548 protein-coding genes, 5 tRNA genes, 2 rRNA genes and 2 pseudogenes (2 of these 557 only partly in view) are annotated in these 453330 nt (G+C 34.8%); 256 read left to right on the top strand and 301 right to left on the bottom strand.

Features of this window, described 5'->3' with window-relative positions:
• The 3 genes in view from NsoK4_RS03690 to NsoK4_RS03680 are tightly spaced (at most 29 nt apart) and all read left to right on the top strand, a layout consistent with a single transcriptional unit that may run on beyond the window.
• Positions 1 to 122 carry the end of a hypothetical protein gene (locus NsoK4_RS03690; RefSeq protein WP_211688241.1) on the top strand. The gene continues 343 nt to the left of window position 1, outside the view, so only the last 122 of its 465 coding nucleotides appear in the window; its start codon lies off the left edge, out of view; it ends in the stop codon at positions 120 to 122.
• A 29-nt stretch (positions 123 to 151) separates the two neighbouring features.
• Positions 152 to 943, top strand: a complete 792-nt coding sequence (gene tatC, locus NsoK4_RS03685) for a twin-arginine translocase subunit TatC (RefSeq protein ID WP_211688239.1) — start codon at positions 152 to 154, stop codon at positions 941 to 943.
• A gap of 27 nt (positions 944 to 970) precedes the next feature.
• Positions 971 to 1177, top strand: a complete 207-nt coding sequence (locus NsoK4_RS03680) for a twin-arginine translocase TatA/TatE family subunit (RefSeq protein ID WP_211688237.1) — start codon at positions 971 to 973, stop codon at positions 1175 to 1177.
• On the opposite strand, the gene NsoK4_RS03675 is transcribed toward NsoK4_RS03680, so the two are convergent.
• Positions 1174 to 1602: a polyketide cyclase gene (locus NsoK4_RS03675; protein WP_211688234.1), complete on the bottom strand. Its 429-nt coding sequence runs from the start codon at positions 1600 to 1602 to the stop codon at positions 1174 to 1176. The two genes, NsoK4_RS03680 and NsoK4_RS03675, sit on opposite strands and share 4 nt — an antisense overlap.
• A gap of 3 nt (positions 1603 to 1605) precedes the next feature.
• Entirely contained in the window at positions 1606 to 2163 is a 558-nt protein-coding gene (locus NsoK4_RS03670; protein WP_211688232.1) for a UbiX family flavin prenyltransferase, read from the bottom strand.
• Between the two features lie 299 nt (positions 2164 to 2462).
• Between NsoK4_RS03670 and NsoK4_RS03665 the strand changes: the two genes are divergently transcribed.
• Positions 2463 to 3554 carry a formate--phosphoribosylaminoimidazolecarboxamide ligase family protein gene (locus NsoK4_RS03665; protein ID WP_211688230.1) on the top strand — a complete coding sequence of 364 codons (1092 nt, stop codon included), beginning with the start codon at positions 2463 to 2465 and terminating at the stop codon, positions 3552 to 3554.
• Between the two features lie 115 nt (positions 3555 to 3669).
• Entirely contained in the window at positions 3670 to 3996 is a 327-nt protein-coding gene (locus NsoK4_RS03660) for a hypothetical protein (RefSeq protein ID WP_249111146.1), read from the top strand.
• On the opposite strand, the gene NsoK4_RS03655 is transcribed toward NsoK4_RS03660, so the two are convergent.
• Positions 3986 to 4228 carry a hypothetical protein gene (locus NsoK4_RS03655; RefSeq protein ID WP_211688228.1) on the bottom strand — a complete coding sequence of 81 codons (243 nt, stop codon included), beginning with the start codon at positions 4226 to 4228 and terminating at the stop codon, positions 3986 to 3988. The genes NsoK4_RS03660 and NsoK4_RS03655 overlap by 11 nt on opposite strands.
• A 163-nt stretch (positions 4229 to 4391) precedes the next feature.
• Complete coding sequence (locus NsoK4_RS03650; protein WP_211688226.1) at positions 4392 to 4784, bottom strand: hypothetical protein; 393 nt, start codon at positions 4782 to 4784, stop codon at positions 4392 to 4394.
• Positions 4785 to 4819: 35 nt separating this feature from the next.
• Here NsoK4_RS03650 and NsoK4_RS03645 point away from each other — a divergent pair, with 35 nt between their 5' ends.
• On the top strand, positions 4820 to 5032 hold the full coding sequence (locus NsoK4_RS03645; RefSeq protein ID WP_211688224.1) for a hypothetical protein: 213 nt from the start codon (positions 4820 to 4822) through the stop codon (positions 5030 to 5032).
• Positions 5033 to 5035: 3 nt separating this feature from the next.
• On the opposite strand, the gene NsoK4_RS03640 is transcribed toward NsoK4_RS03645, so the two are convergent.
• Positions 5036 to 5248, bottom strand: a complete 213-nt coding sequence (locus NsoK4_RS03640) for a hypothetical protein (RefSeq protein WP_211688221.1) — start codon at positions 5246 to 5248, stop codon at positions 5036 to 5038.
• A gap of 38 nt (positions 5249 to 5286) precedes the next feature.
• The gene (locus NsoK4_RS03635) at positions 5287 to 5712 is read right to left on the bottom strand and encodes a bifunctional nuclease family protein (protein WP_211688219.1); all 426 of its coding nucleotides are present in this window, start codon (positions 5710 to 5712) and stop codon (positions 5287 to 5289) included.
• A gap of 139 nt (positions 5713 to 5851) precedes the next feature.
• On the opposite strand from NsoK4_RS03635, the gene NsoK4_RS03630 reads away from it, so the two are divergent.
• Together NsoK4_RS03630 and NsoK4_RS03625 are read left to right on the top strand one after the other, a co-directional pair.
• Entirely contained in the window at positions 5852 to 7666 is a 1815-nt protein-coding gene (locus NsoK4_RS03630; protein ID WP_211688216.1) for a potassium transporter TrkG, read from the top strand.
• Positions 7667 to 7718: 52 nt separating this feature from the next.
• Positions 7719 to 8546: a hypothetical protein gene (locus NsoK4_RS03625; RefSeq protein ID WP_211688214.1), complete on the top strand. Its 828-nt coding sequence runs from the start codon at positions 7719 to 7721 to the stop codon at positions 8544 to 8546.
• Here the strand turns inward: NsoK4_RS03625 and NsoK4_RS03620 are convergent.
• Together NsoK4_RS03620 and NsoK4_RS03615 are read right to left on the bottom strand one after the other, a co-directional pair.
• Complete coding sequence (locus tag NsoK4_RS03620; RefSeq protein ID WP_211688212.1) at positions 8539 to 8790, bottom strand: hypothetical protein; 252 nt, start codon at positions 8788 to 8790, stop codon at positions 8539 to 8541. The two genes, NsoK4_RS03625 and NsoK4_RS03620, sit on opposite strands and share 8 nt — an antisense overlap.
• A gap of 30 nt (positions 8791 to 8820) precedes the next feature.
• Positions 8821 to 8973 (bottom strand): hypothetical protein, encoded by a 153-nt coding sequence (locus tag NsoK4_RS03615; protein WP_211688209.1) that lies wholly within the window; start codon positions 8971 to 8973, stop codon positions 8821 to 8823.
• A gap of 92 nt (positions 8974 to 9065) precedes the next feature.
• Here NsoK4_RS03615 and NsoK4_RS03610 point away from each other — a divergent pair, with 92 nt between their 5' ends.
• Together NsoK4_RS03610 and NsoK4_RS03605 are read left to right on the top strand one after the other, a co-directional pair.
• On the top strand, positions 9066 to 9299 hold the full coding sequence (locus NsoK4_RS03610; RefSeq protein WP_211688207.1) for a hypothetical protein: 234 nt from the start codon (positions 9066 to 9068) through the stop codon (positions 9297 to 9299).
• Entirely contained in the window at positions 9289 to 9855 is a 567-nt protein-coding gene (locus NsoK4_RS03605; RefSeq protein WP_211688205.1) for a hypothetical protein, read from the top strand. Before NsoK4_RS03610 ends, NsoK4_RS03605 begins: the two co-directional genes overlap by 11 nt.
• Positions 9856 to 9857: 2 nt before the next feature.
• Here the strand turns inward: NsoK4_RS03605 and NsoK4_RS03600 are convergent, their stop codons facing one another.
• Positions 9858 to 10151: a hypothetical protein gene (locus NsoK4_RS03600; RefSeq protein ID WP_211688202.1), complete on the bottom strand. Its 294-nt coding sequence runs from the start codon at positions 10149 to 10151 to the stop codon at positions 9858 to 9860.
• 80 nt (positions 10152 to 10231) lie between these two features.
• Here NsoK4_RS03600 and NsoK4_RS03595 point away from each other — a divergent pair, with 80 nt between their 5' ends.
• A complete protein-coding gene (locus NsoK4_RS03595; RefSeq protein ID WP_211688200.1) occupies positions 10232 to 10456 on the top strand; it encodes a hypothetical protein in 225 nt (74 codons plus the stop codon).
• Positions 10449 to 10655 (top strand): hypothetical protein, encoded by a 207-nt coding sequence (locus tag NsoK4_RS03590; RefSeq protein ID WP_211688198.1) that lies wholly within the window; start codon positions 10449 to 10451, stop codon positions 10653 to 10655. Before NsoK4_RS03595 ends, NsoK4_RS03590 begins: the two co-directional genes overlap by 8 nt.
• On the opposite strand, the gene NsoK4_RS03585 is transcribed toward NsoK4_RS03590, so the two are convergent.
• Genes NsoK4_RS03585 through NsoK4_RS03575 form a run of 3 tightly spaced genes read right to left on the bottom strand, consistent with a single transcriptional unit; the run spans position 10645 to position 13794 of the window.
• Entirely contained in the window at positions 10645 to 11016 is a 372-nt protein-coding gene (locus NsoK4_RS03585) for a hypothetical protein (RefSeq protein ID WP_211688196.1), read from the bottom strand. The genes NsoK4_RS03590 and NsoK4_RS03585 overlap by 11 nt on opposite strands.
• A gap of 11 nt (positions 11017 to 11027) precedes the next feature.
• Positions 11028 to 11408: a DUF6659 family protein gene (locus NsoK4_RS03580; RefSeq protein ID WP_211688194.1), complete on the bottom strand. Its 381-nt coding sequence runs from the start codon at positions 11406 to 11408 to the stop codon at positions 11028 to 11030.
• Positions 11409 to 11448: 40 nt separating this feature from the next.
• Positions 11449 to 13794 (bottom strand): 6-bladed beta-propeller, encoded by a 2346-nt coding sequence (locus NsoK4_RS03575; protein ID WP_211688191.1) that lies wholly within the window; start codon positions 13792 to 13794, stop codon positions 11449 to 11451.
• Positions 13795 to 13887: 93 nt separating this feature from the next.
• Between NsoK4_RS03575 and NsoK4_RS03570 the strand changes: the two genes are divergently transcribed.
• Positions 13888 to 14508, top strand: a complete 621-nt coding sequence (locus NsoK4_RS03570) for an O-methyltransferase (RefSeq protein WP_249111143.1) — start codon at positions 13888 to 13890, stop codon at positions 14506 to 14508.
• Here the strand turns inward: NsoK4_RS03570 and NsoK4_RS03565 are convergent.
• Complete coding sequence (locus NsoK4_RS03565; RefSeq protein WP_211688188.1) at positions 14505 to 16055, bottom strand: hypothetical protein; 1551 nt, start codon at positions 16053 to 16055, stop codon at positions 14505 to 14507. The genes NsoK4_RS03570 and NsoK4_RS03565 overlap by 4 nt on opposite strands.
• 246 nt (positions 16056 to 16301) lie before the next feature.
• On the opposite strand from NsoK4_RS03565, the gene NsoK4_RS03560 reads away from it, so the two are divergent.
• Both NsoK4_RS03560 and NsoK4_RS03555 read left to right on the top strand, forming a co-directional pair.
• Positions 16302 to 16946: a class I SAM-dependent methyltransferase gene (locus NsoK4_RS03560; protein WP_211688186.1), complete on the top strand. Its 645-nt coding sequence runs from the start codon at positions 16302 to 16304 to the stop codon at positions 16944 to 16946.
• Positions 16947 to 17159: 213 nt separating this feature from the next.
• Positions 17160 to 17396: a hypothetical protein gene (locus NsoK4_RS03555; protein ID WP_211688184.1), complete on the top strand. Its 237-nt coding sequence runs from the start codon at positions 17160 to 17162 to the stop codon at positions 17394 to 17396.
• A gap of 4 nt (positions 17397 to 17400) precedes the next feature.
• Here NsoK4_RS03555 and NsoK4_RS03550 read toward each other — a convergent pair whose 3' ends face one another.
• Positions 17401 to 17586, bottom strand: coding sequence for a hypothetical protein (locus NsoK4_RS03550; RefSeq protein ID WP_249111142.1), 186 nt, complete (start codon positions 17584 to 17586; stop codon positions 17401 to 17403).
• Positions 17587 to 17689: 103 nt separating this feature from the next.
• Here NsoK4_RS03550 and NsoK4_RS03545 point away from each other — a divergent pair, with 103 nt between their 5' ends.
• The gene (locus NsoK4_RS03545; RefSeq protein WP_211688179.1) at positions 17690 to 18112 is read left to right on the top strand and encodes a hypothetical protein; all 423 of its coding nucleotides are present in this window, start codon (positions 17690 to 17692) and stop codon (positions 18110 to 18112) included.
• Here NsoK4_RS03545 and NsoK4_RS03540 read toward each other — a convergent pair.
• Genes NsoK4_RS03540 through NsoK4_RS03530 form a run of 3 tightly spaced genes read right to left on the bottom strand, consistent with a single transcriptional unit; the run spans position 18109 to position 19227 of the window.
• On the bottom strand, positions 18109 to 18339 hold the full coding sequence (locus NsoK4_RS03540) for a hypothetical protein (RefSeq protein ID WP_211688176.1): 231 nt from the start codon (positions 18337 to 18339) through the stop codon (positions 18109 to 18111). The two genes, NsoK4_RS03545 and NsoK4_RS03540, sit on opposite strands and share 4 nt — an antisense overlap.
• Before the next feature lie 41 nt (positions 18340 to 18380).
• Positions 18381 to 18608, bottom strand: a complete 228-nt coding sequence (locus NsoK4_RS03535; protein ID WP_211688174.1) for a hypothetical protein — start codon at positions 18606 to 18608, stop codon at positions 18381 to 18383.
• Positions 18609 to 18660: 52 nt separating this feature from the next.
• On the bottom strand, positions 18661 to 19227 hold the full coding sequence (locus NsoK4_RS03530) for a hypothetical protein (RefSeq protein WP_211688885.1): 567 nt from the start codon (positions 19225 to 19227) through the stop codon (positions 18661 to 18663).
• 199 nt (positions 19228 to 19426) lie between these two features.
• Here NsoK4_RS03530 and NsoK4_RS03525 point away from each other — a divergent pair, with 199 nt between their 5' ends.
• Positions 19427 to 19600: a hypothetical protein gene (locus tag NsoK4_RS03525; protein WP_211688172.1), complete on the top strand. Its 174-nt coding sequence runs from the start codon at positions 19427 to 19429 to the stop codon at positions 19598 to 19600.
• Positions 19601 to 19737: 137 nt separating this feature from the next.
• Here NsoK4_RS03525 and NsoK4_RS03520 read toward each other — a convergent pair whose 3' ends face one another.
• Entirely contained in the window at positions 19738 to 19953 is a 216-nt protein-coding gene (locus tag NsoK4_RS03520) for a hypothetical protein (protein ID WP_211688170.1), read from the bottom strand.
• Between the two features lie 96 nt (positions 19954 to 20049).
• Here NsoK4_RS03520 and NsoK4_RS03515 point away from each other — a divergent pair, with 96 nt between their 5' ends.
• Entirely contained in the window at positions 20050 to 20760 is a 711-nt protein-coding gene (locus NsoK4_RS03515) for a nuclease-related domain-containing protein (protein ID WP_211688167.1), read from the top strand.
• Positions 20761 to 20769: 9 nt separating this feature from the next.
• Here the strand turns inward: NsoK4_RS03515 and NsoK4_RS03510 are convergent, their stop codons facing one another.
• Positions 20770 to 21297 (bottom strand): hypothetical protein, encoded by a 528-nt coding sequence (locus NsoK4_RS03510; RefSeq protein ID WP_211688165.1) that lies wholly within the window; start codon positions 21295 to 21297, stop codon positions 20770 to 20772.
• Positions 21298 to 21526: 229 nt separating this feature from the next.
• Here NsoK4_RS03510 and NsoK4_RS03505 point away from each other — a divergent pair, with 229 nt between their 5' ends.
• A complete protein-coding gene (locus NsoK4_RS03505) occupies positions 21527 to 22279 on the top strand; it encodes a hypothetical protein (protein WP_211688163.1) in 753 nt (250 codons plus the stop codon).
• On the opposite strand, the gene cas1 is transcribed toward NsoK4_RS03505, so the two are convergent.
• The 4 genes from cas1 to NsoK4_RS03485 form a co-directional block, all read right to left on the bottom strand.
• Positions 22239 to 23234: a CRISPR-associated endonuclease Cas1 gene (cas1, locus tag NsoK4_RS03500; protein ID WP_211688161.1), complete on the bottom strand. Its 996-nt coding sequence runs from the start codon at positions 23232 to 23234 to the stop codon at positions 22239 to 22241. The two genes, NsoK4_RS03505 and cas1, sit on opposite strands and share 41 nt — an antisense overlap.
• Entirely contained in the window at positions 23231 to 23674 is a 444-nt protein-coding gene (locus NsoK4_RS03495; RefSeq protein ID WP_211688158.1) for a hypothetical protein, read from the bottom strand. Before NsoK4_RS03495 ends, cas1 begins: the two co-directional genes overlap by 4 nt.
• Before the next feature lie 107 nt (positions 23675 to 23781).
• Positions 23782 to 25974, bottom strand: coding sequence for an elongation factor EF-2 (locus NsoK4_RS03490; protein ID WP_211688156.1), 2193 nt, complete (start codon positions 25972 to 25974; stop codon positions 23782 to 23784).
• Between the two features lie 49 nt (positions 25975 to 26023).
• Positions 26024 to 26932 (bottom strand): sugar isomerase, encoded by a 909-nt coding sequence (locus NsoK4_RS03485; RefSeq protein ID WP_211688154.1) that lies wholly within the window; start codon positions 26930 to 26932, stop codon positions 26024 to 26026.
• Positions 26933 to 27045: 113 nt separating this feature from the next.
• On the opposite strand from NsoK4_RS03485, the gene NsoK4_RS03480 reads away from it, so the two are divergent.
• The 5 genes from NsoK4_RS03480 to NsoK4_RS03460 all read left to right on the top strand — a co-directional run bounded on the left by NsoK4_RS03480 (position 27046) and on the right by NsoK4_RS03460 (position 32045).
• Complete coding sequence (locus NsoK4_RS03480; RefSeq protein ID WP_211688152.1) at positions 27046 to 27873, top strand: MqnA/MqnD/SBP family protein; 828 nt, start codon at positions 27046 to 27048, stop codon at positions 27871 to 27873.
• A gap of 26 nt (positions 27874 to 27899) precedes the next feature.
• Positions 27900 to 28190, top strand: a complete 291-nt coding sequence (locus NsoK4_RS03475; protein ID WP_211688150.1) for a hypothetical protein — start codon at positions 27900 to 27902, stop codon at positions 28188 to 28190.
• A 119-nt stretch (positions 28191 to 28309) separates the two neighbouring features.
• A complete protein-coding gene (locus NsoK4_RS03470; protein WP_211688148.1) occupies positions 28310 to 31342 on the top strand; it encodes a matrixin family metalloprotease in 3033 nt (1010 codons plus the stop codon).
• Between the two features lie 69 nt (positions 31343 to 31411).
• Complete coding sequence (locus NsoK4_RS03465; RefSeq protein ID WP_211688146.1) at positions 31412 to 31690, top strand: hypothetical protein; 279 nt, start codon at positions 31412 to 31414, stop codon at positions 31688 to 31690.
• 40 nt (positions 31691 to 31730) lie between these two features.
• On the top strand, positions 31731 to 32045 hold the full coding sequence (locus NsoK4_RS03460; RefSeq protein ID WP_211688144.1) for an MTH1187 family thiamine-binding protein: 315 nt from the start codon (positions 31731 to 31733) through the stop codon (positions 32043 to 32045).
• On the opposite strand, the gene NsoK4_RS03455 is transcribed toward NsoK4_RS03460, so the two are convergent.
• The gene (locus tag NsoK4_RS03455; RefSeq protein ID WP_211688141.1) at positions 32042 to 33139 is read right to left on the bottom strand and encodes a CofH family radical SAM protein; all 1098 of its coding nucleotides are present in this window, start codon (positions 33137 to 33139) and stop codon (positions 32042 to 32044) included. The genes NsoK4_RS03460 and NsoK4_RS03455 overlap by 4 nt on opposite strands.
• A 79-nt stretch (positions 33140 to 33218) precedes the next feature.
• Between NsoK4_RS03455 and NsoK4_RS03450 the strand changes: the two genes are divergently transcribed.
• The gene (locus NsoK4_RS03450) at positions 33219 to 33392 is read left to right on the top strand and encodes a hypothetical protein (protein ID WP_211688139.1); all 174 of its coding nucleotides are present in this window, start codon (positions 33219 to 33221) and stop codon (positions 33390 to 33392) included.
• Here the strand turns inward: NsoK4_RS03450 and NsoK4_RS03445 are convergent.
• Entirely contained in the window at positions 33379 to 33870 is a 492-nt protein-coding gene (locus tag NsoK4_RS03445; RefSeq protein ID WP_371816018.1) for a tetratricopeptide repeat protein, read from the bottom strand. The two genes, NsoK4_RS03450 and NsoK4_RS03445, sit on opposite strands and share 14 nt — an antisense overlap.
• 54 nt (positions 33871 to 33924) lie before the next feature.
• Complete coding sequence (locus NsoK4_RS03440; RefSeq protein ID WP_211688137.1) at positions 33925 to 34152, bottom strand: tetratricopeptide repeat protein; 228 nt, start codon at positions 34150 to 34152, stop codon at positions 33925 to 33927.
• A 123-nt stretch (positions 34153 to 34275) separates the two neighbouring features.
• On the opposite strand from NsoK4_RS03440, the gene NsoK4_RS03435 reads away from it, so the two are divergent.
• The gene (locus tag NsoK4_RS03435; protein ID WP_211688135.1) at positions 34276 to 34719 is read left to right on the top strand and encodes an Lrp/AsnC family transcriptional regulator; all 444 of its coding nucleotides are present in this window, start codon (positions 34276 to 34278) and stop codon (positions 34717 to 34719) included.
• Between the two features lie 3 nt (positions 34720 to 34722).
• Positions 34723 to 35289 (top strand): DnaJ domain-containing protein, encoded by a 567-nt coding sequence (locus NsoK4_RS03430; RefSeq protein ID WP_211688133.1) that lies wholly within the window; start codon positions 34723 to 34725, stop codon positions 35287 to 35289.
• Here the strand turns inward: NsoK4_RS03430 and NsoK4_RS03425 are convergent.
• Complete coding sequence (locus NsoK4_RS03425; RefSeq protein ID WP_211688131.1) at positions 35286 to 35690, bottom strand: hypothetical protein; 405 nt, start codon at positions 35688 to 35690, stop codon at positions 35286 to 35288. The two genes, NsoK4_RS03430 and NsoK4_RS03425, sit on opposite strands and share 4 nt — an antisense overlap.
• A 138-nt stretch (positions 35691 to 35828) precedes the next feature.
• On the opposite strand from NsoK4_RS03425, the gene NsoK4_RS03420 reads away from it, so the two are divergent.
• Genes NsoK4_RS03420 through NsoK4_RS03410 form a run of 3 tightly spaced genes read left to right on the top strand, consistent with a single transcriptional unit; the run spans position 35829 to position 39121 of the window.
• The gene (locus NsoK4_RS03420; RefSeq protein WP_371816017.1) at positions 35829 to 37154 is read left to right on the top strand and encodes an HD domain-containing protein; all 1326 of its coding nucleotides are present in this window, start codon (positions 35829 to 35831) and stop codon (positions 37152 to 37154) included.
• Between the two features lie 6 nt (positions 37155 to 37160).
• On the top strand, positions 37161 to 38624 hold the full coding sequence (locus NsoK4_RS03415; protein ID WP_211688129.1) for an FAD-binding oxidoreductase: 1464 nt from the start codon (positions 37161 to 37163) through the stop codon (positions 38622 to 38624).
• Positions 38621 to 39121, top strand: coding sequence for a hypothetical protein (locus NsoK4_RS03410; protein ID WP_211688127.1), 501 nt, complete (start codon positions 38621 to 38623; stop codon positions 39119 to 39121). Before NsoK4_RS03415 ends, NsoK4_RS03410 begins: the two co-directional genes overlap by 4 nt.
• Here NsoK4_RS03410 and NsoK4_RS03405 read toward each other — a convergent pair.
• Together NsoK4_RS03405 and NsoK4_RS03400 are read right to left on the bottom strand one after the other, a co-directional pair.
• Positions 39118 to 40122 (bottom strand): hypothetical protein, encoded by a 1005-nt coding sequence (locus tag NsoK4_RS03405; protein ID WP_211688125.1) that lies wholly within the window; start codon positions 40120 to 40122, stop codon positions 39118 to 39120. The genes NsoK4_RS03410 and NsoK4_RS03405 overlap by 4 nt on opposite strands.
• 93 nt (positions 40123 to 40215) lie before the next feature.
• A complete protein-coding gene (locus NsoK4_RS03400) occupies positions 40216 to 40740 on the bottom strand; it encodes a hypothetical protein (RefSeq protein ID WP_211688123.1) in 525 nt (174 codons plus the stop codon).
• Between the two features lie 223 nt (positions 40741 to 40963).
• Here NsoK4_RS03400 and NsoK4_RS10195 point away from each other — a divergent pair, with 223 nt between their 5' ends.
• A complete protein-coding gene (locus NsoK4_RS10195) occupies positions 40964 to 41107 on the top strand; it encodes a DUF5679 domain-containing protein (RefSeq protein ID WP_371816016.1) in 144 nt (47 codons plus the stop codon).
• A gap of 14 nt (positions 41108 to 41121) precedes the next feature.
• Here the strand turns inward: NsoK4_RS10195 and NsoK4_RS03395 are convergent, their stop codons facing one another.
• From NsoK4_RS03395 to NsoK4_RS03380, 4 genes are all read right to left on the bottom strand, one after another.
• On the bottom strand, positions 41122 to 41364 hold the full coding sequence (locus NsoK4_RS03395; protein WP_249111183.1) for a hypothetical protein: 243 nt from the start codon (positions 41362 to 41364) through the stop codon (positions 41122 to 41124).
• A gap of 420 nt (positions 41365 to 41784) precedes the next feature.
• On the bottom strand, positions 41785 to 42162 hold the full coding sequence (locus NsoK4_RS03390; protein WP_211688119.1) for a hypothetical protein: 378 nt from the start codon (positions 42160 to 42162) through the stop codon (positions 41785 to 41787).
• 114 nt (positions 42163 to 42276) lie between these two features.
• Complete coding sequence (locus NsoK4_RS03385; RefSeq protein ID WP_211688117.1) at positions 42277 to 43524, bottom strand: hypothetical protein; 1248 nt, start codon at positions 43522 to 43524, stop codon at positions 42277 to 42279.
• Between the two features lie 49 nt (positions 43525 to 43573).
• Complete coding sequence (locus tag NsoK4_RS03380; protein WP_211688115.1) at positions 43574 to 44197, bottom strand: superoxide dismutase; 624 nt, start codon at positions 44195 to 44197, stop codon at positions 43574 to 43576.
• A 74-nt stretch (positions 44198 to 44271) separates the two neighbouring features.
• On the opposite strand from NsoK4_RS03380, the gene NsoK4_RS03375 reads away from it, so the two are divergent.
• Positions 44272 to 44889 carry a hypothetical protein gene (locus NsoK4_RS03375; RefSeq protein ID WP_211688113.1) on the top strand — a complete coding sequence of 206 codons (618 nt, stop codon included), beginning with the start codon at positions 44272 to 44274 and terminating at the stop codon, positions 44887 to 44889.
• 1 nt (position 44890) lies between these two features.
• Here the strand turns inward: NsoK4_RS03375 and NsoK4_RS03370 are convergent, their stop codons facing one another.
• The 3 genes from NsoK4_RS03370 to NsoK4_RS03360 form a co-directional block, all read right to left on the bottom strand.
• Entirely contained in the window at positions 44891 to 46615 is a 1725-nt protein-coding gene (locus NsoK4_RS03370; RefSeq protein ID WP_211688111.1) for a DEAD/DEAH box helicase, read from the bottom strand.
• Positions 46616 to 46947: 332 nt separating this feature from the next.
• A complete protein-coding gene (locus NsoK4_RS03365) occupies positions 46948 to 47607 on the bottom strand; it encodes a hypothetical protein (RefSeq protein ID WP_211688108.1) in 660 nt (219 codons plus the stop codon).
• Positions 47608 to 47650: 43 nt separating this feature from the next.
• Complete coding sequence (locus tag NsoK4_RS03360) at positions 47651 to 48553, bottom strand: PEFG-CTERM sorting domain-containing protein (RefSeq protein ID WP_249111140.1); 903 nt, start codon at positions 48551 to 48553, stop codon at positions 47651 to 47653.
• Positions 48554 to 48692: 139 nt separating this feature from the next.
• Between NsoK4_RS03360 and NsoK4_RS03355 the strand changes: the two genes are divergently transcribed.
• Both NsoK4_RS03355 and NsoK4_RS03350 read left to right on the top strand, forming a co-directional pair.
• Positions 48693 to 49781 carry a carboxypeptidase-like regulatory domain-containing protein gene (locus NsoK4_RS03355; protein WP_211688106.1) on the top strand — a complete coding sequence of 363 codons (1089 nt, stop codon included), beginning with the start codon at positions 48693 to 48695 and terminating at the stop codon, positions 49779 to 49781.
• A 298-nt stretch (positions 49782 to 50079) separates the two neighbouring features.
• Positions 50080 to 50436: an arsenate reductase family protein gene (locus NsoK4_RS03350; protein ID WP_249111139.1), complete on the top strand. Its 357-nt coding sequence runs from the start codon at positions 50080 to 50082 to the stop codon at positions 50434 to 50436.
• On the opposite strand, the gene NsoK4_RS03345 is transcribed toward NsoK4_RS03350, so the two are convergent.
• Together NsoK4_RS03345 and NsoK4_RS03340 are read right to left on the bottom strand one after the other, a co-directional pair.
• Positions 50433 to 50675, bottom strand: a complete 243-nt coding sequence (locus tag NsoK4_RS03345; protein ID WP_211688104.1) for a hypothetical protein — start codon at positions 50673 to 50675, stop codon at positions 50433 to 50435. The genes NsoK4_RS03350 and NsoK4_RS03345 overlap by 4 nt on opposite strands.
• A gap of 13 nt (positions 50676 to 50688) precedes the next feature.
• Positions 50689 to 50991 (bottom strand): hypothetical protein, encoded by a 303-nt coding sequence (locus tag NsoK4_RS03340; RefSeq protein WP_211688101.1) that lies wholly within the window; start codon positions 50989 to 50991, stop codon positions 50689 to 50691.
• 265 nt (positions 50992 to 51256) lie between these two features.
• On the opposite strand from NsoK4_RS03340, the gene NsoK4_RS03335 reads away from it, so the two are divergent.
• The gene (locus NsoK4_RS03335; protein WP_211688875.1) at positions 51257 to 52306 is read left to right on the top strand and encodes an ABC transporter permease; all 1050 of its coding nucleotides are present in this window, start codon (positions 51257 to 51259) and stop codon (positions 52304 to 52306) included.
• Positions 52303 to 53670 carry an ABC transporter permease gene (locus NsoK4_RS03330; RefSeq protein WP_211688099.1) on the top strand — a complete coding sequence of 456 codons (1368 nt, stop codon included), beginning with the start codon at positions 52303 to 52305 and terminating at the stop codon, positions 53668 to 53670. Before NsoK4_RS03335 ends, NsoK4_RS03330 begins: the two co-directional genes overlap by 4 nt.
• Here NsoK4_RS03330 and NsoK4_RS03325 read toward each other — a convergent pair whose 3' ends face one another.
• From NsoK4_RS03325 to NsoK4_RS03310, 4 genes are all read right to left on the bottom strand, one after another.
• Positions 53671 to 53982: a hypothetical protein gene (locus NsoK4_RS03325; RefSeq protein WP_211688097.1), complete on the bottom strand. Its 312-nt coding sequence runs from the start codon at positions 53980 to 53982 to the stop codon at positions 53671 to 53673.
• 11 nt (positions 53983 to 53993) lie between these two features.
• On the bottom strand, positions 53994 to 54314 hold the full coding sequence (locus NsoK4_RS03320) for a hypothetical protein (protein ID WP_249111138.1): 321 nt from the start codon (positions 54312 to 54314) through the stop codon (positions 53994 to 53996).
• Positions 54315 to 54393: 79 nt separating this feature from the next.
• A complete protein-coding gene (locus NsoK4_RS03315; protein ID WP_211688093.1) occupies positions 54394 to 54792 on the bottom strand; it encodes a Mov34/MPN/PAD-1 family protein in 399 nt (132 codons plus the stop codon).
• Positions 54793 to 54830: 38 nt separating this feature from the next.
• On the bottom strand, positions 54831 to 56099 hold the full coding sequence (locus NsoK4_RS03310; RefSeq protein WP_211688091.1) for an exonuclease SbcC: 1269 nt from the start codon (positions 56097 to 56099) through the stop codon (positions 54831 to 54833).
• 77 nt (positions 56100 to 56176) lie between these two features.
• Here NsoK4_RS03310 and NsoK4_RS03305 point away from each other — a divergent pair, with 77 nt between their 5' ends.
• Together NsoK4_RS03305 and NsoK4_RS03300 are read left to right on the top strand one after the other, a co-directional pair.
• On the top strand, positions 56177 to 56638 hold the full coding sequence (locus NsoK4_RS03305; RefSeq protein ID WP_211688089.1) for an SRPBCC family protein: 462 nt from the start codon (positions 56177 to 56179) through the stop codon (positions 56636 to 56638).
• A gap of 53 nt (positions 56639 to 56691) precedes the next feature.
• Positions 56692 to 57021, top strand: coding sequence for a hypothetical protein (locus NsoK4_RS03300; protein ID WP_249111137.1), 330 nt, complete (start codon positions 56692 to 56694; stop codon positions 57019 to 57021).
• A gap of 194 nt (positions 57022 to 57215) precedes the next feature.
• Here the strand turns inward: NsoK4_RS03300 and NsoK4_RS03295 are convergent, their stop codons facing one another.
• From NsoK4_RS03295 to NsoK4_RS03285, 3 genes are read right to left on the bottom strand one after another with little or no spacing between them, the layout of a single operon-like run.
• Positions 57216 to 57617 carry a hypothetical protein gene (locus tag NsoK4_RS03295; RefSeq protein WP_211688087.1) on the bottom strand — a complete coding sequence of 134 codons (402 nt, stop codon included), beginning with the start codon at positions 57615 to 57617 and terminating at the stop codon, positions 57216 to 57218.
• Positions 57618 to 57677: 60 nt separating this feature from the next.
• Complete coding sequence (locus NsoK4_RS03290; protein ID WP_211688085.1) at positions 57678 to 57854, bottom strand: hypothetical protein; 177 nt, start codon at positions 57852 to 57854, stop codon at positions 57678 to 57680.
• Positions 57855 to 57871: 17 nt separating this feature from the next.
• Positions 57872 to 58105, bottom strand: a complete 234-nt coding sequence (locus tag NsoK4_RS03285; protein WP_211688082.1) for an Lrp/AsnC ligand binding domain-containing protein — start codon at positions 58103 to 58105, stop codon at positions 57872 to 57874.
• A 50-nt stretch (positions 58106 to 58155) separates the two neighbouring features.
• On the opposite strand from NsoK4_RS03285, the gene NsoK4_RS03280 reads away from it, so the two are divergent.
• Entirely contained in the window at positions 58156 to 58344 is a 189-nt protein-coding gene (locus NsoK4_RS03280) for a hypothetical protein (RefSeq protein ID WP_211688080.1), read from the top strand.
• 1 nt (position 58345) lies between these two features.
• On the opposite strand, the gene NsoK4_RS03275 is transcribed toward NsoK4_RS03280, so the two are convergent.
• Both NsoK4_RS03275 and NsoK4_RS03270 read right to left on the bottom strand, forming a co-directional pair.
• Entirely contained in the window at positions 58346 to 59347 is a 1002-nt protein-coding gene (locus NsoK4_RS03275) for an NAD(+)/NADH kinase (protein ID WP_211688078.1), read from the bottom strand.
• Positions 59348 to 59386: 39 nt separating this feature from the next.
• Positions 59387 to 60256 (bottom strand): PfkB family carbohydrate kinase, encoded by an 870-nt coding sequence (locus NsoK4_RS03270; RefSeq protein ID WP_211688076.1) that lies wholly within the window; start codon positions 60254 to 60256, stop codon positions 59387 to 59389.
• A 263-nt stretch (positions 60257 to 60519) separates the two neighbouring features.
• Here NsoK4_RS03270 and NsoK4_RS03265 point away from each other — a divergent pair, with 263 nt between their 5' ends.
• The gene (locus NsoK4_RS03265) at positions 60520 to 60807 is read left to right on the top strand and encodes a 30S ribosomal protein S26e (protein ID WP_012215306.1); all 288 of its coding nucleotides are present in this window, start codon (positions 60520 to 60522) and stop codon (positions 60805 to 60807) included.
• Position 60808: 1 nt separating this feature from the next.
• Here the strand turns inward: NsoK4_RS03265 and NsoK4_RS03260 are convergent, their stop codons facing one another.
• On the bottom strand, positions 60809 to 61381 hold the full coding sequence (locus NsoK4_RS03260) for a CDP-alcohol phosphatidyltransferase family protein (protein WP_211688871.1): 573 nt from the start codon (positions 61379 to 61381) through the stop codon (positions 60809 to 60811).
• Between the two features lie 137 nt (positions 61382 to 61518).
• Here NsoK4_RS03260 and NsoK4_RS03255 point away from each other — a divergent pair, with 137 nt between their 5' ends.
• On the top strand, positions 61519 to 62646 hold the full coding sequence (locus NsoK4_RS03255) for a lipopolysaccharide assembly protein LapB (protein WP_249111136.1): 1128 nt from the start codon (positions 61519 to 61521) through the stop codon (positions 62644 to 62646).
• Positions 62647 to 62884: 238 nt separating this feature from the next.
• Here the strand turns inward: NsoK4_RS03255 and speB are convergent, their stop codons facing one another.
• Together speB and NsoK4_RS03245 are read right to left on the bottom strand one after the other, a co-directional pair.
• Complete coding sequence (gene speB, locus NsoK4_RS03250; protein WP_211688074.1) at positions 62885 to 63754, bottom strand: agmatinase; 870 nt, start codon at positions 63752 to 63754, stop codon at positions 62885 to 62887.
• Between the two features lie 3 nt (positions 63755 to 63757).
• Entirely contained in the window at positions 63758 to 65620 is a 1863-nt protein-coding gene (locus NsoK4_RS03245) for a threonine--tRNA ligase (RefSeq protein ID WP_211688071.1), read from the bottom strand.
• Positions 65621 to 65794: 174 nt separating this feature from the next.
• Between NsoK4_RS03245 and NsoK4_RS03240 the strand changes: the two genes are divergently transcribed.
• Positions 65795 to 67006, top strand: a complete 1212-nt coding sequence (locus tag NsoK4_RS03240) for a cation:proton antiporter (RefSeq protein WP_211688069.1) — start codon at positions 65795 to 65797, stop codon at positions 67004 to 67006.
• Here NsoK4_RS03240 and NsoK4_RS03235 read toward each other — a convergent pair.
• The 3 genes from NsoK4_RS03235 to NsoK4_RS03225 are packed head-to-tail and all read right to left on the bottom strand — an operon-like array spanning position 67001 to position 69056.
• Positions 67001 to 67342, bottom strand: a complete 342-nt coding sequence (locus NsoK4_RS03235) for a hypothetical protein (RefSeq protein ID WP_211688067.1) — start codon at positions 67340 to 67342, stop codon at positions 67001 to 67003. The two genes, NsoK4_RS03240 and NsoK4_RS03235, sit on opposite strands and share 6 nt — an antisense overlap.
• Entirely contained in the window at positions 67343 to 67684 is a 342-nt protein-coding gene (locus NsoK4_RS03230; protein ID WP_249111135.1) for a rhodanese-like domain-containing protein, read from the bottom strand.
• A 37-nt stretch (positions 67685 to 67721) separates the two neighbouring features.
• Positions 67722 to 69056, bottom strand: coding sequence for a dicarboxylate/amino acid:cation symporter (locus NsoK4_RS03225; protein WP_211688065.1), 1335 nt, complete (start codon positions 69054 to 69056; stop codon positions 67722 to 67724).
• 507 nt (positions 69057 to 69563) lie between these two features.
• Here NsoK4_RS03225 and NsoK4_RS03220 point away from each other — a divergent pair.
• The 8 genes from NsoK4_RS03220 (at position 69564) to speY (ending at position 79600) form a co-directional block, all read left to right on the top strand.
• Entirely contained in the window at positions 69564 to 70214 is a 651-nt protein-coding gene (locus NsoK4_RS03220) for a GNAT family N-acetyltransferase (RefSeq protein WP_249111134.1), read from the top strand.
• Positions 70211 to 71011 (top strand): amidohydrolase family protein, encoded by an 801-nt coding sequence (locus tag NsoK4_RS03215; protein WP_211688063.1) that lies wholly within the window; start codon positions 70211 to 70213, stop codon positions 71009 to 71011. The genes NsoK4_RS03220 and NsoK4_RS03215 overlap by 4 nt, the downstream gene beginning before the upstream one ends.
• A 66-nt stretch (positions 71012 to 71077) precedes the next feature.
• A complete protein-coding gene (locus NsoK4_RS03210) occupies positions 71078 to 73276 on the top strand; it encodes an ATP-grasp domain-containing protein (RefSeq protein WP_249111132.1) in 2199 nt (732 codons plus the stop codon).
• A complete protein-coding gene (locus NsoK4_RS03205; RefSeq protein WP_211688059.1) occupies positions 73266 to 74897 on the top strand; it encodes a gamma-glutamyltransferase family protein in 1632 nt (543 codons plus the stop codon). Before NsoK4_RS03210 ends, NsoK4_RS03205 begins: the two co-directional genes overlap by 11 nt.
• A complete protein-coding gene (locus NsoK4_RS03200) occupies positions 74898 to 75677 on the top strand; it encodes an N-formylglutamate amidohydrolase (protein WP_211688057.1) in 780 nt (259 codons plus the stop codon).
• Between the two features lie 44 nt (positions 75678 to 75721).
• On the top strand, positions 75722 to 76741 hold the full coding sequence (locus tag NsoK4_RS03195) for a hemolysin family protein (protein WP_211688055.1): 1020 nt from the start codon (positions 75722 to 75724) through the stop codon (positions 76739 to 76741).
• Between the two features lie 32 nt (positions 76742 to 76773).
• On the top strand, positions 76774 to 78417 hold the full coding sequence (gene corA / locus NsoK4_RS03190) for a magnesium/cobalt transporter CorA (RefSeq protein ID WP_211688053.1): 1644 nt from the start codon (positions 76774 to 76776) through the stop codon (positions 78415 to 78417).
• An 82-nt stretch (positions 78418 to 78499) separates the two neighbouring features.
• Positions 78500 to 79600: a deoxyhypusine synthase gene (speY, locus tag NsoK4_RS03185; protein ID WP_211688051.1), complete on the top strand. Its 1101-nt coding sequence runs from the start codon at positions 78500 to 78502 to the stop codon at positions 79598 to 79600.
• Here the strand turns inward: speY and NsoK4_RS03180 are convergent.
• On the bottom strand, positions 79597 to 79809 hold the full coding sequence (locus tag NsoK4_RS03180; RefSeq protein WP_211688048.1) for a hypothetical protein: 213 nt from the start codon (positions 79807 to 79809) through the stop codon (positions 79597 to 79599). The genes speY and NsoK4_RS03180 overlap by 4 nt on opposite strands.
• A 17-nt stretch (positions 79810 to 79826) precedes the next feature.
• On the opposite strand from NsoK4_RS03180, the gene NsoK4_RS03175 reads away from it, so the two are divergent.
• Positions 79827 to 80204 (top strand): MarR family transcriptional regulator, encoded by a 378-nt coding sequence (locus tag NsoK4_RS03175; protein ID WP_249111131.1) that lies wholly within the window; start codon positions 79827 to 79829, stop codon positions 80202 to 80204.
• Here the strand turns inward: NsoK4_RS03175 and NsoK4_RS03170 are convergent.
• Positions 80186 to 80572, bottom strand: a complete 387-nt coding sequence (locus tag NsoK4_RS03170) for a cyclophilin-like fold protein (protein ID WP_371816014.1) — start codon at positions 80570 to 80572, stop codon at positions 80186 to 80188. The genes NsoK4_RS03175 and NsoK4_RS03170 overlap by 19 nt on opposite strands.
• Positions 80573 to 80624: 52 nt before the next feature.
• On the opposite strand from NsoK4_RS03170, the gene NsoK4_RS03165 reads away from it, so the two are divergent.
• Complete coding sequence (locus NsoK4_RS03165; RefSeq protein WP_249111130.1) at positions 80625 to 81125, top strand: DNA-directed RNA polymerase subunit K; 501 nt, start codon at positions 80625 to 80627, stop codon at positions 81123 to 81125.
• Positions 81126 to 81180: 55 nt separating this feature from the next.
• Entirely contained in the window at positions 81181 to 81492 is a 312-nt protein-coding gene (locus NsoK4_RS03160) for a DNA-binding protein (RefSeq protein ID WP_211688043.1), read from the top strand.
• On the opposite strand, the gene NsoK4_RS03155 is transcribed toward NsoK4_RS03160, so the two are convergent.
• Entirely contained in the window at positions 81489 to 81905 is a 417-nt protein-coding gene (locus NsoK4_RS03155; RefSeq protein ID WP_211688041.1) for a transcriptional regulator, read from the bottom strand. The two genes, NsoK4_RS03160 and NsoK4_RS03155, sit on opposite strands and share 4 nt — an antisense overlap.
• Positions 81906 to 82015: 110 nt before the next feature.
• Here NsoK4_RS03155 and NsoK4_RS03150 point away from each other — a divergent pair, with 110 nt between their 5' ends.
• Positions 82016 to 82957 (top strand): asparagine synthase C-terminal domain-containing protein, encoded by a 942-nt coding sequence (locus NsoK4_RS03150; RefSeq protein WP_211688039.1) that lies wholly within the window; start codon positions 82016 to 82018, stop codon positions 82955 to 82957.
• Here the strand turns inward: NsoK4_RS03150 and NsoK4_RS03145 are convergent.
• From NsoK4_RS03145 to NsoK4_RS03100, 10 genes are all read right to left on the bottom strand, one after another.
• Positions 82954 to 83097 carry a YHS domain-containing protein gene (locus NsoK4_RS03145; RefSeq protein ID WP_211688037.1) on the bottom strand — a complete coding sequence of 48 codons (144 nt, stop codon included), beginning with the start codon at positions 83095 to 83097 and terminating at the stop codon, positions 82954 to 82956. The genes NsoK4_RS03150 and NsoK4_RS03145 overlap by 4 nt on opposite strands.
• A gap of 55 nt (positions 83098 to 83152) precedes the next feature.
• Positions 83153 to 83521, bottom strand: a complete 369-nt coding sequence (locus tag NsoK4_RS03140) for a DUF6659 family protein (RefSeq protein WP_211688035.1) — start codon at positions 83519 to 83521, stop codon at positions 83153 to 83155.
• A 75-nt stretch (positions 83522 to 83596) separates the two neighbouring features.
• A complete protein-coding gene (locus tag NsoK4_RS03135) occupies positions 83597 to 84697 on the bottom strand; it encodes an aldo/keto reductase (protein WP_211688033.1) in 1101 nt (366 codons plus the stop codon).
• Between the two features lie 30 nt (positions 84698 to 84727).
• Positions 84728 to 85621 carry a prenyltransferase gene (locus NsoK4_RS03130; protein WP_211688030.1) on the bottom strand — a complete coding sequence of 298 codons (894 nt, stop codon included), beginning with the start codon at positions 85619 to 85621 and terminating at the stop codon, positions 84728 to 84730.
• 24 nt (positions 85622 to 85645) lie between these two features.
• Positions 85646 to 88282, bottom strand: a complete 2637-nt coding sequence (locus NsoK4_RS03125; protein WP_211688029.1) for a hypothetical protein — start codon at positions 88280 to 88282, stop codon at positions 85646 to 85648.
• 63 nt (positions 88283 to 88345) lie between these two features.
• On the bottom strand, positions 88346 to 88984 hold the full coding sequence (locus tag NsoK4_RS03120) for an archaellin/type IV pilin N-terminal domain-containing protein (protein WP_211688027.1): 639 nt from the start codon (positions 88982 to 88984) through the stop codon (positions 88346 to 88348).
• 97 nt (positions 88985 to 89081) lie between these two features.
• Entirely contained in the window at positions 89082 to 90857 is a 1776-nt protein-coding gene (locus tag NsoK4_RS03115) for a hypothetical protein (RefSeq protein WP_211688025.1), read from the bottom strand.
• Positions 90854 to 91561 (bottom strand): archaellin/type IV pilin N-terminal domain-containing protein, encoded by a 708-nt coding sequence (locus NsoK4_RS03110; RefSeq protein ID WP_211688023.1) that lies wholly within the window; start codon positions 91559 to 91561, stop codon positions 90854 to 90856. Before NsoK4_RS03110 ends, NsoK4_RS03115 begins: the two co-directional genes overlap by 4 nt.
• A 6-nt stretch (positions 91562 to 91567) precedes the next feature.
• The gene (locus NsoK4_RS03105) at positions 91568 to 92080 is read right to left on the bottom strand and encodes a hypothetical protein (protein ID WP_211688020.1); all 513 of its coding nucleotides are present in this window, start codon (positions 92078 to 92080) and stop codon (positions 91568 to 91570) included.
• Entirely contained in the window at positions 92077 to 93222 is a 1146-nt protein-coding gene (locus NsoK4_RS03100; RefSeq protein ID WP_211688017.1) for a hypothetical protein, read from the bottom strand. The genes NsoK4_RS03105 and NsoK4_RS03100 overlap by 4 nt, the downstream gene beginning before the upstream one ends.
• Before the next feature lie 137 nt (positions 93223 to 93359).
• On the opposite strand from NsoK4_RS03100, the gene NsoK4_RS03095 reads away from it, so the two are divergent.
• The 5 genes from NsoK4_RS03095 to NsoK4_RS03080 are packed head-to-tail and all read left to right on the top strand — an operon-like array spanning position 93360 to position 97845.
• Positions 93360 to 94970, top strand: coding sequence for a type II/IV secretion system ATPase subunit (locus tag NsoK4_RS03095; RefSeq protein ID WP_211688015.1), 1611 nt, complete (start codon positions 93360 to 93362; stop codon positions 94968 to 94970).
• Entirely contained in the window at positions 94971 to 95894 is a 924-nt protein-coding gene (locus NsoK4_RS03090) for a type II secretion system F family protein (protein WP_211688013.1), read from the top strand.
• Positions 95895 to 95900: 6 nt separating this feature from the next.
• Complete coding sequence (locus tag NsoK4_RS03085; protein ID WP_211688011.1) at positions 95901 to 96800, top strand: type II secretion system F family protein; 900 nt, start codon at positions 95901 to 95903, stop codon at positions 96798 to 96800.
• Between the two features lie 54 nt (positions 96801 to 96854).
• Positions 96855 to 96989 (top strand): hypothetical protein, encoded by a 135-nt coding sequence (locus NsoK4_RS10100; RefSeq protein WP_256438683.1) that lies wholly within the window; start codon positions 96855 to 96857, stop codon positions 96987 to 96989.
• A gap of 4 nt (positions 96990 to 96993) precedes the next feature.
• The gene (locus NsoK4_RS03080; RefSeq protein ID WP_211688859.1) at positions 96994 to 97845 is read left to right on the top strand and encodes a TrmB family transcriptional regulator; all 852 of its coding nucleotides are present in this window, start codon (positions 96994 to 96996) and stop codon (positions 97843 to 97845) included.
• On the opposite strand, the gene NsoK4_RS03075 is transcribed toward NsoK4_RS03080, so the two are convergent.
• Complete coding sequence (locus NsoK4_RS03075) at positions 97846 to 98247, bottom strand: DUF2203 domain-containing protein (RefSeq protein ID WP_211688009.1); 402 nt, start codon at positions 98245 to 98247, stop codon at positions 97846 to 97848.
• A 72-nt stretch (positions 98248 to 98319) separates the two neighbouring features.
• Here NsoK4_RS03075 and NsoK4_RS03070 point away from each other — a divergent pair, with 72 nt between their 5' ends.
• Together NsoK4_RS03070 and NsoK4_RS03065 are read left to right on the top strand one after the other, a co-directional pair.
• Positions 98320 to 98598: a hypothetical protein gene (locus NsoK4_RS03070; protein ID WP_211688006.1), complete on the top strand. Its 279-nt coding sequence runs from the start codon at positions 98320 to 98322 to the stop codon at positions 98596 to 98598.
• Complete coding sequence (locus tag NsoK4_RS03065) at positions 98595 to 98990, top strand: pyridoxamine 5'-phosphate oxidase family protein (protein ID WP_211688004.1); 396 nt, start codon at positions 98595 to 98597, stop codon at positions 98988 to 98990. Before NsoK4_RS03070 ends, NsoK4_RS03065 begins: the two co-directional genes overlap by 4 nt.
• A gap of 7 nt (positions 98991 to 98997) precedes the next feature.
• On the opposite strand, the gene NsoK4_RS03060 is transcribed toward NsoK4_RS03065, so the two are convergent.
• Positions 98998 to 99360 (bottom strand): two-component system response regulator, encoded by a 363-nt coding sequence (locus NsoK4_RS03060; RefSeq protein WP_211688002.1) that lies wholly within the window; start codon positions 99358 to 99360, stop codon positions 98998 to 99000.
• Positions 99361 to 99515: 155 nt separating this feature from the next.
• Here NsoK4_RS03060 and NsoK4_RS03055 point away from each other — a divergent pair, with 155 nt between their 5' ends.
• Together NsoK4_RS03055 and NsoK4_RS03050 are read left to right on the top strand one after the other, a co-directional pair.
• On the top strand, positions 99516 to 99794 hold the full coding sequence (locus NsoK4_RS03055; RefSeq protein ID WP_211688000.1) for a peptidylprolyl isomerase: 279 nt from the start codon (positions 99516 to 99518) through the stop codon (positions 99792 to 99794).
• A 14-nt stretch (positions 99795 to 99808) separates the two neighbouring features.
• A complete protein-coding gene (locus NsoK4_RS03050) occupies positions 99809 to 100066 on the top strand; it encodes a hypothetical protein (RefSeq protein ID WP_211687996.1) in 258 nt (85 codons plus the stop codon).
• Here NsoK4_RS03050 and NsoK4_RS03045 read toward each other — a convergent pair.
• Complete coding sequence (locus NsoK4_RS03045) at positions 100063 to 101571, bottom strand: DEAD/DEAH box helicase (protein ID WP_211687994.1); 1509 nt, start codon at positions 101569 to 101571, stop codon at positions 100063 to 100065. The genes NsoK4_RS03050 and NsoK4_RS03045 overlap by 4 nt on opposite strands.
• A gap of 133 nt (positions 101572 to 101704) precedes the next feature.
• Entirely contained in the window at positions 101705 to 101893 is a 189-nt protein-coding gene (locus NsoK4_RS03040; RefSeq protein ID WP_211687992.1) for a hypothetical protein, read from the bottom strand.
• Between the two features lie 144 nt (positions 101894 to 102037).
• Between NsoK4_RS03040 and NsoK4_RS03035 the strand changes: the two genes are divergently transcribed.
• The 6 genes from NsoK4_RS03035 to NsoK4_RS03010 all read left to right on the top strand — a co-directional run bounded on the left by NsoK4_RS03035 (position 102038) and on the right by NsoK4_RS03010 (position 109423).
• Positions 102038 to 102523, top strand: coding sequence for a cytidine/deoxycytidylate deaminase family protein (locus NsoK4_RS03035; RefSeq protein WP_371816024.1), 486 nt, complete (start codon positions 102038 to 102040; stop codon positions 102521 to 102523).
• A 4-nt stretch (positions 102524 to 102527) separates the two neighbouring features.
• Entirely contained in the window at positions 102528 to 105083 is a 2556-nt protein-coding gene (locus tag NsoK4_RS03030) for a DNA-directed DNA polymerase I (RefSeq protein ID WP_211687990.1), read from the top strand.
• Between the two features lie 11 nt (positions 105084 to 105094).
• Complete coding sequence (locus NsoK4_RS03025) at positions 105095 to 105379, top strand: SemiSWEET family sugar transporter (RefSeq protein ID WP_211687988.1); 285 nt, start codon at positions 105095 to 105097, stop codon at positions 105377 to 105379.
• Positions 105380 to 105418: 39 nt separating this feature from the next.
• Positions 105419 to 106075, top strand: coding sequence for a triose-phosphate isomerase (tpiA, locus tag NsoK4_RS03020; RefSeq protein WP_211687986.1), 657 nt, complete (start codon positions 105419 to 105421; stop codon positions 106073 to 106075).
• Between the two features lie 33 nt (positions 106076 to 106108).
• Complete coding sequence (gene ppdK / locus NsoK4_RS03015; RefSeq protein ID WP_211687984.1) at positions 106109 to 108820, top strand: pyruvate, phosphate dikinase; 2712 nt, start codon at positions 106109 to 106111, stop codon at positions 108818 to 108820.
• 75 nt (positions 108821 to 108895) lie between these two features.
• Positions 108896 to 109423, top strand: coding sequence for a CBS domain-containing protein (locus tag NsoK4_RS03010; protein ID WP_371816023.1), 528 nt, complete (start codon positions 108896 to 108898; stop codon positions 109421 to 109423).
• Between the two features lie 9 nt (positions 109424 to 109432).
• Here the strand turns inward: NsoK4_RS03010 and mce are convergent, their stop codons facing one another.
• The 5 genes from mce to NsoK4_RS02985 are packed head-to-tail and all read right to left on the bottom strand — an operon-like array spanning position 109433 to position 115296.
• A complete protein-coding gene (gene mce, locus NsoK4_RS03005) occupies positions 109433 to 109828 on the bottom strand; it encodes a methylmalonyl-CoA epimerase (RefSeq protein WP_211687982.1) in 396 nt (131 codons plus the stop codon).
• Positions 109829 to 111427 carry a methylmalonyl-CoA mutase gene (locus NsoK4_RS03000; RefSeq protein ID WP_211687981.1) on the bottom strand — a complete coding sequence of 533 codons (1599 nt, stop codon included), beginning with the start codon at positions 111425 to 111427 and terminating at the stop codon, positions 109829 to 109831.
• Between the two features lie 5 nt (positions 111428 to 111432).
• Entirely contained in the window at positions 111433 to 112353 is a 921-nt protein-coding gene (gene meaB, locus NsoK4_RS02995) for a methylmalonyl Co-A mutase-associated GTPase MeaB (protein WP_211687979.1), read from the bottom strand.
• 41 nt (positions 112354 to 112394) lie between these two features.
• Positions 112395 to 112802, bottom strand: coding sequence for a hypothetical protein (locus NsoK4_RS02990; RefSeq protein WP_211687977.1), 408 nt, complete (start codon positions 112800 to 112802; stop codon positions 112395 to 112397).
• Complete coding sequence (locus NsoK4_RS02985; protein WP_211687975.1) at positions 112795 to 115296, bottom strand: M1 family metallopeptidase; 2502 nt, start codon at positions 115294 to 115296, stop codon at positions 112795 to 112797. The genes NsoK4_RS02990 and NsoK4_RS02985 overlap by 8 nt, the downstream gene beginning before the upstream one ends.
• Positions 115297 to 115418: 122 nt before the next feature.
• Between NsoK4_RS02985 and NsoK4_RS02980 the strand changes: the two genes are divergently transcribed.
• Positions 115419 to 115841: a cobalamin B12-binding domain-containing protein gene (locus tag NsoK4_RS02980; protein ID WP_211687973.1), complete on the top strand. Its 423-nt coding sequence runs from the start codon at positions 115419 to 115421 to the stop codon at positions 115839 to 115841.
• On the opposite strand, the gene NsoK4_RS02975 is transcribed toward NsoK4_RS02980, so the two are convergent.
• The 7 genes from NsoK4_RS02975 to NsoK4_RS02945 all read right to left on the bottom strand — a co-directional run bounded on the left by NsoK4_RS02975 (position 115842) and on the right by NsoK4_RS02945 (position 122656).
• Positions 115842 to 116027 (bottom strand): hypothetical protein, encoded by a 186-nt coding sequence (locus NsoK4_RS02975; protein WP_211687971.1) that lies wholly within the window; start codon positions 116025 to 116027, stop codon positions 115842 to 115844.
• Positions 116028 to 116082: 55 nt separating this feature from the next.
• Complete coding sequence (gene ilvC, locus NsoK4_RS02970; protein WP_211687969.1) at positions 116083 to 117081, bottom strand: ketol-acid reductoisomerase; 999 nt, start codon at positions 117079 to 117081, stop codon at positions 116083 to 116085.
• Between the two features lie 157 nt (positions 117082 to 117238).
• A complete protein-coding gene (locus NsoK4_RS02965; RefSeq protein WP_211687967.1) occupies positions 117239 to 117769 on the bottom strand; it encodes a nicotinamide-nucleotide adenylyltransferase in 531 nt (176 codons plus the stop codon).
• A gap of 34 nt (positions 117770 to 117803) precedes the next feature.
• Positions 117804 to 118724, bottom strand: coding sequence for an EF-Tu/IF-2/RF-3 family GTPase (locus tag NsoK4_RS02960; RefSeq protein ID WP_211687965.1), 921 nt, complete (start codon positions 118722 to 118724; stop codon positions 117804 to 117806).
• Between the two features lie 227 nt (positions 118725 to 118951).
• On the bottom strand, positions 118952 to 119707 hold the full coding sequence (locus NsoK4_RS02955) for a DUF726 domain-containing protein (RefSeq protein WP_211687962.1): 756 nt from the start codon (positions 119705 to 119707) through the stop codon (positions 118952 to 118954).
• Complete coding sequence (gene metG / locus NsoK4_RS02950; RefSeq protein ID WP_211687960.1) at positions 119707 to 121359, bottom strand: methionine--tRNA ligase; 1653 nt, start codon at positions 121357 to 121359, stop codon at positions 119707 to 119709. Before metG ends, NsoK4_RS02955 begins: the two co-directional genes overlap by 1 nt.
• Before the next feature lie 55 nt (positions 121360 to 121414).
• Positions 121415 to 122656 carry an adenosylhomocysteinase gene (locus NsoK4_RS02945; protein WP_211687958.1) on the bottom strand — a complete coding sequence of 414 codons (1242 nt, stop codon included), beginning with the start codon at positions 122654 to 122656 and terminating at the stop codon, positions 121415 to 121417.
• Positions 122657 to 122731: 75 nt separating this feature from the next.
• Between NsoK4_RS02945 and NsoK4_RS02940 the strand changes: the two genes are divergently transcribed.
• Genes NsoK4_RS02940 through cysS form a run of 3 tightly spaced genes read left to right on the top strand, consistent with a single transcriptional unit; the run spans position 122732 to position 125260 of the window.
• A complete protein-coding gene (locus NsoK4_RS02940) occupies positions 122732 to 123034 on the top strand; it encodes a Rieske 2Fe-2S domain-containing protein (protein WP_211687956.1) in 303 nt (100 codons plus the stop codon).
• Positions 123035 to 123071: 37 nt separating this feature from the next.
• Positions 123072 to 123863 carry an NAD+ synthase gene (locus NsoK4_RS02935; protein ID WP_211687953.1) on the top strand — a complete coding sequence of 264 codons (792 nt, stop codon included), beginning with the start codon at positions 123072 to 123074 and terminating at the stop codon, positions 123861 to 123863.
• Positions 123864 to 123865: 2 nt separating this feature from the next.
• The gene (gene cysS / locus NsoK4_RS02930; RefSeq protein WP_211687951.1) at positions 123866 to 125260 is read left to right on the top strand and encodes a cysteine--tRNA ligase; all 1395 of its coding nucleotides are present in this window, start codon (positions 123866 to 123868) and stop codon (positions 125258 to 125260) included.
• Here cysS and NsoK4_RS02925 read toward each other — a convergent pair.
• Entirely contained in the window at positions 125251 to 125580 is a 330-nt protein-coding gene (locus tag NsoK4_RS02925) for a pyrimidine dimer DNA glycosylase/endonuclease V (RefSeq protein WP_211687948.1), read from the bottom strand. The genes cysS and NsoK4_RS02925 overlap by 10 nt on opposite strands.
• Before the next feature lie 168 nt (positions 125581 to 125748).
• On the opposite strand from NsoK4_RS02925, the gene NsoK4_RS02920 reads away from it, so the two are divergent.
• Complete coding sequence (locus NsoK4_RS02920) at positions 125749 to 126024, top strand: hypothetical protein (protein ID WP_211687946.1); 276 nt, start codon at positions 125749 to 125751, stop codon at positions 126022 to 126024.
• 20 nt (positions 126025 to 126044) lie between these two features.
• On the opposite strand, the gene NsoK4_RS02915 is transcribed toward NsoK4_RS02920, so the two are convergent.
• The 6 genes from NsoK4_RS02915 to NsoK4_RS02890 all read right to left on the bottom strand — a co-directional run bounded on the left by NsoK4_RS02915 (position 126045) and on the right by NsoK4_RS02890 (position 130403).
• Entirely contained in the window at positions 126045 to 126869 is an 825-nt protein-coding gene (locus tag NsoK4_RS02915) for a mechanosensitive ion channel family protein (protein WP_211687944.1), read from the bottom strand.
• On the bottom strand, positions 126869 to 127618 hold the full coding sequence (locus NsoK4_RS02910; protein WP_211687942.1) for a DUF432 domain-containing protein: 750 nt from the start codon (positions 127616 to 127618) through the stop codon (positions 126869 to 126871). The genes NsoK4_RS02915 and NsoK4_RS02910 overlap by 1 nt, the downstream gene beginning before the upstream one ends.
• 27 nt (positions 127619 to 127645) lie before the next feature.
• The gene (locus tag NsoK4_RS02905) at positions 127646 to 128299 is read right to left on the bottom strand and encodes a hypothetical protein (RefSeq protein ID WP_211688855.1); all 654 of its coding nucleotides are present in this window, start codon (positions 128297 to 128299) and stop codon (positions 127646 to 127648) included.
• A gap of 86 nt (positions 128300 to 128385) precedes the next feature.
• A complete protein-coding gene (locus NsoK4_RS02900; RefSeq protein WP_211687940.1) occupies positions 128386 to 129597 on the bottom strand; it encodes a redox-regulated ATPase YchF in 1212 nt (403 codons plus the stop codon).
• A gap of 39 nt (positions 129598 to 129636) precedes the next feature.
• Positions 129637 to 129993, bottom strand: a complete 357-nt coding sequence (locus tag NsoK4_RS02895; protein WP_211687938.1) for a hypothetical protein — start codon at positions 129991 to 129993, stop codon at positions 129637 to 129639.
• Positions 129993 to 130403 (bottom strand): CoA-binding protein, encoded by a 411-nt coding sequence (locus tag NsoK4_RS02890; protein WP_211687935.1) that lies wholly within the window; start codon positions 130401 to 130403, stop codon positions 129993 to 129995. Before NsoK4_RS02890 ends, NsoK4_RS02895 begins: the two co-directional genes overlap by 1 nt.
• Before the next feature lie 99 nt (positions 130404 to 130502).
• On the opposite strand from NsoK4_RS02890, the gene NsoK4_RS02885 reads away from it, so the two are divergent.
• The 3 genes from NsoK4_RS02885 to NsoK4_RS02875 are packed head-to-tail and all read left to right on the top strand — an operon-like array spanning position 130503 to position 133015.
• Positions 130503 to 131426, top strand: coding sequence for an NAD(P)-dependent oxidoreductase (locus NsoK4_RS02885; protein WP_211687933.1), 924 nt, complete (start codon positions 130503 to 130505; stop codon positions 131424 to 131426).
• A 16-nt stretch (positions 131427 to 131442) separates the two neighbouring features.
• Complete coding sequence (locus NsoK4_RS02880) at positions 131443 to 131970, top strand: winged helix-turn-helix transcriptional regulator (RefSeq protein ID WP_211687930.1); 528 nt, start codon at positions 131443 to 131445, stop codon at positions 131968 to 131970.
• Between the two features lie 43 nt (positions 131971 to 132013).
• Complete coding sequence (locus NsoK4_RS02875; protein ID WP_211687928.1) at positions 132014 to 133015, top strand: biotin--[acetyl-CoA-carboxylase] ligase; 1002 nt, start codon at positions 132014 to 132016, stop codon at positions 133013 to 133015.
• Positions 133016 to 133024: 9 nt separating this feature from the next.
• Here the strand turns inward: NsoK4_RS02875 and NsoK4_RS02870 are convergent, their stop codons facing one another.
• Entirely contained in the window at positions 133025 to 133384 is a 360-nt protein-coding gene (locus tag NsoK4_RS02870) for a hypothetical protein (protein ID WP_211687926.1), read from the bottom strand.
• 121 nt (positions 133385 to 133505) lie between these two features.
• On the opposite strand from NsoK4_RS02870, the gene NsoK4_RS02865 reads away from it, so the two are divergent.
• From NsoK4_RS02865 to NsoK4_RS02855, 3 genes are all read left to right on the top strand, one after another.
• Positions 133506 to 134927: a M57 family metalloprotease gene (locus tag NsoK4_RS02865; RefSeq protein WP_211687924.1), complete on the top strand. Its 1422-nt coding sequence runs from the start codon at positions 133506 to 133508 to the stop codon at positions 134925 to 134927.
• Positions 134928 to 135069: 142 nt separating this feature from the next.
• Positions 135070 to 135981 carry a transcription initiation factor IIB family protein gene (locus NsoK4_RS02860; protein WP_211687922.1) on the top strand — a complete coding sequence of 304 codons (912 nt, stop codon included), beginning with the start codon at positions 135070 to 135072 and terminating at the stop codon, positions 135979 to 135981.
• A complete protein-coding gene (locus tag NsoK4_RS02855; RefSeq protein WP_249111126.1) occupies positions 135948 to 136286 on the top strand; it encodes a hypothetical protein in 339 nt (112 codons plus the stop codon). Before NsoK4_RS02860 ends, NsoK4_RS02855 begins: the two co-directional genes overlap by 34 nt.
• Position 136287: 1 nt before the next feature.
• Here the strand turns inward: NsoK4_RS02855 and NsoK4_RS02850 are convergent, their stop codons facing one another.
• On the bottom strand, positions 136288 to 136704 hold the full coding sequence (locus NsoK4_RS02850; RefSeq protein ID WP_211687920.1) for a phosphoribosyltransferase: 417 nt from the start codon (positions 136702 to 136704) through the stop codon (positions 136288 to 136290).
• Positions 136705 to 136744: 40 nt separating this feature from the next.
• Complete coding sequence (locus NsoK4_RS02845) at positions 136745 to 137134, bottom strand: DUF6659 family protein (protein WP_211687917.1); 390 nt, start codon at positions 137132 to 137134, stop codon at positions 136745 to 136747.
• Between the two features lie 131 nt (positions 137135 to 137265).
• Between NsoK4_RS02845 and NsoK4_RS02840 the strand changes: the two genes are divergently transcribed.
• Both NsoK4_RS02840 and phaC read left to right on the top strand, forming a co-directional pair.
• Positions 137266 to 137757: a poly(R)-hydroxyalkanoic acid synthase subunit PhaE gene (locus NsoK4_RS02840; protein WP_371816013.1), complete on the top strand. Its 492-nt coding sequence runs from the start codon at positions 137266 to 137268 to the stop codon at positions 137755 to 137757.
• Complete coding sequence (gene phaC, locus NsoK4_RS02835; protein ID WP_211687913.1) at positions 137754 to 138818, top strand: class III poly(R)-hydroxyalkanoic acid synthase subunit PhaC; 1065 nt, start codon at positions 137754 to 137756, stop codon at positions 138816 to 138818. The genes NsoK4_RS02840 and phaC overlap by 4 nt, the downstream gene beginning before the upstream one ends.
• A 32-nt stretch (positions 138819 to 138850) precedes the next feature.
• Here the strand turns inward: phaC and NsoK4_RS02830 are convergent, their stop codons facing one another.
• Genes NsoK4_RS02830 through NsoK4_RS02820 form a run of 3 tightly spaced genes read right to left on the bottom strand, consistent with a single transcriptional unit; the run spans position 138851 to position 140528 of the window.
• Positions 138851 to 139279 carry a hypothetical protein gene (locus tag NsoK4_RS02830; RefSeq protein ID WP_211687911.1) on the bottom strand — a complete coding sequence of 143 codons (429 nt, stop codon included), beginning with the start codon at positions 139277 to 139279 and terminating at the stop codon, positions 138851 to 138853.
• Complete coding sequence (locus tag NsoK4_RS02825; RefSeq protein ID WP_211687909.1) at positions 139276 to 139701, bottom strand: AbrB/MazE/SpoVT family DNA-binding domain-containing protein; 426 nt, start codon at positions 139699 to 139701, stop codon at positions 139276 to 139278. Before NsoK4_RS02825 ends, NsoK4_RS02830 begins: the two co-directional genes overlap by 4 nt.
• Before the next feature lie 26 nt (positions 139702 to 139727).
• Positions 139728 to 140528 carry an alpha/beta fold hydrolase gene (locus tag NsoK4_RS02820; protein ID WP_211687906.1) on the bottom strand — a complete coding sequence of 267 codons (801 nt, stop codon included), beginning with the start codon at positions 140526 to 140528 and terminating at the stop codon, positions 139728 to 139730.
• A 128-nt stretch (positions 140529 to 140656) separates the two neighbouring features.
• On the opposite strand from NsoK4_RS02820, the gene NsoK4_RS02815 reads away from it, so the two are divergent.
• Positions 140657 to 141091 (top strand): universal stress protein, encoded by a 435-nt coding sequence (locus NsoK4_RS02815; RefSeq protein ID WP_211687904.1) that lies wholly within the window; start codon positions 140657 to 140659, stop codon positions 141089 to 141091.
• On the opposite strand, the gene msrA is transcribed toward NsoK4_RS02815, so the two are convergent.
• From msrA to NsoK4_RS02800, 3 genes are all read right to left on the bottom strand, one after another.
• Positions 141092 to 141547 carry a peptide-methionine (S)-S-oxide reductase MsrA gene (gene msrA, locus NsoK4_RS02810; RefSeq protein ID WP_211687902.1) on the bottom strand — a complete coding sequence of 152 codons (456 nt, stop codon included), beginning with the start codon at positions 141545 to 141547 and terminating at the stop codon, positions 141092 to 141094.
• A gap of 38 nt (positions 141548 to 141585) precedes the next feature.
• Positions 141586 to 142509, bottom strand: a complete 924-nt coding sequence (locus NsoK4_RS02805) for a hypothetical protein (RefSeq protein WP_249111125.1) — start codon at positions 142507 to 142509, stop codon at positions 141586 to 141588.
• Between the two features lie 157 nt (positions 142510 to 142666).
• Positions 142667 to 143053: a DUF6659 family protein gene (locus tag NsoK4_RS02800; RefSeq protein ID WP_211687898.1), complete on the bottom strand. Its 387-nt coding sequence runs from the start codon at positions 143051 to 143053 to the stop codon at positions 142667 to 142669.
• Positions 143054 to 143192: 139 nt separating this feature from the next.
• Here NsoK4_RS02800 and NsoK4_RS02795 point away from each other — a divergent pair, with 139 nt between their 5' ends.
• A complete protein-coding gene (locus tag NsoK4_RS02795; RefSeq protein ID WP_211687896.1) occupies positions 143193 to 144278 on the top strand; it encodes a hypothetical protein in 1086 nt (361 codons plus the stop codon).
• Here the strand turns inward: NsoK4_RS02795 and NsoK4_RS02790 are convergent, their stop codons facing one another.
• The 6 genes from NsoK4_RS02790 to NsoK4_RS02770 form a co-directional block, all read right to left on the bottom strand.
• On the bottom strand, positions 144279 to 145112 hold the full coding sequence (locus NsoK4_RS02790; protein WP_211687893.1) for a class I SAM-dependent methyltransferase: 834 nt from the start codon (positions 145110 to 145112) through the stop codon (positions 144279 to 144281).
• Between the two features lie 40 nt (positions 145113 to 145152).
• Positions 145153 to 145284, bottom strand: coding sequence for a hypothetical protein (locus NsoK4_RS10095; protein ID WP_256438682.1), 132 nt, complete (start codon positions 145282 to 145284; stop codon positions 145153 to 145155).
• 239 nt (positions 145285 to 145523) lie between these two features.
• Positions 145524 to 146285 (bottom strand): sensor histidine kinase, encoded by a 762-nt coding sequence (locus NsoK4_RS02785; RefSeq protein ID WP_249111124.1) that lies wholly within the window; start codon positions 146283 to 146285, stop codon positions 145524 to 145526.
• Between the two features lie 83 nt (positions 146286 to 146368).
• A complete protein-coding gene (locus NsoK4_RS02780; protein WP_211687891.1) occupies positions 146369 to 148441 on the bottom strand; it encodes a pentapeptide repeat-containing protein in 2073 nt (690 codons plus the stop codon).
• A 172-nt stretch (positions 148442 to 148613) separates the two neighbouring features.
• Positions 148614 to 151603: ribosomal RNA gene (locus NsoK4_RS02775) — 23S ribosomal RNA — on the bottom strand.
• Positions 151604 to 151754: 151 nt separating this feature from the next.
• Positions 151755 to 153225 (bottom strand): 16S ribosomal RNA (locus NsoK4_RS02770).
• The 16S and 23S rRNA genes sit together here, the layout of an rRNA operon.
• Before the next feature lie 348 nt (positions 153226 to 153573).
• Between NsoK4_RS02770 and NsoK4_RS02765 the strand changes: the two genes are divergently transcribed.
• The 3 genes from NsoK4_RS02765 to NsoK4_RS02755 all read left to right on the top strand — a co-directional run bounded on the left by NsoK4_RS02765 (position 153574) and on the right by NsoK4_RS02755 (position 156263).
• Positions 153574 to 154869 (top strand): aspartate aminotransferase family protein, encoded by a 1296-nt coding sequence (locus NsoK4_RS02765; protein WP_249111123.1) that lies wholly within the window; start codon positions 153574 to 153576, stop codon positions 154867 to 154869.
• A gap of 206 nt (positions 154870 to 155075) precedes the next feature.
• The gene (locus tag NsoK4_RS02760; RefSeq protein ID WP_211687889.1) at positions 155076 to 155405 is read left to right on the top strand and encodes a P-II family nitrogen regulator; all 330 of its coding nucleotides are present in this window, start codon (positions 155076 to 155078) and stop codon (positions 155403 to 155405) included.
• Between the two features lie 36 nt (positions 155406 to 155441).
• Positions 155442 to 156263 carry a tetratricopeptide repeat protein gene (locus NsoK4_RS02755; protein WP_211687887.1) on the top strand — a complete coding sequence of 274 codons (822 nt, stop codon included), beginning with the start codon at positions 155442 to 155444 and terminating at the stop codon, positions 156261 to 156263.
• Between the two features lie 3 nt (positions 156264 to 156266).
• Here NsoK4_RS02755 and NsoK4_RS02750 read toward each other — a convergent pair whose 3' ends face one another.
• Entirely contained in the window at positions 156267 to 156974 is a 708-nt protein-coding gene (locus tag NsoK4_RS02750; RefSeq protein WP_249111122.1) for a hypothetical protein, read from the bottom strand.
• An 81-nt stretch (positions 156975 to 157055) separates the two neighbouring features.
• On the opposite strand from NsoK4_RS02750, the gene NsoK4_RS02745 reads away from it, so the two are divergent.
• The 4 genes from NsoK4_RS02745 (at position 157056) to NsoK4_RS02730 (ending at position 159015) form a co-directional block, all read left to right on the top strand.
• The gene (locus NsoK4_RS02745; RefSeq protein WP_211687885.1) at positions 157056 to 157457 is read left to right on the top strand and encodes an SHOCT domain-containing protein; all 402 of its coding nucleotides are present in this window, start codon (positions 157056 to 157058) and stop codon (positions 157455 to 157457) included.
• Position 157458: 1 nt separating this feature from the next.
• Positions 157459 to 157914, top strand: a complete 456-nt coding sequence (locus tag NsoK4_RS02740) for a cupin domain-containing protein (RefSeq protein WP_211687883.1) — start codon at positions 157459 to 157461, stop codon at positions 157912 to 157914.
• Positions 157915 to 157916: 2 nt separating this feature from the next.
• Positions 157917 to 158279, top strand: a complete 363-nt coding sequence (locus NsoK4_RS02735) for a cupin domain-containing protein (RefSeq protein WP_211687881.1) — start codon at positions 157917 to 157919, stop codon at positions 158277 to 158279.
• A gap of 61 nt (positions 158280 to 158340) precedes the next feature.
• Positions 158341 to 159015 (top strand): DnaJ domain-containing protein, encoded by a 675-nt coding sequence (locus tag NsoK4_RS02730; RefSeq protein ID WP_211687878.1) that lies wholly within the window; start codon positions 158341 to 158343, stop codon positions 159013 to 159015.
• A gap of 1 nt (position 159016) precedes the next feature.
• Here the strand turns inward: NsoK4_RS02730 and NsoK4_RS02725 are convergent, their stop codons facing one another.
• The 4 genes from NsoK4_RS02725 to NsoK4_RS02710 are packed head-to-tail and all read right to left on the bottom strand — an operon-like array spanning position 159017 to position 160155.
• Positions 159017 to 159424, bottom strand: a complete 408-nt coding sequence (locus NsoK4_RS02725; RefSeq protein ID WP_211688846.1) for an HIT family protein — start codon at positions 159422 to 159424, stop codon at positions 159017 to 159019.
• Positions 159421 to 159672: a hypothetical protein gene (locus NsoK4_RS02720; RefSeq protein WP_371816039.1), complete on the bottom strand. Its 252-nt coding sequence runs from the start codon at positions 159670 to 159672 to the stop codon at positions 159421 to 159423. The genes NsoK4_RS02725 and NsoK4_RS02720 overlap by 4 nt, the downstream gene beginning before the upstream one ends.
• Before the next feature lie 25 nt (positions 159673 to 159697).
• A complete protein-coding gene (locus tag NsoK4_RS02715) occupies positions 159698 to 159865 on the bottom strand; it encodes a hypothetical protein (protein WP_211687874.1) in 168 nt (55 codons plus the stop codon).
• Positions 159866 to 159906: 41 nt separating this feature from the next.
• A complete protein-coding gene (locus NsoK4_RS02710; RefSeq protein ID WP_211687872.1) occupies positions 159907 to 160155 on the bottom strand; it encodes an Lrp/AsnC ligand binding domain-containing protein in 249 nt (82 codons plus the stop codon).
• 91 nt (positions 160156 to 160246) lie between these two features.
• On the opposite strand from NsoK4_RS02710, the gene NsoK4_RS02705 reads away from it, so the two are divergent.
• A complete protein-coding gene (locus NsoK4_RS02705; RefSeq protein ID WP_211688844.1) occupies positions 160247 to 161386 on the top strand; it encodes a 3-hydroxyacyl-CoA dehydrogenase in 1140 nt (379 codons plus the stop codon).
• On the opposite strand, the gene NsoK4_RS02700 is transcribed toward NsoK4_RS02705, so the two are convergent.
• On the bottom strand, positions 161376 to 161885 hold the full coding sequence (locus NsoK4_RS02700) for a TIGR00725 family protein (protein WP_211687870.1): 510 nt from the start codon (positions 161883 to 161885) through the stop codon (positions 161376 to 161378). The two genes, NsoK4_RS02705 and NsoK4_RS02700, sit on opposite strands and share 11 nt — an antisense overlap.
• A 76-nt stretch (positions 161886 to 161961) precedes the next feature.
• On the opposite strand from NsoK4_RS02700, the gene NsoK4_RS10090 reads away from it, so the two are divergent.
• The 3 genes from NsoK4_RS10090 to NsoK4_RS10190 are packed head-to-tail and all read left to right on the top strand — an operon-like array spanning position 161962 to position 162752.
• Positions 161962 to 162084, top strand: a complete 123-nt coding sequence (locus NsoK4_RS10090) for a hypothetical protein (RefSeq protein WP_256438681.1) — start codon at positions 161962 to 161964, stop codon at positions 162082 to 162084.
• 60 nt (positions 162085 to 162144) lie between these two features.
• A complete protein-coding gene (locus tag NsoK4_RS02695; RefSeq protein ID WP_211687868.1) occupies positions 162145 to 162555 on the top strand; it encodes a hypothetical protein in 411 nt (136 codons plus the stop codon).
• On the top strand, positions 162555 to 162752 hold the full coding sequence (locus NsoK4_RS10190; RefSeq protein ID WP_211687866.1) for a C2H2-type zinc finger protein: 198 nt from the start codon (positions 162555 to 162557) through the stop codon (positions 162750 to 162752). Before NsoK4_RS02695 ends, NsoK4_RS10190 begins: the two co-directional genes overlap by 1 nt.
• Position 162753: 1 nt before the next feature.
• Here the strand turns inward: NsoK4_RS10190 and NsoK4_RS02685 are convergent, their stop codons facing one another.
• The 3 genes from NsoK4_RS02685 to tuf are packed head-to-tail and all read right to left on the bottom strand — an operon-like array spanning position 162754 to position 164610.
• Positions 162754 to 162960 carry an RNA polymerase Rbp10 gene (locus NsoK4_RS02685; RefSeq protein WP_211687864.1) on the bottom strand — a complete coding sequence of 69 codons (207 nt, stop codon included), beginning with the start codon at positions 162958 to 162960 and terminating at the stop codon, positions 162754 to 162756.
• Between the two features lie 32 nt (positions 162961 to 162992).
• Positions 162993 to 163301, bottom strand: coding sequence for a 30S ribosomal protein S10 (gene rpsJ / locus NsoK4_RS02680; protein ID WP_012215416.1), 309 nt, complete (start codon positions 163299 to 163301; stop codon positions 162993 to 162995).
• Positions 163302 to 163311: 10 nt separating this feature from the next.
• Positions 163312 to 164610 (bottom strand): translation elongation factor EF-1 subunit alpha, encoded by a 1299-nt coding sequence (tuf, locus tag NsoK4_RS02675; RefSeq protein ID WP_211687862.1) that lies wholly within the window; start codon positions 164608 to 164610, stop codon positions 163312 to 163314.
• Positions 164611 to 164740: 130 nt separating this feature from the next.
• On the opposite strand from tuf, the gene fbp reads away from it, so the two are divergent.
• The 5 genes from fbp (at position 164741) to endA (ending at position 169482) form a co-directional block, all read left to right on the top strand.
• Complete coding sequence (gene fbp / locus NsoK4_RS02670) at positions 164741 to 165877, top strand: fructose-1,6-bisphosphate aldolase/phosphatase (protein ID WP_211687860.1); 1137 nt, start codon at positions 164741 to 164743, stop codon at positions 165875 to 165877.
• A 63-nt stretch (positions 165878 to 165940) separates the two neighbouring features.
• Positions 165941 to 166351: a hypothetical protein gene (locus NsoK4_RS02665; RefSeq protein WP_211687858.1), complete on the top strand. Its 411-nt coding sequence runs from the start codon at positions 165941 to 165943 to the stop codon at positions 166349 to 166351.
• A gap of 36 nt (positions 166352 to 166387) precedes the next feature.
• On the top strand, positions 166388 to 168154 hold the full coding sequence (locus NsoK4_RS02660) for an ATP-dependent DNA ligase (RefSeq protein WP_211687856.1): 1767 nt from the start codon (positions 166388 to 166390) through the stop codon (positions 168152 to 168154).
• Between the two features lie 66 nt (positions 168155 to 168220).
• The gene (locus NsoK4_RS02655; RefSeq protein ID WP_211688842.1) at positions 168221 to 168874 is read left to right on the top strand and encodes a DUF47 domain-containing protein; all 654 of its coding nucleotides are present in this window, start codon (positions 168221 to 168223) and stop codon (positions 168872 to 168874) included.
• A 71-nt stretch (positions 168875 to 168945) separates the two neighbouring features.
• Entirely contained in the window at positions 168946 to 169482 is a 537-nt protein-coding gene (gene endA / locus NsoK4_RS02650) for a tRNA-intron lyase (protein ID WP_211687854.1), read from the top strand.
• On the opposite strand, the gene NsoK4_RS02645 is transcribed toward endA, so the two are convergent.
• Both NsoK4_RS02645 and NsoK4_RS02640 read right to left on the bottom strand, forming a co-directional pair.
• Positions 169479 to 169856, bottom strand: coding sequence for a hypothetical protein (locus NsoK4_RS02645; RefSeq protein WP_211687852.1), 378 nt, complete (start codon positions 169854 to 169856; stop codon positions 169479 to 169481). The genes endA and NsoK4_RS02645 overlap by 4 nt on opposite strands.
• Positions 169857 to 169858: 2 nt before the next feature.
• Positions 169859 to 170095 (bottom strand): hypothetical protein, encoded by a 237-nt coding sequence (locus NsoK4_RS02640; protein ID WP_211687850.1) that lies wholly within the window; start codon positions 170093 to 170095, stop codon positions 169859 to 169861.
• Between the two features lie 96 nt (positions 170096 to 170191).
• Between NsoK4_RS02640 and NsoK4_RS02635 the strand changes: the two genes are divergently transcribed.
• Together NsoK4_RS02635 and NsoK4_RS02630 are read left to right on the top strand one after the other, a co-directional pair.
• The gene (locus tag NsoK4_RS02635) at positions 170192 to 171961 is read left to right on the top strand and encodes an SDR family NAD(P)-dependent oxidoreductase (protein ID WP_211687847.1); all 1770 of its coding nucleotides are present in this window, start codon (positions 170192 to 170194) and stop codon (positions 171959 to 171961) included.
• Positions 171962 to 171963: 2 nt separating this feature from the next.
• Positions 171964 to 172416, top strand: a complete 453-nt coding sequence (locus NsoK4_RS02630; protein ID WP_211687845.1) for a hypothetical protein — start codon at positions 171964 to 171966, stop codon at positions 172414 to 172416.
• Between the two features lie 116 nt (positions 172417 to 172532).
• Here the strand turns inward: NsoK4_RS02630 and NsoK4_RS02625 are convergent, their stop codons facing one another.
• The gene (locus NsoK4_RS02625) at positions 172533 to 172958 is read right to left on the bottom strand and encodes a Mov34/MPN/PAD-1 family protein (protein WP_211688840.1); all 426 of its coding nucleotides are present in this window, start codon (positions 172956 to 172958) and stop codon (positions 172533 to 172535) included.
• Positions 172959 to 173149: 191 nt separating this feature from the next.
• On the opposite strand from NsoK4_RS02625, the gene NsoK4_RS02620 reads away from it, so the two are divergent.
• Positions 173150 to 174982, top strand: a complete 1833-nt coding sequence (locus tag NsoK4_RS02620) for a potassium transporter TrkG (protein ID WP_211687843.1) — start codon at positions 173150 to 173152, stop codon at positions 174980 to 174982.
• 137 nt (positions 174983 to 175119) lie between these two features.
• Here NsoK4_RS02620 and NsoK4_RS02615 read toward each other — a convergent pair whose 3' ends face one another.
• The 8 genes from NsoK4_RS02615 to NsoK4_RS02585 all read right to left on the bottom strand — a co-directional run bounded on the left by NsoK4_RS02615 (position 175120) and on the right by NsoK4_RS02585 (position 180750).
• Positions 175120 to 176073, bottom strand: a complete 954-nt coding sequence (locus tag NsoK4_RS02615) for a DUF5667 domain-containing protein (RefSeq protein ID WP_249111119.1) — start codon at positions 176071 to 176073, stop codon at positions 175120 to 175122.
• Positions 176074 to 176222: 149 nt separating this feature from the next.
• Positions 176223 to 176459 (bottom strand): hypothetical protein, encoded by a 237-nt coding sequence (locus NsoK4_RS02610; RefSeq protein ID WP_211687840.1) that lies wholly within the window; start codon positions 176457 to 176459, stop codon positions 176223 to 176225.
• 176 nt (positions 176460 to 176635) lie between these two features.
• Positions 176636 to 176770: a hypothetical protein gene (locus NsoK4_RS10085; protein WP_256438680.1), complete on the bottom strand. Its 135-nt coding sequence runs from the start codon at positions 176768 to 176770 to the stop codon at positions 176636 to 176638.
• Between the two features lie 416 nt (positions 176771 to 177186).
• Entirely contained in the window at positions 177187 to 178908 is a 1722-nt protein-coding gene (locus NsoK4_RS02605; RefSeq protein WP_371816038.1) for a mechanosensitive ion channel family protein, read from the bottom strand.
• Positions 178909 to 178920: 12 nt separating this feature from the next.
• Entirely contained in the window at positions 178921 to 179373 is a 453-nt protein-coding gene (locus tag NsoK4_RS02600; protein ID WP_249111118.1) for a PEFG-CTERM sorting domain-containing protein, read from the bottom strand.
• Positions 179374 to 179721: 348 nt separating this feature from the next.
• Positions 179722 to 179946 carry a hypothetical protein gene (locus NsoK4_RS02595; protein ID WP_211687836.1) on the bottom strand — a complete coding sequence of 75 codons (225 nt, stop codon included), beginning with the start codon at positions 179944 to 179946 and terminating at the stop codon, positions 179722 to 179724.
• A gap of 108 nt (positions 179947 to 180054) precedes the next feature.
• A complete protein-coding gene (locus tag NsoK4_RS02590) occupies positions 180055 to 180354 on the bottom strand; it encodes a hypothetical protein (protein ID WP_211687828.1) in 300 nt (99 codons plus the stop codon).
• 132 nt (positions 180355 to 180486) lie between these two features.
• Complete coding sequence (locus tag NsoK4_RS02585; RefSeq protein ID WP_249111209.1) at positions 180487 to 180750, bottom strand: P-II family nitrogen regulator; 264 nt, start codon at positions 180748 to 180750, stop codon at positions 180487 to 180489.
• Between the two features lie 533 nt (positions 180751 to 181283).
• On the opposite strand from NsoK4_RS02585, the gene NsoK4_RS02580 reads away from it, so the two are divergent.
• On the top strand, positions 181284 to 181712 hold the full coding sequence (locus tag NsoK4_RS02580; RefSeq protein WP_211687834.1) for a hypothetical protein: 429 nt from the start codon (positions 181284 to 181286) through the stop codon (positions 181710 to 181712).
• Between the two features lie 73 nt (positions 181713 to 181785).
• Here NsoK4_RS02580 and NsoK4_RS02575 read toward each other — a convergent pair whose 3' ends face one another.
• The 7 genes from NsoK4_RS02575 to NsoK4_RS10020 all read right to left on the bottom strand — a co-directional run bounded on the left by NsoK4_RS02575 (position 181786) and on the right by NsoK4_RS10020 (position 188357).
• On the bottom strand, positions 181786 to 182544 hold the full coding sequence (locus tag NsoK4_RS02575) for a transporter (protein WP_211687832.1): 759 nt from the start codon (positions 182542 to 182544) through the stop codon (positions 181786 to 181788).
• Positions 182545 to 182736: 192 nt separating this feature from the next.
• Positions 182737 to 183630 (bottom strand): transcription initiation factor IIB family protein, encoded by an 894-nt coding sequence (locus NsoK4_RS02570; RefSeq protein WP_211687830.1) that lies wholly within the window; start codon positions 183628 to 183630, stop codon positions 182737 to 182739.
• 116 nt (positions 183631 to 183746) lie between these two features.
• Positions 183747 to 184046: a hypothetical protein gene (locus NsoK4_RS02565; RefSeq protein WP_211687828.1), complete on the bottom strand. Its 300-nt coding sequence runs from the start codon at positions 184044 to 184046 to the stop codon at positions 183747 to 183749.
• A 67-nt stretch (positions 184047 to 184113) separates the two neighbouring features.
• Entirely contained in the window at positions 184114 to 186498 is a 2385-nt protein-coding gene (locus NsoK4_RS02560; protein WP_211687826.1) for a fibronectin type III domain-containing protein, read from the bottom strand.
• 279 nt (positions 186499 to 186777) lie between these two features.
• Positions 186778 to 187431, bottom strand: a complete 654-nt coding sequence (locus tag NsoK4_RS02555) for a hypothetical protein (protein WP_211687824.1) — start codon at positions 187429 to 187431, stop codon at positions 186778 to 186780.
• Between the two features lie 49 nt (positions 187432 to 187480).
• Positions 187481 to 188044, bottom strand: coding sequence for a hypothetical protein (locus NsoK4_RS02550; RefSeq protein WP_249111117.1), 564 nt, complete (start codon positions 188042 to 188044; stop codon positions 187481 to 187483).
• Complete coding sequence (locus tag NsoK4_RS10020) at positions 188034 to 188357, bottom strand: SHOCT domain-containing protein (protein ID WP_249111116.1); 324 nt, start codon at positions 188355 to 188357, stop codon at positions 188034 to 188036. Before NsoK4_RS10020 ends, NsoK4_RS02550 begins: the two co-directional genes overlap by 11 nt.
• A gap of 321 nt (positions 188358 to 188678) precedes the next feature.
• Here NsoK4_RS10020 and NsoK4_RS02540 point away from each other — a divergent pair, with 321 nt between their 5' ends.
• Positions 188679 to 189014, top strand: coding sequence for a hypothetical protein (locus tag NsoK4_RS02540; RefSeq protein WP_249111208.1), 336 nt, complete (start codon positions 188679 to 188681; stop codon positions 189012 to 189014).
• Positions 189015 to 189215: 201 nt separating this feature from the next.
• Positions 189216 to 189617: an AAA family ATPase gene (locus NsoK4_RS02535; protein ID WP_211688828.1), complete on the top strand. Its 402-nt coding sequence runs from the start codon at positions 189216 to 189218 to the stop codon at positions 189615 to 189617.
• 63 nt (positions 189618 to 189680) lie between these two features.
• Here NsoK4_RS02535 and NsoK4_RS02530 read toward each other — a convergent pair whose 3' ends face one another.
• The 3 genes from NsoK4_RS02530 to NsoK4_RS02520 all read right to left on the bottom strand — a co-directional run bounded on the left by NsoK4_RS02530 (position 189681) and on the right by NsoK4_RS02520 (position 190924).
• On the bottom strand, positions 189681 to 190187 hold the full coding sequence (locus NsoK4_RS02530) for a YqaA family protein (RefSeq protein WP_249111114.1): 507 nt from the start codon (positions 190185 to 190187) through the stop codon (positions 189681 to 189683).
• A gap of 243 nt (positions 190188 to 190430) precedes the next feature.
• Positions 190431 to 190580 (bottom strand): hypothetical protein, encoded by a 150-nt coding sequence (locus NsoK4_RS02525; protein WP_211687821.1) that lies wholly within the window; start codon positions 190578 to 190580, stop codon positions 190431 to 190433.
• Between the two features lie 155 nt (positions 190581 to 190735).
• Positions 190736 to 190924, bottom strand: a complete 189-nt coding sequence (locus NsoK4_RS02520; RefSeq protein WP_211687818.1) for a hypothetical protein — start codon at positions 190922 to 190924, stop codon at positions 190736 to 190738.
• A gap of 95 nt (positions 190925 to 191019) precedes the next feature.
• Here NsoK4_RS02520 and NsoK4_RS02515 point away from each other — a divergent pair, with 95 nt between their 5' ends.
• Entirely contained in the window at positions 191020 to 191553 is a 534-nt protein-coding gene (locus NsoK4_RS02515) for a ferredoxin family protein (RefSeq protein ID WP_211687816.1), read from the top strand.
• Between the two features lie 377 nt (positions 191554 to 191930).
• Here NsoK4_RS02515 and NsoK4_RS02510 read toward each other — a convergent pair whose 3' ends face one another.
• Both NsoK4_RS02510 and NsoK4_RS02505 read right to left on the bottom strand, forming a co-directional pair.
• Complete coding sequence (locus tag NsoK4_RS02510; protein ID WP_211687814.1) at positions 191931 to 192599, bottom strand: universal stress protein; 669 nt, start codon at positions 192597 to 192599, stop codon at positions 191931 to 191933.
• Positions 192596 to 192988 carry a hypothetical protein gene (locus tag NsoK4_RS02505; RefSeq protein ID WP_211687813.1) on the bottom strand — a complete coding sequence of 131 codons (393 nt, stop codon included), beginning with the start codon at positions 192986 to 192988 and terminating at the stop codon, positions 192596 to 192598. The genes NsoK4_RS02510 and NsoK4_RS02505 overlap by 4 nt, the downstream gene beginning before the upstream one ends.
• 132 nt (positions 192989 to 193120) lie before the next feature.
• On the opposite strand from NsoK4_RS02505, the gene NsoK4_RS02500 reads away from it, so the two are divergent.
• Together NsoK4_RS02500 and NsoK4_RS02495 are read left to right on the top strand one after the other, a co-directional pair.
• Complete coding sequence (locus NsoK4_RS02500) at positions 193121 to 193354, top strand: Lrp/AsnC ligand binding domain-containing protein (protein ID WP_211687812.1); 234 nt, start codon at positions 193121 to 193123, stop codon at positions 193352 to 193354.
• A 187-nt stretch (positions 193355 to 193541) separates the two neighbouring features.
• Positions 193542 to 194114, top strand: coding sequence for an NADPH-dependent FMN reductase (locus NsoK4_RS02495; RefSeq protein WP_211687811.1), 573 nt, complete (start codon positions 193542 to 193544; stop codon positions 194112 to 194114).
• A 129-nt stretch (positions 194115 to 194243) separates the two neighbouring features.
• Here the strand turns inward: NsoK4_RS02495 and NsoK4_RS02490 are convergent, their stop codons facing one another.
• From NsoK4_RS02490 to NsoK4_RS02475, 4 genes are read right to left on the bottom strand one after another with little or no spacing between them, the layout of a single operon-like run.
• Positions 194244 to 195014, bottom strand: coding sequence for a sulfite exporter TauE/SafE family protein (locus tag NsoK4_RS02490; protein WP_211687810.1), 771 nt, complete (start codon positions 195012 to 195014; stop codon positions 194244 to 194246).
• 37 nt (positions 195015 to 195051) lie between these two features.
• Positions 195052 to 195678: a hypothetical protein gene (locus NsoK4_RS02485; RefSeq protein ID WP_211687809.1), complete on the bottom strand. Its 627-nt coding sequence runs from the start codon at positions 195676 to 195678 to the stop codon at positions 195052 to 195054.
• 40 nt (positions 195679 to 195718) lie between these two features.
• Positions 195719 to 196210 (bottom strand): DUF192 domain-containing protein, encoded by a 492-nt coding sequence (locus tag NsoK4_RS02480; protein ID WP_211687808.1) that lies wholly within the window; start codon positions 196208 to 196210, stop codon positions 195719 to 195721.
• A 39-nt stretch (positions 196211 to 196249) separates the two neighbouring features.
• Positions 196250 to 196600 (bottom strand): hypothetical protein, encoded by a 351-nt coding sequence (locus NsoK4_RS02475; protein ID WP_211687807.1) that lies wholly within the window; start codon positions 196598 to 196600, stop codon positions 196250 to 196252.
• Between the two features lie 133 nt (positions 196601 to 196733).
• Between NsoK4_RS02475 and NsoK4_RS02470 the strand changes: the two genes are divergently transcribed.
• Positions 196734 to 197198 carry a metal-dependent transcriptional regulator gene (locus tag NsoK4_RS02470; RefSeq protein WP_211687806.1) on the top strand — a complete coding sequence of 155 codons (465 nt, stop codon included), beginning with the start codon at positions 196734 to 196736 and terminating at the stop codon, positions 197196 to 197198.
• On the opposite strand, the gene NsoK4_RS02465 is transcribed toward NsoK4_RS02470, so the two are convergent.
• Genes NsoK4_RS02465 through NsoK4_RS02455 form a run of 3 tightly spaced genes read right to left on the bottom strand, consistent with a single transcriptional unit; the run spans position 197185 to position 199801 of the window.
• Positions 197185 to 199005, bottom strand: coding sequence for a PINc/VapC family ATPase (locus NsoK4_RS02465; protein ID WP_211687805.1), 1821 nt, complete (start codon positions 199003 to 199005; stop codon positions 197185 to 197187). The two genes, NsoK4_RS02470 and NsoK4_RS02465, sit on opposite strands and share 14 nt — an antisense overlap.
• Positions 199006 to 199040: 35 nt before the next feature.
• On the bottom strand, positions 199041 to 199403 hold the full coding sequence (locus tag NsoK4_RS02460; protein WP_211687804.1) for a response regulator: 363 nt from the start codon (positions 199401 to 199403) through the stop codon (positions 199041 to 199043).
• Between the two features lie 35 nt (positions 199404 to 199438).
• Complete coding sequence (locus NsoK4_RS02455; protein ID WP_211687803.1) at positions 199439 to 199801, bottom strand: Hpt domain-containing protein; 363 nt, start codon at positions 199799 to 199801, stop codon at positions 199439 to 199441.
• Between the two features lie 54 nt (positions 199802 to 199855).
• Between NsoK4_RS02455 and NsoK4_RS02450 the strand changes: the two genes are divergently transcribed.
• The 5 genes from NsoK4_RS02450 (at position 199856) to NsoK4_RS02430 (ending at position 204542) form a co-directional block, all read left to right on the top strand.
• Positions 199856 to 201730, top strand: a complete 1875-nt coding sequence (locus NsoK4_RS02450; protein WP_211687802.1) for a cell wall metabolism sensor histidine kinase WalK — start codon at positions 199856 to 199858, stop codon at positions 201728 to 201730.
• 77 nt (positions 201731 to 201807) lie between these two features.
• Positions 201808 to 201951 (top strand): hypothetical protein, encoded by a 144-nt coding sequence (locus NsoK4_RS02445; RefSeq protein ID WP_211687801.1) that lies wholly within the window; start codon positions 201808 to 201810, stop codon positions 201949 to 201951.
• Between the two features lie 37 nt (positions 201952 to 201988).
• Positions 201989 to 203410 carry a TldD/PmbA family protein gene (locus NsoK4_RS02440; protein ID WP_211687800.1) on the top strand — a complete coding sequence of 474 codons (1422 nt, stop codon included), beginning with the start codon at positions 201989 to 201991 and terminating at the stop codon, positions 203408 to 203410.
• Complete coding sequence (locus NsoK4_RS02435; RefSeq protein WP_211687799.1) at positions 203411 to 203998, top strand: uracil-DNA glycosylase; 588 nt, start codon at positions 203411 to 203413, stop codon at positions 203996 to 203998. It abuts the gene before it with no gap.
• Positions 203982 to 204542: a DNA-3-methyladenine glycosylase gene (locus tag NsoK4_RS02430; protein ID WP_211687798.1), complete on the top strand. Its 561-nt coding sequence runs from the start codon at positions 203982 to 203984 to the stop codon at positions 204540 to 204542. Before NsoK4_RS02435 ends, NsoK4_RS02430 begins: the two co-directional genes overlap by 17 nt.
• Here the strand turns inward: NsoK4_RS02430 and NsoK4_RS02425 are convergent.
• Positions 204539 to 205171: a DedA family protein gene (locus tag NsoK4_RS02425; protein WP_211687797.1), complete on the bottom strand. Its 633-nt coding sequence runs from the start codon at positions 205169 to 205171 to the stop codon at positions 204539 to 204541. The genes NsoK4_RS02430 and NsoK4_RS02425 overlap by 4 nt on opposite strands.
• A gap of 91 nt (positions 205172 to 205262) precedes the next feature.
• Between NsoK4_RS02425 and NsoK4_RS02420 the strand changes: the two genes are divergently transcribed.
• Together NsoK4_RS02420 and NsoK4_RS02415 are read left to right on the top strand one after the other, a co-directional pair.
• A complete protein-coding gene (locus NsoK4_RS02420; protein ID WP_211687796.1) occupies positions 205263 to 205637 on the top strand; it encodes a DUF6659 family protein in 375 nt (124 codons plus the stop codon).
• A gap of 137 nt (positions 205638 to 205774) precedes the next feature.
• Entirely contained in the window at positions 205775 to 206062 is a 288-nt protein-coding gene (locus NsoK4_RS02415) for a hypothetical protein (protein ID WP_211687795.1), read from the top strand.
• Positions 206063 to 206064: 2 nt separating this feature from the next.
• On the opposite strand, the gene NsoK4_RS02410 is transcribed toward NsoK4_RS02415, so the two are convergent.
• Positions 206065 to 207003: an ABC transporter ATP-binding protein gene (locus tag NsoK4_RS02410; RefSeq protein ID WP_211688824.1), complete on the bottom strand. Its 939-nt coding sequence runs from the start codon at positions 207001 to 207003 to the stop codon at positions 206065 to 206067.
• 83 nt (positions 207004 to 207086) lie between these two features.
• On the opposite strand from NsoK4_RS02410, the gene NsoK4_RS02405 reads away from it, so the two are divergent.
• The 4 genes from NsoK4_RS02405 (at position 207087) to NsoK4_RS02390 (ending at position 209745) form a co-directional block, all read left to right on the top strand.
• Positions 207087 to 207602 carry a transcription elongation factor NusA gene (locus NsoK4_RS02405; protein WP_211687794.1) on the top strand — a complete coding sequence of 172 codons (516 nt, stop codon included), beginning with the start codon at positions 207087 to 207089 and terminating at the stop codon, positions 207600 to 207602.
• A gap of 5 nt (positions 207603 to 207607) precedes the next feature.
• Complete coding sequence (gene aspS / locus NsoK4_RS02400) at positions 207608 to 208894, top strand: aspartate--tRNA(Asn) ligase (RefSeq protein ID WP_211687793.1); 1287 nt, start codon at positions 207608 to 207610, stop codon at positions 208892 to 208894.
• A gap of 39 nt (positions 208895 to 208933) precedes the next feature.
• The gene (locus NsoK4_RS02395) at positions 208934 to 209176 is read left to right on the top strand and encodes a hypothetical protein (protein ID WP_211687792.1); all 243 of its coding nucleotides are present in this window, start codon (positions 208934 to 208936) and stop codon (positions 209174 to 209176) included.
• Positions 209177 to 209469: 293 nt separating this feature from the next.
• Positions 209470 to 209745: a hypothetical protein gene (locus NsoK4_RS02390; RefSeq protein ID WP_211687791.1), complete on the top strand. Its 276-nt coding sequence runs from the start codon at positions 209470 to 209472 to the stop codon at positions 209743 to 209745.
• A gap of 146 nt (positions 209746 to 209891) precedes the next feature.
• Here NsoK4_RS02390 and NsoK4_RS02385 read toward each other — a convergent pair whose 3' ends face one another.
• The 4 genes from NsoK4_RS02385 to ilvB are packed head-to-tail and all read right to left on the bottom strand — an operon-like array spanning position 209892 to position 214635.
• Positions 209892 to 210905, bottom strand: a complete 1014-nt coding sequence (locus NsoK4_RS02385; RefSeq protein WP_211687790.1) for an isocitrate/isopropylmalate dehydrogenase family protein — start codon at positions 210903 to 210905, stop codon at positions 209892 to 209894.
• 32 nt (positions 210906 to 210937) lie between these two features.
• Positions 210938 to 212455: a 2-isopropylmalate synthase gene (locus NsoK4_RS02380; RefSeq protein WP_211687789.1), complete on the bottom strand. Its 1518-nt coding sequence runs from the start codon at positions 212453 to 212455 to the stop codon at positions 210938 to 210940.
• On the bottom strand, positions 212452 to 212937 hold the full coding sequence (ilvN, locus tag NsoK4_RS02375; protein ID WP_211687788.1) for an acetolactate synthase small subunit: 486 nt from the start codon (positions 212935 to 212937) through the stop codon (positions 212452 to 212454). The genes NsoK4_RS02380 and ilvN overlap by 4 nt, the downstream gene beginning before the upstream one ends.
• A gap of 9 nt (positions 212938 to 212946) precedes the next feature.
• A complete protein-coding gene (gene ilvB, locus NsoK4_RS02370; RefSeq protein ID WP_211687787.1) occupies positions 212947 to 214635 on the bottom strand; it encodes a biosynthetic-type acetolactate synthase large subunit in 1689 nt (562 codons plus the stop codon).
• 232 nt (positions 214636 to 214867) lie between these two features.
• On the opposite strand from ilvB, the gene NsoK4_RS02365 reads away from it, so the two are divergent.
• Complete coding sequence (locus NsoK4_RS02365; RefSeq protein WP_211687786.1) at positions 214868 to 215272, top strand: nuclear transport factor 2 family protein; 405 nt, start codon at positions 214868 to 214870, stop codon at positions 215270 to 215272.
• A 1-nt stretch (position 215273) separates the two neighbouring features.
• Here the strand turns inward: NsoK4_RS02365 and lsrF are convergent, their stop codons facing one another.
• From lsrF to NsoK4_RS02350, 3 genes are read right to left on the bottom strand one after another with little or no spacing between them, the layout of a single operon-like run.
• Positions 215274 to 216170 carry a 3-hydroxy-5-phosphonooxypentane-2,4-dione thiolase gene (gene lsrF / locus NsoK4_RS02360; protein WP_211687785.1) on the bottom strand — a complete coding sequence of 299 codons (897 nt, stop codon included), beginning with the start codon at positions 216168 to 216170 and terminating at the stop codon, positions 215274 to 215276.
• A 44-nt stretch (positions 216171 to 216214) separates the two neighbouring features.
• Positions 216215 to 217243 carry a zinc-dependent dehydrogenase gene (locus tag NsoK4_RS02355; RefSeq protein ID WP_211687784.1) on the bottom strand — a complete coding sequence of 343 codons (1029 nt, stop codon included), beginning with the start codon at positions 217241 to 217243 and terminating at the stop codon, positions 216215 to 216217.
• A 41-nt stretch (positions 217244 to 217284) separates the two neighbouring features.
• On the bottom strand, positions 217285 to 217578 hold the full coding sequence (locus tag NsoK4_RS02350; protein WP_211687783.1) for a V-type ATP synthase subunit F: 294 nt from the start codon (positions 217576 to 217578) through the stop codon (positions 217285 to 217287).
• 89 nt (positions 217579 to 217667) lie between these two features.
• On the opposite strand from NsoK4_RS02350, the gene NsoK4_RS02345 reads away from it, so the two are divergent.
• Complete coding sequence (locus tag NsoK4_RS02345; protein WP_211687782.1) at positions 217668 to 217973, top strand: hypothetical protein; 306 nt, start codon at positions 217668 to 217670, stop codon at positions 217971 to 217973.
• Here NsoK4_RS02345 and NsoK4_RS02340 read toward each other — a convergent pair.
• Both NsoK4_RS02340 and NsoK4_RS02335 read right to left on the bottom strand, forming a co-directional pair.
• Positions 217970 to 218221: a hypothetical protein gene (locus tag NsoK4_RS02340; protein WP_211687781.1), complete on the bottom strand. Its 252-nt coding sequence runs from the start codon at positions 218219 to 218221 to the stop codon at positions 217970 to 217972. The genes NsoK4_RS02345 and NsoK4_RS02340 overlap by 4 nt on opposite strands.
• A gap of 45 nt (positions 218222 to 218266) precedes the next feature.
• Entirely contained in the window at positions 218267 to 218569 is a 303-nt protein-coding gene (locus tag NsoK4_RS02335) for a hypothetical protein (RefSeq protein WP_211687780.1), read from the bottom strand.
• 34 nt (positions 218570 to 218603) lie between these two features.
• Here NsoK4_RS02335 and NsoK4_RS02330 point away from each other — a divergent pair, with 34 nt between their 5' ends.
• A complete protein-coding gene (locus NsoK4_RS02330; protein ID WP_211687779.1) occupies positions 218604 to 219353 on the top strand; it encodes a metallophosphoesterase in 750 nt (249 codons plus the stop codon).
• A gap of 15 nt (positions 219354 to 219368) precedes the next feature.
• Here the strand turns inward: NsoK4_RS02330 and carB are convergent, their stop codons facing one another.
• From carB to NsoK4_RS02305, 5 genes are all read right to left on the bottom strand, one after another.
• The gene (carB, locus tag NsoK4_RS02325; protein ID WP_211687778.1) at positions 219369 to 222611 is read right to left on the bottom strand and encodes a carbamoyl-phosphate synthase (glutamine-hydrolyzing) large subunit; all 3243 of its coding nucleotides are present in this window, start codon (positions 222609 to 222611) and stop codon (positions 219369 to 219371) included.
• Between the two features lie 5 nt (positions 222612 to 222616).
• Positions 222617 to 223681: a glutamine-hydrolyzing carbamoyl-phosphate synthase small subunit gene (gene carA, locus NsoK4_RS02320; RefSeq protein ID WP_249111207.1), complete on the bottom strand. Its 1065-nt coding sequence runs from the start codon at positions 223679 to 223681 to the stop codon at positions 222617 to 222619.
• Positions 223682 to 223833: 152 nt separating this feature from the next.
• Positions 223834 to 225030, bottom strand: coding sequence for an AAA family ATPase (locus tag NsoK4_RS02315; RefSeq protein WP_211687776.1), 1197 nt, complete (start codon positions 225028 to 225030; stop codon positions 223834 to 223836).
• The gene (locus NsoK4_RS02310) at positions 225031 to 225522 is read right to left on the bottom strand and encodes a hypothetical protein (RefSeq protein ID WP_211687775.1); all 492 of its coding nucleotides are present in this window, start codon (positions 225520 to 225522) and stop codon (positions 225031 to 225033) included.
• Positions 225519 to 226073: a hypothetical protein gene (locus tag NsoK4_RS02305; RefSeq protein WP_211687774.1), complete on the bottom strand. Its 555-nt coding sequence runs from the start codon at positions 226071 to 226073 to the stop codon at positions 225519 to 225521. Before NsoK4_RS02305 ends, NsoK4_RS02310 begins: the two co-directional genes overlap by 4 nt.
• Positions 226074 to 226232: 159 nt before the next feature.
• On the opposite strand from NsoK4_RS02305, the gene NsoK4_RS02300 reads away from it, so the two are divergent.
• Complete coding sequence (locus NsoK4_RS02300; protein ID WP_211687773.1) at positions 226233 to 227393, top strand: TrmB family transcriptional regulator; 1161 nt, start codon at positions 226233 to 226235, stop codon at positions 227391 to 227393.
• Positions 227394 to 227420: 27 nt separating this feature from the next.
• On the top strand, positions 227421 to 227873 hold the full coding sequence (locus tag NsoK4_RS02295; RefSeq protein ID WP_211688822.1) for a RidA family protein: 453 nt from the start codon (positions 227421 to 227423) through the stop codon (positions 227871 to 227873).
• Positions 227874 to 227901: 28 nt separating this feature from the next.
• Here NsoK4_RS02295 and NsoK4_RS02290 read toward each other — a convergent pair whose 3' ends face one another.
• Both NsoK4_RS02290 and NsoK4_RS02285 read right to left on the bottom strand, forming a co-directional pair.
• On the bottom strand, positions 227902 to 228993 hold the full coding sequence (locus tag NsoK4_RS02290; protein ID WP_211687772.1) for a DHHA1 domain-containing protein: 1092 nt from the start codon (positions 228991 to 228993) through the stop codon (positions 227902 to 227904).
• Positions 228994 to 229036: 43 nt separating this feature from the next.
• Positions 229037 to 229234 (bottom strand): hypothetical protein, encoded by a 198-nt coding sequence (locus tag NsoK4_RS02285; protein ID WP_211687771.1) that lies wholly within the window; start codon positions 229232 to 229234, stop codon positions 229037 to 229039.
• 117 nt (positions 229235 to 229351) lie between these two features.
• Between NsoK4_RS02285 and NsoK4_RS02280 the strand changes: the two genes are divergently transcribed.
• The gene (locus NsoK4_RS02280; protein ID WP_211687770.1) at positions 229352 to 230515 is read left to right on the top strand and encodes a citrate synthase; all 1164 of its coding nucleotides are present in this window, start codon (positions 229352 to 229354) and stop codon (positions 230513 to 230515) included.
• On the opposite strand, the gene NsoK4_RS02275 is transcribed toward NsoK4_RS02280, so the two are convergent.
• Positions 230516 to 230776 carry an HECT domain-containing protein gene (locus NsoK4_RS02275; RefSeq protein WP_249111112.1) on the bottom strand — a complete coding sequence of 87 codons (261 nt, stop codon included), beginning with the start codon at positions 230774 to 230776 and terminating at the stop codon, positions 230516 to 230518.
• Between the two features lie 22 nt (positions 230777 to 230798).
• Here NsoK4_RS02275 and NsoK4_RS02270 point away from each other — a divergent pair, with 22 nt between their 5' ends.
• The 3 genes from NsoK4_RS02270 (at position 230799) to NsoK4_RS02260 (ending at position 233438) form a co-directional block, all read left to right on the top strand.
• Complete coding sequence (locus NsoK4_RS02270; RefSeq protein WP_211687769.1) at positions 230799 to 231179, top strand: hypothetical protein; 381 nt, start codon at positions 230799 to 230801, stop codon at positions 231177 to 231179.
• A 244-nt stretch (positions 231180 to 231423) separates the two neighbouring features.
• A complete protein-coding gene (locus tag NsoK4_RS02265; RefSeq protein WP_211687768.1) occupies positions 231424 to 232059 on the top strand; it encodes a plastocyanin/azurin family copper-binding protein in 636 nt (211 codons plus the stop codon).
• A gap of 95 nt (positions 232060 to 232154) precedes the next feature.
• Entirely contained in the window at positions 232155 to 233438 is a 1284-nt protein-coding gene (locus NsoK4_RS02260) for a plastocyanin/azurin family copper-binding protein (RefSeq protein ID WP_211687767.1), read from the top strand.
• A gap of 20 nt (positions 233439 to 233458) precedes the next feature.
• Here the strand turns inward: NsoK4_RS02260 and uvrC are convergent, their stop codons facing one another.
• From uvrC to NsoK4_RS02240, 4 genes are read right to left on the bottom strand one after another with little or no spacing between them, the layout of a single operon-like run.
• Positions 233459 to 234991, bottom strand: a complete 1533-nt coding sequence (uvrC, locus tag NsoK4_RS02255) for an excinuclease ABC subunit UvrC (RefSeq protein ID WP_249111111.1) — start codon at positions 234989 to 234991, stop codon at positions 233459 to 233461.
• A 50-nt stretch (positions 234992 to 235041) separates the two neighbouring features.
• Complete coding sequence (gene uvrA, locus NsoK4_RS02250; RefSeq protein WP_211687765.1) at positions 235042 to 237861, bottom strand: excinuclease ABC subunit UvrA; 2820 nt, start codon at positions 237859 to 237861, stop codon at positions 235042 to 235044.
• Positions 237848 to 239800, bottom strand: coding sequence for an excinuclease ABC subunit UvrB (uvrB, locus tag NsoK4_RS02245; protein WP_211687764.1), 1953 nt, complete (start codon positions 239798 to 239800; stop codon positions 237848 to 237850). The genes uvrA and uvrB overlap by 14 nt, the downstream gene beginning before the upstream one ends.
• Before the next feature lie 51 nt (positions 239801 to 239851).
• Positions 239852 to 240484, bottom strand: coding sequence for a pyridoxamine 5'-phosphate oxidase family protein (locus NsoK4_RS02240; protein WP_211687763.1), 633 nt, complete (start codon positions 240482 to 240484; stop codon positions 239852 to 239854).
• 247 nt (positions 240485 to 240731) lie between these two features.
• Between NsoK4_RS02240 and NsoK4_RS02235 the strand changes: the two genes are divergently transcribed.
• Entirely contained in the window at positions 240732 to 241148 is a 417-nt protein-coding gene (locus NsoK4_RS02235; RefSeq protein ID WP_211687762.1) for a hypothetical protein, read from the top strand.
• A gap of 3 nt (positions 241149 to 241151) precedes the next feature.
• Here NsoK4_RS02235 and NsoK4_RS02230 read toward each other — a convergent pair whose 3' ends face one another.
• From NsoK4_RS02230 to NsoK4_RS02220, 3 genes are all read right to left on the bottom strand, one after another.
• Positions 241152 to 241382 carry a hypothetical protein gene (locus tag NsoK4_RS02230; RefSeq protein ID WP_211687761.1) on the bottom strand — a complete coding sequence of 77 codons (231 nt, stop codon included), beginning with the start codon at positions 241380 to 241382 and terminating at the stop codon, positions 241152 to 241154.
• A gap of 48 nt (positions 241383 to 241430) precedes the next feature.
• Positions 241431 to 242537, bottom strand: a complete 1107-nt coding sequence (locus tag NsoK4_RS02225) for an LLM class flavin-dependent oxidoreductase (protein ID WP_211687760.1) — start codon at positions 242535 to 242537, stop codon at positions 241431 to 241433.
• Between the two features lie 95 nt (positions 242538 to 242632).
• Positions 242633 to 243577, bottom strand: coding sequence for an iron-containing alcohol dehydrogenase (locus NsoK4_RS02220; protein ID WP_211687759.1), 945 nt, complete (start codon positions 243575 to 243577; stop codon positions 242633 to 242635).
• Between the two features lie 52 nt (positions 243578 to 243629).
• On the opposite strand from NsoK4_RS02220, the gene NsoK4_RS02215 reads away from it, so the two are divergent.
• Positions 243630 to 244907: a glycerate kinase gene (locus NsoK4_RS02215; protein ID WP_211687758.1), complete on the top strand. Its 1278-nt coding sequence runs from the start codon at positions 243630 to 243632 to the stop codon at positions 244905 to 244907.
• A gap of 2 nt (positions 244908 to 244909) precedes the next feature.
• Here NsoK4_RS02215 and NsoK4_RS10015 read toward each other — a convergent pair whose 3' ends face one another.
• Positions 244910 to 245701: a PEFG-CTERM sorting domain-containing protein gene (locus NsoK4_RS10015; protein WP_249111110.1), complete on the bottom strand. Its 792-nt coding sequence runs from the start codon at positions 245699 to 245701 to the stop codon at positions 244910 to 244912.
• A 361-nt stretch (positions 245702 to 246062) separates the two neighbouring features.
• Here NsoK4_RS10015 and NsoK4_RS02205 point away from each other — a divergent pair, with 361 nt between their 5' ends.
• Positions 246063 to 246413, top strand: a complete 351-nt coding sequence (locus tag NsoK4_RS02205; protein WP_371816011.1) for an Lrp/AsnC ligand binding domain-containing protein — start codon at positions 246063 to 246065, stop codon at positions 246411 to 246413.
• The gene (locus tag NsoK4_RS02200) at positions 246414 to 246659 is read left to right on the top strand and encodes a hypothetical protein (protein WP_211687757.1); all 246 of its coding nucleotides are present in this window, start codon (positions 246414 to 246416) and stop codon (positions 246657 to 246659) included.
• Here NsoK4_RS02200 and NsoK4_RS02195 read toward each other — a convergent pair.
• The gene (locus tag NsoK4_RS02195) at positions 246642 to 247604 is read right to left on the bottom strand and encodes an exonuclease (protein ID WP_211687756.1); all 963 of its coding nucleotides are present in this window, start codon (positions 247602 to 247604) and stop codon (positions 246642 to 246644) included. The genes NsoK4_RS02200 and NsoK4_RS02195 overlap by 18 nt on opposite strands.
• A 118-nt stretch (positions 247605 to 247722) precedes the next feature.
• On the opposite strand from NsoK4_RS02195, the gene purN reads away from it, so the two are divergent.
• The gene (purN, locus tag NsoK4_RS02190; RefSeq protein ID WP_249111109.1) at positions 247723 to 248298 is read left to right on the top strand and encodes a phosphoribosylglycinamide formyltransferase; all 576 of its coding nucleotides are present in this window, start codon (positions 247723 to 247725) and stop codon (positions 248296 to 248298) included.
• On the opposite strand, the gene NsoK4_RS02185 is transcribed toward purN, so the two are convergent.
• The gene (locus tag NsoK4_RS02185) at positions 248295 to 248615 is read right to left on the bottom strand and encodes a cupin domain-containing protein (protein ID WP_211687754.1); all 321 of its coding nucleotides are present in this window, start codon (positions 248613 to 248615) and stop codon (positions 248295 to 248297) included. The two genes, purN and NsoK4_RS02185, sit on opposite strands and share 4 nt — an antisense overlap.
• Before the next feature lies 1 nt (position 248616).
• Positions 248617 to 248901: an antibiotic biosynthesis monooxygenase gene (locus NsoK4_RS02180; protein ID WP_211687753.1), complete on the bottom strand. Its 285-nt coding sequence runs from the start codon at positions 248899 to 248901 to the stop codon at positions 248617 to 248619.
• Between the two features lie 79 nt (positions 248902 to 248980).
• Here NsoK4_RS02180 and NsoK4_RS02175 point away from each other — a divergent pair, with 79 nt between their 5' ends.
• Both NsoK4_RS02175 and NsoK4_RS02170 read left to right on the top strand, forming a co-directional pair.
• Positions 248981 to 249844 (top strand): bifunctional 5,10-methylenetetrahydrofolate dehydrogenase/5,10-methenyltetrahydrofolate cyclohydrolase, encoded by an 864-nt coding sequence (locus NsoK4_RS02175; RefSeq protein ID WP_211687752.1) that lies wholly within the window; start codon positions 248981 to 248983, stop codon positions 249842 to 249844.
• On the top strand, positions 249834 to 250403 hold the full coding sequence (locus NsoK4_RS02170; protein ID WP_211687751.1) for a 5-formyltetrahydrofolate cyclo-ligase: 570 nt from the start codon (positions 249834 to 249836) through the stop codon (positions 250401 to 250403). Before NsoK4_RS02175 ends, NsoK4_RS02170 begins: the two co-directional genes overlap by 11 nt.
• Here NsoK4_RS02170 and purD read toward each other — a convergent pair.
• A complete protein-coding gene (purD, locus tag NsoK4_RS02165) occupies positions 250389 to 251651 on the bottom strand; it encodes a phosphoribosylamine--glycine ligase (protein WP_211687750.1) in 1263 nt (420 codons plus the stop codon). The two genes, NsoK4_RS02170 and purD, sit on opposite strands and share 15 nt — an antisense overlap.
• A gap of 102 nt (positions 251652 to 251753) precedes the next feature.
• Here purD and NsoK4_RS02160 point away from each other — a divergent pair, with 102 nt between their 5' ends.
• Positions 251754 to 252002 carry a hypothetical protein gene (locus tag NsoK4_RS02160; RefSeq protein ID WP_211687749.1) on the top strand — a complete coding sequence of 83 codons (249 nt, stop codon included), beginning with the start codon at positions 251754 to 251756 and terminating at the stop codon, positions 252000 to 252002.
• 4 nt (positions 252003 to 252006) lie between these two features.
• Here the strand turns inward: NsoK4_RS02160 and NsoK4_RS02155 are convergent, their stop codons facing one another.
• The 6 genes from NsoK4_RS02155 to ileS all read right to left on the bottom strand — a co-directional run bounded on the left by NsoK4_RS02155 (position 252007) and on the right by ileS (position 258677).
• Positions 252007 to 252120 (bottom strand): hypothetical protein, encoded by a 114-nt coding sequence (locus NsoK4_RS02155; RefSeq protein WP_249111206.1) that lies wholly within the window; start codon positions 252118 to 252120, stop codon positions 252007 to 252009.
• 86 nt (positions 252121 to 252206) lie between these two features.
• Complete coding sequence (locus NsoK4_RS02150; protein WP_211687747.1) at positions 252207 to 253124, bottom strand: CoA-binding protein; 918 nt, start codon at positions 253122 to 253124, stop codon at positions 252207 to 252209.
• Positions 253121 to 254227 carry a succinate--CoA ligase subunit beta gene (locus NsoK4_RS02145; RefSeq protein WP_211687746.1) on the bottom strand — a complete coding sequence of 369 codons (1107 nt, stop codon included), beginning with the start codon at positions 254225 to 254227 and terminating at the stop codon, positions 253121 to 253123. Before NsoK4_RS02145 ends, NsoK4_RS02150 begins: the two co-directional genes overlap by 4 nt.
• Positions 254228 to 254266: 39 nt before the next feature.
• Positions 254267 to 254596, bottom strand: coding sequence for a hypothetical protein (locus tag NsoK4_RS02140; protein WP_211687745.1), 330 nt, complete (start codon positions 254594 to 254596; stop codon positions 254267 to 254269).
• Positions 254597 to 254705: 109 nt separating this feature from the next.
• Complete coding sequence (locus tag NsoK4_RS02135; protein ID WP_211687744.1) at positions 254706 to 255290, bottom strand: ferritin-like domain-containing protein; 585 nt, start codon at positions 255288 to 255290, stop codon at positions 254706 to 254708.
• Between the two features lie 189 nt (positions 255291 to 255479).
• Positions 255480 to 258677: an isoleucine--tRNA ligase gene (gene ileS / locus NsoK4_RS02130; protein WP_211687743.1), complete on the bottom strand. Its 3198-nt coding sequence runs from the start codon at positions 258675 to 258677 to the stop codon at positions 255480 to 255482.
• 82 nt (positions 258678 to 258759) lie between these two features.
• Here ileS and NsoK4_RS02125 point away from each other — a divergent pair, with 82 nt between their 5' ends.
• The 4 genes from NsoK4_RS02125 (at position 258760) to NsoK4_RS02110 (ending at position 259783) form a co-directional block, all read left to right on the top strand.
• Positions 258760 to 258897, top strand: a complete 138-nt coding sequence (locus NsoK4_RS02125) for a hypothetical protein (protein WP_211687742.1) — start codon at positions 258760 to 258762, stop codon at positions 258895 to 258897.
• Between the two features lie 52 nt (positions 258898 to 258949).
• Positions 258950 to 259042: transfer RNA gene (locus tag NsoK4_RS02120), tRNA-Val, on the top strand.
• Positions 259043 to 259116: 74 nt separating this feature from the next.
• A complete protein-coding gene (locus NsoK4_RS02115) occupies positions 259117 to 259518 on the top strand; it encodes a cyclic nucleotide-binding/CBS domain-containing protein (RefSeq protein WP_249111108.1) in 402 nt (133 codons plus the stop codon).
• 79 nt (positions 259519 to 259597) lie between these two features.
• A complete protein-coding gene (locus tag NsoK4_RS02110) occupies positions 259598 to 259783 on the top strand; it encodes a hypothetical protein (protein ID WP_211687741.1) in 186 nt (61 codons plus the stop codon).
• A gap of 497 nt (positions 259784 to 260280) precedes the next feature.
• Here NsoK4_RS02110 and NsoK4_RS02105 read toward each other — a convergent pair whose 3' ends face one another.
• Positions 260281 to 260451 carry a hypothetical protein gene (locus NsoK4_RS02105; protein ID WP_211689076.1) on the bottom strand — a complete coding sequence of 57 codons (171 nt, stop codon included), beginning with the start codon at positions 260449 to 260451 and terminating at the stop codon, positions 260281 to 260283.
• Position 260452: 1 nt separating this feature from the next.
• Positions 260453 to 261298: a TrmB family transcriptional regulator gene (locus NsoK4_RS02100; RefSeq protein WP_211687740.1), complete on the bottom strand. Its 846-nt coding sequence runs from the start codon at positions 261296 to 261298 to the stop codon at positions 260453 to 260455.
• Between the two features lie 134 nt (positions 261299 to 261432).
• Here NsoK4_RS02100 and NsoK4_RS02095 point away from each other — a divergent pair, with 134 nt between their 5' ends.
• Together NsoK4_RS02095 and NsoK4_RS10010 are read left to right on the top strand one after the other, a co-directional pair.
• Complete coding sequence (locus tag NsoK4_RS02095) at positions 261433 to 262137, top strand: hypothetical protein (RefSeq protein ID WP_211687739.1); 705 nt, start codon at positions 261433 to 261435, stop codon at positions 262135 to 262137.
• Between the two features lie 9 nt (positions 262138 to 262146).
• Positions 262147 to 265062 carry a CFI-box-CTERM domain-containing protein gene (locus tag NsoK4_RS10010; protein ID WP_249111107.1) on the top strand — a complete coding sequence of 972 codons (2916 nt, stop codon included), beginning with the start codon at positions 262147 to 262149 and terminating at the stop codon, positions 265060 to 265062.
• Here the strand turns inward: NsoK4_RS10010 and NsoK4_RS02085 are convergent, their stop codons facing one another.
• A complete protein-coding gene (locus NsoK4_RS02085) occupies positions 265063 to 266154 on the bottom strand; it encodes a hypothetical protein (protein WP_211687738.1) in 1092 nt (363 codons plus the stop codon). It abuts the gene before it with no gap.
• 1 nt (position 266155) lies between these two features.
• Complete coding sequence (locus NsoK4_RS02080) at positions 266156 to 266761, bottom strand: hypothetical protein (protein ID WP_211687737.1); 606 nt, start codon at positions 266759 to 266761, stop codon at positions 266156 to 266158.
• Positions 266762 to 266915: 154 nt separating this feature from the next.
• Here NsoK4_RS02080 and NsoK4_RS10080 point away from each other — a divergent pair, with 154 nt between their 5' ends.
• The 5 genes from NsoK4_RS10080 (at position 266916) to NsoK4_RS02060 (ending at position 270226) form a co-directional block, all read left to right on the top strand.
• The gene (locus NsoK4_RS10080) at positions 266916 to 267047 is read left to right on the top strand and encodes a hypothetical protein (RefSeq protein ID WP_256438679.1); all 132 of its coding nucleotides are present in this window, start codon (positions 266916 to 266918) and stop codon (positions 267045 to 267047) included.
• A gap of 69 nt (positions 267048 to 267116) precedes the next feature.
• Complete coding sequence (locus tag NsoK4_RS02075) at positions 267117 to 267545, top strand: hypothetical protein (protein WP_211687736.1); 429 nt, start codon at positions 267117 to 267119, stop codon at positions 267543 to 267545.
• Positions 267546 to 267603: 58 nt separating this feature from the next.
• Positions 267604 to 268143 (top strand): inorganic diphosphatase, encoded by a 540-nt coding sequence (locus tag NsoK4_RS02070; RefSeq protein WP_211687735.1) that lies wholly within the window; start codon positions 267604 to 267606, stop codon positions 268141 to 268143.
• Positions 268144 to 268152: 9 nt separating this feature from the next.
• On the top strand, positions 268153 to 268410 hold the full coding sequence (locus NsoK4_RS10185) for a UBP-type zinc finger domain-containing protein (protein ID WP_211687734.1): 258 nt from the start codon (positions 268153 to 268155) through the stop codon (positions 268408 to 268410).
• Between the two features lie 43 nt (positions 268411 to 268453).
• Positions 268454 to 270226: a M3 family oligoendopeptidase gene (locus tag NsoK4_RS02060; RefSeq protein WP_211687733.1), complete on the top strand. Its 1773-nt coding sequence runs from the start codon at positions 268454 to 268456 to the stop codon at positions 270224 to 270226.
• 117 nt (positions 270227 to 270343) lie between these two features.
• Here the strand turns inward: NsoK4_RS02060 and NsoK4_RS02055 are convergent, their stop codons facing one another.
• Positions 270344 to 270919, bottom strand: coding sequence for a hypothetical protein (locus tag NsoK4_RS02055; RefSeq protein WP_211687732.1), 576 nt, complete (start codon positions 270917 to 270919; stop codon positions 270344 to 270346).
• A 144-nt stretch (positions 270920 to 271063) separates the two neighbouring features.
• On the opposite strand from NsoK4_RS02055, the gene NsoK4_RS02050 reads away from it, so the two are divergent.
• A complete protein-coding gene (locus NsoK4_RS02050; protein WP_211687731.1) occupies positions 271064 to 272218 on the top strand; it encodes a hypothetical protein in 1155 nt (384 codons plus the stop codon).
• Here the strand turns inward: NsoK4_RS02050 and NsoK4_RS02045 are convergent, their stop codons facing one another.
• A complete protein-coding gene (locus NsoK4_RS02045; protein ID WP_211687730.1) occupies positions 272219 to 272770 on the bottom strand; it encodes a pyruvoyl-dependent arginine decarboxylase in 552 nt (183 codons plus the stop codon).
• A 113-nt stretch (positions 272771 to 272883) separates the two neighbouring features.
• Here NsoK4_RS02045 and NsoK4_RS02040 point away from each other — a divergent pair, with 113 nt between their 5' ends.
• A complete protein-coding gene (locus NsoK4_RS02040) occupies positions 272884 to 273432 on the top strand; it encodes a hypothetical protein (protein ID WP_211687729.1) in 549 nt (182 codons plus the stop codon).
• On the opposite strand, the gene NsoK4_RS02035 is transcribed toward NsoK4_RS02040, so the two are convergent.
• On the bottom strand, positions 273394 to 273585 hold the full coding sequence (locus NsoK4_RS02035; RefSeq protein ID WP_211688812.1) for a hypothetical protein: 192 nt from the start codon (positions 273583 to 273585) through the stop codon (positions 273394 to 273396). The genes NsoK4_RS02040 and NsoK4_RS02035 overlap by 39 nt on opposite strands.
• A 148-nt stretch (positions 273586 to 273733) precedes the next feature.
• Here NsoK4_RS02035 and NsoK4_RS02030 point away from each other — a divergent pair.
• The 4 genes from NsoK4_RS02030 (at position 273734) to NsoK4_RS02015 (ending at position 276376) form a co-directional block, all read left to right on the top strand.
• Positions 273734 to 273808, top strand: a tRNA-Thr gene (locus NsoK4_RS02030).
• A gap of 61 nt (positions 273809 to 273869) precedes the next feature.
• The gene (locus NsoK4_RS02025) at positions 273870 to 274673 is read left to right on the top strand and encodes a DsbA family protein (RefSeq protein WP_371816010.1); all 804 of its coding nucleotides are present in this window, start codon (positions 273870 to 273872) and stop codon (positions 274671 to 274673) included.
• Between the two features lie 104 nt (positions 274674 to 274777).
• Positions 274778 to 276094: a DEAD/DEAH box helicase gene (locus tag NsoK4_RS02020; protein WP_211687728.1), complete on the top strand. Its 1317-nt coding sequence runs from the start codon at positions 274778 to 274780 to the stop codon at positions 276092 to 276094.
• A 48-nt stretch (positions 276095 to 276142) separates the two neighbouring features.
• Positions 276143 to 276376, top strand: coding sequence for an Lrp/AsnC ligand binding domain-containing protein (locus NsoK4_RS02015; protein ID WP_211687727.1), 234 nt, complete (start codon positions 276143 to 276145; stop codon positions 276374 to 276376).
• A gap of 215 nt (positions 276377 to 276591) precedes the next feature.
• Here the strand turns inward: NsoK4_RS02015 and NsoK4_RS02010 are convergent, their stop codons facing one another.
• A complete protein-coding gene (locus NsoK4_RS02010; RefSeq protein ID WP_211687726.1) occupies positions 276592 to 276996 on the bottom strand; it encodes a hypothetical protein in 405 nt (134 codons plus the stop codon).
• Between the two features lie 518 nt (positions 276997 to 277514).
• On the opposite strand from NsoK4_RS02010, the gene NsoK4_RS02005 reads away from it, so the two are divergent.
• A complete protein-coding gene (locus NsoK4_RS02005) occupies positions 277515 to 277805 on the top strand; it encodes a hypothetical protein (protein ID WP_211687725.1) in 291 nt (96 codons plus the stop codon).
• A 666-nt stretch (positions 277806 to 278471) separates the two neighbouring features.
• Here the strand turns inward: NsoK4_RS02005 and NsoK4_RS02000 are convergent.
• Complete coding sequence (locus NsoK4_RS02000) at positions 278472 to 279692, bottom strand: cation:proton antiporter (RefSeq protein ID WP_211687724.1); 1221 nt, start codon at positions 279690 to 279692, stop codon at positions 278472 to 278474.
• A gap of 132 nt (positions 279693 to 279824) precedes the next feature.
• On the opposite strand from NsoK4_RS02000, the gene NsoK4_RS01995 reads away from it, so the two are divergent.
• From NsoK4_RS01995 to NsoK4_RS01985, 3 genes are read left to right on the top strand one after another with little or no spacing between them, the layout of a single operon-like run.
• Positions 279825 to 280112, top strand: a complete 288-nt coding sequence (locus NsoK4_RS01995) for a hypothetical protein (RefSeq protein WP_211687723.1) — start codon at positions 279825 to 279827, stop codon at positions 280110 to 280112.
• A gap of 2 nt (positions 280113 to 280114) precedes the next feature.
• Positions 280115 to 280804 (top strand): hypothetical protein, encoded by a 690-nt coding sequence (locus NsoK4_RS01990; protein WP_211687722.1) that lies wholly within the window; start codon positions 280115 to 280117, stop codon positions 280802 to 280804.
• Between the two features lie 40 nt (positions 280805 to 280844).
• Positions 280845 to 281600 carry a DUF3426 domain-containing protein gene (locus NsoK4_RS01985; protein WP_249111106.1) on the top strand — a complete coding sequence of 252 codons (756 nt, stop codon included), beginning with the start codon at positions 280845 to 280847 and terminating at the stop codon, positions 281598 to 281600.
• On the opposite strand, the gene NsoK4_RS01980 is transcribed toward NsoK4_RS01985, so the two are convergent.
• Positions 281563 to 282018 (bottom strand): hypothetical protein, encoded by a 456-nt coding sequence (locus NsoK4_RS01980; RefSeq protein WP_211687721.1) that lies wholly within the window; start codon positions 282016 to 282018, stop codon positions 281563 to 281565. The genes NsoK4_RS01985 and NsoK4_RS01980 overlap by 38 nt on opposite strands.
• 72 nt (positions 282019 to 282090) lie before the next feature.
• Here NsoK4_RS01980 and NsoK4_RS01975 point away from each other — a divergent pair, with 72 nt between their 5' ends.
• The gene (locus NsoK4_RS01975; RefSeq protein WP_211687720.1) at positions 282091 to 282411 is read left to right on the top strand and encodes a hypothetical protein; all 321 of its coding nucleotides are present in this window, start codon (positions 282091 to 282093) and stop codon (positions 282409 to 282411) included.
• 321 nt (positions 282412 to 282732) lie between these two features.
• A complete protein-coding gene (locus tag NsoK4_RS01970) occupies positions 282733 to 283053 on the top strand; it encodes a hypothetical protein (RefSeq protein ID WP_211687719.1) in 321 nt (106 codons plus the stop codon).
• On the opposite strand, the gene NsoK4_RS01965 is transcribed toward NsoK4_RS01970, so the two are convergent.
• Together NsoK4_RS01965 and NsoK4_RS01960 are read right to left on the bottom strand one after the other, a co-directional pair.
• Positions 283050 to 285077, bottom strand: a complete 2028-nt coding sequence (locus tag NsoK4_RS01965; RefSeq protein WP_211687718.1) for a thioredoxin domain-containing protein — start codon at positions 285075 to 285077, stop codon at positions 283050 to 283052. The genes NsoK4_RS01970 and NsoK4_RS01965 overlap by 4 nt on opposite strands.
• 38 nt (positions 285078 to 285115) lie before the next feature.
• Positions 285116 to 285349 (bottom strand): hypothetical protein, encoded by a 234-nt coding sequence (locus NsoK4_RS01960; protein WP_211687717.1) that lies wholly within the window; start codon positions 285347 to 285349, stop codon positions 285116 to 285118.
• A gap of 92 nt (positions 285350 to 285441) precedes the next feature.
• Here NsoK4_RS01960 and NsoK4_RS01955 point away from each other — a divergent pair, with 92 nt between their 5' ends.
• Complete coding sequence (locus NsoK4_RS01955; RefSeq protein WP_211687716.1) at positions 285442 to 286476, top strand: alcohol dehydrogenase catalytic domain-containing protein; 1035 nt, start codon at positions 285442 to 285444, stop codon at positions 286474 to 286476.
• 231 nt (positions 286477 to 286707) lie between these two features.
• The gene (locus tag NsoK4_RS01950) at positions 286708 to 286941 is read left to right on the top strand and encodes a hypothetical protein (protein ID WP_211687715.1); all 234 of its coding nucleotides are present in this window, start codon (positions 286708 to 286710) and stop codon (positions 286939 to 286941) included.
• Here NsoK4_RS01950 and NsoK4_RS01945 read toward each other — a convergent pair.
• Entirely contained in the window at positions 286931 to 287428 is a 498-nt protein-coding gene (locus NsoK4_RS01945) for a hypothetical protein (RefSeq protein ID WP_211687714.1), read from the bottom strand. The genes NsoK4_RS01950 and NsoK4_RS01945 overlap by 11 nt on opposite strands.
• A 118-nt stretch (positions 287429 to 287546) precedes the next feature.
• On the opposite strand from NsoK4_RS01945, the gene NsoK4_RS01940 reads away from it, so the two are divergent.
• On the top strand, positions 287547 to 287795 hold the full coding sequence (locus NsoK4_RS01940; protein WP_211687713.1) for a hypothetical protein: 249 nt from the start codon (positions 287547 to 287549) through the stop codon (positions 287793 to 287795).
• A gap of 1 nt (position 287796) precedes the next feature.
• Here the strand turns inward: NsoK4_RS01940 and NsoK4_RS01935 are convergent, their stop codons facing one another.
• Positions 287797 to 288486, bottom strand: a complete 690-nt coding sequence (locus NsoK4_RS01935) for a hypothetical protein (RefSeq protein ID WP_249111105.1) — start codon at positions 288484 to 288486, stop codon at positions 287797 to 287799.
• A gap of 152 nt (positions 288487 to 288638) precedes the next feature.
• Here NsoK4_RS01935 and NsoK4_RS01930 point away from each other — a divergent pair, with 152 nt between their 5' ends.
• Positions 288639 to 288797 (top strand): hypothetical protein, encoded by a 159-nt coding sequence (locus NsoK4_RS01930; protein ID WP_249111104.1) that lies wholly within the window; start codon positions 288639 to 288641, stop codon positions 288795 to 288797.
• On the opposite strand, the gene NsoK4_RS01925 is transcribed toward NsoK4_RS01930, so the two are convergent.
• The 4 genes from NsoK4_RS01925 to pth2 form a co-directional block, all read right to left on the bottom strand.
• Positions 288794 to 289009, bottom strand: coding sequence for an Lrp/AsnC ligand binding domain-containing protein (locus tag NsoK4_RS01925; protein ID WP_249111103.1), 216 nt, complete (start codon positions 289007 to 289009; stop codon positions 288794 to 288796). The genes NsoK4_RS01930 and NsoK4_RS01925 overlap by 4 nt on opposite strands.
• Positions 289010 to 289087: 78 nt before the next feature.
• Positions 289088 to 290284 (bottom strand): tRNA pseudouridine(13) synthase TruD, encoded by a 1197-nt coding sequence (gene truD, locus NsoK4_RS01920; RefSeq protein ID WP_211687711.1) that lies wholly within the window; start codon positions 290282 to 290284, stop codon positions 289088 to 289090.
• Positions 290281 to 291864: a lyase gene (locus NsoK4_RS01915; protein ID WP_211687710.1), complete on the bottom strand. Its 1584-nt coding sequence runs from the start codon at positions 291862 to 291864 to the stop codon at positions 290281 to 290283. The genes truD and NsoK4_RS01915 overlap by 4 nt, the downstream gene beginning before the upstream one ends.
• A gap of 51 nt (positions 291865 to 291915) precedes the next feature.
• The gene (gene pth2, locus NsoK4_RS01910) at positions 291916 to 292269 is read right to left on the bottom strand and encodes a peptidyl-tRNA hydrolase Pth2 (protein ID WP_211687709.1); all 354 of its coding nucleotides are present in this window, start codon (positions 292267 to 292269) and stop codon (positions 291916 to 291918) included.
• Between the two features lie 68 nt (positions 292270 to 292337).
• Here pth2 and NsoK4_RS01905 point away from each other — a divergent pair, with 68 nt between their 5' ends.
• Genes NsoK4_RS01905 through NsoK4_RS01885 form a run of 5 tightly spaced genes read left to right on the top strand, consistent with a single transcriptional unit; the run spans position 292338 to position 296468 of the window.
• Complete coding sequence (locus NsoK4_RS01905) at positions 292338 to 293474, top strand: NAD(P)/FAD-dependent oxidoreductase (protein ID WP_211687708.1); 1137 nt, start codon at positions 292338 to 292340, stop codon at positions 293472 to 293474.
• Positions 293475 to 293503: 29 nt separating this feature from the next.
• Entirely contained in the window at positions 293504 to 293707 is a 204-nt protein-coding gene (locus tag NsoK4_RS01900) for a zinc finger domain-containing protein (RefSeq protein WP_211687707.1), read from the top strand.
• 3 nt (positions 293708 to 293710) lie between these two features.
• Positions 293711 to 293992: an elongation factor 1-beta gene (locus tag NsoK4_RS01895; protein ID WP_211687706.1), complete on the top strand. Its 282-nt coding sequence runs from the start codon at positions 293711 to 293713 to the stop codon at positions 293990 to 293992.
• 8 nt (positions 293993 to 294000) lie between these two features.
• The gene (locus NsoK4_RS01890) at positions 294001 to 296169 is read left to right on the top strand and encodes a CDC48 family AAA ATPase (protein ID WP_211687705.1); all 2169 of its coding nucleotides are present in this window, start codon (positions 294001 to 294003) and stop codon (positions 296167 to 296169) included.
• A 2-nt stretch (positions 296170 to 296171) separates the two neighbouring features.
• Positions 296172 to 296468 carry a hypothetical protein gene (locus tag NsoK4_RS01885; protein WP_211687704.1) on the top strand — a complete coding sequence of 99 codons (297 nt, stop codon included), beginning with the start codon at positions 296172 to 296174 and terminating at the stop codon, positions 296466 to 296468.
• Here NsoK4_RS01885 and NsoK4_RS01880 read toward each other — a convergent pair whose 3' ends face one another.
• Entirely contained in the window at positions 296469 to 297347 is an 879-nt protein-coding gene (locus NsoK4_RS01880) for a heme o synthase (RefSeq protein ID WP_249111102.1), read from the bottom strand. It lies immediately after the preceding gene.
• Positions 297348 to 297440: 93 nt separating this feature from the next.
• Between NsoK4_RS01880 and NsoK4_RS01875 the strand changes: the two genes are divergently transcribed.
• Positions 297441 to 298538: a plastocyanin/azurin family copper-binding protein gene (locus tag NsoK4_RS01875; protein WP_211687703.1), complete on the top strand. Its 1098-nt coding sequence runs from the start codon at positions 297441 to 297443 to the stop codon at positions 298536 to 298538.
• 2 nt (positions 298539 to 298540) lie between these two features.
• Positions 298541 to 298945, top strand: coding sequence for a Mov34/MPN/PAD-1 family protein (locus tag NsoK4_RS01870; protein WP_211687702.1), 405 nt, complete (start codon positions 298541 to 298543; stop codon positions 298943 to 298945).
• Here the strand turns inward: NsoK4_RS01870 and NsoK4_RS01865 are convergent.
• Positions 298940 to 299326: a cyclophilin-like fold protein gene (locus tag NsoK4_RS01865; protein WP_211687701.1), complete on the bottom strand. Its 387-nt coding sequence runs from the start codon at positions 299324 to 299326 to the stop codon at positions 298940 to 298942. The genes NsoK4_RS01870 and NsoK4_RS01865 overlap by 6 nt on opposite strands.
• Positions 299327 to 299375: 49 nt before the next feature.
• On the opposite strand from NsoK4_RS01865, the gene NsoK4_RS01860 reads away from it, so the two are divergent.
• From NsoK4_RS01860 to NsoK4_RS10000, 3 genes are all read left to right on the top strand, one after another.
• On the top strand, positions 299376 to 299633 hold the full coding sequence (locus tag NsoK4_RS01860) for a DUF2024 family protein (protein WP_148703003.1): 258 nt from the start codon (positions 299376 to 299378) through the stop codon (positions 299631 to 299633).
• A gap of 64 nt (positions 299634 to 299697) precedes the next feature.
• A complete protein-coding gene (locus NsoK4_RS01855) occupies positions 299698 to 299886 on the top strand; it encodes a hypothetical protein (protein WP_211687700.1) in 189 nt (62 codons plus the stop codon).
• A gap of 17 nt (positions 299887 to 299903) precedes the next feature.
• Positions 299904 to 300005 carry a zinc-ribbon domain-containing protein gene (locus tag NsoK4_RS10000; RefSeq protein ID WP_249111101.1) on the top strand — a complete coding sequence of 34 codons (102 nt, stop codon included), beginning with the start codon at positions 299904 to 299906 and terminating at the stop codon, positions 300003 to 300005.
• A 20-nt stretch (positions 300006 to 300025) separates the two neighbouring features.
• On the opposite strand, the gene NsoK4_RS01850 is transcribed toward NsoK4_RS10000, so the two are convergent.
• The 4 genes from NsoK4_RS01850 to NsoK4_RS01835 form a co-directional block, all read right to left on the bottom strand.
• On the bottom strand, positions 300026 to 302062 hold the full coding sequence (locus NsoK4_RS01850) for a sodium-translocating pyrophosphatase (protein ID WP_211687699.1): 2037 nt from the start codon (positions 302060 to 302062) through the stop codon (positions 300026 to 300028).
• Positions 302063 to 302098: 36 nt separating this feature from the next.
• Positions 302099 to 302476 carry a hypothetical protein gene (locus NsoK4_RS01845; protein ID WP_211687698.1) on the bottom strand — a complete coding sequence of 126 codons (378 nt, stop codon included), beginning with the start codon at positions 302474 to 302476 and terminating at the stop codon, positions 302099 to 302101.
• A gap of 152 nt (positions 302477 to 302628) precedes the next feature.
• The gene (locus NsoK4_RS01840) at positions 302629 to 303126 is read right to left on the bottom strand and encodes a GTP-dependent dephospho-CoA kinase family protein (RefSeq protein ID WP_211687697.1); all 498 of its coding nucleotides are present in this window, start codon (positions 303124 to 303126) and stop codon (positions 302629 to 302631) included.
• 11 nt (positions 303127 to 303137) lie between these two features.
• Positions 303138 to 304250: an Mrp/NBP35 family ATP-binding protein gene (locus NsoK4_RS01835; protein WP_211687696.1), complete on the bottom strand. Its 1113-nt coding sequence runs from the start codon at positions 304248 to 304250 to the stop codon at positions 303138 to 303140.
• 148 nt (positions 304251 to 304398) lie between these two features.
• On the opposite strand from NsoK4_RS01835, the gene NsoK4_RS01830 reads away from it, so the two are divergent.
• Genes NsoK4_RS01830 through nadC form a run of 3 tightly spaced genes read left to right on the top strand, consistent with a single transcriptional unit; the run spans position 304399 to position 306049 of the window.
• Entirely contained in the window at positions 304399 to 304995 is a 597-nt protein-coding gene (locus NsoK4_RS01830) for a DNA-directed RNA polymerase (protein ID WP_211687695.1), read from the top strand.
• A complete protein-coding gene (gene spt4, locus NsoK4_RS01825) occupies positions 304996 to 305184 on the top strand; it encodes a transcription elongation factor subunit Spt4 (protein ID WP_211687694.1) in 189 nt (62 codons plus the stop codon). It abuts the gene before it with no gap.
• A gap of 43 nt (positions 305185 to 305227) precedes the next feature.
• Positions 305228 to 306049 (top strand): carboxylating nicotinate-nucleotide diphosphorylase, encoded by an 822-nt coding sequence (nadC, locus tag NsoK4_RS01820; RefSeq protein ID WP_211687693.1) that lies wholly within the window; start codon positions 305228 to 305230, stop codon positions 306047 to 306049.
• On the opposite strand, the gene NsoK4_RS01815 is transcribed toward nadC, so the two are convergent.
• The 4 genes from NsoK4_RS01815 to NsoK4_RS01800 all read right to left on the bottom strand — a co-directional run bounded on the left by NsoK4_RS01815 (position 306046) and on the right by NsoK4_RS01800 (position 308884).
• Entirely contained in the window at positions 306046 to 306438 is a 393-nt protein-coding gene (locus NsoK4_RS01815; RefSeq protein WP_371816009.1) for a tetratricopeptide repeat protein, read from the bottom strand. The genes nadC and NsoK4_RS01815 overlap by 4 nt on opposite strands.
• 20 nt (positions 306439 to 306458) lie before the next feature.
• The gene (nadA, locus tag NsoK4_RS01810; RefSeq protein WP_211687691.1) at positions 306459 to 307415 is read right to left on the bottom strand and encodes a quinolinate synthase NadA; all 957 of its coding nucleotides are present in this window, start codon (positions 307413 to 307415) and stop codon (positions 306459 to 306461) included.
• A 93-nt stretch (positions 307416 to 307508) separates the two neighbouring features.
• A complete protein-coding gene (locus NsoK4_RS01805) occupies positions 307509 to 308327 on the bottom strand; it encodes an aspartate dehydrogenase (protein WP_211687690.1) in 819 nt (272 codons plus the stop codon).
• Positions 308328 to 308350: 23 nt separating this feature from the next.
• Entirely contained in the window at positions 308351 to 308884 is a 534-nt protein-coding gene (locus NsoK4_RS01800; protein WP_249111100.1) for a PEFG-CTERM sorting domain-containing protein, read from the bottom strand.
• A gap of 176 nt (positions 308885 to 309060) precedes the next feature.
• Here NsoK4_RS01800 and NsoK4_RS01795 point away from each other — a divergent pair, with 176 nt between their 5' ends.
• The 5 genes from NsoK4_RS01795 (at position 309061) to NsoK4_RS01775 (ending at position 315664) form a co-directional block, all read left to right on the top strand.
• On the top strand, positions 309061 to 310005 hold the full coding sequence (locus NsoK4_RS01795; protein WP_249111099.1) for a hypothetical protein: 945 nt from the start codon (positions 309061 to 309063) through the stop codon (positions 310003 to 310005).
• Between the two features lie 120 nt (positions 310006 to 310125).
• On the top strand, positions 310126 to 310917 hold the full coding sequence (locus NsoK4_RS01790; protein WP_211688798.1) for a DNA double-strand break repair nuclease NurA: 792 nt from the start codon (positions 310126 to 310128) through the stop codon (positions 310915 to 310917).
• The gene (locus tag NsoK4_RS01785) at positions 310914 to 312446 is read left to right on the top strand and encodes an ATP-binding protein (protein ID WP_211687688.1); all 1533 of its coding nucleotides are present in this window, start codon (positions 310914 to 310916) and stop codon (positions 312444 to 312446) included. Before NsoK4_RS01790 ends, NsoK4_RS01785 begins: the two co-directional genes overlap by 4 nt.
• Positions 312447 to 313589, top strand: coding sequence for an exonuclease SbcCD subunit D (locus NsoK4_RS01780; RefSeq protein ID WP_211687687.1), 1143 nt, complete (start codon positions 312447 to 312449; stop codon positions 313587 to 313589).
• Positions 313586 to 315664 carry an AAA family ATPase gene (locus NsoK4_RS01775; RefSeq protein WP_211687686.1) on the top strand — a complete coding sequence of 693 codons (2079 nt, stop codon included), beginning with the start codon at positions 313586 to 313588 and terminating at the stop codon, positions 315662 to 315664. The genes NsoK4_RS01780 and NsoK4_RS01775 overlap by 4 nt, the downstream gene beginning before the upstream one ends.
• Positions 315665 to 315666: 2 nt before the next feature.
• Here NsoK4_RS01775 and NsoK4_RS01770 read toward each other — a convergent pair whose 3' ends face one another.
• Both NsoK4_RS01770 and NsoK4_RS01765 read right to left on the bottom strand, forming a co-directional pair.
• Positions 315667 to 316674: a plastocyanin/azurin family copper-binding protein gene (locus NsoK4_RS01770; protein ID WP_211687685.1), complete on the bottom strand. Its 1008-nt coding sequence runs from the start codon at positions 316672 to 316674 to the stop codon at positions 315667 to 315669.
• Positions 316675 to 317163 carry a HEAT repeat domain-containing protein gene (locus NsoK4_RS01765; RefSeq protein WP_211687684.1) on the bottom strand — a complete coding sequence of 163 codons (489 nt, stop codon included), beginning with the start codon at positions 317161 to 317163 and terminating at the stop codon, positions 316675 to 316677.
• Between the two features lie 97 nt (positions 317164 to 317260).
• Here NsoK4_RS01765 and NsoK4_RS01760 point away from each other — a divergent pair, with 97 nt between their 5' ends.
• Entirely contained in the window at positions 317261 to 317923 is a 663-nt protein-coding gene (locus NsoK4_RS01760; protein ID WP_211688796.1) for a redoxin domain-containing protein, read from the top strand.
• Here the strand turns inward: NsoK4_RS01760 and NsoK4_RS01755 are convergent.
• The 3 genes from NsoK4_RS01755 to NsoK4_RS01745 form a co-directional block, all read right to left on the bottom strand.
• A complete protein-coding gene (locus NsoK4_RS01755) occupies positions 317920 to 318159 on the bottom strand; it encodes a hypothetical protein (RefSeq protein WP_211687683.1) in 240 nt (79 codons plus the stop codon). The genes NsoK4_RS01760 and NsoK4_RS01755 overlap by 4 nt on opposite strands.
• A gap of 249 nt (positions 318160 to 318408) precedes the next feature.
• On the bottom strand, positions 318409 to 319221 hold the full coding sequence (locus NsoK4_RS01750) for a CFI-box-CTERM domain-containing protein (RefSeq protein WP_249111097.1): 813 nt from the start codon (positions 319219 to 319221) through the stop codon (positions 318409 to 318411).
• Position 319222: 1 nt separating this feature from the next.
• Complete coding sequence (locus NsoK4_RS01745) at positions 319223 to 319678, bottom strand: 50S ribosomal protein L15e (protein ID WP_211687682.1); 456 nt, start codon at positions 319676 to 319678, stop codon at positions 319223 to 319225.
• 85 nt (positions 319679 to 319763) lie between these two features.
• On the opposite strand from NsoK4_RS01745, the gene NsoK4_RS01740 reads away from it, so the two are divergent.
• Entirely contained in the window at positions 319764 to 321095 is a 1332-nt protein-coding gene (locus NsoK4_RS01740; RefSeq protein ID WP_211687681.1) for a site-specific integrase, read from the top strand.
• Positions 321096 to 321256: 161 nt separating this feature from the next.
• Here the strand turns inward: NsoK4_RS01740 and NsoK4_RS01735 are convergent, their stop codons facing one another.
• The gene (locus NsoK4_RS01735) at positions 321257 to 321598 is read right to left on the bottom strand and encodes a hypothetical protein (RefSeq protein ID WP_211687680.1); all 342 of its coding nucleotides are present in this window, start codon (positions 321596 to 321598) and stop codon (positions 321257 to 321259) included.
• Between the two features lie 64 nt (positions 321599 to 321662).
• Between NsoK4_RS01735 and NsoK4_RS01730 the strand changes: the two genes are divergently transcribed.
• Positions 321663 to 322208 (top strand): hypothetical protein, encoded by a 546-nt coding sequence (locus NsoK4_RS01730; RefSeq protein WP_211687679.1) that lies wholly within the window; start codon positions 321663 to 321665, stop codon positions 322206 to 322208.
• 108 nt (positions 322209 to 322316) lie between these two features.
• Here the strand turns inward: NsoK4_RS01730 and NsoK4_RS01725 are convergent, their stop codons facing one another.
• Positions 322317 to 322505: a ribbon-helix-helix domain-containing protein gene (locus NsoK4_RS01725; protein WP_211687678.1), complete on the bottom strand. Its 189-nt coding sequence runs from the start codon at positions 322503 to 322505 to the stop codon at positions 322317 to 322319.
• A gap of 161 nt (positions 322506 to 322666) precedes the next feature.
• On the opposite strand from NsoK4_RS01725, the gene NsoK4_RS01720 reads away from it, so the two are divergent.
• From NsoK4_RS01720 to NsoK4_RS01700, 5 genes are all read left to right on the top strand, one after another.
• Entirely contained in the window at positions 322667 to 323797 is a 1131-nt protein-coding gene (locus NsoK4_RS01720; RefSeq protein WP_211687677.1) for a hypothetical protein, read from the top strand.
• An 87-nt stretch (positions 323798 to 323884) separates the two neighbouring features.
• The gene (locus NsoK4_RS01715) at positions 323885 to 325558 is read left to right on the top strand and encodes a tetratricopeptide repeat protein (RefSeq protein WP_211687676.1); all 1674 of its coding nucleotides are present in this window, start codon (positions 323885 to 323887) and stop codon (positions 325556 to 325558) included.
• Positions 325559 to 326013: 455 nt separating this feature from the next.
• Positions 326014 to 327408: a glycosyltransferase family 39 protein gene (locus NsoK4_RS01710; protein ID WP_211687675.1), complete on the top strand. Its 1395-nt coding sequence runs from the start codon at positions 326014 to 326016 to the stop codon at positions 327406 to 327408.
• A gap of 259 nt (positions 327409 to 327667) precedes the next feature.
• Positions 327668 to 328300 carry a hypothetical protein gene (locus NsoK4_RS01705; protein ID WP_249111096.1) on the top strand — a complete coding sequence of 211 codons (633 nt, stop codon included), beginning with the start codon at positions 327668 to 327670 and terminating at the stop codon, positions 328298 to 328300.
• Between the two features lie 12 nt (positions 328301 to 328312).
• On the top strand, positions 328313 to 328822 hold the full coding sequence (locus tag NsoK4_RS01700; RefSeq protein ID WP_211687674.1) for a thr operon leader peptide: 510 nt from the start codon (positions 328313 to 328315) through the stop codon (positions 328820 to 328822).
• Here the strand turns inward: NsoK4_RS01700 and NsoK4_RS01695 are convergent.
• The 3 genes from NsoK4_RS01695 to NsoK4_RS01685 all read right to left on the bottom strand — a co-directional run bounded on the left by NsoK4_RS01695 (position 328819) and on the right by NsoK4_RS01685 (position 332199).
• Positions 328819 to 329691, bottom strand: a complete 873-nt coding sequence (locus tag NsoK4_RS01695; protein ID WP_249111095.1) for a hypothetical protein — start codon at positions 329689 to 329691, stop codon at positions 328819 to 328821. The genes NsoK4_RS01700 and NsoK4_RS01695 overlap by 4 nt on opposite strands.
• Before the next feature lie 108 nt (positions 329692 to 329799).
• Positions 329800 to 330732, bottom strand: a complete 933-nt coding sequence (locus tag NsoK4_RS01690; RefSeq protein WP_211687673.1) for a D-2-hydroxyacid dehydrogenase — start codon at positions 330730 to 330732, stop codon at positions 329800 to 329802.
• A 69-nt stretch (positions 330733 to 330801) separates the two neighbouring features.
• Positions 330802 to 332199 (bottom strand): multicopper oxidase domain-containing protein, encoded by a 1398-nt coding sequence (locus NsoK4_RS01685; protein ID WP_211688789.1) that lies wholly within the window; start codon positions 332197 to 332199, stop codon positions 330802 to 330804.
• 130 nt (positions 332200 to 332329) lie between these two features.
• Between NsoK4_RS01685 and NsoK4_RS01680 the strand changes: the two genes are divergently transcribed.
• From NsoK4_RS01680 to NsoK4_RS10180, 4 genes and pseudogenes are all read left to right on the top strand, one after another.
• Complete coding sequence (locus NsoK4_RS01680) at positions 332330 to 333691, top strand: aspartate ammonia-lyase (protein WP_211687672.1); 1362 nt, start codon at positions 332330 to 332332, stop codon at positions 333689 to 333691.
• A 3-nt stretch (positions 333692 to 333694) separates the two neighbouring features.
• A complete protein-coding gene (locus NsoK4_RS01675) occupies positions 333695 to 334963 on the top strand; it encodes a tRNA (N(6)-L-threonylcarbamoyladenosine(37)-C(2))-methylthiotransferase (RefSeq protein ID WP_211687671.1) in 1269 nt (422 codons plus the stop codon).
• A 73-nt stretch (positions 334964 to 335036) separates the two neighbouring features.
• Positions 335037 to 335987, top strand: a complete 951-nt coding sequence (locus NsoK4_RS01670) for a cell division protein FtsZ (RefSeq protein WP_211687670.1) — start codon at positions 335037 to 335039, stop codon at positions 335985 to 335987.
• 105 nt (positions 335988 to 336092) lie between these two features.
• A pseudogene (locus NsoK4_RS10180) lies at positions 336093 to 336392 on the top strand (pentapeptide repeat-containing protein); the annotation flags it as partial.
• Positions 336393 to 336505: 113 nt separating this feature from the next.
• Here NsoK4_RS10180 and NsoK4_RS10175 read toward each other — a convergent pair.
• From NsoK4_RS10175 to NsoK4_RS01650, 3 genes and pseudogenes are all read right to left on the bottom strand, one after another.
• Positions 336506 to 336688: pseudogene (locus NsoK4_RS10175) on the bottom strand (50S ribosomal protein L31); the annotation flags it as partial.
• On the bottom strand, positions 336689 to 336847 hold the full coding sequence (locus NsoK4_RS01655; RefSeq protein WP_211687669.1) for a 50S ribosomal protein L39e: 159 nt from the start codon (positions 336845 to 336847) through the stop codon (positions 336689 to 336691).
• Between the two features lie 61 nt (positions 336848 to 336908).
• Positions 336909 to 337475, bottom strand: coding sequence for a CoA pyrophosphatase (locus NsoK4_RS01650; RefSeq protein WP_211687668.1), 567 nt, complete (start codon positions 337473 to 337475; stop codon positions 336909 to 336911).
• Positions 337476 to 337551: 76 nt separating this feature from the next.
• Here NsoK4_RS01650 and NsoK4_RS01645 point away from each other — a divergent pair, with 76 nt between their 5' ends.
• A complete protein-coding gene (locus NsoK4_RS01645; protein WP_211687667.1) occupies positions 337552 to 338301 on the top strand; it encodes a methylenetetrahydrofolate reductase in 750 nt (249 codons plus the stop codon).
• Here NsoK4_RS01645 and NsoK4_RS01640 read toward each other — a convergent pair.
• Positions 338298 to 340793, bottom strand: coding sequence for a dihydropteroate synthase (locus tag NsoK4_RS01640; RefSeq protein ID WP_211688786.1), 2496 nt, complete (start codon positions 340791 to 340793; stop codon positions 338298 to 338300). The two genes, NsoK4_RS01645 and NsoK4_RS01640, sit on opposite strands and share 4 nt — an antisense overlap.
• A 24-nt stretch (positions 340794 to 340817) precedes the next feature.
• Entirely contained in the window at positions 340818 to 341786 is a 969-nt protein-coding gene (locus NsoK4_RS01635; protein ID WP_211687666.1) for a homocysteine S-methyltransferase family protein, read from the bottom strand.
• A gap of 113 nt (positions 341787 to 341899) precedes the next feature.
• On the opposite strand from NsoK4_RS01635, the gene NsoK4_RS01630 reads away from it, so the two are divergent.
• The gene (locus tag NsoK4_RS01630; protein ID WP_211687665.1) at positions 341900 to 343000 is read left to right on the top strand and encodes an MFS transporter; all 1101 of its coding nucleotides are present in this window, start codon (positions 341900 to 341902) and stop codon (positions 342998 to 343000) included.
• 35 nt (positions 343001 to 343035) lie between these two features.
• On the opposite strand, the gene NsoK4_RS01625 is transcribed toward NsoK4_RS01630, so the two are convergent.
• From NsoK4_RS01625 to NsoK4_RS01610, 4 genes are all read right to left on the bottom strand, one after another.
• Positions 343036 to 346335, bottom strand: coding sequence for a multicopper oxidase domain-containing protein (locus NsoK4_RS01625; RefSeq protein ID WP_249111092.1), 3300 nt, complete (start codon positions 346333 to 346335; stop codon positions 343036 to 343038).
• A 124-nt stretch (positions 346336 to 346459) separates the two neighbouring features.
• The gene (locus tag NsoK4_RS01620) at positions 346460 to 347218 is read right to left on the bottom strand and encodes an ABC transporter permease (RefSeq protein ID WP_211687664.1); all 759 of its coding nucleotides are present in this window, start codon (positions 347216 to 347218) and stop codon (positions 346460 to 346462) included.
• A 7-nt stretch (positions 347219 to 347225) separates the two neighbouring features.
• Positions 347226 to 347984 (bottom strand): ABC transporter ATP-binding protein, encoded by a 759-nt coding sequence (locus NsoK4_RS01615; protein ID WP_211687663.1) that lies wholly within the window; start codon positions 347982 to 347984, stop codon positions 347226 to 347228.
• Positions 347977 to 349011, bottom strand: coding sequence for an ABC transporter substrate-binding protein (locus NsoK4_RS01610; RefSeq protein ID WP_211687662.1), 1035 nt, complete (start codon positions 349009 to 349011; stop codon positions 347977 to 347979). The genes NsoK4_RS01615 and NsoK4_RS01610 overlap by 8 nt, the downstream gene beginning before the upstream one ends.
• 125 nt (positions 349012 to 349136) lie before the next feature.
• Between NsoK4_RS01610 and NsoK4_RS01605 the strand changes: the two genes are divergently transcribed.
• The 13 genes from NsoK4_RS01605 (at position 349137) to NsoK4_RS01550 (ending at position 359962) form a co-directional block, all read left to right on the top strand.
• Entirely contained in the window at positions 349137 to 350336 is a 1200-nt protein-coding gene (locus tag NsoK4_RS01605) for an argininosuccinate synthase (protein ID WP_211687661.1), read from the top strand.
• Positions 350333 to 350500 carry an alpha-aminoadipate/glutamate carrier protein LysW gene (gene lysW/argW, locus NsoK4_RS01600; protein ID WP_211687660.1) on the top strand — a complete coding sequence of 56 codons (168 nt, stop codon included), beginning with the start codon at positions 350333 to 350335 and terminating at the stop codon, positions 350498 to 350500. Before NsoK4_RS01605 ends, lysW/argW (NsoK4_RS01600) begins: the two co-directional genes overlap by 4 nt.
• The gene (gene lysX, locus NsoK4_RS01595; protein WP_211687659.1) at positions 350500 to 351357 is read left to right on the top strand and encodes a lysine biosynthesis protein LysX; all 858 of its coding nucleotides are present in this window, start codon (positions 350500 to 350502) and stop codon (positions 351355 to 351357) included. Before lysW/argW (NsoK4_RS01600) ends, lysX (NsoK4_RS01595) begins: the two co-directional genes overlap by 1 nt.
• 28 nt (positions 351358 to 351385) lie before the next feature.
• Entirely contained in the window at positions 351386 to 352432 is a 1047-nt protein-coding gene (argC, locus tag NsoK4_RS01590; RefSeq protein ID WP_211687658.1) for an N-acetyl-gamma-glutamyl-phosphate reductase, read from the top strand.
• A gap of 2 nt (positions 352433 to 352434) precedes the next feature.
• Entirely contained in the window at positions 352435 to 353238 is an 804-nt protein-coding gene (locus tag NsoK4_RS01585; RefSeq protein WP_211687657.1) for a [LysW]-aminoadipate/[LysW]-glutamate kinase, read from the top strand.
• Positions 353231 to 354412, top strand: a complete 1182-nt coding sequence (locus tag NsoK4_RS01580) for an aspartate aminotransferase family protein (protein WP_211687656.1) — start codon at positions 353231 to 353233, stop codon at positions 354410 to 354412. Before NsoK4_RS01585 ends, NsoK4_RS01580 begins: the two co-directional genes overlap by 8 nt.
• Positions 354399 to 354818: an HTH-type transcriptional regulator LysM gene (gene lysM, locus NsoK4_RS01575; RefSeq protein ID WP_211687655.1), complete on the top strand. Its 420-nt coding sequence runs from the start codon at positions 354399 to 354401 to the stop codon at positions 354816 to 354818. The genes NsoK4_RS01580 and lysM overlap by 14 nt, the downstream gene beginning before the upstream one ends.
• Before the next feature lie 117 nt (positions 354819 to 354935).
• Positions 354936 to 356102 (top strand): LeuA family protein, encoded by a 1167-nt coding sequence (locus NsoK4_RS01570; RefSeq protein WP_211687654.1) that lies wholly within the window; start codon positions 354936 to 354938, stop codon positions 356100 to 356102.
• Positions 356103 to 356124: 22 nt separating this feature from the next.
• On the top strand, positions 356125 to 356292 hold the full coding sequence (gene lysW/argW, locus NsoK4_RS10165) for an alpha-aminoadipate/glutamate carrier protein LysW (protein WP_012215677.1): 168 nt from the start codon (positions 356125 to 356127) through the stop codon (positions 356290 to 356292).
• A complete protein-coding gene (gene lysX / locus NsoK4_RS01565) occupies positions 356289 to 357134 on the top strand; it encodes a lysine biosynthesis protein LysX (RefSeq protein ID WP_211687653.1) in 846 nt (281 codons plus the stop codon). The genes lysW/argW (NsoK4_RS10165) and lysX (NsoK4_RS01565) overlap by 4 nt, the downstream gene beginning before the upstream one ends.
• A 3-nt stretch (positions 357135 to 357137) precedes the next feature.
• Entirely contained in the window at positions 357138 to 358265 is a 1128-nt protein-coding gene (locus NsoK4_RS01560) for a M20/M25/M40 family metallo-hydrolase (protein ID WP_211687652.1), read from the top strand.
• The gene (gene dph5 / locus NsoK4_RS01555; RefSeq protein WP_211687651.1) at positions 358265 to 359302 is read left to right on the top strand and encodes a diphthine synthase; all 1038 of its coding nucleotides are present in this window, start codon (positions 358265 to 358267) and stop codon (positions 359300 to 359302) included. Before NsoK4_RS01560 ends, dph5 begins: the two co-directional genes overlap by 1 nt.
• A gap of 42 nt (positions 359303 to 359344) precedes the next feature.
• Entirely contained in the window at positions 359345 to 359962 is a 618-nt protein-coding gene (locus NsoK4_RS01550; RefSeq protein ID WP_211687650.1) for an adenylyltransferase/cytidyltransferase family protein, read from the top strand.
• Between the two features lie 5 nt (positions 359963 to 359967).
• Here NsoK4_RS01550 and NsoK4_RS01545 read toward each other — a convergent pair whose 3' ends face one another.
• The 7 genes from NsoK4_RS01545 to NsoK4_RS01515 form a co-directional block, all read right to left on the bottom strand.
• On the bottom strand, positions 359968 to 360402 hold the full coding sequence (locus NsoK4_RS01545) for a universal stress protein (RefSeq protein ID WP_211687649.1): 435 nt from the start codon (positions 360400 to 360402) through the stop codon (positions 359968 to 359970).
• 38 nt (positions 360403 to 360440) lie between these two features.
• Entirely contained in the window at positions 360441 to 361124 is a 684-nt protein-coding gene (locus tag NsoK4_RS01540; protein ID WP_211687648.1) for a DUF120 domain-containing protein, read from the bottom strand.
• A 9-nt stretch (positions 361125 to 361133) separates the two neighbouring features.
• Positions 361134 to 362276, bottom strand: a complete 1143-nt coding sequence (gene dnaG / locus NsoK4_RS01535; RefSeq protein WP_211687647.1) for a DNA primase DnaG — start codon at positions 362274 to 362276, stop codon at positions 361134 to 361136.
• A 144-nt stretch (positions 362277 to 362420) separates the two neighbouring features.
• Entirely contained in the window at positions 362421 to 362747 is a 327-nt protein-coding gene (erpA, locus tag NsoK4_RS01530; RefSeq protein ID WP_371816037.1) for an iron-sulfur cluster insertion protein ErpA, read from the bottom strand.
• 115 nt (positions 362748 to 362862) lie between these two features.
• Positions 362863 to 363624: an enoyl-CoA hydratase/isomerase family protein gene (locus NsoK4_RS01525; RefSeq protein ID WP_211687645.1), complete on the bottom strand. Its 762-nt coding sequence runs from the start codon at positions 363622 to 363624 to the stop codon at positions 362863 to 362865.
• Between the two features lie 36 nt (positions 363625 to 363660).
• Positions 363661 to 365778 carry a 3-hydroxypropionate--CoA ligase gene (locus NsoK4_RS01520; RefSeq protein ID WP_211687644.1) on the bottom strand — a complete coding sequence of 706 codons (2118 nt, stop codon included), beginning with the start codon at positions 365776 to 365778 and terminating at the stop codon, positions 363661 to 363663.
• Positions 365779 to 365820: 42 nt separating this feature from the next.
• Complete coding sequence (locus NsoK4_RS01515; protein WP_211687643.1) at positions 365821 to 366501, bottom strand: type 1 glutamine amidotransferase; 681 nt, start codon at positions 366499 to 366501, stop codon at positions 365821 to 365823.
• Between the two features lie 49 nt (positions 366502 to 366550).
• Between NsoK4_RS01515 and NsoK4_RS01510 the strand changes: the two genes are divergently transcribed.
• On the top strand, positions 366551 to 366928 hold the full coding sequence (locus tag NsoK4_RS01510) for a toprim domain-containing protein (protein WP_211687642.1): 378 nt from the start codon (positions 366551 to 366553) through the stop codon (positions 366926 to 366928).
• Here the strand turns inward: NsoK4_RS01510 and NsoK4_RS01505 are convergent, their stop codons facing one another.
• Both NsoK4_RS01505 and NsoK4_RS01500 read right to left on the bottom strand, forming a co-directional pair.
• On the bottom strand, positions 366929 to 368203 hold the full coding sequence (locus tag NsoK4_RS01505) for a Glu/Leu/Phe/Val dehydrogenase (RefSeq protein WP_211687641.1): 1275 nt from the start codon (positions 368201 to 368203) through the stop codon (positions 366929 to 366931).
• A 69-nt stretch (positions 368204 to 368272) separates the two neighbouring features.
• Entirely contained in the window at positions 368273 to 368659 is a 387-nt protein-coding gene (locus NsoK4_RS01500; protein ID WP_211687640.1) for a winged helix-turn-helix domain-containing protein, read from the bottom strand.
• Positions 368660 to 368775: 116 nt separating this feature from the next.
• Here NsoK4_RS01500 and NsoK4_RS01495 point away from each other — a divergent pair, with 116 nt between their 5' ends.
• From NsoK4_RS01495 to NsoK4_RS01485, 3 genes are read left to right on the top strand one after another with little or no spacing between them, the layout of a single operon-like run.
• Entirely contained in the window at positions 368776 to 369501 is a 726-nt protein-coding gene (locus NsoK4_RS01495; protein WP_211687639.1) for an archaeal proteasome endopeptidase complex subunit alpha, read from the top strand.
• Between the two features lie 47 nt (positions 369502 to 369548).
• Positions 369549 to 370238: a class I SAM-dependent methyltransferase gene (locus tag NsoK4_RS01490; RefSeq protein WP_211687638.1), complete on the top strand. Its 690-nt coding sequence runs from the start codon at positions 369549 to 369551 to the stop codon at positions 370236 to 370238.
• Positions 370235 to 371392, top strand: a complete 1158-nt coding sequence (locus tag NsoK4_RS01485; RefSeq protein ID WP_211687637.1) for an MFS transporter — start codon at positions 370235 to 370237, stop codon at positions 371390 to 371392. Before NsoK4_RS01490 ends, NsoK4_RS01485 begins: the two co-directional genes overlap by 4 nt.
• A gap of 13 nt (positions 371393 to 371405) precedes the next feature.
• On the opposite strand, the gene NsoK4_RS01480 is transcribed toward NsoK4_RS01485, so the two are convergent.
• The gene (locus tag NsoK4_RS01480; RefSeq protein ID WP_211687636.1) at positions 371406 to 371720 is read right to left on the bottom strand and encodes a P-II family nitrogen regulator; all 315 of its coding nucleotides are present in this window, start codon (positions 371718 to 371720) and stop codon (positions 371406 to 371408) included.
• Between the two features lie 137 nt (positions 371721 to 371857).
• Between NsoK4_RS01480 and NsoK4_RS01475 the strand changes: the two genes are divergently transcribed.
• Positions 371858 to 372223: a twin-arginine translocase TatA/TatE family subunit gene (locus NsoK4_RS01475; protein ID WP_211687635.1), complete on the top strand. Its 366-nt coding sequence runs from the start codon at positions 371858 to 371860 to the stop codon at positions 372221 to 372223.
• Here NsoK4_RS01475 and NsoK4_RS01470 read toward each other — a convergent pair.
• A complete protein-coding gene (locus tag NsoK4_RS01470; protein WP_211687634.1) occupies positions 372220 to 372993 on the bottom strand; it encodes a site-specific DNA-methyltransferase in 774 nt (257 codons plus the stop codon). The two genes, NsoK4_RS01475 and NsoK4_RS01470, sit on opposite strands and share 4 nt — an antisense overlap.
• A gap of 100 nt (positions 372994 to 373093) precedes the next feature.
• On the opposite strand from NsoK4_RS01470, the gene NsoK4_RS01465 reads away from it, so the two are divergent.
• From NsoK4_RS01465 to NsoK4_RS01450, 4 genes are all read left to right on the top strand, one after another.
• Entirely contained in the window at positions 373094 to 375604 is a 2511-nt protein-coding gene (locus tag NsoK4_RS01465) for a DEAD/DEAH box helicase (protein ID WP_211687633.1), read from the top strand.
• A 38-nt stretch (positions 375605 to 375642) separates the two neighbouring features.
• Entirely contained in the window at positions 375643 to 376476 is an 834-nt protein-coding gene (locus tag NsoK4_RS01460) for an SDR family oxidoreductase (RefSeq protein WP_211687632.1), read from the top strand.
• A 71-nt stretch (positions 376477 to 376547) separates the two neighbouring features.
• On the top strand, positions 376548 to 378227 hold the full coding sequence (locus tag NsoK4_RS01455) for a DNA topoisomerase I (RefSeq protein WP_211687631.1): 1680 nt from the start codon (positions 376548 to 376550) through the stop codon (positions 378225 to 378227).
• A gap of 50 nt (positions 378228 to 378277) precedes the next feature.
• Positions 378278 to 378392 (top strand) — tRNA-Met (locus NsoK4_RS01450).
• 48 nt (positions 378393 to 378440) lie between these two features.
• On the opposite strand, the gene NsoK4_RS01445 is transcribed toward NsoK4_RS01450, so the two are convergent.
• The 3 genes from NsoK4_RS01445 to NsoK4_RS01435 are packed head-to-tail and all read right to left on the bottom strand — an operon-like array spanning position 378441 to position 379859.
• Positions 378441 to 378752: a hypothetical protein gene (locus tag NsoK4_RS01445; RefSeq protein WP_249111089.1), complete on the bottom strand. Its 312-nt coding sequence runs from the start codon at positions 378750 to 378752 to the stop codon at positions 378441 to 378443.
• A complete protein-coding gene (locus NsoK4_RS01440; RefSeq protein ID WP_211687630.1) occupies positions 378752 to 379270 on the bottom strand; it encodes a transcriptional regulator in 519 nt (172 codons plus the stop codon). Before NsoK4_RS01440 ends, NsoK4_RS01445 begins: the two co-directional genes overlap by 1 nt.
• Before the next feature lie 10 nt (positions 379271 to 379280).
• Entirely contained in the window at positions 379281 to 379859 is a 579-nt protein-coding gene (locus NsoK4_RS01435; protein WP_211687629.1) for a DM13 domain-containing protein, read from the bottom strand.
• Between the two features lie 345 nt (positions 379860 to 380204).
• On the opposite strand from NsoK4_RS01435, the gene NsoK4_RS01430 reads away from it, so the two are divergent.
• On the top strand, positions 380205 to 380348 hold the full coding sequence (locus NsoK4_RS01430; protein ID WP_211687628.1) for a hypothetical protein: 144 nt from the start codon (positions 380205 to 380207) through the stop codon (positions 380346 to 380348).
• 225 nt (positions 380349 to 380573) lie between these two features.
• Here NsoK4_RS01430 and NsoK4_RS01425 read toward each other — a convergent pair whose 3' ends face one another.
• Positions 380574 to 380990: a hypothetical protein gene (locus NsoK4_RS01425; RefSeq protein ID WP_211687627.1), complete on the bottom strand. Its 417-nt coding sequence runs from the start codon at positions 380988 to 380990 to the stop codon at positions 380574 to 380576.
• A gap of 106 nt (positions 380991 to 381096) precedes the next feature.
• On the opposite strand from NsoK4_RS01425, the gene NsoK4_RS01420 reads away from it, so the two are divergent.
• Positions 381097 to 381315 carry a hypothetical protein gene (locus NsoK4_RS01420; protein ID WP_211687626.1) on the top strand — a complete coding sequence of 73 codons (219 nt, stop codon included), beginning with the start codon at positions 381097 to 381099 and terminating at the stop codon, positions 381313 to 381315.
• A gap of 210 nt (positions 381316 to 381525) precedes the next feature.
• Here the strand turns inward: NsoK4_RS01420 and NsoK4_RS01415 are convergent, their stop codons facing one another.
• The 4 genes from NsoK4_RS01415 to NsoK4_RS01400 form a co-directional block, all read right to left on the bottom strand.
• Positions 381526 to 381762: an Lrp/AsnC ligand binding domain-containing protein gene (locus NsoK4_RS01415; protein WP_211687625.1), complete on the bottom strand. Its 237-nt coding sequence runs from the start codon at positions 381760 to 381762 to the stop codon at positions 381526 to 381528.
• A gap of 75 nt (positions 381763 to 381837) precedes the next feature.
• Complete coding sequence (locus NsoK4_RS01410; RefSeq protein ID WP_211687624.1) at positions 381838 to 382014, bottom strand: hypothetical protein; 177 nt, start codon at positions 382012 to 382014, stop codon at positions 381838 to 381840.
• A 297-nt stretch (positions 382015 to 382311) separates the two neighbouring features.
• Positions 382312 to 382674 (bottom strand): DUF6659 family protein, encoded by a 363-nt coding sequence (locus NsoK4_RS01405; RefSeq protein ID WP_211687623.1) that lies wholly within the window; start codon positions 382672 to 382674, stop codon positions 382312 to 382314.
• Positions 382675 to 382882: 208 nt separating this feature from the next.
• Positions 382883 to 383752: a methyltransferase domain-containing protein gene (locus NsoK4_RS01400; RefSeq protein WP_211687622.1), complete on the bottom strand. Its 870-nt coding sequence runs from the start codon at positions 383750 to 383752 to the stop codon at positions 382883 to 382885.
• Between the two features lie 93 nt (positions 383753 to 383845).
• Between NsoK4_RS01400 and NsoK4_RS01395 the strand changes: the two genes are divergently transcribed.
• Positions 383846 to 385042 (top strand): hypothetical protein, encoded by a 1197-nt coding sequence (locus NsoK4_RS01395; RefSeq protein ID WP_211687621.1) that lies wholly within the window; start codon positions 383846 to 383848, stop codon positions 385040 to 385042.
• Positions 385043 to 385861 (top strand): SirB1 family protein, encoded by an 819-nt coding sequence (locus NsoK4_RS01390; protein WP_211687620.1) that lies wholly within the window; start codon positions 385043 to 385045, stop codon positions 385859 to 385861.
• Here NsoK4_RS01390 and NsoK4_RS01385 read toward each other — a convergent pair.
• The 4 genes from NsoK4_RS01385 to NsoK4_RS01370 all read right to left on the bottom strand — a co-directional run bounded on the left by NsoK4_RS01385 (position 385858) and on the right by NsoK4_RS01370 (position 387171).
• A complete protein-coding gene (locus NsoK4_RS01385) occupies positions 385858 to 386028 on the bottom strand; it encodes a hypothetical protein (protein ID WP_211687619.1) in 171 nt (56 codons plus the stop codon). The genes NsoK4_RS01390 and NsoK4_RS01385 overlap by 4 nt on opposite strands.
• Before the next feature lie 73 nt (positions 386029 to 386101).
• Positions 386102 to 386263, bottom strand: a complete 162-nt coding sequence (locus NsoK4_RS01380) for a hypothetical protein (RefSeq protein WP_211687618.1) — start codon at positions 386261 to 386263, stop codon at positions 386102 to 386104.
• A gap of 41 nt (positions 386264 to 386304) precedes the next feature.
• Positions 386305 to 386391, bottom strand: a tRNA-Ser gene (locus NsoK4_RS01375).
• A gap of 33 nt (positions 386392 to 386424) precedes the next feature.
• Positions 386425 to 387171: a metallophosphoesterase gene (locus tag NsoK4_RS01370; RefSeq protein WP_211687617.1), complete on the bottom strand. Its 747-nt coding sequence runs from the start codon at positions 387169 to 387171 to the stop codon at positions 386425 to 386427.
• A 98-nt stretch (positions 387172 to 387269) separates the two neighbouring features.
• Here NsoK4_RS01370 and NsoK4_RS01365 point away from each other — a divergent pair, with 98 nt between their 5' ends.
• The gene (locus NsoK4_RS01365; RefSeq protein WP_211687616.1) at positions 387270 to 388301 is read left to right on the top strand and encodes an isocitrate/isopropylmalate dehydrogenase family protein; all 1032 of its coding nucleotides are present in this window, start codon (positions 387270 to 387272) and stop codon (positions 388299 to 388301) included.
• On the opposite strand, the gene NsoK4_RS01360 is transcribed toward NsoK4_RS01365, so the two are convergent.
• The 12 genes from NsoK4_RS01360 to NsoK4_RS01305 all read right to left on the bottom strand — a co-directional run bounded on the left by NsoK4_RS01360 (position 388302) and on the right by NsoK4_RS01305 (position 397586).
• Positions 388302 to 388844 carry a HemK2/MTQ2 family protein methyltransferase gene (locus NsoK4_RS01360; RefSeq protein WP_371816008.1) on the bottom strand — a complete coding sequence of 181 codons (543 nt, stop codon included), beginning with the start codon at positions 388842 to 388844 and terminating at the stop codon, positions 388302 to 388304.
• Complete coding sequence (locus NsoK4_RS01355; RefSeq protein WP_211687615.1) at positions 388819 to 389517, bottom strand: rRNA adenine dimethyltransferase family protein; 699 nt, start codon at positions 389515 to 389517, stop codon at positions 388819 to 388821. Before NsoK4_RS01355 ends, NsoK4_RS01360 begins: the two co-directional genes overlap by 26 nt.
• Complete coding sequence (locus NsoK4_RS01350) at positions 389514 to 390080, bottom strand: DUF655 domain-containing protein (protein WP_211687614.1); 567 nt, start codon at positions 390078 to 390080, stop codon at positions 389514 to 389516. Before NsoK4_RS01350 ends, NsoK4_RS01355 begins: the two co-directional genes overlap by 4 nt.
• A 20-nt stretch (positions 390081 to 390100) precedes the next feature.
• Positions 390101 to 390427 (bottom strand): RNA polymerase Rpb4, encoded by a 327-nt coding sequence (locus NsoK4_RS01345; RefSeq protein ID WP_211687613.1) that lies wholly within the window; start codon positions 390425 to 390427, stop codon positions 390101 to 390103.
• A gap of 2 nt (positions 390428 to 390429) precedes the next feature.
• Complete coding sequence (locus NsoK4_RS01340) at positions 390430 to 390729, bottom strand: 50S ribosomal protein L21 (RefSeq protein WP_211687612.1); 300 nt, start codon at positions 390727 to 390729, stop codon at positions 390430 to 390432.
• A 96-nt stretch (positions 390730 to 390825) separates the two neighbouring features.
• Positions 390826 to 391881 (bottom strand): 23S rRNA (adenine(2503)-C(2))-methyltransferase RlmN, encoded by a 1056-nt coding sequence (gene rlmN, locus NsoK4_RS01335; RefSeq protein WP_211688778.1) that lies wholly within the window; start codon positions 391879 to 391881, stop codon positions 390826 to 390828.
• Positions 391882 to 391956: 75 nt separating this feature from the next.
• The gene (locus NsoK4_RS01330) at positions 391957 to 392571 is read right to left on the bottom strand and encodes an HAD family phosphatase (protein WP_211687611.1); all 615 of its coding nucleotides are present in this window, start codon (positions 392569 to 392571) and stop codon (positions 391957 to 391959) included.
• Positions 392572 to 392627: 56 nt separating this feature from the next.
• Positions 392628 to 393794, bottom strand: coding sequence for a DNA repair and recombination protein RadA (radA, locus tag NsoK4_RS01325; RefSeq protein WP_211687610.1), 1167 nt, complete (start codon positions 393792 to 393794; stop codon positions 392628 to 392630).
• 85 nt (positions 393795 to 393879) lie between these two features.
• Entirely contained in the window at positions 393880 to 394062 is a 183-nt protein-coding gene (locus tag NsoK4_RS01320; protein ID WP_211687609.1) for a 30S ribosomal protein S30e, read from the bottom strand.
• 40 nt (positions 394063 to 394102) lie between these two features.
• Positions 394103 to 395827, bottom strand: coding sequence for a radical SAM protein (locus tag NsoK4_RS01315; protein ID WP_211687608.1), 1725 nt, complete (start codon positions 395825 to 395827; stop codon positions 394103 to 394105).
• 51 nt (positions 395828 to 395878) lie between these two features.
• Entirely contained in the window at positions 395879 to 396691 is an 813-nt protein-coding gene (locus tag NsoK4_RS01310) for a dihydroorotate dehydrogenase electron transfer subunit (RefSeq protein WP_211687607.1), read from the bottom strand.
• Entirely contained in the window at positions 396675 to 397586 is a 912-nt protein-coding gene (locus NsoK4_RS01305) for a dihydroorotate dehydrogenase (RefSeq protein WP_211687606.1), read from the bottom strand. The genes NsoK4_RS01310 and NsoK4_RS01305 overlap by 17 nt, the downstream gene beginning before the upstream one ends.
• Before the next feature lie 85 nt (positions 397587 to 397671).
• Here NsoK4_RS01305 and NsoK4_RS01300 point away from each other — a divergent pair, with 85 nt between their 5' ends.
• Together NsoK4_RS01300 and NsoK4_RS01295 are read left to right on the top strand one after the other, a co-directional pair.
• Complete coding sequence (locus tag NsoK4_RS01300; RefSeq protein WP_211687605.1) at positions 397672 to 398964, top strand: NOP5/NOP56 family protein; 1293 nt, start codon at positions 397672 to 397674, stop codon at positions 398962 to 398964.
• Positions 398951 to 399625 (top strand): fibrillarin-like rRNA/tRNA 2'-O-methyltransferase, encoded by a 675-nt coding sequence (locus NsoK4_RS01295; protein WP_211687604.1) that lies wholly within the window; start codon positions 398951 to 398953, stop codon positions 399623 to 399625. The genes NsoK4_RS01300 and NsoK4_RS01295 overlap by 14 nt, the downstream gene beginning before the upstream one ends.
• On the opposite strand, the gene rnhB is transcribed toward NsoK4_RS01295, so the two are convergent.
• Complete coding sequence (gene rnhB, locus NsoK4_RS01290) at positions 399614 to 400243, bottom strand: ribonuclease HII (protein WP_211687603.1); 630 nt, start codon at positions 400241 to 400243, stop codon at positions 399614 to 399616. The two genes, NsoK4_RS01295 and rnhB, sit on opposite strands and share 12 nt — an antisense overlap.
• Positions 400244 to 400304: 61 nt before the next feature.
• On the opposite strand from rnhB, the gene NsoK4_RS01285 reads away from it, so the two are divergent.
• Entirely contained in the window at positions 400305 to 401447 is a 1143-nt protein-coding gene (locus tag NsoK4_RS01285) for a tRNA (guanine-N1)-methyltransferase (protein ID WP_211687602.1), read from the top strand.
• On the opposite strand, the gene NsoK4_RS01280 is transcribed toward NsoK4_RS01285, so the two are convergent.
• Genes NsoK4_RS01280 through NsoK4_RS01270 form a run of 3 tightly spaced genes read right to left on the bottom strand, consistent with a single transcriptional unit; the run spans position 401444 to position 403417 of the window.
• A complete protein-coding gene (locus tag NsoK4_RS01280; protein WP_211687601.1) occupies positions 401444 to 402037 on the bottom strand; it encodes an RlmE family RNA methyltransferase in 594 nt (197 codons plus the stop codon). The genes NsoK4_RS01285 and NsoK4_RS01280 overlap by 4 nt on opposite strands.
• Complete coding sequence (locus tag NsoK4_RS01275) at positions 402034 to 402906, bottom strand: transcriptional regulator (RefSeq protein ID WP_249111088.1); 873 nt, start codon at positions 402904 to 402906, stop codon at positions 402034 to 402036. Before NsoK4_RS01275 ends, NsoK4_RS01280 begins: the two co-directional genes overlap by 4 nt.
• 55 nt (positions 402907 to 402961) lie before the next feature.
• Positions 402962 to 403417 (bottom strand): hypothetical protein, encoded by a 456-nt coding sequence (locus NsoK4_RS01270; RefSeq protein WP_211687600.1) that lies wholly within the window; start codon positions 403415 to 403417, stop codon positions 402962 to 402964.
• Positions 403418 to 403519: 102 nt separating this feature from the next.
• On the opposite strand from NsoK4_RS01270, the gene NsoK4_RS01265 reads away from it, so the two are divergent.
• The 4 genes from NsoK4_RS01265 (at position 403520) to NsoK4_RS01250 (ending at position 409189) form a co-directional block, all read left to right on the top strand.
• A complete protein-coding gene (locus tag NsoK4_RS01265; protein ID WP_211687599.1) occupies positions 403520 to 405613 on the top strand; it encodes an AAA family ATPase in 2094 nt (697 codons plus the stop codon).
• A 98-nt stretch (positions 405614 to 405711) separates the two neighbouring features.
• Positions 405712 to 407847, top strand: coding sequence for a biofilm-associated protein (locus tag NsoK4_RS01260; protein WP_211687598.1), 2136 nt, complete (start codon positions 405712 to 405714; stop codon positions 407845 to 407847).
• A gap of 38 nt (positions 407848 to 407885) precedes the next feature.
• Entirely contained in the window at positions 407886 to 408398 is a 513-nt protein-coding gene (locus tag NsoK4_RS01255) for an adenine phosphoribosyltransferase (protein ID WP_211687597.1), read from the top strand.
• Positions 408398 to 409189, top strand: a complete 792-nt coding sequence (locus NsoK4_RS01250) for an S-methyl-5'-thioadenosine phosphorylase (RefSeq protein ID WP_211687596.1) — start codon at positions 408398 to 408400, stop codon at positions 409187 to 409189. The genes NsoK4_RS01255 and NsoK4_RS01250 overlap by 1 nt, the downstream gene beginning before the upstream one ends.
• Here the strand turns inward: NsoK4_RS01250 and NsoK4_RS01245 are convergent.
• Genes NsoK4_RS01245 through NsoK4_RS01230 form a run of 4 tightly spaced genes read right to left on the bottom strand, consistent with a single transcriptional unit; the run spans position 409186 to position 410473 of the window.
• The gene (locus NsoK4_RS01245; RefSeq protein ID WP_211687595.1) at positions 409186 to 409470 is read right to left on the bottom strand and encodes a hypothetical protein; all 285 of its coding nucleotides are present in this window, start codon (positions 409468 to 409470) and stop codon (positions 409186 to 409188) included. The two genes, NsoK4_RS01250 and NsoK4_RS01245, sit on opposite strands and share 4 nt — an antisense overlap.
• An 8-nt stretch (positions 409471 to 409478) precedes the next feature.
• A complete protein-coding gene (locus tag NsoK4_RS01240) occupies positions 409479 to 409877 on the bottom strand; it encodes a hypothetical protein (RefSeq protein ID WP_211687594.1) in 399 nt (132 codons plus the stop codon).
• A gap of 22 nt (positions 409878 to 409899) precedes the next feature.
• Complete coding sequence (locus NsoK4_RS01235; RefSeq protein WP_211687593.1) at positions 409900 to 410256, bottom strand: hypothetical protein; 357 nt, start codon at positions 410254 to 410256, stop codon at positions 409900 to 409902.
• A complete protein-coding gene (locus NsoK4_RS01230; RefSeq protein WP_211687592.1) occupies positions 410249 to 410473 on the bottom strand; it encodes a hypothetical protein in 225 nt (74 codons plus the stop codon). Before NsoK4_RS01230 ends, NsoK4_RS01235 begins: the two co-directional genes overlap by 8 nt.
• A 72-nt stretch (positions 410474 to 410545) precedes the next feature.
• Here NsoK4_RS01230 and NsoK4_RS01225 point away from each other — a divergent pair, with 72 nt between their 5' ends.
• Positions 410546 to 411001 (top strand): Hsp20/alpha crystallin family protein, encoded by a 456-nt coding sequence (locus NsoK4_RS01225; protein ID WP_249111086.1) that lies wholly within the window; start codon positions 410546 to 410548, stop codon positions 410999 to 411001.
• On the opposite strand, the gene NsoK4_RS01220 is transcribed toward NsoK4_RS01225, so the two are convergent.
• The 7 genes from NsoK4_RS01220 to NsoK4_RS01190 all read right to left on the bottom strand — a co-directional run bounded on the left by NsoK4_RS01220 (position 411002) and on the right by NsoK4_RS01190 (position 416250).
• Positions 411002 to 412108, bottom strand: coding sequence for a DNA topoisomerase IV subunit A (locus NsoK4_RS01220; protein WP_211687590.1), 1107 nt, complete (start codon positions 412106 to 412108; stop codon positions 411002 to 411004). It abuts the gene before it with no gap.
• Positions 412095 to 413933, bottom strand: coding sequence for a DNA topoisomerase VI subunit B (locus NsoK4_RS01215; protein WP_211687589.1), 1839 nt, complete (start codon positions 413931 to 413933; stop codon positions 412095 to 412097). The genes NsoK4_RS01220 and NsoK4_RS01215 overlap by 14 nt, the downstream gene beginning before the upstream one ends.
• Positions 413920 to 414489 carry a pre-rRNA-processing protein PNO1 gene (locus NsoK4_RS01210; RefSeq protein ID WP_211687588.1) on the bottom strand — a complete coding sequence of 190 codons (570 nt, stop codon included), beginning with the start codon at positions 414487 to 414489 and terminating at the stop codon, positions 413920 to 413922. The genes NsoK4_RS01215 and NsoK4_RS01210 overlap by 14 nt, the downstream gene beginning before the upstream one ends.
• Complete coding sequence (locus NsoK4_RS01205; RefSeq protein WP_211687587.1) at positions 414486 to 415265, bottom strand: serine protein kinase RIO; 780 nt, start codon at positions 415263 to 415265, stop codon at positions 414486 to 414488. The genes NsoK4_RS01210 and NsoK4_RS01205 overlap by 4 nt, the downstream gene beginning before the upstream one ends.
• Positions 415266 to 415314: 49 nt before the next feature.
• Positions 415315 to 415611 carry a DUF424 domain-containing protein gene (locus NsoK4_RS01200; RefSeq protein WP_211687586.1) on the bottom strand — a complete coding sequence of 99 codons (297 nt, stop codon included), beginning with the start codon at positions 415609 to 415611 and terminating at the stop codon, positions 415315 to 415317.
• Entirely contained in the window at positions 415611 to 416033 is a 423-nt protein-coding gene (locus NsoK4_RS01195) for a translation initiation factor IF-2 subunit beta (protein ID WP_211687585.1), read from the bottom strand. Before NsoK4_RS01195 ends, NsoK4_RS01200 begins: the two co-directional genes overlap by 1 nt.
• A gap of 70 nt (positions 416034 to 416103) precedes the next feature.
• Positions 416104 to 416250, bottom strand: coding sequence for a DUF5679 domain-containing protein (locus tag NsoK4_RS01190; RefSeq protein ID WP_211687584.1), 147 nt, complete (start codon positions 416248 to 416250; stop codon positions 416104 to 416106).
• Positions 416251 to 416499: 249 nt separating this feature from the next.
• On the opposite strand from NsoK4_RS01190, the gene NsoK4_RS01185 reads away from it, so the two are divergent.
• The 4 genes from NsoK4_RS01185 to NsoK4_RS01170 all read left to right on the top strand — a co-directional run bounded on the left by NsoK4_RS01185 (position 416500) and on the right by NsoK4_RS01170 (position 419492).
• Positions 416500 to 416997: a hypothetical protein gene (locus NsoK4_RS01185; RefSeq protein WP_211687583.1), complete on the top strand. Its 498-nt coding sequence runs from the start codon at positions 416500 to 416502 to the stop codon at positions 416995 to 416997.
• Positions 416998 to 417071: 74 nt separating this feature from the next.
• Positions 417072 to 418217, top strand: a complete 1146-nt coding sequence (locus NsoK4_RS01180) for a DUF373 family protein (RefSeq protein ID WP_211687582.1) — start codon at positions 417072 to 417074, stop codon at positions 418215 to 418217.
• Between the two features lie 115 nt (positions 418218 to 418332).
• Positions 418333 to 419076 carry a polyprenyl diphosphate synthase gene (gene uppS / locus NsoK4_RS01175; RefSeq protein WP_211688774.1) on the top strand — a complete coding sequence of 248 codons (744 nt, stop codon included), beginning with the start codon at positions 418333 to 418335 and terminating at the stop codon, positions 419074 to 419076.
• Complete coding sequence (locus NsoK4_RS01170) at positions 419076 to 419492, top strand: bis(5'-nucleosyl)-tetraphosphatase (protein ID WP_211687581.1); 417 nt, start codon at positions 419076 to 419078, stop codon at positions 419490 to 419492. Before uppS ends, NsoK4_RS01170 begins: the two co-directional genes overlap by 1 nt.
• Here NsoK4_RS01170 and NsoK4_RS01165 read toward each other — a convergent pair.
• Genes NsoK4_RS01165 through NsoK4_RS01155 form a run of 3 tightly spaced genes read right to left on the bottom strand, consistent with a single transcriptional unit; the run spans position 419475 to position 421906 of the window.
• Positions 419475 to 420212: an orotidine 5'-phosphate decarboxylase gene (locus NsoK4_RS01165; RefSeq protein WP_211687580.1), complete on the bottom strand. Its 738-nt coding sequence runs from the start codon at positions 420210 to 420212 to the stop codon at positions 419475 to 419477. The genes NsoK4_RS01170 and NsoK4_RS01165 overlap by 18 nt on opposite strands.
• Positions 420193 to 420855, bottom strand: a complete 663-nt coding sequence (locus NsoK4_RS01160; protein ID WP_211687579.1) for a hypothetical protein — start codon at positions 420853 to 420855, stop codon at positions 420193 to 420195. Before NsoK4_RS01160 ends, NsoK4_RS01165 begins: the two co-directional genes overlap by 20 nt.
• 49 nt (positions 420856 to 420904) lie before the next feature.
• Positions 420905 to 421906, bottom strand: coding sequence for an adenylosuccinate synthetase (locus tag NsoK4_RS01155; RefSeq protein WP_211687578.1), 1002 nt, complete (start codon positions 421904 to 421906; stop codon positions 420905 to 420907).
• Between the two features lie 80 nt (positions 421907 to 421986).
• Between NsoK4_RS01155 and NsoK4_RS01150 the strand changes: the two genes are divergently transcribed.
• Positions 421987 to 422448 (top strand): hypothetical protein, encoded by a 462-nt coding sequence (locus NsoK4_RS01150; protein WP_211687577.1) that lies wholly within the window; start codon positions 421987 to 421989, stop codon positions 422446 to 422448.
• Here NsoK4_RS01150 and NsoK4_RS01145 read toward each other — a convergent pair.
• Entirely contained in the window at positions 422445 to 422723 is a 279-nt protein-coding gene (locus NsoK4_RS01145) for a Fe(2+)-trafficking protein (RefSeq protein ID WP_211687576.1), read from the bottom strand. The genes NsoK4_RS01150 and NsoK4_RS01145 overlap by 4 nt on opposite strands.
• A gap of 76 nt (positions 422724 to 422799) precedes the next feature.
• Between NsoK4_RS01145 and NsoK4_RS01140 the strand changes: the two genes are divergently transcribed.
• The 5 genes from NsoK4_RS01140 to NsoK4_RS01120 all read left to right on the top strand — a co-directional run bounded on the left by NsoK4_RS01140 (position 422800) and on the right by NsoK4_RS01120 (position 425407).
• Positions 422800 to 423009, top strand: a complete 210-nt coding sequence (locus tag NsoK4_RS01140; protein ID WP_211687575.1) for a hypothetical protein — start codon at positions 422800 to 422802, stop codon at positions 423007 to 423009.
• Between the two features lie 61 nt (positions 423010 to 423070).
• Positions 423071 to 423715 (top strand): hypothetical protein, encoded by a 645-nt coding sequence (locus NsoK4_RS01135; protein ID WP_211687574.1) that lies wholly within the window; start codon positions 423071 to 423073, stop codon positions 423713 to 423715.
• Between the two features lie 121 nt (positions 423716 to 423836).
• Positions 423837 to 424124 (top strand): winged helix-turn-helix domain-containing protein, encoded by a 288-nt coding sequence (locus NsoK4_RS01130; protein ID WP_211687573.1) that lies wholly within the window; start codon positions 423837 to 423839, stop codon positions 424122 to 424124.
• Between the two features lie 165 nt (positions 424125 to 424289).
• Positions 424290 to 424889 (top strand): L-threonylcarbamoyladenylate synthase, encoded by a 600-nt coding sequence (locus NsoK4_RS01125; RefSeq protein WP_211687572.1) that lies wholly within the window; start codon positions 424290 to 424292, stop codon positions 424887 to 424889.
• Positions 424886 to 425407 carry a THUMP domain-containing protein gene (locus NsoK4_RS01120; RefSeq protein WP_211687571.1) on the top strand — a complete coding sequence of 174 codons (522 nt, stop codon included), beginning with the start codon at positions 424886 to 424888 and terminating at the stop codon, positions 425405 to 425407. The genes NsoK4_RS01125 and NsoK4_RS01120 overlap by 4 nt, the downstream gene beginning before the upstream one ends.
• Here the strand turns inward: NsoK4_RS01120 and cgi121 are convergent.
• From cgi121 to NsoK4_RS01105, 3 genes are read right to left on the bottom strand one after another with little or no spacing between them, the layout of a single operon-like run.
• Positions 425399 to 426172, bottom strand: a complete 774-nt coding sequence (gene cgi121 / locus NsoK4_RS01115) for a KEOPS complex subunit Cgi121 (RefSeq protein ID WP_211687570.1) — start codon at positions 426170 to 426172, stop codon at positions 425399 to 425401. The genes NsoK4_RS01120 and cgi121 overlap by 9 nt on opposite strands.
• Before the next feature lie 37 nt (positions 426173 to 426209).
• Positions 426210 to 426554, bottom strand: a complete 345-nt coding sequence (locus tag NsoK4_RS01110) for a hypothetical protein (RefSeq protein WP_211687569.1) — start codon at positions 426552 to 426554, stop codon at positions 426210 to 426212.
• Positions 426555 to 426585: 31 nt separating this feature from the next.
• Positions 426586 to 427341: a TatD family hydrolase gene (locus NsoK4_RS01105; protein ID WP_211687568.1), complete on the bottom strand. Its 756-nt coding sequence runs from the start codon at positions 427339 to 427341 to the stop codon at positions 426586 to 426588.
• Positions 427342 to 427434: 93 nt separating this feature from the next.
• Here NsoK4_RS01105 and NsoK4_RS01100 point away from each other — a divergent pair, with 93 nt between their 5' ends.
• On the top strand, positions 427435 to 427656 hold the full coding sequence (locus tag NsoK4_RS01100) for a histone family protein (protein WP_211687567.1): 222 nt from the start codon (positions 427435 to 427437) through the stop codon (positions 427654 to 427656).
• A gap of 111 nt (positions 427657 to 427767) precedes the next feature.
• On the opposite strand, the gene NsoK4_RS09995 is transcribed toward NsoK4_RS01100, so the two are convergent.
• A complete protein-coding gene (locus tag NsoK4_RS09995; RefSeq protein ID WP_249111085.1) occupies positions 427768 to 428226 on the bottom strand; it encodes a plastocyanin/azurin family copper-binding protein in 459 nt (152 codons plus the stop codon).
• A gap of 75 nt (positions 428227 to 428301) precedes the next feature.
• Here NsoK4_RS09995 and NsoK4_RS01090 point away from each other — a divergent pair, with 75 nt between their 5' ends.
• Positions 428302 to 430053: an AIPR family protein gene (locus NsoK4_RS01090; RefSeq protein ID WP_211687566.1), complete on the top strand. Its 1752-nt coding sequence runs from the start codon at positions 428302 to 428304 to the stop codon at positions 430051 to 430053.
• Between the two features lie 143 nt (positions 430054 to 430196).
• Complete coding sequence (locus NsoK4_RS01085) at positions 430197 to 430376, top strand: hypothetical protein (protein ID WP_211689075.1); 180 nt, start codon at positions 430197 to 430199, stop codon at positions 430374 to 430376.
• Here NsoK4_RS01085 and NsoK4_RS01080 read toward each other — a convergent pair whose 3' ends face one another.
• A complete protein-coding gene (locus NsoK4_RS01080; protein WP_211688770.1) occupies positions 430377 to 430961 on the bottom strand; it encodes a hypothetical protein in 585 nt (194 codons plus the stop codon).
• An 85-nt stretch (positions 430962 to 431046) separates the two neighbouring features.
• Here NsoK4_RS01080 and NsoK4_RS01075 point away from each other — a divergent pair, with 85 nt between their 5' ends.
• Complete coding sequence (locus NsoK4_RS01075; RefSeq protein WP_249111084.1) at positions 431047 to 431328, top strand: winged helix-turn-helix domain-containing protein; 282 nt, start codon at positions 431047 to 431049, stop codon at positions 431326 to 431328.
• A 3-nt stretch (positions 431329 to 431331) separates the two neighbouring features.
• Here the strand turns inward: NsoK4_RS01075 and NsoK4_RS01070 are convergent, their stop codons facing one another.
• Positions 431332 to 431544: a hypothetical protein gene (locus NsoK4_RS01070; RefSeq protein WP_211687565.1), complete on the bottom strand. Its 213-nt coding sequence runs from the start codon at positions 431542 to 431544 to the stop codon at positions 431332 to 431334.
• 59 nt (positions 431545 to 431603) lie between these two features.
• On the opposite strand from NsoK4_RS01070, the gene NsoK4_RS01065 reads away from it, so the two are divergent.
• Both NsoK4_RS01065 and NsoK4_RS01060 read left to right on the top strand, forming a co-directional pair.
• The gene (locus tag NsoK4_RS01065; RefSeq protein WP_211687564.1) at positions 431604 to 431786 is read left to right on the top strand and encodes a hypothetical protein; all 183 of its coding nucleotides are present in this window, start codon (positions 431604 to 431606) and stop codon (positions 431784 to 431786) included.
• On the top strand, positions 431783 to 431953 hold the full coding sequence (locus NsoK4_RS01060; RefSeq protein ID WP_211687563.1) for a hypothetical protein: 171 nt from the start codon (positions 431783 to 431785) through the stop codon (positions 431951 to 431953). The genes NsoK4_RS01065 and NsoK4_RS01060 overlap by 4 nt, the downstream gene beginning before the upstream one ends.
• A gap of 35 nt (positions 431954 to 431988) precedes the next feature.
• On the opposite strand, the gene NsoK4_RS01055 is transcribed toward NsoK4_RS01060, so the two are convergent.
• A tRNA-Thr gene (locus NsoK4_RS01055) sits at positions 431989 to 432062 on the bottom strand.
• Positions 432063 to 432115: 53 nt separating this feature from the next.
• Here NsoK4_RS01055 and NsoK4_RS01050 point away from each other — a divergent pair.
• The gene (locus NsoK4_RS01050; RefSeq protein WP_211687562.1) at positions 432116 to 433414 is read left to right on the top strand and encodes a phosphomannomutase; all 1299 of its coding nucleotides are present in this window, start codon (positions 432116 to 432118) and stop codon (positions 433412 to 433414) included.
• Complete coding sequence (gene thiL / locus NsoK4_RS01045) at positions 433398 to 434348, top strand: thiamine-phosphate kinase (protein ID WP_211687561.1); 951 nt, start codon at positions 433398 to 433400, stop codon at positions 434346 to 434348. Before NsoK4_RS01050 ends, thiL begins: the two co-directional genes overlap by 17 nt.
• Here thiL and NsoK4_RS01040 read toward each other — a convergent pair whose 3' ends face one another.
• Positions 434349 to 434672: a hypothetical protein gene (locus NsoK4_RS01040; RefSeq protein ID WP_211687560.1), complete on the bottom strand. Its 324-nt coding sequence runs from the start codon at positions 434670 to 434672 to the stop codon at positions 434349 to 434351.
• Positions 434673 to 434787: 115 nt separating this feature from the next.
• Here NsoK4_RS01040 and NsoK4_RS01035 point away from each other — a divergent pair, with 115 nt between their 5' ends.
• Complete coding sequence (locus NsoK4_RS01035) at positions 434788 to 435285, top strand: 30S ribosomal protein S11 (protein ID WP_211687559.1); 498 nt, start codon at positions 434788 to 434790, stop codon at positions 435283 to 435285.
• On the opposite strand, the gene NsoK4_RS01030 is transcribed toward NsoK4_RS01035, so the two are convergent.
• From NsoK4_RS01030 to NsoK4_RS01010, 5 genes are all read right to left on the bottom strand, one after another.
• Positions 435282 to 435593 (bottom strand): hypothetical protein, encoded by a 312-nt coding sequence (locus tag NsoK4_RS01030; protein ID WP_211687558.1) that lies wholly within the window; start codon positions 435591 to 435593, stop codon positions 435282 to 435284. The two genes, NsoK4_RS01035 and NsoK4_RS01030, sit on opposite strands and share 4 nt — an antisense overlap.
• Positions 435593 to 435952 carry a DNA-binding protein gene (locus tag NsoK4_RS01025; RefSeq protein ID WP_371816036.1) on the bottom strand — a complete coding sequence of 120 codons (360 nt, stop codon included), beginning with the start codon at positions 435950 to 435952 and terminating at the stop codon, positions 435593 to 435595. Before NsoK4_RS01025 ends, NsoK4_RS01030 begins: the two co-directional genes overlap by 1 nt.
• Before the next feature lie 47 nt (positions 435953 to 435999).
• Positions 436000 to 437448 carry an RtcB family protein gene (locus tag NsoK4_RS01020; protein WP_211687556.1) on the bottom strand — a complete coding sequence of 483 codons (1449 nt, stop codon included), beginning with the start codon at positions 437446 to 437448 and terminating at the stop codon, positions 436000 to 436002.
• Positions 437449 to 437515: 67 nt separating this feature from the next.
• Positions 437516 to 438466 carry an alcohol dehydrogenase catalytic domain-containing protein gene (locus tag NsoK4_RS01015; RefSeq protein ID WP_211687555.1) on the bottom strand — a complete coding sequence of 317 codons (951 nt, stop codon included), beginning with the start codon at positions 438464 to 438466 and terminating at the stop codon, positions 437516 to 437518.
• Between the two features lie 67 nt (positions 438467 to 438533).
• The gene (locus NsoK4_RS01010; protein ID WP_211687554.1) at positions 438534 to 439130 is read right to left on the bottom strand and encodes a hypothetical protein; all 597 of its coding nucleotides are present in this window, start codon (positions 439128 to 439130) and stop codon (positions 438534 to 438536) included.
• 157 nt (positions 439131 to 439287) lie between these two features.
• Between NsoK4_RS01010 and purB the strand changes: the two genes are divergently transcribed.
• Positions 439288 to 440649, top strand: a complete 1362-nt coding sequence (purB, locus tag NsoK4_RS01005) for an adenylosuccinate lyase (RefSeq protein WP_211688766.1) — start codon at positions 439288 to 439290, stop codon at positions 440647 to 440649.
• Here purB and NsoK4_RS01000 read toward each other — a convergent pair.
• A complete protein-coding gene (locus tag NsoK4_RS01000) occupies positions 440642 to 441397 on the bottom strand; it encodes an asparagine synthase C-terminal domain-containing protein (RefSeq protein WP_211687553.1) in 756 nt (251 codons plus the stop codon). The two genes, purB and NsoK4_RS01000, sit on opposite strands and share 8 nt — an antisense overlap.
• Positions 441398 to 441456: 59 nt before the next feature.
• On the opposite strand from NsoK4_RS01000, the gene NsoK4_RS00995 reads away from it, so the two are divergent.
• From NsoK4_RS00995 to NsoK4_RS00985, 3 genes are all read left to right on the top strand, one after another.
• A complete protein-coding gene (locus tag NsoK4_RS00995) occupies positions 441457 to 441735 on the top strand; it encodes a 4a-hydroxytetrahydrobiopterin dehydratase (RefSeq protein ID WP_211687552.1) in 279 nt (92 codons plus the stop codon).
• Positions 441736 to 441796: 61 nt separating this feature from the next.
• Entirely contained in the window at positions 441797 to 442612 is an 816-nt protein-coding gene (locus NsoK4_RS00990) for a 6-carboxytetrahydropterin synthase (RefSeq protein ID WP_211687551.1), read from the top strand.
• Between the two features lie 7 nt (positions 442613 to 442619).
• A complete protein-coding gene (locus NsoK4_RS00985; RefSeq protein ID WP_211687550.1) occupies positions 442620 to 444938 on the top strand; it encodes a valine--tRNA ligase in 2319 nt (772 codons plus the stop codon).
• A gap of 37 nt (positions 444939 to 444975) precedes the next feature.
• Here NsoK4_RS00985 and NsoK4_RS00980 read toward each other — a convergent pair whose 3' ends face one another.
• From NsoK4_RS00980 to NsoK4_RS00965, 4 genes are all read right to left on the bottom strand, one after another.
• Positions 444976 to 446010: a hypothetical protein gene (locus tag NsoK4_RS00980; protein ID WP_211687549.1), complete on the bottom strand. Its 1035-nt coding sequence runs from the start codon at positions 446008 to 446010 to the stop codon at positions 444976 to 444978.
• A gap of 67 nt (positions 446011 to 446077) precedes the next feature.
• Positions 446078 to 451132, bottom strand: a complete 5055-nt coding sequence (locus NsoK4_RS00975; protein ID WP_211687548.1) for a hypothetical protein — start codon at positions 451130 to 451132, stop codon at positions 446078 to 446080.
• A 38-nt stretch (positions 451133 to 451170) separates the two neighbouring features.
• Positions 451171 to 451467 carry a hypothetical protein gene (locus tag NsoK4_RS00970; RefSeq protein ID WP_211687547.1) on the bottom strand — a complete coding sequence of 99 codons (297 nt, stop codon included), beginning with the start codon at positions 451465 to 451467 and terminating at the stop codon, positions 451171 to 451173.
• 50 nt (positions 451468 to 451517) lie between these two features.
• The gene (locus tag NsoK4_RS00965; RefSeq protein ID WP_211687546.1) at positions 451518 to 451910 is read right to left on the bottom strand and encodes a 2-isopropylmalate synthase; all 393 of its coding nucleotides are present in this window, start codon (positions 451908 to 451910) and stop codon (positions 451518 to 451520) included.
• A 71-nt stretch (positions 451911 to 451981) separates the two neighbouring features.
• Here NsoK4_RS00965 and NsoK4_RS00960 point away from each other — a divergent pair, with 71 nt between their 5' ends.
• Positions 451982 to 452668, top strand: a complete 687-nt coding sequence (locus NsoK4_RS00960; protein WP_211687545.1) for a hypothetical protein — start codon at positions 451982 to 451984, stop codon at positions 452666 to 452668.
• 6 nt (positions 452669 to 452674) lie between these two features.
• Here the strand turns inward: NsoK4_RS00960 and pdxT are convergent, their stop codons facing one another.
• The gene (gene pdxT, locus NsoK4_RS00955) at positions 452675 to 453292 is read right to left on the bottom strand and encodes a pyridoxal 5'-phosphate synthase glutaminase subunit PdxT (RefSeq protein WP_211687544.1); all 618 of its coding nucleotides are present in this window, start codon (positions 453290 to 453292) and stop codon (positions 452675 to 452677) included.
• Positions 453289 to 453330, bottom strand: the end of a protein-coding gene (gene pdxS, locus NsoK4_RS00950; RefSeq protein ID WP_211687543.1) for a pyridoxal 5'-phosphate synthase lyase subunit PdxS. Its footprint extends 927 nt past the window's final position; only the last 42 of its 969 coding nucleotides appear in the window; its start codon lies beyond the right edge, outside the window; it ends in the stop codon at positions 453289 to 453291. Before pdxS ends, pdxT begins: the two co-directional genes overlap by 4 nt.

Here is a 453330-nt window from a genome sequence, read left to right as displayed (position 1 = left end):
ATATGGAACAAAAATTCAATACAAAAGCAATAATCTCATTGGAGTTCCAAGACTTAACTCTGGAAGAGTTAAAGGATGCAGGTTTGCCTGAAGCAAAATTGTTGCCAATTCCCGGCAAATAGATAAGGTAGTTTAGGGTAATAGATCCCAGATGTCAGAGATTCAAGAAATCAACTTACACCTTGATGAATTACGAAAGAGAATTTTACGAGTTGTTTTAGTAATCGGCATTGTTACAGTATTTCTTTTAACATTTCATGCCGAAACAGTTGAGTTTAATGGAATACAGCTGTATTATCCAACCCCTGAACCACTGAACAACATTGCAGCACAAATTACAAACCATATGAAAGCCAATTTAGTACCAGAAGATGTACAGTTAATTCAAACGGCGCCAGGACAAGCATTCTTTTCCCAAGTATACATTGCAGCACTTGTTGGGATTGTCGTAGGTATGCCAATGATCATAAAAGAAGGTGTAGGCTTTATCAAGCCAGCATTAAAAGAAAACGAAGTCAACGTTAGCAGAACAATATCAATTCCCGCATTAGGACTATTCATTGCAGGATGTGTATTTTCATATAATCTTGTAATTCCATACATTTTGGAATTTCTTTACAGGTATGGTGAATCTGCAGGACTGGTCACTTTTCTAAATGTCGTAGATTTTGTAACGTTTGTACTACAATTTCTGCTGGCATTTGGTTTGTCATTTCAGCTTCCACTTGTGATGTATGCCATTTCAGCATCAGGGATGGTAGATTCAGATTTTTGGAGAAAAAACATCAGGTACGCGATAATTGCAATTGTAATTTTTGGGGCAGTCATAACTCCTGACGGTAGCGGAGTTACAATGTGGTTTATCGGAGGTCCCATGATTGCACTGTATGTAGCAGGCATGATCATTATAGAGCGTAAAGAGCGCAAAAAGTTGAACACTTAAATCTAAAATCAGCAAATAGAGAACATAATGTTTGGAATTAACATTGCAAATTTCATCGCAGGGCAAGAATGGATATTTATCATAATTATTGCAGTAGTGTTCATTTTTGGTGCCAAAAAGATTCCAGAGCTAGCAAAGACATTTGGAAAAGCAAAAGGAGAGTTCGAGAAAGGAAAAATAGAAGGGGAAAAAGAGCTCAAAGACTTTAAGGATAAAGAAGCAAAATCAGATTAGATTTCCACTACTCTGACAAACTCATCTACAATCTTAGAATAGTCATTTTCAATTGTTTTCTTATTCAGCAAGTTTGAAATTTTCATAGTTCCTTTTAGTTTAAAATCAACTAAAATCTTCATTTTTGTGCCATTTTCAAACGCCTCAAAGGTTTCTAAAATATGAGTTCCCTTTGCATCACCACCAATTACAAAAATGTCATGAGTGTCTGGTTTGTTAACCACATGCTTGGTCATCATGACAAGTTCTTTTTCTCCAAGCATCATATGTTCTTCAACCACAGATACATTATTTCTTGTAGATAACACCCTCACAGAAGGAAAGGTGTTTGGAAAGTTTGTTTGATAATTCTTAAAATCAGTTGCAATATCAAAGACTTTGTTTTGTTGAGAATTTAGAAACTTTTCAAAACTAAACTTTGGCAATGATTAGGAAGAACCCCATCGCGGGTATAAATTGTGCTCCAAATCAAACTGATCAAGACATTTTCCCACTCCATGGTTTACTATATCGTCAATGGTTTTTGGTTTTGTGTAAAACTCTGTAACAGGAGGCAATATCACCACACCAAGTCTAGAAAGTTTCAACATATTTTCAAGATGAATCGCAGACAGAGGAGTTTCACGCACCATCAAAATTAATTTTCTTGATTCTTTTATTGTGACGCCAGCTGCTCTGGCAACTAGAGTGTCATCATAACCATTGGCAATTGCTGAAAGAGTCTTCATGCTACAGGGAGCAACAACCATACCATCAATTTTATGAGTTCCACTTGAAATACTAGATGCCATATTTTTTTCATCAGAGACGCTTGTTGCAAGAGATTTCACACTGTCAAGATCATAGTCAGTTTCCATCCCAATGCATTTTTCTGCCCATTCAGACATCACAAGATGCGTTTCAATGCCAAGTTTCTTTAAGACCTCAAGCATTCGTATTCCGTATAAGACACCAGTGCTTCCAGTAATTCCAATGATTAGTCGCATAGAGATTATGAAATTTCATAGTATTTTATCTATTGGACAAAAAAATCAGTTTTGGCACCAGTTAGATTCCAGATTCATCATTTTGTGCTTTCTCAATATCCTGACGTTCTTTTCTTCTTTTCAACCACAATGTAAATCCGCCAACTGCCATTGCAGTCAACAAAATAACTCCAGCCATCTGCAGTTCAAAATAATACAGCACATACATAATCGGAATCCTTTTGAGAAAAATCTTTGGATTAATGGCGATCCAGTTTTTTGAAAATTAGCTATATTAGATCCTAATTTCTAGCCATTGTGTGATAAAACATTCTGAAATCAAAAAAATTGTTGGCAATTACACTGATGTGCGCATAGGTGTTCTAGGAAGCCACTCAGCACTTGAAGTGATGGACGGTGCAAAAGAAGAAAACTTTCAGACTGCAGTGTTTTGTCAGAAAGGTAGAGAAGGTCCATATCAGAGATTTGGAAGAATCGCTGATGAAATTGTAGTATTAAACAAATTCAAAGACCTGGCATCGGCCAAAGTACAAAAACAACTCCGAGATTCAGATACGATTGTTGTTCCACACAGATCACTTACAGTCTATCTAGGATACAAGGCACTTGAGAATTCATTTAAGGTTCCAATATTTGGCAATAGAAAACTTTTCCAAGCCGAAGAAAGAACTGCAAAGCGTAATCAATATTATCTTCTTGAAAAAGCCAGAATAAAATATCCAAAATTATTCAAAGATCCAAAAAGTATCAATAAACCATGCATTGTTAAAGTTCAAGAAAAAAATAGGCCATTAGAGAGGGCATTTTTCACAGTTTCATCATACAAAGACTATAAAGAAAAAGCAGAAGCTAAAATCAAACAAGGCCTCATTGCCAGAAAAGACCTTGAAAAAGCAAGCATAGAAGAACTTGCAATTGGAACATACATGAATTTCAACTTCTTTCACACTCCAATTTCAGATCATGTGGATTTCATAGGAATAGAAAGAAGATTACAAACCAATGTTCATGATTACAATGCGCTTCCAGCAAGACAGCAATTAGATATTGATATTGACTTGCAAAATATCGAGGTAGGACACACTCCTGCAAGCATCAGAGAATCTCTTTTGGAAAAAGTCTTCAAAATGGGCGACAAGTTCGTTGCAGCTGTTAAAAAAGAATATGCACCTGGAATCATAGGTCCATTTTCACTTCAAAGCGTAATCACAAAAGATTTAGAATTAGTAGTGTATGATGTCTCTTTAAGGGTTCCAGGAAACCCAATTGTTGCCACCACTAGCCCATATACAAAATACCAGTATGGTCAAACATTTGGAGTGGGAAGAAGAATAGCCATGGAGATTAGACGTGCAGAAGAAGAAGGCAGACTAGACGAAATCGTCACTTGATCAAAAAACATATTTTATTAATTCACAGCAATAGAATTTGTTAATTGGTTAGATTGGGAATATACTGAATACCATTCGTTCTAATTTTGAATGATTAAACGGTTTGACATTCAAAATGGAATTGCTGATGCCAATTAACAACAATACAAACTCTTTATTGTTAGATTTTGAACTGATGAACATGCCAAGAAATATCTTCATTCGTGAAATCATACTGGCAGAAAAAGAACCAAAACTATGTCCAACTTGCCAAAAAGAGGACAGACTAGAAAAAGAGGTCGTGTATGAGAGAAGATCAGATGGAAAAACCATCTTTTGTTCTAGATGTGAGGCATTGATTGTAATAACAAACCAAAATCTCAAACAAGTAGAACTCGAGGGCGTAAGAGACAATCAGATTATGCTAAAAGAACCACATTTGATCAGAAAAGTCACTTATTAGATTTTAATTCATCAATGATAAATGCCCTGACGCGTGCTATTTCCCAATCCTTTAGGTTGGCAAGTTTGCACTCTTCTTTGATTATCAGCCCTGCCAGTCCTTTGCTCCAAAAATGTCGCTTCACATCATAAACTTCAATAACATTTCCACGCTTTTTTAGCTGAATACTACCATGGCACCTTCGAATAACTTGCATTGCAACATTTTGGTATAACTTCTCAATTTTTGCCATACCATAACTACAAACCACTGGGGAAAATAGATTACTTGGCAAAAGATTGTAAAATCAATATATCACATAAATCAGACAAAAAATTGCTGATGATTAATCAATAGCTATATCTGAAACATGATGAGTTTGCCGAATTATGAAGCAAAAATAAATTTTCAAACCATTATGCAGTTTCATGTACTACAGTAACTGTCATGGATAGTGGAGAGGATAACGCTTCGGGATTGTCAATACTTTCCCAAACAAATACCTCAATAGTATATGTCCCAGGTTCTGTAGGAGTCCAAGACTGTGCGGGTGAAAAAGATTGCCTAGGAGATAAAGAGCCAGTCAACCAAGACAAAGAAATCACAACCTGTTCGTCATTTTTTACCTGAGTCAAATAAGCAAAGGGTTGTACAACATCTTGGCCATTTTTTACATCTGCAGTGATCATGATTTGTCTGTCAACATACAAAGTTGAATCAGAGTCAGATATACTAGCCACAACGTCAGACTCTGCAAATGCAGGTCCAATACCTGCCAAAAAAAATACTAGAAAAATAGCTATCTTCATAAATCATATTATCATGGCAAATATTTAATCTATTCATGGGGAAGCTGCCAAAAAAATTTCCAGAATATGCAATCATGTATAAGACTCTTTTAAAAAAAATTACAGAGTTAGAATCAGAAATATCAAACCAACAGGATTCACAAAAAAATAGAGAACTTTTGGAAAAATACAAAGTAGAAATTGAGAAAATAAGAAAAATGTTTCCCGAGGATTTTTTTGAAGAATTGGATAGACAAATCAGCGATTAGAAATTATTGATGGTCATGTCCACAATCGCATTGATGTTCATGGCCATTAGATGACATTAATTTTTCAACCATATCATCTCGAACTTTGAGTAATTCTCCAACCTGCTGTTTTAATGATCCAGATTCCCAGTTTTCATGTTGCAGTTCTCTTACGGTATCAATGATTTCAAGATCCACATTTAGCAGATTATCCATCAGTTGTTCTTGTTCGTTCATACAATCTCACAAAGATACTACGAATAAAACCATTCGGATTATGCTTCCATGCTTTCTTTGAGCAGATTCTTTCTAACCAAAATAGGAATGTTGTAAAAGGCGCCCAACGCCATTGCATCTGAAGCTCGGTAATTTCTCAAAACCATGTCTTTTTTCCCTGTAAAATACAGATTTGCACGTAAAACCTCGCCACTCTCATAGATTTTGACCTTGACTAGCACTAGTTCATTTTCCTCGCAAATTTCCTCGATCATCTTGTAAATAGAAGGAACAGAATCTGCAGAACTTTCACTAAAACTGGAAATGTGTCTGGCAACTTCGCCAGAAAAGGCCCTCATATGAAATTCCTTGCCATCTGCAGACTTTAGAACAACCATCCCTTCGACTGCATACGGATCTACAAACCCCACATAATCGATCTTTACTGACTCGTAATCAGGTTCTTGTTCTTGATCAATTTCCATAATTTCTACGCATAAAGTAGTAATTTAGGGCTTATAAAGATACTAAAGAAATTTGGTTAAAGTTGTGTTAATTTTTTTATAATGTTTGCACTAGTGCGTAACCCGAAATTATTTAAAATCCGCAATAAAGGATAGCTTAATGTCTACAAATCCAGAACGATCAGTGTCGTATGTTTTGACAAAGTCTGTCACGACATACATGGATAGCGATCCACTGGTACTAGATCAAAATACACTGACAAGAGAAGCTGCAAGAATGCTTCAACATTACCAGACAGACGACATCATTGTAACAGACAATGAAAAGAACCCAGTTGGAATTGTGACAGATGAGGACATCCTCAGCAAAGTCAGTGATGTTACAGTGTATGCGGAGGCAACCACTCTAAAAGACATTATGAGTACTCCTTTAATCACAATTGGTGAAAAGGCAACTTTGCAAGAAGCTCTTCACAAAATGAGAGACAACAGCATTAGAAAGTTACCAGTCCTTTCCAAAAAAAACGAAGTTATTGGGATGATTTTTCAAGGTGCAATTGCAGATGCCATCAGGGATGCCACAGCTACTCCGTCAAGACTTCTCAGTCCGCCTGTAAAAGCTGTTTTGGGAAATCTAGGGTTCGTATTGCAATTTGCAGGGGTTCTTTTACTTGTGCCAGCAATACTGTCAACAATATTAGAAGAAACAGTTGTTGCAACAGGGATTTACCTTACTACCGTTTTATTATTGGTCACAGGATTTTTTCTAAATTCTTATGGTGAAAAAGCTAGTCTGAATTTACAACAAGCATCGATTCTAGTATTTTCGAGTCTGTTTTTGCTTTCATTGTTTGGAACAGTTCCATATCTTTACGTATTGCCAGCAGATTCTACTACTCCTGAGGCGTTTGCAAATGCATTTTTTTCAAGTGCTGCAGGCTTTACAACAGGAGGGATTTCATTGTTTGATACGCCAGAAGACCTACCTCAAAGTTTCACATTCTTTCGAAGTTTCACACAACTGGTAGGAGGAATGAGTTTCATCTATTTGGTAATTACAGCATTCTATCCAGAGTCAAAACTTCAATCAATGCGTGGATTTATCTCTGGAAGGACGCTTCACATGAGAGAGTTATTTGGAACAATCACGATTATCTTTTCAGTCTACATTGTGATTGTGGCATTTTTGCTGTTTTTCTTCGGGGAAAGAAATCTAATAGATAATTTTGCATTGGCCATGAGCACTTTAGCGACAGGAGGGTTTCTTCCTACTTCAACAATCCTAGAGGATTTGATATGGCAAGAACAAGTCATCCTAATGGCCGGAATGATTTTGGGTGCATTGCCATTTACTTTCCACTATGCATTTGTCAGAAAGAAATTCCTTGCCCCAAAATTAGGAAAAGAAGTTCTAACATACTTTGCAATTTTGACTAGTGCAACGTTACTGTTCATGTGGCTTAGTGGATTAGATCCTTTACAAAGTTCATTTTATTCGATTTCAGCTAGTACAACTGCAGGACTACAAGAAGAGAGTTTAGGAGGATTGAATTCAGCAGCTCACACAATATTGATTATTTTGATGTTTATTGGAGGATGTGGATTTTCAACTGCGGGAGGAATCAAGATCTTTAGATTAATGCAACTACGTGACATCAGAAATTTCATCAACAAAGTAAAAAGGGCAAAGTTGCAACCACATACAAGAAAAGAGATCACATCAACATTAATCGTGGTAATGTTATTTCCAATCATCGCATCAATAACTGCAGTCCACCTATCAATCTTAGAAGATGTATCTTATGAAAACGCATTTTTTGAATCAGTTGGGGTGATTACAACAGGAGGACTATCTGCAGGTGTGATTGACATCGATACTGATCCAGCAACAAAAGTAGTCCTTAGTTTTCTAATGATATTTGGAAGACTGGAGATCATTGCAATTTTGTACATTTTCATTCCTAAATTGAGTTGACACAGGTTCAAAATAAGAATAGAATTTAATCTATCTGAAATAAACCAGATTCATGACTGACCAAATAACAAAAAAAGGTCAAAACGGTAAAAAACTAATCATTCTAGGATTTGTGTCCATTGCAATACTATTCATGATGTACTCTAGGTATCAGGATCCAGAACTGTTAACGCCTGATGCAATGGATTCCATATTACGATTAGCCAATGGATTTTATATAATTATGCTGGCAGGCATAGGGGCAATAGCTTATGGAGTTTACCTGTTTCACAAACACAAGATAGAACAAAACAAAAAGGACTTGTTTACAATAATTGCAATAACAACCTGGAACGCAAAGTCACGAAGGGTTTTTCTTGTAACGTTTGTGGTATACGGGGTATTTTTCTCACTGGCATCTGGCACTTTGGTGTATCAGCCTGAAGTAAATTTTGTAGAACATTACGGGGCAGAAATCCCATCAGGATTCATCTCTCCTTGTTGTGACGCTCCAGGATACATGCCAAAGATTATCGTATACCTAACAGAACACGTAGGGCTGCAAATCATTCCAATAAACCTGATGTTACAGGTAGTGGTATCATATCTTGTTGGACTAAATGCAGCAATCGCAGTTAGTGCATATACAATTTCAAGAGGAGGCAGAGGAATGAGTTCAGTAGGGGCAGCCACAGGTCTGTTTATTGCATGTCCAACATGTGCAGGAACATTTTTGTCAATCTTCATAGGCACTGCAAGCGGAATCGCACTGGCCAGCACACTGGTTCAACTACAGACATTATTCATCGCAATATCCATACCAATACTTCTTGCAACACCATTTATCATGGCTAAAAAATTAAGAAATGCAGATGGAAGTTGTAAAATAAACCCTAGTTGAATTTTTTAACTTCAGGTATTTTGTGATTTCCTATATCATAACCGTCTCTACGTAGGAATTTTAGGGTTAATTTGTAAATTAATTCATCATGATCTACTTGCTCAAGTATTTCAGACCATAACACCTTGCCATTTTTCTCAATTTGTTTTTTAAAATCAGGATTCATAGATTCAGCAATATCCCGACACTGATCAAATGTTTTACCGTTTTTGTATGCCCTAACTCTTCTATCACATGAATCCACACAATCATAATACATGATTTCTAAATAAACTTAGAAGTTCATTCCAAGATCCTTCTTGATTTTTCTCAACAATGAATCATCATTGTTTTGTCTCCATTTTTTGTACTGAAATAATCCCATTGCAAGAGGAAGGCCAAAAAACACAGCCATGAATGCTGTGTGCAAAACCCATATCTCAACCATGCTTAGTAAAGTAATCAAGTTTATTTAAAAATAGTAATGAAAAAATCGTCAAATTCCTGATAAATCAAATACTAGCAACAAAGTAAAGAAACATGGGAATTGCAACAGAAAAAGACTATGTAAAGTTCTTTTTGGATTTGCAGATGGGAAAAGAAGTCACATTATACAACTTTCTCAACAATGAGAAGATGATCATGAAGGGGAAATTAGACAATAAAAATACGAATAAAGAGAGACTCAAAACAGGCATGGTAATTCTGGATAAACTGATAAGTGAAATTAATGAAATTGGAGAAAAAGAGGTCATTGAAAAATATGGAAGATGATTCAAAGATAATCAGAACAGAGATCATGCGAGTTTTAAACGAAAATGGTAAGATTAGAGCAACAGACCTAATGAAAAGAGTTCTCAAAAAGGTAGGTAATGAAAAGATGATTTACAGAGAAATAAGCTCACTAGTAGAATCAGGAGAAGTCGAAAAAAAGATTCACAGCAAGTCCCACATTGAATACGAGTTGATCAATATTTCTGAGTCCGTAAATAATCAATTAAAAAATTTGCATAAAGAATTAGAGATTTCGCTATCAGAGCTTCAAATGTTTGATGAGAGCACACAACAAATGAAAATGAGTTTCCATCAAAGAGTAAGATCAATTATTCATTTTATCCATATTGTGCAGTCAATAGAAAGCATAATGAAATTTTTATCCTATTATCCGTCTTTTAAAAAAGACAAGATGTTTTCACAGATAAATAGGAAAATCGACGATTATTGGGAAAAAATAATGCAATTTGTCACACAGCAATCAGAAGATGAATTTCTCAATGAGGTAATTGCAAATATCAGAATCACCCAAATAAACTCCGAAAACGTCAACTGAAATCACTCGATGATTTTTACAAGATATATCGGCCTATCAGCCTTGTGTTCATAAACAAATTCAGAGATTTGGATATTTTTGATTCGCTCATCAGAGAAAAAATGAACATATGCTCGGTTATCAGCTGTCAGTAATTCACAAGAGTTATTCATGCAAAATGTTGCAAGATTTTCATCGTACTCGCGTTGTTTAAGGTGTTCACCAACAACAAAAATTTCAGCGTAATCTTTAAGTAAATATTTGCTGTCTTCACTTGCTAACCACTTGCAGTTTTGATCAATCAAAACATTTTTCATGCAATGGTTACAAAACTCCAATATTTAGTTCATTATTTTAATACAATAACTCTTATGTTCAAAAAAAGATTTTACATATTATGGATGATAGAAGAGAAGATACATCAGAAGAGTCATTTGAAAAACATCTTGTCTATTACAAGTCACTTTCAAAAATAATCAAAGATAATCAAAGAGAGATTGAATCAGAGGCGGAAGAAACGATAAAAAATCATCTAAAAGAAAGAATCAAGGCAATGAATTTAGATAAAGAGCGGATTGAAAACATGTTTCCAGATAAAATAAAGGAGTTGAGGGATGAGTAAGCCAAGCGAAAAAAACCACAATAACCACCTAGACATGCTTCAAGATTACAAAAACTATCTTGTAAAATACATTCAAGAATTAGAAAAACTAGATAATCAGTCCGAATTTGCAAAAAAATGGAATGAAAATACGATAAAAGAGAGAAAAGAAGAAGTCACAGTTATCGATAAAATCATCAAGAATTTAATCAGATTTTAGATTTTTGAACAGTAAATTTCTCAGAAAACTGATAAAGAGTTTCACAAAAACCATCTAAACGTTCAGGAAGCACTTCGTCTATCCAGGACAGTTCCTGTTCAACAGAATAATCAGGCAAGGGTTTTGAGTTAGTTTTTGGTTTTAGCAACTCCAGTTCACTCTCAAATAGTTTTTTCAGATTTTGTTTTCCTTCTTCTGTGAAAACACGACCACAAGGCATCAAGTCAATTTGAACGTGATAGTGGCCATTTAGAGGATTTGTTTTAGCTTTAATGAATGGCATGTTGTTTTGCATACAGTTGCGATAATGCTTGTCATACTCAAACATCTTAGAATCTGCAATGTATTTTTTTATTGCCAAATCAAGACAGATTAAATTTCAGATGTGATTTTCTTAATTCGAGTAATTATTCGAAGTTTATTATCAATTGGCATTTCAGGCTCCATTGTAAAATATACAATGTTTCTTTTTGTATATATGACCATTTGAGATACTTTTTCTCTTTCAACATGAACATAACGAACTTTTCCAAGAGATTTGTCAAATTCTTTTCTCATTGCACGTCGTTGTGCTACTTGTTTGCAGAAGTGTTCTTCTTCTTTTTGAGATTTTAGATTGGTTTTTCCGGCTTTCATTATGGCTTCACGGATATTTCCTTTAGGATCAATTATTGCAGCAAATCTCATCTTTGGATCCAAATTAATCATCTGTTGAACCAATTTCAATAGGTCGACTTTGGTTTTTCCTGCCATAGTGTAAGGCAAATTTAACTAAATATATTCTATTGAAATTTCATACTCGAATAATTCCAGAATTTACTAGATATTCAATGGAGTTTGCAAATTCTTGATCGGATACTAATCCATCAGCCCACCAATTTGCAGAATTTTTTATCCATTTTGGAATTTTTGTTTCTTGTAAAGTAGGAGCATGTTCTAATTCAGGAATCACAATTATCTTTTCTCGAATCATAAATTCGATTCCGGATGCAAATTCTTCATCAGATATCTTGTTTTCATTCCACCATTTTGCGTTATTGCGTATCCAATCAGGAATTTCAATTGAGCTTTTACCAAAAATCGAGGCAAATTTTTGAATCCTGTTAATCTGAGAGTCAACCACCCACACATTTCCTTTAGAATCAACATCTAGTCCTGCAATACGGGCAAATTGACCAGGGCCATTTCCAAAACTACCCCATTTTGCAATAAAATTACCATTTGCATCAAATACGATTATTCTGTAGTTTCCCGTATCAGACACATAGAGGTAGTCGTTTTTGTCAAGTGTTAACGACGAAGGATTCTGTAGTTGTTTGTCATTTTGTCCTTCACTTGCAAAGGATTTAATGAAAACGCCTGTATTTTTGTATTGTAAAATTCTGCTATCATCTGAGGACAGTAAATACAGATCATTGCTTCCATCAGAAGATATTGATTGGATTGAGGAGAATTTTGCGGATGCAGTCAGAATAGATTCAATGGTTTTCACATAGGTACCATTTGAATTAAATTCTAAAATTTTATTTTGATTATTATCAGAAACAAAAAAGTTTCCCGAGGAATCAAGGGTTATGTCACTTGGATTTTTTAAGGATTGGTGTGCAATTCCAGAATTCCCCCAGTTTCGGATAAAATTCCCATCATGGTCAAAGGTTACAATTCTAGAATTACCCGTATCAGCTACATGAATAAAACTATCTTCGGCAAAAATAGCAGAAGGGTTACGTAATTGTCCATCGCCAGTCCCTACACTACCCCAGATTTTTTTTAGATTTCCAACATTGTCAAATGATTTGATTTTAGAATTACCAGAATCTAATACAAATAATTCATCACCGTGAGAGATAGACAAATCAATTACTTTTGAAAAATCAGTTATGCGACTATCAATAGTCAGTAATAACTCAGGTCCAAGTTGATGTTCTGGTGAAATTTTTTCAGAGGGAGATACAGGTGTGCCAGAGATAAAGAAAACTGCAAATGTTTGGACATCGCCATATTTTACATACATTTTCCAAGGCCCTTCCTGAGAATTAATTGACAAGATATGGGAGATTGTAAATGTGCCTACGGAAGGGTTAGAAAAGGAAAACTGGCCACTTTTATTTCCCAAAGAATCCTCAAACCAATACGTAATCTGTTTTTCAACTAATTTACTTGTGGATACTTTGGCTTGGATTGTTTCCCCGGGCCTATACTGGGATTTGTCTAAGAGCAATTCAATTTCAAGTTCTTTTGAAACAGGCTCATCAAGGGATTCGGACAAAACATCAAAGGTTCCAGAAAAATAACTTCCCGCATATTCAAATTCATACTTGAATGTACCGATCTCAGAATTAGTGACGCCATCTAGAAAGAATCTAGTCAAAGAAGAATCAATCGGGATTACTTTGGTCATTATTTTTCCAGAGGGGAAGGTAACAGAAAGGGTTCCAGAACTATCAGTCAATTTTGGAATTACAATGTTGAGTTCAACTGAGTTTCCAGGATCATAAAGCGACTTGTCTGTTCCTAAAAATATCGAAGTTTTAGAACTGTAATCTGTTACTTCAAATGGAACATCAGCTTGAAGATTATAGTAGTTTACAACAGCACGATACTTTCCAAATGGATTGTATTTAACCAAGTCAGCAACAGAAAATTGTTGAAGTATAACTGGTTGAGAGACCTTGAGTTCGATATCATCAATCAGTTTAGCAGGCCTTCCATTCTCATCGACAATATGCATGGAAAGAAATTGTGCATTTGCTGCATTTGGATTATAATAATTTGTAGAGAATCGAATGGTTGCAACATCACCAGGCAAATAAGTTGTTTTATCAGCAGTCACTGTAACAGTCAAGGGGTCAACTTCAACATTGACTTGTTTTGTAGCATTTTTGTAAGAATAGTCAAAGGTCCAGGTTCCAAACTGGTTGTCAAATGCATTTCTGCTTATAGTGTGTGTTACTTTGGAGGCCTGAATGTTTTCAAAAAAGCCATTTAACATGGCACCGTCAGGTTTTGTGACATTCCAATTAATCTTACCGCCAGAATACTTGTCAAGTTTAACAAAAACTTTGAGCCAGTCATTTGGCCCAAACACTTCTTTTTCCGCAACTGCATCTAGTTCTAAAGCAAATACGTTTTGAGGCATAAATAATACGATTCCAAAAATCAACAAAAAAAGAAAAAATCTCATATTTCTTAATTAGGTAGGATTAATTTATTTCAAAACAAGGGATAAACATTGGACGACACAATTGTTAAAGTTCTAGAGGAATTAGAGGAACGCTCCATACTTGAAAAAATAAGGAAGGTTGATGTTCTGCCAGAAGAGAGAATGCTGGCCATAACAAAGGAAACTGGCGAGCTGCTAAACATGATTTTACGAATAAAAAATGCCCAAAATGTCCTAGAAATCGGAATGTCGACAGGATATTCCACAATATGGTTTGCAGATGCAATCAAAGAAAACAAGGGGCAAATATTCACAATTGAAAAAAATCCAAAAAAGATCAAAAGAGCAGAAGAGAATTTCAAAAAAGCAGGAGTTTCAGAGATCATAAAAATCAACCAAGGAAATGCAATTGAGATTTTAGAAGAATATTCTAAAAAGCAGGAATTTCAAAAATTCTTTGATTTTGTGTTCATTGATGCAGACAAAGAAAATGTAGTCAAGTATTTTGAACTGGCGTTTCCCATGATCAAAAACCAAGGAGTTATCGTTACAGACAACATGCTGTATCCAGAAAAATATCGAGAGGAGATGAAAAAGTTTTCAAACTATTTGAAAAACCATCAAAAAGTAAATACAATTACCAGTCCAATAGGAAACGGAGAGGAAATAACAATCAAGATAAGCGACTAAGAGGCCTCATCTTTATTTTTTGTCGCCTTAGATTTTGTTTTAGCATTTGTTGCTTTAGCTTTTGTTTTAGACTTAATTGTTTTAGCATTTGTTGTTTTCTTTGAAGAGAGTGACTTTAGTGCAGTGTCTTTTTCTGATATCTCTTTTTTTAGTTTAGCTTGTTTTTCTTTTAGCTTTTTGTTTTTTAGTTTAATTTGTTCTTCAATTTTCTTTCTTTTTTGTTTTAGTTTTTCATATTCTTTTTCTTCTTTTTCAAGCTGTTTACGTAATTTGTTTTGAGATTGAAGTTTTTCTTTTTCTTCTTGGGTTTTTTTAGAAATGTTCTCTTTTTCTTTGGCAATCAGGGTAATTAGTTTAAGACGTTCTTCTTTAGTACTAATCAGATCAGCCTCTTGGGATTTGATGGATTTTTTTAATTTTTCAGCTTCGGCTAGTTTTTCTTTTTCTTGAGAAACAGCAGAAACGATTTCCTCATATTCTTTTTTGGCTTTTTCTAGTTCATCTTGTTTTTGTTTAATTTCGTGCGCTATTTGTGCCTGTTTTAAGAGTCTATTTTTCTGCTCAGTTGTCATTTTTGCAAGAAGTGTTTGTTCCTGTGCTATCTGTTTTTCAATTTCTTCTTGTTCAAGCTGCGCGTTAACTAATTGTCTTTTTTGCTGTTCTAGGTCTTTGGCAAGTTTTGTTTTTTCAGAATGAATTTTTTTCAGAACCTTATCTCTTTCAGATTTGATATTATCTAATTCTTTTTTCTGAATTAAAATTTCTTCAGAAAGATGAGTTTGATTGGCAATTTTTTCTCGTTCTTCTTTTATTTGAGATTCAAGTTTAGCTTGCTCAAGTTTAACTTGTTTTTCATAATCCTGCCTGTTCAAAATTAGTTGAGATAGCTTTGAGCGTTGTAAACTTATTTCATCATAGATTTTTTTCTGGCTTTCAAGTTTTTGTTCTTCAGTTTTTATCTCTTCATAGATCCCATGCAAATCTGCAGAATTTTCAGGAGGAGTCCACCCCTTGGGCATAGTTCCTCTTAATTTTTCAGTATGTTCAATTTTGGCTTCTCTTTGCGGTGTTGCAGGTGTAGGTTTTTCAGAGGTAGGTTTTTCATGTAGTTTTGACTCTTCAAGGAATTCTTGTTTTGCATTTGTGCTTGTTTGCATACTTTCAGATGGAATGTTTTCAGTAGAGGGCATGGGTAGATTACCTAGAGAATCTAATTTGCTTTCCAGATATTTTTGATCTGAATGATAAAGGGTCTTGTTGTTTGCCAACATGTCATAGATATGTTGCAGTCTTCCGGCATCGCCTTGTCCAGAATCTATTAAAAATTGGATTTTTTCAAGAATATCTTTTGGCACATATTGTGTTTCTTCTTTTAAGACAATTCCTGCTTGTAATTTTTTTTCAAGATACATTTGATCTGAATGATAAAGGGTCTTGTTGTGTTTTAGGAATTCCAAAATATGATATAGGCGTCCTGAATCACCTTGTCCAGAATCTATCATCGCCTCTACTTTTTGAATTGTTTCTGAAAGTGTTAATTGTGCCATGTTCATCATCGTGATTATTTATTTGCAATAAGTTTACCTAAGTATAAAAAAACAACTTTAGTTAATTTTCCAAAAATGTACTAAAAAATTGATTCAATCAGGCTCAATTCAACAGTTAGTACATGGTACTTTTCACATTTTAACCATATTTTGATGTGATTCATGCAGAACAAATCTATTTCAAAGTAAAAATCAGTGTTGAAAACTATCTTTCATATTTTTGAATAAAGTTCACGTAACGGAATTATGTCTAATCGAGTAGTTGAGGCATATAGAAAATATGCCGACAACTACGACTTTGCAGTAAAACTCTATCGCTTGTTGGGAATTAAAATAGGAAAATATCGAGACATTGCAGTTAACTCACTAGATCTGTCAAAAGGCGATACTGTAGTTGAGCTTGGATGCGGTACTGGTTTGAATTTTTCTCGGGTTTTAGACAAAATTGGAACCGAGGGAAAACTGATTGGGGTTGACATTACTGATAAAATGCTTGATCAGGCAAGAAAACGACGAGATGAAAACGGATGGAAGAATGTCGAATTGGTTGAAAGCGATTTTGCCGAATATCGATTTCCACAAGAACTAGATGGAATTTATACAACAGGCGCACTGCAATATTCTTCCCAATATGACAAAATAATCAAACAAGGATATGATGCACTAAAGCCTAACAAAAAATTTGTTATTATGGATTTTAAAATGTCACAAGGGCCTGCAAAGATTTTTGCACCGTTAATTGTATTTTTTACAAAACCATTTGATGCAGATGAGGAATATCTCAAAGGAACTGCATGGAAATCTATTGAGAGGTATTTTGAAAAGACTTCTTATCGTGAAGGTTGGGGAGGATTTTTGTATGTTTCAGTGGGAACGAAGATTCAAGAATAACTGCTTATTGTTTAATCTAGTCTTTGATTTTTGAGAGGGAATCATTGGGTTTCAAATTAAATTATGTTTTAGAAACATACACAAAAAGTGCAAAAACCAGACACAGATTATTGCAAATTTAAAAAAACTTTTGAAAAATTTTTACTTTATCATAAATTTAATCAGATTAACTGAGAAATTGGAATTTATTAATCAGTATTTAGCCATCAAATCATGAAAAGTGGCACTGCAATAATTCTTTCAGGCAGCGTCATGGTAGTTTTAGGATTGATCCTGTTTTATTCGATTCAAAGTGGACCGGATTTGGATTCATCCATTAGATCAATTAAACATGCAGGCACATTTATCGGTCTAATGGGAATCGGCGTACTCATGGCAGGAATACTGCTATATTTGATCAACAGAAATCAGCCAGCAATACAAGAGAGTTTTGATGCAGACCTAAGATAAGGAATCACCTACAAGAAAGGATTTTTTTGAATTCATCTACAGGTACGACAAACTTGCATTTTTTGCAGAACAACACTTCTTTGTTTGCCATATCTCGAATAGAGGTAGGTATTTTTCCACAATAAAGAGAATCACTTTGGCAATTTGGACACTGAGCCAATAAGTGTTTCATTCCAAATTCATTTGTCATGTTCATAATCTCATTATACAACAATAGTATATTAGAAGAAAGTAGAAATTATACTAGTGCCAAAAACATGAAATTATTATAACGTAAAAACAGAATAAGAAAAATGTCAGATAAAACTTGGGTAGGAGGTATTTTTTTCAAGGATGAAGGAGGGTATGAAATCATCCTAAAATCACTTAACCATTATAAAAAAAGACTAAGAACTATTGGAAAAAGTCCCGAACTGAAAGATTCTGCAGCAATGTTTGCATCCGTTTTGAATCAAGAAGCAATGAAAACAGTTCCAAAAATCGACGAGGCAATACAAAAAATCAAAGATTGTTTATCCGATAACAGTCCAATTAATCAGCTAATTGAAGACATTCCATTTTTTCAAAAAGCACTAATGTGTTATGAATCAGATATCAAAAAAGCACAGGATACGGGGCACGAATATTTTGTACAGTTGGTGCAACTAGATACTGCAAGAAAAGACATACCAATAATAAAAAACGCTCAGGAAAGAATCAACCAGTTTTCAGATTAGAGGCCCTGAATATACCAGTCAAAATAGGGTAACAATGTCTTGCAAAGTTTCTTTTTTTCAGCCTCGTCTGTCACTTCAGAGATTGATTTTATCTTGCCTTGAAGATAATCTTTTGTCAAATCACTTTTGAAATGACTTCGTATTTCATCAACAATTTTTAGAATTTTTTCAGATTCTGTGTTTTCAAAATCTGATCGAATTTGTTGTATTTCCTCAGTCAAGGACATGATATCTTGAAAACAACAACCCGTTATAATTTTTTCAGGAATTACAGAACATCATCATCGTTCCAAGTCAGTCGGAATTTTCCAACCACTCTGAACATTTGTAACTTTCCACCTTTTTTGAATTTTAATTTGTAATTATTCTGAGAGGTGTCATCAATATCCAAAATGACATTGTCATCTAAGGCTTCAAATATTATTGGATTTGTTGAAACCTGTTTCCAGTCCTCAGGGTCAAAATCCAAATAAAATTTTGTGTATAACAGACCCATTTCAACAGCTTGTAAAATTCACTTGAATAAAAAACTAGATCAGAAAAGTATACTAGGCTTTGGGAAGGAATTTGCCCATGCAGCTAAGAATCGTAGGATAGATGCTTTCAAAATCTTTGTCTTTGTGGATAATTTCAATTACTTCAAAAATCAAATGTTGGATCTCCAAGTGTTCATCTATGTACAATGTTTTTTTTGGGTTTTTAATAGAATCCAAAAGGGTGAATCCAGTATCAGTTTGCAGTAAATGCCCAAGTATTGAATTTGCAAGATTAATTTTTTCATCCACATCCTTGTGAGAATAGTCAGTAACCAATCGCTTAACGGAGATTTTTAGGTCATGAAAGGAATCATGGGTGATTTTCTCAAAATGCTGTTGCGCTTTTGCCTCATAGTTTGATACAGGAACATAGAATTTCATATTGCCTTTCATCAGTACAGCAATTACGCCTTTTTCCAGCAAAGAGTCACGAGTTTTCTCAAATGTGTTTTTGGCCATGTATTTCGGTACGATGGTCTTCAGCAACGCATTGTGGTGCAAATCAGGGTTTTCTTTGATACTCTCAAGGAGAATTCTTTCACGCTCAATTGGTTCTAGTCCAGGCTCAAGTTGACTCATCATTTTTAGGTCGACCTTGTGTTACTGAGTTGATTATTAAAAATTCAAAGGCAATATTGTTGGCAAACATGATTAGAAAAGTAAACCTGAGAACCAGAATTCAGGCAATTTTCAAGGTTTGAAAAAATTCACATCTTCAGATCAAAATATTCATACAAAGATCTTTTACTTTTTCAGGGAAGGCTATTTTGAGAGAGTAATGGCCCAAGTATGCATCAGATGCGGTATAGAATTACAGGATTTATCTGAAAAGTTTTGCTCAAAAGCATGTCAAGAGGAGCATTTCAAATATCTGAAAAACCTCATGATGGAAAGCATTGCCAAGGACAAGAATCACACATCTAACTTAGCTTATTGTGTTATTGAAGAGTGATTTTAGAATTTTGCAGAGTATATTTCTCAAATTTGTAAGATCATAAAAATTCCATTTGATATCTGAAGCTTTTTTGTGCCTGAGAAAAAGCTACATTTTGTTACAAAATGGTATGTGTAACAAAAGGTAGCAAAATACTACATTTGTTTTTCATCAGATTCGTAATCTGGGTTGTTTTTTCTTAGAATCTTCACTAGTTCTTTGTAAGCTTCAGGATATTCTCGTTTTAGTCGTTTTAGAAAGGTTCGGTCGCGAGTCTCATCATAATGACCGTCTTCATCAATTCCATCATCTCCTAACTTCCATGAATCATCTATGGGCACATGTGTTTCAGGCCTACGTGGAATGTCCATGTTATTCTTAATTTTATATGAAAATAAGCATTTTGTGATATTTTGTTCAAATGAAACTACCACATCCTTTATTTTCGCTCTCAAAAATTATTATCATTGGCCATAGTTTACGGTCGTGCAGACACTGAAAAGAGATTCCTTGACAAATTACCAAATGAAGTCAAATCAATTAAGGATATTGATAGAGTACAACAAGAGTTTCAAGACCAATTTGACTCAATAAAAGACAAGGGAATCAGAAACAAATTCTCAAGATGGCGCAAAAAACGACAAATAAATAAAATTGAAAAACACATAAACACACCACTTCATTCAGGCACAAAAGGTGAGATTCGTGTTCTGAACACACTATCTAGACTAGATGATCAGTACAATATTTTATGCGGGATTAATCTAGAACTACCTCATCATGTTACATACAATGGTAAACGCAGTCTCAAATCTGCACAGATGGACTTTGTTATAGTATCTCAGAAAGGCATTCAAGTAATTGAAGTCAAAAATTGGTCAGATACTTATATCTTCAAAAATAGAGCGAATGGAGGACTAGAACCACATGAACAAGTAAACAGAGCAGGACGTATTATGTGGATTTCACTCAAAGAGTGGTTTGGAATGGAAAATCCAAATGTTTCAGCAGTACTGTTAACTATACAGGGCAACATGAAGTATGATCCTGCATATCGGTTTGTTGCAGTAAAAGACTTGGTTACTATATTGCCTTGGATTGAAAAGAAAAAAGACATCCTATCAGAAAATGACGTAAAAAAAATTGTCAAGAAATTAGAAAAGTATGTAACAAAATAAAAAATCTAATTATCTGTTTCTATAACGACTCTCTAATTCTAACTTTAGGAAATCTTCGACTTCTTCCAGTAATCTAAGGTATGCTTTGGATTTTACAATGTTTGATTCTCTATAAAACTCGAAAACTTCAGACAAAATTCTATTTGATAAATCCATTTTCCAAATGTCTGTTTTTTGATATTGTTTTGGATTCAATATCGAAGATATGATATATGGTAAAAGATGTTTGTTTGAGGAATTTGTTGAGTTTAATTCTGGAACTTCTGCATAACCAAACATTGTTTTTTCTAATTGATCAGAGCTTGCAATATTGCAAAACAATGAGATGTCAATTAAGCTTCTGTGAACTGATTTTCTGAGATTACTCCAAGATTGTGAACCATACTTTTCTTGGTCATGTTCTATATTTTGTAGCAATTTCTTTTGTGTGGATTTATTGAAAATCCCATAAATTGGATATTGCTCATATAATCTTGTATATGATTTCCGTATATTTTTTTGGATATTTAGTAATAAATCAGCTCTATAATCTACCATTATTCTAGGTATTCTATGATTATCATATAAGTACTTCTTCATTGCATATTGTGTGTGAAAAACATGGAGGTGAATCGTTATAGGAAAAAGCAAAGGCGGAGGATGGCCAAGTAAAAACCATAGAAAACCCTCTGGCGGAGACAGAGACAACAACTAAGTGGATATTTAATTCCACATTTTTTATTTTTAATTTCAATATGCTTAAGTTCATACATTTCATAGTGATCTTGTGAAATTCTTTTGGATAATTTTTTTATCATTGTTTATTGTTCCCGTCTTTGCAGAACCTGTAGTTGAGGAACCTGTAGTTGAGGAACCTGTAGTTGAGGAACCTGTAGTTGAGGAACCTGTAGTTGAGAAATCAAAGCCACCAATTGCTTCTGAAACAATTGTTGGAATTGCATCAGCGATTATTGCTATTACCGTAGGAGGAATTACTTGGCACTATCAAAGAAAGAATCTAGAATTTAATGCATTGTTGCATCTTCACGAATTGCTAAATTCTAAAGACAATAGATCATATAGAAAATATGTTATAGAACGATGGAGTAATTACATTCCAGAGAAAATAATACATGAAGAAGAGTTTCGAGAAAAAGGAGAAAAAATAATGAATGATTGGGATGAAATTGGAATTTTGATTTATAGAAAATTAGATTTAAAAACTAAAAAGCCTGCTAGATTTGGCGGGTATATTCCAAAAGATGTTTTCTTTACGGCATATGCAGGAGCTGTTGTAAATAGTTGGATAGTGTTAGAGGAATTAAAAAATCAACTTTCTAAAGAACGCGATGCAACAATTTTCAAATTGTATTTTCAAAAACTATATGAAGATGCCATGGAATTTAGAGAGAAATTTGGAAGTGGTGAAACAAGTATTCAAAAATTAGATAGAGAAAGAAAGGAAGAACAGCAATCAAAAAAAGAGAAATCGAACGATACTAGAGACAAAACTCAACAAGATCCTGAACCAAAATCTTAGCAACCGTAATTTCTTGAACTGACTTCAAACCATCTTTTGTCTTCTTTCCGTGCCTGAAATCATACTTTCTTTCCTTTGCAAACTGTCTCTCTAGCACCTCCAAAAATCTTTTGATCAAAGAATATTCCAAAACAACAGTTCCGTCTTTTGTATAACTATATTCTTTGAGTTTGATTTGTTTTCTGGAATTTGAATCCCTTGCAATCTCATAGACGGTATAATCGACCAGCCACCTAAACGGCTCTATCAAATCATACACCAACGGCTGAAATCCAGTATGCGAACGATGCATGAATCCAAAATATGGGTCAAGACCAAACCCGCAAACAAATTTTGAAATCTCCCCTGCCAAGACAGAATATCCATAGTTTAGCAAGGCGTTGATGATATCAGTTGCATTGTTTTTGGAGTTTCTAATTTGGGATTGATTTCTAGATGAAAATCCATATTTTTCAGGAATAAATTTAGAAAATTCCGACCAATAGACTTTGGCTGAAAGATGTTCTGTATCAGGCAATTCAGTTATGTCACTACCAATCAACTTGAGTAGTTTTAGTTGAGACTCTTTCTTGGCTTGTATGATTTGCTGTCGCAAATACTGACACTTTGATTCATCTCTGAATGTATCATATTGTGCCATTCTGTATTTTGTTGCAGTAAGTGAATCCATCATGCCATTACAGAATGTTATTGGTTTTCCTTGATTGTCAAGTAGAATGACATTTCGATTATTCTCAGATAATTGCGATAATGCTTCAGTGGAGATGTATCCCTTACCCTGCATCACTATTTTCTCATATGGCATATTTTTAACAGGCCATGATTCAATTTCAGGCTCAGAAAACGGGTCATGATTATCTTTTAGGATGATTTTGGAATTTTTGATAGAGATTGAATGACCATAACCCTTGAGGAATTTTACATTGTAATGATTTTTTTGACCCTTTAATGTCATTTAGTCTTAATTTTTTCTTGTTCGCACCAATTGAACAAATTGGGTGAAAGTTCTTTAATGTATTCTGGATTTGGACTCAATTCAATATGTTTTATAGCATCAGGAAAAGTTTCATTAAAAAATTGTGTAATTTCTTTTGGGATGATTCCAGTTAATGCAAGATGGGCAATTTTTTCATGGAATTGTACAAATTTCCATCGATACATTCGAACCTTGTTTTGTAAAGTCTCAGGTTGTTTTTTTAATTCTGCCCGATCTAATGATGCAATCTTAACAATATCTGGAATGACTTCTTGAATCTGAGTGTATTCTTTCATCAAATCTTGGAATATCTCATAGTGTCTACTTTTTTTATCACGTAAGTTTGTTATTCCATTAAATACCAATGCACCTATCACTCCAAGTGCAGAAACAACTCCAACAATTTCTATTACTTCCATATTTCACAAATTCATACTTTCGTTATAACAATTCTCCTACAAACAATCCTACGCTATAGTTTAGGTCATAACAAACTTTTCACGCACAAAAGGGGGGCTTTGCCTTTTTACTCTTTATCGATGAATTCGTTTGCACCTGGTGGTTCTGGTGCCAGTCCTTTTCTCTTTCTAATGTCAGCAACAGCAGTTGCCAACATGGATTTTGGAACTTCAGTCCATGCCTTAAATGATGTATTCCACGTTGCACGACCTGCAGTTTGGCCTCTCATCTCCTCAGATAGCGTAAATGTTTCAGAAGCTGGAATCTCGCCAGTGACAATACTGGATGCGCCTTTTTGAGACATGTCCAAAACTTTACCACGTTTACCAGAAAGAACAGTTGCAACGTTTCCTACCAAGTCAGTAGGAACACGAACTTCAATTGCCAGTGTTGGCTCCAACACAGTACAGCCAGCAGTAAGCATTGCACCAGTACATGCTCTACGTGATGCAGGACCTAGTTGGGACAAACCTCTGTGGGCAGTATCCTCGTGAGGTACAAAGTGAGTGAATGTGAATTTACAGTCCCTCACCTGTTCTTTACACAATGGACCTTCTCTCATCACTTCATCAAATCCAGAGTTGATTGAATCAGTAGATTCTTGAACAAACTGAACACCTTTTGTACCGTTAATCAAAACATTTCCACGGGAATCAAATCTCATGACTCTCTTAATTGTATCAGTATCCCAGCCAGACTCTTTTAGCAAGTCTGAAACTACTTTCTTGTCTTTCATATCACTGATTTCACCAGTTCTAAGCATGTTAGCGATTTTTGGCTCCAATGGCTCTACTTTCATGAAAATCTTGTTGTGTCTGTTTGGAGATTTTGACATGATTGGTTCACATCCACCCTTGACAGTTTCTCTATAGTTAATCAAGGGCTCTGAGGTTACAATCTCAACTTTAGCATCCTGAATACGGTGCGTTGCAACATCAAGGTGCAATACACCCATTCCAGCTACAATTGTTTCTCCGCTTTCCTCATCAATTTTTACAATAAGGTTTGGGTCTTCAATTGTTAGTTGTTTGAGCACCTCAACTAGTTTAGGTAAATCTTTAGGATGTTTTGGTTCAATTGCAATTTGCACAACAGGTTCTGAGACATACTTTACTCCCTCAAACATCGGAATGTCTTTTACAGAAGATAGTGTGTTACCTGCTCTTGCTTCAGTCAGTCCCAAAAGTGCAGGGATGTTACCTGCTCCAAGTTCTCCGACTTGTTCTCTTTGGTTTCCCATGAAAAAGTTCACAGATTGAACTCTTCCTTCTCGTTTAGAATCAATTATGTTAATTGTCTGACCGTCTTTGATTGTTCCAGAGAACAACCTACCAATTGCAACTGGACCAGCTGCAGGATCTAAAACCATGTTTACAATCATCATGATTGTTGGACCATCGTCTTTACATGCAAGAAGAGCTTTTCCGACATCAGACTCCAAGTCACCCTTCCAGATTTGAGGAATTCTGTACTTGACTGCATCTTGTGGAGCTGGATGGTGTTTTACAACCATGCCCAAAACGGCATCTGCAAGAGGTGCCTTTTCTACAAGGTCGTTAACTTTTTCATTGGTATAAGCATCAATAACATCTTTGAATGTGATTCCTCTCTCTTTCATGATATCAACGTTGATTGCCCATCTGTCTTTTGCAGAACCAAATGTAACGCTTGCGTCTTGGATGGATACCTTCCATTTGTCTTTGTATTCTGGTTCAGCATAGGTCTCAACTAATTGGTTAAAGTTAGATACAACTTCGGCTAGTTGCTGTTGCATTTTTTCAGGTGTCAGTCGAAGCTCTTTGATGAGTCTGTCTACTTTGTTGATAAACAAGACAGGCCTTACTCGTTCTTCAAGTGCCATTCTAGTCACAGTTTCTGTCTGAGTCATGATGCCTTCAACTGCATCACATACAACTACTGCACCGTCAATTGCCCTGAGGCTTCGAATTACCCTTCCACTAAAGTCTACGTGTCCAGGAGTATCAATCATGTTAATTACGTATTCCTTGCCTTTTTGAGAAAAGAGCAAGGTAACGTTTGCCTGATAAATTGTAATTCCTCTTTGTTGCTCCTCTTTATCAAAGTCCATTGCCAATGCCTTTCCAGCAGCAGATGGGGCGATGATTCCAGAATAAGCCAAGAGACTGTCACTCATGGTTGTCTTTCCATGGTCAACGTGCGCAATTACACCAAAGTTACGGATTTGGTCCTTGTTTTTGATAATTTTCATAACTTCGCCAGTTGACTTGAATTTTACCATATTCGCAAACCCTAGTATTCAGCTATTAAACCTTATGAGAAAATTTGGATCAGTAGATCATGTTGTCACTGACACTGCGAAGTTTTTTTGCCAAAACAAAATTACAGTCCAACTGGCCTCTTTTTTTGGCTTCAAAAAGCGGCAGTGTTTGTGAAAAATAAGTGTAGTAAAGAACATGAGTGATCTTATTTTTTGATTTTATGTTAGGATGAAGTACATTTAATCCAATTTTTTTCAGGTTTTTTGCAAGTTGAATGTTATGAGGGTTTTTTTCTTCAAAAATTATCACAGTGTCTCCCTTTTTGGCAGAAAACAATTCCATATGAGAAAATTGTTCTAATCGTTCAAAATGTGCGTCATATCCTAGGAGTTCATAGAATTTTGCAGCGCAGTACATTGCAAGCGGAAATGTCATAGAGTTTCCAAGAACAAATATCCTCTTGGAGAATCTTGATTTTTTGGCATCAGAAATTGCCTGTTTGTAGATTTTTTTATCATCAGGAATTGAGATTTTTGTAACCAAGGATATGCAGGTCAATGCACTGTCCAAGAAGCTTATGCTGCCTGCAGTAAACACGTCAGAGTTGGGAGATTTCAACAAGATAGAGTGTGTACATGCCTGAGATAATTTGCTGTTTATGTTAGCAGTGATTGCAATTGATTTTTTGGCAACTTTTGCTACTTTGATGTTTGAAATTGTTTTTCCAGATATAGATACAAAGTAGACAGATTTGTTTTTTGTAATGTGTTTGTTTTTTAGCAAGTCCAACGGATCAAAAGATTTTACTCTAAAATCAGAAAAGTATTCTGCAAGCATTGCAGATGCTAAAGAATCGCCACTTCCAGTAAAAATCACATTGTTTTGCAAATGGTTTGGCAGTGGCTTTTGTTTTTCAAATTTTTTTAAAAAATCAGATTGTTTTGCAATATCACGCTCATATGCTTCAAGTGTTTTCAATGATTTATCATAAAATATAGCATATATTAGAAAAACGATTGTTTAGATCAAATCTTATGCATTCTAGATGAAGGGTGGTTTTGATTTTTATTACGAACAAAAAGAAATCAATTATGGAAATTTCTGTAGGACACACTCCAGATTCAGATGACGCATTCATGTTTTATGGCATGTTTACAGGAAAAGTACAATCACATGATTTCAAAGTCAATCACGTAATAGAAGATATCGAAAATCTAAATAAAAAAGCAACCAGTCCGCAATTAGATGTAACAGCAGTTTCAGTTCACGCATGTGCATACATTCCAGGGTATACAATTTTGAGAAGTGGTGGAAGTTTTGGAATAGGTTATGGACCAATAGTCACAGCAAGAAAACAAATGACCGTAGACGAGATAAAAAAATGCAAAATTGCAATACCAGGAAAAATGACATCGGCATTTTTGCTGCTTCAATTAATGATTGGAAAGTTTGATTATGTTGAGATGAATTTTAGCGATATTCCAGATGCAGTAAAAACAGGCAAAGTGGATGCAGGATTAGTCATACACGAAACACAATTGTCTTATGAACAAGAGGGAAATGTCAAAATTTTAGATGTTGGCGAATGGTGGGACAAGGAAACAAACGGACTACCAGTACCTCTAGGAATTAATGTCATGAGAACAGACTTGGGAATGGAAACAATTCACAAATTTGATCAATACTTGCAAGCATCAATTGAGTACGGGTTGGCACATATGGAAGATGCGCTTGAATATGCAATGCAGTATTCAAGAGGAAAGCCAAGAGATTTGATTGAGAAATTTGTAAAAATGTATGTTAACGAAGTTACTGTAAATATGGGAGATAGCGGGGAGCAATCAATTAGAAGACTCTTTGATATGGCAAAAGCAAAAAATCTCGTACCAGACTTTGAATTGAGTATAGCCATCAAGTAATTATAAGATTAAAAAAAGATAACATCATGGGCGACGGAATCGGAGGACCTGTCATGGGGATTTTAACAAACAATGCTTTTCAATTACTTGTGAGCCATGTCCGAAAAGACAACAAAGAAGAGTATGGAAAAACTGAGAAAATAATCATAGCAAAAATAGACAACCCTGATGACCCTCAATACAAGGAAACGACACAAGAGGATTTAGAAAGGGCACTTAAAGGAAAGTTTGTCTCATGCAATGTCCAGTACAGAGACTCTAAAACAGATGCACTAGTGTGCAATGTTTTTGTTCAAAAACCTCCAGAAGGATTCTAAGTGTTCATCAGAAATAACAAAAAATCCAACCTCAGAAATAAGCACAGTATGTCATTTCATTTAAGAACACACAGGATCATTTATCAAATCCCAGACTAATTCACATTGAGAGGGTACAGGTGCGGATAGCGTTACTAGTATTATTGATGATCGTAGGTTCGATTCCTTTTTCAGGATTTACACAAACATTTGCTGAAAAAAGCGAAGTTCCAAACTGGGTAAAAACCACATTGGCACTTTGGAGCGAAGGAGAGATAACCAATGAAGAATTTGTCAGAGCAGTAGAATATCTCTCACAGAGAGGAATTATCGATATTTCAATTGAAAATGATGAAAAAATCAAACGAGAGATGGAATACCTCAAAGCAAAAAGCGAAGTGTTCAAAGAAGAAACAAAGAAACTGCGTGAGGAAAATAAAGAGCTAAGGATCCTGGTAAAAAGTCAAGAAATTACAAAGTCAGGCAAAATCCCCACAACGATGACAGAAATGTTTGAAGAGTATGACGCACTGCAAAATGAGATCAAAACATTAAGAGAGACAAACAAACAGTTCTCAAAACAAATTGATTCATGGATTACAAATAACGGCATTCCAGAACAACCAATAGCATCAAAATCAACAAGCAGTCAATTAGAACAGATACAGTCAGATCATGCAGACCAGTTAAACAATATGAAAATAGAAAATAAAGAGCAAATAGAAAAAATTAGCGACTTAGAAGAACAAATCAGACAGTATCAAAATAACATTGAGATTCTAAAAATAGAAAATCACGACAAAGCAGAATTGATTTCGATTCTAAAAGAAAGAAATCAAGAAAATAGAGACAACGTAAACCAACTAATTCAAAGTGAGGAAACATATGAAAATATCATATCTCAAATAAAAAATGAAAATTTTATTCAGAGGCAAAGAATTGCAGAATATGAAAACAAAATTGCAACTTTGGAAAATATTTTTGAATTAAAAGATTCAGAAACTGTAAACAATCAAAAAATCATAGAAGAGTTAGAAGACAAAAACAAAGGATTTTCAAAAATCATAGAGAACCTAAAGGGCCTAAGCGAACAGCAAAAATCAGAATTAGTTTCATCATCAATAGAACTAGAGAAAACTAACAAAATAATAGATTCACTCCAAACACAAATCCAAGATTATGAATCAACCATCAAAAAAACAACAGATGAATCTAAGATTCTAAGAGACAAAATTACACAGTTACAAGATGAGAAAGTTCAGCATCAACAAAGGATTTCAAAGTTAGAGCAAGAAAATACCGAACAACGAAAAACATTGGTAGGCATAATGAACGATTCACGTGAATCAAGCCAGGTTGCATCATCACTAAACAATCGCCTAACAGAGGTTCAGGGAATAATTGACAATTTGGAACAAGAAAATAATGAGTATAGAGAAACCATCAAAGAGTTAGAAAATGAAAATATCCAAAAAAACACGTCATTAATTTCTATGAAAAATACAATTGATGGTTTAAACAGCATAGTATCAAATTTAAATTCAAAAATAGACAGTTATGAAAACACAATTTTAGATCTTGATGAAAAGAACAAACAACTTCATAACGAAATAACATCAATACAAAAAGAAAACAATTCTGAAAATAATTCCCTAGTCAGACAATTACAAAAAGAAAAGAGCGAACAGCAAAAAATTATCACATCAATGAAAATAGAGATGGAGGAATCAAACAATTTGATTAATACATTAAATTCAGAGATCACATCATACAAGAAACAAATTCAAATGTTTGAAGATGAAAATTCTAAATTCAAAAACGAAATCATTGAAATGAAATTAAGTAACAAATACCAAGAAGATTTGAAAGAAAAGCAGTTCAAAACAGAATCAGAAAACAATCAGATGGTAAAACTACTAACTGACGAGAACAAACGTTATCAAATAGAGATAGAAGAGTTAAGAAAAGAAAGAGTAGAATTAGAAAACACAGTAAACTCTGCAGAACAGAAAAACACTGACAATGTTATAAAAATATCAGAAATTCAATCTGAAAATACAAAAATGAGAAAACAAGTTGAAATGTTACAATCAGAAATTAAACAAAAACACGAACAGATCACCATGCTAAAAGAGCACAAAGAAAAGGATCAAGTAAAAAACATTCAGAACACTCCTGTCAACAAGCCAGATATCAACAATGACAAACTGTCCAAGGAAAATGACCGATTACTTGTCGAATTAAACTATCTAAAGGCAAAGAGCCTCATTAATGACGAAGAAATTGATACCCTTAGAACGGAAAATGAAGAATACAGGATTTTATTGAACCTCTTAAAGAAAGGGCAGAAATCAGTCACAGGTATTGAGAATGTAGACCTTGACACCATCAGTGAGAAAGAAGGTGTGGTAATTTACAAAACAAGCAAAACAGAGAAAAACCTACCAAATGATTGGATTGGGAAGGTAGATAATTCAAAAAAATACAACGTGTATGTTGAACCAATACCAAATTGGTCAAAAGATTTCTCTTCGGAAATGATGACAGCACTAGAGTTTTGGAGTAAAACTGCAAATGTTGAATTTGAATTAGTTACAACACCGTCATTAGATACAGTCACAGTCAGTTGGGAAAAAGATATGAGAAACGAATATGACGGATACGTTGTAAATCAAAAAGACGTCACAGTTAGCCTAGGAAGCAATGATTGTGACGGAAAATGGAAGCCGTATAATTCAGAATCAATTCAAAATATCTTAATTCATGAAATCGGTCACGTTGTAGGATTAGAACATGCAATTGACAAATCAAACATAATGTATCCGATGATCGATGATGCTAAATTTGAATCAATCAATGAACAACGCACAATACCACAAGGTACATCCGTATTCATCAAAGGATGTTCATTTAGTTCAGATCCAAATTACAAATATGATGTCCAAGTTGCAGATTCAAAAAAGGTAGATATTTTCTTTGTACCGTCAATAGAAGAAAAAATCAAAGTAGATTCAGGAGAGCCATTTGACTATTATTCGGACATAGGCTGTATTGGAATAGACAAATCAAGCAAAGCAGGAGTTTGCAAGGTTGCAGATTCTGCAGGAATTTTAATTGTCAATTCAAACAATTCAGAAAGTGTTTCAGTCAACATATCATTAGAAGAACAATAAAATTCAAAAAAATCAAGATACCTAGAAAATACCTAATATATGATAAGCACAGACAATCCATGATAAGAGATGCTAATTGATAAAAAAATCCTGTCAGGAGGAATTGCAATGTTAGTTGTGGGGGGAGTGTTGCTAGTATATCTAAACTCCCAGGTACCCATAGGCAAAGCAGACATGACAGATGAAGAAGTTCTTGAACTCATGATCAAAGAGCAAGAGAACCAAGATTTGACTACCCTCGCAGGCATATTATTTGGAGTGGGGTTTTTGTTGGTATTGATAAGTTTTGGAGCCAGAAGGAAAAACAAGGGCAGTGCAGTCAAGCAAGAAAAAAAACCAGCATCCTAAACATCAAACACTTTAATCTCAAAATCACAAAACAACAGTAATGATCAATGCAGAAATCAGCATTTATCCAGTAGGAACCAATTCAACTAGCGCAAGTTTTTACATTGCAAAAGCGATTGAATCAATTCAAAATATTGAAGGTATAAGATACGAGATCAATCCAATGGGGACGGTTTTAGAATCAGATAACATTGACACAATTTACGAAGCATCAAAAAAGATGATGGAAGTAGTTCACAATTTAGGGGTTAATAGAGTAGAAGTAGTTTTGAAAGTAGATTCAAGAAAGGACAAACATGTAAAAATGGAAGAAAAACTCGAATCAATTAAAAAACAGATGAAATTACAGGATTAGAAGTTTCTAATTATGTTGAAATAAGTATCACGTTGTGCAGGTTTTCTGTCAATTTCTTTCACCATTGTAGCTAACTCTTCAATTGATGAGGCAGTTGGTTTTCCTGCAGCACGGTATATTTCTTCAGAAAATGCAGTTCCTACCAAATCATTACCTCCATTAGACAATGCAACTTGTGCAAGTTTTTTTCCATATGCAACCCAATAAACAGAAATGTTATTTAGAACATTTGCAAGCATCAATCTAGACAATGCAATAATTCGCAGATCATAAACAGACGAACACTCGTTATTAACTAAATGTTCTTGCTCTAGTTCAGTATTATCAAGACTAAATTTTAGAGGAATTAATGTGATAAACCCGCCTGTCTTTTTTTGTAATTCCCGTATTTTGATCAGATGATCAACTACATGTTCAGGTTTTTCAATGTGCCCATAAAGCATCGTCACATTACTTTTGATTCCAAGATTATGGGCTTCTTCAATGGTATCAAGCCATTGTTGGCCAGTACATTTTCCCCTAACAATTTTTCCACGGATGTCAGGATGAAAGAGTTCGGCCCCTCCGCCAGGCATAGTATCAAGTCCAGCAGTTTTTAGACGAGATAGAATTTCTTTAACAGAGTTCTTCGTTAGTTTTGAAAGATAAAAGATCTCAGCAGCTGTTAATGCTTTTATTTTTAATTCAGGATGATTTTTCTTTATGACTCTCATCATGTCTTCATAATACTCCAAAGGAAGTTTGGGATGAAAGCCCCCAACAATGTGCACTTCGGTTGCCCCCATATCTTTTGCAATAGATACACGTTGTTCAATTTGTTCAGGAGAAAGCGTGTATGCATCATCAGCACCATCTTTTCTATAAAATGCACACATTTGGCAACTTGCAGCACAAACATTTGTGTAATTCATGTAATAGGATGCAGCAAATGTTACAGTGTCACCAATAAGATTTTTCCTAGCAATATCGGCAACAGAGCCCAACATGTGAAGATTATCATAATTCATCAGTTCCAAACCGTCTTTGTAGGACAATTCTTCACCAACAATGGCACGATCAAGGGCCTGAGAGTCACCTACTAATTGTTCTAACACACTTTTTGTCATTTGTATTAGGATATATTCCTTAACCGTTTTTCTGAAGAATTAAGTATGAAGAAAACATTGAAAAATCATGGTCCTTCCACTTGTTGATGAGAACAATCCAAAATGCTACTATTGCCATGAAGGTTTTGAGAACATTGAAAAATTAAGAGAGCATCAAAAATCAGAACATGAAGAATTGATCAAATCAGAGGACAAAAACATCAAAAGAGAGCCAGCACCTGGCGACGTCACTGTGTTTTAGATTTTTCTTTTAGAGAGTTCAACAAATCCTGAGCCATCTCTTTGCTAACTTTTGCTAGATCATAATCAGCATCAATAGACAATGCTTTTTTGAAGTGCTTTAGAGCAGATGAAAGATCGCCCATTTCCCCCAGTGACAATCCTTTGTATGCCAAAGCCATAGCATGTTTTTTATCAGTTTTTAGTACTTCATCATAACAAAGGACTGCATCTTCAAAATTTCCAAGAGTGTGTAAAGAAGAACCTTTGTTAATCAAAGCATCCAGATTCCCAGGATCAATTTTCAATGCTTTATCATACAATCTAACTGCTTGTTTTAATCTCCCAATATTTTGAAGTGTGACTGCTTTGTCAATTATTACACGAATGTTTTTTGGTTCTTGTTTGAGCGCCAAATCATACAGTTCCAAAGCTTCCAGATAATTCCCATCTTCACATAGTTCGAAGGCCTGAGCCAACATTGCATCTATAGATGACACCACAAGGAATAACAGTTTGTCAATAATATAGATTGACTATTTGTCAAGAGGCAGTCAAGATGCAAATTTGTCTCTAGGATCAATTTCCAGAGATTTGTTAAAGCACTCTAGTGCCTCTTCGTAACGGCCAATGCTCCTAAGCGTGACGCCTTTAAGATTCCACAATTCAGGATCATTCTGATTCAACAATAATGCCTGGTCAAAATAGCCCAAAGCATCCTCAAAATTCCCTTCTTCTAAAAGAGATTTACCTTTTGAAATTAATGCAGTAATTTCATCCACAATAATCAGAGTTTCTCATTTGTATTAAATTTGAAAAGATGAATTTTGGCACAAATTCAGAATTAAACAGATTTTCATTAAATTACTGAAAATTTAAATGCATTTTTGATTTTATCATGATTGATGAAATTGGATGAAACAGATGAAAAAATTCTTAAAAATTTGATGGTAGATGCAAGACTCTCAGCAAGACAACTAGCATTAAAACTTGGGATGTCAACTGTGACAGTTTTATCACGAATAAAGAAGTTAGAAAAAGAGAAAATAATCAAAGGATATACAGCCACAATTGATCATGAGAAGTTAGGGTATATCCTTACTGCAATTATAGAAATAATTGCAAAAAAAGACAAATTAGTAGACATCGAAGAAAAATTAGCCAGTTTTGAAAACGTGTGCGGAGTGTACGACATTACAGGTACTGCAGATACATTGATTATTGCAAAATTCAAAGCAAGGGATGAATTAAGTGAATTTGTAAAGAAACTATCATCAATTCCAAATGTTGAAAACACAATAACACATCTTGTTCTAAATACAGCAAAAGAAGATTTTAGATTATCATAAGAAATGAAGAAGATAAGTAGTGCAATAATAGTTGTTTTACTAGTAAGTTCAACCAGTATTGTTTTTGCCCAGAATAACGAATCAAAAGAATTGCAGATGGAATTAATTGTATCAGATGAAGAAAAAATTATTTTATTTATAGGATTTACAATTGCAGTAATTGCATTATTCCTATATCTTGCAAGAGACATTATTTTGAGAAGAAAAACATCTTATGATTCTGAAGATATGGAATCAAAAAAAGACAAAACATATGAAAAATACCATTCAGATTGGTCTGATGACTATGAAGATCTTGGAAAAAGGAAAAACACCAAAGAAGACAAGGAATTCAGAGAAGCCTTGGAAAATTCAGAGCTTCCAGACTACTACGAGGTTTTAGAGATATCGCAAGATGCAACACAGGAAGAAATAAAAAAACAATATAGAGCATTAGCCAAAAAACTACATCCAGACAAAACAAAAGAAAAACAAACTGAAGAAATCATGATAAAAATCAATGAGGCATACGAAGTTCTTTCAAACCAAGAGTTAAGAGAAAAGTACGACAAATATTTTAAATCACGTTAGTCAGATTCTAGTTTTATTAGAATCATGTTTAATTCGATTTGGTCTGGGTGTTGTATGCTATTAGTAAGATTGGTATAAAGTGTCAAGTTTTTCTTTTGTCCGTTCAAATCAACATCTGTTTTAATTTTAATTTCTCCAAAATCAGTGTTTGGTCCCAGCATTGTTTTAGACAAAAGTGGAATAACGGAAAGGTCATGAACAATGCCTTTAACTTTGTATGCAAAGGTATCTGAAAAATACACACCACCACGGGTAGTTGGGGCATTAACAGGAGTAGGAGAGTTTTCTATAACCACATCATCAAGCGAATACGACTGATCATTTAGATACAAAGTGTATTTGAGTGATGAATTTCCATTGATATTCATCAAAGTTTTGAGCAGATCAGAGTCCACAGACATCAAAAAAGGCAAAAGTACAATTCTATTGAATCTTTCTAAATTTTGCAAAAAAAAGTGCTAAAAATGGAATAATTCTTTAGATAAATTTTCAGAAATACCACATACATCTTTAAAAATAGGGAAAGTGTTTTTGAAATATTGCAGGAATTTGCTACTCCACTATCAATGAGAAATGAAATTTTGAGCCTCATTGTAGAAAGTGGATTAGAAGGCGATTGTTTTACTGAAATGCTAGATTACACTATAGAATTATTTGAGACTCAAGGATTGGGGACAGACTACTACGGATATCACAACATCAATCATGAGTTAGAAGTAACATACATTGCATTACTTTCTGCTAATCTCAACAATGATGGTTTAAACAAATTCTCAAAAGAAGATCTAAAGTACCTGTATGCAGCAGCATTGTTTCATGATTTTGATCCTCAAAAAAGTGTGGATAAACCACACGAAGAAAGTGTTTTGAAATTTCTCTCAATGGATCGAAAATTACGAAAATTGCTAGATGATGCAAAGTTAGATTTAGAAATAATTAAAGTTCTGATTTTAAGAACAACGTATCCATGGAGTGGCAAATTAAAAGCAAATGCTGAAAGCCAGATAAAAGAATGTTTTAGGAATTCAGAACTTACAAGAAATGACGAAGAGCTTCAAGAACATATCATGAAACTTGGATGGTATCTTTCAGTAGTAGATAGAATTAGCGGATATGCACTAGGGGACTTTTCAAAAGCGATGGAGATGGCAAAGATGAATGCTCATGCATTAGCATGGAGACCATCATTAATCGTACGTAGTTCTGTTGCATATTTTGAAGAATTGCTAAATAAAGAAACTGAAATGTGTAAAACAATTTTAAAATCACTTCCAAAACAAATGAGAAAAAACTTCTTTGACACAGTTTTGTCTTTTATGCATATTAGACAACAAGAGATATCAATTCAAGCAAATTATGCATATGAAAATCTAAAACTAGTACCTACGATAGAAAAAATGACGACAAGAGAGGACCCAGATTTTATCAAATCAGTATATTCAATATTTTTGGAATTGCCCAAGCCATTACAATTCAACAAAGACAAATTTGAAGAATCAGTTAAAAACCCAAACGTGATTTTGAACACATTAAGAGTTAATGACAAAAATGGAGAAATCGTAGGATTTGCAAAAGGAGGACCGCTAGAAAGCTATCAGTTAAGACCTGAGATCAGAGATGAAAATTACGGTCTGAACAATACGGTGTTTCTAGAACCACTAGCTCTGAAAATGGGTTATTGGGGATTAAAAGGAGGTAGCGAAATGAGACATCTGTTCATCATGCAAGCACATTCAAAGAAATATCAACACCTAACCAGTTTTGCCCTAAGAGATGTAATTAGGGCAAGGATAGACAAAGAAGATGCAGAGTTTGTAACACTTTTTGATCCAGAACGTTGGGACTATTATAGAATCAAAATTTAATCATAAATGAAAATCTCAAAAATTAGAAATGGTTTAAAGAAAATAATCAAAGGCGAGGTTATTTGGGAAAAAGATATTTTGAATTATTATTCAGTGGATGCAAGCTCATACCAAATCTTGCCAAAAATTGTTGTCATTCCAAAAAATGAATCAGATGTGATTTCGCTTGTAAAATTTGCCAAAAAAGAAAAAATGTCGATTACAGTGAGAGGTGCAGGAACAGGACTTGTCGGAAGTGCGTTAAATAACGGAATAATAGCAGATATGAAAAATTTTGATTCAATAAAAATTGGAAAACATATCGCAAATGTGGGTTCAGGGGTGCTCAAAGGAGCACTAGATAAGAAATTGAGAAGCAAAAACAAGTTTTTTCCTCCAAATCCATCAATCGGATCATTTTGTTCAATTGGAGGAATGCTTGGAAACAATTCCAGCGGTAGTAGGAGTTTGAAATATGGCAGCATCATAGATAACGTAAAAGAAATTACTTTTGTTAATGGCAATGGCGAAAAAATCACATTACCAAAAAACACCAAGATTGGAAAAAAAATCACATCATTTTCAAAAATGATGGATAAAAAAAAGATTCCAAACACTACAAAAAATTCATCAGGATATAGACTAGATGCAGCAGTATCAATTGCCAATTCTCACAAAGCCATTCTTGGATCAGAGGGAACATTAGGGATAATCCTTTCAGCAAAATTAAAAATTCAAGAAATTCCAAAAAAACGAGTTCTGTCAATAATTGAATACACATCATTGACAGAGTCTGCAAAAAACTGTAAAACGATTCTAAATACATCACCGTCTGCAATAGAATTTGTAGATTTACCTACACTGAGACAAATTCCGCAAAGATTCAACAAAAAAACAAAATGTATTCTTTTTGTAGAGTATGATTCAAACATTAACAACAAAATAAAAGAACTAGAAACAATAAAGTCAGGAAACATCACTTATCAATTATCAAGAGAATCAAAAATTCAAAAATGGTGGAAGTACAGAGATTCTGCATTATATTTTAGCCTTAGAACAATCAAAAAAGAAAAAAGATTACCACATGTAATAGAAGATGCAACAGTCCCAATTGAAAAACTAGGAGAGTTATTTGAAACAGTAGTAGAGATAAACCGTAAATTTTCAACCAAAGTTATTATGTACGGACATGCAGGAAATGCAAACATACACGTCAGATTAATTGCAGATAGGAAAAAAATTAAAAAAATTAAGAGAATTGCCGATTTTTATTTTAACAGAGTTATTTCAATGGAGGGAACAATCACAGGAGAACATGGAGATGGGCTTGCAAGGTCAGAATATGTGAAAAAACAATACGGAGTAAAAAACTATGCCGTTTTTAGACAATTGAAAAAATTCTTTGATCCAAAAGGAATATTGAATCCAGAAAAAATCATTACCAGAAAAAGATTGATTTTAAAAAATTTAGAAGTTTTTGAAAAGAATTGACAAAAAATGGTATCAAAATAACGCAGAAACGCTTTATTAAGAAAAAAATCCAAGAACACAGAATGCGATATTTTGCAGTGTCATTGATTGCCATAATGATATTTGGTGTTTTTAGCCCTGCTTTCGGTTTAGCGCCATTGGAAAAAGTAATCGTTACAGAACCAGGGCTTGTAAACAGAAGCGGCACACCAATAGGAACCAATGTCAATGTGAATCAACAAGTATTAGTTTCGTCAAAAATCACAAATGCACAGGAAATCAACCAGGATTTTATTTTCATAGTACAAATAAAAGATGAAAGTGGTGCAGTAATAAAAATAGGTTGGATTACAGGCAGCCTTACAAAATATCAAAACTTTACTCCAGCATTTTCATGGATTCCAACTAGTCAAGGAACATTTTCTGTAGAGATTTATGTTTGGGATGGCCTTGATCAGAAAAAACACAACTATGAAGCATTATCTGAGCCAATCAAGTTTTTAGTTATTTCCAGTTAAGCAGACATGGATAAAACTTTCTTTGAAAATTTTTTGGCAATAAAAAATCCAAATATTCCTGAAAATATTGAAGGTATCAAAGTTATGTAAAAAACGGTCTCAATAATTTCAAAATATACAAAATAAATCATGCTAGGAGAAACAAGTTTTCCAAGCAATACTTCATTGAACGTATACATAACATATGGATAATAAGCCATGTAAAAAACAGAACCCAGCAACCCGCTTGCAAGGATAAACAACTTTGGTCTTTTTAAGGAAAATAAAATGTCAGAGGCTACAAAAGGGATAAGGTTGAATGAATAAAACACTATTGAATCCAATAATGCAAAATTTGGAACAATTGCAGTAGAGCTATAAACTAAAAGAAACATCCCACCTAGAATAGAAACACATCCAAAGCGGTAGCCAGATAATTTTGATGACATAAACATAGAAAATGAAATTAGGAAAGGATATGCAATAGTGGCTACAATAAATGCAAAAAAAGGATCAGGGTTAAATTGAAAATAATCAGTATTAGAAAAAGGAAGTGAAAGGGAAGAAATCACTCCAGAACCGGCCAACCAAATTGGAAGAATCGCCAATATCAAAAAATAATTTCGAGGAAAAGTCAAAAAATTATTAGATTTTAGATAACGCGTAATTCCAACCATGCCACCAATACTGCACAAAAGCATTCCAAAAATCAACGTAAGGTGAGGAGGGCTCAATAAGCCATCTAATCCGAAGTTAGAATGCCAAACAAAATCAAAAGGCCCAGCACCCGAAAGCAGTCCAATTCCAATAAATTGAATCTTTAGTGGAACAGAGTAAATATTCTCGGAGGTTTTCAAATTTTTCCAAGAAACAAAAGATACAACAACCCCAATCAATGCAATGGCCACGCCACTATACATCAAGGCATGAGGAGGAGAAAAGAAGGTCTCAGGTTTGTTGAGTAAATGATTTGTTATATCCCAACTTCCACCAACTGTAACTAGCAAAATTCCAAAGCTCACTAGAGCACTGCCAATAAAAAACAGGGTTGAAAAACCAAGTTTTTTTTGAAATTTAATTAAAGACATATCAAGATTTCAACAATTCATAGCATATTAGGGATTTACATTTACCTGATAAACAAGAACGTATTCATCTTGATGATCTAATTGCCCTGAACGTGGAAAGTGTGATTTTTCATCAGTATGTGGAATATCTATTGATTTCAGATAAACCAAAAATGGTCCAACCTCATCAGGTGTTATCAAAAAATCCACATGGTTTGAAGAACCAGATGGAATAGGCCTATTCATGGATTCAATAGAAGGGTATTGTGCAGTTATTTTTTCCACACCGCCGCTATATTTTGCACCTATTTCATCACCAATGCGCACATAGTGAGGAGTGTGTGAAAAATCATAACTTACAACTTCGACAATATCCTCAGTGTCAGATATAGTTGGAAACGCTGCAGAAACAATATGAATATCACCATAATCACCTCTATTTTCTGAAAAGACATTCAGTCTAAATGATTCACCCAAAAAAATTTCAGAGTTTGAAATTTCAGCTTCTAAATAAGGAATTGGTACAAATTGTTCTTTTGAAAGAAATTCATTTGGTAAAATAAAAACAGTCATTGAGAAATAAATGACCAACATTACAGCTACAAAAAATACCAAGAAAGTTATTTTCACAAAAATTTTTTCAGTTCATTCACTTAAAAAAGAATTGAAAAAAGATTATCTCATACCTAGTACGAAAAATATTGTTTTGGAATACCAATAATAATATCGGTGTTTGCCTCATAGTGAAAAAAGTTTAACAAGGTCTCGCTAATAGAACCTCACGCCTAGAATGATTATGACAATAGGATATTGTGTTAAGTGCCGCGATAAAAGAGACATCCAAGGCGCAAAACCATACACCATGAAAAATGGAAAACCTGCACTAAAGGGCACCTGTCCAACATGCAGTACAGCCATATTCAGAATCGGCAGAGGATAGAATATTTAAAAATTCTACCGTTGCCATTCGTCAGTGAGTCCATTCCACAAACTAAATAGTGGCGATGGATCTTTCCCAATTTCTTCACTAATTCGATTCTTTAAAACAAATGCAAAATTTTCTAATGCATCAATGCCACCATCAACAAACAACTCGTTTCCAATATCAGAAATTCTTTTTTTCTTTTCTGCAACTTCAGAAGACTCGGGGTTTTGCAGACAGAATGTCATCAAATCTATAAGCTCTTCTTCTAACATAAAATCCAATAACCAACACCTTTTTGCATTATTAATGAACGTTTTTTAAAATAATATCAACACATGCCATGTAAAGAACAAAAAAGATTGTTTGATTAGTCTAGCTTAAGAAACCTGCAAACCAAGACAATCCCACTACTACAATTCCACCCATAACCAAAGAGATTCCAAGAAACATTCGCTTTGGACTTGGTGGTTCAATATGTTGTTGTTGAATCATAAATGATCTTGGTTTTTATGATATATAACATGATGATAAAATTACATCATAGTGCTAAAATTATAAAATTTCTAGTCCTAAAAAATTATAGTTTAAAACAAAAGGCAAATGTAAGTCATCTTCTAAATAAAACATATTAAAAATAGATAGAAGGCTAATTCACGGTTTTGGCACATATTAAAAATAAAAAGAAGACTAGATCACCTTAGTCTTCTATAGATTTCTTTGAATTCCAGTGATAGGTTATATGAGATGTTTAGAAGATGCGCCAATTGATTCATGGAGGTCTTGTCACGTGAAAGTTGTCGTAAAATAGTCAAGGCTTTTTGAGGAGAACTCTTTACCAAAGAATTTTTTCCAGACCATGTCTTGAATGATTCCTCTACATCAAGACAGAAATTCAAGATAAACTCTTGCCAGTGAGGCATTGATGATAAAGATTTTGATCCTGGAAGCAGTACAGATGCCAGTTCACGAAATTCATTTCCCCTGTCTATTAACAACATATCAAGGGCTTGTTTCACTTTTTCTTCAGCATATGCATCAGTGTTTAGCATATACAATCCGGCTACACTCATAAAGTAATAACCGCAAAATCAAAGATAAAGCAACCTGTCAATGGATTAAACTTTCGTTTGAAAAAGGAAAAAATAACAAACAAATGTAAATTAAAAAATAGAAAAAAGAGGTTCCTATTGGAACGGATCAATGAATGGACAGTTTACGATATGATCACTGTCCATAGGTCTAGCAATACCAATGTCAATCAAACCAGCTTCTTTGTATGCATTAATGTCGTCAATGGTTTCAAGGAGTTGTGCACTTGATGCATCATCCCAACCTATCACAAATATTCTCCACATGGGACTATAATTTGCATCACCAGGAGCACCAGCTGCAATTCCAGGTTGGAATCCCAGCGGACCAGTTCCTTTAATTCCGTTTTTGAATTGGAACAGGTCAACTGCTGCAGCATTTGCAATCAATTTAGCTGATGTCGGGGCACTAGTTACTCCCATCATGTTTGCAGGACCAGAAGGAGTTGCATCTGTGACAATGTAATAGATTGTTCTACCATCGGGACCCCATCCTCTATGTGCAATGAAAGTGACAGTCATTTCATCAGTGTCGATGTCAAGTATTTGACCGCCACCATATGGTGTTTCATCAGTCAAAGTTGTGTCCTCTTTTACCATCATTTGACCACCAGGCCAAATTATTTGGGGCATATTCAAAACCACTTTAGCTTTAGACAAGGTGATCTCACCATTTGCCTCAGCAGTCATTATTGCATCTTCAGAATTCAAAAGTCTTGCATCATATCCATCATTCCACGTCACATGAATGTGAGATGTCAAAGCACTGTAGATACTTGGCTGTTCAGGAGTGCTAGTAAAAACTTCACCCTGATAACCGTGTACGCCACTTCCACTAATTCCATTTGTGAAAAAGTATGTGCTGGACAATGCAGACTTAGGAGTTCTTTCCAACAGAGGAGCAAGTTCAACTTTCCATCCCTGATTCTCAGTGATTATGTCTGCATGTTTAGGATCACTAGAGTCAGTGATGATAAAATAGACTTCACCGCCATCATGGTATCCCTTGTGTAAAGGAATTTCTGCCGGAACGTTTGTTCTTGACAATCTAAGCTCAGAGCCCATGTCAGCTTTTGCCATCATCTTCTCTTCAGATTCTGTAGTTTTAGATACAGGAACGGGAGCAGGTGATGTCTGTTCTTGTTTTGCTTCCCAAGCAGATTTTCCGCCGGGGATTTCAGAACAAAGCTGAACGCCGCATACGTCTGTTGCAGAACCATATTTTGAAGTACCAACGCCTTTTGATTTGAGGGCATGAACATCTTCAAAAGTTCCCAGTGTCAGACCTGCGGTAAACAAGGGCAAAATAGCAAGTATTGCTATGTATCTTAGACTCTTGTTCATTGCTCAAAAAAATCAAAAAATTGTTTAAAAGAATTTGTCCAAATTGTAATTATTGGGCAAGTTCTGAAAAACGATTAGATACAAAATCCCAATTTATAACGTTCCACCAAGATTCAACATAATCATTTCTTCTGTTTTGATGTTTCAAATAATATGCATGTTCCCATACATCTAACCCAAGCAAAGGTATCTTTCTCAAGGTCCACGGACTGTCTTGGTTTGCAGTGGTTATAATTTCGGTTCTGTTGTATGTAGGGTTAAAGACCAACCAACACCAACCACTCCCTTGAATAGAAAGGGATTGTTTTGTGAACTGTTCTTTGAAAGAATCAAATCCATTAAAGTAAACATCAATTGCATCTTCTAATTTTCCTCCAGGGGCAGGATCACTGTTCGGAGACATTGTTTCCCAAAACAGCTTGTGGTTTTCATATCCGCCACCAAAAAAATTGACAGCATTTTTTGCAGATTCAGGTATGCTGCCAAGATCTGACAAAATTGATGAGATGTATTGTGGATGTGCTTCACCACCAATTTGCTCAAGTGATTTGTTTAGTCCATCAACATATGCTTGATGATGTTTTTGATGATGAATCTGCATTGTTTCTTTGTCAATGTATGGTTCAAGTTCATCATACCCATAAGGGAGTTTAGGCAAGATGTAACGAACCATTACAATACGATGATTTATTCCACATATATTTTTCAATTAGAAACGATGATAACTATTTGAGAGAGAATTAATTTATGAGTAAATTAGGGCCAATAGATTTAGAAATTTTGTTTTTGGGAATTAACAGAGATGGTAGATTCAATGAAGAAAATATTGAAAATTCCAGTCTAAAAAGACTAGGGGTTGGAAGAATATTGGATTCTCTTGCATCATTAAAAGACAGAAAACTCATTGATTTGAACAAAGACGGATCCTTTTCAATTACTGACTTGGCAAGACATTCGCTGTGGGATAACAAGATGCCATTATGGGTCAAGGTTCTAAAACTCCTCGAAGTCAAGTCGTTTACAACAGAAGATATTGCAAAATATCTAAAAATCCAAGAAGAAAAAATAGACATTGAGATCGAAAATCTGCGAAAAAATCAGATGGTATTGATGGCGCCACAGAGAGTAGATGAAAGGATTGTCAAAAGTTACGAAATACTTCCAGAGGGGATTGAGAAGTTAAGAATAGTTGAAAAGGAGGGAGTTGAAAAACACCAATTAGGAAATAATGCCAAGCCACAAGTGGAAATTCTTGCAATCATCAATCAAGTAATCAAAGACATTAATGATTCAGAAATTACGCTAGAAAAAAAAGAAAGCATCACATCAAAACTTTCACAAATAAAAGAAAAACTGGAAATATAATTTACTTGGATTGAATCTTGTCATGTATTTGAGCTAGTATAAGCTCAGCCTTGTCTTTGTTCTCATATGTGTCTGCAGTCTCATCCATGATTGTGTCAATCTCATAGCTCTTGTCAACAAGCACGTTTGCAACATGATCATCTAGTGTTCCGTTTCCTATCAAATAATAAGCAAAAACAGTATTTTTTTGACCTATTCTATGCAGTCTATCTTCAGCCTGTCGGTGAATTGCTGGACTCCAATCTAATTCAGCGAAGATAACGTATTTTGCGCGTGTTAGGTTAATCCCAACATTTCCGGCCCTCAGACCTGCAATCATTAGTTTTGATTCACCTTTTTGGAATTTGTCTATCTGTTCTTGTCGAGTTTTATCGTTTTGGCCTCCAATAATTGTAACAGGTGAAAATTCTGCAAGGCTTTCATTGAGCAATTTGTGAATAACCTTATGATGACAAAACACCACCACACTTTCCTCAATTTCCATGATATTTTTTACAAAATTAATAACATGGGGAAGTTTTGCCAAGCCTGCAATCTGTCTTTCGCTTTGAATTGCACGTTGGTATGAGGCTGACTTGTCAAATGCTGTTTCGGCGTCTTTCTGTTCTTCCTCTAATTTTGTCCAAATTTTTCCTAATTCTTCAAAATAGTAGTCAGTATCAGCATCAATTACTTCTTTATAACGTACTTTGTCTTTTAGTTCTTTTAATACATCTGATTTTTTTCTTCTTAACATAACATGCTTTTGAAGTTCATTTCGCAAAGATGCCCTCTTATTTTCCAAAACTATTGCTTTTCCTTTTTCATTTACATAACAAAAATATTCACAGAATTCTTTAAAGCTTCCAAGTAATCCAGGTTTTAGAATATCAACAATTGGCCAAATCTCTGAACCGCGATTATAGATAGGAGTACCAGAAAGCCCAATTCTGTAAGACACAGAAGATGATGCTGCAAGTTTCTTTACAGCTTTGTATTTCTGAGTTGTTTTTGATCTTAAATTATGTACCTCATCACAAACGATTGTCTTGATGTTTAATTTTGATAAATCATTCATTCTTTTGTAAAGCAATTCGTAATTTATTATGTAAAAATCAGTTAGAGGTAGCTCTGCAGATTTTCCTGTTCGGATAATAGTTGTGGAAGGAGAGTCATCTTCCATTATTCTTCCGTTTCTGCTTTTCTTTTTAACAAATTTTGAAATTTCACGTTCCCAATTGTTGAGAGTCACAAGTGGGGCCACCACCAAAACAGGAAAAGTTTGTTTTTCGGTTGCAACATAAGAAAGGGTTTGAACCGTTTTTCCCAGACCCATTTCATCGGCAAGCAATGCATTGCCTGAGGATTTTAAAAGAAAATCCAATCCTTCTTTCTGGAAGTTGAGTAATTTTCCTCTAAACTGGTCTCCAGCTTTTGCTTTATTGAGTTTATGTTTAATTGGAGGAAGTGTGGGCTTTGGGGCAAATGTTTTTACAATTTTTCTTTGCCAAGCAGATTTTGATAAAATTTCAAGAGGATACCTATCCATGATCAATTTAATTTGTTTTACACTTTCAGGACTATCTGGAATTATTACTTCGTTGATGTTTTCGCCATACCATGCTTCAGGAACAAGCCTAGACACCATACTTACTGCACGCTCACCTGTTACCTTCCAACTCCAGATTTTGGAGTATTTGTCTAGAACATATTCCAAAGTTCCAAAATTATCCATAGATGTTGCCATAATTTGTCGATAGAATCTTTTTTTGCCTTATGAATCTTCATGTTTTAATCGATCTTAAGCAAGATCTTGAAAAATTGTTATTGATTAAAATATGACAATATTGCTCCTAGCTGGTCAAATTTTCAATAATCATTTTTTAGAAAAGGTAGTTTAATGGGGTTTATTCACAGGATGGGGTTTTGTGTTTTCATCATGACAGTCGCAACTACACAGGTGCGTAGAATGATTGTTTAAACAATCAATACATTCGTAATGTTTTCTTGTCTCACAAGCGCCGCAAATCATGTCTAAAGGTAGTAATTACTAGAAAGATTTGAGTTTTTACTATTTGGTTAGTATTCCACTTCACTTCTTTGAAGAAGTTTTCCAGTAAGATCTACATAGCCTTGGGGATCAAGTTCTTTTGCAAAATTTTTGTCAATATTGATTAAAAAAATAGAATGGAGGTGAGCATTTAGTATATCATCATAGTTTACAGGGGGATTTTTGTAGTATCGATCACATAATGATTGAACAGATTTCACATCAGATTCTTTTCTTGATTTTGGAGGAATTAGAAAGATCTTGGGAATAGGCACAAGTCCGATCACAGGTGTGGCCAATGAAAATTTAGAGCAAAATTTGCTATATCTTGCAATTTTACTCATTATTCTTGCAGTGTAGTAATCAATAGTGTCCATAGCATGATCAGGAGGAGTAAAACCAGTTTCAATCTCTATGATGGTATTTCCACCACCTTTCTTTGCAAAGATATCACAAACAAGAATATCAGAAACTTGTTTTTCTACTTCAACAGCATAACCTCGTGCAATTAATGTTGATGCACAAATTAATTCCAAAACAGAGTGATTGATTTTAACAAGGTTTTTTTTATACATTTCAATTAGTTGTTGCCGCACATAGTTTAGTTTAGGTAAATCATTTGAAGCTAAATTTTTCGATAGTTTGTCAGTAACTTGATTAACATCATTACTGAATTTTTCGAGATCCATCTATGAATAATGAGACACAGTGACTTAAGAACTTGAAGAGAGTTTAGAACTTGACAAATCTATCAGATAATAATTTACTTATGAACAAAACAGAAGAGACAGAACTAATCAATATCAAAAACATCAATGATCCAAACTCTGGAACAACATGAGTTCCAACAATTTCAAAATTTCCTTTTCTGGTAGGCGAATAATCTATTTGGATTTTCCGAGATACGTCATCAGATTCAACCTCATGAGTTTCAATCAAGGTTCCTTCTGAAAAAATAACAAAATCAGAATCAACCCCAGTTTCAGATTTTGAATCTAATAGATAGCGAGGAATGTCAAGTACTATGGAATCAATATCGTGTCCACGAATTTGCAGTGATAGTGTTTTGGTATCTAAATTTAGTTCACCATCTACATTAATTGTGGTTCCTTTTTTTGATTCATAAGACACACAATAAATGCCGCCATTGTTTGCAATTATCGGAATAGTTGACAGAGCGCATTCAGATACGCTACCAACGTCATATGAGATTAGAGTAAATTTTGTTTTAAACTGTCTATTGTCAGAACCACTTTGAGCTTTTATGACATAATCACCATTTTGTTTCCAAAGTGAGCTTTTTGTATTCAGCATGAATTCAAAGTCACCGTTAGAATCAGGAGTTACCTGGTCCACAGTAACAATATTTCCAATAGGATTTGTAACCACTACAAGGATTGGTGCCACATTGTTTTCAGGCCTCAGATGTCCTGAGACAGTAATCAAAGAATCATGATCATATATTTTAGAATCAGTCCAAATTGTCAAAGGGAATAATTCTTTGTATAGTTCTACATCCCCTGGAGAAATCTGAACGCAGCTTGGACATGGATTTGACTGTGCAAAAGAGTCAAAAGATCCTATCAACAAGCCTGAAAGTATTACAGATAGTCCAATTAGTCCAAAAATATCCAATTTACCTCATAAAATAGAAAAAAGTATTTAGGAATTAGGAAGAATTTCTTCTTAGTCAATAAATTGCTCAAATATTGTTGAAAGAAAGCAAATTTTTCTTCATCCCTTGTCTTAACTGTAAATTTCAAAAGGCTGATTCGTGTTAAATCCAAAGTTCGCAATTATAGGCATAATTACAATTTTGATGGTAGTACCAGTAATTTCAGAATCAGATGCAGAGTTATGGGATTTAATCATAATTGCAGATATTGAAAATGGGCCAATTCTACAAGGCCAATCACCAATCATTACAGGAGTGGTTGTAGACCATGCCTCAAAACCAGTAGATCTTGCTCAAGTTCACATCAGGTCGGGCCAAGGTTCAATATTCACAGTAACTGACGAACATGGGCAATTCAGAGTAGTGTTAGAGAATTTCAACAAAATTCCTGGAACATATATTGTAAATATTGTTGGAAATGCACCGGATGGAAAAACAGGTATTGCATCTATTGAATTTCAAGTAAAAGGAGATTTGTCACCAGAATCAATTTTGGAAGAACAACTATCAACTCCTGAGGCAATCAGATATCTTCAAGCACAACAAGAAGATTTTGCAAAAGACCCTATCGGATTCACATTGTGGAATCATTATCAGAAATTAAATCAGGAATACATTGAAAAGAAAATTATCAGTGAACAATTAACTGAAGAAGAGATTTTCATTGAACAACAAAAGGCCATAGCTGAAGAATTAAGACAGCAGGCAATAGAAGAATTTAATCCATCATACGGAGTATTTTCAGGATACAAATACGAAGATTATGTGAAAAGTCTTGATCCAGAAATCAAAGACACAGTTGCAAGCCAGTTAAACTTTACAAAAAACCTATTTGAAGAAGCACAGTTACTCAAACAAGAGGTTTTGAATAACGGAGGAACCCAAGAGGAAGCCATGAATGCATATTTTGAAAAATTATCAGTATCAAAAAACGCATTAGAGAATTTTGGATATGAGACAATAGAAATCCAAAACAACACAGATACAGAAACTATTCAGAATAAAGAAGAAACAACAGAAGAAATTCAAGAAGAATCTAAAGATGAGATCGAAAATGAATCTGTAGAAACAAATCTGGATGGAACAAATGTTAAAGTGGATTTTGATGGAAAAAAAATATTTGTCAATGTTAATGGCACAACAATTGAATTTATTGTAAATTCAACAGGTGTTTATCAAGTAGAATAGCATTAAAGATAGAAAATATGAATAATTTATCAGTCCTACGTCTACCTTATAATCAAAAATTACCTAAATCAAATATGCAAATAGACATCCCATTACCATGTCCTTCATGCGGAGGAAATATGTATTCAGTTAGTTATGAAACAGCATTTTCGGTTTTGAAAAAAAGAAGTTGGCAAGTGTGCAAAGAATGTGACTTTGAAAGAACCTCAGAAGATTTTAAAAAATCAATTTGTTGTGCGTGATATTATTTTTCAATAAGAACCTAACAATTAAAGATAGAAGACAATAATAGAAATCAATGAAGAAATCAGAAAAAGTGGTTTATCATAAAGATTCTTGCATTACGTGCAAAAAAACGCTTTCTGAAATTCAGCGTATGAAAATAGATGTAGAAAAAAGAGATTTTTTCAAAGATCCATTTTCAGAATCAGAGCTTAAAAAAATCATCAAGATGACAGGGATGAAACCAGCAGAACTGATTAGAAAAAGAGACAAAATGTACAAAGAACTAGAGTTTGATTCAAAAAACTATTCAGAATCACAAATAATAAAATTCATGGTAAAGCATCCAGGGCTTATTGCACGTCCCATAATCATATCAAATAACAAAGCATTTGTGGGCAAAACAAGCATAGAGAGTTTAAAGAAAAATTAAGAGTCGTTATTCTTAAAAATTCTAACTGCTTCAAGATGAGAGCAATTTGCCTTTAGTCCTTTTCCATGATGAAACTTGTAGAAATTTTTGAATCCAGGACACTCACAAGAATCAGATGTGACAAAGTAGGATTTTTCAGGATCCGAAGAAGATTTTATTTGGAAAAGATCATCTTCGATTTGTACTACACCGCCACTTTCAACCAGTTTTTTTGCTTTTCTGATAGTGTTTGCACTCATTACATATCTTTGATTATTTTTTACTCTTTAATTTTTTCATTACAGCAGACCAATCACCATCGTTTTTGACCTGAGCCAATGCATTTTCATAGAGCAATTCAAAGGTCCAGTTTAGAATCTCACTCCATATTGCTTTAAGGGATTTATCATCTGTCCATATCACACTTGTTTTTACAGCATTCATTGCCAAAATATTATTGGCATTTTTTGTTGGTTTTTTATTCCATTTTTTTAGCACCCTATCACAAAAATCAAGTATCTGAGGCTTTGTCAATACAAGGGCATCAGGATCAAATACGGGCTTCTTTTTTGCCATGAAAACAATATGCAATACTAGTAAATTAGAATTTTTTTAGATAATTCATATAAAATGTGTAATATTTTCATACTCACATAAAATGTTAAATCTGATTAAAAGCATATAGAATAGACGAGAGCCCTGTACTCTGCCACAGCAAGCCCTAGGATTCATCCAAAAATTGCTGAGAGATTCGTTTCACTCTCGTCTATTTAATTAATTCATCAATTTTTACCCTATTGAAATTATTATAAGCTCAGATTCCATGTTTGTGTTATTGGGCTTGAAAAAATATGTTGCCACAAGAGTTGCAACCATGTTTGTTGTTTTAATGATCACCCTGCTTTTGACAATATCATTAGTCGGTTCAAATATGGATACAATACTCAAACAAGGAATAGTTTTTCAAGTTCGTTCCGAAATAACAGAAAACCCAGCAATTGCAGAGAGTTTTTCATCAGTTGAAGAATTTGAAATGTTTGTACAGAATCAAATCGAGCAAAGGATAAAGGCGCTAGGTCTGGACGAGCCATGGTATTCACCACAAAGAATAGGATTGACAATGTACAAAATCATATTGTTAGATTTTGGACATGCAACATTTCTTACAAGTGATTCGGGATCCTCAGATGTAAAAGAAATAATTTTAGAAAAATTGCCCAGAACAATTTTGCTTTTCACAACAGCTACAGTAATTATTTCATTAATTGGGATTTTCTTAGGCGCATTATCTGGAAGTAAGGTAGGTTCAGTAGTCGACAGAATCACATCTAGTTTTGCAATAATTAGCTCCAGTTTTCCCGTATGGTGGATAGGAATGTTAATGATATTCTTGTTTGCTTTTGTTTATCAAATATTTCCAGCAAGAGCTACCCCATCAATACCACCATCAGAACCAGGCTACATTTTGGCACTACTATACCACATGGCACTTCCGCTAATAACAATCGTAATGATCGGATTTGGATCATGGGCTTACTTGGTTAGGAATTTCATGGTAGGCATAATGCAAGAAGATTTCATAATTGCTAAAAAAACAATAGGGATTAGCCAAAAGAAGATCATCTACAAACATGCACTAAAAAATGCTGCACCACCAATAATTACAATTTTAGCTCTAAGTTTGTCAGGATCTCTGGGAGGTGCAATAATCACTGAAGCAGTGTTTGATTGGCCAGGTATGGGAAGATTATATTTTGAAGCAATTACAGTAATGGATCTTCCGGTCATAATTGGAGCAACATATATCCTCACAGTATTTTTCCTAGTGAGCATATTCATTGCAGATTTACTTTATGGGTATTTTGATCCAAGAGTGAGGACAGGTCAATGAGTAGCATCACACCAAATGAAATCAAACAAGAATTTCTTAGAAACAAAATAGGCATAGCAGGAATTGTAATTTTGATGATTCTTGTCATCACATCAATAGTGGCAATGATAGTCATTCCTGTTGAAACATTCAAAGAATGGAATAATCCAAGTAGTTGGATTTCTTATCCAAAGGTAGCAATTCCGGTTTGGGTCAATTTCTTTCTGAATGAAAAAATTCCAGAGCATAAAATTTTAGAGGAGCCAAACGTCAGTTACGAAAAGTCAGATTCAATCTCTCTCGTATCACATCAATTTGGAATAAATTTCGAGTATGATGATTTTCCAAAAGATTTCATTTACGAGTTTTCTGCAGAGTATTCAGGAGCACCATTACTACAAATATCAGTAATCAGACCAGATAGAATTGAATTAGATGTATTATCATCGTCACTTCCGTATTCAGATGACATAACAATACACAATGAACGAGTTTTTTCAACAGATGACGCAATAAGAAAAACACTGATGATTCAATCAGACATATTTTTATTTTCTACTGAAAACATGTCATCTGAAGACATCATTTTTTCAAAAACAGAACAACACACTCCCGAGAAAGGCAACTATGTGTTTGTGATCAACATGTATGGTACAAAAGCAGAAAATAAAATCACAGAATCACGAATAATCGTAGGGGGTAAAGCCTTTGGCATAATGGGAACAGATGAGCTACGAAGAGATCTTGCAGTAGGATTACTCTGGGGAACACCACTAGCATTGTTCATAGGATTAGTGGTTGCAATTGCATCAGTCATCATGGGTTTGCTTTATGGAGTTTATGCAGGATATAGAGGCAGGAAAACAGATGAAGTGATGATGCGATTCAACGATGTGATTTATGCTCTTCCAGCACTCCCATTTCTAATCATCTTATCTGTGACCATAAGCAATAGTATATTTTTGATGATTGGGTTCTTAATGATTTTTGGATGGGTAGGAGTTGCAAAAGTTGCAAGAAGCATGGCATTGCAGATAAAAACAAGAGGATATGTAGAAGCGGCAAAAACCATGGGGCAAAAAAATTCAAAAATTATTTTTAGACATATTTTACCTCAACTGTTACCATATGCATTTGCAAGTATTGCAATATCAGTTCCTGCAGCAATCACAACAGAAGCAGGATTGAGTTTTTTAGGATTAGGAGATCCATCGTTTCCCACATGGGGCCAAATATTACACGATGCAAATACCTACGGGGCAGCAGCAAGAGGAATGTGGTGGTGGATAATGCCACCTGGAATAATGATTGCCATTACAGGATTGGCTTTTGTGTTTATTGGAAATGCACTTGATACCATTGTAAACCCAAAATTAAAGAGATAATTAATTAAAATCGTATTTTTTTATAATATCCAAAGCAGTATCGTTTAGTTTTATTGTGTAAATTGCAGCATTGGGGTCTTTTATTTCTCTTAAAGCCTCAGCAAATTCTGTCTTCTCTTGTTCTGTTTCCCCTGCTTCATGAGCGCATAAATTGAATGCCTTAAGATTTAATTTATTATCAAGTAGATAAGAAATGAATTTTTGATATTTACCAGTATCATTCCAGGGCATATTTTTTTCATTACATGCAGCAATCCACACATCAACAGAATTATGAAAAATTACCTTTTGGCGAAGTTGTTCTAATGACATTTTAATCCAGATTAAAAATCAGCACGTTGCATTTTGGAACCACATCTAGGACAGGTTCCTCCTTTGTGTTTGTTATTGCAAACCAAGCAAACATAACGAACACTTCCTCCACCACTAGAGTTCATACCAAAGAATCCACCACCAGTGCCAGTACCAGAATCACCATATCCTCTCATCCTACTCATGTAGCGTCTTCTCAGCAATAGAGGAAATGCAATAAAGATTGCCAATGCAGCTCCAAGACCATATGGGAATGGCAATATCATTTGAAGACCAATACTAACGGCCAATGATGCAAATAGGAAAATCAAATACGTCTTATAATTAAACAATTCATTAAAAGTACCTTGAAAATGCATATAAAGTTTTGTCAGTATTTTTCCTATTTTTCAAAATTTTGAAAAACAATATCTAAACAATTGAAAGTTTTACAGAATTCCCTCCACTATCCCATGCAAAAATATCTTTGTCACCATAGGGGGATTTTACAATCAAAGACACTAGCCCAAAAAAGTTGTGAAGATCAGTCACCGAAGGCTCTGCAGAACCACTAGGATGTGAGTGTACAATTCCCACATAACTCATATCAAATGGCAAAAAAGAATGGGGAAATCCAGCAAAAGTAGGTCCTGTGTAATTAAAAGGAGGTATAACTAAACCATCAATCATAATATTTCCACTCTTTGATTTTCCCTTAAGGATCAAAATTCCCTCATTAGGATGCTTCATCTGACAATACGACAGAATGCTGTCTAAAACATCTCGACGTAGTGAGACTTGCCTTTCAAATTTTTTCTTCTTAAAAAGCATAATCAATCATGCAAACACAATGCTAATTAATTTTGGGACTAGATTGTAAGAGTATATTGAACACTAGAAAACTTTCTAAGTTTTGACTCAAGATTAGATATTATATGAGGTATGTTAGTTTGGATTTGTTTTATCTCATATTCAAATGTAGAAATTTTTTGCTGTGCGTCTTCTTTTTCACACATTGATTTTTCCAGATCTTTTTCTAGTTGTTCCATTTGACTTTTGTCAAAATTACGTATTTGTTCTTTAGTTTTTTCCAATCTCTGTTTATAGCCATCAACAATTGTGATGAAAGAGTCAAGCATCTCAATTGTTTCGGTAATTTGATCTTGGGATTTTTCCTGGTCTCTTACGGAAATAGAACCTGACAGTATACCTTTTCTCACATTCTCCAAAATTATTATTATCATGTCTTTATTTTCAGAGATAAGAACAGATATCGGATCCTCAAGTAATTTTGCAAGTAAATTTTTTTGTTCCTTATCTGATGAAACATACTCATATCTACCCAAAGGCCTAGAGATTTTTGTAAATTGAGTGTCAACTTGATTTTTTATTTGATGTTTTTCAGAATCGATGGATTCAAGAGAATTCAACAGTTTTTGATATCGAGCATATTCATCAGAAGACTTTATTTTATCTAAAGAACTGTTTAAAGAAATAATTTTTGTATCAATTGATTGAATGGATGATCGTAGTTCAGCGATTCGTTGTTCTTTGTGTTTAATTTCATGTTCAGAGTTATTGATTTTTTCAACAGATTCAAGTATTTCAGTGGAAAGGATTTTTGAATCATCATGATTTTTTAGTAACTGGCGTATTTCTGCAGAGTTTGAATTCATTTGAGCTAAAATCTCTTTTAATTTCTCAGCATATTTTTTTGCAAAAATATGGATAACACGAGTTTGTCGACCCAATACGTCACCGATTTTTTTCAGAGTCTGATTAAGAATAGCATCAAGTTGTTGAGCATCATCTAAATTTTTAACATCAGGAAGTTCAGAAGCATCTTTTTTGATGACATCAATTACCTGTTTTTTCCCCCTTACAACAATAATTCTAAGGTGTTTATCGATTTCATCAACATCAAGATTGTCTTTTTCTAATGTTTGACCAATTTTGATCAAATCTTTCATCAAAGGATGAATCGCATCTCTAAGAGATTTTATTTCATATAGTGTTTGAGATGTCCTACGAGACAACACATCATCAACAATTTTCGGAACATCAACTAAAGAGACTTGCTTCTGTATGGGTAATTCTGATTTTTTTTCTTGTTTCTTTTTTCCCCATCCAAACACCATTGGTATATTTTGACAATTGGGGATTAAATGTGTTAGATCACTAAAATTTAAAATCCCACAATATAAGAAAACAAACAATGGTAAAAATGTCTAAAAGATCACATCATACAGGTACTGTGAAAAAGAGCATTACAATTAATGCATCAAAAGACAAAATCTGGAGAAAAATAAGCAATATTGCAGGATTGCCTGAATGGGTTATTGACGTAAAAAAAACAATCTACCTAACTAAAAAGAAAAGTGGTGTAGGAGCAATAAGGAAGATCACATTTAACGACGGAAATACAATTGAAGAGCATGTTGTTGCATGGAAAAAGGGAGAATATTTCACATATATTGCAACTGAAGGACTGCCGCTACGTGCTTATGTTGCAACAATTTCAATAAATCCAAAATCAAAAAAATCCACACAGTTAACATGGCAATCTTATCTCAATAGCAAAAAAATGTCTGAAAATCAATTTGTGGAATTTCTTGCATTTATGGGCTCATTTTATGAAGCATCCCTTGAAAATTTAAAAGAGCAATTGGAAAAGTAGCACTAGAGGACATAATCATTAAAATGTAAATATGATATTACAGATAACAACTTGTGAGCGATACTCGTTTCATGATCATAGGAATTGCCTTGATTTTTTCAGGATTTTTGTTATTTGGAATTCTAGGAGACAGTTTTCAGATGGCAAATATTGAAATGAATGAATTTGGGGATTGTCATGATTATTCAGACGATACTGAACCAGTTCCAATCAATTGTTCATACAAAGTGTTTGATCAGACACTATTCTTTGCAGCAGTAGTTGGATTGATTATTGCAGGAATAATTTCATTAGTGAAAGCAGCTAAAGGAGACTGGGACAGCAAAGTAAAGCCAGAAGACATGGCAGGCCCCAATGATCAGAATACAGAAAAAGAAGATTAGAGTTTTTTAAAAAAATTATTTTTTTGTGATTTTACATTCTCCAATTCTTCACAGTCATCTTCTTCCATTCTTTGAAAATATACCTCTTCATACGGCATTTTGTAACATTGTCTTCTTGCAAAATTTGCATTTAACTTTAAGGAATAATTTGTACTTAATTCAGGCTCAAAACCAAAATTTTTGAGTTGTTTGAACTATTTTGATTTTTGAAATAATTCTGAGGGTGTTTCAATCAATTCTTTGAGACTTTCAAATGCTTTTCCAATCTCATCCATTCGTTCATTAAATTGTTCATCAGTTATAGAATCAGGTTTTATCAAGGTGATAATAATTTCTGACTCATCACCATTAGGAATAACCCTCATCGGAACATTCCATTTTGATTCAGAATCAACATACAAATAATCTAAAATGCCAAGCTGTTTGTTCTCATTGAATTTGAGTTTTGCAGGTCCTCGTGGAGATGTAAAATTCCACCAACCGTCTTTTGTTTTTTTAGCATCAGGTATCATTTTTGATGGTGCATTTAAAATAGCATCAAATGCCTCCCCTGTTTTTCTTTTTACTGAAAATGACAAAGTTCGGGAACGAGTCATGTCAAAATAACCACATGATAGTTAAAAAGCATATAGTAGCAGTGATTAGTAAATTACGAATTACTTGTTTAGGAATTCTTTGATTTTTTTGAGGTTGGCAATATTTGACTCATGAAACATTTCTACAGATTCTGCCATAGAGTCAGGGAGCACAGTCTTGATATTTTTGACTAGGTCATCCCCACTGGAAATCATAGTATCAATTAGTTTTTCTATCTCGTTTTTTTCTTCGGTCATTTGATCTCAAATAGAGGTTAGTTTTCTTTTCGTATAAGAGTAGAGGTTGAACGTACTTTGTCTAGTTTTTGAATATTCCAAGATACTATTTCACGTATCTTTTCAAAATTTTCTGCCTCCAACTTCACCATCATATCATGAGTACCTATAGTCTCAAATACGTCCTTGACTTGTTCTAATTCTTTTAATTTTTCAATTAGATCTGCTTCTGCACCAAGTTCACAGTTTAACAACACATACGCAATTGTCATAATCCCAGTAAACTAAATTGATTATTTCTACGTTAGGGTCCATTTTGAGGATGTTTTTAACTAATGAAAAGAAATTAGCAAATAAGGGCATGACAAGATGTAAGAAATGTGGAAAAGAATACCAGTTAGGAACAAGGAATTTTTGTTCACAGTTGTGTTATGAGGCAGATATTCAAAATAGAATCATAGAGGCCAGCATGGAAGACCCTTCACATACAAAGAGAATATCCAAAGAATAATTCACTCAATTTTAGATATTTCATAGATTTTTTGTCTTGCATCTCGGATTGAAACTTTCTTTTTCACATATCCTTTTTTGAGTAAATGGCTAAGAGCAAGTCTAACAGTCCTATCAGGCAGCAAGGTTTTGTTAGCCAAATCTTTTTGAGTCAATGCACCTTCATATTCCAAAGTTTTTAGTAATAATTTGGAGCTGGGAGGCATACTGAGTAACTCTTCTGCAAGATGAACTTTCTTTGCCAATGCAGAAATTGCAGTAGAGTCTTTTTTCAGACGAATAATTTTCGCAGGAGGTAAAAACTGTGTGCATTCAACTATTTTGTCTACCTTGTATCTATCTAGACCATCAAGCACCACTTCACAGTGCAATCTTGCAGCAATATCATCAATTTCAATAGAGCTGGTATTAGATACAATAATGGGTCTTCGTGTAACATCCAAAGAATTTACAGAAATAATTTCAAAGACATCAGAATCCTGAAAGATTACAGGTCCACCAGCAGACATAGAATATGCAGATGAGCCAATAGGAGTGGAAACGATAATTCCATCACTATTGTCATGCCAAACCTCTTCACCATTTACACGTAGTGTGTGTTCCATCAGCATTGCACTTTTTGATGAAAAAACAGCAACATCGTTTAATACAGGATAAACGTTTTTACCATCAATTTTTACGCCGAGTCTTGGAACTTCTTCAACAGTGTAATTTTGTTTTTTTAAAATATTGACAAATGATGAAAATTCACGAAGGTCAACTTGAGCTAAAAAGCCACTAGATTCACCTTCGTTTATTCCCAAAACAGGCAAAGTGGAGTCAAAAGTTCTATGAAAATAATTTCTAACGCCCTTATCACCACCTAAAACAATCACGCAATCTGCTTGTTTTGATTTTGATTTAGAGGTAATCGTAAATGATTTTATTCCAACATCTTCAAGAATTTTTTTTATTGTTTTTGCTGCAGAATCTGTCGTTCCAGAGCCATAGATGCCTATTTGCACAGAGAATCAAAAATAGGCGTACAATAAAAGGATAAAGTGCTAAATTTGCCTATATTTAACAAGATTGTAAAAGTAAGAAGCATTTATCTCAATTTGTCTCCTTCCAGGAATCTTTTGCAATCCAACTTTTTTAGTGTCAAGTGCTGCTTGTGCCGAACCACCTGCAAAACACAAAGCCCACAAAAAGTCCTTTTCTTTTAACATAGTACAACAAAAGGTTGCGCAAAAAATATCACCGATTCCAGTAGTATCGTAAACTTCCCTATTTGGAAGTTTTAAGGAATATACTTTATCTTTGACTAAAAGTGAAACATTTAGTTTGTCAGTGAATAAAACATACTCTACGCCTTTTTTCTGTAATGCCAACATTATTTCATCAGAGGTGCCATCAACAATACACTTTGCTTCTTCTGGATTAACTTTAACTGCATTTACTTTATTCAAATCAATATCAGTTTTTGCAAGAAAAACATTTTTCTGAGAATCAGTTTGTCTTAGAAATCCCTGTGGATCCACCAAAGTGAAATTAGAGTCATTTTTAATTTTAGAAAATACATCGTTTGAAATTTCATGGTAAATTGGACTTATCAAACATCCGTCTGCATCTGTCCCGTCATATTGAATCGGTTCACATTCATTTTCAAGTTTTAATGTTCTATCAGAACCAACAATACTTATGGCAAATCGCGTTGTAGGATTTTGTGATTCTGCATTACCGTATTGGATTTTGTTATCAGCAAGATATTGATGTGGAAAATCTTTGCCAAATTTTGTAAATAGATCTACATCAAATTTGAATTCACGTGCAGTTAATCCACAATAACAAGCTGCACCCCCGATTTGAGGATAATTTGAGCCTTCTAATGTTATCGAATCAATTGCACAGTGAGAGAAAACTGCTAGTTTCATTTTTTGAAATTATAGATCATGATGATTTAGTTTTTTGCATTTTTTCATCATAGCATTTTTGACATAAGATATCTCCCTTTGAAAGTATCAAATCCACATTTGATGTAAAACATCCATGACAGAGACCTCGCAATTTTCTATCATTGTAAAAGATTCGATCTAGCATTAAAACATGATTAATTTTTAGCCTAAAATTAGGCTCAAAATAGGCAAGTTTTCTTAATTATCCGCAAGAATATAAAGAGGCAAAACAATGTTTTGTCATGCCACTAAAGCGTGCAAGTAGAGGTCGAACTAAAGGCGGTAAGGGGTCATCAGGCGTTGTACAGTGTACAAACTGTGGTCAGACAGTTCCAAAAGACAAAGCAAAAAAGGTCACATCAAGACTAAATCTTGTAGAGCACACACTGGCAAAAGAATTACGGGCCCAAGGAGCATATATCGCATCACCGACGGTTCTCAAATGGTATTGTATTTCATGTGCCATACACTTTAAGATTCTAAAAATCAGATCAGCTGACAATAGAAGAAAACGTGGAAAACTACGATAGATTATTCTTTAATGTTTCTTGCAGTCACAATCATTCTTTGAATCAATGTTATTCCTGCAATAACAACTACAATAATTACAGCAAGCTCCATAAATCCAATTATTCCAATTATTGCAATTACAAGCAAACGCTCTGCACGTTCTCCAATGCCAACACCCTGTAGTTTTACATTAATTGCATCAGACTTTGCTCTGGCATAGCTAACCAACAATGATAGAGTAATTGCCAAAAATACAAGATATGGTTCAGCATAACCTCCAATCAAAATACCAAGAAATATTGCAACCTCGGCAATTTTATCAAACATTGAATCAAGATAAGAGCCTTTTTGTGAAGTTTTTCCAGTAACACGTGCTACCTGCCCATCAACCATGTCAAAGAATCCAGATACAAGCAATAACACACCACCAATAATCAGACCAAGCTCCATTCCAAGTCCATAAACAACAGCAGATGCAATTGCAAATACTAAACCAATACTTGTCCAAAAATTCGGAGAAAGACCAGTAGATGCAAATCCTCGACCAATTCTTTCCAGACTTGGTTTTAATCGATCTCGGAGGTTATTTAACACGAGTTTTTTCCCAAAACCCACGTATATAAAAAAAGCACCCAAGTTTGAGCCTAAGATTTAATCAGTTGGTTAGAAACAACAATAGATGTTTCAATAGAATTGTATTTAAGAAACGTCACATTGAGCGAGGTGACAAATTGGCACCATACTTGTTTTTAGTATTTTTGATATTTTTAATTCCGCTTGTTTATGGAGAAACTGTCGAAGTGCAAAAGTCGTGGAAAAAAGTAGAGGAATTTATGACCGAAAAAAATTACGAAGGGGCAATAATAGAACTAAACAAAATCTTGGAAACAGAGCCAGATAATATAGATGTATTAAACAAGAAAGGACAAGTTCATTTAGCAGAAGGAAAGTTTGTCAAAGCTATTCAGAGTTTTGAAAAAGCAAACAATATTGATCCGGGCAATATTGAAACGTTAAATGGGTTGGCAACATCATTGTTTAATTTAGACAGGTATGATGATGCGGTAAAAATTTTTGATCAAATATTAAAATCAGATATCAGAAACAGGGATGCATTAATTGGAAACGGAAATGTGCTATTCAAAATAGGGCAATACGAAGACGCAATATTGTTTTTTAACATCGTTCTTGAAAAAGAGCCAGATAACGTTGATGCAATGCTAGGAAAGGCAAATGCATTAAGCAAAATAAATCAGCATATGTTGGCATTAAAAATATTCAATACAATCATAGAAATAGATCCAGATAACGTTGATGCACTTAATGGTAGAGGAAAAGTGTTTTTTGAGTTAAAAGATTACGAAAGATCAAAAATAAATTATGAGCTAGCACTGGAAACAGAAACTGAAAACATAACATCATTACTAGGCCTTGCAGAATTAAATTTTAATGAACACAAGTTTATCAAAGCGCAGCAACTTTTTGACAAAGCATTAAGCATAGATCCAGATAACATTGAAGGGTTAATTGGAAAAGCATCAGTCCTTTTAGAATCAGGAAGAAGTGAAGAAGCATTACAATACTTTGATGAAGCATTAGAAGTAGATCCAGACAATTTTGATGCAGCAAGTGGAAGAAATTTAGTTTTAGAAGACAAAGTTAGTGCTTCACTAGATCTGATTTTAATAATCACCATTATCGGAAGTGTGACTTCGGTAATATCATTTATCATAGTAATTATCAAGATTAAAGAAAATGCAGAGTTGAGAGCTAAACTGTTGATCTCAGAAGAGCAAATAGAAGACATGGTTGACAAAATGATGAGAAATCTTGGAAAATCCAAGAAAGGCCCTTCTTAATAGTCTAGAGGGGTTCATCAAATATCATGCATTCTGTATGAATTGGGTCATCAACATAATGATAACAGTTTGAACATTGAAAATGAGAAGGTTGTTCACACACCATACAAGTATGCATGATTTCTAGTTCTTCGCCACAATTTCTGCATGAATCAATTCGCGTATCCATAGAAATAAGGAAAAAAATAAGGATAAAACACAAACAAGATAATTTGTGTTATGTATTTGTCAACAAGATTTAGTTTTCAGCAAGATTCATGGCAATCATAGTAGACATTATCTTTGCTGCAAGAGAAGCAGTAGCACCATTATCAAATTGAGGGTTTAGTTCAACAATATCAATACCGGTCACTTTAGCATCACTAATAGAATGAATCAAATCAAATAGTTCACGGGAAGTCATCCCTACTGCTTCAGGGTTTCCGACACCTGGAGCAAATGCAGGATCTAAGACATCAAGATCAAAACTAGTGTAAACAGTATCAAAAGAAGATAAAAATTCTTTTAGTAATTGAGGCCCCTTGCCTGCTCTAACCTGACTGTCAGAAATTGTTTTAATGTTATTTTCTTTTAGAAATTCCAATTCTTCTTTTACAAAAGCCCTTGCGCCGACATGTAAGATGCTTTCTGAACCGCGTTCTTCAACAATTCGCCTCAAATATGCAGCATGGCTGAATTTAGTATCTGCAAATTCATCACGTAAATCATAATGAGCATCAAACACAACATAACCTGTTTCTTTTGGAAAACTCATGTATGTGCCATAGGTAAGAGAATGTTCACCACCCAAAATGAAAAGTTGTCTGTTTTTTGCAACAAGTTCAGATGTTATTTTCCTAACCATTTCAAGCATTTCTTCAGAAGAAACAGTATGAGTCGTATTTCCCAAATCTTCAATATTTGCATTTTCCAAATCCACACCAAATTGTGGATGGAATATCTCAATATTGTTAAATGCATCACGAATTACATCAGGGCCAAATCTACATCCAGGTTTGTAGGAATGAGTAGAATCAAAAGGAATTCCAAAGACAGTAGCAATTGGGTCACCTTCGCCAGATGCGGTAATCAAAGGATTCCTATTCATATACAAATCAAGAAAGCTCATAATTTACACCATAATTTGTGGTCTTTTGGACAAGTACTTTGGAAGATTCAAACCAGTATATGGTTTTCCTTTAGTTTGCTTGTTTATCTCATCAACAAAATCATCAAATGACAAATCACGTACATTTCCTGTCATCCTATCACGAATTGAAAGATGCTCAGAATTTGCCTCTTTTTCACCGATTACCAAAATATAACGAACCCATTCTTTTTCAGCTTCTCGAATCCTCTTACCAATACTTTCATTTCTATCATCAATGTCTACACGAATATTTTGAGAAGATATTTTTTGTGAGAGTTGATTGCAAAAATCAAAGAATTCTTCTTTTAACGGAATAATCCTTACTTGTGTAGGGGCAAGCCACAATGGCAACTGTGGTTTTTTTCCTTCTTTGGAATCTTTGGCTGCTTTTTCTAATAATGCATAGATTATTCGTTCTATTGCACCGCTAGGAGAATTATGCAATATTATGGGGTTTTTAGTAATGTTGTTCTCATCTACAAATTCTATCCCATACCTATTTCCATTCTCTACATCTATTTGATCAGTAGAAAGTGCCGATGCCTTTCCTAGATTATCTACATAATTAAATTCCCATTTTAAAACAAAGTAAAAGAATTTCTCTTTCCACATTTCAACTAAGACTGGTTTGCCGTGTTTTTTCACTAATTCTTCAATCGAGGAATGGTTATCATTGTAAAAGTCTTCAGTAAATCTAATTGCCATTTCATAATCAGAATCTTCAATCCCTAGATTTTTTAGAACATCACGAGACAAGTCAAAACGAACTTTAATTTCATCAATGGCCTGATTCAAATCTTTACAGAAGGCATGACAATCAGGCATGGTAAATGCACGTAGTCTTCTCAAACCCACGAGTTCACCAGATTGTTCACGTCTAAAGCTGTAGCGAGTTAGCTCATAGAGCCGATATGGCAAATTCTTGTAAGACATTTGGAATTCATTTGCCATTAGAAATTGCCCAAAGCAAGCAGCAAACCTCAAGAAGAGTTTCTTCCCTTCAGAGTCAATATTGTATTGCCTAGCAGGGAATCGGTTAAAGTAACTAACCATACTCGGATGGTGAGAGTCATACATAATCGGGGTTTCAACCTCATATCCACCATATTCTTTTACTCTATCAGTGACATATCTTTCAATTAGGGATTTAATCAAACGACCATTTGGGAAAAATCTCATGTTACCAGAATCTGATGCAGGTTCATAATCAGCAATAGCCATCTTTTTCATCAATGCAACATGAGGTGGAGGTTCATCAACACTTCGTTTTTTTGCAGATTCATATTTTGCAAGAATTTCTAGTTTCTTATGCTTGGCAAAATTAAATTCTGAAACATCAGTCATTGTTCCATCAGGGGATAAAATTTTCCAGTATGATTTTATTTTAGATTCTCCTTTTAGTGCTTCAGAAGTAATCTCTTTTTCTTTTCCATCACCAGATTCCTTTGTGATTACTTTGGAGCTTTCAGCTAGAGGGTGGCCTTTTACCTGAACATTGTAAGACTTGGTCCATCCGAAAGGAGAATGAGACACGTCAAGGTCAGATGCGGCAGATTCCATCTCCTTTAGTAAAGCCATAGCAATTGAGGGGGCTGCCAAATTTGAGCTTAGGTGGGCATATGGATATAGCAATAATTTTTTGCAGCCGATTTTTTCCATAGAATTTTTAATTTGTGATATTGCATCTTGGGCAACAGACGAATCATCCCCATCTTCAATGGCCACAAATGCAACTACAATTTCTTCTAGTTTTTTTGTTTCAGGTACAATGTCTTCAGCACTTTTGATTTCTTTTTTTGTAGGGGTGTACTCTATGCTGTCACAGTGAAGTTGTAATATTCGCACAGTTTGAAACTCGATTAATAATTGAATTAAATCTTTGGCTGCTTATTGAGGGATTTTTACGTAGATCAGGCATATAGCCTGCAGGGTTTTAAGCCAAACTACGACCATGATCAAGAATATCACACATGTAAATAGAGATTAACGTTTTTTTGTAATGAATACAAGTTAACAAAAATGGTGTCAGATTTTGATGTAGTACCCACAATCATAGGGGTACTGTTTTTGGTCATTCCCGCACTACTTTTAGGAAAGTTATGTACACGTCTAAAAATTCCAGAAATTATAGGATTTGTTGCAGCAGGGATTATTTTAGGCCCCACTGCATTAGGCGGAGTAATACCAATTTTTGGAAAACCCATAGTAGAACTAAATGCAATGATGATGGGATTGTGGCAAATTTCCGGAATCATAATTTTGTTTTCAGCGGGACTTCATTTCACATTTCATGATTTGATCAAGGCAGGACCAAAATCTGCAATAATCGGAATATGCGGAGTAGTAATCCCACTTGTTTTGGGATATTTCGTTTCAATTTGGATGGGACTTGAATGGACAGTTGCAATAATTGTTGGGACAACGATGAGTGCAACAAGTATTGCAATTTCAGTTGTCATTTTAGAAGAGATAGGAAAAGAGAAATCAAAGGAAGGTAACATCCTGGTAAACGCAGCAGTACTAGATGATGTGTTAGGGCTTGCAATTCTTTCGGCAATAATATCTTTGATAACATTAAAAACAATTCCAACAATTGAATCTGTAATCTTTACAACAGTTACAGAAATAGGATTTTGGTTTTTGATTTTGCTTGCCGCAGTGTATTTACTACCAAAGATTGTTCATGCAGTAGCTCAAACTTCGCCAAGAACACTTGAAGCAAGAGCTACAAAACAAGGAGTGGCTTTAGGGTCAGCGTTTGGTTTGGCAGCTATTGCTGCAAGTGTAGGACTCAATCCAATCGTAGGAGCATTTGCGGCAGGAATGGGTCTAGCAGGCTCAAAACTTGCCATACAAGTAAGAGGGTTTGTAGACAGACTCAAGATTATCGTTGCGCCGTTATTTTTTGCGTTAATCGGTGCACATGTAGACGTTTCACTGATACCATCCATCAACTGGATATTATTTGGAGTGATTTTGGCAGTAGGCGTATTTTCCAAGATTGCAGGATGCGGAATTCCAGCAGCTGTGTTATTGAGGAGTAAGCAAAGCGGATTACGAATAGGGTACGGAATGATCCCAAGAGGAGAAGTAGCATTTATCGTAGCAGGAATTGGACTTACATTTAGCGTTATTTCAGACGAGATTTATTCTACAATTATTTTTGTCATAATGGCAACAATATTCATAGCCCCTATCCTAGTCAGAAATTCATTCAAATCAGAATCATGAGTTTTCAAGGTGTTCTTTTAGAGAAATCAGGGCACGTAAAATCAAACCAGACACACCCAAATTAGAAACCAAAAAAGTGACGGTTCTGTTTAGCGCATCCTCTCCACGAAATCCTTCATCGTAAAGCATCTCGATTGTCCCCTTGTCAGTTTCAACAAACGAAGTTATTAGAGAATAAGGCCCTAGTTTATCGTTATTTTTTTCAACATAGTGTCGCAATTCAACTTTTTTAACAGTGAAACCTTCTTGCTTGAAATCCCCTGATGAAAAAAGTACTTTGACTGCATCAGGCATTTTATCTATTCTGCTAGGGTTATGTAAGTCGATTATGTTCATCTACGGATAACCAGTTCCAACATAAGATACGTTTGTGCAATAAAGTCCAAGGGTCCAATTCCTCATACCTCCAATCAAATAATACGTATCAAAACCGTGTGAACGTAATGCAGATGCCATCTCTTTTGCTTGTTTTTCATCATAACTCACCAAAACAACTTTAGAGGTTTGCGAGACATCTAGTAGTTTTTCTTCATCAAATTTGGCAAGAAGGGATTTTTTTATGTGGCCTTTTGCAAAGTCTTCTTTCTTTCTTAAATCACAGATTGTGACTTTAGGATTGGTCTTTAACAAATCAGACAATTGGAATTCTGTTAAACCAAATGAATTTTCCTCAGACATCAGATACATCGTGGTAAAACAAATGACGGTTTAAAGTTTAATCAGACGCAGGTTTTTTGACCTCTGGAAGGTCTTTATCTTTAGTTCGCCTATCAAAGAAAAGACACGCAGTCAAATCCCCAGTTACATTGACCATGGTCCTAGTCATATCCAAAACTCTGTCAACACCAAGCAAAAGCACAACACCAACAGGAGGCACCCCAGCGGCAATCAAGATAGTAGACAAAATAACAATTCCAGTTCCAGGTGCAGAAGGAGCACCTATGGATGCTGCAAGGGCAGTCAAGGAAATGAGAATGATGGTAGTAAAACCCAAATTGATATCAAATAATTGTGCCAAAAAAAAGACAGCGATGATCTGATACAAGGCGGTCCCATCCATGTTAATTGTGGCTCCAAGCGGAATTACAAATTGAGATACTTTTGGCTTGACATTCATCTTTTCTTCAGCTGTTTTGATAGATACGGGCATCACAGCTGCAGAACTAGATGTTGAAAATGCTAGCAGTTGTGGTTCTTTCATTATTGCAAGTGTAGATGACAAAGGTCGTTTTGCAAGAAATTTGATAATGATTATGTAGACTAACATCATGATAAACAACCCTACAACCACAGTTACCATATAAGCTCCTAGTCCAGTTAGTGCAGACAGTCCAACTTTTGATGTAATCCCCGCCATCAAACCAAATGCGGCAAACGGCGCCAAACGCATGGCCCATGATACCACCTTCATGGTGATGTTTTGGACAGACTCCAGTAAGTCAAGAATAGGTTTTGAGCTTTTAGAAGGCAAAGTGATCATAGAGACACCAACGATCAACGCAAAGACAATGATGCTCATCATCTCTCCAGACATGAATGATGCCAGAGGGTTGCTAGGAATTATCCCAACAATGCTTTGCGGAATATCATGTAGTGAAAGTTCGGTGTGTTCGATAACCTCAACATCCTGCAAATCAAAGCTTTCTCTAATAAGTTCACTATCAATAAAGTTTCCAGGGGCAATTGTTGTCGCAACAGTGATTCCAATTGTTAAGGCAATAGCAGTGGTAATAACAAAATAAATTGCAACACCAAGGCCAAGTTTTTGTAATTGTTCTAGACTACCTGAGGAAGTAAGACCGCGAATAATAGATGCAAAAATAAGGGGAACAATAATCATTTGAATCACCTTTAGAAAGAGATTGGCAGGTATGGATAACCAATCAGTCACTAGTTCAGCTGTTTCTTTTTCAACAAATCCTGCCTCTGGACCCAAGACAACACCCAGAACAAGTCCTAAAAACAAGGCAAGGATTACTTGTGCCCACAGTTTTTTTTTGACTAGATAGGTGATCTGAGGGATAGGATGTTTGAAAGAAACGATATCCATAGTAAGAATATTTTAATTTACAGACTATATTACAACATTTCTGATTCTCATTCATGGTTCTAAACTTTATCAAAACTAGAACTCTAAAAATCAAAAAATATACAAAATTGCTATTTTAGATACAAAACTTACAAGGTGTAAAATTCTTTGACTTTGCATTATCCAAAGAATCAGGTGTAAAGTACATCTTATTTTTAATTTGAATCTCATAGACATTACATTCAGGTTTCATATTTGCCAAATGATGTACAATCATAGTTGACAAATCTCCCAGATATCCAGCCAATCTGTTTTGCTGTGTCCATAGGTATCCTAAAAGGATTTCATTTTAAAAACAAAGATCTAAGATTGGATATGCACTAAGTTAAAATATCGAATTCACACATAAATAAGAATTCCAAGAGGTAACAAATACGATAAAAATAATTTTATCAACGTTGAGGAAAAAAATAAAACAAAAAAGTATCAAGTTTGATCCTGAATTAACAAATAATTTCAAGTGAAAGTATGTCAAGTAAAACTCGTGAAAGCACCGTAAAAATTCGCACTATGACCTTAGACGACATTCCATACATTGTAGAATTACAAAAAGCATCATTTCCCCAAATGGCAGCAGAAGGAGTATACTGGAAACCAGAACAACTAAAAGAACACCTCAAAATATTTCCTGAAGGGCAATTTGTTGCAGAATACCACGGAAAAATCATAGGCTCATGCAGTAGCTTGATTGTAAAATTTGAACCAGAATACAAAGAACACACATGGATACAAGCATGTGGAAATAGCAAGTTCAAGAACCACAATCCTAAAGGAGATTCTCTTTATGGAGCAGATGTATCAACACATCCAGATTATAGAAGATTAGGAGTTGCAACAAAATTGTACAATGCAAGAAAAGATCTTGCCATAAAATTGAATTTGCGAAGAATTATTGCTGGTGGTAGAATCTTTAATTATTGTAATTTTGCAAAAGATCTTTCACCAACAGAATATGTAAAAAAAGTCAAACGTAGAGAGATAAAAGAACCAGTGTTATCATTTCAACTTAGAAATGGCTTTAAATTTATCAAAATTCTTCCCAACTATTTGAAAGATCCCAGATCATTAAACTATGCAACTTTTATTGAATGGAAAAATCCACGTTTTATAGAGAAATGATCATTGATTGTCACGTGCATGTAAATCAATACGAATTGCTTCAAAACATTCCCACATTAGAGGAAAGACTAGAGATGCTCCAAACAGAAATGATAAGCAATAATGTAGATTATGCCATAATTTTATCATCATACAAAGTAAATTCAGAAAGGCCATCAACAAAACAAATCATTGATTCCATAAAAAAATATGATAACCTAGGCGTTGCTGCTGGCGTAACAATCGACAATCACACTGATGAGGATTTTAGAAACTATAGAAAATGGATCAAGGATGGGAAAATCAAAGCACTGAAAATATACTCAGGGTATGAACATTATTACCCATATGATGAACGTTATCAGAGAGTCTATGACACATGTATCGAATTTGGTATTCCAGTAATGTTTCATACAGGTGATACGTATTCTGAAAAAGGAAAATTACGCTTTGCAAGACCATTAAATCTTGACGAAGTAGCTGTAGACAATCCCGAATTAAAAATGGTAATGTGTCATCTAGGAAATCCATGGATTCAAGATGCACAAGAAGTTATTTACAAAAACAAAAATGTTTTTGCAGATGTTTCAGGATTAGTAGTAGGTTCTTTTGATCACTTTTTTGAGAAGATGATCAAAGAAAAAGTTGCAGAATTGATAAATTATGCAGGAGAACCAAAATACTTGCTCTACGGAACAGACTGGCCAATAAGCAGTATGGATTCATACCTTAACTTTGTTGCAAAATTAAAAATCAAAAAAGAATACCGCGACAGATTTATGTACAAAAATGCAAAAGAATTATTCAAAATTTCCTAGTGTATGACAATGTATAGAAAAAGCAAGTATACAGATTAGTTTTTTAACTTGTTTCAACTTTTGATTGTGTTGAAAATAGCTATAGTGTATAACAAAAAAACTATTGATGAAAATGATGTCATCAATGTTTTCGGAATGATGACAAAAGAACACTATAGTCCAAAAACAGTGGAAAAAGTTGCAAAAGCATTAGAAAAAGGAGGACACTCTGTCAAAATAATCGAAGGAGGAATGAATTTCATTGACGAGATGAAGGATTTCATGCCAAGAGTCGTTACAGGTGAAAGACCAGGAATGGTATTCAATATGGCATATGGAATTCAAGGACAAAACCGTTACACTCATGTTCCAGCAATGCTTGAAATGTTAGGAATACCTTATGTCGGTTCAGGCCCTGAAACACATGCAGTTGTACAAGATAAAGTAATGACAAAAATTGTGCTCCAAAAGAACAATATTCCTACGCCGGGTTTTTGGGTGTTTTCCACTCCAGATGATCAATATGAAGATCTAATTTTTCCCGTGATTGTAAAGCCAAAAATGGAATCAACATCAATGGGAATGGAAGTTGTAGATAACTGGAAAGACCTCAGAGAAGCGGTTGCAAAACAGATAGAAAAATTTTCACAAGATATTCTAGTAGAACAATTCATACCAGGAAGAGAATTTGCAGTAGGATTGCTAGGAAACGGTTCCAATGTAGAGATTTTACCAATTGTAGAAATCGATTTAGGAGGGGATCCAAACAAGATTCAAACAATTACTGAAAAAAAAAGTAGCCCATTGGACAAAATCTGTCCTGCAAAATTAACAGATGATCAGAAAAAAGAAATCAAGAAGATTTGTCTAGAATCTTTTCGTAAATTAGGCTTGAATGATTTCGCTCGAGTCGACATTAGAATGGATGAAGAAGGAAAAGTTTACATTTTAGAATTAAATTCGATGGCAAGTTTAGGAGTTACTGGATCTTATTTTCATGCAGCAAAAGCTGCAGGATACACATACGATTCACTAGTAAACAAAATTTTAGAAGTAGGCGCAATGAGATATTTTGGGGAATCTTATCTTCACCCACAAGAAGAATCCCAGGAACAAATAGAAGCACAACCATTAAGGACAATAATCAGAAGTTTTCTTAGGAGTCATTTAACATCAAATGAAAAAATGTTAGAACATATGGTAAACATCAACTCTAGCATAACCAACATAGAAGACATCAACAAGTTAGGTCAGTTTATTTCCAAAAGACTAGAGCATCTAGGATTCAATTCGCAAGTGTATCATGAATTTGATGTGGGCAATATCATATATCTGAAAAACCACAATGCAGAAGAAAATGATGTTTTGCTTTTAAGCCACTTAGATACTTGGTATGACAATAAGGATTTCACACCGTTTTACAAGGTAGGAAATCGACTTTTTGGCTCAGGCATTGCAGAGAGTAAAGGAGGCATAGCTGTTATGATTTCAGCACTACAGTCATTGAGATTTTCTAGAAAACTGAAAAAAATCAAGTGTGGAATCATATTGACATCAGATGACTTTCTAGGTGGCAAATATAGTAAGAAACTTGTTCACAGCATATCGGAAAATTCAAAATACATCATGGACCTAAAGTGGGGATTTCCAAATGGAGGTGTCGCCACATCTTGTTCAGGAGTAACACGATACCAAATTGATATGATTCATGTTAGACGACATGATGAATCTATAAAGGACGTCATACCTGAAATGTGTAGAAAAGTAATCACATGGAAAAAAATTTCTCATGATCATCACGACGCTAGGATTACGATATCAGATTTTAATGCAAAAACATCATTTGGTAAAGCACCAGATTACGGAAGATTGTCACTTGAATCAAGATATGCAAACACAGAACAAGGGAAAATGTTTGATTCAGAAATCAGAAAGATTGCAAAAAAGAAAACAGATTCTAAAATAGACACACATTTGCTAAAACATGTTGTAAGAGAGCCTGTAGAAAAAACAGATAATATAGAGCAATTTTTTTTAATAATTCAAAAATTAGCAAAGCAGTCTGAAATAAAAATAAAATCAGAACACCGCTTTGCAACATCCAGTATTTGTGACGTAATGGACGATAAACCAATAATTGGGTCGATGGGTCCAATCGGAAGTGATCATAGAACTCCAAACGAACACATTCTTCGAGATAGTTTGATAGACAGAGGGTTGTTATTAGCACTTACTTTAAACAAATGTGCAAAACTTTCCAACGAGGAAGCAAAAAATGAATCTTGAAAAAATAGAAAAAACATTCACACCGTCACTTGACAAAAAAGCATCAGTTTCAAAACAGGGAATTGTATCCAGTGCATTCCCGGATGCAACAAAAGCAGGGGTTGAAATGCTAAAGAAAGATGGGAATGCAGTCGATGCTGCATGTGCCACAGCATTAGCTCTTGGTGTATGCGAACCTCAGGCGTCAGGAATAGGAGGTCAATCAATGGCCATTTTACATATTAACAAAAAACCCATTGCAATTGACGGCTCAAGTAGATCACCATCACTTGCAAATTCATCAAGATTCTCAAAGAAACGTTCAAGGTTAATAGGGTACAGAGCAACGACTGTACCCAGTACACTTGCAGTTATCGGGTATTTGCATGAAAGATACGGGAGATTAGAATGGCAGAAAATAGTTGCCCCATCAATTAGAATTGCAAAGAGAGGATACAAAATCACAAAACTTCAGCACAATTTACAAGTAAGAGAATTGGAAAATTTTTTCAAAGTTAAATCAAAATCAGGAGCAAAATATTTTCTCAAAGACAGTCTTGTGCCATATGATATCGGGGATCGATTTGTTCAAGAAGAATTAGCCGAAATGTTAGAAACAGTATCATCACATGGATATCGATCTTTCTATCACGGGCAGATTGCAAAAAAAATTCATCAAGACATGATAAACAACAAAGGATTAATCAGAGAAGAAGATCTTTCTTGGATTCCAGAACCAATAGAGAGACCAACAATTCATAGAGCATACAGACATTTTGTAGTTCATACCCCTCCACCACCAGCAGCTGGAAGAACACTATTGTTGGTTTTAATGATGTTAAACCACCTACCATCAAAATTTCTTAGGAGTTCATCTCCAGAATCATATCATTTTGTAGCTGAAACTTTCCGTAAAGCATTTCTACACAGAGTTCAGCGTCCATTTAATCCACACACATATCATCAAATTCAAGACAAACTACATCTCCAGAGATCATTTGCCAAACAATTATCAGAATCAATTAGCAACAACATGGATGCAACACTGCCAATGGAAGAACCAGAATATATTGGGGGTGAAGACACAACCCATCTTTCAACAATGGACAAAGATGGGAATGCAGTCGGGATTACACAATCAATAGAATTAGCATACGGTTCAAAGGCAGCTGCGGAAGGATTTGGGTTCCTTTACAATAATTACATGTCTGCCTTTGAATACAAAAACATGAATCACCCATATTATATTAGACCAAATTCAAATCCATGGACTTCAGTAAGCCCAGCATTAGTATTTCATGACAACAGATTATGGATGGTTATTGGCAGTCCTGGAAGCCAGAGAATATTTTCTGCGATAAGCCATTTTCTATCAAGGATTATCGATGGAAATTTGCCAATGAATGAAGCAATTCAAAGACCACGATTTCATTGTTCAATTTCAGGAATCCTAAGCATAGAAGAAGGAGGGTTTAATGAAAACACAGTCAATTATCTAAGTAGTATTGGTTACAAAATTTCTAAAAAAGAACGTTTTTCATTTTATCACGGAGCAATACATGCAACAATGAAATGTCAAACTCAAGATGGATTTCAAGGAGTAGCAGAAGTAAGAAGAGACGGAACATCTGAAGGAATATAAATGAAAAAACTTCCAATCCTACTTTCCATTCCACATGGAGGAGCAACAAAGCCAAAAGAGATCATAAACAATCTATGCATAACTGACAAGGATCTCTTTAACGATTCAGACCCATTTGTAATAGAGATTTATGATTTGAAGGACAAAGTAAAGAAAGTAATAAAGACAGACATTGCAAGAGCATTTGTTGATCTTAATCGCGCACCAGAAGACTTACCGCCAAATAATCCTGACGGAGTAATTAAAAGTTCAACTTGTTATCAAAAACCAATTTATTCAAAAAGAAAAGAACCAGATGAAGAATTAAGAAGAGTATTGATTGAAACATATTACAAGCCATACCATAAATTAATTTTGAAAAGTATCAAAGACAAAGATCTAAAACTATGTTTGGATTGTCATTCTATGGCAGCAGTTGCTCCAGATATTTCTCCAGACGGAGACAAAAAAGAACGGCCTCTTTTTTGTATTTCAAATCAAGATGGCAAAACAGCGTCAAACGAAATGATTAATTTTTTAGCAGACTGTATTTCAAAATCATTTTCAATTGAAAGAAAAGAGATTTTCTTAAACGACCCTTTTCAAGGAGGATATATTACAAGAACATACGGAAACAATCCCATTCCATGGATACAAATAGAGATGAACAGGAGTCTGTATTTAAATAAACCATGGTTCAATGAAACCAAAAGAATAATCGATCCATCACACCTCAAAAAATTAAACAAAAATTTTGAAAAATCATTAGAGTTGTTTTGTTCTCAATATTTTCAACAATGAAATTCAAAAAATCATTTAACTTCTCTCAAAGTAAATGCCAGTAGTTGGAACTTGTTCAAATTGAGATAATTCTCATCGTAATTCTCATAGGATTATATGCATTATTCAGTGGTTTAGAAATTGCAATCGTAGGAGTTAGACGCTCAAAAGTAATCAGGCTTTACAAAAAGAAAGTTCCAGGAGCATCTCCACTTTACAAACTAAAGATGAATCCAGGAATGATGACTGCCAGTGTAAATCTTGGAAATACATTGGTAAATGTTGCATCTTCAATACTAGCTGCCGATGTTGCAATAAAATTACTAGGGGATCAAGGGGTAGGAATAGCAATAGGAGTGATGACATTTGTAATTTTGTTATTTGGAGAAATTCTCCCAAAAACATACTCTAATGTAAATCCAGAAAAAATATCACTAAAATTTTCAGGAGTGCTTTTAGTATTTACCTATTTGATGTACCCATTTGTAAAAATTTTAGAGTTAATCATCAGAGGAATATTGAGATTTTCTGGAGGTCACATAGTAAAGCCAAGACCAATTACTGAAGAAGAAATCAAAGAAGTGGCAGAACTAGGATATGAAGAAAAAGCAATCGAAAAAGAAGAATTTGAACTGGTTAGAAATGCATTAGAATTTGATGATCAGCCAATCAAAGACGTAATGACTCCAAAGAGCCAAATTTTTTCACTTGATGGAGAACTAACAGTATCAAAAGTGATCTCAGAGATCAAAGAAAAAGGATTTTCAAGAATTCCAATTTTTGAACAGACATCAGAAGACATTATAGGAATAATACACATTTGGGACATCTCACATCTACCAGAAAAAGAATACAAAAATACCAAATTAAAGCAAATTGCACGAAAACCATTTTTTGTAAATTCAAAGAACAGAATCAGTAATTTGTTAGTAGAACTAAAGAAGAAGGATCTACATATGGCAATTGTGCATGATAAAAATAACAAAACAGTGGGACTTGTCACAATAGAGGATCTATTAGAAGAAATTGTGGGAGACATCATGGGAGAATCAAAGCAGCAAAGCCAGCCTGAGACAAAATCTTAGTTTTTTAACATCCAGAATCATCATAAAACAGATTGAACAGCACTGTAGGAATTATAATTAATCGGCTCTCAATAGGATTTCTTTTTGCATTCATATATCAAATCGTAGTGGCAATTGCTACATCAATTTTGTCAATTCCATTAACAGGTAACATATCAGATCTTTTTTTAGGTCTTGAAAAAGCAGATTCAGAAGGAGTATTACTGATTACATGGTGGATAATATCAACAATCATCATAACCGGAATAGCTTTGTTGATTGTAAAAAATAAAAAATTTTTCTCTCCGTATAGGAAAGAAGAGAATATCAACATCCCGCCAAAAATTTCAATTGTAACTGCAATTGTCATAGGTGCAATAATTTCTGTAATGTTTTTCTTAACAGATACAATCATAGGGTTATTCATCCCACAGAACACAGCGGCTGATGTTCAGGCAATTTATGAATCTGCAATCGAAGGAAATTTCATTCCATTTTACTTTAGCATAATATTTTCAATAATCACAGGGTTCATCATAGTTGGAGTATCATCTAAAATTGCAAAAGTTTCAGAAATTACAAAGGAGTTTGGAGTTAGTGACATCACACGAATTTCAAAAATCCTCAGTAAAAATAAATCAGAAAGAACAACAATAGCAGATACAATAGGATTACGACCAGGAGAATTAGTTCACATAGGGGAAAGAAAAGTTGAAAAAATCAGAATAGATTTAATCGAATATGATAAAGAAAACATCTCTGAAGAACAAGATACAACAATTGAAAGATGTTTAGAATCAAAAGTAAAATCCAATGTATCGTGGATAAACGTAATCGGAATACATGATCCAGAAATTATCAAAAAATTTGGAGATGCGATGGAATTACATGCCCTACATCAAGCAAACATCATGAATACAGACCTTAGGCCATCAATTGAAACATCAGAAGAGTATATTTTCTTGATGTTAAAAATGCCACATTTTAATGAAGAAAAAGGTAAAATCGAACTGGAGCAAATTTCATTCATATTATCTAAAGATCACATTGTTTCTTTTCAAGAGATAGAACAAGACTTTTTTGAACAAATCAGAAAAAGAATAAGAGATAACATAGGAACAATCAGACAAAGAAAGAGTGATTATCTAACATATGCACTACTTGATGCAGTCGTAGACAGTTATTTTTTGGTGTTAGAGAAAATTAGTGATATTTCTGAAGGGTTAGAAGATGAACTTATGACAAACCCCACACCAAAGACACTGCAAAGCCTCCAATTACTAAAAAGGCAGATGATTTTACTTAGAAAATCAATTTGGCCTGCAAGAGAAGTACTAGACAATCTACAAAGAAGCACCAATGAGCTGATACAAGAAGAGACCAAAACATATCTCAGAGATTCCTATAATCACATTGTTCAAGTAATAGATACAATTGAAGGATTACGAGATGTCGTAGGAGGAATGCTAGACACTTATCTATCAAGTGTTAGCAATAAGATGAATGAAGTAATGAAAACATTGACTATAATTGCATCAATCTTCATTCCAATCACATTTGTGGCAGGCGTATATGGAATGAATTTTCAACATATGCCCGAATTGTCATCACCTGTAGCATATCCATTGGTTCTAATTTTAATGTCAGTTATTGCATTTGCGTTATACGGCTATTTTAGAAAGAAGAAATGGGTTTAAGACATTATATTTTTCAAGTGTAAAATTAAATTTTAAAAAACCAATCACAAGCAATATTTACTCGGATTTTTTATTTGACAAAGTGGACCCACACAAATTTCATGGTAAAAACATACCTCACATTAAACTAGACCCTAAAATGACAATCGAGCAACTTGTAGATGTTTTTGCAAGTTCAGGATATAATGGAAGGCAGTTAGGAGAAGCAGCGAAATTATTTGCAAAAATGATCAAAGATGATGCAACTATTTGCCTTACAGTTTCAGGTGCAATGACGCCAGTAGGATTTGGAGGAATTATCAAAACATTAATCGAGCGAGGATTCATTGATTGGATTATCACAACAGGGGCAAATGTTTATCATGAAGATCATTTTGCATGGGGATTACCAGTAAAGCAAGGGCATTTTGATGTAGATGATATGAAACTTTATGAGAACGAAATTGTTAGAATTAGAGACATATACATAAAATTCTATGAAACATTAGAAGCAGAAGATCAAATTATTCAAAAAATGTTTGAAGATAAGTTCACTGACAAGCCATTTACAACTGCAGAATTTTGTAATATGATGGGAAAAATAAGTAAAGAAAAAGCAAAGCATCCAGAAAAGAGCTTTATTACTGCAGCATACGAATATGATGTCCCAGTGTACATCTCAACAATGAAGGATTCATCACTTGCGTTAAATTTGGCAGTACATAGACTGCAAAACAAAGTGTATAGTTTGGATTTTGTCAAAGAAATAATAGAGCAGGCATCAATTTTGTATAATTCAAAAAAATCAGGAATCTTAGAACTTGGAGGAGGTGTTCCAAAAAACACAGCACAGCAAACAGGACCATTACTTGACCAGATTTTAAGAAGAGATGACGGAGGACAAGATTACGTAATACAAATCACAGATGCAAGGCCAGACACAGGGGGTCTTTCAGGAGCTACTTTGCAAGAAGGAAAAAGTTGGGGTAAAGTACAAGATGCACATCATGACATGATTACAGTTTATGCGGATGCTACTATTGCATTTCCAATTTTAGCATTGTATGTTCTGAGTAACCAAAAGGCAAGAAAGCCAAAGAGACTTTACAAAAAACTAGACAAGTATTATGAAAAACTTAGCAAAGATTATTTCAAAACTCCGGGAATTACTAGAAGTAAATTAAAGAAAGTAAAAAAGAACTAAAATTTATCATATCTAGCACGTTCTAGATCTCGGTCATCTTTAGATTCTTTTTTGTATTCTTTATAATGATCTTTACAAAGGACTGTTTTTTTACCTGTGGAATTTACACGCAGTCCAGCATTTTCAACTTTAGTAGTATTTAGTGAACGTGTGCCATCCTTATCACAACCTTCAACATTGCATTTAGCTCCTTTTGAAACAATACCCATGATTTGAGAGAGAAGCAATGTTATTTATATTTGAAAATCAATCATTTGTTTTCAGCCAGTTTCAGATTGGTTCATCGTTTATAAGAGGAATATTTTTCAGAGGAAATATGGCAGGAGCTAAAAAACCTAATCAAGAGAAATCAGGTTCTAAAGGAAAGAAAGACAAAGGAGAGGGTGGTTCGCCAAAAGCAGAAATCACAGTTATGGTAAAAGAAGATCAAGCAATGAAAATTATCAAAAATGCAAAAGTTGTAACTATCCAAGAATTAGCAAGACAGACAGGGGTTAAAATTTCTGCAGCAAATGCATTTCTAAGAGATGCAACAAAAAAAGGAACTGTAAAACGTGTTGGCGGTTACAGTGGACATTACATCTATCAAGCAGTCTCCTCATAGAGACAAAAAATATCTCCAGATTTTACATCACCTAATCCTTCAATATTTTCAATAACCTTACCAATTGGAGTCATAGATTTACCAGGTTCAGCATTTCCAATAAAAAAACAGATGCTGCCAGATGAGGGTAAAAATGCAATGTCACCTTTTTTGAATTCCGTTCTTGCTCGCTCAATTCCAGAATCAACTGCTGTCTCAAAATATGCAATACTTTTTCCCAGAAGATGGGCATTTCCTTCTAATGGCAATGATCTCATGATAGTACCAACGGTTCTAGGTGAAAGATGTCGTTTTAGATCACATTTGATCTTTGTTTTCCCCCTAATTTCCAAAATAAGCTGCTTTCGTGAGACTGATGGTGAACTCAATTCGTACTTTAAAAATATTGGATTATATAACGCTTTGAGAACGTTTTGGTACTTGTCTGATGCAAACGAAACTGAGTTAGTAGAGCCTGTTGAAGAGACCACAGATATCGAAGCAGGAGAGGTTGAACCAGAAGTAAATGCTGGATTAAACAAGGCACTGGACACATATAGAAAATTAATTGAGAAAAAAGACGGTAAAGAACCACTAAGTGAGAAAGAACAAGAGAATCTTGAGAAGAGAATTAAAGAAATTGAAAGTAGAGAAGTTGTAGAAACCATCGAAGAACATGAACCAATTGAAATCCCATGTGAAAAAGGAAAAATCACAATAGGACCACCAACATTAACACGATTTGAAAAAGCAAGAATTATGGGTGCAAGGGCACTGCAGCTATCACAAGGAGCACCACCATTTATTCCAATTCCAAAAACTGCAAGAATCTCACTAGACATCGCAATGGAAGAGCTTGAACAAAGAGTGATCCCAATCACAATTAGAAGAGTATTGCCAAATGGCGATTTTCAAAACATCCCAATAGATTATTTTGATTAAGTGGACCAATCGTCGATAAAACTTAAAAGAACAAAAAATTGCTGATTGTTGAATAATGCTCATGGAAGAGACAAAGGAACGGAATGGTCAAGAGCAGATCAAAACTGATGATTCCATTGTTTACATTCGAAACGACCCAGTAATGCAATCAGCTGTAGACGTATTATCCCTATTTGGTCAAAAAGAAAAGATAGTTTTACGTGCTAAAGGAAATTCAATTCCCAATGCAGTAGCAGTTGCAAACATCATAACAGAAAAAATGCTAAAAGGTAATTCAAAAGTTGAAAAAATAAAACTAGACACAGAAAACGAGCCGGGAATTGGAAGAATGTTATCTACAATTGAAATAATCTTAAATAAAATTTAGTAAACGCTACCAGGGCCTTTTAGAAGCATATTTTCACATTCTTTACAGACTTTTTCATCAATGTCAGATTCTAAATTATGATGAATCTCACATATTAGAAGACTTGATTTGATATAATTACAAAGGCCTATGAATTTGGAAAGACTGGATGGAGTATATGCCATGTCAGAGGAAAGGTTTTCACTTAGCTCATCAATTAGTGTTGCGACTTGTTTTTCAGCCAAGAGTTTTGCAATAAGAGAAGGATCACCACGTGTACCCCTAATGTAATTACTAACTGCAGCTTGAGTAACACCCAACATTTTGGAAATTTCATCTTCACGAATATTGTGGTCTTCAGCTAATTTTTTTGCAAGAATAGCTCTTAGAGCAGGGATTAGCGTTTTAGATTCAATTTCAGCTGGGAGTAGCATTAATCCACAAGGATTCGATAAAGGATTTAAAGTTTGCAATGTTTTCATGTAGCGCTAAAAAATAAAAAAACAGGCTAAAATATTATACCGTTGATAAAGGAATAGACTTGTTGGAAGATATTTCCAAAAACCTGTACAAGTTGCTAAAGGAGTCATGTGAGTCCTGTAAATCAAAGACAATTGCGTTATCAGGAGGATTAGATAGTACAGTAATTGCATATTTATTAAAAGAAAGAAAACCAAAAGGAATAGCAGTAATTGCACAAGATTTTGTTGCAAACGATCTTACATATTGCCAAATGGTATCAAAACAATTCGAGATTCCCCTGAAAATCCATAATGTCGATACAGCTGAAATTTTAACATGTATTGAAGAAACGATAAAAATTCTTAGAAATTTTAACGATATTGAGATTCGAAATAATGTCGTAATGTATCTTGCCATGAAATGGATAAAAGAAAGGGGTGAAAAAGGCATCATCACAGGAGACGGGGCAGACGAATTATTTGCTGGATATAGTTTTCTTGTAAAAAAGAAAAAAACAGAACTTGAAAAAGAAATTCAAAGAGTATGTTCTGTAATGCATTTTCCAACACAAGAAATCGGAAAAGCACTTGGAATAAAAGTAGAATCACCATTTCTTGACAAAAAAATTATTGAATTTGCAAAGAACATACCACCAGAATTCAAAGTAAGAGAAGAAGGTGAAAAACGTCACGGAAAATGGATCATAAGAAAAACATTTGAAGAAAAAATTCCAAAACAAATTGCATGGAGGGAAAAATCACCGATGCAAGACGGATCTGGGACAGTTGGATTGACAAATCTTTTTGATTCGATAATTAGTGATGAAAGATTTGAAGAGCAGAAAAAGGAGGTTGAAAAATCAGACGGGGTAGTAATTAGAACGAAGGAATCCATGCATTACTATGAGATTTTTAGAAGAGAGTACGGCAATCCTGCCAGTAAATCAAAGAATGTATGTCCCTATTGCAAACACAGTACAGAAAATTCAAAGTTTTGTAGAATGTGCGGGGCTTTTCCCATCTAGTCATTCTTGTACTTTCGTGGTTTTTTAATGAATATTCTTCTACATCCATTACAACAGAAATAGAATTTTTTTCCATCATGCTCATGTTCAAGAGCTAATTCTTTGTCAAGTTCTATTCCACAAACAGGATCAACTGGCACAGATTTTCCACTAGATGTTTCTATTTATAGATTGAGAAATATCAACAATGAAGAATTAAGATTTTTCAATTATTTCAATAATTTTTTTTGGCAAAACACCATAATCGGCATCAGGTTCAGATACAACGTATAAGATATCCTCACCAACAAGAAAACTAATTGCTAGTGCTCTTTCCCTAGAAGCAAGTGCAAAATTTACAGGACCCAATTGCTTGTCAAACTCTTTTCTCATTTTAACACGCAAAGCAAGTTCCATGAAAATCATTTCATCGTCTTTTTCATTTTCAAGTGGTTCAACATTTTCTTTCATTCCACCTGCAACAAGTCTTCCTCGCTCATTGATTACACCAGCAAATCTAATCTTAGAATCCATAGATTTAATGGAGTCACAAATCTTAGTATAATCATAAATTTTTGAGGACAAGTTACGGAATATCTCCAGCGATCCCTCTTATTAGCTTTTTACAAAAATTCAACATTTGTGAACAAGATGAAAAAATTACGAGGTTAATTTCTTAACTAATGCTAAAAATTCATCTTCAGGAATTGGAGGAATTTTCATTACCTCTAAATTTTCAGATACATGTTCAGGGGATTTATGACCCACCAACGGAGACAAAACACCCGGAGAAGAACGGATAAACTGCAAAGCTCGTAGAGAAGACTTCAAATTGTAAAATTCAGGCATGACACCAGGATTCAACAAACGCCCTTGCATTAAAGGCACACTTGTAAAAACACCAATTCCAAGCCTATGAGCAGATTCTAATATTGAAATTTTTTCTCCATCAAACAATTGATTTTTTGCCAAAAGAGCTTGGTCATAATATAGATTGTAAGGTAGTTGAATGAATTTGAAACCATGGTGTTCGCCGCCAATGTCTTTAGCCATATCAAAAGTCTCTTTTAATGACAGATATTGGGGATTGTCAGATGAAACCCTAAAACATTCCCATGTTGCCATTCCATAGTATCTTATTTTTCCTTCGTCTCGTTTCCTTTCAAAAAATTCAAAAGAATTTTTTAGATTTTCTAAAAAATTTGCCTTCGATGTGTCTTTTATCTGTCCTTCCACAGCATTATGTAGATACATTAAATCAATGCAATCAAGGCCTAAATTCTTCATACTACGATTAAGTTGATCTTCAAGATAAGGTATCGTCATACAATGATATCCAGATGTTATGTCTCCTTCTTTTATAACACCTTTTGAGGCATACTCATTTTTTACATATTCCCAAAAATCTTGTTTTATGTCAGCGTCATTTGTGACATATCCGTTTTTAGTACTTACAAAAATTTGATCACGTGAAATTTTTTTTTCTTGTATTAGTTCAGAGATCGCCTTTCCTACTGCACGTTCTGCTTTTTGTGCCCTGTAATTAATGGCAGTGTCAACAACATTAATTCCAGACAAGATAGATTTTTTTAATGCATTTTTTACAAGAGTGTCAGTATTATCATCAGCATTGCCAAGGTACGTTCCCATTCCAACATTAGACAATGTTAGTGAATCAATTGTTTTAAAATTCGATATTAATGCATCAGAGTTTTCTGCAAATCTTTTTGTACCTTCAGAAGTGGCAAATCCAGAAATCATGTAAAAAGTAGTACATTACATCATTTATTTCTAGATCAAAGAAGATATTAAGAAACTCAATACAAACAATGCCCCAGTAATCCTACTAAACATCAATGTGGCACCCATAAAAGGAACCAAGTCATCAACTGAATCATAATTTTGTTTCAATCCTAACCCCCCTTTAATCAACAAAGGAATGCTCAAGAATGTCATCAGAGAAAAGATAGGGAAGAACCCCAAAAAAACGCCAAATAAAATCAAAGAATACGAAATAATAGGAAATAACCAAAAAATCTTTGTTGCTTTTTGTTTTCCAATTGCAATGACCAAAGTTTTTCTTCCTTTTGATTTGTCAGCATCATGATCAGGAAAAGAGGCAATAAAAAGAACCAACGAGGATAATACACCCACAACGACTCCTCCAAACACAGATTCAACTGTTAATTGATTTGATTGAATAAAATAAGTTCCAAAAACAATCATGGAACCTTTTACTGCAACAAAAAATTCAGCAAGTCCAGAATCGACAATTTTTGTAGAGTAAAAATAGATTGAAAGAATTGCAAATGCCAAAATTATTGCAATTACTATTCCATCAGTAATTACAAAAAAACCGCCTATTGCAGAACCAATTATCAAAAATGCAATACCTGCACGATAAACAGATGTAGGTTTTAAGAGACCTTCAGGCAAGACGCCTGTTCCTCCACTCATCTTTGTCCTTTTTGTTTTAGTGTCAATTCCTCGTTTATAATCCCAATAATCATTTAGTAAATCAACACTAGCATGCAATGCCATTACACCACCAAAAGTAAGTGTTGCTTCAAAAATTCCAATAGTTGAATTTTGCCACCAATTTATGGCAAGTCCAACAGACACTGCAATGACTGATGCTAATAGAAATCTAATTCGAATTACACGAAACCAAACAGACAGATTCAATTATTCTATCAGAATGTTTTCTAGTTAAATTTCCTCCTCTTCCCATTCTTCTTCAATAGGAGCTTTTGATTTTCTGAGGAATAAGACTACAAGTACTGCAATCAACAAAAGTGCAACTATTATTATTGGTCCAATCCATTCAGGCAATTCCAAATTTGCCACAGATAATGTATTTTCAGGAGCATCAACATTAATCGTAATTGTGTCTTGACCATCCACATATCCTTCAGCAGTTGCAATCACATCCAAGGAAATAATGGGACCTGTCAATGCCTTGACTGTAAATGATGCACCACCGTCAGGCCCAGTACGGATAACATCAGGAGTCACAGTAGAGTTACCATCAGTCATTATTTGGATTGACGCTCCAGATACAGATTCAGCATTTTCATCATCAATGTACAATTTGACTTCAACTTGTTCATCTACAGGAATTTCTTGATCCAATCCAGTCGTGAATATTTTCAATTTTGTTAATGCTGATGCAGAGGTTAGTTTTGAGTCACTTGGGATAACTCCTTTTGCACTTGCAGAGATTAAAGTATCTCCAAGAGTACCTGTTGGGTTAATGGGAAACGAAGAATAAGACTTGCCGGCAGGAATCACGGCATCAGAAATAGTTCTCAAAATTCCATTATTAGAAGAGATAATTTTTGTTCTAATATCGTGTGAAGGGATAATCGGATTATTCTGCAAATCGACAATTTGGACTACACCAATATTGTCAAATTGATTATTATTAACAATGTCAGTAGGCAAATGGATTAGCATTTTAGAAGAAGGTTGAGCAGTGAATTGTTTTGAGGAATCTAAAGATAAATCAGCATCTTCTCCAATAGGAGTAACACTTAGAGTTACAGTTGAAGAATCAGCGATTGAGAAAGAGTCACTTTTTAGATTTGCAAATGCAAATGAAGAATCTTTTTTGATTTCAACCAACCCATTTGTAGGAGTGATAAGGTATTTGGAATTGTTTTCTAGCATCTTTGGTCGTTTTTGTGCATCCAAAGCTACCAAGAAAATATCAAATGAACCATCACGTTCAAACAATATAGTATCACTACCAGTTGGAGAAAAGAGACGGACCTCTTTTTGTTGTAATGAGTTTACTACTTTTGTAAGTATAGAATCAGAGCCAACGCCCTTGATATTTGCAGAAACTAAGACCTCACCACTTTTTTGAGTGCTACTAATTGTTGCAGTACCATAAGAATACCCACTCTCGAGTTTGCCTGAATTTTTTATTTTTACTATACTTTCATCACCAGACACGATGCTTAGTAATTGAGAATAGTCCGTTGAATGGTAATTATCATTTGCCAAAATAGGATAGTACTCATTATCAGACAAGTGATCCAATCCATAAATCAAGAGATAATCATCATCGTCTTTTTCTTCACCGTATTCTTTGCTATATCGTTCTTCAAGATCGATTGATTCAATTTCACGTCCGTCTTCATCAACATCAGGATCGTCATCATCTTCTTCTATAGTGCTAATTTGATAGACAATAGTTGCTGTTGCGTTACTAGGAATTTTTTCCAAACCAAAAATTTTCACACCCCTACTATTGATTTCTGAACTCTCAATGTTGATGGTATCGCCAGCAGTAAAGAAAGTATCTGTTGCAACACCATATCCTTCAGAGCTAACACCAATCATCAAATCATTTGCAACTAAATCAAAAACATCAATTTTTTGCTTTAAGTTAAAACCAAATTCCCCTTTCTTAATTACAGGCTTAATTTCTTTCATCATACTATCAAGTTTATCACCTATTTTGTTTTGTTCATTTGAAAAAAACTTCAAAGGAATGTCATGTGCAGCCACTGCAGGATTTCCGTCAGAATCCAACAGACTAACAAAAATATTTACAGTTCTATCGATTTCAGCAGGAATTAATTTTGGAAATACTGAGATGCTTAATGAAGTTGGTAAGGTAGAAGACACATGAATGCTTTTTGCAGTATCTAATTGATTTTCAACCTGTATTGCACGCAAAAAGGTGTTTCCTACTTTGTTATTTGTTTTCAATATACCCCATGCATAATAATCACCTTTTTTGATCACAAGTTTATCAGAATCAGGAATTGCAAGAGTTTTTTCATAATCAATTATGACTTCAACATCATAAGGGGCACGAATAACATACCCATCTAAGGTTTTGAGATATACAGAAAAAGGCATTTCCGAATTAACATGCATTTTGTCTGTAGGCAAGTTTAATTCCAAAACCATATCATCAGGAAGTTGTGTTGATTCTGTTCCAATTTCAATTTCTTTAAAATCAATTTTACCATTAAGTTCAGCAGTGATAGTCGTAGTTCCGCTCAAGATTCCAGTTTTAATGTCAAATGTAGCATATTCAGAATTTGCTTCAAGAATAATTTTTTCAGGCACAGATGCAATTTGAGGATCATCAGAAGTAAGGCTAATTTCTACATCATATGTTGAAGTAATTGGTACTTCATTTTTGTTTAAAACATAAACATATCCAACAGGATGACTAGACAGACCGCTTTCAATATGAGGAGGTGAAATCCCCAAATGTACAGAATAGTCAGAAAGATTTGAAAGGTTTTGTCCATATGAAGTCTGTAAATTTAATGCCATTAGCATGATCAGAGACAAAAGGAAGATTGTTGATTTTTTTGATTTCATTTTTTTCTCCATTTTTCAATTTTTACTCCATTTATTTTTCATAAAAATGAAAAAAGGGTGGAGTTATCCACTTTGTTGTCCTGTAACAACTGTTCCGACAAAGACTGCACCGTTACTTGTTGTGAGTTTCATTTGTGCATCTCTACCAACTTTGACATTCTCGCCTAATTGTAAGACGATGGTTGCCTGTTGTCCAGGTTGTAGTTCAGCTGCAGTAGATTGTGTCAAAACACCACCAGTGCCTGAGCTCTGTGTAAGAATCCAGAAACCACCATCATCGGCAGCATCACCTCTACCTGCAGTCAATGCAGGTAGGGAAGTATCTGAGCCAATGTAGTCGTATACGGTTCCAGCAAAGCGCACTTCTGAAAGAGTTGCCTTTTGTACACCTTGATTTTGTACATAAATAGCAAGTCTTTCACCAGTGTTAAGACCGTCTGTGGCATTTCCAGCCATAGCAGCTAATGTGACACCATCGTGTACAGTGAGTTGAGCACCATCTCGTCCATCATATCCAATGAACTTCAATGACTCAATAGTGGGAGTACCACTTACTTGAGCTTGACTGAAGAATCCTTGTGAGAACACAAAGACAATACTTCCACCTACGACAGCGATAGCCACTAACAAGAGAGTAGCAATTACGGGTGCAACTGCTCTTCTTGACGACAGCTTTCGTTCTTTTGACTGAATGTTTGTCATTTCTGAACTTCTTAAAATCAAAAAAGATGTTAAAGGAATTTGTGTTCAAAATGGACTACAATTCATTGTTGTGTCCAGTTTTTGTGTAAAATGAACACTATCCGTCAACTTGCAAAACAACTTCAGCTAAAGGCCCTACAGAAAAGTTTGAGGACGTAGTTCCTTGGCCTAAAACATACATCACATAAAGCTGATCAGAACTCACATTTGGAGCTCGTGCAGTAAAGGATATCGTTCCAAAATCATTGGTAGCATCACCTAAGGGACTTTCAGTGACGCCTATAATTTGATTAGAAGTATCTCCAAGAGTAGTAACAGAAGGAGTACCAACAAAGCCCGAATCATCTGTAACTGTAACTTGAGTCCAACCTTTTGGAACGTTTATGATCAATTGTGCTCCTGAATTCAAAGTAGTTGAAGAATCAAGATCCATATCAGCAAGAACAGCATGAAATGTTTGAACAGAATTGGGTAAAATTCCAACTCTAGACGATTGGATGTTATTATCATTTCTAGGTGAAGCAGTGTTATTTGTCAGATAGATGTTTATGATTGAAGAAGATGTTCCCGACATGGCGGATTGGTATCCAGATTTTCCAAATGAACCCAAGTTTGTAAAAACAGAACCCTGAACAATTATAGATTCTAATGATGCAGTTCCAGAAGGTTTACCAGGTTCAACTTTAGTGAGAAATGATTTTGTAGAGTTTCCGGGAACAGTTACAGGAGTATCACTTTGCCACATTAACGCATTTTCTGAAGGACATGACCAATTTGAGTCAGGTCCAGCAATGGGGGAAACAGGATTAAAAACACATGATCCTCCACCTCTCTCAAAAAGCTTGTCGTTGTTATTTGCACCTGGTGCAAATGCAGTTATTACAAGTTTGCTTACTTGCATATCAGCATTTATTGGATTAACAACATTTAGACCCCATAGTGCTTCTGCGTTGGCAGATTTTCCTTGAGAGGAAGGAATTACAAAAAACAATTGAGGTCGTGCAAGTAATTCATCTGCAAGTATATCAGGATCAGGGACATCACCACCATCAGTAGGCAATCTCATCGTACTAACATCAGATACTACATTACTATCTTCAGGAAGTGAATTAAAAGTCCCAGTGGCCCAAGAAGAAAATGTAATGTCTTCACCACTATTTCCAGTCAGAGTGTAATCCCAGGTAAACATTACAGATTCACCAGAGATAAGATCAACTGCAGATGGAAAATGAGGAGAAGAAGACACCACAGCAGAAGCAGGAGTCACAGTTAATGCATTTGGAGAAACATCTTTGATTAATTCAAGGCCAGTGTTTGTAACAACCATTGCAACTGTAACATTTTGTCCAATAATCACATCAGGAGGATCAGCAATCATTTCTGCACGCAAGCCTCCAGAAGATGCACCTGTACCAACCACCATTTCATATGTTTCAATAGTACCAAGTGTGGAAATTACTTTAACGTCATAAGTGCCAGGAACCATATGCAATGTCTGAGAATTTAGAATCTGAGAACCATGACCTCCAGGAATGTAAGAGGAATCAGAAGGAACAGAAAACCTAGTAGAAGGTTGTTCAGATAGAGTCTTGTTAATAATCCAGAAACTAGAAATTTCGATTGGGTTTTGCCCTCGATTATTCACATTGATTTGAAGCATGTCATTAGTATCAGAGGATGCAACGATGCTGAATCTTTCTTGTTGTTTTTTTAATTCAACGTCAGCAACTAATCTTTGAGTAGACACAATATCTGTTTGAGCATCCAATGCCAAACTCAAGACAGAAAATGCTGCAATCATCAATACAGTAAATAGCAGAGCTCCAACTACAGAAGACACTCCACGTCTTGAATTAGAAATATTTCGTATCAACGTACCTCACCACTTTCAAGCAAGAATTCCGTAGGCGTCATAGTACCAACATTTAATGAAAGTTGCATCCCCTTACTCAATAGAAGATCCTGATCATCTGCTCCAAATTTAATCAAAATATTTACTGTTTCTCCAGTTGGGATTTCATTACTTGTTGATTGCAGGGGAATTGGATTTTCATCAATAATGGAAAATTTACCGTCAGCAGGATAATTTCTTCCATCAGAATCATTAAAATCAGGCGTCATAGTGTTTAAAGTAATACCGGCAGTTTTTGCATCCCACTCATGTTCTACATTGTTTATCTTAATGTCTTCTAAAAATACAGACTCAAAACTCTTGTTTTTTATTTTCAACACTATAAATTCAGAGCCACCAGATAAAGGAAGGTCATTTGTACCACTACACGAAACACCGCATAGTTTTCCATCAAAATTATTATCCAAATTAGATATTGTCAAGAGAGTAGAAGAGTCCCTTGTGTCATATGCCATTAGTTGAAAAGATTTTGTAGAAGAATCCAATGTGGAAGCTGTTGCAATATTTCCAGTTACAAAAACATCATTTACAAAATAAGTCAATGTAGCAGCGCCAGTAACAGTGACAGCCATTAACATCATTGTACCAATAATATCAGTAATTCCACGTCTCTTAGAGCCAAAAAGTTTTGAATTGTTTGATTTTTTGAAAGAATTTTTTTTCATTTTCCTCTATGTATTAAACGGACTTGCAACAGTGGTAAAGAAATTTCCTTTAGAAGTAGTTAGTGAAATTTTGTATTCAGAATCCAGATAATATGCATCATTCCAAGTAAAATTCCCTACAGAAAGATTTGCAGAAAGCGGAATCGATATGTCATCCTTAATCAAAATGGATGCATTTGTATCAGCCCAATTTACTAATATTTCCTGAGTGTCAATCTTCACAACAGACAAGCTTTCAACAACAGAATTTATCGTACCAATATTTGCCAGATGAATAGTCATATCATTTGTGTTCGGTTCAAATCTCACATGCTCAAAAATCAAATCCTCTCTAAATGCTTCATTTTTTGCTTTGTCATGAAATGTCAAATCATAAGTGAATGCATTGATTTCATGCATGCCATTAAACATGATCACAGAGCCTATGGATGTCACCACACCCAGAATTACAACACTGCCCATTATCTGACTAACTGCACGCCTAGATTTAGGAGGTCTTTTTGTGAACAAACATTTCATTTGCTACCACCATCTCTCGTATACCAGTCAGAAACAAATTCTTCAACCTTGGAGATAATTTTAGAAAAATCAGGATTAGATATCAGTATAATTCCATAGTGATGGGCAAGATTCTCAATGCTCTCATTTACATCTGAAATTGTTACCAACAATGTGTTTTTTGGTTCAATATCCAACTTAGGAACCAAGATAGAATTCATTACAGATTCATCAATACCTCCAATTTGATTTTTGATAAAAATCAATATAGAAATATCAGAGGTCTTACTTTTTGCATAAATAGGAATTTCATGCATATTTCCTGTTTTACCTTTTACAGAACAGTTAACTTCAGCATCAAAATTAAATCCATTTAGAAGATTGACCAATTCTTCTTTAATTTGAGCAGTGTCAGAATTTATAGAGATTTCAGAATTTTTTAATTTGTACGAATAAGTTGTAATGAATTGTCCCGAATTTGTGTCAAAATCATGTTCATGTTTTCTACAATGTAGTTTAATCGTAGCATTGTCAAATTTTTCATGACAATCTTCACATTGATACCACATTGCTGGAACTCTGATTTCTTTTTCAAAATTTTTAATTTCTTTTTTGCATGAGGGACATTGGGATTTCACTTCGTCTGAAAATTCAAAATTTTTACTTTCGGTGATATATCCACATTTTTTGTGTTCAAATAAATTTAATTTTTCAACGTTCATTGAATTGCATTTAGGACAATACAATCGCATACTAGAGGAAAACGTCTTAGGGTGTATTGGGCATACGATTAATTTTTCATAGATTTTTTTTTCTAAAATTCCATCTGCAACTAATCCTTCTAGATATGCAAAGTTATCTTGGGGTTCTCCAACCTTAGACAATATTGGATAAAATAACATACCCTCATTGTAATCCAAGAAGGGTCGAATCGTTTTGTCATCTAATTTTTGAACTTCTTGTATTAATTTTACAGATTTACTGTTTGAAGATTTTGGTAAATCAGGCAGGATTTCATTTTCGGAGATAATTTCAGGGATCTCGTCTATAGGTTCAGGGACTGAATCTCGTTTTAGAAAAGATGTCAGATGATCAAGGCCTGAGGGTTTTTGTTCAGATTGTGGTTTCTTATCAGATTTTGAAGCAGATTTCCTACCAAACACTACAAAATCACCTCCACATACAATATTCCGTTACTTACCATGGTGGTTTTTTTGCCAAAAAGAAAACTAAAAGCAAAAGGTTGTTCATATGAACGAACAAGCGTTAAAACACATAATCTGCACCATGTTTGCTTAAAATGAGGCTAAAAATTTTCAAGGACAAGATTTCATCATTACAAAAAGTTTCATCAGATAGTAAGTTCCTAAAATCAAACAAGATTCAAAAAAATACAGAAATTCAGCAAAATTCGGATGAAAAAAAGATCCCACAGTTCATGACATTGTCAAAATTAGATTGGGACAATAACGAAATTCATGCAGGAATAATAAAAGATCCCACTGCAAAAGGAGGTCTCAGATACCAGGTAATAGAACCAGCGTTATCAGAAAGAGACCTAAAAGCATTTGAAATTATAAAAAAACTTCTGATGACAGAATTATCAGTATCATTAGGAGAAATCAAAACGAAAAAAGATGCAGAAAAAAGGCTCAAAAAGAAAATTGCAACAATGATCAAAAAATACAGACTAAAAATTCCTCCAAAAAATATTGAAAAAATAAATTATTTTGCAATTAGAGATTTTGTATATCTCGGAAGAATTGAGCCTCTAATGAGAGATCACATGATTGAAGAAATTTCTTGTGATGGGACAAACATACCAATCTACATATGGCATAGAGAGCATGAATCAATGCCCACAAACATTATTTTTGAAAAAGATTCAGAGTTGAATAATTTTGCAAGAAAAATGGCATATGTATGTGGCAAACATGTTTCGGTTGCAGATCCAATCATAGATGCATCTCTTCCAGATGGAAGTAGAATCAATCTAACACTAGGTCATGAAATTACAAAAAGAGGAAGCACGTTTACTATCAGAAGATTCAGAGCAGATCCAATTACCATTATAGATTTGATAAAATTTGGAACGGTTTCAATTGATATTGCAGCATTCATGTGGTATCTTGCTGAGAAAAGGGCAACAATGCTTATTGCAGGAGGTACTGCCAGTGGAAAAACAACAGCACTGAATGCACTTGCGTCATTTATCAAGCCAGGCCAAAAGGTTGTCAGCATAGAAGACACACAAGAACTAAACTTACCTCATGAAAACTGGATCCCTGCAGTATCTAGGCAGAATTTCACAGATACGCAGATTGGAGAAATCAATCAATTCGATCTCCTAAGAGCAGCACTAAGACAAAGACCAGATATCATAATTGTTGGAGAGACTAGAGGTAGAGAGGCATACACCTTGTTTCAGGCAATGGCAACAGGCCATGGAGGTTTTTCATCAATACATGCAGATTCAGTGGATGCAACATTAACAAGATTAACGTCATCTCCAATGGATGTTCCTAAATCACTTATTGCAAATAGTCTTGATTTGATTACCCTTCAATTGAAGGTGAGAGTAGGGGATAAATCAGCTAGAAGAATCATTCAGGTTTCAGAAATTAATGGAATTGATGAAACTACAGGAAACATCAAAACTCATGAGATTTTCAAATGGAATCCAAGAGAGGATACACATGAATTTATGGGAAACAGCGTAGTGTTTGAAAAAATCAAAGAAAGAGACGGGGACAATCAAGAAAAGATCAATTATGAATTAACAAAACGAAAACTTGCACTTGATTGGATGGTAAAAAACAACATTCGTGATCATAAAGAAGTTACATCAAATATTATGGACTATTATGCAGATCCTGAAAGATTCTATGAAAGAAAGAGGCTGGAGATCTAAATGGAATTTAGAACAGCAAAACAAAAACAAAAATTTCAGGAAGAATCAGTAGGAGCAATTCATGTTTTCAGTTACAAAATACTAAATGAACACATTAAGTTTCTTTATCCAATATTAGGTTCACTCGACAAGTCAATCAAACAAGCAATGATGCCAATACCATTTGAGGTGTATGTATCGAGTATGGTATTTTTTAGTTTGATTGCAGGAGTTTGCGGCGGTATTATGGGAATCGTTGCAACACAATTCATCAACATTCAACCTGCCATTGTTGGAATGATGCTACCAATAATTTCAGGATTGGCATTGATGGGAATGACTTTTGGCATTTTACAAGTGATTCCTCCAATGAGAGTAAAAAACAGGGCAGCTAAGCTGTTAGAAGAAATACCTCATTTTATTGGATACATGTCAACACTGGCAACAAGTGGATTATCATTAGAAGATATTTTCAAAGCAATAGCAAAAGAAGAAACTGATGAAGACATTGTAAAGGATGCACGCTACATTACAAGAAATATCGATATTTTAGGAATGGATTTGATCACTGCCATCAAAGATCTGATTAACAGAACACCTACAGGTCCCTATTCTGAATTATTAGAAGGAGCAATAGTCACAACCCAGTCAGGGGGAGACCTTAAAGAATACTTTAACGCAACAGCAAAGGTTCAACTTGAAGAAAAAAAGATGCTTTTAAAGAAAACAACAGAATCACTCGGATCTGTCGCAGAAATTTACACCATACTTTTGATAGTATTTCCACTATTAGCAGTAATCATGTTATCGATTATGGGCATCATGAGCCCAGATTTGGCAGGATTTGATCTTTTAACACTAATGAACATTTTGACTTTTGCAGTTATTCCACTAAGCGGAGTTTTGATGCTTGTAATGATGGACACCATGGTTCCAAAGAGGTAATAAAAGATGCAAAAATCAGATAAAAAACCATTTGAGATTAAACCAAAAAAATCACTTTTTGAAAACCAAATTTTAAGAACAATGATTTTTGCTTTAATTGGTTCAATTAGTGTTATTGCAATAAGCTTTGAGATAGCAGAGTTTTCAGAATCAACGTCAATTAGAGACATAGGATTAATTTTTGGCATCATGGTAGGAATCATCCCATTAACAGTTTATCAGCTAAGAGAGGTTCAAAGAAGAGATAACATAGATAGAAATCTTCCAGTTTTTCTGTTGGCATTGTTGAGTTCTGTTCAGAGTGGAGCCAATTTAATCAGAGCAATAGAGCAAGCAGCAGATAGAAATCTTGGTGCCCTTACTCCCGAACTAAAAAACCTCAAGGCAAATATTAGTTGGGGAATCCCAATTGAAGATGCTTTTGAGAATTTTGCTCAAAGAACAGGAACTAGAGTCTCAAGACGTGTGACTGTACTGTTAGAAATGGCAATGAAGATCGGAGGGGATGTTACAGAAAATCTAGAAATGATACAAAAACATGTTTCAGAAATGCAAAACATCGAAAAGAGTAGAAAATCAGCATTACAACCATACACATATACAATTTACATATCGTTTGGGGTTTTTTTGGCAGTTGCAGTATTGCTTACAACAAGTTTCTTTACAGAAATTGCCAAAGTGCAAGAAGGGCTACTTGCCTCAGGTGCAGGGGCAGATAGTTTGTTTGGTTCTCTTGCAAGTATGGATGTTGCATCCTTAGAAGCAGCACTGTTTAACATGGCAATTATTGAAGCAATATTTGGAGGACTGGCTGCTGGAAAAATTGGTTCAGGATCTTATGTAGCAGGCACAAAACATGTCGTAGCAATGATAATTGCAGCAATAATTGCATTTAATGCATTTTAGGTTCACATTATAGACATTTTTTGTGTGTAATCGTTCTAACACACAGAGGTTTTAGTGCTAACAAAATCTATACAATACATGACAAGAGAGTGGGCAACATCATATGATCATACCTTACTTAGTAATTCTACGCAAATACTAAAAGGAATAAGCCTAAACGAACTCAAGGAATGGAGGAATGCAAACTAAAATGATGTCATACCAGGATCAAGTAAATTCAATTGCCATCGAATTAGAAGGAATTCTAGATTTAGATGAACTAGAAGCCAAAATTTATCTTAGTTTACTGCGAACAGGACCAATAACGGCAAGTGCATTGGCAAAAGATCTAGACATAGACAGAGCAAGAATGTATAGAACTGTCGATAAACTAGTTAGTAGAAATATTGTTTCAACAACACTTTCTAGTCCAAAATTATGCATTGCTGCAGAACCAGAAGAAGCATTGAAAATTGCATTAAGAAAAAAAGAAGACGAAGTCAATAGAATCAAAAAAAGTGGAGAAAAAATTATTGAAAGAATCAACAATGAGATCACAACAAAACAAGGCACCAATGTACCTACATTTAGAGTAGTACAGGGAAGAACAAACATCTATGCAGACATAGCACAGATGATCGAAAATTCATCAGGGATTATTTACATATCTACAACGTTAGAAGATATTTCTAGAATGTATCATAGTGCAATACCTGAAAAAATCATGATATGTGAGAAAAGAGGAGGTCAGGTGCGATTACTTGTCGAGTTAGATGATACAAAACTGATACCATTTGTAAAAAGATTCAATGCTACAGAAACTAAAATCTGTAAGTTACCATCAAAAGGAAGGATGGTAGTTGAAAAAGAAAAACAAATGATAATGTCAGACTCTGCAGTAGGAAGCAACATGTCTACAAATTCAGAGACAGATTTTTCATTATGCACAAATTCCTCAGAAATGGTCAGCAACATACACAGTTTGTGTAGTTTATTATGGCAAACTGCTCAACCACTAGAGACTTTGAATGTCAAAAATTACATAAAAAATTCAAAATCAGCCTAATCAGACTAGTGATTCATCATTTACTTCAATGGGTTTTCTTCCCATAAATCCAGAATCCTTTTCATGCCAAAATTTTATCTCAGTTTCACCATATTTCCAACAAAGCCAAACCTCTTCATCAAATCTTTTAGAAGGGAAATCAAGTAATCCTTGCTCTATACTCTTTACGACAACACCAGTACTTTCAAGAATCTCCACAGATTCATAAAATTTAGTAATAGCAGAATTTAGTTTTTGTTTCAAAGTAACATATTCTTCAAATTTGTTATTTGTAGATAGGCTGATCTGAAGCTCATGTTCTAGTTTTGAGACATCATTCTTTTTTGCTAATGCAAACTCAAATTTTTTAATAACATCAGGCAATGCCTGATTGGCTTCAGATGTGGTAAAATACGAGAACATAATTTTTCCAGCCTAGTCTTGATTAAAAATCTTAGGTGCAGATTTATTAAGAAACATTATTCAATTCACCATATGAGTGAAGAAGAATTAGAATTCCTAATTACTCAAACTATCAACGGTGCAATTAGTACGATTCCAGCATATTTGGAAGAAATTAAACAAAACAAAGAAACACTAAAGGTAGAAAAACCGGAAGAATTTGTGTATGGCATGGTAATGGGAATGGCATTAGGAATGAGCGGAGCACTACTCAGTGCACAAAAAGAAACACCCACCCCAGAAGATCAAATGAAAGTTAGAGACATCGTATACAAACACATACCAGAGATTAGAGAAAGGATTTTCAGTTGATTGAATTTACACATAATGAAAGAAAATTTTTGGAATCATTAGAAGAATCTAGAATTGCAACATCACATAACGACATCCCACATGTAAAACCAGTATCATATGTTTTCTTGAATAGTTTTATTTTTGTTGCAACAGATTATGGAACAAGAACATTACAAAATTTAAAGAAAAACCCAAATGTTGCCATATCAATTGATGTGTACAAATCAGGAGAACACAAAGCTGTGTGCATTCAAGGAGTTACAGAAATCATTGAGAAGGGAGAAGAATTCAAAAAAATCTACGATGTTTTTTTTGAGAAATTTGCATGGGTTCGAAAAGAGCCATGGAAAGAAAATGAGGCACCATTTTTAAAAATAATTCCCAAAACTAAAGTTAGTTGGGGAACATAGTGATTTATCAAGCAACATGTTGTTCAATCTGGGAAATTAAATTTTGAACAGATATAGGCTTTTTATGAATAGAAGATACGCCTAAATTCATCAAAAAATTGCGTTGGTATCGATCCAGTTCAAGTGCGCTGATCACAACCACTTTTTTAATTTCAGAGGATCTCCTATCTTTCAAATCCAAAAGAAAATCCATTCCACTGTAATTTGGCATACACATGTCAAGAAGGATCAAATCATAGTTGTTGGCCACTACTAATTCCAATCCTTTTCTACCATCAGATGCACTGTCAAAATCATGATTTTTCGTAGTCAGGATATCTGAAAAGATTTTGCTTATCTCAGGAGTGTCTTCGATATGAATTATCTTCACACAATATGAAATAACAAAAATACTCATAAAAATTAGTGTGCGCAGATGAACAAACTTTTTGACATCGATCAGATAAAAAAACGCCACTCAGTTAAACTGGAAATGATCAAAAATCAATCCTAACAAATAAAGACATGAATTGAAAGGAATAACCAATGTCAAATAAAATAAAATGTTCACATATTTTAGTACAAAAACAAAGTGAAGCATTAGAAATAGTTGAGAGAATAAAAAAAGGAGAAAAATTTGGAAAACTAGCAAAAGAATTATCAATTGATTCAGGTAGTGCAAAAAAAGATGGAAATTTAGGATATTTTACTAAAGGAATGATGGTCAAACCGTTTGAAGAAGCAGCATTCAAGCTCCAAATTGGAGAAATGTCAGACCCAATAAAATCAGAGTTTGGATATCACATCATTAAGAGATATGGTTAACGTAACAACACATCATGGTAATAATTAATGAAAAAACACTAGATGAAATTTTAGAATACTTAGAAAATTCTATCATGAACTTGTCAAATCAAATTAAAGAGAATGCAGAATTTCAAAACGAAACTAGCAACATCAAAGATTTTCTTTCAGAGCAATTTGACATCAGATTAGAAAATATGCTTCAGACAAAAAAGAGCAGTATTCACCATCTAGAATCAGGTATGAAAAACACAGTTATTCAAAAAAAAGCAAGCGTGCTTGAAAAAATCTAAATAAATGCATCAAGACCAGTTTTCTGGGATTCAACACCGTTATTCTTTTGCAATACTTTGGTCATTTTCTCACCCATAGACTTTGCAGCAGACATCTTTCTCTTGCCAATCCAATAGTATGTCTCATCAATTGTGTTTTTTGCAATAAGAACAACCAGTTTTCCAGTATCTTTTCTTCCTGTTCTCCCTCGTCTTTGGACATAACGTATGGAGCTAGGGACGTTATCGTAAAAAATAACTTGGTTTACCTCAGCAATATCAAGTCCCTCTTCTCCAACACGAGTTGCAACAAGAACTCTAAACAATCCATCCCTGAATTGTCGAACAGTTTCAATTTGCTTTTTCTGTTTAAGACCTGTCTCTCCTGCTTTACCAATTAAAATTCCTGCAGATATACCCATCTCAGTTAGCTTGTTGTAGATAACATCAACTGAATCTCTATAACTTGTAAATATCAAGGCTTTTCCAGGGACAGATTCAATCACTTGTTTTAGTTTAGATATTTTTGAGTGTTCAATTCCTCTCGATTGAGCTTCTTTTGCAAGATTAATTGCCTTTGTAAAATTTGGATCAACTTCAAAGAGTTCTTTTACACCAACCCCTTTTTTTGCCTGTGCTCTTTCACAAAATTTCAAAAAGGGGGTAATGCCATGTGCTTCTAAAATATTCAAAGCATAGTGAATTCGAATTGCAGTAAACAAAGGTTTTGCAGAACGCCTATTTTGATTCAACACAAATTGTCTAATCCTCAATAAGGCAGAAAGAGATTGTTGTTCAGCAAGTTTAATTCCATTTTTCTTCAGAACATCATATCGTTCATCTAATGCAAGTTTAAGCAAAGTTTGAATTGATTTCATTTCAGGAGGAAGTTCAACATTAATCCATTCCGTATTTGTCTCTTGAGTGTATGGTTTCACATCAGGGCTATCCTCTGTTCTTTCTGCAACACTTGCAATTCGAAGTTTTGTTAAAATTTCAGTTGCTTTGTCTTTTTCACTTGGCAAAGTTGCAGTCATGCCTAAAATTCTTACATCAGAGTTTTCAAAACGTTGAGCAATGCCAGAATATGCATAATCACCGATTGTTCGGTGTACCTCATCAAAAACAACAAGACTGAATTGCTCTGGTTTTACAATTTGTCGGTCTAAATCATTTTTGGCAATTTCAGGAGTGGCACAAACTACACTATTGTTCCAGAGTTTTGTTCTTTTTACAATAGGGTCTTCGCCGGTAATTAGAGAAATATCATCTAAGGTTAAATTATTTTTTAAAAATTCAAAATGTTGATTCACCAATACTCTAGTAGGAGCTAAAAACAAAATACCGCCTGTTCCTTTTGCCAAATATTCGGCAATAACATTTAGAGCAATAGCTGTTTTCCCAAGTCCAGTAGGAAGAACAACAATGCAATTTTCTTTGATTGCCTGATTTGCAAGATTTACTTGATAATCCCTTTTTTCTATAGAGTCTTTTTTCACGTATTTTTTTTCAAGAAATTCGAACAATTCTCTAGTTACAAATCAAATTAATTGATTTTATGCTTTCGTGTAGTCAAAAACTATCCATTACTCAATTTCGATCACAAAAATTGAAAGGTGAAAGAAAAAAAGGCTCCAAGAAGGGCCACATGTAAAAGAATCAATCAAGCTTCTTCTTTGCTTTGTTAATCATTGCCATCTCTTCTTTGAGATGTTTTTTCAGTAAACGTTCATGTTCTTTTTTGTGAACGCTGTATGCTTTGTTAAGGGATTTTTTCGTTTTTGCTTTTTTTACAGCGTTGTTGAATTTTTTATGAATGGTGTTTACTTGGGCTGTATAACTTGCCATCAAATAACAAAACACGTAATGTCTAAAGAAGTTTGTGAATCAATTATCAAAATAATTGCGATCAGGTTGAATCCATATATTGAACAGAGAATCAACAATTTTGTGAGTAATTCTTTTGACAGGCCAAATTGGGATGAATATTTTATGCTTCAAGCTGAACTTGCAAAACTTCGATCGAACTGTATGACCAGACAAGTAGGTGCAGTGATTGTTCGTAATAATAGGCAGTTAGCAACAGGCTACAACGGAACTCCGCCTGGAATAAAAAATTGCTTTGAGGGAGGTTGTACCAGATGCAAGCTTCGAATAGAAGGAAAGATAGAATCAGGAGCATCGTTAGATCGATGTCTTTGCAACCATGCAGAAGCAAATGCAATCATGCATTGTGCAATTTTAGGAATAGAGGCAGGAATCAAAGGTGCAATCCTATACACAACATTTGTTCCATGCTTAGAATGTACAAAAATGGCAATAACAATAGGCATTAGAAAATTTGTTTGTTTGGATTCGTATCCTGAAACTAATTTTGATTTACTGAAAGAAGCAGGAGTGGAAGTAGTAACGCTTGATAAAAATAAAATTGCAAGATGGGCAAAAGAACTAGTAAGCAAATACGAGAAGTCTGCGTGATATAATGCAAGTCAAAGTAGCACAATCAGAAAATCCAGATAGAATGCCGGCATCAATGTTGGTATCAGCAACATATGACAACATCACAAAATCTGCAGTTTTGAAATTTTATGAACCAAAATCACAAAAAATAATTTTATGGAAAGATGAAACAAACCACAAGCCTTATTGTTATTCTAGACTTGCACCAGAGGAATTAGATTTTCTTCAGGAAAGAGATGACATACTAAGTATTGAAACGGTCAAAAGACATGATTTGATGAAAGATGAACAAATTGACATGTCAAAAATTGTTGTGGCAGATCCGTTAGCAATTGGCGGAACCACAGGAGACAAAAGTATCAGAAACATCATAGAAACATGGGAATCAGATATCAAGTATTATGAAAATTATCTATACGATAGATCACTAATCGTAGGAAAATACTATGAAGTGATTGGGGGAAAAATCAAACCACATGACTTGGAAATTTCTGATGAGGTAAAAATTGCTTTGAAAAGTCTGCTCTGGGACAAAGTAGACAGTAAAAGCATGGTAGATGCAAATGAATTCAAAGAGTTTATTTCAGAATGGGCAGATTTACTCAACCAGCCAATTCCAAACATCAAAAGATTAAGCATAGATATAGAAGTTGAAGCTGAAATCGGAAGAATCCCAGACCCAAAGCTTGCTGAAAAAAAAGTTACAGCAGTAGGGTTCAAAGGGACCGATTTTGATCAGATTTTTGTTTTACGAACAGAAGGTACAGAAGAAGGGAAAAATGAGTTAGACTCAAACGTCAAAGTGGTATTTTACGATCAAGATAAAGAAAAGGAAATGATTTTAGATGCGTTTAAAATCATTCAGGATTTCCCGTTCTTAATTACATACAATGGAGATGAATTTGATTTGCCATACCTGTACAACAGGGCAGAAAAACTTGGAATCAAAAATGAAGACAATCCACTGTACATGATGAGAGATTCTGCAACATTAAAGCATGGAGTGCATCTGGATTTATACAGAACTCTTTCAAATCGTTCATTTCAGATTTATGCATTCAGTCAAAAGTATACTGATTTTTCATTAAACAGTGTCTCTAAAGCACTTTTAGGTAAAGAAAAAATCGATTACGGAATCGACTTTGACGTGATGACACTTTATCAAACTGCAAATTATTGTTACAATGACTCGCTTCTAACATACGAGTTAACAAGTTTCAATAACGATTTGCTGATGAATTTGCTTGTAATCATTGCAAGAATCGGAAGAATGCCAATAGACGATATTGCGAGAATGGGGGTATCGCAATGGATTCGCAGTTTGATGTATTATGAACATAGACAAAGAAATGCACTCATTCCGAAAAGAGAGGAGTTGCAAAGAAGATCAGAAGGAGTCATGTCAGATGCAGTGATCAAAGATAAAAAATACAGAGGAGGTCTAGTGGTTGAACCAAAAGAGGGAATTCATTTTAACGTAGTTGTAATGGACTTTGCAAGTCTGTATCCAAGCATAATCAAAGTAAGAAATCTCTCATATGAGACCGTAAGATGTTCTCATGATGAATGTAAAAAAAATACAATCCCACAGACAAATCACTGGACGTGTTCAAAGGTAAATGGCATGACAGCATTAATCATAGGCTCACTAAGAGATTTGAGAGTAAATTATTACAAGAGTCTTTCAAAAAAAGAGACATTAACAGAACAGCAGAGGCAGCAATACACAGTAGTCAGTCAAGCACTTAAGGTAATTCTGAATGCAAGTTATGGGGTTATGGGTGCAGAAATATTTCCTCTGTATTTTCTTCCAGCAGCTGAAGCAACAACTGCAATAGGAAGACACACAATTTTAGAGACAATCAAAAAATGTGAAGGTACTGGAATCGAAGTACTATACGGAGACACAGATTCTCTTTTCATAAAAAATCCAACAGAAGAACAAATCAAGACAGTGATTGAACAAGCTAAAAAAGATCACGGTGTTGATTTAGAAATTGATAAAGTCTACAGATATTGTGTGCTTAGTAACAGAAAGAAAAACTATCTAGGAGTGACAAAAGAGGGAAAGGTGGATGTAAAGGGATTAACTGGAAAAAAATCACACACTCCGCCATTTATCAAAAAATTATTTTATGAATTACTAGACGTGTTATCAAAGGTTCAAACTATTGAAGACTTTGAACGTGCGAAAAAACAAATTTCAGACAAGATAGCAACTTGTGCGAAAAAAGTAGAAGAAAAGGAAATACCGTTAGAAGATCTGACATTTAATGTAATGATTAGTAAGGCCCCCTCAGAATACGTCAAAACCATACCACAACACATCAGAGCAGCAAAACTGCTTGAGACAATAAGAGAAGTCAAAAAAGGAGACAAGATATCATATGTCAAAATTCTCAACAAGCCAGGAGTAAAACCAGTTGAAATGGCAAAGAAAGAAGAGATTGATTCAAAGAAATACATGGAGTTTATGGAATCTACACTTGAGCAAATTACATCATCAATGGATTTAGATTTTGATACAATGCTAGGGAAACCAAAACAAACAGGATTGGATGAATTTTTCTGGAATTAATGTGAAAAGATATGGAAGTAGATGGGACATTATTAACAATAATAGGAGTTGCTGCCGGAGTGTTAATTCTATCTGGATGGATAGAGCAAATCATCAAAGGGTACAGAACAAAAAGTCTCAAAGATGTCTCAAAATACCTAATGATCCTTATTTCTGGAGGAGCAACACTTTGGCTTGTTTATGGAGTTATTGTTTCTGACGTGTTTATTATAGGCACAAATGTTACAGCAATAATTCTAATGATGATAGTGCTTGTAATGAAACAGAGATATGAAAAAGTAAAATACGTAAATTGAATCAAGGGTTAAATAGAATACAATAGTCTCAAAAAAGGAATGTTCATCATTAACTGTAAAAATTATGAAGAAATTGCAGGTGAAAAAATTATCAAATTTGTGAAAACTGCTGAAAAAGTTTCAAAAAAATACAAAGTAAAAATTGCAATAGCCCCACCTCAGCATCTAATAGGAGCAGTGTCAAATAGTTCAACCCCAATTTTTGCTCAACATATTGATGACTCTAAAATCGGAAGCACTACAGGTTTTATTGTTCCAGAATTATTAAAGAGATCAAAAGTGAAAGGATCTCTTATCAATCACAGTGAACATAGAATATCTAGCAAAGAAATTGAGAAATTGATTTTAAAATTAAAAGAATTGAAGATGATCTCAGTGTTATGTGTAAAAGATGTAGCAGAAGTCAAAAAATATGTTAAATTAAACCCAGACTATATCGCAATAGAGCCACCTGAATTAATCGGATCAGGAAAAGCAGTTTCAAAAGAAAAGCCAGAACTAATCACAAAAGCTGTAAATGCTGTCAAAAGTGCCAAAAACAATACAAAATTGCTCTGCGGTGCAGGAATCGTATCAGGAGAAGATGTTTCAAAAGCAAAAGAATTAGGTTCCAAAGGAATCCTTGTTGCAAGTGGGATTATCAAAGCAAAAGACTGGAATAAAATAATCTCAGAATTTGCCAAGTCAATGGTTTAATACCCCCTTTTTCAGAATTGATAATCGTAAAAAATGAAGCAAGTTTATTTTTATGATGAAGGAGACGGCAAAAACAAGAAACTCCTAGGAGGGAAAGGGGCAGGCCTATGTGAAATGACCAGGTTAAAGCTGCCAGTCCCACCAGGATTTACAATAACTACGGAGGTCTGCAAAAAATATTATGAAAATAACAAAAAATTGCCAAAAACACTCATGGCAGAAGTAAAAAAGAACATATCAAAAATTGAGAAAAGAACGGGCAAAAAATGGAATTCCAAGTCAAACCCCCTTCTAGTATCGGTAAGATCTGGTGCTGCAATTTCCATGCCAGGTATGATGGATACTATTTTGAATTTAGGATTAAACGATCAAACAGTATTAGGATTATCTGAGAAAAGCAACAATCCAAGATTTGCATGGGACTCATATCGTAGATTTGTTCAATTATTTGGCAAAGTGGTCTTTGGAGTTGAAGACAAGAAATTTGATGATGTATTAGAAGCAGCAAAGAAAAAACAAAATGTAGAGGCAGACAGTGACTTAAACGAACAATCACTAAAAGAAGTTGTAAAACAATACAAGGAAATTTGTGAAAATCACACAGGTAGAAAATTCCCAGCAGAGCCTACTGAGCAATTAGAGCTTGCAATAAAAGCAGTTTTTGGAAGCTGGATGGGAGAAAGAGCACTTGTGTACAGAGACAAAAACAACATTACAAAAGACATTGCAGATGGAACTGCAGTCAATGTAGTATCCATGGCATTTGGAAATATGGGGAACGATAGCGCCACAGGTGTTGTGTTTACAAGAAATCCAGGAGATGGGTCACATCACATTTACGGTGAATATTTGGTCAATGCACAAGGCGAAGATGTTGTAGCAGGGGTTAGAACAGGAAAGCAAGTAGACGAAATGAAAAAAGAATTACCCGAATCATACAAGCAACTAGTAAAAACATGCCAAAGATTGGAAAAACACTACAAAGAACCACAAGATATTGAATTTACAATTGAACAAGGAAGATTCTATTTATTGCAAACAAGAAACGCAAAGATGAATGCATCTGGAATGGTAAAGACATCAGTGGATATGGTTAAAGAGAGACTGATTAACAAGAATAAAGCATTAACAAGGCTCCAAGCAGAACAATTAGAACAATTATTGCATAAGAGAATTGATTCAAACGCAATCAAAAACCATGTGCAACTTGCAAAAGGCATAGCAGCATCACCAGGTGCAGCAAGCGGAGTTGCAGTTTTTGATGTCAAGAGAGCAACGATGATGGGAGAAAATGGTGCCAAGGTAATCCTAATCAGAGAAGAGACAAAGCCAGAAGACGTACCAGCATTTTTTGAATCAGTTGGAATCTTAACCAGCAGGGGCGGAAAGACGTCCCATGCAGCAGTAGTTGCAAGAGGAATGGGCAAACCATGTATTGTTGGATGTTCTGACTTGAAAATAGATTATGATAACAAGCAATGCAGTGTAGATGGCAAATCAGTATACGAAGGAGACGCCATCACAATTGATGGCAGTACAGGAGCAGTATACATAGGAGAAATTCCAACCATTGAACCTGAAATAACACAAGATTTTAAGACTATTCTAGAATGGGCTAAAAAGGCAAAGAAGATAGGCATTAGAGCAAATGCAGACACCCCAGAAGGGGCAAAACTTGCACGAGAATTTGGTGGTGAGGGAATTGGATTATGTAGAACAGAAAGAATGTTCAATGGAAGTGACAGAATAGGTCTTTTTGTAGATATGATCATGGCAGAAACTGTCGAGGATAGAAAAAAAGTCTTGAACAAATTAGGAGAATTACAAAAAAGTGATTTCATTGAAATTTTGCAAGCAATGAAAGGCTATCCCGTAACTATCAGATTATTAGACCCACCACTGCACGAATTCCTTCCAAACCCAGAAGAACTTGCAGAGAGAATTCACAAATTAGAATCAAGAAATGAAAAAGAAGAATTAGAAAAAGCAAAGATAGTACTCAAAAGAGCAAGAGAATTAGCTGAAATAAACCCAATGATGGGACACAGGGGGGTCAGAGTAGGAATTACATATCCTGAAATCTACGAGATGCAAATTCGTGCAGTGTTTGAAGCTGCAGCAGAACTTGCCAAAAAGAAAGCAGATACACATCCACAAATCATGATTCCACAGATTAGCAGTATTGCAGAATTAAACCATATCAAGAGCATTTATGATGGAATCAAAAAAGAAATGGAGGCAAAATACAAGATGAAATTAAAAATAAACTTTGGAACGATGATTGAAGTTGTAAGAGCGGCATTAACTGCAAATGAACTTGCAACTACTGCAGAATTCTTTAGTTTTGGAACTAATGACCTAACTCAAGGAACATTTAGTTTTAGTCGTGAGGATGTAGAAGGCAAATTCCTTCCAGAATACATGGAAAAAGAGATTCTGGAAAGAAACCCATTCCAGTCAATTGATGTCAACGGTGTAGGTAGTTTGATGAAGATAGGAATTGCCAACGGTCGCAGTATCAAATCAAACATGGAGATAGGAATTTGTGGAGAACATGGAGGAGATCCTAACTCAATAAAATTCTGCCATGGGGCGGGTTTAAGTTATGTGAGTGCATCACCACATAGAATCCCAATCGCCATAGTTGCAGCAGCTCAGGCAGCAATAGAGCAGCCAAAAAAGGCCGGAAAAAAGAAAACAGCCAAGAAAAGCAGTTCAAAGAAAGCATCAAAAAAGAAAAAGTAGTCACACAGCATATTTTAAAACAAGGAAAAACCATCTCATTTCAAATTGCTTCCTAGAATTGACGCCATAAAACAGATGAGGCAAAAAATAGGCATCACTCAAAAAAAACTAGCTACAATGACAGGGGTTAGTACATCTATGATCAATCAAATTGAATCAGGAAGAAGTCAGCCAAGTTACGAGACAGCAAAAAGAATTTTTGACAGTCTTGCAAATCTTGAAGGAAAATCATCATCTCATACAGCAGGGGATTTCTGCAGTAAGGATATTGTCAAACTAAAACCAAACAATACACTTCATGATGCAATTAAAAAAATGCATGAATTATCAATTAGTCAAATTCCAGTTTTTAGTGGACAAGACTTGGTAGGAGTTGTTTCTGAAGACGGGATTGTAAAACATCTAGCAGATGTAGGAGAAGCAGAATTGAAAAATGCAAAACTAGCAGATACAATGGAACCAGTACCACCAATAGTAGATTTTAGCACACCGGCAAATGTTCTTGTTCCATTGATTCGATATTCAAAATGTATTCTAGTGTCTAAAAAATCAAAAATAATTGGAATCATTACAGCTTCAGATACTTTGAAAATGATGGAATGAGTTTAAAGATTATTTTGGATGTGAGCAAAGCTCAGCTAGTACACCATGTAATGATTTTGGATGAATGAAAGTAACCTTTGTTCCAGCAGAACCAGGCCTAATTTGACCTAGAAATTGAATACCACATCCTTCCATTCTTGATACTTCACCTTCAATGTTATCAGTTTCTAATGCCATGTGATGTAATCCAGGACCTTTTTTCTCCAAGAATTTCTTGATTGGGCTGTTTTCATTTGTTGGTTGCATCAATTCTATGCGGCCATTTTCAAGATGAATAATTGCAACTTTAACACCTTCAGTTTCAACAGTTTCAAATTCGACATTGTCAACACCTAATGCATCTTTGTACACTTTGGCAGACTCCTCAACATCATTTACTGCAATTGCAATATGATCAATTTTCATCTAAAAGACCTCTTTTGGACGGTATTCGCCAAATACCTCTCTGAAGGTATTGCTAATTTCACCAGTTGTTGCATATGCTTTGGCAGCAGTGATAATGTATGGCATCAAATTCTCATCAGTATCAGCAGCACTTTTCATTGCAGACAATGCTTTTTCAACTTTTTTAGAATCGCGTTCTGAGCGTAATTTTTTGAGGGCTTTCTTTTGTTGGATTTCAATCCTATCATCAATTCTGAGCAGTTCTGGCTGTTTTTCTTTTTCAGAATACTTGTTTACACCTACAATGATTCTGTCACCATCATCAGTTTCCTTCTTTAAGCGATACGCGTTTTGCCTAATTTCAGACTGGAAGAATCCTTTCTCAATTGCTTTTACAGCACCCCCCATCTTTTGAATTTTTTTGAGATATTTCCAGACACCGTCTTCAATTTGGTCACATAATTCTTCAAGATAATAAGAACCAGCCATAGGATCAGCGGTTTTAGTCACACCGCTTTCATGAGCAACAATTTGCTGAGTCCTAAGAGCAATTTTTGCAGATTCCTGAGTAGGTAATGCAAGGGCCTCATCTCTAGAATTGGTGTGTAAGGATTGAGTTCCACCCAGCACTGCAGCCATTGTTTGAATTGCAACACGTACAATGTTGTTATCAGGTTGTTGTGCGGTAAGAGATTCACCACTTGTTTGCGTGTGGAATTTTAATTGCATTGATTTTGGATCTTTTGCATGGAACATTTCTTTGAGAATTTTTGCATATACTTTTCTTGCAACTCTAAACTTTGCAACTTCTTCAAAGAACTCTATTGTACAACAGAAGAAAAATGAAAGGCGCGGTGCAAAGTCATCAATTTTAAGTCCCCTATCCAGACATGTTTGAATATATGCAATAGCATTTGCAAGGGTAAATGCAACCTCCTGAGTTGCAGTACAACCAGCTTCTCTCATATGATAACCAGAGATAGAAACAGGATACCATGATGGGACTTTTTGTGCACAATATCCAATCATGTCACCAATCAATCTCATCGAAGGTTGAGGAGGATAGATGTACGTATTTCTTGCAATGTATTCTTTAAGAATATCATTTTGAGTAGTTCCTCGAAGTTGTTCACTTTTGAAGCCTTGTGATTCACCAACTGCGATGTAATATGCCAAAAGTGTAGAGGCCGTCGAGTTAATGGTCATAGAAGAACTAACTTTGCCCAAAGGAATTCCATCAAATGCAATCATCATATCTTTTAATGACGTGATAGACACGCCAACTTTTCCAACTTCGCCTTCTGCTTGTGGAGAATCAGCATCATATCCTATCTGAGTTGGAAGATCAAATGCCATGCTAAGACCTGTTTGCCCTTTTTCAAGCATAAACTTGAAACGTTCATTTGTTAATTTTGCGTCTCCAAATCCAGAATATTGACGCATGGTCCAAAATCGATCTCTGTACATTCCAGGATGAATTCCTCGAGTGAAAGGATATTTACCAGAGTCTTCAACAGGTCTCTTTTTTGATGACTTTTGATAAATTCGCTTTACAGGAAAATTGGAATCAGTGAAGATTTTCTTTTCAGGTTGTTTTGATTTTGGTTTTTTTGCCGTCATTTTTCTCACTTTACCAAAGATTTAGTAATCTTATCAGCTGCTTCAAAAGGGTCAATATCTTTTGTTTGTAGTTTTTTTAGATATTTTGAAAATGTCTTATCAGAATCGAGCATTTCATCCATCTTTTCTTTTATGTTATTTAAAACGATATCTTTTAGTTCAGTTTCAAGTCTCTCCAGATCTTTTTCTTTTTTGAGTTTTTTCTTGTCTGCCATCATTTTTTTCAAAGTTTTAGCAAATTCTGATATTCCACTATTTTTCTTCACAGATGTTTTCAAAATTACAGGGTTTCGTTCGGATGCACCAATAAAATCCCGTACTGCATCAAATAGTTGATTTGTGCCATCTAGGTCACTTTTGTTTACCAGATAGATATCTCCAATTTCAGTCAATCCAGCTTTGATAGTTTGTATACTATCACCAGTATGAGGGTTAAAAACAACTACGGTGATATCAGCAATATTTGAGATTTCAACCTCAGTCTGACCTGCACCAACACTTTCTATAATTATTGGATTAAATCCAGCATATTCTAAAATTCTAACACTGTTTCTCAATGAACGAGATACAGCACCTGTTGCACCTCTAGATGCAATGCTTCGAATATAGGTTCCAGAGTCAGTAGACTCACTCATTCTAACTCTATCACCTAAAATTGCACCACCAGTCACATGACTGGTAGGATCTACAGCCAGCACCGCAGGTTTTGTTTTTAATTTTCTCAGTGCAACCGCAGTTTTGTTAATCAAAGAGCTTTTTCCAGCACCAGCAGGTCCAGTAATTCCTATGATCATAGATTTTCCAGTATCTTTGAAAATTTTCTTTAGTAATTTTTTAGCTTCAGGCTGATCGTTTTCAACAAGTGTGATTGCTTTTGCAATTGCTCCACGTTTTCCTTTTTTTAGATCAACAATTAAATCCAACACAAGAAATCAGTTACAACCTGCAATAAAATCTTGTGCAAGATCTACGGAATGCCATAAATCACTGGAGGTAGTGGTTGACCTAATTCATGAATTTCAGTCTTTAGTTGAATATTTCCAAATTCCTTATGGTCAATATTAAAAATCACTGGATGGATTGCCCAACCATATTTTGGAATATTTGGGAACGGAATTATCTCAATAAATTCAGAGTTATCAAATGTTTTTTGAAAACTATTTTCCATTCCTAAAATTTCCAATACCACAGAGTTTGTTTCTGATGATTTGTCTAAATATGAAATTTCAATATGACCTGAATCATAGTAAACAGCTTCTATCTGAAAAGTCTCTTTTAGAATTTCTTTATCATCATCTCCACCAGAAATCAAAAACAATATTGCAAAAACAGTAATCAATCCAAGAGAAATGGTTGAAATTATTTTTTTAGGCATTTTTGAATTCTTTTCTCATCCTTCGCAAAAATTTAGAGTTAATTCTGATTCTTTCAAGGGTTTGAGCTTGAGTTCTCTCAGTTCCAGGAGTAGGGTTCTTTTTGAAAAATTGTTTTATTTCTTTTTCCATAGAATCGTCTGCAACTGAAGATATACTTGCAACTATTCTATTAAAGAGAGGGTTTCCATGGCCAACTTTTTTGTTTAATTTTTTCCAATTCTTCTTAAGCCAAGGCCAAAGAATTTGTTTTCCATAAGGGTTAGATGCAACTTTCATTATAGGCAATTGCATGTTTTGTGAGCGTACCTGAGAAGTCTGAGAGAAATTCAGTGATTTTTCAAGTAATTTTTTATCTTTAAAGCTACACATCGCACCCAAAAATCGTAATTTTTCTTCCATGGTTTTTGAAGTCTTGTATAATTTTATGAGATCATTATGAGTTTTTGAGTTACCAGTCCATGCAGCAATTGAACAAATAGCCTCAACCAAATCAGGGTGAAGGGATTTTGGAGATTTGAGGAATTTTTTGTAACGTTTCTGAGCTTCTTCTAAAACTTCTTCATCATCCATTTTACCCAAGGTAGAAATCACAAATGAACGAAGTAATGCATCAGTATGTTTGTCTGTTTTTTGAGGTTCCCAACCAAGTTCAAATAAAATTTTTCTAAAGTAATTAATTGCATATCCACGAATTTCCTCAGAAAATTTCTCATCATACGCACGAAAGTATAGAGATGCCAAGTTATGTGCAACATTAACAGATGCAAGATAACTATCTTCTTCATAGTACGCATCTGAAAAATCAAGATAATTTCGGACATTTTCATCCCCAGAAACACAAAGAGAGAACAAGTCATTTTGAATGGCCCACCTATCAATTTCAGGAATTCTTTTTTGATCAACTAGCATTTTCAAATCAAGCAATATTCCTTCAGAGTATTTTACACGGTAGAATCCTTTCCTACCAAAATTTGCAACGAATCCAATTGTATGTTTAGGAAGTTTTACAGACATGGATTTTTTTGAAAACATCTTTTTAGAGATTTCATCATACAATCCAATTGAAAGCGGAATCATCCACAGTCCTTTTGCATGTTTTTTATCTGGTTCTAACAAGTATCTTTTCTGTTTTAGCGACAGAGAATTTCCATTCTGATCTATTTCTACAAGTGGAAAACCTGGTTGTTTCAGCCATGAATTCACCATGGAGCTGACTGGCATTTTAGAGGCAGTTCCAATTTCATTCCATAAATCTTGTCCCTTTGCATTTTTGTATTTGAATTTTGTAAGATATTGCCTGAGGCCCTTCCTAAAATTAGGCTCACCCACGTAATGCTCAAGCATTCGCAAAACACATCCTCCTTTATCATATGAAATTGCATCAAAAATTTCCCTGATTTCAGCAGGAGAATTTACTTTCACATCAATTGGATGTGTTGTTTTAAGAGAGTCAAGACCCATTGCAACATTCATTGCATCTTCAACAAATTGATTCCATAAATCCCATTCAGGATAAAATTTATCTACAAATTTTGTTGCCATAAAAGTTGCAAAGCTTTCATTTAGCCACAAGTCATTCCACCACTTCATAGTTACAAGATTTCCAAACCATTGATGTGCAATTTCATGTGATATGACTTCTGCAATGAACTGTTTTGTTCTAGTTGAAGATGTTTTTGGATCATAAAGTAAGATGGTCTCTCTAAATGTAATAGCACCCCAATTTTCCATTGCACCTGCTGCAAAGTCAGGAACTGCAATCAAGTCAAGTTTTGGTAATGGGTATTTTATTCCAAAATATTTTTCATATGAAGTTAAAAGTTGTTTTCCTAATGCTAGTGAAAACTTCCCCTTTGATTTGTTTCCTTTTGTAGTTACTACTCTAATCTGAATTTTTCCAACTTTACCTGAAAGATATTCAAATTCTCCAACACCAAGATAAATCAGATAAGTTGAAACAATAGGAGTTTTGCCAAATTTGTAAAGTGTTTTGGAACCCATTTTCTTTTTGGATTCAACAGGCATGTTTGAAATAGCTGAGAATCGATTATCTGCAATTATAGATATTTCAAAAGTTGCTTTTGCTTCAGGTTCATCCCAGCAAGGAAAAGCACGTCTTGCATCGGCTGCTTCAAATTGGGTAGTTGCAAGATATTTTGTTTTTCCATTTTGGGTGTATTGGCTACGATAGAATCCCAATAGACGATCATTTAGAATTCCTTCAAATTCAATGTGAATTGTAGCCTTTCCTTTGATTTTCTTTTCAAGTTTAATTTCTAATTGTTCTTTTTTCTCACTTGTTTTTGCAGTTGCATTAACGCATGTTTTTCCCTGTTGGATATGAAGGGATTTGATTTTGATTTCAGCACAATTCATAGAGATTGTATTCGTGAGTTTTTTGCATTCTACTGTAATAGCCTCATTACCATCAAAAGTAAATTTCTTAAGATCAGGTTCAAAAGTAAGTTGATAGTTTAAAGGAATCGTATCCACATTTGAAGTTTGAAAGTAAGGCTTTATGTAGATTTTCTATTCTAAATCATTTTTTTGATTTGCTTTACAGATTAGAAAATCAAATAAATGCTTTAAAATATCTAAAATAACGTAAGATAGTCATGAAGCAAAAGGCAGCATCAAGGAATATCAAAATTTTAGTAGCAAAATTAGGATTAGACGGTCACGATAGAGGAGCATTAGTCCTCTGTAGGGCATTTAGAGACGCAGGAATGGAAGTAATTTATTCAGGATTGTTTGCAACTCCCGAAAGAGTGGCACAGATTGCAGAAGATGAAGATGTAGACGCCATTGCAATGAGTCTATTAAACGGCGCACATGGAACATTGTTTCCAAGAGTTGTAAAGGCGCTAAAAAAGAAAGGAATCAAAGATGTCCTAGTTGTAGGAGGAGGAGTCATTCCAGAAATTGATCATAAAGATCTAATTAAATCAGGAGTAGATCATGTGTTTGGTCCAGGAACGCCATTACCTACCATAATTGATCACATCACATTAGGCGTATCAAAATTAAGAAAAATTTAGTCATTCAGAACTAAACAAATCACAACCAGAATTACAAGGTTTATTCATCACACCCTCACATTTTCCATTTTCATCATGCATTATTCTATGATGGCCACAAATCTTGCATTTTTCTCTAAAATGAGCAATCAATTCCTTAGTAGAAAGTTCAGAATTTTCAATTTTGGATTTGGTAATTTCAGTCATATTTTTCATTGATTGTTTTCTTAGTTAAGTGTTCAATTAAAAATAAAAGAAAAGATTATTCTGTGGAATCAGGCCACATCATTTTGCGCATTTCTTTACCAACTTTTTCAATTTGGTGTGCATCATATTCTTTCATGTATTTGTCAAATGCATCTTTACCATTTTTCTGGTATTCTGAAATCCATTCGTTGTTGAATGTACCATCTTGAATCATGGTAAGAACTTTTTTCATATTCTCTTTATTTGAACCATCCATTACCATAGGTCCACGAGTCAAACCGCCATATCTAGCAGTTTCACTGACACGTCTCCACATTCCGTTGATTCCATATCTTTGAATCATATCTACAATGAGTTTTAGTTCATGTAGTACCTCAAAGTATGCAATTTCTGGTTGGTAACCTGCTTCAACAAGTGTTTCAAATGCATTGGTAATCATAGAAGATGCTCCACCACATAAGTCGGCTTGTTCTCCAAACCAATCAGTTTCGACTTCTTCTTTGAAAGTAGTTTGAATCAGTCCAGCGCGAGCACTTCCAATTGCTTTTGCAATTCCTAAGGTTCTATCCCAAGCTTTGCCAGTATAATCTTGTTCGACTGCAACAATTGAAGGAGTTCCAAAATTATCAAGATAAGTTTCTCTTACTTTAGAACCAGGTCCTTTAGGTGCAACCATAATAAGATCAACATTGTTTGGGGCTTCAATCCATTTCCAATAGATTGCAGCTGCATGAGAAAATGACAATGCTTTTCCTTCAGAAAGATTTGGTCCGATTTCATCTTTGTATACCTGACCCTGAATCATGTCCGGAATAAGGATGTGAATAATGTCTGCTTGTTTTGTTGCATCTGCAACTGACATTACTTTGTGACCATCAGCTTCGGCTTTTTTCCAGCTATTACCGCCTTCTTTTAGTCCGATTACAACATTTAGACCAGAGTCTTTCATGTTATTTGCTTGGGCATCACCTTGGATTCCATATCCAATAACAGCTACTGTTTGATCCTTTATTGGGTCTAGACTGATATCGTTATCTTTCCATGTTTTTGCCATGAATTTGATAAAAATATTGCAAATATTAACTATGAAATCTATATTTCAATAATTTTGTCACAAGAACGACATTTGACAAGTACTTTTTCCCTAGGAAGCCGGACAAATCTCTTTGAACCACAATTTGGGCAAATAGGACATGCACGTACAGGTTCCATCAGTGTTCAGTAGGTTTTGTATCAGATTGAGATATTACTTTTAGTCTATTTTCGCCATTAATGTTTTTGATGTAATCAACTACAGCCTTGGGAACAAATGATTCCCAATTCTCTCCAGAAATCATCATCTTACGAATTTTTGTTGCATTGTATGTTGCCCTATCAAGAAATTTTGGAGTAACAACGTCAATTCCAGAATCAGCTAAAAGCATTTTTACATAATCGTTTCCGCTGTACACTTTATCAAAATGAGGTAATGCAGACCTAAGATATGCAGACCAAGTTGCAACATTAAACTGATTTTCAATACCCACAATAAAACATCGGGATAAATCAATTTGAGAATCATTTATGGAGTTGTGAATCATTTCGATTCTTTCACCTGCCGTAAATGGATCTTTTTCTAAATAATTGAATTGAGAACTGGTGACTGCTATTATAACCTCATCACATTCATCCAGAATTTTTTCCACTAAATCTAGATGACCTAGATGAAAAGGCTGAAACCTACCCATCATTAATGCACGCATATACAAAGTACAATCAAGATTTTATTAAATCAGTCTATTGGATAGGTCCACTTCCAAGAATTCTAACTGTAGCAGATTCGGGTTTCAAAATTACTGCCATATCACCAGGTTTGAAAATTACAGGTTTTTCAAAAGTTAATTTCAGAGGAGATATTGAGGAGAATTTTGCGGCCTTTATTTGAAGTCCAATACTTACAAGGCATCCTTGATTTTCACCAATATCACCTTTGTAAAATGGATTTTTTGTAAAATCTAATTGTAGTTCGGTGGCAATGTTTACTGCATTCTCTTCAGAAATAACATCACCCCTTCCAACATCATCAGGTTTTACACCCTTTACAGCCAACCCAACTCTTGCAGGGCATACAGATTCTTCTACAGGGTCGTCATGCATTTGAATTGATTTTATCAAAACATCCACTCCAGCAGGATATAATTTCAAATTGTCATATTGTTTTATTTTACCAGAAGTAACTTTACCCAAAATTACAGTCCCAACGCCCTTCACGTCAAAGCAGTGATCAATGACCATTTCAGATGGCCCATCAACTGAATTAGATTCAATTTTATCCATCTCTTCTTTAATTTTATCTTGGTCTACTTTGAGATATTTTTCTACAACAGTTCCCTTTATCATAGCATCCAGTCTTGATTCATCAACATCAAAAGTATGAGACAAGATACCATGTTCTTTTTTTAACGAGTCAAGTGCAATGATTTGCTCCCCAGTATATTTATCGAGCGCATCTACATGAAATATGACAAATTCTGCAAGATTAATTGCCTGAAATAATGGTTGAATCTTATCTGGAAATCCACTTGGAGTAACCCATGTTTTAATTATTTCAGACTCTTTTCTATCATAAAGAGACAGATCTGTAACAGTACCTTTCTTGCCAAATTCTGAGGCAATGTCTTGCTTGCCCAAAACCACAAAGTTAATCGATTTAACCAACAAGATTCAGCATTGAAATGGTCTTATGAAGTTACGCCAGACAATCAGAACAACAAAATCAGAAAAAAATCAGCAAGGATATTCGGATAACTCATCAACATCATCACTATCCTCACCAATTATACGTAAATGATACAATATCAATTTTCGATAAGGCATACGAGATGAATTCATTTTATAAGAAAGTATGAATTTAATCACAATATAAGAATGACGGACAAATCATACTAAGGAAAATGATCCAAGACCTGAGCATAACTTGCAAATCTATGATTTTTAGGTTTTACCGATTTTTGTTTGTATTTTGGAATGGTTCTACCAACAGCACCATTTAGACCAAGAGGGCCTTTGACAAATTTTTGTCTATTAGCCCAGTACAAAACCTCATCAGAGGGGCTAAAATAATTAACAATTTTTTTTGATACGACCTTATTCAGCAATGGACCATATTTTTTTGAGGATGGTATGTCCTCAGTAATAGACGCACCAAAAAGATACACGGCCTCCACAATTCCTTTGTTTTGTGGTTTTTTTGACAGATGTTCAATGGTACTAAGAATTACCTGAGAACCTAATGAATGACCTATTAATCTAATTTTTGTTTTAGGGCTTTTTTGTTTGAAGTCTTGAATAAATAATGAAAGATTTCGTCCATTTTTCTTTGCAATTTTTTGTCCTGCATAAAGTGCACGTTTTGCATATTTTACAAGATGTGCACCTGTAGTGTTTGAGTCATAACTATAACCAATTACAGGATAAGAGTATCCTAGTTTTTTCAGCCTATTTTTTGCAATCAAAACTTTTGCCACTGCACCTGCATTATCATTTCTCAGTCCATGAATCATGATTGTCAGTTCTTTAGAACCAATTAATTTTGCAAAATCTTTTTTCGGATACAAAAAGTATGAATTGTTTTTTAGAGTGTCACCATTTGTAAGATCATAGTATCCTCGAGTTGAAATTCTCGGTATGATTTTAGACATTACTGAGGACCCAATTGTTTCTTGTATCTCTCAATATCAGTTGCTTCTACTTTACTAAACAAAGGAGATGCCTCGCCTAACATATGACCTGCTGGAATTGCCAATTCAGACATTTCATCCCATTTGTGATCATTAACGTTATCGCTAAAACCTAATTGAGTCCAAATTTTTTGTGAAGATTCAGGAATGAAAGGATATACTGCAATGGCTATGCTTCGTGCAGCATTTACGGCTAAATAGACACAGTTTTCAGTTCCAGGTCCATTTTTCCAAGGTTCCTTATGTTGGAAGTATTGGTTAAAGAAGGATGAAAACTCCATAACTTTCTTTAATGCTCGGTCAAGATGGTTTGAGTTCATCAGATCTCCAATTTCAGAAGATAGACCAGATATTTTTTCTTCAGCCTCTTTGTCTTTTTCATCAAAAGTTGTAGTTTTTGGGATAACTCCGTTGAATGCTTTTTTGGTAAAACCTAATGCACGGTTTACAAAATTTCCAAGATTGCCAATTAACTCAGAATTAATTCTAGTTGTAAAATCATCCCAATCAAAATTCAAATCATCTTGAGAGTAAGGATTTATTGCAACTAGATAGTATCGCAGATAGTCAGCTGGATAATAATTTAAAAACTGTTTCAGACCAATGTACCAATTTCTACTCTTAGATATTTTCTTAGATTGTAGTGTTAGATGACCTCTTGTGGGGATATAGTCAGGAAGTTTATACTCGCTGTTAATTCCCAATCGCATTGCAGGCAAAAACAAGTAATGATGATAAACAATATCCTTCCCAATGAAATGATAAATATCTGCGGAGTTCCAAAATGCTTTTCCATCAATTCCTTTATCATTTAGAAATTTTAATGCAGTAGAAATGTATGCCAAGTGATTATCAAACCAACCATAGAAAACTTTGTTTTTTGCATTATCAAGAGGGATGGGAACACCCCAAGTGATATCACGAGTGATATCCCAATCAATCAAACCAGACTTGATCCAATTTTGAACATATTTTTTGACATCTTTTTGAAGATGTTCACTTTCATCTAACCATTTGTATAAAGAGTCAGCAAAATTTTTGAGTTTGAAAAAATAATGCATTGTTTTTTCTTTGGTTGGAGTCTGACCACAAATAGAACATTTTGGGTCGGTGATTTCTTCGGGAACTCGTCCACAGCTTTCACAAAGATCAGAGTATTGATCTTCAGCATTACAATAAGGGCAGATCCCTTTCACATATCTATCAGGTAGAAATTTCTTATCATTATTACAATAAAATTGAATTATTTCCTGTTCATAGATATGTCCGGCATCGTTTAATTTTTTGAAAACATCTTGAACAAATTTTATGTTTTCATCAGAGCTTGTCTTGTAAAAAAAATCAAAATCAATGCCAAATGCCTTAAAATCCTCATAGTCTCTTTTGTTCCAATATGCTACATATTCTGAAGGAGTTTTTCCTTCTTTTTCAGATTGAATGAGGATGGGAGTTCCAAAGTCATCAGAAGCACAAACATAGTATGCCTCAACGCCGTTTAGTTTCAAAAATCTTGTAGTCACATCAGCTGGAAGATAAGTAGATGCAACATGCCCTAGATGAATTTCACCATTTGCATAAGGCAACGCACTTGTGATAATAGCCTTAGAATTCATTGATACACTAGAGAATATGAGATCTTAAGAAGTTTTGTAGAGAGGAAATTGAGAGTTACCAACTATTCATGTACTTTACTTGTTCAGGAGTAAGTTTGTCAATTTTTACATCCATAGCTTTTAGTGCATCAATAGCAACTTGACGATCTATTTCTTCAGGAACATTGATAATCTTATTTTCCATTTTCTTGTGATTTTTTAAGATGTACATTATGGATAAAATTTGGTTTGAAAATGATTGAGCCATAACTTCTGGAGGATGCCCTTCAGCTGCAACTAGATTTGCCAATCTACCTTCACCAATCAAATAAACGCGTTTTCCATTTTTAAGAACACATTCATCAAGACTGGGTCTAACTTGTTTTACTGATTTGGATTTTTTCAGTAAAAAGTCACTGTCGATTTCAACATCAAAGTGGCCAACATTTCCCATAATTGCACCTTCTTTCATTTGTAAGATGTGCTCTTTTCTTATCACACTAGTCATTCCAGTGCAAGTGATAAAGATATCACCGATTTTTGCAGCTTGTGACATAGGCATTACTTCAAATCCATCCATATGGGCTTCTAGTGCTTTTACAGGATCAATTTCAGTAACAATTACTTTAGAACCCATTCCATGACATCTAGATGCAACGCCACGACCTACCCAACCATATCCAACAACAACTACTCGTTTTGATGCCATGAGCAGATTCATTGCTCTTAGGTAACCATCAATTGTACTTTGTCCTGTCCCATAACGATTGTCAAACATATGTTTGGTATATGCTTCATTTACCAAGATGACAGGATAGCGAAGCTTGCCTTGATTTTCTACAGCTCTAATTCGGGTAACACCTGCAGTGGTTTCTTCAGTTGCACCTAAAATTTCCAAAGATTTGAATCGTTTATCAAAGTGGGCCTTGACATTCATGTCTGCCCCATCATCAGTTAAGATGGTGGGTTTATGTTTTAGAACCTGATCAATACACCAATCATATTCTTTGACTGATTGACCATGCCATGCATAAACATGAATTCCTTGAGATGCCAAAAAGGCTGCAATATCATCCTGCGTAGTTAATGGATTGCCACCACAACACGCAACTGTTGCACCAAGTTCTTTTGCACCCATTAAAAGAACGGATGTTTCTTTTGTGATATGCAAACAAAATCCTAACGTTATACCTTTGAGAGGTTTTGATTTTTTGAGTCGATTAATAGTATTATCTAAAATCTGCATATGAGATCTAGCCCATTCATAAGATAGTTTTCCATCTTTGATTAGTTTTGAACTAGACTTTACTTTGCTCACACAAAAAAACAACTACTCACATAATAAAACTCTATCATGCGAATCTAAATAAATGACAAAACAATCAAACAAGCAGTGGCTTGGAAAAAGATTGCCGATAAAGGAGAGATTGCTGCAGGAAAGGGCAAAGCATTCAAAATAGACGGAAAACAGATTGCAATATTTAATCAAGATGGATATCATGCATTAGATGACCTTTGCGTTCATCAAGATGGTTCACTTGCGCCAGGAAAACTAGATGGAGATATCGTAGAATGTCCACTTCATTTTTGGCACTATAATATCAAAACAGGTGAGCTTACAGATTATCTAAAAGATGTAAAACTAGAGACATATGCTGTAGAAGCAAGAGATGACGGAATTTACGTAGATATTTAGGCACAATTTTTATTCTGACAGAAATTAGAAAATCCAGATGAACCAGGAAATCATTGATGAGATAAAGAATCAAGATTATCCTTCAATAACAAAAACAATTGAGAAGTTTCTTTTAGAAAAAATAGAGGAAAATAATTCAAACGGGTTAATTTTGGGATTAAGCGGTGGAATAGACTCTGCGGTATTAGCTTATCTCTGCAAAAGAGTAGTCAAAGATAAGACACTTGCACTTTTAATGCCAGACACAGACATTACGCCAAAAAGTGAAACAGAAGATGCATTAAAGATGATTGCATTAACGGGCATAGAATACAAGTTAATCGATATCAAACCAATTGTAAATGAGTATTCAAAATACTTGGAACCAAATGATTGGGCAAAAGGAAATCTTCGAGCTCGCGTAAGAGCAAATATTTTGTACTATTATGCCAATGCAAAAAACTATCTGGTTCTAGGTTCCAGTGACAAAAGTGAATTCCTCATAGGATACTTTACAAAACATGGAGACGGTGCAGCAGATTTAATTCCAATAATTTCACTGTACAAATTACAAGTAAGAGAGATAGCAAGATATCTAGAAGTTCCACAGAATGTTATTGAAAAAAAGAGTAGTCCTCACTTGTGGAAAGATCATGGTGCAGAAAAAGAAATTGGGATATCATATGAAGAGATTGATTCAATATTGTATTGCATGTTTGAAAAGAAATTATCTCTTGATCAAATAGCAGAGAGTACCAACATCGGAAAAGAAACCATACAAAAAGTTCAACAATTACACATTAAGAGTCAACACAAAAGACTACCTCAACAAAAACCATTTGAGAGTTAAAGATGAGATTACAAGATACATTAAGCAATTCAGAAAAAGAGTTAGAAACTACAGGAACAGTAAGAGTATATCTATGTGGGGTGACTGTCTATGACGAGTCGCATATTGGTCACGCCAGAACCATTATCGTTTTTGATGTATTAAGAAAATACCTGGAAAGTAAAAAAATCAATGTAGAATTTATTCAAAATTTTACAGATGTGGATGATAAGATCATAAAACGTGCAAATGTAGAGAACACAACTGCTCAGCAAATAAGCACAAAATACATTGAAAATTATTTTTCTGATTTTGATGCATTAAATGTAAAACGTGCAACAAATTACCCAAAGGCTACCGAACACATTAAAGATATTCAAGAATTCATTGAAAAATTAATTGAAAAGAATGTTGCATATGTAACAAAAAATGGAGTGTATTTTGCAGTAGATAAATTTCCAGAGTATGGAAAATTATCTAAAAAGAAAATTGATGAGCTTCAATCAGGAGCAAGAATAGAAGTAGACGAAGCAAAAAAAGATCCATTAGATTTTGCGCTGTGGAAACTTTCAGATATTGAACCAGTTTGGGATAGCCCTTGGGGGAAAGGCAGACCAGGATGGCACATAGAGTGTTCTACAATGAGCATCAAGTATCTTGGAGAGAATTTTGACATACATGGTGGAGGACGAGATCTGATTTTCCCTCATCATGAAAATGAGATTGCACAATCAGAATCATTCACATCAAAACAATTTGCAAAAATTTGGATGCATGTTGGGATGGTGACAATAAATGGCGAAAAAATGTCAAAGTCATTAGGGAACATAAAATCCATAAAACATGTGTTAGAAAATTGGGGTCCAAACATCATCAGATTATTTTGTTTATCAGGTCATTATTCAAAACCAATAGACTATACTGACGGATTACTTAAAGAGAGTTTAACAAAATGGCGTCAAGCTGAAATGTGTTATTATGAATTAATTCATGCGAATTCAGAAGAAGATCACAATGTAGAAAATACAATTGAGACATCAAGAAAGGAATTTGATGCTGCACTTGAATCAGATTTCAACACACACTTAGCGTTATCATCATTTTTCAAACTAGTCAAAGAAACCAACAAAATGGCAGCCGAAAGCAGTATTAGTAAAACAGATGCCCAAAAAATTATGCCCGAATTTGAGAGAATGCTTACAATTTTAGGATTAGACATTCCAAAAATATCACAACAAGAAAAAGAACAGATCAGTTCATTGATACAAAAAAGGGAAGAGTTGCGAAAAGAGAAAAAATTTGAAGAAGCAGATGAGATTCGCAATCAAATCAATGAAATGAATATTGAAATTATCGATCATCAAGGAAAAACAGTCTGGATCAGAAAAGAGAAGATCAAGGCAGAGAATCAGATTTGACAGGAACAGCGTTTTTGTTTTAGAATTTGAATTTGTTTAGGGATTGAATCAATCAAAATATTTTGTTTTGATGCGCCAATAGCTTTCCTTTTGTCAAGCGAGCTATGATGACGATAACCTCTACTATGTAATTCAATAACCAATTCCTCATGTCTAAAATACAGTGCTTTCAATTTTCCTTTCCATCGCATAGTTTCAGGATGAAGTGAATATCCCTTTTTTTGTTCTGTAATAATAGACCAAATTGCATGAAGTTCTCTGTGCTCACCTAACAAATGGTTTTTACACAGTTTTTTTGCAGAGATGTCCCATACACGCATAATAAAAAAAATATTTTGAGATATTTAACAAAACAACAAGAAAACACCTAGTGCTAAGAAAAAGATTTAGTTAAACGTAATTTTTCAGAGATAAAAAAAATTAGTTCAGTCTAATTAGTTTCATCTAATTTTCGAGTTGTTTATTATCGACATATTACAAATAAGAACATGAATGCATGGAATAAATTTTGGAAATGGTATGAAAACAAAATTCTTGGCAGCGTAATTGTTATTGCAGTTATTCAATTCATTCAAGTTCCACACATGGTGTGGAATGCAGATATGATGTTAGAAGCAGGAGTGGTTTCAAGAATTCACCCCATAATTGATTGGTTCTTGTACGGTGTTGACCTAATTGAAATTGTTTCAATTGTTAATGTGGGCATGATAATGTTCAGTTTATTAAAAAAGAGACACAGTAAAAAAGAAGAAATTTCTGCATAGAATTTTTTTTATGAAATTCTTTACGCCTTTCCTTGCCAGATTACTCTTTGTGGGAATGGAATCTCTATACCAGCCTCATCAAGAGCATTTTTTGCAACAATAAGCAATTTTGGAGACACTGCACCCCAATCTTCTCTAGGGTGCCAAACCAAAATTTCAATATTTACACTTGAATCACCCAGTTCCTTTAGTCGGAATTCAGGCTGGGGTACAGCTAAAACAAACGGCATTGTTTTTTGAATTGCTTTTTCCAAAACAGAAATGGCACCTTCGATATCTTCTTTGTATGCAATTCCAACAACAGCCTCAGATCTCCTGACAGGTGTAGAAGTAAGAGATCTTATGTTGTGAGTAAAAAAGGACTCGTTAGGGATTCTAACTATAGTACCATCAAACTGTCGAATTCGAACAGAGAAAGTACTGATATCCAACAAAGTTCCGGAAATCCCATCAGACGGAAGTTCTACTGAATCTCCCTGCCTTACAGGCTTTTCAATCATGAGGAAAATCCCTGAAATCAAATTAGAAACAACAGACTGAGTTGCAAATCCTATAACAACTCCAAAGATTCCACCTGCCACCAGCAGGCCAGATAAATCAACACCTGTAGAAGAGGTAAATACCAAAAATGCGATAATGATTATTCCAAAGTATAATAATTTGCCCATATTCTTTGCCGTATCTTGAGGCAATTTTGGGCCATAGTATTTTGTAAAAAGCAGTCGAACAGTCCTAGCAACAATTATTCCAACTGCCATAATTATTCCACCTATCAATAATGACAGCAAGGTGAGACCACCTGTGATTTCTATTTGAGACAAGTTATCAAAAAATTCCAATACCATCAATCAACACCCATATCCACGTTTTTTACTTGTGAGGCCACTTCGTAAGTAGGAGACACAGTCCAATCAGTCTCTAATTTTTTAGCATACACATCCAATATTTCCAAAGTAAGTTTTTTCCTCATTACCGCATCAAGGGAATCAATTATTGCCTTTGATTTTTGATAATAAATCGTATTATTAGATATAGGAAAGACTACTTTGGAAATTGAGTGTCCTTCACCTAATTCATTTCTAAGACGAATCTGCATCACAGCATTAACAAATGAAATGGAATCATCATAAGATTCAACTATATCAGATTTATAGTACTTGCAAAGAGTTCCGCTTTCGGGAGTACCATACAACCCAAATCTACAGCGAACAGGGTCACATGCAAACCAATCTAATGAATCCTTGTGGCCATCATGAATAAGAAAAATACCTATTTCAATAGGACAGCGGACATAAATCGAAGCTGCAGATCCTTCAGATAAAAATACAGGAGTTTCAAAATCCAAGTACACGTAATTTGTTCTTCTTGCAGGATAATTCAAAGGTCTAATCGGACACAACTCAATTTCAAAATAACTTGTTTTGACAGGAATCATTTTTTCAACAACATTGTCTTCTGCGTCTTTTCTTGTATAAGAAAAAACATTATCAGACAGTTTCTTTATTTGGATTTCTATATTAGGCAATGAAAGTTCTAGAGAGTCATCTATTTTGTAAACACCATAACTAGAAAATTCAGACGTTGTTTCTTCCAAAGCACCATTAGTCTAACACACCTGAATTTATTCCCTATGCTTCAAAATGGAAGATTTGCAAGATAATGAATTCTTTGGAAAAACAGATTTTTTTCTAAAGTGTAGCCTATAAAAAAGCAAAATTCCCAATAGTTCTAAGTATTCGACAAAGCCTACAGTGTAAAAATGCAGCAACCAACCATCCAATTTTTGATCTATGGATGCAATAATAACTGACATTTCAGGAAACGAGGTTAAGAATGCAACAGGAATCATCAGAAATGATGTAAACCACTCTAAGGCACCCCAATGCTTTGTAGAATCTAAAATCAGTTCTGGAGTATCTGCAGAAGATATTGCAGGAAGGTGTAGAATTTCAGAGACAGTAGAATTCCCCTGATGAATGGCAAAAATCATCCCTCCCAAAATCAATAAGAGAAATACAGATTCACCAAAAACAACATAGCCGCGTTTTCCTTTCTGAAATTTGAAAATTTGTCTTTCGAGCATGGGACCAAAAAATCCCAATTTGTTTTTCTTTGCAAGTAAAATTACTACAAATGTAAGTACAGAGATAATACCAAGAGATCCAAACCAGTTATCAGAGACATATTGGACAAAAAGCAGTCGTACAGGTAATAGAATTCCAGTCATAATTGCAAAGACAAGAAGTGATTCACAGACACTCCTCAAAACAAACATCCCTGAATAGCAAATGTATTCATGCATATGATAAAAGAAGTTTGCTTATAACAAGAATGGACATTTTTTGCTAGTGCTAATTGGAATTATTTCTTAGATGCACTAACCAAAGAAACAACATCACGATCACGTAGTTGATAATCAACAGGCAATCTAAGATTGTACCTCAAATCTTTTCCATAAAGAAGACCTTTGGTAAGATCAGTATGAATTTCTTTGGCAAGATCATTAATCGTAGCACCATCCTTTAATAAAATCAAATCAGGCAGTACACGTCCTTTTTTGTCTGAGAGGTTTTGTTCATCAGCTACAGGATAGATGGAATTCATTTTTAATAATTTAAAGACTGCAATATTGATTGCAAATTGCACTCCAGTTCTCATGTATTCACCCATGATTCCTTTTTTAATGAAATCCAGAGCATTAATTTGCTTTGTGTTAAGTTCATCAGATTTTATGATTTCAAATTGTTCAGAACCAGGAGAATACTTGATCAAACCTTTTTGTTCAGCCCGTCTTAAACTGAATTCACTATCACCGCTAACTGGAATCACAATAGAATCATTGTATCGTTCTCTGAGTCTTGCAAAGTTTTTGTCTGCGCATTCAACATCTATTTTATTTGCAACAATCAAAGTAGGTTTAGAAATTTTTCTTAGATGGGAAGCAAATTTTTTGCTGTCAACCACGTCAAAATCATCAAAGTCTTTTTCTTCAAGTTCAACGGCATGCAATGTTTCTTTTACATGAATTTTCTGAACTCCTATTCCACGGTACAAGTCAGTTATTGCATCAATTAGATCCGTACCAGTTCGAATTAGTTTTGAAACTTTTTCTCGATTACCCTCTAAAATTTTATGATACCACATAATCAGTTCTTCTTCAATATCTGCAAAATCAGAAATAGGATCACCGTTTCCAGGTTCAGTGATCTTTCCTGAGGAATCTATTCCTCCTGATGCATCAACTACATGCAACAAGGCATCAGATTGTGCTGCAATCGAGAGAAATTGGTTTCCTAGTCCTTTGCCTTTCCAGGCATCTTTGATAAGACCGGGCAAATCAATTAGTTCAATAGGAATGTATCTCCATCCTTCAATACATTTAGAATTATTTGGATTATCCTCAATTTTGAATTCAGGATGAACACACAGAGTTATTGCATGAGCAGTTCCAGAAACAGGTTTTTTTGTAGTAAAAGGATAAGAAGAGATTTCTTCTGAAGAGAGTGTAGCAGCATTAAAGAAAGTTGTTTTGCCAGTATTGGTTTTACCAATTAATCCAAGTTTGATTGGCATAAATTAACAGTCATTTCAGAATATTTATCTCTGCCTAGACTAGTCTAGTCGGTCTTTGATTTTTTTCACAGTTTGTTCCAATTCCCGAATATACCAATTAATGTCATCCAGTTCTTCTACAGTAAGAACATCATTCCATTTTTCTAAAACTGTTTGAGATATTTCAGAGCAATTATACAATAAATTCCAAAAAGGATGATGTTCGGCAGTAGTCAATGCAAGTTCAGTGACATCATTTAATCCATTTTTTGCCCTTGCTAAAGAAGTAATTTTTTCACCAAAAATTTTAACAACATTATTTTCCAAATCTTTTTCAATTTTTAGAGGAACATTGTTTTTTTCATATTTACTTGCAAGATCAATCAGATCATTGTAAAATTCTTCAAAAGTGGACATTAGAATAATCTCTGGTGTTCTGCAAGCATGCATCGATTAAAGACAATTTTTACACCTTGTTTACGTGCTAATTCTTCAGCTTCAGGATTATGAATTCCCTCTTGCAACCATATCACCTTAGGTTTTTTCTTTAAAGCTTCTTGAACAACAGGCAATACTTGATCAGAGGGTCTAAAAACATCTACTATGTCAATATCATCATCAATATCAGATACTTTTTCATAGCATTTTCTACCTAAGATTTCATTGGTAGTAGGGTTAACAGGTGTTATTTCATATCCATTATCAGACAAATATTTAGGTACATAATGGGCAGCTTTGTTTTCGTGTTTAGACATACCCACTACAGCTACTTTTTTTAATGTAAAAATATCTCGAATTTCATCGTCACTGTATGAATCACGTTCCATGTAAAACAAAACTTAGAGGTTGAATATAATTTTTGAAAAGAAAATGTCAGCAAAGCATTACACAAATACAATAATACCATAGAACAAACAAAACAACATATGAGTAAGTCAATTTTAGTTACAGGAGCCACAGGTTTTATCGGGTCACATCTAGTTGAAGAATTATTAAAAAAACAACATCATGTGGAATCATTAATCAGAAAAGGAAAGACAGGAAACCCCAAATCAAAAACGATCACAGGAGACATAACTGACAAAAATATGAAGTTAGGAGATGCAAAATACGATTGTGTTTTTCATTTGGCATCGCATACACCACTAGAAAAAAATAAAAAAACATTGCAAAATGTGAATCTTGAAGGCACCAAAAATCTCTTTAATGCCATAAATAACAACACAAAATCATTTTTGTATGTTTCAGGCATGGGAGTGTACGGTGAAACAGGAGACAAGATTGTTGATGAAACTTTTCCATATTCACCCAATACAGAATTTGTAAAAACTAGATTAAAAGCACAAGAATTTTTAGAGAAAAATTGTAAAGAACTAGGAATTGATTTTTCAGTAGTACATTTTGGAGACGTTTATGGAACAAAAGGATGGTTCTATGAATTTTTGATCAAGCGTTTGTTAAAAAATACATTCAGATTACCAAAAGGAGGTAAATACTACAAATGTTTTGTTCATATTGATGATGCTGTTGGAAGTTTGATATCAATTTTAGAGAACAATCGTTTTAACGAAAGATTCAACGTGGTAGATTCAACACATACAAAATTCAATGATTTTGTGAATTATACAGCTGACTCGATAGGCATTAAACATCCAGGTAATGTTCCTACATTTCTTGTAAAAGCATTGTTAGGTTCAGATCTAACCAAGTTGTTAACTACATCAATAAAGGCATCCAATAAGAAAATATCAGAAATATACCAATTCAAATTCCCTTCTTACGAGACAGGAGTTACAGACATCATATCCGAATTAAAAAAGAAAGGAATGCTGGCAACCTCTAAAAGATAGAATTTTTTAGGGATAAATGGAAAACAACAGTATGGAAGAACCAAAAGATCTAGTCGTATTGGGGGCAATAAGAAACGGAAATAAAAAATTTGATAAAATTAAAAAAGCCACGCAGATAGACGCTGAGGAATTAAATTCAATTTTAGAGAAACTAGAAGAAAAAGGAATGATTGATGTAGAAGAAAAAAAAGGGTGGCTAGGCAAAAAGATAGAGATCAAAGTTACAGACAAGGGTTCTAGAGAAATTGATGAAAGAGTTCACGAATTACAGGAAAAATGGAATCAGATGTCACTGTTGTATAAATCAGGAGATAAGCAAAAACTTCAGCAATACATGGATGATAACAAGTCATTTCTTCCAATGATGATGTTTTTTGGAGTAATGGACATGATGATGTTTTCAATGATGTTTAGCATGATAGGAATGTCAATGTCCGACTATGTTCCACCAGAAAGTATCCCAGATGGAATGGAGGGAGGAGAAGGAATGGATGGAGCAGAGGACTTTGGCGACGGAGGATTTGATATTGACATCGGTTTTTAGCCCCCAAAGATGTAATTTATACTTGAATTAGAAAGAAAAACAATTGATTTACAGTTCTTTTAACAATCCAGGTTTAGTCAAAGTACTTTATTTTTTGAAATCACACAACACAGAATATCTTTCAGGACAAGATCTAAGCGACGTATTAAAAATTAGCAGAGTTGCAGTTTGGAAACATATTAAAAAAATTCAAGAGTTAGGCTATGAAATTGAAACAAAACAAAAACTAGGCTACAGATTAAAAGAAGATTCTGAAAAATTACTGCCTTGGGAGATTACAGAGGGATTAAAAACTAAATTCATAGGAAAACAAGCATATTATTTTGAAACCATTGATTCAACACAGAATCAAGCATTATCAATGGTGTTTGACAAAGAGAATAACGGTACAGTGATAGTTGCTGAAAAACAAACCAGTGGGAAGGGAAGAGAGGGAAGAAGGTGGGAATCACCAAAAGGAGGAATATGGTTATCAATAATCCTACATCCAAAATTTGACATATCTGCTGCTACATTGTTTCCACTAGCTGCATCATTGGCACTTTCAAATTCAATTGAAAAAACGTTAAAAATTAAATCAGAGCTAAAGTGGCCTAATGACATTACAATTAAAAGCAAAAAAGTTGCAGGAATGTTAGTAGATGTATCATTAGAATCCAACAAGATAGAAGATCTTGTTCTAGGTGTCGGAATAAACTTCGATGTAGATGTAAAAGAAATTGAGAAAAAACTAAAAGGAACCCCTAATTTTTATGGCATTTCATCATTAATGCAACATAACAAAAAAGTAAAACCAATAGACTTGGTTCATTCCTTTCTAACAGAACTTGAAAAAGTATACACGGATTTAAGTTCAGGAAGAATTAAGAAGATAGTCAAAGAATGGACAAACAAATCATCAACCATAGGAAAAAACGTGGAGTTAGAAACAGAAGATGGAAAAATTTCAGGCAAAGCCATCAGAATCGACGAAGATGGTGCACTTGTTGTTTCAAAAAACAACATTACTAAAAGAGTGATTGCAGGAGATATAGTTCACACATAAAGACAAAAGCTACTTTTTAGAACGTTTTTGTGTTTTTGGTTTAGAAGTTTTTTTAGATGTTTTAGAAGAGGTTTTTGTAGAGATCAATGAAGATTGTTCCTTTAATACATCTTTTAATTCATTTTGTATTTCAAAAACGGTGGATAGCAAGTCTTCAAGAGCCGATGCATATTGTTCATATGTCGATATTAGTTCAGATTTCTTCTCGTTTGATTTTGAAAGGTATTCATTTGAGCGTAAGAGATTGGCAGAAGATATCAATTCAGGCAGATCCACAATAGGATCTCCAAGAGCATTTAGCTCAGATTTAACTTCTTGAATTTTTTTTCGTAAAGAATAGATTGCATTTCCAGCACCAAATTGAGTCATTCTAAATTAAAATAAAGCATAACAGATTAAAGATTTGCTCAAAGAATCCACATAAAGACCCATTCCAAAAAATTAGAGAAACAAAATATATCTGAAAAAGAAACAAGCAAAATCAGTCAATATGATTCAATATTTTGTAATTATAGGGTTGATTTTTGTAGGTTTTTTTACAGTACCAATTTTTGCTCAAACTATCGAAGATGCCCCCATAATGTTTGAAGAGGCAAAGAGTCATTTTGAAAACGGGGATTATAATCAGGCCATAACAATTTATGATGAAATTTTAGAAATTGCCCCAGATAACATATCTACATTAAAAATGAAAGGAATTGCCCAAAGCAACTTAGGATATCACGAAAAATCATTAAAACAATTTTTCAAAATTCTTCAATACAAACCAGATGATGCAATTGCATTAACAGGTATGGGTGTGGGATTTGGAAATCTTGGGGAATATCAAGAATCATTAAAATATTTTAAAAAGGCATTGCAGGAAAAACCAAATAGCATAGTAGTTAATAATTACAAAGAGTTTATCGAACGAGTTATTTCCAAATATCCATACACACCAACTGAAAAACCTCAAGAATTTCAAAATACGCACACTTCAAAGATTCCAGATTGGGTTCGAAATATTGCAGGATGGTGGGCCGATGACAAAATTGAAGATTCAGAATTTGTTTCTGCTCTAACATATTTAATTGAAAATAAAATAGTTCAGGTTCCATCCACTGATGAAAATAAAACTGTTGAAAATAAAATTCCAGATTGGATAAAAGACAATGCAGGATGGTGGGCCGATGACATGATAAATGATCAAGATTTTGTTGCAGGCATTCAGCATATGATGGAAAATGGAATTCTCGTGGTAAAAATTGAGAAATCCCCCGAGGAAATCAAAAAAGAAAAAGAAATAGAATTTTATTATTTTGAAAAATATTTACGCAGTATTTCAAAAAATGTAGACGATGAAAAAAGATACATCGAATATCCAAATCCAAGTCAAGACGTGATAAAAAAATTTCTTAGAGACTACGTAAAATGGAATTTTGAAGAAGAAGTAAAAAATGCATCAAGTAAATTTCCAAATCCAACATATGAAATCATAGATGAAGCATATGTAATTCATTACAAGGTATATGTCAACGAACAACCATCAGGATTACCATTAGATCATGTTAGTACTTTACAGAATTCTTTTGCATTTTGGGAAAATCAAGAACTTAACACAAATAATCAAAAAGCAAGAGTAGAGTTTGAAATAGTTGATCAGAAATATGATGCAAATGTTTGGGTCACATGGGTAGTTAGAGAATTAGGGGAAGGAGTTCTAGGACATGCCCATCTAGGAAAGGGAGTTGTAGAAGTCACTTTAGGAGATTACAATTGTGATGGAAGTTTCCAATTGTATGACGTAAATACAGTAGAGAAAATAATGACGCATGAATTAGGGCATTCAATTGGGTTGCCACACGTAACAGACAGAAACAATATCATGTACTCTTCAATGAAAACAAATTATGCGTATTGTTTATTGAGTTAAAATTTCAAAATACCGTTAGTACAACCTAATTTGCATTCTTGTTCCATAGAATGAGAATAGATGTTAGCTTAACCTACACACAATTAACCTGCAGAAATTATGTAAAACGGATAATAAGCTAATAACGTTAATCGTAATGATTATGCTTAAGAACACAATGGTTTCTGGACCAAAATGTCCAGCATGTGGAGATAAAAAAATGGTTACCGATGAAAATACAGGCGAATTATTTTGTGGCAAATGTGGATTTGTAGTAACTGACAAAATTGCAGATACAGGTGCAGAATGGCGATCATTTGCAAGTGATGACACAAACAGAACAAGGGTTGGAGCAGGCACATCACTAACAATGCACGATATGGGACTGTCAACGATTATCGGTCAAGCAAATAAAGATTCAACAGGAAAGCCACTATCTGCAAGTGTAAAAAGTTCTATTGAAAGACTCAGAACTTGGGACAGTAGAACACAAGCACATTCATCTGCAGATAGAAATCTCAGACAAGCTCTAAATGAGATGGATAAATTAAAAGACAAACTTGCTTTAACAGACGCAGTTGTTGAAAAAGCAGCATATATCTACAGAAAAGCGATGGAGAAAAAACTAGTAAGAGGTCGTTCAATTCAGGGATTGGTTGCAGCATGTCTTTACGCATCATGTAGAAATACAGAAACTCCAAGAACATTAGACGATATTGCAAAGGGAATCAACATTAGAAGAAAAGATGTTGCAAGATGCTACAGATTAATTTTTAGAGAACTTGAGTTAAAAATGCCAGTTGTAGATCCGATAAAAGGAGTTTCAAGGATTGCAAGCATTGCAGAGTTAAGTGAAAAAAGCAAAAGAAAGGCAGTATCAATTTTAGAACAAGCAAAAAAAATTGGAATGGTGGCAGGAAAAGATCCTATGGGAATAGCCGCAGCTGCACTCTACTTAGCATGTATTAGTACAGGAGAAATAAAATCACAAAAAGACATATCGATTGCATCAGGAGTGACCGAGGTTACAATCAGAAATAGATGTGCAGGTCTAAGAAAAATGCTCCAAGATTAAGAACAGAGATGCTTAACAATCAAAATTCATGGTCAGATTGGCTAGACTCTAATGACGAGAATATTTCAAACATACCTAGATCATCAGGAGTTTTCATGATGCATTCATCAATGAAAATTCTATGCATTGAAGGTACAAAAAATATCAATAACAGCATTAGAGAAAAGATAACACAGCCTTGCATTTTAGAAAATACAAGATTACGATACATGATAACAGATAATTTTGAGAAAATATCCAGTGAACTCATCCAAGATTACAAGAACAGACATGAAGGAAACCTTCCTTTATGTATGCAAGAATAATCTACAGCCCAACTTTCTTTAGTCGCTTAAACTCTAATTTATCCCAAGGATAAACAATGTATTCAGTGCCAATTGTTTTTTTTGCAAAGAGGAGTTGGTTTGGGTATCGTTTTCCACGTCTTGCAAATAAAGTAACAAAAACAAGTTTTGAAGGATCTTCAATTTTTGGAATTATCTTTTTGAATGTCTTTCCAGAATCATAAATATCATCAACAAAAATTGAATCGTATGGAATTTTATTTTTGTCAACAAATATAGTTTCAATTCCCAAGTGATCTGCCAACAATCTAGCAGGAACCAAACCACCCCGACTAATTGTTGAGATGCTAGTAAAATCTCTATTCAAGTCGATTATTTTTTTAGAAAGAATTTTTACTAATTTTTCAACCTCACGCCAACTGACATTTTGAGAATCCATAAAATACAAACAAACAACTAGAATTAAGTTCTTATCACATCTAAAAAGTCCTAATATTTTTCTTAAGAGGGGCAATTATCTTTAAAACTTTAAACGGAATCTTACCAAAGTCAAGGTCTTTTTCTGCAGAAACAAGACAAACATCATCATTTGTTAACGGAAAGCTCATGACTATTACTTTGTCACGATAAGACATTGAAAAATGAACTTCGCCAAATTCTTTATCAAATTCATGTCTCATTCTCACCCTTAAGGCCAATTCCATAAACATCATTTCGTCTTGTTTTTGTGCTTCAAGTGAATGAAGTCCCTTTTTCATACCACCTGCAACAAGATGCCCTCTATTGTTGATTATTCGGGCAGATCTCATTTTTGTATCTAATTTTGTTATTTTTTGGCAGATTTTTTCAAGTTTATCAGAATTTGCCATTTGTCTAAATTAACAAGCGAACTATTTATTGCGATCTGTGTATTTACTAGTTTGTGAAGACACAATCACCTAAAGAGATGACAGAGTATTATAAGCACTTGTCATTATTTTGGACAGATTTAATTCACCTGATGAGCAGTAAGCCACAGGCTTTAACGTCAATAGGTCCAATGAGAGCATTTGCAGCAAATTCAAAAAAAATTGCGACAGAGTTAATTGAAATTAACGAAAGTCTTTTAGAATTTAACAAATTCCTCACTGAATACTACAAGCAACTTGCAGACACATGGAATATTGCCCAAAAGAAAGTCAATCAAAAAGTACCAGAAGTACCTCAAGACGTAGAACAAATCGAGGCATTCAAAAGAATTTGGATTGATATTTTTGATAATGATTTTACAGAATTATTTGATTCAGAAAAATTTGGAGATAATTATGGAAAGTTGATATCAAAAGAATTACAGTTAACAAAACATTGGACAAACATTTCAAATGTGGTGTTACAGTCAGCAAACTTACCAAGTAAAGAAGAGATTGATGAAGCATACAAAGAACTACATGCTTTGAAAAAAAGAGTCACAAAATTAGAAATCGAGTTAAAGAAAAGGGAAAATAAAAAATGAAATCAGAATCAAGATTAGATCCAAAGATAATGGAAGAAATTCTCAAATTTTCAAAAAATGTTGTTGAGGCACCAAGATTGGTTGCAGCACCTGATGAAATTAATTTGGAAGTAACACCACATGATGTAGCACATCAGATTGACAAAGCACGCTTGTTACATTACAAACCGCTAACAGAAAAACAGCATAAAACACCTTTGATAATCTCATATGCATTGATTAACAGGTACCATATTTTAGACATCCATCCAGAAAAAAGTTGGGTCAGAAATCTACTTCAGCAGGGATTTGACGTATACATGTTGGATTGGGGTACTCCAACTAACATGGACAAGTATCTAGATTTTGATGATTATGTAAATGGATATCTTGATAGTTGTGTGGAATTCGTAAAGGATGAAACATCATCTGAAAAAGTATCACTGCAAGGATATTGTACAGGTGCAACAATTGCCACCGCATACACATCACTGCATCCAGAAAGCGTGAAAAATTTTATTGCAACGGCCCCAGTTATCGACGGATGGCGTGATACTACGGTGATCAGTAATTTGGCCAAACATATTGATGTTGAAAAAATGGTCAGCATTATTGGAAACATGCCTCCGGAATTCATGTATTATTGTTTTTCAGTACTAAAGCCATTTGAGCAAGGAATTGAAAAATACGTGAATTTCTTCAAGAACATAGACAACCAAAGATTCGTAGATAGTTTCCTCAGAGTAGAACGATGGTTAGGTGACACTCCCCCCATACCTGGAGAGTTATTCAAACAATGGATAAAAGACATCTACCAAGAAAACTTGCTAATTCAAAATAAAATGTATGTTGGAGGAAACCACATAGATTTGAAAAAAATAGACATGCCAATATTTACTCAAGTTGCAGTAGGAGATCACCTTGTATCACCAGAATGCAGTATGCCGTTACATTATGCAGTTGCCAGTCAAGACAAAACTTTGAGAATATATCCAACAGGACATGTAGGAATGATTGCTAGTTCAATATCACAGAAAAAAGTGTTGCCTGAGCTTGGTCAGTGGTTAGCTGAAAGATCATAAAAAAAGAAAAAAAATAAAATTTGGATTCGCCACTAGTTGTTCTTTGTGGTGAATGCTGAAATCCAAGACTGTAGAATGTTTCTGTTTAGATCAGCAAATGATTTTGCGTTGTCGTTAAAGGTCTTGATGTTTTGTTGTGTTGCATCAATAGTTGCAAGTGTTACTTGGTTCTGAATTGATGAAGCCTTTACGATTTCTTCTGTAGTATCCTGAATTACTTTTAGTGTAGTTTCTGGAATGTTTGTTGTCATACCTGCTTTCTTTGCATATTCTTTTTGTAATGTGATGGTTGAATCTGCAATGTTTTCATAAGCTTGTAGGAATTCCTGCTGTACATTTGTAATTGCTTGATGATACTGTGGTACTGATTGTCTAATACCATTGAAGAATTTATCTACGTTTTGCTGATATACAGAAAATAGATCTTTTGGATTTGATTGTGTCTGTTCGTTCTTACTCAATTTTTCACCTCCCTAGCTTTTGATTTTTTTGCTATTGGAAGAACAATGACTTGTACCAAGTCACCTTCACCAAGTCCAAGGGCATTACGTTCTGCCTCTGGAATGGAAATTCTGCCATTACTACCGACAGTGGTCTTGTAGGCACCCCAATTCATGAAGGATGGAAGCATTTGTCCAATATTGAACATAGTATCTACACTCTTGTTTTGGAGAGAAGACATATTTTCCATCATTTGGGTTTGAGCATTTTTGGTGTTTTCAGAAACAACCTTGAGAGTTTCTAAAGGATTGAATGTTTGATTATTTTGATTACTCATTAATGAGCCAAAATTTTTCATAAATTCAGCTTGTGCACGACCACTTTTTTGAATCCAATCTTTAAACATAGTTGTTGGATCATATTGGTTTTGATTACCACTCATAGGTAATAGTAGGAAATAATAGGTATTTAAACTCTATTATTTGCTAAAAAATCCAACACAATAGAAGAAAAGTGTACAGGATCCTGCACATAAGGCGTATGCCCACATCTATCCATCCTATAAAATCTGCAATCTTTGATGGATGAAACAAATTCATCAGCATTAGTGATTGGAATTACAGGATCATCTGAACCCCAAATGATCAATGTAGGAATTTCAATAGATGTGAGTTTTTTTGTGATTACTTCAGCGTTTTTTAATCCAAGAATAGTAGACATGAAGGCGAGTTTTGCATTTGGCAATTGCATCCTTTCTAAAAATCCAGTGACTATTTTTTGATCAACTTCTTCACCAGATCCTTCCATCATCTCAAAGGCATTTTTTGCACTTTGTTCATTTGGATAAAGTGCAGCCATAATGTAAGCATCAAGCGCAGGAGTAGATTGTTTCATTACACCTGCTGGAGAAACAAGAATCAATTTTTCTAAGTGTTCAGGATGAGCAGATGCATATTCTGCAGTTATTTGTCCACCTAATGATGAGCCAATAAGTGAAGCCATTTCAATCCCTATTGTATCAAAAAATTTTCCAAGAAAATCTGAAAAGAATTCAGGAGTATAATCTACAAGAGGTTTATCGCTATATCCAAAACCTATCAGATCAGGAACAATAACACGATAATTCTTGGAAAACATAGGAATTACTTGATCCCATCTTTCAGCGGATGCGCCAAGTCCATGTATCAAAACAAGAGTTTCTTTAGAATTTCCAGATTCCAGATAACGAATCTTGTTTCCATCCACTTTGATAAAATTTTCTTCCACCATTTTAGCGTCGACTTTTCAGGATAGATAAGTATTGCCTAAATATGTCGATCATTGTTTTTTATGATTGTTCCCGTGTCATATCAATTAACAGCACCTATGTTTTTTAGTGTGAAATTTGAATTCAATTTGTGATAAAAAATAAGATCTCAAAAATTCTAGTACCTCTTGATGGATCAAAAAACTCCAAAAGGAGCCTAGAAATGGCAATATCAATGGCACAGCAATGCAAGGCAAAACTCACAGGAGTATATTCAATTAACGTACCGCCTCATTCAGAATTCAAAAGCATAGGTGCCGTAGAAGAGGCTTTTAACAAAGAAGTTAAAAAAATAATGGATGATGCAAAAAATCTTGCATCCCAAAACGGAATTATGTTCAAAGAGAAAATAATGAGAGGAGATGTAGGTTACAACATTATCAAATTAGCCCATGACAAAAAACAAAAATTCGACTTGATCGTCATGGGATCTAGAGGAAGAGGGGCAATCAAAGAATTATTCCTCGGGAGTGTGTCAAACTATGTCATTCACACATCAAAGATACCAGTAATGTTAGTAAAATAATCACGATAACCCGTGTTTTTGAAAATACTTTTGGTGGTAATCTTCTGCCTTGAAAAATTCAGGCGCAGGTTGTATTTCAGTAACAATAGGTTTTTGAAATTTACCTGATGTTTCAAGTTTTTCTTTTGATTTTTTTGCCATTTCTTTTTGTTCATCGTTATGAAAAAAGATTGCAGAGCGGTATTGTCTTCCAACATCAGGTCCTTGCCTATTCAAAGAGGTAGGATCATGGTTTTCCCAAAATACACGCAGTAATTCATCATAAGAAATTTCATCTGGGTCGTATTCTACTTCAACAGCTTCTGCATGGCCTGTTTCATCTGTGCAGACTTCTTCATACGTAGGGTTTGCAAGCATTCCTCCAGTATACCCCACTTTAGTAGATTTTACTCCTCTTGTTTTTCTAAACAGATCTTCAACATGCCAGAAACATCCAGCTCCAAATGTTGCTTTCACAAATTAAATCACACAATAACGAATTAAAACCATTCTGATTATTCAATTAGAATGATTTCTTTCTGAATAAGGTATTTAATAGAATTTACAAATTCTTGTTGAGAAATCAAATCATTAGACCACCAATGTGCAGTGTTCCTAAACCAAGTTGGGACATCATCTATTGAATTGTCTTGAGAATATTCAAAGTTTTGAATTACAATAATTTTATTTTCCAACATAAAATCAAGACCAGACATAAATTCACGATCAGAGGTGACTCCATTTGCCCAATTTTTCGCATATGTTTTAATCCACTCAGGGATAAAAGTTGAGAAACCCAGAACATCATAAATGGTATCATCAGGGAATTGAGTATCAAACCAAGATTGGTATTCAGGCTCATTATAATATCTGTCAATGTAATACCGAGGAGAATTATCGAATGAAGGAAAATTGTCAATGTGAGTTTTTGGATATCCTACAACTTCATCAATAGAATAATTTGGGAATTGAGTATCAAACCAAGATTGGTATTCAGGCTCATTATAATATCTGTCAATGTAATACCGAGGAGAATTATCGAATGAAGGGTATCCCAATAACCTCATTTTTGGGTTTTCAACATAATTGTTTGAATCAACAGGGGATAAATCCAAAGCACCAGGAATATCAACCGAGGGGGGTTCTTTGACAGGTTCTTTGACAGGTTCTTTGACAGGTTCTTTGACAGCAGGGTTTTCAGAAGAATCTAATTTTTCATAAACAATTGTTTTTTCAAGATTTCCCCCATAAGAAATCTTTATGGTATAAGCACCATATTCATACCATGTAGGCCCACCCGCAAGGATAGATTTAGAAAAAGTACCATCAGTTTTTGGCATGATATTATCAATGTGAGCTAATCCACTCCCATCAGGAGTTATTACTTGAAGTATAACAAAAGGAATAGAAGGGTCATAATCAACCTGTCCTGAAATCACAATTGAATCACCCTCATGAAAAACCGTTTTATTTATAGAGAAATTTTGGACAGAGGCATATACAGAAAATAGTCCAAATGAAAAAACAATTATGAAGAAATAAAAGAAGAGTTTTTTCATAAGCAAATCTATACACTCAGGATTTAAACATTTATGATTAATTTACATCTGTAAATATTTCAACAACTTTTTTTGCAAGATTTTCAATGTTTGCAGTAGGTTCGGCAGAAATCAACAATAGAATCTGAGTTATTGGAAACGGAAAACTGACTAAAACTGCCTTATCACGACGTGCTGCAAGATAGTTAATAGGTCCAAGACTTTCGTCGTATTCTTTTCTTATAGATGCTTTGGATACAAATTCTAAGAACGACTGTAAACGTGTTTCATCTCCTTCATAAGGAGTTAGACCTTTCTTAAAACCGCCAGATACAAGTTTACCATCTTTGTCAATTATTCCTGCAAATCTAATTTCAGGCTCATCTAATAACTGGTCACATTTTTCATCATATAATTTGAATTTAGTGTCATTATTTCCAGACATTAAAGGAAAATGCAATACCAAAAATAAAAACCTAGCAATTTTAACAAAAGAATCAGATTACCCAGTTTTGCCAGAATGGTACCAGAATTAATCAAAATCATACATGGGATTAATAAAGAAAAATGAACAAAAGAGGCTAATGAACAAGTTCGTAGTTGGTTCTATTTTCGTGTTAATATTTGGAATAATAGGTGTGCCAGATTCATATGGGCATTATCCACAATTTGAAGTGAAAACAGCAGAAGGCATACTAAGATTTTGTGAATTTTTTTATGATGAATATAGTTATTTGGGAATTGACAACTTAGTTCAGCAACATCCCAATTATCCAAATCTTAGAGCATGTGCAATTTTGTATGAACACATAGCATGGAATAGTACACACAAGGCAAGGGATTTGGTACTAATCAATGAAATTGAAAAATATCTAGGAGATGCAAGTCACATCAAAGAGAGACATATTAGAAAATATGAAAGTATGCCATATTGGGTAAAAGTAGATATCAAAATGTGGGCAGATGGAAAAAATACAGATTCTAGATATGCATATGACATTAGATCAATGCTTAATGCAAATGTATTAGATCCTCCAATTATCGATAAAAGAATTCAAAAATGCGTCAACAATATCTGTGTCAAAGAATCAGATTTTGCAAAATACCAATATACAGATTATTACGATAATTCAATTTCAAAAAAGTACACAATAAAAACAATTTCAAATAAAGAAATAGTTGTGAATTTGGAAACCATATCCAGAGACGGTAAAGAATCAAAGGAATTCATCTTAGAAAAAACAAACAACATGTTTAATGTAGAAAACGACTACAAGAAATTCATTTTTTCAGTACCAATCAATCAAGATGAGCATGTTGAAGATAATTTAAAAACAATAGGAGAAACAGTCTACAATTTTAATAACAAATTAAGACCAGCGATAATTGCACATAACAATGAAAATAATATTACAGTTTTAATTGACAAGCAAACAGGATTGCTTTTATCTTCAAAGCAAATTGAAGAAAATCTCATTACAACATGGAGAAAGATAGAATTACGAAATACGAACATGTTTGGAGAAATATCGAGCATACAGTATCAGAACATGTCCATACCAAAATGGTGGAAAACAACAACCATGTGGTTTTCAGAAGGGCATATTTCAGAAGAAGAATACATAAAAGCATTAGAAAATCTCATTTCAAGAAACATTCTAAGAGTATAATCACAATTTACATTTTAACAAAACATAATCAATAATTTGTTTTTCAGAAGCAATCTTCATCTTTAAAATAGATTTGTGGAGAATAGATTCAACATATTTTGGATATTTTTTTAAGATATATTTTTGAAGGTGATTTCTATTTGAAACATAATAATTAGCAAGAGGGACATATACATCTCTTCCAATAAGATGTTCATCCATAATTGTGAAACCACTTGATTGAATTAAATTTTTTACGTAATCTAATCTGTAATGTTCAGATGACCAAGTGAATTTTAAAATTCCAAGATTTTCCAATGTTGAATTTTTTAGAGTTATGGGCATTGCTAAAACAAAAAATCCATTATTTTTCAAAACACGTTTTGATTCAGAAAAAAATTGTTCAAGAGGTTTAAAATGTTGAGCTGATTCTAATGCAATAACTCTATCTACAGAATTACCAGCAATAGGTAATTCTGTAGAAGAGCAGTTTAAGAGTTCAATATTTTGTGCAGCATTATCAAATGCGAGTTGTTTGAAATTAATGTTGATGCAGGATATCTTCAAGGCAGGGTATTTTTTTGCCCAAAACCTTGCAGGGGCAGACAAACCACTTCCAACATCTAAAATATTTTTTGCATTTTCTAATTCAGCCAATTCTCCAAAATAGTCACAGAGGTTATTTTGAGCCAATAATGGAACATTATGTTTGGATGACCACAATCCAAAATTCAGCATGTCACCACCAGTTGCAAGTTGCATTACGGGAGACAAAGTGTTGTACAGATTTACAACATCTTTTTCATTTCGTCGAAGCGTCCAAAGAAAAACATCGAGAGGATTGATAGTAACCAAAAATATTTCCAATTAGATGTGAAATTAAGCCTATTAATTTCTAGGGTAACCCATCAGAATCATCAGCACAATGTTTATGAACCCATTTTTCTTCTTTGTTTTTTGCGATTTCCTTACCAGGTTGAATCTCATCCCCGCATGAAACACACAAAGTTGCAAATTTTGCTTTCATACCAATAATACAGATTTGAAGAATAAATTACCTTAAATAGAAAAATCACTAACCAAAGGTCAACATAAAATTTTGTCATATTTTGTTATGTAGGATTTTTTCAGAATTGACAAGCAGATCTATTAGCAACTATAGATCATTGTTTTCAGAAATGTCTGAAAATCAGAAAGAGTGGTGGATTGGTCTTCCTAAAGAACTTCAAAATGACATAGAATTAGAAGAATAATCCAAGCAAAATCTCAATCATGTTTAGGCAGTTTTATTGTAAATGTAGTAGGTTTGTTTGATACAGAAATAGAACCTCCATGTTGCTCAATGATGCTTTTACAAATGACTAGTCCTAATCCGGTTCCAGTGCTTTTTGTAGTAAACATAGGTTCAAAAATTTTCTCTAAATTCTCTTCAGGAATTCCAGGACCAGAATCTTTTACATGGATTGTTACATGTTCAGAATCAGAAGAGACGGTTATGTCAATTTCTCCATGTCCATTAATTGAATGGATTGCATTATTCAAAAGGTTAGACATTACACTTTCGATTTTTCTTGAGTCACAATTTACCATTACGTCATTTTCTGGCAAATTGATTGTAATTCCATAAGAACGAGCAACATTGTTCAGTGCCAATTTAACAATATGCAAAAAAGAAGATTGAGATTTTTTGATTTCCGAAGTTCTTGCAAAATCCAACACATCTTCAATTAATCTATTCATATCCAAAACAGCATTTTGTAATCGAAGCCATTTTTCTTTTCCTTTAGAATCTAATTTAGAAAGTATTTCAGGAGTCAACATATCAGAATAAGTTTGTATAATTGTTAGAGGATTTTTCAAATCATGTGCAACTCTACTTGCCATGGTACCAATAGTCGCAAGTCTTTCAGATTTTACTAATTCTGCACTTTTTTGTTCTATTTCAGAGCGGAGGACTTCATTTTGTTTAACTAGTTGCTGCTCTACTTCCAAAAGACGCTTTTCTAGTTTTTTTTCTTTTTCAGACACTGTCAATAATGACTATTCAAGAAATATAATACAAACGCTTGTATGTAATTTTCAAGGACATATTTAAAAAAGATTCACAAAAACTAAGGGCAGCCTTCGCAACCATCGTCATTTACATCTTTGAATACAGAATATTGAATTTTAGAATCAGACAAGTCTGCTAATGATAAGTTTGCTTCAGTAAAATCAGTTTGAACCAAAATCGCACTAGCCAAAATAGAGCCTTCAAGATCAGTTCCAATCATTACAGAATTCGTAAAATCAGTTCCAAAGAGATTAGCAAATTTCATTTCAGAGTTTGAAAAAACAGAATGTTGAAGATTTCCATCGACGAGTTTTATTTTCGAAAGAATAGAATCAGAAAGATCTGAATTTGTGATTTTTACATTTTTTAGGTTTAACCCAGTCAAGTCAACATGCTTGAAATCAACATTATCAAAAGTAATTTCATTTAAACTAACCCCATGTAATCTAACTTTTGAAAAATCAGAATTTGTGATGTGTACAAAATCCAAATTAGACCCAGATAGGTCAGCATATTTTGCGATAGTATCGTCAATTACGGCATATCGAAATTCTGCACCTGTAAGAATAGAACCAGTCATGTCCACAGAATTAAGATTGGCAAAACTTAGATCAATGCCACTCATGTCTGCATCAATTAAATTTACATTTGAAATACTACTATCTTTCAAATTGATGTTATTTAATGCAGTGTCTGAAAGCATGACTCTGTTTAGTGTAGAATTCTGTAAATTGGTGTCTTTGAAAATAGAATTAGACAAATTAGTGTCAATTAATTGCACTCCCTCAAGATTTGCATTTTCAAAATTAGAGTTGGAAAGATCAACATTGTCAAAAAGAGAGTAAGACAGGTCTGCAAATCTCAAATCAGAATTATTCATTTGAATTTCAGATATGGTTTGTCCAGACAGATCACAGCCTATCAAGTTTGCAGATGGTTTTATGACACAATCATTGAGGAAGCCTTCAATAGAAGTTAAAGAAAGCGAGACATCTTTGAAAACAGCATTAGTTACAGTAGAGTTTGTTAGATTGGCATCATCCAAGGTTGCAAAAGACAGGTCTGAATTAGTAAGGTTAGCATACGTCAAATCAGCATTTTTCCATTGAGAGTTTTTTAGATCTGCCTCGGTAAAGTCAGTATTTGAGGCATATGAATAATCAAAATCAGTATTTTGTAGATTTGCGCCTACAAAAAATGAATTAGAAACATCAGAACCAGTAAGGTTAGATCCAGATAAATCCAAATAATTTAATTTCATTTGGGATAAATTAGCGTTCATTATTTTAGAATTAGACAAGTTTGCCTCATCCAGTACCACTTCATTAAAATGAACATCATTAATTGTTGCGCCATTAAAATTTACCAGTCTAAAGTTTGTTTTTTCTAATTTTGAACCAGATAAATCTGCAAATGTTAAATCAGCATTATCAAACATAGACCAACTAATATCGTTGTTTTGTAGATTGGCGTTTTTCAAAATAGTTTCATCAAATCTTGTTTGGCTTATCACACTTGAAGACAAACTAGTATTTTGTAGATTGGCATTTGTAAGAATCGAATTCTTCATAGTTATATTTTCCATACTGGTATTTTCTAGATTAGCATTTGTAAAATCCACATCTTTTATTTCAGAATTATCAAAAACGGTTCCAGTTAAAACAGAGTTTTTCAGTATGGTTCCATGTAATTTCATATTTGAAAAATCCTGATTAGACAAATTAGAATCACTAAGATTGGTATTTGTAAAATCCACATTGCGTAATGTAGTTGTGCTAAAATCCCTTCCAGAAAGATCAGTTCCAGAAAAATTTACATCAGATATGGTTGCTCCTCTAAAATCAACATCACTAAGGTCCATCCCAACAAAAGACACACCAGAAATTATTTTTCCATAGTATGACAAGATACCTCCAAAACCTTGGGAGTTGTCATCAATTGAGATGATTTGATTTTCAATAAGATATTCTAATGCATTTTTAAATTCCGTATCACTAACAAGGCCATCAGCCCAAAACTTTATTGTTGTTTTAATCCATTCTGGAAAAATTTCAGAGTTAGTTTGTGCAAATCCCGAAGGAACAGTAGAAATCAAAACAACAAAAAAGAAAACTAGGATTTCATGCTTCATATGCTATGCAGAAATTTTGATAATTTAAGTATAAAATCAGATCATATGAATTTCAAGGCCTAGCTCACGCTAGGCATGATTAAAAATAAAATCATCGTACAAGTCGTGTATAGCATTCGCTAAGTGAATTCAAAATGATGAATTCATCGCGCATAGTCTCTATGTAAGTGGCTGAACCGATGTGTTGGTCTATTAGTAAAGGCTGGCTCACCACTCGCCGAAGCTTGTGATCTACACCACCTTCCTATCAACGCAGTCTTCTGCTGCCGACCTTCATCTTACGAAAGAATAACTTGTCTCGGGATAGGATTCGTGCTTAGATGCTTTCAGCACTTAGCCTAAACGGCTTAGCTGCCCGGCCTGCCTTGTCAGACAACCGGTAAACCAGTGGCCACGCTGCTCTGTTCCTCTCGTACTCGGAGCAACTTCCCCTCAGTTATTCGCGCTTCCATTAGGCAGAGACCGACCTGTCTCACGACGGTCTAAACCCAGCTCATGTTCCCTTTTAATAGGCGAGCAGCCTCACCCTTGGCCCCTGCTGCAGGACCAGGATAGGAAAAGCCGACATCGAGGTACCAAACCGCGGGGTCGATAGGAGCTCTCGCCCGCGACGAGCCTGTTATCCCTGGGGTAATTTTTCTGTCACCTCCGGGCCCCAATAGTGGGCACACGAAGGATCGCTAAGCCAGACTTTCGTCTATGAATTCCGTGCGTTTGGAAATCCATTCAGTCGAGTTTTTGGCTTTGCCCTCTTCAACGGATTTCTGCCCCGTTTGAACTCAACTTTGGGCCCCTTTGATATCTTTTCAAAGGGGTGCCGCCCCAGCCGAACTGCCCACCTGCACATGTCTCCAGTCTTCTCTGGATGAGTGATACTGCAAAAAGAGTCTGGTGTTACATCGTTGCTTCTTAACATCCCGGAGAACGTTAAGCATGGCTCCCAGATACCCTGTGCAATTCTTACTATACCACAAGCACAAGCTGCAGTAAAACTCCACGGGGTCTTCTCTCCCCAATGGAAGATGATGGACTGTTCGTCCACCTTATGTGGCTTCACCGGGTTGTAGGCGGGGACAGTGGGGCTCTCGTTGTTCCATTCATGCGCGTCGGAACTTACCCGACAAGGCATTTGGCTACCTTAAGAGAGTCAGAGTTACTCCCGGCGTTAACCGGCCCTTAGCTCGGTTGAACCCAAGTTTTAGGTACCGGCACCGGCCAGGATTCAGCGACTATACAAATCCTTTCGGACTAGCAGTCGCCTGTGTTTTTATTAAACAGTCGAAACCCCCTTGTCATTGCAACCTGCGGTCCCCATTCCTCATGAAGATCGCAGGCATCCCTTATACCTAAGCTACAGGACTAATTTGCCGAATTCCCTCGCCATACGGTATACCCGTAGCACCTTAGCTTTCTAAGCCAGCGCACCTGTGTCGGTTCTGGGTACGAGCTTACATTTTGCTAACTACATAGTCTTTCATGGTCTCTTGGAATCAAGGAAACTCCGCTAACGCGAAGCCACTCCCGTCTCGGATTAGTTCTCGTCATTACGACACTCCCTAACCCTCGAACAGTTAGATACAACGACGGTTGTACAACCCCTATCCGAAAGCAAACCATATAGCTCAAACGCTCCATGTAAGGTACTGGAATATTAACCAGTTTCCCTTTCGATTTACTCTGTTGAGGTAAACCTTAGGATCGACTACCTCCAGGCTGATAACGCATTGCCTGGAAACCCTTGCGCTTACGGTGGTATGGATTCTCACCATACTATGCTGTTACTGCCACCAGGATCTGCAATAGAAACCGGTCCACAGGACGTTACCGCCCTGCTTCGACCCAATCACTACGCCAACCTACCACGAACCATCAACTGATGGTTATCTAAAGTATCGGTACTTTGCTTTAGCCCCGTCCGTTTTTGAGGCATCCCCCCTCGGCAGGTAAGTTGTTACACACTTTTTAAAGGATAGCTGCTTCTGAGCTTACCTCCCTGCTGTCTTGGCGAGAACACGCTCTTTGGCTTGACACTTAGCAAAAATTTGGGGACCTTAACTTCAGTCTGGGTTAAACCCCTCTCGGTCATGAGCCTTACGCCACATGAACCCGTGTCCTTGCTTCTATGATGTATATCCGTTCGGAGTTTGAAGGAGCGGTGAGGGATTTCTCCCCCGCGCCGCTCTATCAGTGCTCTACCGGAAACACTATCTCCACAAAGCACGCCCTGCGAGACGCTTCGGTTGGAACTAGCGAGCGCCAGTCTAGATTGGTTTTTGACCCCTATTCCCAAGTCATAACAACGATTTGCACGTCAGAACGTCTTCAGACCTCCAGCGGGCTTTCGCCCGCCTTCATCTTGCTCAGGAATAGATCGACTGGCTTCTAGCCTGGCCGCCATGACTCAACGCACTTTCACACGCTTCTCCTCACAATGCTGCGAGAACTCGGTTTCCCTTCGACTACACCTTTACAGGTTTAATCTTGCCATGACAGTCAGCTCCCTGGCCCGTGTTTCGAGACGGAACGCATGACACTGATGACTTGAACATCAAACCTTTAGCTCTATTGCTAGAACCTCCAGTCTGAAAAAATCACCTTCCATGCCATGCACGTCTGTAACCAATAGGTTTCATGCACTTTTCACCCCCCTTCCGGGGTACTTTTCAGCTTTCCCTCACGGTACTAGTACACTATCGGTCTTGAGAGATATTTAGCCTCGGATGCTACTTTCACCCATATTCATTGCCCACTACCAAGGACAACTACTCGGACATGAATAGGACCCTTCCAACTTCGCTTACGGGGGTCTCACCCTCTATACCAGAACATTTCAGAACACTTCAGCTGTTTTTCAGGATTCCATATTATCATGCCAAAACACCACATCTCCCGAAGGATTCAGTTTGGGCTCTTTCCTTTTCGATCGCCTCTACTTGGGAAATCTCAATTGATTTCTTTTCCACGTGGTACTAAGATGCTTCAATTCCCACGGTTCGACTTCCACCACCAGTGTGATGGAATGCACAAAAGTGCAAGATTCTCATTCGGACATCTCGGGATCATAGGATGCGTGCGCCTACCCCGAGCTTATCGCAGCTTGCCACGTCCTTCTTCTCTCCTCAAGCCTAGCAATCCTCCTATTGGCGTCTTTACACCGGCAAATTCAGCCACATATTACACGACTATGCACGATGATCATCGCAAGCCCTCCAGGGTAGGAGGAGACCTGCTACATCCTTCATACATCACTTTCGTGATGCATTGCATCGATGATTTTGTGAAGATTAGTGCATCCGGCACATTTCCTTTTCTAAGGAGGTGATCCGACCGCAGGTTCCCCTACGGTCACCTTGTTACGACTTTTCCCTTGTCACGTACCTCAAGTTCGATAACGCCAATCAGACGTCACCTCGCTAAAGGCACACTTCAATGAAACGACGGGCGGTGTGTGCAAGGAGCAGGGACGTATTCACCGCGCGATAATGACACGCAGTTACTAGGGATTCCATATTCGTGAGGGCGAGTTGCAGCCCTCAGTCATAACTGTGGTAGTGTTTGAGGATTACCTCCTCCTTTCGGATTCGGGACCCATTGTCACTACCATTGCAGCCCGCGTGTGGCCCCAGAGTTTCGGGGCATACTGACCTGCCGTGGCCCCTTCCTTCCTCCACATTAACTGTGGCGGTCCCGCTAATTCGCCCCACTACTCCTGAGAGTAATGGTGGCAACTAGAGGCAGGGATCTCGCTCGTTACCTGACTTAACAGGACATCTCACGGCACGAGCTGGCGACGGCCATGCACCACCTCTCAGCTTGTCTGGTAAAGTCTTCAGCTTGACCTTCATTCTGCTGTCTCTCCGGGTAAGATTTCTGGCGTTGACTCCAATTGAACCGCAGGCTTCACCCCTTGTGGTGCTCCCCCGCCAATTCCTTTAAGTTTCATACTTGCGTACGTACTTCCCAGGCGGCAAACTTAACGGCTTCCCTGCAGCACTGCATTGGCCACAAGCCAATGCATCACTGAGTTTGCATGGTTTACGGCTGGGACTACCCGGGTATCTAATCCGGTTTGCTCCCCCAGCTTTCATCCCTCACCGTCGGACGTGTTCTGGTAGACCGCCTTCGCCACAGGTGGTCATCAATAGATCAAAGGATTTTACCCCTTCCTACCGAGTACCGTCTACCTCTCCCACTCCCTAGCTTTGCAGTATTCCCGGCAGCCTGTACGTTGAGCGTACAGATTTAACCGAAAACTTACAAAGCAGGCTACGGATGCTTTAGGCCCAATAATCATCCTGACCACTTGAGGTGCTGGTTTTACCGCGGCGGCTGACACCAGAACTTGCCCACCCCTTATTCATCGGTGTTTCTAGGACCGACAAAAGGTTCCTTTAGCAGAAACCACTCGGATTAACCTTGTCGTGCTTTCGCACATTGCAAAGTTTTCTCGCCTGCTGCGCCCCATAGGGCCTGGGTCCGTGTCTCAGTACCCATCTCCGGGCTACTCCTCTCAGAGCCCGTACCTGTAATAGTCTTGGTGGGCCATTACCTCACCAACAAACTGATAGGCCGCAGTCCCATCCTACGGCGATAAATCATTTGAAACATAAACCATTCCAGGCATAATGTTCTATCGGGCATTATTCTCAGTTTCCCGAGGTTATTCCCGTCCATAGGTTAGGTTGACTACGCGTTACTGAGCCGTCTGCCTTGTATTGCTACAATGACTCGCATGGCTTAGTATCAATCCGATAGCAGTCAGGTCCGGCAGGATCAACCGGATTCTGATTTTTGATTATTGAAGTACATTTGTACTAATTATTGGAATTGACGGATGCACATAATCTTCACATTTCAGATATTGATCACTTGATCAAATCCTCATTTTTGTATGCGTAACTGGAGGCCCATGAATCACAAAATGGTGCAATACCATACTTCATCACAAGCGCCGCCTATTGCGTTACGTATGCAGAAGGTGAAGAATGTAGAAACCATATAAACCATGCGTGAAATTATGACTGATCTCTATGTTTTTTTGAAAAAATTGCAACAAAAAATTAGGCATTAAGATGTACAGAAACAAGATTTATGAAAAATGATGGTTAAAATGGTAGGAATTGTAATGCCATTTGCTTTTGGATCACACTAAACAGTACAAAAAAAATACAAGAAATTCTGCCAAAATGTTTGCCAAATCTGCCAAACTTCACATAAACGGTGTTTCTCATAATATAAGATTTTATGAACCATATCCATTCATAGTCAAAAAATCCTCGGGAAAAAATTTAGTTGATGTAGATAACAACAAATACACAGATTATTGGATGGGTCACTGGAGTTTGATTTTAGGGCACGTTCCAAAAAAAATCAAAACTGCACTATCAAAACAAATTGAGAAAGGGTGGATGTATGGCACAGTAAATGAACAAACCATAAAGTTGTCAGAATTAATTTCAAAGGCAGTTCCAGTTGCTGAAAAAATCCGTTATGTCACATCAGGTACTGAAGCTACAATGTATTCAGTAAGATTAGCACGTTCTGTGACTGGAAAAAAAATAATTGCAAAGATTGATGGCGGATGGCACGGATACACTTCCGATTTACTAAAGTCAGTAAACTGGCCATTTTCAGAATCTGAAAGTTTAGGAATAATAAACGAGGAACAAATTGTGTCAATACCATACAATGATTTAGAAAAATCATTATTGATTTTACAAAAACATTCTAAAGATTTAGCAGGAGTAATAATTGAACCAGTGTTAGGTGGAGGAGGATGTATTCCAGCAGAGTCGGACTACTTGAAAGGGATTCAAGAATTTTGTCGTAAGAATAATTCATTATTCATACTAGACGAGATTGTTACCGGATTTAGATTCAGATATGGATGTATTTATCCCACAATGAAGTTAGAACCGGACATTGTAACTTTGGGAAAAATCGTAGGTGGAGGAATGACAATTGGGGTAATGTGTGGAAAAAAAGAAATCATGGAGTTTGCAGACACTACAGGAAAGAAAAAATCAGAAAGGAGTTATGTTGGAGGAGGAACCTTTTCAGCAAACCCAGTATCGATGATTTCAGGATTTGAAACATTATCATCGCTCAAAAATGACAAATCAATTTACTCAAAAATTAACAATCTAGGTGAATATGCACGAAAAGAGCTGACAAAGATATTTGATGGCAAAGTAATAGTTTCAGGAAAAGGTTCTTTGTTCATGACTCATTTTGTAAAAGAAGGAATTACCAGTATCAGAGATTCTGCAGATGTTGCCAGATGCGATACATCCAAATTGCACAAATACCATTTCAAGATGATCAGTCAAGACGGAATATTCTTTCTGCCTGGAAAACTAGGCGCAATATCAAATGCACATTCAAAAGCAGACATAAAACAAATGATTGAAGCAACTGAAAATTTTTAATAATTTAACAACTACCTAACAGTATGACAGAAAAGAAAGAAGAAAAAGAAGCATATGCAACAGATGATCCTACAAACACAGACGCCAAATCGCAAGAAGATATGGCAAAAGAAGCAATAAAGAAATTCAAATCACTCTAAGATACAGAGTATCTTTGTAAAAAACAACATTTACTCTTATATTGCAATAAATTTTCCAAAATACAGATGATCAGAATTACGGTAATTCTAAGCAATAATGAAGTAATGCCAATTAGTGAGGAGTTAAAAAGGTTGGAAATAGGCGGGCTGACAGTAGGCAAAGTTAGAGGCAGAGGGCAAACACCACCACCAGAAGTACACTCAGGGAAAGGAAGAGCTATCTTTCAGCCTCAATTCAGTCAAAAATACGTAGTACAAATCATTACAACAGACGACAAACAAGACAAAGTTATCGAAATTGTCAAGAAAAACGGCACCAAGGGTAAGATCATCATCGAACCAATTCTACGTGCGATAGACATTGCAACAAAAGAAGAAGGCGAATCAGTAATCTAAGAAAACTTTCTTTACTAATGTCATTTTTGTAATATCATGGGGTTTTTTGGCAAGAAAGAGAATCCAGAAGATTTGATTTATCAGGCAATGTCACTGATAGAAAAACAACAACCAAAAGGAGCAATTTCATTATTCAACAAAGTTCTAAAACAAGACCCCAAAAACACCCAAGTACTGTTTAACAAGGGTCTTGCGCTAAACCAGATAAAAAAATACAGCGATGCAGTTACTTGTTTTGATAGATTATTGGAAATAAATCCAAAAGACTCTCAGGCATTTAACAACAAAGGGATTGCTTTTGCAGAAATGGGTAATTTGCAAGGTGCAAACAAATGCTACGATAGTGCAATCAAAGCAGATCCAAAGCATGCTGCATCATATTTCAATAAAGGGGTTTTACTTGACAAGTTGAACGAACATGAAGAGGCACTAAAGTTTCTAGAAAAAGCAATAGAAACAGATCCCAAAAAACCAAATGCACTATTTTACAAAGGGATTGTTTTAGGAAAAATGAAAAAACATGAAGAGGCACTAAACTGTTTTGATAATGTATGTAGAAAATTTCCTAGCCATATGGATTCGTTATTTCACAAAGGAATAGAACTGGCAGAGATTCAAAAACATGAAAAAGCAATAGAAATTTTTGATCTAATTTTATCAAAACACAAAGACAATCCAAACATAATTTATGCAAAATCAAGGAGTAAAGCTGCACTAGGTCAATATCCAGAATCAATAGAATTGTTAAAGCAAGCAATATCAAAAAACCCCAAAGTCATAAGAGCATGGGCAAAGGAAGAAAAGGCGTTCACTCACCTACATAACGACACAAGATTCAGAGCACTAGTAAAATTATAAAATTTATAAAATTTTCTTTCTAACAGAATCTATCCTTATTATCCCAACTTTCTTTTTTGGTCCAACCAATCTTGCCTCAAATATAGGGACGTAAACTTCAGTGATGCCACGTAAAACAAAATCATCTTGCAAACCCCTCACATCAGTTTCCATTGGTTTTTTCAAATGAGATTTCAGTTTTTCAATTGCTGCATCATAAGTTAATTCAGGTCTTTTTACATTTGGTTCATTTTTTTGCAATAATCGCTTGGGATAATTTTCCACAGTTTTGGAATTTATTTTAAACGGGGATTTTATTTCACGTCCATGGTGATCAAAAATCAATTCATCTTCATCTTCAACAAACACATGTTCTTCTAATTTCACGTCAACTTTGTTTTTACCTCGTTTTCCAACAAAGGCTTTTTCTAATTTTGATTTTGAGCGAACAGGAAAAGTTCCATCACCCAAAACAACTTCATGAACATTTGAATCAACAGAAATTGTATGAATTGCCTTTCTGAAATAGTCAGCAGTGTATTTTCCTGAAACCATCAAAATACATTCGTAGTATAATTTTTGAGAGTGAATATGAACCTCCTCTTTTTTTGGTCTTGACAAAAGGGATTTGAATGGATCAGTCTTTTTTTGCTCAATCATAGATGCAGCATCAGCATCATCCATGTTTTTTTTCAGGACAATTGTTTTCACATCATAATCAGGATTTGCCAAAACTATTCATCATACGTAATTCTTGCTATTAAATGAATTTAGACAAGAAAGAAATAATAGAATTCAGAAACATCACAATACATGGCTACAAAAAAGACAACAAAAAAGACAACAAAAAAGACAACAAAAAAGAAACCAGGATACATCGAGAAATTTCTGAAAAAAGCAGACAAAGCAATCGAGGAAGGAATCAAGAGAGCAGATGAGGCATTAGAAGACGCAGTCGAGTTTGGAGAGATGGCATCCAGTCAGGCAAAAAAGACCAGTGATGAACTCAGAAAAAGAGCAATCAAGGAAGGAGAGTTACTCAAAGCTCAAGGCATGAAGAAGTTCAACGAAGGAGTTTCTGTTGCAAGACAGGCAACAAGTAAGGCAGACCAAGATTTAGACGCATTAGAGAGACTAGGAAAGCTGAGAAAAGAAGGGATCATCACAGAAAAAGAATTCCAAGAAAAGAAAAAGAAATTACTGTCAAGGATCTAAAATGAACAAAACAAACATTGTTGGAAAAGGAGACCAAAGAAAAGTAAATCCAAATTGGTTCACAGGTAAAACTTGGATGAAAGTGTTATCTGAAAAAATTAAATCAGAAGATCAAGACATATACCATGTCCATTTTGAAAAAGGGTCAAGAACAAAACTTCATGCACATAATGGAAACCAAGTGTTGATAGGAGTTAAAGGTAAAGGAAGTCTTGAAATTTTTAAAAAATATGGTTCAAAAAAAATAAATTTCAAAATAAAACGTATTCAAAGAATTACACTTTTGGAAGGAGATATTGTTCACATTCCAGCAAAAATGTTGCACACTCATGGTTCAATCGATAAGAAAAAAGAGTTTTCACACATTGCAATAAACATATTTCCAAAGAAAAATTCTGAGTACAAAACAACATGGTATGAATCAGATTTTAAAACAAAAGCTACAGATGTAATCTAGAAATGCACGTTAGAAAAAATTCAGAGATTCAACCAATAAAAGGAAGTGAAGGGACCACGGTAAAGCAATTTTTTCATCCCCACAACACACAAAATGGCATAAACTACAGCATAGCACAGTTTTCATTAGAATCAGGAAGAAAAACGCTCAAGCACAAACTAAAGTCATCAGAGATATACTACATTTTGGAAGGTCATGCAAAGATCGAGATAAATTTAGAGTCATTTGAATTAAGGAAAGATGATTCTGCATATGTTCCTCCAGAAGCAGAGCAGCAGATAGAAAATTTAGGAGATGAAGTATTGAAATTTTTATGCATTGTAGAACCAGCATGGAAAGTAGAAGATGAGATTATTTTAGAATAAAAAGACAAAAATTCAAAACCACACAGCATTGTTTTTAAAATATAACAAATCTCTAGCACTAGTGAATACTTACCAAGCCCTCAGAACATTGAATCTAAAGTCAGATTCATCATTTGAGGAGATCAAAGTAGCATATAGAAAACTAGCATTAGAATATCACCCAGACAAGAACACAAATGAAAAAGAGGGTAAAGAATTCAAAAAAGTTACAGAGGCATATAACATACTAAAGAAAAATCACAAAGAAGAGATTTCAGAGATCAAGCAAGAATACACAAACAAAGAAACAAAATCAAAAACCAATTTTAGAAAACCGCAATGGGGCGCACCTGAAAACGAACCACCACAACAAGATTGGAGTAAATTCACAAGAGAATTTGAAGAAGGTGATCCAGATTTTTGGAAAGAATACGAGCGAAAGTTTTGGGAAGAGTACAATGCACGCGTAAGACCAGATGGAAAACATGGAGAGTATGAAAAAGCAAAAGAGCCAAAGATTCAACCAAATCTCTTTGTGGACGTAGACAAATCATTATGCATAGGTTGTTGTAGTTGTGAAATAATCGCACCAGATGTCTTTGAGATAAATAAAAACTCAAAATCAAATCCAAAATCATCAGTAATCAACCCCAAGGGAGCAGGGGTTAATTTGATAATGAATGCAGCTGAAACTTGCCCAACAAAAGCAATAATTGTAGAAAACACAGACACTAAAGAAAGATTGTTTCCATTCTAAGTCATACAAGTTTTTTACGGATTTCATCAATTTCTGAATCAGACAGACTCACAGTTCCATGAAACATAGAATGTATTGCTCCCGCAGAATCAGAAGAGTCTCGTGGGACTAAATGAACATGCACATGAGGGATTTCTTGTCCAGCATCTTTGCCATTATGCACTGCAATCAAAGTAGCACCAGTCAACGCATCAACTTTTGACACAACATCATGCATTAAAGAAAATAGATCAGAGTTTTCTTCTTTTGATAAATCCTGAATTTTTGCGTGATGGTTTTTTGGAATCACTAGCACATGTCCTTTTGCCAAAGGAAATGCATCTAAAAACGCAATGGATTTTTCTGATTCTGAAATTTTTTTGACAGGAATATTTCCTGAAATTATTTTACAAAAGACACAATCAGTCATGGCTCTATTGTTGCCCAAGCAAGATCTTTTCCGAATTTTATAGTAACAACATCACCTGCTTTTTTTGTACAATCTTTGATTTGTTTAGGAACAATATCTGCTGTTTCAACATAACAAATACCATCATCATTATTTAAAATAACAACTTCCTCATAGACATCCTCTCTAATCAAATGCCAAAAAGGAAACACGAGTGTGGATAAGACTATAGCTGCTACTGCAAATGCTCCGCCAAATGCAAGAGTCATTTTTTTACCATCATTAAATTCCAATTTACCACGTTCCGCCAGAGCCAGAATTTGGATCAAGTTTCTTTTCAGGAACATTGCCGTGTGCTTTTTTCATGTGACGTTTTAAGCGCTCAGGATCATGTAAATCTGTCCCACATTCTTTGCATACTGTTTGATTATTATCTTCTTTTTTCTTACCAAACAAACCCATACTCAAAAATAATTTTAAAATCTCTTAAAAAAGTTTACAAATCATTCATCTATAGTTCCACCCTGTCCATACAACACAGGCATCGTATAGCTACTTGTGATGTCTTTCATGGTTCTCATTTTTGAAACAATCTTTTCAATACCATCAGGATTAGACGTCACAACTTTGAGGAATATATCGTATTTTCCCCAAATCCCATTAATTTCAACAACTCCAGGAATTTTTTTCAACTCTGAAATTAGTTCAGATTCAGTTCCAGTATTACAATTAAGAAGAATGTATGCTTGCATGATCTAAATTATGATTCGAGTAAATAAAGATAAGCTAATTTTCAAAAAAATTTCAAATACATTATAAGGGATGTATCAATTTTCATTACCAATGGATTTGAAAAACATTACAGTTTTAGGCTCAGGAGTTATGGGGCATGGTATCGCCCAGGTTTCTGCAACTGCAGGATACAATGTAGTTCTTAGAGACATTGAACAAGGATTTTTAGACAAAGCAATGGAGAAAATCAGATGGAGTTTAGATAAACTAGTATCTAAAGAAAAAATTTCCGAAGAAGAAAGCAATACAATTTTTTCAAGAATTAAACCGGTTGTAGATTTGAAAGAAGCTGTTAAAGATGCACAGTTAGTGATCGAGGTAGTTCCGGAAATCATGGATTTAAAGAAAAAAGTTTATGCAGAATTAGACCAAGCAGCAGCACCAGAAGTAGTCTTTGCATCAAATACAAGTACACTTCCAATTACAGAAATTGCAAATACAACATCAAGACCTGAAAAAGTAATAGGAATTCACTTTTTCAATCCACCACAATTAATGAAGCTGGTAGAAGTCATTCCAGGCGAGAAAACATCACAAGAAATCACTGATTTAACACAAGAATATGTCAAGTCAGTAAAAAAAGAACCAGTATTATGCAGAAAAGATGTTCCAGGATTCATCGTAAATAGATTATTCATCCCAATGGTACATGAAGCATGTTACATGATGGACAGGTATGGATATTCAATGACAGAGATTGATTCAGCAGTAAAATTCAAGCTTGGATTTCCAATGGGCATATTTGAGTTAGCCGATTTTACAGGAATGGATGTCATCCATAAAGCAACAACAGAGATGCATTTAAGAGATAAAAAAGTAATTAACCCACACCCAACAATTAAAAAAATGTTTGATGAAAAAAAACTGGGGCAAAAAGCAGGAGAAGGGTTTTACAAGTATTCTGATGACAAGTATGAACGTGTTCCATTATCAGAAGAATTAGCTGCAAAATGCGACCCAATTGATCTAGTTGCAAATATTCTAAACAATGCAGCATGGCTTGTATCTAACAAAGCAAGCGATATACAAGAACTAGAAAAAGCTGCAAGATTGGGATTAGGTTTGAAAAAACCAATGTTTGAAACAGCAAAAGAGTTAGGAATCAAAAACGTGGTAGAGAAATTAAACAAACTGGCAGATCAAAATGGTGAATTTTACAGACCAGATCCATTACTAGTGTCTATGCAGTAATTATCTCCAAAATTTTCCGAACAGCATCTTTGGGTGAATCCACCCCAATAATTTTCACATTTTTTCTATGATCCACATAACCGTCAATGAATTTTTCTGCTGCCCCACCAGTACCCCTTATTGCAACCATTGGCTTTTTGTACATATACGCAGCACAAATTTCAGAAAGAGTTCCAGAGCCTCCACCAACAATTATTATTCCATCAGCAGATAAAGCATTTAGAAAGTCTCTAGTCAATCCCATCCCGCTTGGAATTACAACATCACAAAACTCATTTGCAAAAGACGGATCGTCTTGAGGGATTATTCCTATTGCAAGTCCATTTGCATCATGGGCGCCATGAGATGCTGCCTTCATAACACCTCCAAGACCACCAGTCAACAATACACAATCAGCCTTTGCAATTTCAGATCCAATTTCATATGCAATTTGTGAATGTTCTTCAGTACAACCATTATCGTTATGCCCAATCACCAGAATTTGGAGTTTTTTTGCCAATATTCCAAATAACAATATTGGTATCAAATATCTTTCCAAGAGTAAAGGATATTAAATAAAAAAACAAGTAATGAGTATGGAAAAACGTTCAATGCCAGTATGTTTTACTGAAAAACAATACAAAATGATCGAAGAATTTGCCAAGAGAAATGGCATGCTCAATGCAAGCCAGGCCCTTGAGAAAATCCTAAGAGCATAAACGCTTTTTTGCTTTTTATTTTATTTACATTTATAGAATAAGCCAATCTTTTAGGATCAAATGGGATTATTTAGTAGAAAACCATCATTTTGCACTATTTGTAATAAACAACTCACACATAAACACAAACCAAAAAGAGAATGGAATGTCAAAGGACCACTATGTGGTGATTGTCATTTTGAGAAATCTAAAGAATACTATGAGGGCAAAGTAAGACAACCCTGTATAGAATGCGGTACAACAAAGAAGATCACAGATTTGTGGGAGCCAAGATGGCAATGGGATATGGAAGGACTCCTATGCAAAGAATGCTTTGATAGGAAAGAGGAAGGATTTGCAAAAAAGAAGAATTATTGTTCGCTATGTGGAGCAAAAATGGGTTTGATCAGATACAATCCAAAATCAAAATGGAAGATAGAAGGACAACTTTGCAGAAAATGTTGGGATGAGAAAAAGGCAGAGTTTGGCTAATGGGATTATTTAGAAAACACCTGTGTGACATATGCAAAAAAAAATTTTCAAAAGCAGAAGAATTAATGAATCATCAACAAATAATTCATGGTAAGGATTCACAGTATGATTGCAAGAAATGCAATAAATTTTTTTCAAACATGGAAGACATGAGAACACATTTGCAAAAAGAGCACAGTTACAAAAAAGACAGATAGACTAAATTGCTTTAATTGATTTTGCTACAGGAGGTCTAACTTTAGTGAATACTCTAAAACCACAGATACATTTGATCTCTGGAAGTCGAGATAATTCAGTGTTTGAAACCATAGTTCCACACCTAAGACAAGAATAATTTACATCAAATGTCTCAGTAGTCTCTTCCATTGTTGTTTCTTCAAAGGTATCTTCAGACATGTTTATCATCAAAAGTTTCGGTTATTTTAAGGATACACCGATTATGTCAATGACAACTCAATATAGACATCATCAGGTATTTTAAGTCTCATCAATTGTCTAATCGCTTTGTCATCGGCATTAATGTTAATTATTCTTCGATGCATCTTCATTTCCCATTTCTCATATGTTTCAGTACCATTACCACAAGGAGACTTTCTAGTTGCCACATGTAGTCTTTTAACAGGAAGTGGGGTTGGGCCTTTTACTTTGACACCAGTTTTTTTACCAATACCCATGATTTCGCCGCAAACACCATCTAATTTTGGAAGACTGGTTGAAGTGAGTTTTACACGGGCAGTTTGAGTCATCTAACTCAACCTATGGTTTGTATTCTTCAGTAATTTCCTTGACAATTCCTGCTGCAATGGTTGCACCCATGTCTCTGAGTGCAAATCTGCCCATTTCAGGGAAATCTTGGAAAGTTTCGATACAAGTTGGTCTCACCGGTCTAACTTTGACAATTGCAGAGTCACCGACTTTGAGGAATTTTGGATTTTCCTCAACGACTGCACCAGTAGCTGGATTAATTTTCTGAAGGAATTCAGTTACTGTTGCTGCAACTTGTGCAGTGTGTGCGTGCATTACTGGAGTGTATCCAGGTGCAATTGCAGTTGGATGGTGAATAACTATAATTTGGGCTTTGAACTCTTTTGCGACCTTTGGTGGATTGTCTGGAGAACCAAGAACATCACCTCTCTTGATATCTTTCTTTTCAACACCTCTTAGGTTAAAACCAATGTTATCGCCTGCTTCTGCTTTAGGCATTTCTGTATGGTGAGTTTCAATTGATTTGATTTCACCTGGAGCACCTGAAGGCATGACAACAATTTTGTCTCCTGGTTTCATTACACCGGTTTCTACTCTACCTACAGGTACAGTACCTACACCAGTGATAGTGTAAACGTCTTGGATAGGAACACGTAGTGGTTTACCAATTGGTTTTTCGGCTACCGTAAAGTCATCAAATGCTTCAAGTAAGGTCTTGCCATTGTACCAAGGCATATTCTCAGATTTCTTTACCAAGTTATCGCCTTTCCATCCAGAAACTGGAATGAAAGGTACATTTTCTAGTTTGTAACCTACTGACTTTACTAATTTTTCACCTTTCTCTTTGGCTACTTTGAATGCTTCTTCAGAATAGTTGCTATCATCCATTTTGTTGATTGCAACGATTAGTTGGTTTACACCGAGTGTTTTAAGCAAGAATGCGTGTTCTCTTGCCTGACCACCAGCAGCAATTGCTGTATCGGTTTCACCTTCTTTAGCTGAAAGGACTAAGACAGCTGCATCTGCTTCAGAAGCACCAGTAATCATGTTTTTGATAAAGTCTCTGTGACCAGGAGCATCAATCAAAGTAAAGAAGTACTTTGGAGTCTCAAACTTTTGGAAAGCAAGATCGATTGTGATACCTCTCTCTCTTTCGTCTTTAATATTATCCATAACCCATGCATACTTGAAAGTATCACCTTTTCCGGTCTTCTCGGATTCGGCTGCATGGGATGCAATTGTTCTTTCATCTACAACACCGAGATCCATCAAGAAATGACCCATAGTTGTTGATTTTCCATTATCAATATGACCTGTAACAATCAGGTTCAAGTGTGGTTTATCTGCCATATCCAATCAGCATTCGAAGGGATTTATTACTGTTATGAATTTTTTAAAAAAAATCAATTTTTTTTCAAGATTTTTTAGATCAAGGAATTTTGGAAATTACACATAAATCAAAGGGCAATTGAGTGAAATTATGAAAATTACAGTTTCTGTCATCAAAGCCGATGTAGGCGGAGTTGGAGGACATACAAAACCAAGTGAGGGATTAATTGACGCAGTTAGAAAAACCATCGAAGGTGCAGGAGATTTACTTATTGATCATTATATCGGATATTGTGGAGACGATGTCCACATAGTAATGTCACATACTCACGGGGTAGACAATCAACAAATTCACAAATTAGCATGGGATGCATTCATGGCAGGGACCCAAGTTGCAAGAGAAGAGGGATTGTACGGTGCAGGACAAGACTTGCTAAAAGATTCTTTTTCAGGAAACGTCAAAGGCATGGGTCCCGGTGTTGCAGAAATGGAATTTGAAGAAAGACCAAATGAAGCATTTACAGTGTTTGCAGCTGATAAAACAGAACCAGGAGCATTCAACTATCCAATTTACAGAATGTTTGTAGATGCATTAAGTAATACAGGATTAATAGTCAACAAAAATCTTGCAGGCGGAGTTAAAATTAACATCATGGATGTCGAAGAAGCAAAAATTGCAGAATTAGAATTATGGCAAGACAAACCAACAATAGAAGCTGCATTAATGTATCCTGGAAGGTATGTAGTAGACTCAGTCACAACAAAAGACGGAGAACCAATCCTTGCAGCATCTACAGACAGATTGCACAACATTGCGGGAACATATGTTGGAAAAGATGATCCAATTTGTGTTGTAAGAACACAAAAGAAATTCCCTGCAACTGAAGAAGTAGGAAGTGTGTTTAACAACCCACATTTCGTTGCAGGAAACACAAGAGGTAGTCACAACATGCCACTAATGCCTGTAAAGTTAAACTCTGCAGCAACAATCAACTTTTGCATTCCTATTGTAGAAGCACTTGTCTTTAGCATGCACAATGGAAAATTTACTGGACCATTTGATGGATTTTCAACGCCAGACTGGGATCTCATTAGAGAAATTGCAACAAAGAAAGCAATGTCAATTAGAAGCCAAGGCTTCATCCATCCAGCAACACTGGTTCCCTCAGAACTAGAGTATGCAGAAGGGTACAGAGCAAGAATGGACATATTGGAGAGCAAAATGAAGTCAATGGAAGGAAACACACCCAGTGGCGAAAAGAAAGAAAACTACGAAGACCCAGACTAGAAATTCCATCTCAGATAAGATGAGAAATAGTTAAAAGAAAACAAAAAGTAATTACATTATCTGATGGAATTTATCTCTAAAATTTTTGATTGGAAAACATACATTTTCACAGCAATAGCAGTAATCTCATTTTCTAATTTCATGGCGGTACTTTTTGGTCAAACCATCCCAAGCATATTTTTGACATTTTTCAAAATAGCAGGAGAATATGTTATTTTAGGAGCAGTCTTTATTTTTGCATTAGCTTGGTTGCTTAAGGCAAAACCACATAATCGCCCAAAAAACTACTCAGTAGTAGTTTTTGACGTGTTTGGAAAAAAGAGCAAGATAGAAGGAATCAGAACAGAATTCAAAACACATGATGTAGCTTGGAGTTTTATGAAACAATACAAAAAATTGTATCCACTTTATAATTTCGCATTGGTTTCAGACATTCCAAAATCAGACAAGCCAACTATTTTCAAGTATATCTAGATTCAAACTTTTATTTCGGATCATAAGAGTTAGAGAGTGGAATTTGCCATACTAGCTGATGCATTTCGTAAGATGGAATCAACTAGAAAAAGACTTGAACTAACACAATACCTAGTAGAATTATTTGAAAAGACACCTCAAGAAGTAATTTCAAAAATCGTATATTTGCTTCAAGGAAAACTTAGACCAGATTTTGAAGGAATAGAACTCGGAGTAGCAGAAAAGCTTGCCATTAGAGCAATTTCAAAATCATCAGGCATACCCATAAAAAAAATTGAAACAGAATATAGAAAGAGTGGAGATTTGGGAAGTGCATCTACCGTAATTTTAGAACAAAAAACACAGACAACTTTTCTCATGGAAGACATCACAGTAGAAAGAGTTTATGAAACATTATTCAAAATTGCAAAGTTAGAAGGATCTCGTTCACAAGACATGAAAATGAAATATATTTCAAGTCTTCTAAATGATGCAACACCAATTGAGGCAAGTTTTATTCTAAAAATTTTACTCGGTACATTAAGACTTGGCGTAGCAGAAAATACAATGATGGATGCACTTGCAATTGCATTTACAAGCAATAAAGAAAATAGAAAACAGTTAGAGCACTCTTACAATGTATCAAGCGATCTAGGTAAGGTTGCAGAAGTAGTAGCAAGTAAAGGATTAGAAGGGATTGAAAAATTTGAGATTAATTTATTCAATCCAATTCGCCCTATGCTGGCAGATAGAGTGAAGAGTGAAGATGAAGCAATAGAAAAAATGGGTAACAAGTTTGCAGCAGAATACAAACTAGATGGAGAAAGAGTACAATTACATATTGAAGGAGAAAGAGTAATTTTATTTTCAAGAAGTTTAGAAAACATTACAAGTTATTACCCAGACATTGTAGAAAAAATACCAAAATCAATTCAAGCAGAAAAGGTCATTTTAGAAGCAGAGGCAGTTGCAATTAATGAAAATTCTGGAGAATTTTTACCATTTCAAGAATTGATGCATAGACGAAGAAAGTACAAAATAGAAAAAGCAGTATTACAATATCCAATAAGCGTAAACTTTTTTGATATACTATACCACAATGGCAAAAGTTGCCTAGAATTAGAATATCAAGAAAGAAGAAAATTGCTAGAAAAAATTGTCAAAGAAGATGAATTTGCTAAAAATATACCCATGACAATTGTTACAAATGAAAACGAAATTGAAGAATTTTTAGAAAACAGCATCAACGCAGGATGTGAAGGACTAATGCTAAAGATGCTAGATAAGCCATATCAAGCAGGGTCAAGGGGCAGTCATTGGTTAAAGCTCAAAAGAGAATACAGAAATGAATTAGGAGATAGTTTAGATCTCGTTGTAATTGGTGCATTTTTTGGAAAAGGTAGAAGAACTGGAAGATATGGTACATTATTGTTAGCAAGTTATGATGACGACCAAGACATGTTTACAAGCATATGTAAAGTTGGTACAGGTTTTACTGATGAAGATTTAGATCAACTTTATCAAATTTTATCAGACAAAGTAACGATAAAGAAAAATCCAAGAATAGATAGCGAAATGGAAGCTGATGTTTGGTTTGAACCAGAATTAGTTGTAGAGGTTGTAGCTTCAGAAATTACACTCAGTCCAATTCACAAAGCAGCAAGAGATCAAATTAGGAAAAATACAGGGCTTGCATTAAGATTCCCAAAGTTTACGGGTAAGATCAGAGTAGAGAAAGCAGCAGAAGATGCATCAACAAATGAAGAAGTCATGACATTATACAAAGGGCAAAAAAAAGTTGCACATGACAAAAATTTGATGTAATTATGCTCAAAATTTCATAAAAGTCATAGAGGATTTAAATTACCTCTGAATGTTTTGAAACTTGAAATGTATAGCGGAGAGCTTGAAGTTCAAGCAAAAAGAAAGGCTATAGCAGTTTTACAAGACGAAATCAACAGAATTCTAAATGCATCAAGAGAACTTGCAACATTACCAGATCTCATGATGAAAAAAGACAAAACAGGAATCAAAAATGCATTAGAACAAATTTCAACCATAGAAGAAGAAGTAGAGAATCTCAGGAGAAAGATTACAAGAGAAGTAGCTGATGTAGGCGGACTCATCATGAACAGAGAAAACTTACTAAACACAGCATACACTATGGATGAGATTGCAGGTTACATTACTGGAATATCATTCAAATTGGCCAATGTAAAACACACAACACTAAAAAATGCAAAACTTGATCAAGACATAACAAAATTGATTGAATTAGTAGTAGACCAGGTTTACAAACTAAATGAAATCATTCGCAGTCTAAACACAAACACTGCAAGTGCAATTGAATTGGCACAAGAAACACAGACTATTGAAAGAGAAATAGACACAAAATACAGACAAGCAACATTGAAGCTACTAAGTGAAGTTACAAATACAAAAGAATTATTGTTGATGAAAGACGTAATTGAAGGAATAGAAGAAATGGCAGACAAATGTCAGAGAGTATCAGATTCATTCATCCTGTTAGCATTAAGCCTATAGAACCCACCCAACATTTTTACTTTTAATTTTTAAAGTACAGAATTCATATACGAATTACAAAGATGAAAATTATGAAAAGTGAATTAATTGAAAATAGAATTATTGTTTGGAATATCAAAGACTCTCGTGAACTTTTTAGTCAAGGTTATTATGGCAAACCAATCGGAATACCGAAACCAAAACCAGAAGAAATTGATGTACCATTAATTTTAGATCTCATTGAAGGATTGTATCTTTTAGAAAACAAAAAAATTTCAATTTATCAATCAAAAAATAAAGTTTCAGTTGAAGACATGATTGAGATTTGTAAAAAAGAATATCATGATTTTGATAAAAAATATCTCGTATACAAGAATTTTAGAGACAAAGGATACATCATAAACCCAGGCATAAAATTCGGTTGTGATTTTGCAGTTTATGAAAGAGGGCCAGGGATTGATCATGCACCTTATTTGATTCAAGTATACAACAGAAATGATCCAATCACATCGACAGGAGTAGTATTAGCAGGGAGATTAGCAACAACTGTGAGAAAACAATTCATTTTAGCAATTCCAAAAGGAAAAGACAAAGTAGATTTTTTAGCACTTGATTGGTGGAAGGCCTAGACGTGTTTTATGTGACCTGCAATGCGGTCATAAATTTCAAACAATTCTTTTGTTATACCAAAGGATAGATGATTTTTCCATTTGTTTCTAATTCTAATTGCACCATCAGTAGGTTCTACAAAGATGGTAGCATCATGTACAGATTGTTTTGCAATCATTTCATTGAGTTCAGAGTCTTGATTTAACAAAGTTGCAAGACTGCCACTTCCATCCCATTCAACTTTGACTACAGTTTTTGCACCAAAATGTCCCTGAGTTGTAAGTTTAGTCCGGGCAACATAATTTGCAAACCCTTTACCAGCTTCTTTTCTTACTATAAAATGGGCCTGATATCTGTCAAGTGCGCCCCAAGGCAAAGGTGTAGGATCTTGCATTGTTATCCCTTCTGAATAATTTGAATTACGTCAATATTAGAATTTTTCACATCGAGTGTGCCTCTATTTGTAATCATCCTAGCTGTATGAGCAAAATACCTACTGTAATAATCACCATTTTCAACTTGATCAGTGCCAATATCTTTTGGGCTAGATTCTATACCGATCTCTTTTAACATATCACTAAATTTTTCAGGCCATGATTGTAAAACAAATGTATCTGGCTCAGTATCATGCATCAAAAAACATGAATCATACCCACAAATAAAGATATCAAGAATTACCGAAACCAGATCAATCCAATTAAATATTACAAAAGGTTTGACTGTTTATCTATGCTAAAATTCCAAGATAAAGTTGCCCTAGTAACAGGTAGTGGAACAGGTATTGGAAAAGCAATTGCTACAAAATTTGTGGAAAACGGAGCAAGTGTAATAATCCTTGGAAGACGAAAGGAACCATTAGAAGAAGCAGCAAAAGAACTTGAAGGAAAAATTCCTCAAGGAGTAAATTCATCAATTAGAATTTTTGCAGGAGTTGATGTTGCTGATGAATCTGCAATGACCAAAATGTTTGATGAGTTAAAAAATGACAATGTCACAGTCGATTATGTAATTAATAACGCAGGAGTTTCAGGTCCTGTTACTTGTTTTGCAAATGCACCCTTAGATGATTTTAAAAGTACAGTAGGAATTCACTTAACAGGGACATTCTGGGGTTCAGTACAAGCATTAAGAGTAATGAAAGAAGGTGGAAAAATTATTACAATTTCTACATTTTTTACAGAAGAAAGACCACTAGAGCAAAGACCTTACAGATTTAGAAGCCCATACACCGCATCACAAGGTGCAAAAAACAGATTGGCAGAATTGATGTCATGGGAATTAACAGATAAAGGAATCATATCTATTGCAACAAATCCAGGGCCAGTTCATTCAGACAGAATTTACAAGACAGTATATCCAAAAGCAGCTGCAGAATTTATGAGGGTTAGTGGATTTGAAGAATTAACTCCAGAAGAAGTAGATGCTGCAAACAAAGAATTGTTGTCATTATTAGGAGAAGAGGACAATGTTGTAAAAGAAGGAATTGCATCTGCTGCACAAAAATTAGCAAATGGAAAAGATATCCAAAAAATCACAGAGACATTTGCCAATTTATTAAATAAAATTCAAAGTATTGCAGAAAAAGTTCAAACCAACACATCACACATGATTGCCAATAAAGAATTCTTAGCGCAAAGTCAAGTGGCAGAATCAGTGTTGAATCTATGTGATGATGAAATTGCTAAAATTTTAAATGGAAAAGTTATTCCAGGAGACAGAGTATTCTATCCAGTAAAACCACATATCGGAACCACGACTCCAGGAGTTCATCAACCAGACTTTACAGGACGGGCAGTTGTATTTACTGTTGATGCAACTGACAAGACAGATGCAGAAAGAGTAGAATATCTAGCTCAGCATGTAGAAAAAAACGGTGGTAAAGTTGCATGTTTTATCTCTGAATCAACACCGCAGGAATTACAGGAATACATTAGTGGAAAATTCCACTCTCACATAATAAACATCAAAAATCCCGAAGAAGTTTCCAGATGGCTAAACACAGCAAATACGAACTTGGGAAAGATTTTAGGCGTAATTCATGTAACAGGAAAGATTCCCGAAGTACCAAAATTAACTGAATTATCCAGAGCAGAATGGGATGAGTTAATTGAAAAATTCATTACAACCCCAGCCACTGTAGCTCAAGGAGTACTAGAACAATTTGTCCCAGGAGGAAGAAAAGACCCCAGACTATACAAAGATACACAAGGAGCAATGATGATCATCGGTCCGGATTTGCCATCGGGAAGAAAAGTAACAGGAACACAAAGGGCACAAGTTGAGGTGTTCAGAGGAGCATTAAGACCATTTACCACAACAGTGAACCAAGAATTAAGCGATGTATTAAAATCAAATATCAGAATATTTTCCATATTCCCAGGTTCAGTCTCAGGAACTGAATCAAGTAATGAAAGAATTGCACAGGCATTTAATTTCCTTGTATCTGAAAACGCAGCCTCGTCAGCTCAAGTAACATTTTGTGTTGATGAGTTAAGATAAGAATGAAAAAATTTTCTGAGTTAAGAGTAGGTGACGCATTTTATTCGACATGCAGCATATCAGATAAAGAATTAGATGAATACCTAAGTTTTTCGAGAATCAAAAATGCATTTTTAGAAGACATGCAAAAAGGCAAACAAAAAATTGTTTCTGGAAGAGCAATACTAGCACGAATGGAGGGTGAATTTACAAGAATAAGTCAGATCTATGGAAATCACATAATATTCATAGGAACAGATGGAGACGCAGGATGGGAAAATAGAAACACACGTTTTCTAAAACCACTATACACTGATGAAGTATTGAAATTAAAATTCACAGTATCTGCAAAGGACGATATTGATGATGATTTTGGAAAGATTGCAATAGATTATGAAGGCTCAACACAAGATGGCAAAACAATAGTTATTTCAAAAAGGAACCTATACAGAATTAAAAAAGAACCTCCAAGATAATTTGTAAATTCACACATGGACAGATATTCAGTCATGTCATGCACAATTTCAAAATTAGTGAAAAAATAATTCAAATTTTATTTTTGATAAATTTTTGTCATCATTACAATATCAGATTACACAATATCTAATTGGACAGAGTGGCCATCACTATCCCATGCAAAGATATCTCCATCACTATAAGGAAACCTTACAATCAAAGAGATTAGTTGAAAAAAGTTGTTCAAGTCAGTTACAGAAGGTTTTGCTGAACCACTGGGATGAGAGTGTACAGTCCCAACATAACTTAAATCGCCAGGAAGCATGTTATGTGGAAATCCAGAGGAATGACAAGAACTAAAAGAAAAAGGAGGAATAACTAGCCCATCAATAAACACATTGCCTTTCTTTGACTTTCCTCGTAAAATCAGGATTCCCTCATTTGGATGGGCCATACAACAATATGACAAAATACTATCTGCAACTTCTTTTTTCAATTTCACGTCTCTTTTGTTTTTTACAATAGAAACAGCATGATCCGATTTCTTTGTTTTAAAAAACATATTCTTTAAGCCATCTTTGTTTGTTTGATGAAGGCAATAATCTTCGATTAACATAGTTAACTAATCTTTATTACATTACACAACATTTGAATTATAATTTAAAATACAAAGTTTCCACGTTACAACAAGTGTTTATCATATTGAACCTTGTTACACAATACTAAATAACAGCCCAAAAAAGGTCAAGACAAATGGCATATTCTGAATCAGCTCCAGACGTTCTAAAATACAAGGTTTCCCAATACATGAAAAGAACAATCACCATTATGCATGAATCATCATTCATACCATCAGCTTGTGCTCAAATGCAAAAACATCGTACTGATGAGATTATTGTAATAAATGCAACAGGAGAACCAGTAGGAATTGTTACAGATGAAGATATTTTAAAAAAAATAGGAGAACAACATGCACGTTCTTCAAGGACAAGACTTGAGGACATCATGTCATTTCCTCTAGCATCAATACCTCACAACTCTTCATTAGAAGAGGCATTAGAGAGAATGAGAAAGAACAAAATTCGAAAGCTTGCAGTGTTATCAGAATCAAACAGAGTAATCGGCATCATATTTCAACACACTATTGTGGAATTAATCCACGGGTCCATAGCAAGAAACAAGAAACCAGCATCGTCTGTAAAATCAATTCTGTGGAATTTAGGTTCAGTCACCCAATTTGCAGGATTGCTCATGCTGATTCCAGCACTTGTATCAACTTTCATGTTTGAGGTTCAGGTAGCGTCAGGCATATTTATGATGGCAACAACACTTCTAGCATTAGGATTTTCATTAAACTCGTATGGTGAAAAACATCCACTAGGTATACAAGGAATGACCATACTTGTATTTTCTAGTTTTGTAATACTGGTTGTTGTCGGAACAATTCCATACATGTACATCTCACCATATGGAGATATTGGCTTCATAGAAGAATTTTCAAATAGTCTTTTTTCAAGTTCGGCAGCATTCACTACTGCTGGAATTTCATTATTTGCTACACCTGAGACATTACCGCAGAGCTTTACATTCTTTCGTGGGTTTACACAGTTTGTGGGTGGACTGAGTTTTATTTACCTCATAATGACTGCGTTTTATCCTGAAGGCAAATTGCATAATATGAAAGGTCTAATATCAGGAGCAACACCAAATCTACGAGAATTATTTGCAACAATTACAATAGTTTTCTCCATTTACACAGTAATGATTGCAACGATGTTTTGGATATTTGGTTCTGAAGATATGCTGGATAATTTTTCGCTTGCGTTTAGTACTCTTTCTACCGGAGGGTTTTTGCCAGATTCTAACATGTTCTCAGAAATTGGATTAGGGGGAGAGATAGTATTGATTGTCGGCATGATACTCGGAACCTTACCGTTTGGATTTCATTATGGATTAGTAAGAACAAAATTTCTATCAGTGAAATTGGGAAGAGAAGTTACTACATACTTGCTAATGCTATCAGGTGCAATAATCTTGTTTTCTGTGTTGTATGGAGCTGATTCAATGAGTAATGCAATAACTATTGTTGCAACCAGCACCACTGCAGGATTTCAAGTAGTAGATATGAGTATGTTGGATGCCACTCCCAAAATAATCCTAACAATATTGATGATTATTGGAGGATGTGGGTTTTCTACTGCAGGAGGAATCAAGATATTTCGTATACTGAATTTATACGATCTGAGAAAACTACTCAGTTCAAGTGGATGGAAAAAAGGATTTGTGGATGACAAAAATGAGCTTGCTACAACCCTTCTGATATTTGCATTGTTTCCAACACTTCCTCTTGTTGGTGCCTTGTACCTATCAAGTGAAGGTTATGATTTCTACGATTCATATTTTGAAACAATTGGAGCAATAACTACCGCAGGTCTTGGTTCTGGAATATTAGGAATAGATCTTGATCCTATTGGAAAAGTAATCGCGAGTTTTCTGATGATACTTGGAAGGTTAGAGATAATTCTTGTCATATTCATGTTTATTCCAAAATTGATAAGACAAAAGCAGAGTAAGCTAAGAAAGTAAAGTACAGGAGAGCCGACTAGCAGTCAACCATTTTAGACACTAATTTAGCCCCATTTACATATGCAACATGTGAACTTGCTATGCTAGTTCCATTAATCGTGTTCACTTTACGCATATAGAACCAATCATTAATTAGATTAGGGTGTTTGATCTTCAGCTGTTTTTTTCATTTCTTCTGACTTTGCCATTACATCATCTTTGTACTCAGCATCGTGTTCTCTTGTTTCTGTAGAGTTGGATTTGTGATATTCAGCTGTTTTTTTCATTTCTTCTGACTTTGCCATTGCATCATCTTTGTACTCAGCATCGTGTTCTCTTGTTTCTGTAGAGTTGGATTTGTGATATTCAGCTGTTTTTTTCATTTCTTCTGACTTTGCCATTGCATCATCTTTGTACTCAGCATCGTGTTCTCTTGTTTCTGTAGAGTTGGATTTATGATATTCAGCTGTTTTTTTCATTTCTTCTGACTTTGCCATTGCATCATCTTTGTACTCAGCATCGTGTTCTCTTGTTTCTGTAGAGTTGGATTTGTGATATTCAGCTGTTTTTTTCATTTCTTCTGACTTTGCCATTGCATCAGCATAGTTTGAGAGTTCTTTCATTGCAATACCAATGTCTTTTTTAGAATTATCAATTATTACTTGGATTCTTAATTGTGCTTGTTCTGGAAGTGTATCTTTGAGATCAGTTAGAACTTCCACATGTTTGGATGATGCAGACACTATATCTTCAGTTAAAGATGCCTTGTCTGCAGCTTTTGATGCAGAGTCTGCAATTTTCTTTGCATCAGATACTTGTTTTTCATAGTCTTTTGTTAAATCGCCAACTAGTTCAGGCATTCCTTTTTGAACTACTGCATTTGCTTCACTTAGTCGAAGTTCTGCAAATTTCAGATGTTTTGCAACTTTATCGTTTTGATTAAATGTAAATGCCAAGTCTAACCCTTCAAATGCTTTTTTGAATCCATATACAAATGAGTCAGGAGTAGTTCCAGGTTCAGGTAAATCATCAATACTTTGAGCATAGACACTAGGAATTGTCAGTACCAATAATGAAGCAGTAAGTAATGTTACTATATTGTATTGATTCATACTAGTTTTAATTCAGAAAAATAGTAATTAAGAAACGCTGACATATTTGTTTATTTCACATACATGTTTGTTAGTGTAATCTACAAATTTTGGAATATTGTAGCTAGAGAGCTATTGACAATTATTATTTATAAAATAAAATTTTGCAATTAAGGAAAGGGGTTTTGTATTTTTATTTTAGATGTCTCGTTTGTAATACTTGAAGATAGTAATTCCACTCCAGATACAACATCTTCTCCATCTACCTGTGAGACATCCTCCTTTGCAGAAACAACATATTGATCGACTGCAGGCTCTGCAAGATCAAATATGTTAGTAAAAAGAAATACCGTTATTATTGCAACACTTGCAATACCAATTCCAATAAAATTTCTATTTTTACTCATCATCTAACCATTGTTTTAATAAAGTAAGCACATTTGAATAACGCTGACATAAATGTTGGTTCGATATACAAACATGACAACACAGTAGACATATTGGTAAGTGTTTTAATCTATCTTGAATTGAAAATAATCCTTGCTTTGATTCCTGTTGTAGTGTTGTTGGTAGAAAGTTTTAGTCAATATTCTTTAGCAGAATCTTCTTTCTTCAGATCTTCTTTTTTATTTTCAGTCAACACACAAGGATGATTGTTGTAATTTTCCATATCAGTGAAAATTTCATGACATGTCATACATTCAGTTGTTCTAGACATACAATATTAAAGTCACATTAGTATTTTAATCAAATTTACAATTAACTATCCAGCATTAACCATATGAAGAACAGCGTTGTTCTTTAGAACATCTAGTCATATCTGAAAAAACTAAACGTTATGCTTTGAAAATATTATCAGATGTTGAAAAATGCGGTTCTGCCACTGAAAAAATCCCATGGGACAATCTGCCGCATCATTATATTTAGCATCTATGCTGATGAGAGAGCATACCTCAGAGTAAATTCCAGAAGATTTCAGGCGTATCTACTATAACATTACGCAATAGAAAAAATACGATACAGAAAGTTCTCAATCTATAATTTGATCTATTAATCAAAGAGTAGTCAGAAAGTATTGGTCTAATTTGTTACATTGGTTTTTGATTAATTAATACGAAATAAAAAACATGGAAACTAAGAGTTTACCGATATATCATCTAGTCCATATTCGTCTAGAACTTTTTGTCTCTTATCATCTAGTTTAGATATTTCGTCTGATTCTTGTTTTTCATCACCGTTGTAAATTGTTCTTATTGGCCATGGAATTCGTATGTCATATTCTTTGAATTCTTCTTGAATCATTACACGTATTGCGCTTTGAACTCTGTATTTTGTTTGATAGTCTCTTACATACACCCAAATTTTAAAATCCAATGAAGAGTTGTTAAAATCTTCAAATCGAATCTTTGGTTGTTCAATGTCTTGTACCATTCCTTTATCACAACCACAACTTGGTTTATTGTCCTCTAGATAGGGACATCGTTTTTGTGTTACCAGGTGATTTTCTTTGTCATCAGTAATTTCACGCATTGCTCTGTATCCTACTTTACGTAAAATTGCAGTTACCTGTCTTGCATCATTAAGGTATGATACTCCAACTTCAACAGTTGCAGGCACAAATTTCAATCCATTTGAATAATTGATCACTTTGGTGGCGATTAGTTGACGAGTTGGGAATATTGCCATTGATTCATTTAACGCATGTCTGACATATGTAACTCTAGAAGTAATTTTGTGAATGTATCCATTGTATCCGTCTATTTCTACACGATCACCTTCAATGAAGATCTTGTCTTTTTTGATCATCACATATGCAAAGAAATTCTCCATTGTTTCTTTTAATGCAAACCCAATACCTACCCCAAGACCTGCAACTACAGTTCCTAAAACTAACAAATCAACGCCCCACCAGGACACTACACCAACCAAAATTACTGCAAATATAACAATCGGAATTACTTGATAAAGGGATTTAGGCAACCCTTCACGTCTTTTTGTTGCATATCCGGGTGGCTTTTCTCCAGCAATAACTTCATCAAAATCATTAAACCGTTTTTCTTCTCTCCAAGTATCAATTGGGAAAATTTCCTGTGGGCAAACACCCGGTTTTAAAATCATTCCCGAATCATTATTTTCACTAGTACACAAATTATAATAATTGTCATATTTTTTTCTCTCTGATTTTTTATATTCTTCAAAAGGTTTTGGAACCTTTGGTTTGTAGCTACCTATTGGCATACCTTTTGATGTCCTATACTGTTGTAATATTATCAATCCCTCATCAGTGGAAAGCAATGATTCAAATTTTTCTTTCACCATGTCTTTAGGAAAATTTTTTGGTGGGATCCAGTCATAAATTTCATTAAAGAAGTCTTTTTCATCATCTTCAAATCCATGTTTTTCTTTCCAGATGAGAAAATCATCATGTTCCATGGATGATTTTTCTTTTTTTGTTAAAATGATTGGTATGATTTGAGATATGGTATATCCAATTACTATGATGTTTAATGTAGTAAGAATTTTTGAAAATATCTCTGATGGATTTTCTGCATTATTTACGGATTCATTAAACAAGCCAGTTGAATAAATATAGAGATTAATAGATGAGATTAAGATTATGGCAAAAACAGGCAAAAGTACAGTTCTAAGAAATTTTGACGCATGTGGTCGTTTATAATGGAATTTCTTTGTTTTTATCATACTAGAGAATTTGCGATATACTGCAACTAGACTGACAATACCCACAATTAACACAATAAAGGCTGTTTGTAGTGCCTCAGAGAACATTAAAAGTTCAGTTAAAGATTGGAATTCGCCAACAGGAATCAAAGCAAGGATTATTTTCAATTCAAACACCATTCTTTTTCTTTAACTGGAAGTAAATGATTTGAACATCATTTTGTTTTTGGCACTAATTCCAATTATACTTACAATTGAAACAACTAGAATCATCATTGCAATTGTTCCAAATTCTGGTACAATTTCTGCCTCCATATCTTCATCAAATACACCATTAGACATGTCATTTGATACCATAAAGTATATCCGAGTTTTTTCTTCAAGATTTTCTTGGCTTGCTTCTACGGTATATTGGCCTTCATCGAATCTAGGAATAGGAGGAGTAATCAAATATTTGAATTTGCCATCACCATCAATTGCGACATTTGGTTGATAAACTACATTTCCTGACGGATCATAAATTACAAGTTTGATTGGATGAAATGATTGAATGTCACCATCTATGGTTCCCATAATGAGTAGTTTATCTGTTGGGCTAACAGTAGAATCATATGAAAAAAGTGAGATTTCTGCAAATGCCAATGTATGAACATTTGTAACAGAGAATACTACAAACAATACAGAAATGCATAAAATCTTTTGTATTGTATTTAGATTAAAAATATAATTAGAATTATTCAAGCAAGGAGTCCTGATGGACTCGGATATTACTGCCGTTAATTTGAACCAAATTCAAAAAAATCATTCAATATCTATACGTCTATCTTGCTATTAAGGAATACTTTTAGATTTTATACGTCATAAAGATTTACCAGTTAGATCAAGACTGCGACTAGTCATCCTCTCTCAATTAGTTTAGTTTTGGTTGATTCTGTTACACAAGCTGGAGAGCCATTCTGTATTCATGTATGTTTTTTAAAAAATAAAATATTAAGGAGAATAAGCTCCATCTTGTTTTGTAACCTGACCATAACCAGGATCTATGTTTTCAATATCTGTTTTGATGTCAGATATCAGATCCTCTGCATCCTGTCCAGTAACTGTGTTTTGATCAGACATCATATACATTCCAATACCCACTCCAGTAATTGCCATTACTGCTACGACCAAAATCATAATTTTATTAGGGGATTTTTTTTGTTCTGTGCTTGTCATAAAATTATTTTAGAAAATAAGATATTAACTGACGCTGACACAAACGTGATTTTCATTTACACATACAGCAACAAGGTATACAGATATGTCTGCAGTAATAATCAGATGTCAAATAATTTTTGAAATTATTTTTGCAAAGTCTTTTCCAGCGCTAGTAAGAGTAATGTTAATTTTATTGTCTTCAATGTTAGACTCGACAAGACCTTTTTTCTCCATCCATACAACATGCTTTGCAAGTCTCGCATAGTTTAGTTTGGTGTCAAGTGCCAGTTGTGTTTTTCCTTCGGCAGGATGTTCAGTCATAAATTTTACTATACGCATCAGTGTTTTCATACTAGGATCAAAGGTTGGCGCAATAGATTTGGTTTTTAGAATTTCTACTACTTTGGGTTTTACAGTTTTGCTCAATTATGGACTCGATCATACCACAAAATTACTATTTATAAGATATGCCTGAATATACAGGCATGCCAGTCTGCAATTTTAGAAATATTTACTTTTGGCAGTAAATGCAACCAGGCTCACAATTGAGATAATTTCTCAGAATCCAATAATATCAATTCCAATATTGCAAATTTTCCCAAATCTATCAATTTTGTAACTAAACACTAGTCCATCATCTTTTTTGCCAGTGTTTGCAGTTTTTTGTATTGTACTAATAATTTCACTTTTATCTTCATCAGCACACAAAAGTTCAATTTTTGATTTAGCTGTATAATTATTTGAATCAGAACTCGATTCCTTATCAGAATCACATATTGCAGTAATTTGAATTTGATATGCTGAAAAAATTGATGTGTCAATTAGAGAATTCTTAACACGATATAAAATCGAATTTTTTACTATTGCTTTAATTTTGTATATGATTTTTCAGAGACCCTTTTGCTGTAGATTCTTTTTTATGAATAATTCCAATGTGTTTCTCATACAAATCTTGTATTACTTCATTTTTACAATTAACATTATCCCTTTTTTGTAATCCTCCTACAACAAGATTACTCAAGTTAGTTTTTACTATGTAAAATCTAATTCCTGTAAAACTCAGAATGAATTTGCATATGGATTTCCAACAGTATATTTTTTTAAATATTAATTTTGACATCATATGGTATGTATGTTATTTGTATTAAACATGTGTAAAACATCCAAGTAAAAAAATATGATTGAAACTTAAGACCAAAACAGGAAATGTATTGGTGAAAGTATCAATCATCATAATAATAACAAATTAGTATTTAGAAAATGCTGACAATTTTGTATATCTTCCATACATAAACATCAGGTTTTCTTAAATTCCACTTTGCCATGTTTAAGTAGGATGTTGTACTAACAACAGTATGGAAACATACCAAACAATGTCTTGGCAAAAATTACAAGATGAATATTATAAAAATATGGAAAAATTTAATGATTCTATAAATTCCTTAGAAAAGTCTTCAAATGAAATTAAAAAAATATATTCACAAGTAATGGAAAAATCAAAAGATGATTCCACAAAAACTAGAAAAGACTTTGCAACCTTGTGGCTTGCACGTATTGATGTTGAAAACACCTCTTCATTTTCAGAAATAAAAGATGAATATGAGACATTTCTCAAAGGTCCTTTACCATCTGTATCTGATTATAAAAATTTCGAGGCAACATTAAATCATAAATTATGCCAAAAACCAATCAGTTTGTTAGATGCATATGCTGATTCTTTGAAAGGATTTTATGATGCTTGGAAAGAGACGTGGAAAAATAAAAAAATAGCAATATCTGAATAGAGTAAGGATTACCCACTTTTGTTCTTTACAGTAGAAGTTTTGAATTTAATCTAATGAAAATAAAAAAAGGGGTTTAGGCTATACAAAGTTCTATTACTTTGTGTACAGCTATTGTTCCTGAATTTGTAATTGATCCGTTACACAAGTTGTGTATGTTTCCCCAATTGGTGATTGTGTTACTATTAGAAAACAATCCTTGATTTAGGATTGTATCGAAGTTCATAACTGGACCACTATTGGTAAATGTGCCAGATGTCATGATGGTACCACTGTTAACCAAGTTCAATGAGTTGGTAAATGTGCCGCTACTAATTAGTACGCCATCTGGACCTACTTTGATAGCACCAGAGGTTGTAATTACGCCAGTGTTAGTCAAGTGGCCGTTATTTTGGATAACGCCTGTTGGGCCGTTAGTTATTGTACCTGATGATGTAAGTTCACCAAAGTTTTTGAATGGTCCGCTATTTGTTATTGTACCAGTTACACTATCAATAACACCGTTATTGGTAAATTCACCAGAGGTTGTAATTACGCCACCACTTGCAATGTGAATGGTTCCATCATTTACAATAACTCCACTGCTAGTAATGGTTCCAATATCAAAGTTGACATTTGATGCAATAACTAGTTTGTCAGTTGGTCCGATTACAAGAGTTGCAACTACACATGTAGAAGTAACAGAGTTCCAGGTTCCACCTATTGCAGGAGTTGTACAAGACACTTCATTATTGACTGTAGTAACCAATGCGGCTGCATCTTGAGCAGAAAAAGCTACCAAAGAAATCAATACTGCCAATACAGGAAGGATTAGGATTTGTTTTGTTCTTATCATTGTGTATTATATGAAAACTTTGGTATTAACTGACGCTGACACAAACGTGGTTTTCATTTACACATACAGCAACAAGGCATACAGATATGTCCGCAGTAATAATCAGATGTCAAATAATTTCAAAGTCATAACAATTACAACTATAATTCAAATATAATAAAAAATATTCATGATTTTGATCAGTAAATAAAATTACAGATTAAGGGTTTTTTGTATTGTATTTTTCCCCTTCCTCACGGTTACAGTTGATATCCCAGAAATTTCTGAGAATTTGCTTTGAGGGATATTATTTCCCATCAACATAGATGCCAGATATAACGATGAAGCAGCCTGTCCGATCGGATTCTTTCCCACAGTAGAACCACGTTTTTCAACATCAGATAATATCTTCAATGCATAGCGTTTAATTTTTTCAGAAATACCAAGATCATTGGACAGTTTAGTAAGAAATGATGAGATGTCGTATTGAGGGGGTTTAAGATTAAATTCCTCAATTAAAACTCTGATTGATTTTTGCATGTGTTTTTTTGTAATGTTACCCATCTCAGAAATCTCTTCAAGACTTCTAGGAGTCATAGTTTCTCGACATGACACATACAAAGCTGCTGCCATCAAATCATTGGAACTTCTACCTCGGATCAATTGATGTTTTTGTGCCCTTCTAAATAGAGAGCATGTGGCTTCAACAGTATTATCTGAAATGCCTAATTTTTCCTTGAGTCCGTTCAGAAAGATCAGTGATGTTGAAAGGGTTCTCTCAGATGACTGTTTTATTTTGCTTCTGCTATCTAATATTCTTAATCGATTAAATCTTGATTTGTTAAATGAGCTTAATGATTTACCTGTGGAATCTTTATCATTTCCAATGATAGACGACATTCCTTTGTCATATATTGAAAGAGATTGCCTTGATCCCGTTTGACTTTTACTCATAAAATCTTCTACACTATGAAGTGATGTTCCATCATGGTTGTCTAATTTTTCCTCTACCACAGTACCGCAATTTGCACAAAAAATTTCTCCACTAAATACATCTGTAATCAACTTGCTTTGATTACAATTATGAAATTCATATTTTTGTAACATAACTCAGCACATACATTTACACTTTAAAGATATTATCTGACGCTGACACAAACGTGATTTTCATTTACACATACAGCAACAAGGTATACAGATATGTCTGCAGTAATAATCAGATGTCAAATAATTTTTGAAATTATTTTTGCAAAGTCTTTTCCAGCGCTAGTAAGAGTAATGTTAATTTTATTGTCTTCAATGTTAGACTCGACAAGACCTTTTTTCTCCATCCATACAACATGCTTTGCAAGTCTCGCATAGTTTAGTTTGGTGTCAAGTGCCAGTTGTGTTTTTCCTTCGGCAGGATGTTCAGTCATAAATTTTACTATACGCATCAGTGTTTTCATACTAGGATCAAAGGTTGGCGCAATAGATTTGGTTTTTAGAATTTCTACTACTTTGGGTTTTACAGTTTTGCTCAATATTTTCTCAACCATAATAGAAAATTCTTACTCATAAAACACGTCTTGATGATAGGCATTCTCAGTCTCACAGTTTGAGAGATAATTTACTTTTGGCAGTAAATGCAACCATGCTCACAATTGAAACAATCAGAATTATCATTGTGATTGTTCCAAATTCAGGAACCACAGATGTGCCAATTATAGATATCTTGTCTGCGCCAGATGGAAACGAAATTGCTAGGTTTCTATAATCATCGGTTTTTACATCCGTAAATTGTGCGTCTTCCCCGTCAACAGTTACAAAGAAGGTTTTATCTTGTTCATCTGATTGTTTAGCATCAATTAATGATCTTGGCAATTGAGTATAGAGTACTCCCGCAGTGTCTCCTTTAAGGATGAATTCTAATGAGGTTGCATCTTTGTCAACTGCAATACCAAATACTTTACCACCGGTAATAACATAACTTATTGACGTATCAGTATTAAAAACAGGAAGTACTCCTGACGATGTGTATGTATCAATCGGAGTTGGTTGAATGCCTCTTGGAGTAATCACACTTGCATTGTTTGATGGATCACTTACGCCAAAGATATTCATAGATGATACTCGATACGTGTAAGTTTCGTTTTCTAAAAGTCCTGAATGAACAAATATTGTCTGAAGTCCAATATTTTGGGAAATAATATTCCAATCACTATTTGAATTGGTCTTATACTCTATTCTATATCCTGATACGGGGTATTTATCGTCATTTGAGGGAGAAACCCAAGTAAGTTGAACAGTGTCGCCAGAATAAAGATTTGCGTGAAGTCCTAGTGGGGCATCAGGTACAGATTGAATTTGGGGTGTAATATCAGGAGTAATATATGAAACACTTCCCACATCACTAGAATACCCACTACTGTCAATACTTATTCTTGTGTTTGAAATAGTTGTAGGATTGTTAAAACTAATCCATGTGTTTGAATTTGGAAGAATTTCCAAAGAGTATGTTTTGCCTTCAGAATCAAAATAAAGTACTGCACCATTTACATATGTTGAAACAGTTGCCCAGATACCATTTACTTCACTAACGATGTCAGGGAATTGAAAGTTTTTTGTTTGAGGACCAGGATTTGAAAATTCTACAGTGTTAAGTGATCCTGGAGACTGTTGACCTGTGTAAACTAGTGCGCCATTTGGAAGATAGTTTATTGAAGATGGATTTACAGCATCTAGATCCACATAACCAATACGCCCTATATCACTGGAATATATCCTGCCATCTATGTTTATTCTAACATTTGAGATGTCCATAGAATTGTTAAAACTAATCCATGTGTTTGAATTTGGAAGAATTTCCAAAGAGTATGTTTTGCCTTCAGAATCAAAATAAAGTACTGCACCATTTACATATGTTGAAACAGTTGCCCATATTCCATCTATGTCAATATTTGGAGATTGAAAATATTGTGTCTGAGGACCAGGATTTGAAAATTCTACAGTCATAGTAGAATATGGTGGTTGTTGACCTGTGTAAACTAGTGCTCCATTTGGAAGATAATTTTGTGTCTGAAATGGATAATATGATGTGTTAGATGGGGTTACAGAAACATCGTAAGAAGGAACACTTTGAGTACCTCCATCAAAAAGAGCAATTAATCTAAAAGTGTAAGTTTCTCCTGTCGTAAGTCCTGAAATAGTATAACTTGTTACAGCACCAGTATTTTCAACTGTATGAACATAGACATCATCATCTATTTTTGTATCAATTGCATATCCAATGACTCTTTCGCCATAGGTATATGATGGAGCAATCCAATTCAATTTAACTTGTGTAGGATTTACCAAAATGGATGTAATTGTAGGAAAAGTGGTTGCTTGTGGAACAGTAGATATTACATTTGAGGGAATTCCAACACCATTAGAATTAATTGCTGAAACACGATAATCGTAATTTTTCCCAGTATCAATACCTGAATGATAATACGATGTCTGCGGAGTGCCTGTATTTGAGACTAGAACATACCATTGATTCGTTACAGTACGGTATTCTATTTTGTAGCCTGTAACTATAGAATCATTGTTTTCTTGTGGTGCATTCCAATACAGAAAAACACTGGTGGGAGATGCAGGATTTGCTTGAAGTGATGTAGGGGAATTGGGAACGGTAGTGCCATCTAATGTGGTAGCGCTTAGAAACTTTGTTGGAACACTTGTACCAACTGAATTTATTGCAGAGATTTGGTAAAAGTAAATGTGATTCTTTAAAAGATTTTTGTGAGAATAGTTTGTGATTTCATTAGGGATTGTATCTAATTCTACGAACTCTCCTCCATCTACCACGTATGTAATTACATATCCAGTAATTGAGGAACCTCCATCATATGGGGCAGACCATGAAAGATTAATTTGATCATCTGAGACTGCTTGGATAAAAAAGTCGTTTGGATGATTTGGAGCATTTGCAGCACTTGCTTCTGAAGGCATAGAAAAAACAATAGCTAATGAAATAATCGACAACACTAGAAATTTTTTTGTCTGTAAGATACGCAAAATACTTTTGCAGTTATAAATCTGAGTCAACATATTTTAATTCAGAAAAATAGTAGTTAAGAGAGACGGACATATTTGTCAGTTTTGTTTACTTGTTTGTCAATACAATATACAAATTTGCCAGATTTTATTTCAAGATCATATAGATAATTCAAATCGGTTTGACAAAGACAATTGTGAAACTAGATGCAGATAGATATGAAACTCAACAGATTATATTTTTTGAACAAGTTCAAGTGGAATTTCTGCACTTCCAAAATATTCATCAATTAAAAGAAAATATTCTTTTGAAGAATCATATTCAAAATCAACATAATTCCCATATCCTTGCCCAGGTCCAAATATTATATTGATAAATTTTGTCTGTCCAGGGTTTATTCCAATATTGCCAGCAGCAAAATTAGTTGAAGAGAATTTGTATTTAGTTTCACCATCCCAGAGATGATAATTACAAGATAAAGCTCCAGAACAGTGAAGTAATATAACATCAGATGAACCTGTATTTTCAGCTAGCATTTCTAGATTAAAAACGGCCATTCCCTGCTCAGAGACTTGGACTTCTCCACCTGCATAATAATATGTAATTGGTCCAACAACAAAGATTTTTGATTTTTGTTTAAACTCTAACATCTTAATTTCATTTTTAACAGGATATGTACATTCTGCGATTAATCGAGGATTTTCTTTATTTTGGCACTGTATCAAATTTTCATAAAGAACATCCAGTCTTTTTTCAACGTCAATTGTTTCTCGTTGTTCAATTACATCATAACTTGGAGGGATATAGCTGTTAACAAATACAACTGCAATGAATGATACAACTGCAATTAATGCTAGAAATTTTTTCTTTATACACATATTTGCCATTTTTCATATTTAATAATTGGGAGAAATTACAATTCTAAAGGCTCACTGATCAGAAGTATGGATTGATGTTTGTTTTTTTCATATCTTTATCAATTACCAGTGCTTTTTTATTTTTAGGTGTTGGTACAAAATGCCAATTCACAGATACTGTTTTCTTTCCCATTAATCCCAATAATTTCCATAGTTTGTTTGATAATTGAATTCCACTTTTGTCTGTAGTTATATTTTTTAGATCTTTTCCACATTCGGCTTGGGGTCTGTGTTTCTCTCTCCAGTAGGCATCATCAAATTTATCATCCCATCCCCCGCCATTCCAAGGACCAATATGACCAATTGGCACTATTGCACTAGAAGGAAATGATAGAGTAGTTAATTGAATCCATTTTCCTTTCATGTTTGCTGCTGGCAATCCTGCAAAAACACTCTCTGTCATACTGTAGCCGTATGCAGATTTTGATAGTTTTTTTGGAATTTTTGATGCAAAAATATTAGCATTCAAATGATATTTCAGATTTTTCATACTCATTGTACTATTAACATGTGTACAAAGGATATTAGTTTGATTAGATAACCTTGCAATTTCTACTTGAAAATCTAATTGTTTATTTTCCATCTATTTTCTTTGCAGTCTTCTTGGCTGTTTTTTTTACTGTCTTAGCTGGCTTTTTTGCTTTCTTTGCAGTTTTGATAGTCTTCTTGGTTGCTTTTCCAGATGTCTTTTTTGCTTTCTTTGCAGTTATTGCAGCCTTCTGGGCTACTCTCCGTCTCAATTCAGCACGTGTCTTTTTTGCGTCATCATAGGTCAGATGCCCAAACTCTACTGCATCATCTAACATTTCATCAGCCTTTTTGATGCCATCCTCAATCGCTTTGTCAGCTCTTTTAAGAAACTTTGAAATGTGTCCTGGATTCTTTTTTGTTGCCATGTACAGTATGTGAATTCTAGAGTATTAACCAACGCTGACTTTTCTGTTACTTTTATCAACAAATTTGTATGTCTTATTAACGCAAACATAAGTTTCTCTTAATAACATGTTTAACAAAATAAGAACATGTTAATAAAAAATATCGCAGATTTGGAAAAAACATTAGGAGACAATGATGTGGAATTAAATTTAAAATTCATAAAATTATGTAAAAATAACACAATAAAAATAAGTGAGAATTATAATAAATGATTATACATGTACCTCTAATTATGGATGTTAAAATTCAGTTGGTGAATATTTTTTTTAGAATTGTCTCATATGGAAAAGACTTGTAGAATTATTTTGAATCCTTTATTCCAACTTAGTACAAGAAGTTATGACCGTGAAATCCTCCTAGTTAAACAGGCATTAACAGACTTGGAAACGGAATGTAATGTACAAAATAGATATACCATTGGAGATCCATTCAACAAATTTGGTTGGACATTTTTTAACATTCAGATTGATGAAGTTTTGACAGATATCATTGAAAAGTCGGGTATGATGAAAGGTGCATTAGGACGTAAAATTGGAGAACAAATGACTAATTTTATTGGACACTATCTAGAAACTAAAGGTAGTAACGTAAGAATAAAGATGATAAATTATGGGTAATCCATATTAAAAATATTTTTAAAACTGAAGACTTTGTATATGTCTTCTATATAGGATCCCCTCAGGAGAACAATTGAAACTCCTGTCAAAGGAGTATTCTGTTAATTACACTTTTGAGAAATGATTTATCAAGAATAATTGGTTCAATCATATTGATTAAAAATCAGAAAAGATAAGAAAATGAGCTTGGAATATGTCATTATGATAGGTATTGCATTAAGTGGGAAAACCACTTATGTCAAAGCAAATTTTACTCATGAGGAAATACGACTGTATTATTTTGACAACGACAGAAAAAAGGAGATGAATTACATTGAACAATGCCTCAAGCAAGGCAAAACCATAGTTGTTGATGATACAAATCTTACAAAAGACATTCGAAAAATGCATATCGATATGGCAAAAAAATACAATGCCAAAATGATTGGAATTTTTATGAATACCTCATCAGGAATTATTGAACAAAGAAGAACAAGGAGGCAGGATTCCTTTCCATTGGCTGCAATAAACAAACAACTAAAAGAATTTGAAACGCCCAACAAAGATGAGGGTTTTGACACATTGATAATTCATAAAAACTATGAATCTTCCAATAGAGTCTAATCTTAACATCTATGCTGTTTTGTGAAAAATGCAAAAAATATTGGAAATTTTGACATGTGTTTTTTAAAAGATCAATCCCAATCCATATACCACTGCAATAGTTTTGAAAGTCTTGCCTGTGACCATGAAAACAAGAAACTTGATAAACTTCATTTTCTTTGCACCAGCAGATATTAGAATGAAATCTCCAATAACTGGAATCCAAGATGCAAAAAATACTGCACTCCAGCCAAATTTTTCAAGTAGTTTACGGTCTCTGTTTTTCTGCTTAGTCTCCTTTTGATCTTTCTTTTTCTTGAATTTTGTAATCAGTGTGTTTCCACCAAACCCAATAAAATAATTCAACACTCCCCCGATTGCAGAGCCCAAAACTAATGCTATCCCAATTAGAATTTGATTTTCCCCACCTATCAGTAAAGCTGAAGTCAGAATTTCAGTAGGTAAAGGTATTGCAGTAGATGACAAAAAAGAATTTAGAAACAGTCCAATTATCCCATAATCCTGAAATGTGTTATTGGATAAAACATTCTGAATCTGTTGATAAATTTGCATAAATAATTCAAAACTCATACATTTCTTTACTTTTCCATGTATAATGACATTTATTCATAATTAATCCTAGGGTTGGAAGTTAATTGCATCAGCGATTCTTTTTCAAACCAATGAGATCAAATTTTTGATTTTTACCTTATGATGATTGCTCATGCAATTATTGCAGATATACTCACCAGTAGGATTTTTACAATCACATTTACACGTACATGTGTAATCATTCATTATACTTCATTAACCAATACATTACTTATAGAATCGTTAATTTTCAGTGTCAAGATTCTCCGACAAGTCATATCCATCATCTTGTTCATAATTGTTTGTTCTTATCTGCGGATTGTTTTCTTGCATTTCACCTATTTCTAAGTTTTTCCATTCTTTTTCTAATTTCGTTGGTTGTTTCTTTATCATAATTTTTTTAAGTAAACTGAATAATTAAGTAAAACTGATGTATGTGTATTGAACATTTACAAGATCGTCAGCGTTTTCTAAATACTTACTTGCAATTGTCATAATTTCAGTTATTGCTATGAAAAAACATTTTGACAAGTAAAAAAATTGAAAATCTACTCAGATAGAAAACGAATGTCTTCAGGTGAAAACCTTTCAAGTATGCCTGTAAGATAATTTTTATCTGGACCAAAAATTTGTCTGTCATTTTTTAAATTATTTAAAATTCGAATAAGAATGTCTTTGTCTCCCTTGTCATTTTGTAACAATACTATGATAGATTTCATTAATTCTTCTTCATTCATGTTGTTACTATACCGCTGTTGTAAAAATTGTTATATGTAAATTAGTTTGAACTAACTTTTTACAGCATTAAATACGATGTTAACCAAATAATACCATGCCAATAGACGATGCATTTCCAGAAGGATTCAAACCAATAGGAAAAATCAATAATGCAGACGGAAATTTTCATTTTGTTTGGGGTCCTGGAAGAGCAAATGCAGAATCTTCTACTAATGAAAATGTTAAAGCTGCTTATTCAAAAAGAGGAGAAAAACAAGAGCCTCTAGGAATAAGCGGAACAACGGTTGCAGTTGACTGGGATTCTTGTGTTGCAGATGGTGCTTGTATTGAAGCATGTCCTGTTCAGGTCTTCCAATGGTATAGAACGGAAAAAGATATTCCAGCAATAAAGGCAATTGGTGAGACTTTTGAAGGAACTGGAAGTTCTGTTAAAGATGAACGAAAAGACCACACAGACAAAGCAGATCCTATTAGAGAACATGACTGTATATGGTGTATGGCATGCGTATCAGTTTGTCCTCCTCAAGCAATCAAAGTTGATCAGTCAAATCAAGAATACCATGAAAAAGAGGCAGGCATGTTTGTCAAGATGGAATCTGGATCTGCAAACCCACATGCACATGATTAGGTGTTTAAAGATACTTTTTTCTTATTTCTTTTATAACATAATGTAAAGAATAAATCAAATAAAAAATTCCTGTCATTTTAGTTTTGTATAACACATAGTAGTTTTAACAAGAAAACAGTGGAGTTCATCAAGTTTTCAGCTCAAAGTAATGTTTACAGATTACACACTGAATTATGATTTGAAATATTTTTTCTAGAGTTTTGAGATTTCTTAATATTTTGTGTGCTGTTTGAATTTGTTTTTTTTATGTTACTAGGATGTGGGTTACATCCGCATGCATATTACATCAGAGTAACAAAACAGATGAAACTATTGTGATTAGATTACACAATTATAATTAATCATTTTTTTGAAAAGAAACTTTATTACACCAAGTATCAGTTTTCCATTCCAGCTTTTTGTTTCATTTTTGATAATGAAACACCGCCACCTTGTCTACGAAGTTTTTTTGGTTTATTCACTTTAGGTTTTCTAGTACCTAATTTTACTGATTTTTCTTTTACAATCATAACTGGAATATTTGAATTGTGCATGACATAATTTGAAACACTTCCAAAAATTAATTCTTTTAAAGCATTTTTTCCTGAAGAGCCCATCACTATCAAATCAATTTTGTATTTTATTGCTGTCTTGATAATCTCTTCAGCCTCGTCTCCTTTAACAACAAGATGTTTTGCAACAACATTTTTATCTTCACAGTAATTCTTTGCAGTTTTTATCGATTTTTCTGCATTTTGTCTCAATTCTTTCATGGCATCTTTGATAAATGAAAACTCACCTGTTGCCATATTTGGCATTACTTTGAATAATACGAGTGACGAACCCAGATATTTTGTAAGATATATTGCCACATCTAGCGTTCTTTGGGATTTTTTAGTATCATCAATCGGCACTAAAATTTTGTCAATACCTTTTCTTGAAATCTTCTTTTCTGCCTTAGTACATGCACCGCATAAGGGGAATAGTATTGATGAATTATTCAGAATTTCCCCAAGGAATGCACCACAGATGGAACACTTTACTTGTTTTTTATCATACAAATTCATGGATAGTCACCTGAAGAATTATCACGTTCAACTACTGCAATCAAAACTGATGCTGTTTCAGTTGTTGAGGAATGCGATGCTTCAACAGAATAAAAGCCAGGATCAAATGATCCTCTTGTACCAGTAATTAATGCAGTAAATGAATTTTCAACGATATCAGATTGCATCTGAATTATTTTTTCTCCATTATTAAACACATTTAATATTACAGGTTCGTAAAACTTGTTTTCAGGATCTATTGTGCCCTTAAGAAACATCCTGTCTGCAGATCCATAAGATAAACTACTTGTTTCTAATGTAATTGCAAAAACAGGAATGATATAGCTAGAAAATAACAAAACAGATACAATACTCATCAAAAATAGATTAAATGAATTAATTTTAGTCATTAATATTACTTAGTTAAAAACAATAATAAAGCATCATCAACATCAATGATTAATTTAAGCTGATATTATCAAAAAATATTTCATCTTTAATTTTCATATTCTTTTAAATAATTTGTTATGCTATAGTAAATAATGACTACAGCACATGTTTTGATAAATTGTGAAGACAGTAAAAAAAATGCCATAATCGAGAATCTAAAACATGTTGAGAGTGTAAAAGAAGTACATGGCACTTTTGGTGCATTTGACGTGATTGCAAAAATTGAGAATGACATAAAAGATAAGATACAAGAAACCGTAGCATACAATATACGTACGATGGAAGATATTCGTTCCACATTAACATTAATAGATTTAGATAAATAGAATAGATAGTTGCCAGAATTTGTATTCATTACTGTTTCAGATTAATCATTGTGAATTTTTATCTTGACATAATCACATTCCACATAGATTATCAGGTATAAAGTATTGACAGTAGTCATTAATTATAAGATATTCCTTAGTGAATAATTACTAATGATGTTAAATATCACAGAGACAGATAAAAAATATGAAACCAAAAATTCTTGCGTTTGCTGGAAGTACTAGAACGGATTCATTTAATAAAAAATTAGTCCAAATTGCTGCTACAGGTGCATCAGAAGCTGGTGCGGATGTTACAGTAATTGATCTGCGTGATTTTCAAATGCCGCTTTATGATGGAGACTTGGAACAAAATGAAGGTCTCCCTCAAAATGTACAAAGACTAAAGGAGTTAATGTCATCACAACAAGGCTTTCTAATTGCTGCGCCAGAGTACAACAGCTCCATAACAGGAGTGCTAAAAAACACCATAGATTGGACATCTCGTCAATTAGAAAACAATACTTTGAATTGTTACACAGGAAAGGTTGCAGGAATTATGAGTGCATCACCTGGTGGATTGGGAGGATTAAGAGGAATGGTACATGTTCGTGCCATTCTTGAAAACATGGGTGTGATGGTTATCCCAGAACAGATTGCAGTTTCTGCAGCACATGAAGCTTTTGATGCTGACAATTCACTTAAAGATAAGAAAACAGAAGAGAAAGTAAAGAAAATTGGTGCTAATCTCACCAGAATATTGGCAAAATTATCCAGTTAATACAATTTCACAGTTGCATTCTAACATGAGAAACTCACCATTTACCGGCCATCAGATCAAAGGATCTAATTAACAACAAGCATTACAAAATTTGTATAAAAATACATAATTTTTTTTGAGCCTAGTCAATTATCCAAATAAAAAGGTGTTTTCAGAAAAAGAGTCAAAGAAGAGCTTTATCGCACCAGCAATAATTATCACAGAGACAAGAATTTGTAAATAACGTTCTCGGATTTCAAGTGAAAGTCTTGCACCAACTAATCCACCAACAAATGAACCACTTGCCAAGAGACCAGCTTGGAAAAAATCAGGATGTCCCAAAATACTATGAACCATGATTCCAGAAAGAGAGGCAAATAACAAAATGAATTGAGATGTAGGAGCTGCTTTTTTCATTGCCATCCCCATTCCAACAACCATCAACGGAACAAAGATTATTCCTCCGCCTATTCCAAAAAAGGAGGAGATAATTCCAGCAAAAAAACTAGCACCAATTGCAAAAATCATCATCTGTTTTGTTACGTTTTTTTCCTTGGTTTCGATTTTTTTTCTCAAAAATATATACACAGCAGATGACAACAACACCAGACCAAACAATATTTTAAAAATTCCAGGCGTTACATCACTTGAAACATATGCGCCAAGCACAGTTCCAGGAACAGAAAGCAATCCAAGTTTCAATCCCAAAGAATATTCAATTCTTTTTTGACGTGAGTAAGAGAATGTAGAGGCAACAGCATTACTAAAAGCTGCAAAAAGACTATTGCTTGCAGCCAATGTTGGTGGAAATCCAAAAAATGTCAAGACAGGAACAACAATAATTCCGCCACCCAAGCCAATCATCGAACCAAGAACACCTGCTACAAATCCCAAAGGAATTAACCAAAGTTGATCAATCATATCAATTGTCAATCAAAGAATATTGTCGTATATTAGACTACTTTAAAACAATCAATGTCCACAAGTAAGAATCACCCGTCGATGTTATCTCTAAAATTAATTGATTACCAACCAAACCCGAAATTTTTGATTTTGTGCTATTCTGTTCAGATTCAACATAGTATGCTTTTGCAGCAGCAATCCAATCAGATACAGAGGCAAATCCGCCAGGTTGTTGCTCTTCCCAACAATCACAAACTAACACATCAATCAAAGTATCAAATACAGAAACAATAGTTTCTTGCCTAGAATCAATGTCAGACGTCTCAATTAGTGCTACTGCCATTTGTGGGTGTTCTGAATTGCCACCAATGTTGATATTCCCCAATGGTTCACCGTGTAAATTGGTCAGAGCACTAGTCAAACAATAATCCATAATGTGTTGATCGTTGTCCTGATCAAAATACATACAATATTGTTTTACAGTATAATCAGAAATTCGTATAGGTGTAGACATGAAAATATCTTTTGATGAAAGAACATTTTTAATAAGTTTAGAATCAGAATACGTAAATCCAATTTTATTTGTATTATCAAAATCCAGAGTATAACTTGAAGCAAAAACAACAGCAATAGATGCTAAAACAATTGTAATCATTACAGAAAATGTTTTTTTTGTATTCATAATGGATTCAAAATTAAATCAAAAGATAAGCTTTTCCAATTTAGATTGAAATTATGTTTAACTTAGAATTTTTTGTAATGTTGTGCAGATCAACAAAACCAGATGTTACCTCAAGAATATACATTGCATTGCCGTCTGGAATTATACTCTGACAAGTCATTGTTTCAATGGCAGTCTTACAAGGAGGGACATTTTTTTCAATATGAACAACATTCCCTTGACCGTCAAACCAAATCATATCTAAGGGAAATTGCATGTTAAGCATCCAAAGAGAATACAGTCCAGGTTGTTCAAAAACAAAAATCATTCCCTGATCATAAGGGAGTTGATCTTGAAACATCAAACCCCTAATTCTTCTTGGTTCAGTGTCAGCAACTTGAACTTGCAGAGGGACATCATCAACCTTTATCGTACCTCTTGGAAACTCCACAGATTCCAGTTTACTATCGCTTGGGATTGCCAATATTCCAACAATTCCAATAATCACAGCAGCAATACCCACAGGAATTAGAATTTGAGTACGTGTTGCCATTAATTTGAATTGAAAATATTCCTATTAAAAACTAGAGTGTTACATAATAGATTTTTTAAAATCATGCAGGGCAGAGAAGGTGTTTTTTGTCTCATGTCCTATGTCATGTATTGTTGCACTGTTGTATTTTTTTTCCAAGTACCTTCCAGCGACAATCATGGGACCACCAATTGCACATGTGACTCCTGTTGGTTCAGGAACCCATAACATGATAAAACCAATCTTTTGAAGTTTTTTTCCAGGGGCAGGAGCTTTCTGTAATGCGCCTAATGAGCCAGAGGCGTTTTTGTCGTCAATTTTTGCAATGTCAGAATATAGTGATGCCCGTCTTTTGGCAGAATCAGAGTATCGTTTCAATTTTTCTAAACGTGCCTTTAGAGGGTCTACCATGCCAATTATCATTTTGAAAAAATTAGTTAAGATTCAAAGATCAAGATCCATCACTTGCAAGTCAACAAAGAATAACCAGCCCAGACTCAAAAAGACACTCAATTATACTAGATTAGCAAGATATTAGAAAGTAATGAAGTCAAAAAACTCAAAACGGTTAGAATCCATCAAAGCTGCACATAAGTCAGAAAAAAGCAATTACAGTGCAAGAATGGAGGACTATTTGGAAATAATATCTGAGTTAGTAGAATTGAAAGGATATGCAACGACTCTAGACATTTCAAGATACATGAATGTAAGTGCCCCAAGTGTGACTAAGATGTTACAGAGATTAGATGAGAACGGATTTTTGGAATATGAAAAGTATCACGGCATAAATCTCACAAACAAAGGAATACAAATCGCAGAAGGAATTCGCCAAAAACATGGAATACTTTTAGAGTTTTTTGAAATTTTGGGAATCGGAGATGAAACGGCAAACCAAGATATTGAAGGCATCGAGCATCACCTAAATGCAAAAACAATTAGACAATTACGAAAATTCATTACATTTCTAAAGTCAAATCCAAAAATTTTAGATAATTTTAAAAATCTTTGAGGAATATGTGAATATCATTTTGAGAAGATGCAAGCTGCATCAGATTTCTTGCTATATCAGAGCGTTTTGGAATTTTAATTTGGCCTTTTTTCCCAATTCGAAGAGATGTTACATATTTTTCACCAACATAAATGTCAGCATGCATTGCAGTGTATTCCCTACTAACAGTAAGAACAAGAGCTGTTTTAGATTCGGAGAAGACAAAGGGCAAATCACCAGAATCGATAGAATCAGAGTGAACTCCTTTTTCTTCAACATCAATATGCACATTTAGTTGCTTTTCAATGTCATTGATGTTAGATCCGCCTCTTCCAATAATTGCAGGAATTGAAGTCTTGTCAACTAAAACACGTACTCGGTTATCAGATAATATTTGCACTTCAGCACGAGAGTCATATCTTTTAAAAGTATCACGAATTTTGTCTTCAGCTAATTTCTCGATCCCAACTTTTTGAACTCTTTTTGCGACGGGTACAATTACATTTTCTTCTCCAAACGTATAGATTTCATGTTCCAACACATTGTCTGCAAAATTTCTAATCTCGATTACAGGCCTTGCCAAATCAGATTCGGTCATCCCTGTTGGGACCTTTACCTTAAGTTCTAAATCATAGACTTTTTCTATCCTGCCGTCTTTAACAAAAACAACTGTATCAAGTACGTTTGGGATGATGCCCAGTTCTATTTTTCCAATAAATCTCTGAATAGCATCAAGAGGGGAATTTGCATGAACTACACCAACCATACCAACACCAGTCAATCGTAAATCGGCAAATGTTCTAAAATCCTCACGTCTTCGTACCTCATCAAAGATTGTATAATCAGGTCGGACAAGCAATAAGATATCAGCAGTATTATCAAAACTTCCATCAAGTTTTGTGTATTGGGTAATTCCAGGATCAACTTGAAGATCTCTCGGAGACTCGAATGTTTTGACGATTTTTCCTGTGTTGTGATAGAAATTAGCAAGACCAGATGCCAAAGTACTTTTTCCAGAGCCAGGAGCTCCGGAGATAACAATGCCTTCGGCCCTATCAGAAAATCTCTGCATTAATTGTTCAGAAATATCATAATCTTCAAGAGATAATTTTACAATTGGATGCACAATGGTTATCTCAAATGCTTCAGAAAAGGGTGGGCGAGTAATTGCAACCCTATAATCATTATGTTGTATTACTGAAGCACCTGTTTTAGAAATTTCAATAGTGCTAGAATCAGAAATTTTTGCAGCCTCTAAAATTTGTGTTGCCATAAATTCCAAATAGTCTTTTGATAAAACATCATCAGATAGTTTAGTTAATGCAAATGTTCCAGGTTTTCCTTTTTTGGCTAACGGGGAAAGATTTTCTTTAAGATGGACACTCATTGTTTCTGAGTCAAAATATTTTAAAAATTCCAACTGAGTTTCTTTTGGAGTCGGTTTGATGAGAACGGATTCCACTCCTTCAGCTTGAGCCACTAAATGTTGAACTTTGTCAGAAGTATAAAGCGAGGCTTTGTTTTGTTTTGCTAGATCTTTGATTAGTGCGTCAATTCTTCCACTCCCAGCCATTTTGATTTCATCAACAGTAGGGTGATTTCCTTGGATAGAAATTTCTAAACCAAAATTACTTGAAATGTCTTTTAGTTTTTTTATCTCTTCAAGACCAACAAACCCTGTTTCTTTTTTCTGAGATGCTTGTGATTGCAGTTCATCAAATACTGCTTGAGGTATAATAATTTCAGAATTTTGAACATTACCAGACTCTATTTGAAATATCAATTGTCCGTTAATTATAACACTTGTATCAACAACTATCTTTGACAAATCAGAACACCTTACAAACACACTTAGGCCCTAAATTACTTTCCCAAAACATCATTTATTGATTGCAATACTTTGTTAAAATCAAAAGGTTTTGAGATATAAGACATTGCGCCTGCATTCATACAAGAGGAAATTATTTTTTGATCATCGCTTGCAGTAATCAAAATCACCTTAGCCTTTGGATTGTGAGGAATTATTTCATTTAGTACAGTTAGACCGTCTTTCTTAGGCATTGCCAAATCAAGCAATAAGATATCAGGGTTAAGAGAATTAAAAAGTTCAACAGCCTCTGCCCCATCAATTGCTTCACCAACAATTTCATGCTCACCAATTTGTAAAATATCTTTCAAAACAAGTCGAATTGCATCAGAGTCATCAGCAATCAGGATTTTTGCCATAAGTCTAGTCAGACTTGCCTGATATTAAAAATATATCAGTCATCAGACAAAGTTAGTTCTGAAATTTTCTTTTTTAGTTCCAATAAACTATAAGAAGAGTCATTCATCGAACTTTTAATTTCCCTTACTGAATTTTGTAAAACTTTAAGCAATTCATATTTTTTTCCATCAATTATTTTTTTGAGAATATTGTCTAATTCAGATGCCACTTCTCCAACACTCTCCTTTCCCATCATAGGCGCCAATCCTTTAATTTTGTGAGTGTGTCTTTGTAATTTTTTAGCATTGGTAAAAACATCATCATCAGTAGACAAAGATTTCAAAATAGTTTCAATTCCATTAATTTCTTCGTTGATTTCTTTTGTAGCTAAAGCCACAAAATCATCTGATACAGACATTGTTAATGAAAATTCACCCATTATTTTTATACCCTATGGATAGTTTTTGAAAGTGTGAAGATTATCACCAAGTCTTATTTGTTAGTTGGGATTTTAGTAGGAGTAGCCATATTCAATCTAGCATTATTATATCAAGGAGAAATAGAAGACAACAAACAGTCAACGGCAGTCATAAAAACAGGAGACATCAAAGTAGCAGCTGAATCCATATCCGCACTTGCGATATCTGTGGCAAATGGAAATGAAGAGGACAAACAGAAACTAGAGAGAGAAATACAAAATACAGAGAAAAGAATAGAGATACTCAGAGTAGGTGGAACCCTGAAGGGGTTAGAAGTTGATCCAATTCCAAACTCGATGAAAAATGCACACAGCAATATGGCAGATGCATGGAATGATTTCAAAGAATCTGCATTAAAGGTGGAAACAACACCTGTTTTTGACTCAGATGCAACGAGTTCGGTAAATTATTTATTACAAAAAAATAATGACTTGGTATTATTATCAAATGAATTAATTAGAGATTTTGAAACACTAGATAGAGATTTTAACAGACATAAAGAAATTGCAAATGAACTCGCAGAATACTCAAAAGAAATTGGTCAGATGATTTTACTAATCAGTATCGGTGAAGGTGAGAGCGTTCAAAAAGAGTTAGAGGTTAAAAAAACACAATACGAAATTGGTTTAAGGAAATTACTCAACGTACCTACACAAGGAATAGACGTAGAAATGTACGGAATGACACATGAAGATTTAGAACCAATACCCAGAGTAAATTCAGAAACATTAAGAAAAATAGATCCACTATGGGAATCAATGCGTATTAGGATCAATACGCTTGAAGAGAGAGCATTGTTATCACCAGAATTCAATACAGCCAAAGATGAATTAGAATCTAAAAAGATAGAACTGGGTCTAAAAATTGACAATGTTCTAGAATTATGGAATCGTGAATTAGTAAAGCAGGGATCAGAAGGCCAAATAATTTTCCAAGTGTTGTTGGGAGTCAACATAGTAGTTTTCATAATAGTTTTGTTTATTATCAGAGAATCCATCTCGCCTCTTGATTCAATCAATAGAGGATTATCAAAAATCAAAGAAGGTGTGTATGGAGAGGAGTTGAAAGTCAAATCCACAGATGAGATTGGAGAGTTAGCCAACACATTCAACATAATGTCTAAGACAATTAAAGAGAAAGAAGAAGAAGCAAGGAAAAATGATATTGCGAAAGATGAGTTTTTGGCAATGGTTACTCATGAATTGAAAACGCCGCTTGTGCCAATCCAAGGATATGCAGACATTTTACTCAGCGAGCATTTAGGGAAACTAACAGAAAAACAGAAAGAAAGAATCAATATCATAAAATCCAGTTCTGAAACGCTATTATCAATCATATCAGATTTACTTGATGCACAAAAATTGGAATTAGGACAATTAAAAATGAAAAAAGAACATGTCAACATTAAAGACACAATTCTAAAAACAGTTGAAAATCTAAAGCCTTTTGCTGCAGAGTCAAATACAGAAATCATTACAAATGTATTTGATACTACAGTTAATCATGATCCAGAGAGAATCAAACAAGTACTATCTAATCTAATCAAAAACAGCATTAATGCAATTCAAAATAAAAAAGGAATCATCCAAATCAACTTAGAAGATATTGGAGATAAGATTAGAATAAAGGTAAAAGACAACGGAGTAGGGATTCCAATTGAAAAACAAAAGGATCTTTTCAAAAAATTCTATCAAGTAGATGCATCATTGACCAGAGAAAAAGGAGGTAGTGGATTAGGATTGGCAATTTGTAAGGGAATTGTTGAAAATCACGGAGGGGAAATTTCAGTTAAAACCAACATAAATGAAGGGGCAGAGTTTTCATTCAGTCTGCCTAAAGATTACGATGTCAAGGGGTCACCAATTTAGATTACTAAAAGAAAACACACTTTCTTAACTAATTTCCCTCACCCTATTAGAAAAATGGATTTTTGACAACCCAAAACATGAATGCTCACAAGTATCAAAAAAATGACGAATTTTATGCAAATTGCAATGCATATTTTGAATATTTACGAAAGAGAGGAGACACGGATTATGATTTTGAAGATGAGTATTACTATACTATGCCTGCAATATCCAACCAATAAGACAAGATTTACGAAGCATGAAAAACATTGAAATTGTATGAATTCAGCGCTGCAAGACTTTGCGGATAAAGCAATATCATTTTCACTTAATTCAGGTGCCCAATACGCAGACATTAGAGCAGAAGAGCAGAACAGAGAGTCAATAACAATAGAAAACAAAGAGATTGAAAATGCCAAGAAAAAATTAGAAAAAGGCATAGGAATCAGAGTATTAAAAAACGGGGCATGGGGATTTGCCTCAATAACAAATCCACGATCATTTAAAGAGATCGAGGGAAAAATCATACAAGCACTAAAAAATTCAGACTATTCATCAAATACAAAAAAAACAAAAATCAAATTGTACAAAGTACCATCAAGAAAAATAAAAAAAGATTTTCCAGTTTTAAAAAATCCAAATACAGAGGAATTAATCAAAATAGGAATAGAATGCAATAAGATAATTTTAGAAAGACCACGAATCATAAAAGCAATCACTAATCCATGGATTTGCCAAACTTCAAAATACTTTGCAAATAGCGAAGGTTCCAAAATATTACAAGAATACACAGATACCGTCATAGATATGATTGCAACATCGCATGAATCAGGTATAACTCAGTCAGTAAACACAACGGAAGGGGGAAGAGGAGGGTTAGAGATGATTTTGGAAAAAAACACAGCTGTAAATAGCGCAGTAAAAATTTCAGAAAAAGCTTCTCAATTAATTGACGCAAAACCGACAAAAGAAGAAAATGCTAGAGTAATAATGAATCCAGATTTTGTTGCATTGTTAACACATGAAATTTTAGGACATCCATCTGAAGCAGATAGAGTATTAGGTAAAGAAATGGCATGGGCAGGAGGAGCATGGTGGAAAGGGAAAACAGGGGAAAAAGTTGGTTCAAAGGAGCTAAATGTTTTTGATGATCCAACAATCAAACAAAGTTTAGGATGGTATTATTTTGATGACGAAGGGGTAGAATCACAAAGAACCACTCTAATTGAGAAAGGAATTTTGAAAAATCATATGCAAAACAGAGAGACAGCAATTACTTTTGATTCAAAACCAACAGGAAACATGAGGGCAACTAGCTTTATGTTCATGCCGTTGATCAGAATGGCATGCACATGTATTGCAGGAGGAAATTGGAAACAAGAAGAAATGATAAAAGATGTAAAAAACGGATACCTGGTTTCAAACATGAAAATCCCATCAATAGACATGAAGCGATATAATTGGAGTATTTCATGCCAATATGCTCAAAAAATAGAGAATGGAGAGATAACGGAGTTGCTCAGAGACGTCATAGTCATGGGCACTGCGCCTGAATTTTTCAATTCTATTGATGCGTGTGGAGATGATTTTACAATAAGACCAATTACAAATTGTGGAAAAGGAGATCCAATGCAATCAATGATAATGGGCAATGGAGGTCCTTCAATCAGAGGAAGGGCCACAATAAAGAGTGTAAGATAGATGACAATTGAAACAATCAGAAAAAAAGTAATTGAATGTACAAAATGTGATCTGTGTAAAACAAGGACAAAATCAGTTCCAGGAAAGGGGAATTTTCAAGCAGATGTGATTTTTGTAGGAGAAGCACCTGGAAGAAACGAGGATCAGAGAGGAGAGCCATTTGTAGGAGTTGCAGGAAAAAGACTCACAATGGCATTAGAAAGCATAGGAGTTTCAAGAGATTCAGTATACATTACAAATGTTGTAAAGTGCAGACCTCCAAACAACAGAGTTCCAAGTGTTTTAGAAAGAAACACATGTAAAGAATATCTTCAAAAAGAGATAGAAATCATCAATCCAAGAATTATTTGTATTTTAGGAAATACAGCATTTAATTCAATTTTAGGAGGTTCGGAAATCACGAAATTTAGAGGTAAAATAGTTAGAAAGAATAATCAATTGTATTTTCTCACAGTCCATCCAGCAGCTACAATCTACAATCAGGAATTAATCGAAGTATTAAAATCAGATATTGAAAGATTATTCAATACAATAAAAGAATTAAAAAACAATAATCAAATAAAAATAGATATTGAATATACTTCCTAGAGAATTTTATTTGCAAAATACTGTAACGGTTGCAAAGAAACTGTTAGGGAAAAAAATAGTTAGGAATCTAGGCGAGCATAAAATCATAGGCATCATTACAGAAACTGAAGCATACAGACACAAAGATGATCCTGCAAGCCATGCGTTTAGAAGAAAAACAGAAAGAAACAGAGCAATGTTTGAGCAAGTAGGTAGAGCATATGTCTATTTTACATATGGAATGTATTATTGCTTTAACGTAGTTGCAAGAGACCCAAAATTTGAAGCAGGAGCAGTTTTAATTCGAGCTATCAAGCCTGAACTAGGCATAAAAATTATGGAAAAAAATAGAAAAATTACAGACATCAGGAAATTAGCAAACGGTCCTGCAAAACTTACACAGGCATTTCAAATCACAAAAGATCAATATGGAGTAGATTTGACAAAAAAATCAGAAGTGTTCATTACAGAAGGAATTCAAGAATCAAAGAAAATTATTTCCAGTCCAAGAATAGGCATAAAACAAGCAACTGAAAAGAGATGGAATTTTAAGATCAAAATTTAGTCATCATTGTTTTCATCAAGAGTCCAAGGTGCAAATTTGCCCAATATTCTTTGCCAATCAAGTCTAAGCAACAAGATAACAACAGAGGTCATCATTGCACCAAATATAATAATTCCAATATAAACAGGAGTAGTATCTTCAACATCTTCTAAAAATGGTTCTACTAAAGATAATCCTAGATGATGAGAGATCAGAACTATTGTGTAACTTAAAACGATTTTTCCAGTAAGAGTTGCAATAAAGAATTTTTTTGGATTGTATTTTGCAAGACCCAATGGCACATACACTAAATCATCAGGGACAGGTGTTGCTGCTGCAAAAAACGCTGCACCTGCACCATATCTTTTAACTAGTCTTTCAAAAGGACGCATTCGTTTTCTAGTCTTTTCGTTTATGATACGACGACCGCCATAACTCACATAGAAGATTATCTGTTTTGCAACAGTTGCAGTCAATGCTGAAACAATAGCCAACAGATGAATGTCAAATTGATCACCTACGGACATAGTAGCAAGTAAAAGAAAGCCAGGCAAGGGAACAAAAGGAACTAGAGATCCAAAGAAATTTACTAATCCCAATCCCAGATAACCCACTTCCGGAGCAAATGGAAATAGGTCAGTAAAATCCACAATTTTGACAGCTGAGAGGCATTATTTAACTAAAACTAGAGACATACATGTCTACAATCATTAAAATATCATCTTTTAGCACCAGAAGAAAATGGCAAAAAAAGATTATCAAGCAGTTTGTGATTCAATTGCAGCAATTAGCCCATACATTAGATTTGTAGGCATAATAGGTAAAGGAGGAGATCTAGTAGCATATAGAAGAAGGGCGGATCTAAAACCATTTCTGAATGCCAAGGACACTCAATACCAATTTTCCCACATTGCTATCAAAACAGACATGGAGGCGTTTTTTGACAAGAATTTAGGAGAAGTGGAATTTGTATGGGAAGAAAGGAAGAAAGTTCAGACAATTTCATTTGCCATAAAAAACCACAGGGTTTGGATTTCAATTGATAAAAAAGTCATCAGAACAGAAATGCTAAGAATTATTGATTCATGTTTACCAATAGTAAAAAAATTCTCTTAGAACACATTGAAGTGTCCTTACTGTGAAATCGATCTTGACTTACTTAGCATGACAGATGGGCTGAAGCACATATTAGAACACAAAAAAGAAAATCAAAAATCCTAACTTTTTTGTATGACAAAAACAGAACATGATTGGTGGAAGAAGTAAAACAAATTCAAAATATTATCGATGAGTTAAATCAAAGACCCATTAAAGAATACAAAAAAATGAAAATTGAGGAAATTAGCAGAGAGTTACGAGATGTAATGGAGTTTGAGCAAAAATCATTTCAAAAAATAGAAGAATTAGAGAAAAAAGGAATCAATCCAGATCTTACAAAATACGCAAAAATTGTTTGCAAAAATACAACCGAAAGAGAGATTGCTGAGATTCAAGAAGTGTATCTTACAAAAATTGACAAAGAATATCTAAATTCAAAATGAGTTTATTTTTCATCATCATATAGCCAACACTGTACATATCCAGTATTAGTTTTAAATTTAGGAGGCACATGTTTGCATTTTTCAACTGCAAGAGGACATCTGTCAATAAATTTACATTGCGTTGGCGGTTCTAAAAGAGACGGAGGATTTCCTTGGATATATTTTGGAGGTGATCCCCTAAGACGAGGGATTGATTCAAGTAATGCTTTTGTGTACGGATGTTTTGGGTTTTTGTAAATTTCTTCTGAAGAACCAAATTCAACCATTTGACCACTGTACATTATTCCAATTTTATCAGCAATTTCAGATAACACGGCCAAGTCATGAGTGATTAACATGATAGACATTCCTTCTTTTTTGAGTTTTTTTAACAAGTTAACAATTTGAGCCTGAATCAGCACATCTAATGCAGTTGTAGGTTCATCGGCTATGACGAGTTTAGGTTTTAGCAACAAGGCCATTGCGATGATCACTCTTTGTTTCATCCCACCACTAAGCTCATGGGGAAATTTTTTGAGAATGTTTTGATCAAGATTTACGGATTTTATTGCATCTGAAATTAACTCTTCAGAATTTCCTTCAAAATTATGTTGTTTGAGAACTTCACGAAATTGCTCATCAATAGAAAATACAGGATCAAGAGAATTCATAGCTCCTTGAAAAATCATAGAGATTTTCTTCCAGCGATATTCTTTGCCAAATTGAGATTCAGACAAGTCCAATAAAGAATCACCATCAAAAATTATTTTCCCATTTGCCTTTCCTCCCAAAAGCATCCTCATTATAGACAGACCTAAAGTGCTTTTTCCACAAGCACTTTCACCTGCTATTCCCAAAGACTCACCTGAGTCTATTTGAAAATCAATATCGTTTAATGCATAGACCGATCCCTTTGATGTAAGATATTCTGCGTACAAATCTTTAACAGTCAAAAAGGCCATGTATCTAATGATGGCAGGTAGCATTTTTGTTTTGCACTAAGGGATATAAACAACTCTGATTGAAATTAAAAAAGTCGAATCTAATGAAACTTCCAATATGCAATTTTGATGCAAAAAATGCAGTATTATGCCCTCAATGCGAGAACAAGGTAGAAACAGGTGTCCTAACAAAGGCAGACGTGAACGCATCAATCAAATTAGCACAGCTGGCAAAATCAAACAATGAAATTGACAGTTTTACCCTTTATTCATGCAAGGAGATAGAAGGAAATTTTGTTCTATCTCTTGCAAAAAACGACATCATGATAATTCGCCAAAGTAGAACACTTTACAGGTTACTTCAAGGGCAATTTTCAGGAAAGATTTGGTTGGTGGAGGCTGATGAAAATGATAAAAAATTCATAGAAGATCTATTTTTCCCTACAAAGATACTATCAATTAATTCAGTTTGGGCACCAGGAGGTGTTCAGAAAACAAAAGCTGTTGTTTCAGGAAAATGGACACCAAGATTTCCAATAGACACACAAAAAGTTATCCAAATTGTTAAAAATGCCCGAAACCTTGACATTGAGATAGAATTTGAAGATAAACGAGCGTGAAATAAATGGTATTTGTTAAAACTCATGATATTTCTGAATTAAACTCAGAACTTATTGGAAAAGAAGTTGTTCTTGGAGGTTGGGTAGAAGATCTTAGAAAATTAGGAAAAATGACATTCATCACACTAAGAGATGTTTCAGGAATTTCACAAATCATTGTGAAAGGGGAATTAAATGACAATTTAGGTGAAATTAACCGTCAAAGCGTGGTCAGTGTAAAAGGACTTGTTCAAGAGACCAAGGCACGTGATTTTGATTTTGAAATTAAAGCTGAGGAAATCGAAGTGTTAGGTAAAGCAATTCATCCATTACCTGTTGATCCGATTGGTAGAGTTGAAAGCAATATCGATACAAGATTAAATCACAGGGCACTGGATATGAGAAATCAAAAGACGGCATCAATTTTCAAGCTTAGACATCATGTCTTAGCATCGTTGAGAAAAACACTTTCTGAGAAAAAATTTATTGAAATCACAACACCCAAGATTATCGGGAGTGCAAGTGAAGGGGGTGCAAATTTATTTTCACTTGAATATTTCGGAAAAACGGCATATCTAGCACAGAGTCCGCAACTATACAAAGAGCAAATGACAATAGGCCTAGAGAGAGTATTTGAAATTTCAAATTTTTATCGAGCAGAGAATTCACATACGGGACGACATCTAAGTGAATTTACCAGTGTGGACATAGAGGCAGCATTTATGGACTATAATGACGTAATGGATGTATTAGAGTCACTTGTCATGGAAGTATACAAGTATGTAGCAGAGAATTGTAAAAAAGAACAAGACACAATAGGTCACACAATAACAATTCCATCATCGCCATTTGAGAGGGTCACATATACTCAATGTATTGAAGAACTGAAAAATGCAGGGGAGAAAGTAGAATTTGGCGATGACCTGCTTGATTCACATTTAAGAATAATAGGCAACAACCATCCGGGTTTTTACTTTTTGACTGATTGGCCGATGAAACTAAAACCATTTTACATTAGAGAAAAAGATGAAAACCCAGAATTATCACGCTCATTTGACTTGCAATTTGGATATCTAGAGTTATCTTCCGGAGGGACAAGATTGCATGACCCTGAAATCCTCAAAGCAAGGTTAAAAGAACAAGGATTAGATCCAGCGCAATTTGCAGATCACCTCCAAACATTTGATTGGGGAATGCCACCACATTCAGGATGGGGAATGGGATTAGATAGATTAATGACAACATTGATTGGAATTGACAATGTAAGAGAGGTTGTACTCTATCCACGGGATCCAGACAGATTAAAACCATAGTCACTCAAATTTTTATTCCAAAACAATTCACCATATCTAATGATTGAACAAGAGGATGCAAAAAAAGTAGTAGAAGTTATCGGAAATAATTTGATAGGAGTATCACATGATTCCAATAGTTTTCAAAGGCTACCAGATTCCTATTGGGGGTATTTTGCAAGAGGGCATGATAAAAAAGGAACATTCGGCGTAATAGTAACTTATTCAGAAAATGAAAAAGACGTAGACGAATTAATCAAAATGTATGAAGAATGGGCAACCAAAAACAAGCCAAAGGAATAGCTATTTTGTTTCTCGTAGCAACTTTCTATAGCCCTGACATTCCTTGCAAATAGGCTTTCCTTTGTATTTTGGATTGCCGTCTTTAATTTTCAGTGTGCCCTCAACTGCCTTACATATACAACAAGTTGCCATTTAGATGTAGGAATAAAATCTGATTAATAAAAATTGGGAATCAAATAACAGATAAATCTAAAGGAGTAGATCTATTGCTATTGCACAAATGTAATTTTTGTGGATCTGCATTTGGGGACAGAATTTGTTATTTTTGTGAAAAAGATTGTTGCACATCATGTATGGTAGATGACAGAACAAGATGTAAAGAATGCTATATTCATAAGAGAAAACTGAAAGTAAAACAACTGATAAAAAAGAACAAACTTGTGCTCATTTTTGTTGGGTTTTTGTGGTTTTACGCAGTATACCCAGGACCATTTTTGCCAGGGTTAGATCCAATGTTTTACACAATTTCACTTGTAGCATTATTACTAATTATGATTCCAGTATGTCTTGCATTATTCTTCTGGTCTCTGAATCCACCTGCATCAGATGTGAAAAAACGAAAAGGTTAGAAAAAATTCAAATCAGAATATCAATTTTTTTAAACTTTCACAGGGTAACCAAAAAATTTAACCAATAAATGTGAATCCAAGCCAGGAAATTTTTTCATGGATTTTTAAAACACAGAAAAAGATGCATGAAGAATATATAGATAGCATTAAAGGGCCTTAGTGATCTCTTGAGTGAACTCACGAGTTGTTTTATCACCGCCAATGTCTTTGGTTTTAACACCTGTTTTTACCAAATCAAATAGGGTAGATTCTAATTTTTGCCCAACATCATAGCATTTCGAATCATCATGTTTTTTTCCTAACCAATCCAGCATCATCTTGATTGAAAGTAAGAACGACGAAGGGTTTGCAATGTTTTGTCCTGCAATGTCAAATGCAGCACCATGTACGGGTTCAAACAATGCAAATTTATCCCCAATATTCGCAGCTGGTGCCATTCCCAAACCACCTACAACTTGAGAAGATTCATCAGATAAGATATCACCAAATAGGTTGGTAGTTACAATAACATCAAATTGATCTGGTTGTCTAATCAAATTCATAGCACATGCATCAACATACATTTGTTCAAATATCACGTCAGGAAATTCTTTTGAAATATCAGTACATGCTTTGGCAAACATACCATCAGTTACACGCATGACATTTGATTTGTGAACACAAGTAACTTTTTTCATTGAATCACGCTGAATTGCAGTCTCAAAAGCATATTTTGCAATTCTTTTAGATGCAGCTTCAGAGATTATTCGTAATGCCACAGAGGAATTGCCAAGACTGAATTCATTTCCAGCGTATAGATCCTCAGTGTTTTCCCTGACAATTACCATATCAATATCATCACGTAATGCAGGCATATGCGGATATGATTTTGCAGGTCGGATGTTTGCATACAAATCAAGCATTCTGCGTAAAACAACAATTACATCTGCAGCAGATTCACCAACAGGGGCCTTCATGCATGCATCAGATGATTTTATAGCATCAACTGTTTCATCAGGCAATGCCTTGCCTGTTTCTTTAAGTGCCTTATCACCAGCTGATAACTTTGTAACTTCAAATTTCAAGCCAAGTTTATCATGAATTGTATCTAGTACAGAAATTGCTGAGTCAGATAATTCAGGTCCAATTCCATCACCAGTAATTAATGAGATTTTATACATGACATTACACCATTATAAGAGGATTTTAGGATTTAGCTTACCTGTTTTTCTTGCAGCATTTTTTTGAGCATGATTCTATTAATAGCATCAATTACTGCCTTGACTGAGGTAGTCACAATATCCTCACCTACAGATTTTGCAGAAACTTTGTTTCCTAGTGCATCTTCAACTTTTACTGTAACTTCACACAAAGCAGAAGAACCGCCAGAAATAGAAGCTAATCCATAATCTTTGATTCTTATCTCTGAAATCTTTCCAGTGATCTTTTGTATTGCATTTAGTGCTGCATCTACAGGTCCCACACCATAATCGGTTCCAATATGATCTTGCCCATCAATGTTTAATTTGACAAATGCATAAGGCATCGTTCCAATACCTGTTGAAACTGAAAATCCAGTCAATTGAACAATTCTTTTGAGGTCTTTTTCACCCATTACGTCACTTGCAATTGATAACAACTCTACATCAGTGAGTTGTTTACCTTGATCACCTATTATTTTGACCTTATCTAAGATTTGTTTGGATTGTTCTTCAGTGGGTTTGATTCCATATTCTGCAAGCATGGCATTCATTCCGTGAACACCGGCATGTTTTCCAACTTGAAGCCATCTTTTTCTTCCAACCAATTCAGGACTAATTGGTTCGTATGTTAGAGGATTACTCAATACACCATGTGTATGAATTCCCGATTCATGACCAAAAGCATTAGCACCAACAATTGCCTTGTTTGGTTGGACTATGATACCCACAGTCTTTGAGATAAATCGTGAAACATCATAAATTAATTCAGATTTGATATTAGTTTCGTATTTTTGCTCATAAGGCAAACATTTCAATGCCATGGAAAGTTCTTCCAAAGATGCATTTCCTGCACGTTCACCAATTCCATTTATTGTTACATGTGCACATGATGCACCAGCATGAATCCCAGCTAATGAATTTGCAACAGCTAATCCAAAATCATTATGACAATGAACACTTACTGGAAGATTTGTTGCTTCAACTGTATCTCTAGTAATTTCTGCCATATATTCAGGAGTAGAATAGCCCACAGTATCAGGAATATTTACTCTATCAGCCCCTGCTTTTGCTACCTCACCAAAAACTTTTTTCAAAAATTCTCTTTCGGTTCTTGAAGCATCTTCAGCAGAAAACTCTACTTGCAAACCATGAGATTTGCCATATTCTACTGCCTCAATTGCTTTTTCAAGTGCTTGATCACGTGTCATTTGGAGTTTGTGTTCTAAGTGAATGTCAGATGTTGCAATGAAAGTATGAATATAATTTAAGCCAGCATCAATTGCAGCATCAATATCTTTTTTGATAGTTCGTGTCAATCCTGCAATTTCACAAGATAATCCTTCACTAGTAATCATCTTGACTGATTTGAATTCACCATCTGAAATTACTGGAAAACCAGCTTCGATTGCATCAACACCTAACTCATCAAGTTTTTTTGCAATAGATAATTTCTGATCTGGAGATAAAGAAACACCAATGGTTTGCTCACCATCTCTTAATGTTGTGTCAAAGATTCTAATCTTTCTCATTCTGCACCACTCCTCTGCAAAGCTGCAACACCAGTTCTTGCAACATCAATTATTCCAAAGGGGGAAGCTAATTCCTCAAATGCCTTGATTTGATCAGGAGTTGCAGTAAGTTCTACCATGATAGAGTCTTTTTTCACATCATGTACTTTGGCGCCATATGCATTTGCCAATTTGTTAATTTCCATACTATCATTAGCATTACTCAGTTTAATCTTAAAAATACTCAGTTCTCGATATACTGTTTTGTGCTCATCTAATTTTTTGACCTCTACAGTATCAATCATTTTATCAAGTTGTTTTACAATCTGTTCAATCTGTTTTTCATCACCATATGTGGTAATTGTCATTCTAGAGTATTCAGGGTTTTCAGTGACACCTACCGAAATGCTATCAATATTGAAATTTCTTGATCTAAAAAGATGGGTTACCTTAAACAAGATCCCAGGTTTATTTTCAACTAAAATAGAAAGGATTGCCCACATGATTAACCACTATGAGGGAAGTATCATGTCCGAAAGTGAAGTTCCAGGAGCTACAAATGGGAGTACATCTTCTTCAGGATCAATTGGAATATCAATTACTGTAGCAACATCACTGTTTAATGCAGTTTTGATTGCTTTGTCTAATTCATCCATTGATTGTGCACGAATTCCTTGTGCACCATATGATTCAGCTAATTTAACATAATCAGGACATTTTCCTTGGTCAACACCAATCATTCTTCGATCATAGAAAGTTCTTTGCCACTGTGCAACCATACCTAAAGTAAAGTTATTCAACAAGAAAACTATTACGGGTATATCTTCAAGCACTGCGGTAGCAAGTGAGTTTTCTGTCATGCTAAAGCTTCCATCACCTGCAATGTCAACTACAGGAACATCTGGTTTTGCCACTTTAGCACCAATTGCTGCAGGAAATCCCCAACCCATAGTTCCAAGTCCAGTTGAACTAAAGAAAGTTCCAGGTTGAATTACATCATAAAACAAAGATGCCCACATTTGATGCTGTCCCACTTCAGTAGTGACAATAGATTCAGGAGGTAATAATTCTCTAAGCTTTCTTAATATTTTTGCTGCACCCATTTCTCCAGGATGTAGCTTCAAGTTTTCTTTCCAATATTGTTTAGTTTCTTTAACATGTTTTAGCCATGGTGTTTCTTGAGATTTTTTAGTTGCTTTTTGCAACAACATCTTTACCATAATTCGTAATGATGCACGTACATCACCTACCACTGCAATTTGTGTTGTCTGATTCTTACCAATCTCTGCAGGGTCTACGTCCATGTGAATTATTTTGAGCCTCTTTTCAAATTCTTCAAAAGTTCCAACAGATCTATCAGAGAATCTAGTACCTATAGCCAAGACGCAATCCGCTTCAGACATTATTTTATTTGCTTCAGCATGACCATGCATTCCAATTGGTCCTAAGGATAATGGATGATTTTCAGGAAATGCACCTTTACCTTTGAAAGTAGTAACTACAGGAATCATCAGAAATTCTGCAACAGCTTGTAATTCTGCAAATGCAGACGAAATAATAGCTCCACCTCCTGCAAGAATCACAGGTTTTTGTGCATGAAGTAACATCTCAATTGCTCTTTCAACATTTACAATGTCAGGATCAGTCCATGGATGGTATCCACGAATTTTAAATTCATCAGGAAAAACCATTTCAGATTCATTTTGCTGAACATCTTTTGGAATGTCAATTAAGACAGGTCCTGGTCTTCCAGTTTCTGCAATAAAGAATCCTTTCTTAACAACTTCTGGGACTTCAGAAGCAGTTCTTGGTTGAAATGCATATTTTACAACAGGATTAGCCATTCCAATAATATCACTTTCTTGAAATGCATCACGCCCAATCATTGCCACAGGTACTTGTCCAGTAACTGCAACCATTGGAGCAGAATCTGCCTGAGCAGTGGCAATCCCAGTTAAGATATTAGTTGCGCCAGGTCCCGAAGTAGCAAAACACACTCCAGGTTTTCTGCTGACTCTACCAAATCCATCAGCCATATGAGCTGCAGATTGTTCATGTCTAACCAAAATATGTCTAATATCACATCTTGCAAATTCATCATACATTGGAAGATTTGCACCCCCCGGTAATCCAAATACTTGTTTGACGCCTTCTTTTTCCATGGCAGTCATCAATGCTTTTGCACCAATCATAGTTTCCATTTAATTCACCAAATTTTTCTCCATAATTTTAATGTGTGAAAATTTTGAGTGCACTACAGCACAGGACCTACCAGCACAATGACTTGTTTTTTTGGCATATCTACACTCAACTAAATTCAAAAATTACAAGCCGATAATTACTAATAAAGATTCTCAGAAAAAATACAGTTGTTTTTGAGGAAAATCATCCAGAAGGTTTAAACTCAATATTTTCACATCACGAATAGAGATTTTGTCAGACAATGAAGAAATTATCAAAGTAATAGAATTATTATTTGAGGCTGGTAAAACTAAAGATTTTTCACATCTTAGAGAAATTCATCTTAACGATCCAAAATTTTCTAGTTTTAGTGATTTACCCCCATATGATCTAAAAGACTTTCAAACCACAATGGAGCTTGAAGAATTAAAATTTGTAAGCATATCAGATTATGATTATCAAATAAAAAATCCAAAAATTAGCATTTATGGAGATACCGCAGTAGTTGCAATGGAAATAAATCAAAAAGGAATGTTAGTAGATACAAAAGCATACACTGGAGAACACATATCAATTGATGGTAGAGCCACATTTGTTTTAGTAAAACAACCAACGTGGAAAATTGCACATATCCACTTATCAAAAATTCACAGTTAGATTATTGTTTGTTTTGTTTATTTTGGTTCTTGTTTTGACTAGGTTTTTTGCCTTTTGATTTGTTTTGGTTCTTGTTTTGATTAGGTTTTTTGCCTTTTGATTTTTTTGATTTTTCTTCGTTTGCAAGTTTTTGATATAATTTGAAGGCTTGATCTACATTTGCATTACCATGAACTATGTATCTTACTGCTCTAATCATTGCAACTGGGTGTTCTGATTGCCAGATGTTTCTTCCCATATCAACACCCACTGCACCACCTTTGATTGCATTATAGGTTAATTGTAATGCATCTCTTTCAGGAATCTTCTTTCCGCCTGCAACAATAATAGGAACGGGACATGATTGGACCACTTTTTCAAAGTTGTCACAGTAATAGGTCTTGACAATATGTGCGCCCTGTTCTGCAGCAACTCTGCATGCAAGTGACAAATATCTTGCATCCTTACCAAGTTCTTTTCCAACAGCAGTAACAGCTAATACTGGAAGTCCATATTTTTCAGCCTCACTCACAAGTTTTCCAAGATTTACGATTGTTTGGTACTCATATTTTGAACCAACAAAAATAGACATTGCCAATGCACTAGCATTTAGTCTAATTGCATCTTCAATACTAACGGTGATATCTTCTTGAGACAAGTCCTCACCAATAATACTAGAGCCACCTGAAACCCTCAGAACCATAGGAGTGTTAGTAGTTGCAGGAACAGATGTCCTTTGAACACCACGTGTTAACATCAAGGAATCACAGTGTTTTAGCAAAGGTGCAATGACTTTTTTTGGCACTTCTAATTTTTCGGTAGGGCCTAAAAAGTAGCCATGATCTACGGCTAACATCAATGCACGATTATTTTGTGGTTTAATAATACTTGAAATTCTGTTTTTTAATCCCCAATCCATATCTCTTCTTTTTTGAAAAAAAGAAATCCCTTCTTAAGCCTTTCTTATTTAGTGATGATAATTTTCATGGCATTTTCTCCGCTTCTAGCATGTTCAAATGCTTTTTGCGAATCTAGTATAGGATAGGTATGAGTTACAAGTTGTTTTACGTCAATTTGGCCAGAGTCAATTAATTTCAATGCTTCTTTTGTATCAGCATCAGAAGCAGCATAGCTAGTTACAAGAGTAATTTCTTTAGAATAGATTTTGCTCATATCCATATCGATTGTTGCACCTTTTGAAGGAACACCAAACATCATCACTGCACCTCCTTTTCTTACCATGTCAATTGCATCATCAAGTGCTTTCAAACTACTTGTTGCAACAATTGCAACATCTACACCTCTACCGTCCGTATGCTCTAAGATTTTCTGTTTTCTATTTTCATCAGAGGATGAAATAGATTCAGTGATATTGAATTTTTTGGCAAAATCCAATCTAAAGTCATTTACATCAAAGCAAAATATTTTTGAGAATTTTTTTGCTTTTGCTATCATCACATGCATCATTCCAGTAGGACCAACACCAAAAATTGCAGCAGAGTCGCCTTCTTGAAAAGAATACTTTGTCCAGGCCCTAACACAACACGCCAAAGGCTCTATCATTGCAGCTTCCTTAAAAGTCATAGATTCAGGAAGTTTTAGAACACCGCCATGAGAAACATTCCATTCAGGAACTACATATTCTTCAGACAATCCACATGGTGAAAGATTTGTTTCATAGTATTTTTTACACATTGTTTCATTTCCATGATTGCACATATGACAGTCATAGCATGGTACATGATGATGAGTAAATACACGATCGCCTTTTTTGAATTCAGTTACTTTAGATCCAACATCAACAACAATACCAGCAGGTTCATGGCCTAACCTCATTGATGGTTGTCCATATTGTCCAAAAACTTTTTCCAAATCAGAACCACAAATTCCACAAGCATGCATCTCTACTAAGATATCACCAGAATTCAGAACAGGTTTCTGTGTCTCATCTATTGAGATTACCGAAGGTTCCCTAACGGTTGCAGTTTTCATGTCAGGATATCAGAAAACAGAGTATAAGTAGATTAAAGAGACTAAACGCCAAGAATCTTTTTGAGCATTACACGATAATCGACTTCAGTTTTTTCACTACCAGTTGCAGGCAATGCAAACACTAATGTAGATTTTTCTGCTCGTAGTGCAGTCAATTCATCATTGATAGATTCAGTGATATCATCACTTACAAGAACCAGACCAACATCAGAATCATCGGTAAGTCTTTTAATTTCATCCAAAGCCTTCTGAGGATTTTCAGATATAACACCAGGAACTCCTGCCAATTGGAAGCTTGTTACAAATGATTTACTGCCTACAGTGAAGATCTTCACAATTGAAAATTTTGTGCCTACCAATTTAACCCTTTTTGGCAGGTTGAAATTCAGGAAAGATTGATTTAGTTTAAAAAATCCATTTAGTCATGGCAGAAATCGATACTCAAAAAGATGTCTATCTATTTTTGCATGGAAAAATGGACATGCGAGAAAAAGCAGTAAATGCCCTAGTTTCAAAAGGGTTTTCTCAAGAAAAGATCACTATGGCACTACCTAACAAAGTAGGAAATGCCGGAGACTACATGGCAATGCTTTGGATGCCACCCAATCCAGATCATATCAAAATTCAACAAATAACAAAAGTTGAACAAGTAGAACCTGAGGGCATGATTGGACTTTGGAAAGGTGTTTCAAAGGAGGACATAGACACAATCCCACTAGGGATAGATTAGCTGAATCCTGCACCAAACTGTCCTCCTTTTTCAAGAGGATCCCCAGAATCAGAATTTTTTAATTTTCTGTAAAGTAATGTTTCATAAACGAGTTTCATTGCATCTTCATCATTTAAGTTACAATCAGATATAATTTGGTTCTTATATTTTTCTAAAATATTAGAATCTTCTTCATCAATGGAAACATTATCATGTATCATCAGATTTGCAATTTTTTCAATTTCTTCATTGTATTTGGATTCATCCATAGTAATCAATTATTTTTCTAGTTATTAACCAATTCGAATCAGTCATTACAAATCAGAAATCAAACCAGAAATAAAATCACTGAATTCATCATCAGAAAACACAATTGTTTCAAATTGATTTTCTTTCTTTGCAATTTTAAGAGAATCCAAATGATAACATGTATTTTTTCCATTTAGATTTCCAAAATAATATCCAGGACAAGAACAATATTCAGATTCAGGATCAATCCAATATTCTTCACCCAAACCAACAACTGTCCAAATCTTTCTTTGGCTAGGCTCAAAAACATGTAATTTAATACGTTTTTGAGACACAATAGAATCAATTTTCTCCGAACCCTTGTTCACAAGAATTTAATCCAAAGTCTATTGTATATCTTTGATGCCACAAATACGAATCATCCCATCAAAACCAGCATTAATTTTGCAAGGAAACGAAAAGAATCTCATCATAACTGATGTACATATAGGGTTTGAAAATAGTATGGCGTCAAATGAGATTTTCATTGGGAAAAATTCCTCAATTAATGAAACTATTGAGGAAGTTTCTAAAATAATAGATTCTGAAAAGCCAGATTCAGTAATTTTACTAGGCGATGTTAAATCCAGCATCAAAAACATATCAAAAAGTGAATGGGATGAAGTGCCATTATTTTTTGAGAAAATTAGTCAAAAATGTAGTGTTGTGTTGATTCCAGGAAATCATGATGCAAATATCCAAAGACTAGTTCCAGAAGGAATCTCAATGATTAGCTCCACAGGAATGGTTGAAGAAAATATCTTACTTACCCATGGACACACAATGCCATCAGAAAACTTTTCACATGTAGATAAAATCATCATGGGGCATGTACATCCAGTATTTTTTGATGAAGAGTCCATATTAAATGGACAAAGGGTTTGGGTGTCATTAAAGACTGAGAAACAAAATATTTTTCCAAATAAAACAGGAGAGATTGAAATTATAATCGTTCCATCATTTAACAAATATTTTTATGCAACACACAAAAGAAAATACAAAAAGTCAATTTCACCAATAATTGAAAAGATCAAAAATATTTCATCTGCAAGGATAATCACATTGGATGGAACGATAATCGGGAATGAATCAATGATTAATCAGGTTTTGTGATTAAATTTTTTGGGTTTACTCTATCGGATCATATGGTTCAATAGGATCTTTAGTTGTTTCATTATTTTTGAGCCACTCTAATGTTTTTACAAAAGAATCTGCAAGTTCCATAGTAGTCAAAACAGGTATGCCAAGTTCTAGGGATTTTCTTCTAATTTGGTATTCATCATCAAGCATTCCAACATACTTTTCCAAAGTAGAAGTACTTGGTATGTTTATGATAAAATCAATCTTTCTCTCATAAAGTAAATCTGAGATGTTTGGTTTTCTTTCAGGTTCAGAAATTTTGTGAACTACCTGAACTTGGCCAATTTTTTCTTCAAAGAATTCTGCAGTATGTTCAGTTGCCAATATTTGGAATCCAAGGTTTTTGAGTTTTGCAATTGTTGGAAGCAGTTTTTCTTTGTTTTGTGCACCTCCAACAGTTACAAGTGCAGTTCCTTTACTTGGAAGATTGTATCCAACAGAAGTCAAACCTTTTGCCAATGCATCATAAAAGCTGTTTCCAAAGCATGCAGCTTCTCCAGTAGATTGCATTTCTACACCTAATGCAATATCTGCACCTTCTAGTTGCATAAAGGAAAACTGAGGCACCTTGATTCCAAAATTAGGAATCTTTTGCCATTTGTTTTCAGGGATTTTAGGCAATGGTTTGCCCAAAATGGCCTTTGATGCTAAAGAAATCAGATTAGTCTTTACAAGTTTTGAAACAAAGGGCATTGAACGTGATGCTCGGATGTTTAGCTCAATTACATAGACATGTTCATCATGAATCAAAAATTGCAAGTTAAATGGTCCTTTAATATTAAATGTGATTGCAATCTTTTTTGTATATTCTGTAATTGTTTCAATTATTTTATTACTTAGACGCCATGGTGGAATACACATCATAGCGTCGCCAGAATGAACGCCGGCACTGTCAATATGTTCAACGATTGCACCAATGACAACTTCTTTTCCATTACTAATTCCATCAACGTCAACTTCAAGTGAATTGAGCATGAATTTTGAAATTACAACAGGATGATCAGGAGACACATCAGTTGCTTCTTTTACATATGTCTTTAGTTCGTCTTGTGACCACACTACTTTCATTGCAGCACCAGACAAAACATAAGAGGGTCTAACAATTACTGGGAATCCCACTTCTTGTGCAAAAGATTTTGCTTCGTTAAGATTTGAAAATGCCTGCCATCTTGGCTGTTGAATATGAAGTTTATCCAATTCAGCACTAAACTTTGAGCGGTCTTCAGCTCTGTCAACATCATGAGCACTAGTTCCCATGATATTGATTCCATGTTCTGCTAATCCAGGAGTTAAATTATTTGCAGTCTGACCACCAACACAAGTAATTACCCCTTTTGGATTTTCAAATTCAGCAATGTCAAGAATTCTTTCTTGAGTTAATTCTTCAAAATAAAGTCGAGTGCATATATCATAATCAGTTGAAACAGTTTCAGGATTACAATTTACTACAGAGACATTTTTTTCTCCATTTTCTTGCAGACCCCAAACCATATTTACAGTTCCCCAGTCAAATTCAACACTACTTCCAATCCGATAAGGACCTGCACCAATTACAATAATTCCTTGTTCATCTTTTGAAACTTCAATATCATTAGAGTTTCCACCATATGTAAGGTAGAGATAATTTGTTACTGCTGGCCATTCTGCTGCAAGAGTATCAATTTGTTTTACTGAAGGAATTACTCCTAATTTCTTTCGCAAATCACGTACAGAATCAGGAGTTTGATCTTTAGCACGAGCAATTTGCTTGTCTGCAAATCCCAACTGTTTAGATTTCCTCATTAGAGATTCGTTAAGTTCAGAAGACTTGAGTTCAGACTCCATCTCAACAATATTTTTAATTTTTTCAATGAACCATGGATCTATTGATGATAGTTTGTAAATCCTATCAACAGAAATCCCCATCTTTAGAGCAATTGCAACATTATACAAAATATGATCATCAGGATGAGATAGTTTTGCTTCGATTTCTTCTTCATCATATGTTTTACCATTTGTACGGTTTAGAACTAGACCGTCATTTCCAATATCTAACATTCGAATAGCCTTTTGTAAAGACTCTTCAAAGGTCCTACCAACTGCCATGACCTCACCTACAGATTTCATTGTAGGGCCAAGTCTTCTATTTACAAGTTCAAATTTTGAAAAATCCCATCGTGGATGTTTACAAACAATATAGTCAAGCGAAGGTTCAAAGCAGGCAGTAGTACTTTTTGTAATTCTGTTAACTAATTCTGATAAGTTATAGCCCAACCCAATTTTTGCCGACATGTATGCCAAGGGATACCCAGTAGCCTTGCTTGCAAGAGCAGAGGAACGTGAGAGTCTAGGATTGATTTCAATTGCAACAAATCTGTCAGAGTCAGAATCTAATGCATATTGAATATTACATTCACCTACAATTCCAACATGTTTCGTTGCACGTAATCCAGCTGAACGTAACATATGATATTCATGATTATCGATGGTTTGAGATGGGGCAACAACAATATTATCACCTGTGTGAACTTTCATGGAAAGCACATTTTCCATATTACAAACAATCACATTATTGCCATCATAATCTTGCATTATTTCATATTCAATCTGTTTCCAATGTCCAATGTATTCTTCAACTAAAACTTGCCCTACAAGAGATGCTTTGAGTCCCCTTTCAACAATCTCGTGTAATTCAATTTCATTATGTGCAACACCACCACCACGACCGCCAAGAGTATATGCAACTCTAATAATCACAGGATAGCGCAGTTCTTCTGCAACTTTTTTTGCATCCTCAAAATTCGTTACAGTCTTGCTGTTCAAAACAGGCACGCCTGCTTCTTTCATCGAATCTTTGAAAAGTTGCCTGTCTTCTGTTCTCTTGATTCCGTCAATTTGAGTTCCGAGAACTTTTACACCGTATTTTGACAGGATGTTTGATTCTTCTAGCGTAACACCACAATTGAGTGCAGTCTGTCCACCGTATGCCAACATAATACCATCAGGTCTTTCTTTTTCAACAATGGATGCAACATAATCAGGAGTTACTGGAAGAAGATAGACTCGATCAGCAAATCTCGTGTCAGTTTGGATAGTAGCAATGTTTGGGTTGATTAAAACACTTTTCAGACCGTCTTCACGAATTGCTTTGAGACATTGACTTCCTGAATAATCAAATTCACCAGCTTCGCCAATTTTAATTGCTCCACTTCCAAGTACCAGAATTTTCTTTAAGCATTCATTTTTTGGCAATTTTTTTATTTCTCCATTAACTGTTTTAATTTTTCAAAGACAAATTTACAATCATAAGGGCCTGGGGAAGCTTCAGGGTGAAACTGCACAGCAACACAATTTTGTTTTTTGTGTTTTATTCCCTCAACTGTTTTATCGTCTGCATTTGTAAACCATAATTCAAATTCAGAGTTTTTCAAAGATTCGGGAGTTATTCCATAACCATGGTTCTGGCTTGTTACATAAACTTGATTATTTTCCAAATTAACACAAGGTTTGTTTTGTCCCCTATGTCCATATTTTAGTTTGTAAGTTTCAGTATTTCCAGCTAAACCAATTATTTGTGCACCAAGGCAAATCCCAAGTGTCGGTACGTTGTTTTCAATTAGTTTTTTTGCAGTATCAATTGTTGCAGGACATTTTTCTGGATCACCGGGACCACTACTAAGTACAACACCTTTTGGGTTGTAAGACATTATTTTTTCAAAACTAGTATCCCATGGAAGTACAATGACTTTGTAACCAAGATCCCTTACATTTCGAATAATTGCATTTTTTGCACCAGTATCAATTACAACCACAGACTCTTTCTCATTGCCAAATACCTTTTCTTGTTTTGTAGAAACATAATCCATGAATTGTTCAGAATTATAATGAGTTGTAGATGCCAATTCTTTTTTGACTTTTTCAACATCGATTTCAGAATCAGACACCACTAGTGCAGCCATCATAACACCACTAGTTCTAAGCTTCTTAGTTAGAGCCCTAGTATCTATTCCAGATATGCCAGGAATTTTTTCATTGTACATCCACTCATCCAAAGTCATCTTAAGATTCCAATGACTGGCAGTAAGGGAAAGTTCATGAACAACTAAACCTCGGATTTGGATTTTATCAGATTCAAAGAATTTAGGAATACCGTCTTCATCTGTAATTTTAGGATCAGGTACTCCATAATTTCCTACCAAGGGATAGGTAAGCGTAAGGATTTGGCCATTGTATGAAGGATCAGTTAGTGCCTCAGTATACCCCACCATTCCAGTGTTAAAGACAATCTCACCAAACACAGTTGTAGAGTAACCAAAGCCCATTCCATCAAGAACAGTGCCATCATCAAAAATCAGTTTTCCAAACTTGTTTGCATAGTCAGATTTCTTTGTAGTAATTGTGACCCTCGACAAGTTCGAGGTATTGCGGATTTAAGTTTTTGGAAGGTTGATCGCAAAAATAGATAACAGATGTTCTATAATGCTCGGAATTCTTCACTCCATTTGTGATATGCACGGATCATTTCTGTTGAAACACTAGGTTTTCGTCTTGCCATGATATCTCTAAAGTCTGCAGTTACAAGTTCTCTTGGTTGTTGTGGTTGTGATTCTCCTTCAACAGGTTCATGATAGTCAGGAGAGTCAAATAGTTCATGTACTGTTTTAAGATGTGCTGCTTGACAAACATCTTTGATGTCACTTGCACTATACCCATCAAACATTCTTGCTAGTTCTCTAGAACTTACTCTAGAATCAAGTCTCAGATCTGTAGTATATTGATTGAAAAGACTTTCTCTTGCTTCTTGTGTTGGAAGAGACACATAGATTCTTTTTTGAAATCTCCTAAGGAAAGGCCAATCAAGACTCCAAGGTTTGTTAGTGGCACCAATAACATACATCATCAAGTCTTTTCCTTTACCGTTAACACCATCCATTTCAGTCAAGAATTGATTCTTAGTTCTAACTTCACCCCCAACCTCACTATTTCGTGAACCCAGTAGTGAATCTACTTCATCTACAAACAAAATCACGGGTTTGCCTTCTTTTTCGGCATATTTTCTTGCCATTCGAAATAATTTTGATACATTTTTTTCAGCTTCTCCTAACCATTTGCTCATCATAGAAGACGCATCCACATTGATGAAATAACCATCCATCTCACTTGCAGTAGCTGCTGCCAACATTGTTTTTCCTGTTCCAGGAGGCCCATAAAGCAACATTCCCTTTGGCCATCCAAGGGGAAACAAATCAGGTCTTTTTGTAGGATAAACAATTGATTCTCTTAGAGCACTTTTTGCATCCTCTAGCCCAACTACTTGGGTCCAACTAATGTTTGGTTTTTCTTTCATGACTAGTTCTTCAAAGTCATTTTCATCTTCTTGTCTTTGAACAGATGCCTTTTGTTCCTCAGGTGTTGCTTTTGGATCAACAGCAGGTTCAACTCCGTGAGTCTCCTGCAGTGCCTTGATTCTATTATGATAAGAATTGCATCTTTCTTTGTAAATTGGGTTTAGTTTGCTAGTGGGATAAAGTTGGAGTAATTTCACCAGCGCATCTATTGCATGCTGATAATTTGCAATGGCCATACCACGTGCGCCTTGTGAGTCAAATTTGATTGCGTCAGAGGCATATTTGCTTGCATTATTTTCTAATTCTTGGGGAGCTAAACTCATCTATATTACCTGCGCAGTTTCCTCTTGAGAATTTTGTTGGTATCCTATGGTGTTAATTTCTGTATCAAAATTTGTTAAATTAATTGAACTAGATTCTTCGTCAGATTCCTGACCATCAAAATCAGATTTATCAGAAATGTTAGCATACATGTCTTTTACCTTATTAATAGAATCTTCAGCAGAGATGATTAATTCAGATATCTCATCATCTAGGCCTTCAATGGATTGTGCAGATTCAGAGATTATAGATACAAAATGTTGCAAAATTGAACGTGTTTCTTTTTTTTCATCATATTTACACAGCAAAAAATTTGCCAATCCCAAAATTTTGTCAATATCTTGCAATTCTTCAAAAGAAAGTTTGTCAATATGAGCATCATCAGGAATATTAGACTGTGAAAGTTTTTTCTCTATTTTTTCAGACAGAGATTTTACATGTTCAATGTCTTTTGTAAAATCTCTTTTTTTATTCAAAATGTTCAAGCAGTTCATGCTTTAAAAAAATCAAGATTAGGGTACTGCTTATTTATTTTAGAGTCTACCATCAACTTTACTTCATCTAATAATATTGCAGACTCTTCATTTGATGTGCTAAAATCAAATCTAGCCTTAGTAAGAGTGGCAGAATCCAAAATGATACTACCTAGGTGTACAGACAACTCAGATAATTTTTGACTGCATTCAGGGAGAATCTCAAATAATTGAGCACTGATGGTCCTAATCATTGGAACTGCAGAAGGTAATTTCACAGGAATACTTGTAATTCCAGATATCATTTTTGCTCGTTTTTGAATTTGGGAAAGAATTTCTACGGAAAAGGTTATAGTTTTTTCAGTTTCTAATGCATTTTGCTGTAATTTATCTTCAACATCAAAGTCACTTAGGAAAATTTTGTTTGTTTTTTTGATTTCATTTTTTTTCTTTTTGAGAACATCAAGTATGTCACTGAGTAAAGTTGCAGAATAGTCCAATCTAGGTACAAGAGTTACATTTTGAACAATGTTAACAGAATTTGTTTCAGAGACACTACAGTTACACATCATAATGAAAATCAGTATTAAATTTTGTATTTCAGGACCGTGTCCCAAATTTCACAGTAACTGCAGTTACTATACACTGAAGATACAATTTTGAATTTTTTTGAGTATTTGTGCAAAGGAATTTAGCTTACAGTCTTACCTAAGAAGGAATCAAGTAAGCATATGGCAAATGAGCAATCACTTACAGTCAGCCTAGAGGAATTTGGGTTAAGCAAGTATGAGGCACAAGCATATGTCACTTTAGTCTCAAAAGGAACAATTTCTGCCAGTGAATTAGCATATTATTCAGAATTACCAAGAACAAAGGTTTATCCAACATTGCTAAAATTAGAAAAGAAAAAACTTGCCATGATTTCAAAAAGCAAGCCAATAATGTGTACTGCTATTTCACCCGAAGATGCCTTTGATTCAGTAGTGCAAGAACAGATTAACAAAGTAAATGCAATGAACACGCTTGTCTCAAACCTAAAAAGAGTGAGCGAGGAAAGCAGAAAATCAAGAGGTTCTGAAGAGAAGAGATATTTTCATCTAAATGCAAACAACGTATTAAATCAACTTAGAACAATGATTGAGGGTTCAAAGTCATCAATTCACATCATGGCAGATCAATGGGGTTTGGGATTACTTGCAGAATGCAGAGATCAACTTGTTTCTGTTTTGCGAAGAAATTTAGATCTTAAAATTCTGATCCCATCATCACAAATTGGTTCAGAATACTACAAGATAATTCCCGACAATGCCAAAATAAGAGCATCAGATGTCATTCAAAACTATTTCATTTTTGATGAAACAGAATTATTAATCATAAACAGTGATGACGGAAAAGGCGCAATGTTTTCATCAACAGATGTTTTAGGTACAAATCAAAGTAAAATTTTTACAAATATTTGGAGAAATGCAATAAAAACAGAATGTCTAGCAGACATGACAAAAACAGAAGCACAGGAAATTTACAAAATTATCAAGACAATAAATGAAAATGGATTAACCTACATTCTAAACACCACAATAACTTCAAAAAGAAATGAATTTGATATGGTAAAATTGTTAGAAAAATACGGAATTTCCCTAAAAACAAAGACATTAGACGAGGTTATTGAAATTGTAGATTCTGCCCTTCAAATAACATGTTCTGGACATGCAAATTTTGAGGCAAATAACAAAAACATCACCATCGAATCAAAACTAAACAGCGGGCATTCACTGCCATGGGTTTCAGTACTTGATGGATATTTACAAGTACAAGGATACAAAACCAGAATGATCTACCAAAACAGTTCAACAAAGGGCGAAAAAATACACATTAAAATTAGTAAAAACTAAAATCCCTCAGTATAATCAGAACCAATGTTGATTGAAGAAAAAATAGAACAGCTAGGAATCAAATTAAACGTACCACCAGCACCTGCGGGGTCTTATGTTCCAGTTGTCGTGGCAGGAAATTTTGCATATGTTTCAGGTCAAATTCCAATTGAAGATGGAAAACTTGCATTTACAGGAAAGGTTACTGATGATACCATAGAAACAGGACAAAAATCTGCAAGGTTATGTGTAATCAACATACTATCACAATTAAAAAAAGAATTGGGGGATTTGGAGAGAATTCAAAAATTTGTTAGACTAAATGGATTTGTTAATGCAGGTCCAGATTTTTCAGCACATCCAAAAGTTATCAACGGGGCATCAGATTTGCTTTTTGAGATTTTTGGTGAAAAAGGCAAACATTCAAGAATTGCAGTAGGAGTTTCAAATTTACCATTAAATTCTATGACCGAGATTGATGCAGTAGTTCAGATCAATTAGAAGTTAAGATACAATAAATTTTAAAGAGTTAATTCAGTTTTTTGTTAAATTCTGTTAGGAATTTTTTGATTTTGGGTTTTGGAATAACTGCACCACACGCTTTATCATGGCCACCACCAGAGCCACCAAGCTCTGTGGCTAAAACATTAACAATTTTTCCCAAGTGAACAGTACAATTTCTAGAACCACGAACAGAAACAGCGTATATACCATGATCAACTCTTTCTTTGTATGCTACGCCTACATCCTTTCCAGACAATCCAAGAACAAAATTTACAGCACCACTAGCTCCTGCATCGATGATTTCCATATGTCCAATATTCTTCATTGTCTTCATTCCTTTTTTGACTTTGGCAATCATTTGAGCGAGTTTCTCAACTTGAATTTGTGCAAATTCAAAAGTATTTGGAATTTCATGTGGGAATTTAGAATCAGCAAGTTCCTCTACAAGGTATAATAGGTAATCAGGATCTTTTTGATGACCAACTATATTGTATGTAAGCACGGTTGCGTTGATTAATGCAAATTGTCTATCATAAATCTGTAATAATTTAGAACCTACAGGTCTATCTTCCATATAATCAGTTATTGCAGCACAAGCTGCAATGAAAGAAGAATGATCAGATAATTTTGATTTGAATTTGTCATAGACTTGAACAGTTGTACATTCGTTGATGTCATGAATTAGTTTTACCTTTATTTTTTTGAGTTCTTTTACAATATCAGGATCAATATCATGATGATCAATATAGGTAACTGAAACTTTGTTTTTTCTCAATGTTTTCATCAATTCAACAAATTCATCTTGGTTTTTTTTGCTAAGACCCAAATCGCATATGTATAATGATTTTAGTTTTTCATCTGCTGCAACTTGTTGTATTGCTTCCATTTGCCCAGGATAATCAACTAAGATAGAGTCGCCACCAAATGCTTGTCTAATCAAAGCTGCAGAACTTATCCCATCTGCATCCTCTTTATGGGAAATGCAAACAACTTTGGTTTTTTTAGTGACTCTTTTTTTTGTGGTTTTTTTTACATGGGGTTTTTTCGTAGTCTTTTTAGCAATAGTCTTTTTTGTAGTCTTTTTTCTAGAAGGTTTTGTTGTTTTCTTGGTCACCATTATGGTCGATGAAATTACAAGCCCTCATTTAAACCAAAATGAGTTATTTTCTAGAATCACGGGTTTCTTGTTTGATACTTTGATTTGCCATTGAGTTGGAATTTACAAATGCATCATAAAATGAGATTCCATCTAGCTGAGTTTGAAGATCAACCTCTTGAATTTTTTTGAGTTCTTCATCAGATGCATTCAGTATCATCTGATCAAGTGTATGCAGCAATTCTCTTTCAGCTGGAGTCATTGTATTATGATTAAAAATCATCATTTATGACCCAGAGTTGTCAGATTAGACAAAATACTAAACTAATACACCTAGTTTCTTGCGAAAATATAATAGAAGATTTCATCTAGGCTCAATATGGAAACAAAAAACATTGGTTTGCGTGGAATAGAGGTAGCAGATACCAGAATTTCAAATATTGACGGCGAAAAAGGCAAGCTGATTTACAGAGGATATGATATTTTAGATCTTACAAAAAACTCAACATTTGAGGAGACTGCATACTTGCTTCTATACGATGATCTCCCAACAAAGGAGCAATTAGCAGAGTTTAATTCAAAATTGATAGATGCCAGATACATTCCAAAGCAAATGCAAAAGAACATGGGAAACTGGAGAAAAGATGCGGACCCGATGGATATGCTTCAGGCATTTGTTGCGGCTTTGGCAGGGTATTATGATGAAGAATTTGCAAACAAGAGTGCAAGTTATGATAGAGCAATCAATCTAATTGCAAAGATTCCAACGATCATTGCAAGTTGGCAGAGGATTAGAAATGGGTTAGAGATTGTGGATCCAGACCCATCTCTGAGTCATGCAGGGAATTTCCTATACATGATGTCTGGAGAAAGACCAGATCCGGAAGTTGAGAAGATTTTTGATGTTTGTTTAATTCTTCATGCTGATCATACATTTAACGCATCTACATTTACCGCAAGACAAGTTGCATCAACTAGAGCACATATGTACTCAGCAGCAAGCTCAGCTATTGGAGCTTTAAGCGGAGAGCTTCACGGAGGTGCCAACACAGAAGTTATGAAAATGCTTTTAGAAATTGGGGATTTAGACAAAGTAGAGCCATGGATTAAAGAACAAATGGCAAAAGGTGAAAGAATAATGGGAATGGGTCATGCAGTTTACAAAACGTATGATCCCAGAGCACAAGTTCTAAAAGAGATGTCAAGAAAACTTGCAGAAAAAACAGGGGACAAATGGTTTGAAATGACGGAAAGAGTAGAAACCACAACAATTAACGAAATGAAAAAACAAAAAGACAGAGATATTTATCCAAATGTAGATTTGTATAGTGCGTCAATTTACTATATGCTCAAGATTCCAGTTGATCTTAACACTCCAATCTTTGCAATTTCCAGAGTTGCAGGATGGGGAGCACACATAATTGAAGAAAAATTTGCAGAAGCTGCACCAAAACCAGCGTTGTACAGACCAAAGGCAGTATATGTTGGGAAGTATTGTGGACCTCAGGGTTGTGAATACAAGAAATTAGACTTGAGAAAATAATTAATTTCTGGTATTAAGCCACTCTTTGGCTTTAGAATTAACATCATGTTTATACAAGACTTCAAACACCATGTCATAAAACGTAATGCCTTTTTTCTGAGCTTGATCATCAAGCCATTTTATTCCATCTGCTAATTCAGGATCATATTCTGAAAATTCGACTAATTCATCAACCATTTTAGAAAAGAACGCATGAGATTCAAGCATATACACATCTTTCAATCTTTGATCATAAGTGGGGTATTCAAAATATATAGACAAAAAACCCCTTTTTGGTTGACAATTGCAACATGTTTTCTACTCAAATGGAAACACAGAAAAAATTTCATGGGCAATTAAAACAAACAAATCGACAGTAAAACAGATCAGAACTCATGCAGACATTTATTATGATAAAGTCACTAATTTACAATCAAAATACATTGCATTACATGTTGGATTGTTTTGGGGAATTGGAACATTTATCATAAAAAATGAAGACAGCATCACAATAAAAATAGACAATAAAATAATGTATGAACATCTCAAATTAAATAAAAAAATCAATGATGAATTTATTGAAAAAAGAGCTCATTTTATCAAGCAATTGATTTTGCAAAGAAAATTACAAATAAATTTTGAGTTAATTTCAGACAAAGAAAACATTATTGAAAAGATTATTTAATGCAAAGGTGCTTAAGACCAAAACCGATCAAGTACTTGGTGACAGCTCCAATGCATTTAGTAAAATAACTAAATCATACAATCATAAAAGAAAGATTTGTTAAACATGATTGACAATACAAAAAATCATTTTATGCGATCAATGCAAAAATTTCTGGAAAATCAATTATGTTTTGAAATAATTTCAAAAAACATGCAATCTAAATTGCTTAGCTTTATTTATTCTCAAGAATATTTTAGAACAAATGGCAGGTATAGACAAAGCTGCAATTGGATGGTCAATTGCAATTGTAGCTGCAGGTGTTGCAATAGCATTTGCTGGCCAATCAGGTCAGGATTTAGGCATATCTATTGAAACACCAACAGCTCCAACAAAAGCAACATCATCTGCATCAATGGAAAGTTCGGAAAAAAAGAGTGATCCATTTGCAGATCTAGCAGCTAAAGTTAAAGAAAATCCTAAAGAAGTAATCGAAGAAGCCAAAGAAACAACTGAAATGGTAACTGAAAAAGTCGAAGAAGCAGTAGTAGAACTTGGTGAAACAGTCAAAGAAGAAACTGAAAAAAGAGCACCAGGCCCACAAACAGTTAGCGTTGAAATTCCAGCAGGGACATCAGTTCCAGGTTGTGAAGAAACCAACGAATGTTATATCCCAGCATCAATCACCATCTTTGCTGGAGACACTGTTGAATGGAACAATGCAGATACAGCAGCACATACAGTAACAGGCGGCAGTCCAGCTGACGGTCCATCTGGTGTATTTGATAGCAGCCTAGTCTTAGGCGGTGCATCTTATGCATTCACATTTGATGACGCAGGAAGTTACGATTACTTCTGTATGGTCCATCCATGGATGGTCGGTAACGTTCAAGTGAACTAAAACCACAATTTTCTTCTTTTTTCCAGTATGAATTTAAGCAAATGAGTAGTGCCACAGGTTAATTTATTTACCATATAGTAGGCCACGGATCAATTATGGCAGGTATAGACAAAGCTGCAATTGGATTTTCAATCGCAATTGTAGCTATCGGCGTAGGATTTGCATTCTATATGAGCGGAGTCCAAGACGCAGGTCTAAATTATTCACCTCCAGTAGCTTCGGAGACTCCAAAGCCAATGCAAACAGATCCGTTTGCAGATATTGTTGACAAAGTCAAAGAAGAAGCTCCTGCAAAGCCAATGAAGGCAGGTTGGGATAGATTAACATCAACAACAGATCCCGGTGTTGGTCATGAAGCACATCAACTTGCAATTATTTTGGCACCAAGTGACAAAGTATATTCAGGTACACTCAAGTATGATGCATCTGAACCAATTCAACTAGTCACATTACATGGTCCACTTGCAGATGGAGATGATAAAGGACAAGCAATTTGGACACCTGATGGTGAAACAAAGTTTGCATTAACATTTGTTGATCCAAAGAATGCAAAAGGCGAATGGAAGTTTGCCGGCAATGCATTAGCAGTACATACCAAGAAAACAACACCATTCATAGTTGATTACAAAGTAGATTTCAAAGAAAAACCAATGTCTAAAACCGTAATGACAGGTACAACACAGTCAGTACAAGATCCAGGCATGGGCCATGAATCACATCAACTTGCAGTGCTACTAGCACCATCAAGTAACATGTATTCAGGGATTCTTTCATACTCTGCTTCAGAACAGATTCAACTAGTTTCATTAAAAGGACCAATCAGTGCAGGTGAAAAACCAGCAATGACTTGGACACCAGATGGTGAAACAATCTTTGAATTAACATTTGTTGATCCAAAGAATGCAATGGGATCATGGGAATTTTCTGGTAATGCATTAGCAGTTCACACAATGAACCCAACTGAATTTACTGTAAGCTATTCTGTAAGCGCAACAGCAACTACAGTAAAAACTGTGGAACTAAAAGAGGAAATGAAGGTAGCAGAAAAAACTGCAACACCTGAAAAACCATCTGGTCCACAAACAGTTAGCGTTGAAATTCCAGCAGGGACATCAGTTCCAGGTTGTGAAGAAACCAACGAATGTTACATCCCAGCATCAATTACAATTAACGCTGGAGACACTGTTGAATGGAACAATGCAGATACAGCAGCACATACAGTAACAGGCGGCAGTCCAGCTGACGGTCCATCTGGTGTATTTGATAGCAGCCTAGTCTTAGGCGGTGCATCTTATGCATTCACATTTGATGACGCAGGAAGTTACGATTACTTCTGTATGGTCCATCCATGGATGGTCGGTAACGTTCAAGTGAACTAAAACCACAATTTTCTTCTTTTTTATTTAATTAGGTGTTTTCTGATGTTTCTATTGTATGCAACACCAAATCTATGAGTTTCATCTCGTGCGTGTTGTAAAATTTTCAGAGAAGGTTTTTCTCTCGAGATAACAATTGAATGTTTCTGATCAGGAACAAACACTTCTTCGTTTTCTTTTGCAAGAGACACACATGGAATTTTCAATCCAAGAGAATGTAATGAGTTAAGTGCAGATTTTAATTGGCCTTTTCCACCATCAATTAATATAAGATCAGGCATTTCTAATTCTTCTTCCAATAACTTATAGTACCTGCGTTTAATTATCTCACCAATCATTGCAAAATCATCTCTTCCAGAAACGGTTTTAATTTTGAACTTTCTGTATCCGGATTTATTTGGTTTCCCATCCACAAATCTTGCCATAGAGCCAACTGCAAAATCCTCCCCATGGTTTGAAATATCAAAACATTCAATGATGTTTGGAACTTGAGGAAGTTTTAAAATTTCTTTTAATTCAATTAAACCAGGATCTCCACCTTTTGTATGAATCAAATCAATATTTTTCAAAATTAAATCAATGATTTCTTTACGTTTTCCTCTTTTTGGACAAATAATTTCTACATCAAATCCAGTTTGTTCAGAAAATAAGGATTCTAGCAGTTCTTTGTTTTCAGGTAACTGATTTACAAGAATAAATTTTGGGATTTTATGTGTAGAGTAGTACTGGAAAAGAAAATTAGAAAAAGAATTATCCCCCACTAGATCAAAAAAGAATTTGTCACTGTCACGAATGACACCGTTAATCATTCGAAAGTTCATAACAGTTGCAGTTTGGTTTTGTTCTCCTATTCCAAAATATTCTTCGTCAGAATTTTTCACATATTCCATTTTTTGTTTTGTTTGAAGACTGTCTAGTCGAATCAGGGTATCACGAATATCTTTTGCACGCTCAAATTGTTGCAAATCTGCGGCTTGTTGCATCTCTTCTTCTAGTTTTTTTGTAAAAATTTTTGTTTGGTTTTTTCCTTTAAGAACATCCTCCAGTGATTTTACATGTTTTGAATATCTCTCTTGTGCATCTTTGAATTCACAAGGACCTTCACAATTACCTAAATGATATTCCAAACAAACTTTTTTTGGAAGAGTTTTACATATGCGAATCTGAAATGCTTTTCTTAATGCACCAATTGTTAATAGCTTAGAGCTACCTTGTGTAAATGGGCCAAAAATTTTGCCTTTACCCAAAAACTTTCCATCACGAGTTCTCCTTGCAACAAGTAAACGTGGATATTTTTCATCAGAAATTCGAAGGTATGTATATCGTTGTTGATCTTTTAGTTCAATATTAAATCGGGGTCTGTATTTTTTTATCATGTTTGATTCTAAAAGAAATGCTTCACTTTCATTATCAGTTAAAACAAATTCAATATCAGCAATATTTTCAACTAGTTTTTGAGTTTTGTAATTTTGATTTTTATTAAAATAAGATCTTACACGGTTTTTGAGATTTTTTGCCTTTCCAATGTAGATAATTTTCTTTTCGTCATCTTTCATCAGATAAATTCCAGGATGAGAAGGGATTTTGATTGAAGAGATATCAAAAGTCATTTTTTTAATAGTTTTTTCAGATATTTTCCAGTATAGCTGCCAGGAGATTTTGCAACAACTTCAGGGGTGCCAGTAGCTACGATGTTTCCACCTTCATCACCTCCTTCAGGACCCAAATCTATTAGCCAATCGGAATTTTTTATGACATCCATGTTATGTTCTATTACAACAACAGTATTACCTAGATTTACAAGTCTATTTAGCACATCTAGCAATTTTTGAACATCAGCAAAATGAAGGCCAGTTGTAGGCTCATCTAATATGTATAGTGTCTTTCCAGTACCACGTTTTGATAACTCTGAAGCAAGTTTAACTCGTTGAGCCTCACCACCAGAGAGAGTAGTAGATGATTGTCCGAGTTTAATATAACCCAAACCAACATCAAAAATTGTTTGCAGTTTTCTTTTGATTGATGGAATATTTTCAAAAAAGTGTAATGCCTCATAGACAGTCATGTCCAAAATATCTGAAATGTTTTTGCCCTTATACAAAACATTTAGTGTTTCAGAATTGTAACGCTTTCCTTTACATTCATCACACTTTACATAAACATCAGAAAGAAACTGCATTTCAATTTGTTTTACACCGTCACCATCACATGCAAAGCATCGTCCATCAGCTACGTTAAATGAAAACTGCCCTGGAGCATATCCTCTTTCTTTTGACAACTCGGTATTTGCATAAAGTTCTCTGATGGGAGTAAATGCACCAATATAGGTAGCAGGGTTTGATCGTGGAGTCCTACCTATTGGAGATTGATCAATTGCAATAACTTTATCAATATTTTCAAGGCCCAAAATTTTTTTGTGACTTCCAGGCTTTACATTTGATTTGTAAAAATGGCTTTCAAGTGCCTTTAACAAAATATCATTAATCAAAGTAGATTTTCCAGAACCAGACACACCTGTTACTGAAACAAATAGCCCCAATGGGATTTCAACATCAATTGATTTTAGATTATTTTCTGATGCACCTTTAATAGTCAAAGTACCTGAAGGGTTACGAGTTTTATTTTCTAATTTTATCAAAGAATTATTTTTTAGATAATCACCAGTGACAGACTTGTGTCCATTTAGAATTTTTTTGACTGGACCTTCAAAAACAACATTTCCGCCGTGGATACCGGCTCCAGGTCCTAGATCAATAATCCAATCAGAATTGCGTATGACTTCTTCATCATGCTCCACTACAATAACAGTATTTCCAAGATTTCGTAGTTTGTTTAGCGTTTTAATTAATCGTTCATTATCACGCTGATGAAGTCCAATTGTAGGCTCATCTAATACATACAAAACCCCGGTAAGATTTGAACCAATTTGAGTGGCTAAACGAATTCTTTGAGATTCACCACCAGAAAGCGTAGAGCTAAGACGATTTAGAGTCAGATAATTCAATCCGACATTCATTAAAAATTCTAGTCTTTCTTTAATTTCTTTTAGAACATCACGTGCGATGTATTGCTCATTTTCAGTTAGTTTTAGATTTGTAAAAAAATCATAACAATTGTCGATAGAAAGATCACAAACATCCATAATTCCCTTGTCATTAATTTTTACAGATAATGATTCAGGTTTTAGCTTTTTTCCATTACAAACATTACAGGGGGTGTCTCGCATGAATTGTTTTAACCATTCTCTTTTGGATTCTGAATCAGTTTCCATAAACACACGTTGAAGATTTTCTAACACGCCTTCAAATGCATCAGTGTACTGCCAAGAAGAATCACCAGATTTTGATCTATATCTAAAATCAATAAGATCGTCAGTTCCATGTAGAATTATTTTGAGATGTTTTGGTTTAATTTTTTCAATAGGAGTCATCAAGTCAAACCCAAACTTTTTACCCACCGCACGTAATGCTTGTCTTCTAAAAGAAGAGAACCTACCACTCCACGGAACTATTGCACCATCCAATATCGATTTAGTTTTATCAGGAATTACTAAATCGGGGTCAAACTCCATTTTAACGCCCAAGCCATTACATGCTTTGCACATACCAAACGGAGAATTGAAAGAGAAGGTTCGAGGCTCTAATTCACCAATAGTAAGACCACAGTAAGGACATGCATTGTTTTGAGAAAATATCTTTTCAGATTTATCTGAAGATATCATTACATCACCTTTTGATGCCTTGATGGCAGTTTGAATTGCCTCAAACAATCTAGAACGTTCAGATTTGTCAGTCTGAATTCGATCCACAACAATCTCAATATTATGCCATTTTTGTCTATCAAGTGGAGGAATATCATCATCTAGGCTCAAAATTTCGCCATTTAGACGTATTCTTGAATAGCCATCCTTGTTTATTTGCTCAAAAAGTTTCTCATACGTTCCTTTTTTTCGTTGAATTATAGGTGATAAAATTAGGATTTTTTGTCCATCAAAATCTTTGAGCACAGAATCACATATTGTTTCAACAGATTGACTAGAAATCTTTCTTCCACAATTTGTACAATAGGGAGTCCCTATTCTTGCAAAAAGCAATCTCATGTAATCATAAATTTCAGTAGTAGTTCCAACAGTAGAACGGGGGTTTTTACTTGTTGTTTTTTGTTGAATAGAAATGGCAGGAGATAATCCTTCAATAGAATCCACGTCAGGTTTGTCCATCATTTCAAGAAATTGTCTGGCATACGCAGAAAGCGATTCAACATATCGTCGTTGTCCTTCAGCATAAATGGTGTCAAATGCCAAAGTAGACTTGCCAGAGCCAGACAATCCACTTATCACAATAAGATTGTTTTTTGGAATGTCAACATCTAGGTTTTTTAGATTGTGATGGCGAGCACCACGAATTTTTAATTTACTTCCTGTCATCTTTTAGTTGAATCTCCTTTTCTAGTCTTTTTATCCTATCTCTGCATTCTATTGCACGTTCAAAGTCTAAATCTTCAGAATATTTTTTCATTTGAGCTTCTAATTCTATTATGTCAGATGTTAAATCATGTGTAGATTTTAATTTTGAATCATCTAATGTTGTAACCTGATCAGGAATTGATTTAATGATTGTTTGAGGGGTAATTCCATGTTCTTTATTATATTGTATTTGTTTTTTTCTACGTCTTTTTGTTTCATCCATTGCATGTTTCATGGATTTAGTTATGTGATCAGCATACATTATCACCGAACCATTAACATTTCTAGCGGCTCTACCAAATGTCTGAATGAGACTAGTAAAATTTCTCAAAAACCCTTCCTTATCAGCATCTAAAATTGCAACCAGAGAAACTTCTGGAATATCCAACCCCTCTCTAAGAAGATTTATGCCTACTAAAACGTCAAACTCGCCTAAGCGCAGTTGGCGAATTAATTCAGTTCTTTGTAATCCTTCGATTTCAGAGTGCATATAGCGTACACGTATCTGTTTTTTTGAGAGATATTCTGCAAGATCTTCTGCCATTCGCTTAGTTAGAGTGGTAACAAGTACTCGTTCGTTTTTTTCAGTTCGTTTTGTAATTTCTCCAATTAGATCATCCATCTGATTATTAGTAGGTCGAATTACGACAGCAGGATCTATCAATCCAGTGGGTCTGACTAATTGCTCAACGATTTGAAATGAAATTTTTTTCTCATACTCACCAGGGGTGGCAGAAACAAAGAGGGTGTTTTTGATATAATCTTCAAATTCTTCAAATTTTAGGGGCCTATTATCATATGCACTTGGTAACCTAAAACCATATGTCACAAGTTCTTTTTTTCTAGAATGATCACCTTTGTACATTCCATGTAATTGTGGGAGTGTAACATGAGATTCATCAATTACCAGTAAATAATCATCACCAAAAAAATCCATTAAACAAAATGCTTTTTCACCAGGTTTTCGTCCGTCAAAATGTCTTGAATAATTTTCAATACCTGAACAATATCCAAGTTCTTCAATCATTTCTAAATCAAATTTTGTTCTCATTTCCAATCTTTGTTTTTCTAATTCATTTAGTTCGAGCAACCTTGATTTCAGTTCTTCTTTAATTGATCGAATTGCTCTTTCTCTAACATCTTTTGCAATAAGATAATGTTTTGCAGGAAAGATTTTCATCTGAGTAACTTTACGTTTTTCTTTTAGAGACACGTGATCAAGTAAAGTGATTTTTTCAATTTCATCACCAAACATAGAAATTCTAACTATATCTTCAGAATATGCAGGTACAATGTCTATTGTATCTCCTTTTACTCTAAAGTTACCTGGTGCAATTTCAGTATTGTTTCTTTCATATCTTGCATCCACAAATTTTTTGATAAGTTCATTTCGTTTGATTTCATCTCCACTGTTTATAGTGATTGCAAGGTCCTCCCAATCCTGAGGATTTCCAAGTGAATAGATGCATGAAACTGTGGAAACAATAATGGTAGGCTCACCGGATAAGAGCATGGCAGTTGCCTCTAATCTCAATTTTTCAATTTTTTCATTGATTTGAGTGTCTTTTTCAATGTAAGTGTCAGTCTGTGGAAGATAGCTTTCAGGTTGATAATAGTCATAGTATGAAACAAAATATCCAACGTTATTTTTTGGAAAAAACTGTTTTAGTTCTGAATAAAGTTGAGCAGCTAAAGTTTTGTTATGAGAAATAACTAAAGTGTTTTTTCCGGTTCTTGCAATTACATTTGCTACAGAAAATGTCTTTCCACTTCCAGTTACGCCCAAAAGTGTTTGAACCTTGGATTTTTTTACACCATCAACAAGTTTGTCAATAGCCTGAGGCTGATCACCTGTAGGGCAAAATTCAGATTCTAGTTCAAATTTGTGTATTTGCTGCAACAGTTACGATCCTCTAAAACAGAATTTAAAGCAATGGTGATTAGATTCAAATCACCATATTGGATCTTCAACCATTTTAAGACCATCATCAGTAATTTCAAAACCCATTATTCTCAGAGTTTCTTTTGCAGTAGGGGAATTTCTTTTTAGAATTTTTTGAGCCAGATCCACTCTATCAGGTAGGTTCAGGTGTTGACCAATTTTGTATTTTCCATGAAGTGTTTCAGGAATTACTTTGATTACAGCGACTCCATCTAGTACACGCATATTAGATTGAATTGGATCATACATTCCTTCTGGTTGATATTTTTTCATCAATCCATTTAGTGCCAACGTTTTTTCTTCTCTATCAACAACAAGCGATGCTTTTCCTTTTATTACGATACTTATGTAAAGAGTATCTGCCAAAGATGCATTTTTAGGATCTTCAAAATATGAGGGTAGGAATTCTAGTTCCCTATCAGATTCAAATCCAACTTTGTTATTTCTTTTGATATTATCTAATTTTTCACCCCTAACATGAGAATGCATGTATACAGCATCATTAAGAAATACAAAATTCATTGGAATTATCTGAGGATAACCATTCTCATCAATGCTACAAATTCTTCCAACATGTTCTTCATTTAGAAAGTCTTTTACTTTTTGATATGATTTTATCTGGAGAATCCCCACTAACTGCACAGAGTTTGTTTAGCACTTAATATTATAAATCATCAATTCCATAGTCAATCTTCTTCAAGTTCTTTTGCAAATTCTTTGATTTCTAAAATTCTACACTCTAGATGGTTGCATTCAGTTTTTTGTTCTGAATTCATGCATTTGTTTGTTAAAACTAATCAAAAAAGCACAAGATGGAAAAACTTGACTTTTTTCTTCATAATATTCAATAAAAAAAATTCCTAAAATAAGGGCAAAAAAAAGAAGAGGTATGAGTTTTGATGAAGAAAAAGAAGACGCCATAAGAAAAGTTCTAGAGGTTTTAGAAGAATGGGGATCTCAGTCAAAATTTATCTGGTTTAGAGAACTTCACAGGATTACTGATATCGATAAAGGATTACTAAGAAACATCTTAAATGAACTAAAAAAATCAAAAGAAGTATCTGAAACAAAAGGTGACAACAAGAGGATATTCTTTTGCTTAAAGAAATACTATATCAAATGCAGAGACATAGAATTTCGTTTCAAGGGTAAAGCAATCATGTTAAAAGATGGCAGTAAAGTCAAAGTAGTACAAGGCATAACAAAATCATCAGAAAGAACAAGAAAACGATTAGAAAAACAGAGGACAAAAAGACAAGTAAAATTATTTACAAGGGCACAAAGTAAAAGACGCCATAAAAAATAACAATCAGATAGAATCTTCGGCTTGTCTTCGCATTAAATTTGATTCAGCACGCTTTATTTTTGCAGATTCAGCAACATCTTCAGTCATATCGTATAAGTGATGAAGTTCCAGATCAGGAGTAAGTTCATCTTCTTTTTGATCATCTAAATCCTGTTCAAGATTTGATAGAAAATCCACATTCTCATCAAGTATCCTCATACATTTTTTGACAGTTTCAGGAAGATCATCATCCATAATAATATCACAAACAGGTATCGTAAATTATTTTCTGCAAGAAAGAGATTATTTCTTTGGATTTCCTTTAAGATGAGGCATTACATGACTAGCAAATTTATCAATTGAACCAAAGTAGTTTTTTCCCCAAAATCTAATTACAAAGTGATTAACACCAGCTTTGATAAATCGTTCAAATGTAGGAATCATATCGTCAGGAGTTCCAATTGCAGTTGATGAACGTGCAATTGCATCAGGTATTTTTGTTGCAGCTTCTCTCATTTTCACAATCCAATCTTGGTTAGACATGGAATATTCTGTAAAGTATTTTACAAAATCAAAGCCTTCAATTTCTTTTAATCCGTGAACTCTTAGAACTTCAGGCTTGAATAGACTTACTTTTACGGCCTCCTTCATCTTTGCCCATGATTCTTCTGCATCTTCTGAAAAGTATACATCAATATCCAATGCCATTTGGAAATTATCTTTTTCTTCCTGTGTTCTGTTGTGTTTTTCCATAGATGATTCTATTTGCTTTTTATGATCCTCAAATAGTTCAGGTGTGTAACCGATTGGTAGCCATCCTTCTCCTAACTTTCCAGTTAACTCCAATGTTCTTTTTCCACCAGCTGCCATGTATGTAGGTGGATGTGGTTTTCTAATGGGAGGTGCTTGCAAACATGCACCTTCTAATTTGTAATACTTGCCATCGTAATCGACAGTGTTATCAGGGGTTGAGCCATACAATGTTTTGATAACTTGAATTTGTTCTTCCCATTTTGAAACTGGTTTTTCAAAAGGAATACAAAATTCTTTTAGATTTTGTGCTTCACCTGCACCAATACCCAAAATTGCTCGACCTTTAGAAACTCTGTCAAGTGTAATTGAAGCAAGAGCAATGTTTGATGGGTGTCGCCTAATAGCATCAGTAACACATGTTCCTAATTCAACATTATTTGTAACAGCAGCAATTGCAGATAGCATTACCCAAGGATCAAGCACAATGGCATTTTTCCATTGAGGTACGTTTGTGTGATCCATATAGAAAATAGAGTCATACCCTGTCTTATCAGCAAGCATACAGGCAGTAAGGATTTGGTCTTCAGAGTAACCTGCTCTAGCTACATTTAATCCGTTCTGAATACCAAATTTGAGTTTATTTTGAGTCATGTACATTAACGAGAAATTGTTACAATAAAAAGTTTAGTTCAAGCTGCCAATTTCGCAGATTTTCAAGAAAATAGAAAAAATGTAAAAAATAAATGGATTTTTTACAAATTACCTGCTTTGATGTCTTCTAGACATTTTACGACATCTTCTTTGGTGATTGGGATTGGATTTGGATCCAAATGACCTTTGTCAGTCATAACAACATCTGCTGCTTCAGACACATCTGCCTTGAGTTCAAGCTTATCAAATCCTAATTTTTCCATGCATTCTTTGAATCTATCATAGAAGATGGATTTGTTATGCTTATGTGCAACTGTAGTACAAGAAGATAACGAGTATCCGTGGGGTACTCCCTCATTTGAGAACACATATGATAATGCATGTCCCAATGTCGTGGAACAATTTCCAAATCCCATACCAGATAACATGGAACCATAAGGATAGTTTTCTGGTTTGTCATTCATAATTGCATCATAAAGGATTTCAAATGCTTGTTTGCACAGTGTTCGTGTCAAGTCATTACCTAATTTGCTGTCATAGCCTTCAGTAGCTTGAGCACATGCATCACAAACAGAATTTTTAATGACTTGTTCTGGAGTTCCATCCATAAAGTATGCATCAACAACAGCCATGTCAGCTAAAAATCTGTCTTCTCTTAGCAGTTTTTTCTTTCCATCAAATTTTAAGACACAATAAGTTGTCATTTCAGCTCCAGTTCCAAAGGTTGTTGGAATTAAGATTTTTTCTTTTTTCATCTCTGGTGCAGCATATTTTACTACATCCATAGAACTTCCACCTCCAAGTCCAATCAAGACAGAAGGATCCTTGTCTTTGAATTGTGAAATCACAGCATTGACATCATCAATTGATGGTTCAGGTTTTACTTGATCATACAGCATGTAATCCTTAATCCCCATTTTTGCAATCCATTTGTCAGAAAGTTCGGGAGGAACTGTTGTGACAATCAGGGCATTTTTAGGATACTCTGTTTCACCAAGTGCATTTTCTCCAAAATTGATAACTTTTGGAATGCGTACTGTGTGCATAAATGAAACGTATCATTGATTATTATTATATCTTGCATTAGTAAATCAAGACATGTTTATTCAGAATTTTGACGAAATTGCAACTAATGACAAAAAAAAGGAATGTTTAGAGATTTTAGAATCAGGATTAAAGGCTGCAGATCCAGAAAACATAATCCCAAAATTTGTAACACAAGATGAAATTAAAATAGGTGAAGAAAATTTATCGTTAAAGGAATTTTCAGACATCTATACGGTGGCTTTTGGAAAAGCAGGCGACACAATGACAAAAGCAATTAACAAAATAATTTCCATAAAAAGTGGGATTATTGTCATTCCCAAAGGCTCAAAATCAAAGATCAAGAGTAAAAAATTTCAGATTTTTAACTCAGGACACCCCAAACCAGATCAAAACAGTGTAAAGGCTGCAAAAGAAGTTTTGAAATTTGTAAAAAATAGAAAATCAAAAGAACTAGTAATTTTTCTAGTTTCAGGGGGAGGTTCAGCACTGCTTGCAATCCCAGACAACATAACACTAGAAGATAAAATCCACGTTACAGATTTGCTGTTAAAATCTGGGGCGACAATTCAAGAGTTTAATTGTATTAGAAAACACCTATCAAAAATAAAAGGTGGGAGGCTAGTTGAAAACCTAAAAGGCAAAGGAATCGGACTTGTAATGTCTGATGTGGAAGAAGATGACTTGTCGGCTATTGCATCAGGTACAACATACATGGACAACACAACATTTGAAGATGCACAGAAAATTATTGAAAAATACAATTTGAAAAGAAAGATTCCAATTGAAGTATTAAATAGAATCAACCAGGGGAGTAACGGAGAGATAAAAGAAACTCCAAAAATTGCAAAAATTCCAAATTACATAATTGCAAACAACATGAATTGTCTTAAAGCAATGGAAAAGAGGGCAGAACAGTTAGGGTACAAGCCAAAAACAATTCAAGTTTTTGGAAACATAAAAGAGGCTGTAAAAAAAATCATCAAAGAAATTCCGGATAAGAAAAAGGGTTGCCTGATTTTTGGAGGGGAGACTACAGTAGAAGTACTTGGAAAAGGAACAGGAGGAAGAAATCACGAGATAGTTTTAAGAATTTTAAAAAATACTCAAAATGAAAAAAAGATGACTATCGCATCTATCGGAACAGACGGGATTGATGGTAACACAATTTTTGCAGGAGCGATAACTGAAAATTTTAAAATTGAAGATAATGCAATAAAGGAGTTTTTGAAAAACAGTGATTCAGGAAGATTCTTTCAAAAAAAGAAAAGCAATATCAAAACAGGGTTTACACATTCTAATTTAATGGATATTGGAATAATTCTCAAATAAAATTAAAGTCGTGGAGTAAGAGAAAGTCTAGATTTTGCAGAAAATACAATTAAAGATATTATAGACATTGCCAAAATCATAATTGCTATAGTTCCAAATTCAGGCACAACAACACCATTTGCAATTTCAACTTTTACAGTATCAGTAAGTTCAGAATAGTCACCCTGATATGCAGTTACAGTATACATTCCATCTTCGTTCCATAATGGACCACCAGTTTTGATTGTAGATGAAAATGCACCATCAGATGAAGGCGATACTTGTGCAACTGTAATCAAGTTTCCATTAGGAGATGTAACTTTAAGTGTGACATCTCTGTCAGTCCAAATTGTTTTTCCAGTGATTTTGATGTCAGTATCACCTTGTACTGCATTTGCTAAAATGTACATATCAGAATTGAGTTTTTCTTGAGTTAATTGAGACAGCGATTTAGTCTCTTGCATTACACCTTCAGAGGCAACACCGTTACCAACTACAGTAAATTGGAATTGATTTGTAATAGAAATTTGAGGGTGACTTGCAGTTATTGTATATGTACCAATTTTAAAACCATGAATTGGCGGATGAATTAATCGTTTGAAATTTCCATCATCATCAAAAGTCAATTCGTAAGAGTATACAATTTCGCCATCAGGAGCAACTACTGAAAGATTCACTTCGGAATAAGGAGTAACATCAGAGACTTTGCCATACACTAGAAAACTATCAGATACTCCAATTTGTTTTTGATTAGAATGCAATTCAAAGGAAGGCTCAGCAAATACAAGAATTGGTGATAACGAGACTAACAACAAAATAAATAATGACGTTTTTAGCACATTTAATCTTTTTTTGGTGGATATTTGAAGTATGCGGTATAACTTGTACGTAATTCTCATAAATAGGCATTATCTGAATTTTTGACTCAACAAGAGGCAATAAGAGGTTTGAGTTTCTGGTATCAATGTTCTAAGTCTAGCAATTACTACTGCTAGTTAAGCACCAGGGATTCATCGAATTTCGCACATAGGCAGTTCAGAAAAGGTCATACTTAAACACGGACTGAAAGCATATCAAAAAATCTGGAAGATTTATCAAAATTCATAAAAATTTAGTCTCAAAATTAAACAAATTCAAAGTAAAAAACAAGGGGGTTTGAAATAAGATAATCGCGTATTGGAAATATGTCAAAAAGATATCATAGTAAATGTGATGATCCATCGTGTAGATGTGGATGTAATGAGGGATCAAAATATAGAAGAGGAAGTGTCAGAGGTTGACATGGAAATTGCATACATCCTGATTCAGTGTGACCTTGGTTCAGAAGAGAGCATAATCAAAGAGATTATGAGTATTCCAGAAACCAAAGAAGTCAGAGGAACTTATGGAATTTATGATGTTTTCTGTAAAGTAGAATCAGACTCAAAGGAGTCATTAGATGACGTCATCACAAATAAAATCAGAAAAATTCCAAAAATTTGTTCAACTATTACCTTACACTATATCCCTTCACAGGGTGGAAAATAGTTGTTAGAAAAACAGTTCAATCCAGATTTACTTTACAATAGAATAGTTCACTACTATATAGACAAAAAGGGATATTCTAAAGAAAAAGCAAATTCAATTGCACAAGCAGTTGTAAAACGTGAGGCAGAACGAAGAATTTGTAAAAATGAAAAGTGTAAACATTTTTCACACGATCATATTAGAAATTCAGAAACTTGTCTTGTAGCAGATTGTGAATGTGGAAAGTTCCTAAGTAAAGTCATCTAGAGAGTCTTCACGTAAAGGTTGAGCAGCAATTCCAATCTTTCTCAAGTGAGTAGAAAATTCTTCGACAAAACCATGGATAGTATAAACTTGCTCAGCACCAGATTGTATAACCAGTTCAATTAATTCATTAAAATCACAATGATCACTCATAGGAATAGAATAATCAGTTCTTCGACCAAAAGGAAATCTACTTGATTGTGCCCATCCACTAAATCCAATTGTTACTGCACCATATTTTGATTTCATCTCTTTTAGAAAGCTGTTCTTAGAGGACATCATTGGTGCAATCATCACCCAGGGTTTCTTATCAAGTAAACCATTTTTTTGAGCCTCGGAATGTCCCATTCCATCATTTAGAGGAACTCCAAATTTTTGATGTAGTGAATTCATTTGTTTTACAGAATCATGAAAATAAAGAGGACCCCAATGCCCAAACAGTTGAGTAATTGTTTGTGCTTTTCCTAATTGATATCCCATTAAAATAACAGGAATGCCTTTTCCATAAAGTTCTGAGATTAACTCATTAACTTGTTTTTGGATAACGTCAATTTTTGGAAAAGCAAATTCGGGTAATCCAAAAGTACATTCAGTTATCAATGTTTTACATTTGGGGATTTTTGCACCTTTTAAAAATCCCCTATCACGGGTACAAATATCACCAGTGTAGAAAATATCGTCAAAAAGCAACCCACGTGCTCCCAGAATATGACCACTGTCATGTAGAGAAAAATCATCAATATTTTGAGTGTAATTTTGCATTTTAAAACCCCGGAGATTTGCGATTTCATTTGTCTCAACAGATGCAAGAATTGTTCCACCATTTTTTGATGGAAGATGATCAGAATGAGCATGAGAAACAAAATTTATTGCAGACACATCAGCATTTTTTGGATCTAAAAGAACTCGTGTACCATTGACCTCACACAAGATGCCATTTTTTGTCATTCTGACTTTCCTAGGCAATAAAGGACATGAAATCGAGATTTGATATAAATTGCAGGTTTGATCTACTATTGACTAGTTGCTAAATCTAGGAATTTTAATTTCGGGTCGCGGGAGCAACATGGAATCTATTCTAAAATCAATCAAGAGAGGGAAAATTCCAGTAAATCCAGCAATTGTTATTTCAAATAGACAAGACGCCAAAGGAATCAAAATTGCACAAAAGCTCGGGGTTAAAACCGAAGTTATTGAAAGTAAAGGATTCAAAGGGAATAGATGGGATTATGATAAAAAAATCGTTTCAGTTCTTTCTAAAAACGGCGTAACTCCAGAAAAAGGGCTTGTATGTCTTGCAGGATTTATGAGAATTATTAGTCCGGAGTTTGTAAAAAAATACAAAAACAAAATCATCAATATTCATCCCGCATTATTGCCATCATTTCCAGGATTAGATGCGCAAAAACAAGCATTTGAGTATGGAGCAAAATTTTCTGGATGTACGGTGCATTTTGTTGATTCAGGAGTCGATACAGGCCCGATTATTTTACAAAAAATAGTTCAAGTCAAAAATGATGACACTGCAGAGACTTTGGCAAAAAGAATTTTATCAAAAGAACACAAGGCATATCCAGAAGCTGTAAAATTATTTGCAGAAAAGAGAATCAAAATTTCAGGCAGAAGAACAATAATTTCCTAAGAATCAGGACCTCCAAAAAAATACAAAACTTTCAATTCTTTTGTATTACTGTGAAAACAATGTTCTATGTCTTTTGCAACAAAAAATAATTTATCTTTTGAAACTCTGTAATCTTTATCTTTAATTTTTAAAAAACCATCACCAGATAGGATATAATAAACTTCATCACTTTCATGAGGGGTTTGAGTATCTTCTTCTCCGGGTTGCAAAACCAATATGCCAACTGCCAAACTTTTTCGATTGATAAAAGTGTAAAAATAAGAATTGCTGTTTTTGATTTTTTCCACATAAGAAGTTAAATCAAAATCCAGTTTCAATTCATTCAGCAGCTACATCATATGTTTTTCTTTGAGGAGGTTCACTCATAAACGAATGCCCTTGAGGATGAAGTTTTTCATGTTCAGGACTATTATGCATTTTAACGAAAGTATCTTTGCTTTCATGTTCTACAACAATCCTATAACTACCATCTACTGCCTTTAGTAATTTTCTAGATTTGAATCCAGGAAATTTTGAGAGAACTTGGTTTGATTCAGAAAACCATTTTTTAAAGTCTTCTTCAGCTCCTTCCTTGAGTTTAATGTCCGCAATCATTACAAACATGAATAGAATTGAAGGCTTGCGGTTAAATTTCTTTTCAAGATTTTCCAAGAATTAAATATCTACATGCCAGATGTTTGTCATGGTAGGTACCAAGATAGATGGGAAGATAATTGCCCAATCAGTAAAAGACAGAGTAAAAGGAGCTGTAGAGCAATTAAAATCTCAAGGAATTACACCATGTCTTGCAACAGTGTTAGTTGGAGATAATCCAGCTTCTGCAAGTTATGTAAAATTCAAACACAGGGATTGTGAAGAAGTAGGAATAACAACAAAAGACAAGAGGTTACCACAAACAACCACCCAAAAAGAGATTGATGAATTAATTGACAATTTAAATGCAGACCCAAAAGTACACGGCATTTTGATTCAATTGCCATTGCCAAAACAATTAGATGAATTTGCAACAATTACAAGAATATTGCCAATCAAAGATGTGGACGGTTTAACACCACACAACTCAGGTTTGCTTGCAATGCAAAAGGCAGCACTTGTTGCATGTACTCCATCAGGAGTAATGGAGATGTTAGATTTTCACGGAATTGGAGTTGAGGGAAAGACAGTCATCATAATTAACAGAAGTAATTTGGTAGGAAAACCTCTGTATCACCTGATGCTTGCAAGAAATGCCACTGTAATCACATGCCACTCTAGAACAAAAAATATCAAAGAAATGTGTCAGATAGGAGATATCATAGTTTCAGCAGTAGGGAACAGAGAAAGATTCGAATTAACGCCAGACATGATAAAAGAAGGTGCAGTTGTGATTGATGTTGCAACCAGTCAAGTGGATGGAAAGCTTGTAGGGGATACAGATTACGATAAGATCATTCAAAAAGCATCATTTGCAAGTCCTGTACCAGGTGGAGTAGGTCCAATGACAAGAGCCATGCTGTTGAAAAACACAATAACTGCTTGCTCCTTAGCTAGTCAGATTGGAAGATAATCATGGGAAAAAATCACTTAGAAATCTTCTCTTAGAGAAAAGAGATAACACATCATTTGATTTGATGAAAATTGCAAGTAGCCAAATTCAGAAGAAATTAAAAAAAATTGCATCATTTAGAAATGCACAAAAAATAGGATGTTATTATCCAATAGGCAGTGAGATTTTAACTCAAGATATCATGCAAGAAGCGTTAAGTAAAGGAAAACAAGTATTTTTGCCAAAAGTTATCAAGGATGAAATGGAGTTTAGACAGATTACTAACTTTTCAAGCCTAGAGACAGGAAGATTTGACATAATGGAGCCACGGGAAGATTGTCCAGTAAACAACAGCCTTGACATCATAATTGTTCCAACAGTAGGGGTTTCACCAATAGGGGTGAGAATAGGATACGGTCACGGGTATTATGACAAGTTTCTATCAAAAAATAAAATAGAAACCATTTCAATAACTCTAGAAAAACAAATCGTAAAGAACATCCCAAAATCAAAACATGATGTTTTAGTTGATTGGATAGTTACTGAAGATAGAGTTATTCAAACATCAAAGATAAGATAAACCCTTTTGCCCAATATCAGTTCTGCAGTATTTGTGTGGCCAAGAGATTTTTTCAGTTGCAGAATATGCATTAGTTATTGCATCTTGCAGAGAATCACCCAATGCGGTAACTCCCAGAACCCTACCACCGTTTGAGAGAATTTTACCGTCCTGATTTTTTGTACCGGCATGAAAAACAATTGCATCCCCAGAAATATTTTCAAATCCAGTAATTTCTTCATTTTTTGGGTATGATTCAGGATAACCTTCAGATGCAAGAACAATACAGACTGCAGATTGGTTCTTCCAAGAAGGTTCAGGTAATGATGAAAGATTTCCATCTACACTTGCTTGAAAATAATCATACAAGTCAAAGTCCATCCGCATAGTAATTGGTTGGCACTCAGGATCCCCCATTCTAACATTATACTCTAAAACATAAGGTCGATTATCTTTAATCATTATTCCAGCATAGAGAAACCCTTTAAATGAAATTCCCTCTTTGTTCATAGAATCAATGGTTTTGTTGATAATTTTTTCATGGATTTTTTTTGCAAGAGAGTCATCAACTATTGGCGTTGGAGAATATGCACCCATACCTCCAGTGTTTGGACCCTTGTCATTGTCAAAAATTCTCTTATGATCCTGACTAGATGCCATAGGGATTGCAATGTTTCCATCAGAAAGTGCAATATATGATGCCTCTATGCCATCGATGCGTTCTTCAACAATTATCCTGTTTCCTGCATCACCAAATGTTTTTTTTATCAAAATTGTGTTAATTGCAGAAATTGCCTCGTCTGAGCTATTGCAAACTATAACTCCTTTTCCAGCAGCAAGGCCATCTGCTTTCACTACTACATTGTAATCAAGAGATTTTACATAATCTTCTGCTTTTTTTGCATCATCAAAAATTTCAAATCTTGCAGTAGGAATCTCATTTCTTTTCATGAAATTTTTTGCCCAAATTTTGCTAGATTCTAATTGTGCTGCATTTTTCGATGGGCCAAAAATTTTCAAGCCAAGTTGATTGAATTTATCCACTATGCCTGCTGCAAGAGGAGCTTCTGGTCCAACTACGGTGAAACAATTATTTTTTTGGGCAAAATCAGCAAGAGCATCTAAATCATCAACATCAATTGGAATGTTATTTTTAGTTCCACCATTGCCAGGAGCGGTAAAGACTTTGTCAACCTTTGGGCTTTGAGATAGTTTCCAAGATAATGCATGTTCTCGTCCACCAGAACCCACGACAAGAATGTTAACCAATAAGAAAACCAGTTTTTTCAAATATATAATCCAAAGTATTGTATGTTTCAAAATATATCATCATAACCCTCTCCTTTTACACTCTTTAGGAAAAAATCAAACATGTCATTACAAGAATTTGATGCAGTTATTGATAGAATGCAATTGGCTTTTGAATACGCATTAAACTTGGGACAGTCAATTGAAGCGGCAAAAGTTCTTTATCAAATGAATGAACAATTACCAGAAGACATGCAATTAGATTTAGAAGAATTAGAAAATGAAAGTGCTGTAAAGCAATTCATCTCAGAATTCAAACCCTTGATAAAATCAGCAATAGCAGAATACAGACATAGATTGATGAATTATTAGAATGCTATTTCTTAGCGCCCAGATTTCTGTTCTTTAATCTCAAGTAGGGATTTCTACATTTTCTGCATCTTGTTGCATCAATGTCATTTCTGCACCCACAATTAAAGCAAATTCTCATAACAAGCCTAGCATGTTGAGCAATTCGTTTTTTTTCTGGGTCTGTGATTGGCATTTGACTAACTTCCTAAATCTCTCTCTTTTATTCTAATCGGATTTTTCCATTTTTCCTGCTAGTAGTACAGGTACCTCAGCAGGTCTTTTTGCAACAGGAATGTTGGCCTTGTTGAACATGGATACTTTGGATTCAGCAGAACCATAAGTTCCCATCACAATTGCACCTGCATGCCCCATTCTTTTTTCCTTAGGTGCTGCCCTTCCAGCAATATATGCAACAGTAGGTTTGTTAAATCCACTATCAATAATTCTCTGAGCTAATATTTCTTCAGAATCACCACCAATTTCTCCAACAACAACCATTCCTTCTAAATCAGGAATGTCTTTCACCATATCAAATGCATCAATCATTCTTGTTCCATTAATCGGATCACCACCAATTCCTATGGTAATTGATTGTCCAAATCCAGCATTCGTCAATGCATCAGAAATCTCATAAAGTAATGTACCGCTTTTTGACAATACAGCAATTTTTCCGGCTTTAAATGGTGTTGGGGGCATAATTCCAATTTTTATTAGTTCAGGAATCATGATTCCAGGAGTGTTTGGACCAATAATCACTGCACCTTTTTCATTTGCTAAATTCAAAACCTCCATAGTATCTCTTACAGGAACATGTTCAGGAATTGCAACAAGGAGTTTAATGCCTGCCTCTAATGCTTCTTTTGCTGCACCCAAGAAGAATTTTGCTGGAACAAAAATAATCGAGATTTTTGCACCTGTTGCATCAACTGCTTCTTGCATTGTATTGTAAATTGGAACCTTGTCTTCAAACTTCTGACCACCCTTTCCAGGAGTAACTCCAGCTACAACATTGGTTCCATATGAAATCATGTTTCTTGCATGAAGTGAACCATATGCGCCAGTAATTCCCTGAACAACAACACCTTTCTTTTCATAATCAGATTCGCCAGGTTTTCCCTTTAAAATATCAAAAATATCTATCATTTCTTTACCCCCAACACTGCAGCATTAATTGCCTCTTCAACTGAATCAAAAATCTTTGTTCTTGAACCTTGAAGCATTTCTTTTGCTTTGTCTGATTCTGTTCCTTTTAGTCTTGAAAATACAGGAAGATCAATTAAATTGTCTTCATATGCTTTTAGAAACGCTTCTGCAACCACTGTTGTTTTTACAATTCCTCCATAGAGGTTTACCAAAATTCCTTTTACTCTATTCATTTTGCTGATCAATGTCAATGCCTCATAAACTGATTCTGTTGTAGCACCGCCACCAACATCAAGAAAACATGCAGGCTTTCCACCATTGTCAGATAACATATCAAGTGTTGACATTACAAGTCCCGCACCATTTCCAACCACTGCAATATCACCATCTAATTCAACTAAAGAGAATCCACTTTTTTCTGCTCTTTCTTCAATCTCTGTTTTTTCTTGATATTTTTCTAGCTCAGGATGTCTAAAGTTACTATTATCATCAGTAACAAATTTTCCATCAAGTGCCATAATGGAATCATCTTGCATAATTGCAAGTGGATTGATTTCAGCTAATTCGGCTTCTTTTTCAATTGTAAGTTTTGATAATTTTTTTAAGGTATCAACAAATCCATCTGCAGTTTTACCTTCCAGTCCCATTTCTTTTGCAACTTCTTGGGCAATCTCATCAGATACGTCACCTAAACCAACCTCTTTGATGATTTGGTTTTTTACTGACTCTATTTCCACTCCACCTTCAGCAGATGCGATAATTGTGTAGCATCTTTTGGAACGATTCAAAAATAAGGAAAGATACAGTTCTTTTTTGATATCGGCCATTTTCTCAAGAAGAATGGCCCTTGCCTTTTCACCTTTGATTGTTAACCCCAAAACTTGAGGGAATTTTAACTCAAATTCATCATCATTTTGACATTTCTGGATTCCTCCTGCTTTTCCTCGTCCTCCCACAGGAACCTGAATTTTTATCACAAATGGATACCCTAATTCTTTTGCACGTTCACGTCCTTCTTCAATAGTAGTACAAGATTTGCTAGGAAGAAGATTAATACCATATTCTCTAAACAATTCTTTTGCCTGAAATTCTAATAATCGCATGCAAAAATCATGAAAATTACGGTCTTTATTAATTATGAGTTAGTTTAGTTGTTCTTCAAGAAAATCAATTATCTGCAAAAATCGATCACGGCTTTTTCTCAATAATTCCTGAGGAAAATCTTCAATTGAAAAAACAATCTGCTGATGAAAACTTGGAACCAAGACTCCTCCTGATGTGACTAGTTGTTCAATCACATATCCTTGGGTAAGAGTGCATACAATTTCTTCATACGAATCTTCTTCTTCTTCTAATGTCTGCCTATACAACACAATAGGTCTATTAGTTCGAGTAACAATATCTGAGCCCTTTTTTAGAAGATCAGTCAAATGCTGAATCTGCCACGAATCAAGGCTGATCTGTTTTACCATAATTCTAATACGCATTTTTTCTATTTATTATGCCAGTTTAGCTAAAAGCTAGCTAATTTGTTGATTTTAGATTAGGAAATTTGACTCAAAAAAATAAGAAAGAAAAGAACTAGAGACTATCTAGAGATCTAGAATGTTTGCTTGTATGTGGTCTTTCACCAGAATATCTTCTTCTCATATGTCCTGATGGTCTTCCGTCAAGCAATTCTAAGAACCAAGATTCATGTTCAATTTCCTCTGCAAGAATACTTGCAGCTATGTCATATGTCATAGGATCTTTTCCATGAGTCATTTGGCAGACTTTGTTCCAATTGATGATAGCACCTTGTTCTGCTTTGAGACATTTTTCTAAAATCTCATTTAGAGTAGTGCTCTTATCAGATTGTAAGAAATCTGCACCTGCAGATTTGCAAAAATCTACAATATCTTTTGGAAACTCTCCTCCAAGTTGGAAGATTCTGTCAATGCATGATTCAAAGTGACTCAAATCCTCAAGCCTTGCATCTTCAATTACTCCTTTGATTCCCTCTCCATCCATTCCTGTACAGAATGATCTGAGATTTGTGAAGTAATAATATGCCACAAATTCGACTGCGGCGTTCTTTTTTAATTCTTCAATTAATTCATCAACGTCTACGCCGTTTTGCTTGAGAAACTCTACACCTACAACATGATGTGGTTTAGAATCTGACATTATGCTCTAACTTTTTGGTTGTCATAAAAAGCTTATTCTGATTTTATGATAATAGGATGAGAATAATTTTCCAGAGGAGTAGGGAAAATAGCGTTTGGGGACCTAGCCATTCTCCTCTGGAAAGGTGTTTAAAATTTATTTGAAAAAAGAATAAATAAAAAGTAAGATTGCAATGCACTCGTTTTTGAATTATTCTACGGAAATTCTAATCTTCTGACCATCAATATCATCGTCTTTGTATTCCTTGCAAGTTTGCTCAAAGTTTACTTGTTTTACTCTGACAAGAAATGCCAGGTCTTGAGATTTTTCTTTTAGCATTTCAAGGGATTCTTCATCCAAATCAAGAATGGATGCAACACCTAAAACATCTGTTGGATTATACCCTCTTTCTTTTCGCAGTGTTTGTAATCGTCTTGCAACGTCTTTGATTAGTCCTCTTGCCATCATCTCTTTGTTCCTAGTGGTTGAAATAAACACAACATAGTTGTCCCTTTTTGAAACTGCAAATCCTTCTTTTGCATCAAAGTCAATCACAAAGTCTTCAAGTTCCAACGAGATTGTTTTTCCATCAATTTGAAAATCAAATTTTGATTCTTTTTGAAGGGTTGCAAAAATTTCTTCAGGATCTGTCTCTGAAAAAATTTGGACAAGTTCTCCCATGTGTTGTTTTGCTTTAGGGCCAATTTTCTTTCTTTCCAACTCAATAACCGCAGTAACAGGCAAATCATTATTTTGTAATTCTCGTAATTGTTCAAATCCCGAATCAGATTCAATTTCAGTTATTGAAACTTTTTCAACATTTAGTTGTGAGATTAGCAAGTCAGACAAAGTTTCGAGTTTTTCTTTTTGTCCTTTTGAAACGCAGATGAGTGCTTCATTTAATGGCCATCTTCTCTTCAACTTCCCTTTCATTCTTGCAGCAGCAGAAACAGACACTACATCTTTCATAATGTCAAATGATTCTTCAATTTCTTCATTTACTAAGGATTCCTGATATTTGGGCCATTTTTCAAGAAGGATGCTTTTTTGCATACCAAAGACAGAACAATATAGATACTCGCTGGTAAATGGGCACAAAGGATGAATCAAAATATCCAGTGTTTTTAGAACTTCATTTAGAATTGCATAGATTGCCAGTCTTCGATTCTTTTTGGATTCATCCTCATCCCATAGTTCCCCCCTAGTAATAGGAATGTAAATTTGGCTAAGATTATTTATTATATAGTCATCAATTGCCTTTGCGGCTTCATGGAATTTGCACGCATTATTTCTTTCTGAGATTTTTCTGATTAATTTTTGAAGTTTTGACAATAACCAAATATCAGGTGATGTCAGCAAGGAATTTTCTTTTGCCCATGCAAGGGACTTTGTTTTATCAAAATTATCGTATTCACTGTTTTGTTTAAAGTACAGATGCAAATTAAACAAGGTATTGATGACCTGATAGGGTCTTGACATTAGTTCATCAGTGCTAAAGCTTAGCGGTTCAATAGGACTTGCCTTCCAAATAAAATAAAATCTTACAAGGTCAACAGGGTATTTCTCCAATAATTCTCCGCCATCAATTACATTTCCAAGGCTTTTACTCATCTTGCCACCTTTTTCATCAAGCACATGTCCTTGAAACAAAAATGACTTGTAAGGGGGAATTGGACCGTTGTTTAAAATTACATTTTCAATTAGTAATGTATATGCCCATCCCCTAGTTTGATCAATTCCTTCTGTAAAAAACGGAGCTGGAATTTCTTTAGAATATTCTTCATCAGATAGTGAAGAGTAAGGGGCAGAACCACTGTTGTGCCACGTATCAAGAACATATTCCTCTCTTTTTGTTTTTGTACTTTGGCAATGTTTGCACTTTATTGTAATCCTATCAATCCAAGGACGATGTAACTCAAAATCAGGACCATCAGGTAATTCTACTGCATTATCTACAATGTCTTTTCTAGTAAAGAACCAATTTTGTTTTCCACAATCGTCACAAATCCAAACAGGCAATGGGCAGCCCCAAAATCTCTCACGAGAAATACACCAAGGATGTTTTTCTTTTATTATTCCCAAGAATCTATTTTTTGGTTGATCAAAAAAATACTCTACGCTTTCTGCAGCATTAATTGCCTTGTCATCTAATCGATCCAGTTTGTAAAACCATCCTTTTCTTGCAAGCCAAACAATTGGATGGTGTGACCTCCAACACAGGGGATATTTGTGCTTGATTTTCCCAATTTTTACCAAAGCATTTCGCTCTTTAAGGTCCTCAACAATCGGCCTATCAGCATCTCGAACAAACATTCCTTCATACTTTCCTGCCTGAGATGTGAATTTGACCTCATCATTAATGGGATTGAATACTTTGACTTTGCGTTTATTTGCAATTCCAATGTCATCTTCACCATTTGCAGGAGATAGATGAACCAATCCGCTACCGGCAGTGGCATCTACAAATTCTTCTGAAACTGCAACATGGAAATTTTTTTCTTTAGAGCACTCATCTAATCCAGGAATCAAATCTAAAAGAGGATGGATGTATTTTTTGCCTTCAAATTCCGACCCCTTTACAGTTTTTTCAATTTTGTAATCTTCAATTTTTAATTCTTGCAAAAATTCTTCAAATCTTGTTTTTCCAATAACCCAGGTTTCATTTTCAATTTTTGCATAAACATAATCTTCTTCAGGTTGGAGTCCAACCATTGCATCTGTAACCAAAGTAAAAGGCATTGTTGTCCAAACAATCAGATATGCATCCTCATCTTGTAATTTGACTTTGTAGTATAACGATGGATCTTTTACTTCTTCATATCCTTGGTTAACTTCTGCATGACTAAGAGATGTTTGACAGTGAGGACAATACGCAATGACAGTATAGTCTTCTTCCAAGATTCCATTTTCATGGGCTTTTTTAAGAATTTGCCACTCTCGTTCAATGAAACTATCCCTATAGGTCCAGTATGCTTTTTCATGATTAAATGACATTCCAAGTAAATTATCAACTTCAACCCATTTGGAATTGAATTTTTTTACAAGACTTTTGCATTCTGCAACTAATTTTTCAATTCCTACTTTTTGAATAACTTCAGATTTTCCACCTGTAACTCCCAATTCTTTTTCAGCTTGCAGTTCAACTGGCAGTCCTTGAGTATCCCACCCCCCATTAAAAACAATTTTTTTTCCTTGTAATGTATTGTATCTATACCATAAGTCTTTGATGACTCTACCTCTCAGATGACCTGCATGTGGAATACCATTCATTGTAGGAGGTCCTTCAATAAACATAATTTTTTCAGGTTTGTCTGAATCAAAGATCAGCCTTTCAACATCAATTGATTTTGTGTATTCTCTTATCTGATTTTCAATGGATTTTGCATCAAATTTGGAAGATAATTCCATCAAAATTTGGTGTGGATGTGGCATTATAAAGCTAAATTGAAGTTTTGGAAATTCTATTAAATCACACTAACTGAATGAGTTCATGTTTAATTTTGACAAAATTCAGGAAGGGATGGTAAAGCAGTATGCGCAAAATACAAAGAAGTTCTATGAACATCTAGAAAATTGTGACGAATGCCAAAATAAATTGGCAAAAATGTGGAAGCATGCATTTGAGTAAATGTGTTTTGACAAACTAAAGACAAAAAAGCTTCTTGCATGGTAAATCTGATGGACCGGTCGTCTAGTTTGGTTTGGATGACGCACTCACACTGCGTAAGGAATTTTTCCCGCAAAGGTCGTGGGTTCAAATCCCATCCGGTCCACTAAATTTTTGAAAAATAACATTCACACTTGGATGAATTCTCAAACTTAAATATTAAAAAAATTAGGGTTTTTTGTGGGATTAGGAAAGACATTATCTGAAACGCCAGTACGGGAAATTATGTCAAAAGAACTCATTTCAGCGGATCCAACAACTACGTTGTTTCAGATTGCAAAAATGATGGAACAAGGAGTGGGAGCAATCCTAATAAAAAAAGACGGAGTGCCAGCAGGTATAATCACAGATAGAGATTTTGCCATACTGACTGCTGCAAACAGAATTTTGCTAGATACTCCAGTAGAAAATGTAGCATCATATCCTCTCAAAACAATCTCTCCTGATGAATCAGTGTTTGATGCGGCAGCATCAATGTCAGCATCAAAAATTAGAAAGTTAGTAGTAGTAGAAAATGGAAAAGTCGTAGGAATTATCACATCTACTGACATTGTAAATCTTGTCGCCCAAAACAAATACTAGATTTTTGTCTGATTTGAAAAATTTCAATCCAGTGTTTGATCAATAGTAATTGTTAAAATCTAAAAAAAGAAAAAGTTACGTGGATCTAAATCAGGCAAAGTTTGAATTTGAATCATCAAAGGAAAATTTGCTCAAGGCAATTCTGAAAAACAGAGAGTCATTAGACACAGAATCAGTATCTGTTGCCATCAAAGAATATCTCAGAAATCACGATAAATACAAGTATGAAAAAAACAAAATTTTTGAAATTTTGTCAAAATCATAAAAAAAATTAAGAAAGAATCCAACCTAAGTAGTAAGCACACGTGTATGACTGTCATCTCTTGCAAAAGCAAGATCTAATTTGCGTTGCAGGTGAGTAAAATAACAAATCTCAGAGCAACAGTCTTTTTTACCTACCACAAATGGTTTTACACAGACCAAACAGGTTTTCAAGAGCATCCCCCTCTAACACTACCCTTGATTTTCATCAATACATTATCTGTTATTTGCAATAGATTTGACAGTTCGAGATCAAAAACTTCATTTGTCATTATTTCATGTGTTGTTTGGTTTTCCATGCCCATCTTTCTACAGTATCTGTTAGGTTACTTGCAATATAACCAAGTATTTCGAATATGTGTAAGAATTGGTTCGAATCACATAAAATGAAAAATCAAAAGAAAAATCAGAGAATATAAGGTTTAGAAGTTTTCACTTGCAGATTGTTTAATTTTTGCAAATACTGCATCAGTCATCTGAAGAAGATTATCAAGTTCTGACTTAGTCACAGTAACCACCCAATTGTTTTTTGATCTTCATTACGACATCATCGGTCATCTTTATCAAATGCTCAATCTCCAAGTTATCTAGGTGATCACGACCCTCATGAATCGAATGTCTTGCAATTTGTCCCACTTCATTATGCAATGCCTGTATTGCCATAACGCTCATACTATACCATCTCTCCTTTTTCCCAAGACAAGTCAAATAACATACTCATCATTTCGACTAGGGTTTCAGAGTCAGACCACCATGCGAAGGTCTGTCTTGTTGGATGGTTTGCATTTCTCATAAAGATGAGTATCTCTTTTGAATCATTAATTACAAAGCACTTTTTGTCCGAACCAGATACCAATGAACGAATCTTGTCCTGATCCAGGTCAGAAACAAATTCAGGCTTTTTTGTCATTGGAGAAATGACCATTTTTAGTTCAGTTGGAGCATTATCAATCCAATCAAAGACATCTGAATGATACAGACGCAACACATCTGCCATGCTTCCAAATACCCGGATGTTTTCAGTACTGGATCCTACCATCTCTTTGATTTTGTTTGTGATGGCTGCCAATCCATGCAATAACTGCATTTTTTCAGATTTTGACTCATCAGTCTCAACTACAAAGAATGGTAGTTCATTCCACATTTGAGATAAAGACTCTTCTTTGCCAGCAAGATATTCAATTCTTTGCTGTTCTTGTTTTACGAGTGTCGCAATTGCCTTTTTCATCTCCAACGAAGTGTATTTTGTAGGATGTGACAGTTCTGCAGTCACAAGACCCATGTTTTGGAGTGAGTTTACCAGATGATATGTCTCAGTTCGTGGCAATTGGAGTGCTTTTGCTATCTCTGAGGCCGTCTTCGATCCGTACTTTCCAAGATAGATAAACACCTTACTTTGGTTTGAGGTCAAGCCAAAATTGATTAATTCATTTTTTATTTTCTCCAGAGTAATCTTATGTTTGAACAATTCAACTTCAGATTCATTGTCAAACAGGGTAAGTTCTTGTGTTGTATTCATTTTCTATAGGATAGTTAGGTAACTTTCAATATAACCAAGGATTTCGAGCCTGAATGGAAAGTAGTTCGATTGAATCGAACTACCCCCATTTGTGTCTGAATGAAAAAATAATTCTGAGTCTTTATAAGGGAACCGTGGCAAAAAACAGAGATATGAAAACATGGGTTTTACTTACATTAACCATAGTTACTACCAGTTTAGCATTATTTTCAGGAATTTCGATAATCAATCCAGATATGCTACAGGCACACGGAGGAATCACACTTGACCCTGACAATGCAGCCAATTCCATAATTGTCCATACGCAAAGAGAGGGCGAATATGAGATTCGAACCTACGATTCATTCTCAAGAATAGGATTTGTATCAGGCGAGGGAAATTTTCTCTTAGAATCAGTACCCAGTCTAGACAAAAAGGAGTTCTACCAGTTTATCAAAGATTCACTAGATGATAAAAATCCATTAAAAAAAGAGCAAATCAACATATCAATTGACATCTATTCAGGAAATGGCAAATTAATTGAGACATTAGAATATGACAAGTGTAGTTTAGGCGAATATTTTGTTCATGCGGTGGATTCTCTGGGCAAAATTCAATTTATTGAAGGAAAAGATAACATAGAGATTAGAGAAGTTACAAAATTTTTCTGTCAATCATTTACCCTTTCATTAGACAGGTTTGGAAAAAATCTAAATGAAGAAATAGTGTTTGAAAAACCAGATATCGAACCAAATGAGGGAGATTTGCAATACAATTCAATGACAAATACGCTTCAAAGATATGAAGATGGGCAATGGGTCGACATTAGCGGGAAAGGCGGTCCAAAAATTCAAAGATAGTCATAAATCATGAAAACAAAATGGGTCTTTCTCATACTGTCAGTTACATTAATCCCTATTTCTGCAATTGCTCAAATCCCAGAACAAGAAGGCATCATAATCACAGTTACATCTGATGCAAAAGCAAAGGTAGCACACACGCTATTTCCAGAACCATTTGTATCATCAGTGGATGTAAATCTAATTTCTGACCAGATTTCAGGCATATTGGCTTTAGATGAAGACAACATACTACTTGTAACTACTCAAGACAAAGACATGCTAAATATAGCATCATTAGGCGCGACAAAAGTGGATTTAACCTATAATGCAAATATCATTTCATACAAATCAGGTATTTTCAAGATAAATTATCATAGCGATGAGCAATCAAAGGTCATATTACCACCACTCTCAAAACTTGTTTCTCTCAATACAATACCAATGGAGGTAAATGAGAGAGAATTTGTTTTGCCTCCAGGCGAGATTGTGCTCAGTTATTCAATTAGGCAGGTAACATCCCAGGAATTCTCAATATCACAAAACGATGCTGAATACCTAATTGAGTTTATCACAGGTGCAAAAATAGAGGAACTTTCTGCAGATAGCAACGAAATCAGATTCAATATCAAAGACAAGGCTGTAATTCTAGGAATAATCCCAACATCACTGTTCTTAGATATCCAAGACGCTTCATTAAATGAGGAAAAAGTAGATTTTCAAAAATTCTTTCAAAATTCTACCCATTCATGGATAAGAATTGATCCTCATGAGAAAGGAACAATCAAAATATTCAATAAAATCCCAGAAAAGACACCAGAAGGTGGAGGGTGTCTTATTGCCACAGCCACATTTGGCACTGAAATGGCGCCACAAGTCCAGCAATTACGGGAGTTAAGAGACAGTACCGTGCTTTCAACAGAATCAGGCACATCATTTATGAGCGGTTTTAACCAGATTTACTATTCGTTCTCACCCATAATTGCAGATTTTGAGCGCCAAAATCCGATTTTCAAAGAGACAGTAAGAATTTCAATCACACCAATGCTTTTCTCACTATCAATACTAGACCATGTAGAGATTAACTCTGAACAAGATATGATTGGATACGGTGTTGTAGCAATTATGATGAATATTGGAATGTATATTTTCATTCCTGCGGCAATAATTTACAAGGTTCAGTCCATTCGAACCTCAATAAGGCCTCATTCGAACCAGTCAATTATATCGAAATATACCATAAATACAGCATTGAAATACAGCCTTTTCGGCCTCATTGTCCTTACGGTTTTAATTATTAGTGTAAATTCAGCTTTTGCTCAAGAGGCACCATCTGAAGATCCAGAGGAACTCCATCCAATCCAAGCAATTCTAGATATGGCACAAGAAAGTGCAAATGAAGCAGTAGGAGACGACTCCTCATCAACAGCATCTACGTTGCTTGAAATGGCAGAATTAGAATATCAAAAGGCAATAGATGCTCTAAATTCAGGAGATGTTGATGGAGCAGAAGAATCAGCACTAGTTGCAATGGCATTGTTTGAGGATGCAACAGAAACAGCAGGTGGAGATTCAGAACAATTAGTGTTAGACCAACTGCCACCAGGTTTTGGGGCTGCAGTTGACAGTACAGCAGACAATGAGAATATCCAGGGACAGGGTCTAGGAGTAGGGTCAATTCCGCCAGGAATAATGAAGCAATTATTGGCTCAGGATATTTTTAACATTCAAAATGAAATAGTGGAAAGTGATTTTGATGTTGAAAACCTTCAGAATTTGGCATCATCTAACAATGTTAATTTAGATTTTACACCATATCAAAATTCAGTTAATCAAGCAAAAGCATTATTGGCTGCAGGTGACATTCCAAATGCTAAAAATCAATTAGCAGCAGCTGAACAAATTAAAGATGAACTTATTCAGCAAATGCAAGAACAAATTTCCGAGGATAATCCACAAGAAGAAGAATTCATTGAAAACACAATTGCTGAAATTAATCAAATGTTAGAAAATAGAGAAAATCTAGGATTAACTCAAAAAGCAATCAGAGAATTACAAAATGCATTAGAAGTTCTAGAAAGTGGTGATACGGATGCAGCATTAGAGATTACCAAAGGCAATAGTGAATATGCAAAAGAGATTAGAGAATCAAGAGGAAACAGTGGTAATGCACCACCAGGTCAAGGTGACGAGACACCAGGAAACAGTGGTAATGCACCACCAGGTCAAGGTGACGAGACACCAGGAAACAGTGGTAATGCACCACCAGGTCAAGGTGACGAGACACCAGGAAACAGTGGTAATGGTGGAGGACCAAGTGAGATTCCAGGATTTGGAGCTGCAGGAGAAAATCCTTCAGAAGAAGCATTTGAAAATGGTCAGGGAGTAGGATTAGGAAAAATCCCACCAGGACTTGCAGAGTTATTTGGATATACTGAAGCAGTAAACAATGGTGGAGGACCAAGTGAGATTCCAGGATTTGGAGCTGCAGGAGAAAATCCTTCAGAAGAAGCATTTGAAAATGGTCAGGGAGTAGGATTAGGAAAAATCCCACCAGGACTTGCAGCAATTTTTGAAAGCATAGATTTCAATTATGATGATGATTGGGAAGATGATCCTGTTAACTCAGATTATGATAGAACAGTCAACCCAGGATATCTTAAGAGTCTAGAAAAACAGCTAGATGCACGCCAAAAAGCACAGGAAGCCAGAGAGGCTGCTGCAGCTAAGATAAACAACAGACTTCAGAGTTTCTGTGATGAGCATCCATCCCATCAAAGATGTACTGATGGACAACCAGGTCAGGGTGGCGGCGATACCCCAGGTCAGGGTGGCGGCGATACCCCAGGTCAGGGTGGCGGCGATACCCCAGGTCAGGGTGGCGGCGATACCCCAGGTCAGGGTGGCGGCGATACCCCAGATAAAGGAAATGGCAAAAAGAAATAGTTACAAACGTTTTTTAATTTTTGAATATTTTGAATCTGAAATCAACTTTGAATTATGTAAGGATTCAAGATGATCCAAGACTTGTTTTGAAAAATATTCAGAGAATTCTTTTTCAAAGTTTTTGTTGTTAGATTTTTTTTCAGATATTTCAGGTTTTGTTACATATGCAAGTTCTGATTCTGATGGAGATTTTTTTGGTTTCTTGAATTTTTTCACAACAATTCCGGCAACAATCACTGCAGGAATTACAACTAAAACAATTCCAAGACTCGAGTTCTTTTCCCATTTTGCAGTGATCGTTGTAGGACCGTCAATTATCACCTTAGCAGAATCTCCATCAGATTCTATAACAGGGCCATCCCATCCAATCAACACATTCATTGTAAATCCTTCCATAGGAGCAGATGCACTAATGGATACCTCATCATCTTGTTTATACCAACCACTTCCAGTAGTTGTCCCAATATCAGAGACAACATTTAGCTTGTACTGAGTTTGGGAAACAAAGTCAATCACATGGGGTTGAGACATTGTTATTGGAGGAGTGATAAAAAAATTGGATTCGTTTTCAGGCAAATTCCTAAAATCATGTTTATCAAGAGCCCATCCTGTAATTTCTTGTCTAACTTTATTTTTTTCAACAGGAATAGTAGTAGGAACAGTTACAGATATTTCTGAACCTGCATCAAACCAATTGTCATTTGTTGGTGAAGTAGGCAAAAAAGAGTATTCATCAGTTCCAGATATCACAAGAGGATATTGGGGCACTGCAGAGAAAACAATTTGAGAAACACCACCAGGGATTTCAAGATGAATTACTCCACGAGGTGTTCGGTCTATAGAAACAGAGTCTTTTCCATCAACAGAATAAGAAACAAGATTAAATCTGCTTGATTCATCACGTACCCATGAATGGTTTTGGTTCAGAACATACTTCCCATCTGAAGATAAAGGTACCTCATAAGATTCAGAAACATCATCTTCAAAAATTACAAAAAGATTAGATGTTTGAGAAAAGGCAGTATCATCAAAAGATGTTCCAAATAGAAAAGAACTGAAAATAAACAAAAATACAAAGAGTTTAAGATTCAAACTATCCAACCACCAATTCTTCGAGTCCAGAATATTTTGAATCAAGTTTTGATTGGATTTGATTCAAATTTTTAGTATAATCGCTAATTAAACTCTCATATTTTCCTCGAGGGATTTTTTCATCATCAAAATCAGAATTTATTTTTTTTAGAGTTTTTTCACATCCTGTCTTTTTTGCCAAAAGCAAATAAAATTCATCAGGAATAGGCCAGTTTAATTTTGGCAACTCAAAAATTTCTCCAATTGGCTCGGAGCTCTCTCCACGAAAACTGTCAATTTCTTTAATCTTTTGAAATCTATATGCAGTCAAAATATACCGTACATCATTTGCAGCATATTTTAATTTCTCAACCAAACCGCATTTTAAAAGAGATTTTTCAAGGGTCAGACGAATCAGATCCTGTTTTGATTTGTCATTTTCGCCCGTTGCAATTTTTGCGATTTCAGAAAGTTTTACGGGGCCCATTTTTTCAGAAGATAGATCAGCAATAGCAAAGAGTATTTTGTGTGTGAGAAGATCCTTTGAGCCATCTTCAAGATATTTGAAGCAATTTTCTTTGAGGTTTTTTACCTTCAAAATTCTTCCAAATAGATCCTCTTCACTCAACAAATCAATCACATCTTTTCTTTATAACTAGCACAAAAGTGGATAGACATATTATTTTTGATAAATACTGCATATTTTTTGTTCAGAATGTAGAATTTTGAAATCAAAATAGAAAAAACCCTACTTAAAATAACATTAAAAAATCAATTAATCAATGAAAGCAAGATTCAATGGAAAATGTGTAGAATGCGGAGAGGCAATCAAGGTTGGAAAAGAGATTCTCAAAAATTCAAAGGATCAATGGGTGCACAAGGCTTGCTCTGATTTAGAAGAAGAACTACCGTAGCAAATGGGACAAAAACCAGTACAAATTAGTAAAAAATTTTTTAAATCAGGACAAAGATTTGGGATTAAAATGAAAGTAACTTCAAGCATAGTCTTTGCAATGATTGCATCATTAACAATCCTAATGTTCCCATCAGAAATTGTCGCAGAGACACAAACACCAGAAAATACCACAACTGTCACTCCAATTAACGAAGAGATTAGCTTGCAAAAGACAATAACAACAATGACAGTTCCCGAAGGCAATACTTTGCCATGGGGTTCAGTCAGAGGGTCTGCATCAGAATATGTTGAAAGGTATCCAGTAATCATTCAATTCTTTGATGAATCTGAAGAAATGGTTCATGTTGCACAAGTGGATGTAAAAGGAGATGGATCCTATGAATACAAATTCAGAGTCTTAAACGTAGACGAGAGTGGAGAAACTGAAAAAATATTCGACGGTCAATATACCGTAATGATTTTCAAAGTAGTTCCAAACCAAGACCAGACCATCTAAATTTTTCTTCTTTTTCATAGAATTCATATATCGAATGGAATGATTGATGAATTATAACATGAGTAAAAATTTTTGGCATGATATTGAACCCGGCGTGGATATTCCTGAGATCATCAATGTGATTGTTGAAATTCCAAAAGGTTCAATGAACAAATATGAATATGATAAAAAACACAACATGATAAAACTAGACAGAGTTTTGTTTTCACCATTTCATTATCCAGGAGATTACGGGATTGTGCCTCAAACACTATCTGATGATGGAGACCCATTAGATGCCCTTGCACTTGTAACAAACCCCACATATCCGGGGATCTTAATTGAAGCAAGACCAATAGGATTGCTGCAAATGAAAGACGATGGAAAGCTAGATGACAAAATTATTTGTGTATCAACAAATGATCCCAGATACTTACACACAGCAGATATTTCAGATATTGAGGACCATTATCGTTCAGAGATTGCACATTTTTTCCAAGTTTACAAAGATCTCGAAGGAAAAAAAGTAGAGATCTTAGGATGGAAGTCAGCCAAAGAAGCCAAAGAAGTAATCATAGAATCAATAAAAAGATACAAAGACACTCTCAAAAAATACTAGATTTTGAACATGCCAAAAGAATGTGAACATTTTTCCGAGGAAAACAAAGGCATGTTACCAAATACCAAAGGATGTGAAGAGTGCGAGAAAGAGCATCTCCCCACAGTGGCGCTTAGAATGTGTCTTACTTGTGGCCACGTAGGATGTTGCGATTCATCAGTAGGCAAACACGCTACAAAACATTTCAAAGAAACTAGACATCCAGTAATGATTGCGGTTCAGGAAAATTCATGGAAGTGGTGCTATATCCATGAAGAATATTATTGATTACTAGTTTCATTTTTTAATAGTCAAAAATAGGTAGTTTCAGATGTCTCAGTACAAACTTGACAAGTGGGATTTATCAGAACTTGCAAAAGATCCAAAAAGTCCAGCATTTCAAAGACAAGTAAAAGAACTAGAAACATCCGCTAGAAAATTTGAAAAAATTAAAAATAGCCTCACACCAAACATATCATCAAAAAAATTCATATCAATTTTACACGAATTGGAAGGTATTTCTGAAAAAATGAGCAAGGTTGGAGGGTATGCATCATTAGCGTATTCAGCAGACACTCAATCTGATGAGGCCACATCACTTATGACGAAGATTTCAAAATTAGGTTCTGAGATTTCAAACAAGATTTTGTTTTTTGATTTGTGGTGGAAGACACAAGTTGATGATAAAAACGCCAAGAGGTTAATCAAGGATGCAGGTGAATTGTCAGAATACCTAAGCCACAAAAGACTAGTAGCGAAATACTCTTTGTCAGAACCCGAAGAGAGAATCATCAATACACTTGACGTTACAGGAATCTCAGCTTTGGTAAAATTGTATGACAAAATCACAAATGCATACAAGTACAAAATGAAGATCGGAAACAAAACAAAAAAAATGACAAGAGAGGAATTAACAAATTATGTCAGAAACACGAATCCAAAGATCAGAGAGACAGCATACAAAACAATCCTAACAAAATATTCTGAAAACAAAGGAGTCTTAGGAGAAATTTATCAAAATATTGTTCTGAATTGGAAAGACGAAGGAATTGAAATTCGTGGCTACAAATCACCTATTTCTATGAGAAACATCGGAAATGATGTAGAGGATAAAACCATAGAATCACTGCTTTCAGCATGTAGAAAAAACTCACCAGTATTTCAAAAATTCTTCTTACAAAAAGCAAAGATGCTCAAGATAAAAAAACTAAGACGCTATGATCTTTATGCGCCGGCTGCTGCAAACATTAAAGAAAAAAACTATCAATACAACAAATCAGTAAAATTAGTTTTTGAATCATTAGAGAAGTTTAGTCCAAAACTCAGAGATTATGCAAGGCAAGTCTTTGATGAAAAACACATAGATTCTTCAATCAGGCCTGGAAAAAGAGATGGTGCATTTTGCAGTACACTTTCACCAAAAATTACACCATATGTACTTGTAAACTTTACAGGAAAGTCAAGAGATGTGTTTACACTTGCACATGAATTAGGACATGCAGTCCACAGCCAAGCAGCACAAGATAGATCAATACTTGTGCAAGATGCACCTCTGCCATTAGCAGAAACTGCTTCAACATTCTCAGAATTATTATTGTACGATAACATTTCGGAAAAAATTTCAGATGATGAGAAAAAGATCATGTTATCTGAGAAAATAGATGACCTATATGCAACTATAATGAGGCAATCATTTTTTACAATTTTTGAAGTAGCAGTACATGAACAAATTGGAAAAGGTACAACAGTAGATGAGATATCAAAAACATATCTAGAAAATCTCAAAGAACAGTTTGGTAGATCAGTGGTCCTATCAGATGACTTTTCAATTGAGTGGAGTTGCATTCCACACTTTTATCACACACCGTTTTACTGTTATGCATATTCTTTTGGCAATTTGTTGGCATTGTCTCTTTTTCAGAGATATAAAAAAGAAGGCAAAGACTTTGTTCCATCTTATATCAACATACTTGCAGCTGGAGGTTCAAAGAAACCAGAAAAATTACTATCAGAGCACGGATTTGATATCACTTCACCAAAATTCTGGAAGGAAGGCTTTGACTATATTGACAGTCAAGTAAAAGCGCTAGCATCACTAAACTAGAAATTTTGAATGATAATGGGGCCGACAGCCCAACGCATGGGCTGTCGGCTTGTCCCCCGAACGGTTTGAATTCGATGTCAATACATTTTCATAAAATATCAGATTTAAACCTTTGAATCATTTTAGATCCAATTTTTTCGGGCTTATCTTCCTAACAGAACCAAGCAGGATCCCTATAGTAATTCCCAACTGATAAAGAAAATACAGGAATACTTCAAAAGTGCTAGGGGTCAATTCTGTAAAACGGCTGATTCCAGTCAATACCAAAATGAATACACTGAAAAAGAAAACAAACGCTTTTGCAACACCATGAATCTGAGTAAATTTTAGTAAAACAAATGTCATAATAGTTACAGATATAGCTAATACAGTTAGAAATCCAGTGTTCATCCCAAACAACAAAAATAGTAAAGATGCAATATCAGCCGGACTGCCAGTTTGAAGAACATTTGATAAGTCAATTTTTTCAGGAGATGCAAATCTCGGTACGCTAAGAATGGCATTTGCTAAAAACAAAACAAAAAGAGATACAGATACAGTTTTTACATGATTTTGCAGTCTAGGAAATCGAATCAAGATGGCCCTTCCCAAAATGATTCCCTGAAAAACCCCAATGCCAAAAGCGCCCAAAACAGAAACAATAGAAAATACCGGATCTTGAAAAACATCCACAAGGAAAGGTATCAAGGCCATATGACAACATATGAGAACTTGTTCTCAATATTAGTGAATAGTACAAGATTGTTCATGATTTATCAAATTTTTTCACATAATCCATGAAAAAGAAAGTTACAAAACAAGAATAAATTTAATAATTTCATCACAAGGGAGCAAACCATGTGGAAAGTTTTTGGGTTAATGATGATTTCAGCATTAGTCATACTGTCTACAAATGGAGTTTATTCACAAGAGATGAGTTTGGCAACATTTCAGGAAACTGCCCAAGTGATAATTGACAAAAGTATTTCACAGAATGTAACTGCATCCATAACATTACAAAGCACGAGTATTCAGGAGATTAAATTTCCAGCAGAACTAGAACAAAAAATTAGAGAGAACGGAAAAATATCTGCCATCACATTGACTAATCAAAACCAATGCATCCTGGGAGTAAATAATGAATCATGCATCATGATAAACGTAGCAAGAGACCCAAAAGATAAGAATTTTCTACAAATTCAAAACTCCACTCTAAAGGTATCAGAGCAATTCATAGATGAATTAAATGAATTCTTTGATACAAATGCAGAGTTACATTCAACATTCATTCACGGTAATGACCAAACCAGTGTTGCATTAGAAACATCAGGAGTTATTTCAGGAAAAGGCACAGTTTCAGCAGTATATACAATGCCAATGGAAGACACACATTCAATGTATGAAAAAATTTCTGCAATTCTTCTTCCAAAAGTAATTAGAGATTCAGATGGGTTTTATAATGTAGCAAAAAATTTATCGCTACATGAAAATGCAAAAGTTACATTTTCAATCATTCCAACTGAAAACAGATCATTGCTTCAATTAAGATTGTCAACAGACTATCCACAAGCAGCACCTGAAATCAATCAGGTTAACATGTTAGAATTTTTGAAGACAGATGAATTAAAAAGATCCAAATATTTTTCATCAGGATTTTACCCATTAAATTCAATCATCCAAGTAGTAGTATTATCAACTGAAGAAACAAATGTATCAGATGTGAGAGGAAACATTCTTGAAACCCAGATCATAGATGGCGAAAAAATTCCAACCGAAATTACAAAGGCAGGATGGATTTTTGATCCAGAACAAGGAATGAGAATTCAAGGCAAATACATTTTTGGAGAATCTACCAAAGTGAAAGCAAATGAATTGATGTTTTCATTAGGAGGTGAAAGATTGCAATCAGCAGAAATCGGTAAAGAGTATGATGAATCAATCATAGTTGTTGCAATCATAACAATTGTGGCAATTGCTGCTGCAATATTTTATCTTAAAGGATACAAAAAATAATCAAACTAGAAGCACAGCTGCTGCAAACACAGTTGTCCATTTACCGTCTTTATCACCTTTTGCAGATTGTGTAATGTTTTGTGTTTTGTAAATTTGACCAGAAATTGTCCATTGTTGTCTTTTTTCATCCCAGCTTTTATCCAAATCAAAAGGTATTCCCAAGGAAGATGCAAGCATTTGGGCAGCAATATCTTCAGCATAATCGCCAGACTGTCTTTCATTTTGTCCAAATGATTCGTATTCTGAGAGATACCCATATCTTTCAGTGTCTTTTGGTCTTGCAATTCCAACAGACGCAGAACATAATCTGTGGGGTTCATTTGTTTGATTTTTTGAATAAATTGTAAACAATATCTGTCCAGGTTTGATTTGTTTCAACCCTTCATTTCTTGAAATTAGTTTTGCACAAGGTGGAAATATACTTGAAATCAAGACCAAATTAGTTCCAGCAATCCCTGCATCCCTTAGAGCATATTCAAAACTAGTCAGCCTATCTTCATGTACACCCTTTCCTTTTGTGAGGAATAATTTTTTGGCAACCAGATCTAACAATTCTTTTTTGTTGAAAAGATTTTTACTATTTATACTTTGAGAGATTATTCAAGACACAATACACCCAACTAATTATTCGCTAGACTTTAGTAGAATATCATAAATCATATCTCGTGTTTGAAGAATTTTTCCAGTCAGATGGTTTTGTGATTGGATATTATGCACTAACAGTGGGAGCATCACTTCTTCTGGTAAAAGAAACCAAAAAACGAATACAAGATCTCAAAAATGGGATAAGATCCATAAAGTATGCACCTATTGCTTTTGGTATATTAGCTGCATATGTTATTTTTGCATATGATTTTGTAGAAACAATTCCATTTCTAAATTGGAGTTGGCTTGGATACAATATAGCATTTGGTCCCTTTGCCGATGAAGGAATGTGGGGAATTATTCCATTTGTGCCATTATTGCTATACATGTTTATTCATATCAATTATGTAGAAGAATTGTATTTTAGAAAATCAAAAAAAATGGTAATCGCTTGGGCATTTGTACATATTGCCATGGGAGTAAAGGTACACATGGCAATCATCTTGTTGCCAATAGGATTTTTGTTTAAATATATTTATGATAAAAAAGGCATAAACGATTCATATGCAATGCATTTTGCAACTAATATTCTAGTGGTTCTTACGCTTTTTCTTTCTTTTATCATCTGATTGTGGTTTTTGTGTAAGAAAGAGATAAGTGAAAAATGCACCTAAACCAAAATTTATCACACCCATAAAGGTGATCATCACAGTTTGTGAAGGAGGGGCAACATAGAGTCCCATAATCATACCAAGAACTCCAGTTCCAAAAAACATCATCATTAAAACTTTGATTTTGGTACGTGCTATACGTTTCACATATAGGATTTTTAATTTGACATTATAAATTGACAGGAATTAGAGCAGATCCAATTTTAAAAAACAGATTCAGGTAACACTTTAAAGCTTCAAAAAATTCATTTTACTTCGTGCCAATGTAGCTCAGCCTGGCTAGAGCATTCGCCTTGTAAGCGAAAGGTCGTGGGTTCAGATCCCGCCATTGGCTTTTTTTAATTTTTATCAAATTTGGCAATACGAATAAGTATGCTAGAACTTCGATCAAAGTATTGGAGCCAGAAGAATCAAACCAGATCAACACCAATGAGAAAATCATTATAAAAAAATCTAGTTTTAATGCAGTTGTAATAGGGATTATCATAGTTGTTGCAATCGCTGCATTTTTTGCAGGTTCTTACACTTCCAACCTTAATTCTGAGCAGATTACTCAAAAAGATCTTGATGATGCCATAGCAAAACTGGAATTAAAGATTCTTCAGAGCAGGCTCCCAACAGAACAACAAAAACAACCAGTTCAAATTTCAGCCGATGATGATCCAGTAAGAGGAAATCCAGATGCACCAATAACAATAATAGAATTTTCAGATTTTCAATGTCCCTTTTGTGCAAGATTCCATGTTCAGACACTCCCATTGTTATTAGAAAACTACATTGATTCAGGTAAAGTAAAATTAGTTTACAGGGATTTTCCAATTCAGAGCATACATCCAAATGCCATGCCAGCAGCAGTTGCAGCAGAGTGTGCCGATGATCAAGGTAAATACTGGCAATATCATGACAGATTATTTGAAAATCAGAACCAGTGGAGTGGGTTAGATACAATCGATGCTATTGCAGTGTTTGGTCAATATGCACTGGATTTAGAATTAAATCAACAAGAATTCAATACTTGTCTTAATGGTGGAAAATATGTCAATGAGATTAAAAAAGATCTTGATGATGGAAGAGAATACGGAGTGTCAGGCACACCAGGATTTTTTATAGGAAATGACAAACTCGGATATATTGAATTAAAGGGGGCTCAGCCATTTGAAAGTTTTAAAAAAGTTCTAGATTCACAGTTAATGTCGTAAAAAATAACAAGCGTTTATTAGACCTAAAATGGCATTTGTGATTATCGGAATAATGACGGGTAAGCAATGAGCTTTATCGTCATTGCTTAAGAGAAGAAAACAAAATGACAAAATTTCAAGATTTAGGATTAAAAGAAGAAATACTGAAGGGGTTAGAAGAGTTGGGATTCCAAGAAGCTTTTCCCATCCAAGAAGCAGTAATTCCAGTTTTACTTACAGGTAGAGACGTAGTAGGTCAAGCTCACACAGGTTCTGGAAAAACAGCTGCATTTTCATTATCAATGTTACAGGAGATTCAACCAAAAAAAGGGATTCAAGGACTTGTAATGGCTCCAACGAGAGAACTCGCAATGCAAATTACTGAGGAGATAAAGAAATTTGGAAAACACACAGGAATCAAAGTAGCAACAGTTTACGGGGGTCAAGGAATGGGCCTTCAATTAGATGCATTAGAAAGAGGAGTAGAGATTGTCGTTGCCACACCTGGAAGATTAATAGATCATCTGAAGAGAGGTTCAATTGAGCTAAGAGATATTTCCCATATCGTGCTAGACGAAGCAGACACTATGCTAGACATGGGATTCATAGACGATATTCAGTTCATTTTAGATTTAGCACCTGAAGACAGGGTTATGTCATTATTTTCAGCAACAATGCCAACAGAGATCCTCAGATTATCTGAAGAATATTTGAAAAATCCAAAACAATTTTTGCTTGATGCAGATGATCTTAGCGGCGAAGGAATCGACCAAGGGTATCTAGTGATTAAGGACAGAGACAAATCAAAATATTTAGTGGATTTTATTAAACAGACAAAAGGACAATGCATTGTATTTTGTTCAACAAAGTATCGAACAAGAGATGTTGCAAAATTCCTTCATCAAGAGAAATTTGATGCAGTGGCAATAGAAGGAGACATGTCACAGCACAGAAGAGAGCAATCAATGGCTAAATTTAGAAGTGGAAAGGCAGACATCCTAGTTGCAACAGATGTTGCATCAAGAGGAATAGATGTTCCAAGAGTAGAGCTTGTAATTAATTACGATGTACCTAATCAAGAAATGGCATACTTTCACAGAATTGGAAGAACTGCCAGAGCAGGGGCAAAAGGCAAAGCAATCACATTTGTATCATATTCATCAGTAGGAGATTGGAATTTAATCAAACGTCAAATCAAAGTTAGTTTGACTGATTTAAACAAAGAGATGGGAATTGAAATTTCAATCCCAGATCCTCTAAAGAGACAAGTCCCATCTAGAAGGTTTGGAGGTCAATCAAGATCAGGTTACTCTAGAGGAGGACGTTCAGGCAGATATGGTAGTTCAGACAGAGGAGATCCAAGAGATGAAAGAAGAGGAAGAAGAAAATACAGTGACCGTGGTGGTGGAAGAAACCGATACGGCGGTCGCAGTAGATGGTAAGTGCAAGACTTAAAGACGACCAAAACATTATTCATTTAAGAAAAAACAATGCACAAAGGATTCATTTTATTAAATTGTGATCTTGGGGCCGAAGAATACATCGTTGAAGAATTAAAACAAATGGAAAATGTCAAAAATGCATATCTTACGTTTGGAGCATATGATGTAATTGGAGAAATACAAACAGAAAATCAAGACGGATTTGAAAAAGCAATAGCACAAATCAGACAGCTGTCCAGAGTAGTGAGTACAATGACATTAAACATCATAAATCCCGAATAATTGATCTAAGCTAGATTGTCAGTAATTCTTTTGTAGAAACTATCAAAATCAGAATGGTTTGCACGCCAAGAAGCGGTTTTTGAGATGGTGCAAATTACTAAACCCTTTAGGAGCACATGGATTTTCACCAATCAGGCAAAGCCCCTAATGAGAATTAATTTTTAGAAAATAAAAAAGAGGTTAAAAATAAAATAGAAGAATCAGTCAAAATACTATTAACGGCTTGCTTTTCTTTTAGCATTTGATGTTTTGGTCTTTGCTGTACGCTTTACTTTTGATGAGGTATTTTTTGCAGAACGTTTAGGTTTAGGCACAGTTTTCTTCATCGATTGTTTAGTATTTTTTACAGATTTTTTACCTGTACGCTTTACTTTTTTTACAGCACGTTTGACTTTAGGTGCAGTCTTTTTGGCAGCTTTTCTGACTGTTTTCTTTGCAGTCATTTTTGAAGATTTTTTTTTCAGTTCGTCACGTGCATTTTTTGCTTCATCATAGGTCAGATGCCCAAACTCCACTGCATCATCTAATATCTCATCAGCTCGTTTGATGCCATCAACAATTGCTTTGTCAGCTCTTTTAAGAAATTTTGAAAGATATCCTGAATTCTTTTTTGTTGTCATGTATAGTACACAAATTCTAAGATATTATGCTTTTCTTATCAGGATTCTGTGTATTTGGAGGGATTTCGATCACAAAATTCTTCATGTTTACTTCAGGGGTTTTTGAATTTTGAGTGAATTTGATATTTTCGCAAATTCATTAACTGTTTTTCTAATTGGAATTTCTTATTTTCTAGGATTTAGTCATGTGAGGTTTAGATATGATAAATCATCTAGCCAACTAAAATAACCAAGAGAATAATTGATCTAAGCTAGATTGTCAGTTATTATTTTGTAAAAACTATCAAAATATCATTGATTTGCACGCCAAGAAGTGGGTTTCTCGCTGCAAATCTTCGCTGAACTTTAGTTGCCATATCATTGTATCACAGATTACTTGTGTGCCTCAATACTGCTTATTAAGTAAAAAAATTAAATTCGTAATTTTACAAAATTTGGATTCGAAATATTTTAGATTTTGATGTAATATGTAATAATGATTGTTACAGCTTAATTAACTAGAACGACCCTAGTACTGTATGGCACTTGTTTCAAATACACTCATAAAAATATTAGATGAGATTAATAATGAATTGATCAACCAGATTTCTTTGGCAAAAAATACAGATACAAAAATAGATGCAAGGCAACTTTTCCACCAGTCAAAGACTCTCAATGATATAATTATGATCTCTGAACTTTCTAATGAAAACAAATTGATGTTGCAGAAATTTTCAACTACTTTAGTGCAAGACAATACAACAGTCAAAAGCCTAAGATATGAAAAACAAGATCTTGAAAGAATTCTTTCCAACATTACGGACATCTAAAAACATTATATCATTATGCTTAGTCTGATGTAGACTGCAGAAACATATTTTATTAGAAATGTTTAGTGTTTTACAATAACATTCTAATTTTCGTCATCTTCCCAACTATTCTCCAAATATTGTGGAGCTCTATAATCGATCTCTTTTGCTTTAATCAGAGGGATAAATTTGTGACAGTCTGTGCATTCATACATGTCCTTGAGCCCTGCCATTCTTACTTTTGCATCATTGAAAAAATTCCTGTAACAGTTTAGGGAAATTTATTGACCATAGTACAGATAATTAAAAAAATAAAGATATTTTGTGATTATTGTCATGCATCAAAATTTGTAACTGATCAAATTACGGGGGAGATTATTTGCTCAAGTTGTTGATTTGTTATTTCAGAAAATGCACAATGTCCTGTGTTAATAGTACATTAGATTCTTTGAAGGCCTGAACCATAAGGAGTGAAAGTTTGGCTCACAGACCAACTGCCATTTTGCGAACATTGGTCAAGTGGAATACTTTCCAAAAATTTCAAGCAGAATCTAGTGGCGCATAATTGATCTAAGCTAGGTTATCAACTAAATTTTTGTAGAAACTACTCGGATATTAGTCAGTTAACATCGATTAACTGATATTGGCATCAACCTAATATTGCAATGCCTCCATTGGGTTATGAAGTTATTTTCTTTGTAATTCTTTTTTATATGAATTCTGAAGCAAGATAGGAGTTATGAATATGGTTGCCAAAATAACCAAAACCATTGTAGAATAAATTACATCACCAAACACACCAGCGGATAATCCAACACCAATCGTGATAAATGCTACTTCTCCTCTGCCAACCATCCCATATCCAATACGCAATCCCTTGGATCTGTTTTTTAGCATAAATATCGATGGTACACCACAGCCGATAATTTTGCTAAAAACGGCTACTGTTAAAATCACTATAAAGAAAACTAAATTCATTTCATTGATTTGAACAAGATTGACATGGGCGCCGATAATCACAAAAAATAAGGGTTCTACTATTACCTTCAGCCTACCTACAAATTCCTTTACCTGGCCTGCAAGTTTTGATCCTGCAAGGCCCATCCCTGCAGCAAATGCACCGACGATGGGATTCAATCCTACAGTTGAAGCAATAGCTGCAAATCCAAACGCTGAACCCAAGGATGCTGCCTCTTTGGCCCCTCTTGCTTCCAAAGAGGAAGGTTTTGTCATAGCTACACTGTGAACTATCTTAGGGAGCAAAAACACTGCCCCCATTAAAATTAAAAACCAAAGACCGATATCTTTTGCAATGGTGACAGTTATTGATTCAACACTTGGCAGTGAATGAAGAGCAATTAGTGAAATTATGGCTGAAAGTACAGCTAATCCGAGTATGTCGTCTAAAACCGCAGCATTTACCAAAATATTTCCTTCCTCTGATTTTTCCTTTCTGATCTCCTCTAGAATTGTTACTGCAACTACAATGCTAGTTGCACTTAATGCTGCACCGATAATCACAGACACCATCCAATCAAAACCAAACAGAACAGAAACATAATACCCGGAGGCTAGCGGAACTATAACTCCCATGATTCCCACCACAGCAGACTTGTACCCTGCTTTTATCAAATTATGAAATGTAAAGTGGAGTCCGGCTGAGAACAAAATAATAATTCCTGAAATCTGCCAAAGAGACAACATTACATCATTTAGAACCACTATAGGATTCTCAAAGAAGGGGATTATGCCTCCTAGTGCAAAAGGTCCTAAAAGTACTCCAGCTAAAACAAACCCTACAATTTCTGAAATTTTGAAATGTTTAAAGATCCTACCAAATAGCATAGCTGGTAAAATCAAAAATAATATTCCCACAATTGTGGGTATTACATCAAATTCTGTAACCATACTCTTAACGAAATTATTGACTTAATAAAAAACAACTATGAATAGTTGAGAGCATAACTTAGTCTTTACAAAAAATTCAAGCAGAATCTACAGGCGCATAATTGTTATATGAGATAATTTAGGTTCAATAAAATGGAAAAAATTGAGTACGAGGGTACAGTCTGGGCAATAAATCACAACAACCCAGAACCACTTGTAGAACATGCATTACATCAATTAGAACTACATGGAGTGAAAAAAGAAGACATCGTACTCACTGATGCACCTGAAAATGTGAAGGTAGGAGCTATTGTAGTTGAGATTTGGCCATACCATCTTGATGTTGCAAGGGTAAGAACAATTAGAAATGAATCATTTATCAGTGGAACAGTAATGACAATCGAATTAAAATTGGATGCAGAAGGCGAATATACAGATTAGTTTTGAAAAAAAGTAAGAAGCAAAATATCATCATAGCAGCAGTTGCAATAACTATTGTCAGTGCAATCATAAGCTATAATTTTTCAGTTGAACAAACAAAACAAAAAGGACTTCAATTCGGAATAGAATTAGAACAAATTCAAGAAGATGTCAAAGAATTGCAAACAAAATTTTATTCTGAAAAAACAAAGTGGGAAGAAGGAGACATTTCAAAAGAAGATCTGATCAAATATTATGACGAACATTTGAAAAAATTCAAAGAAATCATTTCTAGATATGACACATTAGATCCTCCTGAATTATTCAAAAGTTCAGTTGAATTGCTAAAACTGTCATCTGAAAAACAATTAGAAAGCGATTCAGAATTCATAGACTGGATTAAAACAGGAAATAATGCAGCAAAGGTAAGATCCGATGCTCAACTCCAAGAATCCTTAGAGTATGAAATGTTAGGTCTTGTTGAATTCTATTCAGCAAAAACAGGAATAAAAAATTATGACGAACCAGAAGAATTTCAGGCCCCACAAAGCGGATTGACAAAAAAAGTTCTAGAGATAACAGAAACCAAAAAAATGCAATGTGACAATGAATTCAAAAATCAAGACGGAGAGTTTGAGTCAGACAAAATGGAAGTAGAGTGGTTTAATTGCGTTAATGAAGCAGAGAAATGGAAGATTGAGCACTTGCCTTGACTAAGGAAACTTCTTTAAAGAATAATTTAGAAAAAGAACTGTGAAGATTTTCTTAATTTTACTTGTTTTTGTTGGAATGACACCAGCAGTATTTGCAGAAGTGTCAATACAAAATGATCAGACGTATTTGGGAGATGATGGAGCATTGCACATAGTGGGTGAAATACAAAATGATTTGAACACACCACTAAATCAGATTAGCATACATGCAACTCTTTATGACAAAAACAACCAAGTAATAGGAGTCGAGGAAACTAGCTCTCTAGTCAACATCATCATGCCAGAAATGAAAGGACCGTTTGATTTTATTTTAACAGACTCTGAATCAAAAAAGACAAAAAGCTATTCTTTAGATTTAAAATACAAGGTAAGTTCACCAAAAAACCAAGTAATCGACATTACGTCATCAAAACTATCAAGAGACAATCTAGATAACCTGATGATAACAGGTACTGTTGTGAACAGAGGAGAAATTACTGCAAACACGATAGCAGTAATTGCAACTCTTTACGATAAGGAAGGAAATGTGGCAGCAGTATCAAGAGTCCATCCAGAACCGGATTATCTCAGAACAGATGATGAAACATTTTTTCTTGTCACAATACCAGACAAAACACAGACAATAAACATAGAAGATTATTCCCTAGTGGCCGAGTCAGAGGAGTATGCAGCAGTTCCAGAATTTCCAATTGGTTCACTTGTTTTATTGGGAGGTTCATTATCTGCATATGTAGGAATTACAAGGTTTTCAGGAAGGATCATAACAAACTTAGTTTCTGCAGCAAATCCAAAGTAGTTCCTATTTCTTTTAGAATAGCATCTTTAGATAATGCAGTCGGCTCTGAAAATTTTATTGGAAATGTAATTGTCAGCATATCTTGATCTGTGTGAGAAATTCCAATTGAATGAGTGTGATTATTTGTTTTGGAGATAAAGTCTTTCCATTTATCTAAATGGGTTTTAACTCTGTCTATTTGAGATTCTAATTCAGATATGTTTACATTAAGATCAGTATCAAACAAACGAAATTTTACCAATGGAACCATCAAGAAGCCACCCAAAATTTTATCATGGTTTTTTAACATTTGAGAAATGATATCTGCAGAGTTTTCTTTTGGATAAATTTCGCCATAATCAGGATCAAAATAACCAGCTATCATCTTTTTAGAATCATAAATTCGAAAGAATTCTTCATCTAAATCTAGTTTCCACAATAACTGCGAATAAGCATGAATAAATAAACAAGTTACTAATGAAATTAAATAATAAAGTAACAGTGAAGATACATGGCCATATCAAAAGAAAATAAAGATTTCATAGACAGTTTGGTGGATTATTACATCAACGAGTCTGAATCATATAGACAAATTGCAGAAAATTTTGTTCCTGAGATAGAGTCAGTTGCAGATACTGCGTTTGGAATTATTACAGGATGTGTGTATTCAGGGTTTTTGCAGGCATATCAAAATCAACAGCAGACTCCAAGCCTAGAAGACATGAGAGAATTCAACCAGATAATCAAGCAAAGGGCTCCATTAATCAAAAAGTCAATCTTAGAGCCAAATCAGCAAACCGAATCCAAAAAAGAGCCTGAAAAAGAAGATTAATTTTTGATGGAGAGTGCCCAAACAGACACTCTCCAATTCTTCGTAGGACACGGTCGAATATCGCATTATGAATACAATGGGTCTGGTTGCGATGTTTAGGATACGGTAGTTTGTATTAAAACACTTACGTAGAAATCATCAGTGCCGATTAGAGGCAATAACGTTACAGTTTAATTTAATCTCAAGCAACTCAATTTATGAAATTAGATGGCAGTAAGATTATCTTTGGCCTAGGTGTTGCTTCAGCAGTTGCAACTATGATTATTGCATTGTTTTTTGCAATACAATAAAGATAAATCATCTAACAGTTCACTCAAAACATTGTCTGCAACAAATGAATTCAAAATTACTCAAATTGTTGATAATGGCCAAATGGTTCAATTAACATTAATTGAAAATGTTTCAACAGAACCGATTTCTCAAAAACAAATGATTATTGAAAATGTTTCAAAAAAACTAGACGCAGAAACAAAAGAGCAAGTAATGCCATTGTTAGAAGCAATTTTACAAGCTCAGCCCACAGTAAACATAAAGTCATATCAACAAACCCAAATTACAATTGCAATGCCAAGATCTAGATATGAAAATATCGGCAGGCCTCAAGTTGGCAGTACTCTTGAAATCAACTTGAAAAAAACCTAGAGATTAGATTCAATCTCATCAATTGTGTGCAAGGGAAGAGAGCAAGTAAAATCTTTACAAACAAAGACAGATGTTTTTTCTTCAAATTCTTTTCCTTTAAAGAATGGAAACTCAGAAAGAGATTCCAGTTGGGTTTTATCGTGAATTTTTACCATAATGGATTCTGGAATAAATTTTGCATCCAGAGATTTGCAAATGTCAGAATTTTCATCATTGATTATAGTGATTTCAACAGGTTTTTGCAAATACGTGTGGATTGTATTTAAAAGATAACCAAACCCAAAGGGATTTTCAGCAGCCATTTGAGCCTGAGATTCCATGATTTTGGTAGAAATTTCAAGGAACTTGTGCTCATGTGTAAGATGAAACAACCTTAGCATAACAAAAGCAGATACAGAATTTCCAGAAGGCAGTGACAAATCATAGTTGTTTTTTGGTCGTATGATTAGTTGTTCATGAGTATCAGAGGTCATGTAGAAACTGCCACTAGACTCATCCCAAAAATGAGATACCAAATGCAGTCCTAATTTTTTTGCTAAATTCAGGTATTTTGAGTCAGGTTTTACTTCAAATACATCTAACAGCGCATTTGTAAAATAAGCATAATCTTCTAAATAACCATCAATTTTGGCATTACCATTTTTAAAAGTTCGAAGTAATTGTTCATCGGATAGGAGATTTTTTTCAATAAAAGAAATGCAATTGGTGCAGGCATCTAAATATCTCGGATCATTTGTAACACGGTAGCCTTTTGCAAATGCAGTGATCATCAAAGCATTCCAAGAAGTTAAAATTTTATCATCTAGTCCCGGCCAAACTCTTTTTGAGCGAACATCCAATAATTTTTTTTCACAAGATCGAAGAATTTCTCGTACTTTATTTTCTGAGATTCCAAAATTAAATGCCACCGTAGACACGTTGACATTATTGCACAAGATGTTGTTCCCTTCCCAGTTACCCCCATCTGTGACATCATAAAACAGGCAAAACAGTTCAGCGTCATCACCCAAAATATCTTTTATTTCACTTTTTTTCCAAACGTAAAACTTTCCCTCTATGCCTTCAGAATCTGCATCATATGCAGAATAGAACCCACCGTTATCAGAAGCCATGTCACGTAATACAAAATCAAGTGTTTTTGTTAAAACATCAAGGTAAAAAGGGTCTTTTGTAATTTGGAATGCTTCGGCATAGTTTACAGGAATTAACGCATTATCATAAAGCATTTTTTCAAAATGAGGCACAAGCCATTTTGCATCTGTAGAGTACCTATGAAATCCCCCTCCAATTTGATCAAAAATTCCGCCTTTTGCCATTTTGTTTAGAGTTTTGAGCGCAAATTCGTTAAACTTTGAAAGACCAGTCAGTTTTGCATAACGAAACAAAAAGGAGATGTTTGCTGCATTTGGAAATTTAGGTGCTGACCCAAACCCACCATAAGAATAATCACCCAGTTGAAACAGATTCATGGCCGCTTCATCTAAAATACTTCGATCCAGATCTGAAGCAGTAGAAACTTTTTCAGTTTTTTGTAATGCATCAAGAAAATTTTCAGCAGTTTTTTCAATGTCTTGTGGTTTTTCCTTCCAAGCTTGTGCCAATTGTCTAGTTATACTACCAAATCCAGGCCTACCATGTGAATCAAAAATGGGAAAATAAGTTCCCACATAGAATGGTTTTTGATCAGGCGTAAGGAAAATGCTCAATGGCCAACCGCCTTGACCAGTTGCAATCTGGCAAACTTTTTGATAAATATCATCAATATCAGGTCTTTCCTCACGGTCAACTTTTATGTTAACAAAATTTTCATTCATAAATTCAGCAAGTTCTTCATTTTCAAAAGATTCATGAGCCATAACATGACACCAATGGCAAGAGCTATAGCCAATACTAAGAAAAATTGGTTTGTTTTCATCTTTTGCCTTTTGTAGTGCTTCATCATTCCAAGCATACCAATTTACAGGATTATGTGCATGCTGTAGCAGATAAGGGCTAGACTCATGAATCAGATTATTTTTTGTCACAGTTGTTAACGTCTGTTATAATATTTGTACCTAATTGACTATCCCCAGATGCCTCTGCCTTCTTCTAGCTCATAAATTCTCACATTTATTTTTCCCAGTAATTTTACTTTAGATTTGTGAGCTTTTTTGTCATGGCTGTAATCTTTTTTCTCTATCAATTCTTGTAGCCTTTTTAGTTCTTGAAGAGTCAATTTCTTAAATTCATTTTTTGAGCTAGATACACGATGTAAAAGTTCTACTCTTTCCCTATCATCATCAGAGATACCAGTCATGTGTAGATATAGAATACGGACCTTTATTTCTCTAATTATCCAAGATTCAGAGCAGTGCGAATATTAAAATTTCATATGAACAAGAGAAAGTCATGGAAAAAATGCGTGCCATGGTATTATCTGAGTGTGCCCCTGTTGAATCAAATCCGCTGAAATTATCTCATATTGACAAACATGAAATAAAAAAACCAAATGAAATTTTACTTGAAATTGAAGCGTGTGGTGTTTGCCATTCTCAGCTTCACGGAATTGAAGGAGATTGGAAAGATATCGGTATCCCACCATTTCTTCCTACTGTTCCAGGTCACGAAGTAGTCGGGAAAGTAGTCGAGATTGGAAAAGATGTAACAAAATTCAAAGTAGGAGACAGAGCTGGGGTGACCCCATTATTAGAGGCATGCAAAACCTGCCAGTATTGTAAAGAGGGTAAAGAATACCTTTGTGAATCGTCAACAGTTACAGGAGAATCATTCAGGGGAGGATACACAGAATACATTACAGTTTCAGAAGATTTTGCAACAAAAGTCCCTCAAGATATGAAAGCTGAATATGCAGCCCCATTATTTTGTGCAGGAATTACTGCATACAAGGCAGTAAAAGCAGCAGAGCCTCAGACTCACAAGAAGATTGGAATTTTTGGAATTGGAGGAGTAGGACACATGGCAGTGCAATTTGCAAAAGTCGAGGGAGTAGATGTTATTGCATTTTCACGTTCAAAAAATCACCTCAATGTTGCAAAGAGATTGGGGGCAAAAGACACCATGGTTTTTTCAGATAGCCAAGATGAGTTTTTACAAGAAATTAAAGCCAAACACGGTATGCTTGATGCTGCAATTGTTTTTGCACCAGCAGACATAGTCACCGATACTGCGATAAAAGCAGTAAAGAAAGGAGGTCTAATCGTAATTGCAACTGTAGGAAAAAATCCGGAATTCATGGCATTTGAGGAAAAAACCATCAGGGGAACATTGATTGGTTCTACTAAAGACATGGAGCAAGTGATCAAGATTTGTAATGAAAAAAACTTAGAGGTAATTACAGAGACATATCCACTAGAAGAAGCAAACGAAGTTTTGAAAAAACTGAAAAATTCAGAAATTGAGGCAAGGGCAGTACTCATACCATAATTTTTGATCTAGAATAAATAACAGACAAAAAAAATCACGATAATGAATTGCAAACGATGTCACCATACAGATGAAGCACACATTCCAGCTGAGGAGAGTTCATCATTAATAAAAATGGGAAAATGTCAAATCCCAAACTGCACTTGCCAGCAATATTTAGATCCAATTCAAAAAATTGACGAAGATTTAATGTGATTATAATTCATATACTAATTCAATTTTAGACATAGTATGAAAAAGCATGTTCCAGCCGATGAAATGAAACAAGAGTTGGACAATTTGCTTTCAAAATTAAACGCTATGGAGATAGTAGCATCAGATGAATTTCAAAAGGGGTCAGTCAAAGTGCTCAGAGCATTAGTGGAAGGACAAATCCACTCAATCAACGAGTTTGAGCACCTGAAAAAAGCAATTGATTTACTTACATTGCAGTTATTTGATGTTCAAAATAAAGTCAAGAGTTAAGCTTAGAATCACTTAGGCCGCATTCAGGACATTTGAAAATACTGGATTTCTCCAAAGTTTTTTCCAGTTTCATTTCAGAACCACAACAAGGACAAGAAAATGGAGGATTGTTTTCAGAATCAAATTGTGGTTTTATAATATAATCTGGCTTGTCTTCAGGAATTTCTTGCACATTACATAATGGCTTGTAATGGGAAATGATTTTTGAAACAACCAATTTTCTATGTTCAGGAGGAGAGTCAAACATGGGATATATTGCCAAATAGAGGAATTTTTCAGATCCTGATTTGTCAATCCAGGGTTTAAAATTAGGATTTTTAGTAAAAAATCCAGCATCTTCCGTTTTTTCACAGTCAGAGACATATAGAATATTGAAAGTGTCCTTGCTACGAGACATGATCAAATAAACGACCTTTTCCATCGGGGGACCCCATTCATCAAGTTTGATTGGCCCTAGAAATTCATATTGAAGAATCTGAATACTCAATAAAATAGAATTTGTGTACTTTCTTTTCAACATTATTACCAAATTCCAATAGTGCCAAAAATGATCGATAAGAGAACCTTGAAAAGATTAAATTCAAGGAGAATGGATTTTTGATTAAATGAAAGATCCGCACAATCATGCAAAAGTAGGACAGTCAATGATTGTAGTCGCTGCAAGTCTTACAGTTATAGCGCTTTTAGCCCTAGCAATTGGATCTGATGTGTTATATGCAGACAAAATTCAAAGAGAAAATACAGCTCATTTTAACGAATGCAAAGCCAATGATTTCAAATCAGATGGCTGTGAAAAATACTGGGACAGAATTAACAACGAAATCTCCGGAATTTATGTAGATTTAGACGAGTGATTTAGAAACCGTTTGCAAAGTCTTCCATAGTGTTAAGATTTCTTGTCAACCTATTCATTGCAAAGAAGGCTCCACCAACAATTCCTGCTTGGTAAAAAGTATACAAAAATACACCTGATGAAGTAGGATCAGACTTTGTAAAACTCAATGCAAGCATTGTAAAGAAAACAAAAGTTCCAACAAAGGTAACTACACGGTTAAGAAATCCAGTGTTCATTCCAACAATTCGTTTGGTTGCAGCAGCCATCAATGTAATACTTGTGATTATAAGAAATGTCGCTCCACCGTTTGCAGTGATAAACTCATGAGCATATGCCAAAAGACCATCATCTAGGATACTCATTTCAGGCATTATGCTTCCTCCATTTATTGCAAAATTTACAGAACTAAACATCCCACCTATAACAAAAAAGAACAAGAAAATTTTTACAATTGAGCGTTTAAAAGGACTGCGAATTTCTGTTGGTCTAACTGCTCGCTCAGTAATTTTTATCCCGTAAAGGAATCCAACTGCCATAGCAGGAACAAACATGATATTTATCAAAATGGGCGATTCACGATTAATTGCATCAATTTGAGGATGAAATATTAAAAATATTACAAGTGAAGAAAGGGCAGAAATTGAAAATAAAGTCAGATTCAGATATTTGAAACCTCTAGGTTGTGACTCCCCATATTCCCAGTTGTACATTTTTGAGAATCTAAAGAAAATGATTAAAGACCAAATCAAAAAATCATTTGGTCAAATTATCAATTCTCTTTACCCTTTTTACATACAATAGGCTTTGAGAGACATTGAAGTGTGCAAAAATCGTCATTTTTGTAGGCATTATACCCCTAATCATGGGAATCATATTTCATCTTCAGGGCAACTCAATAGTAGGTCCAGAATCATCATTTATGTATTCAAATCCTGATTGGATTACATACGGATTAGAAATTTCAATTGCAGGAGTAGTAATTACAGGTATTGGGTTTTTACTCATATTTGTAAAGAATTAATTTATAGATCTTAGAGTTATTGTACTTCTAATTTTACTTAATTTTCTAATCTTCGATGTAATTACATCATTCATTTCTTGAGCAGTTTCTGTTTCAAATTCTGCAACAATATCATAACTCCCATATGTAATCAAGCAGTATTTGATTTCAGGAATTTTGTTTAACTCAGAAAACAGTGATTGTTCTTGTCCAATTTCACAACTAATTAACATGAATGCTTTTTCCAAATCTAACAAAATTTCTAAAACACACAGTAACTTAAAGACATCTCAAAAAACATCAGAGCACAATTAAAATCCAGCACTAATTGGATCTTGGGGTTTCATTATTTCACGTAATAAAACAGTGGCAAAAGATCCCCTAGATAAAGAAAATTCAACAACATCATCATAACTAGAAAAATCGGAGCATTTTATTGCAGCCTGTCTAAATCCACCCTCACTGCTAACTTCTTGCATATCTTTTATGAAAAATTCTTTTGGGGTAATTTCTTCATTTTTTAAAATTTTTGAAATTTGGTAATCAAATCGGGTTTTTTTGTAATATGAATACCCTACAAACGGCAAAGCAAGAAATTGATTAAGACCATTTACATATTTTCCAATGTTTCCGTTCTCATCATAACAAACATCACCCTCTTGAGGTTCAAACAAATTTTCACCATCAGAAAAAGCCATACTCAAAGAATGATTGAAAATAAAGGATTGATATGCCTGGATGTAAAAGCGTCTTAATTTCAAAGGAACTATCCTAATTGCCTTTTGTTCATCATCATGCTCAATCATCTCACGCATTACCATTCGTTCAATATCCATTTGAACAGGAACTTGATCAAAATATTGTTTGAGATTGGATTTATCTACTAATTTTTCTCTAATCTCAGTATTTTCTTTAGAGTCATAAGGTGATGTAAAAGACAAAATTAGATCAAGTGCTTTTTTGAAGTTGTGTTGCAAAATTGCTTTGCCAATTAGATGAGTTACGGGTCTTTTTGAGCCAAATCTCTGATATCCATAAAAATTCAAAATTTTGTCATATTCATTAAATTCAGACAGTCGTTTCTCACAGTCAGAGATTTTGATTTTAAAATGATTGGCAATCATGTCTTTTTTTGACAATGGTTTTTTCACATATCCAATTTTCTGAAGAGAGTATTTTTCTGTGGAAAAATCAGTAATTGATTTTCCTTTGTTGTTTGAGCAAACAAATTGCTCAGTTACTGCAGATGCATCTTTTAATCCCAAAGCTTTGAGGCGTAGTCCTTTCTTTTTAAAAACATCAGATAATGCATGGTTTGTGTCAATTTTTTTCTTTTTTAGTTTGTATACGGCATAGCCATCTTGATCATTTATTGATTTTTGAGATTTGTGTGAAATGATTTCAGATACAACAAAGTCTTCAGGGTTTTTTCTTATGGTGCCACCAATGCCGTCAAAGATAGTACTGTAAACAGTTATTCCTATTTGCGAGTCTATTGTTGGAATCACGGCTCTATTTTTAATGTTAAATATTTACTAATTGATACGTGCTCTGTTTGTGCACCTAGAAGTATTTTGTAAGTTCCTGGAATAGCAGAACCATCAACAAATATTGTTGTCTCAACAGGTCTAGGACCATCAAAATCCAATTGGAATGTTTTTGGATAGTTTGTCACAACATCGATAAAATCATGAGTGTCAGACATTATGAGAGAAACATCAGAAACATCATTTTGAGATTGAGGAGACAGTGTAAAAGTTACACTCTTTGATTCACCTGTTTTCATAGATAATGTATTTGATTCTAAATCAACTGATAGAGGTAATTTCTTTGAGGTGTCAATTACTCCAATGTTGTTTTCAACCCATTCTGTAAACCAAATTTTTTGGCCATCAATTGCAAAATCAAACACTTGGGCTATTCCACAATTAGTAGCATCTCCACAATCACCCCAAAATGGATTTCTTGAAGGAATAGAGTACTCTACAAGAGATTCAGTGGTAGGATCCATAACAGCAATACTGTTTGCAGTTTGTTCATTGAAAACCAATCTCCCCACAGGATCAACATCTATCCAATAAGGTCTAGATATAGGAGTCTTGATGACACCAGAGAAATTACCATACGTCATCAATTGAGGATCAGATGTCACATATTGTGTAAACTGTTCTGTTTGAGGATCAAAACTGAAAAAATGAGAACTCGAAGTGTCTGCAAGCCATACTCTTCCATCAGGTGACACTACAGCTCCATTTGGAGTAAGAACAGAATCAGGTAATTCAAAAATTTCTATAAAGTCAAACAAAGGGAGTGAATCTTCTTCTGAATTTGCAACAGATTTTTGAAATCCAGTATGATCATATTTTACAAGCACACCACTTTCTTGAAACAACCAGTTTGTGTACCATAGGTTATCATCTCTATCAACTGCAAAATCCCCAGTAACTGAATTATCTACAGGGGAAGGTAAGCTAAGATAGTTTAGATCCTCACCTGTTTGAGTAGGATCCAAAAATGTTACTTTGTTTCCAGTAAAATCATTTACAATAATTTGTGAACCATCGATCTGTAATCTTTGGGGTAAAGAATTTCCTTCCGAAGGATATGCAACACGTTGGTATTTTTGTGTCTCAGGCGAGAATCTCCAAAGAGAATCATAGGCCTCATCAGTAAACCAAACATAACCATCAGGTGAAAAATCAATTCCCCACATCATTGAGCGTCCGCCTTTAGGCCAGGATGGGTTTTCATATTCAGAAAAAATTTCAGTCTTTGGATCAAATTTTGCGACTTTGCCAGTATTGGTTTGTGCAAACCACACATTTCCATCATAATCAGCAACAATAGCTAAAGGACTTGTACATTCTGTTGGAATTGAGAATTCTTGAACGTAGGGAGTAGATTTAGCATTGCTTGAACCACAAAATTGAGGACGTTGTTCATCTGGAAAATTGTCAGCAGGGGTTCCAGTAATTGTAATATCAGCAGACTCATCATCAGGTGCAATTCCAGGTATAGCAATTGCAACAGTCGACGCTAAAAGAAGAACAGCAAAAAACACAGTAACAATAATTCCTTTTTTCTTCACAAATTAAAAATTAAATATCCTCATTATATCTTTTCTAGAAGAATTGTATTTTCATAGCAATTTTAAATCACCAGTGATTCTATCAATCAAATTTTCAGGCGCAGGTCCAATTGAAATACAGGTAGTGGTGCCAGGTGCGATTTGAGTATGACCAGCATCAGTTACTTCAGACCAAGGAAGATCCAAGTCAATTGCATGCCTCTTAATTTCTTGTAATTCTTTAATTCCAGAAACTTTTACAACAACTTTTTCTTGACCTCCCCACCATTCGTTAAACCATTCAGGATGAGATTTTCTTACATGTTCAGCACCAAGAACACATGCATGTCCTACTTGTGCGGCAATCTTTCCTTTGCCCATATCAAGATCAGTTCGTACAACAATTACCTGTTTTATTTCTCCCATGTAGATATCATGAAAGCAGGCTTAATGAAAAACTTTTGAATTAAATAATTGACAAAGTAACAAAATTCGTGTACTTTGATGTAGTAATTGCAGGAGGAAGTATTGCAGGATTAATTTGTGCCAGAGAGATTGCCCGAAATAAAAACAGCGTACTAGTAATTGAAGAGGATTATGAAATTGGAACCCCTGAGCATTGCGGAGGTCTTGTAAGCACAACAGGGTTAGAGGAGTTAGGAGTCATTCCATTTAGAAAAACATTTGATCATCTAATAGAGACTGCTGAAATTTTTGCCCCAAACGGCAAAAGTTTTTCCATTAATTCAAAAAAACAAAAAGTTGCTGAAATCAGCAGACGTGAATTAGACAAGCAATTAGCTTTTCAAGCACAGAAAAACGGAGCAGTTATCAAAGTCAGAACAAGTTTTCAAGAAATTACAAAAGACGGAATTAGGACAAATGATGGAGAAGTAAAATGCAAAATTTTTGTTGATGCAAGGGGAGTATCATCACTGATTCAAAAAGACAGGACAGGGATTTTGTCTTCAGCACAATATGAAATATTTGCAGATTGGATAAAAAAAGGAGAAGTAAAGGTATTTTTTGATCAAAAAAAGTATCCAGAGTTTTTTGCATGGATAATTCCTTCAGGGGAAGGAAAAGGGAAAATAGGAATTGCAGGCAGAGGGATTAATGCATCTGAGACAATGGAAAAATTCCTCAGTACAAAAAATAATTATTCCATAATTAGAAAAATTTTTGCTCCAATTTGGATTAAGGGCCCAATTGAAAAATTTGTAGAAGGAAAGGCAGTCATTGTTGGCGATGCGGCAGGTCAGGCAAAACCAACTACTGCCGGAGGGATATATTCAAGTGGAATGGGAGGATTGTTAGCAGGTCAAGCAATTTCTAATTTCTTAAAATCAGACAATCCAAAAGATCTAGAAGAATATCAAAAAAAATGGATTGAAAAATTTGGAAAAGAATTTGAAAAGCAATTATTGGTTAGAAAACTTTTAGAAAGACTAGACAACAGCACAATAAACAAACTGTTTGAATCAGTAACACCTGAGATCACAAAAGAAATTTCTGAAAAAGAAGATTTTGATTTTCATACTAGTTCAATTGTTAAATTACTTGGAATGAGAGGATCCATCAGAACAGCTCAAACATTAATCAGTGGTGAACTTAAGAAATTATTGAGTTAAATCGTGCACAAATTCTAAGGAAGGTATAAATGATGTTTGCAGAAAATCGTGGTATGTCATCCACAATTTCATTACCAACATGCAGTTGTTGCCACAGACACATTATGCCTAACGATAAATGTGTAAAATTCAATTGCCCAAATTGTGGTGTGGATCTAATTTGGAGATGTGAAAGTTGCAGAGAAGCAGCAAGAAGCTATACTTGTAGTTCATGCAACTTTCAGGGACCTTAGAAAATGGCTCAGTTATTACTAGTTACAAAAATTCTTCCAGAAGGAACAGACATTGATCTAGATAAATTGGCAGAAACTATCAAAGGCAAACTTGCAGAAGGGATTTCTATGAAAAGACATGCAAAAGAACCACTTGCATTTGGATTAGAATTCATCAAAGCAGAATTCATTTTAGATGACAAAGAAGGTCAAATGGATTCTTTAGAAGAAGCTGTAAGATCAGTTGAGGGCGTTAGTGAATTTGAAGTTCTCAATATGAGTAGAATGTCAGTTGACATGAAATAGGTGGTTTTTTGGCACGCAAAGAAGAACCTTTGCAGATGAGAATCGGGGAAGCAAAACAAAGAGACGTTGGAAAGAAGCGAGCTCGAATCGGACCCGAAGCCATGGATTTTCTAAAAGTTACACCAGGAGACATTATTGAAATCATGGGTTCAAGATCAAGTTGTGCAGTAGTGTGGCCAGTGGATGAAGATGAGAAATTTCCAGACATTGTAAGAATCGACGGTCAAACAAGGAAAAATGTTGGTGCATCACTAAACGACATTGTAAAGATTAGAAAAGTCACATCAAAAATTGCAAAAACAATTTCATTAATTCCAGTAAATGATTCAGTAACAGTAGACAAAGAATTTACAGATTTTGTAAAAAACAGATTGAAAGGATTGCCAATTACTCATGGTGATGAAATATCTGTAATGATACTTGGAAACTCGATGGATTTTAAGATAACAAAAACAACTCCAAAAGGAGTTGTAAAAATAGACCGTTCAACTACCCTTACAATATCAACAGACACAGCAGTTGACCGAAAAGTCAGAGTAACATACGAAGAGGTAGGGGGGCTTAGACAAGAAATCAAAGCAATGAGAGAAATAGTAGAGCTTCCATTAAGGCATCCGGAATTATTTGCAAGGTTAGGCGTAGAACCACATAGTGGAATTTTACTTTATGGTCCACCAGGATGCGGCAAGACACTCATTGCAAAAGTTTTGGCAAGTGAATCAGAAGCAAACATGTATTCAATTAACGGTCCAGAGATAATGAATAAATATTATGGAGAGACAGAAGCAAAGCTTAGAGAGATTTTCAAAGAAGCAAAAGACAACTCACCAAGTATAATTTTTGTAGATGAAATTGATGCCATTGCGCCAAAAAGAGAAGAGGCTTACGGAGATGTAGAAAAAAGAGTTGTTGCTCAGCTTCTTGCATTAATGGATGGTCTAAACGACAGAGGAAATGTCATTGTACTTGGTGCAACAAATAGGCCCGACAGTGTGGATCCAGCACTAAGAAGACCAGGTAGATTTGATAGAGAATTCGAGATTTCAGTTCCAAACGAAGATGGGCGATTAGATATTTTGCTTATTCATACCAGAGGAATGCCAATTGCAGATGATGTAGATCTTAAAGATCTAGCTTCAGAATTACATGGATACACAGGTGCAGACATCAAATCACTATGCAGAGAAGCAGCTATGAAATCAATCAGAAGATACCTCCCAGAAATTGATTTAGAAACTGAAAAAATTCCATCTGAAGTATTACAAGCAATGCAAATAAAATTAATCGATTTTTACGATGCCATGCAAGAAGTTGTTCCAACTGCAATGAGAGAGTTCTATGTTGAACGACCAAAGGTGTGGTGGCAAGACGTTGGAGGATTAGATGATGTGAAAAACGCATTAACAGATAATCTAATTTTGGCAATGAAAGAGCCTACAAAGTTTACAAAAATGGGAATTAGACCACCAAAAGGTGCATTGATTTATGGACCACCAGGATGCGGTAAGACATTGATAGCAAGAGCATTAGCAACAGAGACAGGGGCAAATATGATCTTAGTCAGAGGTCCAGAAATTCTATCAAAGTGGATTGGAGAGTCAGAAAAAGCAATAAGAGAAATTTTTAGAAAAGCAAAAGCATCTTCGCCGTGTGTTGTCATATTTGATGAATTAGACTCACTTGCAAAATTCAAATCAGGAGAAGGAGGAGTTAGCGAAACAGTACTTAGTCAATTATTAACGGAGATTGAAGAAGGGATTTCATCAAGAGTAGTAGTAGTCGGAATTACAAATAGACCTGACGTATTAGACAATTCATTATTAAGAACAGGTAGATTAGATTTGGTGTTATATGTTCCACCACCAGATGAAAAAGGAAGATTAGAGATTATCAAAATTTTAACAAAAAAAATGCCATTGGCAAATGATGTAAAACTACAGGAAATTGCAGTTGCCACACAAAACTATACAGGAGCTGATTTGGCTGCACTATGTAGAGAAGCAGCAGTACACGCAATGAAAAATAATGCCTCAAAAATCACAAGTTCAGACTTTGCAAACAGTTTGAAACAAATTAAACCATCCATCACAAACGAAGTTGATCAATGGTATAATTCAGTAAAGGAAAGTATATCTAACGTCGTACCCAAGTCAGGAGATAAATCATTTTACGGATAGACATGACAATTCCACTCAAAAATGTTGTATTGGACAAGATTTCAGAATCAGGATCTCTGACAGATTCAGAATTATACAAGGCACTAACTAAAGATGACCATATTATTTCTGAGGATAAATTTAACAAAATTCTATTAGATTTAGAGATTTTAGGTTTAATCAAAGTAGCATGGATTACAAAAGACGATAGACGAATAGAGGTATTTTCAGTTGAAGAAGAAATTGACGAAGTTGATCAACAAAATAAAGAAATGATGGAAAAAGATTATGAAGCTAGTTTTCCAGGTTTTGAAAAATAACTAAATTCTAAAATGAAATGCGGCATCTAATGCCACTGCTACAAAAATGATTGTAAGATACGGAGCCGTTACTTTGTATGCCTTCCATGCAAATTCAGAAGTAGGTGTCTTTGTTAATTTGTAATGATATGCAAGCATCAGACCTCCAGACACAGCAGCTATTGCAGTATACACAATTCCCATACCAAATGCATAAAGCATAAGAGAGTACGGAAGTAAAATTATAGTATTTGCCAAAATATACTTTGAGGTTTTTTGCATTCCAATAACTACAGGAAGCATCGGAACTTCAGCTTGAGCATATTCATCCTTAATCTTCATTGCAAGACACCAAAAGTGAGATGGAGTCCATACAAAAACCAAAAAGCCAACTAAGAATCCAAGCAAGTCCATACTACCAGTAGCCGCAGACCATCCGGCCCAGGCAGCTGCACTTCCAGCAATTCCACCAATTACAATATTTGACGTGTTTAATCGTTTTAGCCAAACAGTATAGATGATAACATATGAGAAAATTCCTAATGCAATAAAAAATGCAGAAACAGGATTTAATGTAAAGAATCCATAGATAACAGAAATACAGCTCACAACCAAACCATAAATCAAGACATGTGATGCTGCCATCCTTCCAGAAGGAATGGGTCGTTTACTTGTTCTGCTCATCTTTGGATCGATGTCTTTGTCATAATAATGATTCAAAGCACTAGAACCAGCCGATGCCAGAGCACCTGCAATAATGATATGCAAGTACGACCAATAACCCAGTTCAGGAGTACCATCCACTAGTTTACTAGCAGCGTACATAGAAGTTACAGCAGTGATTACCAAGAGTACAACAATTCTTGGTTTAGATATCTCCATTATTTCGTTAAAGCCCAATCTACTCTATCCTAGAGAGAAGCCATTTAATTTCTTTGATGATCCCTATAATTTCAAAAGGAATAAGTATCTCAGTCATACCAGCTAGCTTGAATGAGTAATTGGGACCTCATGATGCCAGGAATGGGACTAACATCCATAGGATTAGCAGGTGTTGTTCTTTCATACTCAGGAATTGCACATACTTTCATTGATGGGATGCATGCATTGACAGGTCTAACTATGTTTGTTGGACTAATCTTTCTTGCAACAGGTATTTTAGATGGAGGTGTTTCTACCAGCAATAGAGCAAAAGCAACTACTTTGGTGATTGTCTCAATTGCGCTAGGATTCGGTACTTTTGCATTTACTATGAACTCATCAAACTACACAGTCACAATTGCAGGAATTTTAATGGCAATTGCATTCCCAGCAATTTTAATTGCTTACATTGCAATGAAAAAGCCTGAAATTACAAAACCATTTGGTGCAATTGTTGCAATAGCAGGGGCAACAGGAATTATTATGTGGATTGCGTTTGGATTTGTATCTCCAGACACATATTTGATTGATGAATCAGCAACACAAATAGAAGAACCATCAGATGCAGAAATTACCCCAACAGGACCTGTGTTTACAATTAATGTATTAGAAGGTTCAGCAGAGCAAGGAAGCCCAGATTATGAGCCAGATGTATCTAAAGTTCCAAAAGGACACATTGTTGAATGGGTCAATCAAGATGCAATGGCTCATACAGTTACCAGTTCTGCAGACTTTGGAGAAACTTTTGATTCAAGTCTTTTCGAGTCGGGTGAAATTTTTAGATTGGACACAAGTGAATTAGAAATTGGCGAATACGAATACATGTGTGTTGTACATCCATGGATGGTTTCTACTTTGATTGTTGAAGAGCCAAAAGAGAACGTAGTAGTAACGATGCCAGAAGGGGCAGGAATTCAACAGATTGGACAAATCTATTATGATCCTGAAGTAATCGATATTGCTGCAGGGACCAAAGTTATTTGGAATAATGAAGACACAACAATTCACACAGTTACATCAGGTACACCAGATATAGGACCAGACGGATTATTTGATTCAGATTTAGTTGCTGCAGGAGATTCATTTGAATACACATTTACAGAATCTGGAAAAGTAGACTACTATTGTATTGTCCATCCTTGGATGGTTGGAACTGTTAATGTAGAATAAACTTGGAAAAAATTTTCTTATCAGAGTCGCAAAAACAATTTCTTTCAAATCACGCTGAGAATGAAAAACCCAATGAATCTTGTGCTATTCTTTTTGGAAAAATTGAAGGAGAAAGCAGTATCGTGAAGGAGGTATTTCTTGCAAAAAACATTGAAGAGTCGCCAGTGAATTTTACAATTTCAAATGAGCAATTAATCGAAGGGTACAAGGCTGCAGAACAAAAAAAGATGGATGTGGTAGGCATATTTCATTCACACCCAAAATCAATTTCATACCCATCTAATACGGACAAAAAATTCATGCAAAGCAATCCAGTTGTTTGGATAATTTATTCAGGAATTTCAAAGGAGTTCAAGGCATTTGTATTAGATTCAGAGATCATTGAAATTCCAATAGAATTTCTATGATTTTAATCTAAAAGTTGCTTGTGCACCATCTGCAATATTCAGTATAGATTTGTCTGGGGAGATTATTTTTCCAATAACATTTACAGGAGATGCAGGGGTAATATCCCCTTTTTTGCCAATAGGAGTAGGACCAAAGAAAAGACAAATTGCTTTTCCAGATGGCCAATAGGCAACATCATTTATCGATACAGGAGATTTTGCATTTTCTTCTGAAACATCAATAGGAGATTCACTTGTGTAAATTTCCTCACCCCAAACATTCAGAGTCAAAGAGAAAGGAAGGTTTGAAATGAATTGTTCTACTGTGTTTGGAGAAGTTTTTTCATTTAATTCTATAATTATGTTTGATGAGTTTGGAATTTCAATTTCTACAAGAGTCATGCGTTTTAGATGATCTTTGAATTAAATATCCCTTTGGCAGATTATAATTATGGAAATTCACGTATACGACACCTATGTCAAAGCAGCTGATGGTCATACCATGCACTTTGATGTAATTACTGGTGAAAAAGACCATGAGAAAGCCATTGCATATGGTAAAGAGTGGTTAAAATCTATTGGTGAAGAAAATGCAGTGATGACACAAAATGAATGTCAATTCTGTCATTCCCAAGGTGCACCAGAGCCTGTAGAACAGGCAATTAAGGAAAACGGCTATTTTATCCAAAAAATGGAAGGCTGTCCTTAAACACTTTTTTCCTTTTTCAATAAAGAAGAACTAGATTTTTTTATAGCATATATTGCCAATAAGTATGACCGAACAGAAATATTCAAAGTGGACAGTCGAAGGAGACAAAAAGACAAAATGGATTTGTGGTTGTTTTCAAACTGCAGATGATTATTTTAAATTCTGTGAGACACATAATGAAACTTTGAAAAGAGCAATTCAAGCTCAAATTGATGAGTTAGACATGACTTTGGTTATTGAAGATGAAAATTAGATACCAAGAGAAACATCATGAAACCAAAATCATGTAGAAACTGTGGAAAGGAGTTATGGGATGATCAAATTGAATGTCCAGAATGTGGTAGAAGTATAGAAGAAGAGTTTGAAAATTAGAACAAAATTTTGAAAATAAATCAGATTGCAAGAATTGCTACAAATGCAGAGACAAACACGATTGCAATTGTGTTGAGCAGTTTAATTACAGTGTTTAGTGCAGGCCCTGCGGTGTCTTTGTAAGGGTCACCAATGATATCACCAACTACTGCAACTTTGTGTTCCTCAGAACCTTTTTGACCTTTCATTTCAACAAGTTTCTTTGCATTATCCCATGCACCACCAGTATTTGCCAAGTGGTACGCCAAGAAGATTCCAGTAACTACAGAACCCATCAACAATCCTGCAACTGCAGTAGGTCCCAAAATAACACCCAGGATAATAGGTGCAATAATTGCAATTAATGCCGGTTTGTAAAGTTCTTTGATAGATGCAACGGTTGCAATATCAACACATTTTGCATAATCGGGTTTGGATTTTCCTGTCAGTATCTCTGGATCTGATTTGAATTGTCTTCTAACCTCATCCACCATTTTTCCTGCTGCTCTAGATACACCATTAATCAATTGACCAGTAATGATGAATGGAATCAAACCACCAACTAACAATCCAACTACTACTGCGGGATTTGTTAAGCTGTAATCTAATTCTAAAATACCTTCAAAGACATGAGATGCCTCAAATTGGAAAGCTTGAATCATGGCCAATGCAGCTAATGCAGCACTGGCAATTGCAAATCCCTTTGTTACTGCTTTAGTAGTATTTCCTACGGCATCAATTTCATCAGTTACTTTACGATTTTCTTCACCCATCCCAGTCATCTCAACAATACCTCCTGCATTATCTGCAATAGGTCCAAATGCATCAATGCTTAGAACAATCCCTGCAAGACTCAGCATTGCCATGGCAGTCAACGATGTTCCAAATATTCCGTATAAGACAGGATCTGCACCTTCGGGGGCAGCAGCTGAGGAGATACTAAATGAAATAATAATTGCAACAACTAGTGCAATCATGAAAGGACCAGTAGATTGCAATCCTTTGATAATTCCCATTAAAACTAATGATGCATAACCCCATTTTGCAGAGTCTGCAATCTCTTTTACTGGACCATATTTGTAATTTGTATATCTATCAGTAATCTTTTGAATGACTGGAACTAAAATGACACCAATTACAGTTGCACCAAATAATGCATAAGATGCACTTGAGTTGAGAAATTGTGTTGTAAATACATAGTTTAATCCAATAGCAATTGCAGCTGAGACATAAAATGAACGATTTAGTGGTTTCATAACATCAGTCACGCCTTTAGAGCCAACAATTACAACTCCAATAATAGATGCAATCATTCCAGATGCTCCAATTAAAATTGGATACAAGAACAAATCAGGTGCTCCAATAAGTGCTGCAATTAAGAGTGCTGCCAAAATAGTTACAATATAAGATTCGTAAACATCAGAACCCATTCCTGCTGCATCACCAACATTATCACCAACATTGTCTGCAATTGTTGCAGGGTTTCTTGGATCATCTTCAGGAATATTAGCTTCAACTTTTCCTACCAAGTCTGCACCCATATCTGCAGCTTTGGTGAAGATACCACCACCAATTCTTATGAATAGTGCAATTAGACTGGCACCAATACCAACACCTGCAATAGTGATTGGGTCTGGATAAATTAAGTACAAACCAGTAATTGCCAATAATGCCATTGCTGGAACTGCAAGGCCAACTGTGGCTCCACCTCTAAAGGCCATTGCAAATGTTTTTCCCAATCCGGAGCTACTCAAATGAGCTGCTCTAACTGCTGCCTTTACTGTAATTTTTAATGAGATAAGTCCTGCAACTGCAGATAAAGTTGCCCCAACTGCAAATGCAATACCGTTAGATAATTCCAAGAATGCACCTATAATTACTGACAATGCTATAGCTACTGGAACAATAATTTTCATTTCTCTTTTAAGAAATGCTGCTGCACCTACTTTGACTGCATTTGAGATTTCCATCATTTCTTTTGTTCCAGAGGGTTGTTTTGAGATCCAGGCAACAAGTCCTGCTGCAACTAGAAATGATGCAATGCCTGCCCCAATAGGCAGAATTTCCTGTAGTTCCATGCTATACTCAGCTTGCCTAAATTGAGGAAATATAAATCAAAGTGGAGAAACTTTGCTTCTTTTTCTATAAGGCAAAAATGTTTTCCCTCTCAGTCCCTGCCTTACCAGTTTGTTGAATCTTTTACCATGAGCCAAATATGGAAATCTCATATGGATCAATTCATGGACAATTGTGTTTTCCAGAGTTTTTTCATCTGGGATCTTTCTCACATTGATAAATACCAAATTGTGCTGAAGATAAGAAACACCGTAATATTTGTAAGCAGAAGTTCGTCTTCCCTCAGTCATCTCTTTTGGCGCATCCAACACTTCTTTTGTGGTCAAAAGAAGGGTAGGTTCGGGAATTGAAAACCTATTAGAATACACACCCACTTTTTCTAGAATTTGTAATCGTATTTCAGGATCAAGTTTCATAATTTTTTTCAGACAGTTTGTGTTTATCTTGAAATGTCAATTGTTGTGCAAAATTTGGTTTATTTTGATTCTGTAAAAATATGAATTAATAGGGTCAGAGTTTTTAGTAGTGTAATCACGAGTCATACAGCCACCGTCTCATCATTCCCCGATTATTCCATTAAATCAAGTAGTCTTTGTGTTTTATTTCTAATTTCTGGAGTTATTTGGACTATAACTAACCCTTCGTTTGGTTGGCCATACATAACAACTGAATTATCAGGGGCATAGATACAAACTGGAAGTACCAATAGATCTTCTTCCCCATTAATGGTTAATCGGACTGGATGTTTTGATGAAAATGCTTTCTTTATTGTTTCTATGCTTTCCAAAGTAATTTCAGCTGGAGGATTATCACATGTCAACTCAGTTTGAATGCCAGAATTTTTAGGAGGTGCTCGTCTAACTCGTTTTTCTTGACTGTCAACAATTTGCAAAGAAGGAGTTAATCCAAATTCAATCATTTTTTCAGTTGTTCTGTCACCAACAGTAATCACAAAAGAATTTTCAGGGATGTGTTTGACAATGTTTTGTTTTGTAGCATCTTTTTCTAACAATAAAACCCCCAGAGGAATTTTGAGTTCGTCCCTAAGAGAATCAGGCAGTTTCACAAGAATCGAAATTAACTTGAAGTGCTGGCCTCAGGTGTGGGTTCAGAATTTTCTTCGGAGGCCATTTCTTGTTGCAATTTTGTTGCAAGAATACTACACTGAGCAGCAATGTTTTTGGCACTAATTCTAAACGCGTCTGCACTTGGAGAGTCAGGATTTGAAATCATAATGGGTTTGCCAGTATCAGAGCCGGACATAATTCCGGAATTTAACGGAATTTCGCCTAAGAATGGAATGTTAAATTGTTCAGAGATTTTCTTTGCACCACCATTACCAAAAATGTAATGTTTGTCATTACAATTTGGACATATGAAGTGACTCATGTTTTCTACAACACCAATAATAGGGACGTTCAGTTTTTCAAACATACCAATTGCTTTTACTGCAACATTACTTGCCACATCTTGAGGAGTTGTTACAACCAAAATTCCAGTAATTGGAATTGTTTGTGCAAGTGTTAAGGGAATATCACCAGTACCTGGAGGAAGATCTACAATTAGATAGTCCAAGTCAGACCAATCAGTATCAACTAAAAATTGTTTTAAAATCCCAGAGATAATAGGACCTCTGTAAATTGCAGCTTGATGGGCTTGTTCAGCAAAGAAACCAAAAGAAACTACTTTAAGACCATTAGATTCAGCTGGTTGTAATTTGTTGTCTTCTACTTCCATGTATCCATCTTTCATACCAAGCATCAACGGAATACTTGGACCATAGATATCAGCATCTAACAATCCAACTTTTGCGCCTGTTTGAGATAATGCTAAAGCTAAATTCAAAGAGACAGTAGACTTTCCAACACCGCCTTTTCCACTAGCTACACCAATAATGTTTTTGACGGTAGCCATGCCAGTATCTGCATCAAGTGAACGTCCCTCCATCACTTTAGCAGTAACATTCATGTCAAAATTCTTGAGACCCTCAATCTCACCGATTACCTTTCTTACATCATCTTCTATTTCCACATTAAATGGACATGCCGGAGTGGTAAGTTCCAGGGTAAATTTGAGATTACCGTCGTTTAATTCTAAATCCTTAATCATTCCCATTGAAACAATATCTTTTTTCAAGTCTGGATCAATTACGGTGCTAAGTTTCTCGAGGACTTGGTCTATTCCAACCATTGCGTCAAAAAGTCCTTTTACATTATTTAAACATAGGTCAGAGATCTAGAGAAATTGTGCATTATAGAAGAAATCAAGAAAATCTTTGGAAAATAATGCGTAAAATACCCAAAGATTCATAAATTGAAATTCAAAAAAAACAGCACAGTTGTTTTCTATATCTACCCTAGTTGATGTTGTTAGGATTCCACCAAGCCTGTTTGGAACCACACTCAAAAAGGCTGCAGTAAATATTCTCAAGGAAAAATACGAGAGTATGATTAATGCAGATTTGGGGTATATCATTATGATTTTAGATGCCAAAGTAGACGAGATGGGAAAGATGATTGCCGGAGATGGCGGAACATTTCACAAAGTTGAATTTGAAGCATTAACATTTTATCCAAAATTACAAGAAATTGTTCAAGGAGAAATTGTAGATATTACAGACTTTGGAGCATTTGTAAGAATTGGTCCTACAGATGCATTGTTACACTTGTCACAAGTTATGGATGATTATCTAAAAAGTGATGTAAAATCTGGAATGATCATTGCCAACCAAAGTGGAAGAACATTAAAAGTTGGTTCTACCCTTCGTTCAAGAATTACAGCTGTGTCATTAGGTAAAGCAGCTGCAATGGGAAAAATTGGAATCACATGCAGACAACCATTCCTTGGTGCAGATGAATGGATTCAAGAAGAAATTAAAAAAGCAAGTGGTGGTGCAGATGACACCACAGAAGAAGCAAAAGTAGAGGCAAGTTAAATGGCTAGAGAAATGGCTTGTAGAAAATGCAAGTTTGTAACAACAGGAAAAGTTTGTCCAGTTTGTAAATCATCAGATTTAACACCTGATTGGACCGGAGTAGTCCTAGTAGTAGATCCTACAAATTCTGAGATTTCAAAAACATTAGGAATTACTCAAAAGGGCAAATACGCAATTAAAGTAACATAGAAAAAATTTCTAAATCTTTAAAATTACATAACACATTATCATAATGTTGTCATTTAATTCAAGGAAAATACTTTCACAATTTTTAGATGAAGACATAGGAAAAGGAGACATTACAAGCTCATTATTATCTAAAAAAAGAATCACTGCAAGAATAATTTCTAGAGAAAACGCAATTGTAGCAGGCATAAAATATGCAAAGCAGATTTTTGAAATCAAAGGATGCAAAGTAAAAATTCTAAAAAAAGATGGCAGTAATGTTAAACCAAATCAAACCATAATGACCATCACAGGGAATGCAGGAAAAATTCTTACGTGTGAGCGAACAGCCCTCAATTTGCTTACAAGGATGAGTGGAATAGCGACACAAACAAACAATCTTGTAAAAAAAATACCAAATAAAAAAACCAGGCTTTACGCTACAAGAAAAACAGCTCCAGGTCTTAGAATTTTTGACAAAGAAGCAGTAGAGATTGGAGGAGGTGAAAAACATCGACTCAGGCTAGACGAAATGGTGATGATAAAAGACAACCACATAGCTGTAAGTGACTCTCTTGAATCACTCATCAAAAAAACAAAGAAAAGATATCAAAAATTTGAAGTTGAAGTTGAAAATACACAAGACGCAGTTTTGGCTGCAAAAGAAGGAGCAACAATAATCATGCTAGACAATTTCACCCCAACACAAATCAAAAAAACAATTACGACACTAAAGAGCAATAAGCTCAGAGACAGAGTATTGCTTGAGGCATCTGGAGGAATTACCTCAAAAAACATAGCAAATTATGGGAAAACAGGAGTAGACATAATTTCAGTTGGCAGTATTACAAATTCCGTAAAGGGAATAGACATGAGTTTAGAAGTTTAAGATTCAAGTTTCTCTAACAATTCAGCAACTGCTTTATTTTTTGGATCAATTTCTTTAATTTTATCACAACATTGAATTGCTTTCTTTTTTTCACCAATTTTGTAGTGAGCATTTGCTTTTAGAATTAGAACCTCTGTATCATAGGTTCCAATTGCTAACGATTTTTCAAAATACGAGATTGCAGTCTTGAATTTATTTTTCATATAATAAATACTTCCAACAATAAATAAGACATCATTGTTTTCAGGTACTTTTTGGAGATATTCTGTGCCTGCTCTAAGTGCTTGATCATATTTCTTTTCTTTAACTAATTTACGCAGTTCTTTTAGTTTTTCAACATTTTTTTTCTTTTGAGGATCTTTTTGACTCCTACTGAATAGACCAACCAATTTTTTCACAAGATTACAGTTTAACTAATTGCAAGCATTCTATCAATTGCCAATCTAGCTTTATCAGCAATGTTTTTTGGTACTGTAACTACATTTTTTTCATTAACTAATGCATCATATACTTTATCGAGAGTAATCATCTTCATGTATTGACATTCAGCCTTTTCGGATGCAGGAATAAAGTTCTTTTCAGGATTTTGTTGTCTCATTCGATACAAGATTCCTGTTTCAGTTGCAACCACAAAGTTCTTTGCATTTGAATCCTTTACATGATTAAGCATACCCTCAGTTGAAAGAATCGATACCTTTCTATCATCATAGCTGCCATCTGCAACATCATACATCATAGGAGTAGTACAACTACATTCAGGATGAATTACAAATTCGGCATCTTTCATTGAATCTAATTTTTTAGTTACATCTTCTGGAGTAATTCCTGCATGTACATGACATTCACCTGCCCAGATATGCATATTTTTTCTTCCAGTCACTTTTGCAACATAAGAACCCAAAAACATGTCAGGCAAAAATAAAATTTCCTTATTTTCAGGAATTGCCTTTACTACATTGACAGCATTTGAGGAAGTACAGCAATAATCTAGTTCAGACTTTATTTCTGCAGTAGTGTTAACATATCCAACTGCAATTGCACCTGGATGTTGTTTTTTCCAATTTCGTAATTCATCAACAGTGATGGAGTCAGATAGTGAGCACCCTGCTTCCAGATCAGGAATTAAAACTCTTTTTTGAGGACTAATGATTGCTGCAGTTTCGGCCATAAAATGAACACCACAAAATAGGATTGTTTTTTGATCAACGGTAGCGGCTTGTCTTGATAGTCCAAGCGAATCACCCGTAAAATCAGCCACATCTTGTACTTCAGGAATTTGATAATTATGTGCAAGAATCACTACATCTTTTTCTTTTTTTAGTCTAAGAATCTCTTCTTTTAGTTTGGAAGCTTGTTGTACGAGCATAAACCATTGAAAATTGAGATTGTAGGGATTTAAAGAATGGGATCGTGCCTAGAATTTTCACATATGTTTGTAATAGTGGCAAGTATTGCCATATTACGTGCCAATTTGAATTTCATCTGAGCAGTATTTTCTCAATGTTTCAATGGCAGAAAGTATTGCAAGTCGGCTAGTTTTAGGATTAGCAGGATCCGGAAAATTTTCTATGGTAAAGGTCATCTTTCCAAAGGTTCCACATGCTTCTATATGATGGGTATTTTTGTTAGTGTCTGGATCAGCAACAATGTTTACCATTGTTTTTTCACTTCCTATCCCACACAAAGAAAGTAATGCAGCCACATTGATGTTTGCAGGAAACAAAGATACGGCTTCTTTGGCAGTTCCTTGAAAAATTGTTGTCTTAGAGTTGAGAGAATCAAGATCAATAGACGAAGTTTCAAAAAACTTTGCACCCTTAAGAGAACGTGGATGTTTTGTAGTAGTAATGGATAACGATTCTAATTCTTTTTTAATTGATTTGATTCCATCTAATCCTGCGATTGCACCAGAGGGAAGATAAATTGTTTTTTTGAAATCTTTGCACGCGTCGGATAAAATATCATATACAGATTCATCAAGTAATGCACCTACACTCATAATCATCAAGTCTTTTTTATTTTGCAATATGCTGAGTCCAGCATCTTTAACAGCATTTTGCGATGCAGCTTCAACAACAATATCAACAGGATTTGAAGAAAGCAGATGGGAATTTTCAACTATAACTGGTTTATTTTTCAACTTTTCAACGAGCGTAGAAGACGCATCTTTGGAATCATCATATACATGGGTCAGAGTTGCAGGAATTTCTCCAGTATCAATGGCAAGAGCTATTTGAGTCCCTATAGCACCACACCCTAACAATCCTATCCTTTTCAAGTAAAATAACTAGAATCCATCACTTAATTAATTCTAGTCCAGTTTGCAAAAGATGTTTTTCTTGCAAAATAAACCAATCCAAGGAGGGAAAAACCCAGGACAAGAATCGCAATTGTTCCAAATTCAGGAATTACCGTAGTACCCATAATTTCCACATGTTTTGTATCCTCAGAAATAATCATACCAATAACATAACCATCAGGCATTTTCATTAAATCATATCCCGTATCCACCCCATCAATCAAAAGTTGATATTTTTCCTTATCTGCTGTGAGGACTTCAAATGGTATCCTTACCCAAAAGTCCGTTTTTTTAGGAACATGTTCAAAAGTTACTTCAATTGATTTTCTTTCTTGATTTATGATCATTTCTTTTACAGTTGGATCACCTAATGTGTCAGTCATTGAATCATCCATACTTCCATGATAACCGTAGTAAATCGGATAGGAGGTTTTGTCAAATTCAAATTCAAACTTTTCAGCCTCTAATTGAGAAATGTCAAGATATTGTCCAAATGCTTCAATATCTAAAACATGTTCTGCATAAACATTTGACATAGGCATTAGAAAAACCAAAAGAGAAAATATAGTCAGAATTTTTTTCATTTTATTCATGTATTGTTAAATTTTATCAAATATAACCAATATTCAAATTTTCATTAGTGGTTTTCTAGTTTGAAAATAAGTAGCAATTATGATTAATCTATTTATGATAAAAATACAGTTGAAATAGTGTGATTGCAAAAACAATTTTTGCCATATTTTCATTGGTGTTAGTTTTAACAGTGCCAGTATTTGCCGAGGTAGATTCGCCAAAAAAACAAATGCATAGAGGAGTATCTGCAGAAGAGGTTTTGTGTAAGGCTACTTTGGAATTAATCATTAGAACAAATGGTATGCCTGCATGTGTAAAAGCAAGTACAGCAGAAAAAATGAAAGAAAGGGGGTCAGCATTTACGCCCACTCCCATAACAAAATCAAATAAAGAAATTCAGACAGTCCCAGCATCAAGTAACAGTTTTGTGAACTTTTACATCACAGATCAGGATCTGAATATTGCCCATAGTGGAATAGAAGTGATTCCAACAGAAGGGTTGTTGGAATTTTCAATAAAAGGTATTACGATACAAGGTCCAGAAAACATGATTGAAACAGGCCCTGATACTGGACAATTTTATGTCAAACTACAACTTCCAGAATCAATTAACGGAGAACCACTAGAACAAGATGACATTGTTTTGATAAAGTATCTTGATCAATCAGATCATGCAGGAGAAAAGAGAATTTTGGTAAAATCAATCCCACTAACAAAAACATTTGCAAAAGTTGAGACATCAGGAGGCGGTTCAAGAATTGGTCATGAATTTACATTTAGGATTTACGAACCAGATGCAAACAGAGATTCAAAAAATGAAGATAAAATTTCGCTTAGTTCTTTTGAATTTAGAGCAGAGGGTGGAATCAGAACAACTCTTGCAAATCCACGATTTGACGCAAATTCTAGTTCTTTAATCGAGACAGGTCCTAATACAAGTACATTTGAGGTAAAGATCAAAATCCCTAGAGAAATCGATGGAAAACCAATTCACATCGGGGACAAATACGAGATCAGGTACATTGATAGAAGCACACCTTCGGGCACAGATGAAAAAGTAGTCTACAATGGAAGAATTGGCTAGGGTTAAACTCTGGTGAAACTTTGGTTAAGGATCAGTATAACCTAAAGATTTTATTCAAAACTACGAAGTATTGTTGTGCTAAATACAGTCTACAAGGATGCAATTCTCAACAGAGACAAAATGCTTTCCATACTAAAGGGACCAAAATTTGAACAGATTTTGCAAAAAGCACGTGAAAATTGGATAGAATATGAGCCTACAAAAGAAGAATCCACAACTGCAGGTATTGATTCTAGTTTTAACAATACAAAATTTCAAGGAATAGAATTATGGGCCACAACTGCAGTATCTATCAAAACAGACGGAGAAGTTTTGACAGATTTGCACGATTCAGGACTAGGTTCAGATATGGATCTATCAAGAATTGCAAGTAGGATGGAAATTGAGGCTTGTGAGAAAACAGTAGACGAGGTTGATTTAGTATTAATGGATGGATCACTTCACTCTCAATTTATGACCAGACAATCATCTTTAGATGCAGCAATGGTCAGGACAATGAAAAAAAGAGACAATGTTATTTTCATTGCAAAGACTTCAAATACAAAAAAACAGTTTGAACAACTTGGTTCGCTAGCTGGAGATATTTTCTATTATAATCATGTTACAAAAGGGCCAGGATTTTCAAAATTATTTGTCGAGAAAAAATACGGTCAAGACAAAGTCATCGCATCAACGTTTGTAAGATTAAGTGATTCAACACCAATTATCAAATTAGAATTTTTAGGTCCTGATCATTCCGAGGAAGAAATAAAACAGATCCTAAACAAACTTTACAAAAACAGTGTTGGAGGATATCCATATGCACTTAAACTTGCACACAACAACTGTAAAATATCAGACAAAGAACTTGCAAAAATGGTTAGTTTATTGGGATTAAGTAATGAAATTGGATCAAGAGAGGTATTAGGATGAGTTTAGGATATGTTATTGGAGAGTCAAAACCTACATTTGTTACAGCGTTAACATCAAGGCCATTATCTGTTGGCGAATACATCATTATCGATACAGATGAAGGGAAGATCTTAGGATTAGTTGAAAAATCCAAAGTTTCAAGTGCAGCATTTACAGATGTAAAAAATTTTGATGAGGCAGCAGAATCAACAGAAATAGCAGAGATTAACAAACGAGATAAAACATTTACTGCAAATATAGGGATCTTAGGATTTTTAGAAAATTTACAAAAAGGACAATCAATAATTCCAGCAATTCCTCCAATTCCAGGCACAGAGATTACGCAGCCAACTAGAGAGGAACTAGAAGGAATTTTCAGTTCACCAAAAGACGGATGGGTAAAAATCGGAAGCCTGTTAAGAAACAAGACAATAGATGCCAAAGTCAACCTAGACAAAATAGTTTCAAGACATCTTGGGATTCTAGCAATGACAGGAATGGGAAAGAGTAATCTTGTTTCACTAGTTACAAAACAAATTGGAAAACTGAAAGGGACAGTAATAATTTTTGATTATCATAATGATTACACCACACTAAACATTCCACGCATCAATGTAGTTGATGCAAAAATCAATCCAAGACTTTTAGATGCAGATCAGTTATCAGAGGTTTTAGAAATCAGAGATGGTGCAAATGTGCAACAACGAGTTCTAAGAATGGCATTTACAAATCAAGTCAAAGAATCAAAAGAATTTTGGAATAAACTGGAAACAGAAATAGAGTTTATTGTGAATTCTGAAGATAAAAAACTCAAGGAGATCAGAACATCAGCATATAGAGTTCAAGATATTATTGAAGAAGCACAAAGAAGATTCGAAGATATCTTAGATCCAGACATGGGGGATCCAATCAGCTTTATCAAAGAAGGAAAAACCAACATCCTAAATATTTCTGAACTTTCTGAAAAACAAGCTAATGTTGCAGTTGCATTTTATCTTCAACAGCTTCTCAAAGACAGAAAGGATGCAAGCATTGCAAAACACGGAAAATCAAAAAAAGAAAGAGTGTTCAGATTTAATTCTCCAATATTTGTAATAATAGAAGAAGCACATGTTTTTATTCCAAAAGATCACGACACCAGTGCAAAATACTGGGCTGCTAAAATCGCTAGGGAAGGAAGAAAGTTTGGATTAGGTCTGGGAATAGTCTCACAAAGACCAAGAAGTGTTGATCTTAATGTACTAAGCCAATTAGGATCATTTGCAATCATGAAAATCATTCAAGAAGACGATCAAAGGCAAATTGCCTCTGCAACAGAGTCCACTAGTCGTGAATTAATCTCTCAATTAACATCTCTAAACGTAGGAGATGCAGTACTTGTTGGTCAATGGACGAATTTGCCATCACTTGTACACGTAGATGAGGTAAAAGAGAAGACAATGGGAGCAGATCAAAGTGCAGTCAGTGCATGGGCTAATGCAGAGAAGATGGCAGAAGTAGCAGTAGAATCCACGCAAGGATTAGTACAGAAAGATTTGTTGTTAGATTAAATGTTATTTTCACATATTTCAGACACGCATTTAGGTTTAGTCCAGTATGGCTCTGAAGAGCGAGAACAAGATGTGTATCATGTTTTTAATCAGGCAATTGATACTTCAATAAAAGATCATGTGGATTTTGTAATATTTGCAGGAGATATTTTTCACGTTCCAAATCCAAATGGAACAGCAATTGTTCAAATGGCAAATGCACTAAAGAGACTAAAACAAAACAATATCGATTCATTTTTTATTTTAGGAGAGCACGATATCAGTAGAATTCGTACCACACCAATTCCATATGTTTATCACAACTTAGAATTTTCAAGATACATAGGACAAGGAAAACCAATCGAATACAAAAAAATTCTATTGGCAGGATTTGACAAGATTAGAAAAGCAGAAATTCCTCAATTTGAAAAAAAGTTTGCAGAAGTCAATAGCATAGCAAAAGATCATTCAGGCCACAAAATTTTGGTAATGCATCAAGGAATTTCAGAATTTAACAAATTTGCAGGAGAGTTATTATCAACTGACTTGCCAAAGGATTTCACATATTATGCAATGGGACATTTACATGATAAAGATATTCAACAATTTAATCATCTAAATGGACCTGTAGCATATCCAGGGTCTATCGAATTAACAACAAGTGAAGGAATTAAAGAAGCAAGAAAAGGGTTTTTTGAAGTAGACATTTCAACTCAAGAAGCCAATCCAAACTGGATAGAGTTGGATACAAGACAACAGTTTTCATTCAAAACAGAATATGAAAAACTGTCAGAAACAATTGATGAAATTTCAAAGAAAATTTCAGATATTCAAAGAAAGCCAATTTTAGAAATAAAAATCCAAGGAGAGAAAATCGAAACAGACTATATTCAGGCTCAGATTTCACGCCTACAGGCACTAACTTTGAGGTGTTTCTGGAGAATTACGACAAAGGAAATATCAGAATCATCAGTATTTTTAGACAGACCAAATGTTATCGATGATGAGATGTTTCGATTATCAGTTGATGCATTAGGATCTGAAGAGAATGCAAATTTTGCAGTAAAGGAATTACTTCCGCTATTATCAACAGGTCAGATTAAAGAGGCATCACAAATTATTGTGGAAAATTTTGAGAAATTCAAAAAGGAGAAACAAAAATGATTACATCAATTGAATTAGGAGATTTTTTATCACATTCAGAAACAAAACTTGATTTTGATAATGGTGTTACAGTATTTGTAGGACACAATGGTGCAGGAAAATCAAGCATAATTGATGCAATAACATTTTCATTGTTTGGTTCACATACAAGAAAATCAAATAAAGGGTTGATCAAACGAGGCTCCAATCAAGGATTTGCAAAAATAGAGTTCACAGTAAACAATAGGAATTACCAGGCCGTAAGAAAAATCGACACAAAAGGGGGATTAGTAGCAACATTTTCAGAGGTGACAAATGGAGAGAGAACAGAAATTGCAGCAGGAGAACGAAAACAATTTGGCGAATCCATGACAAATGAAATTGAAAAAACAATAGGATTAGATTTTGAAAAATTAAAGATTGCGTCAATTGTTCAACAAGGGGAATTAAGTGCAATAATCAAGGCAAAACCAAAAGAATTCAAAGAGTTATTGAATGCAATAATAGGCATAGACAAGCTTGATTTTGCAGCTGAATCAATGAAAATAGTCAACAAAGAATTTCGTGAAAAAATAAGAGACAAGATTGGGTATGATGATACACATATTGATATCTTACAAAGAGATTTAGAAAAATTTCAAAAGGAATTAGAAGAGGTAAGACCTCAAAAAGAAAAACTCATCAGAGAGCAAAAAGCACTTCAAGAGGAACTTTTAGAATTAAAAGTAAAATTAGAGATAGATGCTCCAAAAATAGACAAAATTAATCAACTTGAACAAAGAAAACAAGAGCTTCAGGCATATGCTAAGGAAGCAATACATGAGATTCAACGTGAAATTACCGAAAAAGAGAGAAAAGTGCGTGAATGTGAAGGGTGTTTTGAGTATGCTGGGCTTAAAAACGACTTGGAGGCAAAGATCAAAAAAGTAGAACAGGCAGTGGAAGACACACAGAAAAAAATCAAAGAGATGACAAGTCAAGTGGGCTCTTTAAGAGAAAAACAGTCTCTTGCCGAAAAACTTCAGCTAAAAGATAACAAATGCCCAGTATGTGATTCAAAGGTAGAAAAGCTAAATCCATTGTTTCAACAAGAACATCTCAAACAAGAGTTGGAAAACATTCAACAGCATATTTTGAATGTAGAAAAAGAACAAAAGATGTACAATCAAAAAAGAAATGAATTTTTAGAAAAATTACAAAGTGCAAGAGAAGCAGAAGCAACATTAAGAGCTCATTCAATAAACAATTTGGAAGACATCAAGAAAATTCAAGAAGAAATTCAGATAAAAAAACAAAATGTTCAGAGAATCCCACCGTCAACAAATAGTAATCTGGTAGCAATTTCAGAAATAGATTCTCATACAAAAATGATTTTTGAAAACATATCAAAACTCGAATCAGAAACTAAAGATTTTAATGAAAAAGAATTTCAAAAATTAAAAAACACAATTGATGAAAAACAAATAACGCTATCACAATATGATCATCAGATAGGGGCAATTACAGAAAAAATTTCAAAAGATCAAGAACAAATTGAAAAAATTCAATCTGCTGTAAAGGAATTAAAAACGGTCAAAGATTATGTGCAAGGACTTGACAATATACAAGCCAATATATTTAGCAGAGACGGTCCAGTAGCAACCAGTCTTCGTTCATGGGCATTAAATACAATTTCTGCAAAGGCATCAGAATATCTTACATTGTTAAACACAAAGATTCAAAGAATACAGCTATCAGAAAAATCAAGAGACATATCCATTATCTGTTATTCAAAAACAGAGATGTTAGATATTGAATCATTAAGTGGAGGAGAACAAGTCAGCGTAGCTTTAGCCTTAAGATTAGGAATGGCTAGTCTTTTGGGAGCATCTAACCTAAATTTAATGATTTTAGATGAACCCACAACTCATCTTGATGCAGAAAGGAAGAAATCACTAGTAGGAGTATTATCACAGTTATCAAATATTGCAAATTCCGGAACACCAATGCAATTTATCATAATTACACACGATGCAGAGATTTTTGAGGACTCTAATGTTGAAAGAATTTACAAGTTTGAGTCAACAGAGCAAGGCAGTAAAGTTACTGCATTATAGAATTATTCAACAATAACGACGCCGGTCATCCAAGGGTGAACCATACAAAAGTAATCATATTTTCCTGGTTTGTCAAATGTGAAATCATATGTCGTTCCTGCCATAAACAGACTTGAATCAAATACCCCAGTAGAGCCTGCTTCAATTGTTCCACTGGTTACAGTATGTGCGGCAGTGTCATCATTATTCCAAGCAACCGTACCACCAACTCTAATTGTTACCTCATATGGAACATAGCATTCGTTGGTTTCTTCACATCCCGGAGCTCCAGAGCCTGGAGGAATTGAAACAACCACATCAATTGGTTCAGGAATTGGTTCTGGTAATGATTGAGGCTCAACTAATATGGGTTCATTTCGAGGTTCTTCAACAACAATCATTTCATCAACTTCACTTACAATAATTTCACCAATCATCCAAGGATGAACCATACAAAAGTAAGGATAAGTTCCTGCTTCATCAAATGTAAATTCAAACATATTACCAGACATAAACAAACCAGAATCAAATAATCCGTCTGGACCTTCAACCACTATTCCACTAGTTACAGTGTGTGCTGCAGTGTCAATGTTATCCCACTGAACAGTATCACCAACAAAAACTTTCAGTGAGGATGGAAGATAGCATTCGTTGGTTTCTTCACATCCCGGAGATCCAGATCCTTCTGCAGTTGTTACTTTATGAACTTGAATTGCAGGCATTGAAGAAGATACAGGAACAGATTTTGGTTCTGGAATTGGTTCAGGTTCTGGTTCTGGAATAATAGGTTCTTCAACTACACATTCACCCTTGTAATCTAGTTTAATTTCAGCAGCATTTAACATACATTGATTTCCATATGTGATTCCATCTACACCACAAACAGGAGCATATTCCATAGTACAAACAGTGGGTTTTTCTAGAGACATGGTTCTTGGTTCAATGATTGAATCAGGGGATTCGGCAATAAGTCCAATAGAAATTGCAACTAAAATACCAACTGCTGCTATAATACCATAAGAGAAATTCATTTATCCACCTGTCAACTTTGCAAATTTTTCGTTTTTGCTCAATTTCTCCATAAACTGAATGTTTGACAACGCTACAATTGCCGATTCAACAACAGGTTTATCAGGATCATTGAGAGCTTTTTCTAATGCTTCTTTTGCATCTTTTGAGCCAACAACACCAAGAGCAATTGCAGCCTCATGTCTTACAAACATACTAGGATCATTAAGAGTTGCATCAGTTAGAGGCGGAATAGCGCTAGAATAGCACATTTGACCTAGAGAGAATGCGGCCTCATGTCTTACCAATTCATTCTCATCATTTTTTAGAACTTTAGCGATGTAAGGTACTTTATCCTCTCCTCCAAAATCAACTAAAATACAAGTGGCTCTAGTTCTCACTACATAGTCAGGATGATCTAAAAGTTTTACAAAATATTCTGTATCCTTTTGTTCATATTTGGACTCCATTTCAGCAAACAATTGAAGTCTATCATTAGTAACTACCTGCATTTGGTTTCAGTCTTTCTGAGTCATATATTAGGTTAATCGAAGAGGAGAATTTCAATACATGAGTTATGTATTTAATGGAAAAAAAGGCAGCAAAATCATGAGTGCAGTGATTGGCCAAAAAGCGCCAAATTTTGGGGTTTCAGAGTGGGTTCAAGGTGCGCCAACAAATTTTGATCAGGAAAAAGATCATGTTGTATTAGTAGAAGTTTTTCAAGTAAATTGTCCAGGTTGTTTTTTGTATGGTATTCCAGAAGCAATCAACATCTATAACAAATACAAAGATGACGGAGTTCGGGTCATTGGAATTGCAACTGCCTTTGAAGATTTTGATTTAAACACGTTAGAGAATCTAAAGATGCTTGCTGAAACTGGTGAGACTGTAGGTGAAACAAAAAAAGCCTTAACAACGTATGGTCAAGGCCAAGGTGGCAAACTGCCTTACAAAATACCATTCCCACTAGCAATGGACAAATTAACAAAGACAACAGGCGAAATCAGTCAGGAAAAAATCCTCCAGTTTATCTATCCTCAAATACCAGATTTTGATTCACAGCCTGAAGAATACAAAAAGCAAATTATTCAAAGAGTAAAAGATTACATGAAATCAAAAGAATACGCAGCAGAAACATTTGAGAAATTTGCCTTGCAAGGAACTCCATCTACTATTTTAGTAGACAGAAAGGGAATCCTAAGAGATGTATCATTTGGACAGTCATCCAACATTGAGGCAATGATTCAAAAATTAGTTGATGAAGATTAATTCTTTTTTGGTTTAGTGGTTTTTTTGACCGTGGTTTTTTTAGTTTTCTTAGGTTTGTTTTCCAACAGATCTATTGCTTTTTGATTAGATAAAGTCCATGCCTTAAACATCTGTTTAAAAACATCATCAAGTTTAGTATTCTCTTCTCTTCCAAGCTCTTGTTTGTAATTTTCCCACGCTTTGATAATTGATTTATTACTTTTTTTCAAAAATGCTAATGCTTCTTTTTTCCCCATAATACAAAATTCCGGTTCTAATATTTTAGGAATTAGCAAAAATTATCCAATCATCACCAAGGCAACAGATAATGCAACAACGATACAAAATCCGCCAACTAGTGCAATCTTTGCATTATTCATAGAGAGAAGTTATCAAAATAAAATAAAAATAATTCCTGAAAAACTACATGCTAAATAAAAAACTCATTACAGAGTAATAGATTATCACACTTGCAATAATTGCAATAACACCAATTAGAGATTTTTTCATTTCTTTAGCCTCGTAATCAAGATTGCAGGTGCAACAAAATACATACCTACATTCAGTGTGATTATACCAATTCCCACTCCAATTGTTTCAACATCATTATCCATAGAGGCATAATTCAAAATCATGAGTGAGGAAAGTAATGGAGTAATTAAAATCCTCACAGATTCTTTGAAAAAAGAGTTTTCTCTTTCATAATCAGAAATTAAAGGACTAAAAGAATAGTAGACATGATTAAATGAATTTATAAAATATTTTCCAGAATCTGTCTGCATTAGTTTTTGATCACGTATTTCTCTTAGATGTTGTACTTGAGGTGCAAGTTCTGTTCCATAAGTGGCAGTGGCAATCAAACACCCACCACCATTTTTAGTATCATCTATAGGAGTAGGATATGAGTTTTCTTCAACACCTTGTAATGTCTCAGTTCCAATTATGTCAATTTTGTTATTACCTATTCCTGTAAAATTTAATGTAATAAATGAAATTTTATCATTTGATTTTATTTTTGGATTATACGGTTCATCATTTAGGAAAAAAGCAAAGTTTCCACTTAACAAGGTTTGAGGAACAATCACTTCACCTAAATTATTTTCTATTCCACTATTTACAAAAAGAGTCAGTCGTTTTTCATTTTTGTTAAATTCATGATCAACTACATCAAAATTTGAAACAGTTTCAACTTCAAAAGTATGTCCACCTGATTCAACATCAAGTCTGGTTACAAGACCGGTTTTATCTGATAACAACTGCCCAAATGCAGGAGTCATAACTAAAATCATCAGAAATGGAATGAATAATGTGGTTTTCAATTTATGCTGTAGTATCTAGTCTTTTTTTTAGTTCTTTGTCTTGAATAATTCTAGGATGTACAGGATCTGCCAATATTACTTCATACCAGTAATGCATGCCATCTTTGTAGATAAAATAAGAACCCAAAAGTTTCAAGTTTGGATACCTTTCAAGTACTCTTCTTTCAGCAACTTTTTGCATGTTGTCATCTGCCTTAATTCTAAGAACACCCAAATGTTTTGGTCTTCTACCACCGGTTGGTCGTTGTTTTCTCATACCACCGGTTCCCACTCTCATTCTAACAACAATGATTCCCTGTTTTGCCTTGTAGCCTAACCTTCTAGCTCTTTGAATTCTACTTGGTTTTTCAATTCTAGTTATTGCGTTTTGTTTACGCCAACCAACCACTCTTTCTCTAAGTTCTGGAGCATTTTCCTTCCATAGTTGGATCCAAATTTGGTCTTGTCGACTAGGCATATCGGCATTAATTAAATCCCCTTTAATAACTGTAAAAGTAGGATCCTACTCCGTTTAATAGATATGCTGTGGAATGATATGCCAAATGGCTACACCCTCTCAGATATTCTACGAGTCACTAAAGACCAAAGCTACCAAGAAAGTGTACAAACTTTGGTTGGAAAAGTTCTTCGAGTATGCACATCAGGATTACGACAGTATCATAAAACTGGAACCTGAGAAAATTAAACAGATAATCAAAGATTATGTAATTCACAAAAAAGAACTTACCAGAAAAACAGGCATTCCAAGTCCGAATTCATACAATGCCATAATGACTCCAATCCAGTCATTTTTAGAAATGAATGAAATTGAGTTTAGTTGGAAAACCATCAAAAATCTATACCCTCAAAGAATTCCTACGTCAAATCAATTACCATACACAGATGACGATATTAGAGAATTGTTAGGTGCCACAACAAGTCTAAGAAACAAGGCGTTTATCCATTTTCTGTCTTCAACAGGAGTTAGAGTTGGAGCTACACCTGACATAAGAATTGAAGATGTAAAAGAAATAGAAGATGGTGCAGTAGTTACAATTTATCGTGATACTACAGAAGAATACAGAACATGTTTGACACCAGAAGCTTATACTGCATTGAAGAGATACCTTGAACAAAGAATTGAAAGAGAGCCTGATTCAGTACTATTTACAAGAAAAAACAATCTCACTCCATTGACACCAACGTCAGCTCAAGATGTTGTTAGAAATGTAAGAAAACAGGCAAAACTTTCAATTGATAATGGTAGGAAATCAAGGAGAGGAAAGTCACAGAACCATGCTTTTAGGAAACGCTTTGAGATTACCCTTGCATCTTGTGATCTACAGCAAAGATTCATTGATTACATGCAAGGACATTTTTCAGGAAACTCAAAAGCGTACTTTAACGGAGTGTCAGATGAACAACTTTATGCACAGTTCAAGAGAGCAATTCCAGCTTTAACGTTAGACAAATCAACTAAAATCGAAGCCGAAAAAGAAAAAGAAATCAGGATAATCAAAGAGGAATTTGATGGAGCACTAAAGGAAAAGTTAGAACAACAAGATGAATTGATGCAGAGAATGTTGTCAGAGTTAGCTACTGCCAAAGTATTTGCATATGAAACAAGATATACAGAGTGTTTTGGAGGCAAAAAGCCAGACATCCAAAAGTTATCAAAAATAATGTCAAATGAAGAGATTGAAGACTGGAACAGATTCATTCCATTAGTTCAAAGAGAACAGGATTGGACCATTCCAACAGGTACAAAATCTCAAGAGATGCTAAGAGATTCTAAGGAAAAAAGAGAAATCAAAGACATCATAAAGAGATTGAAAAAACAAGGAGACACATCTGGAATGATTGAACAACTAGAGAAAATGTTAGATGTGTTTTAGAGATTAGTGAATTCTGAACATATGTTTTTGAAATTATTTGTATTAATTTTGCAAATACGGTACCGCATTTTATTATGCATTGCTATTTTGGGTTCTGTAAACTCTTCGTCAGATATTCTAGGTGTCAAATTTCGTCGGGTAGAATATTAGGCAGTACCGTACTAGAATTCTCCGTCTTTTCTTTCAGGAACTATTGTTAGTGTATCGCCACAGTGAATACAAAAAGATTCATTCACATCAAAATTCAGGCTACACTTTTTACATTCTTTTTGATTGTTTTCTGATTTTGACCAATCTATTTCAGTTCCACATTTTGTACAAAATTTTACTACTATGTCATCCCATGTTGGGTGTTGAATGTGTTCTTGTTCTCTAATTATTCTTATAGGTTCATTACATTTTCCACATGCTATCAACTCGTGGTTTGAAACTTTAGTTATTGCCTTTGCCAATGACGGTGCATCTTGAAAAATTTCTGAGAAGTGTTTTGGTTTCACTGACATTAATTCTTAAATTATTAACTGATTAAAAAATAGTTCTTTTAAACTAGTATGAAATTCATGATTTATGGAAATTGAAATGCTGTTTGAAATTATCATACCTATAACCACAGTGTTTGTTATTGGATTAATTGGTTATTTTACTATACGTTATAATAAAAAACAACATGAAAGAACTGCGATGATGGATGTTTTCCATATGTTAGTTAATTCAGATCACAAATATGCAGAAGAGTCTATTCGTGATGCGTATAGGGAAAATAGATTAATGAATTTACATCATATTGTTGATGCGTATAAGGAATTTGCTGTAATCATAGAAAGAAATTATGATCAGATAGGGATACTAATGCATGAGAAATTAATTCCTGACAAATCATATTACATTACATTTGGGCATTCAACTGTAATATCATATCGTATTTTGTATGATGAATTAAAAAATATACGGATTCAAGGACAGCCATTTTTTAGAATGCATTTTCATAATTTGGCTGTAGATTGTTTACATTATTGGTATGATAAAGGATTACAAGATAAACATAGTATCGCTGATCCTAAAACCAATATGCCTATTTCCAAAGATTTCTTTGGTGAAAAAATCAAACCTTGACATTACTGGCATTTTGTATTAATGTCAACCATTTGTTCTCTACCTAGATCTCCATACCACAGACTTGGGCAGGCATCTTGCCATCAAGCCATATAGAATTTGGGAAATTTAGTCATCAATTACTGTGACTGTAGGATTTAGAATTTCAGACGGAGTTTCTGAATCTTCTTCACAAGCATCACAATACTGTCTGATCAATCCACGCATCATTTCACTCTTGGAAATACCCTCATCGGTACAATATTTCTGAAATCTTTCAAAATCAGAGTCATCAAGTTTTGTTCCAACAACTTTCATGAAGTTAACCAAGTAAAATCAGCATTAAAACAACTCGGTTTACTCGGTTAACGAAAATTAACGGGTTAACAAAGTAAACTTAGTTTACAAAAATTTAATGGAATCAACTTAAAAAATAATCTAAAACTATCATTTTTTAGATACTATGAATTTCTCATTATATGATAGAAGGTAAAACAGGTCTAAATATCAAAGATTTTCCTTTTGCCTTTTCAATTACTGCATTATTTTTTCCAAATATCTTAACTGGTTCAGATGCTTCAATTATCGGAGTTTTACTTATCGGAGGAATGTTTGGAAGTCTTTTAACAATCATCAATCCATTGGCCCTTTTATCAAAATGGCATTATCGAAGAGAATATTCAAACACAATTAGTAATATTATTTTGCCCGATTTGATTCTCAAACATAACAGATTAATTGAAAAGATAACTGTAAAAAATTTTAACGCAGCATTATCTTCACCATCTATATCATTTGAAACAGATAAAATTATTGCAATGATATATTTTTCATTTATTTTAGTTATAACCATAATTCGTTCATTCATGGGAGATTTTTCACAAATTTTTGAAAAAAATGAATTGGCATTAATTGGAATTAGAATTTTTGCAAGTATCGGTATTGTTGGAGTCATGATGGTGTTAATTCATCATGTTTATGGGTACAATTTTAAAACAAGATCAGTGAAGATTTTTGCAAACATATCTTTTCTAATTCCTTATCAAAGTCAACTATCACAATTGGATAGAATTTGTACAGTAACAATAGCAAATCTTGCAATTGATTTTGCAAATTTGACTAATGATGGAATGAAATGGAAGGTCATAGGATTACGAACAAGTAAAGCAATCGACATGTTATTTCGTGAAATGAATAGAGTAAACAATGAAATAGACAAAAAATATTCGCCTGAAATTACTATCAGCCTACATGAGTTTCAAACGTTATTCAGGACAGAACAGTTCAAAGAAGTTGGTATGAGACTAGATGAAAATCTAACAGTAATTGGAGAATTATATGAAAATTATAGAATTGTAAAAGAAATCAGTGCAAGATATGAAATATCTTTTTCAGAAGCATTATCATGGTTTTGTAATGAGAATTTTTTTAAAAATGAGGAATTATACGAATCAGAATCTCAGATTAGAAAATATATTGATTCTAGAGATTGGTATAGTGCACATCTATTAGAATATAGAATTGTAGACAAAATCCAATCTGTTTTAATGGAAAAGAACATGCCACCACGTATTGATGAAAATTGGAGTAGAACAGCATACACAAACTAGAAGATTGTCAACTATACATTTGAGAAGAGACAAAGAAGACATTAGGCACTAAACAATACTTAAGTTTCAAATAACAAGATGTCGTACATGAGGAAGTTATGCTGTTCAGAATCTTTGGATAATGTAGACGAAATAAAAAAATTCATAGAATTTTTTCTATCTGAGGAATATATCAAAACACAAACTGTCCTATATGATAAAATTAAGAATAAACAATTTGCACAAATTGATATTCCCAAAAAGATCCACCCCATAATACCAATTCTAGAGTTTATTCAGTATCTGATTCAAAAAAATCCTGAAACAATTGATGAGAAATTTCAAAATAGAATTCCTGATTTAATGGATTTGTCATTTGTAACAAAGGATGCATGGGCATATACTAAGGGCGATCTTAACAAATTTCTAAACCCCAGTTACCTAAAAGAAGCAAGATCAAGATTCAAAGATTTAGAAGCATATCGACGTTTAATGTATGAATTTAAAATTGCAGGAATGATGAGGAGACTAGGCGAAAAGGCAGATTTTGAACACAATATGGACAAAAAATGGCCTGATCTAAAAACAGGGAATGTTGAAACAACATATGTAGAATGTAAAAAATTGGAAGGACCTGATCACATATTCAAGATTCAGATAGCAAACAATATTGTAAAACAATTAAATAAATTTCAAAAAAATGGAATTGTCAACATAAGTTCAAAAAAATTCCCAAGCAAACCAGATCAAATAGAAATAATTTCAAAGTTAGTTGAGGTAATACTCAAATCAGAAAAAACAAAACTCGCAGAAGAAGGGATCACAGTAACGTTTACCGCTTTAGAACAAAAAACAATTGGTGAAAAAATGTTTTTTCCAAATGATCAACCTTTTGAATATATGATAAGTGGAATTCAATTTCAAAAAACAAATGAAGGAATAATTTGGAGAGAACCACGTGCAGTAACAATTCATAGTGATGACATCCCAACACCACTTACATCAATAAAACACCAAATAGCAAAAGCATACAAACAACTGAAAAATGTATCAGATGAATTTTACCGTGTTTTGTGTATTGATATTTCAGAATATGTCAATGTCGTATATGTTAAAGCTAAAAATGAACATGAAAATATTATTGAGTCATGTAAAAGATTCATTATGGATATTTTTGAAAAAGGTCATTACTCAAAATTAGGAGGAATTATTTTATCATATACATTGACAAGTATACAGCCTAATCAATTAGGAGCGATGTTCAAACCTGAACTCATAGTAAATGCAAAATCAATCAAACCAATTTCTAAATATTTTTTGTATCCAGCATATCACGAACATAAAACAAATTTTGACATGGGAATGAAGTTAGCAAGTGAAGGTAAAGTAAAAGAATCCATACCGTATTTTGAAAAATCTACCAAATTACAACCAAAAATCAAAGAAGGATGGATGAATTTGGCTATTTCCCAAAGAGATTCTGGATTGGTGGTTGAATCAATTCAAAGCTTTCAAAAGGCAATAGAATTGGATAAAAAACTAATCCCTGCATATACCGGACTGTCTGATTCTTATGCGCGTTTAAGAATGAATGGCACCTCAATTGAAACACTAGATAAAATATTAGAATTTGAGCCAAAACATGCACAGACTTGGTACAATAAAGCTGGAATGTATGCACACATGGCAGATTTTGAAAATGCAAAAAGATGTGCCTTACAGTGTTTAGAAATAGATCCTAATTATCAAAATGCCATCGATTTATTGAATAGACTCGGTTAACAGGTCAAGATTAACCACTTTCTAACTGATTTCAAAAAATGGGCAGTTTTCGGAAATTAACGGGGGTTACGTGGTTGACCGAATAAAATTAATGTTTTTTTAAACACCATAGGTAAGGAGATAAATGATTTACGTACATCAGGTACGAGTTTAAAATGAAAATATCCAATAACAAATCTTTAAAGGCCATTATGCATTTTGTACGGGATTGATGACGTATCGTTTAGATTAATCCCTATCACTCTCAGCCAGTTAGTAATTGTCTTGCAATCTACCTAAAGCATATACCTAGATATGATATGATATGAAAATATGCAATGTTGAAAACGATTAATGGGAATAACAAATCAAAATATCTTCTAACTTTATTAATTCTACACCTAGTGTTTTTTAGTGTTTTTTTTAATGAAAGAGTAAACAGCGATGGAATTTTATATTTTGCAAATTTGCATACGATGTTTTTTGATAATGATTTAGATCTTACAAACCAACTGGAAGAAAGACCCTTTTACAGATTCGATACTGAATTAAAAACCCCTACAGGATTGGCGCATGGAATTCAAACTATTGGGAGTTCATTACTAAATGCACCATTTTTTTTAATTGCACATACAATTACAACCGTTAATGAGGTTCCTCAAGAGGGAGGATATTCTCAGATTTATACAGGATTTTTTAATCTAGGTTCTGTTGTCTATTCATTTTTTGGAAATATTTTACTATTTTATGCACTGTCTGGAAAATTCAGAAACAAAATTGCATTCTTAACAACAATCACAATTTTTTTCTCATCTTCAATCTTTTATTATTCTTTTTTGGAGCCTAGCATGTCCCATGCACATTCTTATTTTGCTTCATCTTTGTTGGTTTATTTCTATCTCAGATTAAGAGAAACAAGTTCTAAGAAATATTGGGGATTAATGGGAATTGCAACAGGATTATCGATCCTTGTACGATTGACTAGTTTTGTTTTTGTTTTACTCCCTATATTGGACGTGATATTTTTCAAAAGACAAAAAAACAAAAAACTTTTGATTGGAAATTTAGCTATTTTTGTATTTTTCATCATTGTGGTTTTCAGCCCACAAATGATGTACTGGAATTTTTTGTATGGTGTGCCAATACCAATTCCATCTCCAATTGAACAGTATTATGAACAAGCTATTCAAAAAAATCAAGTATATTTACTTCCCGGAGACGAAGAGCCCAGAACAAAATTTTATGATTTTTCCAATACACACATACTTGAATTTTTATTTTCTGAAAACAGAGGCGTGTTCACTTGGCATCCAGTTTATTTATTTTCAATCATAGGTGTCTATTTTCTTTGTAGAAAAGACAGAACAGGAATTTTAATTAGCATCATGACTGCAATAATTTTTTTCATACATGCATCATCGTGGGATGCAGCCACTGCAGGAGGTTCATCTTTTGGACAAAGAAGAATTGCAGATATTACTCCTTTTTTGGCAATAGGATTAGCATATTTGTTTGAAAAATGGATTCAATCAAGATATAAGACAATAATTAGTCTGAGCATATTTGTTTTAATCTTCTGGAATTTTTATTTTGTTTTAGTATTTTTCTGGGAGAGATTGATTCGTGATAGATGGGAATTTAGTTTCAATAATGCAGTTTTGAATAATTTTGTAAATTTACCTATTTACCTAGAAACTCAAATTTCAAAAAGTACTGTGTTATACCATACAAAAATATGGTTTGGAATGGCAAAAAATTCTGATCCCACAATATGGATTCTTGTATGGATTAGTCCAGTATTGTTTTTGATATTTTTATTATATATAGAAAAAGTTTTAACTTTTTACAATCCATTCAAAAATAGAACATAGAAAAGAACATCATGGTGCAACTACCCATCCGATTTGCTCAGGCATAAAATGGTCAAAAATGACTATATTCTAACTGTAAATCGACATTTACGGGCAAATCTAGTTTGTTAAATTGCTCTATGAGGTGGGCTTCACAAACCACACACTCAAAGAGTTGCTTCCGCAGAAAACTCGATATCAAGAGTTGAATTCAATAGTTAAAAAGCATTCCTGAGGAATAATTTGAGATTTTTATAAAGTAAACAATTCACTCCCAAAGATGCAAATCAAAATTTTCAGTATGCTTCTATCTTTGGTTTTGGCCTTTGCATTTTTACCTGCATCATATGCAGAAACAACAGTAGATGTCATAATAGAAAAAACAACATACAGTTATTGTGAAAAATTATTCTATACAATCAAGGTCTCAGAGGTCACAGGTGACCCAGCAATCATACACATTAGAGATGAAACAGGAAAAGGAAGTAGCGCCATTCCAATACAAATTTCAAAATTAGAGAACCCAGTTCCATCATTAGTGCCATTTGAAGAAGAAGTCTTCCCATTGGGAAAATACTATATCGATGTGGAGTATGCAGGGACAAAACAAACTGCAGAGTTTGAATTAGTAGATTCTGGCAATGTTTGCATTCCAGCATGGATTAAACAATTAGCATACTATTGGGTCACGGACCAAATTTCTGATGTCTCTTTTGCAGATGGAATTAAATTTTTGATTGAAAAAGAATTCATAATTATTCCAGAAACAAAAACTGAAAGTAGTTCAACAGAAACAGACATTCCTGATTGGGTAAAGATCAACGCTGGATGGTGGATTGAAGAAAAAATATCAGATAGTGACTTTGCGCAAGCTTTACAATATCTAATCAAAAAAGGCATTATTGTAATTTAGAAAGGTGGTTAAATGAACAAACATTCAGCAATAACAGCAATTGCAATCATCGCAATAATCATACCTTTTGCTTATTCATTAATGAATGTCCATGCAGCAGATCAGTTAAGGTACAAGTGGGATGAACCAGGAAAATTTAGTTTCTTTGAATTATCAAATAGCAACGTGATAGAACTATGCAATACAGCTCAATATGCTGCAGATTTTAAAAGATTGAGCATAGACATACTTTACAGAGATGAGAATCTAGGAACATATACAATAGACAATATCAGATTAGATGGTTCTGGTTCTAAAATTGAAAAAGGAAAATTTGTTGCAGATAATTTTATAGAATCACAGCATATGTTTATGACAATGGATTTTCAATTTGACGGTGGAGATATGAGAGTAGATCCTGCAAAACTATTCGTTATTGTAAGCATCGATACACCAATTATAGGAATAATACCACACACTACAACAACACAGTATTCAGGATTTGAGTTTGATCAATTGATGAATCAAGACTTTGAATGTTAATCTCGACTTTTACTGGCTTTAGATATCAATCCAAGAATTATTCCAACTGCACCTGCAACAACAAATGCTGCAATTAGTCCAATAACCAACTCTTTACCAATTCCTTTTACATCAGTTGAGGGTGCCGTCTTTGGTTCAGGTTCCAAAACACATGCACCGTCCTTTAGAACGGTTCCAGGACCACATCTTTGATCAAGTACACAAACACCGTCCTTCAGAATAGTTCCAGGACCACATTCAGTTTTTGGTTTAGTTACAGGAGGTTTGGTTGTAGTTGGTGGAACTACTTTGGGTTCTTCAACGGGGGTTTCGGGTTCAGCAGTGGGTTCTTCAACGGGGGTTTCTGGTTCAGTAGGGGGTTCTTCAACGGGGGTTTCTGGTTCAGTAGGGGGTTCTTCAACAGGAGAGCCAAATACAGAACCAATTATTTCAACATCCTGAGTTCCAGAAGGTAATTCAATTGTTAACGTTCTCATAGTAGATGTTTTTTCTTCAATAAATTCAACATCTAGACCATCTACAACTACAAAAAAGAGGTCATCATCACCTTGATATTTAGAATCAAAAAAACTTCGTTCAAGAGAAATTTCTAAAATTCCCACATCATCAGCAGTTACATCAACAGACAAAATCAGTGTAGGTAAATCCAGGTCAGCTTCAACACTTGTGACAGATACTCCAGTTCCCGTATAATCAATATCATAAGAAGTTCCATCAACGGTTACTGAAACAGTTTCAGCATAGACAAATGCAGATGAGATTATTGCGACAATCATCAAACCTATAGAAATTTTGAGTAAAGTGTTAACGTTTGGCAAATTCTTAATTTTCTCAGATTGTATTTTCTCCGTTCCTCGATTTTTCAACACGAATGATAACCTCGAAATTCCCCTTAAAAAGAATTAGACGAGAATTAATCACGTAAGAGTCAAGCTTTTTTAGTTATTTTTAAAGATAGAGCAGAATTGCTTAAGGTTTCAGATTACGCCTCTAAGAATTTGAATGATTTTTTCAGCAATTACATTTGCAGCCAAAGATTGTGCTTCTTTTGTTTGTGCACCAATATGAGGAGTTAAAATTACATTGTCCAATTCTGCCAATTTGGTTCCAATTGCAGGTTCATTTTCAAAAACATCCAAAGCTGCTCCACCTAAACTACCATTCTTTAATGCTTCATAGAGGGCATCCTCGTCAACAACACCACCTCTAGAGGTGTTGATTATTTTTGCAGTATTTTTCATAGTACTCATTTTTTCAGCATCGAGTAAATGATATGTTGAATCAAGTAATGGAACATGAATTGAGACATAGTCTGAACTTTGCAACAAAGTACCCAAATCAGCTTTCATTAATCCTACCTCTTTTGAAAATTCTTCATCAATTGGAATCACATCATAGCCAATAATGTTCATGTTAAGTGCTCTTGCAAGCCTACCCAATCTTTTTCCAATGTTTCCCATGCCAATGATACCAAGATATTTTCCTTTGAGTTCTGTTCCTTTCAATTCTTTTTTGAGCCACTTACCATTTCTAATTCCTCTATCACCACGTGTTGTTTGTCTTGCAAGTGACAACATTAACCCAAGAACTAGTTCGGCAACTGCATTCATAGCTCCTTCAACAGCATTGATAACACGGATATTTTTTGCCTTTGCAGCTTCTTGATCTACATTATCAAGACCAACACCCACACGTGCAATGATTTTGCAGGTATCTGCTCTGTCAATCATTTCTTTTGTGATAGTAGTTCGACTTCGTACAATTACAATATTGAAATTAGAAATTTTTTCCAGAATCTGTTCAGGAGTAATTTCTGGCTCATATGAAATCTTTAAGCCATTTTCTTCAAGAATTTTATTTAAAACAGGATCTACTTCATCGCAAATCAAAACTGAATCATCAAATCCCATACAGGTAGAAAAAAAATCACATCATATAATTCATTCAGAATAATAAAAAGAAAAAAAGATGTTAAATGATCAAGAAAGCATCTCTGCAACTACTGGGATTACTTCCCATAATGCAATTGCACCGTTTTCTTGTAATTCAGAAGCTACTTCATCAGTGTATAGACCATGAATGTTGATTGCAGGATGTGCAATACTGTTCTTTCCCATTGGTGGGACAGCATCACTTGGGTTACCTAATGCATAAGCATAAGAGGCAACTGGTGCTGGAATTACTCCTTTCTCTACGAGAACTGGGTTTAATCCGAATGGATCACCTGCTACAAATACTGTAGCTGCACCTGTGTAAATTGCTGCATAGTCGTGATTAACTGCTGCGTAAGCACCTGGCTCATCAAATACCAAGTCAACAATCATGTTTTGTGAGCCACCGAGTAACCATGTTTCAGTTGCTGCGGATTGTACTCTGTTACCTTGTGTAACTCTGTCCAAGATTTCTCCAACAATGTGGAAGAATAGTGGTTCGTTACCGTGGTTTTCTATGAAGAGTCTCACGTGTTGATCATTTTCAACAAACAAGAGTTGTGATTGGTATTGCTTGTGTTCAAGTCCATTCCATGGTTGTGCAACAAAGATGTTCTTGTTGGTATCACCTTTTACAAGTAAGTTGTGTGCCATGTTTGGTACATAACCAAATTGCATGCCATTAACAACTGTTGCAGTGTTATGATGTTGGAACATTGCTCCTGCATCATAGTTGCCTTCAGGTGTTAAGTACAACTGATTGTATTGGAGTTGGAATTCTAATGCGTCTGCATCGTAGAACTTTCTGTCAAGTGAAACTTTGCCATTCTCTACTTTTGTCTTCTCTACCATGAGTTTCTTGTATCCATTGATTGGATCAACGATTGCAATTCCGTACATGCCGGAAAGAACGTGTTGGTCCATACCAACTAGTTTGACACCAGAACAGTGGTATTTGAAGACACCAGCAGATTCAGCAATGTAACAATACTGACTTGTTTCGCCAGGATTAACTGACTCAAAGTTGCCAGCTGACATTTGTGAAGCGTGCATATCGTTACCGTGTCCAGTAACTTCATCTGCTGGGATTTCAAGTGTCATCTTTACAACATCACCTTGAGTAACTCTTAGTGTTGGTCCTGGGACCTGACCGCTGAAGGTCATTGCGTTGTAAGTTTTACCGCCCATAATTGGGAGAGTAACACTTTCACCAGTTAGATTAAACTCTACGACTTTGCGTCCAGAGTTTGATAGTACGCCACAATCAGTTTCTGCAAATGCTTCAGGCATTACAAGCTGTAAACCGCCCATATTGCGGATTTGGTCATATACGTTGACATCCATTTTACTGGCGTCAAGTGATTGACCTGCAATCTGGGTTTGTGTGTATGTGCTTCCGAATAAGGTTGCTCCCATGACAGCTACTGCTGCGATGGTAAAGAGCATACTAACACGCTTATTCATTAAGCACGCTGGTTGTCAAATCCTATATAATAATTACCATTGCGATGCAGATGTGAAAATATTATTTCTTGTAAAAAACAATGAATAATGGGAAAAATCAAGTTGTTTCAGATTGAAATTTAGATTAGATGAAGATTCACTAGGCAAAGTCAAAATTCCATCTGACGCATATTATGGAGCATTTACTGGAAGAGCGATCAAGCAATACCATGTAACAGGTCACAAGGCACACGAAAATCTAATCAAGGCATTTGTAATGATCAAAAGATCTGCTGCAATTGCAAATATGAAAACAAAGGCAATTGATGCAAAACGAGGAAAGGCAATAGTATCTGCTTGTGATAAAATCTTGGCTGGAAAACATGTTGATCAGTTTGTTGTAGACATGATAAATTCCGGAGCAGGTACTGCATTTAACATGAATTCAAATGAAGTCATCGCAAATGTAGCTTTGGAGGTTCTTCACAAAAAGAGGGGACAATACCAACATCTTCATCCAAATGATCATGTAAATATGTCACAATCAAGTAATGACACATATCCAACTGCAATGCATGTTGCAATTTTGATGAATCTTAAAGAAACCCTTGCCGGTGTAGATGTTCTCATAAAATCACTTAACAAGAAAGCAAAACAATTTTCTTCATTTAAGAAGATTGGAAGAACTCATTTGATGGATGCACTTCCTGTAACTTTAGGAAGTGAATTTGCAGCACATGTTACTTCAATCACCAAAGCACGTAATGCAATTGTGTTAGCACAAAAAGAACTACAAAATGTTGCACTTGGCGGAACAGCAGTAGGAACAGGGGCAAATACACCGAAAGGATACAGGAAAATTGCAATTGCAGAACTTGCAAAAATTTCAAAACTTCAGTTAAGACCAGAAAAAGACATGCAACATGGTTTACAAAGTAAATTTGCAGTTGCAAATCTTTCAGGCGCACTAAGAAGTTTAGCACTTGAAGTTGGAAAACTTGCAAACGATATCAGATTAATGGCATCAGGTCCAATTGCAGGATTATCAGAATTAGGAATTCCTGCAGTACATGCAGGGTCATCAATTATGCCAGGAAAAGTAAATCCATCTTTGGCCGAATGTATGAACATGATTTGCTTTAACATAATCGGAAATGATACTGCAGTGTCTTATGCAGCTCAAAGCGGGCAGTTTGAGCTAAACGTGATGTTACCAGGAATGCTAAAATGCGTACTAGAATCAACAGACATGGTTAAGAATTTCTTTCCAATATTCTCTGCAAACTTAATTGACGGATTAACTGCAAATAAAGAAAAACTAAGAGCAGATATTGAAAACAGCCCAGTAATAGTAACACTGTTGACTCCAAAGATAGGATATCTAAAATCAGCAGAATTGTTCAAAGAGTCTTTGAAGACTGGGAAAACAATCAGGGAATTGGTCGTGTCTAAGAATCTGATGAGCAATAAAGAAATCGATGCTCTATTTGGATAAATCATGGCAAAGATTTTCGTAGAAGCATACGGATGTTCTGCAAGTTTTTCAGACTCTGAAATGATTTCAGGGTTAATTGTGAATGGAGGCCATACACTAGTAGATGATGCATCACAATCAGATCTAAACATTGTTGTTACATGCTCTGTAAAGGACGCAACTGCAAACAAGATGATACATAGAATAAAATCATTAAAGGAAAAACCCCTAGTGGTTGCAGGATGTCTTCCAAAAGCAGAAAAAGAAACAGTTGAGAAATTCACAGAGAGTGCAAGTTTGCTTGGTCCAAACTCTCTTGGAAAGACACTTCAAGTAATAGACTCTACATTGAAAGGAACAAGATTTGTAGCGTTAGAAGATTCTGATTTATCAAAGGTAGGATTACCAAAAGTAAGACTCAATCCAGTAATCGGAATTGTAGAGATTGCCAGTGGGTGTATGAGTGAATGTACGTTCTGTCAAACAAAATTATCAAAAGGAGATCTTACCAGTTATAGACTAGGAGACATCGTAAGACAGGTTGAAAATGAGATCAGTGAAGGATGTAGAGAAATCTGGCTGACATCAACTGATAATGGTTGTTATGGATTTGACATTGGAACAGATTTACCATCACTTGTAAATTCAGTTTCGGAAATACCACAAGAGTTTATGATTCGCGTTGGAATGATGAATCCCATGTACATGCCAAGAATAAAAGAAGAACTGATAGAGTCATTTGACAATGACAAAGTCTACAAATTCCTTCATGTTCCAGTGCAAAGCGGAAGTGACAAAATACTGCACGATATGAAAAGAGGGCATACAGAAAGGACTTATCGTGAAATTATCAAAAGAATAAAGGAAAAATTTGAGAAATTTACAATTTCCACAGACATTATTGTTGGATTTCCATCAGAAACAAAAGAAGACTTTGAAAAGACGATAAGATTGTTAGAAGATACAAGGCCAGATGTTGTGAATCTCTCCAGATACAGTGCAAGACCAGGAACAGAAGCAGCAGGATGGGAGCAGATGGATGTTGCTGAAGTTAAGAAAAGAAGCAAGATAGTATTTGATTTGATAAACAAGATTTCAATTGAGAACAATCAGAAATGGATAGGGTGGAAAGGAGACGTATTATTCAATGAAAAGACAGAAGAAGGCATCAAAGGGAGGAATTTTGCCTACAAGCCGATCTTTGTGAGAGACAATGTGAATATCGGTGAAACACACAAAGTAGAGATCATTGACGTATCTACTCACAGTTTACTAGGTAAGATCGCTAGCTAATTTTTTTAGATCGAAAATTTGATTAAAATAACGTAAGAAGGTTTTTTATCCAAATCTGAGAATAAGACTTGAAATGAGTTTTCAAGTCAAAGAACCGATCTTAATTGTAGGTTTGGGCGGCGTAGGCTCAAGACTGGCAGTTCAGGCCAAAGAAACCCTAAACTCAGAGTGTCTAATTATCAGCAATGATCAGACAGACTTTGTCCAAGACTGTTCATCAATCAAAGTGTCAACAGATTCAGTGATTAACCCTTCAGTTCAATTAATCAGAGGCTCAGCATACAATGCAGCTGATGAGATTAAAGCAAAGATTGCAAACTATTCAACAGTAATTCTAATGACAAACATGGCCGGCAAAGCAGGTTCAGCCATATCACCAGTAGTTTCAGAGATTTGTAAAGAATCAGACAAAGGGTTGATTTCCTTTGCAATCATGCCTTTCAAGTATGAAAAAGACAGAATTTTCAACTCTGGTATTTCATTAAAAAGAATCAGGGAAGATTCCCACTGCACCATAGTTTTAGATAATGATTCACTTCTTGAAAGCAATCCAGATTTGAGCCCAAAACAATGCTATGGGATTGCAAACAGTGCCATAATGCACGTAGTTAAATCTCTAAACACATCTGGAATTGCAGCAGAAACCAGTGTTTTATCCACAAGTAAAGACGGTCAAAATATTGAGGAATCACTCAGAGACTCATTAAAGATGCTATATGAAAATGCACCACCAAATTCTGTAAAGCGTTCAATGCTTTATGTTGTAGGAGGAGAAAACATCCCAGTAGGGGTTCTTAGTTCAATTACAAATCTAACTAGCAGTGTAATTAATGAAGAATCACAAATGAATATGAGTTCAAACACATCAGAGGAATCCAAAGTCGTAATGCTATCTTCAATTCAAGGAATGACAAAGTTTGATAGATATGATCCACTTGGAATGATTCCAAAAGAAGATACATTAGATTGGTCAACTCCTGATTGCAGTATTGATTGCAAATTAGATTTGTATCAATTAGAGTAAAAAACTATTTTTTTAAAATTTTAAATTTTTTAGAACAGTAAGGTTTCTTATTCTTTCTTTGGTGCTTCTTTAGCTGGTTCTTCTTTCTTTGGTGCTTCTTTAGCTGGTTCTTCTTTCTTTGGTGCTTCTTTAGCTGGTTCTTCTTTCTTTGGTGCTTCTTTAGTTGGTTCTTCTTTCTTTGGTGCTTCTTTAGTTGGTTCTTCTTTCTTTGGTGCTTCTTTAGCTGGTTCTTCTTTCTTTGGTGCTTCTTTAGTTGGTTCTTCTTTCTTTGGTGCTTCTTTAGTTGGTTCTTCTTTCTTTGGTGCTTCTTTAGTTGGTTCTTCTTTCTTTGGTGCTTCTTTAGCTGGTTCTTCTTTCTTTGGTGCTTCTTTAGCTGGTTCCTCTACTTTATCTTCAATTTTTTGAGTCTCTTGCTTTGGAGAAACCTTAGTTTCAGTTTCTTCTTCCTCATATGGAGAAACAAGAACATATCCTTCGTCAGTCTTACTCATTCGTACTCTAATTTTTCTTGGAGGACTTCTAACTCCTTTTGACCAAATTTGATGAGCTAAATCTTCTTCAATTTTGATATCTTCAACTTTCATGTGATGACGAGCAAATTCTTTAATCATATTAATTGCTCGGACTGCTCTGTGTTGACTTTGTGAAAGCAATACCTTCCCCAAATTGATAGTATACACTCTCTCTAATTCTTGAGACATCTATCCTACCTCCACATCTGTTGATCTCCAAGCTCTACGTTTTGGATTGGTTCTTACAGTTCTTTTTGTCTTAAGAATAACCCATGCCGGTACTGGTGAGGTCTGTCTGGTCTTCTTCAGTAGACGGATCTTTCTTGGAGATGACTTACGTGCAGCCATAAGTTTTCAGGCACGAAGAGCTCTTTTTAAATGAATCTCAATATCGGGGCAAAGAGAGCCTTCATTTTATTTCTAAAATATTGTTTTTTGAAAAAATTTCGAAAATTTGTTTTAGCATTCTAGCTGATGCACCCCAAATCAAATGCCCTTCAAAAGTGAAAGTATACATTTCTTGGATAGATTGATGGGCAGGATCCTTATCCTCAGACATTGTTCTGAGCAGAGGCAGTAATGGCATACTCAAAATACTTTCAACTTCAACATTGTCTTTCAATCTAGGAAGTCTCTTTACAACTGCAACAAAGGGATAGATAGTAAATTTAGAATTCAAAGTTGTAACAGGTTCTAATTGTCCTACAACATGCTCCTCTCTAATACTTAGATTAATTTCTTCTCTTGTCTCCCTCAGGGCAGTATCTAGCAAGTCTTTATCTCCTGGATCATGTTTTCCACCAGGAAACGCAATTTCACCAGCGTGTATTTTTAGAATCTCTGATTTTTTTGTCATTAACACATTTGGTTCTCCACCATAAATTACGATCAGCACTGATGCAATTCGATTTTTTTCATCTGTTGGGAATAATTGGAATTCGGAAGACAATACAGAAGAGATTTTTTCAAGAAGCATTATTTTTATAAAATAAATTATTGTTATTGAATTTAATCATTCAAAGGTTTTAACTAAGTTAATTTGGAGATTCTTTATGTCCATAATTTACGAGGTTAATCCACCTAAAATCCCAACAGGGTTGGATGAATCAAGTAAAGAAGTTAATGAATCATTGGAAAAATTACAGCAAAGAGTGTCCTCCATCAGTACATTATGTGATGGCATTCACATTACAGATTCAGTTTTAGGTACCAAAAGAGTTTCAGCGCTAACTACAGGAGAAATTCTCAAGAACAATCACCCTCATCTAAAAATCACAATTAGCTTACGAGTCAGGGATAGAGACATGGATGAGATAAAAGACATCGTAAGAAAATCAATTGGTTTAGGATTAGACGGAATACTGGTACTAATGGGTGATCCATCAAAAACCAACCCTTACGAATCAGGATTGGTTCCAAGTCAAGTTGTAAAAGAGTTAAACAAAGAGTTTGCAGAGAAAATTGATTTTTTCTTATCACTGCCAAGTAATCCAAATTTTGAAAAAATTCAAAAAAAGATTGCAGCGGTGCCTATAGGATTCATTACTCAGGTGATTCACTCATCAAAACAAGTAGAGAGAATTTCTGAAAAACTCAGACTGCAGGGATTTAGAATAATGCCTTGTATTTTATTGCCTTCGGAGAAGAATGAAAATTCAGCAAAATTTTTGAAACTGGACTGGTCTGAATACAAAAAAGACCCTGCAAGTTTTATCAAGCAAATCCATCAAATAGCAGGAGATGTATTAATTACATCACCAAGTGATTTTACATTTGCTAAAGAAACATTAGAAAAAATCTAGAGCACAAAATACTCCGCTTTTGGATGATGTACAACTATTGCAGCAGTAGATTGTTCTGGAATAATTTGTCCAGATTCAGTAAGAGTCATTCCAGATTTCTCAGGCTCCAATAGTTTCCACACAAGATGATGTTGACCTACATCAGGACAGCTTGGAAAGCCCCAGCTATATCTTAATCCACCAGCATCAAGTTTTAATTCTGATTTTATTCTTCTGTTTGTCCACTCTGCAAGCGCTTCAGCAACTTCCACAGCTAGCCCATGCAAATAATACGCATCAGTGTATTTGTCTTCCTTATTCCACTTTTCAATAATTTCTGCAACTTTGTTTCCCACAGTAACTGATTGAAATGCAACTACATCGTCTTTACCAAAATAATCTGTCAAACATAGATGATGAGCTTTTGTGGAGCGAGGAAAATCAAATTCAATTAGGTCACCAGTTCTATTTTCTACTACAAGTTTTCCGTTTTTATTGTGGCATTTGAAGTATCCATATACAATTTCAGGCTCAAAGAGTTTTTCACGAATTATTCTAATCTTCCACTCATTTAGCAGTATTTCATGATCAGCCTCAGATTCCGAACCTGCTTTACCTCTCAAACCCCAAGACAATTTGAAAAGAGATTTTTTGTCAATCATTTCCCAAACTTCATCCATTTTGATTTGATTGGATCTCAATCTAATAGGTTCACCCAACGAAGTGGCAAGAGGAGGTGTAACTGGCTTTACATCACTTTTTGGAAGATTTGCGGTATCTATTTGTGGTGCAGATTTTTCTTTCCAGTTTTCTAGTTTTTCTTTCCATTGAGACAATAGTTTTGGCTTGTCTGAAATCAATGCATCCATTGTCTTTAATCCTTCAAACATAGTATTGCAATAAAACACACCAGACTCATAGATTCCACCTTCTTTGGCAATGCGGTTGATGTAATTACTATTGATGGCAGCCCCACCACACAAAATAGGAATACTCAAATTATTTTTTCTAGCATGCTCTACAAAGAACTGCATCTGTTTTGATGTAGATACCAATAGTGCAGACAAGCCTATTGCGTCAGGATGTACTTCATCGATTTTATCAAGAAACTTCTGCAATGGGACCTGTTTTCCTAAATCATAGACTGTGTAGCCATTATTTTGAAAAATTGTCTTTACCAGATTCTTTCCAATATCATGGACATCCCCATAAACGGTTCCAAGAACGAGTTTTCCTTTACTAGAGCCCTCTTCTTTTACAAGGTATTTTTCAAGCCCACCTACTGCAGCTTTCATACACTCAGCAGATTTTAAGACAAAAGGAAGAATCAATTCTCCAGAACCAAACTTGTCTCCAACTTCTTTCATTGCAGGAAGAAGATCTTCGTTTAGAGTTCTAATTGCACCATCATGAGTTACTTCTGGAGGTGCATTTAGTGACAACACACCGTCAGTTTCAACAATTATTTCTTTTTTGTTTATTTTTTCTGCAATTGATTCTACAACATCATTTTGAATCCCATCTTTGAGTCGATTTACAATTCTAAAGTTTGCTCTTTTTCCAGGAGGCCATGAAGGGTCAACATCAACTTTTTTAGTTTCAGTCGTGCCCTGAGGTCCAGCTTTTTCAAAGTATGAGATAAGTTCAGAGAGAGCGTTTGGATGGGAGTTGAAAATAAGATCTTCTGCAAGTTTTCGTTCCTTTTCATCTATTTCCCCATATGGGATAATCTCTTTTGCATTAACAATTGCAGCGTCCAATCCAGATTTTACTGCATGATACAAAAACACAGAGTTGAGAACTTTTCTAGCATATGGAACAAGACCAAAACTAATGTTACTTAGTCCTAACGTGGTAAAGGAATTTGGAAATTTTTCTTTTACCAATCTAATTCCTTCAAGAGTGTTTTTGCCAGCATCAAGGAATTCATCCTCACCTGTAGCAAGAGTAAATGTTAGAACATCAAAAATAAACTGTTCAATTTTTAATCCATATTTTTTTCCAGTTTCATAAAGTAATTCAGCAGTTTCTAATTTTTCCTGAGGGGTTTTTGCCATTCCTTTTGGTCCAATACACAATGCAATTGCAGGTAATCCATATTTTGCCATCAAAGGTGCAAGTTTTTCAAATCTACTCCCATCACCTTCCAAGTTGATAGAGTTTATGATTGGTTTTCCTGGAATTTGTTTTACTGCAGCCTCAATAACATCAGGATCTGTAGAGTCAATTACAAGAGGAGCATCAATTTCAAGACTTAGTCGTTTTACAAGATTTAACATGAATTCTTTTTCATCAGAACGTTCAGTTGTTGCAACGCAGACATCAAGACAATGGGCCCCATCTTCAACTTGAGTTCTAGCTAAATCTACTAAACCATCATAATCATCATCTAAAACTAATTTCTTGGCTTTTCTAGAACCTTGAGTATTAATTCTCTCTCCAATAATCAGAGGAGCTGGAAGTTGTTTTAGTTCAACTGCCTTTAATGCAGAGCTTACTCTAGGAATAGTCAATGTCATAAAATATCCAGAGTTTTTCTAAATACTTAACCCTCGAGAGTTGTCTTTTTCGTCAATTACTTTGCGTAGGGCTGCTATGTGTTGTGGGTTTGTTCCGCAACAGCCACCAATAATTCGAACTTTTTTGTATTGATTAAGAAAATCACGTAATGCATCACCCATTTTTTCAGGAGTCATCTTGTAAACTGCTTGACCACCTTCATTTTCAGGCATTCCGGCATTTGGGACTACCAAAAGGTTATGCTCATTTTGCTCATCAAGCCATCTTACACTTGGGGTCATCTCAATAGGACCAGTAGAACAATTCAATCCAAAAACATCAATTCCCATATCAGATACTGTTGTATATGCAGCCTGGATGTTTGTCCCAAGAAGCATTTTTCCATATTGGTCAAGAGTAGTGTTTGCAATGATAGGAACTTTTTTTCCAGTTTTTTTCATTGCATCATGACATGCTTCAATAACTAACTTTACTTCTAAAATATCCTGACTTGTTTCAATTAGTAAGGCATCAACACCACCAAGGATCAGTCCTTCTGCTTGCAGTTCAAATGCTTCTTTGATTTCATCTAGAGGTTTTTGTCCCAAATCAGGATCATTGGAGCTTGGAAGGAATCCAGAGGGCCCCATAGAACCAATCACATATCGTGGCTTGTCAGAGTATTCTGATGTAACATCAACTGCAATCTGTGCAATTTTTTTGTTAAACTCTACTGTTTGATCCCCAAACCCATATTCATCTAATTTGATTTTGTTTGAGCCAAAAGAATTTGTCTCAATACAATCGGCACCTGCATCAAGGTAATTTCTGTGAATTTGTTTTATCCATTCAGGATGTGTCAAAACAAGACCATCGTTAAATCCGTCTTGATTATTTGGAAAGTCTTCTGGTTTTGGGTTATTTTTTTGAATTTCAGTTCCCATTGCTCCATCGAAAAGCAAAACACGGTTTTTGAGAGCATCTAAGAAGGGTTCTTTTTGAGTCAATTAATTTTTGAAGATGTCTTAGGCAGTTTAACTCTTTTGAGAAAGATCACAATTTCAACCAGATTGATTAAACGTATATTGAAATTAGGTTAGGCCCAATCTTAGGTACATTTATGCAAAAATTACAAGTAAACAACCTAGTTCGTAGTGCCACCTTTTTTCAACATGCAGGAATTTCCATAGTATTTGTTTTCATGCCCATTATTGCAAAAGGAGTAACAGATTCTATTTTTGAAATTGGATTGATTGTTGCGTCATTTAGCTTTGCGCAGATCTTATCTGAAATCTATTTTGGAAGGCACTCAGATAAGAAAGGAACTAGGCTCAAATTCATCAGAATAGGGTTCATTGGATGTGCAGTTACTTTTGGTCTACATTATTTTGCAGATGATATAGGATTGTTGTTTCTTGCAAGAATCGGTGCAGGAATTGCAAGCGGGATCATGATTCCTGCAATGATAGCATATGCATATGAGGCAAACGTAGAGAAGAAGAGAGCAGCAACAGTAATCTCATTTCATGCCTTAGGATGGCTTGCAGGAATTGCAGCGGCTGGTTTTGCAAACGATTTGAAATTAATATTCTTAATTAGTGCAGCATCTTTTGCTATAGGGTTTTTGTTCACTTTGAAGATGCCAAATCCAGAACAAGAAAAAGAATTAGGCGTAGGAACAACAAAAAAAGTCATTACAAAAAACAAATTTCTTTTCATGTCTTTGCTTCTAAGACACATTGGTGCAACGTCTGTTTGGACGATTCTTCCAATAATGCTAATGGAACAGATGGGTGCTGAGCTTTACCAGGTTTCAATTGTTTATGTTGCAAATACACTAACGGCATTTGTCCTGATGAATTTAATGGCAGTTCGAATAAACATATCAAATGTCACAAAATTCAAAATAGGCATAGGGTGTACTGCATTTGTTTTTGTAGGATTGTCATTTATTTCTGAGTGGTGGATGGCAATGCCATTTATGTCACTTGTTGGAGGAACTTGGGCATTTTTGTTTATTGGAGGAAATTTCCATTTGATGGAAAACAATCCACGTTCCACATCTACTGGGATCTTTAGTTCAACTATTTCAATTGCAACAGTAGTAGGCCCAGTTATTGCAGGAGGAATTGCATTTGCATTTGACTATGTTGCAGTAATGTACTTTGCAATTGCAGTTATTGTATGTGCGTTTGTAGTATCACTAAAGATTAGAAAATAAAAAAAGAAAAAAGAGATTTGTTGTTATACTAATGTCTAATCCAAAGGATCTTGTTGTTCTTCAGTCAGACTCTTGACATAATCCTTGATTTCTTTACCACAAGGACCATTTCCTTTGCCTGGCTTGTCACACACATCTACAGTATTTTGAATCCAGCCCTCATAGACATTTGGAATTGCAAGAACACCTTGTCCTCCAAATCCATCATATCCTATGATACTGTCATCATTTTCTGCATCTCTGTCTGCAAGAAGAATTCTTCCAGCAATCTCAGGGCCATCTTCACCTTCAGGATCAACTATTGTCATGACATTTGAGAATTTGCTAGATACATATGCATAGTATCCGCCACCTTCTTTTGCACCCCATTGTACACCATGGCATCCAGGATCACAAGGCAAGATTGCCTCAATAGTTCCAGGTGTCGAAGTGACATCAATGACTGCAACCTTGCCACCAAGTGTCAAAGCTGTAACCATCCATTTGTCATCTGGGCTGATTGGTGTTTGAATTGGAAGGCCTAACAATCCATGTTCTGCTACCAAACCTGCATCAAGGAAATTTATTCCACCAACAATTGAACCATCTGATGGATCAATTGCAGTCATAGAGTTTCCTAAGAAGTCTGCAGTGTAGAAGATAGATTCATCACCTTTCATACCAGTTGCAATTGGTCCAAAGAGTACACCTGAATTATCTGCAGTGTTGGAGTCAAGATCAAGAATTGATGCTTTTAGTCCAACAAAGTCAGGCGTGACAATGTATTGACCAGAACTGCTTACCCAATGACCATGAGGATGGGAACGGAAACCAGTTGAAAGTTGTCTTGTCATTTCATATGTGACAGGGTCAAATTCATTTACGGTTTCTTCGCCATTTACTGCGATGTAAATTTTATCAGTTGCAGGAGATGTCATGACATGTGATGGAGATTGACCAGTGAACACTTCTTTGATTAGTTCACCGCTTTCCCTATCAATAATTGCCATTTCATTTCCAAACCATTCAGTCTGATAAACTACTTCGTTCTTTGTATCAGTCCACATGTTGTGTGGGTGGTTCAAGTTGATGTCTGGAAGTGCAATCTTTCGTTCGATATTCCATTTGTCTGTGTCAATAACAGTGATTGTTCCAGGTTTGTCATATGGAGTGCCATCATGATTCTTGTTGACAGTTCTCTCAAATTGAGTATTTACCCAAACCTCACCAATTCCATCTGTGCTTGGATTAGATATTTCTGGGTTTGGTGCATCGAAAACGCCAACTGCAAGACCAGTAATAGTTGCAGGAGTTCCCAAAGTAGAGTTTGTCAATCCAAGAGCAACAGCTGCAGCATTTGTAGTAGCATCATCATATGCTAATCCAGCAACAAGATCTTCAGTATTCGTTGTAACCAATACTGGAGGCAAGCTAACATTCCAAGTTGGTTCTTGGTAGTCTCGCCAGTTGTTTGGATCAGTTATGACATAGAATGTTGTGAGAAGAGTTTTTGCCAAATCATGAGTAGGTGGAATAGTTGTTGGGAATGTAGTTCCTGCATCACCAAATCCAATATCACTTCCAGTTCTTGTTAGAACTGTAAGATCATCAGAGAGATCCAATAGTGGGAAATCCAAGTCAGGGTTTCCAAACAATTGGAGATGTGTTTCAGGATCATCTACAATTACTGCACTGAACATGTAAGGATGTATCTTACAAACAAAGACGTACAATCCTGGAGTATCAAGTCCTGCAGGAACACCAGCTTTGTCAGTCAACAAAGTAGATCCTCTTATTCCCAATTGATGATCAAAGTGACTCATGTCAGTTTCAAGGACAGAATCAGCAGCAGAAAGAATTCCATTTCCACCTAAACGTTCAGCATCTGTTGGATAGATCAATGTGGTGATTGTATGTTTTGTTTGTGAATCTTTCATTCCAAACAGAACTGTTTCACCAGGATTTATCACAGCCAATGAACGTCCCTGTGAATTAGAGAAATCAGTACCACCATGAGCAGGACTTGCTTCTAAGGCATCACTGATGTATGAAAGTGGGAATCCAGTTCCATTTCTTGCATCAATCAAACCTAAAGAAGCAAGAGTGTTATCTAATTCATCAGCTACACCTGCATCAAGTGTTTTCATCCAGAGACCTGGTTCGTCACTTAGAGTAAAGGTGGCGCCAATTACAGGTAGATCGTCATCCTGAAATTCAGGCAAGACAGTCATCATACCAGACATTCCTTGTTTCATATGGTCAGTTACATGACAATGATACATCCAACCTTCTGGATCATCATGAGTGCTGTCTGCTGCCACATTGTCACTAGCCTTTATGACAAAAGTGTGACGTTGTAATGGAGAAATCTCCTTTACATCAATGACATCTTCAGATGTAGCAGTTTCATGAATATCTTCAGTCCATCTATGACCATGGAGGTGGAATGCATGTACTTCATCACCTAAACCAAGGACGTGAATTCTGTAGATTCCACCCTCAGAGGTAACAAGATTAGGATTTGTCCATAATGCTGTTTCTCGAATTCCACTTTCACCATCATAATCAGTTGTAGAATAGTCAATTTCATTTCCATAGAAAATACTTCTTCCTAATGTTTCAGAAGATACCATCCATAGAACAAATTCTTTTTCGATGTCTTCTACACCAACTGATTGAATTGCTCCAGTGTTATCGTCAACAAGGCCATTTACTTCACCATCAGCTGGATTGATAATTACAGTTCCAAATAGACCAAGTTCTTCAGCACCAACTTCGTTGATAGAGAACATATGATCATGGTATGGCCATGCACCTGCAGTTCCTGGTGCAGCAACCCAATTGTATTCAATTGTATCACCACATGTAGCTCCTGAACTTTCTGCCATATTCACTCTAGAATATGTTGCATCATCATGGATATCATAATGTACACCATGTACATGAATTCCTAACATAGAAGTTTCAGAAAAAGTAGGAACGCCTAGAGGGTGTGAAGGACCGTCAACAAAGTTGGTATCACATGCATTGTTGATCAAAGTGACATTTGCTTCATCTCCTTCGGTCATAATTATAGTTGGACCAGGGATTGAGGGTTTGCCTGAATACTGAGTACCAACTAAATCATCACCACCATCAATGTTGTATGAGACCATTCTGTATGCATACATTCCATCAGGCATTGCCACTGCTTCCATCACTATGTTATGGATTGTGTGTTCATCAGCCTGTGCTTCAAATGGAAGTTGAGTATCGATAGATGTTGTTTGTGTTGTGTTAAAGTCAACTGCAAAAACAGATGTTAATGCAATTGAAAGTATAACAGTTGTTAGTAACGTTATTTGTGTTCGTTTCAAGTTATTGGTACAAATCTAAAACATGGGAAATTTAAGTAATTCTGAAATTCATACAAAAATATGATGATCGCAATATTACATCAGAATAACATAAACTTATATGATTATCACTAAGGTGAAGTTCTTATCTTAGGCCCCAGCGAGACATTACCTTGTCTTCAAGCCTCTTGAAGATGACACCATCAATTACTACGCCAATAATCATAATCACCAACATGATCGCAATTACTTGAGACACGTCATTTAGCTGACGTCCAACATTAAGCAAAAACCCCAGTCCTAGGAATGAAAATAGCAATTCAGCACCTATTACACCCCTCCATGCAAAGGCCCATCCTTGCTTAAAACCTGTAATCATGTATGGAAATGCTGCAGGAATCAAAACAGCAGTTACCAGTTGAGTTCCCTTTGCACCCATATTTCGAGCAGCCTCCACAAAATGAGGATTGATGTTTTTGACACCGGTGTATGTATTGATGGTTACTGCAAATATTGCACCAATGGCAGTTACAAAGATAATTCCAGCATCAGTTAACCCAAACCAAAGAATCCCAAGTGGAACCCAAGCTACAGATGGAATTGACTGCAAACCCAAAACCAAAGAACCAATCGTCTGATTAACAATTTCAACTCTTGCCATAAAGATTCCAAGTACAACACCACCACCAATTGCAATTGCAAGACCAACTAGCAATCTCAAAACACTTGTTCCAATTCCAAAGAACAAACTTCCATCAGCTGCAGTGTAAACTAAATCCTCTCCAACCTCATATGGAGACGGAAAGATGTTGTTTGGCCATACATTAGACATTGAAACAAGTTGCCATACAACTACAATGATAAGATAAAATGTAATTTTCTTTAAGAAAATATTTTTCTTCATAATATCACTAACTCTTTTTTACCTCTGGTCGTAGCTCTGAGAGAATCTCTTGTTGTAATGGCAAAAGGTTTTCATCTTCTGCAAGTCGTGGTCTTTTGTAATCAACAGGAATTAGTTTTTTTATCGATGAAGGCCTGTTGCTAAATACTGCAACCTTGGTTCCAAGAACAGCAGCTTCTGCAACATTGTGTGTTACAAACAAGATTGTTTTCTTTGTTTTTTCCCAAATTAGTTGCATTTCAACTAAAAGTAAATCTCTTGTCTGTGCATCAAGGGCAGCAAAAGGTTCATCCATCAACAACACATCAGGATCCATCACAAGTGCTCTGGCTATAGCTACTCTTTGCTTCATTCCAGTTGAAAGTTGGTAAGTATATGAATCGGCAAATTTTGTAAGCTGCATCATGTCAAGATACCTCTTTGAGATTTGTGCTCTCTCATCTTTTGGAATTCCAGCCATCTTTAGACCAAATTCAACATTATCTTGTACCTTAAGCCATGGAAACAAGGCACCTTCCTGAAATACCATTATTCTTTCAGGACCAGTAGCGGTAACAGGCTTACCATCAAACAAAATTTGTCCACCATCAGGGCTTTCAAGGCCAGCCACAATTCTCAAAAAAGTAGATTTTCCACATCCTGATGGACCTACAAGGCAGACAAATTCACCGTCTTCGATTTGCAAATTAATACCACCAAGTGCTTTTAGATTATGGCTGTCATGCTTGAAGTATTTCACAATGTCTTTTGCCTCTAATTTAGCCATGTGTTGTCAAAACCTCCTGTGTCAAGGCATTTGAATTTATGTCAAGAAATATGCCATTTAGTTCATATCCATTTCTTCCAAGATATCCTAAAGCATCTGCTCTTTGTGCAATAGTTGCAATCGAATCTTTAACAGGATCAGATGTGATTTCTAAATTAGACAGTGACTCGTCAATTACAGCATCAGATAAGGATTGTCCCATTGTGTTTTTCATGAATTGATTAAAGATAATTCTAGTCTCCTGAGGATTTTCATTTATCCATTTGATTGATTGTTTATGAGATTCAATCCAGTTTCGTATAACTTGTTGGTTTTCTTCAATGTATTCTGCACGTCCAATCAACAACACGGACGCAAATTTCTTTTCAGGCCAAAGATCTTCCTCAAAGAAGAGTCTTTTTCCTTCAAGTTCTAAAACAAGAATGGATGCCCAAGGTTCTGGAACCCATGCTGCATCAATCTCACCTTTTGTAAATAGTGTGTAAATGTCAGGATTAGGTATATTCAACACAACTACCGAACCTCCTTTTTCAGCAGGTTTTAGTCCGTTTTCAGAGAGAAAAGTTCTCAAGGAAATGTCTTGTGTGTTTCCGATTTGAGGTGCTGCAATTCTTTTTCCTTCAAAGTCTCCGGCAGAATTTATTTCAGAGTTTGGATGAACAACAAAACTTGCACCACCGCTTGCAGCACCTGACAAAATCTTTACACTCTTATTTTCAGATTTTAAAAATCCATTGATTGCAGGTCCAGGGCCAACATAAGCAATATCAATAGAACCTGCAAATAATGATTCAATTACCTGAGGCCCACTATCAAATAACTTTGATTCAATTTTTGTTTCGCCCAGACTATTTTCAAAGATCCCTTTTTCCATTCCAATGATTGGAATCGCATGTCCGATGTTTGGAAAATATGCGACCCTAATCTTGTTTTCATGCGTGTTTTCGGCAGAATCAACGACAATTCCAGTTATGGATATGACGACAATTACCACAATTCCAGCCAAAATTGCAGATCCAATTTTCATAAAACAGCGTTATATTGGCAGCTTAAATAATCACCGAATTTTAGCTCAAGCTAGTCAGAAAATTTTTACAGTTTTTCAGGCTATCACAAAAGATAAATTCCAAAATACGACCCAAATTGTGTTTTATGACTCAAAAAGGAATTCTTGCATTCTCTGGCGGATTAGACACATCAGTTGTTGTAAAGTATCTACAAGAAGAGCATGACATGGATGTTATCACAGTAACAGTAGATGTTGGGCAAGGAGATGATCACAAAAAAATTGCAGCCAAAGCAAAAAAGCTCGGAGTAAAAAAGCATTACAATGTTGATGCAAGAAAAGAATTTGTCAAAGACTACATCTTCCCATCAATTAAAGCAAATGCACTATATCAAAAAAAATATTGTCTTGCTACTGCACTTGCAAGACCATTAATTGCTGAAAAAGTTTTAGAGATTGCAAAAAAAGAAAAAGTTACATCATTAGCTCATGGATGTTCAGGTAAAGGAAATGATCAAGTAAGGTTTGACATTACATTACGTTCAGGGTCTAACTTACCAATCATTGCTCCAATACGTGACAAAAACCTAGACAGGGTTACAGAATTAAAGTTTGCAAAAAAACATGGAATCGAAATTGATAATGTTGCAAAAAGATTCAGTATTGATCAAAACTTGTGGGGTCGTGCAATAGAAGGAGGTGTTCTAGAAGATCCTTACAACGAACCACCAGATGATGCATTCATTTGGGTTAAAACAAAAAATCTTCCAGAAAAACCAACATACATTGAGATAAAATTTGAGAGAGGCATACCAATAGAAGTTGATGGAAAAAAACTAGAACCAGTAAAATTAATCGAGTATCTTAACAAAAAAGCAGGAAATGCAGGAGTAGGAATTGTTGATCATATAGAAGACAGAGTAGTTGGAATAAAATCTCGCGAAGTTTATGAGACCCCAGCTGCAACATGCCTAATTGAGGCCCATACGGATTTAGAAAAAATGGTTCATACAAAACACCAAAACAAGTTCAAATCAATTATCGATGATGAATGGTCATATTTGGTGTATTCTGGGTTATGGCAAGATCCACTAAAACAAAATCTTGATGGGTTTATCGAAAATTCACAAAATGCAGTTTCAGGAACAGTAAAACTCAAGCTGTACAAAGGAAGCATAAGGGTAGTTGGAAGAAAATCAAAGAATTCTCTGTACAGTCATGAAATTGCCACGTATGGTACTGAATCCACATTTGATCAGAGATTAGCCAAAGGATTTGTCGAATTGTGGGGAATTCAGACAACAGAAGCTAATAAATTACAAAAGAAGAGGTCATCAAAAACATGAACTGCCCAGAATGTGACGCAACACTAAACATCCCAGACGATGCCTCAGTGGGAGAAATCATCTCCTGTCCTGATTGTGGTGCTGACTTTGAAATCGCAAAGAAAGACGGATCAAATGTTGAGCTAAAACAAGCAGAAAGCGTAGGCGAAGACTGGGGAGAGTAATGTCAAAAGTTTGTATCGTGTTTGACCGCTTACGAGCGGAAGAAAAGATGCTCCAAAAGGAGGCATCAGATCTTGGACATGATGCAGTTATGCTAGATGCAAAGATCACTCAAGTCAACACAGACAGTAAAAGAACAGACTATGACTTTGGGGATGTTGTTTTAGAAAGATGTGTCAGCTATTTCAGAGGTCTTCATTTTACTTCATGTTTAGAATTCATGGATGTTCCAGTTCTCAACAAATTCGATGTTGCAAGTTTATGCGGAAATAAAATGTTCATGACTTTGTTACTAAAAAAACACAATGTTCCAACACCTAAAACATATTTTTCATTTTCAAGTCAAAGTGCTGCAGAAAATATTGAAGAAGTTGGATATCCACTTGTAATAAAGCCAGTAATTGGAAGTTGGGGACGAGGAGTTATGCCTCTAAAAGACAGAGATACAGTTGATGCAGTATTTGAGATAAGAGAGATTACCGACAGCCCTCATGACAGAATTTACTATCTTCAAGAAATGATTCAAAGACCACCAAGAGACATCAGAGTAATTACAGTAGGGGACAGACCAATTGCTGCAATGTACAGAAAGTCAAGTGGAGGTTTTAAGACAAACATTGCATTAGGAGCAGATCCAGAGCTTTGTGAGATCACAAAAGAGATGGAAGATATGGCAGTAAAGGCATCAAAAGCAATGGGTGGTGGAATATTAGGAGTAGACATGATGGAAGATGAGAAAAACGGTCTTGTTGTTCACGAAGTAAACAATACTGTAGAATTCAAGGGATTAGCTAGAGTTGCAACCCAGAATATACCAAAAGAAATGGTAGAATTTGCCCTAAACTACGTTAGGAAATAAATTATACTCCTTTACGAGGAGATTTATCATGAAAGTAGGTGTTGTAGGAGCATCAGGTTATGTTGGTGGAGAAACACTCCGTCTATTAGTAAATCATCCAGATGTAGAGATCTCAATGGTTACATCAAGGCAACATGTTGGAGAGTATCTTCACAGAGTTCAACCAAGTTTGAAGGGTTTTACAGATCTGACATTTTCTGAACTAGATTATGATAAAATTTCTGACAAATGTGATCTAGTATTTACTGCAGTTCCACACGGAACAGCAACTGAAATCGTAAAAGCATTGTATGATAGAGGAATCAAAATTATCGATTTGAGTGCAGATTATAGATTACATAATCCAGAAGATTATGGGAAATGGTATGGATGGGAACACCCACATCCAGATTATCTTTCAAAATCAGTATTTGGAGTGCCAGAACTTCACAGAGAGCAAATCAAAAACGCACAACTAGTTTCATGTCCAGGATGCATGGCAGTGACATCAATGCTTGCACTTGCACCATTAATCAGAAATGATCTAATTGATACAGATCACATAGTTGTTGATTCAAAGATTGGTTCATCAGGAGCTGGTTCAGGTTCAGGAACAGCACATGCAATGAGAGCAGGTGTCATTCGACCATACAAACCAGCAAAGCACAGACATACCGGTGAGATCGAACAAGAATTAAGCGAAATTGCAGGAAGAAAGATTCGCGTATCAATGAGTCCACATGCAGTAGATGTAGTTCGTGGAATTTTATGTACAAACCACACATTCATGAAAAAAGACATAGAAGAAAAAGAATTGTGGAAATTGTATCGCCAAGCTTATGGTGAAGAAAGATTTGTAAGATTAATTCGTGACAAGAAAGGTCTTTACAAGTTCCCAGATCCAAAATTCCTAGTAGGTTCAAACTTTTGTGATATTGGTTTTGATCTTGATGAGGACAATCACAGATTGATTGCAATCTCTGCATCAGATAACCTAATGAAAGGTGCAGCTGGTTCGGCCATTCAAAACATGAATGTAATGTGTGGCTTTGATGAAATGGATGGTCTAAGATACACCCCACTTACACCAGTATAGAAATGATCACAATCAAAATCGGTGGAAGTGTAGTAGACAATTTACATCCATCAATAATTTCAGATATCAAAAAAGTTGCAGAGACGGAAGGATTGATTCTTGTTCATGGAGGAGGAAAAGAAGTTACCAAAGTATGTGAACAATTAGGGAAAGAACCAAAGTTTGTCACATCACCAAGTGGAATAAAGAGTAGATACACTGACAAAGAAACTGCAGAGATTTTTACAATGGTGATGTCAGGACGAATAAACAAAACGATTGTTCAGATGCTTCAGAAAAATGGAATTAATGCAATAGGGTTATCAGGAGTAGATGCCAAAGTCATTCAGGCAGATAGAAAAAAGAAATTACTAATTGTTAACGAAAAAGGCCGAAAGCAGGCAATAGATGGTGGATATACAGGTAAAATAACCAATGTTAATGCGAGTTTCATCAAATCACTACTTGACCAAGGACTTGTTCCAGTAATATCACCAATTGCAATTAGCGAAGAATCAGATTTCCTCAATGTTGACGGAGATAGAGCCGCAGCTTATGTAGCAGGAAAGGTAGGAACAGATAAGGTTCTATTCATCACAAATGTCGATGGCTTGCTTATGGATGACAAACTTGTTCCAAAACTTACTTTGGCAGAAGCAAAAGAAATTAGGCCAAAGATAGGTCCAGGCATGGAGAAAAAAATTCTAGCTTCGACTGAGGCACTAGACATGGGAGTAAAAGAAGCGCTAATTGCAAACGGCAAAAAAGAAAACCCTATATCATCAGCAATTGCTCACGATAACTGTACTGTGATTGAGCATGAGTGAAGATCAATTTATGGGAAGTCTGTACCAAAGATTTCCAGTAACAATTGAAAAAGGAGAAGGGGCACATGTATGGGACATTAATGGAAAAGAATACATTGATTGTATGGGCGGTTATGGCGTTGCACTTGTTGGACACCAAAACCAAAGAGTAAACACTGCAATCAAAGAACAAATCAACAAAATAATTACAGTTCACAGTTCATTGTACAACAAAACAAGAGAAGAGTTTCTTAAAAAATTGATGGGTCTTGCACCAAAAGGACTGACACAAGTTCATCTCAACAACAGCGGTGCAGAGGCAGTTGAAGCTGCAATGAAATTTGCAAGGAAATTCACAGGAAAGAAAGGAATGGTTGCAATGAAAGGGTCATATCATGGAAAATCATTTGGGGCATTATCACTAACATTTAATCCAAAATACAAAAAAGCATTTGCACCACTTGTAGAAAAAGTATCTTATGCATCATTTGGAGATATCAATGATCTTCGCTCAGTAGTAGATGAAGACACTGCGTTTATAATTTTAGAACCAATTCAAGGAGAAAGTGGAATTAATGTTGCACCAGATGGATTCTTGCAAGATGTAAGAAAACTATGTGATGAAAAAGGAATTTTGCTAATATTTGACGAAATTCAAGCAGGATTAGGGAGAACAGGACGATTATGGGCATGTGATCATTGGAATACTGCTCCAGATATTTTGTGTCTTGCAAAAGGTATTGCAGGCGGAGTTCCAATGGGAGCTACACTTGTGAGAGAAGATATTTTATCTGCAATGAGCAAGGGAGAACATTCTTCAACATTTGGAGGAAATCCATTATCATGTGCTGCAGGAATTGCAGCACTTACTGCAATTACTGAAGATGGATTAATTGAAAACTCCGAGAAAATGGGAAAGGTTTTCAGAGAAGGGCTTGAGCAGTTAAAAGAAAAGCACACCATCATCAGAGAGATCAGGGGCAAGGGATTGATGATAGGAGTTGAGTTGAAATTCGAAGTACGAAATATACTCATGAACCTAATAAAAGAAGGTGTATTGATGTTGTATTCGGGAAGAAACATTCTAAGAATTTTGCCACCACTTGTAATTACCGAAGAAGACATAGCAAAAGTTTTACAAACTCTAGATACAGTACTAACCAAAGAGGAAGAAAATCTGAATGTTCAAGGATAAAGTTGATGAGAAGATTATAGAATATCTAAAGGAGGATTCTAGAGAATCTTTTGTAGATATTGGAAAAAAACTAAAGCTTTCTGAATCAGCTGTTAGGCGAAGAGTAAAGCAATTAGTAGATAATGGAACAATTAAAAGATTTACACTTGAATTAGGAGAAGAAAATGCAACAAGTGCAATTGTACTAGTTTCTGTAGATTCTGCAACAGACACGTCTAAAGTTTCAACCAAACTCAAAAATCTAGATGGCGTAAAAACAGTATACGAAATTACTGGCCAATACGACATTACAACAATCATTAGCGCATCAAATATTTCAGAGATAAACAATAGCATCGATGCCTTGAGAAAAATTCCAGGTGTGATTGACACAAACACTGTCATTATTTTAAGAAAAGTAGTCTAAAACGACTTTCGTGCATTTACAAAACGATACGAACTAAGTTAGGATCACTTTTAACAAAATCAAACGAACTTAGTACGAATATCTTTATATTCTCAAATAAGGCTAGCGATTTCTATAATGAAAGATCCGAATCACTATGCAAACTTGTACAATGCATATGAAAAGAATCCAAAAAAGATCAGAGTGTTAGACAGCACCCTAAGAGAAGGTGAGCAACACCCAGGTGTTTCATTTACAAACAAACAAAGAATCCAAATTGCATGGATGTTAGATTATTTTGGAGTAGACCAAATTGAAATTTCTCCTGTCGTATCAAATGATCATAAAGAAGCAACAAAGACAATCATCAAGCAAGGTTTGAAGGCAGACATTGTTGCACATGGTAGAGCACTCAAAGAAGACATCGATATTTCACTTAGTTGTGATGCAAAATGGTGTGCTGCTTATCTAGGAATTTCAGATATTCATCTAAAAGACAAATTAAGAATTTCAAGAGAGGAGGCAATGAACAGAGCTGTTGAAACAGTAGAATATGCAAAATCCCATGGATTAAAAATTAGATTCACAGTAGAAGATGGAAGCAGGGCAGAGCCTGAATTCTTACTCAAAATGTGTAAGGCAATTGAAGATGCAGGGGTTGACAGAATTAGCCTACCTGACACTGTAGGAATTATGCGTCCTATTGGCATGTACAATTTTGTTAAAAAAGTAAGAGAGGTGGTAGATGTTCCACTTGATGCACATGTTCACAATGACATAGGACTTGCAGTAGCAAATGCATTTTCTGCATGTGATGCAGGGGTAGATCAAATTCATACAACAATTGACGGCATTGGTGAAAGAACAGGAATTCCACCACTTGCAGAAGTTGCAGTTGCATTAACGTACTTGTACAAATCACCAAATGATTTTAGACTAGATATGCTTCTAGATCTCTCAAGATTGATTGAAGAATATACTTCAATCAAGCCATATGACTCAAAACCCATCGTAGGTTCATCAGCATACAAACACAAGGCAGGAACTCACCTTGCAGCAATTCTTAGAAATCCCGCAGCATATGAGCCAATTCCACCTCGTGCAGTAGGAAATAGAAGAAGAATCGTATTTGGAGAATTAGCAGGAAAAACAGGGGCTGCCTATCTAATGTCCCTTTTAGGACTAGAAAAAGACGATGAACATGCAAAAGCAGTAGCTGCAGGACTAAAAGGTCTCAGAATGGGAGATCTAATCGAAATCCCATTAGAGGACAGACTTGAAAAAAAGATAATTAATGACAAATAAGGAAGGAATGTGAGGAAAAAATATGTCAAAATGTGAAGAATGTGATGCAGATATCTCGATTCCAAGCGATGCATTGGAAGGGGAAATCGTAACATGTCCGGAATGTGGCGCAAGTTTTGAATTAGCAAAAGGTTCAGACGGTTTCGATCTTAAGCCTGCCCAAACGGTTGGCGAGGATTGGGGACAGTGAGCCCAGACGTTACAATTCTTTACGATACCATCCGTTGGGAAGAAAAAGCTCTCTTAGAAGCTGGAAAGAAAAAAAATATCAACATTCAGATGGTAGATTGTAAGAAATTAGCTATAGATTTAGAAAAAAAGCCAGATGATTACGGAGTAGTGATTCAAAGATGCGTAAGCTATTACAGAAACTTGCATTCTACAGCTGCACTTGAAGGATTAGGTGTCAAAGTAATCAATTGTCTCAATACAGGAGTTTTTGCAGGAAACAAACTTTTCACCCATATGCTTTTGAAAAAAGCAGGAGTACCAACACCAGATGCAACAGTTGCATTTTCAAAAGATGCAGCTCTTCAAGCACTTGAAACACAAGGATTTCCCAAAGTAATCAAACCAACTGTTGGAAGTTGGGGAAGGTTAATTTCAAAATTAAATGATAAAGATTCTGCAGAAGGGGTTATCGAAAGTAGAGAAACCATGTATCCCATTTACCAAATTCATTATCTAGAAGAATTTGTAAAACGCCCACCAAGAGATATCAGGGCAATTATGGTGGGAGATAAAATTGTTGCAGCAATCTATAGAACATCAGGTAATGGAAATTGGAAGACAAACATGGCATTGGGAGGCGTTGCAGAAGAATGCAAAGTAACACCAGAGATGGAAGAAATGTGTATTAAGGCAAAAAATGCAGTTTATGGAGATATAGTAGGTGTAGATTTGATGGAAAGTGATGATAAAGGACTAGTAGTTCATGAAGTTAACAATACAACGGAATACAAAAACACAGTAAGAGTCTGTGGGGTTGACATTCCATCTCTAATGCTAGATTACGCAATAAAATCAAAGTAAGAATTGGACACTACATTTACGGTTACACCAAGATTTGCAGTAAAGATGCTTGAGAAAGCACTTAGACTTTACACACCATCTCTTAGCGAAAAGCCAATGGCAGAATTTCTTGCCGACAAATGTGATGATTTAGGATTTGAAGATATTCACATAGACGAGGTTGGAAACATTATTGCAAAGAAAGGTTCAGGATCTCCAAAAATCTTATTGTGTGGACATATGGATGTTGTTCCAGGAAAAGTCAAGGTCAGAAAAGAAGGAGATGCCCTTTATGGGAGAGGTGCATCAGATGCAAAAGCACCACTAATGGCAATGCTTTTTGCAGCAGCTGCAATTCAAAACAACAATGGCACAGTAACATTTGTAGGAGCTGTTGATGAAGAGGGAAATGCAACAGGAATTAAGAATTTAGTTAAAGAGAACATGGATATCGATTATGCGATTTTTGGAGAACCAAGTGGGATTAAGCAAGTTACCATAGCATACAAAGGAAGACTAGCCATAAATCTAAAGATCAGTGTTGAAGATAGTTCTCATGCAAGTGCGCCATGGCTCTCAAAAAATGCCATTCATGAATCAATGATCTTTGTAAGAGAACTCAAAGAAAAGCTAGAGCATGGACAAGAAGAAAAATCCAAAGGAATGATGCTTACTGCAACAATGACTGAAATCAAGGGCGGTACTAGTCATAATGTTACACCAAAAGACTGTGAAACCACATTTGATATTAGAATTCCAGTAGACATGGATTGCAAATCAGTGGAACAAAAAATTGCAACTCTTGTCAAAGATATTGCCCAAGAAAGAAAAGTTGAAGCTTTTTACTCAATTCTTGATGAAACAGAACCATTTGAGGCACCACATAATTCTCCACTTGTAAGAGCATTTACTTTGGGAGTAATGGAAGTAGAGCATTCACGACCCACCCTAATTAGAAAAACAGGTACAGGGGACATGAATGTTATTGGGAATCAATGGGATATCCCAGTGGTCACATATGGTCCAGGGGATCCTCATGAAGCACACACAATCGACGAAAAGGTTTCAATTGATGAGTATCTAAGAGGAATTGAAATTCTAAAAAAGACTCTACAGCATTTAAAAAGACTCCATGATAGAAAGATGAAGTAATGCTCTGGTTTATAGGACTAGGAATTTCGGGTTCAAAATCCATTCCTAGTGAAGCAATGGATGTTTTAGCAAAAGCAGACATTGTATATCTTGAGCAATTTACCAGTCCAATTTCAAAATCAGATTTTATAAAAATCAAAAAAATGACCAAAGGAGAATTCAAGCCTGCAAAGAGATGGCTTGTTGAAGACGGAAATGAAATTTTACAAAACGCAAAAAAGAAAAAAGTTGTCTTGTTATCTTATGGAGATCCATACATTGCAACAACTCATATTGAATTAAGAACAAGAGCTATTGAGGAAAAAATTAAAACATTTTCTATCCATGCATCATCGTCTCTAACATCAATGATAGGTGAATGCGGTCTCCATTTTTACAAAGTTGGAAGAATAGCAACCATCATGAGTGAAATGAAATCGCTAACAACTCCCTACTACGTGATATACAAAAATATCATTGAAGGTAACCATACTGTTTTACTTTTAGAATATAATCAAGATAAAGATTTTTTCTTGGATCCAAAAGACGCATTAGCAGGATTAATAGATACAGAAAAGGGGCAAAAAAGAAAAGTCATTAGCGAGTCAAGCTATGTGATTGTAGCATCAAGAATAGGATTCAAAGATCAGGCAATCATTTCTGGGAAAATCTCAAGTTTAAAGAAAAAAGATTTTGGAAAACCACCACACACAATCATCATCACGGGCAAACTACATTTCACAGAGTCAGATGCATTAAAGATTTTAGGTCAATGCCTAGATGAGCCCATAGATAATTCAGAGAAAACAAAAAAGATTTCAAAACAAATGATGGAAAAATATGTACCGATGGTAAGAGAAGCACTTGAAGAAATAGAGCCTCATTACAGGGGCAAAAAAGAATACCAAGTAATTTTAGAAAACGCTGAGTTATACATTCAAGACGCAGAGAAATTTCTAGAAGATGGTCAAGAAGAAGTGGCAATTCTTAGCATAGGATATGCTGATGGGTTAGTGGATGCACTTAGACTTGCAAAAGGTCTGGATCCAAAGATGTAGTTAATAGATGAATTAAAGAGAGGGGTTTGAGAAGAAACTATGATGGACATAACTGAGAAAGCAATTTTGAGGGCAATGTACATTGGTCAAATAATTGCAAAATCAGGTACAGAGATCATTCAGGAAAACAGCAAATTAACAAAAGGATTCATCAATTCAAAAATTGATGAACTCATAAAAAATCAGATTGTAAATGAAGACAGAACTACATTAACTGAACTGGGACGAGAATCACTCAAAGTTGTTTTAGCAGGAGGGGTTTTTGATATTATTCATCCAGGGCATATTTACACACTAAATGCAGCACGTGCATTAGGTGATGTTTTGGTAGTAGTTGTTGCAACAGACAATACAGCCATTAGAATGAAAAAAAGAAAACCACTTCACAATCAGGAACAACGTCAAGAGTTAGTAAATTCATTGAAAATGGTAGATCTTTGTTTGATTGGTCAAGAAGACGATATTTTCAAAACAGTCAATCTAGTTAGGCCACAAGTTATCGCATTGGGATATGATCAAATCCACCAAGAGAAATTCATCACCGAAGGATGCAAAAGGATCAACCTAGATGCACAAGTAGCAAGGCTTCAATCTCCCATTCCAGATAGTTCAAGTTCAAAGATTGAAAAAGAATATGGTGAATCGATTCACGGAATTTAAAAAAATTATTGTTTAGCGGTTAGGACATAGCATTTTGCTTTGTGATGAATTGTGTTGATGATATCGTCATAATGAGTAGATTCAGTCATGGACAATTTTGGATAGTCAACAATTAACAGACCGACTTTGTTTTCTTTTACATAATCAATTACCCAATGGGCAATAGAGTCAGTTAAAGCAAATTTTGTTTTTATTGGTATATTTTCTTTTTCAGCAATTTTTTCCCATTTTATCAATTCAGACTTGATTTTCTCCTTTCTTTTTTGCAATGCTATCTTGTCTGCTTTTGTCTCAAAAAAATGAAACATAGGTGGTTTTTGATAAAAGCATTCAATAATAGACAAAGGACATTCTAATTTCTTTGCCAATTGTAGCCCTAATTCAAAAGACTTTTTGTCATGAGTAGGCGTAATTATCGCAACAGTGATTTGTTTGAACAATTAGTAATACTAGTAATTGTAAGTTAATCAATATTTTGTTAAGGGGTTATGGGGATTTTTATAGTGACTTTAGATCCATCTTTTAGTTTTCCAGATTTTCTAATGCATATCTTTGAAATTAATTCCACAATAGAATCATCATGATGAGTCCTTTCCAAAATAATTAGCTGGCAATCAATTGAGTTGTTTAGCTTGGCAGGAAAACATTTTACCCAACCATAAGTTCTTTTGCCATCTGAAAAACTCTTAATCTTAATTCCATCAAGAGTCTCAAATTGCTTGATTGCCTCTTGGTGAACTTTTTTGTCCAACCTAACATTTAAAGTTCCTGGAAATGGGACAAACCCAATTTTAGATTTGAACTGTTTTGTGTATCCTTTTAGCGACATATAGTATGCGCCTTCACCCATCCCAGATACCAGCACCCCCTTGAGCTCTACATGAGAGGGTGAGGAATTCAGGCTTTTTTGCAAGATTGTTGAGAGTTTTACCATTTCAGAGAATCCCTTTGGAGTGATTTTGACTGAAATATTTCTGCCGCTAATTATTCTCTCAATGAATTGGTTATTTTCTAATTCCAGTAAATGTTTGGATGCTGCTTGTTGAGACTTGTCTATGTTCTTGCCAAGAGAGGACGTGGTGATTGTGACAAAGTTGTGTTTTGCTCCTTTAGATAAAAGATATGCGAGGGTTAAGATGTGCTGAATTTTTAGTTCAGTCATCTAGAAATCCTATGCTACGCCTAGGTCACCGAATGTTTTTAGAGTCATTCCATCAGAGTTTGTTAATTTTGCAACTCTGTGACCGATTACACATTCAATGCCAGCGTTTTTGGCACCCTCTAAGAGCCTCTGTGTAATAATTCCGTCTAAGAAGAGATATTTTATTCCAGACTGTGTTGATAGTTTACTAACAACTTCACTGATTGGAACTTTGAAAATCTCTTTTTGGTCTGCATCTAATGCAACTGCTTCAAGTGTTTCATTAAGATCTGGGAAAACCTTTGCAGCCATATCAGCTAGTGGTTTATCGTCTTCACTTTTTAGAACAGGAGCTTCGCCACCAGATTTAATTTGATCAGCAATAGGTCTAAGAATTTCATCAATTCTTTCAGGAGATAGTTCTTCAACTTCAATTCCTGTATCAGCTCTAAGTTCATAATCAATTGGCACAACTGATTTTAGTTCTTTTAGGATAAATCCGCCTGCTCTGTCACCATCAGTGAATGCAACAATAGTATCTTTTGAGGAACATAATTCCTTAATTGATTCATCTATTTTTGCACCTTCAATTGCAAGAGCATTATCGTATCCTGATCTTAGAAGATTGATCACATCAGCTCTTCCTTCAACAAGAATAATCCAATTTGCATCAAACACTCCAGAACTACATGTTAGTTTGGATGGGCCATAAGTTGTGAGTTTTCCAGAGTCTCCAGCATGTACATCTTTCAACATGCTTTCTCCTTCACTAACAGTTTTCGTAGCCCAACGTTGCTTGATTTCTTTGGCACGTTTTACAATATCATCCTTCTTTGCTGCTCTAACATCATCAATTGATTCTAGTTTGAATGAACAGTCAAAAGGACCGACTTTGTCAATGCTCTCAATTCCGGCTGCAATTAATGCACAAGTATCAATATCAGTACTCATCGGAAGCAGAGCATCTCCAGCAGTTGTATTTGCGGTAGATTTTGAATTGACTTCAATACGTCCTACTTTTGATACTCGTTGCAGTTCATTCAGATTCATCTCTGGGCCCAACAGTCCTTCTGTTTGGCCAAAGATGGCTCCGATTATGTCTGCTCTTTCAACGAGCCCATCAACTTCAAAGGAAAGTTTAACATGATATTTGACAATTCCTGATTGAGGCATAAATTATTCATCTCCTTAATTATCATATTTTGACTCTCTAGTTTCGATATATGAGGGTATCGCAGAATCGAAATAAATGAGATATCAAGCAGAAAAGCATAGTTTACACTAGAAGAGCATCTAAAAATGAAAAAATATTGTTGTTTATTCAGTGCTAAATGAGTGACCACATGAACAAGATTTCACAACATTAGGATTGTTGATTTTAAATCCAGAGCCCATAAGGCTTTCAATATAGTCTACGTTTGCACCTTGTAGATGGTCTACACTATAGCTGTCAACTAATAGTTTGACACCATTTTCCTCCATTACCAAGTCATCTTCTTCTGGTGCTTTTTCAAAGCCCATTCCGTATGACAGACCAGAGCAACCTCCGCCTTGAACATATACTCTAAGGTATTCTGGTTTTTCGGCTTCTTCTTTCATGAATTCTTTGATTTTTTCAGCTGCCTTGGGAGTAACAGTGATCATCTTTTGTGTTTGTTCAGATGCCATATTGATAAAAAAAGTCGTTTCAAATTATAATAAGCTTTTCACACCCAACATACTAGTAATTCAAGAAAATAAGAAGGAAATTAGGAATAGCTTATTTTTTTGACTTGTTGACAAAAGCAGTCATGCGTTCTTCTCTGTCAGGATGAGTAAAGCAATTTCTCCAAGCAAGGAGTTCAACTGCAAGTCCAGTATCAAGATCAGCATTTCTTCCTTTGTTAATTGCTACCTTGGACATTTGTACGCCCATTGTAGAGTTTGCGGCAATTTGTTGTGCCATTTTCAAAGCTTCTTCTTGTAATGAGGCCAAAGGAACTACTTGGTTCACTAGACCAATTTCTTTTGCCTCATCTGCTTTGATCATTTTGCCGGTATAGACCAGCTCTTTTGCTTTTGCTATTCCCACAATTCTCATCAATCTTTGTGTTCCACCCCAACCAGGAGGAATACCAATTGTAACTTCTGGTTGACCAAGTTTTGCAGTATCTGCTGCAATTCTAATATCGCAAGACATTGCAAGTTCACAACCCCCACCTAATGCAAAACCATTCACAGCTGCAATTGTGGGTTGTTTTACAAGCTCAACTGTTGCAGTAACAAGTTGTCCTGTCTTTGCATATTCAACGGATTCATCTGCAGAGATTTTTGACATGTATTCAATATCAGCTCCTGCAGAGAATGCTTTTTCTCCTTCACCTGTTAAGATGATGACTTTAACGCTGTCATCTTGGTTGAGGGTTTCAAAAGTTTTGATGAGCTCTTTTGCAACATCTGTATTCATAGCATTTAGTTTGTCAGGTCTGTTAATCTTGACAGTACAAATGCCGTCAGAAGTAGATGTAGTAACTAGAGACATGAATACAGACCAAGTAATGCGAGACTTAAATGTTATCTATTTTCCGCGTACTTTGCCCCATTGAGACAATGCAGCTGCGGCTGCAACCCAAGTTCTAAGATCCTGATAAACTGGAACATTGTGTTTCTCAATTAGTTTAATCATTTTTTCAGTATATGGACCACCATTACCACCAGCTAAAAGTGGTTTCTTTCCTTTCTTTTGGAAATCAGCTAAATACTCAACGATTGTTTCTTCAAGTGGATCATCTTGGAAAACAAACCATGGCATTGCAATGTCAATATTTTTCTCATCCATGAATTGTTGAATAACAAATCTATAATCATCTGCAGTTGCACCGCCACCTACATCAGCAGGATTGCCATTATGGATTGGGACAGCAGGTGGGAAACGATCCTTCATTTTTTTGAGAAGGTTTGGAGATAATTTTCCTATTGTAAGTCCAAATTTTTCTAACTGATCAATACCACCAATCATAGGACCAGCACCGTTACTGGTCATAGCAACACGATTTCCTTTTGCAGGAGGTTGCCATGCTAGTGCCTTTAATACGCCAGCTAATTCTTGATAACTATCAACGGAGATAATTCCTGCCTGCTTGAATGCACCCATAATGATTGCATTTGAACCACCAAGAGAACCTGTATGTGATGCAGCTTGTTTTGCACCTGCAGCAGTTCTTCCACTTTTCCAAATTATAATTGGTTTTTTCTTTTCTTTCATTACACGTTTGGCAGTATTGATGAATTTTCGTCCATCGCCAAATCCTTCAACATACAATCCTATTACTTTAGTTTGAGGATCATTTGCAGCATACCATATCATATCTGCTTCATCAACATCAGAACGATTACCAAAACTAATCATCTTAGACAGACCAAACACATCAGCAGATTCTAACATGCTGATTCCCATGGTTCCACTTTGTGAAAAGAATGCTACAGGACCTAATTTGGAACGAACCATTCTTTCTTGTCCTTGGAATGCACAATCAAGACGATTAGCAGCATTAAACATTCCAATACAGTTAGGACCAATGATTCTAATTTTGTGTTTTTTAGACAATCTTGCTACTTCAGCTTCATATGCTGCACGTTCTCCACCAAGTTCTTTTCCCCCACCTGAAACAATTACAACACTGTGCACTCCTTTCTTTGCACAATCTTCAAGAACAGGAGGGGTCATAGACAAGTCAACAGATATTACAACTAAATCTACATTTGCCGGAATATCTGCAACTGAAGGGTAGCATTTTTGATCAAAGATTTTATCGGCCTTTGGATTAATTGGATAGACTTTACCTTTGAAATCATAATTTACTAAACTATCTAAGATAGAGTTTCCAATCTTTCCTTTACTAGCAGATGCACCAACTAGTGCAACAGACTTGGGAGTAAAGAACGTCTCCATGTCAGTAATGTTTGGTTTAGATTTAGAGATAGAATTCTTTTTGATTTCTTTGTTTAGGATAATCTTTGCATCAACTACAAAGTGAGATTTTGGATATACAACTACAGGGTTAAAGTCAATACTGTTAATGTAATCTGCGTTTTCTACTCCTAGTTTTCCAATTTGTACAAGCATTTTTGCAACCATGTTTGTATCAATAGGCTCACTTCCTCTGAATCCCTTGAGGAGTTTTGAACCCTTTAGTTCGTTAAGCATAGATTTTGCATCAGAAGTTGTAATAGGTAGCATCCTAAATGCAACATCTTTCATAACTTCAGTCATAATTCCGCCAAGTCCAACCATAATTACAGGACCAAACTGTGAATCATTTTGAATTCCAACAATTAATTCAACACCTTTTGGAACCATCTTTTCAAGAAGAATTCCTTTTACATCAACTCCTTTCTTTTTTGAAAGACGTCCATACATGTCTTTGAATGTCTTTTTTACATCATTGACATTATCAATTCCAACTTTAACTCCACCAACATCAGTTTTGTGTAAGATTTGTGGCGAAACAACTTTCATTACCAAAGGAAAACCAATTTTCTTTGCTTGTTTTGCAGCTTCTTCAGCAGAAGTTACAAGTGCATAAGGCGGTACTTTAACGCCATAAGTTTTGAGTATTGATTTTGATAATTCTTCAGTGATGACTTTGTGATCGGTGCGAATTGTTTCTTCAAAGATTTTTTTCACTGAAGCCATAGTTCGATCGTTGGAATCAAAACTCAGTATATTAAACTTTGGTCAAAGATCAAATGATGATTTGAAATTCTTGTAAAAATTCTTCATATTGTTTTTTACAAGTGAGATATTTTCATCAATATCCGATCTAATTTTTTCTGGGTCAATGTAAGGAATCTGTTCCAACTTTTCCTGGGTTTTATCAAGCCAAAGATTTATCATATTCTCATTTACTTCCATATGGAATTGTAATCCAACTGCACTTTTGTATTGAAATGCCTGATTTTGATAAATTTCTGAATGTGCTAACCTAGTAGCACCTTCAGGTAAATCAAATGTATCACCATGCCAATGAAAAACAGTAAAAGGGTTTTCAAAGCCTGAAAATAATTTGGGATCATCAGGAATTAAATCGCTGTAAAATCCAATCTCTTTTTTTAGACCACTGTAAACTTTAGCTCCAAAAGTTTTTGCAATTAATTGTGAGCCTAAACATATGCCTAAAACAGGAATGTTAGCATCAACGCTTTTTTTGATAAGATTCTGTTCTTCTAAAAGATAAGGAAGATCATCATTTGCGCTTTCAGGTGCACCTAAAATTACAACAAGAGAATATTTTCTATCAGGAAGTTTTTCAGTTTTTGCATGAACGGAGTGAATTTCAAAACCGTCTTGTTGCAATAGTTCGCCTAAAAATCCAGAACCTTCAATTCGAGTGTTTTGAACAAGTAAGACATCACTCACAGTTAATTTTTAGCAAAAGTGCTTAATATGTTAAAGTGAAAAATATCATGTGCTTGTAACCGAGCAAGAAATTCAAGAAATAAAGGATTTTGTATCACAGTTAAACACTATGAATGAAAGTGTAGTTGTTGTTGAAGGAAAAAGAGATGTAAGAGCTCTGAGAAAAATGGGTTTTTCTGGAAAAATTTTAGAATTTCACAAGTTTGGCGGAATGGTAAATTTTGCAGACTCTGTTGCAAAGTATGAAAGACTGATTATTCTTTTTGATAGAGATAGAAAAGGAAGAACATTAACAGGAAAAACAATCCAGTTGTTACAACGTAGAACAAGAATTGATCTTTCTTTCAAAAGAAAGCTACGTAGTATAACTAAAGGAAAAATAGTATTTGTAGAACAGCTGGTTTGTTATGAATCATATCTGTTTTAGTTATGGCCAAATGCCTTTTTGTTCAAATGCTTCTACAACTCTTTGAACTGCAAGTGCCATTGCAGCCTTTCTCATGTCAATCTTGTGTTTCTTTGACATTTCATATGCATCTCTGAATCCTTTTGTGATGTTTGCTTCCATCTTGTTTGCAACTTCATCAAAGGTCCAATAGTAACCCATGTTATTTTGTACCCACTCCAAGTAAGAAATACATACACCACCAGAGTTTGCCAAGATATCAGGAATTACCAATATCTTATTCTTGTATAGAATAGGATCTGCCTCTGGCAAAGTTGGACCATTTGCGGCCTCACCAATAATTTTACATTTCAGATTTTTTGCAATCTTTGCATCAATCTGATTTTCCAGAGCACCTGGAATTAGAATATCACATTTTGTTGTAAGCAATTCTTCAGTAGAGACTGTTTTGCTCCCTGGGAAGTTAACAACGGAACCTGTCTTTTCTTTATGGGCTATGAGTTTTTCAGTCTTGAATCCATTTGGGACAATTATAGAGCCTTTAGAATCACTTGCACCAATTATTTTTGCGCCCATCTTCTCAAGATATATTCCTGCAAAGGTGGATGCATTTCCAAATCCTTGTAATACAACTTTGGCACCTTTTAGTTTAATCTTGAGAGCTTTTGCAGCCTCTCTTACACAATAAGCAGTTCCCAATCCAGTTGCAACATTTCTTGCAAGTGAACCGCCCATTGAGATAGGTTTACCAGTAATTACGCCTGGTGAATATTGATTATCGTTAAGTTTGCTAAATGTATCCATAATTTGGGTCATTTCTCTTCCAGTTGTATAAACATCCGGAGCTGGAATGTCTTTTCTTGGTCCAATAACCTCAGCTATTTTGTAAGCAAAACCTCTGGTGAGTCTTTCCATTTCACCGTCGCTGAGTTTTTCAGTTTTTGGATTTACAAAAATTCCACCTTTTCCACCTCCAAGAGGAACATCGACAATTGCACATTTCCAAGTCATCCAAGATGAAAGTGCCATAACTTCACGTTCCATGTATTCAACTCCACCTTTTGGATCAAAGTACCTGATACCACCTTTGTATGGACCTCTGTCATTGTTATGTTGACTTCGAAAACCTGTGAAAACTCTAATTTTTCCGTTGTCCATTTTAACTGGAATTTTAACTCTCAAAAGTCTGTTAGGCATTGCAAGATATTCACGCAGTCCTTTGTCTTTTATGCCAAGAACATCACATGCATCATTTACTTGTTTTGTTGCATTTTCAAAAGGATCGTTCTTGACCAAGATATTTTTCAGAATTGTTCATATTATATTTAAGTTTGGTTCAGAAAGTTAGATCGCATAAATTATGAATTAATGATAAACTTTCTTGTGATTCATTTTTCGGTCTAGTTTGTCAATTGCCTCGTCTAGTGCACGAATGTTGATTTCAAGGAAGTTGGACAAATGAAAAAGGGCACCATATTTTTCGCCAATTTTTGTTACCATGTTGTTTTTTTCTAAAACTTTGAGATGGTGCTGAACAGCCTTGTAATCTAAATCCAATTCTTGGGCAAGTTGATGTGTGTTGTATGGCTTTTCTAGTAAATTCATAATTATTCTCATCCTAGTAAAACCACCTCTAGTGCTTGTAAATAAGTAAAGCAATAATTTTCTAGTCTGTTTGTCTGGTTTTCTATGCTCAGGCTGAGATCTACAATTTAACATCTGTTTGAATTCAAGTAATTGAGTATTAGTCATGCTCTTACGCATAATTTGCTGAAATCACTTAAAACATTATTTCCAGATCCTATCCAATTCACATCCAGAGACAAGATAATTACCCTTAAATTGACTGAGGAGGAACTCGTGATGACATGATGGCATCACGCGGTTATGATATGACACCTACAATGTATTCGCCAGATGGTAGAATTTACCAAGTAGAGTATGCTATGGAGACTGTAAAAAGAGGAACCCTAGCATTAGGAATCAAGACAAAACAGGGAGTCATTATGGCAGTAGAAGAAAAACCAAGAGCATTACAGACTTCAAATATAACTCAAAAAATATTCCAAGTAGATTTCCATATCGGAGTGGCAGCTGCAGGATACATTCCAGATGCCAGAGTACAAGTTGACAATGCAAGATTATTCTCTCAAGGTAACAAAATGACTTATGATGAATCAGTTGAGGTTGCAACAGTTGCAAAGCACTTGGCAGATCAATCACATCAATATACTCAATATTCAGGAGTTCGTCCAAACGGTGTTGCATTGATTATTGCAGGAGTTGATCAACAAGGTGAAAAAATCTATGTTACTGATCCAAGTGGAACTTTTGTTCAATATGCAGCAATTGCAATTGGTGCAGGTTCTGATGAAGTTAATGCATTTTTGGAAAAACATTATGATTCAGAAATGAGTCTAGAAGATGCTGCAGCATTAGCAATTGCATCAATTAATCTAAAGGCAGAACAAAAAGAAGGGTTGAATCATGTTAAAATGGCAAAGGTGACATCTGAAAAGAAAATCTTTGAAAAAATTTCAGAGTCAGAGTTGGAATCTTATGCAAAAAATGTATCCAAATTTTCTACAGCATAATCAAGATTTTGAAAACTATTCAAACTAGTTCATAGAGTCGATAAACAATGGGTTTAGGAAGTTATTGGGGTGAAGTAATAGAAGTACTACGTGAAATTATCCCAATTTATGACAAAGTCAATTCATACATTTCTCTTGGAAAAGATATAGAGTATAGAAACAGAGGAATTTCAGGAAGAGTGTTCCCAGGAAACAAAATTCTTGATGCAGGATCCGGATTTGGAAATATGTCAAAAACGGCACTAAACATTTGTGATGGTAAAATATCAATCACCCTTTATGATCCTCTTGTACCAATGTTAAAAAATACAAGTACATTTTTTGAGAAAACTCCAGATATGGCAAATGGGGTTTTTGAGCACATTCCATTTAGAGACGAAGAGTTTGATGCAGTACTATGCGGGTATTCACTAAGAGATGCAATAAATTTACGAATAGCAATTTCAGAAATTCATAGAGTTCTAAAAAAAGACGGAAGATTTGTCATTGTAGATTTAGGTAAACCAGATGAGGGTTTTATTAGATTAGGAGTTTCATTTTACCTCAGATGTATTTTGCCAATTCTTGCATTCTTTGCAGGAGGTAAACTAGGTTTGAAATTTGGTACATTGTATGGAACTTACAGAAGATGGCCAAAAAATAAAAAACTTGAAGAATTACTGCTTGAAAAATTTTCCAAAGTAGAGTTTGAGAAAGATCTTATGGGTGGCGCAATAATGGTTGCCGCATACAAATGAAGAGAATACTAATTCTTGTCAATATTACAGGATTAATCATAGGAATTTCATATGGATTACACGGTCCAATCCTCCCAGTATTTGCAAAAAATATCATCGGAGCTTCATATTCAGAACTGGGACTAATTGGGCTTGCAAATTTCATCCCATACATGTTCATCCCAATATTTGTCGGAATTCTTTTAGACCGATTCAACAATGGATATCTACTTGCATTAGGTGCCACAATAAATTCAGTATCAATTTACTTGTTATCCATTGCACAATCAGTGCCAGAAATAATGGGGTTTAGGATTATGACAGGGGTGGCTCATGCATTTTTCTGGCCACCATGTGAATCAATCATATCAAATCACAGTAAAGAAAAGGACAGAGTCAAGAACATTTCTTGGTTTACCATGTTTTTTGTAATTGGTTTTATGATAGGCCCATTGATTGGAAATGCATTTCTTGAAGGAGCAGATGTCACATATAGAATACTATTTCAGATAACAGGATTTATTTTATCTACAGCAATAATTTCAGCCATTTTAGCCTCAAGAAAGAGCATTACAAACCATCATGAAAAAATTTCAATTGCATCAATCAAAGAAATGAAGAGATTTCCAATAGCCATCATATTATTGGTTTTTTTCACATCATCATTTGGAATTATCTTAACAATCTATCCAGCATTTCTAAATGACAATGGTATGTCAGATAGAGATATTCTCTATTTGTATTTTGTATTCGGAATATCAAGAGTTGTGTCACTTGCATTTGCAGGAAAACTTTCAAGGAAAACAAGCCATACTTTGATTGCAGCTGCAATGTCAGTATCATTAGGATTAGGTTTGTCAGTTGTATCAGAGTCTATCATAACATATGGAATTGCATTAGTATTGATGGGGTTTGGATTTAGCATATTCTTCCCATTAACACTTGAAATAATTTTAAGTAAAACAAAAAAAGGAATATCGGGAAAAATTATTGGAGCATATGAAACTGTGTTTGGAATAGGATGGGCCATAGGACCAACCATAGGGGGGCCGATTACTCAATCATTTGGAGATCAGTCCCCATACATAGTATTTGGAATTATAGGAATAGGAATTACAGCCATTGCAATAACATTCAGAAAAAAATTAGAGCCAAAAAGAATTCAAAATATCTAGAGCAAAAAGAAAATTAGATGGATGTAGTTCCACGTTTTTTAGTACAGATGTCAAGTGCATCTTCTACAGCCATTACAAAGACTTTACCGTCTCCTTTTTCCCCGGTACAAGCTACTTTTGCAATTGAATCAAGTATATCATCTAACTTAGGATCATCGACTACACAGATTATCATGTCTTTTGAGAAATACTGACCAACAAGTGGCGGATCCTCAGAACCTTGACCTTGTACATGATGAATGGTAACTCCTCCAACCCCATTTTTCTTGATTGCAGCGACAGTTTTGTCTCTGAGCTCAGGTCGAACTATCACTTCGATTTTCTTCATGTTTAGAATTTATGAAGATGTTCTTTAAATAAATACGGATATTCTCGTGTGTGATTTTCAGCAACAATGCGGTTTACTGAAAAATAGGCACAAAAATCCAACATTAGATTTAATTTCAAATCAAGGTATTCTAGGATATGATTGATTATTCATTGAACATAGTAGGGAGTGAATGGATAATCATAATTTTTGTAGCCCTAGTGTTGATTTTAGGAACAAACCAGCTTCCAGGCGCTGCAAGGAAAATTGGAAAAGCAGTCAATGAGTACAACAAAGCAAAAAACGATGTTCAAAACCACATGAAAGACATTACAAACCATAATGTGGATGTTTCAGGCCCTGTAGAAAATGAAAGACAAAAGCTTGAGATGATTGCAAAATCATTAGGGATAAGGGTGGAAGAAAAATCAGATGATGAGCTGAGAAAAATTATCTCAAATAAAATAGGACAGAAAAAGATAAACGAAGCAGAGAATAAGTCAAAAAATAAATCAAATAATTAATCAGATTTAATTCGGTAGAGATTCATGTCTAATCTTTTTTTTGCAAATTTGTAATATTCAGGAACAATTTCAAAACCTAAAAATCTCCTATTCATGGATTTACTTACAACAGCAACTTGACCAGATCCAAGAAATGGGTCTAAGACAATATCATTTTTTTGACTAGAGTATTGCAATAATTTTTCTATTAGTTCTGCAGGTAGTTTTGTTGGAGTTTTTTCATCACCAGTCCAATATTCTCTTTTAATTTCCCAAACATCTTCTTTGTCTTTATAGTGTAAACTACGACCTTCCTTGGTTTTAGAATCTTTTTTGAATCTTGAAAACGGAAAGAATTTTCTTTTCTTATCATCCTTACACACATAAAGACAGTGATAGTGAGAAGTGACAAACTTTTTTCTTGTCACAACTCCAAACTGATATTTCCAAATAATATGATTCACAGTTGTGAATCCCACATCATCTAAAGCCCTAAGAATATCTTTGAGATTATTCCATCCTGAGAACACATACATGCTTCCAGAATTTTTTAGAATTCGATATACTTGACTCATCCATTCATAAGTAAAATCATAGTAATCTTTGGCTAAAATTTCATTATAACCAGACATGACTCTTGAGGACAACCGGTTATAATTTGCTTTTTTAGCCTTGAAATTTATGGCAAAAGGAGGATCAGTAATTACCAAATCAACCTTATTTTTTGGAATACTCAGCATTCCCTCCATACAATTAGAATTGTAGATATTGTTGATTTGGATTTTTTTCATTTTTAACAAAAAGACTACATCCTCGTTTAATAATGTCGTGAAAGTTGAAAAATACACTCAAACAATAAATCATGAACTTCACACATCATAAGTGATATAGTTGAAATTTTCATGTCCAAAATGCAAAGCAAAATTAGAGATTCAAAAAACATTCAACAAAAAAATGCACATCTCATGCAGTTGTGGAATAGAAGATCTGTTAGAATTTAAGAAAAATATCGACGAAGTTTATTTAGAATTTTTAGCAAGATTTGATGAAGGTTCAGTATCAGAAAAAGGAATCTCAGATGATCTAAAGGAAGAGGGAATTGTAAGGGCAGAAAATGAGATCAAAGAGATGATCGGAAAGCAAAATCCAGACAAAATAACAGAGTCAATTCTTTATTCAAAAAAAGATTATGTATCTCAGTACAAGATTCTTAAAAATCCAGAGCCAGAAATGGGCTCTATAGTAGAAGAGGTTGGACTGGATGAATCAATTACAAGTTATCTCAAGGAAATAGGAATAGAACAGTTTTACAAATTTCAGGAAGACGCAATTCAAGAAATATCATTTGGAGAAAACATAATCATTGAAGCTCCTACTGCTTCAGGTAAAACAGAGGCATTTTTGATTCCAGTTATTCAAAAGATCAAAAAAAATGCAGACCAAACATCAAATGTTTTTGCGGTGTTTGTATACCCCACAAAGGCTTTGTCACGAGATCAATATCCAAAAATTCAGAAATTTGCAAAAAAGATAGGGATCAGAGTAAGCGTATTTGATGGAGACACAGAACAATCTGAAAGGCGCGAAATAATTGAAAACCCACCACAAATCATTGTGACAAATTTCGATGTCATACATTATCACTTGTGGCATCAAACAAAGTTTGCATCGCTTCTGTCTACAATCAAAATACTAGTAGTTGATGAGACACATGTTTATTCTGGAATTTTTGGCTCAAATATACACTATATCATAAAGAGGCTCAAGAGAATATGCTCAAAAAAGATTCAGTTTGTCGCAGCATCAGCTACTCTTAAAGATGCAAAAGACTTTTGTCAGCAATTATTTGGAGAAAAAATGAGCCTAATTCACGGTTCTGGCAGAAAAGGACAAACAGATTTTGTTATGCTTTTTCCTTCACTTAGAACACAAAGAGCATTGATGGTAGATTTGACAAAACGAATGACTGAAGAAAATCACAAGACGATGGTCTTTAACAATTCTCATTTAAACTCTGAACTTTTAGCAATACAAGCTAAAAAACAAAAAGTCAACATCAAAGTTCACAGAGCAGGATTGATGGTAAATTACAGAAAATCAGTTGAAAGAGATTTCAAAGAAGACAAACTCGCAGCTATATCATGTACACCTACACTTGAACTTGGCATAGACATTGGAAATGTAGATTGTGTTATTTCATCAACAATCCCAGTCAATAGATTAGTTCAGAGGATTGGAAGAGCTGCAAGAAAAGGTCAGAGGGGTTATGCGTTTTTAGCACTTGGAAATGATCCAATTTCACAATACTATAAGAATCATCCAGACGATTATTTTGAAGATGTTGAAAGAACATACATTGATCCAAAGAATCCATTTGTAGAAGAATTTCAAGTGTTAGCAATGGCATGTGACAAACCAATTTCCAAACATGAGTTAAAAGAACATCAAGAAGTCATCAATTATCACATCAATGAAGGTAATGTAGTTGAATTCAATAATAGAATAATTCCAAACTTTGACAAAATTGGTTCAATGTTAAATGATTATAGCATCAGAGGTATTGGAAAGTCAATAGATATTTTCTTAAATGACAAAAAGGTAGGTGACAGAATCCTCCCAATTGCACTAGAAGAACTTCACAAAGATGCAATTTATTTTCTTGCAGGAACAAGATACAAAGTAAAGGAATTTGGATATCCAAAAAAAAATTATGCAAAATTAGAAAGAATTCCAAGAGACTATCCATACTATACAAAAGCACTTACTGAAGAATGGCCAACTATTGAAACAGTATATGATAGAAGAAAAGCATTTGGAGTGGAAGTTGCATTTTGTAAACTCCACATTCAGAAAAAGGTCTATGGTTATGTCAACATTGAGCTAGGTCAAGAGGTCACTCAGGGGGAAAAAATATTGCTTGATTATCCATTAGAGTATGATTTTGTAACAAAAGGCATTGTATTTCATGCCCCAAGACCATTAAAGGAAATCCAAAAGGCAGAAGATGAGGACTATACAGAGGCTAGCGGATACCATGCAACTGAACACGTAGTTATTGAAGGAAGCAATATGATAACTGGTGGAGTGTCCCAAGATTTGGGAGGAATTTCGCTTGGTACATCAGGTTTGATTTTCATATACGATGGTGCCATAGGAGGAAATGGTGCAAGTAAAGCACTTTACGACAGATTTGAAAAAGCAATTGAAAGGAGCATGTTTATTGTAAAAGAATGTCCATGCAAAAATGAATCAGGATGTCCTCGATGTACATTTTCATATAGATGTGGAAACAACAATGAATTTCTCCACAAATATTCAGCACTTGAAGTATTATCAAGAATTAATGACGGAGAAAAAACAGAACTAATTGATCCTACAGAGGGAGACAGGCCTCTTGTTTAATCAAAATGGGATAAATATGACAAGAATTTAGAAACATTATGGAAAAAGTAGCTCTTGTAACAGGCAGTTCATCAGGAATAGGATTTGAAACATCACTTGCTCTTGCAAGAGACGGGTACCATACATTTGCAAGTATGAGGGATGTCAACAAAGGGGGAAAATTGCGAGAAATTGCAGAAAAGGAAAACATTCCAATAGACATTATAGAACTCGACGTAGATAAAGAAGAATCCATCACATCTGCAATTAAAAAAACCATAACAGAAGGTGGGAGGATAGATGTTGTTGTAAATAATGCAGGATATGGTCAATTCGGATGTACAGAAGATGTATCAGTTGATGATTTTCGAAAACAATTTGAAACAAATTTTTTCAGCATAGTTAGAATAATTCAAGAGGTTGCTCCAATTATGAGAAAACAGAATTCTGGAATCATAGTTAATGTGAGTTCAGTTGCAGGAAGAATGGGGCTGCCTGGTTCTCCAGCATACATAAGTTCAAAATTTGCCCTAGAAGGTCTAACTGAATGCTTAAGATATGAGCTTGGAATGTTTGGAATTAAGACTACATTAATTGAACCAGGAGTTGTAAAAACCAACTTTTTTGAATCTATGAAAATTCCAGATTCAAAGTCTGATCCAAAATATAATGAATTGACTAGCCATATCCTAACAGGCATCAAAATGATGGCAGAGATGGGAACTGCGCCATCCCAAGTGGCTGAAGCAATAATTAAGGCAATTCACGACAAAGAGATCCAACCAAGATACATTGTAGGTACAGATGCTGCAATGTTCATGGAGGCAAAAAAGATGAAAACAGACATAGAATTTGAGAAATACATGAGTAAGGAGCTTTTTCCTAGTGAATAAAGTACTTCGTTAAATTGATATACACATAGAATACAGTTTTTGTCAAAGTCCGCAGTTTTAAAGTGAAAATAATGACGAAATGGAAAACGCTACAACACAATGGAATCTTGTTTCCTCCTGCATACGAGTCACAAGGAATTAAGATAAAGATCAAAGGAGAGCCTGTAAATCTCAACATAGACCAAGAAGAGATGATCTACCAATGGGCAAAAAAGAAAGACACCCCATATGTACAAGACAAAGTTTTTCAGAAAAATTTTACAGCAGATTTTGCAAAAACACTCCCATCAAAATTCAGGAATATTTCATATGAAGACATTGATTTTTCTCATGCCTACAAGCTTGTTGACAAAGAAAAAGATCTAAAAGAAATGATGTCAAAGGATGAGAAAAAAGAATTAGCAAAGAAGAGAAAAGAACTACGAGAAGAGCTCAAAGCAAAATACGGAGTTGCAATAATGGATGGAAAAGAAGTCGAAGTTGCAAACTACATGGCAGAGCCTCCTGGAATATTCATTGGGAGAGGAGAGCATCCACTTAGAGGAAGATGGAAACCCAGAATTACTGCAAAAGATGTTACGCTAAATCTTGGAAAGGAAGCAAAAGTTCCCAAAGGTGATTGGGGTAAAATTATTCATGATAAAGATTCCATGTGGCTTGCAAGTTGGATGGACTTTCTAACACAGAAAAGAAAGTATGTATGGCTTGCAGATACGGCTGGATTAAAACAAGACAGAGACAAAGCAAAGTATGAAAAAGCAGTAAAGCTTGCAAAAGAAATTGAGAAGATAAAAGACAGAATGGTTAAAGATATGAAAAGTAAGGATGAGAAAATAAGTAGAATTGCTACTGCATGTTATTTAATTTACAGAACTGCAATGAGAGTAGGAGATGAAAAAGATCCTGATGAAGCAGACACTGTAGGAGCTACGACCCTAAGAAAAGAACATGTCAAGATTACTTCAGATGCTATAGAATTTGACTTTTTGGGAAAAGATAGTGTCAGATGGCAAGAAACAGTAAAAGCTGAAGGAAATGATAAACAATTCCAAGAAAACCTCAAGAAACTCATCGATAAGAAAAAACCCAAAGATGAAATTTTCCACGATATTACATCAAGACATGTTAATGCATATTTCTCAGGAATTGTAAAAGGATTAACTGCCAAAGTTTTTAGAACATATTTAGCAACAACAAAAGTAAAAAATTACCTCAAAGAACATACAGATGTAAAAAAGAAATCAGATAATGAAAAATTATACCATGCTAAAATTGCAAACTTAGAAGCAGCAATAATGTGTAATCATAAGAGAACCATACCTAAAACCTTTGAACAGTCATTACAAAAGAAAAAAGACACTCTCAAAAAAATCAGCAAAGAAAAACCTTGGGAGAAAGCTGAAGAAACTCTAAAGAAAGTTGAAAGTTCTGAGCCTAAAACAGATGCTCAAAAGAAGACAAAGACAAAGAGAATCAAGACATTAAATGAACAAATCAAAAGCAGAAAAGCAAAACACAAAGATAGAATTGAGAAACTAAAGTTGCAAATAGACCTGTCTGAAAAAACAAGAGATTACAATTTAGGAACTTCATTGAGAAATTATATCGATCCTCGTGTGTTCAAAGCATGGACTGACGAGATGGGTGCAGAGTGGGAAAAATTGTACACTTCAGCATTGCAGAAAAAATTCCTATGGGTTCAAAATGAAAAAGTGAATTGGTCTGAAATTGCTAGAGTAGAAAATCACTAAAAAAATCCATACGTAGCATTTAATTTCCCAAATTTTGCCCCTTTAGTCATGCCGGGGTAGCTCAGCCTGGTTAGAGTGCCAGTTCACTTGGTAAACTCTAGCGGTTCTCCAACTAAGGCAATACTCATAATCTGGAGGTCGCGAGTTCGAAACTCGCCCCCGGCATTCACAAATTATTTTTGAATAAAATTCAAACTAGCATAATATCACTTATTATCTACGTGTAATCCAAACCAAAATACTCAAACCAATTGTTTGGACTAAATTTATCACAAACATGTAATGAGACATCATATCTACCGTTTTCATAAATTCAGAGCTTTCCATATACAAAGTAGACCATAATCCAATAATCATGATATTCTGAATCAATAGCATAGCTGCAACAAAGACCATACCTACAGTAAAGTAAGAACGAATTACTCGAAGGTTTTGTGCATATGTTGTAATCAGTATTCCAAGCAAAACAATATTCACAAAAGCAAAAATTACAGCAGCAAAAGTATAATCAAACATTTCAGTCATTAATTATCACCCATCTTAGTTACAATCTCTTTTAAAATTTCCACATTTTTTTGCATAATACTTGTCAGAACATATGTTGCACCATATGATTCCTCAGAAGATTTTTTTATCAGATCATTTTTTACAAGTATTTTCAAATGATGTCTTATAGTTTTGTGATCAAGGTGTAGTTTTTTTGCAATTTGATGTGAGTTTAATGGATCAGTTATCAAAATATTCAGTATTCTTGCACGGTTTGGTCCTCCACGAGTAGCACCTATGATAGACCACAAAATCAGTTTGAATTGTCTTGATTCGTTGTAATTGATATGTGATGAACCATCATCAAAACTGCAAATTAGTCCAGATATAAAAGAGGAAATCGACATAGGTTGCAGCATAGAAATTACAGAAGAAAACATTCTATCATGAAAGTTTTGAGATAAAGCAGATAAATCTTTCAAATACGATTCCTTTTGATTTTCCAGTTTATCTTTAGATATTTTTTCTATATTGTAAGAAATCAGATTTACACTCATATTAAAAAAATTAAGAGGTAGCAGTAAGTTCTGCACTGCCAAACAAGACACTAAAAGACTTGCACCAGATCAAGACATGATTATATTTTTCCAAATCTGTACCATCAGGAATTTCATAGTTTTGATTACCTATGTTGGCTTTTAATGCACCAAGATTAACAATGTTTGTGGCTTTAGTATCAGTTGAAAGATACACATAGAGATCAGGGCCATTTGTGGATTTGAAATTTTCAAGCCTAAGTACGTCTCTTCCATCATCTAAGAAAAGTACTCGAGATTCTCCTTTCACATCATGAATGCCGTCACCTACACCTACAAAGGTTCCAGAATATGATTTTCTCATAGTGTCTTCCATCATAGTGTCTTCCATCATAGTGTCTTCCATCATAGTGTCTTCCATCATAGTGTCTTCCATCATAGTGTCTTCCATCATAGTGTCTTCCATCATAGTGTCTTCCATCATAGTGTCTTCCATCATAGAATCAGGAAGAGGTTCATTGATTTCGGTGTTATAGAATAGAGGACTTGCAAAAGCAACAGATATGCCTGCAACAACTACGATGATTGTAGTGATTATGAATTTGTTCATTACAAAGAATATCTGAAAAAAGTATTAAACGAATTTTCCAGTTTATGCCCCAATCTCTAATAGAGATTTGAAAATTTTCTTTACCACATGTTTGAAACTAAAAACTAGCCCTTAATTCCATAACTTAAGAGTACGAATAACAACACAAACCATACCTCACAAAATAGTGCCATAATTTTATTTTTAGATAAATGCGAGAACATTATGATTACAAAAAATCACAAGATTGTTCGGATCTAGAAAATATTTGTTCTCGCATGAAATCACAGTATGATTAATGCTCATATTGATTAGTCATAATCTTAGCTTACCAAAATCTATGAAGAACGAAAACTAAACACAATCATGAAAACACAAGATACATTGGAACAAACAGTCCACGCCCCATTCAAAAAAATCATAAAGTTTGATCTAATCTGTATGGGAATAGGTGCAATGATGGGAATGGGAGCTGGAGCATATCTTGTTGCTAGCGGATTATTTGGATAGCAGCAAGAATTTCTTCATTTTTTGTTTTATTTATAAATTAATTAAGAGGACATCAACTTTTTTCATCATCGAATTTTTGGGAATGTTAGATGTGTTTTAAGCAATAGGAGAGTCAAAATTATAGCATTCTAGATTTCAAATCAGAAATAAATTCTAACACATTAGTCAGCATTATTGAGATCATAAAATAAACTGAAAACAAACATGGTGTTCATAATTTAAAAATTATTTACGCTTATTCTTCCACATTGTTTTCCAGGTTCTAAAAAATTCATGCATAAATTCATCATAGGCTTTAAGTGAACTGATAGATTTTAGATATAATTTTTGTTCTAATGCAGCCTCAAAATTTTTAAAATCAGAAACAACAGGTTTCGGACCATTTAGAAAAGTATCATATTCATCACGTATTGCCAAAAGAGAATCATTATCAGATACATCAATTTTACTTAACCATAAATTAGCAAATTCCTTTCTGAGTTCATATGAGTCATCCTTAGATTTTTCCATTACATTAGTATAGATATTTTTAAGTTCATTTACGGAATTTTGAATCAAAGCAAAATGTTTGTTAAAATTTTCAAGATTATTTTGAAATTGATCTTGTAGTTCTTTCCATGACATTGATTGATTTGTTTGCATACATTAATTTACATACAATACCACATAGGTGTTAATAAGCTAATGAGTGGATTATAAACAAATTAGCTTATTGAAAATTAAATACCAAAAATAACAAACATTGTACATGGTCTTCGATGTATTAATTTCATGCAAAGAAGGTAAAAGAAATCAAGCAATAGAAAGACTAAAAGAATTTAGAGACATCAAAAACATTCAGGAACGAAAAAACCAAAACGAAGTACTGGCCCAAGTTGATTCCAATGATCCGTCATATGTAAAAACCAACGTAGTGGACAGGATTCGTGCTATAGAGGTAATTTCAGATGCTTCAATGCAAAACTAGATTTTCCCATTATTTTTCACAGAAGGATACATGTCATTAATTCATTCCAGTTCTTTTCTTCACATCTGAAAAGGAAGTTCTTTCACCTTTGTAGTTTTAAACATTGGATTTTTGTTTCAAAAAAATAAGTGTTTGTTGAAAAATAATAGAAGTAATTGTAGGTTATTTCTTTTAAAATTCAGACCATGATCAGATGAGTTACAAGTAAAATTATTGCTGAAGGACTCTTAGTGTGAGTGTTGAGCGTACGGTAGGCAATTTGCGTATATTTGAGGTTATGGTTTCTTTTAGTTCATCTACAGATGAGGATTTTATTTTAGCTACAATGTCATAGGGTCCTTTTACAGTACTAATCGTTTTAATTTCAGGTATTTCAGCAAGAGATTTTTTTGTAGAAAGAGTTTGATTCTGATGACATGTTACAAGTACAACTGCTGTATGAGACATAGCATATAATGCCCATAATTTGTTATAACAATTCATCATGACTTGAGTTTAATTTCACAACATAAGCTTATTTAGTTAAAACCAATTTTTTATCTTGCCCAATATCGATATACCACAAATTGCAATACCTAAAGCAATCAATCCAATTCCAACCCCATAAAGTTCTGTTGCAAAATTTTCAGTAATTACGATCACCAATCCAACTAAAAAAACAATAATTCCAATTAGAATTGCAATTACAGATTTTAACATAATAAAGTTACATCATACATCACTATAAAAAGTAAAATCAGTGTCTCTTACGTTTTGTTTTTTTGCTTCTAGGTTTAGTTCTCAAGAGATAACCACAGCATGGACACCATAAACCATCCCAGTTTAGGTAAATCTCGCATTGATGGCATCGTTTTTGTCCCTGTTCATATCTGCCTCCCTCATACGTGTTGGCTTTTGCCTTGTATTGTATACAGGTATTGTTACAATGCATCAATATCTTGAAAAAATAACTTGTTATTAAAAACACAGTTAACTAGAAACTATCAATTAATTTGATTATTCAAGATTTTTGTAATAGAGTTTGATTACACCATCTACTATTTCATTAGTATCAGCATCCTTTTCTGTACTAACCAAAAGCAAATTATCAAGACCTAGATAAAATGAAAAGCGTTTGATTTTCTCATATTCACCAAGCGTATAGATGGTTTTTCCTAGCCATTTTGACATTTCTTTTCGTGCCTTCCAGTCCATTACAGATAAGCTTACCATCTCTTTTTCTTGGTGTGGTGAAAGAAGGTTTTCAACTCCTTCCCTAATACCTCCTGCTAATTTTTTGCCCCAATCATCATAAATTGTTGCAAAACGGACTTTTGGGTTCAAAGCCATAATGTCTGAACAAAACTTTTCAAAATCCATCAAATACTCTAAAAGGTAAGAGAATAAATCAGTTTTTTAAAAATAGGCATGTAAATTTTCAACTTAGTCATCGAACCATCTGCCGTAAAACTAACAGTAATAGATACAAGGGCAATTACAATAACAATTCCAGTATCGTACATAGATGTCATGCAAATAATTTTACACAGCACCACTTAAAGGAAATTCATATTATCAAAATATGAGATTATTTTTTTCCTATAATGACATCTACCTTGTAATTCAATGTGGTTCTGGGATTTATTTTAAGATTCCAAGAATGAAAAGAAGGCTTTTTTGTTTTTAAAGTAATAGAAAATCCAAGTTTTTCAAGATTTTGTCTAAGAGATGTTTCATTCAGAGGATGTTTTACGGAGTTTATTCCTCTATCAAAATCATACGGATCAGAAATGACAAAGAAGCCCCTCTTGATGTGTCTTGATGCATGTTGCAGTAATTTTACAGGTTCAATCAACTCTAAAACATTTAGAGCCAAAATCAAATCAAAGTTTGTTTTACCAAATACATCAGATAAAGAATCTGCGACAAAATAATCCAAATTGTTTTTGTTGGATTTTTTTGCAACAGAAATTGCACTAAATGATCTATCTACACCAAAAACCACTTCGTGTCGATTAGCCAAAAAATGAGTCATGAATCCTACAGAACAGCCATACTCCAATACAAGATCAGATCTAGGAATTTGTTTTAATTCATGTTTAATTACAGAATAAAATTTAGAATTTCTACTTTGCTGATATATCTTGCTCCATTTTTCCTCAAGTGTAGTTCTATCATCAGTTTTTTTTGTTTTTAGGAGAGATTTTTTGAGAAATTGTTTTAATCGTTCATTTTTGATAGTGCGATATAATTTTCCGGCAAGAACAGTTCTAGAAGATAGATATGTTGAAAAATCATCCCAAAGAACAGGTATTTTTTCAATTATTGGAAAATGCAAGTCACATTTTTTACACTGTAAAAGTCCTTCAATGATTTCAGAATATTCAGAAAAAACATCACAGTCTAATTTTGAACCACATCTTACACATCGAAGGTATTGAAGGCTGAATTCATGCATTTTGAATATTAAAAGATAGGTTTTGAGTTAATAATTTGTTTTAGGTACAAAACAAGATAATATTAAATGTAGTAGAACACGGATTTATTCAAAATGAGCGAGTTTGATGAGTTTGCAGAGGCATTATTTGGTCAATTATCAGTAGAGCTAAATGAAGAAAAAGAGATCACCCAACTTGCTCAAAAGGCAAATGAGGATCTTGAAGGAAAAGTAAAGTTTGAAGAATTGGAAAAAATTTCTCAAGATGTTTTTCCATCACTAAAACAAAAAGTTGAAGAATTTCTAGAAATTCAAATTCCAGATATAAAGATCAAATATCCAGAATTAAAAGAGCTTAAAAAAATCAAAGGGGATAAGGTGTTCTCTGATGAGAATTCAAAAGAATTCGTAAATGAATTATTTATGGCAGTTGCAGACGAGAATTTAAAGAAGATTGCAGAGTTAATGAAAAATGATACTGCAAAGTATTTAGTATATTCAACATATGCAATTCAATATATTTCAAAAATCACTACAACATATGGAGATTATTTAGACAATATAATTTATCTAAACAAATTCATTCTGTCAAGATATCCACAAATAATTTTGCATAAACAAGGGGAACCATATGATTCAAAATTTAAGCAAGTGAATTCAGGATATCTGGGTGCAGTAAAAATGACGGTTTTAGAGGAAATAATCCATTCTGCTCAACAAAACTTGCAACAAATTAACAGGGAATCTGCAACTCAGGTAAATAAAATAAATGAAGAGCTTGCAGGAATTATTCTTTCATTAGATACAGAAACAATAAACAAATTATCCGAATATCTTCAACTGCAGGCAGTGCCTGATGATTTTCCATTTGCTAAGAAGGCAAACTTATTTTTCTTTTTAAATCCAGACCATTTTCTTATTGAACAGATTGGACCAGATGTCATGACATTCACACATGTTGAAATTGATCCAAAGATTTCTGAATCAATTCCGCAATTATTGGACATATACAAGAGATGGTTAGGTCCAATTCAAAAGCACCATGCAGCCTTTACTGCAATGGAGGGAATGGCAGCATTTGCCATTGAAAATATCCTCAAAGATGATTCTGACTTTCAAAACTATCTTACAACATACATGGGCACGGATTTTTCATCATATCAAGTTAGAAAGAGTATGGGTAAGGAATTTACAAAGAAAATTTATGAAAAATTAGGCAAGGATGCATTCAGAAAGATGATCGAAATCCCACCAAACACTAGGGAAATCAAGGAACCAGACCTATATCTCAAAAGGATTAACCAGAAATAATTGGAAGAGAAATTTGATCCTTATGTTGCAGAATGGGTTTCATTTGTAAAAAACCCAAACTTCAACCTAGTTGAAAAATGTCTAAAGTTTGCGCAATTATTAGAATATCCTGATCTTAACATAGATGAATACATCAATAAAATCAATATTATCGGAATGTCATTAAAAGAGTCAATTAACGATGTGAAAAATCCAACATATCTAATATCAATGCTAAATGAACATCTATTTGAAAATCTTGGATTCCAAGGAGATAACGATGATTACTACAATCCAAAAAATAATTTTCTAAATGAAGTAATTGATAAAAAATCAGGATTACCAATTACAATTTCAATTTTGTATGTAGAGATAGCAAAGTTTGTAGGATTGGAATTAAAGATAGTAGGATTTCCAAGACATGTTTTAGTAAAATACAACGAAGAGATGATTTTAGATCCATTCAATGATGGGAGGTTATTAGATATTGACGAATTACAAGAAATTCTGGATACAAATTTTGGTGGACAGTTAGAGTTTGAGCCAGAGTTTCTAGACGAAATAACACCAGAGCAAGTGCTTGTTAGAATGGCAAGAAATCTAAAAAATTCATACATTCAATCGTTTGTTTATGACAAGGCACTAAGATGTGTAGACATGATTTTAGCAATAGAACCAGATGCGGCAGAAGATATTAGAGACAAAGGTATCTTAGAAGAAAGAATATTGCATTCAGATATTGCTTTGAAATATCTGAACAAGTATTTAGAAATAAATCCAAATGCAGAAGATGTGGATTTTATTTTAGAACTAATTAGAAGTATAAAGACAAAGAATTAATCAATAATAGAACTAATATCTTGTCCTTTCTTGATCATTGAAATCTCATGTCGAGCAATTTTGTTTCTAAGTGCTCTTTTGAGAACATCAACTTCGCTTCTTAGTAAAGCGATTTCATCTTCAAGCTTTGCTACTCTTTCATAGATTGTTTCAGCTTCGGAACTCATGATTATGTATCATCAAAAAATTGTCTTAAAAAGTTATGGGTAAATTTGTTGATAGGCTCGTTAGTTTTTTGCACTAAATTTCAAATTCTTGGCGGCATTTTTCACATTTTCCACGCTCTTGTCCTGGTGGACCAAGAAGGAAAACCTTACCAATAGTTTTACAAACGGGACACATTCCGGTTGTTGCATTTTTTGGACCAGTGCGAATAATTTTTTGTGTTTTTCTTCGTCCCATAGTATAGATGTCCAAAGCGGACTATTAAGTTTAATTTTTAATGGCGCGGGGAGGGGGATTTGAACCCCCGTGTCATTGCTGACATGGGATTAGCAATCCCACGCCCTACCAGGCTAGGCGATCCCCGCACTGTGATGCATTGAATTAGTCTGTAAATAAATTCATTCTTCACCATATTGACTATAGTTACTCACTATTTCATCAAGAGGTAGTCTTTTTCCTCCAACAATTTTTAGATCAACTTGAATGTTCTTGTCCTGAATCGAAATTATGTTGTACGTATTCTCAAACATGCCTCTTACTCTTTCAGATGCAGCAGTTCCAGCATTTACAACCATTGGCTTTCCAAAATTCCAAATCCAAGGCCTGTGTTTATGACCACATAAAACAAGATCAACATTCGTATCCATAATGGTTCGCAAAACATCACCAGCATCAACTACGGTTAATTGATCAGAACCAGTATCAGGTATTGCAACAAGATGATGGTGCATTGCTAGAATTTTAATTCGGTCTTTGTATTTTTTCATAGTTCGTTCAAGCCAGAGATTCTGTCTATAACCTACTTCGCCCTCATTCCTATCAGGTCTTGCAGTACCAAGAGTAACCAATACAATTTTTTCATCTAATTCGTTGATTGCTTCAAAAGGGAAAAATTTTTTGAAAAGCAAGTAACCAGTGTTTCTATAATCGTGATTTCCACTAACTGTAAAAATTTTTTTTGTGTTAAATTTAGTCAATAGAGTCCTGCATTTTTTATATTCTTTCATCAAGCCTTCATTTGTCAGATCACCAGTAATTATTATAGCGTCTGGATTGAGTTCGTTAATTTCATCAACCAAAATATCAAACTTCTCTTGCAAGAATTGAGAACCTACATGAAGATCAGATATTTGTACGATAATCATTTTACATTTTTAAAAAGATCAACTCTATAAATCATATCTCTGGAAAATAAACATCTCAAGGTAGAATTAAATAATAATCACATTAAATTTTGGCAGTTTTGAGCAAAAAAGCTGCTGTAATGAGAGGAGACGGCATAGGTCCTGAAGTAGTTGACTCCATGTTACGCGTTTTAAAGGAATGTAATTTCCAATCAGAATTAGTTCTATGTGAGGCAGGCTCTGAACAGTGGGACAAAAATGGCAGAAAAGATGCATCATACATTCCAGATGCAACTATGAAGATTTTAGAAGAATCAGACTGTTGTTTTAAGGGACCAACAACAACCATCCCAGTTCCCGGAGCACCTAGAAGTGTCGCAGTCACATTAAGACAGAAATTTGATCTTTATGCAAACATCAGACCTACTAAAACTTATGATAGATTAACACCTGACAGAAAATTAGATTGTGTTTGTTTTAGAGAGGCAACTGAGGGACTCTATACAGGGATAGAAGCAAAAATTACCGAAGATGCTGCAATTGCAATTAGGAAGATTACAAGACAAGGTAGTAGAAGATTGCTGGATTCAGCAGTAGACTGGGCAAACAAGTACAATATGAAAAAGATGGTCGCAGTTACAAAAAGAAATATCCTAAAACAAACTGACGGAATATTTTGGGATGAAGCACAAAAAGCAGTTGAGGGAACAGGGATTGAATTATCTGAAATCTACATTGATAACATGGCTCAACAAATGGTTATTGCAACAGATCAGTTTAATGGTTCTGTGCTAGTAAGCACCAATTTGTTCATGGACATCATTTCAGAGCTTGCATCAGCCCTTGTAGGTTCAATTGGATTAATTTATTCTGCAAACATCGGGGATAATTATGCAATGTTTGAGGCAGCACATGGAAGTGCACCACAGTTTGCAGGGCAAAATAAAGTAAATCCAACTGCAACAGTTCTATCGGGAGCTTGGATGGCAGATTATCTTGGTGAAAAAGAAGTCAGAGATGCAATATTCTATGCAACTGACAAAGTAATCAATGAAGGAAAGGCAGTCACATGGGATATCGGAGGGAGTGCAGGCACCACTCAAATGACCGATGCAATCATTGGCTATGCCAAAGAAAAGCTAAGAAAATAATCAATATCGTTTTGCTTCAACAAGAATTAATTCCTCAAAGAAAAGTTTCTTTTTTGCAATGATTTTTGGATTCAAGCCTATTTTTTGGACATAATCAATGAGTTTTTGGTAATCAGACAGGGACGAAGTAACAAAGATGAATTTTCCTCCCTTTCTTATTTTATCAATTACAGAATCAAATATTTTTTTTGGTATTTCAAATCCATCTTTTCCACCGTCAGTAGCAACATCTAGAATTTCATCAGTTGCAAGATAAGGCAGATTACACACTATCAAGTCAAATTCAAACAATAATGCATCTGCACCATTACAACACACAATATTGTCTGTTTTGTATGTCTGGTTTTTTAAAACAGAAAAATTAATGTCAGTTCCAATCACATTTAAGAAATTTTCAGACAAGAGTTTGGTAAGATAACCTGAACCACTTCCAACATCTAATGCGGAGTCACCTTTCTCATTTTCTATGTTTGAGGCAATGAAGAAAGTATCCTCAGATGGAGGATATTCATCATTTTCAAAGTATTTCTTTTGCAATGGCAACTATTTCATCTCCTGAAAGATCATCTAAGCGTTTGTCAGACTTTGTCTCTTTTCCAAACTGTTTGTAAATATTTTGAAGTGTTTTTCTCCTATAAGAAAAGATCTTGTTGATGGTCTGGATTAGTTTTTTGTCAACAATTTTCTTTTTTGTCACTCTAAGTATTACAGAATCCACTTTTGGAGGAGGATCAAAGTTGTTTTTACCTATATTTCTGACTTTTTCAAAATCCAAGGCATAGTTTGCTATGATGTTCACTGCTCGCCTATCTTTTGTTTTAACAAATAATTTGTCAGCAAATTCCTTCTGAACCATGACTATCCCATGAGAGAAGTTTTTTTGTGCAAGCCATTCAATGGCGTCTTTGCTTTTAGAGTAAGGCAAATTTGAAACAAATATTGTAAATTTATCTTTGGTTTTGAAGCCATCACCTAACTTCAATTCAAGGTTTTCAATTTTATCAAATTGGTTCTTGGCATTTTGGTAAAGTTTACTGTCAGCATCAATTGAAATTACCTTTTTTGCTTTAGCGCATAACAAAGGCGTAAGAATTCCAAATCCAGTTCCAATCTCAAATACAACATCATTTTTAGTAATTTTAGCCTCAGAAACGATAGATTGTGCAATTGAATTTGAATTTAGAAAGTGTTGCCCGAGTCTTTTTCTCTTAATCATCTCTTGACGAAGAGATTCATTCTACTCTCACCAGTAATCTCATCCATTATCCTATCAGAGATGTGTTTGATTGGATCTTTGAATCCTACTCTATCTTGTAGATCCTGATAATTTTCAAATTTTTTCTTATCTCGTTCTTCTAGCATCGTTTTCATGTATGTTTTTCCAATACCGGGAATTAATTCAAGTGCATGTATTCTTGGAGTAAGGGGTTGTGCATTGTTTAGATAATCTACAAATCTAGATTCGTTTTGAGTTACAATTTTTTCAACTACTCCAGGCAATTCACTCTGAGCAGAAGAAGATATGTTATCATATTCCATTTTTCCAAGAACAGAAAGAACTTTTGTTCTTCCTTCCTTTCCAATGTAAATTCGTTCTCCCACTTCAAAAGCAGAGTTGGGAACACCGAGAATTTCAAGTAATGTTAAACGATCTTCGCCAATCGCAGTGATGATAATTCCTTCACGTCCACGAACAGTAGATGATTTTCCTCGTGGATTAAAATCTAAAACATATGCATACTCTTCATACTTTCTAGGTGGGGAATGTGCCCTATGCAAGATAAACTACTCCTGAAAGATTAAGAATGCTCCTTGATTATCTTGAGCATTTTTTCTAGAGTTTCTGCAAGAATAAGTTTCTTCCATCCAAATGTGAATGAACGTAGTTCTGCCAAGCTAGATGGTCTAATGTTTACAATTTCAACAGCTTCCTCTTCTGTTAATTCACATTCTTTGATGAGTTTCTTTTTCATCTCTTTAGCATCTTTAGGATCAATTTTTGCAAATTTTGAAACATAATCATAGGTCCATCGCTGAATTTGATCCATTTCTTCAGCGTCAACTTTTCCTAAAATCTCTTTAACTTCAGAAAGAGAAATGCTTTGTTTCTTTTTTACCTCTTCCATTTCTATACACCGAACGGTTTGATATGATCCATTCTAGTGATTAAGGTTTTCGTTTTATTTCCTAATTTCACATCTAGTGTTACTGCACGTCTACCTACATTTGTCACAATACCAACTTTGCCATGATATCGTCTATGTGGCAATCCTTTGTGCTGTCTAGGATCAATAATGACAAGTGCTTGCTGACCTTCCTGATACTCTCTAAGTAGGAATGATACTCCTCTTGGGGATTTTTTCTTCATCACAGACCTTGATTTATGCTTAAATCCATGTGAGCGACCAGAGGTCTTCTTAGTTGCCATATCTGAGTAGAACTCCCAAAGACCCTATTTTAACAGTTACCAAAGGTAGGCAGATTTGGCATTAAATTTGTGGAATTTTAAAAGAATTTTAGAAAATTAGTTCATCATATCTGTTCGCAATTGACCACATGCAGCAGAGATCTCAGTACCCTTTTCGACCCTAACAGTACAATTTATTCCAGCATCCACTAAAATTTGCTCAAATTTTAAAACACGTCCAGTTGAAGGTCGTTTAAAATCACCTGCAGTAGGATTTATTGGAATCAGATTAACATGAGAGCCATTTCCTTTCAAAAGATTAGCTAATTCCATTGCAGTTTCAATTGAATCATTTACACCTTCCATCAAAGCATACTCAAATGTTACACGACGTCCTGTTTTTTTGAAATAACGTCTTCCAGCATCAATGATTTCCTGTACAGAGTTTGGCCCTGCTGTTGGAACAAGTTTTTTTCGTAGTTTATCGTTTGGAGCATGTAACGATATTGCAAGACCGATTTGTAGATCTTCTTCAGCAAGTTTGTCGATTCCCGATGTTATACCAATCGTAGATATTGTAATATGTCGTTGACCAATTCCAAAACCTCTTGGGTGTGTGAGTATGCGAATTGCTTTAATCATCTCATCATAATTTGCCATCGGTTCACCCATTCCCATAAATACAATATTAGTGACATGCTGATTGCGTTTTTGTAAAATTTCTGCAAAGTGAATTACCTGAGATACAATATGCTCAGCTCTAAGATTGGTTTCAAATCCCATTTGTCCTGTTGCACAAAAAACACATCCCATTGCACAACCAATTTGAGTCGATACACAAATTGTCGAACGTGGAATTCCAAAAAGTTTTGTTGAGGGATATTGCATTAGAACAGTTTCAACAGAATTATCATCAGGAAGGCCGAGAAGTAATTTCATTGTTTCACCATCTTTGCTAACTACTTGGTGAATCTCTTTAGTTGAACCTATTGTGTATCCTGCTTTAATCAATTCTTCTCTCATTGTTTTTGGGAGTTGTTTAATTTCTGATATATCCTTTGGAAATTTGTAGTATAACGGGAGCAGTATTTGATCTGCTCTATATCTTTGATAACCCATATCCATCACCAATTTCTCCATTTCTTCGGGTAGGAGGCCATAAAGGTCAGTCATCATGTATAAGCAAATTTTCAAATATTATAATTTAATCAACACACTCCAAAAAACATGTAGGGTTTCTTGTATCCATTACACTTTGATTCCATATTCATCGAGGGATTTTTTCAATAGGACATCATCTTCAAAAAGCACAGATTTTAATCCAAATTTTCTTGCAGCGTCAACATTTGATTGCTTATCATCAATGAAAAACACCTCATTGGGCTTAAACGGAAGTCTCTCTAACACATGTTCGTAGATTTTTGGATTTGGTTTTGAGAATCCAATTTGATAAGACATGAAATAGTGTTCAAAAGGTTCCAAAACATTCCAGTCATTAACAATTTTGTGTGTTATCTTTTCAATGTTTGAGATAATTCCCATAGTGTAAGAGTTTGTCTGAAGATCTTTTGCAATGTTTATGATACTATGATTTGGTTTTGCGTTTTTGCTAAAGTAGGTACTCCACAAGGATTCAGTATTGTTTCTAAGTGATTCAGATCCGATGTAATCTGCAATTTTTCTCCAAAAGGTATTTTCATCAATATATCCAGAATCCAATTCATGAAGATAATTTGTAAAGCCTTCATTAATCAGAGATTCTTTAATTTTAAATCGCTTTGATACCTCTGAAGTGATCCAGGACATGTGCCAATCAACTAAAACGCCACCAATATCAAACAAGATACATTTTATCTCAGACATTGATAAAAAAAGTTCAAAGCTATATTCATAGATTACAAAAAGGAAAAAAAGAAGAGTTATTCTTCTACAGGTTCTGACTCATCTACAGGTTCTTCGGGTGTAGATTCAACTGTAGTATCAGAGTCAGCTGTTTCTGTTTTTGTTTCAACTTTGGTTTCAGTATCAGTCTCTGATGGTACTTCAACTTCAGTTTCTAGTTCAGGTTCTTTTGTCTTCTTTGTAGTTGCCTTTTTGGTTATCTTTTTGGTCTTCTTTTCAGCTTCTTCTGGATCCATTACTCCAGCCTCACCTAATGCAAAAATGACCTCCTCTTCAGGATGATGAGGGCTATCAACCATTCTTGCAATTCTTTTCTTGCCTGATTTCTTAAAGTAGATTCGGTATGTACTTGTGTGTGCAACAACATTTCCACCAATTGGACGTGTAGGATCACCAAAGAAGACGTCAGGAGATGCCATAACTTGGTTTGTAGCAATTGCAGCACAGTTGTATGTTTCTGCAATTCTAGATAACAGATGAACAAAGTGATTTAGTTTTTGTTGTCTGTTAGATAGTGTTCCTCTTCCAAGATATTCAGAACGGAAAAGTCCAACTGCAGAGTCTGCAACAATCAGTTTTACGTTGTTTTCTTCTATTACAGGTCCAGATTCCTCAAGGATCAATGTTTGGTGTGCACTGTTGTATGCTCGTGCAACAATGATATTATCTAAAACTTTTTCAGGATCCATTCCATGTGCTTGTGCAATAGATACAATTCTTTCAGGTCTGAAAGTATTTTCAGTATCAATGTATAACACAGAGCCTTCTAACCCACCTTCTTCTTTTGGTTTTTGAACCATTACTGACATCGTATGAGCAAATTGTGTTTTTCCACAACCAAACTCACCGTAAACTTCTGTAAGGGCTTGTGTTTCAAGACCACCATCAAATAGAGTATCAAGACAATTGGTACCAGTTGTAATCTTACCAATGGATTGTCTATGTTTGTAAATCTCACTTGCATTAACAAAATTCTTTGCAAGCAATCCTCCATCAACTAGATGCTGTCGGGCTTTATTGACAATTTTTTCTGCGGTGTCTTTTTCCATTCCAGTTATTTCTGCAATTTCAACAGGACCTCTAACTATGAGATCCATTACGTTGTGGACACCTGCATCAGATAACTTCCTAGTAGTTACAGGACCTACGCCCTCTAAACTATCTAATCTTAAATCTTCAACCATACCGTATGGTACGGTACCAGTACTTTATAAGGATATTGTTTTGGAGATTGATCGCAAACAGATAATTTATTACAACAGAATTTGACTATCGTCTCTTTCTACGTTGTCCAGGCTTGTTTTGTCCTGGAACTCTGCCAAGAACGAATCTCTTTTTGAAATTGCTTTTATTTCTAAGGCTAGAGTTAGTACCAACAATTTTTCTTCCTTCAACTTTTGGTGTTTGACCTCTTACTTTGCCTGCTTTAGTAAGCGAACCGTGAGTTGCCATGTAATATAATGCAAAAATAGTGAATTTATGTATTTGTATACTACCAGTACTTGGCCTTTACAGTTTCAATGACATGTTCATGTTCACGGCTTTTTTTGCGTGCATATCTTTCCATAGCGCCTAATGGAACACCACCCAGAGACCTTGCAATAGCATTGAAAAAGTATCTTTGAGGGCCTTTTGCACCAGTTTTGGTCATGAATTTTTGGATTCCATATTTGAAATTGTGCTGCCAAGTTTTGTACAATACACCCAGTTGTGCAGGAGTCATTTCATTTCCAATATTAAAGAAATCAGATTTTTCAAGCAAACCAATTGGAACAAATGTTAATGCAGTTGCAGTAAACATTGAACCTGGTTGTTCACGTTCTAATTCACTGATTAAACGAATAGTTTCCCAGGAATCTTCTGGTTGTTCATCATTATCCAGTCCCATAATAAGAGTAAATGCAGGAATCCAATAATCCTTATTCAGGGTCTTGACACCTTCTTTTACAACCCAATGCCATTCTTCTGGTGAATATGGTGCGAGTTTTCTATCGGCATATTTTCCAATCAATCTAAGACTACCTGTTTCAAAACCAGCCTGAACACCAATCATGTTGTCAGGTCCAGACTTGATGATTTTTGAAAGATTTGGAATTAGTTTTTCATCGGCAATTGCTCCTGCAAGTGTACCGTGTGTTGGGTTTGTATGTTCAACACCTGTAGACATGATTGCTGTGAAAAGTTCCTCTAGTGCTTCTCTGTTTGGTTCCATTCCTTTTGCAGTTCTTGGATCCATTCCGTAAACAAAAATATCATCACTGTGAATCCAAGCAGATTTGGAACCACCTTTTTTCATGTTAATTTCAATTTCTTTTTTGACTTTTTCTGGAGGATAGTATCTTAATGCTCTTAGTGTAACATCACAGAATTTACATCCTCTACCACATCCTCTCATAACTTCAACCATTCCATGCATACTCGGTTCAACAATGTCAGGAATTTCTTCCAAGTCAGGCCTATCCCAGAAATTAACAAATCGTCCATGAAGTTTTTTTCCATTTCTTTCAAACTCTTTGATGTTTACTTTGAAATCACTTCTTTTTCTGAAAGGATCCATATTTTCAAAGTCACCATTAATCAAATAGTTAAAGAACCTACCAGCATGCCCATCAATTTCTGGTGCAATACCACCAAGTTCACCTTCTAAAATTGCATAAATTCCAAACTCTTCAATTTTTTCTGGATCATAATTGTATTGCCAGGTTCCAGAAGCTCCAGAGATTACTTTGGCTTTACTCCCAGTTTTTTCTTTAGCAGTTTTGATTCTATGATGGAGTTCAGTATTGTATAATTCGTCATATGAGATTTGTTTTCTACCATAAGTAAATGTCATAGTTACAGGACCCATTCCCAGAGGGTCCATCTCATATGTTCCAACAACTTGAGTTTCAGGCCCAATGAATTTTTCAATATGATCAGGATGTGCAACAACTACTTCATCACGTCTAAATCCATCTCGTAGCAAACCAGCCTCAAGTTTTCTGAGTCCATATGGAGCAAATTTTGCAACGCCGTTAGTATGAGGAATATAATTACAAATAAAATCAAACAGAATTTTTGGGGTTACTTGGTTTCCAAGAATTTTGTACCAAAAACTGTTTTTGTCCCTATGTGGATCAATTGCCGGAGCACATCCAAAAAACGTAGCTAATGAGAGTCCCCTATATGGCGACATCAAAGTACGATCTGCAGTCAATACAATTTTTGGAGTACCCATGCCCTTCAACGCAATAATTTCATGATTTATTTTAAACCTTGCTGGTAGATACTAGTAATTTTCTAAAATTCCAGCCTTGTTTCTATGAAAACGCCCAAATTCCTTGTTTGACATCAGGTGATCACCATCAAAAACAGTCCCATCTCTGCAAACCAAGTCTTCTCCCACGCAACAACTTCCACATATTCCTACACCACATTTCATCATACGTTCAAGACTTGCTTGTACAAAAAGACCCTTTGAATGAGCTAATTGCACTGTCTTAAACATCATAATTTCAGGACCACAGGTATAAACACCATCATACTTGTTTTCAGCAACTAGTTTTTCTACAATATCAGTAACAAATCCCTTTTCTCCATAACTTCCATCATCAGTAGTTACGATAACCCTATGTGGATTTTTCTCCAAGAGTTTGTTTGCCAAATCCTCAAAGAATACTTCTTCTTTGGATTTTGCGCCAATGAGGACAGTAACATCATCATCAGGTTGTACAAATGTCAAAAGACGCATCATCGGTACCAATCCAGTTCCCCCGCCAACAAGCAATAGATTTCCTTGTTTCAAATCAAATGAATTTCCATATGGCCCTCTAATTCCAATTTGTTGACCTACTTTGACATTGAATAGTCCTGTTGATGCAGGACCATGTTTTCTTACAGTGAATGCAGCCTTTCCTGTTTCATTTGTAATCATCACACTCATTGGTAACTCATTAACGCCAGGAATCCAAACCATTGCAAATTGTCCAGGAAAAACATCTGACAAAACATCATCAGAGAACACTAAAGTTCTAACAGTAGGTGTCTCATCAATAACTTTTTCAATAGTACAAATTTTTGGATGGTTATGATTTCTTTGCAAGACCTACCATCTCCTCAATTTTTGAAAATCCATGTTCATTCATGTATTTTTTTATCCCGTTGTTAATGTCGTCAAACACATTTATCCAGTTATCACCTATTGCACTTCCAAGCTGAATAGAAGAAGCACCTGCTAAGAAGAACTCTACGGCATCTTCCCAAGTAGAAATCCCACCACATCCAATTATCGGGATATCATACTTTGAAGAAATCTCATATACGCATCTCAAAGCAACAGGCTTGATGGGGGTTCCAGACAATCCACCAAATTTGTTGCTAAGAATCGGCCTCTTTGTAGACACATCAATTGCCATAGCCCTAATTGTATTAATTGCAGTAATTGCGTCAATTCCAGATTCTATTGCAGTACCAACTGTTTTCAAATAATGCGTTGTTCCCAATCCAACTTTTGCAATTGCTGGAACATCAGTTGAATTTTTCACAGTGTTTACAATTTTCTTTACAAGATCAGGATCATCACCTACTTCAAGTCCAACCTTAGCAACGTGAGGACATGAAAGATTCAGCTCATACGCAGTAACATTGCAATTTTTAAATTGGTTTATCATGAATTCAAAATCTTCAGGAATAGAACCAACAAGGCTAACAATGATTGGAATGTCTTTATTTGATTCAATCATTTTTGCAAAGTACTCAGCACCAGGGTTTGAAAGCCCTACGGCATTAATCCATCCCCCACCTTTTACACTAAAGATTGTAGGGTTAGGATATCCTTCCCAAGGTTCCTTGCTAAGAGACTTTGTTACTACTGCTCCTGCACCAGAACGATAAAGACGATTAAAGACATCAAGAGAAATTCCCAGAATGCCAGAAGCCAGCATAACTGGTCGCTCTAGTTGAATTTTACCTACAGAAGTAGCCAGACTGGGTTCCACTTTGAATCATTGACCTAGTTTCGAATATAACAGTTGATTCAGTATTTCTGTACCTTTTTTAAAGGAGACATAAAATGAGCTAGTTATGTATTCTGTAATTTTAACAGAATTGGGAATATCAGTTTTCAAAGACAACAAACTGGAAAAATCGTTTCCATTTTCAAATTCAACTAAAGAGTATTTGGGAATAAAGAAAAAAGAAGCAAGATTGTCTGAACTTTTGAGATATCTGGAATCACTAAACCGAGGAGTAACAGTTAGCGATGAGGCATTACTTGCAATTTTGAAAAAAAACTCTATCGATTCACAATTAATGGAAGAATTTGAAATTGAGAACATTCAATCTACAAAACCACAAATAATTGTAGATTCTGGTTTTGCAGAAAATGTTCAAGATGCACTTGGAAAACTAAGAGAGTTTGCCATGGGGTTGTCATCATCTAAAGTAACGGAAGTTTCAGAGAGTCCAGATCTCCACATTATTCAAGCAATTAATTCACTTGATGAAATTGACAAGATTGCAAATGCACTTAGTTCAAGATTGCGTGAATGGTATGGATTACATTTTCCTGAATTAGACAACATCATTGACAGCATTAACGGATATGCACAAATTGTATTAGCAGGAAAACGAGATTCATTATCAAATCAAGTTTATGAAGATGCAGGTTTTCCTGATTCAAAAGTCGAAATGCTTTCATTGATTGCATCAAAAAGCAGGGGCGGTGATATTTCAGATGTAAATCTTACAATTGTTCAAGATATTGCAAAACAAATTTTAGATTTTCATGAGTTACGAAAGAAATTAGAAGATCACATAGAATCTGAAATGCAAAGAGTGGCACCAAATGTTTCTGCAATTTTAGGTACTGCTGTAGGTGCAAGAGTTTTAGCAAGAGCTGGAAGTATCAAAAGGTTAGCATCAATGCCAGCAAGCACTATCCAAGTATTAGGTGCAGAAAAAGCATTGTTTAGAGCACTAAAAACAGGAGCTCAACCACCGAAACACGGATTGTTATTTCAGCATGCAATGGTACATGCAGCACCTAGATGGCAAAGAGGGAAAATTGCACGAGCAATTGCTGCAAAAGCTGTAATTGCTGCAAGAGTGGATGTGTATGGTGAAGGATTAAACAAGACCTTACTTGAAAAACTCAACGTAAGAGTAGACGAGATAGGTAAAAAGTATGAAGAACCTTCTGAAAAGGATATCAGAAAGCCAGAGTCATTTAAACGAGACAGGAATAGCTTTGGCAGAAGAAGAGATTCTGGAAGACGAGATGGTTCTAGAAGAGATTCTGGAAGACGAGATGGTTCTAGAAAGAATGAAGGTTCTAGAAATAAAAATAAGAAGAGAAAGAAGTTTGGAAGAAGATAATCAAGTATTTTTTTGGATTAAATCAGAAGGTGAAAAAAAACTTGCCACCGAAAATTTGGTTGTAGGGAATCAAGTTTACAAAGAAAAATTAATCATAAAAAAGGGAACAGAATACAGATTATGGGATCCTTTTAGGAGTAAACTTGCAGCTGCAATAATGAATGGGTTAGAAGAATTTCCATTCAAAAACAAATCATCAGTTTTGTATCTTGGTGTATCTACAGGAACCACAGTTAGTCATATTTCAGACATTGTAGGCCCTAGTGGAATCATCTTTGGAGTAGAACATGCAAGCAGAGTAGCTAGAGATTTTCTAGACAGAGTTGCAACATACAGAAAAAATATAATTCCAATATTACAAGATGCAAGAAAACCAAAAGAGTATTTTTCTGTGTTTGGAAAAGTTGATGTTGTTTATGTAGACATTGCACAACCAGACCAAACAAAGATTGCAATTGATAATTGTAGAATGTATCTGAAAAAACATGGGTATTTTTTCTTAGTTATAAAAACAAGAAGCATTGATGTGACAAAATCACCTAAACAAATAGTACAAGAAGAAGTTGAAAAGTTAAAATCAGAATTTGAAATTTTACAGACAATTGATCTTCATCCATATGATAAAGATCATGCAATAGTTATTGCAAGATCAAAGAAATGATTTTGAATTTAGGATTTTCATAGTAGGTTTCCAGCTTTTTCTGACAAATGTAGGTAAAATTTTGTTTTCAGCATAATATGATTTTACAAAATTTACAGTGATTTTATCAGATGGGTATCCACTTCCCAGATCATGTCTTTTTCTGAGCCTAGCAATAGATTTGTCTCTTGAAACTTTGGCAATAATTGAAGCGGCAGAAACCACTACAAACCTACTATCGGCATGATGATAAGACTTGATTTTTTTGTTGTTAGACAATTTCGATATCTCCTTACCAAATCTTTTGGGATTCACATCACATGAATCAACATAGGAAGTATCAGGATTTAGTTTTGAGATCACTTTGGCCATATATTTTGCTTCTAGTTGATTCAGATTATGATATTTTACACTAGCATCAATTGATTTTGGGAGGATTCGAACTATATGATAATCATCCACCAGTGAAATTATTTTTTTGGATAATTCCTCACGCAATTTTGGAGGAATCTGTTTTGAGTCCTTTACTCCAAGTGCCTTTAGTTTTCTTAGTTTTGTTTTATTAATTGAGATTCCAGCAATAACAAGAGGTCCAAGCATAGAACCTCTTCCAGCATCATCAACTCCACAAACTTGCACGGATTTTTTCTTCTAGTACAAGTATTAAACCATTATAGGTTTGAAAAAAATAGAAAAATAATTGCAAATTCCAGATGAATTATTTGAAGAGATTGTAGAAGGGACAACAAAACTACTTGTACCAATAAAGTCAATAACAGACAAGGTACCACCAAAAGAACCGGCATTTTTCAATCCAAAGGCAAAATTGAATAGAGATTTGTCAATTATTGCTTATGCATCATTTTTAAAAAAATTTGAAGGTCCAAAAATTTTTCTTGAGGGGTTATCAGGTTTAGGTTCAAGGGGATTACGTGTTGCAAATGAATTACAAGTTGACAATGTTATAATAAATGATCTCAATCCAACTGCATTAAAATTGGCAGAACACTCTGCCAAGATAAACAATTTAGAAAATGTAAAATTTTCTGAAAAAGAAGTGTGTAGATTCTTTAGCAATTATTCTAAGAAAGGAGAAAGAGGCTCAATTGTCGACATAGATCCATTTGGTTCACCTGCACCATTTTTTGATTGCGGGATTAGAGCAACAATGCACGGAGGAATACTATCAACCACCGCAACAGATCTACAGGTGTTAAATGGATTATTCCAAAATGCATGTAAAAGAAAGTACGGAGGAATTCCAATCAGAGTAGAATATGGTAATGAAATTGCAATAAGACTAGTTTTAGGATGTCTTAGAATGGTAACAGGCAGATTAGGGGTTGAAATGAAACCACTTTTTGTAGAAAGTGATATGCATTATTACAGAACATTTGTTAGAATTTTGAATCGTCCAGATCAGGAAGAAAATCTCGGGTATATTCTTCATTGTAAAAATTGTTCAAATAGGAAAACAGCACTGGAAAATGTAAAAAATTGTGATTTGTGCGGTTCAGAAAATAAAATTGCAGGGCCATTATGGATTGGAAAAATATTTGAAAAGGAATTTGTCCAAGAAATGTTAAATCAGATCCCAAATTTTTCAGTGGAAAAGAATTGTGAGAAGATCATTACAAAGTGTCTTACAGAGTCAGATATGCCTGCAACTTATCACACATTAGATGAGATTGCATCAAGCCTAAAGACATCACCACCCAAATTAGAGGGCATAATATCAAATTTGAAAGAAATGGGGTTTTTAGCAAGTCCTACTGTTTTTTGCCCGACTGGATTTAGAACAAATGCAAACATCAAACAGATAATTGAAATTTTTTCCAATTAACCCGTGTAACCAAGGCAAACAAGATATAACTCACTACTTTGTTTTCTACTGGCTTTAGGTTTTGTCAAATTAATTCTAGAGAATTTCTTCTTAACAAAGTCTTTGAATTCCATCGAGTATTCTCCATCAAATACTTTGAAAACTGCATTTCCTTTGTGTGCTAAAACCTTATCCATAATTTTTACACAATCATAGTTTAGAGAAATTTGCTTTGCATGATCAACTGACCAATTACCTGTTACTTGTGGAGAAAGATCACAAATTACTGCATTGACCTTTCTTTCAAAATAAGACATAATCTCATCAATTATAGATTCATCTTCAATATTTTCTCGCAGTAAGCATGCACCAGGAATTTCTTCAACATAGGAAAGATCAATACCCATAACTTTGCCTTTATTTCCTGAAAGTTTTACTGCCATCTGAGTCCAGCCACCAGGAGCACATCCTAAATCAAGTACGTAAAAACCAGGACCAATAATCCTGTAAGATTGGTTTAGTTCTTTTAGTTTGTATGCAGCTCTACTTCTATATCCTTGTTCATGAGCTAGTTTTCTATAATGATCTTTTCTTGCGTCAATTAGTCTCATTTGGCTTTCTTTGGTTTTTTCATTTCTGCAATAACCCAGTCTTCAATAAACTGACAGTTTCTAGGACTAATCTCACCTTCTAATGAACACTTTTGTTCCACAGGGCAAACAAGACACGGTGCATTTTCTATTGACAAAGTGCTTATCGGGGTTTTCTTTAGAATTAATTTGTAAGTCCATCTTCCTTTTTCAAGAATTTTTTCTCTAGTAATAGTTCCCATTCTTTCTAATTTCAGCGCAAGACGAGACCCATCTCTACTAGAAAGTTTGAGTTTTTTCCAAAGATCACTTTGGAACATTCCTTCAGATTCTTTCTCAGCTAAAATATCATAAACCCTATTTGTCAATCTTTCCATATCCACTTTTTCGATTTGGAAATTCTCAATTTCTTCATCAGTAAGTTGTTCTTCTAACTCTTCTTCAAGGGTACGTTCAGCTTCCTTTTTTTGTTCTGCTAATTCTTTTTTAGTTAATTTCTTTTCCTTGATTGGTTTTTCAGCTTTCTTTGCGGTCTTCTTTGCTGGTTTTTCAGCTTTCTTTGCGGTCTTTGCTGGTTTTTCAGCTTTCTTTGCGGTCTTTGCTGGTTTTTCAGATTTCTTTGCGGTCTTCTTTGCTGGTTTTTCAGATTTCTTTGCGGTCTTCTTTGCTGGTTTTTCAGCTTTCTTTGCGGTCTTTGCTGGTTTTTCAGATTTCTTTGCGGTCTTCTTTGCTGGTTTTTCAGCTTTCTTTGCGGTCTTTGCTGGTTTTTCAGCTTTCTTTGCGGTCTTCTTTGCTGGTTTTGATTCTAAAATTTTTGTTTTTTCTTTTAGTTCAGCAAGTTCTGCTTTGATCTTTTCTGCCTCTTCAGTTAGTTTGTCTTTTTTAGCCATCAGTTCACCCTTGTTTTTAACATAAAATTCCTATTTATTATACAATAGGATATTCCTATTTAACGGTAAATTTTCCGCTTGCAGATATTGTGTGTTTTTGTGATTTGTCTTTAATTTCTGCCACTAATTCATACTGACCTGGAGTATCAAGAATTTCAGAAAATTCATCATCTATGGGTAATTGAGAGTTATCTTTTACAAAGCATTGTTCCAAGAATCCGCTTTGGGTAACAACATTATTTCCAGAATAGATTGTAAGGTATAGATCGCCACAATCATAGGAATGATCATCTACAGATACGAGTACTTTAACAGGACTAGATGTAGAGTATTGTTGTGCAAGACCAATTATCTGAATTGACTTGTCATGAGAAGAAACACTTCCAATTCTCCACATGTTTAGTTCACGGTCAGGTTCTTGTAAGATATCGGCCATGACAGCTGAACCAAATACAATTGAAAATATAACAGGTAAAACAAATACAGCATATAGAATTCCTCTAGTTGCCATTTGGTTTGGTTTTCCAAATTCCCTTATATCTATTTAGCAAATTCAGAAATTTGTGATGAATGTGACGAATGAGTTAAATCGTAGCCAACTAAATATCGCTAGATGCGACTTAGAAAATTTCGAGTTAGAGCATATCGTTGCATTCATGATTCTGGTGAAATCAACGTTGGTGATTTAGCAGCATTTGTTGGTAGGAATGAGAGTGGAAAAACCACAATTTTGCAAGCTTTAACGCTCTTAAACAAAGAGGAAGAAGTTTCTGAACTCGATCTTTGTGATGAGATGTCAGAAGAACTCAAAGATGAGATTAGACTTGCAGAAGGGGAATTTGAACTAAATACAAACGAAACAAGAATGATAAAAGAAAGATTTCCAAATCTACCTGAAATAAAAAAAATCAGATTATACAGAAGTAACAAAAGACCTCAAGTTCAATATGAGTTTGAAGACATTCAACTAAGTAATCAGGAAAATAGAGGCGTAAACTCTTGGGAAAATTTTACAAAAAGAATAATTGGATTTCTAGATACAATTCCAAATCACCTAAGAATTCAGATCGACACAAAATTCTTTGAGGGAGGTCCGCCAAAAAATCAAGAGTCATTTGATAGTGGAATGGCTGAATTTAGTAACCAATTTCACGTGATTGCAATTCAAGAGCCAAAAGTCATCGAGGAGTGGGAAAAAATTTACGAGGATCCTGAAAGCCAGTTCTCAAATCTTCTTTCTGGAGAAAGTGAAAAAACGGCACTAGAAAACTTCCTTTCATCCAACCTACATCCACGGTTTGTCTACTTTTCAGATTACAAAAAAATTTACGGTAACATCAATCTAAACGAGTATCTTAGAGAAGAAAGAGGAGACAGGGGAGAATCAATAGAATATATCGAAGAATTTGATAAAGCAGAAACTGTTAGAAATCTATTTTATCTTGCGGAATTGGACATTAAAGAACTAGACGAAGTAAAAGAAACCCCATCAAAATGCATAAAGATTCTCAATGCTGCAAGTAATAGACTAACAAGCAAGTTGAATCCAGCTTGGAAGGGAGATCCTATTCATGTTGATTTGAGATACAATCCAGGAAACATAATGAGTGTTGTAATTTCAGATGTTCACAAAGATGGAACGGTAACAAATACAGGATTACTTAACAGAAGAGCAGAAGGTTTCAAATGGACATTTTCTTTTATTGTAAACTTTGCAGCAGAAACACAGCGTGCAGAATTAAAAGAAGCAATTCTTCTTTTAGATGAGCCAGCCAGGAATTTACACCCAACCCAACAAATGGGAATATCAGATCTTCTAAAGAATTTAGCAGGTTCAAACCAAGTTCTTTACGCAACACACTCACCATTTATGATATTTGATTATACTCCAGGAAATCTTCTTGTAGTTGAGTTAGATAGAAAAAAACATCTTAGTAGGATCTTTTATGATTATTGGAATGCAGATGACAAAACTCTAACTCCAATACTATATGGACTGTCAAGAGGGTTAGTAGAATCAATTGTAGATAGAGAAATAGGAACCAATTCAAGACCTGTTATCATTGTTGAAACAATGTCTGACGCAATGTATCTAAACTCATTTGACAAATTTTTGCAAGATCCAAATATCTCAATGAATCCACTTAACATTGTTGCAGCATATAACAAGAATTCAGTGTTGCCATTGGCAATTTTCTACAGAAATCACGGTTACAGGACATTTATTCTACTAGACAACACGGATGAATCAAAACAAATTTCAGCCCAACTCATATCAAATGAATTCTCTCCAATCCAAACAATTTTCTTTGAAAGAGAGGCAAAGAAACTAGAATCAATTGAAGATTATATCGTTTTAGAAGATTATCTGCACGCAGTAAATCAGACTTATGAAATTAAATTAAGACATGAAGGATTTTCTAATCTTACACCAGAAGACATACTAGAAAAGAGCAAAAAGGGAATTTTAGACAGTCTAAGAAGCATCTGGGAAGATCATAGAGATGACGACTGGGGCAAATTTGATAATGAAGAAATAACAAGATACATTTGTGAAAAAATTGCATTAGAAGAGACAGATTTCTTGTCAGATAAAACAAAAGATCAATTCAGAACGCTTTATAGAATGATTGCAGAAAGAATACGACAATATCAAAATACTGCCACAAAACAAGATTTAGACAAATATCAGCGTGCCAAAGCTTGAGATTAAAGAAGGTTTCTGATAAAAAGTACTCAATCATGAAATACAAAAATGAAAAAAATTCTTTAAGGTTTAAGTGAGAGATGAGACAGACTGAACTAATGAACATGTCCTCTATGAGAGGAGTTTTCCTTTCAGTTCTAGTATTTTCAATAGGATTTGCAGTAATTCCAAGTGTATACGCAGAATCAGTCAGTGCAAAAAGTGTTGCTTTTGAAGAAACTACAATTATTGAATTTACAAATGAAGGAACCAAAGATGTCAGTACGTTTAGAATTTGGCTAGGTTCTGATTTTAGTTTCAAGTCATTTAAAACAGAAGAAGGATGGAAAGGTGAAAAAACACCCCAAGGCGTCATCATATTCACCTCATCAGAACCAGTAAAGCCAGGAGAATCCATAAAGTTTGGAGTAAAAACAGACAAAATATCTTCGGGAATAAATTGGAAAGCACTGGACAAGACCAATAAAGAAATTGAAATAGGAAAATCAATAGCAGGAGAATTAAAAAAACCTGATGCAAGTACAAAACCAATAGCAAAAACAACTTCAGAAAAAGGAGTGCTAACAGATTCTATTTTTAGAATAATTCCTGAAAAACCAAATGTGGGCGGAACAATCAGAGTAACAGGAGATAATTTTGGAGAGACAGAAGAATTTGACTTTTATGTAGACTCAAAAAAGATTGGCAGTTTTGTTACAAATGATGCAGGACATTTTATGACAACAATGAAAATTCCAAAGAACATTGATGCAGATAGAGTAGATTTCAAAGTCAAAGACAAACAAGGTGGAGAAAAGAAAATTAGTTTAAGATTAGGAGGATTAGAAGACAGAGTTCCTGAATCAGATAACATCAGACTTACAATCAAAGGTCTTCCAAATGTAATGCATAGAGGAGACATGTTGGAAATTTCAGGTACAGGGCAACCAGGAAGTGCCATCACAGCTAAAATATCCAATCCAGAAGGAGAAATCATCAATACAAGAACAGCAGAAGTTGATTCTAAAGGAAATTGGAAACTTGATGAACCAATTCTTGTACCATTAGACACACCATTTGGGAAATATAGTGCAGAGATTACAGATGGAAGAAGTAAACTTTTGAAAAACTGGAGTGTTGAATCTGACAAAGTAATCATCATATCTCCAGAGAGTTTGAAATTCGAACCTGGCTCCCCAATGAGATTTAATGGAACAGCACTGCCAAACGAACCAATTGAATTAATTCTAGAGGATCCATTAGGAGATGAAAGGTTTTCAAACATTATAGAAGTGGATGAAACAGGATTTGTTGAGTTAGAGTATCCAACAATTGCAAATGTTGACAAAGAAGGAACATGGACGTTAATTGCAACCCAGGGCAAAAATAAAGAATTTATTTTTGCAGGATTAGGTCAACTCCCAACAATCCCAGTTAATTTGGAATTTGACAAGCTAAATTACAAATCATCTGAAACAGCTATAATCACACTTACTGGAAAACCTTCAGAATTACTCAGCATGTTAATTATAGATCCTTCTGATAAACCAAAAGGCGAAACCATCCCAATAAAACTAAAACCAGATGGAAGAACTACTTATGAATTAGAACTTGATGGATATGCATCAGGCGTGTATACTGCAGTAGTAAGCAAGGGAGCAACAAAAAATAGTGAGATATTCACAGTAGGATTACAAGTTGGTTCTGGAGACATACACATCTCTACTACAAAACTAGAATATTCACCAGGGGATTCAATTTTGATTTTAGGAGATACAAACCCAAATGTTCTCCTGACAGTTACACTTTTTGATCCTAGTGGAAAAGAAGTTAAAGTAAAAGAAACATTTTCCAACAAAAACGGGAAAATATCTGAGGATGGATTTAGAATCCCATCAGGAGCAGAACCTGGAAAATGGAAAATTAAAGCAGTCAGTGGTTCAAACTTTGCGGAAATAGAAATCGAAGTCTCAGCAATTCATCAAGAAGGAATGGTAATTAGCGTCAAAGAAGGAATAGAGGTGCCAACTGTTGGAAATAGTATTGAAATTAAAGTCATAGGAGCTAAAGGAACGGTAGAGATCAAGATAACTGATGAAAATGGAACTGAAATTGAGAGTTTAGAATTCCCTGCATCATCTCAAGGAGAGATCAACATGACATGGATAATTCCCAAAGACACAGTGCCTGGAAAATATACTATTTCTGCAGAAGATGCTTTTGATTCAGCTGAAACCACATACATAGTAGAGTGATTTCAAACAATTTTATTTCACCTCGTTGAATTTTTTTTATGAATCTTAAAGACAAAATTGCTGAATTTCCAAACTTCCCTAAGAAAGGGATATTATTTCGTGATTTTAGTCCAATTCTAAAGGATCCATCATCATTATCATATATTGCAGATGAATTTGCCAAGTATTTTCACCCTAAGGATGTAGATGTATTTGCTGGAATCGAATCAAGAGGATTTATTCTAGCCTGTATTTTGGCTACAAGATACAACAAGGGCATGATAATGATAAGAAAGGCAGGAAAACTTCCCGGAAAGACTACAAAACTATCTTACAAGATAGAATATGGTCAAGATACAATTGAAATTCAAAAGGGCATAATTGAGGAAGGTCAAAAAGTTATCATTTGTGATGACCTTTTAGCGACAGGTGGAACAGCAAAGGCATCAGCCAAATTGATTGAAAAAGTAGGAGGAAACATCACAGGTTTTGCATTTATCATAGAACTCACCGAATTAAACGGAATGAATGGGATTAGCAAATACAATTGCAAATCATTGGTGAAATATTAATGGATAAAGATGTAGAAATTGGAATTTTTGGAGGTACTGGAATTTATGATTCAGGATTATTGGAAAATCCTCAGGAAATAGATATCAATACACCGTTTGGCAAGCCTTCAGATAAAATTACAGTTGGTGTTTTCAAAGGAAGAAAAATTGCATTTTTGCCTAGACATGGAAAAAAACATTCAATCCCACCTCACATGATAAACTACAAAGCAAACATTTGGGCATTTAAGGAATTAGGAGTTTCAAGAATTATTGCACCATCTGCAGTTGGCAGTTTAAAAGAAGAAGTCGAACCAGGTCATTTTGCTCTACCAACACAATTTTTAGATTTTACAAAATCAAGAGACGGTTCATTTTCTGAGGATGGACGTGTGATTCACATTTCGGTAGCAGATCCATTTTGTCCAGAATTACAATCATCAATTTTAGATGTAGTAAACAAGCAAAATTTGAAAATCCATAAGGACTGTACTTATGTATGCATAGAAGGACCAAGGTTTTCAACAAAAGCAGAATCAAAATTTTATCGAACAACAGGTGCAGAAATTATTGGCATGACACTTGTTCCAGAATGTCAACTTGCAAGAGAAGCACAGATGTGTTATGCATCAATTTCAACAGTTACAGATTATGATGTATGGGCTGAAAAACCAGTTACAGCAAAAGAGGTTTTAGAAACATTATCAAAAAATGTTGAAAGCACAAAACAAGTTTTGACGGAATTAATAGATAAAATTCCCAAAACAAGAAGTTGTTCTTGTGCTAAGGCACTAGAAGAAGCAGAATTCTAATCATCTACAAAAGATTCTCGTTTTAGTCCCTCAGGCAATGTAAGATCACCTTGTAACAAATTGGATTGAAGAGATAAAATTACTTCCTCTACATCATAGCCTAGTTTTTCTAATTCTTTTTCAGTTGTTTTTGAGAGTTTTGCACCCACATTTTGTCCACCTATTCTGCCAAATGCAATTGCATTGAATCTAAACGTATGATCATCAAGGGTGAATTTTCCTGTAATTTTTGCAGCCATTTGACTCCCATGTATGTTGTTAATGTGAACTTTGAGATTCATTTTAGAAATTAGATTTCAACTGCCTTGTTGATATTATCATCAATCAAAAAGCTCCAATGCTTATCATCTTCAACTTTGAAATTATTTACTTTGAGTGGAATGATTTGCTCATCAACACATTCATGTTTAATTTCACCATTTTCTTTCAATCTAACTAATTTCCACCGGTATTTTCCTTCTTGTAGTTTGCAAACAGTTACACCCCATTTTGCATCAGGATCAATTTTTGGCATCCCTACCAAATCAGCTAATTCTTCAATACCTAACTGTTTTTCTTCACAAAATCTTTTTTTGCACATGCCACAACGCCAAACATCAACGGAACCTATAGTACGCTCATTAATGTTGATGTTAACTACACCAAAATACACGGGTTGATGTTTACATGATTCAGTATCGATTGTCAACGATGTTCACCATTCATTAGTATTATTTAGTTCTTGCATCATCATAGTGTCTTTCTAAAACTACCCCAATGTTATCAACTATTTTGTTTCTTTTAAACTCAATATTTTCTCTTTCACAATACCTACGATACATGTTAACAGCTGTAAATCTCGGATGCATTGCTTCAAACTCAGTTTCAGTAATGTCAATAAATGCACCCAATTCTATAAGACCTTTAGAATTTTTCAAGGCTTCAGATTCAGATATGTTTAATTTTTTAGATATTTGTTTTGGAGACATTTTTCCAGAACAAGTAACTAAAAGATAGATTTTTGCTTGAATAGGATCTAATTTTATTTCAGAAATCAGATCATTTTCCAGTTTTTTTAAATCAGTCATGTTTTACCAATATCTTTTTTGAGATTTTAAGTGAAAAACCCATTGCAATGAAATGAACTACAGCACCAATTATAGCCGCCTGAATTAGATCATTCAAAATATTCCAACTTGCAAGAAATGCAACGATTGATGGAACCGTTACAATTATAGCTATAATCGAACCCTTTAGAATAATTTCTTTCATAGTTAATTTACCAATTTTTTTTTCATCTGTCAATATGACAAATCCCAAAAAATGGTAATAAAAACCAAAGATACTTTATATTTGGTAAGAATGAATTTTGGATGTTTGGCAAGTTATAAGGGTACATATTCAAATGAACAATCTGTAAATTTTGTTATCCCAATAATGATAATTTTGTTTTTAGGAATTATCTATGTTATGACTCAGAGATCCGGTTCAGGATTTGTGAGTTTTATTTTAATTGGAGCAGCTGCCATCACCATGTTTTATTGGGTTCGAGTTCTAAAGAAAATGACCAAAGAGCAAAAACCAATCTATGCTCCAAGGGAACAAGAGTCAAAAAATTGGGTGTATGATCTTATCAAAGGGGAAGGAGAATTTGTTTTTGTATCAGAGGTTCCAGGTCCAGAAGATAAAATTGCAGTTAGATTGATTGATGGAATTTTATACATTAGAGGTTCTGGAGGATTTTCAAAAGAAGTTCCAATTGAAGGTTCCAACGCAATGCAGATTTTTGATTTCAAATACAGAAACGGTGTTTTAACTTTAAGAATAAAATAGTCAAAGACTTTTTGCTAGTTCTAATTTCTGTGGAAGGTACTTGTCTGTGATGTTTGTAAGACCATACTTTGAGAATGCTTCTAATTCAGCCTTTCTCTTTATTTTTAAAAACACATCAAGTTCTTTTTTCCAAATTCCTTCTTCATATCTTGGATCTTTTTGAAGATCATAACAGCGCTTAATGTCAGACTCAGTCATTGGAATTGTTGGAAGTTTGTATTTTTCAATATCAGTAGCCCACACACCAACCCATTTTGCATCAGGAACAGTAAGCTCCCTTAAGTGTGCAGCATTTGCAGAACCAGATTTTATTACCATTGCAATATGTTCTCCATACACATCACCATCAGTCAGCACAATTACAGGAAGACCCATTTCATCATGAAGTCTTTTTAGAAGAGTTCTTGTAGAACGAGGGGCCTGCCCACCAGTGTTTATAATTATAGATTTGAATTTTTTATCAACTTGTTCTTCAACGAATCTGGTAAACAAACCACCTTTTTCAATTGCTATCACAATTTCTGCACTAGTGTCTAATAATTCAGCAGTAGTTAAGCTGGGTCCAATAGAATATCCATCAGGATGGTTTGAAAGATTCATAGTTTTCCCCTCATAGCCCGGAATAGTATACTCTACATTCAAATCGCCAAAAATAGAACTTCTCTCTTCAGGAAATATGTGAAAGTCTTCTCTGGGTTTTGATAGAACTGCTTCAAGATCCACAATTATATTGTCAGACTCAGATTGATCTTCAAATTCTATTGCAAATGCTTGAGAAGAATAATAAACATCTCTCAATGTAGATGATTTCTTTTCTTTGGAAAGCCTATTTGCAAAAAAAGCAAGCCACATTAATTGAGTAAATGATCTTAATTGAGAAGAATTTCTAGAGTTTCTCACAGCTGCTGAATTACCTAAAATGTATTGCCTAAGTTTTTTATCATATACAATATTACTTACTGAACGGCTTGGAATAGAGAATTTTGGAAATTGGCCATTGTCTAGATCTTCATAGATTTTTGCACCATGAGATTTTAAGATTTCAAGAATGTCTTTTTGTTTTTTTTCAGCTTTTTTGAGTCTGTTTGATTTTTTACTGGTTGCCATCTATTGTCTCCTCTTCTAAAATTTTCTTATAATTGGGTTCTTTTTTCTTTCCTGCAAGCTCTGTACAAAATTGAGCTATCATTGGAATATATTTAGCATAGAGATTTGCACGTTTCTTTGCCATCTCAGCTTGTCCTTTCTTTGACATGTATGCAGCCAGTTTTCTAGATAGAAATTGTAGGGCTAGTCTTAATTCACGTTCAATTTCTGGTCTGTCTGCAACATTTTCTTTACCAGCAGTTTTGTAAGGAATTCTGGTAGAACAGATGTGAGAGACTATGATGAATGGAGGTTCACCTTTTACTTTGTAACGTCCCCAGTCAGTATCATTAACAACTTTAAGAACAACATCACTTCCTTCATCATAAAGTAGTGGAATTCTATTTGCATATCGATAAACGTGAGGGCCACCAGGTTTGATATCCCCCCCATATGCTATCCCCATTTCAACTATAAATGGAAATCCAGAGTATGCTGAAGCAGGTCGTTGAACAACTGCAGCAAAATCAGGATTGAAAAATTTCTTTATTCCCTTTTCAAGAGGTTCTTCCCCAAGAGGTGCAAGACAACTTGGATCAGGAGAAAGAAAGTCATCAAATTTTTGTAGTGAATCACTAAGTGTTACTAGTTCTTGATTTGTCATAGTACCCATTCTTTTTTCAGGTTTGAATCCTGCAAATTCTGCAAATTTTACAGCAGTTGTAGGACCAACACGTTGAAATCTCTTTGTCAGAAAAGTAGTCAAAGGTTCTCCTTGAACAGTATTTGTCAATTGCTTGTAATATGGGCTCTCAGGATCAATTTCAACTTCTTTTGATTGAGAGTCTCCAAAATCCCAATAATGTAATTTTTTATTAGGTACATCAAGATCTTCAATTCTAATTTTTTGGAGTTTTTCAAAATCCATTTTTAGAAATGACATTAACGCAATTACAACTCTAACCTGACGTGAAAGATTTTTCCATTTCTTTTTTGCCTTATCCATTATTGCTGTAAAGCTCAAATTCTTTTTTGATAGTCCTAAATCCTTTCTCACTTTTTCTATCATAGTATCATCTATGTTTGGAAGTTCAAATTGTGATTCAACTATCATCCTACGAATACGCTCTACATCAATTCCATGAGGATGAGGTCTGATTATAGTTGGAGGAGGAGGTATCTCTTTAACAAATCTCGGGTGATGGTATTTTTCTCCTTTAGGATCATCAAAAGTAATTGTTGCGTAGGGAGTGATAAGAGATGTTTCATAAACATAATCTCTAATTTTTGAACCAGCTTTAGAATAATCCCCTTCTAAACAAATACTGACAGATAGACCTTTTTTAGAAACTTCTTTGGTAGTGTGTTTTTGAATTATAGGTTTGTTTTTTTGGATATCAAGTAAAATCTCAAATTCATTTTGTATTTCTCCATCAGTAGAGCTTTTTACAATAACAGGCTTGTTTGTTGTAATTTGGCCATAAAGAATTGCCATAGTTGCACCCAACCCAAACATTCCTCTTGCTTGTTTTAATCCAAATTTTGAACCATACAAGACAGTCCCAAATGCCAAAGGGATATGCTCAGCATCAACACCAGGGCCATTATCTTTTACAGTCAAAATGTATGGTTTTGGGTCAGATTTATCAGGATCTACGGCTTTGATGGTCAGATGGACATCAGGCAAGATTCCTTTTTGATCACATGCGTCTAATGCATTTTCAACAAATTCTCTAACAGCAGTATAAAGAGAACGGGTAGGATTGCTAAAACCAGCTAAATCACGATTACTGTAAAAGAACTCACTAGGAGATATCTGATTAAATTGTTCTTTAATAGAAGACATCTTGATCTTCCCACAATTTCATTTTTTCTTGTTTTTCTTTACGATTTGCAGCTTCAAGTTTATTGTATACTGCTCCATGCATGCTTCCATTTGAAATAGAAGATATTGCATCAACAGCTAATCGTAGTTTTGATGCATCACCAATAATTGAAACTGTTTTACCATAGACTGAGATATGAGTGCCACTTAGATTTTCCATATTTCTTCTTGCCTTACCACCTTCTCCAATAATTCTACCTTTAATCCTTTCAATATTAGAATTAGATTTGCCAAATTCTCTTAGATCAATCACATGTAATGCATTCTCACCTTTTAGCAATGTCATTGCATTTTCAGGAGAAAAACCTCTGCCTATTGCAGTTACAATTTCCATTGCTTTAAACGGCTGCATTTTTTCAATATCACCAGTAGACTTTATCAAAACTTCTCCAGTATCACCATCAATATCAAGAGTTACACTACATAATTGTTCAATTTTTGATTTTACATTTCCAGATTTACCAATCAATACTGCTATTCTATCATTTGGAATTCGTAGTAATTTTTCAAAGCTCATTTTACAATGTCCTCAAATATTTTAGATGGATCATCAACAGAAATTCTCCTTTTAGAAAAGAAACGTGTAATGTTATTAATATCTCTTTTAAGAAATTCTTGGGAATTAGGATGTCTTAGATCTACTGCAGAACCAAGATCAAAAACAATCAATCCATTTTTTGTTTTGAATATATTATACTCAGAATAATCCCCATGAACAAGTTTTGCGTTTTGATAAAATTGTTTTATAATTAAAATAGATTGGTGATAGTCATTTTCATCTACTTCAGATTCTAACAATAGTTTTGCAGGAGAACCATTATCGCCTATAAACTCCATTGCTAGTACGTTATTTGTTACATATAGTGGTCGGGGTACAGGAATTCCTGCTTCATGACTTTGTGATAAATTTCTAAATTCTTTTTTTGCCCATAAATGAACAAGGTTTTTTGTACCCTTTTTTAATTTCGAGAATCGTGGATCTCCAGTAATATATGGCTCTCGTTTTTTAAAATTAGATGTAGACACCAGATAGATTTTCAAAGCAACGTCAACTTTGTTTTCATCAACTGCCCAAAACAACAGAGATTCTTTTCCTGCACTAACAGAACCATTAACATATGAAATAATATGATCTTTAATCATTTTGTAAAGAGTCATCACAGTAGGTTTGTCTAAAACTTCATTGATAGTTTTACCTTTTTTAAAACCATCATCAAGTTGTTTCTTTTTTAATTTTGAAATTAGTTTTTTATCTAATTTAGATTCTAATTTTCTACTGAGATCATCGGACACTATACAATTTTAGCAATCACTAGATAAAATGGATTTCTTTTTTATCCACTTACATTTTGAAAACAATCAGAAATGGAACACCTGAAATTCTTTTTACACCATTTTCAGAACCAATACCAAGCTCAATAGACAATGAAACTGTTTGATCACCTACCATGTTGATAATAGAGGATTTTTTTAGGAGTTCTTCTGCTTCTTGTTTACCAACAATCTTTTCTCCATAATAGCTCTTGCTAATACTCATTGTTAATTTATCTTGAATGATATCTTTACCAAGTAAATCAGAATCACAAATATTTAACATCAAATTTTTTTGGTAGTTTGATACTTTGACTGAGAATTGCATTATGCATATTTACCTTTGAGAGTAGATTTTGCTCCACATGCCTCGCAGATTAAAAATGAAATTCTATTTTCTTTAACAATTTTTGTGTCAGGACTTTTACATGTAGGACATTCAAGATAGTCTTTAACATAGATTTGAAATAAACGCGTAAAATCATCAGGAGCTCTCTTTCCAATAAACATGGCTTGATCACCGATCCTTTCTGCAGGAACCGCAAATTCTTTTGAGAGATATTGTAATACCTTATCCGGATCCCTTCTGAGAACTTTGGGAAAATCTGAAAAATTACGCAGGAAAGTTTTTTGCCCTTCCCACATTACATCTACAACTGGAAGTTCAAATCTAGATTCAGATTCTTTTTGGACATTACCAATCTTATCCTGAATTCTTTTTAGTAAATTTTCATATTCTGATTTGGTCACTAATTTTTAGTGTATAGAATACCCTATATGGGTTTTTGAAAAAGAGAAATCGTGGACTTTTGTTAGTGATTTAATCCATCTTTCCTATACGGAAAACATTAGTTCCACATTTTGGACATGTGCCTTTTACTGCAGGACGTCCGTTTTTTAGTTTAGTTTCTTTGGGATCTTTGATTTCCCTTTTTGCTCTGCATTTTACGCAATATGCTTCAACCATTCTAAAAAATGTCAAACTTGGTTCTATTTAGCCAGAGCCTGTGAAAATTATTTAACTATAGACTAGATGTGTGTAAATTTTTTGAGTCAACATTAAATATGAATTAGAAAAAAGCAACGAACATACAGATTTCTTCAATATTTCCAAAAAGAAATCCATTACAACAGATTTTTTTTAATTTTTAGTGAATTAGAAGATAATTTATGAAAGTTCACCAGTTATAAGCTCCTAATTGACAATGTAAATCAAATGGCATCAAAAAAGGGAATTATCGTAACTGTTATAATTTTAGCTGCAATTACAGGTGGAAGTTTTATTTTTTGGACAATACCACAAGAAACAGAATCAACTTTTGTGGTATCTGATTATGGAAATTATTTAGACGGAGTAAAAAAAATTCATGAAGTTTTACAAGAATCAATTGACACAGAGTTTCAAAATATGAGAGACGGAAATATTACTCCAGATGAGTATATTTCAATAACAGATGTAACAACCAGTCAAGTTACTGCAAAAATCAGTGAATTTGTTACATCAAAACCATCTGAACCTTGGCAAGAAAGTTATATTAGCTATATGGATGCATTAAAAAAATTCAATTCATACATCGTAGAAACTAAAGTATATGCAAATATGATTAAGGACGGAAGTAGCCAAGAGGAGATGTCAGAAGTTTTGAAGAAAATTGAAACGCTTAAGGCAGAATCTATAGAAATGATAAAAACATCCGACTCCCAGAGACCATAAACAGCCTCAAAACCTAACTATAATATTTTCAAAAGTTGGAAATTGTTAAAAACTAATTGTGTGAATAAAAGAGAATGTCTCAAAGTTCTAAGAAGATAGAAAAGGACGTTAATGCGTCTACTGCCAATAAATTAGTGGTAATTTGTGTAGACAGAGACAACGACGTAGGTGAAAAAACAGGCATAATCACTCCAGTCATAGGAAGAGATGCATGTATTGAGGCTGCACAACGATTGGCTTTAGAAGATCCTGAAGATGCAGATTCAAATTCAATTTTTGCCGCAATTAAAACATATGAAGATTTGATAAGTAAGGGATACCAAGTCGAAGTTGCAACAATAGCTGGTGTTAAAGATAGAGGTGTACAAGCTGATGAAAAAATTTTATCTGAAGCAAAAATTGTTTTAGAAAGATTTTCAGCAAATGGTGCAGTAATTGTTTCAGATGGAGAAGATGATGAAAGTGTAATTCCAGTAATTCAAAATGTATTGCCAGTAGTATCTGTACAGAGAGTAGTCATGAAAGTAAGCAGAAGTGTTGAATATTCTTACGCTGTTTTCGGAAAATATCTTAAGATGGTTGCATATGATTCAAAATATTCAAAATTTTTCTTAGGTGTTCCAGGAATTTTGTTATTAATTGGAGGTATTGGTACTGTATTTGGATATACGGCTGAAATTTTTGCTGTTTTAATTAGTATTTTAGGGGGCGCATTTTTAATCAGAGCTTTTGATGTAGACAGAGCTTGGTCAAATTGGGCAAAACCTACACCAATGGGATTCATCAGAATGTTCACAGTTGTTGCAGGAATTTTGTTAATACTATCATCAGTTCCAGCTGGAATTAGTTCAGTTGAATCAGGATTATTACAAAGCGATACAGAATTGATTTCAAAAATTACTGACAAAGTGATTATAGGTCAGTTTGTTTCAGGAGCACTCCCTATCTTATGGATTGGACTAGGTGCAATCTTTGCAGGAGTTTTGCTAAGTAATTGGATTGGAGGAATACCAAGACAAATCAGCGATATTTTACGCATAATTGTTTTAGGGGCGCTTTATCCAACGGTTTCCCAATTTACCAACATTATGATGTATGATGAGAGTTCATTCACTCTAATTCCACCACTTTTGGCAGGACTTGCTACAACTTTGGTTTCAGCCACAATTTTGTTTAAAAAATACAGAAAACATAAGCACCAAGAAATGGTCTCAGATTAGATACAAATAGAAATCCTGAAAAACACTGATATCTTCAGTTAGTAATAATTTACACAGGTGACTAGACATAAGCAAGATTTTAGATACAATTTTTCAAGTATCAGGATTATACAAAATTTATTCAAGAAGGCTTGAAAATGAGGTACGGAGTGGTTCCATACCAAATCATGTTGCATTAATTTTAGATGGAAACAGACGATGGGCAAAAAGGCACCTAACCATGAAGAAGGAAGGGCATTGGAAGGGAGCAGACGCAGTAGAAAACCTGCTTGATTGGTGTGAGGAGTTTGATATCAAAATAATTACATTGTATGCATTATCAGCTGAGAATCTAGATAGAAATGATGATGAGTTACAATATCTGTTTGAATTGATTCGAAAGAGATTAGAAAAACTCTACAATGATCCCAGAATTCATAAAAATAAAATGAGAGTCAAAGGAATTGGTAGAATTGAGCTTTTACCAGATTCAATTAAAGAAGTTTTAAGACGATTAGACGATGCTACGAAGGATTATGATAATCATTTTCTAAATATTGCCTTAGCATATGGAGGACAGTATGAACTAGTCGATGCAGTAAAAAAAATTGGTGAAAAAATTCAAGACGGTGCATTAAATATCGAAGATATTAACAAAAAAGTCATTGAATCAAACCTATACACATCACATCTACCACAATCATCACCAGACATGATACTTCGAACATCAGGGGAAAAAAGACTAAGCGGATTTTTAATGTGGCAAAGTGCATATAGTGAATTAGTTTTTATGGATATCTTTTGGCCTGAATTTAGGAAAATAGATTTGATGAGAGCAATTAGAACATTTCAAGAAAGAAAAAGAAGGTTAGGGAAATAATGATAGAAGAAACATCAGCAGGAGTAGTAATATTCAGAAAAGAAGATTCAAAAATTTTATTTTTGTTATTGCATTATCCTTCTGGACACTGGGATTTTGTTAAAGGTAAAATGGAAAAAGGAGAAACAACGCATGAAACTGCAATTAGAGAAACAAAAGAGGAAACAGGAATTACAGATATTTCATTCATAGAAGGATTTGAGGAATGGATTGAGTATAATTTTCAGTTTCAAGGAGAATTAGTTCATAAAAAAGTGGTTTTTTTCCTAGGAGAAACTAAAACTAAAGATATTTCCATTTCTCATGAGCATTTGGATTTTGTTTGGATGGATTATCTTACAGCAATGGACAAGACAACATTTGATAATGCAAAAACAGTACTAACAAAATCCTATTCGTTACTTCAGAGTCTCTAGATGCAGTGCTTTTGCAATAGAGGTAGGGTTTTTGTCATTTAGAATAGTTCGACCAACTATCAGAAAGTCAGTCCCTGCAGACAGTACTGTTTCTGCACTACCTCCTTGAGTTCCAACTCCAGGCGAGAATATGCTTAGTTTTTTGCCAGCTTTTTTGTTACAATATTCAATAATTTTGGGAAATGTTGCACCAACCACAATTCCATCAACTTTGGAATCAACAGCCCAATCCAAAAACAGTTGATACAATTGCTGCTTTTTTTTCATTTTTACTTCCATATCATATGATAGTTTTGCCTCAGGTGCACTCATGTGGCACAATGTAATAACACCCCGATCATTTTTGTGAGCAGATTTTACCAAATTCTTAAGACTTTCCAGCCCCATAATCGGATTTGCAATTACTGCATCAAATCCTAAATTCCACAAGTGCTCAGACGTAACACGGTTTGTATTTCCAATGTCATTTAGTTTAATGTCAGCAATTGTTTGTAACCCATATCGGTGTGCAGTCTTGTTTATTCTAGAAATCTGCTTAGAACCAAGAGGCAAGAGTAAATGAAAATTTAGTTTGATTCCACACAGAAATGGATGTAATTTTTTGATATTTTGAATAGTTTTGGCTTCAATATTAGAAGTGGAAGTGTCATAATCATTGGCAAGAACCACTTTGCCGTTAGTTTTTGAGATCTTGGATAATCTAGTTTTGAAGGTGACCATAATCTACAAGAGGGTGGGTGTCTTTTAATTTTATTATTTTGACATACGAATATCCATGTTCAGATGGACTATCCACAAATGTTGGTTCAGATCCGTTGTTTGTAGAAAATTTCAAAAAGGGTTTTTTAGGTTCGTCATCAAGCACGACATGACAAAAATAAGAGGTTCCTTCTTCATTAAAGTTCATAAAAACTCCAACAAGCCAATTTTGATTATGTGGGAATAAAAACAAAGGGAATGGAATTTCTTCAAACCCCCATGTTAGTTTTGCAAGGCTAGATAAATCTTCTAATTCAATTGGTTGATATCTATCAAGTGTACCATTACCGGGCCTCAAAGTTTCAGGAAGTGATTTTATTCGCACTATGGGAGAATATAGTTTGCTGGAGTCAGAAGTAGTATCTACAATTGCAGACTCTTCTTTTCCACCCTTTAATCCATAGCAAATGTAATGGCCATTATTCTCTAACGGTGTATAGTAAACAATCGGTTTTTCTTTTAGAATATCCATTTGAACAGACAAAACTTTCTTGCCATCATGCTCATGAAGGAAAGATACTCGTGGCGCACGCTCAAGTGCACAAACCAAGCGTGAAAATTCTAATGAGGAAGAAACTTGAATGTAACGAGGTAATTTATCCACGAGAGATAATTAATCATATTCAAATTAAACTTATCCAAAAATTTTCAGGCTAACTTCTTCTATCAATTACATCATCGATAGCTGGGCCTGTTCCAATAATTGTGACAGGGATATTTAGTTCACGCTCAATATTTTGTATGAATGATTTTGCTTCTTCAGGCAAATTATCATAAGATGTCATGCCTGCACAACTTGGAAAGATCACATCTAGTTTTGTAATAGAAATTTGTGTTGCACTGTTGAGCATGATTGCACGCCTAGCTAAATCAAAATCAAAATCTGCTGCACGTCTTTGTCTTCCAGTTACTGTTCCAAACTCAGACCAACCTTTACTTTGGGCTTGTTCAAGCGTAAGCTCATTTGCAAGAGGCCCCGTGCCTACACGCGTAACATAAGATTTGAAGACAACAATTACTTCATCAACATTCTTTGGTCCAAGACCAATATCAGCACAAATTCCAGATGCAGTAACATCTTTTGAAGTTACAAATGGATATGTCCCATGCCATAATGAAAGAAATGTCCCTTGAGTTCCCTCAATTAGAACATTCTCGTTTTTAGAAATAGCCGAATTAATTTCTTCAGGTACGTCTACAATAAGAGACGATAAAGAATCAAAATCTTTTGCAAGTTTCAAAACCCTCATGGCTCTATCAGCATTTGCAGGACCAGTACCAGATCCAGTACTACCAATTTTTTCTTTTAAATCGCCTTTTGAATCACGAGTTAAGTGAGTCTCTTCAATAATACCACAATGTTTGTCAATAAATGAACGACCAGACGCATCAAAATCACGTATTTCTTTTAGCAACACATCAGGGTTAATTACAACTCCAGGCCCAATCATTACTTTGGCGTTTTTGTTTAGAAAACCACTTGGGAGCATTCGAACCTTGTAGACTCTATCTCCATCTCTAATCGTATGACCAGCATTTGGTCCTGCCCCACCACGAACTATTATTGAAGGATTGTCCTTAATTGCCAAGTAGGAAATTATCTTGCCTTTCCCTTCATCACCAAAAAAACCACCAACAACAACAGTAGATGTCATAATTATGAGCAAAAATTTGGTTTATTTAAGCTAAAGTGGCGTCACAGGATTTAATATCTCACAAATACAAATTTTGATCGATGGCCGGACCAAACTATGCTGGAAATATTATTGTAAACTTGGCAAATCTGCCAGATTTTCTCAGGAAACCAATCTTGAAAAAGAGAATGATGGAATTTTTTACTTTATCAGATGAAGAAAAAAAAGAGATCATTAACAATGCATTAGAAGCTGGACCAACAATACCATTTCCAAATTTTTCAAAACTTTTCAAGACATGGTTAGAAATTCTAACTACACTAACAGAAGAAGAAAGGGAAGGATTGTTTTTTGCATATATTGATGAAGTATCAAACAATCCACAAAAATTAATCACATTTAATCTTGATGGAATTTTAGAAATCTATCTAACACTAGATAATGAGAAAAAAGCAATACTTGCTCATACAATAAAGAGAATATTGGACGGTCTAGAAGATACTAAAAAGAAAAGAACGTTTCTTGTGATTCCAGATAATGCAAAAAAACTACTTGGTCTTTAGGCATTAGGTTCATCAGGTTTTCTATTATCCTCGTTACTGTAATCTATAATTTCTCCCTCAGGGGAAAGAACACCAACGAATACTTTTTCATGTTTTTTCAATAATTTTCTATGATCAGGCATGGACATATCTAGTCTCATTTCATTCATCACCATTACACGATATTCCTTCCATTCAGCCCAACATTTGTTGCATGTAGGGTATTTTTCTGCAACCATGTCCAATTGTTCGTTATCAGGTATAGGATTCTTACATTTTGTACAAGTACGACCCATAAAGAATCCATATCAAAACTCCTTTTATCTTTTATTGAATGTAAAGCAATAATAGATAACACAAACAAAATATCTTGTGAAGATCAAATGTCCAAAATGCAAAGAAAATGCAGAACTTGCAATGGATTATTCTTTTGTAAAATGTGACAATTGTGATCTAGATATGAGTTATGGAGAATACGTAAAATTTGTTGCACATAATGAAAAGAAATATTCTGACATTTTAGGAGATTATGCAGGAAGTACTGAGGGACAATCATCAGGCTCCTTAGACGAGTGGGATTAAACAAGATAGTTAAATCATTCATCAGATTAAAATAATTAGTAAAAGAAATTTCTAAACATCATTGGAATTTCTATTAGAAAACATTCTCAATCTAGTTGGATTTTTAGTAGGACTTGGAATTGGAATAATGTCACTGATTGGATTTAGAAATACTGGCAGTCCAACATTATTCAGATTAACAATCGCATTTTTGTCAATCAGTTTAGGATTTTTTGTGATTTGGGCAGGTTACATGGTAGAGGATTTTGTAATAAAATCTGGAAATATAGAAAGATGGATTCAAACTTTAGGAATTGTCATTCAAACCGTAGGATATTTCTTTATTGCATTCTCGCACAGTATAAAATCATTTTTTCCAAAGTCAAGATACTTTAGATCAGTTGGAATTTTCCCATTGTTTCTAGTTTCATCGGTACAAATAGAACATATTTTCAGATCTGTGTCGTTTATACTATTAGCATATGGAGCAATTGAAACAATGCTTTCATATTTTGAAAACAAAAACAAGGGTGCTATTTCAGTTGCAATAGGATTGGCGCTTTTGGCTCTGGGTGAATTTCTAGGATGGTATTCTTTTGTATTTCCAGAATCAATACTCTATACAGTTTCTATGACCATAAAGATTGGAGGGTTAATTGCATTGTTCATTCCAGTTAGCAAAGTCCCCCTAACCAAGATAAAATTTGATGATAATTTTGAAGAATGATTCATTCAGGCTCAAAATTTTGAGATAGAATCTATTTGTCAAAATCTTTTATCTTTTTAGTATATTGGAAAATATCAAGCCACTCTCATAGAAATTTGAAAATAAAATCATAGAGAATAAAATGGCAGAATATAGAACTCATATGAAAATTATTGGGGATATCCTATCCACAACTAGGGATGATCTTCAAGACGAAGATGGTGCAACAGTAACTTACCTGATTAGAAAGGCAAACATATCCCATTCTAGAATTTCTAGAATTCTAAAAACGCTAGTAACACAAGGTTTGTTAGAACAGGTAGAATCAGATAATTCCAACAAGTACAGAATTAGTCAATCAGGAAGAGAGTTTCTGCAAGCATACAAGACATTCAGTTCCTTTGCAGACAACTTTGGATTAACCATCTAATCTTCTATTTCTTCAAATTCATCTAATTCATCATCAAAATCATCTTCAAAATCAGTATCTTCATAATCAGATGGTTGGGACATATCTTCGGTTTGAATTTTTTAAGTGTTAAAAACTTATTCAAATGAAAATGAATAATTAAAGAACGAAGGCACCATTAAAGCATTGAAAGTCAATTGCGATCCTCAAGGAATAGAAAAAGCCAACGAAGAGATAAAAAAAGGAGGAGTCGTGATTTTTCCCACAGACACAGTTTACGGTATTGGTTGTAACCCATACAACGAAAATTCAGTAAAAAAGATCTATGAGATCAAATCAAGGGAAGAAACAAAATTTTTACCAATTTTATCATACTCGAAAGAAACAACAGCATTAATTGTAGAATTTGATGATGTCTCAATGAAATTAGCTGAAAAGTTTTGGCCAGGACCACTAACTTTGGTATTAAAATTAAAAGACGATAGACTGAAAAAACCTCTAAAAATTAACAACAAGATTGCAATCAGAGTTCCAAAAAATAATTGTGTGTTGCAGTTGTTAAAAAAATGTCATTTTTTGATTGGAACTAGTGCAAATATTTCAGGACAAGAGTCGTTTACAGATCCAGAAAAGTGCTATCAAAGTATCAAAGGATTTGATCTGTTTTTAGATGGAGGTAAGATTTCAGGAGGAGTGCCATCAACAATAGCAGAAGTTGAGGATGGGAAATTAAAGATTCTCAGAGAAGGGGTTTTAACTAAAAAGGAGTTGATGGAAATACTTTGAATCTAATCGTTACCTGTGCACGTCATTTAGAACCAGAAACAGAAGAAGAGATAACAAAAATTCTAGGCGAAATGGGAGATTCAGAGCCGTCTATAACAATAACAAAAATGTCAGGTATTTTGACTGCCCAAACATCATTAAATCCAATAGAAGTGGTAAAAAAAATCAAAGAACAACTAATTGATGAGCCATGGTCTATCAGGTATTGTCTTAGAATAATTCCAATTCAAAAAGTTGCAGAGACAAATCTTGATAGTATTGAGAATCAAGTACAGGAATTATCAGATCAAATTTCCGATGATGAAACTTATAGAATATCCATTGAAAAAAGAAATTCAGATGTTTCAGGCCAAGAACTAATTTCAAGAATTGCAAAAAAATTCAAAAATAAAGTGTCATTAGAATTTCCAGACAAAATAATCCTAATTGAGATTTTAGGAAATACAACAGGCGTTGCCATTTTGAAAAAATCAGATGTTTTAAGCGTCGAGAAAACCAAACGCAGTATTTCAGAGTAAAACAGAAGCTCGCTCCACTAGTATATCCTCTAAAGGGGTTTTTGTCAGAACACAATCAATTTGTCTTTTATTAATTCTGAATTGTTTTTTGATACTAAAAGAGTGGTTTTTTGAGAAAATTTCACTCAGAGAGGGTTTTAACGATAAGTACAAACTGTCTAATTCTTTTTTTGGTCCAATTGATACAACAAAAAAATTTTTTTTTGGCTTTATTCCTGCAATCTTTATTGCATCAGAAATTTGTGATGTCAAACCAAATCGCATCAGGATGTCTGTTTCTAATTTTTTTGAAAGTAGATTATCATTTTTTTGACAAATTAAGGACAATGAGATTATTTTTTTGGCATGAGAGGTATTTAGAATAAATTCACTCGAAACTGCTTGAATAATTAACTTAGGAAAGCGTTTTCTTAATCCATCAAGAAATGACACATCAATTTTTTTATCACCTTTGATTTCTAATAGCTGTACATTTTTTTTTGAGGAGGAAAAAATCACTCTTTTTGGCGAGCCGCCATGAATTACGGGAATAATGCTTACTGTGTCACCATCCTTAATGATAGTCATTTTTCCATCCATTGCAGAAGAATCAATTCCATTTACAGCAATGAGAATGTTATCAGTATCAAGCTCCAATGTAGTTTGGGGCTTGATAGATGTCAGATGGCCTAAAAGATCATCTATAGATATATTAGATTTTTGAATCTCCATATGATCAGTTGAAAATGATTTTTTTGCTCCACCTAGAAATTTTACAGTAATCATCAACTAATAGAAAATTCAATTAGAATTAATTTCTTGTTTATTCGGATTTTTCTTCAGACTCTGAAGGTTCTGGTTCTGCTGCTGCCTCAGTTGATTCAACAACATCTTCAGATTTAGTTATGTTAGTTTCCTCAACTTCAGGTTCTACTTCATATGCAGTCTCTTGTTTGATAGCTTCCTCTCTTTGTGCTTGTTTTATCTTCTCTTCACGAATTTGTTTTTTAACATATTTTGTGATATAGCCAGCAACCTCATTTTTCAGTCCTTTAGAGCGAATAATGGATATTTGATCTAGAATTTTTTTGTTATCAGCGAAATCTTCACCAAATTTTGATTGGTGTTTGTCTAGTACTTCATAAGAGAGACGCTTTATTCTATCCACTCCTCGACTAGTGAATTAGGGTTTTTTATACCTATATTCCAAGATATGATTCAGAATTCTTTTCTAGTAACAAAGACATATCGTCAAAGGATTTTGAGAGAATTTTGGAAGCGGCAAAAATCACACTGGGGATAAAGACAACATGGGCAGATTTCATCTCAAAACATCTTGAAAATCTTACAGGGCCATCAGTTTCTACTAGAATTTTTGATTCTTCAGTATTTGACAAAAGCGTTTGTTTATCATTTGCATAGATCATTACAGGGCCATATGAGACAAAAAAGCCCATATCCATTGCATGTCTCAATTGTTTTTTGCTGCCATCAAACCAATGAAGTAAAGCATGTTTAGTATCATAGGATGTCATAATTTGTAGAACATCATCAAGGCTTTTTCTTGAATGAATTGAGATGGGTTTATGGTATTTTTCTGCCACAGATAAAAGAGTTTCAAAGACATGAACTTGTCTTTTGGTATCTTCGTCTGATTGGCAATAAGTAGGATCCAATCCAATTTCACCTATACCACTTAACAATTGATGGTTTTGCTCAATCATATCCACCATCAAATCCAGATCATCTTTTGCACATTCTGGATGAATTCCAATAAAGGGTAAAATCAGTTCGGATGATTTTGCAAGTTCTAATGTATCTTTAGCATCATTTGGATTCATGGAAACACAACATGCTTTTAGATTCATATTTTCCATCACAGAAACAATATTTTTCATGTCTTGACGGTAGGAGGGATCAGACAGATGGATGTGTGAGTCATAATACCAAGTCATTCAAACATATTTTGAAATAGTCTGTATAAATCGATTCCTTGGTGATATTTTTTCACTCAAAATCTTTTATCATAATAATGGAAAATTAGATTAATGAAATCATCAGAGTTAGGACTTTCAGCAATGTATAGAATATTGAAAAAAGCAGGTGCAGAAAGAGTAAGTGACGAGTCTGCAGACGAACTAAGAAGAATCATCGAGGAGTTGGCAGACGGTATTGCAAAAAGTGCCGTAGATATGGCATCACATGCAGGTAGAAAGACGGTAAAGGGCGAAGACATCAAGCTTGCTTCAAAACCATTTACAAAATTCTAATCTAAAGAGTTTAATTGTTCATTTTGTGTTTTTCAAAACGGTACTCTGGCAGAACGGTTATGCGTGGGCCTGCAAAGCCTATACAAGGGGGTTCGACTCCCTCGGGTACCTTTATTCTACTATAATCTGTCCTGCCATCCAAGGGTGGAGCGTACAATAGTAATCATAAGTTCCAGTTTCTTCAAAAGTATAGGAAAATGACTCGTATGGATCTAAATGGCCACTGTCAAACAATCCAGATGGTGAACCATAAAATCCAGAAGTCACACTATGAAACGCAACATCCTCATTTGACCAAATCACTGTTTGTCCTTTGGCAGCAGAAAATGTTGTTGGGACATAACATCGATTGTCTTCTTCGCAACCAGGTCTTGAAACTTTGTTTGGCATGACAATATCGGCCTCAGTAAAATGAGTTTCTGGTTCTGTTTTTAGTTCAGATGTTTTGTTTTGTTTTTGTTCTGGTTGTGGTTCAGGTTCATTTGTTTGAACGCTTTCATTGCTTGCAAACACTGCTATCGTCAATGCAATTGCAATTACAACACCAAAAACAAGAATTTTTTTCTTCAAATCAAACCACAACACAGTCCTAGTTATTATGTAATTACCAAATTCTCTAAATATATAGGATATTAGAAAGACTGCTTGGCTCAAAATGGTAACGGATTACTTGAATACATCCCAGGATCAAAAACCCTGCTAGTTCAGAAAAACTCCACACCGCCATTAGAGGGGTTTTCTGAAAACGTCAAAGAGAGCATAAAAGAATACGCAGATGATTCAAAGAGTGACGTTGAAAAGGGAAATAATTTTCTCCAGTGGGTTTTAACAAGAGTGTTTGAGGCAACAGAAGATGATGCAGCTGATGCAATTGTTGATGGTGCAAATGACTTAGGAATAGACGCTTATCTCCCTGTTGATTTTTCTGATAATACCATTAGACTATTCCAATCAAAATACGGAACATCACATTCTCTGGAAGCAATTGCCAAATTCAAAGAAGATGCAAAAAGATTGCTTGCAAAAGATGTTACAAAGATGAGACCAGAGCTTGCACAGCTTGTAACAAAAATTAAAGAAAAAAACCTGAAAATCAAATGCTGCTATGTCACAGATCAGGAAGTAGATTACAGCGATGACGTTGTCGAGGTAATTGATATTGAAAAAATCATTCAAAAGTTGTGGGACAGAATCAAAAAACCAGCAGCAGGAAAGAAATCATCAATAAAACTAGAAAGAATGCTTAGGCATGAGAACACAATACTGGGAATTTTGAAACTAAGAGAACTTACAGACTTTGTAAGCAAGAACAGAGATTATGTTTTTGAATCAAACATTAGACAGTGGATGCAGTTTAAGACAACTGTAAACAAGGGATTGCGAGAAACACTTCAAACCAATCCAGGGAAATTTTTCTATTACAACAACGGAATTACAATTGTAGTAAGTGACTTTGAGGAATTAGGGGAGAACATGATCAAGCTGCATGCGCCACAAATAGTCAACGGAGCTCAGACATCTAATTCAATTTTAGATCATTCTAAACGGACAAAGAACATGGATGGTTCTATGACAGTTACCATCATAAAAGCAGATGATGAGCAAGAGCAAAACAACATCACAAAGTACAGAAACTCACAGAACTCAGTAAGAGGAAAAGATCTTGTTTCATTAATGGACTTTCACAAATCAATAAAATCACAATTAAGAAACTGTGGTTATTTTTATGAAATTCAGGCAGGATCTTTTGATACAAAAACAAAATCAAAACAATGTGAGTATGAAGGTGATTCTACTTACAATAATTACTTGCCAGACAATCACAAAAAAGTAATCGTTGCAAAGGATGCAATACAGTCACTTGTTGCAGGAATTGAACAACGACCCACTGAAGCATATAGTTCTCCTGCACAATTTCTTCCAAGAGGAAGCAAGTATGATGATATTTTCAATGACAACCTTAAAGACGATTACAGGATTTTGTTGTATCCTTATCTTGTAAAGGAATTTGCAAAAAAGTCTCTAAAATATGGCAAGCAAGGTGGACACAAGACAAAAAGATATGCAACTTTGTTTTATGTCGGAGTATACTTTAGAATACTACACAAGAAAATTCTAGAGACAAAGGGGGATTTCAAAGGAGACATTAGAAAACTAGAGCCAATTTTTCGCAGTTTTAAGTTAAACTCTAGAATACTAAAGCTCACAGACGTGATTGTCACCAAATTTCTAGAAGATACTGTTGTAGATGATGAGATAGAGCTTGCCAACACAAAACACAATTTCTTTTCACAGCATGTCTGGAATGACTCTATGCTCAGAGTTGTTGATAAAAAAATCAGACAAGAAGAAGATGAGATTTTAGCAATCAAAAAGCTAGTCAGTAATTTGCTGTAAACCCATAGGCAGTAGTCTAACCAAGTAAAAATCTTGCAGGAGGTTTACACTGGTCAGACTAGCTACCTAAAATTCTTAGAAACCAGTATTATTTAACATGATTTTTTTGGTTCAAACCCAGAATGTTTTTTATATTGATTAAAGTGAGCAATGATACTTTGGGTTTAAAACTAAAATGCACCATTTGCGGGGATAAAATAGAAATGCAATTCAACCCAATGGAAGAATGGAAGATCAACGGACCATTATGTGGAGATTGCTATTCAAAAAAGCTAGACGAGTATTATCCCGGAGATCATACTAGAGTAAACAAAGAAGAATAATTATTCAGATTTTGAATACTTGTTTACATAAAGACAATTCCAAACAAGAGGATCATCTTTGGCATCTTTTTCATCAACAAATGAGATATCAGTAACAGTTTTTTTTCGTTTAAGTAAATTTACTTGAAAACTAGAAAACTTTTTGCAGATACACACCTTATACAAACATGCATCATTGTCACCTTCATCATGGTCTTCTGCTGCATGCCCACAACTACATAGTGCATCTTTTTTTACATCATTCAAAGTCTGTTCACTGTATACTCCCAATCGTAGATACGCCTCGCCGCCATGACCCTTTTTGAATCTCTCATAATTTTCAGACTTTGGAAGAGTTTTGAAAAAAGACATGTTAGAATCAGGTTTTTGCGACTCTGCTCCCATGATAAACCAGTAGTCATCATCAATCTCGACGAATCGAATCTTGATTGATGGATCTGTCCACCAATGGATTTTTTCAGTCCACAGGTTTGTTGCCTCTTTTCTGTCTGAAAATAAAGGAACGACATTCATTCTAAGATCATAATACCGGTATGCCACTCCAAGAAAAGCATCAAACCACGGTACAGGAGACTGAGAAGACAATCTCACAGAAATCAGGCTAGAGCCTATTTATCTGATCTGAATTGATGGTAATACCCTTATATCTTGGTTTTACAGTACCATTCGTATGGTTTCCTATCGAACTAGCATGCAAATAGTTGCAGATCTTTTGACTGCTACTGAAGAGTCAGGCCAGCAGGGAATTAAAACGACATCTTTGCTTACAAAGGCAAACTTATCACATTCAAGATTATCAAAATTCCTTGAGAACTTGACAGGTTCTGGACTGATCAACAGAATAGAATTTGATGGAAGAAATACATTTGTCATTACTGAAAAAGGAAGACAGTATTTGGAGTCTTATTCAAAGTTCTCCAGCATTGCAGAATCTTTCGGTCTGGAACTCTAGAATCTATTTTTTAGATTTTCTTTTTCGTTCAGCATTTTCTCTTTGGCGCTCTTTTCTTTGTTTGTAGGAGCTGTAAATGACAATAAGTGCTATCCCTGCAATCCCACCATAAAATAATGGAACAATAAATCGACCTTCTCCTGTAGCAGGATCTACAAATGCAATGATGATAGTCACAATCATGAAAATCAAAATTACTGTAAGATACTTGTCCATAATTTACGTGGTTTACAAAACCATATATCTTTTTGAAATGACTTGGGATATAGAGCAAAATGGCAAAAATGTTAGAGTTAATCGGACTGGTGTTGATTGGCATAATGTCTTTGGCATTTGTTGGCGTAATACCTCAAGTAGAACCAGGATTATCCCCAGTGTTTTGGGCATGTGCAGGTGGTGCATTGATGATCATTTTCTATAGAAAGATAAAAAGAAAACAAGAAGAAAACAACAAATGAGATTTTGTGTCATAATTGATCAATGGTTAATCGACCGACAGATCTATAAAGGAGGATCAGAGATAATTTTTGAGGGGAGCATGACAGAAAATAGTAAAAACTGGTGGGAAGGTTTAGGAAAAGAATTAGAAGTTGACATTGAGACCTTCACTGAGACAAGCTCTTAAGATTTTTCTAGTAATTTTAAAAAAATAATTTTTTAAGCCTCGAACGGGATCTGAACCCGCGACCTAACGCTTACGAGGCGTTCGCTCTACCAGGCTGAGCTATCGAGGCACTTTTTGGTGAAGCCATCAGAGTTAATAAAAAGCCTTTCCGATTTTGATCAAATGAAAAAAACAATTTCCGGAATTCGTGGTATATTTGGAGAAGATTTCACTCTAAAAGAGACATTACAGTTTTGCAACAACTTTTCATCACTCATACAGTCTCAAAAATGCGTCATTGGTAAAGACACAAGGCCATCAGGACAAATGGTAAAGGAAACTGCATCAGCTGCGCTGCTAAAAAATGGAATTGATGTATTTGATTTGGGAACTGCGCCGACACCTGTTGTGTTTAGGGAGTCAAGAAAGTACGGTGCAGGAGTAATTGTAACATCATCGCACAACCCTCTAGAATGGAATGGATTAAAGTTCATTATTGATGGAAGAGGCATCAATGAAGAAGAACTGCCAAAGATTTTAGAAAATCAAAAAATATCAAAAACAAAAATTGGTTCTGAAGAAAAAATCTCATCATCATATATCGAGGATGCAAAAAAACTGATAGGAAGTATCCAAAACAACCCAGAAATAGTCATAGACATAGGCGGAGGAGCAACAAGAGACTATGCACCCAAACTACTATCAGAGACAGGCTGCAACATTCATGTGATAAACGGTGAACTATCAAACTGTACCAGAGGACCTGATCCCACAGCAGATAGTTTATCTGATCTTGTCACGGCATCTTCATCAAAAGATATTGGTTTTGCATTTGATCTAGACGGAGATCGTCTAGTTGTTGTAAAAGATGGAAAAAAACAGACACCGGATGTGACTTTGGGCCTCGGAGTGGCAAAGGCACTAGATCTTGGTTACAAAAATTTTGTGCTAAGTATTGATACAAGTGTTTCAATTGAAAAGTTCATCAAAGAGAGAGGCGGAAGTGTTCAAAGATCCAAAGTTGGAGAAGCTAATGTAATTGATTTAATGTTAAAATCAAATGCACAAGCTGGGGGAGAAGGAAGCAGTGCAGGTTTTATTTTGCCAGAATTTAATTATTGTAGAGAAGGAATTCTAACTAGCGGTCTCATAGCATCAATGCTAAGAGATTCAAACTATCAAGAAATTCTAAACTTTATGCAAAGTTATCATCAGACAAGAGAAAAAACAAACGTTGATTCTCAATTTCATGATAAAGTGATCGAAAACATTGCAAAAGAAATGTCCAAAAATTATTCAGAAGTAATCACCCTAGATGGAATTAAAGGGATTATAGATGAAGATAGTTGGGTGTTAATTAGAAAATCAAACACTGAAGACATCATTAGAGTTTCTGCTGAATCAAACAACAAAGAAAAGAGCATGAAAATTACTCAAGACAATCTGAAATTAGTAAGAGAGTGCTATGAAAGGGTTAGATGAATCAGACATTATCAAAATCATTCAGAATGGAATTGGAAACAAAAATTTTGTTTCTGAAGACGTAGAGCAATTCAACATAGGTAAAAGAAACATCATCGTTAAAGTAGACACACTAGTTCAAAGTACAGACATTCCCCCAAAAATGACATTGGCAGAGGCCGCAAGAAAAAGCATTGTAGCATGCATTAGTGACTTTGCAGCAAAGGGAGTAAAGCCACAATTTGGAATAATATCTCTAAACCTTCCAAAGACAATTTCACACTCAAAAATCGTTGAGATTTCAAGGGGAATCAAAAGAGCATCTGATGAATTTCAGATCAAAATCCTAGGAGGAGACACCAATGAGGGACAAGAGATTGTTTTTCATGTTTGTGTTTTTGGTGAATCTGACAGAATTGTTCCAAGAAAAGGTGCAAAATCAGGAGATATCGTGTTTGCAACAGGCCTATTTGGGTTAACAGGAGTAGGATTGAAATCTCTCATTTACAAGAAAAAAGGCAGAAAGGAGTTTGTCCAAAAATGTCAAAAAGCAGTTCTAAAGCCAAAGCCAAGACTGGAGTTTGGTCTAAAAGGCAGAAAATATTTTTCAGCTGCAATGGATTCGAGTGACGGTCTTTCAACTACGCTAAATGAAATGGCAAAGCAGAGCAAGCAAAAGTTTGTCATAGATAAAATCCCAACACCAAAAAGCGTTTATGAGTTTGCAGAACAAAACAAAATTGATTCAATGGATTTGATTTTCAATACAGGTGAGGAATACGAGTTTGTTTTTACAGCGCCAAAAAAATACAGAGACCATATTCATAAACTGGCATCCAAACTAAAAACCCCAGTTGTGCAAATTGGATATGTCACTAAAGGAAAAGGTGTGTATCTTAAAGGAGACAAGTTAGTCCAGATAAAAGATTCTGGGTGGCGTCATTTCAAAAAATAACTATTCACCTGAAAAATAGTCTAGCTCTACTCTTTGTATAATATCAAAGACAGTTGCGGCAGGCAGTCTGTTCACACAGTCATTTATCCAAAGTTCATCAAGAGACAGCAAGGTGTTTCGGTCATATTCTGGAAGCTCATCAGGTGAGGAATCAGGGTATTTCAAATGCATTTTGTATCCTTCAAGTGCAATCTTTTCGCATTTTTTTTCTGTTTCAAGAAATGGAGATATTTCATTTTGGGGAGTTGTATACTGAAAAACAAGAGAGCCAAAAAGGGCAGCAGCTACTGCAATTCCTATAGCGGGTAAAAGTACAGATCCCATACAAAAAATCTCTTTTCTATAGTATTTGAGTAAAATGGATTTTTCAGCAAGGTGTCAAAATACGAACAGATTTGAAAATCAATGTTTTTTAAACCCTTTAAGGTGTGAGTAGACATTGTCAGAAACTGAAGCCAAGATTGAAGAGGTAGAGACTCCAGTAGAGGAGACTGAGCCTGAAAAAGAGGTTCAAGATACTCAACAATCACAGCCAGAAGCAAAAAAAGAAGGGCCTGAAAAATGGGGAATTGCCCACATTTACAGCAGTTATAACAATACAATTATCCACATGACTGATCTTACAGGCGGAGAGACAGTTGCAATCAGTTCTGGCGGAATTCATGTCAACGCTGACAGATACGAGTCATCGCCATTTGCTGCAATGAAAGCTGCAAATGCAGTTGTTGAATCTGCAAGAACAAAAGGATTCACAGGTTTTCATATCAGAGTAAGAGCAGTTGGCGGAGTTGGTTCTAGAGTTCCAGGTCCAGGTGCACAAGCTGCAATTAGAGCTTTGGCAAGAGGCGGATTTAAAATCGGAAGAATCGATGATGTTACTCCAATCCCTCATGACACCACTAGAAAGAAAGGTGGAAAGAGAGGAAGAAGAGTCTAGGAAGTAGATTTTACCTTAACGTTGCAACCTTTAGTGTTAAGATAATCAGACATAAATTTTCCAAACTTTTCTTCGGGTTTACCCCAACCATATTTACCAATCATGTCTGCAAATTTTGTTTCAATTCCATGTTGTAAATCAGGTTTGAATGCTATTTTGAAAAAAGTCCAGCCAAAGTTTGTCGTAGGTTCACTTAACACATAACCGTTGTAGCAACCAAGAAGACTTTCCATGTGCGACATTGCTTTTTTTAGATTAAGCAGATCATCGGTGTAATTTTTTGTGCTGATTTCTAACACCACATCCATTAACCTTCACCATCATCAAGGGATTGTTTACTTAGTTTGTCAGACAGTGAAACAAATTTTCCGTCTTGTTCAATGTTGATTTTTGTTTCCATGCGAATGTTTAGTCCAACTGATCTAAACAATAGCAATAATTTTCCACCATCAAGTGTTTCATCAATTTCTCCGCTTTTGATTAATTCAGCTAGTTTTTCAACAATAATTTTTGTTTCGTTTGGGAATTGAGATTCTGCGTTTTGTAAGACCTCAAGACCACGATATCCAAGTTTAGGTACTAGAATTTCTCTTGGAGTTTTAGTCTCTTTTGGTTTTTGTTCTGGTTGTTTTTCTGTATTTTGTTTAAATGAGATGTTTTTTTGCATCTCAGCGAGGCGTTTTGCCTTTAGTCTTTCAAGTTCTGAATCGTCGCTCAACCCTTTATCACACCTATAGGCACTAATTTTGCTACTTTTGTGGCTATTCCTAAATTATGTGATACATTGACTACAGCATCTACATCTTTGTATGCCTGAGGAGTCTCTTCTACCACACCGTCACGAGTTAATGCTTTGATGAAAATACCCTTGTCATTTAGTGACTTTTTGACATCACTTTCTGAGTAATTCTTTCTTGCTTTGGATCTTGACATGGTCCTTCCTGCTCCATGTGCAGTAGAGCCAAAACTAAGTTCCATTGAATTTGGCTGTCCAAGTAGAATCCAGCTTGCAGTTCCCATAGATCCTGGAATAAGTACGGGTTGACCAATGTCACGATATTTTGTCGGTACCTCATCGCGGTTTGCGGGAAATGCTCGTGTGGCACCTTTTCTATGAACCACAAGATTTCGTTCTTTTCCATCGACTTTGTGTTTTTCAACTTTGGCAATATTGTGTGCAACATCATAAACTAGTTTCATATCAAGATCAGATTCACTTTGGCCAAATACTCTCTCAAATGATTTTCTTGTCCAATGGGTAATCATCTGTCGGTTACTCCATGCAAAGTTTAATGCAGCAAACATTGCTTTTCTGTAAGCATCACCTTCATCAGAATTGTTTGGAACACATGCCAGTTCTCTATCTGCTAAATGAATATCATATTTTTCCAAGGCCTGTTCTGAAACTCTAAGGTAGTCACTACAGACTTGGTGGCCAAATCCTCTTGAACCGCAATGAATCAAAACTGTAATTGTTCCTTCAGTTATTCCCATTCTTTTTGCAGCTTCTTCATCATGAATCTCTGCAACCTTTTGAATTTCAAGAAAGTGATTTCCAGATCCAAGACTTCCAAGTTGAGGGGCACCTCGCTTTCTTGCCTTATCTGAAACTTTGTTAGGATCTGCATTTGCAATTTGTCCGTTTTCTTCACAGACATCTGCATCATTTGATGAACCATATCCATTATCAATTGCCCAGTTAACGCCATTGACCAAGACTTCATCTAATTGAGAGTGAGATAATTTTACTGCGCCTTTGGAGCCAACTCCGGAAGGAATAGAACTAAACAAATCAGTTACAATATCTTTTAGTTTTGAGCGAACAGTATCTTCGTTAAGATTGCTTCGAAGTAGCCTTACACCACAATTGATGTCATATCCAACTCCTCCAGGACTAATCATGCCCTCTTCAGCATCCATTGCTGCAACGCCGCCAACTGGAAAACCATATCCTTCATGACCATCAGGCAAAACCACACCATGGCTCACAATACCAGGAATTGATGCAACGTTTCGAGCCTGCATTATGGTCCTATCAGTAAGCATTTTTTGCAACAGACTCTCATTTGCATAGATTTTGACAGGAACCTTCATTCCAAGATTAGAGTCAGCCTCAATTAGGTACTGATTTTCAGCAATTTTTTTTGGAGTTATTGATGACATAAGGTTGGTACAATTTTCGTTCAATCCAATTTAAATCTAAAATTTTTTGGTTTGTTCGCAAATCTGTCTAGGGTTTGAGAAAAACCTTCAATGTGTTTGGTTTTTTTGCATATTCTATTGCTTCTTCGAATTTTTCTAAGGGATAGGTAGTATCAATCAGATCATCTACAGAAATTTTATGAGAAGCAAGCGCATCAATGGCAGGTCTGAATTTCCCACATCTTGAACCAACCAAAGTAATTTCATTGACTACCGTAGGAGTCAAATCCAAGTTTTCTTTAGATGCTATAGTTGATTTTAAAATTACAGTTCCTCTTGGCTTTACCAATTTCATAGTATCTATAAATCCAGAATTGTTTCCTGTTGCCTCTACTACAAGATCAAAAACATTATGATCATCGTCTTTGATTCCAATCTTTGTTTGTAATCCTAGTTTTTTCAATGAAGATAACTTGTTTTCATGTCTTCCAAAACACGTAATGTCTGAGCAATACAGTTTCAAAACACTTGCAATAAGATGTGCCAGTCTTCCATCACCAACAATTGCAACATGCCAATCAGGCTTTAGATCAATTTGTTCAGTAATCTCAAATGCAGCAGCTAGTGGTTCTACAAACACTGCTTGTTCATCAGTAACAGAATCAGGAATTACGTGCAGGTTTTTTTCAGGCAATGAAAGATATTCTGCAAAAGCGCCATTTCTGTTTAGTATTCCAAGTACAGTTCTGTTTGGGCAGTGTCTTTCCATTCCAGTCTTGCAAGAAGAACACTTTCCACAACCGACATTGATTTCACCTACAACTCTTTTTCCAATCAAATCTTTGTTTGTCGATTTTTCTACAGTTCCTACAAATTCATGCCCAAGGATTCCATGATAACTCATGTATCCGTCTAAAATTTCCAGATCAGTCCCGCATATTCCAGCGAGGTTTATTCGAACTAATGCTTCACTAGGTTTAGGTTCTGGAAAGTCCTCAAGATAGGTTATGTTTTTGCCATCAAAGACTGTAGCTTTCACAGATTATGTTTTGTGCGTTATTTTAAAAGTCTAGGTTTCATATGAACATAATTAAAAAATATTCAAACTAGTGTTTGCAGCATGGTGGGACAACACTACCCCAATTACGTTGATACAGTATGTCTGCAGTAGATGGCGTCACACATGCAGGAGAGTCATTACCATATTTTAAAACCAAAACAAGTCCTTCTTTACAAATAACTGCAGCTGGTTCAATGCCATTTTTGATCTGTTTTAGTGGAGAAGAAACAGCATCATGTACTTTGCCGACAAACAATGTTGCAACATATTCTGATGGAGTGATTTCATGAGTTGTTGCTGGGTATGGTTTTAACATAGTTAGTCGGATAAAATAATCACCAAGAAGTTGTGAAGACTTTGTACCATCGTCGCCTAGTTTGATTATTTGAGTTCCAAAATCATTTTCATTTGTACTTACATCTACCTCAATAGATGAAGAGCCTTGCCAGACACAAGTAACATCTGAAGGGCATCTGGAATCTTCTGTCACATTAAGAAATGAAACATAAAGAAGAGAATCTATATTTGCAATTTCACCTATTTTGAGTTCAAAGGGAACTCGAAATTTTTCTTCTTTTACGGTCACATCAGGTCCATCTGCATATACAAAAGCAAAAAATCCAATTGAGATCATAAAGACCAAGAGACTCCTCAAAAACAACCCTCACTTTACAAAAACATATCCAGATTCATAAAGCATTCTAAGCTTTTGCCCGTTTTCAAACTAGATCGTATCCTATTCTCAAACATGACCAGACAAAAGAAGTAGATTTATTTTCGATGTTTAATTGAAAAAAATGTTGGCAATTTTACCCATAGACAGTGGTCGTTATGGCACTAAAGAAATGATGGAGATCTTCAGTGAACAAAAAAAAGTAGATTATCAGTTAGAAATTGAAGGGGCAGCAGCTGTTTCACAAAGTGAGATTGGATTAATCCCAAAAAACGTCGGAAGAAAAATTCTCAAAGCAGCAATTTCAGGAAAAATCACAGCAAAGAGAATTAAGGAATTAGAAGCAAAGAGTGATCATGACACTGCAGCACTTGTCGAATCATTAAGTGAGAAATGTCCAAAAGAAGCAAGACCTTGGATTCATTATGGGTTAACTAGCAATGATCTAGTAGATACGAGTAACTCTATGCAAATGAGAGACGCACTTGCAATAATTGAACCAAAAGTTGCAAAGATGGCAAAAATTCTTGCAAAAAGAGCTGTAAAACACTCAAAAATTCCAGCAGTTGGAAGGACCCACGGTCAGCATGCAAGCATCATATCATTTGGACTAAAGTTTGCAAACTGGGCAGCAGAAATGGCAAAACATGTTGAAAGAATTGAAGAAATCAAAAAAAGAATTTTAATTTGCAAGACAATGGGGGTTGTAGGAACTGGCTCTCTGATGGGGGCAAAATCCCTTGAAATTCAAAAAAGAGTTGCTAAAAGATTAAAGTTGTATCCAGCAGAAGTTACTACCCAGGTAGTACCCAGAGAAAGATATGCAGAATATGTATTTGAGTTAGCATTGATCGGAGCAACTCTAGAAAAAATCGCAGTGGAAATTCGTAACTTGCAGAGAACAGAGATTGCCGAAGTGGCAGAACAGTTCAAGAAAGGGCAAATGGGCAGCAGTGCTGTTCCAGTAAAGAGAAACCCAATCAAAAGCGAAAGAGTGTCATCATTTTCAAAGATGCTTCGAAGTCAGATTGGAATTACATTTGAAAACATACCATTATGGCATGAGCGAGACCTTTCAAATTCTGCAAACGAGAGGTTTGTTATCCCAACAACATCAATTTTAGTAGATGAGATGTTAGAGACGATGATTAAAATCGTAGATAACTTGATGGTCAATGAGAAGAGAATAGTTGAGAATCTCTACATAACAAAGGGTCAGATTTTTGCAGAATTTGTCTTGGAGGCATTAATCAAAAAAGGAGTTCCAAGATTTGTTGCGTACAGAGACGTTCAAAGAGTCGCATTTGAGGCAAAAGACAAAGAAATTCAATACATCGATGCAATAAAAAATGATAAAGCATTTTCTTCCAAGCTTACAGAAAAAGAAATCGATGCAATATTTTCACCAGAAAAACACCTAGGTGCATCACCTGCAATAATTAGAAACGTAAACAATACAGTTCAAAAGACAGTAAAAAAATTCACCTAGTCTTTAGTAATGATTTGTGAATTTTGGAACCATACTGTAGCGCCTTTTTCCTTTTGTTGTAAGATATTTCAGGTACCCCTACTTCACTTGCAAGTTTTCTAATAATGTGTTTTCTGTAAAGATCTTCAGAGTCATGAATCTTCTCTGATATCGGGATTGTTTTTGCAAACTCTACAAACTTTTCAGAAAGCAGTGGTTGAACAATCACTACACCAAATTCTGCAGTGACAGAATTTACTGCCTTCATCATTTTGATTTCATTGTCAAGCTTTGCATTCATCACCTCAAGGACTTTTGATTCTCCACCTGATATTGCCTCTCTGTACGCGTTATATCCACAAAACAACTCATCAATGCCATTTGCAGTCACAACAACATCAAGACTCAAACTTTTTGCAAGTTTTGATACATAATAAAACGCAATACTGTTTTCGTTCCACGAGAGATTTTCTGTCTTTATTTTTTGATTAATCTTTGTGGCAATTTGTCCAAAAGAATTGGATTCTATTTCTAGTATTTCGTGCTTGAATTTTAATTTCTGGTTTACCTCTTTTGCAAACAAAATATCATGAGATTCTGGAAAACCAATAGTAACTAGCGTAACATCATAACCCAAGTCACTGCAAACTTTTGCAACCAAAGTACTATCAACACCTCCAGAAAATGCTACTGCAATTTTCTTTTCTGTTACAGCATTAACAATACTATCTTTGATGTGTTCTAGTAGATCTTTTCTTGTTTCATTCATGTGTATTTCCTGACTGTGATTTACTTTAACTATTAATGTAGTGCGTGATAAAATAAAACATGATGAAACTATCATCAGGTGAATTGTCAGCAGAGTTAGAGAATCTACAAGGATGGAGCATAAAAGATGAAAAACTGCACAAAGAATTTCAGTTTGCAGACTTTAATGAGGCATTTGGGTTCATGACAAAGGCAGCTGCTGAATGTGAGAAGATGAATCACCATCCAGAGTGGTTTAATGTATACAACAAACTAGTCATCGACCTTACAACTCACGATGCTGGAGGAATTACACAAAACGACATCAACCTTGCCAAGATTCTAAACTCGTTGGTTTGATGTTAAAATTTCAGATTATTTTTACAGAATTTATATACAGAGCCCAGGCAGTTGACTTCACATGACTTCAAGTCCCACAGTCCTGGATTCAGATTTCAGATACATAGACAAAAAAGGAAACCTGTTGAGAACCAGGACAGAATTAACTGTAGCACAGATGCTAACATTTCTCGAGGAAGATTATGAATACAATCACAAATTATCATTAAAGAATGGAAAAGAAGTTGTAATTGATTTTAAGACCAAAAAGGGACTAATTGAGGTAATAGACAACGAAAAAGACATCAAAAAATACAGAGAAATCAAAGACGACATGCCTGATCAAAAGGTAATGGCAATAGGCCATCCAAAATTCTCATCTCAAATCAAGGAGCTAGAAGACATTGTATTTTATGACAAGACACCACAAACAGGTTCTATATTTTTAGAAGATGCATCATTCTCATTTGATTATGCACATATTCTGCCTTTGGTGGAAAAATGCTCAATCTTGCATGGTCATACATCATCAGTTATGGTTGAATTAGTAGGACAGATGAAAGACAATTTACTTTTGGATTTTGGAATTGCAAAAAAAATTATCAAAGAAGTCGTAAATGTATTTGATCACAAATTTTTCATCAACAGAAAATATCTAAAAAGTGAAGACGAATCACATTACCAAATTTCATTTGAGGGACCTAAAGGAATGTTTGATTTGCAAGTTCCAAAGAACACTACCTATCTTTTGGAAGGTGAAGCTACAGTTGAAAATCTATCAAGTGAGATAATCAAGCTGCTAGCCCCGAAAATGCCTTCAAATGTAGAAGCAGTTGGCGTTTACATTTATGAAGGATACAACAAGGGGTCTCACATCATCTCAAATATTTCAAGATAGTTAGAAAATGGACCCAAAAATATCAGAAAAAGCATGGAACCCAAAGTTAGAAAAGCAGATTCTAAAAAACTGGGAAGAAGAAAAAATTTATGATTTTACACCACAAGATGATAATTTTACAATAGACACGCCTCCACCATATCCATCAGGAAGACCGTGGCATATCGGCGCAGCAGCACACTACTCACAAATAGACATGATTGCACGCACTGCAAGAATGGCCGGAAAGAATGTCTACTTCCCTATAGGAATTGACAGAAACGGGCTCCCTGTAGAACTCTATACAGAAAAAAAACACAAGATACGAATGCGCGAAACAGATAGAGGAGAGTTTCTTGACTTGTGCAAAGAAGCACTTGATGATTTAGAAGCTGAAATGATTTTGATAATGAAAAGTCTGGGAATAAGCGGAAACTTTGCTCAATATTACAGAACAGATTCTCAAGAATATAGATCACTAACACAAGCAACTTTTATTGAACTGTGGAAGAAGGGTCAAGTCTATCTTGCAAACAGACCAAACAACTACGATTGGGTTTCAGGAACTACTATTGCAGATGCAGAAATTACTTACGAGGACTTGCCAACAAAACTTGTTTACATGAAATTTAAGATAAAAGATGCCGACAAGGAAATCATCATTGCCAGTACAAGACCAGAACTTTTGTGTGCGTGCAAAACAATCATTGTAAATCCTGAAGATGAGAGATATACTGAGCATATTGGGAAAAAAGTCATTGTTCCAATTACAAATAACGAAGTAGAGCTACGAACACACCACTCGGCTCAACAAGAGTTTGGTTCAGGAGCTGTAATGGTATGTAGTTATGGTGACCAAAACGATGTTGCATTATTCAGAGAGCTTGAGATGGAAGAAGTTGTTGCAATTGGACTAGATGGCAGAATGACTGAAGTTGCAGGAGAATATGCGGGACTAAAACCAAAGCAGGCAAGAGCAAAAATTATCGAAGACTTGGAAGCAAAAGGATTTGTTGAAAAAATAGAAGACATTGTTCATAGAACACCAGTCTCTGAGCGAAGCAAAAACCCAATTGAGATAATTCCAATGGAAGAGTACTATCTAAAACAAAAGGACTCTATTGATAAAATGAGAAAACTTGGAGAGGAAATCACATTCTATCCATCAATGCACAAGCAAATTTTGATGAACTGGCTTGAATCAATCAGTATTGACTGGCCAATATCTAGGAGGAGATACTATGGTACTGAAATCCCAATATGGTACTGCAAGGAGTGCTCTGAGCCTCACGTTCCTGAGCCTGGAAAATACTACAGACCATGGGCAGAAAAGGCTCCAATGGAAAAATGCACAAAATGTGGATGTTCTGAGTTTGTAGGAGAAGAAAGGACATTTGACACATGGATGGATTCAAGCGTATCTCCATTGTTTGTTACAAAATACAACAAAGACGAGGAATTTTTCAACAAGGTATATCCTGCAACAATTCGTCCACAGGCAAAAGACATTGTCAGAACATGGTTATACTATACGCTTCTTAGATGTGAGCAGCTAACTGGTAAGAAACCATGGTCTGAGGCATGGATTATGGGATACGGTCTTGACGAGAAGGGAATGAAGATGAGCAAGAGCAAAGGAAATGCAATTGATCCTTTGCCTGTAATTGAGAGACTAGGAGCTGACACGTTTAGATTTTGGAGTGCAAGTGAAATCAATCACGGGTATGACTTTAGATGCAATGAGCAAAAAATAGAATCAACAAAGAAGTTCTTGAGTAAACTGTGGAACGTTTCAAGATTTCTATCTAGTTTTCCAGTAATTGAATCAGGCAGTCCAAACCCTACTGACAAGTGGATTTTATCAGAACTAAACAATCTTGTCAAGGAATGCAAGAAGGGATATGACGAATACAATTTCTTTGTTCCAGCAATTGCAATTAGAGAATTCACCTGGAACTTGTTTGCAGCTCATTATATCGAGATGGTAAAGGCAAGAGCATATGGAATTGGATATTCAGACGAGGAAAGAGACGGTGCTATCTTTACGCTGCACAAGACGCTTTCAACAATTCTGAAGTTGTTGGCTCCAATAACTCCATTTATCACAGAACACTTGTGGAAGACGTTATACTCTAAAGAAAGCATCCACAAACAAAAACAAGTCACACAAGAAGAGACTGAAGACTTGAGCAGCATCACAAAAGAGATTACCGAGTTCAACTCCAAGGTATGGAATGAAAAAAAGGCTCAGAATCTGTCACTAAAAGACCCTATCTCAATTGAGGTCCCAAGCAGTCTAGAGCCATACAAAAAAGATCTCAAATCCATGCATAATTTAGCAGACTAGTATCATTTAGCACAAATTCTAAAAATAAAAAGTGAGGTTATTCAGTAAGTACTACTGCGTAGCTTACCGTGAATGGTGTTTCATTCATTGTATGAATTGCTAAAGCATTGCCAGAGAACACCCATGAGCCTGAAGATTTTTTCGGATCTACAAACACTAGTGCATAGTGAGTCTTTCCATCAGGAGACCATGTAGGTTGTCCTTGCATATGTTTTGGAGAAACAGGACCAATTAATGATACTAGTTGTATTGGTTCAGATGCGTCATATGTCAGGTGACCTGAATATGGTTGTTCACGTGGTGGCAAAATTACTGCTAGTTGGTGAGCTTCATGTCCTTGTCCCGGATCCTGTTTTGAGGTAGTGGTTCCACGAAGAATCTTTTGGTTATCTACTACATGTTCAGTGTATGAAACAGAGTATGTTACCGTAAAGGGAGTTGTTTTCTTTGTGTGAACAGCTAGTGCATTTCCTGTAAATTGGAATACGCCTGCAGAGTTTTGATTATCTACAAATGTTAAACCAAATTTAGTTTTTCCATCAGGAGTCCATATAGCTTGTCCTTTGTCCATTCCTTCTTTGAGAGGTCCATTTAGTACAACTAGTTGTACATTCTCAGTTGCAGAGTATGTTAGTTGTCCACGGTAGATTTTATCACTAGGTGGAAGAATGATTGCTAATTGATGTGATTCATGTCCTACACCAGGATCTACTGAAGATACAATACTTCCAGTAACTGTTCTTGCATGTCTAGTTGACTGAGCCATTGCAGTTTTTGCTTTCTCCATTGTTTCAGCTTTGTCATCTTTCTTTGGTGCATCCTTTGCTTTTTCAGATTCTACAGATTTCTTTTCCTTTTTTACTTCTTCTTTCTTTTTCTCTGCAGATTTTGTCATTTTTGGTACTTCAGAACACAGTCTATCACCACAGACTTTTTTTGAGCCTGTTTCACGAAGGTCATTTCCTTTGCTTTTCATAGCATCAGCTGGTTGTAAAAATGCGATAGGACCAGCAAGAGTTCCTGCTACCAAAACGACAATTGTAAACAATGCAACAATTGATGTTTTTGTCATTAGAGGTACTAACATAACATCATAAATAAACGGATCATAGTTTTAGAAGACCTTATTTTATTATCAATTAAGAAACATTGATTGAAAATTCAACTGGAGGGCTAAGTGCAGTTGGTTTAGTTAAGCTGTTCCACACAAAGACTGTTGCAGTGTATTTGCCTGAACTTGTAGGAATCCATGACACTGCGGGGGAGAAAGTCTGTCCAGTTTCCAGACTTCCAGTTATCCAAGATAACGAAACAACAGAATTGTTAGAATCTTGAATTTGAACAAGATAAGTAAATGGTTGACTCACAACATTGTTGTTTGCAATATCAGATGCAATCTGGATTTGCTGATCAATTTTTACCTGACTGATATTATTGCCAAAAGAATCTACAATCCTAGCATTTCCTATAGGTACACGTTCTAATGGGGCAACGACAGTTCCAATAAAGGTATTAGATGAGATTTTGAGCTCGTCTGCAGTTGTATATGGTTTTGGCAGTGTATTGTCTTCATACTTTGCAGTAACATAATCTCCTTCACTTACACGTAAGCGATGACCGGATGATTGATCGTTGTCAGTGAATTTCACACTTGCCTCAAAAATCCCTGTTGCCTGACCAGTCTCAGTTACTGTAAGATCAATACCACCAAGATCAGAGTCAGACCACACATCAATTGAAAATGTATCAATTGTTTCAGGATTCAGGTTCATGTCAGGATCAATAACACGAACAATTCCATCCCCATTAGCAGAAGTAGAACTTTGTTCCCATTCAACAGAACCAATATTCCATCTAATCAATGCCGAACCAAGAGTGGTCTCTCTTTCACTAAATTGGAACGAAACTGTCAGGCCATCATCATTCTTTGATTCCAAGAATCCATTTGTTGGACCACCGTTACTTTTTGGTTCAGTTCTTGGATTAGTGTCCTTTCCATCAATGTCACCAGTTCTGGAATCACCATCAGCATCATGTTTGAATCCAGTTAGAATAACTTCACCAACAAATATTCCAGTATCAGTTCCTGTTTCTACAAGTTTGTATTGAGATAATTTGTTTGAACGGGTAGAAACTTTGATTTCATTAGTAGATTTACTTCCTATCTCATCTATTTTGTTGTCATCAAAATTGTGATCAGGGGCAACAATTGTTATGTAGACTTTTTCTGTCCAAGAATACACCTTCTTATCTAATGTTATTTGCGATTGGAAATTTGAAGTAGAGAATTTCAGTTCAAATTTTTGATCATTTTTACCAACAAAGTCAGAACCAGGAGTGCCCCAATCAGTATAGGTGATTCGGATTGTTTCACCCCTATCTACAGGTTTGTTGTTTATTTCAGATGGAATCTCTATCAGGGTCTGGAATATCCCAGTAGAATCACCTGTTTCACGCAGTCCAACAGGTTGAGGATCAAAAATCTTTCCATTATTGGTAACAGGACCACCCAAATTACCCATAGTTACTCGTGCATCATCTGATCTCCATTCCAAAAGGTCAAGTGAATGAGTTTCTGCTTTCTTTGAATCAAAATTTAGATCAGGATCAATTAAAGTGATCAGTGCATCTCTTCCAATGATGTAAGATTGTTTGTCAGATTGCAAAGTACCCATCCTAAGATCAAATGCTGCTGAATCAGTTACAGTTCGTGATGAACCAGATGCATCAGTTTGATCAGAATACTCTACTGTAATTATATCACCTTGTAATATGCAATAATTTCCAGTAGTTGGTGCAGCATCAAACCTTGATAAGACTCCTGATTTTGACTTGTCTAATTTTGCAAAACCAGAATCTAATGTTGCAGGACATTTTGTAGATGATGGTCCATCAACATATCTAATTGGTAAACTAAATTGGAAAGTACCAGAGTTTGGAGATATTTCAGTAATTGGACCTAGTTCTCGAGTGATTCCACTTTTTACATTCTTACCTACTGTAATTACTCCAGAATTGGCAGTTTCTCCACCAGCAGTTGCCAAAACAACACTTGATGTACTTCGAGTTACAGTTATTTTTACAGGTCCATTTGTGGTTCCAGCAATGTTTTGAGAGATACGGTCTTCACCATTTGGTGATAGATTATAGTCAGCATCATCAATCCTTACAACAAGAATTGTGTTTTTTGGCCCTAGTTGTTCTCCAGAATCAATTGCTTTTGGATCACCGTTTTTAGTTACAGCTGTAAGATGATAAGGGAAGATTGAACGACCATCAGGATTAGTTGATGAAGACTTTCCAGACTCGTAAAAATCAGAAACTGCACCGATTGGGACCGGATATGTGGTTCTATCTAGTTGGACAATGCCGCTAGTCGCACCAACGGTTGCACTTGTACTAGTTACTGCTGCCTCACTTGATTGGCCTCTAAAGTCATAGTACACTGCACCAATATCCACTCCAGAAGTAGATTTTACAATACCACCATCATTTCGTGAGCAATATTGAGATGGAATTTTGAAACTACCCACAAACTCACCAGTCTTTTGTCCTGTTTCAACTAGAGTAAATCCAGTGGATGCTAAACCATCATTTCCTGTGATTGATGGACAAGATTTGCCTTTGTATGAGATGTTTGATTTTAACCATCGCTCATCATCAAATGTAATCTCAAGTAATCTTCCAAACGGTTGATTGTCTCTAAGCCCAAGATTTGGTAAACCCACAGTATCTGCTGCGGGATCATTTGGATGTTTTGTAGGATCCACAACAGTATAGACATCTACAAGATCAGAGTTGGTGTTTAGATCCTTATCAATTAGTTTTACACCAACGGTATCACCTGGCTTGAATGTTTTTACTGATAGTATGGCCAATCCCATGTGAGACAAAACGTCTTGTTGATCAGATATTGTTGTAAACACCCCATCAGAGCCCAAGTCATTGTAGTTAATACGTGGGGCACCACTATCTTTTTGTTCATTAATTACTAAAAATACAGGTTCATCGTCAATTGGCACTATTGATTCATAGGTTTTTGAATCAAAGATGTTTAGTTGATTTAGCATAATGTATTCCAAACTTCCTCTAAACTTTCCAGAGTCTTTTGACAGCTCTTCCATTTCTACACGGATGATTTGATTTGCTATCCTATCAGATTTTTCCAGTCCATCATTTCTTAGACCATATGAGAAAAAGTCTGCAATAATTGGCTTTGTTTGTGTTCCAATGTTTGTAATTTTAGGATATGAGAACATCAAACCAATTTTTTCATCTCCAGAAAAAGAGGTGGAAAACAAATTAGAGTGGAGTACCTGCGGACTAGAAACTTGTTGTGTTGAATTTAGATTAATCAGATTTTGCATAGTGGTATCAGATGCAATCTTTATGGCAGTTATTCCAGAGGAAGGATTTCCTGAAGAGTCAAGAACAGAAGAAGATGAAGTAACTAGAAGATAAATATCAACAGTATCAAAGTTTCCAAGAGAGCGGATATCAAAATTAAACATGTTTAGTCCCTTGAAATTTTCTGTGGAACTAAATGGATTGTTTATAGTAGAACGAAGTTCTTTTAGGTCCGTTTTAAGGTCAATTACAAGTGCATCAGAATCAGTAGTTTTTGCAGGATCAATGCGTGCCCTGTCGCTATGTTTTTCAACAAAAACACTGGAAGGTGAGCCTAAAACAGCACCAGATAATGTGAATTGTCCCGATGTGGTAGGTGTAAGAGTGTAGCCATTAAGAAACGATGCAGTAGTTTTTGTTTTAGAGTCAGTTCCACTCTCACCAAGTGTAAAAGGGTCACCAGTACTTAGTGCAGGGATTGCAGTATATGATGGATTAAACAAGTCAAGATCTTCTTTTTCTAGATTATTTTTATTGGCATCAGAATCTATCAAAACCACAGGCATTTCTTCCCCAGAATTCCATTCAGTCCCCTTTAATTTTTCATCAAGAGATAATGTTGCTTTTCCAAATCCAATTAGCAATGTAATAGATTTTTTATTATATTCTACTGATGCCGAAGTCCCTCTTTGAGCATCAGGCGTTGTAATTAATACAGAATCGTTGTTTTTATCATAAGTGGTAAAGATGCTGCTGTTAGGAGCTGTTTCAGTAATTGTTACTGGTTGTTTTCCGGCAGTAATGGAACCACCATTTGTAGATATTGATGAAATTGATGCTTCACCATCACCATTAGTTTCAGAATTATCATTGTCTTGAATTGTAATTACGTTTGATTGTCCCTGAACATTTGGATTAATCTTCAAAATTGCATTTTCTTTGAACATCATAGAAGTCAGAGAAGGTACAAGATCCACAGCACCTATAGTACCATCTGCATCTGCAATTCCAGAGTCTTCATACAGCATATAGTAAGTAGAAGGGCTTGACGCTAAAGTTCCAAATGACCATGAATCCTCATCAGTAGGGTCAATGTTTAGGCTAAGATCTGTTATCTTTAGATTAACATCAGATGAAATTGAATAAGAGGATCTGTCAAGTTCAAACTTTGCAAATTTTTCAGCTGTGTCAAATGTTAGTGTTGTTTGTTGAGGACCACCACCCCTGTTGTACTGTACAATTACGTTCCCGCCCTGTGAAAAGTCATAGAGTTGGATAAATGGCCAAAGGTCCTGAGATGCCAATCCAAGCTGTCCCAACTTTGCAGATCCAGAATTAACAGCCTTTGCTTGTCTTACAACATTAATTGCATTTTTTGTGTAAGGAGATGAAAGTGAACAGTCATTTGATATTTGATTGGGTGGATTTATGCCATTTTGGCCACCAACTCCAGTACCACTTACAGGTATTGCAATTCCATCACTCTCAGATACTGAAAACCCCAAAACAGAGGAATTTCTGGCACATAATGTACCAAAATCGAGTCCTTTTCCAGTCAACCCAACTGTGCTGTCTGCAATTTGTGCCTGTTTTCGGTCAGCAAAATATCCATACCAGTTGCCATCAGTTGCCTGAACCATTCTCAGATCCTTACCATTAACTGTGACATCAGGCTCACCTACACTTTTTCCAGTATCGCCAATGTTTGTATCTCTGACTACAACCTCAATCACCTGAGGTCCAGAGAATCTGTTTTGAGATACAGAATTTGCAGCAGACACAATGAGGTTGGATGTGCTTTGAGCTTCAATCGAATCAAAACTTTGGATTGCAAAAACACTAGTCATTACAAGTGCAAAAACAAGTGCAAAGTTTAGAAAAATATTCAGTCTAGCAACACATCCTCAAGAATTTCAACGAAAATATTATCAAGATTCTTTGCAAAAATTATTGTGTCATATGTCCTGCATGCATTTGCAGGAACATCTTTGTTTGAACCAACTTGAATAGTTTCAATCTGAGATTTCACAAGATCTTCTTTACATACAATATCTTGAGGAGAAAAATTCAATGATGACTGTTTTTTTGGAGAAATAACATTTGCAAAAGAGTTGGATATAGAAACTGAAGAAACTAACATTACAGAAACTGCCAATAATAAAAGAAGATTTTTTGATTTCATGTCGATAACATTACAGAGAGTTTGAAAGCTATTTAACAGTTGAACAGATGTTATTCACTAGAATATCTTGAAGATAAGATAATGCATACAAAGATGCCCTTACCAGATACTGCTTGTGCGCTATGTTGCAATCCCTTCGGTATGAAAATTGTTGAAGGGGATCTTACCTCATAATGCTCGTTTTCAAGATTAACATCATAAGTTAGTTTGGAAGACTCGGACAAGATTAGATTAATTTCATCATGATCATGTTTGTGCATTTGGCTGTATTCAGGCAGTTTCTTTGATGCATCAACAAAGTGAACAGCTATGTGAGTGTCAGATTCAGGAATTATTGTTTTCTCAAGCATCGATAATCGCTTTATTGGAGCTTTTTTATGAAATGGAATATTCTCAAGAGGTTCAGCAATACCTTCCTTGATGAATTTCTGGTATTTTCCCATACAATGGGTAGGCCTTTCTATTAAATAACTAAAACATTTTTCATATAAGCGACGGACACTAACTAACCTTATTGTCAGATAGAACATCGGAGTGGTTTGTCCCAAAGTTTGGGCCACAAGGATTCAGAAAAGGCATTGGCATGTTGTATCTTCCTTACACTGCAATAGTCACATGCTTTGCAGCACTTGGTGCAATGACTGAACCACTAGAGATTGAAAGAATAATTGCAATATCATTGATTTACATTTTATCATTGGGAGTAAGTGCACATATTCTTGATGCAATTGGTGGAAAGACAAAGCCTTGGGGAAATCTTCCAAAAAGAAAGCTGTGGGCAATAGCTTTAGGTTCGCTTGGCATTGCATTTACGATTGGAATCTATTATGCGTTCTTAGATTCACCATTACTGTTTCCAATTGGCATAATTGAAGGGTTTTTTCTTTTTGCATACAACCTTGAATTATTTGGAGGAAGGTTTCACAACAAAAAATCCACAGTTTTTTCGTGGGGAGTTTTGCCCGTATTTGCGGGATCAGCAATCCAATCAAACTCTATTTCTTTTGAAACAATAATGATTTCAGCAATTACAGCACTGGTAACATATGTTCTAATTATAAACAGCAGACCATACAAAATTCTAAAACAAACAAATGGAAATGCAAACGATATTAAGAAAAAAGAAATTATTCTAAAACTATTATCGATCGGAGTGGTTTTGGGAACTTTTTCATTTTTTGCAGTAAAGTATCTTTTCTAATACAATCTAGTTTTTAGAAGACTGGACTAGCTTTAGGAAATACTTGTGCAGGGATGTATCTTCTGTTAATTCGGGATGAAATGATGTTCCAATGACATTTCCTTTCTTTACTGCAACAATTTTTTCATTAAACTTTGATAGTACTTCCACATCAGAGCCAGTAGCAGAAACTGATGGGGCTCGAATGAATACTGCATTATACTTTGGAATGTTAATTGGATCCATTGAGATGTTTGCCTCAAAAGAATCATGCTGTCTGCCAAAAGAGTTTCTTTCCAATGTAATGTCAAGATATTCTAAGAGAGGTTGATTCGTCTTGCCAACTACACGGTCATCGGCAGTCTTTGATAGCATGATCATTCCAGCACAAATACCCAGCACGGGCATTCCAGCATCAATCTTTTCTTTAATTGTCTTAAGTGAACTATTAACTAGAGACAGTTGTCCAATAGTCGTGCTCTCACCGCCAGGAATGATCAGACCATCGACTTGAGAGATCTCTTCAGGAGTTTTGACATTTTTTACAGTTCCATCAATTCCTAATTCTTTTAGTGCAGATTCTGTAGAATCGATGTTTTCTTGAACATCTCCTTGTATTGCTAAAATTCCAACATTTAGGCTCATGCTGAACTACCACGCTCTTGCATTCTAAGCTCTAGTGT

The sequence above is a fragment of the Nitrosopumilus sp. K4 genome (genome assembly GCF_018128925.1).
GTDB lineage: Archaea > Thermoproteota > Nitrososphaeria > Nitrososphaerales > Nitrosopumilaceae > HKST03.
This window is presented reverse-complemented; position numbering and strand designations above follow the sequence as displayed.

Excerpts from the sequence above, each read along its gene's own strand:
- tatC (WP_211688239.1), top strand. The coding sequence starts at position 152 with ATGTCAGAGATTCAAGAAATCAACTTACACCTTGATGAATTACGAAAG.
- NsoK4_RS03680 (WP_211688237.1), top strand. The coding sequence starts at position 971 with ATGTTTGGAATTAACATTGCAAATTTCATCGCAGGGCAAGAATGGATA.
- NsoK4_RS03670 (WP_211688232.1), bottom strand. The coding sequence starts at position 2,163 with ATGCGACTAATCATTGGAATTACTGGAAGCACTGGTGTCTTATACGGA.
- NsoK4_RS03660 (WP_249111146.1), top strand. The coding sequence starts at position 3,670 with ATGGAATTGCTGATGCCAATTAACAACAATACAAACTCTTTATTGTTA.
- NsoK4_RS03655 (WP_211688228.1), bottom strand. The coding sequence starts at position 4,228 with ATGGCAAAAATTGAGAAGTTATACCAAAATGTTGCAATGCAAGTTATT.
- NsoK4_RS03650 (WP_211688226.1), bottom strand. The coding sequence starts at position 4,784 with ATGAAGATAGCTATTTTTCTAGTATTTTTTTTGGCAGGTATTGGACCT.
- NsoK4_RS03645 (WP_211688224.1), top strand. The coding sequence starts at position 4,820 with ATGGGGAAGCTGCCAAAAAAATTTCCAGAATATGCAATCATGTATAAG.
- NsoK4_RS03640 (WP_211688221.1), bottom strand. The coding sequence starts at position 5,248 with ATGAACGAACAAGAACAACTGATGGATAATCTGCTAAATGTGGATCTT.
- NsoK4_RS03635 (WP_211688219.1), bottom strand. The coding sequence starts at position 5,712 with ATGGAAATTGATCAAGAACAAGAACCTGATTACGAGTCAGTAAAGATC.
- NsoK4_RS03630 (WP_211688216.1), top strand. The coding sequence starts at position 5,852 with ATGTCTACAAATCCAGAACGATCAGTGTCGTATGTTTTGACAAAGTCT.
- NsoK4_RS03625 (WP_211688214.1), top strand. The coding sequence starts at position 7,719 with ATGACTGACCAAATAACAAAAAAAGGTCAAAACGGTAAAAAACTAATC.
- NsoK4_RS03615 (WP_211688209.1), bottom strand. The coding sequence starts at position 8,973 with ATGGTTGAGATATGGGTTTTGCACACAGCATTCATGGCTGTGTTTTTT.
- NsoK4_RS03610 (WP_211688207.1), top strand. The coding sequence starts at position 9,066 with ATGGGAATTGCAACAGAAAAAGACTATGTAAAGTTCTTTTTGGATTTG.
- NsoK4_RS03605 (WP_211688205.1), top strand. The coding sequence starts at position 9,289 with ATGGAAGATGATTCAAAGATAATCAGAACAGAGATCATGCGAGTTTTA.
- NsoK4_RS03600 (WP_211688202.1), bottom strand. The coding sequence starts at position 10,151 with ATGAAAAATGTTTTGATTGATCAAAACTGCAAGTGGTTAGCAAGTGAA.
- NsoK4_RS03595 (WP_211688200.1), top strand. The coding sequence starts at position 10,232 with ATGGATGATAGAAGAGAAGATACATCAGAAGAGTCATTTGAAAAACAT.
- NsoK4_RS03590 (WP_211688198.1), top strand. The coding sequence starts at position 10,449 with ATGAGTAAGCCAAGCGAAAAAAACCACAATAACCACCTAGACATGCTT.
- NsoK4_RS03580 (WP_211688194.1), bottom strand. The coding sequence starts at position 11,408 with ATGGCAGGAAAAACCAAAGTCGACCTATTGAAATTGGTTCAACAGATG.
- NsoK4_RS03575 (WP_211688191.1), bottom strand. The coding sequence starts at position 13,794 with ATGCCTCAAAACGTATTTGCTTTAGAACTAGATGCAGTTGCGGAAAAA.
- NsoK4_RS03565 (WP_211688188.1), bottom strand. The coding sequence starts at position 16,055 with ATGGCACAATTAACACTTTCAGAAACAATTCAAAAAGTAGAGGCGATG.
- NsoK4_RS03560 (WP_211688186.1), top strand. The coding sequence starts at position 16,302 with ATGTCTAATCGAGTAGTTGAGGCATATAGAAAATATGCCGACAACTAC.
- NsoK4_RS03555 (WP_211688184.1), top strand. The coding sequence starts at position 17,160 with ATGAAAAGTGGCACTGCAATAATTCTTTCAGGCAGCGTCATGGTAGTT.
- NsoK4_RS03550 (WP_249111142.1), bottom strand. The coding sequence starts at position 17,586 with ATGACAAATGAATTTGGAATGAAACACTTATTGGCTCAGTGTCCAAAT.
- NsoK4_RS03545 (WP_211688179.1), top strand. The coding sequence starts at position 17,690 with ATGTCAGATAAAACTTGGGTAGGAGGTATTTTTTTCAAGGATGAAGGA.
- NsoK4_RS03540 (WP_211688176.1), bottom strand. The coding sequence starts at position 18,339 with ATGTCCTTGACTGAGGAAATACAACAAATTCGATCAGATTTTGAAAAC.
- NsoK4_RS03535 (WP_211688174.1), bottom strand. The coding sequence starts at position 18,608 with ATGGGTCTGTTATACACAAAATTTTATTTGGATTTTGACCCTGAGGAC.
- NsoK4_RS03530 (WP_211688885.1), bottom strand. The coding sequence starts at position 19,227 with ATGAGTCAACTTGAGCCTGGACTAGAACCAATTGAGCGTGAAAGAATT.
- NsoK4_RS03525 (WP_211688172.1), top strand. The coding sequence starts at position 19,427 with ATGGCCCAAGTATGCATCAGATGCGGTATAGAATTACAGGATTTATCT.
- NsoK4_RS03520 (WP_211688170.1), bottom strand. The coding sequence starts at position 19,953 with ATGGACATTCCACGTAGGCCTGAAACACATGTGCCCATAGATGATTCA.
- NsoK4_RS03510 (WP_211688165.1), bottom strand. The coding sequence starts at position 21,297 with ATGGTAGATTATAGAGCTGATTTATTACTAAATATCCAAAAAAATATA.
- cas1 (WP_211688161.1), bottom strand. The coding sequence starts at position 23,234 with ATGACATTAAAGGGTCAAAAAAATCATTACAATGTAAAATTCCTCAAG.
- NsoK4_RS03495 (WP_211688158.1), bottom strand. The coding sequence starts at position 23,674 with ATGGAAGTAATAGAAATTGTTGGAGTTGTTTCTGCACTTGGAGTGATA.
- NsoK4_RS03490 (WP_211688156.1), bottom strand. The coding sequence starts at position 25,974 with ATGGTAAAATTCAAGTCAACTGGCGAAGTTATGAAAATTATCAAAAAC.
- NsoK4_RS03480 (WP_211688152.1), top strand. The coding sequence starts at position 27,046 with ATGGAAATTTCTGTAGGACACACTCCAGATTCAGATGACGCATTCATG.
- NsoK4_RS03475 (WP_211688150.1), top strand. The coding sequence starts at position 27,900 with ATGGGCGACGGAATCGGAGGACCTGTCATGGGGATTTTAACAAACAAT.
- NsoK4_RS03465 (WP_211688146.1), top strand. The coding sequence starts at position 31,412 with ATGCTAATTGATAAAAAAATCCTGTCAGGAGGAATTGCAATGTTAGTT.
- NsoK4_RS03460 (WP_211688144.1), top strand. The coding sequence starts at position 31,731 with ATGATCAATGCAGAAATCAGCATTTATCCAGTAGGAACCAATTCAACT.
- NsoK4_RS03450 (WP_211688139.1), top strand. The coding sequence starts at position 33,219 with ATGGTCCTTCCACTTGTTGATGAGAACAATCCAAAATGCTACTATTGC.
- NsoK4_RS03435 (WP_211688135.1), top strand. The coding sequence starts at position 34,276 with ATGAAATTGGATGAAACAGATGAAAAAATTCTTAAAAATTTGATGGTA.
- NsoK4_RS03430 (WP_211688133.1), top strand. The coding sequence starts at position 34,723 with ATGAAGAAGATAAGTAGTGCAATAATAGTTGTTTTACTAGTAAGTTCA.
- NsoK4_RS03425 (WP_211688131.1), bottom strand. The coding sequence starts at position 35,690 with ATGTCTGTGGACTCTGATCTGCTCAAAACTTTGATGAATATCAATGGA.
- NsoK4_RS03415 (WP_211688129.1), top strand. The coding sequence starts at position 37,161 with ATGAAAATCTCAAAAATTAGAAATGGTTTAAAGAAAATAATCAAAGGC.
- NsoK4_RS03400 (WP_211688123.1), bottom strand. The coding sequence starts at position 40,740 with ATGACTGTTTTTATTTTACCAAATGAATTTCTTTCAAAAGAACAATTT.
- NsoK4_RS10195 (WP_371816016.1), top strand. The coding sequence starts at position 40,964 with ATGACAATAGGATATTGTGTTAAGTGCCGCGATAAAAGAGACATCCAA.
- NsoK4_RS03395 (WP_249111183.1), bottom strand. The coding sequence starts at position 41,364 with ATGTTAGAAGAAGAGCTTATAGATTTGATGACATTCTGTCTGCAAAAC.
- NsoK4_RS03390 (WP_211688119.1), bottom strand. The coding sequence starts at position 42,162 with ATGAGTGTAGCCGGATTGTATATGCTAAACACTGATGCATATGCTGAA.
- NsoK4_RS03385 (WP_211688117.1), bottom strand. The coding sequence starts at position 43,524 with ATGAACAAGAGTCTAAGATACATAGCAATACTTGCTATTTTGCCCTTG.
- NsoK4_RS03380 (WP_211688115.1), bottom strand. The coding sequence starts at position 44,197 with ATGGTTCGTTACATCTTGCCTAAACTCCCTTATGGGTATGATGAACTT.
- NsoK4_RS03375 (WP_211688113.1), top strand. The coding sequence starts at position 44,272 with ATGAGTAAATTAGGGCCAATAGATTTAGAAATTTTGTTTTTGGGAATT.
- NsoK4_RS03370 (WP_211688111.1), bottom strand. The coding sequence starts at position 46,615 with ATGGCAACATCTATGGATAATTTTGGAACTTTGGAATATGTTCTAGAC.
- NsoK4_RS03365 (WP_211688108.1), bottom strand. The coding sequence starts at position 47,607 with ATGGATCTCGAAAAATTCAGTAATGATGTTAATCAAGTTACTGACAAA.
- NsoK4_RS03350 (WP_249111139.1), top strand. The coding sequence starts at position 50,080 with ATGAAGAAATCAGAAAAAGTGGTTTATCATAAAGATTCTTGCATTACG.
- NsoK4_RS03345 (WP_211688104.1), bottom strand. The coding sequence starts at position 50,675 with ATGAGTGCAAACACTATCAGAAAAGCAAAAAAACTGGTTGAAAGTGGC.
- NsoK4_RS03340 (WP_211688101.1), bottom strand. The coding sequence starts at position 50,991 with ATGGCAAAAAAGAAGCCCGTATTTGATCCTGATGCCCTTGTATTGACA.
- NsoK4_RS03330 (WP_211688099.1), top strand. The coding sequence starts at position 52,303 with ATGAGTAGCATCACACCAAATGAAATCAAACAAGAATTTCTTAGAAAC.
- NsoK4_RS03325 (WP_211688097.1), bottom strand. The coding sequence starts at position 53,982 with ATGTCATTAGAACAACTTCGCCAAAAGGTAATTTTTCATAATTCTGTT.
- NsoK4_RS03315 (WP_211688093.1), bottom strand. The coding sequence starts at position 54,792 with ATGCTTTTTAAGAAGAAAAAATTTGAAAGGCAAGTCTCACTACGTCGA.
- NsoK4_RS03310 (WP_211688091.1), bottom strand. The coding sequence starts at position 56,099 with ATGGTGTTTGGATGGGGAAAAAAGAAACAAGAAAAAAAATCAGAATTA.
- NsoK4_RS03305 (WP_211688089.1), top strand. The coding sequence starts at position 56,177 with ATGGTAAAAATGTCTAAAAGATCACATCATACAGGTACTGTGAAAAAG.
- NsoK4_RS03295 (WP_211688087.1), bottom strand. The coding sequence starts at position 57,617 with ATGACTCGTTCCCGAACTTTGTCATTTTCAGTAAAAAGAAAAACAGGG.
- NsoK4_RS03290 (WP_211688085.1), bottom strand. The coding sequence starts at position 57,854 with ATGACCGAAGAAAAAAACGAGATAGAAAAACTAATTGATACTATGATT.
- NsoK4_RS03285 (WP_211688082.1), bottom strand. The coding sequence starts at position 58,105 with ATGACAATTGCGTATGTGTTGTTAAACTGTGAACTTGGTGCAGAAGCA.
- NsoK4_RS03280 (WP_211688080.1), top strand. The coding sequence starts at position 58,156 with ATGTTTTTAACTAATGAAAAGAAATTAGCAAATAAGGGCATGACAAGA.
- NsoK4_RS03270 (WP_211688076.1), bottom strand. The coding sequence starts at position 60,256 with ATGAAACTAGCAGTTTTCTCTCACTGTGCAATTGATTCGATAACATTA.
- NsoK4_RS03265 (WP_012215306.1), top strand. The coding sequence starts at position 60,520 with ATGCCACTAAAGCGTGCAAGTAGAGGTCGAACTAAAGGCGGTAAGGGG.
- speB (WP_211688074.1), bottom strand. The coding sequence starts at position 63,754 with ATGAGCTTTCTTGATTTGTATATGAATAGGAATCCTTTGATTACCGCA.
- NsoK4_RS03240 (WP_211688069.1), top strand. The coding sequence starts at position 65,795 with ATGGTGTCAGATTTTGATGTAGTACCCACAATCATAGGGGTACTGTTT.
- NsoK4_RS03235 (WP_211688067.1), bottom strand. The coding sequence starts at position 67,342 with ATGAACATAATCGACTTACATAACCCTAGCAGAATAGATAAAATGCCT.
- NsoK4_RS03230 (WP_249111135.1), bottom strand. The coding sequence starts at position 67,684 with ATGTCTGAGGAAAATTCATTTGGTTTAACAGAATTCCAATTGTCTGAT.
- NsoK4_RS03225 (WP_211688065.1), bottom strand. The coding sequence starts at position 69,056 with ATGGATATCGTTTCTTTCAAACATCCTATCCCTCAGATCACCTATCTA.
- NsoK4_RS03220 (WP_249111134.1), top strand. The coding sequence starts at position 69,564 with ATGTCAAGTAAAACTCGTGAAAGCACCGTAAAAATTCGCACTATGACC.
- NsoK4_RS03215 (WP_211688063.1), top strand. The coding sequence starts at position 70,211 with ATGATCATTGATTGTCACGTGCATGTAAATCAATACGAATTGCTTCAA.
- NsoK4_RS03205 (WP_211688059.1), top strand. The coding sequence starts at position 73,266 with ATGAATCTTGAAAAAATAGAAAAAACATTCACACCGTCACTTGACAAA.
- NsoK4_RS03200 (WP_211688057.1), top strand. The coding sequence starts at position 74,898 with ATGAAAAAACTTCCAATCCTACTTTCCATTCCACATGGAGGAGCAACA.
- NsoK4_RS03180 (WP_211688048.1), bottom strand. The coding sequence starts at position 79,809 with ATGGGTATTGTTTCAAAAGGAGCTAAATGCAATGTTGAAGGTTGTGAT.
- NsoK4_RS03175 (WP_249111131.1), top strand. The coding sequence starts at position 79,827 with ATGTTATTTATATTTGAAAATCAATCATTTGTTTTCAGCCAGTTTCAG.
- NsoK4_RS03160 (WP_211688043.1), top strand. The coding sequence starts at position 81,181 with ATGCTCATGGAAGAGACAAAGGAACGGAATGGTCAAGAGCAGATCAAA.
- NsoK4_RS03155 (WP_211688041.1), bottom strand. The coding sequence starts at position 81,905 with ATGCTACTCCCAGCTGAAATTGAATCTAAAACGCTAATCCCTGCTCTA.
- NsoK4_RS03135 (WP_211688033.1), bottom strand. The coding sequence starts at position 84,697 with ATGATTTCTGGATTTGCCACTTCTGAAGGTACAAAAAGATTTGCAGAA.
- NsoK4_RS03125 (WP_211688029.1), bottom strand. The coding sequence starts at position 88,282 with ATGAAATCAAAAAAATCAACAATCTTCCTTTTGTCTCTGATCATGCTA.
- NsoK4_RS03120 (WP_211688027.1), bottom strand. The coding sequence starts at position 88,984 with ATGACAAACATTCAGTCAAAAGAACGAAAGCTGTCGTCAAGAAGAGCA.
- NsoK4_RS03110 (WP_211688023.1), bottom strand. The coding sequence starts at position 91,561 with ATGAAAAAAAATTCTTTCAAAAAATCAAACAATTCAAAACTTTTTGGC.
- NsoK4_RS03105 (WP_211688020.1), bottom strand. The coding sequence starts at position 92,080 with ATGAAATGTTTGTTCACAAAAAGACCTCCTAAATCTAGGCGTGCAGTT.
- NsoK4_RS03095 (WP_211688015.1), top strand. The coding sequence starts at position 93,360 with ATGAGGCTAAAAATTTTCAAGGACAAGATTTCATCATTACAAAAAGTT.
- NsoK4_RS03090 (WP_211688013.1), top strand. The coding sequence starts at position 94,971 with ATGGAATTTAGAACAGCAAAACAAAAACAAAAATTTCAGGAAGAATCA.
- NsoK4_RS03085 (WP_211688011.1), top strand. The coding sequence starts at position 95,901 with ATGCAAAAATCAGATAAAAAACCATTTGAGATTAAACCAAAAAAATCA.
- NsoK4_RS03080 (WP_211688859.1), top strand. The coding sequence starts at position 96,994 with ATGTCATACCAGGATCAAGTAAATTCAATTGCCATCGAATTAGAAGGA.
- NsoK4_RS03075 (WP_211688009.1), bottom strand. The coding sequence starts at position 98,247 with ATGTTCTCGTATTTTACCACATCTGAAGCCAATCAGGCATTGCCTGAT.
- NsoK4_RS03070 (WP_211688006.1), top strand. The coding sequence starts at position 98,320 with ATGAGTGAAGAAGAATTAGAATTCCTAATTACTCAAACTATCAACGGT.
- NsoK4_RS03055 (WP_211688000.1), top strand. The coding sequence starts at position 99,516 with ATGTCAAATAAAATAAAATGTTCACATATTTTAGTACAAAAACAAAGT.
- NsoK4_RS03050 (WP_211687996.1), top strand. The coding sequence starts at position 99,809 with ATGGTAATAATTAATGAAAAAACACTAGATGAAATTTTAGAATACTTA.
- NsoK4_RS03040 (WP_211687992.1), bottom strand. The coding sequence starts at position 101,893 with ATGGCAAGTTATACAGCCCAAGTAAACACCATTCATAAAAAATTCAAC.
- NsoK4_RS03035 (WP_371816024.1), top strand. The coding sequence starts at position 102,038 with ATGCTTCAAGCTGAACTTGCAAAACTTCGATCGAACTGTATGACCAGA.
- NsoK4_RS03030 (WP_211687990.1), top strand. The coding sequence starts at position 102,528 with ATGCAAGTCAAAGTAGCACAATCAGAAAATCCAGATAGAATGCCGGCA.
- NsoK4_RS03025 (WP_211687988.1), top strand. The coding sequence starts at position 105,095 with ATGGAAGTAGATGGGACATTATTAACAATAATAGGAGTTGCTGCCGGA.
- tpiA (WP_211687986.1), top strand. The coding sequence starts at position 105,419 with ATGTTCATCATTAACTGTAAAAATTATGAAGAAATTGCAGGTGAAAAA.
- ppdK (WP_211687984.1), top strand. The coding sequence starts at position 106,109 with ATGAAGCAAGTTTATTTTTATGATGAAGGAGACGGCAAAAACAAGAAA.
- NsoK4_RS03010 (WP_371816023.1), top strand. The coding sequence starts at position 108,896 with ATGAGGCAAAAAATAGGCATCACTCAAAAAAAACTAGCTACAATGACA.
- mce (WP_211687982.1), bottom strand. The coding sequence starts at position 109,828 with ATGAAAATTGATCATATTGCAATTGCAGTAAATGATGTTGAGGAGTCT.
- NsoK4_RS03000 (WP_211687981.1), bottom strand. The coding sequence starts at position 111,427 with ATGACGGCAAAAAAACCAAAATCAAAACAACCTGAAAAGAAAATCTTC.
- NsoK4_RS02990 (WP_211687977.1), bottom strand. The coding sequence starts at position 112,802 with ATGCCTAAAAAAATAATTTCAACCATTTCTCTTGGATTGATTACTGTT.
- NsoK4_RS02980 (WP_211687973.1), top strand. The coding sequence starts at position 115,419 with ATGAAGCAAAAGGCAGCATCAAGGAATATCAAAATTTTAGTAGCAAAA.
- NsoK4_RS02975 (WP_211687971.1), bottom strand. The coding sequence starts at position 116,027 with ATGACTGAAATTACCAAATCCAAAATTGAAAATTCTGAACTTTCTACT.
- ilvC (WP_211687969.1), bottom strand. The coding sequence starts at position 117,081 with ATGGCAAAAACATGGAAAGATAACGATATCAGTCTAGACCCAATAAAG.
- NsoK4_RS02965 (WP_211687967.1), bottom strand. The coding sequence starts at position 117,769 with ATGCGTGCATTAATGATGGGTAGGTTTCAGCCTTTTCATCTAGGTCAT.
- NsoK4_RS02955 (WP_211687962.1), bottom strand. The coding sequence starts at position 119,707 with ATGTCTAAAATCATACCGAGAATTTCAACTCGAGGATACTATGATCTT.
- metG (WP_211687960.1), bottom strand. The coding sequence starts at position 121,359 with ATGAATTCTAAGGCTATTATCACAAGTGCGTTGCCTTATGCAAATGGT.
- NsoK4_RS02935 (WP_211687953.1), top strand. The coding sequence starts at position 123,072 with ATGAACCAGGAAATCATTGATGAGATAAAGAATCAAGATTATCCTTCA.
- cysS (WP_211687951.1), top strand. The coding sequence starts at position 123,866 with ATGAGATTACAAGATACATTAAGCAATTCAGAAAAAGAGTTAGAAACT.
- NsoK4_RS02925 (WP_211687948.1), bottom strand. The coding sequence starts at position 125,580 with ATGCGTGTATGGGACATCTCTGCAAAAAAACTGTGTAAAAACCATTTG.
- NsoK4_RS02920 (WP_211687946.1), top strand. The coding sequence starts at position 125,749 with ATGAATGCATGGAATAAATTTTGGAAATGGTATGAAAACAAAATTCTT.
- NsoK4_RS02915 (WP_211687944.1), bottom strand. The coding sequence starts at position 126,869 with ATGGTATTGGAATTTTTTGATAACTTGTCTCAAATAGAAATCACAGGT.
- NsoK4_RS02905 (WP_211688855.1), bottom strand. The coding sequence starts at position 128,299 with ATGTTTGTTTTGAGGAGTGTCTGTGAATCACTTCTTGTCTTTGCAATT.
- NsoK4_RS02900 (WP_211687940.1), bottom strand. The coding sequence starts at position 129,597 with ATGCCAATCAAACTTGGATTAATTGGTAAAACCAATACTGGCAAAACA.
- NsoK4_RS02895 (WP_211687938.1), bottom strand. The coding sequence starts at position 129,993 with ATGTCCACTTTTGAAGAATTTTACAATGATCTGATTGATCTTGCAAGT.
- NsoK4_RS02890 (WP_211687935.1), bottom strand. The coding sequence starts at position 130,403 with ATGGAACGTGATTCATACAGTGACGATGAAATTCGAGATATTTTTACA.
- NsoK4_RS02885 (WP_211687933.1), top strand. The coding sequence starts at position 130,503 with ATGAGTAAGTCAATTTTAGTTACAGGAGCCACAGGTTTTATCGGGTCA.
- NsoK4_RS02880 (WP_211687930.1), top strand. The coding sequence starts at position 131,443 with ATGGAAAACAACAGTATGGAAGAACCAAAAGATCTAGTCGTATTGGGG.
- NsoK4_RS02870 (WP_211687926.1), bottom strand. The coding sequence starts at position 133,384 with ATGACTCAATTTGGTGCTGGAAATGCAATCTATTCTTTACGAAAAAAA.
- NsoK4_RS02865 (WP_211687924.1), top strand. The coding sequence starts at position 133,506 with ATGATTCAATATTTTGTAATTATAGGGTTGATTTTTGTAGGTTTTTTT.
- NsoK4_RS02860 (WP_211687922.1), top strand. The coding sequence starts at position 135,070 with ATGCTTAAGAACACAATGGTTTCTGGACCAAAATGTCCAGCATGTGGA.
- NsoK4_RS02855 (WP_249111126.1), top strand. The coding sequence starts at position 135,948 with ATGTGCAGGTCTAAGAAAAATGCTCCAAGATTAAGAACAGAGATGCTT.
- NsoK4_RS02850 (WP_211687920.1), bottom strand. The coding sequence starts at position 136,704 with ATGGATTCTCAAAATGTCAGTTGGCGTGAGGTTGAAAAATTAGTAAAA.
- NsoK4_RS02845 (WP_211687917.1), bottom strand. The coding sequence starts at position 137,134 with ATGGCAAATTCTGATAAACTTGAAAAAATCTGCCAAAAAATAACAAAA.
- NsoK4_RS02840 (WP_371816013.1), top strand. The coding sequence starts at position 137,266 with ATGAGCAGTAAGCCACAGGCTTTAACGTCAATAGGTCCAATGAGAGCA.
- phaC (WP_211687913.1), top strand. The coding sequence starts at position 137,754 with ATGAAATCAGAATCAAGATTAGATCCAAAGATAATGGAAGAAATTCTC.
- NsoK4_RS02825 (WP_211687909.1), bottom strand. The coding sequence starts at position 139,701 with ATGAGTGGTAATCAAAACCAATATGATCCAACAACTATGTTTAAAGAT.
- NsoK4_RS02820 (WP_211687906.1), bottom strand. The coding sequence starts at position 140,528 with ATGGTGGAAGAAAATTTTATCAAAGTGGATGGAAACAAGATTCGTTAT.
- NsoK4_RS02800 (WP_211687898.1), bottom strand. The coding sequence starts at position 143,053 with ATGTCTGGAAATAATGACACTAAATTCAAATTATATGATGAAAAATGT.
- NsoK4_RS02795 (WP_211687896.1), top strand. The coding sequence starts at position 143,193 with ATGAACAAGTTCGTAGTTGGTTCTATTTTCGTGTTAATATTTGGAATA.
- NsoK4_RS10095 (WP_256438682.1), bottom strand. The coding sequence starts at position 145,284 with ATGAAAGCAAAATTTGCAACTTTGTGTGTTTCATGCGGGGATGAGATT.
- NsoK4_RS02780 (WP_211687891.1), bottom strand. The coding sequence starts at position 148,441 with ATGAAGCATGAAATCCTAGTTTTCTTTTTTGTTGTTTTGATTTCTACT.
- NsoK4_RS02760 (WP_211687889.1), top strand. The coding sequence starts at position 155,076 with ATGATCAGAATTACGGTAATTCTAAGCAATAATGAAGTAATGCCAATT.
- NsoK4_RS02755 (WP_211687887.1), top strand. The coding sequence starts at position 155,442 with ATGGGGTTTTTTGGCAAGAAAGAGAATCCAGAAGATTTGATTTATCAG.
- NsoK4_RS02745 (WP_211687885.1), top strand. The coding sequence starts at position 157,056 with ATGGCTACAAAAAAGACAACAAAAAAGACAACAAAAAAGACAACAAAA.
- NsoK4_RS02740 (WP_211687883.1), top strand. The coding sequence starts at position 157,459 with ATGAACAAAACAAACATTGTTGGAAAAGGAGACCAAAGAAAAGTAAAT.
- NsoK4_RS02735 (WP_211687881.1), top strand. The coding sequence starts at position 157,917 with ATGCACGTTAGAAAAAATTCAGAGATTCAACCAATAAAAGGAAGTGAA.
- NsoK4_RS02725 (WP_211688846.1), bottom strand. The coding sequence starts at position 159,424 with ATGACTGATTGTGTCTTTTGTAAAATAATTTCAGGAAATATTCCTGTC.
- NsoK4_RS02720 (WP_371816039.1), bottom strand. The coding sequence starts at position 159,672 with ATGACTCTTGCATTTGGCGGAGCATTTGCAGTAGCAGCTATAGTCTTA.
- NsoK4_RS02715 (WP_211687874.1), bottom strand. The coding sequence starts at position 159,865 with ATGGGTTTGTTTGGTAAGAAAAAAGAAGATAATAATCAAACAGTATGC.
- NsoK4_RS02710 (WP_211687872.1), bottom strand. The coding sequence starts at position 160,155 with ATGCAAGCATACATTCTTCTTAATTGTAATACTGGAACTGAATCTGAA.
- NsoK4_RS02705 (WP_211688844.1), top strand. The coding sequence starts at position 160,247 with ATGGATTTGAAAAACATTACAGTTTTAGGCTCAGGAGTTATGGGGCAT.
- NsoK4_RS10090 (WP_256438681.1), top strand. The coding sequence starts at position 161,962 with ATGGAAAAACGTTCAATGCCAGTATGTTTTACTGAAAAACAATACAAA.
- NsoK4_RS02695 (WP_211687868.1), top strand. The coding sequence starts at position 162,145 with ATGGGATTATTTAGTAGAAAACCATCATTTTGCACTATTTGTAATAAA.
- NsoK4_RS10190 (WP_211687866.1), top strand. The coding sequence starts at position 162,555 with ATGGGATTATTTAGAAAACACCTGTGTGACATATGCAAAAAAAAATTT.
- NsoK4_RS02685 (WP_211687864.1), bottom strand. The coding sequence starts at position 162,960 with ATGATAAACATGTCTGAAGATACCTTTGAAGAAACAACAATGGAAGAG.
- rpsJ (WP_012215416.1), bottom strand. The coding sequence starts at position 163,301 with ATGACTCAAACTGCCCGTGTAAAACTCACTTCAACCAGTCTTCCAAAA.
- tuf (WP_211687862.1), bottom strand. The coding sequence starts at position 164,610 with ATGGCAGATAAACCACACTTGAACCTGATTGTTACAGGTCATATTGAT.
- fbp (WP_211687860.1), top strand. The coding sequence starts at position 164,741 with ATGAAAATTACAGTTTCTGTCATCAAAGCCGATGTAGGCGGAGTTGGA.
- NsoK4_RS02665 (WP_211687858.1), top strand. The coding sequence starts at position 165,941 with ATGGAATTTATCTCTAAAATTTTTGATTGGAAAACATACATTTTCACA.
- NsoK4_RS02655 (WP_211688842.1), top strand. The coding sequence starts at position 168,221 with ATGTATAGCGGAGAGCTTGAAGTTCAAGCAAAAAGAAAGGCTATAGCA.
- endA (WP_211687854.1), top strand. The coding sequence starts at position 168,946 with ATGAAAAGTGAATTAATTGAAAATAGAATTATTGTTTGGAATATCAAA.
- NsoK4_RS02645 (WP_211687852.1), bottom strand. The coding sequence starts at position 169,856 with ATGCAAGATCCTACACCTTTGCCTTGGGGCGCACTTGACAGATATCAG.
- NsoK4_RS02640 (WP_211687850.1), bottom strand. The coding sequence starts at position 170,095 with ATGCATGATACTGAGCCAGATACATTTGTTTTACAATCATGGCCTGAA.
- NsoK4_RS02635 (WP_211687847.1), top strand. The coding sequence starts at position 170,192 with ATGCTAAAATTCCAAGATAAAGTTGCCCTAGTAACAGGTAGTGGAACA.
- NsoK4_RS02630 (WP_211687845.1), top strand. The coding sequence starts at position 171,964 with ATGAAAAAATTTTCTGAGTTAAGAGTAGGTGACGCATTTTATTCGACA.
- NsoK4_RS02625 (WP_211688840.1), bottom strand. The coding sequence starts at position 172,958 with ATGTTTTTTAAAACAAAGAAATCGGATCATGCTGTTTCTATTGTAAAA.
- NsoK4_RS02620 (WP_211687843.1), top strand. The coding sequence starts at position 173,150 with ATGGCATATTCTGAATCAGCTCCAGACGTTCTAAAATACAAGGTTTCC.
- NsoK4_RS02615 (WP_249111119.1), bottom strand. The coding sequence starts at position 176,073 with ATGAATCAATACAATATAGTAACATTACTTACTGCTTCATTATTGGTA.
- NsoK4_RS02610 (WP_211687840.1), bottom strand. The coding sequence starts at position 176,459 with ATGAGTAAAAATAGAAATTTTATTGGAATTGGTATTGCAAGTGTTGCA.
- NsoK4_RS10085 (WP_256438680.1), bottom strand. The coding sequence starts at position 176,770 with ATGTCTAGAACAACTGAATGTATGACATGTCATGAAATTTTCACTGAT.
- NsoK4_RS02595 (WP_211687836.1), bottom strand. The coding sequence starts at position 179,946 with ATGACAAGCACAGAACAAAAAAAATCCCCTAATAAAATTATGATTTTG.
- NsoK4_RS02580 (WP_211687834.1), top strand. The coding sequence starts at position 181,284 with ATGGAAACATACCAAACAATGTCTTGGCAAAAATTACAAGATGAATAT.
- NsoK4_RS02575 (WP_211687832.1), bottom strand. The coding sequence starts at position 182,544 with ATGATAAGAACAAAACAAATCCTAATCCTTCCTGTATTGGCAGTATTG.
- NsoK4_RS02570 (WP_211687830.1), bottom strand. The coding sequence starts at position 183,630 with ATGTTACAAAAATATGAATTTCATAATTGTAATCAAAGCAAGTTGATT.
- NsoK4_RS02560 (WP_211687826.1), bottom strand. The coding sequence starts at position 186,498 with ATGCCTTCAGAAGCAAGTGCTGCAAATGCTCCAAATCATCCAAACGAC.
- NsoK4_RS02555 (WP_211687824.1), bottom strand. The coding sequence starts at position 187,431 with ATGGCAAATATGTGTATAAAGAAAAAATTTCTAGCATTAATTGCAGTT.
- NsoK4_RS02550 (WP_249111117.1), bottom strand. The coding sequence starts at position 188,044 with ATGGAAAATAAACAATTAGATTTTCAAGTAGAAATTGCAAGGTTATCT.
- NsoK4_RS10020 (WP_249111116.1), bottom strand. The coding sequence starts at position 188,357 with ATGGCAACAAAAAAGAATCCAGGACACATTTCAAAGTTTCTTAAAAGA.
- NsoK4_RS02540 (WP_249111208.1), top strand. The coding sequence starts at position 188,679 with ATGGAAAAGACTTGTAGAATTATTTTGAATCCTTTATTCCAACTTAGT.
- NsoK4_RS02535 (WP_211688828.1), top strand. The coding sequence starts at position 189,216 with ATGATAGGTATTGCATTAAGTGGGAAAACCACTTATGTCAAAGCAAAT.
- NsoK4_RS02530 (WP_249111114.1), bottom strand. The coding sequence starts at position 190,187 with ATGAGTTTTGAATTATTTATGCAAATTTATCAACAGATTCAGAATGTT.
- NsoK4_RS02525 (WP_211687821.1), bottom strand. The coding sequence starts at position 190,580 with ATGATAAAGAAACAACCAACGAAATTAGAAAAAGAATGGAAAAACTTA.
- NsoK4_RS02520 (WP_211687818.1), bottom strand. The coding sequence starts at position 190,924 with ATGAATGAAGAAGAATTAATGAAATCTATCATAGTATTGTTACAAAAT.
- NsoK4_RS02515 (WP_211687816.1), top strand. The coding sequence starts at position 191,020 with ATGCCAATAGACGATGCATTTCCAGAAGGATTCAAACCAATAGGAAAA.
- NsoK4_RS02510 (WP_211687814.1), bottom strand. The coding sequence starts at position 192,599 with ATGAATTTGTATGATAAAAAACAAGTAAAGTGTTCCATCTGTGGTGCA.
- NsoK4_RS02505 (WP_211687813.1), bottom strand. The coding sequence starts at position 192,988 with ATGACTAAAATTAATTCATTTAATCTATTTTTGATGAGTATTGTATCT.
- NsoK4_RS02500 (WP_211687812.1), top strand. The coding sequence starts at position 193,121 with ATGACTACAGCACATGTTTTGATAAATTGTGAAGACAGTAAAAAAAAT.
- NsoK4_RS02495 (WP_211687811.1), top strand. The coding sequence starts at position 193,542 with ATGAAACCAAAAATTCTTGCGTTTGCTGGAAGTACTAGAACGGATTCA.
- NsoK4_RS02490 (WP_211687810.1), bottom strand. The coding sequence starts at position 195,014 with ATGATTGATCAACTTTGGTTAATTCCTTTGGGATTTGTAGCAGGTGTT.
- NsoK4_RS02485 (WP_211687809.1), bottom strand. The coding sequence starts at position 195,678 with ATGAATACAAAAAAAACATTTTCTGTAATGATTACAATTGTTTTAGCA.
- NsoK4_RS02480 (WP_211687808.1), bottom strand. The coding sequence starts at position 196,210 with ATGGCAACACGTACTCAAATTCTAATTCCTGTGGGTATTGCTGCTGTG.
- NsoK4_RS02475 (WP_211687807.1), bottom strand. The coding sequence starts at position 196,600 with ATGGTAGACCCTCTAAAGGCACGTTTAGAAAAATTGAAACGATACTCT.
- NsoK4_RS02470 (WP_211687806.1), top strand. The coding sequence starts at position 196,734 with ATGAAGTCAAAAAACTCAAAACGGTTAGAATCCATCAAAGCTGCACAT.
- NsoK4_RS02460 (WP_211687804.1), bottom strand. The coding sequence starts at position 199,403 with ATGGCAAAAATCCTGATTGCTGATGACTCTGATGCAATTCGACTTGTT.
- NsoK4_RS02455 (WP_211687803.1), bottom strand. The coding sequence starts at position 199,801 with ATGTCTGTATCAGATGATTTTGTGGCTTTAGCTACAAAAGAAATCAAC.
- NsoK4_RS02445 (WP_211687801.1), top strand. The coding sequence starts at position 201,808 with ATGAATGCTCACAAGTATCAAAAAAATGACGAATTTTATGCAAATTGC.
- NsoK4_RS02440 (WP_211687800.1), top strand. The coding sequence starts at position 201,989 with ATGAATTCAGCGCTGCAAGACTTTGCGGATAAAGCAATATCATTTTCA.
- NsoK4_RS02435 (WP_211687799.1), top strand. The coding sequence starts at position 203,411 with ATGACAATTGAAACAATCAGAAAAAAAGTAATTGAATGTACAAAATGT.
- NsoK4_RS02420 (WP_211687796.1), top strand. The coding sequence starts at position 205,263 with ATGGCAAAAAAAGATTATCAAGCAGTTTGTGATTCAATTGCAGCAATT.
- NsoK4_RS02410 (WP_211688824.1), bottom strand. The coding sequence starts at position 207,003 with ATGGCCTTTTTGACTGTTAAAGATTTGTACGCAGAATATCTTACATCA.
- NsoK4_RS02405 (WP_211687794.1), top strand. The coding sequence starts at position 207,087 with ATGAAACTTCCAATATGCAATTTTGATGCAAAAAATGCAGTATTATGC.
- aspS (WP_211687793.1), top strand. The coding sequence starts at position 207,608 with ATGGTATTTGTTAAAACTCATGATATTTCTGAATTAAACTCAGAACTT.
- NsoK4_RS02395 (WP_211687792.1), top strand. The coding sequence starts at position 208,934 with ATGATTGAACAAGAGGATGCAAAAAAAGTAGTAGAAGTTATCGGAAAT.
- NsoK4_RS02390 (WP_211687791.1), top strand. The coding sequence starts at position 209,470 with ATGGTAGATGACAGAACAAGATGTAAAGAATGCTATATTCATAAGAGA.
- NsoK4_RS02385 (WP_211687790.1), bottom strand. The coding sequence starts at position 210,905 with ATGTATAAAATCTCATTAATTACTGGTGATGGAATTGGACCTGAATTA.
- NsoK4_RS02380 (WP_211687789.1), bottom strand. The coding sequence starts at position 212,455 with ATGAGAAAGATTAGAATCTTTGACACAACATTAAGAGATGGTGAGCAA.
- ilvN (WP_211687788.1), bottom strand. The coding sequence starts at position 212,937 with ATGTGGGCAATCCTTTCTATTTTAGTTGAAAATAAACCTGGGATCTTG.
- ilvB (WP_211687787.1), bottom strand. The coding sequence starts at position 214,635 with ATGGAAACTATGATTGGTGCAAAAGCATTGATGACTGCCATGGAAAAA.
- lsrF (WP_211687785.1), bottom strand. The coding sequence starts at position 216,170 with ATGGATTGGGGATTAAAAAACAGAATTTCAAGTATTATTAAACCACAA.
- NsoK4_RS02355 (WP_211687784.1), bottom strand. The coding sequence starts at position 217,243 with ATGAAAACTGCAACCGTTAGGGAACCTTCGGTAATCTCAATAGATGAG.
- NsoK4_RS02345 (WP_211687782.1), top strand. The coding sequence starts at position 217,668 with ATGGCAGAAATCGATACTCAAAAAGATGTCTATCTATTTTTGCATGGA.
- NsoK4_RS02340 (WP_211687781.1), bottom strand. The coding sequence starts at position 218,221 with ATGGATGAATCCAAATACAATGAAGAAATTGAAAAAATTGCAAATCTG.
- NsoK4_RS02330 (WP_211687779.1), top strand. The coding sequence starts at position 218,604 with ATGCCACAAATACGAATCATCCCATCAAAACCAGCATTAATTTTGCAA.
- carA (WP_249111207.1), bottom strand. The coding sequence starts at position 223,681 with ATGGGCTTTGGTTACTCTACAACTGTGTTTGGTGAGATTGTCTTTAAC.
- NsoK4_RS02315 (WP_211687776.1), bottom strand. The coding sequence starts at position 225,030 with ATGAGTTTAGCTCCCCAAGAATTAGAAAATAATGCAAGCAAATATGCC.
- NsoK4_RS02310 (WP_211687775.1), bottom strand. The coding sequence starts at position 225,522 with ATGAACTGCTTGAACATTTTGAATAAAAAAAGAGATTTTACAAAAGAC.
- NsoK4_RS02305 (WP_211687774.1), bottom strand. The coding sequence starts at position 226,073 with ATGATGTGTAACTGTAGTGTCTCTGAAACAAATTCTGTTAACATTGTT.
- NsoK4_RS02300 (WP_211687773.1), top strand. The coding sequence starts at position 226,233 with ATGGCAAATGAGCAATCACTTACAGTCAGCCTAGAGGAATTTGGGTTA.
- NsoK4_RS02290 (WP_211687772.1), bottom strand. The coding sequence starts at position 228,993 with ATGGTGACCAAGAAAACAACAAAACCTTCTAGAAAAAAGACTACAAAA.
- NsoK4_RS02285 (WP_211687771.1), bottom strand. The coding sequence starts at position 229,234 with ATGACTCCAGCTGAAAGAGAATTGCTGCATACACTTGATCAGATGATA.
- NsoK4_RS02280 (WP_211687770.1), top strand. The coding sequence starts at position 229,352 with ATGGAAACAAAAAACATTGGTTTGCGTGGAATAGAGGTAGCAGATACC.
- NsoK4_RS02265 (WP_211687768.1), top strand. The coding sequence starts at position 231,424 with ATGGCAGGTATAGACAAAGCTGCAATTGGATGGTCAATTGCAATTGTA.
- NsoK4_RS02260 (WP_211687767.1), top strand. The coding sequence starts at position 232,155 with ATGGCAGGTATAGACAAAGCTGCAATTGGATTTTCAATCGCAATTGTA.
- uvrC (WP_249111111.1), bottom strand. The coding sequence starts at position 234,991 with ATGAAAGATGACGAAAAGAAAATTATCTACATTGGAAAGGCAAAAAAT.
- uvrA (WP_211687765.1), bottom strand. The coding sequence starts at position 237,861 with ATGACAGGAAGTAAATTAAAAATTCGTGGTGCTCGCCATCACAATCTA.
- NsoK4_RS02235 (WP_211687762.1), top strand. The coding sequence starts at position 240,732 with ATGAGTTTTGATGAAGAAAAAGAAGACGCCATAAGAAAAGTTCTAGAG.
- NsoK4_RS02230 (WP_211687761.1), bottom strand. The coding sequence starts at position 241,382 with ATGGATGATGATCTTCCTGAAACTGTCAAAAAATGTATGAGGATACTT.
- NsoK4_RS02225 (WP_211687760.1), bottom strand. The coding sequence starts at position 242,537 with ATGTACATGACTCAAAATAAACTCAAATTTGGTATTCAGAACGGATTA.
- NsoK4_RS02220 (WP_211687759.1), bottom strand. The coding sequence starts at position 243,577 with ATGCACACAGTACGCATTCCAAAAGTTATCAATTTTGGAGAAAATGCA.
- NsoK4_RS02215 (WP_211687758.1), top strand. The coding sequence starts at position 243,630 with ATGTTTATTCAGAATTTTGACGAAATTGCAACTAATGACAAAAAAAAG.
- NsoK4_RS02195 (WP_211687756.1), bottom strand. The coding sequence starts at position 247,604 with ATGACAAAAAATGGCATCTTGTGTGAGGTCAATGGTACACGAGTTCTT.
- purN (WP_249111109.1), top strand. The coding sequence starts at position 247,723 with ATGGAATCTATTCTAAAATCAATCAAGAGAGGGAAAATTCCAGTAAAT.
- NsoK4_RS02180 (WP_211687753.1), bottom strand. The coding sequence starts at position 248,901 with ATGTTTGTAATGATTGCGGACATTAAACTCAAGGAAGGAGCTGAAGAA.
- NsoK4_RS02175 (WP_211687752.1), top strand. The coding sequence starts at position 248,981 with ATGGTAGGTACCAAGATAGATGGGAAGATAATTGCCCAATCAGTAAAA.
- NsoK4_RS02160 (WP_211687749.1), top strand. The coding sequence starts at position 251,754 with ATGTCATTACAAGAATTTGATGCAGTTATTGATAGAATGCAATTGGCT.
- NsoK4_RS02155 (WP_249111206.1), bottom strand. The coding sequence starts at position 252,120 with ATGAGAATTTGCTTTAATTGTGGGTGCAGAAATGACATTGATGCAACA.
- NsoK4_RS02150 (WP_211687747.1), bottom strand. The coding sequence starts at position 253,124 with ATGATAGATATTTTTGATATTTTAAAGGGAAAACCTGGCGAATCTGAT.
- NsoK4_RS02145 (WP_211687746.1), bottom strand. The coding sequence starts at position 254,227 with ATGCGATTATTAGAATTTCAGGCAAAAGAATTGTTTAGAGAATATGGT.
- NsoK4_RS02140 (WP_211687745.1), bottom strand. The coding sequence starts at position 254,596 with ATGGTAAAACAGATCAGCCTTGATTCGTGGCAGATTCAGCATTTGACT.
- NsoK4_RS02135 (WP_211687744.1), bottom strand. The coding sequence starts at position 255,290 with ATGTCAGATTCTAAACCACATCATGTTGTAGGTGTAGAGTTTCTCAAG.
- ileS (WP_211687743.1), bottom strand. The coding sequence starts at position 258,677 with ATGGAATTATCTTCCAAATTTGATGCAAAATCCATTGAAAATCAGATA.
- NsoK4_RS02125 (WP_211687742.1), top strand. The coding sequence starts at position 258,760 with ATGTTTAATTTTGACAAAATTCAGGAAGGGATGGTAAAGCAGTATGCG.
- NsoK4_RS02105 (WP_211689076.1), bottom strand. The coding sequence starts at position 260,451 with ATGAGCGTTATGGCAATACAGGCATTGCATAATGAAGTGGGACAAATT.
- NsoK4_RS02100 (WP_211687740.1), bottom strand. The coding sequence starts at position 261,298 with ATGAATACAACACAAGAACTTACCCTGTTTGACAATGAATCTGAAGTT.
- NsoK4_RS10010 (WP_249111107.1), top strand. The coding sequence starts at position 262,147 with ATGAAAACAAAATGGGTCTTTCTCATACTGTCAGTTACATTAATCCCT.
- NsoK4_RS10080 (WP_256438679.1), top strand. The coding sequence starts at position 266,916 with ATGAAAGCAAGATTCAATGGAAAATGTGTAGAATGCGGAGAGGCAATC.
- NsoK4_RS02075 (WP_211687736.1), top strand. The coding sequence starts at position 267,117 with ATGAAAGTAACTTCAAGCATAGTCTTTGCAATGATTGCATCATTAACA.
- NsoK4_RS02070 (WP_211687735.1), top strand. The coding sequence starts at position 267,604 with ATGAGTAAAAATTTTTGGCATGATATTGAACCCGGCGTGGATATTCCT.
- NsoK4_RS10185 (WP_211687734.1), top strand. The coding sequence starts at position 268,153 with ATGCCAAAAGAATGTGAACATTTTTCCGAGGAAAACAAAGGCATGTTA.
- NsoK4_RS02060 (WP_211687733.1), top strand. The coding sequence starts at position 268,454 with ATGTCTCAGTACAAACTTGACAAGTGGGATTTATCAGAACTTGCAAAA.
- NsoK4_RS02055 (WP_211687732.1), bottom strand. The coding sequence starts at position 270,919 with ATGGCCTTGATACCTTTCCTTGTGGATGTTTTTCAAGATCCGGTATTT.
- NsoK4_RS02050 (WP_211687731.1), top strand. The coding sequence starts at position 271,064 with ATGTGGAAAGTTTTTGGGTTAATGATGATTTCAGCATTAGTCATACTG.
- NsoK4_RS02035 (WP_211688812.1), bottom strand. The coding sequence starts at position 273,585 with ATGATGATGTTTTTTGGAACTGGAGTTCTTGGTATGATTATGGGACTC.
- NsoK4_RS02020 (WP_211687728.1), top strand. The coding sequence starts at position 274,778 with ATGACAAAATTTCAAGATTTAGGATTAAAAGAAGAAATACTGAAGGGG.
- NsoK4_RS02015 (WP_211687727.1), top strand. The coding sequence starts at position 276,143 with ATGCACAAAGGATTCATTTTATTAAATTGTGATCTTGGGGCCGAAGAA.
- NsoK4_RS02010 (WP_211687726.1), bottom strand. The coding sequence starts at position 276,996 with ATGACAACAAAAAAGAATTCAGGATATCTTTCAAAATTTCTTAAAAGA.
- NsoK4_RS02005 (WP_211687725.1), top strand. The coding sequence starts at position 277,515 with ATGGCACTTGTTTCAAATACACTCATAAAAATATTAGATGAGATTAAT.
- NsoK4_RS02000 (WP_211687724.1), bottom strand. The coding sequence starts at position 279,692 with ATGGTTACAGAATTTGATGTAATACCCACAATTGTGGGAATATTATTT.
- NsoK4_RS01995 (WP_211687723.1), top strand. The coding sequence starts at position 279,825 with ATGGAAAAAATTGAGTACGAGGGTACAGTCTGGGCAATAAATCACAAC.
- NsoK4_RS01975 (WP_211687720.1), top strand. The coding sequence starts at position 282,091 with ATGGCCATATCAAAAGAAAATAAAGATTTCATAGACAGTTTGGTGGAT.
- NsoK4_RS01960 (WP_211687717.1), bottom strand. The coding sequence starts at position 285,349 with ATGACTGGTATCTCTGATGATGATAGGGAAAGAGTAGAACTTTTACAT.
- NsoK4_RS01955 (WP_211687716.1), top strand. The coding sequence starts at position 285,442 with ATGGAAAAAATGCGTGCCATGGTATTATCTGAGTGTGCCCCTGTTGAA.
- NsoK4_RS01950 (WP_211687715.1), top strand. The coding sequence starts at position 286,708 with ATGAAAAAGCATGTTCCAGCCGATGAAATGAAACAAGAGTTGGACAAT.
- NsoK4_RS01940 (WP_211687713.1), top strand. The coding sequence starts at position 287,547 with ATGAAAGATCCGCACAATCATGCAAAAGTAGGACAGTCAATGATTGTA.
- NsoK4_RS01935 (WP_249111105.1), bottom strand. The coding sequence starts at position 288,486 with ATGTACAACTGGGAATATGGGGAGTCACAACCTAGAGGTTTCAAATAT.
- NsoK4_RS01930 (WP_249111104.1), top strand. The coding sequence starts at position 288,639 with ATGGGAATCATATTTCATCTTCAGGGCAACTCAATAGTAGGTCCAGAA.
- NsoK4_RS01925 (WP_249111103.1), bottom strand. The coding sequence starts at position 289,009 with ATGTTAATTAGTTGTGAAATTGGACAAGAACAATCACTGTTTTCTGAG.
- pth2 (WP_211687709.1), bottom strand. The coding sequence starts at position 292,269 with ATGGGAGAAATAAAACAGGTAATTGTTGTACGAACTGATCTTGATATG.
- NsoK4_RS01900 (WP_211687707.1), top strand. The coding sequence starts at position 293,504 with ATGATGTTTGCAGAAAATCGTGGTATGTCATCCACAATTTCATTACCA.
- NsoK4_RS01895 (WP_211687706.1), top strand. The coding sequence starts at position 293,711 with ATGGCTCAGTTATTACTAGTTACAAAAATTCTTCCAGAAGGAACAGAC.
- NsoK4_RS01885 (WP_211687704.1), top strand. The coding sequence starts at position 296,172 with ATGACAATTCCACTCAAAAATGTTGTATTGGACAAGATTTCAGAATCA.
- NsoK4_RS01875 (WP_211687703.1), top strand. The coding sequence starts at position 297,441 with ATGAGTAATTGGGACCTCATGATGCCAGGAATGGGACTAACATCCATA.
- NsoK4_RS01865 (WP_211687701.1), bottom strand. The coding sequence starts at position 299,326 with ATGACTCTTGTAGAAATTGAAATTCCAAACTCATCAAACATAATTATA.
- NsoK4_RS01860 (WP_148703003.1), top strand. The coding sequence starts at position 299,376 with ATGGAAATTCACGTATACGACACCTATGTCAAAGCAGCTGATGGTCAT.
- NsoK4_RS01855 (WP_211687700.1), top strand. The coding sequence starts at position 299,698 with ATGACCGAACAGAAATATTCAAAGTGGACAGTCGAAGGAGACAAAAAG.
- NsoK4_RS10000 (WP_249111101.1), top strand. The coding sequence starts at position 299,904 with ATGAAACCAAAATCATGTAGAAACTGTGGAAAGGAGTTATGGGATGAT.
- NsoK4_RS01850 (WP_211687699.1), bottom strand. The coding sequence starts at position 302,062 with ATGGAACTACAGGAAATTCTGCCTATTGGGGCAGGCATTGCATCATTT.
- NsoK4_RS01845 (WP_211687698.1), bottom strand. The coding sequence starts at position 302,476 with ATGAAACTTGATCCTGAAATACGATTACAAATTCTAGAAAAAGTGGGT.
- NsoK4_RS01835 (WP_211687696.1), bottom strand. The coding sequence starts at position 304,250 with ATGGTTGGAATAGACCAAGTCCTCGAGAAACTTAGCACCGTAATTGAT.
- spt4 (WP_211687694.1), top strand. The coding sequence starts at position 304,996 with ATGGCTAGAGAAATGGCTTGTAGAAAATGCAAGTTTGTAACAACAGGA.
- nadC (WP_211687693.1), top strand. The coding sequence starts at position 305,228 with ATGTTGTCATTTAATTCAAGGAAAATACTTTCACAATTTTTAGATGAA.
- nadA (WP_211687691.1), bottom strand. The coding sequence starts at position 307,415 with ATGCTCGTACAACAAGCTTCCAAACTAAAAGAAGAGATTCTTAGACTA.
- NsoK4_RS01800 (WP_249111100.1), bottom strand. The coding sequence starts at position 308,884 with ATGTCAAATGTTTATGCAGAACATGTTTTAGATATTGAAGCATTTGGA.
- NsoK4_RS01790 (WP_211688798.1), top strand. The coding sequence starts at position 310,126 with ATGCTTTCCATACTAAAGGGACCAAAATTTGAACAGATTTTGCAAAAA.
- NsoK4_RS01785 (WP_211687688.1), top strand. The coding sequence starts at position 310,914 with ATGAGTTTAGGATATGTTATTGGAGAGTCAAAACCTACATTTGTTACA.
- NsoK4_RS01780 (WP_211687687.1), top strand. The coding sequence starts at position 312,447 with ATGTTATTTTCACATATTTCAGACACGCATTTAGGTTTAGTCCAGTAT.
- NsoK4_RS01775 (WP_211687686.1), top strand. The coding sequence starts at position 313,586 with ATGATTACATCAATTGAATTAGGAGATTTTTTATCACATTCAGAAACA.
- NsoK4_RS01770 (WP_211687685.1), bottom strand. The coding sequence starts at position 316,674 with ATGAATTTCTCTTATGGTATTATAGCAGCAGTTGGTATTTTAGTTGCA.
- NsoK4_RS01765 (WP_211687684.1), bottom strand. The coding sequence starts at position 317,163 with ATGCAGGTAGTTACTAATGATAGACTTCAATTGTTTGCTGAAATGGAG.
- NsoK4_RS01760 (WP_211688796.1), top strand. The coding sequence starts at position 317,261 with ATGAGTGCAGTGATTGGCCAAAAAGCGCCAAATTTTGGGGTTTCAGAG.
- NsoK4_RS01755 (WP_211687683.1), bottom strand. The coding sequence starts at position 318,159 with ATGGGGAAAAAAGAAGCATTAGCATTTTTGAAAAAAAGTAATAAATCA.
- NsoK4_RS01745 (WP_211687682.1), bottom strand. The coding sequence starts at position 319,678 with ATGCCTAGTCGACAAGACCAAATTTGGATCCAACTATGGAAGGAAAAT.
- NsoK4_RS01740 (WP_211687681.1), top strand. The coding sequence starts at position 319,764 with ATGGCTACACCCTCTCAGATATTCTACGAGTCACTAAAGACCAAAGCT.
- NsoK4_RS01735 (WP_211687680.1), bottom strand. The coding sequence starts at position 321,598 with ATGTCAGTGAAACCAAAACACTTCTCAGAAATTTTTCAAGATGCACCG.
- NsoK4_RS01730 (WP_211687679.1), top strand. The coding sequence starts at position 321,663 with ATGGAAATTGAAATGCTGTTTGAAATTATCATACCTATAACCACAGTG.
- NsoK4_RS01725 (WP_211687678.1), bottom strand. The coding sequence starts at position 322,505 with ATGAAAGTTGTTGGAACAAAACTTGATGACTCTGATTTTGAAAGATTT.
- NsoK4_RS01720 (WP_211687677.1), top strand. The coding sequence starts at position 322,667 with ATGATAGAAGGTAAAACAGGTCTAAATATCAAAGATTTTCCTTTTGCC.
- NsoK4_RS01715 (WP_211687676.1), top strand. The coding sequence starts at position 323,885 with ATGAGGAAGTTATGCTGTTCAGAATCTTTGGATAATGTAGACGAAATA.
- NsoK4_RS01710 (WP_211687675.1), top strand. The coding sequence starts at position 326,014 with ATGTTTTTTGATAATGATTTAGATCTTACAAACCAACTGGAAGAAAGA.
- NsoK4_RS01705 (WP_249111096.1), top strand. The coding sequence starts at position 327,668 with ATGCAAATCAAAATTTTCAGTATGCTTCTATCTTTGGTTTTGGCCTTT.
- NsoK4_RS01700 (WP_211687674.1), top strand. The coding sequence starts at position 328,313 with ATGAACAAACATTCAGCAATAACAGCAATTGCAATCATCGCAATAATC.
- NsoK4_RS01690 (WP_211687673.1), bottom strand. The coding sequence starts at position 330,732 with ATGGGATTTGATGATTCAGTTTTGATTTGCGATGAAGTAGATCCTGTT.
- NsoK4_RS01685 (WP_211688789.1), bottom strand. The coding sequence starts at position 332,199 with ATGCTCTTTACCATCGCAGCAGTAGCTGTCATGGGAGCAACCTTATTC.
- NsoK4_RS01675 (WP_211687671.1), top strand. The coding sequence starts at position 333,695 with ATGGCAAAGATTTTCGTAGAAGCATACGGATGTTCTGCAAGTTTTTCA.
- NsoK4_RS01670 (WP_211687670.1), top strand. The coding sequence starts at position 335,037 with ATGAGTTTTCAAGTCAAAGAACCGATCTTAATTGTAGGTTTGGGCGGC.
- NsoK4_RS01655 (WP_211687669.1), bottom strand. The coding sequence starts at position 336,847 with ATGGCTGCACGTAAGTCATCTCCAAGAAAGATCCGTCTACTGAAGAAG.
- NsoK4_RS01650 (WP_211687668.1), bottom strand. The coding sequence starts at position 337,475 with ATGCTTCTTGAAAAAATCTCTTCTGTATTGTCTTCCGAATTCCAATTA.
- NsoK4_RS01645 (WP_211687667.1), top strand. The coding sequence starts at position 337,552 with ATGTCCATAATTTACGAGGTTAATCCACCTAAAATCCCAACAGGGTTG.
- NsoK4_RS01630 (WP_211687665.1), top strand. The coding sequence starts at position 341,900 with ATGCAAAAATTACAAGTAAACAACCTAGTTCGTAGTGCCACCTTTTTT.
- NsoK4_RS01620 (WP_211687664.1), bottom strand. The coding sequence starts at position 347,218 with ATGAAGAAAAATATTTTCTTAAAGAAAATTACATTTTATCTTATCATT.
- NsoK4_RS01615 (WP_211687663.1), bottom strand. The coding sequence starts at position 347,984 with ATGGCTAAATTAGAGGCAAAAGACATTGTGAAATACTTCAAGCATGAC.
- NsoK4_RS01610 (WP_211687662.1), bottom strand. The coding sequence starts at position 349,011 with ATGAAAATTGGATCTGCAATTTTGGCTGGAATTGTGGTAATTGTCGTC.
- NsoK4_RS01605 (WP_211687661.1), top strand. The coding sequence starts at position 349,137 with ATGACTCAAAAAGGAATTCTTGCATTCTCTGGCGGATTAGACACATCA.
- lysW/argW (WP_211687660.1), top strand. The coding sequence starts at position 350,333 with ATGAACTGCCCAGAATGTGACGCAACACTAAACATCCCAGACGATGCC.
- lysX (WP_211687659.1), top strand. The coding sequence starts at position 350,500 with ATGTCAAAAGTTTGTATCGTGTTTGACCGCTTACGAGCGGAAGAAAAG.
- argC (WP_211687658.1), top strand. The coding sequence starts at position 351,386 with ATGAAAGTAGGTGTTGTAGGAGCATCAGGTTATGTTGGTGGAGAAACA.
- NsoK4_RS01585 (WP_211687657.1), top strand. The coding sequence starts at position 352,435 with ATGATCACAATCAAAATCGGTGGAAGTGTAGTAGACAATTTACATCCA.
- NsoK4_RS01580 (WP_211687656.1), top strand. The coding sequence starts at position 353,231 with ATGAGTGAAGATCAATTTATGGGAAGTCTGTACCAAAGATTTCCAGTA.
- lysM (WP_211687655.1), top strand. The coding sequence starts at position 354,399 with ATGTTCAAGGATAAAGTTGATGAGAAGATTATAGAATATCTAAAGGAG.
- NsoK4_RS01570 (WP_211687654.1), top strand. The coding sequence starts at position 354,936 with ATGAAAGATCCGAATCACTATGCAAACTTGTACAATGCATATGAAAAG.
- lysW/argW (WP_012215677.1), top strand. The coding sequence starts at position 356,125 with ATGTCAAAATGTGAAGAATGTGATGCAGATATCTCGATTCCAAGCGAT.
- dph5 (WP_211687651.1), top strand. The coding sequence starts at position 358,265 with ATGCTCTGGTTTATAGGACTAGGAATTTCGGGTTCAAAATCCATTCCT.
- NsoK4_RS01550 (WP_211687650.1), top strand. The coding sequence starts at position 359,345 with ATGGACATAACTGAGAAAGCAATTTTGAGGGCAATGTACATTGGTCAA.
- NsoK4_RS01540 (WP_211687648.1), bottom strand. The coding sequence starts at position 361,124 with ATGACTGAACTAAAAATTCAGCACATCTTAACCCTCGCATATCTTTTA.
- dnaG (WP_211687647.1), bottom strand. The coding sequence starts at position 362,276 with ATGCCTCAATCAGGAATTGTCAAATATCATGTTAAACTTTCCTTTGAA.
- erpA (WP_371816037.1), bottom strand. The coding sequence starts at position 362,747 with ATGATCACTGTTACTCCCAAGGCAGCTGAAAAAATCAAAGAATTCATG.
- NsoK4_RS01525 (WP_211687645.1), bottom strand. The coding sequence starts at position 363,624 with ATGTCTCTAGTTACTACATCTACTTCTGACGGCATTTGTACTGTCAAG.
- NsoK4_RS01520 (WP_211687644.1), bottom strand. The coding sequence starts at position 365,778 with ATGGCTTCAGTGAAAAAAATCTTTGAAGAAACAATTCGCACCGATCAC.
- NsoK4_RS01500 (WP_211687640.1), bottom strand. The coding sequence starts at position 368,659 with ATGACTAATACTCAATTACTTGAATTCAAACAGATGTTAAATTGTAGA.
- NsoK4_RS01495 (WP_211687639.1), top strand. The coding sequence starts at position 368,776 with ATGATGGCATCACGCGGTTATGATATGACACCTACAATGTATTCGCCA.
- NsoK4_RS01490 (WP_211687638.1), top strand. The coding sequence starts at position 369,549 with ATGGGTTTAGGAAGTTATTGGGGTGAAGTAATAGAAGTACTACGTGAA.
- NsoK4_RS01485 (WP_211687637.1), top strand. The coding sequence starts at position 370,235 with ATGAAGAGAATACTAATTCTTGTCAATATTACAGGATTAATCATAGGA.
- NsoK4_RS01480 (WP_211687636.1), bottom strand. The coding sequence starts at position 371,720 with ATGAAGAAAATCGAAGTGATAGTTCGACCTGAGCTCAGAGACAAAACT.
- NsoK4_RS01475 (WP_211687635.1), top strand. The coding sequence starts at position 371,858 with ATGATTGATTATTCATTGAACATAGTAGGGAGTGAATGGATAATCATA.
- NsoK4_RS01470 (WP_211687634.1), bottom strand. The coding sequence starts at position 372,993 with ATGAAAAAAATCCAAATCAACAATATCTACAATTCTAATTGTATGGAG.
- NsoK4_RS01460 (WP_211687632.1), top strand. The coding sequence starts at position 375,643 with ATGGAAAAAGTAGCTCTTGTAACAGGCAGTTCATCAGGAATAGGATTT.
- NsoK4_RS01455 (WP_211687631.1), top strand. The coding sequence starts at position 376,548 with ATGACGAAATGGAAAACGCTACAACACAATGGAATCTTGTTTCCTCCT.
- NsoK4_RS01445 (WP_249111089.1), bottom strand. The coding sequence starts at position 378,752 with ATGACTGAAATGTTTGATTATACTTTTGCTGCTGTAATTTTTGCTTTT.
- NsoK4_RS01440 (WP_211687630.1), bottom strand. The coding sequence starts at position 379,270 with ATGAGTGTAAATCTGATTTCTTACAATATAGAAAAAATATCTAAAGAT.
- NsoK4_RS01435 (WP_211687629.1), bottom strand. The coding sequence starts at position 379,859 with ATGAACAAATTCATAATCACTACAATCATCGTAGTTGTTGCAGGCATA.
- NsoK4_RS01430 (WP_211687628.1), top strand. The coding sequence starts at position 380,205 with ATGAAAACACAAGATACATTGGAACAAACAGTCCACGCCCCATTCAAA.
- NsoK4_RS01425 (WP_211687627.1), bottom strand. The coding sequence starts at position 380,990 with ATGCAAACAAATCAATCAATGTCATGGAAAGAACTACAAGATCAATTT.
- NsoK4_RS01420 (WP_211687626.1), top strand. The coding sequence starts at position 381,097 with ATGGTCTTCGATGTATTAATTTCATGCAAAGAAGGTAAAAGAAATCAA.
- NsoK4_RS01415 (WP_211687625.1), bottom strand. The coding sequence starts at position 381,762 with ATGTCTCATACAGCAGTTGTACTTGTAACATGTCATCAGAATCAAACT.
- NsoK4_RS01410 (WP_211687624.1), bottom strand. The coding sequence starts at position 382,014 with ATGTTAAAATCTGTAATTGCAATTCTAATTGGAATTATTGTTTTTTTA.
- NsoK4_RS01405 (WP_211687623.1), bottom strand. The coding sequence starts at position 382,674 with ATGGATTTTGAAAAGTTTTGTTCAGACATTATGGCTTTGAACCCAAAA.
- NsoK4_RS01400 (WP_211687622.1), bottom strand. The coding sequence starts at position 383,752 with ATGCATGAATTCAGCCTTCAATACCTTCGATGTGTAAGATGTGGTTCA.
- NsoK4_RS01395 (WP_211687621.1), top strand. The coding sequence starts at position 383,846 with ATGAGCGAGTTTGATGAGTTTGCAGAGGCATTATTTGGTCAATTATCA.
- NsoK4_RS01385 (WP_211687619.1), bottom strand. The coding sequence starts at position 386,028 with ATGAGTTCCGAAGCTGAAACAATCTATGAAAGAGTAGCAAAGCTTGAA.
- NsoK4_RS01380 (WP_211687618.1), bottom strand. The coding sequence starts at position 386,263 with ATGGGACGAAGAAAAACACAAAAAATTATTCGCACTGGTCCAAAAAAT.
- NsoK4_RS01370 (WP_211687617.1), bottom strand. The coding sequence starts at position 387,171 with ATGATTATCGTACAAATATCTGATCTTCATGTAGGTTCTCAATTCTTG.
- NsoK4_RS01355 (WP_211687615.1), bottom strand. The coding sequence starts at position 389,517 with ATGATTAAGAGAAAAAGACTCGGGCAACACTTTCTAAATTCAAATTCA.
- NsoK4_RS01345 (WP_211687613.1), bottom strand. The coding sequence starts at position 390,427 with ATGGAAGAGGTAAAAAAGAAACAAAGCATTTCTCTTTCTGAAGTTAAA.
- NsoK4_RS01340 (WP_211687612.1), bottom strand. The coding sequence starts at position 390,729 with ATGGCAACTAAGAAGACCTCTGGTCGCTCACATGGATTTAAGCATAAA.
- rlmN (WP_211688778.1), bottom strand. The coding sequence starts at position 391,881 with ATGACTGACCTTTATGGCCTCCTACCCGAAGAAATGGAGAAATTGGTG.
- NsoK4_RS01330 (WP_211687611.1), bottom strand. The coding sequence starts at position 392,571 with ATGTCTGAGATAAAATGTATCTTGTTTGATATTGGTGGCGTTTTAGTT.
- radA (WP_211687610.1), bottom strand. The coding sequence starts at position 393,794 with ATGGTTGAAGATTTAAGATTAGATAGTTTAGAGGGCGTAGGTCCTGTA.
- NsoK4_RS01320 (WP_211687609.1), bottom strand. The coding sequence starts at position 394,062 with ATGGCAACTCACGGTTCGCTTACTAAAGCAGGCAAAGTAAGAGGTCAA.
- NsoK4_RS01315 (WP_211687608.1), bottom strand. The coding sequence starts at position 395,827 with ATGGGTACTCCAAAAATTGTATTGACTGCAGATCGTACTTTGATGTCG.
- NsoK4_RS01300 (WP_211687605.1), top strand. The coding sequence starts at position 397,672 with ATGTATTCTGTAATTTTAACAGAATTGGGAATATCAGTTTTCAAAGAC.
- NsoK4_RS01280 (WP_211687601.1), bottom strand. The coding sequence starts at position 402,037 with ATGAGACTAATTGACGCAAGAAAAGATCATTATAGAAAACTAGCTCAT.
- NsoK4_RS01275 (WP_249111088.1), bottom strand. The coding sequence starts at position 402,906 with ATGGCTAAAAAAGACAAACTAACTGAAGAGGCAGAAAAGATCAAAGCA.
- NsoK4_RS01270 (WP_211687600.1), bottom strand. The coding sequence starts at position 403,417 with ATGGCAACTAGAGGAATTCTATATGCTGTATTTGTTTTACCTGTTATA.
- NsoK4_RS01265 (WP_211687599.1), top strand. The coding sequence starts at position 403,520 with ATGCGACTTAGAAAATTTCGAGTTAGAGCATATCGTTGCATTCATGAT.
- NsoK4_RS01260 (WP_211687598.1), top strand. The coding sequence starts at position 405,712 with ATGAACATGTCCTCTATGAGAGGAGTTTTCCTTTCAGTTCTAGTATTT.
- NsoK4_RS01255 (WP_211687597.1), top strand. The coding sequence starts at position 407,886 with ATGAATCTTAAAGACAAAATTGCTGAATTTCCAAACTTCCCTAAGAAA.
- NsoK4_RS01250 (WP_211687596.1), top strand. The coding sequence starts at position 408,398 with ATGGATAAAGATGTAGAAATTGGAATTTTTGGAGGTACTGGAATTTAT.
- NsoK4_RS01245 (WP_211687595.1), bottom strand. The coding sequence starts at position 409,470 with ATGAATCTCAAAGTTCACATTAACAACATACATGGGAGTCAAATGGCT.
- NsoK4_RS01235 (WP_211687593.1), bottom strand. The coding sequence starts at position 410,256 with ATGACTGATTTAAAAAAACTGGAAAATGATCTGATTTCTGAAATAAAA.
- NsoK4_RS01220 (WP_211687590.1), bottom strand. The coding sequence starts at position 412,108 with ATGGCAACCAGTAAAAAATCAAACAGACTCAAAAAAGCTGAAAAAAAA.
- NsoK4_RS01215 (WP_211687589.1), bottom strand. The coding sequence starts at position 413,933 with ATGTCTTCTATTAAAGAACAATTTAATCAGATATCTCCTAGTGAGTTC.
- NsoK4_RS01210 (WP_211687588.1), bottom strand. The coding sequence starts at position 414,489 with ATGAGCTTTGAAAAATTACTACGAATTCCAAATGATAGAATAGCAGTA.
- NsoK4_RS01200 (WP_211687586.1), bottom strand. The coding sequence starts at position 415,611 with ATGCAATTCTCAGTCAAAGTATCAAACTACCAAAAAAATTTGATGTTA.
- NsoK4_RS01190 (WP_211687584.1), bottom strand. The coding sequence starts at position 416,250 with ATGGTTGAAGCATATTGCGTAAAATGCAGAGCAAAAAGGGAAATCAAA.
- NsoK4_RS01185 (WP_211687583.1), top strand. The coding sequence starts at position 416,500 with ATGGCATCAAAAAAGGGAATTATCGTAACTGTTATAATTTTAGCTGCA.
- NsoK4_RS01180 (WP_211687582.1), top strand. The coding sequence starts at position 417,072 with ATGTCTCAAAGTTCTAAGAAGATAGAAAAGGACGTTAATGCGTCTACT.
- NsoK4_RS01170 (WP_211687581.1), top strand. The coding sequence starts at position 419,076 with ATGATAGAAGAAACATCAGCAGGAGTAGTAATATTCAGAAAAGAAGAT.
- NsoK4_RS01165 (WP_211687580.1), bottom strand. The coding sequence starts at position 420,212 with ATGGTCACCTTCAAAACTAGATTATCCAAGATCTCAAAAACTAACGGC.
- NsoK4_RS01155 (WP_211687578.1), bottom strand. The coding sequence starts at position 421,906 with ATGACATCTACTGTTGTTGTTGGTGGTTTTTTTGGTGATGAAGGGAAA.
- NsoK4_RS01150 (WP_211687577.1), top strand. The coding sequence starts at position 421,987 with ATGGCCGGACCAAACTATGCTGGAAATATTATTGTAAACTTGGCAAAT.
- NsoK4_RS01145 (WP_211687576.1), bottom strand. The coding sequence starts at position 422,723 with ATGGGTCGTACTTGTACAAAATGTAAGAATCCTATACCTGATAACGAA.
- NsoK4_RS01130 (WP_211687573.1), top strand. The coding sequence starts at position 423,837 with ATGGCAGAATATAGAACTCATATGAAAATTATTGGGGATATCCTATCC.
- cgi121 (WP_211687570.1), bottom strand. The coding sequence starts at position 426,172 with ATGATTACTGTAAAATTTCTAGGTGGAGCAAAAAAATCATTTTCAACT.
- NsoK4_RS01105 (WP_211687568.1), bottom strand. The coding sequence starts at position 427,341 with ATGACTTGGTATTATGACTCACACATCCATCTGTCTGATCCCTCCTAC.
- NsoK4_RS01100 (WP_211687567.1), top strand. The coding sequence starts at position 427,435 with ATGAAATCATCAGAGTTAGGACTTTCAGCAATGTATAGAATATTGAAA.
- NsoK4_RS01075 (WP_249111084.1), top strand. The coding sequence starts at position 431,047 with ATGGTTTCCTATCGAACTAGCATGCAAATAGTTGCAGATCTTTTGACT.
- NsoK4_RS01070 (WP_211687565.1), bottom strand. The coding sequence starts at position 431,544 with ATGGACAAGTATCTTACAGTAATTTTGATTTTCATGATTGTGACTATC.
- NsoK4_RS01065 (WP_211687564.1), top strand. The coding sequence starts at position 431,604 with ATGGCAAAAATGTTAGAGTTAATCGGACTGGTGTTGATTGGCATAATG.
- NsoK4_RS01060 (WP_211687563.1), top strand. The coding sequence starts at position 431,783 with ATGAGATTTTGTGTCATAATTGATCAATGGTTAATCGACCGACAGATC.
- NsoK4_RS01050 (WP_211687562.1), top strand. The coding sequence starts at position 432,116 with ATGAAAAAAACAATTTCCGGAATTCGTGGTATATTTGGAGAAGATTTC.
- thiL (WP_211687561.1), top strand. The coding sequence starts at position 433,398 with ATGAAAGGGTTAGATGAATCAGACATTATCAAAATCATTCAGAATGGA.
- NsoK4_RS01040 (WP_211687560.1), bottom strand. The coding sequence starts at position 434,672 with ATGGGATCTGTACTTTTACCCGCTATAGGAATTGCAGTAGCTGCTGCC.
- NsoK4_RS01030 (WP_211687558.1), bottom strand. The coding sequence starts at position 435,593 with ATGGATGTGGTGTTAGAAATCAGCACAAAAAATTACACCGATGATCTG.
- NsoK4_RS01025 (WP_371816036.1), bottom strand. The coding sequence starts at position 435,952 with ATGCAAAAAAACATCTCATTTAAACAAAATACAGAAAAACAACCAGAA.
- NsoK4_RS01020 (WP_211687556.1), bottom strand. The coding sequence starts at position 437,448 with ATGTCATCAATAACTCCAAAAAAAATTGCTGAAAATCAGTACCTAATT.
- NsoK4_RS01000 (WP_211687553.1), bottom strand. The coding sequence starts at position 441,397 with ATGAATGAAACAAGAAAAGATCTACTAGAACACATCAAAGATAGTATT.
- NsoK4_RS00995 (WP_211687552.1), top strand. The coding sequence starts at position 441,457 with ATGATGAAACTATCATCAGGTGAATTGTCAGCAGAGTTAGAGAATCTA.
- NsoK4_RS00990 (WP_211687551.1), top strand. The coding sequence starts at position 441,797 with ATGACTTCAAGTCCCACAGTCCTGGATTCAGATTTCAGATACATAGAC.
- NsoK4_RS00985 (WP_211687550.1), top strand. The coding sequence starts at position 442,620 with ATGGACCCAAAAATATCAGAAAAAGCATGGAACCCAAAGTTAGAAAAG.
- NsoK4_RS00980 (WP_211687549.1), bottom strand. The coding sequence starts at position 446,010 with ATGACAAAAACATCAATTGTTGCATTGTTTACAATTGTCGTTTTGGTA.
- NsoK4_RS00975 (WP_211687548.1), bottom strand. The coding sequence starts at position 451,132 with ATGACTAGTGTTTTTGCAATCCAAAGTTTTGATTCGATTGAAGCTCAA.
- NsoK4_RS00970 (WP_211687547.1), bottom strand. The coding sequence starts at position 451,467 with ATGAAATCAAAAAATCTTCTTTTATTATTGGCAGTTTCTGTAATGTTA.
- NsoK4_RS00965 (WP_211687546.1), bottom strand. The coding sequence starts at position 451,910 with ATGGGAAAATACCAGAAATTCATCAAGGAAGGTATTGCTGAACCTCTT.
- pdxT (WP_211687544.1), bottom strand. The coding sequence starts at position 453,292 with ATGAGCCTAAATGTTGGAATTTTAGCAATACAAGGAGATGTTCAAGAA.